Annotated in this window: 303 protein-coding genes, 1 tRNA gene and 1 riboswitch (1 of these 305 only partly in view); of the genes, 157 read left to right on the forward strand and 147 right to left on the reverse strand. The window is 45.7% G+C overall.

Annotation, left to right across the window (positions count from 1 at the left end; all coding sequences use genetic code 11):
- From KYK27_RS10265 to KYK27_RS10280, 4 genes are all read left to right on the forward strand, one after another.
- On the forward strand, positions 1-1072 hold the 3' portion of the coding sequence (locus KYK27_RS10265; protein ID WP_199109920.1) for an IscS subfamily cysteine desulfurase. 143 nt of this gene lie to the left of the window's left edge; 1072 of the gene's 1215 nt are visible here — the last part of the coding sequence; the start codon falls outside the window, past its left edge; it ends in the stop codon at positions 1070-1072.
- 108 nt (positions 1073-1180) lie between these two features.
- Positions 1181-1594 carry a Fe-S cluster assembly scaffold IscU gene (iscU, locus tag KYK27_RS10270; RefSeq protein ID WP_162427054.1) on the forward strand — a complete coding sequence of 138 codons (414 nt, stop codon included), beginning with the start codon at positions 1181-1183 and terminating at the stop codon, positions 1592-1594.
- A 16-nt stretch (positions 1595-1610) separates the two neighbouring features.
- Complete coding sequence (locus tag KYK27_RS10275; RefSeq protein ID WP_199109921.1) at positions 1611-2018, forward strand: hypothetical protein; 408 nt, start codon at positions 1611-1613, stop codon at positions 2016-2018.
- 12 nt (positions 2019-2030) lie between these two features.
- A complete protein-coding gene (locus tag KYK27_RS10280; RefSeq protein ID WP_199109922.1) occupies positions 2031-2357 on the forward strand; it encodes a HesB/IscA family protein in 327 nt (108 codons plus the stop codon).
- 69 nt (positions 2358-2426) lie between these two features.
- Here the strand turns inward: KYK27_RS10280 and KYK27_RS10285 are convergent, their stop codons facing one another.
- Positions 2427-3725 (reverse strand): T9SS C-terminal target domain-containing protein, encoded by a 1299-nt coding sequence (locus KYK27_RS10285; protein ID WP_199109923.1) that lies wholly within the window; start codon positions 3723-3725, stop codon positions 2427-2429.
- 224 nt (positions 3726-3949) lie between these two features.
- Between KYK27_RS10285 and KYK27_RS10290 the strand changes: the two genes are divergently transcribed.
- The 9 genes from KYK27_RS10290 to lysA all read left to right on the forward strand — a co-directional run bounded on the left by KYK27_RS10290 (position 3950) and on the right by lysA (position 17133).
- Entirely contained in the window at positions 3950-4348 is a 399-nt protein-coding gene (locus tag KYK27_RS10290; protein ID WP_199109924.1) for a hypothetical protein, read from the forward strand.
- Between the two features lie 137 nt (positions 4349-4485).
- Entirely contained in the window at positions 4486-5487 is a 1002-nt protein-coding gene (gene bioB, locus KYK27_RS10295) for a biotin synthase BioB (protein ID WP_199109925.1), read from the forward strand.
- Positions 5488-5586: 99 nt separating this feature from the next.
- Positions 5587-6696, forward strand: coding sequence for an aminotransferase class I/II-fold pyridoxal phosphate-dependent enzyme (locus KYK27_RS10300; RefSeq protein ID WP_233150367.1), 1110 nt, complete (start codon positions 5587-5589; stop codon positions 6694-6696).
- Positions 6693-7307: a dethiobiotin synthase gene (gene bioD, locus KYK27_RS10305; protein ID WP_199109926.1), complete on the forward strand. Its 615-nt coding sequence runs from the start codon at positions 6693-6695 to the stop codon at positions 7305-7307. The genes KYK27_RS10300 and bioD overlap by 4 nt, the downstream gene beginning before the upstream one ends.
- A gap of 66 nt (positions 7308-7373) precedes the next feature.
- The gene (gene bioA, locus KYK27_RS10310; protein ID WP_199109927.1) at positions 7374-8651 is read left to right on the forward strand and encodes an adenosylmethionine--8-amino-7-oxononanoate transaminase; all 1278 of its coding nucleotides are present in this window, start codon (positions 7374-7376) and stop codon (positions 8649-8651) included.
- Between the two features lie 72 nt (positions 8652-8723).
- Entirely contained in the window at positions 8724-9923 is a 1200-nt protein-coding gene (locus KYK27_RS10315) for a beta-ketoacyl synthase N-terminal-like domain-containing protein (protein ID WP_199109928.1), read from the forward strand.
- Positions 9924-10222: 299 nt separating this feature from the next.
- Complete coding sequence (locus tag KYK27_RS10320; RefSeq protein ID WP_199109929.1) at positions 10223-14521, forward strand: T9SS type A sorting domain-containing protein; 4299 nt, start codon at positions 10223-10225, stop codon at positions 14519-14521.
- Positions 14522-14669: 148 nt separating this feature from the next.
- Complete coding sequence (locus KYK27_RS10325; RefSeq protein ID WP_199109930.1) at positions 14670-15980, forward strand: aspartate kinase; 1311 nt, start codon at positions 14670-14672, stop codon at positions 15978-15980.
- A 10-nt stretch (positions 15981-15990) separates the two neighbouring features.
- A complete protein-coding gene (gene lysA / locus KYK27_RS10330) occupies positions 15991-17133 on the forward strand; it encodes a diaminopimelate decarboxylase (RefSeq protein WP_199109931.1) in 1143 nt (380 codons plus the stop codon).
- 80 nt (positions 17134-17213) lie between these two features.
- Here the strand turns inward: lysA and KYK27_RS10335 are convergent, their stop codons facing one another.
- The 4 genes from KYK27_RS10335 to KYK27_RS10350 all read right to left on the reverse strand — a co-directional run bounded on the left by KYK27_RS10335 (position 17214) and on the right by KYK27_RS10350 (position 21684).
- On the reverse strand, positions 17214-17882 hold the full coding sequence (locus tag KYK27_RS10335; protein WP_199109932.1) for a hypothetical protein: 669 nt from the start codon (positions 17880-17882) through the stop codon (positions 17214-17216).
- Between the two features lie 172 nt (positions 17883-18054).
- Entirely contained in the window at positions 18055-19305 is a 1251-nt protein-coding gene (locus tag KYK27_RS10340; protein ID WP_199109933.1) for a homoserine dehydrogenase, read from the reverse strand.
- Positions 19286-20347 carry a homoserine O-acetyltransferase MetX gene (gene metX / locus KYK27_RS10345; RefSeq protein ID WP_199109934.1) on the reverse strand — a complete coding sequence of 354 codons (1062 nt, stop codon included), beginning with the start codon at positions 20345-20347 and terminating at the stop codon, positions 19286-19288. Before metX ends, KYK27_RS10340 begins: the two co-directional genes overlap by 20 nt.
- A gap of 8 nt (positions 20348-20355) precedes the next feature.
- The gene (locus tag KYK27_RS10350) at positions 20356-21684 is read right to left on the reverse strand and encodes an O-acetylhomoserine aminocarboxypropyltransferase/cysteine synthase family protein (RefSeq protein ID WP_199109935.1); all 1329 of its coding nucleotides are present in this window, start codon (positions 21682-21684) and stop codon (positions 20356-20358) included.
- A 268-nt stretch (positions 21685-21952) separates the two neighbouring features.
- Positions 21953-22060: riboswitch (SAM riboswitch) on the reverse strand.
- 265 nt (positions 22061-22325) lie between these two features.
- Between KYK27_RS10350 and KYK27_RS10355 the strand changes: the two genes are divergently transcribed.
- The 8 genes from KYK27_RS10355 (at position 22326) to trpS (ending at position 30431) form a co-directional block, all read left to right on the forward strand.
- Positions 22326-23792, forward strand: coding sequence for an SDR family oxidoreductase (locus tag KYK27_RS10355; RefSeq protein WP_199109936.1), 1467 nt, complete (start codon positions 22326-22328; stop codon positions 23790-23792).
- Positions 23793-23991: 199 nt separating this feature from the next.
- A complete protein-coding gene (locus KYK27_RS10360; RefSeq protein WP_199109937.1) occupies positions 23992-24939 on the forward strand; it encodes a phosphoribosylaminoimidazolesuccinocarboxamide synthase in 948 nt (315 codons plus the stop codon).
- 55 nt (positions 24940-24994) lie between these two features.
- Positions 24995-25372 (forward strand): STAS domain-containing protein, encoded by a 378-nt coding sequence (locus KYK27_RS10365; protein ID WP_162346346.1) that lies wholly within the window; start codon positions 24995-24997, stop codon positions 25370-25372.
- Between the two features lie 15 nt (positions 25373-25387).
- Positions 25388-26314, forward strand: coding sequence for a ribonuclease Z (locus KYK27_RS10370; RefSeq protein WP_199109938.1), 927 nt, complete (start codon positions 25388-25390; stop codon positions 26312-26314).
- Positions 26315-26439: 125 nt separating this feature from the next.
- Positions 26440-27234, forward strand: a complete 795-nt coding sequence (locus KYK27_RS10375) for a queuosine precursor transporter (protein ID WP_199109939.1) — start codon at positions 26440-26442, stop codon at positions 27232-27234.
- A 25-nt stretch (positions 27235-27259) separates the two neighbouring features.
- A complete protein-coding gene (locus tag KYK27_RS10380; protein ID WP_199109940.1) occupies positions 27260-28180 on the forward strand; it encodes a ketopantoate reductase family protein in 921 nt (306 codons plus the stop codon).
- A 241-nt stretch (positions 28181-28421) separates the two neighbouring features.
- Entirely contained in the window at positions 28422-29336 is a 915-nt protein-coding gene (locus KYK27_RS10385) for an EamA family transporter (protein WP_199109941.1), read from the forward strand.
- A gap of 120 nt (positions 29337-29456) precedes the next feature.
- Positions 29457-30431 (forward strand): tryptophan--tRNA ligase, encoded by a 975-nt coding sequence (trpS, locus tag KYK27_RS10390; RefSeq protein ID WP_199109942.1) that lies wholly within the window; start codon positions 29457-29459, stop codon positions 30429-30431.
- A gap of 93 nt (positions 30432-30524) precedes the next feature.
- On the opposite strand, the gene KYK27_RS10395 is transcribed toward trpS, so the two are convergent.
- The 7 genes from KYK27_RS10395 to KYK27_RS10425 all read right to left on the reverse strand — a co-directional run bounded on the left by KYK27_RS10395 (position 30525) and on the right by KYK27_RS10425 (position 35606).
- Positions 30525-30902: a hypothetical protein gene (locus tag KYK27_RS10395; RefSeq protein WP_199109943.1), complete on the reverse strand. Its 378-nt coding sequence runs from the start codon at positions 30900-30902 to the stop codon at positions 30525-30527.
- A gap of 143 nt (positions 30903-31045) precedes the next feature.
- A complete protein-coding gene (locus KYK27_RS10400) occupies positions 31046-31963 on the reverse strand; it encodes a hypothetical protein (RefSeq protein WP_199109944.1) in 918 nt (305 codons plus the stop codon).
- Positions 31964-32034: 71 nt separating this feature from the next.
- Positions 32035-32622, reverse strand: coding sequence for a hypothetical protein (locus tag KYK27_RS10405; RefSeq protein ID WP_199109945.1), 588 nt, complete (start codon positions 32620-32622; stop codon positions 32035-32037).
- Positions 32623-32650: 28 nt separating this feature from the next.
- On the reverse strand, positions 32651-33097 hold the full coding sequence (locus KYK27_RS10410) for a hypothetical protein (protein ID WP_199109946.1): 447 nt from the start codon (positions 33095-33097) through the stop codon (positions 32651-32653).
- Between the two features lie 171 nt (positions 33098-33268).
- Positions 33269-34120, reverse strand: coding sequence for a hypothetical protein (locus tag KYK27_RS10415; RefSeq protein WP_199109947.1), 852 nt, complete (start codon positions 34118-34120; stop codon positions 33269-33271).
- A 45-nt stretch (positions 34121-34165) separates the two neighbouring features.
- Positions 34166-35071, reverse strand: a complete 906-nt coding sequence (locus KYK27_RS10420) for an RDD family protein (protein ID WP_199109948.1) — start codon at positions 35069-35071, stop codon at positions 34166-34168.
- A gap of 136 nt (positions 35072-35207) precedes the next feature.
- On the reverse strand, positions 35208-35606 hold the full coding sequence (locus KYK27_RS10425; protein WP_199109949.1) for a hypothetical protein: 399 nt from the start codon (positions 35604-35606) through the stop codon (positions 35208-35210).
- 176 nt (positions 35607-35782) lie between these two features.
- On the opposite strand from KYK27_RS10425, the gene hppD reads away from it, so the two are divergent.
- The 3 genes from hppD to KYK27_RS10440 all read left to right on the forward strand — a co-directional run bounded on the left by hppD (position 35783) and on the right by KYK27_RS10440 (position 39584).
- Entirely contained in the window at positions 35783-36877 is a 1095-nt protein-coding gene (gene hppD / locus KYK27_RS10430) for a 4-hydroxyphenylpyruvate dioxygenase (protein WP_199110235.1), read from the forward strand.
- A gap of 277 nt (positions 36878-37154) precedes the next feature.
- Positions 37155-38888, forward strand: coding sequence for a phospho-sugar mutase (locus tag KYK27_RS10435; protein WP_199109950.1), 1734 nt, complete (start codon positions 37155-37157; stop codon positions 38886-38888).
- 111 nt (positions 38889-38999) lie between these two features.
- Entirely contained in the window at positions 39000-39584 is a 585-nt protein-coding gene (locus KYK27_RS10440; protein WP_199109951.1) for a nitroreductase, read from the forward strand.
- Positions 39585-40451: 867 nt separating this feature from the next.
- Here the strand turns inward: KYK27_RS10440 and dnaB are convergent.
- Positions 40452-42026, reverse strand: coding sequence for a replicative DNA helicase (gene dnaB / locus KYK27_RS10445; protein ID WP_199109952.1), 1575 nt, complete (start codon positions 42024-42026; stop codon positions 40452-40454).
- Positions 42027-42185: 159 nt separating this feature from the next.
- Between dnaB and KYK27_RS10450 the strand changes: the two genes are divergently transcribed.
- Positions 42186-43571 (forward strand): UDP-N-acetylmuramate--L-alanine ligase, encoded by a 1386-nt coding sequence (locus KYK27_RS10450; RefSeq protein WP_199109953.1) that lies wholly within the window; start codon positions 42186-42188, stop codon positions 43569-43571.
- A 4-nt stretch (positions 43572-43575) separates the two neighbouring features.
- Positions 43576-44388 (forward strand): 3'-5' exonuclease, encoded by an 813-nt coding sequence (locus tag KYK27_RS10455; RefSeq protein ID WP_199109954.1) that lies wholly within the window; start codon positions 43576-43578, stop codon positions 44386-44388.
- Between the two features lie 954 nt (positions 44389-45342).
- Here the strand turns inward: KYK27_RS10455 and KYK27_RS10460 are convergent.
- Positions 45343-47559, reverse strand: coding sequence for a bifunctional alpha,alpha-trehalose-phosphate synthase (UDP-forming)/trehalose-phosphatase (locus KYK27_RS10460; protein WP_199109955.1), 2217 nt, complete (start codon positions 47557-47559; stop codon positions 45343-45345).
- Between the two features lie 300 nt (positions 47560-47859).
- On the opposite strand from KYK27_RS10460, the gene KYK27_RS10465 reads away from it, so the two are divergent.
- Together KYK27_RS10465 and KYK27_RS10470 are read left to right on the forward strand one after the other, a co-directional pair.
- Positions 47860-48933, forward strand: coding sequence for a mechanosensitive ion channel family protein (locus KYK27_RS10465; protein WP_199109956.1), 1074 nt, complete (start codon positions 47860-47862; stop codon positions 48931-48933).
- Positions 48934-48966: 33 nt separating this feature from the next.
- Positions 48967-49566, forward strand: coding sequence for a DUF2179 domain-containing protein (locus tag KYK27_RS10470; RefSeq protein WP_199109957.1), 600 nt, complete (start codon positions 48967-48969; stop codon positions 49564-49566).
- A gap of 74 nt (positions 49567-49640) precedes the next feature.
- On the opposite strand, the gene glgB is transcribed toward KYK27_RS10470, so the two are convergent.
- From glgB to KYK27_RS10495, 5 genes are all read right to left on the reverse strand, one after another.
- The gene (gene glgB, locus KYK27_RS10475) at positions 49641-51872 is read right to left on the reverse strand and encodes a 1,4-alpha-glucan branching protein GlgB (protein ID WP_233150369.1); all 2232 of its coding nucleotides are present in this window, start codon (positions 51870-51872) and stop codon (positions 49641-49643) included.
- Positions 51865-55194: a maltose alpha-D-glucosyltransferase gene (treS, locus tag KYK27_RS10480; RefSeq protein ID WP_199109958.1), complete on the reverse strand. Its 3330-nt coding sequence runs from the start codon at positions 55192-55194 to the stop codon at positions 51865-51867. Before treS ends, glgB begins: the two co-directional genes overlap by 8 nt.
- Before the next feature lie 18 nt (positions 55195-55212).
- Complete coding sequence (locus tag KYK27_RS10485) at positions 55213-57237, reverse strand: alpha-1,4-glucan--maltose-1-phosphate maltosyltransferase (protein ID WP_199109959.1); 2025 nt, start codon at positions 57235-57237, stop codon at positions 55213-55215.
- A 306-nt stretch (positions 57238-57543) separates the two neighbouring features.
- The gene (locus KYK27_RS10490; protein ID WP_199109960.1) at positions 57544-58863 is read right to left on the reverse strand and encodes an ABC1 kinase family protein; all 1320 of its coding nucleotides are present in this window, start codon (positions 58861-58863) and stop codon (positions 57544-57546) included.
- Positions 58864-58868: 5 nt separating this feature from the next.
- Positions 58869-59534 (reverse strand): TetR/AcrR family transcriptional regulator, encoded by a 666-nt coding sequence (locus KYK27_RS10495; protein ID WP_199109961.1) that lies wholly within the window; start codon positions 59532-59534, stop codon positions 58869-58871.
- Between the two features lie 304 nt (positions 59535-59838).
- On the opposite strand from KYK27_RS10495, the gene treZ reads away from it, so the two are divergent.
- From treZ to malQ, 4 genes are read left to right on the forward strand one after another with little or no spacing between them, the layout of a single operon-like run.
- Positions 59839-61638, forward strand: a complete 1800-nt coding sequence (treZ, locus tag KYK27_RS10500) for a malto-oligosyltrehalose trehalohydrolase (protein ID WP_199109962.1) — start codon at positions 59839-59841, stop codon at positions 61636-61638.
- A 2-nt stretch (positions 61639-61640) separates the two neighbouring features.
- A complete protein-coding gene (locus tag KYK27_RS10505; protein WP_199109963.1) occupies positions 61641-64040 on the forward strand; it encodes a DUF3536 domain-containing protein in 2400 nt (799 codons plus the stop codon).
- Positions 64041-66740: a malto-oligosyltrehalose synthase gene (gene treY / locus KYK27_RS10510; RefSeq protein WP_199109964.1), complete on the forward strand. Its 2700-nt coding sequence runs from the start codon at positions 64041-64043 to the stop codon at positions 66738-66740.
- The gene (gene malQ / locus KYK27_RS10515; RefSeq protein WP_199109965.1) at positions 66737-68260 is read left to right on the forward strand and encodes a 4-alpha-glucanotransferase; all 1524 of its coding nucleotides are present in this window, start codon (positions 66737-66739) and stop codon (positions 68258-68260) included. The genes treY and malQ overlap by 4 nt, the downstream gene beginning before the upstream one ends.
- Before the next feature lie 715 nt (positions 68261-68975).
- Here the strand turns inward: malQ and KYK27_RS10520 are convergent.
- The 4 genes from KYK27_RS10520 to KYK27_RS10535 all read right to left on the reverse strand — a co-directional run bounded on the left by KYK27_RS10520 (position 68976) and on the right by KYK27_RS10535 (position 73178).
- Positions 68976-69773 (reverse strand): TerB family tellurite resistance protein, encoded by a 798-nt coding sequence (locus tag KYK27_RS10520; RefSeq protein WP_199109966.1) that lies wholly within the window; start codon positions 69771-69773, stop codon positions 68976-68978.
- A 140-nt stretch (positions 69774-69913) separates the two neighbouring features.
- Positions 69914-70627, reverse strand: a complete 714-nt coding sequence (locus KYK27_RS10525; protein WP_199109967.1) for a pirin family protein — start codon at positions 70625-70627, stop codon at positions 69914-69916.
- 715 nt (positions 70628-71342) lie between these two features.
- Positions 71343-71912 (reverse strand): NUDIX hydrolase, encoded by a 570-nt coding sequence (locus KYK27_RS10530; protein WP_199109968.1) that lies wholly within the window; start codon positions 71910-71912, stop codon positions 71343-71345.
- A 162-nt stretch (positions 71913-72074) separates the two neighbouring features.
- The gene (locus tag KYK27_RS10535; RefSeq protein ID WP_233150370.1) at positions 72075-73178 is read right to left on the reverse strand and encodes a glycosyltransferase family 4 protein; all 1104 of its coding nucleotides are present in this window, start codon (positions 73176-73178) and stop codon (positions 72075-72077) included.
- 429 nt (positions 73179-73607) lie between these two features.
- Here KYK27_RS10535 and KYK27_RS10540 point away from each other — a divergent pair, with 429 nt between their 5' ends.
- The 8 genes from KYK27_RS10540 (at position 73608) to KYK27_RS10575 (ending at position 83372) form a co-directional block, all read left to right on the forward strand.
- Entirely contained in the window at positions 73608-74210 is a 603-nt protein-coding gene (locus KYK27_RS10540; protein ID WP_199109969.1) for a GNAT family N-acetyltransferase, read from the forward strand.
- 38 nt (positions 74211-74248) lie between these two features.
- Positions 74249-74842: a histidine phosphatase family protein gene (locus KYK27_RS10545; protein ID WP_233150371.1), complete on the forward strand. Its 594-nt coding sequence runs from the start codon at positions 74249-74251 to the stop codon at positions 74840-74842.
- Positions 74843-74967: 125 nt separating this feature from the next.
- Positions 74968-77949, forward strand: a complete 2982-nt coding sequence (locus KYK27_RS10550) for a SusC/RagA family TonB-linked outer membrane protein (RefSeq protein ID WP_199109970.1) — start codon at positions 74968-74970, stop codon at positions 77947-77949.
- A gap of 19 nt (positions 77950-77968) precedes the next feature.
- Positions 77969-79408 (forward strand): RagB/SusD family nutrient uptake outer membrane protein, encoded by a 1440-nt coding sequence (locus tag KYK27_RS10555; RefSeq protein WP_199109971.1) that lies wholly within the window; start codon positions 77969-77971, stop codon positions 79406-79408.
- Positions 79409-79665: 257 nt separating this feature from the next.
- Positions 79666-80058 carry a BlaI/MecI/CopY family transcriptional regulator gene (locus tag KYK27_RS10560; RefSeq protein ID WP_199109972.1) on the forward strand — a complete coding sequence of 131 codons (393 nt, stop codon included), beginning with the start codon at positions 79666-79668 and terminating at the stop codon, positions 80056-80058.
- Positions 80042-81466, forward strand: a complete 1425-nt coding sequence (locus KYK27_RS10565) for a M56 family metallopeptidase (RefSeq protein ID WP_199109973.1) — start codon at positions 80042-80044, stop codon at positions 81464-81466. Before KYK27_RS10560 ends, KYK27_RS10565 begins: the two co-directional genes overlap by 17 nt.
- Positions 81467-81564: 98 nt before the next feature.
- A complete protein-coding gene (locus KYK27_RS10570) occupies positions 81565-82845 on the forward strand; it encodes a TonB family protein (RefSeq protein WP_199109974.1) in 1281 nt (426 codons plus the stop codon).
- Positions 82846-82937: 92 nt separating this feature from the next.
- The gene (locus KYK27_RS10575) at positions 82938-83372 is read left to right on the forward strand and encodes a hypothetical protein (RefSeq protein WP_199109975.1); all 435 of its coding nucleotides are present in this window, start codon (positions 82938-82940) and stop codon (positions 83370-83372) included.
- An 84-nt stretch (positions 83373-83456) separates the two neighbouring features.
- On the opposite strand, the gene surE is transcribed toward KYK27_RS10575, so the two are convergent.
- Complete coding sequence (surE, locus tag KYK27_RS10580; RefSeq protein ID WP_199109976.1) at positions 83457-84233, reverse strand: 5'/3'-nucleotidase SurE; 777 nt, start codon at positions 84231-84233, stop codon at positions 83457-83459.
- Between the two features lie 120 nt (positions 84234-84353).
- Between surE and KYK27_RS10585 the strand changes: the two genes are divergently transcribed.
- The 6 genes from KYK27_RS10585 (at position 84354) to KYK27_RS10610 (ending at position 89344) form a co-directional block, all read left to right on the forward strand.
- The gene (locus KYK27_RS10585; RefSeq protein WP_199109977.1) at positions 84354-84971 is read left to right on the forward strand and encodes a mechanosensitive ion channel protein MscS; all 618 of its coding nucleotides are present in this window, start codon (positions 84354-84356) and stop codon (positions 84969-84971) included.
- A 39-nt stretch (positions 84972-85010) separates the two neighbouring features.
- Positions 85011-85451, forward strand: a complete 441-nt coding sequence (locus KYK27_RS10590; RefSeq protein ID WP_199109978.1) for a DoxX family protein — start codon at positions 85011-85013, stop codon at positions 85449-85451.
- Between the two features lie 152 nt (positions 85452-85603).
- The gene (locus tag KYK27_RS10595; RefSeq protein WP_199109979.1) at positions 85604-87355 is read left to right on the forward strand and encodes a M14 family metallopeptidase; all 1752 of its coding nucleotides are present in this window, start codon (positions 85604-85606) and stop codon (positions 87353-87355) included.
- A 225-nt stretch (positions 87356-87580) separates the two neighbouring features.
- Entirely contained in the window at positions 87581-88213 is a 633-nt protein-coding gene (locus tag KYK27_RS10600) for a nitroreductase family protein (RefSeq protein WP_199109980.1), read from the forward strand.
- 159 nt (positions 88214-88372) lie between these two features.
- Positions 88373-88876, forward strand: a complete 504-nt coding sequence (locus KYK27_RS10605) for a hypothetical protein (RefSeq protein WP_199109981.1) — start codon at positions 88373-88375, stop codon at positions 88874-88876.
- 15 nt (positions 88877-88891) lie between these two features.
- Positions 88892-89344 (forward strand): DUF421 domain-containing protein, encoded by a 453-nt coding sequence (locus KYK27_RS10610; RefSeq protein ID WP_199109982.1) that lies wholly within the window; start codon positions 88892-88894, stop codon positions 89342-89344.
- A gap of 61 nt (positions 89345-89405) precedes the next feature.
- On the opposite strand, the gene KYK27_RS10615 is transcribed toward KYK27_RS10610, so the two are convergent.
- From KYK27_RS10615 to KYK27_RS10635, 5 genes are all read right to left on the reverse strand, one after another.
- Positions 89406-90722, reverse strand: a complete 1317-nt coding sequence (locus KYK27_RS10615; RefSeq protein WP_233150372.1) for a hypothetical protein — start codon at positions 90720-90722, stop codon at positions 89406-89408.
- Between the two features lie 154 nt (positions 90723-90876).
- Complete coding sequence (locus KYK27_RS10620; RefSeq protein WP_199109983.1) at positions 90877-91665, reverse strand: PhzF family phenazine biosynthesis protein; 789 nt, start codon at positions 91663-91665, stop codon at positions 90877-90879.
- A 103-nt stretch (positions 91666-91768) separates the two neighbouring features.
- Positions 91769-93250 carry a S10 family peptidase gene (locus KYK27_RS10625; RefSeq protein ID WP_199109984.1) on the reverse strand — a complete coding sequence of 494 codons (1482 nt, stop codon included), beginning with the start codon at positions 93248-93250 and terminating at the stop codon, positions 91769-91771.
- A gap of 206 nt (positions 93251-93456) precedes the next feature.
- The gene (locus tag KYK27_RS10630) at positions 93457-94161 is read right to left on the reverse strand and encodes a hypothetical protein (RefSeq protein ID WP_199109985.1); all 705 of its coding nucleotides are present in this window, start codon (positions 94159-94161) and stop codon (positions 93457-93459) included.
- A 95-nt stretch (positions 94162-94256) separates the two neighbouring features.
- Positions 94257-94883: a DUF3267 domain-containing protein gene (locus tag KYK27_RS10635; protein ID WP_233150373.1), complete on the reverse strand. Its 627-nt coding sequence runs from the start codon at positions 94881-94883 to the stop codon at positions 94257-94259.
- A gap of 91 nt (positions 94884-94974) precedes the next feature.
- Here KYK27_RS10635 and KYK27_RS10640 point away from each other — a divergent pair, with 91 nt between their 5' ends.
- On the forward strand, positions 94975-95865 hold the full coding sequence (locus KYK27_RS10640; protein ID WP_199109986.1) for an ABC transporter ATP-binding protein: 891 nt from the start codon (positions 94975-94977) through the stop codon (positions 95863-95865).
- 5 nt (positions 95866-95870) lie between these two features.
- A complete protein-coding gene (locus tag KYK27_RS10645) occupies positions 95871-96641 on the forward strand; it encodes an ABC transporter permease subunit (protein WP_199109987.1) in 771 nt (256 codons plus the stop codon).
- Here the strand turns inward: KYK27_RS10645 and KYK27_RS10650 are convergent.
- The 3 genes from KYK27_RS10650 to dnaG all read right to left on the reverse strand — a co-directional run bounded on the left by KYK27_RS10650 (position 96636) and on the right by dnaG (position 100938).
- Positions 96636-97313 (reverse strand): hypothetical protein, encoded by a 678-nt coding sequence (locus KYK27_RS10650; RefSeq protein WP_199109988.1) that lies wholly within the window; start codon positions 97311-97313, stop codon positions 96636-96638. The genes KYK27_RS10645 and KYK27_RS10650 overlap by 6 nt on opposite strands.
- Positions 97314-97489: 176 nt before the next feature.
- A complete protein-coding gene (locus KYK27_RS10655; protein WP_199109989.1) occupies positions 97490-98734 on the reverse strand; it encodes a bifunctional 3,4-dihydroxy-2-butanone-4-phosphate synthase/GTP cyclohydrolase II in 1245 nt (414 codons plus the stop codon).
- 296 nt (positions 98735-99030) lie between these two features.
- Positions 99031-100938 carry a DNA primase gene (gene dnaG, locus KYK27_RS10660; protein ID WP_199109990.1) on the reverse strand — a complete coding sequence of 636 codons (1908 nt, stop codon included), beginning with the start codon at positions 100936-100938 and terminating at the stop codon, positions 99031-99033.
- 335 nt (positions 100939-101273) lie between these two features.
- On the opposite strand from dnaG, the gene KYK27_RS10665 reads away from it, so the two are divergent.
- The 4 genes from KYK27_RS10665 to KYK27_RS10680 all read left to right on the forward strand — a co-directional run bounded on the left by KYK27_RS10665 (position 101274) and on the right by KYK27_RS10680 (position 105806).
- Positions 101274-102377, forward strand: coding sequence for an Mrp/NBP35 family ATP-binding protein (locus KYK27_RS10665; RefSeq protein WP_199109991.1), 1104 nt, complete (start codon positions 101274-101276; stop codon positions 102375-102377).
- A gap of 6 nt (positions 102378-102383) precedes the next feature.
- A complete protein-coding gene (locus KYK27_RS10670; protein ID WP_162346282.1) occupies positions 102384-102653 on the forward strand; it encodes a NifU family protein in 270 nt (89 codons plus the stop codon).
- 823 nt (positions 102654-103476) lie between these two features.
- Positions 103477-104748, forward strand: coding sequence for a fumarylacetoacetase (gene fahA, locus KYK27_RS10675; protein ID WP_199109992.1), 1272 nt, complete (start codon positions 103477-103479; stop codon positions 104746-104748).
- A gap of 158 nt (positions 104749-104906) precedes the next feature.
- Positions 104907-105806, forward strand: a complete 900-nt coding sequence (locus KYK27_RS10680; protein ID WP_199109993.1) for a flavin reductase family protein — start codon at positions 104907-104909, stop codon at positions 105804-105806.
- Positions 105807-105954: 148 nt separating this feature from the next.
- Here KYK27_RS10680 and KYK27_RS10685 read toward each other — a convergent pair whose 3' ends face one another.
- Genes KYK27_RS10685 through KYK27_RS10695 form a run of 3 tightly spaced genes read right to left on the reverse strand, consistent with a single transcriptional unit; the run spans position 105955 to position 109181 of the window.
- Positions 105955-107178, reverse strand: a complete 1224-nt coding sequence (locus tag KYK27_RS10685; RefSeq protein ID WP_199109994.1) for an alanine dehydrogenase — start codon at positions 107176-107178, stop codon at positions 105955-105957.
- 1 nt (position 107179) lies between these two features.
- Positions 107180-107626 (reverse strand): tRNA (adenosine(37)-N6)-threonylcarbamoyltransferase complex ATPase subunit type 1 TsaE, encoded by a 447-nt coding sequence (gene tsaE, locus KYK27_RS10690; RefSeq protein WP_233150374.1) that lies wholly within the window; start codon positions 107624-107626, stop codon positions 107180-107182.
- Positions 107619-109181: a response regulator gene (locus tag KYK27_RS10695; RefSeq protein ID WP_199109995.1), complete on the reverse strand. Its 1563-nt coding sequence runs from the start codon at positions 109179-109181 to the stop codon at positions 107619-107621. The genes tsaE and KYK27_RS10695 overlap by 8 nt, the downstream gene beginning before the upstream one ends.
- A gap of 183 nt (positions 109182-109364) precedes the next feature.
- Between KYK27_RS10695 and KYK27_RS10700 the strand changes: the two genes are divergently transcribed.
- From KYK27_RS10700 to KYK27_RS10760, 13 genes are all read left to right on the forward strand, one after another.
- Positions 109365-110594: an HD domain-containing protein gene (locus KYK27_RS10700; RefSeq protein ID WP_199109996.1), complete on the forward strand. Its 1230-nt coding sequence runs from the start codon at positions 109365-109367 to the stop codon at positions 110592-110594.
- 948 nt (positions 110595-111542) lie between these two features.
- Entirely contained in the window at positions 111543-112565 is a 1023-nt protein-coding gene (gene lpxD / locus KYK27_RS10705) for a UDP-3-O-(3-hydroxymyristoyl)glucosamine N-acyltransferase (protein WP_199109997.1), read from the forward strand.
- 163 nt (positions 112566-112728) lie between these two features.
- Positions 112729-114123, forward strand: a complete 1395-nt coding sequence (locus tag KYK27_RS10710) for a bifunctional UDP-3-O-[3-hydroxymyristoyl] N-acetylglucosamine deacetylase/3-hydroxyacyl-ACP dehydratase (RefSeq protein ID WP_162346274.1) — start codon at positions 112729-112731, stop codon at positions 114121-114123.
- Complete coding sequence (gene lpxA / locus KYK27_RS10715) at positions 114120-114911, forward strand: acyl-ACP--UDP-N-acetylglucosamine O-acyltransferase (protein ID WP_199109998.1); 792 nt, start codon at positions 114120-114122, stop codon at positions 114909-114911. Before KYK27_RS10710 ends, lpxA begins: the two co-directional genes overlap by 4 nt.
- A complete protein-coding gene (locus tag KYK27_RS10720; RefSeq protein ID WP_199109999.1) occupies positions 114901-115545 on the forward strand; it encodes an ATP-binding cassette domain-containing protein in 645 nt (214 codons plus the stop codon). The genes lpxA and KYK27_RS10720 overlap by 11 nt, the downstream gene beginning before the upstream one ends.
- 75 nt (positions 115546-115620) lie before the next feature.
- Positions 115621-116328, forward strand: a complete 708-nt coding sequence (locus tag KYK27_RS10725; RefSeq protein WP_199110000.1) for a YebC/PmpR family DNA-binding transcriptional regulator — start codon at positions 115621-115623, stop codon at positions 116326-116328.
- A gap of 586 nt (positions 116329-116914) precedes the next feature.
- A complete protein-coding gene (locus KYK27_RS10730; protein ID WP_233150376.1) occupies positions 116915-120082 on the forward strand; it encodes a SusC/RagA family TonB-linked outer membrane protein in 3168 nt (1055 codons plus the stop codon).
- Between the two features lie 27 nt (positions 120083-120109).
- Entirely contained in the window at positions 120110-121606 is a 1497-nt protein-coding gene (locus KYK27_RS10735) for a RagB/SusD family nutrient uptake outer membrane protein (RefSeq protein WP_199110001.1), read from the forward strand.
- Between the two features lie 22 nt (positions 121607-121628).
- Positions 121629-123071 (forward strand): PKD domain-containing protein, encoded by a 1443-nt coding sequence (locus tag KYK27_RS10740; RefSeq protein ID WP_219337361.1) that lies wholly within the window; start codon positions 121629-121631, stop codon positions 123069-123071.
- Positions 123072-123204: 133 nt separating this feature from the next.
- Complete coding sequence (locus tag KYK27_RS10745) at positions 123205-124050, forward strand: family 16 glycosylhydrolase (protein WP_233150377.1); 846 nt, start codon at positions 123205-123207, stop codon at positions 124048-124050.
- A gap of 179 nt (positions 124051-124229) precedes the next feature.
- Positions 124230-125594 carry a glycoside hydrolase family 30 protein gene (locus KYK27_RS10750; RefSeq protein ID WP_199110003.1) on the forward strand — a complete coding sequence of 455 codons (1365 nt, stop codon included), beginning with the start codon at positions 124230-124232 and terminating at the stop codon, positions 125592-125594.
- Positions 125588-125746: a hypothetical protein gene (locus KYK27_RS10755; RefSeq protein ID WP_199110004.1), complete on the forward strand. Its 159-nt coding sequence runs from the start codon at positions 125588-125590 to the stop codon at positions 125744-125746. Before KYK27_RS10750 ends, KYK27_RS10755 begins: the two co-directional genes overlap by 7 nt.
- Positions 125747-125773: 27 nt before the next feature.
- Positions 125774-128161 carry a glycoside hydrolase family 3 N-terminal domain-containing protein gene (locus KYK27_RS10760; RefSeq protein ID WP_233150378.1) on the forward strand — a complete coding sequence of 796 codons (2388 nt, stop codon included), beginning with the start codon at positions 125774-125776 and terminating at the stop codon, positions 128159-128161.
- Positions 128162-128234: 73 nt separating this feature from the next.
- Here the strand turns inward: KYK27_RS10760 and KYK27_RS10765 are convergent, their stop codons facing one another.
- The 3 genes from KYK27_RS10765 to KYK27_RS10775 all read right to left on the reverse strand — a co-directional run bounded on the left by KYK27_RS10765 (position 128235) and on the right by KYK27_RS10775 (position 133529).
- Positions 128235-131156, reverse strand: a complete 2922-nt coding sequence (locus KYK27_RS10765) for a two-component regulator propeller domain-containing protein (RefSeq protein WP_199110005.1) — start codon at positions 131154-131156, stop codon at positions 128235-128237.
- 212 nt (positions 131157-131368) lie between these two features.
- A complete protein-coding gene (locus tag KYK27_RS10770) occupies positions 131369-132652 on the reverse strand; it encodes an erythromycin esterase family protein (RefSeq protein WP_199110006.1) in 1284 nt (427 codons plus the stop codon).
- Between the two features lie 142 nt (positions 132653-132794).
- Entirely contained in the window at positions 132795-133529 is a 735-nt protein-coding gene (locus tag KYK27_RS10775) for a DUF4197 domain-containing protein (RefSeq protein WP_199110007.1), read from the reverse strand.
- Between the two features lie 64 nt (positions 133530-133593).
- Between KYK27_RS10775 and KYK27_RS10780 the strand changes: the two genes are divergently transcribed.
- From KYK27_RS10780 to KYK27_RS10805, 6 genes are all read left to right on the forward strand, one after another.
- Entirely contained in the window at positions 133594-134853 is a 1260-nt protein-coding gene (locus KYK27_RS10780; RefSeq protein WP_199110008.1) for a competence/damage-inducible protein A, read from the forward strand.
- A gap of 151 nt (positions 134854-135004) precedes the next feature.
- Positions 135005-136366, forward strand: coding sequence for a dihydrolipoamide acetyltransferase family protein (locus KYK27_RS10785; RefSeq protein WP_199110009.1), 1362 nt, complete (start codon positions 135005-135007; stop codon positions 136364-136366).
- 139 nt (positions 136367-136505) lie between these two features.
- The gene (locus KYK27_RS10790) at positions 136506-137066 is read left to right on the forward strand and encodes a cupin domain-containing protein (protein ID WP_199110010.1); all 561 of its coding nucleotides are present in this window, start codon (positions 136506-136508) and stop codon (positions 137064-137066) included.
- A gap of 73 nt (positions 137067-137139) precedes the next feature.
- Positions 137140-137655: a hypothetical protein gene (locus KYK27_RS10795; protein WP_199110011.1), complete on the forward strand. Its 516-nt coding sequence runs from the start codon at positions 137140-137142 to the stop codon at positions 137653-137655.
- 49 nt (positions 137656-137704) lie between these two features.
- Positions 137705-138301, forward strand: coding sequence for a hypothetical protein (locus KYK27_RS10800; protein WP_199110012.1), 597 nt, complete (start codon positions 137705-137707; stop codon positions 138299-138301).
- A 78-nt stretch (positions 138302-138379) separates the two neighbouring features.
- Positions 138380-139030: a hypothetical protein gene (locus tag KYK27_RS10805; RefSeq protein WP_199110013.1), complete on the forward strand. Its 651-nt coding sequence runs from the start codon at positions 138380-138382 to the stop codon at positions 139028-139030.
- 66 nt (positions 139031-139096) lie between these two features.
- Here the strand turns inward: KYK27_RS10805 and KYK27_RS10810 are convergent, their stop codons facing one another.
- The 3 genes from KYK27_RS10810 to KYK27_RS10820 form a co-directional block, all read right to left on the reverse strand.
- On the reverse strand, positions 139097-141727 hold the full coding sequence (locus KYK27_RS10810; protein ID WP_199110014.1) for a valine--tRNA ligase: 2631 nt from the start codon (positions 141725-141727) through the stop codon (positions 139097-139099).
- Positions 141728-141986: 259 nt separating this feature from the next.
- Complete coding sequence (locus KYK27_RS10815) at positions 141987-142559, reverse strand: pentapeptide repeat-containing protein (RefSeq protein ID WP_199110015.1); 573 nt, start codon at positions 142557-142559, stop codon at positions 141987-141989.
- A gap of 83 nt (positions 142560-142642) precedes the next feature.
- The gene (locus KYK27_RS10820; RefSeq protein ID WP_162346261.1) at positions 142643-142993 is read right to left on the reverse strand and encodes a 4Fe-4S dicluster domain-containing protein; all 351 of its coding nucleotides are present in this window, start codon (positions 142991-142993) and stop codon (positions 142643-142645) included.
- A gap of 112 nt (positions 142994-143105) precedes the next feature.
- Here KYK27_RS10820 and KYK27_RS10825 point away from each other — a divergent pair, with 112 nt between their 5' ends.
- Positions 143106-144116: an acyl-CoA reductase gene (locus KYK27_RS10825; protein ID WP_199110016.1), complete on the forward strand. Its 1011-nt coding sequence runs from the start codon at positions 143106-143108 to the stop codon at positions 144114-144116.
- 245 nt (positions 144117-144361) lie between these two features.
- Here KYK27_RS10825 and KYK27_RS10830 read toward each other — a convergent pair whose 3' ends face one another.
- Complete coding sequence (locus tag KYK27_RS10830; RefSeq protein WP_199110017.1) at positions 144362-145219, reverse strand: nucleoside phosphorylase; 858 nt, start codon at positions 145217-145219, stop codon at positions 144362-144364.
- A 195-nt stretch (positions 145220-145414) separates the two neighbouring features.
- On the opposite strand from KYK27_RS10830, the gene KYK27_RS10835 reads away from it, so the two are divergent.
- Positions 145415-146251, forward strand: a complete 837-nt coding sequence (locus KYK27_RS10835) for an aminotransferase class IV (RefSeq protein WP_199110018.1) — start codon at positions 145415-145417, stop codon at positions 146249-146251.
- 329 nt (positions 146252-146580) lie between these two features.
- Here KYK27_RS10835 and KYK27_RS10840 read toward each other — a convergent pair whose 3' ends face one another.
- The 11 genes from KYK27_RS10840 to pyrF all read right to left on the reverse strand — a co-directional run bounded on the left by KYK27_RS10840 (position 146581) and on the right by pyrF (position 157386).
- Complete coding sequence (locus KYK27_RS10840; RefSeq protein WP_199110019.1) at positions 146581-147549, reverse strand: rhodanese-related sulfurtransferase; 969 nt, start codon at positions 147547-147549, stop codon at positions 146581-146583.
- Positions 147550-147801: 252 nt separating this feature from the next.
- Positions 147802-148437, reverse strand: coding sequence for an acetyltransferase (locus tag KYK27_RS10845; protein ID WP_199110020.1), 636 nt, complete (start codon positions 148435-148437; stop codon positions 147802-147804).
- A gap of 484 nt (positions 148438-148921) precedes the next feature.
- A complete protein-coding gene (locus tag KYK27_RS10850; protein WP_199110021.1) occupies positions 148922-150205 on the reverse strand; it encodes a hypothetical protein in 1284 nt (427 codons plus the stop codon).
- A complete protein-coding gene (locus tag KYK27_RS10855; protein ID WP_199110022.1) occupies positions 150205-151494 on the reverse strand; it encodes a DUF2851 family protein in 1290 nt (429 codons plus the stop codon). The genes KYK27_RS10850 and KYK27_RS10855 overlap by 1 nt, the downstream gene beginning before the upstream one ends.
- A 57-nt stretch (positions 151495-151551) precedes the next feature.
- Positions 151552-152148 carry a carboxypeptidase-like regulatory domain-containing protein gene (locus tag KYK27_RS10860; RefSeq protein WP_199110023.1) on the reverse strand — a complete coding sequence of 199 codons (597 nt, stop codon included), beginning with the start codon at positions 152146-152148 and terminating at the stop codon, positions 151552-151554.
- Positions 152148-152972, reverse strand: coding sequence for a carboxypeptidase-like regulatory domain-containing protein (locus KYK27_RS10865; RefSeq protein WP_199110024.1), 825 nt, complete (start codon positions 152970-152972; stop codon positions 152148-152150). The genes KYK27_RS10860 and KYK27_RS10865 overlap by 1 nt, the downstream gene beginning before the upstream one ends.
- 290 nt (positions 152973-153262) lie before the next feature.
- Positions 153263-154165, reverse strand: coding sequence for a DUF5996 family protein (locus KYK27_RS10870; RefSeq protein ID WP_199110025.1), 903 nt, complete (start codon positions 154163-154165; stop codon positions 153263-153265).
- Positions 154166-154841: 676 nt separating this feature from the next.
- Entirely contained in the window at positions 154842-155312 is a 471-nt protein-coding gene (locus tag KYK27_RS10875; protein ID WP_199110026.1) for a DUF1456 family protein, read from the reverse strand.
- 9 nt (positions 155313-155321) lie between these two features.
- A complete protein-coding gene (locus KYK27_RS10880) occupies positions 155322-155774 on the reverse strand; it encodes a GNAT family N-acetyltransferase (protein ID WP_199110027.1) in 453 nt (150 codons plus the stop codon).
- 77 nt (positions 155775-155851) lie between these two features.
- Complete coding sequence (locus KYK27_RS10885) at positions 155852-156475, reverse strand: hypothetical protein (RefSeq protein ID WP_199110028.1); 624 nt, start codon at positions 156473-156475, stop codon at positions 155852-155854.
- Positions 156476-156555: 80 nt separating this feature from the next.
- Complete coding sequence (gene pyrF / locus KYK27_RS10890; RefSeq protein ID WP_199110029.1) at positions 156556-157386, reverse strand: orotidine-5'-phosphate decarboxylase; 831 nt, start codon at positions 157384-157386, stop codon at positions 156556-156558.
- 287 nt (positions 157387-157673) lie between these two features.
- Between pyrF and KYK27_RS10895 the strand changes: the two genes are divergently transcribed.
- Positions 157674-158204, forward strand: coding sequence for an REP-associated tyrosine transposase (locus tag KYK27_RS10895; RefSeq protein ID WP_199110030.1), 531 nt, complete (start codon positions 157674-157676; stop codon positions 158202-158204).
- Between the two features lie 135 nt (positions 158205-158339).
- Here the strand turns inward: KYK27_RS10895 and KYK27_RS10900 are convergent, their stop codons facing one another.
- The 10 genes from KYK27_RS10900 to KYK27_RS10945 all read right to left on the reverse strand — a co-directional run bounded on the left by KYK27_RS10900 (position 158340) and on the right by KYK27_RS10945 (position 169249).
- Positions 158340-158987 (reverse strand): LolA family protein, encoded by a 648-nt coding sequence (locus KYK27_RS10900; protein WP_199110031.1) that lies wholly within the window; start codon positions 158985-158987, stop codon positions 158340-158342.
- Between the two features lie 23 nt (positions 158988-159010).
- Positions 159011-161623, reverse strand: coding sequence for an FtsK/SpoIIIE family DNA translocase (locus tag KYK27_RS10905; RefSeq protein ID WP_199110032.1), 2613 nt, complete (start codon positions 161621-161623; stop codon positions 159011-159013).
- Between the two features lie 78 nt (positions 161624-161701).
- Entirely contained in the window at positions 161702-162733 is a 1032-nt protein-coding gene (locus tag KYK27_RS10910) for a quinone-dependent dihydroorotate dehydrogenase (RefSeq protein WP_199110033.1), read from the reverse strand.
- A 408-nt stretch (positions 162734-163141) separates the two neighbouring features.
- The gene (locus KYK27_RS10915; RefSeq protein ID WP_199110034.1) at positions 163142-164209 is read right to left on the reverse strand and encodes a M48 family metallopeptidase; all 1068 of its coding nucleotides are present in this window, start codon (positions 164207-164209) and stop codon (positions 163142-163144) included.
- Between the two features lie 3 nt (positions 164210-164212).
- Positions 164213-165190, reverse strand: a complete 978-nt coding sequence (locus KYK27_RS10920) for a YjgN family protein (protein ID WP_199110035.1) — start codon at positions 165188-165190, stop codon at positions 164213-164215.
- Between the two features lie 269 nt (positions 165191-165459).
- Complete coding sequence (locus KYK27_RS10925) at positions 165460-166056, reverse strand: hypothetical protein (RefSeq protein ID WP_199110036.1); 597 nt, start codon at positions 166054-166056, stop codon at positions 165460-165462.
- 147 nt (positions 166057-166203) lie between these two features.
- Positions 166204-166569, reverse strand: a complete 366-nt coding sequence (locus KYK27_RS10930; protein ID WP_199110037.1) for a DUF2200 domain-containing protein — start codon at positions 166567-166569, stop codon at positions 166204-166206.
- A 1-nt stretch (position 166570) separates the two neighbouring features.
- The gene (locus KYK27_RS10935) at positions 166571-166963 is read right to left on the reverse strand and encodes a DUF1801 domain-containing protein (RefSeq protein WP_199110038.1); all 393 of its coding nucleotides are present in this window, start codon (positions 166961-166963) and stop codon (positions 166571-166573) included.
- A 159-nt stretch (positions 166964-167122) separates the two neighbouring features.
- A complete protein-coding gene (locus KYK27_RS10940; RefSeq protein WP_199110039.1) occupies positions 167123-167503 on the reverse strand; it encodes a nuclear transport factor 2 family protein in 381 nt (126 codons plus the stop codon).
- Between the two features lie 204 nt (positions 167504-167707).
- Positions 167708-169249, reverse strand: coding sequence for a hypothetical protein (locus KYK27_RS10945; RefSeq protein WP_199110040.1), 1542 nt, complete (start codon positions 169247-169249; stop codon positions 167708-167710).
- A gap of 219 nt (positions 169250-169468) precedes the next feature.
- Here KYK27_RS10945 and KYK27_RS10950 point away from each other — a divergent pair, with 219 nt between their 5' ends.
- Complete coding sequence (locus KYK27_RS10950) at positions 169469-170182, forward strand: hypothetical protein (protein WP_199110041.1); 714 nt, start codon at positions 169469-169471, stop codon at positions 170180-170182.
- 29 nt (positions 170183-170211) lie between these two features.
- Positions 170212-170799 (forward strand): hypothetical protein, encoded by a 588-nt coding sequence (locus KYK27_RS10955; RefSeq protein ID WP_199110042.1) that lies wholly within the window; start codon positions 170212-170214, stop codon positions 170797-170799.
- 315 nt (positions 170800-171114) lie between these two features.
- Here the strand turns inward: KYK27_RS10955 and xerD are convergent, their stop codons facing one another.
- Positions 171115-172014, reverse strand: coding sequence for a site-specific tyrosine recombinase XerD (gene xerD / locus KYK27_RS10960; protein WP_199110043.1), 900 nt, complete (start codon positions 172012-172014; stop codon positions 171115-171117).
- Between the two features lie 210 nt (positions 172015-172224).
- Between xerD and aroQ the strand changes: the two genes are divergently transcribed.
- The 5 genes from aroQ to KYK27_RS10985 all read left to right on the forward strand — a co-directional run bounded on the left by aroQ (position 172225) and on the right by KYK27_RS10985 (position 175996).
- Positions 172225-172674 (forward strand): type II 3-dehydroquinate dehydratase, encoded by a 450-nt coding sequence (aroQ, locus tag KYK27_RS10965; RefSeq protein ID WP_199110044.1) that lies wholly within the window; start codon positions 172225-172227, stop codon positions 172672-172674.
- A gap of 89 nt (positions 172675-172763) precedes the next feature.
- A complete protein-coding gene (locus KYK27_RS10970) occupies positions 172764-173828 on the forward strand; it encodes an aminotransferase class V-fold PLP-dependent enzyme (protein WP_233150379.1) in 1065 nt (354 codons plus the stop codon).
- A gap of 43 nt (positions 173829-173871) precedes the next feature.
- Positions 173872-174438, forward strand: a complete 567-nt coding sequence (locus KYK27_RS10975) for a MarC family protein (protein WP_199110246.1) — start codon at positions 173872-173874, stop codon at positions 174436-174438.
- A 190-nt stretch (positions 174439-174628) separates the two neighbouring features.
- Positions 174629-175093, forward strand: coding sequence for a ribonuclease HI (gene rnhA / locus KYK27_RS10980; protein ID WP_199110045.1), 465 nt, complete (start codon positions 174629-174631; stop codon positions 175091-175093).
- A 186-nt stretch (positions 175094-175279) separates the two neighbouring features.
- Entirely contained in the window at positions 175280-175996 is a 717-nt protein-coding gene (locus KYK27_RS10985) for a tRNA1(Val) (adenine(37)-N6)-methyltransferase (protein ID WP_199110046.1), read from the forward strand.
- A 479-nt stretch (positions 175997-176475) separates the two neighbouring features.
- Here KYK27_RS10985 and KYK27_RS10990 read toward each other — a convergent pair whose 3' ends face one another.
- Positions 176476-177831: a saccharopine dehydrogenase family protein gene (locus KYK27_RS10990; RefSeq protein WP_199110047.1), complete on the reverse strand. Its 1356-nt coding sequence runs from the start codon at positions 177829-177831 to the stop codon at positions 176476-176478.
- 283 nt (positions 177832-178114) lie between these two features.
- On the opposite strand from KYK27_RS10990, the gene cdd reads away from it, so the two are divergent.
- The 4 genes from cdd (at position 178115) to KYK27_RS11010 (ending at position 181964) form a co-directional block, all read left to right on the forward strand.
- Positions 178115-178600 carry a cytidine deaminase gene (gene cdd, locus KYK27_RS10995; RefSeq protein WP_199110048.1) on the forward strand — a complete coding sequence of 162 codons (486 nt, stop codon included), beginning with the start codon at positions 178115-178117 and terminating at the stop codon, positions 178598-178600.
- A 53-nt stretch (positions 178601-178653) separates the two neighbouring features.
- On the forward strand, positions 178654-179301 hold the full coding sequence (locus tag KYK27_RS11000; RefSeq protein WP_199110049.1) for an alpha/beta hydrolase: 648 nt from the start codon (positions 178654-178656) through the stop codon (positions 179299-179301).
- Positions 179302-179536: 235 nt separating this feature from the next.
- Complete coding sequence (locus KYK27_RS11005) at positions 179537-180370, forward strand: hypothetical protein (protein WP_199110050.1); 834 nt, start codon at positions 179537-179539, stop codon at positions 180368-180370.
- Positions 180371-180641: 271 nt separating this feature from the next.
- Positions 180642-181964 carry a hypothetical protein gene (locus KYK27_RS11010; protein ID WP_199110051.1) on the forward strand — a complete coding sequence of 441 codons (1323 nt, stop codon included), beginning with the start codon at positions 180642-180644 and terminating at the stop codon, positions 181962-181964.
- Positions 181965-182103: 139 nt separating this feature from the next.
- On the opposite strand, the gene KYK27_RS11015 is transcribed toward KYK27_RS11010, so the two are convergent.
- Positions 182104-182514 (reverse strand): VOC family protein, encoded by a 411-nt coding sequence (locus tag KYK27_RS11015; protein ID WP_199110052.1) that lies wholly within the window; start codon positions 182512-182514, stop codon positions 182104-182106.
- Between the two features lie 113 nt (positions 182515-182627).
- Between KYK27_RS11015 and KYK27_RS11020 the strand changes: the two genes are divergently transcribed.
- Positions 182628-183479 carry a hypothetical protein gene (locus tag KYK27_RS11020; RefSeq protein WP_233150381.1) on the forward strand — a complete coding sequence of 284 codons (852 nt, stop codon included), beginning with the start codon at positions 182628-182630 and terminating at the stop codon, positions 183477-183479.
- A 57-nt stretch (positions 183480-183536) separates the two neighbouring features.
- On the opposite strand, the gene lgt is transcribed toward KYK27_RS11020, so the two are convergent.
- The 5 genes from lgt to KYK27_RS11045 all read right to left on the reverse strand — a co-directional run bounded on the left by lgt (position 183537) and on the right by KYK27_RS11045 (position 189469).
- The gene (lgt, locus tag KYK27_RS11025) at positions 183537-184388 is read right to left on the reverse strand and encodes a prolipoprotein diacylglyceryl transferase (RefSeq protein WP_199110054.1); all 852 of its coding nucleotides are present in this window, start codon (positions 184386-184388) and stop codon (positions 183537-183539) included.
- Positions 184389-185043: 655 nt separating this feature from the next.
- Positions 185044-186930 carry an NAD(+) synthase gene (gene nadE / locus KYK27_RS11030; protein WP_199110055.1) on the reverse strand — a complete coding sequence of 629 codons (1887 nt, stop codon included), beginning with the start codon at positions 186928-186930 and terminating at the stop codon, positions 185044-185046.
- A 257-nt stretch (positions 186931-187187) separates the two neighbouring features.
- Positions 187188-187922 (reverse strand): ribonuclease III, encoded by a 735-nt coding sequence (gene rnc, locus KYK27_RS11035; protein ID WP_199110056.1) that lies wholly within the window; start codon positions 187920-187922, stop codon positions 187188-187190.
- Complete coding sequence (gene fabF / locus KYK27_RS11040) at positions 187922-189175, reverse strand: beta-ketoacyl-ACP synthase II (protein WP_199110057.1); 1254 nt, start codon at positions 189173-189175, stop codon at positions 187922-187924. Before fabF ends, rnc begins: the two co-directional genes overlap by 1 nt.
- 57 nt (positions 189176-189232) lie before the next feature.
- A complete protein-coding gene (locus KYK27_RS11045; protein ID WP_018477241.1) occupies positions 189233-189469 on the reverse strand; it encodes an acyl carrier protein in 237 nt (78 codons plus the stop codon).
- A 153-nt stretch (positions 189470-189622) separates the two neighbouring features.
- Here KYK27_RS11045 and KYK27_RS11050 point away from each other — a divergent pair, with 153 nt between their 5' ends.
- A complete protein-coding gene (locus KYK27_RS11050; protein WP_199110058.1) occupies positions 189623-190051 on the forward strand; it encodes an IPExxxVDY family protein in 429 nt (142 codons plus the stop codon).
- 2 nt (positions 190052-190053) lie between these two features.
- Positions 190054-191481, forward strand: coding sequence for a pyruvate kinase (gene pyk, locus KYK27_RS11055; RefSeq protein ID WP_199110059.1), 1428 nt, complete (start codon positions 190054-190056; stop codon positions 191479-191481).
- A 283-nt stretch (positions 191482-191764) separates the two neighbouring features.
- Here the strand turns inward: pyk and rpsT are convergent, their stop codons facing one another.
- Together rpsT and KYK27_RS11065 are read right to left on the reverse strand one after the other, a co-directional pair.
- A complete protein-coding gene (rpsT, locus tag KYK27_RS11060) occupies positions 191765-192022 on the reverse strand; it encodes a 30S ribosomal protein S20 (protein ID WP_162347704.1) in 258 nt (85 codons plus the stop codon).
- Between the two features lie 274 nt (positions 192023-192296).
- Positions 192297-192749, reverse strand: coding sequence for a hypothetical protein (locus KYK27_RS11065; protein ID WP_199110060.1), 453 nt, complete (start codon positions 192747-192749; stop codon positions 192297-192299).
- A gap of 462 nt (positions 192750-193211) precedes the next feature.
- Here KYK27_RS11065 and KYK27_RS11070 point away from each other — a divergent pair, with 462 nt between their 5' ends.
- Positions 193212-194177 carry a YheT family hydrolase gene (locus KYK27_RS11070; protein WP_199110061.1) on the forward strand — a complete coding sequence of 322 codons (966 nt, stop codon included), beginning with the start codon at positions 193212-193214 and terminating at the stop codon, positions 194175-194177.
- A 794-nt stretch (positions 194178-194971) separates the two neighbouring features.
- On the opposite strand, the gene rsmG is transcribed toward KYK27_RS11070, so the two are convergent.
- The 4 genes from rsmG to KYK27_RS11090 form a co-directional block, all read right to left on the reverse strand.
- A complete protein-coding gene (gene rsmG / locus KYK27_RS11075; protein WP_199110062.1) occupies positions 194972-195610 on the reverse strand; it encodes a 16S rRNA (guanine(527)-N(7))-methyltransferase RsmG in 639 nt (212 codons plus the stop codon).
- Positions 195611-195648: 38 nt separating this feature from the next.
- The gene (locus KYK27_RS11080; protein WP_199110063.1) at positions 195649-195870 is read right to left on the reverse strand and encodes a hypothetical protein; all 222 of its coding nucleotides are present in this window, start codon (positions 195868-195870) and stop codon (positions 195649-195651) included.
- A gap of 229 nt (positions 195871-196099) precedes the next feature.
- Entirely contained in the window at positions 196100-196708 is a 609-nt protein-coding gene (locus KYK27_RS11085; protein WP_162347085.1) for an RNA polymerase sigma factor, read from the reverse strand.
- The gene (locus KYK27_RS11090; RefSeq protein WP_199110064.1) at positions 196699-197802 is read right to left on the reverse strand and encodes a glycosyltransferase; all 1104 of its coding nucleotides are present in this window, start codon (positions 197800-197802) and stop codon (positions 196699-196701) included. Before KYK27_RS11090 ends, KYK27_RS11085 begins: the two co-directional genes overlap by 10 nt.
- Positions 197803-198092: 290 nt before the next feature.
- Here KYK27_RS11090 and tgt point away from each other — a divergent pair, with 290 nt between their 5' ends.
- The 3 genes from tgt to KYK27_RS11105 all read left to right on the forward strand — a co-directional run bounded on the left by tgt (position 198093) and on the right by KYK27_RS11105 (position 201377).
- Positions 198093-199223, forward strand: coding sequence for a tRNA guanosine(34) transglycosylase Tgt (tgt, locus tag KYK27_RS11095; protein WP_199110065.1), 1131 nt, complete (start codon positions 198093-198095; stop codon positions 199221-199223).
- Positions 199224-199359: 136 nt separating this feature from the next.
- On the forward strand, positions 199360-200436 hold the full coding sequence (locus KYK27_RS11100) for an LptF/LptG family permease (protein WP_199110066.1): 1077 nt from the start codon (positions 199360-199362) through the stop codon (positions 200434-200436).
- Positions 200436-201377, forward strand: a complete 942-nt coding sequence (locus tag KYK27_RS11105) for a DMT family transporter (protein WP_199110067.1) — start codon at positions 200436-200438, stop codon at positions 201375-201377. The genes KYK27_RS11100 and KYK27_RS11105 overlap by 1 nt, the downstream gene beginning before the upstream one ends.
- On the opposite strand, the gene ispE is transcribed toward KYK27_RS11105, so the two are convergent.
- Positions 201333-202142 (reverse strand): 4-(cytidine 5'-diphospho)-2-C-methyl-D-erythritol kinase, encoded by an 810-nt coding sequence (gene ispE / locus KYK27_RS11110; RefSeq protein ID WP_199110068.1) that lies wholly within the window; start codon positions 202140-202142, stop codon positions 201333-201335. The two genes, KYK27_RS11105 and ispE, sit on opposite strands and share 45 nt — an antisense overlap.
- A 339-nt stretch (positions 202143-202481) precedes the next feature.
- On the opposite strand from ispE, the gene KYK27_RS11115 reads away from it, so the two are divergent.
- The gene (locus KYK27_RS11115) at positions 202482-203618 is read left to right on the forward strand and encodes an aminotransferase class I/II-fold pyridoxal phosphate-dependent enzyme (RefSeq protein WP_199110069.1); all 1137 of its coding nucleotides are present in this window, start codon (positions 202482-202484) and stop codon (positions 203616-203618) included.
- A gap of 16 nt (positions 203619-203634) precedes the next feature.
- Here KYK27_RS11115 and KYK27_RS11120 read toward each other — a convergent pair whose 3' ends face one another.
- A complete protein-coding gene (locus KYK27_RS11120) occupies positions 203635-204765 on the reverse strand; it encodes a trans-sulfuration enzyme family protein (RefSeq protein WP_199110070.1) in 1131 nt (376 codons plus the stop codon).
- A 145-nt stretch (positions 204766-204910) separates the two neighbouring features.
- On the opposite strand from KYK27_RS11120, the gene KYK27_RS11125 reads away from it, so the two are divergent.
- The 3 genes from KYK27_RS11125 to KYK27_RS11135 all read left to right on the forward strand — a co-directional run bounded on the left by KYK27_RS11125 (position 204911) and on the right by KYK27_RS11135 (position 208094).
- Complete coding sequence (locus KYK27_RS11125) at positions 204911-206419, forward strand: potassium/proton antiporter (protein WP_199110071.1); 1509 nt, start codon at positions 204911-204913, stop codon at positions 206417-206419.
- A 120-nt stretch (positions 206420-206539) separates the two neighbouring features.
- Positions 206540-207595, forward strand: coding sequence for a ferredoxin--NADP reductase (locus KYK27_RS11130; RefSeq protein WP_199110247.1), 1056 nt, complete (start codon positions 206540-206542; stop codon positions 207593-207595).
- A gap of 118 nt (positions 207596-207713) precedes the next feature.
- Complete coding sequence (locus KYK27_RS11135; protein WP_199110072.1) at positions 207714-208094, forward strand: rhodanese-like domain-containing protein; 381 nt, start codon at positions 207714-207716, stop codon at positions 208092-208094.
- A gap of 129 nt (positions 208095-208223) precedes the next feature.
- Here KYK27_RS11135 and atpC read toward each other — a convergent pair whose 3' ends face one another.
- The 4 genes from atpC to KYK27_RS11155 all read right to left on the reverse strand — a co-directional run bounded on the left by atpC (position 208224) and on the right by KYK27_RS11155 (position 211080).
- The gene (atpC, locus tag KYK27_RS11140) at positions 208224-208469 is read right to left on the reverse strand and encodes an ATP synthase F1 subunit epsilon (RefSeq protein WP_162347094.1); all 246 of its coding nucleotides are present in this window, start codon (positions 208467-208469) and stop codon (positions 208224-208226) included.
- Positions 208470-208565: 96 nt separating this feature from the next.
- The gene (gene atpD / locus KYK27_RS11145) at positions 208566-210071 is read right to left on the reverse strand and encodes a F0F1 ATP synthase subunit beta (protein ID WP_199110073.1); all 1506 of its coding nucleotides are present in this window, start codon (positions 210069-210071) and stop codon (positions 208566-208568) included.
- A 196-nt stretch (positions 210072-210267) separates the two neighbouring features.
- Positions 210268-210768 (reverse strand): hypothetical protein, encoded by a 501-nt coding sequence (locus tag KYK27_RS11150; protein WP_199110074.1) that lies wholly within the window; start codon positions 210766-210768, stop codon positions 210268-210270.
- Between the two features lie 81 nt (positions 210769-210849).
- On the reverse strand, positions 210850-211080 hold the full coding sequence (locus KYK27_RS11155; RefSeq protein ID WP_199110075.1) for a hypothetical protein: 231 nt from the start codon (positions 211078-211080) through the stop codon (positions 210850-210852).
- 215 nt (positions 211081-211295) lie between these two features.
- On the opposite strand from KYK27_RS11155, the gene purL reads away from it, so the two are divergent.
- Positions 211296-213512, forward strand: a complete 2217-nt coding sequence (gene purL, locus KYK27_RS11160; protein ID WP_199110076.1) for a phosphoribosylformylglycinamidine synthase subunit PurL — start codon at positions 211296-211298, stop codon at positions 213510-213512.
- A 107-nt stretch (positions 213513-213619) separates the two neighbouring features.
- Positions 213620-213692, forward strand: a tRNA-Gln gene (locus KYK27_RS11165).
- 156 nt (positions 213693-213848) lie between these two features.
- On the opposite strand, the gene KYK27_RS11170 is transcribed toward KYK27_RS11165, so the two are convergent.
- The gene (locus KYK27_RS11170; RefSeq protein ID WP_199110077.1) at positions 213849-215123 is read right to left on the reverse strand and encodes a hypothetical protein; all 1275 of its coding nucleotides are present in this window, start codon (positions 215121-215123) and stop codon (positions 213849-213851) included.
- Between the two features lie 320 nt (positions 215124-215443).
- Here KYK27_RS11170 and KYK27_RS11175 point away from each other — a divergent pair, with 320 nt between their 5' ends.
- The 5 genes from KYK27_RS11175 to KYK27_RS11195 all read left to right on the forward strand — a co-directional run bounded on the left by KYK27_RS11175 (position 215444) and on the right by KYK27_RS11195 (position 220544).
- Positions 215444-216373, forward strand: a complete 930-nt coding sequence (locus KYK27_RS11175; protein ID WP_199110078.1) for a ribose-phosphate pyrophosphokinase — start codon at positions 215444-215446, stop codon at positions 216371-216373.
- 233 nt (positions 216374-216606) lie between these two features.
- A complete protein-coding gene (locus KYK27_RS11180; protein ID WP_199110079.1) occupies positions 216607-217197 on the forward strand; it encodes a 50S ribosomal protein L25/general stress protein Ctc in 591 nt (196 codons plus the stop codon).
- 294 nt (positions 217198-217491) lie between these two features.
- Positions 217492-218055 carry an aminoacyl-tRNA hydrolase gene (gene pth, locus KYK27_RS11185; protein ID WP_199110248.1) on the forward strand — a complete coding sequence of 188 codons (564 nt, stop codon included), beginning with the start codon at positions 217492-217494 and terminating at the stop codon, positions 218053-218055.
- 17 nt (positions 218056-218072) lie between these two features.
- Entirely contained in the window at positions 218073-219149 is a 1077-nt protein-coding gene (locus KYK27_RS11190; RefSeq protein WP_199110080.1) for an acyltransferase family protein, read from the forward strand.
- Between the two features lie 129 nt (positions 219150-219278).
- A complete protein-coding gene (locus KYK27_RS11195) occupies positions 219279-220544 on the forward strand; it encodes an MDR family MFS transporter (RefSeq protein ID WP_199110081.1) in 1266 nt (421 codons plus the stop codon).
- 84 nt (positions 220545-220628) lie between these two features.
- Here the strand turns inward: KYK27_RS11195 and metG are convergent, their stop codons facing one another.
- Entirely contained in the window at positions 220629-222671 is a 2043-nt protein-coding gene (metG, locus tag KYK27_RS11200) for a methionine--tRNA ligase (protein WP_199110082.1), read from the reverse strand.
- 142 nt (positions 222672-222813) lie between these two features.
- Between metG and KYK27_RS11205 the strand changes: the two genes are divergently transcribed.
- Complete coding sequence (locus KYK27_RS11205; protein ID WP_199110083.1) at positions 222814-223029, forward strand: hypothetical protein; 216 nt, start codon at positions 222814-222816, stop codon at positions 223027-223029.
- Positions 223030-223096: 67 nt separating this feature from the next.
- Here the strand turns inward: KYK27_RS11205 and KYK27_RS11210 are convergent, their stop codons facing one another.
- The 3 genes from KYK27_RS11210 to msrB form a co-directional block, all read right to left on the reverse strand.
- Positions 223097-223420: a hypothetical protein gene (locus KYK27_RS11210; protein WP_199110084.1), complete on the reverse strand. Its 324-nt coding sequence runs from the start codon at positions 223418-223420 to the stop codon at positions 223097-223099.
- A gap of 106 nt (positions 223421-223526) precedes the next feature.
- Positions 223527-223787 carry a hypothetical protein gene (locus KYK27_RS11215; protein ID WP_233150383.1) on the reverse strand — a complete coding sequence of 87 codons (261 nt, stop codon included), beginning with the start codon at positions 223785-223787 and terminating at the stop codon, positions 223527-223529.
- Positions 223788-224026: 239 nt separating this feature from the next.
- Entirely contained in the window at positions 224027-224578 is a 552-nt protein-coding gene (gene msrB / locus KYK27_RS11220; protein WP_233150384.1) for a peptide-methionine (R)-S-oxide reductase MsrB, read from the reverse strand.
- Positions 224579-224788: 210 nt separating this feature from the next.
- Here msrB and typA point away from each other — a divergent pair, with 210 nt between their 5' ends.
- The 4 genes from typA to KYK27_RS11240 all read left to right on the forward strand — a co-directional run bounded on the left by typA (position 224789) and on the right by KYK27_RS11240 (position 231569).
- A complete protein-coding gene (gene typA / locus KYK27_RS11225; protein ID WP_199110085.1) occupies positions 224789-226600 on the forward strand; it encodes a translational GTPase TypA in 1812 nt (603 codons plus the stop codon).
- A 225-nt stretch (positions 226601-226825) separates the two neighbouring features.
- Positions 226826-228034 carry an OmpA family protein gene (locus tag KYK27_RS11230; protein ID WP_199110086.1) on the forward strand — a complete coding sequence of 403 codons (1209 nt, stop codon included), beginning with the start codon at positions 226826-226828 and terminating at the stop codon, positions 228032-228034.
- A gap of 297 nt (positions 228035-228331) precedes the next feature.
- Positions 228332-229924: a hypothetical protein gene (locus tag KYK27_RS11235; RefSeq protein WP_199110087.1), complete on the forward strand. Its 1593-nt coding sequence runs from the start codon at positions 228332-228334 to the stop codon at positions 229922-229924.
- A 16-nt stretch (positions 229925-229940) separates the two neighbouring features.
- A complete protein-coding gene (locus tag KYK27_RS11240) occupies positions 229941-231569 on the forward strand; it encodes a hypothetical protein (RefSeq protein ID WP_219337362.1) in 1629 nt (542 codons plus the stop codon).
- 87 nt (positions 231570-231656) lie between these two features.
- On the opposite strand, the gene KYK27_RS11245 is transcribed toward KYK27_RS11240, so the two are convergent.
- From KYK27_RS11245 to KYK27_RS11270, 6 genes are all read right to left on the reverse strand, one after another.
- Positions 231657-232205 (reverse strand): hypothetical protein, encoded by a 549-nt coding sequence (locus KYK27_RS11245; RefSeq protein ID WP_199110089.1) that lies wholly within the window; start codon positions 232203-232205, stop codon positions 231657-231659.
- A 103-nt stretch (positions 232206-232308) separates the two neighbouring features.
- Positions 232309-233064, reverse strand: coding sequence for an SDR family NAD(P)-dependent oxidoreductase (locus KYK27_RS11250; protein WP_199110090.1), 756 nt, complete (start codon positions 233062-233064; stop codon positions 232309-232311).
- A 5-nt stretch (positions 233065-233069) separates the two neighbouring features.
- Complete coding sequence (locus KYK27_RS11255; RefSeq protein WP_199110091.1) at positions 233070-233843, reverse strand: porin family protein; 774 nt, start codon at positions 233841-233843, stop codon at positions 233070-233072.
- The gene (gene ubiE, locus KYK27_RS11260) at positions 233792-234514 is read right to left on the reverse strand and encodes a bifunctional demethylmenaquinone methyltransferase/2-methoxy-6-polyprenyl-1,4-benzoquinol methylase UbiE (protein ID WP_199110092.1); all 723 of its coding nucleotides are present in this window, start codon (positions 234512-234514) and stop codon (positions 233792-233794) included. Before ubiE ends, KYK27_RS11255 begins: the two co-directional genes overlap by 52 nt.
- 142 nt (positions 234515-234656) lie before the next feature.
- Entirely contained in the window at positions 234657-236606 is a 1950-nt protein-coding gene (locus tag KYK27_RS11265; protein ID WP_199110093.1) for an OmpA family protein, read from the reverse strand.
- A 382-nt stretch (positions 236607-236988) separates the two neighbouring features.
- Complete coding sequence (locus tag KYK27_RS11270) at positions 236989-238251, reverse strand: tetratricopeptide repeat protein (RefSeq protein WP_199110094.1); 1263 nt, start codon at positions 238249-238251, stop codon at positions 236989-236991.
- A 185-nt stretch (positions 238252-238436) separates the two neighbouring features.
- Between KYK27_RS11270 and yihA the strand changes: the two genes are divergently transcribed.
- The 4 genes from yihA (at position 238437) to KYK27_RS11290 (ending at position 240392) form a co-directional block, all read left to right on the forward strand.
- Positions 238437-239045, forward strand: a complete 609-nt coding sequence (gene yihA / locus KYK27_RS11275) for a ribosome biogenesis GTP-binding protein YihA/YsxC (protein ID WP_199110095.1) — start codon at positions 238437-238439, stop codon at positions 239043-239045.
- A gap of 35 nt (positions 239046-239080) precedes the next feature.
- Entirely contained in the window at positions 239081-239485 is a 405-nt protein-coding gene (locus KYK27_RS11280) for an energy transducer TonB (RefSeq protein ID WP_199110096.1), read from the forward strand.
- Positions 239486-239503: 18 nt separating this feature from the next.
- The gene (locus KYK27_RS11285; RefSeq protein WP_199110097.1) at positions 239504-240019 is read left to right on the forward strand and encodes a DUF5606 domain-containing protein; all 516 of its coding nucleotides are present in this window, start codon (positions 239504-239506) and stop codon (positions 240017-240019) included.
- Positions 240020-240080: 61 nt separating this feature from the next.
- Positions 240081-240392: a hypothetical protein gene (locus KYK27_RS11290; RefSeq protein WP_199110098.1), complete on the forward strand. Its 312-nt coding sequence runs from the start codon at positions 240081-240083 to the stop codon at positions 240390-240392.
- 10 nt (positions 240393-240402) lie between these two features.
- Here KYK27_RS11290 and fbp read toward each other — a convergent pair whose 3' ends face one another.
- Positions 240403-241410 (reverse strand): class 1 fructose-bisphosphatase, encoded by a 1008-nt coding sequence (fbp, locus tag KYK27_RS11295; protein WP_199110099.1) that lies wholly within the window; start codon positions 241408-241410, stop codon positions 240403-240405.
- A 100-nt stretch (positions 241411-241510) separates the two neighbouring features.
- Here fbp and KYK27_RS11300 point away from each other — a divergent pair, with 100 nt between their 5' ends.
- From KYK27_RS11300 to KYK27_RS11310, 3 genes are all read left to right on the forward strand, one after another.
- Positions 241511-242770: an aspartate kinase gene (locus tag KYK27_RS11300; protein WP_199110100.1), complete on the forward strand. Its 1260-nt coding sequence runs from the start codon at positions 241511-241513 to the stop codon at positions 242768-242770.
- Positions 242771-243003: 233 nt separating this feature from the next.
- Entirely contained in the window at positions 243004-243150 is a 147-nt protein-coding gene (locus tag KYK27_RS11305; RefSeq protein WP_199110101.1) for a hypothetical protein, read from the forward strand.
- A gap of 91 nt (positions 243151-243241) precedes the next feature.
- Positions 243242-244015 carry an enoyl-CoA hydratase-related protein gene (locus KYK27_RS11310; RefSeq protein ID WP_199110102.1) on the forward strand — a complete coding sequence of 258 codons (774 nt, stop codon included), beginning with the start codon at positions 243242-243244 and terminating at the stop codon, positions 244013-244015.
- A 239-nt stretch (positions 244016-244254) separates the two neighbouring features.
- On the opposite strand, the gene KYK27_RS11315 is transcribed toward KYK27_RS11310, so the two are convergent.
- A complete protein-coding gene (locus KYK27_RS11315) occupies positions 244255-244773 on the reverse strand; it encodes a hypothetical protein (RefSeq protein WP_199110103.1) in 519 nt (172 codons plus the stop codon).
- A 380-nt stretch (positions 244774-245153) separates the two neighbouring features.
- Here KYK27_RS11315 and KYK27_RS11320 point away from each other — a divergent pair, with 380 nt between their 5' ends.
- Positions 245154-245627: a Fur family transcriptional regulator gene (locus KYK27_RS11320; RefSeq protein ID WP_199110104.1), complete on the forward strand. Its 474-nt coding sequence runs from the start codon at positions 245154-245156 to the stop codon at positions 245625-245627.
- 19 nt (positions 245628-245646) lie between these two features.
- A complete protein-coding gene (locus KYK27_RS11325) occupies positions 245647-246276 on the forward strand; it encodes a peroxiredoxin (protein ID WP_199110105.1) in 630 nt (209 codons plus the stop codon).
- 79 nt (positions 246277-246355) lie between these two features.
- Here KYK27_RS11325 and KYK27_RS11330 read toward each other — a convergent pair whose 3' ends face one another.
- The gene (locus tag KYK27_RS11330) at positions 246356-247267 is read right to left on the reverse strand and encodes a ClpXP adapter SpxH family protein (RefSeq protein ID WP_199110106.1); all 912 of its coding nucleotides are present in this window, start codon (positions 247265-247267) and stop codon (positions 246356-246358) included.
- A 122-nt stretch (positions 247268-247389) separates the two neighbouring features.
- On the opposite strand from KYK27_RS11330, the gene KYK27_RS11335 reads away from it, so the two are divergent.
- Positions 247390-247704: a winged helix-turn-helix transcriptional regulator gene (locus KYK27_RS11335; RefSeq protein WP_199110107.1), complete on the forward strand. Its 315-nt coding sequence runs from the start codon at positions 247390-247392 to the stop codon at positions 247702-247704.
- Positions 247705-247706: 2 nt separating this feature from the next.
- Here the strand turns inward: KYK27_RS11335 and crcB are convergent, their stop codons facing one another.
- The 3 genes from crcB to KYK27_RS11350 all read right to left on the reverse strand — a co-directional run bounded on the left by crcB (position 247707) and on the right by KYK27_RS11350 (position 249250).
- Positions 247707-248078, reverse strand: coding sequence for a fluoride efflux transporter CrcB (crcB, locus tag KYK27_RS11340; RefSeq protein WP_199110108.1), 372 nt, complete (start codon positions 248076-248078; stop codon positions 247707-247709).
- Between the two features lie 21 nt (positions 248079-248099).
- A complete protein-coding gene (locus KYK27_RS11345) occupies positions 248100-248528 on the reverse strand; it encodes a VOC family protein (RefSeq protein WP_199110109.1) in 429 nt (142 codons plus the stop codon).
- A gap of 92 nt (positions 248529-248620) precedes the next feature.
- A complete protein-coding gene (locus tag KYK27_RS11350; protein ID WP_199110110.1) occupies positions 248621-249250 on the reverse strand; it encodes an HAD family hydrolase in 630 nt (209 codons plus the stop codon).
- A gap of 115 nt (positions 249251-249365) precedes the next feature.
- On the opposite strand from KYK27_RS11350, the gene KYK27_RS11355 reads away from it, so the two are divergent.
- From KYK27_RS11355 to KYK27_RS11365, 3 genes are all read left to right on the forward strand, one after another.
- A complete protein-coding gene (locus KYK27_RS11355) occupies positions 249366-250610 on the forward strand; it encodes a 3-deoxy-D-manno-octulosonic acid transferase (RefSeq protein WP_199110111.1) in 1245 nt (414 codons plus the stop codon).
- A 1-nt stretch (position 250611) separates the two neighbouring features.
- Entirely contained in the window at positions 250612-251535 is a 924-nt protein-coding gene (rsgA, locus tag KYK27_RS11360; RefSeq protein ID WP_199110112.1) for a ribosome small subunit-dependent GTPase A, read from the forward strand.
- Between the two features lie 361 nt (positions 251536-251896).
- Entirely contained in the window at positions 251897-252598 is a 702-nt protein-coding gene (locus KYK27_RS11365) for an SDR family oxidoreductase (protein ID WP_199110113.1), read from the forward strand.
- On the opposite strand, the gene KYK27_RS11370 is transcribed toward KYK27_RS11365, so the two are convergent.
- Positions 252599-253204, reverse strand: a complete 606-nt coding sequence (locus KYK27_RS11370; protein ID WP_199110114.1) for a fasciclin domain-containing protein — start codon at positions 253202-253204, stop codon at positions 252599-252601.
- Positions 253205-253331: 127 nt separating this feature from the next.
- Here KYK27_RS11370 and KYK27_RS11375 point away from each other — a divergent pair, with 127 nt between their 5' ends.
- Both KYK27_RS11375 and KYK27_RS11380 read left to right on the forward strand, forming a co-directional pair.
- Entirely contained in the window at positions 253332-253790 is a 459-nt protein-coding gene (locus KYK27_RS11375; protein WP_199110115.1) for a peptidylprolyl isomerase, read from the forward strand.
- Between the two features lie 280 nt (positions 253791-254070).
- Positions 254071-255375 carry a dicarboxylate/amino acid:cation symporter gene (locus tag KYK27_RS11380; RefSeq protein WP_199110116.1) on the forward strand — a complete coding sequence of 435 codons (1305 nt, stop codon included), beginning with the start codon at positions 254071-254073 and terminating at the stop codon, positions 255373-255375.
- On the opposite strand, the gene KYK27_RS11385 is transcribed toward KYK27_RS11380, so the two are convergent.
- The gene (locus KYK27_RS11385) at positions 255353-256090 is read right to left on the reverse strand and encodes a hypothetical protein (RefSeq protein WP_199110117.1); all 738 of its coding nucleotides are present in this window, start codon (positions 256088-256090) and stop codon (positions 255353-255355) included. The genes KYK27_RS11380 and KYK27_RS11385 overlap by 23 nt on opposite strands.
- Positions 256091-256299: 209 nt before the next feature.
- Between KYK27_RS11385 and KYK27_RS11390 the strand changes: the two genes are divergently transcribed.
- From KYK27_RS11390 to KYK27_RS11410, 5 genes are all read left to right on the forward strand, one after another.
- Positions 256300-257199, forward strand: coding sequence for an NAD(P)-dependent alcohol dehydrogenase (locus KYK27_RS11390; protein ID WP_199110118.1), 900 nt, complete (start codon positions 256300-256302; stop codon positions 257197-257199).
- 107 nt (positions 257200-257306) lie between these two features.
- Complete coding sequence (locus tag KYK27_RS11395; protein WP_199110119.1) at positions 257307-257951, forward strand: hypothetical protein; 645 nt, start codon at positions 257307-257309, stop codon at positions 257949-257951.
- Between the two features lie 166 nt (positions 257952-258117).
- Entirely contained in the window at positions 258118-258444 is a 327-nt protein-coding gene (locus KYK27_RS11400; protein WP_199110120.1) for a putative quinol monooxygenase, read from the forward strand.
- A gap of 15 nt (positions 258445-258459) precedes the next feature.
- The gene (locus KYK27_RS11405) at positions 258460-258747 is read left to right on the forward strand and encodes a hypothetical protein (RefSeq protein WP_199110121.1); all 288 of its coding nucleotides are present in this window, start codon (positions 258460-258462) and stop codon (positions 258745-258747) included.
- A 17-nt stretch (positions 258748-258764) separates the two neighbouring features.
- Positions 258765-259550: a class I SAM-dependent methyltransferase gene (locus tag KYK27_RS11410; protein ID WP_199110122.1), complete on the forward strand. Its 786-nt coding sequence runs from the start codon at positions 258765-258767 to the stop codon at positions 259548-259550.
- A gap of 98 nt (positions 259551-259648) precedes the next feature.
- Here KYK27_RS11410 and KYK27_RS11415 read toward each other — a convergent pair whose 3' ends face one another.
- From KYK27_RS11415 to KYK27_RS11430, 4 genes are all read right to left on the reverse strand, one after another.
- Positions 259649-261166: a sigma 54-interacting transcriptional regulator gene (locus KYK27_RS11415; protein WP_199110123.1), complete on the reverse strand. Its 1518-nt coding sequence runs from the start codon at positions 261164-261166 to the stop codon at positions 259649-259651.
- Positions 261167-261314: 148 nt separating this feature from the next.
- Positions 261315-262415, reverse strand: coding sequence for a vWA domain-containing protein (locus KYK27_RS11420; protein ID WP_162425618.1), 1101 nt, complete (start codon positions 262413-262415; stop codon positions 261315-261317).
- A 327-nt stretch (positions 262416-262742) separates the two neighbouring features.
- On the reverse strand, positions 262743-263723 hold the full coding sequence (locus KYK27_RS11425; protein WP_199110124.1) for an acyl-ACP desaturase: 981 nt from the start codon (positions 263721-263723) through the stop codon (positions 262743-262745).
- Between the two features lie 195 nt (positions 263724-263918).
- Complete coding sequence (locus KYK27_RS11430) at positions 263919-264863, reverse strand: glycosyltransferase family 2 protein (protein ID WP_199110125.1); 945 nt, start codon at positions 264861-264863, stop codon at positions 263919-263921.
- A gap of 969 nt (positions 264864-265832) precedes the next feature.
- Between KYK27_RS11430 and KYK27_RS11435 the strand changes: the two genes are divergently transcribed.
- The 4 genes from KYK27_RS11435 to KYK27_RS11450 all read left to right on the forward strand — a co-directional run bounded on the left by KYK27_RS11435 (position 265833) and on the right by KYK27_RS11450 (position 272890).
- Entirely contained in the window at positions 265833-269249 is a 3417-nt protein-coding gene (locus KYK27_RS11435) for an amidohydrolase family protein (RefSeq protein ID WP_233150385.1), read from the forward strand.
- 209 nt (positions 269250-269458) lie between these two features.
- Positions 269459-271459, forward strand: coding sequence for a tetratricopeptide repeat-containing sensor histidine kinase (locus tag KYK27_RS11440; RefSeq protein ID WP_199110126.1), 2001 nt, complete (start codon positions 269459-269461; stop codon positions 271457-271459).
- Between the two features lie 44 nt (positions 271460-271503).
- Entirely contained in the window at positions 271504-272358 is an 855-nt protein-coding gene (locus tag KYK27_RS11445) for a thermonuclease family protein (RefSeq protein ID WP_199110127.1), read from the forward strand.
- Between the two features lie 127 nt (positions 272359-272485).
- On the forward strand, positions 272486-272890 hold the full coding sequence (locus tag KYK27_RS11450; RefSeq protein ID WP_199110128.1) for a hypothetical protein: 405 nt from the start codon (positions 272486-272488) through the stop codon (positions 272888-272890).
- A 25-nt stretch (positions 272891-272915) separates the two neighbouring features.
- Here the strand turns inward: KYK27_RS11450 and KYK27_RS11455 are convergent, their stop codons facing one another.
- From KYK27_RS11455 to KYK27_RS11465, 3 genes are all read right to left on the reverse strand, one after another.
- Entirely contained in the window at positions 272916-273767 is an 852-nt protein-coding gene (locus KYK27_RS11455) for a universal stress protein (protein ID WP_199110129.1), read from the reverse strand.
- A 145-nt stretch (positions 273768-273912) separates the two neighbouring features.
- On the reverse strand, positions 273913-274974 hold the full coding sequence (locus tag KYK27_RS11460; RefSeq protein WP_199110130.1) for a DUF6687 family protein: 1062 nt from the start codon (positions 274972-274974) through the stop codon (positions 273913-273915).
- A gap of 75 nt (positions 274975-275049) precedes the next feature.
- Positions 275050-275346: an HNH endonuclease gene (locus tag KYK27_RS11465; RefSeq protein ID WP_199110131.1), complete on the reverse strand. Its 297-nt coding sequence runs from the start codon at positions 275344-275346 to the stop codon at positions 275050-275052.
- A gap of 147 nt (positions 275347-275493) precedes the next feature.
- Between KYK27_RS11465 and KYK27_RS11470 the strand changes: the two genes are divergently transcribed.
- Together KYK27_RS11470 and trxA are read left to right on the forward strand one after the other, a co-directional pair.
- Complete coding sequence (locus KYK27_RS11470) at positions 275494-276744, forward strand: MFS transporter (protein WP_199110132.1); 1251 nt, start codon at positions 275494-275496, stop codon at positions 276742-276744.
- Positions 276745-276799: 55 nt separating this feature from the next.
- A complete protein-coding gene (gene trxA, locus KYK27_RS11475; protein ID WP_199110133.1) occupies positions 276800-277108 on the forward strand; it encodes a thioredoxin in 309 nt (102 codons plus the stop codon).
- A gap of 24 nt (positions 277109-277132) precedes the next feature.
- Here trxA and KYK27_RS11480 read toward each other — a convergent pair whose 3' ends face one another.
- The 4 genes from KYK27_RS11480 to KYK27_RS11495 are packed head-to-tail and all read right to left on the reverse strand — an operon-like array spanning position 277133 to position 281082.
- Positions 277133-277849: a class I SAM-dependent methyltransferase gene (locus KYK27_RS11480; RefSeq protein ID WP_233150386.1), complete on the reverse strand. Its 717-nt coding sequence runs from the start codon at positions 277847-277849 to the stop codon at positions 277133-277135.
- Complete coding sequence (locus tag KYK27_RS11485) at positions 277839-278318, reverse strand: SRPBCC family protein (protein ID WP_199110134.1); 480 nt, start codon at positions 278316-278318, stop codon at positions 277839-277841. The genes KYK27_RS11480 and KYK27_RS11485 overlap by 11 nt, the downstream gene beginning before the upstream one ends.
- An 18-nt stretch (positions 278319-278336) precedes the next feature.
- A complete protein-coding gene (locus tag KYK27_RS11490) occupies positions 278337-279698 on the reverse strand; it encodes a sensor histidine kinase (protein ID WP_233150387.1) in 1362 nt (453 codons plus the stop codon).
- Positions 279688-281082: a sigma-54-dependent transcriptional regulator gene (locus tag KYK27_RS11495; protein ID WP_199110135.1), complete on the reverse strand. Its 1395-nt coding sequence runs from the start codon at positions 281080-281082 to the stop codon at positions 279688-279690. The genes KYK27_RS11490 and KYK27_RS11495 overlap by 11 nt, the downstream gene beginning before the upstream one ends.
- A 288-nt stretch (positions 281083-281370) precedes the next feature.
- Here KYK27_RS11495 and KYK27_RS11500 point away from each other — a divergent pair, with 288 nt between their 5' ends.
- The 7 genes from KYK27_RS11500 to KYK27_RS11530 all read left to right on the forward strand — a co-directional run bounded on the left by KYK27_RS11500 (position 281371) and on the right by KYK27_RS11530 (position 291949).
- Positions 281371-282621, forward strand: a complete 1251-nt coding sequence (locus tag KYK27_RS11500; RefSeq protein WP_199110136.1) for an efflux RND transporter periplasmic adaptor subunit — start codon at positions 281371-281373, stop codon at positions 282619-282621.
- 131 nt (positions 282622-282752) lie between these two features.
- Positions 282753-283469, forward strand: coding sequence for an ABC transporter ATP-binding protein (locus KYK27_RS11505; protein WP_199110137.1), 717 nt, complete (start codon positions 282753-282755; stop codon positions 283467-283469).
- Positions 283450-285849 carry an ABC transporter permease gene (locus tag KYK27_RS11510; protein ID WP_199110138.1) on the forward strand — a complete coding sequence of 800 codons (2400 nt, stop codon included), beginning with the start codon at positions 283450-283452 and terminating at the stop codon, positions 285847-285849. Before KYK27_RS11505 ends, KYK27_RS11510 begins: the two co-directional genes overlap by 20 nt.
- A gap of 37 nt (positions 285850-285886) precedes the next feature.
- On the forward strand, positions 285887-286630 hold the full coding sequence (locus KYK27_RS11515; RefSeq protein WP_199110139.1) for a toast rack family protein: 744 nt from the start codon (positions 285887-285889) through the stop codon (positions 286628-286630).
- A gap of 89 nt (positions 286631-286719) precedes the next feature.
- Positions 286720-288606, forward strand: coding sequence for a PDZ domain-containing protein (locus KYK27_RS11520; RefSeq protein WP_199110140.1), 1887 nt, complete (start codon positions 286720-286722; stop codon positions 288604-288606).
- Positions 288607-288827: 221 nt separating this feature from the next.
- Positions 288828-291143, forward strand: a complete 2316-nt coding sequence (locus KYK27_RS11525; RefSeq protein WP_199110141.1) for a TonB-dependent receptor — start codon at positions 288828-288830, stop codon at positions 291141-291143.
- On the forward strand, positions 291143-291949 hold the full coding sequence (locus KYK27_RS11530) for a DUF4249 domain-containing protein (RefSeq protein ID WP_199110142.1): 807 nt from the start codon (positions 291143-291145) through the stop codon (positions 291947-291949). Before KYK27_RS11525 ends, KYK27_RS11530 begins: the two co-directional genes overlap by 1 nt.
- A gap of 1056 nt (positions 291950-293005) precedes the next feature.
- On the opposite strand, the gene KYK27_RS11535 is transcribed toward KYK27_RS11530, so the two are convergent.
- The 4 genes from KYK27_RS11535 to KYK27_RS11550 form a co-directional block, all read right to left on the reverse strand.
- Positions 293006-293821 carry a purine-nucleoside phosphorylase gene (locus KYK27_RS11535; RefSeq protein WP_199110143.1) on the reverse strand — a complete coding sequence of 272 codons (816 nt, stop codon included), beginning with the start codon at positions 293819-293821 and terminating at the stop codon, positions 293006-293008.
- 237 nt (positions 293822-294058) lie between these two features.
- Positions 294059-295822, reverse strand: coding sequence for a signal peptide peptidase SppA (gene sppA, locus KYK27_RS11540; protein WP_199110144.1), 1764 nt, complete (start codon positions 295820-295822; stop codon positions 294059-294061).
- A gap of 285 nt (positions 295823-296107) precedes the next feature.
- Positions 296108-297379, reverse strand: a complete 1272-nt coding sequence (locus tag KYK27_RS11545) for a replication-associated recombination protein A (protein ID WP_199110145.1) — start codon at positions 297377-297379, stop codon at positions 296108-296110.
- 83 nt (positions 297380-297462) lie between these two features.
- Positions 297463-298626 carry an AI-2E family transporter gene (locus tag KYK27_RS11550; RefSeq protein ID WP_233150388.1) on the reverse strand — a complete coding sequence of 388 codons (1164 nt, stop codon included), beginning with the start codon at positions 298624-298626 and terminating at the stop codon, positions 297463-297465.
- 66 nt (positions 298627-298692) lie between these two features.
- Here KYK27_RS11550 and KYK27_RS11555 point away from each other — a divergent pair, with 66 nt between their 5' ends.
- Positions 298693-299592, forward strand: coding sequence for a DMT family transporter (locus KYK27_RS11555; protein ID WP_199110146.1), 900 nt, complete (start codon positions 298693-298695; stop codon positions 299590-299592).
- Between the two features lie 755 nt (positions 299593-300347).
- Here the strand turns inward: KYK27_RS11555 and KYK27_RS11560 are convergent.
- The 8 genes from KYK27_RS11560 to KYK27_RS11595 all read right to left on the reverse strand — a co-directional run bounded on the left by KYK27_RS11560 (position 300348) and on the right by KYK27_RS11595 (position 309504).
- Positions 300348-301694, reverse strand: coding sequence for a DEAD/DEAH box helicase (locus tag KYK27_RS11560; protein WP_199110147.1), 1347 nt, complete (start codon positions 301692-301694; stop codon positions 300348-300350).
- A 225-nt stretch (positions 301695-301919) separates the two neighbouring features.
- A complete protein-coding gene (locus KYK27_RS11565) occupies positions 301920-302666 on the reverse strand; it encodes a class I SAM-dependent methyltransferase (protein ID WP_199110148.1) in 747 nt (248 codons plus the stop codon).
- 4 nt (positions 302667-302670) lie between these two features.
- Positions 302671-303672, reverse strand: a complete 1002-nt coding sequence (locus KYK27_RS11570; RefSeq protein ID WP_199110149.1) for an alpha/beta fold hydrolase — start codon at positions 303670-303672, stop codon at positions 302671-302673.
- 523 nt (positions 303673-304195) lie between these two features.
- On the reverse strand, positions 304196-305314 hold the full coding sequence (locus KYK27_RS11575; protein ID WP_199110150.1) for a fatty acid desaturase family protein: 1119 nt from the start codon (positions 305312-305314) through the stop codon (positions 304196-304198).
- 222 nt (positions 305315-305536) lie between these two features.
- Positions 305537-306649: a fatty acid desaturase family protein gene (locus KYK27_RS11580; protein ID WP_199110151.1), complete on the reverse strand. Its 1113-nt coding sequence runs from the start codon at positions 306647-306649 to the stop codon at positions 305537-305539.
- 301 nt (positions 306650-306950) lie between these two features.
- Positions 306951-308165: a multidrug effflux MFS transporter gene (locus tag KYK27_RS11585; protein ID WP_199110152.1), complete on the reverse strand. Its 1215-nt coding sequence runs from the start codon at positions 308163-308165 to the stop codon at positions 306951-306953.
- A gap of 87 nt (positions 308166-308252) precedes the next feature.
- On the reverse strand, positions 308253-308897 hold the full coding sequence (locus KYK27_RS11590) for an NAD(P)-dependent oxidoreductase (protein ID WP_199110153.1): 645 nt from the start codon (positions 308895-308897) through the stop codon (positions 308253-308255).
- Between the two features lie 79 nt (positions 308898-308976).
- The gene (locus KYK27_RS11595) at positions 308977-309504 is read right to left on the reverse strand and encodes a GNAT family N-acetyltransferase (protein ID WP_199110154.1); all 528 of its coding nucleotides are present in this window, start codon (positions 309502-309504) and stop codon (positions 308977-308979) included.
- 200 nt (positions 309505-309704) lie between these two features.
- Here KYK27_RS11595 and KYK27_RS11600 point away from each other — a divergent pair, with 200 nt between their 5' ends.
- Entirely contained in the window at positions 309705-309980 is a 276-nt protein-coding gene (locus KYK27_RS11600; protein WP_199110155.1) for a glycine zipper domain-containing protein, read from the forward strand.
- 141 nt (positions 309981-310121) lie between these two features.
- Here the strand turns inward: KYK27_RS11600 and KYK27_RS11605 are convergent, their stop codons facing one another.
- On the reverse strand, positions 310122-311525 hold the full coding sequence (locus KYK27_RS11605; RefSeq protein ID WP_199110156.1) for a S8 family peptidase: 1404 nt from the start codon (positions 311523-311525) through the stop codon (positions 310122-310124).
- A gap of 337 nt (positions 311526-311862) precedes the next feature.
- Positions 311863-313257: a dihydrolipoyl dehydrogenase gene (gene lpdA / locus KYK27_RS11610; RefSeq protein WP_199110157.1), complete on the reverse strand. Its 1395-nt coding sequence runs from the start codon at positions 313255-313257 to the stop codon at positions 311863-311865.
- A gap of 199 nt (positions 313258-313456) precedes the next feature.
- On the opposite strand from lpdA, the gene KYK27_RS11615 reads away from it, so the two are divergent.
- The 5 genes from KYK27_RS11615 to KYK27_RS11635 all read left to right on the forward strand — a co-directional run bounded on the left by KYK27_RS11615 (position 313457) and on the right by KYK27_RS11635 (position 320676).
- Positions 313457-314065, forward strand: a complete 609-nt coding sequence (locus KYK27_RS11615; protein WP_199110158.1) for a tetratricopeptide repeat protein — start codon at positions 313457-313459, stop codon at positions 314063-314065.
- 1206 nt (positions 314066-315271) lie between these two features.
- The gene (locus KYK27_RS11620) at positions 315272-317719 is read left to right on the forward strand and encodes an outer membrane beta-barrel protein (RefSeq protein WP_199110159.1); all 2448 of its coding nucleotides are present in this window, start codon (positions 315272-315274) and stop codon (positions 317717-317719) included.
- A gap of 141 nt (positions 317720-317860) precedes the next feature.
- Positions 317861-319651, forward strand: a complete 1791-nt coding sequence (locus KYK27_RS11625; protein WP_199110160.1) for a S41 family peptidase — start codon at positions 317861-317863, stop codon at positions 319649-319651.
- Between the two features lie 51 nt (positions 319652-319702).
- Positions 319703-320224, forward strand: a complete 522-nt coding sequence (locus tag KYK27_RS11630) for a GNAT family N-acetyltransferase (protein ID WP_199110161.1) — start codon at positions 319703-319705, stop codon at positions 320222-320224.
- Positions 320225-320262: 38 nt separating this feature from the next.
- Entirely contained in the window at positions 320263-320676 is a 414-nt protein-coding gene (locus tag KYK27_RS11635) for a hypothetical protein (protein WP_199110162.1), read from the forward strand.
- A 72-nt stretch (positions 320677-320748) separates the two neighbouring features.
- Here the strand turns inward: KYK27_RS11635 and KYK27_RS11640 are convergent, their stop codons facing one another.
- The 5 genes from KYK27_RS11640 to rocF form a co-directional block, all read right to left on the reverse strand.
- Positions 320749-321684, reverse strand: a complete 936-nt coding sequence (locus KYK27_RS11640; RefSeq protein ID WP_233150389.1) for a 1,4-dihydroxy-2-naphthoate polyprenyltransferase — start codon at positions 321682-321684, stop codon at positions 320749-320751.
- A gap of 29 nt (positions 321685-321713) precedes the next feature.
- Positions 321714-322316, reverse strand: coding sequence for a glutathione peroxidase (locus tag KYK27_RS11645; RefSeq protein ID WP_199110163.1), 603 nt, complete (start codon positions 322314-322316; stop codon positions 321714-321716).
- A 128-nt stretch (positions 322317-322444) separates the two neighbouring features.
- Positions 322445-322810, reverse strand: coding sequence for an endonuclease domain-containing protein (locus tag KYK27_RS11650; RefSeq protein ID WP_199110164.1), 366 nt, complete (start codon positions 322808-322810; stop codon positions 322445-322447).
- A 162-nt stretch (positions 322811-322972) separates the two neighbouring features.
- On the reverse strand, positions 322973-324763 hold the full coding sequence (gene argS, locus KYK27_RS11655; RefSeq protein WP_199110165.1) for an arginine--tRNA ligase: 1791 nt from the start codon (positions 324761-324763) through the stop codon (positions 322973-322975).
- A complete protein-coding gene (rocF, locus tag KYK27_RS11660) occupies positions 324763-325734 on the reverse strand; it encodes an arginase (RefSeq protein WP_199110166.1) in 972 nt (323 codons plus the stop codon). The genes argS and rocF overlap by 1 nt, the downstream gene beginning before the upstream one ends.
- A gap of 79 nt (positions 325735-325813) precedes the next feature.
- Between rocF and KYK27_RS11665 the strand changes: the two genes are divergently transcribed.
- The gene (locus KYK27_RS11665) at positions 325814-327208 is read left to right on the forward strand and encodes an arginine decarboxylase (RefSeq protein ID WP_199110167.1); all 1395 of its coding nucleotides are present in this window, start codon (positions 325814-325816) and stop codon (positions 327206-327208) included.
- A gap of 93 nt (positions 327209-327301) precedes the next feature.
- The gene (locus KYK27_RS11670; protein WP_199110168.1) at positions 327302-327478 is read left to right on the forward strand and encodes a hypothetical protein; all 177 of its coding nucleotides are present in this window, start codon (positions 327302-327304) and stop codon (positions 327476-327478) included.
- A gap of 273 nt (positions 327479-327751) precedes the next feature.
- On the opposite strand, the gene KYK27_RS11675 is transcribed toward KYK27_RS11670, so the two are convergent.
- Entirely contained in the window at positions 327752-329020 is a 1269-nt protein-coding gene (locus tag KYK27_RS11675; protein ID WP_199110169.1) for a Kelch repeat-containing protein, read from the reverse strand.
- Positions 329021-329104: 84 nt separating this feature from the next.
- Positions 329105-329620, reverse strand: coding sequence for a D-glycero-alpha-D-manno-heptose-1,7-bisphosphate 7-phosphatase (locus KYK27_RS11680; protein ID WP_199110170.1), 516 nt, complete (start codon positions 329618-329620; stop codon positions 329105-329107).
- Between the two features lie 160 nt (positions 329621-329780).
- On the opposite strand from KYK27_RS11680, the gene hemG reads away from it, so the two are divergent.
- The 5 genes from hemG to KYK27_RS11705 all read left to right on the forward strand — a co-directional run bounded on the left by hemG (position 329781) and on the right by KYK27_RS11705 (position 334789).
- Positions 329781-331130 (forward strand): protoporphyrinogen oxidase, encoded by a 1350-nt coding sequence (gene hemG, locus KYK27_RS11685; protein WP_199110171.1) that lies wholly within the window; start codon positions 329781-329783, stop codon positions 331128-331130.
- Between the two features lie 13 nt (positions 331131-331143).
- Positions 331144-331878, forward strand: coding sequence for a polyprenol monophosphomannose synthase (locus tag KYK27_RS11690; protein WP_199110172.1), 735 nt, complete (start codon positions 331144-331146; stop codon positions 331876-331878).
- 163 nt (positions 331879-332041) lie between these two features.
- On the forward strand, positions 332042-333010 hold the full coding sequence (locus tag KYK27_RS11695) for a TerC family protein (RefSeq protein ID WP_199110173.1): 969 nt from the start codon (positions 332042-332044) through the stop codon (positions 333008-333010).
- Positions 333011-333290: 280 nt separating this feature from the next.
- The gene (locus tag KYK27_RS11700) at positions 333291-334349 is read left to right on the forward strand and encodes a 3-deoxy-7-phosphoheptulonate synthase (RefSeq protein WP_199110174.1); all 1059 of its coding nucleotides are present in this window, start codon (positions 333291-333293) and stop codon (positions 334347-334349) included.
- 113 nt (positions 334350-334462) lie between these two features.
- Complete coding sequence (locus KYK27_RS11705) at positions 334463-334789, forward strand: DUF3817 domain-containing protein (RefSeq protein ID WP_199110175.1); 327 nt, start codon at positions 334463-334465, stop codon at positions 334787-334789.
- Positions 334790-334863: 74 nt separating this feature from the next.
- Here KYK27_RS11705 and KYK27_RS11710 read toward each other — a convergent pair whose 3' ends face one another.
- Both KYK27_RS11710 and KYK27_RS11715 read right to left on the reverse strand, forming a co-directional pair.
- A complete protein-coding gene (locus KYK27_RS11710) occupies positions 334864-335913 on the reverse strand; it encodes a bile acid:sodium symporter family protein (RefSeq protein ID WP_199110176.1) in 1050 nt (349 codons plus the stop codon).
- A gap of 87 nt (positions 335914-336000) precedes the next feature.
- Positions 336001-337983: a biosynthetic peptidoglycan transglycosylase gene (locus tag KYK27_RS11715; protein WP_199110177.1), complete on the reverse strand. Its 1983-nt coding sequence runs from the start codon at positions 337981-337983 to the stop codon at positions 336001-336003.
- Between the two features lie 278 nt (positions 337984-338261).
- Between KYK27_RS11715 and purB the strand changes: the two genes are divergently transcribed.
- A complete protein-coding gene (gene purB / locus KYK27_RS11720) occupies positions 338262-339614 on the forward strand; it encodes an adenylosuccinate lyase (RefSeq protein ID WP_199110178.1) in 1353 nt (450 codons plus the stop codon).
- Between the two features lie 70 nt (positions 339615-339684).
- On the opposite strand, the gene KYK27_RS11725 is transcribed toward purB, so the two are convergent.
- Positions 339685-340314: a hypothetical protein gene (locus tag KYK27_RS11725; protein ID WP_199110179.1), complete on the reverse strand. Its 630-nt coding sequence runs from the start codon at positions 340312-340314 to the stop codon at positions 339685-339687.
- A gap of 237 nt (positions 340315-340551) precedes the next feature.
- Here KYK27_RS11725 and KYK27_RS11730 point away from each other — a divergent pair, with 237 nt between their 5' ends.
- Positions 340552-341013, forward strand: coding sequence for a DoxX family membrane protein (locus tag KYK27_RS11730; protein WP_199110180.1), 462 nt, complete (start codon positions 340552-340554; stop codon positions 341011-341013).
- Between the two features lie 50 nt (positions 341014-341063).
- On the opposite strand, the gene KYK27_RS11735 is transcribed toward KYK27_RS11730, so the two are convergent.
- From KYK27_RS11735 to KYK27_RS11780, 10 genes are all read right to left on the reverse strand, one after another.
- Positions 341064-343499: a hypothetical protein gene (locus tag KYK27_RS11735; RefSeq protein WP_219337363.1), complete on the reverse strand. Its 2436-nt coding sequence runs from the start codon at positions 343497-343499 to the stop codon at positions 341064-341066.
- A gap of 26 nt (positions 343500-343525) precedes the next feature.
- The gene (locus KYK27_RS11740) at positions 343526-344680 is read right to left on the reverse strand and encodes a DUF4249 domain-containing protein (RefSeq protein ID WP_233150390.1); all 1155 of its coding nucleotides are present in this window, start codon (positions 344678-344680) and stop codon (positions 343526-343528) included.
- Between the two features lie 4 nt (positions 344681-344684).
- Entirely contained in the window at positions 344685-347459 is a 2775-nt protein-coding gene (locus tag KYK27_RS11745; RefSeq protein ID WP_199110182.1) for a TonB-dependent receptor, read from the reverse strand.
- Between the two features lie 60 nt (positions 347460-347519).
- Complete coding sequence (locus KYK27_RS11750; protein ID WP_199110183.1) at positions 347520-348272, reverse strand: hypothetical protein; 753 nt, start codon at positions 348270-348272, stop codon at positions 347520-347522.
- Between the two features lie 175 nt (positions 348273-348447).
- The gene (locus KYK27_RS11755; protein WP_199110184.1) at positions 348448-349590 is read right to left on the reverse strand and encodes a glycosyltransferase; all 1143 of its coding nucleotides are present in this window, start codon (positions 349588-349590) and stop codon (positions 348448-348450) included.
- Positions 349590-350564: a glycosyltransferase family 2 protein gene (locus KYK27_RS11760; RefSeq protein ID WP_199110185.1), complete on the reverse strand. Its 975-nt coding sequence runs from the start codon at positions 350562-350564 to the stop codon at positions 349590-349592. Before KYK27_RS11760 ends, KYK27_RS11755 begins: the two co-directional genes overlap by 1 nt.
- 3 nt (positions 350565-350567) lie before the next feature.
- The gene (locus tag KYK27_RS11765; RefSeq protein ID WP_199110186.1) at positions 350568-351086 is read right to left on the reverse strand and encodes a DUF4199 domain-containing protein; all 519 of its coding nucleotides are present in this window, start codon (positions 351084-351086) and stop codon (positions 350568-350570) included.
- Positions 351087-351111: 25 nt separating this feature from the next.
- Positions 351112-351621, reverse strand: a complete 510-nt coding sequence (locus KYK27_RS11770) for a DUF4199 domain-containing protein (RefSeq protein WP_199110187.1) — start codon at positions 351619-351621, stop codon at positions 351112-351114.
- A gap of 65 nt (positions 351622-351686) precedes the next feature.
- A complete protein-coding gene (locus tag KYK27_RS11775; protein ID WP_199110188.1) occupies positions 351687-352949 on the reverse strand; it encodes a dihydroorotase in 1263 nt (420 codons plus the stop codon).
- 1 nt (position 352950) lies between these two features.
- Positions 352951-354942, reverse strand: a complete 1992-nt coding sequence (locus KYK27_RS11780) for a BatA domain-containing protein (protein WP_233150391.1) — start codon at positions 354940-354942, stop codon at positions 352951-352953.
- Positions 354943-355610: the final 668 nt, after the last annotated feature.

A 355610-nucleotide genomic window follows, 5' to 3' on the forward strand; every position in this document is an offset into this window, starting at 1 on the left:
AGCTGTTGATTATGCCCGCGAACAGATTGCTTCGCTTATTAACTGTTCTCCAAAAGAGATCATTTTTACTTCCGGTGCTACCGAGTCTGATAACCTGGCTATTAAGGGTGTGTTCGAAATGTACGCTACCAAGGGTAATCATATTATCACGGCTACAACAGAGCATAAAGCTGTACTTGATACGTGCAAGCATATTGAAAAGCTAGGCGGAAAGGTAACTTATCTGAAAGTTAACGAAAAAGGCCTTATCGACCTGAAAGAACTGGAGGAAGCGATCACGGATAAGACCATCCTGATCTCTATTATGTATGCCAACAACGAAGTTGGTGTAATCCAGCCAATCAAGGAAATTTCTGCTATCGCTAAAAAGCATGGTGTGCTGTTCTTTACAGATGCTACGCAGGCGGTAGGTAAAATACCAGTAGATGTAGAAGCAGACGGTATTGACCTGATGGCTTTCTCTGGCCACAAAATGTACGGCCCTAAGGGCGTTGGTGCATTATATGTGCGTCGTAAAAACCCACGTGTTAAAGTTACTGCCCAGATGGATGGTGGCGGACACGAGCGTGGCATGCGTTCCGGTACACTTAACGTAACTGGTATAGTTGGTTTAGGTAAAGCCTGTGAGCTTGCCAAGCAGGAAATGGAAGCTGACACAGCTCGTATCTCTGCTATGCGCGACCGTTTAGAAAAAGAGCTTCTAACTATAGAAGAGTCTTATGTGAACGGATCTGTGGAGCACCGTTTACCACACGTAACTAACATCTCGTTTAAATATGTTGAAGGCGAAGGCCTGATGATGGGTGTGAAAGACATCGCAGTTTCTTCGGGATCTGCCTGTACATCAGCATCTTTGGAGCCATCTTACGTATTAAAAGCATTAGGTTTAAGCGATGACCTGGCACACTCTTCACTGCGTTTCGGTTTCAGCAGATTCACAACTGACGAAGAAGTGGATTACGCGATCGGCCACGTGAAAGAAGCAGTTGCCAAACTTCGTGAAATGTCTCCGCTTTGGGAGATGTACAAAGAAGGCATCGACCTGAACTCTATTGAGTGGGCAGAACACTAAGAGATATTAATTAAAAATTAGAAGTTAAAAATTAGAAATGATTTCTGATTCTTACTTCTAACTATAATTTCTAATTCATAATTTTTAATTTCTAATTAAACAAAAGCTATGGCTTATTCAGATAAAGTAATTGACCATTATAACAACCCACGTAACGTTGGTACGCTTGATAAAGCGAAGAACAATGTGGGTACCGGCCTTGTAGGTGCACCTGAGTGCGGCGACGTAATGCGCCTTCAGATTGAAGTAGATGAAAACCAGATCATCACCGATGCCAAGTTCAAGACATTTGGTTGTGGTTCTGCCATCGCTTCTTCGTCTTTAGCTACGGAGTGGTTAAAAGGTAAATCTGTTGATGAGGCATTATCTATCGACAACATGGACATAGTGGAAGAACTGGCTTTACCGCCTGTTAAAATTCACTGCTCCGTGCTGGCTGAAGATGCAATTAAATCTGCGATCAACGACTACAGAGTAAAGAACGGTTTACCAGCCTTAGAGCTGCCTAAGTCTCACCACTAAGAAACCGGACTCACGAATGGAGTCGAAGACAGATGTGCACGTTGAAAGTGCACGCATTCAGAAGCAGATTGAAAACCACTTAGGAATAAGCGGCAGCAGTCTGCTTTTTGAGTTTCGCCAGATGGACAACAAAACCCGTCTGGACCTGATTACGGTAAATCCGCGCCACAACCAGTCGTTCCTGTTCCATACAGAAGTTGGTTACGACCGTGTGGATGTGCTCCGCAAAATGTGGGAGTACGTGCAGAATTACCGCGATAAGGAAAGCTCTTTTACAGTGCAGTGGATGGCTCGCGGTGACAAGGAATTGAACACCTCTTACTTCAGGGCACGCAATATGTACGAGGCGCTAGATAAATTATACTTTAGCCGCGACATGAACACTATTACTGTTTTTAGTGTTGTAATGAATCCGGTGTCTTAAAGATTTATAGTTATGATAACAGTATCAGATAAAGCAAAAGAGAAAGTTATAAAACTGAAGCATGATGCGCAGTTAAATGATACCTTCCGTTTGCGTGCTTCTGTTGCAGGCGGTGGTTGCTCCGGTCTGTCTTATAACCTTGACTTTGATGATGAGGTGAAGCCTATGGACCAGGAGTTCGAAGACAAAGGCATTAAGGTAGTGGTTGACATGAAAAGCTTCCTGTACCTGGCCGGTACTGAACTCGATTTCTCTGACGGACTGAACGGTAAGGGCTTTTACTTTAACAACCCGAACGCTAGCCGTACCTGCGGTTGCGGAGACAGCTTCTCGGTATAACAGAGCAAAACATATAAAACAGAAAAGGCAGCTATAGTTAGCTGCCTTTTCTGTTTGGAACGAGGTTGCCTATCGTTTTACAAACCAGAGCATCTGTCTCTCACCTTTTGTATTGCTAAGAAGCAAACTATAGTTTCCGGCCTTTAAATGACTAACAACCAAAGTGCGTTTTCTAACTTGGAAAGGAACGGGTTCGTGAAGTATAAGCCGACCGGCAAGGTCATAAATAGTAATTGTATTGCATTGATCGGGCAAGTCTAAACTCAAAGTACTGGTAGCTATAGTTGGGTAAAGCAGTGCTTTGGCCAGGGCCTTTACGTGTACAGCTACTACCTTGGAGTAACTATAGGTGCCATCATAGTCTACTTGCTTCAGCCGGTAAAAAGCTGCTCCGTTTAAAGGCTGCTCATCGGTAAATCTATAGTCGGATTGAAGTGCGCTGGTGCCTTTACCTACTATAGTTGCGACGTCTGCAAACTCTTTTCCGGTTAGGCTGCGCTCTACTATAAAATGGCTGTTGTTCTTTTCTGAAGCGGTTGCCCACTGTAGCTGTACAGCATTATTTTGCGCCGTAGCTTTAAAGTTTACCAATTCCACCGGAAGTATAGTTGGTCCACTACTAACCTGAGTACTCCAAGTTAAACTAAAATCATCTATCGCCAGGCCATGGTCATTTTCAAATTCATCCAAATCTTTCCAGCGCAGCATTACATAGCCTTTATCAGGAATCGTAACCGGGATAGATGCAGATAGGTAGCGTTTATTGGCAGGGTCATTTCCATTCAAAGCTCCTCCGGCAGCGTAAAAAACAGGCCCCTTAAAATCCAGTTCTTTTACACTCGTCCAGCCTGCATCTGATTTAGGAGAAAGGTTAAAAGCAGACGGCTCAGTGCCGGTGGCATACCAGAAAGATAACATGTGCTGCGGGGTGGCCGCTCTGGCACTTCTCCACTGCTCGCCTGTATAACTGATATTTAATGAGGTAATGGTTTGTCCTGTATTGTTCTGAATCAGTAATCCCCATGAGAACTCTCCAACGTCTTTACTAGCAGATGCAATAGAACCTAAAGCACGATCTGTACTTCCGGCTAAACCAAAACTATACAAACCACCAGCATTGTGTGAGCCTGTACCAACTGCAAGAGTTAAAGTTACGGGTGCGGTCCGGTAGAGGGACCATCCTGGAAAATATTGAGTACCATGCTCCCATGTACCTGTCCCGGAAGATGGAAGCGCATTAAAATCCTGTGTGTAACTTTTAGTGAAGGGGTTGAGGCTGATCTGGGCCATAGCATCCTCAGAAAGTACTACTACCAATAACAGGCAACCAAAGAAAAAATTTGCAATGCGGGTAAAACGTCTTACCATATACCTATAGTTTAAGCATTTATCTTTTCACTGAAGACAGAATTTGATTTCAGAATTTCCAGCTTAACTTACAGCTTCTTACTATAGTTCAAATCAACAACTAATATTTATAAAATATTTTATACAATTGAGAACTATAGCTTATAGATAATCATACAAGCATTTTTAGCACATAATATTTATTTTTAAGAATATTTCTGATATTGAGCTAAAACCAAATAACTATGAACACAAAAATCCTTATGTCTGCAAGTGCTATCGTGTTAGGCGCTATCGGTATTTTACTTTCATTTTTTCCGGATGAGATATTAGAATACACAGGGGCAAGTTCGGTTTCGTTTTTTCAGTTAATTCTACAGCTATTAGGTGCGGGCTACCTGGGGTTTGCGATGCTTAACTGGATGGCTCGTGGCAATTTAATTGGCGGTATTTACAGCCGGCCTATAGCTATCGGAAACCTGATGCATTTTATAGTTGCCGGGCTAGCCTTGTTAAAAACAGCTTATGGCAGCCAGGGCACTACAGTAGTATGGGTTGCTGCTGCTCTTTTCCTGGTATTTGCTGTACTCTTTGCAATGGTCACATTCAGGCATCCGCTCCAGTCTAAAGAAGCTGTTGCGTAACCCGGATCATAAAACCTTTCATCGTAGAAACCTTTAGTTACAGCATCAGTTAGCATTTTTTCCTTAAAATTTGCCTCCACTTTCATTTTTTATTCCTGATTCTACGACCTACCTTAGCGGTCCAATAACAGTGAACTATGAGCCAATTCGAAAATAACGCAGACATTCGTACCGACTGGACGCTGGACGAGATAAAAGCAATATATTATAAGCCAATTCTGGAATTAATCGTGGAAGCGGCGAATGTTCATAAAATTCATCAGGCAACCGGCGAAGTCCAGGTTTGCACCTTGCTTTCGGTTAAGACCGGCGGCTGCCCTGAAGATTGCTCTTATTGCCCGCAGGCTGCCCGTTTCCATACCGGTGTAGACGTGCATAAACTACTAAGCCAGGAACAGGTATTAACTGCAGCACAACGTGCGAAAGATGGTGGTTCTACCCGTTTTTGTATGGGCGCTGCCTGGCGCGAAGTGCGCGATAACCGCGATTTCGACAAGGTACTGGACATGGTAAAAGGCGTAAACGAAATGGGTCTTGAAGTTTGCTGTACCCTTGGTATGGTAAACGAGTACCAGGCTGAAAAATTGAAGGAAGCTGGCCTATATGCTTACAACCACAACTTAGACACTTCCGAAGAAAACTATAGTAACATTATTACGACCCGCACTTACGACGACCGCCTTGATACCATTGAGAACGTGCGTAAAGCGGGTATCTCGGTTTGCTCTGGCGGTATTATTGGCTTAGGCGAGACCGACGAAGACCGTATTGGCATGTTGCATACCTTGTCTACACTAATACAGCACCCTGAATCTGTTCCGGTAAACGCGCTTGTTCCGGTTAAAGGTACACCACTCGAAAATCAGCCACTGGTAACGGTTTGGGAAATGGTGCGCATGATTGCGACCGCCCGAATCCTGATGCCTAAAACTATGGTCCGTCTGTCGGCTGGCCGTGAGCGCATGAGCGTAACTGAGCAGGCACTTTGCTTCCTGGCGGGTGCAAACTCAATCTTCACAGGAGAGAAACTGTTAACCACTCCTAACCCGGACTTCGATCAGGATAAAGCCATGTTCGAGTTGCTGGGCTTAAATCCAAGAAAATCATTTAAAGAAGAAGGACAACCAGAGGTTGTTTAGACAAAAGGTTTTTTGACAAAAGACAATAGACTTTTGAGTTAATATATTGCTTACTTTTAAATCTTTTGTCTTTTGTCAAATAGTCCTTTATCACGAAGATTGCAGCAAAAGCTGGCGGAAAGGGCTGCGCAGGGTAACCTGCGTGCGCTTAAAACCACCACCGGCCTGGCTGACTTTTGCTCTAACGATTACCTGGGGCTTGCCCGATCAGAGAAGCTGCGGGAGTTGATTCGAGAAGAAGAAGTCAACTATAAACATCTGCCATTAGGAGCAACCGGCTCCCGGCTTTTATCCGGTAATCATCCGCTTTTCGAAGAACTGGAAACTATAGTTGCGGCTTACCATAAAGGCGAGTCGGCGCTGCTGTTTAACTCCGGTTACATGGCTAATGTGGGCTTGCTATCTGCTTTGCCCCAACGCGGCGACACCGTTTTTTACGACGAAGCCAGTCATGCATCCATGAAAGACGGCCTGCGCCTGAGCTTTGCCAAAAGCTATAGTTTCAGGCACAACGATGTGCAGGACCTACGACAAAAACTAAAACTGGCCACAGGGCAGATCTATGTAGTAGTAGAGTCGGTTTATTCGATGGACGGCGACAAAGCCCCCTTGCAGGAGTTAGCTATAGTTTGCGAAGAACATAATGCCGCCCTTATAGTTGACGAGGCCCATGCCGTGGGTTTGTATGGCCCAAATGGTGAAGGACTAACTATAGCGTTAGGGTTGCAGGACAAAGTTTTTGCGCAGGTTATTACCTACGGCAAAGCCATGGGCAGTCACGGTGCTGCTATAGTTGGCCCAAAGGTGCTACGCGAGTTTCTGATAAACTATAGCCGTGCCTTTATTTATACAACCGGCTTGCCTACGCACGCCCTGCTGGCGTTGAAATGTGCTTATAGTTTGCTGCCGCTATTACAACCCATACGGGAAAGGGTAAAACAGCTGGCTGCTCAACTATACGAACAGCTAAATACAGTTAAAGGCATTCGTTGTACGCCTGCGGATAGTGTGATACTTTCTGTTTTTACAGAGGATAGTGTCCAGTTAAAGCCGCTGGCCCAAAGCTTACAGCAGCAGGGTTTTGATGTGCGCCCGGTGCTATCGCCGACGGTACCGAAAGGAAAAGAAAGATTACGTGTAATTGTACACGCTTATAATACTGAAGAAGAAATTGTGGGCCTCGTGCAGGCCATAGCCAACCACTTATGAAACGCTATTTTGTGACAGGCATCGGAACGGAAGTAGGGAAAACCGTCGCCGCTGCTATTTTAACCGAAGCCCTGCAAGCCGACTACTGGAAGCCAGTGCAAGCCGGCGGACTTGATTTTACAGATACAGACACGGTACACAGCCTGGTTTCTAACCCTGTTTCTGTTTTTCACCCCGAAGCTTACCGCCTGAAAATGGCTGCTTCGCCGCATAAAGCTGCCGCTGCCGAAGGCCGTGAGATTGATGTGCTTGGCATAACTTTACCTGAAACCAACAACAACCTGATTGTGGAAGGTGCCGGCGGCCTGATGGTACCACTCAATAAACGTTACCTGATCCTGGATCTGGTACAGCAACTGGGCCTGGAAGTGGTGCTGGTTTCACGAAATTATTTAGGGAGTATCAACCACACCCTGCTTACTGCCGAAGTGCTGCGTTATCGCAAAGTACCGGTAGCAGGCATCATTTTTAACGGCGAAGAAAACAGCTCTACTGAAGACTTCATCATAAAATATACTGGCCTGCGCCGCCTGCCATCTATCCGCCAGGAAGCTGATTTCTGCCCGGAAACTATAGCCGAGTACGCGAAAGACTTTGTACCATACCTGTAACATTAAGTAAAACAGCCTATAGCTAAAACTCTACTAAACAGTTATTTACTTTATAATTAATTATTTATGAGCTTAGCCGAACGCGACCAACAGATCATCTGGCACCCGTATACGCAGATGAAAACAGCTGCTTTGCCAATTGCTATAGTTCGGGGCGAAGGTGCACTTTTATATGCGGAGGATGGAAAGGAATATATTGATGCCGTAGCCTCGTGGTGGGTAAATCTGCACGGGCATGCGCATCCTCACATTGCTAAAAAAGTATCGGAGCAACTACAGACACTGGAACATGTGATCTTTGCCGGCTTCACACACCAGCCTGCCGTAGCGTTAGCCGAAGGCTTACTGAAAATTTTACCGCAAGGCCAAAGCAAGGTCTTTTATTCTGATAACGGCTCTACGGCGGTAGAAGTAGCGCTTAAAATGGCGATACAATACTGGGCTAACCTGGGTACTCCCAAAAAGAAGATCATCGCTTTCAGGGATTCTTACCACGGCGATACGTTTGGGGCCATGGCCGTGAGCAGCCGCAGCGCATTTACTGCTCCGTTCTGGTCATATTTGTTCGAGGTTGATTTTATTGATGTACCCGTTGCCGGAAACGAAGCGGAAACAATAGCGCAGCTTGAAGCCCTGGCAATTGCCGGAAATGTAGCTGCCTTTATTTACGAGCCGCTGGTTTTAGGCACAGCCGGCATGATCATGTACGAGCCGGAGGTATTAGATAAGCTAATCGACATTTGCCAGCAGCATAACATCTTAACTATAGCTGACGAAGTAATGACCGGTTTTGGGCGTACCGGTAAACTTTTTGCCAGCCATTATCTGCAAAACAAACCGGACATGGTTTGTTTATCGAAAGGCCTGACAGGTGGCACGATGGCGCTGGGCGTGACAACCTGTAACACCAGAATATATGATGCTTTTCTTGCAGATGATAAAGGTAAAACGCTCTTCCATGGCCATAGTTATACGGCTAACCCAGTTGCCTGCGCTGCCGGTATTGCCAGCCTGGAGCTAACTATCAGCCCCGAAACACAGCAAAACCTTGACCGAATTTCAAACAGCCACCAGGCATTTGCAGATGAGTTGAAACCTCTACAGGGAATAAAGGAAGTAAGGCAGCGCGGAACGATCCTGGCCATTGAATTTGCGGATGAAAGCACCTCTTACTTCAGCAACTTACGCGATGTGTTTTACAATTATGCATTGGAGCAGGGCGTTATCCTGCGGCCACTGGGAAACATCATCTATATCATTCCGCCCTACTGCATTACCGATGCACAGCTTCATAAAGTGTACCAAACTATAAAAGGCATGCAGGCATTACTTGTCAATCGTTAATTGTAGTTTACTGATTATTAAGTTGTTGATCCACTAATTTAGAGAATTCCGGTTCAGACATATTGCACAAGTTTGAAAGCAGAAAAGCAACATATTGTCATCAAAGGCTGCGGAGCAATATCCCCGTTAGGTCACGATTCTGAAACTATAGCACACAGCTATAGTTCAGGCAAATCTGCTTTCAAAACTATAGTTCATCAGGGCAAAAAAACTCCGGTTGCTACACTAACGCCTGAAGCTGAAGAGCAATTAAAGCTACTCCAGCAAATTAACCCCAACTATAAGCACCTCGACCGTTCCGTGTTGATGGCAGTGTACGCGGCACGACATGCTGCAGAGCAGGCCGGCTGGTTGCAGCAGAATTTCCCAGACCAGGATTTAGGGGTAAACATCGGATCGTCGCGCGGAGCAACAGGTTTACTGGAGCAGCATTACACCAACTTTCAGCAGGATAAATTAACTTCGGGCTCCTCTCCTACTACCACATTGGGTAACTTGTCGAGCTGGGTGGCACATGCCGTAAATGCCGGGGGCGCACAGATAAGTCATTCCATAACCTGCAGCACTGCTTTAATGGCAATTGCCAATGCTACTGCCTGGTTAAAAGCAGGAATGGCCAAGCGTTTTTTAGCCGGCGGCACCGAAGCACCACTTACCGATTTTACTATTGCCCAGATGAAAGCAGTAGGTATTTACTCTAAACTATACGACCAGCCTTTCCCCTGTCAGCCTTACGCCACCGCAAAGCAAAACACCTTTGTGCTGGGTGAGGGTGCCGCTGTATTTGCCCTGGAACTGGTAGCCGAAAGTGAACTTAAACCCGGAACTATAGTTGTGGAAACCATCGGACTTGGTTTTGAGCCAATTAAAAGCAAGACAGGAATCTCAGCCGATGGTCTGAACTTTCAGCAAAGTATGCGCCATGCACTAAGCCAGCTGCCCGACCAAGACCAACAAGTAGACCTGATTATCACCCATTCGCCTGGAACTATAGCCGGCGATGCCGCAGAGCTCCAAGCCATCCAGACTGTTTTGGGAAAATCTATACCGCCCATCACAACAAATAAACACCTGATCGGTCATACGCTAGGTGCATCCGGCGCATTAAGTTTGCAGTATGGTATATTTATTTTAAAAAATCAGCAATTTTCTCCTTTCAACTATCCTATAATTATTCAGCCTTCAGAATTGCCTCATACATACAATCGTGTGCTTATAAATGCCGCTGGCTTTGGCGGAAACGCTGCTTCTATAATTTTAAGACAGATTTAGTATAACGTCCTGTTTGTAATTATTCCCTTATTAACCCTGATACATAAACAGATAACACCTAATATTTTCTTGATAAATACATAATCATCCTTTTAGATAAGGATTTTTTATTACCATATTTGCACCTTCATTTAGGATGATATCAATAAATGCATATAACTATAGCTAATAAAGAGTTAATAAATTTATAGAATTGATACAATTGCTTGTTGATTATATACTTAGTACCCGCTCCCTCTTACCCCGCTCTAAGCAAATAAGACTGTGAAAACTTTAGTTTTCAATTCCTTTTAGCCAAAATGAATAAAACTTTACGTGACGCTACGTTAAGCAGCTTGTTACTGCTTTGCTTTGTATTTATTACTTCATATGCTAATGCCCAAACTCCTGGCCTTATTTATAAGATCGCAACTAACGGAGGCAATAAAATTCTGGACCCTAACGGCGATGGATATATCTCAAAAACTAATTTGGGATTTCAGCTTGTGGGCGGAAACAGGTTAGACGAAGGCCCTGAATACAGCGAGATACCCTATCGTCCGTTTCCAGTATTTATGGACGAGCCATTGGCCGACCTGAAAACGGGTGGCAGCTATGGCCATACCGACTTTGCTCCTAAAGTGTATGCTAACGGCCAATTGGTTGGCTCCCCGATGGCTTCTTATTATGATGGCAAGAATTTCCTGTTTCGAGTAAGGCTGGCGGGCCAATCTACTGCTTCTAAAGGTTACAGTATTCTTATCGATACAAACAATACATTAACAGGTACAGGTATTAATCCCGGGTTTGAGTTTGAAGTGCTGCTTGCTACTAATTTTGATGTACGGGTATACGACTACAGAACGAATCCGAACGGTAGCTTAATTTTTAGTGGTTCCGTCGATCAGTATTCTCAGAAAGCGATAGCGGGTTCAACAGGTGGCGGAGACGCAGATTACTTTTACGATTTTTACGCTCCCATATCTGCATTTGCTGGCGGCATTACCGATTCTACCCCCCTCCGTATGACCGGTGTAACCGTAACCAGTGCTAAAAGCGGCATTTTCGGCGTAGCTTCGGATTTAGGTGGTGTTGATGATAACGCCTACTCAGGCACCCCTATAGTTGATATCTGGAAATCCATCATTACCAATACGCCTGTTTCTACTCCTACAGATATCAAGGATATGGGTTTTACGCCTGTTACGGCGTCAGCACCTAAAGTAAATTCTCCGATCTATACGAATAGCACAACTATTACCGGTTCAACTATTGAAATAGCAGGATCTGTTATTACGGTTTATAAAAATGGAACAAGTATAGGGACAACTACAATTGATGCTAATGGTTTCTGGAGTTTATCTACCTCGGGTATAACACTGGCACTGAACGATGCTATAACTGCCAAGGTGAAACCTAGTATGGAAAATGAGTCCCCTTCGTCTACTTCGGTATTAGTACAGTCTGCTTATACAGTATATACGCCATGTTCAACTCCTGCACCAGTAATTACCGGTGTAATGAACAATAAGAAAGGACTAATTTTAAATATCCCTGTTGATGGCAATCTTAATTTCTCTGTTAGAAACCCGGATGGCACAACAACTACCTATTTGCCTTATGCTGTAACTGCACAAAATGGTCGTGAAGTACCATTTACTTCAACCGGAAATGATTTGGGTACTGGAATTTATTATGTTACGCTTACACCTACTGGAGGAGGTTGTACTTCAATTGCTTCAAACCAATACTGCTATCAAAGTGGTAATACTGGTACAGATGCCCAAGCTCCAACTCTATCATCACCTTTAAATACAAGTTCAACATCGTTAACAGTTACTTTCACAATAGCAGGCTCAACTGTACAGTTGATACAAAATGGTGTAACCGTTTCTCCTCCTTTCACAACTTCTGGTACAACAGTTACTTATAATATTTCCGGACTCAATTTAAGAGTGGGTGATATATTTCAAGCTCGTGTAACCATACCAGGTTCATGCCAAGCTACCTCTGCCAGATCAGCAGGAGTCACAGTGCAAGCCGTTCAATCCTCTTCCCCAACTATAACCGGCACTTACTGCAGCGCAACTACAATTGTAACTGGCACATCCGTTGAAGCAGCAGGTACTATTATCAAAGTTTATGTTGGTACAACACAGGTTGGTACTACCACTGTTAATGCAAATGGCTCCTGGACGGCAACTATAACAAGCCAAACTTCTGGTACGCTTACGGCAACTGCAGCTGCTACAAATAAATCGGTTAGTGCTACATCTGCAGGGGTAACTATAAACGGTGTACCAAGTAATGCTGGCTTAGCTATTACCGGCACTTCAACGGGCACTACTATTTACGAAGGAAGCACTTCTGTAACTGGAAGTTACAATACTGCAAACGGATCTGTAATTACACTTTATATTAACGGACAAGCGTATGTAGATAAGGAAGGAAAGACGTTATATGCTACTGTATCGGGCAGTACTTTTACGTTCTCAGGTATCTCTCCTTTCGAACTTTATGCAGGCGCTAAACTAAGGGTATCAGTTAAAGCTTCTGCCGGATCAACTTGCGAAAGCGCACAGTCAGCGGAAGTTATAGTAGCGTGTAACCCGGCAGCCACAACCATGACGGCTACCTTCACAGCTGCTAAATTCTGCCCTAACACGCCGGCTTATATAAAACTGTCGACATCAGAAGCAGGTGTTATTTACAACATCTATAAAAAGAACGCTGATAATAGCTACACGCAATTCGGCCCTTCTGTTTTAGGTACGGGTTCCGCCATCACGTTACAGTCTAACCCGGTTACAACAGCAGGAACTATAGTACAGGTTAAAACTATAAAAGTAGGCGCGCCTTGCCAATACACCATAGGCGGCGACATGACGGTAGACCTTTACCCGGAAGTACCAAAAACATTTACCGTTACCGCAACTCCGGATAACTCGAATTGCGCTAATGTGCCGGTAACTATTACAGTGCAGGCCGCCGAAGCAGGCTACTCGTATCAACTGATCATTAACAACACCACGAAAGATAAAATTGGCAACCCAATCGTTCCGACTGCTAACGGTAATATTTCTTTTCCTGCCCAGATAGTCTCTAAAACTACCGAATACGGCGTTGTTATTACCAGTACATCAACAGGCTGCGTTACAGAAAACACATTACTTAAGACCATAACTATAAGTGGAGGTCCGGATGTAAACAGAGCCGTTACAGTTAACAAACCGGTTATTTGTGCAGGCACTTCTGCTATTATAAGTGTAGAAACGCAGGGAAGCACCTTTACCTATAAAATATACCAGGAAGGCAATGCTACAGCGTTAGCAACATTTGCAGGCACAAACGCGAAAGTAGACAGAACACTTACTACTCCCTTCACCACTACAGGCGTTAAAAACTTTTATGTTACCGTATCAGAAACCAATGGCTGTTCAGATTTGATGTTAACTCAGAAAGTTAGCATTACTGTAACCGATGGTACGGGCGGCGTTGTTACGGCTGGACCAGATGCAATAAGCTGTGGAAGCACCTATACCTTAGCAGGTAATAACCCATCACCGGGCACAGGTTCCTGGACTATAGTTTTAAAGCCGGCAACAGCTACAAACCTAACTATAACATCCCCAACTGCTTACAACTCCACCGTTACTGGGCTTGTTTCCGGCAACTATACTTTCAAATGGAGTGTTACCCCGGGCTGTAACGCTGGTGCCATCATATCTGATGAAGTTACCATTACAATAAATTGCTTTGCAGAATATAGTTTAGCAGGCAATAAACCAATTCCGGATTACGCTGATGGTGAGGTAATAGGCACCGTAACAGACCCGGAAGGAATACAGTCAGCGCAGCTTGTAGCAGGTAAGGGCTCGCTACCTCCAGGAATAAAGTTAAATACAACAACTGGAGCACTTTCGGTATCTGATAGATTTAGCCTGGCAAGTAACAACTATAACTTTGTGGTTAGAATAACAGACAATGTTAACAGAACTACAGACATACCGCTTGCTTTAAGATTCTATAGTTCAAGTATACGCCCAATTGATATCACCCCTCTCCCGGTAGAGCTTGTTTCTTTTACCGCGACCACCGACTTAAAAGGTGTTATACTACAGTGGATGACAGCATCGGAACTGGATAACGACAGGTTTGAGATAGAGCGCAGCGAGGATGGGAAGTCATTCAGCAATATTGGTACGGTAACCGGAAACGGCACCAGCAACCGTAAGATTAAGTATAGCTTTACTGATACAAAACCGCTCCCGGAAGTTAGCTACTATAGGTTAAAGCAGGTTGACTTTGATGGCACGTACAAATACAGCAAGATCATCAGTGTTAAAAATAAAGCACTTTTAGCTAGCACCATTTTAGAGGCGTATCCTAACCCGTTTGTTGAGAAGCTGTCTGTAACTATAACTGTACCAGCCAGTGAGACGGAAGCAACACTTACGCTTTATAACCTGCAGGGCCGCAGGTTGCAAACTATAAAAACCGCCCTCGAAAAAGGAATGAACACTTTTGAGCTGAACACACAGCAACTGGCAAGTGGTGTGTACATTATCAGGATAACAGGTAACAGCTCCGACGTATCTGCTAAAGTGCTGAAAAAGTAGTCCTGACTATTTTATACAATCATCAGAAAGGCCGGCCTCTAAAGCCGGCCTTTTTACGTAATTGTGCGGCTGCTCATACTTAAAACCTGCATAGTTTTTCTTAATTTTGCAGCTACCTTAAAATACAATTTTACACGCAAGCTTTTAAATGAGAGTATTAAAGTTCGGTGGCACCTCGGTAGGGTCTGCTGAAAGAATGAAGAACGTTGCGGACCTGATCTGCAGCGGCGAACCAAAGATTGTGGTGCTGTCTGCTATGTCGGGCACTACAAATAAGCTGGTGCAAATAGCTGAAACGCTGTACCAGAACAAGAACGAAGATGCGAATGCGCTGATTGATGCGCTACACGATAACTATAAACAGGTTGTAGAATTACTCTACACTACCCCCATAAAGAAACAACAGGCTAACGAACTGATTACGCATCATTTTGATAACATCAGGGCGTATACGCAGGACCTGTTCACTATTCACGAAGAGCGCGCTATCCTGGCGCAGGGCGAATTGCTTTCAACGGCTTTATTCCAGTTTTTCCTGGAAGAGCAGGGCATTCCGTCTGTGCTGTTGGCGGCACTTAATTTCATGAAGATCGATGAGAATGAAGAGCCGGACGCTGCTTACATTGCCAAGAATATTAAAACTGAGCTGGAAAAGTATCCGGATACAACGCTTTTCATTACACAGGGATATATCTGTCGTAATGCTTTCGGGGAAATAGATAACCTGAAGCGTGGCGGTTCAGATTACTCTGCCTCACTCATCGGTGCTGCTGTTGATGCGTCTGAAATCCAGATCTGGACAGACATTGACGGCATGCACAACAACGATCCGCGCATTGTAAAAAACACCTACCCGATTGCGGAATTGTCTTTTGATGAGGCGGCTGAGCTGGCTTATTTTGGTGCTAAAATCCTGCATCCGAGCAGCGTATTGCCAGCCAAGCAAAAAAACATACCGGTTCGCCTGCTAAACACCATGCAGCCTGAAGCAAAAGGCACGCTTATTCACGGCGAAACGTCAGGTGGTGGTATTAAAGCAGTGGCTGCGAAAGATGGCATTACAGCTATCAAAATTAAGTCAGGAAGAATGTTGCTGGCGTATGGTTTCCTGCGTAGCGTGTTCGAAGTATTTGAGCGCTACAAAACCCCGATCGATATGATCACAACCTCGGAAGTGGCTGTATCGATAACGATTGATAACAGTAAATTCCTGAACGAGATCGTAACTGAGCTGAAAGAGGTAGGCCAGGTAGAAGTCGACGAGAACCAGACGATCATTTGTGTGGTGGGTGATTTTATTGCTGAAAAGAGCGGTACCAGCCTGAAGGTTTTCGAAGCCTTGAAACACATACCGATGCGTATGATCTCTTACGGAGGCAGCAAAAACAACATCAGCCTTCTGATTAATACTCCTGATAAAGTAGAAGCGCTAACCAAACTGAACGAGGGGATTTTTTAAGGAACGCGACATGCTGAAACAACATTTACAGGAGCTGCAGCAGCACGCGACTCCTTTTTACGCATACAATTTAGACCTGCTTCGCCAGACACTTAACAGTGCCCGAACCGAGGCATCGAAATACAAGTACCACGTACATTACGCTTTAAAAGCTAACGCAAACGCACCCGTGCTTGCCGAAATGCTGCATGCAGGTTTCGGGGCCGATTGCGTAAGCGGCAATGAAGTAAAACGAGCTATTGAAAGCGGGTTTAAACCGGAGAACGTGGTTTTTGCCGGAGTTGGCAAGTCTGATGCCGAGATAAACTATGCCCTGGACCAGGACATTTTCTGCTTTAACTGCGAGTCGAAGCACGAACTGGAAATACTGAACGAACTAGCCGAAGCAAAAGGCAAAACTGCCCGCATAGCGCTACGCATCAACCCAAACGTAAATGCCAACACGCACAAGTACATTACTACAGGGCTGGAGGAAAATAAATTCGGAATAAATGCCTGGGAACTGGAAAGTGTACTCGACCTGCTGAAAACGTTGCCGAATATAGAGCTGATCGGTATTCACTTCCACATTGGTTCTCAGATAACAGACCTTACCGTTTTCAAGAACCTTTGCACACGTGTGAACGAGTTCCAGGAGTGGTTTGTATCTCGCAACATTACTCTAAAGCATATTAATGTGGGTGGCGGACTTGGTGTAGATTACTATAACCCGGACGCAAACCTGGTACCCGATTTTGAAGCTTATTTTGCCTTATTCAACCAGTTTTTGGAAGTGCGCCCAGGACAGGAAGTTCATTTTGAATTAGGACGTTCGCTGGTAGCACAATGTGGTACGCTTATTTCAAAAGTACTGTACATCAAAAAAGGCATTACTACCAACTTTGCTATATTGGATGCCGGCATGACGGAACTGATTCGCCCTGCGCTGTACCAGTCGTATCATAAAATAGAGAACCTGACCAGCGACAAAGCCGAAGAACGCTACGATGTGGTTGGCCCTATCTGCGAGTCGAGTGACTGTTTTGGAAAGGCTGTTATGCTACCTGAAACCAACCGTGGCGACCTGGTTGCTATCAGAACAGCTGGTGCGTATGGCGAGGTAATGGCCTCAGGCTATAACCTGCGTGAGAAAGCTGAGGCAATTTATTTATAGTTGCAGTTAACCTATAGTTTATAAAAAAGGTCCGCCTCCATAGCCTGGAGGCGGACCTTTTGCATTAGATCAATGGATAACTATAGCGCAAGAATAAAATCAGGTGAGGCATGCGAGATCCCTTTCTGGCCTTTCAGCAGATTGGTTAATTCAAGCGCATTTCCTTTTGAGTTTTTAGTTACGCGCAGCAGGTACGAATCTGCTCCCACCGGCCCGATCAGTTCAGCATTATAGTTGGCGGCAAAACCTTTCAGGGCAGCTATTCCGCTGGCATCCGTTTTAACCATAACTTCGTTGCTGAGGCCAACTGCCTGGTTTCCGTCTACTAAAAAAGAAGGACCCGCATATGTAACGGCGTTATCCTTTTTCAGTTCGCGTATTGCCTGTTCTGTCTGTGCACAATTCAGTCCGTCAGTTAAATTCAATGTAAACATCATTCCGGATTGGCTGGCACGCTGGCTGAGTACCCCGGTTATAAACCCGTATTTGCTGATTACCTGGTCGCGTTGTGTTTGGGTTAGTTCATTGTTAAACGCAACTATAATCTGGCTTGTGTTTATAGTTCCGAGGTTCCTGAGTTCTGCGCCCGCGCTGTAACTATAGTTTATGCAGGGGTCAGCTATTTTCAAAGGGTTCAGGAGCTTCGGATCGAAGCGTACATTACGTATTGGAGAAACGTTATCCTGCTTGCATCCTGCAAGGCCGAAAACAGTAAATATTAGTATAAGCAAGGGTAGAATAGTCTTCATAGTCATAGTTTTACAGGTCAAAGTATATCCTTGTTGTACGTATAGTTACAAGTAATAGCTATGCTCCTGTTCCACTATTTTTAATACTATTCTAAGTCAGCCCTCTTTATATAATACAATAAACTATTTCTGCTTATAACGGCACCTGCAATTATCCTGAAAACCTTACAAATCAACTGTAAACGACTTCTTCTTTCTCGCTAAATTTCAGTGCAAAATTTGTTGCCTGTTCAGCTGTAATCTCAGCTATAAATATTTGTTTACCTGCCAGATAGGACTGAATCTTTTGTAGCTTATGAACTGATATAATTGCCGTAAAATATGCTGCTTCACGTGTTTCCTGAACTTTTACAAGGTTTTCCCAATTCACTTCCGGCAAAGTGCTGCCTGCAACGCAACGCAGGTAAATGTTAATTTTATTATCCTGATTTAATGCAATGGTTTTAATAGCTGCTTTTGGGTACGAATAGCGGTAGCCAGAGAGGGCAGCTGAAACATCGGCCCAGACCGCTGAACCCGTCGGATGGCTGCCGGCTCCGAGACCTTTTATAAACTGTTCGCCTGCAAAAACCGGGGCTATAGTTACGCCATTAGTTTCGTTCGTAACATAGTATAGTTCCTGCTGTTCTGTAACAAGTGTTGGCAGCACACGCAAGCTCAATTCATTGTCCTCGGTAACTTCCGCGGAAGCAACTAACCTGATCCTCGCATTCATAGATTTGGCAAACTCCAGGTCTTCTTTTTTGATGGTATCAATTCCGAAACGCAGGACCTGTTCCGGCTTTATAGTTAGTCCAAAAGCATGCGCTGTTATCAGGCACAATTTATTTACCGAATCGAACCCACCCACATCTAATGTAGGGTCCGCTTCGGCAAAACCAAGTTCCTGGGCCTGTTGCAGCGCCAAACTATAGCTCAACCCTTCCGACTCCATTTTAGAAAGGATAAAGTTGGAAGACCCGTTGAGGATGCCGCTTACCTGCTGCAAAGGCTCCGAGCTATAGTAGCTTTCCAGGGTCCGGATAATGGGGATGCTACCGCCAACAGCTGCTTCGTATAGTAGCGTTCCGTTATAGTTCTGCTGTAGTTCGATCAGTTCCGGAAGGTGCGAGGCCAGCATTTTCTTGTTTGCCGAAACTATAGTTTTGCCTGCTTTCAGGGCCTGCTTCACGATACTATAAGCTTCGTCGGCGTCGCTGATCAGTTCGGCAAATATCGTGATGCTTTCATCCTGTAACAGATCCTGCGGGTTATAGGTAAAGGCGGATGCAGGCAAACTACGTGGCTTCTCTTTGTCTTTCACGCAAATACCGGCCACTTCTATGCCTGCCTTTTCTATTGTTTGCAGCACATCGTAAAGCCCCTGCCCTACGCACCCAAACCCAAATATCCCGATCCTGCTATTAGACTGTTTGTTGCTCATAGTATAGTTCGTTTATAGTTTCTGATTGATAAAATTTGCGGATTGCTTTAGTGAGTTGGTCTGTTTCCACTAAAAATCCGTCGTGACCATAGTTGGAGCGCAGTAATGCAAAGGCAGAGCCCGGAACCTGCTCATGTAAAAACCGCTGTTCTTCCACCGGAAAAAGCAGATCGGTATCTACTCCCACAAAAAGCGTTTTTGCCTTCAGATGATGTAAGGCCTTCTCTACTCCACCCCGGTTACGGCCTATGTTATGCGAGTCCATGGCTTTGGAAAGCAACCAGTAGGTATAGGCATTAAAGCGACCAGCCAGTTTCTCGCCCTGGTAAACCTGGTAACTAGCAGCTCTATAGTTGTCGGTAATGCTGTTGCCGGGTTCCTGTTGCGTAAGCTCATAACTGGTATAATGACGGTACGAAAGCATAGCGATGGCCCTTGCCGTTTTTAATCCCTGCTGGCCTGCTGTTTCACTATCATTGGCCCAGCTTGGGTCCTGGCGAATGGCCATGCGCTGGCTTTCGTTAAAGGCAATTCCCCAGGCAGAATGGCGCGCGTTAGAGGCCACATGGACCAACCTTTCAAACACGTCCGGCTTCTGAAGTGCCCATTCCAATGCCTGTTGTCCACCCAACGATCCACCTATCAGCGTATGTACCTGCTGCAAACCCAGTTCCTGCCGTAACAGATCGAAAGCCCCCACTATATCGCGGTTTGTAAGCTGCGGAAAACTATGAAAATAGGGTTGCAACGTGTTTGGGTTAACCGATAACGGACCAGTAGAACCATAGCAACCGCCCAGCGTATTCGCGCAAACTATAAACCAGTCTTCAGGGTCGTATAGTTTGCCTTCGCCGAACAGGCTGCTCCACCATTCTGTAAAATCGGAGTTCCCGGTCAGGGCATGGCATACCCAAATCACGTTGTCGCGCTTCCGGTTCAACTGGCCATAGGTAGTATAAGCAAGCTGGAAGCCGGGCAACGTTAAACCCGACTCCAGGCTAAATTCCTGCTGATAATGAAAAGTATGCTGTTGTGTGGACATGGAAATTATTAGTTGAGAACGGGTTCTGCTACTGCATTTTTAACAGCCGCAAAAGCCAGTTCGAAATCTGCTTTTATATCGTCAATATGTTCGATGCCGAGCGACACGCGCAATAAAGTCGGCTCTACACCTGCGCCCAGTTGTTCGGCTTCTGATAGTTGTTGGTGCGTGGTAGATGCCGGGTGAATGATCAGCGTTTTCGCATCGCCTACGTTGGCCAGGTGGCTTACCAGTTTTAAATTGTTTACAAAAGTCTCCGCCTGCTCTTTATCGCCTTTCAGCTTAAAGGATAGCACCCCGCCGAAGCCGCGTTTCAGGTATTTCGTTGCCAGTTCATGGTATTTGCTTGATTTCAGGCCCGGGTAATTCACGCTTTCTACCAGTTCATGCTGCTCCAGCCATTCGGCAATTGCCTGTGCGTTCTGCACGGTTCTTTCTACTCTAAGCGAGAGAGTTTCCAGGCCTTGCAGCAACAGGAAGGAGTTGAATGGGGAAATGGCAGGACCAAAATCACGCAAACCCTCTACCCTTGCCCTGATTGCGAAAGCGATGTTGCCAAACGGCCCATCAGCCCCAAATACTTCCCAGAAATTAAGCCCGTGGTAGCCTTCGGATGGTTCTGAGAACTGCGGAAATTTGCCGTTGCCCCAGTTAAAGTTTCCGCCATCTACAATCACACCTCCAATGCTGGTACCGTGCCCGCCAATCCATTTGGTAGCCGATTCAACTACTACATTGGCGCCATGCTCCAGTGGCCGGAACAGATAACCGCCTGCGCCAAAAGTATTGTCCACTACCAGCGGCAGGTCATGTTTCTGAGCCAGTGCGGCTATAGTTTCAAAGTCCGGAATGTTAAAGCGTGGGTTTCCGATCGTCTCCAGGTAAAGGGCTTTGGTGTTTTCGTCGATGAGTTTTTCAAAGCTTGCCACGTCATCACTGTCAGCAAAGCGGGCCTCTATGCCTAAGCGTTTAAAAGAAACCTTGAACTGGTTAAACGTGCCGCCATACAGGAAACTGCTGGTTACAAAGTTATCGCCAGCCTGCAGGATGTTAGTGAGCGCAATGAACTGCGCCGCCTGGCCTGATGACACTGCTACCGCCGCTACGCCTCCTTCCAGCGCAGCAACGCGCTTTTCAAACACGTCGGTAGTCGGGTTCTGGATACGGGTATAAATATTACCGAACTCCTTCAGGGCAAACAGGTTAGCACCATGTGCCGCATCCTTAAAAGCATAGGAAGATGTCTGGTAGATAGGAACAGCGCGGGAGCGTGTGGTTGGATCTATTTCCTGGCCTGCGTGTAGTTGTAGAGTTTCGAAACGATGTGTATTAGACATGATTTTTCTGATTAAAGAGTATAAAATGAGTTGAGTTGCGAAAAGCAAAAAGGAAGTGCGGTTATAGCAATGAGGCTACAGGTATAAACCTGCAGAAACCTGCGGGGCACAAATAATTGAGGAAGCTAAAAGATTAGCAACAGCACCAACAGGTTTGTATTCGCATGAACCTGAAGGCAAATAAATGAGAGATTCCGCGTAGCTGGGCTACCGGATAAAATACAAAATGAAGTGGTGTTAGCTTAATTCCCTTTTTCATGTTCTTATCAATTTATAGTCATCCGGGTCTTCCGGATTCAGGAATTAGCACCTTAACCATAGGGGTTAGGTTGCTAGCGCTTCACAGAGCCTGTCTCTCCACGCTTCTTTATAAATCAATAACCGCCAGGGATCATTGACTTGATGATGCAAACTTAGACTACCTTTACTCAAAAAACAAAATTACGGTCGAATATTTTTTAAATAATTTCCTGATACATGTATTCTAGTCACTGATTATCTTAATCTTACATTTCAGAAAGCGTACTAAAAAACCGAACTATAACCCGATAATTACTTTCGGATTTTAACTATAAAACTAGCTAAACATAGCGTATAGTTGGCTGTTGCTATAAGGGATCATTCCACCAAAACAGGCTTACATGAAGATACTTTTAACAGGCGCAAACGGCTATATCGGCAGGCGGATTTTACCTGTGCTCGTGGAGCAGCAGCATGAAGTGGTATGTATGGTGCGGGACCCGCGGCGTTTTGAACTACAGGACACCCTTAAAGATAAAGTACAAATTGTTAAAGGCGACCTGCTGCAACCGAAAACACTCGCCGCCTTACCAAAAGACATAGACGCGGTTTATTACCTGGTGCACTCCATGGGCGGCCATGGAAATGACTTCGAGAAAGCCGAACAAACATCAGCCGAAAATTTTGTCGCCTACCTGGACAGCACAACTACGAAACAGATCATCTACCTGAGCGGCCTTTCCAATACCACCCACTTATCAAAGCACCTTTCTTCCAGGCGACACGTCGAAGATATCCTTGACAAGGCAAAAGCTCCTTTAACTGTACTTCGCGCTTCCATCATTATCGGTTCCGGCAGTGCTTCGTTCGAGATCATCCGGGACCTGGTTGAGAAATTACCGGTTATGATTACCCCGCGCTGGCTTAACTCCCGTTGCCAGCCCATTGCCATCAGGGATGTGATATTTTACCTTACAAATGCCCTCGGGAACACCGCCTGTTACGACCAGCGCTTGGAAATAGGTGGGCCTGACGTATTAACCTACAAGCAAATGCTGGATAAACTGGCAAAGGTGCGGCATTTAAAGCGGTTCATTTTTACAGTGCCGGTTCTTACTCCCCGGCTCTCGTCGTACTGGCTTTATTTTGTAACCAGCACCAGTTTTTCCATTGCCCGCAGCCTGGTAGAGAGTCTGCGAAACGATACTATAGTTCAGGACGACCGCATCAAACAACTTATACCGCACCAGAATTTAAATTACGAAGAAGCCATCCGGTTGGCCTATGCTAAAATAGAGCAGAACATGGTTATCTCCAGCTGGAAAGACGCCTTGGTCAGCGGTACCATGCAACTGAATTATATGGATTTTGTACAAATACCGGAGCATGGCTTACTAACTGATAAACAGCTTTTTAAAATTGAACAGGACCCGGCTATAGTTCTGGAGAATGTCTGGAGCATCGGCGGCACACGGGGGTGGTATAAGACTGATTTTTTGTGGGAGATCCGTGGCCTGCTTGATAAAATGGCAGGTGGCGTTGGCCTTAAAAGAGGCCGGCGGCATCCGACAGAAATCAGGGCTGGGGATACTATAGATTTCTGGCGTGTGCTGCTGGCAGACCGCGAAAAGCAGCGCCTGCTGCTGTATGCTGAGATGAAAGTGCCCGGCGAAGCCTGGCTGCAATTCAGGATAGTTCATAAACCGGATGGCTCTTACCTGGAACAACTGGCCGCCTTCCGACCAGATGGGTTGCTGGGCAGATTGTACTGGTACGCCATGCTGCCTTTCCATTTCATTATTTTCAAGGGTATGGTAAGTAACATTGCACACCACACGCCGGCTACCCTGCCGCAAACCCAAGTATAAAAAGTTTCAAATACATTAAATAATACAAACTATAGGTTTTAAAATATAAAACTTTCACTATATCTGCGAGTATACTAGCCCAGGATTATTTAACCATAACTACCGAAGTTTGCTGTTACTCCTCCGGAAGTACAGCTATAAAAATTTTTGCCCTCTAAAAATAAAGCTAACTTTGCTCTCCGATAAACCAAACGCACTAATGGAGGCCATTAAAGAAACTAACTTCTCCTTCACCGGCCAGACCGGTTTTTACAGGGGCAAAGTTCGCGACGTTTATTATTTTAACGACAGGCTGGCTATAGTTGCCACCGACCGGATCTCTGCTTTTGATGTGGTGCTGCCACGTGCCATCCCTTACAAAGGGCAGGTACTGAACCAGATTGCCAGTATCAACCTGAAGGCCACTTCCGATATTGTTCCGAACTGGGTAATTTCGTCGCCGGACCCTAATGTAACTATAGGTATAAGCTGCGAGCCTTTTAAGGTAGAAATGGTTATCCGGGGTTACCTGGCAGGCCATGCGTGGCGCGAGTATAAAGCTGGCAAACGTACACTTTGCGGTGTAACCTTGCCGGACGGACTTTGCGAGAACGACAAACTTCCTGAACCGATTATTACGCCTACCACCAAAGCCGACGAAGGCCATGATGAGGATATATCGCGGGAGGGAATTTTAGCGAAAGGCATTGTAAATGAGCAGGATTATCTTAAATTAGAGAAATATACGCAGGCACTTTTTGCACGTGGCACCGAACTTGCCGCACAAAGAGGACTGATACTGGTAGATACCAAATATGAATTTGGTAAACAAAACGACCAGATATTTCTTATTGATGAAATCCATACGCCGGACTCGTCGCGCTATTTCTACAGCGAAGGTTATAGCGAGCGACAAAAGAATGGTGAACCACAGAAACAACTCTCGAAGGAATTTGTAAGGCAGTGGCTCATAGAAAATGGTTTTCAGGGGCAGGACGGACAAATAATTCCGGAAATGACCGACGAGGTGGTAGAGAATATCTCGAAACGCTATATAGAGCTATTTGAAGTATTTACGGGCCATTCGTTTGTAAAAAGTTATTATAATGAGGCACTACAACGCATTGCGCTGAGTGTTGAACAAAACATTTTTCGCTTAAAAGATTAGATTTTTTAATGTATATTTTGGTACATTCGCATTTGAATCCTTTACTGGCAGACCTATGAAGTACACGATTGATAAGAAAGAGAACTATACTATAATCACGATAGATGAGAAGAAGCTGGATACTTCAATAGCTCCGGACCTTAAGTCTGAGTTTGTGAAGCTGAACGCTGAGGGAATCACCAACCTGATTCTAGACCTGAACAACGTAAAATACACTGATTCATCCGGATTAAGCTCTATCCTGATCGCTAACAGACTATGCAACTCATCAAATGGTTTGCTTATTCTTACCAGCCTGCAGGATCACGTAATGAAGCTGATTTCCATCTCTAAACTGGAGTCGGTTTTAAACATTCTGCCTACAGTAGAAGAAGCTATTGACCGTGTGTTTCTGCACGAAATTGAGCAGGACCTGACTAACAAAGAAGACTAAGTTTAGCCGCCGGACGTGGATTTCGAACTCAGAATATTGGGTAGTTCGTCGGCCACACCTTCGGCAAACAGACATAATACCGCACAGGTACTTACCATTGGTAACCAGATACACCTGATTGATTGCGGGGAAGGTACGCAAATGCAGCTGATGCGTTATAAAATAAAGCATCAGCGCATTTGCAATATCTACATAAGCCACCTGCACGGCGACCATTATTTTGGCTTAGCCGGTCTCCTCTCCACCATGCACCTGCAGGGCAGGCAATCACCGCTAAATCTTTTCGGCCCTCCCGGCCTTTCCGAAATCTTAAGTCTACAGTTCCGCTATTCGGGCACTAACCTGAACTATAAGCTTATTTTTAATGAGCTGGATACGACGTGCTACAAAAAGATATTTGAAGACAAGCAACTGACCGTGCACACCATTCCGATGGAGCACCGTGTGCCTACCTGTGGCTTTATTTTCCGGGAGAAGCCTAAGCCACGTCCACTCATAAAAGAGAAGTTGCCGCCTTACCTGGCACCGCCACAACTGGTACGCCTGAAGTGGGGCGAAGATATAAACGACGAGCAAGGCAACCTGCTGCTGGCAAACAAAGATGTCACCATGGAGCCAAAACACAGCCGTAGCTATGCCTATTGTTCCGATAGCCGTTACAAACCTGACCTGCTGCCTTACCTGCATCACATTGACCTGCTTTACCACGAAGCTACTTTCCTGAGCGACATGGAAGAGCGCGCCAACCATACATTCCACAGTACAGCCAAACAAGCCGCTCAGATGGCTGCAGCCGCAGAGGTTCGGCATTTACTGTTAGGGCACTTTTCGGTGCGCTACAAAGACCTTACGCCCCTGCTAACCGAAGCCCGGGAAATTTTCCCGAATACTGACCTTGCTATCGAAGGAAGCATTTTCAGTGTGCAGGAGCAGCATCGCTAGCTTTTTCCAGGCTATAGTTTTAAGCTCCTGCAACCCAGCAACATTAAGTTATGCTGGTTTGTTTAAGCAGCTATTAAGCTTAAATTTACTTCCTGATTACCCAGCACCAACTATAAATCTGAACTATGCCCACCACTGCTGCAACCCTGGAAAAGAAAAAAACCAACCTCTTTCTGGCACTGAGTGGTATTTTTCTGGCAAATGCGCTGCTGGCGGAGCTTATTGGCGTAAAGATTTTTTCGGGGGAGGCGCTGCTGGGTTTACCCGGTGCGCAGCTGAACATACTGGGCAGCAAACTCGACTTTAACCTGACGGCGGGAGTTATTATCTGGCCGGTTGTATTTGTGACTACAGATATCATAAATGAATATTTCGGCAAGCAGGGCGTTAAAAAGGTAAGCATCCTGACAGTTATACTAATTCTGTACGCGTTTCTGGTTATAACTATAGTTACCGGTCTGCCGCCGGCTAAATTTTGGGAAGAGCTTAACAGCACCGATCCGCAGGGTAATCCTTTTAATATCAATTTCGCTTTTAACTCAATTTACCGCCAGGGCCTGGGCATTATCATCGGTTCGGTAGTAGCTTTTCTGATATCGCAGTTACTCGATGCCTCGGTGTTTCATTGGCTGCGCAAGTACACGGGCAGCAAAAAGATCTGGCTCCGCGCTACAGGCTCTACCTTGGTTTCACAGCTGATTGATAGTTTGGTAGTACTGTTCGTTGCCTTTTACATGTTCGGTAACTGGTCTATGGAGCTGGTGCTTTCCGTAGCGGCTATCAACTATATCTACAAATTCTGCATCGCGATACTCCTTACCCCTCTTCTATACCTGGCTCATTACCTGATCGATGGTTACCTGGGGCATCACAATGCGGATGTGCTGATTGAAAATGCCGCTGTTGAGAGCGAAACCTAGTTTTAAACTATAAATTGAAGTAAGCATGATGAAGATTGCGATAGCAGGTATTGGTGGTGTTGGAGGATATTTTGGTGGGCTTCTGGCAAGACATTACCAGAACTCTGATGAGGTGGAAATATACTTTATTGCACGTGGCGAAAACGAAACAGCCATCAGACAACAAGGTCTGAAAATAGAAACTCCGGGCTCAACTTTTACTGCTACCCCTAAACTTGTTATCTCAGATCCTGCACAGGTTGGGGAAGTAGACTTACTTATCTGCTGCACAAAAAGCTATGACCTGGAGCAAAGCATAACGCAACTTAAACCCTGCATTAGCAAAGACACGATCATACTTCCGCTGCTGAACGGCATCGACAGTTACGAAAGAATCAAGGCCGTTTACCCTGAAAATGAAGTATGGGAAGGCTGTGTTTATATTGTTTCCAGGCTCACCGAACCAGGATTGGTTACTGTAACCGGGGATGTTAATTCCTTATTCTTTGGCTCAACGGATGGCACAGAAGCCAGGCTTGAATCAGCTTTGCAGATTTTTACAGACGCCGGTATCAAAGCAACTTTATCTCAAAATATACAGCAAACTATCTGGGAGAAGTATCTGTTCATATCAACTATAGCCACGCTTACATCTTACTTTAACACCAGTATTGGAGGCATCCTGGCTAAAACGGAGAACATGGATCTGCTTCATTCCCTGCTATCAGAGCTCAAACAAGTTGCCAACGCGAAGGGCATTATGTTTCCTGAGAATAGCACCAATGCCATAAAAGAGCGGATGGCGAAACTGCCTTACGAAACCACTTCTTCTATGCATACCGATTATCAGAAAGGTAAAAACGCAGAAGTTGATTCCTTAACCGGCTATGTGGTAAAGCTCGGAAAGCAACTGAATGTACCCACTCCAACGTACGAGAAACTATACACGGCACTCAAAAACAAATAGCGAGGACAGGTGTTACACTATAACACAGGATAAAAATTACTGACTATTTTTTGATTCTAAAAAAACTTGGGGTATGTTTGCACCCCGATTAAAAATAATGACTGCACATTTAGCACATACACAAATTTTTATCACAGGCTACGTTCTGCACGACCTGTAAGAGTACCCGGCTTACCCGCTTTGGGGCACTTCTGCCCTATCTCTAGTTAAAATTTTTGTTTTCTTTTTAAAAGGCACTTCCATGTTCAAAGGAATAGCTTTTGTGCTGCTCGGCGCATGCAGTTTCGGTATACTTTCGACGTTCGTAAAATTAGCATATAGCGAAGGCTTTACCTTGGGTGATGTAACTGGCACTCAGGTATTTTTTGGGTTGATTATTCTTTGGGTGATCGTGCTGTTGCGCAGGCTGTTTAATGCCGGCGGCAACAGTGCATCGCTTAAGGAATCCCTCCAGCTTATTGCCATGGGTACCAGCACAGGCCTGGTTAGTATTTTTTACTATAAATGCGTGCAAACAGTACCGGCCTCTATCGCCATTCTTTTGCTCATGCAATTTACCTGGATGAGCTTACTGCTTGACTCCATCATAAAACGCAAACTACCAACCTTGCTACAGATTGGCACAGTAGCAATGATTCTGCTGGGCACCTGTTTTGCCGGCAACCTTTTCTCTGGTTCTTTCCAGGATATCAGTTTGGCTGGTGTTGGTTTTGGCTTACTGGCTGCCCTTTGCTATACTTTCTTTTTAATGGTAAGTGGTTCTGCCGGCAATTCGTTACACCCTGCCACTAAAAGTGCGCTCCTGTTAACCGGTGCCACTATTCTTGTTTTCACCATCTTTCCGCCGGTTTTCCTAGTAAACGGATCTTTACTAAACGGACTGTTTAAATGGGGACTTGTCCTGTCAGTTTTTGGTACAGTAATACCACCGCTTTTCTTTTCCTATGGCATCCCGAAAATCGGTCTTGGGTTAAGCGCCATATTAAGCTCTGCAGAGCTTCCGGTTGCTGTCATGATGTCGAGCATTGTATTGCAGGAACAGGTTGTTACGGTGCAGTGGTTTGGCGTATTGCTTATTCTTTCTGCTATCGTGCTGTCAAACCTCAACTCGCTGCGCAAACAAAAGAACCATGCCCCGCAGATAATAGAGGCTTAACTATAGTTTGTAACGGCGTAAACTATAGTTATAGCGTTAATCTATAGTTGTGCTACTGTAATTTTAATGGGCATTTTCGGCTATTTAGATTAATTTGCAGCTTTAACGCAATTCTCTATTATGGCACGATACCTTACCGGAATCCAAAGCACTGGCCGACCACACCTTGGCAACTTACTAGGCGCTATTTGCCCTGCAATTGAGTTCTCTAAAACATCAGATCAAGAAGCTTTATATTTTATAGCTGACCTGCATTCGCTTACAACTATTCGTGATGCGGAAGTTTTAAAACACAACACCTACTCTGTAGCTGCTGCCTGGCTTGCAATGGGTTTGGACACGGACAGGCATATACTTTATCGCCAGTCGGATGTGCCGATGGTAACCGAATTAAGCTGGTACCTGAACTGCTTTGCGCCTTTCCCGATGCTGGCCAATGCCCATTCTTTTAAAGACAAATCGAGCCGACGTGGCCTGGCTGATGTAAATGCCGGTTTGTTTACGTACCCTGTTCTGATGGCTGCCGATATCCTGATGTATGATGCGAACTTTGTGCCCGTAGGAAAAGACCAGGTACAGCACCTGGAAATTGCACGCGATATTGCCAGCTCATTCAACCACATTTATGGCGAAACTTTTGTGTTACCGGAAGCGAAGACTGATGATGCCATTATGACAATACCCGGCATAAACGGTGAGAAAATGAGTAAGTCGTACGGTAACATCATCGATATTTTTGAGGCAGACAAGCCACTGCGCAAGACTATTATGAGCATTGTGACAGACAGCACACCACTGGAAGAACCTAAGAACCCCGATGACGATACAACTTTTGCGCTGTATCGCTTACTGGCAACACCTGAAGACGTAGAAACCATGCGCCAGAATTACTTAACCGGTGGTTACGGTTACGGCCACGCTAAGCAGGCGCTTTATGAGACCATTATCGGCAAGTACAGTAAAGAGCGCGAGTTGTTTACCTACTACATGAACAACCTGCCTGAACTGGACAAAAAACTTCAGGAAGGTGCTGAAAAGGCAAAGGCTATTGCTACACCGGTTTTGCAGCGTGTGCGCCAGAAATTAGGTTACTAAACTATAGTCTGATCATAAAAAACGGGCAGCTGAAGATCTCAGCTGCCCGTTTTGCTTTTATAGTTGTGCTGGCGATATAGTTACCAGCTACGCTTATTTCTGGGTTAATGGCGCCCCAACAGGAATACCGCAATCGTGGCCCGGCTGACCGTGAGGCGGGTTCATACCCGGAGCTACCGATTGTGAACTGGTTGAAGGCGTAAAGGCTGGCACTGAAGTAGGTGCACTCAGGTTTGGTTTTGGAGGCGAATCCAGCGGAGCGCCAACTTCAATATCGCAACGGTGATTTGGCTCGCCGTGTGGCGGATTTAAACCAACTGTAGTTGCCGGAGTTGTAGCCTGGTTTGGTGTGGTAGCAGGAGCTGTTGCAGCCGGTGATGTAGCTGTAGTGTTTTCCGTTTTAGCGGAATCAGAGCAACTCATCAATCCAAAGAATAAAGCTGCTACTGCTATCTGCGATGTGATCTTCATATAAATTATTTTTGTTTTGCGGAATTATTTAGTTCGTATTTAATCTGCCTATAGTTTAACTAAGCACCAAACTTGAAAACAAGATACGCATAAATACTGATAAGCCACACTGAATCAACAGCATACTAATTACAGGCTAACACTTATTTGATCTCAATAATTCGTTCTTCGAAGGCTAAAATATTATCAGCCCATACCTCTTTAATTTCTGAACTATAGATTATCCACCCGGAACCGTGAATACGGGCTACCGTCCTGGTTTCGTTTTGTAGAGCTGGTATTTTACTTAAATCAGGCGATTTCGTATTTGCTGATTTTGCCATTTTCTGCATATAATTAACAGTAGCAGTGGTAAGTTGTTCACTGTCTATAGTTTGCCACATCCTAATCACAGCATCGTTGTCCTCTTCATTAATTTCATCTAAAACAATGGATACATCGGCAATAAAAGGCTTACTGCCATATAGGTTAGGAACTTCTAATTGTCCTGTAACTTCCTTACCCAGCTGGTATTTAGCACCGTGGTAAGTATAAAACTGTTGAATATCTTTAATTGCTGCAGACTCAATGGCTTGTTTTGTGGTAAAAGTACTTTCTACCTGATCTGTGATTGCTGTAATATTTGGTATGTGTTTAAACTGCTTTTTAAGGTGAGCCGCACCACGTTTCATTTCATTTCTGATCTCTTCCCAATTTACAACTTCCTTAAAAGCACCCATTTCATCCGTTTTAATTATTACTTTCAGGTTCTCAGATATTTTGGCCAGTTCTTTGGTAAATTGGTTATCAGTATTCATTTCGATGCCCCGATATACCCACTCTATAGTATAAGAGCTAGCTGTGGAGTCTTTTATAGTTATATCAACTTCGTATTTCGTGAATTCGCGTTTGGTGGTATCCGTTCCGGTAACCTTGAAGGATTCACTTGTGATGACATAGGTCTGTGTTTCGTTTTTATCCCAGTAACCTATAACCTGCATCGTAGAGTCCTCTATATTGATCTGGGCAAATGTGGTGAAGGATGTAAGAAAGGCAAAGGCTAAAAGTAAAAGTTGTTTCATAAAAGGTAATTGAAAGTAGGTTGATTAATAGTAGCAGCAGGTTACTTTATAGTTGGTTACTTTATAGTTGGTTACTTTTTTAAAGTAATGGAAGGAAGTTCAGCAGAGATCATTTCTTTCATATGATTCACTCTATCAGTTTTCAGGTTCTTCAGGAAAGGAATGATCGCATCGCCGTAGCTTCTGTTTGAGTAGGCATACACCAGAATAGCTTTCTTGCCTGCTCCGGTTTCTACTTGTTTGTAGCGGTACACATTAAATTCAGCTATAGTTACTTTATCGTTTTTGCTTTCGCTTACTATAAAATCAACTATAAACTCTTTTCCATCCGGACTTTCGTTTACCTGGTAGTTGCTAAGCTCATCGGTTTGTTTTCGTTTCTCCAGTTCCTGCACTTTCAGGGCCACTGCTTCCTCAGCAGCTATGTCTGTATCCAGCACATGGATGGTCAGCATCTGGTTAAAACTTTCGAGCTTCTCCCCTCTGGGCAGGTACTCTTGTATGTAGTAAATATCACTAGGCTTGTCTGTCCAGGCTAGTTCAAACTTGGCCTTGTTAAACTTCAGTGGCCCTTTCACTGACAGCCTCTCTACAGCATTATCAGATACAAAAGTGAAAGAGAAAAGGAAAATGGATAGAAGGAGTAAAAGTTGTTTCATGAAATGTGAAGGAAAGGTAGAAATGTGATCAATATTTTAAACTGGAAGCGATCTTTTCGAACAGTGGCTTATAAGTGTTAAAGTTGTCTGATATTGTAACCATAGTTAACACTAGTATCCTGCCACCATTATTTGTGAAAAGAACATAGTTATGCATATTTTCACCACTATGTTTGTTTTTATGCGTTTCAATCAGCCATTTATAGTTTCGATTATTTAGAGTTATTTCGCCTTCCTCTTTAACTTTAAAAGAAGAGCTATTAGCTCTCAAACTTTCCAGAAAAAGCTTGTATGATTTCGTTAAGTCTTTCTCGTCTTTGTTGAGCAGGAAAATATTAAAGTTCTCCCTCGGTACATCAGTAGTATCCGTTTTCTGCCTCAAGGCAACAAAATCTACACTTTTATTCTGAGGAACCCCATAAAGCCAACCTTCAGGTACTCCTATCTCAAAGTTGTTAACGGTATCACGCACCATGATCAGGTTCTGGCCTAAACAGAAGCCTGGCATCAGAACAACCAGTAAAAATATAAGTCTCTTTATTTGTAGTATCATAACAATGCTTTTCTACTTCTCACTGCCCTTTTTAGTGGTTGTAAATACTCCAGGATCAGTTAGTTGGCCATATAAAACCTTAACAAGAACTTTTCATTTGCTGATTTTAACCAGTTGGCTTGACTTTGTTTTAGTGTCTGCTACAATCTTAAAGTTGTTCATATTCATGGTCATTTGCATAACCAGATCAGACTCATGTTTCATTGTGTACTTATGTTCCATATCATATTCGGATGTGCCTGTACCCGAACCTGTAGCTGTTACATCAGATTGCTCTACCACCATATCCAACTGAACTGTCTGCACAATATCAAACAAAGCTAATTTGTTCTTAATGTCTTTTAATTTATAAGTTGTATTGATAGTTATTTTAACCGGCTCCATGCCAGCTATAGGTATGGCCATTGGCAACTTCTGTGTAAAATCGTCCCCGATCTTCATAGGCTTATCAGGAAACTTTATTTGATTCTGCACATTTTCTAAACTAGCTTTCAGTGTATACCTTAAACTTTCATTCAGTTTGGTACTGATCAATGTATCAATTACAAATTGATTAGCAGCATTATAGTTACCTTTTACAACCAAGCCGGAAATCGGGCTTTCTTCTTCGGTTGTTTTACCGTTGCCAACGTTTATGGTAGTTGCTTTATCGTAGTTTATAGTAGCCGGAAAGCTTTTGTCTTCACGAATAGCTCCTGTTATGATGGTAGAAACCATGCTGCTTTTATTCTCCGTCAGCATCGGAAGCTGAACCCCGTTAGCCTTTATCTTTGCAAGTATCTCCTCTGAAGCTTCAATATTCATTTCAGATAAAGTATGACTCTCTACAGTAGTGATATACTTCGTATCAGGCAGAAATTTATTTGATAATACTACTTCCTTTTTTTGAGCAAAGGCTATAGTTGCAGAAACGATGAGTAACTGAAGTAAAAAGAGTATTTTCATTTTAAAATGGTAAAATGGGGCTGGGCTAATAAAAGATGTAAGATTTTACTCAAAGGTCTTTGTTACACTTTGGGTTTTGCTTGCTATACCAATATCGTAGCCATAAAACAGTGTTATTGATACCAAATCCACATTTCTCGATTCAGGAAGCTCATTCTGGATTATCTCATAAAACTCCTCAAAGTAGCTCGATTCTGTATTAGAGGCTTCACTTTTCTTATCAATTCTCACTTTTAAGCTTATGGAAGTATAAGTGCGCGAGTCCTCGCCCAAATGGCTGACTGTAGTAGTATTAGAGTTTATTCCATTTACAGTCAACACACCATCTTTTTGCTCAATTATCTCCTTAACTGAAAGCATTTGCGCTATTGTATTCTGGGCAAGCCTCTGATATACTCCCATGCTAAGCAGTAAAATTGAAATAACAGCTATCGGCATTATCTTTTTGGTGGTTCTGTCATTCTGTTCTCTAAGCTCAAATTCAGATACTTCGCTAAACGTAACTATACTTGAAGCCAGAATATCGTGTAAGCTCCTTCTGGAATTGTTAACGAGGGTAAAGTAAATGGATATAAGAATAGTTAATGTCAGCAGCATAGCCAAGATCAGCATCCCGTTACCCATACTTGAGATCATTTCTACATTCATGACGGGGAAGAACAAAATAAAAGCCCTCAAAAAAGAACTTCCTAATGTCAGGTATTCCCCTTGCGGGTCAGTTACTTTTATGCCCATAAATCTCTTACCTATTGTCTGCCCATTCCTTGACTGGCAAATTGCGAAATAGCTAATAACTATAGCGCTGCCAAACAGTGTCCCATACTGGCCCAGCGCAACGTAAAACGATTCCAGAAAAAACCCTGACAGGTAACCTAAAATCCCCAGGAGGATAAAATCTATCGCGAGGGCCAATAATCTTTTAAACACTGATGGTCTTAAACTCTTATCCATTCTGATATTCTGCTATATTAACTTAACTCAATATACCAAAAATCCCTCAGCAACCAACTACAAAAAAATTGCCGCACCCACCTTAGCTTAAAGCCTTGGCAAGTGCGGCAACTATAAAAATCTATAGGTTATAGTGTTATTCGGCAGTCCAGAGTACGCGCTCCTGGTCTGAGAGAATGAGCAGTACGCGCGGCGGGTTAGCAACCAGTACCAAACGCATCTCTACTCCCGGAAACTTATCAGACTCTACCCAAACACCTTCACTCTCTTCGCCTTCTTCCAGTTCTTTGCCGTCCAGTGAGCTTGCTATGTAAGCAGTTGGCAATAAGATGTCGGCATCTGATTTAATTTTACCGTGTACATCTTCCAGCACATCTTCCAGGTAATCGCCGTACGTTTCGTTAAAGTCATCTTCCATATCGTGCAGCTGCTCTTCCATATCGTCGTAGCGTGCGTCGTTATAGTCCAGCTTATTCAGCTCACTCTTCTTTTCTAAGATGGCAATCAGGTCTTTGTTCAGCGTATCTGCGTTCATAGCTTTATTTCATTTTTACAAAGTTGAAAACATGATGTAGTAATTGCAAACATTATAGATGATAATTTGCACGCCAGCCTTTCCGGTTTTGTTAAAACTATAAAAGCTGTATTTTTACGTAATACTTTTAAACTTTACTACAGACTATGACTACCAACACATTAGCATCCGAAACTATAGTTAAAGATATTCTGCCTTTGAACGGCACCGATCACATTGAGTTTTATGTGGGTAATGCCAAGCAGGCAGCACATTTTTACCAGACTGCTTTCGGTTTTAAACTGGTAGCGTATGCTGGCCCTGAGACTGGTGTTCGCGACCGCGCTTCCTACGTTATTCAGCAGGAAAAAGTACGCCTGGTGTTAACCACTGCCATTAACCCGGATTCGGAAATTGCGCAGCATGTGCACCAGCACGGCGATGGGGTTAAAGTTTTAGCCCTGTGGGTAGATGATGCCGAAGAGTCTTTCCGTGGTACGGTAGCGCGTGGCGCAAAGCCGGCTATGGAGCCTAAAACTATAACCGATGAGTTTGGTGAAGTAAAAGTAGCCTCTATCCATACCTATGGCGAGACCATCCACACGTTTGTGGAGCGCAAAAACTATAACGGCGTGTTTATGCCAGGTTATGTTGAGCGCACGTCTGAACTGATGGTGGAGCCGGTTGGCCTTAAATATGTAGACCACTGCGTAGGCAATGTGGAGTTGGGTAAAATGAACGATTGGGTAAAGTTCTACGAAGATGTGATGGGCTTTAAACTGCTCCTTACCTTCGACGACGAAGACATCAGCACTGAATATTCGGCACTTATGTCTAAAGTAGTCTCAAACGGAAACGGCTATATCAAATTCCCAATAAACGAACCGGCTGAAGGTAAGAAAAAGTCTCAGATTGACGAGTACCTTGAGTTTTACCGTGGCCCGGGTGTACAGCACATTGCTGTTGCAACCAACGATATTCTGCACACAGTTTCTGAGTTGCGCCGCCGTGGAGTAGAATTCCTGAAAGTACCGGAAGTTTATTACGAAGACCTGCTCGAGCGCATCGGTCACATTGACGAAGACATGGCTGACCTGCGTAAACTTAACATACTGGTTGACCGCGACGACGAAGGGTATCTGCTGCAGATCTTCACGAAACCGGTGGAAGACAGACCAACTGTATTTTATGAGATCATTCAGCGTAAAGGAGCCAAGTCGTTCGGTAAAGGCAACTTCAAAGCATTGTTCGAAGCTATTGAGCGCGAGCAGGCCCTGCGCGGTAACCTTTAAACTATAAACAAAGTATAGAAGCCCGTGAATATTCGGGCATGATGCTTTAACCATACTCATAAGATCACACCAGTTCTTTCAGATGTGCATCTGGCACCGAAAAGGCTGGTGTGATTTTTTGTGAGATACTGCCTGAACTTTTGCTGGCCCGGATTTGCAATCATATTGCCCTCATTCGTGTCCCGCTAGCGAGGGTAAATTCAATTAATTATCGCAGCAAACTATAGCTGCACTAAAACCAACTATAAATTACGTTACAATACCATACTGTAAGACTATGATCGAACCAGCTATACAACAAAAAATAAATTCCTGGCTTAGCGGCAACTACGACGAAGCTACCAAAACTGAAATTAACGGCTTGCTGGAGCGCAACGAACACGAGTCGCTGTCAGATGCGTTTTACAAAGACCTGGAGTTTGGCACCGGCGGACTGCGCGGTATTATGGGCGCAGGTAGCAACCGCATGAACCGTTATACCCTTGGCATGGCTACACAGGGCCTGTGCAACTACCTGAAGCAGAATTTCCCGGGTGAGCGTGTAAAGGTTGCTATTGCTCACGATAGCCGCAACAATTCACCGGAGTTTGCCCGCATTGCTGCCGACATTTTCTCGGCTAACGATATTGAAGTATACCTGTTCCAGGCCCTTCGCCCTACTCCGCAGCTTTCGTTTGCTATTCGCCATTTAGGTTGCCAGAGCGGTGTGGTGGTTACAGCGTCACATAACCCGAAAGAATACAACGGCTACAAAGTATACTGGAACGATGGTGCGCAGGTAACTGCTCCACACGACAAGAACATCATCGCTGAAGTAAACAAAATCACCAGCATTGATGAAGTGAAGTTTGAGCCGAAACCAAACAACATCCACCTGCTGGGTCCGGAGATGGACGAAGCGTACATTACAAAAGTGCTTGGCTTGTCGGTTTCGCATGAGGCGATCAGGCGCCAGCACGACCTGAAGATCGTTTACACGCCGCTGCACGGTACAGGTATTACGCTGGTGCCGGAAGTGTTACAGCGTTTCGGATTCAGCAATGTAACTATAGTTGATGAGCAGGCTGAACCGAACGGCAACTTCCCGACAGTCGTTTACCCGAATCCGGAAGAAAAGGAAGCCATGACGCTGGCCCTGAACAAAGCCATTGAAATTGACGCTGACCTGGTAATGGCCACTGATCCTGACTCAGATCGTGTTGGTATAGCCGTGCGTAACCTCAAAGGCGAATTCGTGCTGCTGAACGGTAACCAGACCGGTGCCCTACTCATAAACTACCTGCTACAGGCATGGCAGAAAGCCGGAAAACTAACAGGCAAAGAGTTCATCGTTAAAACTATAGTTACCACCGACCTGATCATCGACATTGCCGAGAGCTATGGCGTAAAGCACTACGAAACACTTACCGGCTTTAAGTACATCGCTGAGAAGATTCGTGAGGTGGAAGGCAAAGAAGTTTACATTGGCGGCGGCGAGGAAAGCTACGGTTATATGATCGGTGATTTTGTGCGCGACAAAGACGGCATCTCAGCCTGCGCCCTGATCGCAGAGATGGCTGCTGTTGCAAAAGACAACGGGCAGAGCCTGTTCGAGATGATGGTGGATATGTACGAAAAGTATAATTTCTACAAAGAAGAGCTGGTATCGTTCACTAAAAAAGGACAACGCGGCGCCGAAGAAATTCAGCAGATGATGGCCGACATGCGCGCTAATCCGCCACAAACTATAGCCGGTTCTAAAGTTGTAGAGATAAGCGACTTTAAACTAAGTGCACGCAGAAACCTTGTTTCTGGCGAGATCAGTCAACTTGGCCTGGAAAGCTCAAATGTGTTGCAATACATGACCGAAGATGGCAGTAAAATTTCTGCCCGTCCATCCGGTACAGAGCCTAAGATTAAGTTTTACATCAGCGTAAATGAGCCATTGGCATCTACAGTAGATTATGATTCAGTGGAGCAAAAACTGAATGCTAAAATAGAGCAGATTCTGGTTGATCTTAAACTGAAGTAATATCACTTGTTTGCTTATTACATGGCTGAATGGCTGAAACTATAGTTCGGCTGTTCAGCCATTTGCTTTTATGCTTTTAAAACCTTTTGCGCTGATTCTTATTAATAAAGTATGAACGATCTTTTTTCGACTATAAGTCACGTTATCCGCACCCGCCGCACTACCAAGCCGCCAAAAATGAACGGGCAGAAAATTCCGGATGAGCAGATAAACCAGCTACTGGAACTTGCTGACTGGGCTCCGACACATGGCCACACCGAACCCTGGCGTTTTATAGTTTATGCTGGCCCCAGCAAAGCCCGGTTCTGCCAGCAGCACGCCGAACTATACCAACAGCAAACACCGGAGGAGAAATACCAGCCCGAGAAGTATGAAAAGCTACTGCACATGGGTGACCTAGCTTCGCATGTTATAGTTGCTTACTTGCGCCGTGGAGATCTGCCAAAGATTCCGGTACTCGAGGAAATTGCTGCTACATCCTGTGCCATACAAAACCTATTACTCGGTGCCTCAGCTTTAGGCATCGCCAGTTACTGGGGCTCCGGCGGCATGGCCTACCACCCCACTATGAAAGAAATGCTACAACTGCGCGAAGAAGATGTGGTACTGGGCATTTTATACCTGGGCTACGCTGAAAATCCGGCTCATGAAGGAAAGAGGAATATACCGTTGAGTGAGAAGGTGGAGTGGGCCTGAGGAATTATGAATCAGAGATGGACCTACTTGTTTCATCACCTTATTTTTATCTGAACCGGTATTAATGGGTTTTGATGGATTTGGGAATGGTCAGTTCTTGGCTATGGTAGTTGCTATAGTTGCGTTTATTGTTCTATAGTTAGCGTTTTAACCTACCCCTACCCCTCCCGAGAGGGGAATTCTGGCTATAGTTAAAGTTTGACCTACAGTTTTATAGTTTCGGTGGTCCAACCACCCCTAACCCCTCCTTATCTAAGGAGGGGAGCTTTGCCTCTACCATTTCACAAACTATAGTTCTATAGTTACAGCCCACGAGCAAGGCAGGTTTACCTGTCCCTTTGGAATTACAACCACGATCAAGCTACAGAACTCTAGCTAGTCATGTAAACAAGATTTTGCTATCGAACTGATCACAGTCTTTGGGTTGAGCGCCTTGTGAATATCTGGTGGCGCAGCCATTGCGAGTGAAGCGAGCAAAAGAGATTCGCGCAGCGCGATGCCCGAAGACGGGGCCTCCCGGCCATGAGGGCACCAAAGTTAAATTGAAACGATAGATTTGTAGAGCTCCCAGGATTGTAAATGGTTTAGAAGGATAGCTTGGTTCCAGCTGCAACTATAGTTAGCAATAAGCTGAGATAGATTTCTCACTTTGTTCGAAATGACAATAGAGAAGTATATCAACTATAGCCCAGACACTAGCAGGAGCTGCGCACACTGCTAGGTCATTACAAATCCTACTAATCTGATAAATCATTAAAAACAGAAAAGCCGCTGGCTTTTGGCACAGCGGCTAATCTTCCTTTGGCTATTCCTTTATACTATAACCAATGTTGCTTAAACGCAAACACCGGGTGTATATTGTCTTACTTAAAATGGCGGCTCTTCGTCGAAACCTGAAGCAGGGAAACCACCTCCCTTATTTCCATCATTCATGCGGCTACCTAAACGGATGGAGCCGGGAGTCTCCGCATCGAATGTGCTATTTGGCAATGCATTGAAGGTATTAAACCCGTCACCACCAAAATCTGTGTCTAAGTTAGTAAACTTTGTGTACTTACCAATAAATTTCAGCTGCACATTCTCCAGGGAACCGTTACGGTGCTTGGCTATGATCACCTCCCCCACACCTGCTGTTGGGTTACCCATTTCGTCTTCTGTAATGCCGTAATATTCCGGACGGTACAGGAAACAAACCATGTCGGCATCCTGCTCTATCGAACCGGATTCACGAAGGTCAGACAGCTGCGGTCGCTTATCACCACCACGTGTTTCTACGGCACGGCTGAGCTGCGACAACGCAATTACCGGAACGTTAAGTTCCTTGGCCAGCATCTTTAGTGCTCGTGAAATCGATGCAATCTCTTGTTCACGGTTACCGCCACCCTTGCCTTCGGCGTTACCGCTCATCAGCTGAAGGTAGTCAATAATGATCATCTGAATATCAAACTGGGCTTTCAGACGACGGCATTTGGTACGAAGCTCACGAATAGAAAGCCCCGGCGTATCGTCGATAAAGATCGGAGCCTCAGTGAGTTTGGCAATTTTATGGTTCAACTGCGCCCACTCGTAATCTTCCAGGCTACCTTTTTTGATCTTTTCAGAATCAAGCTCTGCTTCAGAAGAAATAAGACGGTTAACCAACTGTAATGAGGACATCTCAAGTGAGAAAATCGCAACACCCTTTTTAAAATCAACTGCCGCATTTCGCATACACGAAAGCACGAAAGCTGTTTTACCCATCGCAGGACGGGCTGCAAGAATAATTAAGTCAGATTTCTGCCAGCCCGATGTTACACGATCCAAAGCAGTTAAGCCGGTTGGTACACCTGTTAAGCCATCTTCCTGCTTACGTTTTTCTTCGAGTTCTTTGATGGCCGCGTGCATCAACGAGCGCATGTCGTCGAAGTTCTTGCGGATGTTGGATTCGGATACTTCGTATAGTTTGGCTTCGGTTTTATCCAACAGCTCAAAAACGTCGGTGGTATCTTCAAACGCACTCGACAGTACTTCCGAAGAAATAGAGATCAGATCGCGCTTAATGGAGTTTTCGGTAATGATACGCGCGTGGTACTCGATGTTGGCTGCTGAGTTTACACGTGTGGTAAGCTGGGTTACATAGTAAGCACCGCCTGCCAGTTCCAGTTCACCCAACTCGCGCAACTCGTGCGTCACCGTCAAAATATCTATCGGCTCCGACTTATCGAAAAGCGCCAATATTGCTTTAAAGATACGTTGATGGGCTTCTTTGTAAAAGCTCTGCGGGCGCAGAATATCGATTACTGTTGTCAGCGCATCTTTTTCCAACATCAGAGCGCCTAATACGGCCTCTTCCAGATCCAGCGCCTGCGGTGGCTTTTTGCCAAGCTCCGAAATAGCAGGTGTCTTCTTCTGCCATCCGTTGCGTTGTCCCGCTGCGCGTACGTTCGTTTGCATTTCCTCCATAATCACAAATTTAAGATTTAACAGACAGAAGCAATCTTCATAACCCTGTTAATAATCCACAAGATATCCACAAAGTATCAACATATTAGTGTATAGCTATTTTTATTTAGCCAAGGTCTTCTAACTTTGTCTGTTTGCAATATTAATTGCCCGGAATATATGGAGAAGAAGGAATTACAACGCATCCACCTGATTGCTACTGGCGGAAGCATCATGCACAACCTCGCATTGGCCCTGCACGACAAGGGATTGAATGTTACAGGCTCAGACGACGAGATTTTTGAACCTGCCAAAAGCAGGCTGGCTGCAGCTGGCTTACTTCCTGCCCAGGAAGGCTGGTTCCCGGAGAAACTGGATGCAACTATAGATGCTGTTATTCTGGGGATGCATGCCCGTCCGGACAACCCTGAGCTGTTAAAAGCACAGGAACTGGGTTTGCCGATCTATTCTTTCCCGGAATTTATTTACGAGCAGAGCCGCGACAAACAGCGCATTGTAATTGGTGGCAGCCACGGCAAAACGTCCATCACGTCTATCATCATGCACGTGCTAAAAACTATAGGCCGCAAGTTTGATTATGCTGTTGGTGCGCAGATTGAAGGGTTTGACCGCATGGTGAAACTGACCGAAGATGCCCCGATCATCATCATCGAAGGCGATGAATACCTTTCTGACCCGATCAAGCGTGTTCCAAAATTCCATTTGTATCACCACCATATAGCAGTAATCAGCGGCATCAGTTGGGACCACATTAACGTATTCCCGGACCCGGACATGTACCGCGACCAGTTCCGCATTTTTGCTGAGATGACACCGAAAGCAGGAACACTGATCTATACAAAAGACGATGAGCAGGTGCAGTTAGTGGCCGTACCACGTAACCCGGCTGATATAAACTATATCGGTTATGGCGTGCACGACCATACTATAAAGAACGGCAAGACTATACTCCACACCAAAAAAGACGGTGATATAGAGATACAGCTGTTCGGGGAGCACAACCTGCGCAACATTAATGCAGCCAAGGAAGTGTGTAAGAAGATCGGTGTGAAAGCGCATGACTTCTACGAAGCCCTTAAAACTTTTAAAGGTGCGGCCAAGCGACTGGAGAAAATGGGTGAGACAGATACCACCGTTATTTTCCGTGATTTTGCGCATGCCCCATCTAAAGTAAAAGCAACTACAGAAGCCGTAAAAGCACAGTACCCCCAACGCCAACTGGTAGCAGCCCTGGAACTACACACCTTCAGCAGCCTGAACAAGAATTTTATACCGCAGTATGCCGGTGCCCTGGATAAGGCCGACGAAGCTATAGTATACTTCAACCCTAAAACCATAGAGCACAAGCGCATGGAAATGCTTTCGGAAGATGAACTGAAAGCTGCTTTTAAGAACCCGAACCTGAAGGTATTTACTGACTCTGAAGCACTGCAGCAGCACCTGCTAAACTATAACTGGCAGAACGCCAACCTGCTGCTGATGAGCTCAGGCAACTATAACAACATTAACATGGAGGCGCTAACGCAGGCGGTTCTGAAAGCATAACCCTATGAAACTGAACCTGAAACGCCCCATCGTATTTTTTGACCTTGAAACCACCGGCACCGACATCAGCAAAGACCGCGTTGTAGAAATAAGTGTGCTGAAAATAATGCCTGATGGTGAAGAGATCCTGAAAACCCGTAAGATAAACCCGACCATTCCGATACCGCTGGAGTCGAGTTTGATTCATAAAATCTACGATGAGGACGTGAAGGACTGCCCTACCTTTGCGCAGGTTGCTAAAAACCTGGATCAGTTCATGAAAGGCTGCGACCTGGGAGGCTATAACCTGATCAGGTTTGATATTCCGTTGCTGGCCGAGGAGTTCCTGCGTGCAGGTATAGATTTCGACCTGGACAACCGCCATGTAGTAGATGCCTGCCGTATTTTCCATATGATGGAGCAGCGCACCTTATCGGCTGCTTACAAATACTACTGCGACAAAACCCTGGAAAACGCCCACAGCGCCGAAGCCGATACCGTAGCAACGTATCACATCCTAATGGCCCAGCTTGACCGTTACCAGAACACACCGATCGAAATTGCAGAGGGTATTGAAGAGTTTCCAGTTCAGAACGACATGGCGCAGCTACACAAGTTCACGTTCCAGAAAACAGCTGACCTTGCCGGTCGAATTACCTATAACAATGCCGGTCAGGAGGTTTTTAACTTTGGTAAACACAAAAATGCTATTGTGGAAGAAGTACTGCAGAAAGAACCGACTTATTATGACTGGATGATGAAAGGTGATTTTCCGCTTTATACGAAGAAGATATTGACCCGTATCAGACTGCGCAGTATGCAGAGTAGTGTGTCTTAGAGTTTGATAAGAACTGAAAAAGCTCTCCTGTCATATAGTTGATGGGAAGGCTTTTCTTTTTACACTGGCGCGGACATCTTTGCTCAACTGGTCTTGCAAGGACAAGTGTAGTAGTCTATGTCATCGTTTCATAGTTTGCTAAGTCCAACCACCCCCAGCCCCTTCTTGTCTAAGGCGGGGAGCTTTTACGGCTACTTCCCCACCTGTCATCCTGAAAGGATCTTGAAAGAAGGGAGATAAGACCTTTGCTATAGTTCAACCGATAGTTTTATAGTTAGCGTTTTAACCCACCCCTACCCCTCCCTAGAGGGGAATTTCTGTTGTTGCTATAGTTGGGTTATAGTTTTATAGTTTCCGTTTGTCATCCCCCTTGCCCCCTTCAAAGGGGGACCTATCTACTACTACTTCTCTAATTGTCATTTCGACGAAGGAAAAATCTGAATCAACTATAGTTACACACCACGAGCAGGGCAGGTTTACCTGTCCCTTCGAAACTATAGCCACGATCAATCTCGAAGCTTATAGATTCAGACAATAGATGCTGGTTACTATGCGATACTTCTCAGTCTTTGGGTTGAGCGCCTTGTAGATTTGCGGTGCTGAAAGCATTGCGACGCAGGAGCAAAGCAAATGTACACCGCGCGATGCCCGAAGACGGGGTCTCCCGGCCGTGAGGGCACCAAAGCTGGATTGAAACGATAGGCTCTTAGAGCTCCCAGGATTAGAGGAGATTTGAAAGAAAGGCTTGGTTCCAGTAGTAAAGACTCTAACTATAGAAGTATAAGCTGAGATAGATTTCTCCTTTCGTCGAAATGACAAAGAGGGGAAACTATAGGATACATAACATCTTTTGGCTGACACTCAGGACGACAATTAATAACCTCTGAATAGAAATAAAAATGCAACATTTATTAAATGATAAAGCCGCTATCCCAGCGGCTTTATCATTTAAGTTCATCCCGTCATTTTAGCATTAGGTGGGAATTCCTTTGTCTCCTGCTTAACAAGCCTGGTTAACATATCCCGAACTTCGCCCGGACCATCTAGATGATATTTAGCGATAGAGTAAGAGTTACCGGTTTTTATAGTGTAGGCATTGCGCGGCATGGCTTTAAATATTTCTTCATCGCCCCAATCATCGCCAATGGCCAGCACAAACTCATGCGGATACATGTTAAGCCAGTGGCTGGTTGCTTTCCCTTTATTTACCTCTTGGGCTTTAATCTCAACAGCCATTTGTCCGTCTAAAACCTGTAGGTTACTATTAGTAGCCAGGAAATTCAGGTGATTTACAAGTTCACGGGCGCGAAGCTCGCCTAAGCCGGTTTCAACGCGGCGGTAATGCCAGACGAGCGAATATTCTTTCTCTTCAATAAACGAGCCCGGTGTGCGGTCAACGTATAGTTCAAGAATCAGGCGAATATCACTTTTCCAGTCATCCATCAGGCTCATCATGGTTTTCCAGCCCGACCCGCGTTGCTTCAGCCATACCCCATGTTCGGCTACTATATCCAGGCTCAGATGACCCAGCCAGTCTTCCATATTTGCTTTTTCGCGGCTACTGATCACAACCACCCTGTTTTTAGGGTTAGCGCTCAGGCTTTCCAGTAATTCCAGCAGGTCTTCATCCGGACGCGCCATCAGAGGCTTAGCTTTATAGTTGGTAAGCGCACCATCGTACTCCAGGAATATCAGGCGTGAACTGGCTAACTCGTACGAGTCGCTCATCTCCTGGAAAGTAGCATCGTCGAGGTAGCTGGTTTCCAGAGACATCTGTTTGATCTTGACATATGACAGGCGGTCCATGAACAGGCTGACCCAGTGGTGTATGTTATAGCGTTTAAGAGTATCCTGCATGTTAGCCATATGTACCTTCTGCTCCTCTTCAGGCATCGTCAGGGCTTCATACATGGCCTCCACAATCTTATTAATATCGTTGGGGTTTATCAGCAGTGCATCCGATAATTCCTTAGAAGCCCCGGCCATCTCGCTAAGTATAAGTACCCCTTTCTGATCGAGTTTGCTAGCAACATACTCTTTGCAAACCAGGTTCATGCCATCGCGCATCGGCGTTACCAGGGCTACATTGGCCATGCGGTAAAAAGCAGAAAGTACCTCCAGTGGCAGGGACCGGTAGAAATACTGGATCGGGTTCCAGTTAATATCACTGTATTTACCATTAATGCGTCCTACCAGCTCATCTACTTCTTCTTTCAATTCCTTATATTTCTCAACAGCATCCCGGCTTGGTACTACCAGCATAACCAGCGTTACCTTTCCATGAAACTCCGGATAGCGTTCCAGGAACAATTCAAAAGCCTGTAAGCGTTGTGGTATCCCTTTGGAATAATCCAGTCGGTCGATGGAGATAATGATATTTTCGGTACCAACATTTTTGCGGTATTGCTCTTCCAGTTTCAATACTTCTGCGGATGCGGCAACTTCCGAATACTTTTCATAATCGATGCCCATCGGGAACGAATCCACTAAAAGCGAGCGGCTGCCGGTATTAATCCAGCCATGCATGCCGCCATAACCAATAAGCCGGTTAACCGAACTCAGGAAGTGGCGCATGTCATCATAAGTATGGAACCCGACCAGGTCGGCGCCCAGCATGCCTTCCAGCAATTCTTTCCGCCAGGGCAGTAACCGGAAAACCTCGTAACTCGGAAAAGGTATGTGCTGAAAGAAACCTATCGTTGCATCGGGTAGCTTTTCGCGGAGCATGGAGGGTAAGAGCAATAACTGGTAATCGTGTACCCAGATCGTGTCGTTGGGGCTGGCGTGTTTCAGAATTTCATCGCAATATTTCTGGTTCACCTCCACATACGTTTCCCAGAGATTCTGCTCATAAATAGCGTACTGGCTGAAATAATGAAAAGTAGGCCAAAGTGTTTCGTTGCTGAAGCCTTCGTAAAATTCCTTTACCTCCTGTTCCGTCAAGAAAACAGGATACATATTATCCTTCCGGATATCTTCAATAACTTTCTCCTGTTTGTCAACCTCTTCAATTACCATCCCAGGCCAACCAATCCAGAGGTTGTCCTTCTTTTTATATATAGATCCAAGGCCTGTTGCTAAGCCTCCTTCACTGGGTGAATAAGTAAGTTTTCCATCCTTCTCCTGCAGTTTTACCGGCAGTCGGTTAGATACGATAATAAGTTTTGCCATTTGAAAAAAGTAGTGTTATAAACTGGCAATGAAAGCGCGTATTAAATAGCCGGATTAACTATACAGCACCTGCCATTTATCTGAGCCAACTACAAAGTGGCTCTTCTAGTATTACGCAGGAAACTGCGTTACGTTCCAACTATATTCAGCTTTTACTATAAAGCCCTATTTGTTACTTCTTTACACATCCCGAACTATAGTAATTGTAACCATAAAGCTGCTTAAAAATAACCTCCGGCCGGTTTGCAGAGTACCTATGCAGAAGTAAAAGCAGCAAAACCTGTTGCCAAACTACAACTTATGGATAGACTCCGGATTTACATAGATCACCTCGACAACCTGGCCATCGCGCTGCTTATCTTTTTTATCAGCATACTGCTTGGCCTTTTGCTAAAATTTATCCTGTTTAAGTTGCTCGGCTTATACAACCGCAGCTCAAATCCGCGTCTGGCCACCTCGCTTACAAAGCATCTTAATCGCCCGCTTACGCTGTTTCTGCCGTTGCTTTTTCTGGCTATGGCACTGCCCACCGTACCACTTTCAGATAAAAGCATCTATGTTTTGCGGCGTGTTTTAGAGATCTTTACTATTCTCGGTTTTGCCTGGATTATGATAAAACTGGTTTCGGTAGGCCAGGACATCGTACGTCATAAATACGATATCGGGAAGACAGACAATTTCAGGGAGCGAAAGCTCATAACTCAGCTTCAGTTTATAAGAAGGCTCTCCATCATCGTTATCGCGTTTATAGCCGGGTCTATGGTTTTGCTTCAGTTCGAAGCTGTAAGGTCATTGGGTACAGGTTTGCTTACTTCTGCGGGTATTGCAGGTGTAGTGATAGGTTTTGCAGCGCAGCGTTCGCTGGCTAACTTACTGGCCGGTTTACAGATCGCCTTTACCCAACCCATCCGGATCGATGATGTGCTTGTTCTTGAAAATGAGTTTGGACGCGTAGAAGAAATAACGCTTACCTATGTAGTGGTGCGCATCTGGGATAACCGCCGGCTTATACTCCCGCTCAACTATTTTATTGAGAAGCCATTTCAGAACTGGACGCGCTCCAGCATAGACATACTAGCAACAGTTTATTTTTATATGGATTATAACGTACCTGTTGATGAGCTGCGAAAAGAACTGCACCGCATACTGGCCGGATCGGAACAATGGAACGGCGAGGTAATCGGCCTGCAGGTAACTGATGCGCAGCAGGATAATGTGCAGCTCCGCGCGCTTTTCAGTGCCCGAAATTCAGGCGATGCCTGGGACCTGCGCTGTCTTGTTCGTGAAAAAATGCTTTACTTCATCCAGAAAAACTATCCTGAAGCGTTACCCAAAGTACGGACATCTGTCTCAGGCAGCATCGCAACGAAATAAACTATAGCCACCCGACCTAAAATTTAACTACAAATGAATTTATTTACCGGATTAGACCCAACTATAGTAGAGTGGGTAATTATTCCTTTACTGATCTTTTTTGCCCGTATTGTGGATGTAACGCTGGGTACATTGCGCATTGTGTTTATCTCGAAAGGCGATAAAATGATTGCACCGGCCCTGGGTTTCCTGGAAGTGCTGATCTGGCTGGTTGCCATCACGCAGGTAATGCAGAATCTGAACAACGTGGCATCTTACCTGGCCTGGGCAGGCGGCTTTGCAACCGGTAACTTTCTGGGACTGCGCATCGAACAGAAGCTGGCCTTAGGCCAAATGGTGGTGCGGGTTATTACAGTAGATTCGGCCCATCAGCTGATAGAGCGCCTGAAAGGACATGGCTATAGATTAACCTGTGTTGATGCTCGTGGTACCCGTGGTAAAGTAAACCTGTTGTTTATGATCGTAAAGCGAAAGAAGCTGGCGCATGTGCTGGATATTATCCGGGAATATAATCCGCAGGCCTTCTACTCCATCGAAGATGTGCGCTCAGTATCCGACTATGGAGTACCACAGGAAGAATCTGAAAGAGGACTTAGCCTACGCCGCATCTTCCCCCTCCGCAAAGGAAAATGAGCTATAGTTTGGGAGTTAAAGAGTTTAGGAATTAAAACTCACAAACGCTCTAACTCCCAAACTCTTTAACTGGTTTAGCTTTTTAACTTAAAGTATACAACTGCCAATGGAGGAAGCTGTAGGGTTAGTGAATAGCTTCGGCCATGCGATGGTTCTTCTGTAGCCTGCAGCGATTCCTGGTTCTGCACATTGCTGCCACCATACTGTTCATCATCAGAGTTGAATAATTGTACCCATTCGCCTCCGGCCGGCACACCTAATCTATAGTGCTGGTGCACAATGGGTGTGAAGTTGCAAACTACAAGAATGTCATCTTTAGGATCGTTGCCTTTCCGCAGGAAGCTGATCACACTGTTGTGCGCATCCTGGAAATCAATCCACTCAAAACCGTTGCTGTCGAAGCTGAGCTCGTAGAGGGCAGGCTCCTGCTGGTATAGTTTGTTTAGTTGCTGCAACATATGCTGCATGCCACTGTGGTATTTGTACTGCAACAGATGCCAGTCCAGGCTACTGTCGTGGTTCCATTCGGTGCTTTGAGCCAATTCGCCGCCCATAAACAACAGTTTAGTACCCGGGTGTGCATACATGTAACTATAGAGCGCACGCAGGTTAGCAAATTGCTGCCATTCATCGCCAGGCATTTTCCGTATCAGCGAACCTTTGCCATGTACCACTTCGTCGTGCGACAACGGCAGCATGAACCGTTCGGAGAAAGCGTAAATAATACTGAACGTGATCTCGCCCTGATGATGCTTGCGATAGATCGGATCTTTAGAGAAGTAATCCAGCGTATCGTGCATCCAGCCCATCATCCACTTCATATTAAAGCCAAGTCCGCCATCATTCACCTTACCCGTTACGGCAGGCCACGCGGTAGACTCTTCGGCTATAGTTTGCACATCGGGGTATTTTTCATGCACAGCCTGGTTAAAGTCTTTTATCAGCGAGATGGCTTCCAGGTTTTCGCGCCCGCCGTTTTCGTTCGGTATCCACTCCCCTTCTTTTCGGCTATAGTCTAAGTACAGCATCGAGGCCACGGCATCTACCCGTAGTCCATCCACGTGGTATTTATCGAGCCAGAAAAGGGCATTACTGATCAGGAAAGAACGTACTTCGTTGCGGCCATAGTTAAAGATGTAGCTGTTCCAGTCCGGGTGGTAACCTTTGCGCGGATCAGCATGTTCGTAGAGGTGCGTACCATCAAAATACGCCAGCCCATGCTCATCAGACGGAAAATGCGACGGTACCCAGTCCAGTATCACGCCGATGCCATGCTGGTGTAGCACATCGATCAGGTGCATGAGCTCCTGCGGCGAACCGTACACACTGGCGGCTGCAAAATAACCGGTAATCTGGTACCCCCAACTGCCCATGAACGGGTGATGCATGACCGGCATGAACTCCACGTGCGTAAAGCCCATTTCTTTTACATAAGCCGGCAACTCTTCAGCCAGTTCGTGGTAGGTCAACGGGCGGTTGTTGTCTTCCGGTCTTCGGCGCCACGAGCCTAAGTGCACTTCGTATACACTCATCGGCTGCGCCTGTCCGGCTATAGTTTTGCGTCGTTCCAGCCACTCGTGGTCCTGCCATTCGTACTTCAGGTCGCAGATGCGGGATGCGGTTTGTGGTGGCTTTTCACGGGCAAAGGCAAACGGGTCGCTCTTCTCTACGTGGTATAAATGGTAGTTCGATTTGATGTGGTATTTGTATAGTTCACCGCCTGTCAGGTCTGGTATAAAGCCTTCCCAAATGCCGGAACCATCTTCTCTGACTTTTAAACTATGGCTCTCACGGTTCCAGTGGTTAAAGTCGCCGATAACGGTCACAAGCTCTGCATTAGGCGCCCACACCGCAAAGTAAGTTCCTTTCTGCCCGGCATGCTCCGTGCAATGCGCGCCCATCTTCTCATACAAGGTAAAGTGGCGCCCTTCTTTAAACAGGTAAATATCAAACTCCGAGAAACGACTCACATCGTGGTAAACAGCCCGTTTCTCCTGCGGAACTATAGTTTGTGATGCTGCTATAGTTTCGGTGCCGGCTGCTGCCTTTTTTGTAGCCCTTACCTTGCGTGCCGGCTTAGGTTCTGTAGTTTCCACAGCTACTGCTTTGGTTCGTGCCCTCTTCGGTTTTTCAGTAGCAGGCGCTGCTTCTGCAACAGGTACCGGAGTTACAGGAGCGCCCATTTCCGCGGCCAGATCAGCTTTTTTAGGTCTGCCGCGCCCCGTTGCTGGTTTGCTGTTTCCTGTTTCCGTTTCTGGTGTGGTTAAGTTTGTTTCCGGTGCTTTCTCTTGCTTTCTCTTAGTCATGCTGATACTTTTTCATGATATACTTAATGCCCCGGATCGGGATGAGCACCCAGTCCGGACGGTTGTTCAGTTCATATCCTAACTCATAGATCGCTTTCTCCAGCAGGTAGGTCTCCATCAATATCTCAAAGTCTTCCTCCTTGTTCGGCACAATACCGGTACCCATGGTCTTATCAAGGTAGCAGTTCATAAAGAAGTTGCTTGCATAATGGTACCACTGCTCTGCCCACTCTTCCAGGTATCCGTCTTCTTTCAGGCTGGAATCCCGCTGAAACAGTGCGCTGTATGCTGCATAATGGAACGAACGGATCATGCCGGCTACATCACGCAGCGGTGAGCGCTTGAGCCTGCGCTCACTGAACGAACGGGCCGGTTCCCCTTCAAAATCGATGATGATAAAATCCTTCCCTGTGAACAATACCTGCCCCAGGTGGTAGTCGCCGTGTGTGCGTATCTTAAGTGTGTCTATTTTATGAGAGAAGATGCGTTTCAGGCGTTCGAGTATCTCGGCGCGCATGTTCAGTACTTCTTCGGCTTCGGCGCGCACGCTGTCCGGCAGTTTTGGTAAGTGCTTGCGCAGGCTGTCGAAGTTACTGCGCACCAGCGATGTAAGCGATGAATACAACGACCGCTGGTAATGCAGTGAAAAGCCTTCCGGCGCAAAATCCCGCAGCTCGCGCATAGATGCTAGCGCCAGGTGCATTTCCGCAGTGCGCAGCCCCAGTAGTTCTATCCTGTTCACTGAAGCACCGCCCAACTGCATCTGCACAGGTTCAGGAGCATCCGAAAATGCCACCGGCCGCGAAAGTGTACCTATAGTTGCAGCAGGTTTAACGCGTTCGCTCTGTGTTTCAATTCGCTCAAAAAAGCGCTTCAGCGAGTCTTCCATGTTCTCCCAGGCATCGCCCTGGTTGGGTACCAGTTCCTGCAGCATGGCCAGCACCATTGGCGGAGCACCTGGGGTCTGGTGTTCCAGCGCTCCCATAAACTTGGGCACCTGCGGGAAGTTAACAATGTCTGTGAGCGCCTGCACTACTTCCACATCCGGGTTCAGGGCACGGTCCAGTTTACGGTATATCTTCAGGAAGAACTGGTTGTCGTAGATTATAGATGTGTTGCTTTGTTCCGCACTCAGTATCTTAGAAGTTAATATTGTGTCGCGCAGCACCTGCCCTACCTGGTTATGGCTGTGGCCTACCAGTTCGGCTTCATCGCCGGCGCGTACCCGTCGGCGTCTGGCCATCAACTGCAGCAACAACTGCCGGAAATCCTCCCAATAAAGGGCATCGTACAAAATACCTTCCTGGCCGTTCTGCACCACTCTGGCTATTACGCTTGCCGGCTGACTGGTTATCAGGTCCTGTTCCTGCTCTTTTGGCATAAAAGCGATTGGCAACTGGTAGAGCTCCGGTAGGCCTTCGTTATAGTTTACTTCGATTAAAAGGATAGCTGCACCGGAATTTCCAACCTGTAAGGGTATCGATTCGATGATCTGCATGCGCTGTACCGTACGGGCTTTACCGCCAAACCAGCGGCGGTTCAGAATGTAAGGCGGCAGCACTCTGTTCTCCAGTTGGCGGAGCATGTTCTGAGGCAGGCGGTGTTGCAATGGAGCTATCTCCATAGCCGGGTGCTGCATATCCAGTACCTGTTGTGCCGAAACGTCCTGTGGCTGTAGTTCAAACCAGTAATAGCCATGCGCTCCTACCGTAAACAGGTAAGCATCGTCTTTTATACCCGGGAATTTATTCTTGCTGAAAACTTCGCGTGGCGTATAGCCTTTAAATTCCTGCAGGTCCAGCTCTACGGCTTCCGGGAAGCGTGACAGGTTGGCGATAACCAGTATATTTTCGTCTTCATAAGAGCGGATAAAGGCCAGCACTTTGGAGTTAGACGGGTTCAGGAATTTTATACTGCCGCGGCCAAAAGCTTTGTAGCGCTTGCGCATGTTAATGATGCGGCGCATCCACCAAAGCAGCGAACTGCTGTTCTGCTCCTGCGACTCCACATTCACAGATTCATATTTATATTCCGGGTCGATGATCACCGGTAAGTACAGTTTTTGTGGATTGGCTGCGGAGAAACCGGCGTTGCGTTCGTCGCTCCACTGCATCGGCGTTCGCACACCATCGCGGTCACCTAAGTAGAAGTTGTCGCCCATCCCTATCTCATCGCCATAGTATACTACCGGCGTTCCTTTCATCGAGAAGAGCAGCACGTTCATGAGCTCGATCTTGCTGCGGTCGTTGCCCAGTAGTGGTGCCAGACGATGACGGATACCCAGGTTTATTTTGGCCAGCGGATCGCGGGTGTATACTTTATACATGTAGTCACGCTCTTCGTCGGTCACCATTTCCAGGGTAAGCTCATCGTGGTTTCGCAGGAACATAGCCCACTGGCAGGTTTCCGGTATTTCAGGCGTCTGGTCAAAAATATCGATGATCGGGTAACGGTCTTCCATCTTCACTGACATGAACAAACGCGGCATGATCGGGAAGTGATAGTTCATGTGGCACTCATCGCCGTTACCAAAGTAAGAAGCCGAATCTTCAGGCCACATATTCGCCTCCGCCAGCAGCAGCTTCCCGGTATACTTTTGGTCTACGTGGGCGCGCAGTTTTTTCAGGAAATCGTGTGTTTCCGGCAGGTTCTCGCCGTTGGTTCCTTCGCGCTCGAACAGGTAAGGCACGGCATCCAGACGGAAACCATCAACACCCAGATCCAGCCAGTAATCCAACATCTTGAACACTTCCTTCTGCACGGCAGGGTTATCGTAGTTCAGGTCGGGTTGGTGGTGGAAAAAGCGGTGCCAATAGTATTGTTTGGCTACCGGGTCCCAGGTCCAGTTGCTCGGTTCGTAATCCGTAAATATGATGCGGACATCTTTGTACTTGGTAGGGTCATCGCTCCACACATAGAAATCACGGTGGGCAGAACCCGGCTTGGCATGGCGGGCACGCTGGAACCACGGGTGCTGGTCGGAAGTATGGTTGATGACCAGCTCGGTAATAACTTTCAGGCCACGGCGGTGCGCTTCTTTTACAAAAAGCTTAAAGTCGCGCATGTCGCCATAGTTCGGATTTATACTATAGTAATCGGCAATGTCGTAGCCATCGTCTCGTAAAGGCGACGGATAGAAAGGCAGCAGCCAGATCGCGGTAACCCCAAGGCTTTCCAGGTAGTCCAGCTTTTGCATCAGTCCTTTAAAATCGCCTATACCGTCACCGCTTCCGTCTTTAAAAGCTTTGATGTGCAGTTCGTAAATGATGGCATCTTTGTACCAGTGAATGTTGTCGTCTAACAGATCTTTGTCCGCTGCCATAGTATCGTTTTATCTTTGTTATTCGTGATGGGTGCTTTGATCGGTCGGGAGCCAGGTATCATCTAAATTGTTGTGCCCCATGCCAGTGTTCGCTTCTTCAATTCGGAAAACGTGCACCGGCATTTCATGCGGCCGAAGCTCCACGTAATTCCATTCGTTTTGCCAGGTGTATTTGTGTTCGGTCAGCAGGTCGTGCACCATGTACTGCTCACTTTCCGGTAACTGTAGTTCGCGTATGGGCACCTGTACCCAACCCGATTGGGTGTTGTACGGATCCATATTGGCAACTACCAGAATTTTATTTTTTCGGGTGTTATCCCATTTGGCAAAACACAGGAGTTGCGGATTATCGGTATCGCCGAAGGCAATGTTCCAGGTAGTTTGCAGGGCCGGGTTTACCTTTCGTATTTTATTGATGAGCGTGATTACTTCTGACACCTTGGTCTTTTTGCCCCAGTCCCAGTGCTTCACTTCATACTTTTCGGAGTCGATGTACTCTTCCTTACCCGGATACGGCGTGCCCATCGAGAATTCATAGACCGGACCATACAAGCCATAGTTGGAGGATAGCGTCGCTGCCAAAACAACCCGCATGATGTGGGCTGGTTCGCCGCCATGCTGTAGCACTTCCGGTAAAATATCCGGTGTATTGGGCCAGAAGTTCGGACGGTAGTATTCCCGCATGTCGGTTTGAGTAAGCTCAGTCAGGTACTCGCGTATTTCCTGCGGATTGTTGCGCCAGGTAAAGTAGGTATAAGACTGCGTGAACCCGATCTTACCCAGGCGCTCCATAACTCTAGGCCTGGTAAACGCTTCGGCCAGGAAAATAACCTGCGGATGCTGCGCCCGCACTTCCCGGATCATCCACTCCCAGAAATGAAAGGTTTTGGTATGCGGATTATCTACCCTGAAAATGTAAACGCCCTGTTCTATCCAGTGCAGCACGATACTTTTTAGCTCCTGCCACAGATTTTGCCAGTCTTCGGTTTCAAAGTTCACAGGCAGCACATCCTGGTATTTCTTGGGTGGGTTCTCGGCATACTGCACCGTACCATCCGGGCGCCATTTAAACCATTGCGGATGCTCTTTTACATACGGGTGATCGGGTGAGCACTGAATGGCAAAATCCAGCGCTACTTCAATGCCATGGTTGCGCGCTTCATGCACAAAATGCCGGAAATCATCCAGAGTACCCAGTTCCGGAAGTATGGATTTGTGACCACCTTCTTCAGCGCCAATGGCCCACGGCGAGCCCGGCTCTCCCGGTTCCGAGGTGGTCGCGTTGTTCTTCCCTTTTCTAAAGGCTCTGCCTATTGGATGAATGGGTGGCAGGTAAATGGTATCGAAGCCCATTTCGGCGATGCGTGGCAGCAGGCGTTCACAATCCTGAAAAGTGCCGTGGCGGTTTTCTTCCTGGGCAGCAGAGCGCGGAAAAAATTCATACCAGGTACTGAACAGCGCTTTCTGGCGCTCCACATCTACCTGTAATATTTTGTGGTAAGCCGATACATTTTTGCGCTCGCAGCAGGCGTTCATCTGCTCCGTTACATCACGGCTGGTTGCCAGTTCTACGCCATCTGCCGCCGATATATTTCCCCGGAGTTGCTGCGCCCATTTAAGCAGGCGCTTTTGCTGACCAGCTCTGGCGGTACCAGCGGCTTCCTCCATCAGTTGTGCGCCAATCTGAAGCTCTACGGCTATGTCCTGGTTGGCCTCAAATTTTTTGCGCAGTCCCTTTTGCCAGGTATAAAAATGGTCGATCCAGCCCAGCAGGGTATAGTCCCAGATACCCATAGCATCCGGTGTAAAGGAAGCCTGCCATCGGTCATTTCCCAGGAACTGCATAGGTACTTCGCTCCACTTTTTTTTGCGGCCATGGCGGTAAATCAGCGCCGCTTTTACTTCGTCGTGGCCATCGCCAAATATATCTGCCGTTACGGTCAGCTCTTCGCCGACCACCCGTTTTACCGGGTACTGGCCGCAGTTAAGTTCAGGTTTTACGTTCTCTATGATGACTCTGTGGGTTCCGTCCAGTCCTTCCATGAATTACGAATTACAATTAGGTTTGCCTCAGAGTAGGTACTATTGTATTGAAATTAGGTTACCACTAATAACTATGAAAGCACGTTACAGGACGTTTGAACGCAGATTTTAATTTGTTGAAGGCAGAGCAGGACAGCAGCACAGGTGATAGTACACAGTATGGTTATTCTCAGACAAGGCTGAGTTTAAAAATCACCTGCCATTATAGTTAACCAACTAAAGTTACTGCAGATAGCCAGCTGATCAAACTATAGCAGCGGGCCTGAAAGCAAAAAGCCGTTTGATTTTCATCAAACGGCTTTCCTGTTACTTAAACCACTCGGGTGTTGTTGTTTGGATATGGGCCCGTAGTTGGTTGAGAATGCTGTACAGACCAAAGTAAGTTCTGTTGATGAACAAGCCATGTCGTGAGCCCCGGGCCTGCCGTGAATTGCGGAACATTTTATCTTTCGATACCCGGTCGCCCAACGCGTATAGTTGCGTAAAGTAGGCATCGTCGGCAAAATCGAACTCGGTAGTATGGAAAGGCTTGCCCAGTAAAGAGATCATCTCTTTGAACACATTTTTAAAATATACCTGCTCTGCCGCTGTGTCCTGATCGCTGATAAATTCCTGTTCCCGGAAAAGCCGGTCCAGTTCCGCATCGTTCAGCAGCACATCTTTCTTAAGCAGCGAAAAATAACCACGGTAGAAATCCTCCGGAATCACTTTAACACAACCAAAGTCAATCACTGCCAGCTTCACACCATCCTGAATAATAAAATTGCCCGGGTGGGGATCGGCGTGTACTTTTTTGAGGCTATGTACCTGGTGGTGGTAAAACTCCCACAAGGCCTGCCCTATCTTGTTCCGGTCCTGCTGCGACGGATTGGTTTTGAGCCACTCTTTCAGGTGAACGCCCTCCAGCCAGTCCATGGTAATTATTTTTTCACTGCTTAACGCCGGGTAATACTTCGGAAAGTTCAGGTACGGGATGTGGCTACAGGCCTGCGAGATCTCTTCAGAGCGTTTTACTTCCAGTTTATAGTCTGTCTCTTCCAGCAGCTTGCCTTCCACTTCTTCCATGTAATGGTCCAGTTCTCTGGCATTCATGTTAAGCAAGCGGTAGGCAAAAGGCCGCACCATGCGCAGGTCCGAGCTTACACTGTCGGCCACACCAGGGTACTGCACCTTTACGGCAAACACCTTCCCTTCTTTGGTAGCCTTATGCACCTGCCCGATGGAAGCCGCATTAACAGCCGAAGTGGTAAAGGTATCGAACAACATTTCCGGAGTTGCACCAAACGACTTCTGAAAATTGCGAACCACCAGCGGATACGACAACGGCGGCGCGCTGTACTGGGCCATCATAAACTTATCCTGGTAAGCGCCCGGCAGCACATTTTTATCCATCGACATCATTTGGGCTACTTTCAAAGCGCTGCCTTTCAGCTCACTCAGAGACGCATAGATATCTTCGGCATTGTTGGCGTGCAGTTCATCTTTACTCAGCGATGGGTTCACCATCTTTTTGGCGTAATGCTTTATGTAATTGCCCCCAACTTTGGCACCGGTACCTATAAACTTAGATGCCCGCTGCACTTTAGAAGTGGGGATATGGTTTTGTTCCTGTGGTTTATCAGGCATAAGGGTTACTTGGATTGGTAAAGAAACTTGGCAAAATCAACTAACGAATCAACAGCTGTTCTGCCCACCAGATCAAAGGCCAGGTTCACCGATTTTTCGATGGCGGCATCTGTTTTCTCGAAAGATGTGGACGTGTCTTTCAGCCAGAACTGCAGTATAAACAGTGTTTCGGCCCACAGGGCGTCGGCATATTTGTCTGAGATGTATTTTCTTTCGACGATCTGGTCTGTTGCGATGCCTTGCTGTATAATTTCGTTGGCAAACGCCTGGAATTTTATTTTAAAGCCTCTCAGTTCTGCGGGCATGGCTTTTCTCAAACCTTCCGGCTGCAGGTACAAGGCCAGCAGATAACTTCTGTATTTCTTCATTTCCTCGATCCAGGTAAAGTAGAAGGCCAGTAGTTTTTCGCGGGCCGAATAAGACGCATGCACCGGCTGCGCTTCCATATGGGCAATGGTACGCTCGAAGATCTGCTCCCATACACCACCTTTCACACCCAGGAACGAAGTATAGTAAGTATAAAACTCTTCTTCGCGGATGCCGATGCTTTGGGCAAATTTATACACCGACACGGGCTCTCTGCCTGTTTCCAGCACATGCTGCACAAAAGCTTCGGTAATCAGGGTGCGGGTATCGGGTGTTATCGGTTGGTTACTTTCTATATTTTCCATAAGAGTATTGTTTTCCAGTTCTAAAACCAGTTAAAGTGTAAGATGTTCAAAGATTTATAAAGCAACTGTGTAACATAATCCTGGGTCATAATAGGTCCCTTTTCCCATCGCAACAACAAGGTATTTTCAAAAAAAGCGGGCTTTATAGTTGGTTGATCCCTGCTGTTTTACTTTCCTTTAAAAAGATGATCCATTACCTATAGCTATCAGTATAAATCCTTAAATCCGGGCTAACTGCCAACAGCAGGCACAACCTTAACGCCTCAGGCACAGTTAATCCTGCTTAGTATACTTAAGCTGATGTATGGGAATTACAAGAGAGATAGGCGCACATTATGCGCCGGAAAAGGGCACTACGTTTACGGTTTGGGCACCGGAAGCAGAGCAGGTGGAGGTGGTGATACACGGAGAGAAGAAACAAACTATAGCCTTACAGCGCGAAGCCTTCGGGTACTGGTTAGGCTTATCGGAAGAGGCAAAACCCGGCACCCGCTATACTTTCAAATTAAATAACGGGAAAGAATTACCAGACCCAGCTTCCATGTCGCAGCCCGATGGCGTGCACGAAGCATCGGAAGTAATTGACCCAAACTATAGCTGGACCGACCACAACTGGAAAAACCTGCCGCTGGAGGAGTACATTGTGTACGAACTGCATGTAGGCACTTTTTCAGAAGAAGGTACTTTTGAAGGTATTATCAGCAAATTGCCGGAACTGAAGGAGTTGGGAATAACTGCCATTGAACTTATGCCGGTAGCACAGTTCCCGGGGAACCGCAACTGGGGGTATGATGGTGTTTATCCATTTGCTGTGCAGGATAGCTATGGCGGACCAGAAGGCTTAAAAAAACTGGTTGATGCCTGCCATGCCACAGGTTTAGCCGTAATGTTGGATGTAGTGTATAACCACATGGGGCCGGAAGGAAATTACCTGAACGAATATGGCCCTTACTTTACAGAAAAGTATAACACGCCCTGGGGAGCAGCCCTGAACTTCGATGATGCCCACTCCGACCACGTGCGTAACTTCTTTTTCCAGAATGCACTGATGTGGCTGCGCGATTTCCATGTAGATGCCCTGCGCCTGGATGCAGTGCACGCGATACTGGATACCGGAGCCAAACATTTTCTGCAGGAACTTCAGGAGCATGTAGATCATCTGGCAGAACAAAACCATACTTATTACCTGATTGCCGAAAGCGACCTGAACGACGTGCGCCTGATCAACCCGATAGAGCAAGGCGGCTATGGTCTAGCAGCGCAGTGGATGGACGATTACCACCATGCCATCCACACCATGGTAACCGGCGAAACCCAGGGCTATTATGCTGATTTTGGCAAGCCAGAGCATCTGGTAAAAACACTGAAACACTCCTTTATCTACAACGGTATTTACTCTGAAAACCGGAAACGTACTGTCGGCAGCGATGCCACGGCTAACCTGGCCAAACAGTTTGTGGTCTGCTCTCAGAACCACGACCAGGTAGGTAACCGCATGTTAGGCGAGCGCCTGACCCAACTGGTTTCCTTTGAGTTGCTGAAACCGATTGCGGCCCTGGTTATACTTTCGCCTTACACGCCGATGTTGTTTATGGGCGAAGAATACGGTGAAGAAAACCCATTCCTGTTCTTTGTGAGTCATACCGATAAGGATCTGGTGGAAGCTGTGCGTAAAGGCCGCAAGGATGAGTTTAAAGCGTTTGCCTGGCAGGGCGAAGCACCGGACCCGCAATCCGAAGAGACCTTTAACAACTCCAAACTACAGCACAGCTATAGCCACAGCGAGAAGCATAACCAGCTACGCGAGTTTTATAAAACGCTTATCAGCCTAAGAAAATCTATCCTTCAGAAAATAAGCAAAGAACAGCTGGAAGCAGCGCTGAACGAGCAGGAAAACGTACTGGACTTTACCCATACTTCTGCTGGAATCCGATGCCTCGTCAACTTCAGCAAGGAACCGCAAACTATAGCTGATGACCTGAATAACTGGGAACTGCTACTCGACTCTTCGGATGAGAAATGGGGCGGGGCGGGCAGCAACTATAGTTCTGAAAATACCATCCTGCAACCGGAGTCCGTAGTAGTACTTCAGGCTAAGGCGTAACTATGGAACGATACATTTGCATACACGGGCACTTTTACCAGCCGCCACGCGAAAACCCCTGGCTCAACGAAGTAGAGCTGCAGGAGTCGGCGCGGCCGTACCACGACTGGAACGAGCGTATTACCGACGAATGCTATGCCCGCAACTCATCTTCCCGCATCCTGGACACCGAAGGAACTATAGTTGACATCCTGAACAACTATGCCTGGATGAGCTTTAACTTCGGACCAACGCTGCTGGAATGGATGGAGAAAAAAGCACCGGAAACCTACCAGGCCATATTGGCTGCCGATAAAGAAAGTCAGCAGCGGTTTTCTGGGCATGGCTCGGCGCTGGCGCAGGTGTATAACCACATGATCATGCCGCTGGCCAACGAGCGCGACAAGCACACGCAGGTTATCTGGGGGATTTACGACTTTAAGAAACGCTTTAACCGCGATCCGGAAGGCATGTGGCTGGGCGAAACTGCGGCCGATACCGCTACGCTGGAAGTGCTGGCAGAACACGGCATTAAATTCACCATTCTATCGCCGTACCAGGCCAAAAGCTACCGCAAAATAGGAGAACAGGACTGGCAGGATGCGACGAATGCGCAGATCAACCCGAACAGACCTTACCTGTGCCATTTGCCATCGGGAAGAACAATTGTTTTGTTCTTTTACCAGGCACCTGTCTCGCAGGGCGTTGCATTTGAAGGCTTGCTGCACAACGGCGAAAAGTTTAAAAACCGGTTGCTGGGCGCGCTGGATTACAATAACGATGAACCCCAACTACTACACATTGCTACCGACGGCGAAACTTATGGCCATCACCACCGGTTCGGCGAAATGGCTTTATCGTATACTTTGCACCACCTCTATCAGGAGGAGCAGGCAAGGTTAACGATCTATGGGGAGTACCTGGAGAAATATCCTCCGCAATACGAAGCACAGATCATCGAGCACAGCTCGTGGAGTTGTTCACATGGAGTGGAACGCTGGCGCAGCGACTGCGGCTGCAATACCGGTGGCCACCCTGGCTGGAACCAGAAATGGCGCAAACCCTTACGGGAAGCTTTCGACTGGCTGCGCGACGAACTGGAGCCCCTTTACATGAGCCAGATGCAGCAGCTGGGTGCCGACCCGTGGCAAAGCCGCAACGATTATATACAGGTTATCTCCGACAGATCAGAAGAAAAAATAGAGGCTTTTATAGTCGCGCATACATCCAGGGAGTTAACGATAGAGGAGCAACGTACTTTCCTGAAACTGCTGGAAATGCAGTACCACGCTATGCTGATGTACACCAGTTGCGGCTGGTTCTTTGATGAAGTGACCGGGATCGAGACCATGCAGGATATTTTGTATGCGGCGCGGGCTTTGCAGTTAGCTGAGAGCATAAGCGGCAACGATTACGAGACTACTTTTCTGCAACATTTAGCGCAGGCTGAGAGCAATGATATAGAGTATAAAAATGCGGCCGACGCCTACCGCGCTATCGCCAAAACTACTATGCTCGACCTGCTGCGCGTGGGTGCGCACTATGCGGTGTCTTCCCTGTTTTCAGACTATACCAAAGAAAGTCAACTATACTGCTATCGTGTAACGTCGGAGCAGCATGAGGCTGTAGAAGCTGGCCGGCAAAAGCTGGCGGTTGGCCGCGCAAATATCCGTTCCAACATAACCTGGGATGAAGCAACTATAACCTATGGTGTGCTGCATATCGGCGATCACCAATTGCTGGGTGGCGTGCGTGAATTCCGGGGTGATGAAGCCTTCCAGACCATGTTCAGCGAAATGGAAGATGCCTTTAGCAAAGGGATGATCTCGGAAGTGATCATGCTCCTGGACAAGCATTTTGAGTCGCACAACTATTCCTTCTGGCACCTGTTCCGCGACGATCAGAACAAGATACTGAACCAGGTATTGGGCTACACCATGCATGCCATTGAAGGCGGTTTTGAACAGGTGTACTATAACAACTACCCCCTGATGGCAGCCATGCACACGCTGAACGTAACGCTGCCACGCCCTTTAAAGGTAATTGTGGAATACATGCTGAATAAAAAAATGCAGGATGAGGTGAATGCCGATGAGCCAAACCTGGAAGAGATGAAGCAGTTGAACCAACAGGCCAAACGTATGCAGCTTACCTTCGACAGAGAACAGCTCACCTTTGCCATCTCGCAACGGATGGAGCGTTTTATGCGCCAACTGGAAAAAGACCCGGATAACCTGCAGCTCATGGCCCAGCTAAACGAACTGCTTCCTGCCCTGCACGCCACCACCCTGCAACCCGACCTCTGGCAGGCACAAAACATCGCCTTCCGGATAAAACAACAATACTACGCCCAACACCCTACTGACTCTGAATGGAGTGCACTGTTTACCAAGCTATTTGACAACTTAAATCTGAAAGTATAAATGACCTATATACCCCTGGCTACATACCGGCTGCAGCTCTCGCCATATTTAAAGCTGAAGGAAGTAAAAGAATTGATCCCGTACCTGCACGACCTGGGCATCAGTACGATCTATGCCGCCCCGTTTTTTACCGCCGCTCCCGGCAGCGAGCATGGCTATGATGTGGTAAATCCGCATCAGATAAACCCGGAGATTGGAACACTGGAAGAACTGGAAGAAATCGCCGAAGAACTACGCAAACGTAATATGGGTTGGCTGCAGGATATTGTGCCCAACCACATGGCCTACCACCCCACCAACGTATGGCTGATGGATGTGCTGGAGAAAGGTCAAAAATCGCACTTCTATAGTTTCTTCGACATCAACTTTACCCACCCCGAGTTTGAAGGAAAAGTGATGGTGCCTTTCCTGGGCGAGCCGCTGGAAAAAGTACTCGAACGAGGTCAGCTGAAACTTACTTTCGATGAGACCGGCTTTCATATTGCCTATTTCGATAATGTATACCCGGCAAGCATCAACTCCTACCCTCACCTGCTGAAGAAACTGGCCGATGAGTCTGGAGATCAAACTATAAAAGAAAACCTGCAGCACTTGGAGCAAACGATAGCTTCGGATAAACTAGATATTGCCCGCTGGCAACAGGCAAAACAGGCCTTGCATTCTGCTATAAACGAAAGCGCTGCCCTGAATAAGTTGTTGGAAACTATAAATGCAGATCAAAAGCAGTTAGAAGAGCTGCTGGAGCTGCAATTCTTTAAACTATGTTTCTGGCAGGAGTCGCAGCAAAAGATGAATTACCGCCGCTTTTTTACGGTAAATGATTTGATCTGCCTCAGCATCGAAAAGCCGGAGGTTTTTGAAAAATACCACCAGTTTATCAAACAACTTTGTCACCAGGGGCTGGTACAGGGCCTGCGCGTAGACCACGTCGATGGGCTTTTTGATCCGGATAAATACCTGGTACAACTGCGCGAAATGGCAGGAGATGATAAGTACCTTGTGGTTGAAAAAATTCTGGAAGGTGAAGAAGTGATACCCGATTACTGGCCGATACAGGGCAACTCCGGCTACGACTTTTTAGCCTGGGCAAGTAACGTGATGACTGACCCCGCAGGTAAAGAAAAGTTAACCGAGGTATACCAGCGCATCGTGCCAACCGCCACCACCGATTACGAAAAACTGGTATTCGATAAAAAGCTGTTTATACTGGAGAAACGCATGCAGGGCGAACTACAAAACCTGCTGCGCCTGCTGCAACACCTGCAGATCGTGCCTGAAGAAGCCGAAGAAACCTGGTACCATGCCCTGGCCGTTTGGCTGGCATCTTTCCCGGTTTACCGCGTGTATGGCAACAGCTTTCCGCTGCCCGATGTAGCCCATGAAGTGATTGAGAAAGCGTATGCAACTGCAGTGAAGAAAGCTCCTGAACGCCAGGAACAGCTCGACTCCATCCGTAAAATATACCAACCTGATTTAAGTGAATCAGAAGATGTGCTGCGGGATAAACTATACTTTGTAATGCGGAGTCAGCAGTTTACGGGGCCACTGACTGCCAAGGGTGTGGAGGATACCACGTTTTACAACTATAACCGCCTGCTCTCGCTCAACGATGTGGGCAATAGTCCCGAGATTTTTAACCTGCCACCTGCGCGTTTTCACGAGCACATGCAGGGCCGGCAGCAGCATTTTCCTCATTCTATAAATGGTACTGCCACCCACGACACCAAGCGCGGCGAAGATGCCCGCATGCGCATCAGTGTGATCAGTGAGTTGCCGGAAGAGTGGGAACAAAATGTGCAGCAATGGATGGATTTTGCCGTGGATGTAGCCCCGGGTATGGTGCCGCGCCGCAACGACTTGTATTTTATTTTCCAGGCGCTGCTGGGTGTGGTTCCGATGGATGAAACCATTGATGATACCCTGATCGAACGCGTGCAGGAATACATTACCAAAGCCCTACGCGAAACCAAAGCCCGCACCAACTGGACCAACCCGAATGAGGAGTACGAAGAAGCCACCAAAGAACTAGCCAGTAAACTGCTCAGGAGCAAGCGCTTCCTGGATATGTTCCTGCCGTTCTTCCGCAAGTTGTCGCATTATGGCTGGCTCTATAGTTTAAACCAGTTGCTACTCAAGCTAACCTGCCCCGGCGTGCCCGATATTTACCAGGGCTGCGAGTTCTGGGACCTGAGTTTGGTAGACCCCGATAACCGCCGGAAAGTAGATTATAGTTTGCGACAAGGTGCGCTGGATAAACTGCAGGCTGCCGCTACAGGCGAACAGGCAAAACTACACCAGCAACTGCTGCAGGAACCTGGAAATGGCCAGGTGAAACTTTACCTGCTCTTCAGAACATTGGCTACCCGCAACAACTTCCGTGATGTATTTGAACAAGGTGAATATTTGCCATTAGAAGCAACCGGAAACTATAAAATCCATATACTTGCCTTTGCCAGAAAGTATAAAGACCAATGGGCTATAGTTGCTGTACCGCTGCTGTTGACAAAACTAACAAATGAAAACGGCTTACCGTTAGGTGAAAAAGTTTGGGCTGATACAGCACTTGTCCTTCCGGATGGCGCACCGCAACAATGGCAGGATGAACTGGGCAACAGACAACTGACCGGCAACAGCAACCTAAGTTTAGCCGATCTCACAGCAACATTCCCTGTCGTACTCTTAACCGGAACAAACTTATGATCATACCACACCGAAGCTGCGGCATTTTACTGCACATTACCTCGCTCCCATCCAAATACGGCATCGGCGACCTAGGCCCGGAAGCCTATAAATTTGCAGACCAACTGGAAGCCGCCGGGCAGCGTTACTGGCAGATCCTTCCACTAAATCCAACCGAAACCGGCATGGGCAATTCGCCTTATAGCAGCCACTCTGCTTTTGCAGGGAACCCGTTACTTCTGAGCCCGGATTTGCTGGTAGAAGATGGCTTGCTGGAGAAAAAAGACCTGAAGCATGCCTATAGTTTCCCAGATGATAAGGTAGACTACGAAGTGGCCACTTTGTTCAAAAGTGAGATCTGGCGAAAGGTGTTTTTCAACTATAAATCAACAGAACCGAAAGCGTTAAAAAGGGAGTTTGAAGCATTTCTGGAAGAGCACAAGGACTGGATAATCGACTATAGTTACTTCGTGGTTTTTAAAGAGCATTACGGGCTTAAAAGTTGGGTGGAATGGGATAAAGGCATCCGGACAAGACAGGAAAGCGCCATGCAGCAACTGGCCGAAGAGCAGGTGCTAAAAATAGAGCAGGAACAGTTTCTGCAATTCCTTTTTTACCGACAATGGAACAACCTGAAAGCCTACTGCGAACAGAAGGATATCCATTTTATAGGCGATATGCCGTTTTATGTAAGCCACGACAGCGCCGACGTATGGGCTAACCCGGATTACTTTAAGCTGGATAAAGACGAAAGACCATCGGCGGTGTCAGGTGTGCCACCGGATTTCTTCAGCGAGACCGGGCAACTCTGGGGTACGCCGGTGTATAACTGGAAAGCCCTGGCCAAACATAACTACGATTGGTGGCTGCGCCGCATCGATCATAACCTGAAACTTTTCAGCTTGCTGCGCCTGGATCATTTCAGGGCTTTTTCTGCTTACTGGGAAGTGCCGGCCAGCGAAGAAACAGCCATCAATGGGAAGTGGGTAAAATCTCCGGGGCACGAACTGCTCACACTCATTAAGCAACACAATCCCGAAATGCCGATCATAGCCGAAGACCTGGGCGACATTGACCAGCCTGTACGCGACCTAATCAAGCAATTTGAGTTGCCGGGCATGCTGGTTCTCCTGTTTGCTTTCGAAAGTAATGAGTATGCCTTTGAGAGTTCGTTCCTGCCACACAACCATACGCCAAACAGCATTGTGTACACCGGCACCCACGATAATTCCACTGTAAAAGCTTGGTTTAAAGATGCTAAAGCAGCAGACCGCAAAATGTTCAGCAACTATGTGCACCAAGAAGTGACGCAGGAGAATGCCCACGAAGTGATGTTACAGTTAGCGTATAGTTCGGTTTCTCAGCTGGCTATCGTTCCAGTGCAGGATGTGCTGGGGCTCGGCCACGAAGGCATCATGAACAAACCATCTACTTCCAAAGGCAACTGGCAATGGCGCCTTCAGAAAAATCAGTTTTCTGCCAGGCTGGTAAAATGGTTAAGGCAGCAGGCAGAAACGTATGGCAGGGTTGTGGACCAATGATTAGGGTAATCCTATTTTTTGCTGTAGTTGTGGTTAGCGTGCTATAGTTAGCGTTGGTCCAACCACCGCCAGCTCCTCCTTGCCTAAGGCGGGGAGCTTTTAGGTTTTTGCTATAATTTAGGTTATCGATTTATAGTATGCGGTATTAACCCACCCCTACCCCTCCCGAGAGGGGAATTTCTGAGATTGCTTTAGTCCGTGGCTATAATTTTATAGTTTCTGTTTTAACACCCCTATAGTCCCCTCAAGGGGACAATTGCTGCTGCTACTAATTTCTAAACTATAGTTCTATGGTTACAGACCACGAACAGGGCAGGTTTCCCTGCCCCTTCGGAACTATAGCCACGATACATCTCGAAGCTTACCGGTTCAAATTATAGTTAGTGGTTGCTATGAGAAACTTCTCAGTCTTTGGGTGGAGCGCCTTGTGAATATCTGGTGCCTGTAGGGCATTGCGAGGCACGAGCAAAAGAGATTCGCGCAGCGCGATGCCCGAAGACGGGGCCTCCCGGCCGTGAGGGCACCAAAGCTAAAAATAAAACAGTAGGCTAGTAGAGCTCCCAGGATTAGGGGATATTTGAAAGAAATGGCATAGTTCGAATTTCAACTATAGCTAACTATAGAACTATAGCGTTTTAGTTACCTCCACAATAAAGCCTAAAACAGTTCGGGATTATGAAGACTCTACTAATAAATCTAGCCTATTAATCACTGATCACCAGCCAGAAGTCCTGCGTTTGCCTCCTCCTAAAATACCACCAAGTAAACCACCGAGTCCGCCGGAATTCATGCCGCCATAGCCACGTCGGCCGTTCAGACCACCTAGTATGGATATAATGGAGCCAAGTCCGCCTCCGCGGCTCATACCGCCTCCCATCATTCCGCCGCCCATGGCACCACCCAGTAATCCCCCGAGCAGGCCACCGCCCATTCCGCCCATCCTACTGCCACCACGACGACGCATCATACTGGATAACACTATAGGAGCAAGAATGCCCAGCATACCAGTAACCATACCGGGAGAAATGCCAGCTTTTTTAAACATATCTCCAAAGCCAGTTTTGTTCAGAAAAGAATGGGAAGTAGGGTCCTCGCCCTGCTGTTTTGCTTCGTCGGCTTTATCTACAAACTCATCTAAAATGCTGTATTGCTGCTGATCAATGCCCAGGTAATCGGCCACATCTTTTATGCGCTGCTGCTCATCCTGTGTGTATTGCCCGTCGGCTTTGGCAAAGCTGATAATATCTGTCACAAAAGAGAAGCGTAGCTGGCTTGTTTTAAGCACATCAAGGCATTTCTCCAGGTTTATCTTGTCCGGGTTTTTAGCGATATAGGCTACCTCCTGCTGCACGTTCTGAGGCAGTTCGGCGGCTTCGGCCATCATCTGTAAAAACTGCAGTTCTTCGTCGGTTGTTTTACCATCGGCAGAGGCCATAATAGCCAGTGCTCCGAAGTATGCTCCTTTTTCTTCCTGTGAGTAGTCTTTCAGTAAAGTGGTTTGTTCCTGTTCCATAGCTTTTGTTTGTGTGTAGTTCTGTAATAACGGCTGCTATAGTCGACAGGTTGGTTTAATCTATAGTTTGAGACAAGCATAAATAAAAAATCCCCAGCCATACTACAGCCGGGGATTCCACTTTTAGCCAAAGGTAATTATTAGTTCATCGGTATTTCCATCAGCAACAGTTCTGCATCTGATGTAGCTTTTATAGTTATAGTTTGCGTATCAGAAATACCCATCCCATCACGTTTGTTTAGCTTTTCGCCATCTATTTCTACTTCTCCTTCCAGCAAAAAAGCATACACACCATTGCCATTCTGATGCAGTTGATACTCTTCTGTAAAACCAGATTTAAGCGTTCCGAGCGTAAACCAGGCATCCTGGTTAATCCAGATACTTTCTGCGTCCTTCTCCGGCGACACAACCGTTTGTAGTTTATTCTGCCGCTCGGCTGGGTTAAAGGTCTTCTGCTCATAGCGGGGCTTAATGTTCTGCTCTTTCGGGAATACCCAGATCTGCAGAAAATTCACATGGTCTGTTTTAGAGTTGTTAAACTCGGAGTGCGTTAACCCACTCCCCGCCGACATGATCTGAACATCGTTTGTCCGGATAACTTTTTTGTTGCCGGTGCTGTCCTGGTGTGCCAATTCACCTGATAACGGAATCGAGATGATCTCCATATTATCGTGTGGATGTGCCCCGAAGCCCATACCAGGAGCGACTATATCATCGTTCAGCACGCGAAGCAACCCAAAGTTCATGCGCTCAGGGCTATAGTAGCCTGCAAAACTGAAGGTATGATGCGAGTCGAGCCAGCCGTGGTTGGCGCGCCCTCTTGTGTTCGCTTTGTGAATTATTTTCCTGCTCATAGTTTTGTTGCTTATTTCCAGGTACCGCTAACTACTATAGCTATTAACAGCTTAGAGCATTAGCACCTGTTTTAATATCTAAACAAAGATACAAATTTATTTAATGTATATACATTAAATGTACCAACAATTTTAAATTGATTGGTTAAGATGTTTATTGGGTGAGAGTAGGAAGGAAGAATTTATAGGTTGAGTTAACCCACCTCAACCCCTCCCTAGAGGGGAATTCCTGTTGTTGCTATAGTTAGGTTATACTTCTATAGTTTCCGTTTGTCATCCCCCTGCCCCCTTCAAAGGGGGACTTTTCGACAACTGCACTAGTTACAGCTATCGCTCTATAGTTAGTGTCAACGAACAGGACAGGTTCACCTGTCCCTACGGAATTACCACCACGATACATCTCGAAGCTTACCGGATCAAACTATGGATACAGGAAACTATGCGAAACTTCTCAGTCTTTGGGTTGAGCGCCTCGAGAGGTTCCGGTGCCGTCAGGCATGGCGACGTTAGGAGCCAAGGAAGCGAAAGCAGCGCGATGCCCGAAGACGGGGCCTCCCGGCCGTGAGGGCACCAAAGCTAACTATAGAACTGTAGGCTCTTAGAGCTCCCAGGTTAAGAGATAGCTATGAAAGAAAAGCCTTGGTTCGGATTGTAGAGTAGCAAACTATAAACTGAGATAGATTTCTCTCTGCGTTCAAAATGACAAAGTGGGTAACTATAGCCCCAGCTTGCGTAGGGCAAGCAAACAGAGCGCTATAGAACCTGATACATTAATCTTACCACTAAGCACCATCTTTTCTACATCCTGAATTGGAATGTGCAGCACTTCTATACTTTCGGATTCGTCGAGGTCCTGTTCCGCTATTTTGTAGGCGTTGCGGGCCAGGTAAAAATAAATTTTGTTGGTATCTTTGGTGGGGTTGTCAATTACTTCAGCTACAAGCTCCACATTATCAGAGGTATAACCGGTTTCTTCCAGCAGCTCGCGCTTGGCGGCTTCTTTAGGGTTATTTTCGTGATCATCTATCACACCGCCTGGCAGTTCAATAAAAATATTGGCAGCCGCATGTTTGTACTGTCTTACAAAAATGACTTCGCCGCTTTCGGTTACCGGAAAAGTCAGTACCACATCGGGCCGCACGCTCACATAATAATCATCCATCACTTTGCCGTTGGGCAACTCTACTTCGTCGCGGCGTAGTTTGTACCATTTCTCATCAAAAACGAGTTCAGATTTAAGTACTTTCCAGGGCTTGGTTCCGGTGGTGGGTTTATTTGCAGACATGGTTGCAAGTTATAGTTAATCGGCGTAAAAAAGCCACATTTACTTAAGAGCGAGCGCGGAGTTGTACTTTGCTAAAAAGTTTTTCAGTAACAGATAGCTTAAATTACAAACTATAGTTGGGGGCCGGCATTTTTCCTGGTCCCAACTATAGGTTGCAAAAACTTATACGGCAACCGGTGTATTTACCAACTGTCGGTAGATGTGGGTATAGTCCTGGGCCATCTGGTCGGCGGTGTAGCCATGCGAGCGTTTTACAGCGCGGCAAGCCATTATGTTGCGGCAGAACTCATCGTCAATCAGGCTATTGATTGTATCGCGTAGCTCATCAGCATTATTCGGGTCGGTATACTTAGCTGCATTTCCCCAGATCTCGGCCTGGCTTTCAGTTTTGCCCACTACCAGCGCACACCCCGACATGGCAGCTTCCAGTATAGTTAACCCGAAAGGTTCGTATTTGGCGGGCAGGGCATATATGGAGGCTCTCGATAACCAGTCTGATACTTCTTTGTTGGTGAGTTTGCCCAGGAAATGTACGTTCTCCAGTTCTATCGTTTTTCCGGTTGCAGGATGTTTGTCGTCGCCGGCAATGTAAACAGGCCACTTAAGTTCCGATGCGATGTGTGCCAGCATCGAGATGTTTTTGGCTTCGTCCCAGACGCGGCCCATGCTGAACACAAATGGCTCTTTGCGCCCGAACTGGAAATGATGCTGCCCGCGGCCATTATAGATCACGCTGCTTTTTTTGAAAGGTCCGTATAGTTCTTCGGCCTGGTGCATCATTGCCTGTGTAGGTGCTACTACCACATCGGCAGCCTGCAATCCTTTTGTAACAAGCTCTTTGTATTTATTCCATTCTTTCGGAGCATCTGCCTCTTTTACAGCCTTCCACCAGCTTAGCACACACGAGTGCACCACCACCACTACAGGCTTTCCCCAGTCAAGGGCAGCGTGTGCCATGCCATTCAGGTGAATAATGTCGGGTTGTACTTCATCGCGCAGTTGCAGTAACCATTCGCCGGCTTTCGCAATATCATTCCAGGGGTTGTCCATCCATTCGAGCTTATAGTCGCTTTCATAAACGGTAAGGTTGCTTATAGTTGCGGCTTCGGCTTGTTGCTCTTCAGTCATGCGGCCACCCATTACAGCTACTGCTACCTGTGTGCCTGCCTGTTCCAGCGCTCTTGCAAGTTCCAGTGTATAGGTCCAGACGCCACCCACGGTATCGGCTGTCATTAAAATCTTGGAAGGGTAATGATGTAATTCCATACTAATATCTCCTGTAAATTATACGCACTATTGCTGCAGCATTTTTATAGTTCAGTGTAAAGCATGCCCTAAAGCCGTGGCCCTGCGCTGCAATACTTTTCTGTAGTTTTATTTCTCTGCTAAATGCCTGTATCCTGTTTATCTAATAACTATTACTATAGGGCAGCGCTTGTTTCAGAGTAAATTCTTTAGCTGTCGTGAGTTACCTGTTTGATGCCGGATGAATGTGTTTGCAGTATGCTGCGGGATTTTTGCCGGCCAGGTGGTACGACTTTTATTTTCTTGGTGAGTTCTATTACGGTGACATAGAACATTCAGTTGGTCAGTTTCTTACTTTTTAGCTAATTTTCTGTGGATCCCCTGTTTTAATATGTTTTTGGTTTAATATTGCCGCTAAGTCCAGCCATCTGAAAACTAGCCTCTACGCCCATGAACTTCGAAAAAGACCTGCACCTTGAGAGCGACTGTACCCTGTTAAGACCTCTACAACCCCATGACCTGGAGCAGATGCAAACGATAGCCCTCGATGCCGACACCTGGCGCTGGAATGTTACGAAGATCGCCAACACACAAGACCTGCTGAACTGGGCGCATACCGCTTTTACCGACAGGCAACTGAAGCGTCGCTATAGTTTTGTGATACTTGATAAAACAACCGGCAGGCTGGCAGGCAGCACCAGTTACGGAAACATTTCGGAAGCAGATAAACGACTTGAGATCGGCTGGACCTGGATCGGCAAAGACTTCAGAGGCACCGGCCTGAATCGCCATTGTAAGTTTTTACTCCTAAGCTATGCCTTTGAAGTGTTGGATTACGAGCGGGTAGAGTTAAAAACAGATGTGCTGAATGTAAGATCGAGGCAGGCGATGCGCAAAATTGGCGCTACCGAAGAGGGTGTTTTGCGAAGCCATACCCTGATGCACGATGGCCGCCGGCGCGATACCATTTACTATAGCATCCTAAAGTCTGAGTGGCCACAGATAAAAGCCACCATTTTTGCAGACCTGGGCAGTTACAGCACACACGTGTAGTATTCTCCGTATAGTTTGGAAAATCACTGACTATCCTTTTGGACACTCCTAAACCACGACGTATTTTCCTGATCAGGCATGCAAAGCCACTGGTAACCAGCATAGGGTTTGTAAACGCAACCTATGCGCGCCAGTATATTTCTGATTACGATGCAGCCGATGTGGAGGAGTTTGTACTTACCCACGAGGCTATTCCTTATAAAGAGATAAAAAAAGTACACTGCAGCACCCTGGTGCGCTCCCAGCTTACTGCCAAGGCTATTTTTGGCGATGATGTACAGTTGGTTATTGATGCTAACTTCCGGGAGTTTGAGCGCAGGATATTTTCATTACCCTTCATACACCTACCTATAAAACTATGGTTGTTAGGTGCCCGCATCTTATGGTTCCTGGGGTTTAACAGCTCTGGTATCGAAACCTTTAAGCAAGCCCGCCAGCGCGCCAGCGCAGCAGCCAAACAATTAGCCAACGAAGCAAACCAGGAAACTATAGCTGTGCTGGTAGCCCATGGGTTACTTAACTTCTTTATCCGTCGCGAACTGAAGCGACTTGGCTGGCAGCAAACCCTGAAAGAGGGAAATAGTTTTGTCAGCGTAAATGCCTTCGAAAAAAAAGAAAATACTCTTCTTTAAAAAACCACAAAAATAACACTTAAAATACCTTTATATACGTATAAGGGTTTACTTTCATTTTCATATTCCCCGCCCTCACGACCCTAATAGCCAGCGCCTTATGTACAAACTTAAATTAGCAACCCATGAAACGAATCTTACTATGCATGTTACTATGCGTCTGCACCATGGCAGGCAGCGCATGGGCCCAGACACAAGTCGTGTCTGGAAGAGTAACCTCCGCCACTGATGGCAGTGCACTGCCGGGAGTAACCATTCTTGAAAAAGGCACTTCCAACGGTGTTACAACAAATTCAACCGGCGATTATCAGTTAACGGTAAGACCCAACGCCGTACTACAGTTCCGGTTTGTAGGCATGACAACACAGGAAATACCGGTAGGCGGGCGCTCAACTATAAATGTGAAGCTCCGCTCCGATGAACAACAACTGGAAGAAGTAGTGGTTGTAGGCTACGGCACTCAGCTAAAAGAGGAGCTGACCGGTAACGTGGCACAGGTATCGGGCGAGGATATCGCGAACATACCAGCCCCTTCCCTTGAGTCGGCGTTACAGGGCCGGGCAGCAGGCGTTTACATTAACCAGGGCAGCGGCAAACTCGGCTCCGGCATGAATATACGCGTACGGGGAGCCGCCTCAGTCTCCGCCAGTAACCAGCCCCTTTATGTGGTTGATGGCATCCCGGTAACTTCCTCAGATATCGGTACGACTAATGCAGAACCCCTGAACCCGATTGCCGACATCAACCCGAACGACATCGAATCCATTGAAATACTGAAAGATGCTTCGGCAGCCGCCATTTACGGTTCCCGGGCCTCAAACGGGGTAGTGATCATTACAACCAAGCGCGGAAAAGCAGGCAAAACAAACGTAAACTTTAACTACTATACCGGCTTCAGCAGACCAACCAAGGTCAGGGAGTTTTTATCCGGGCCAGAATACATTGAGCTCTTCTCGGAAGCAGCAGAAAATGAAGGATATGACCCGGCAGAGATTTTCGATTTCTTTGGCCTGGATGTTAACTCAACTGTAGACCAGAACTGGGACGAAGAGCCTTTTCAGGATGGAAGTGTTTCGCAGTACGAAGTATCACTGAACGGAGGAAACGAGAAAACCCGCTTTTATATAAACGGCAACTATAACACCACCGACGGTATTATAGTTGGCAACGAATTCGACAGGGCGAGCGGCCGTCTCAACATTGACCACAGCATTTCAGACAGGTTTCGCCTGGGTACCAACTTATCGCTAATCCGTACGCTAAACAAGCGCGTATCCGACGACAACGCCTTTTCCAACCCGATACAGCTGAACGCTATCCCATCTATTCAACCAAAAATAGACCCGGAGACCGGTGAACTGAACAGGCGCACCTTATACTATAACAACCTGATAGACCAACGCGATGGCTTTAACGATGCACTGACCTACCGTACCATCAGCACCGGCTTCCTTGAATTCGACATTCTGAAGAACCTGCAATTCCGGACCGAGCATGGCGTGGACTTTCTGAACCTGCAGGAAGAACTATACCTGGGCAGATTAACAGAAGACGGTGGTCCTACAGGCTATGGCTATAACTCCCAGTTCACCTCCATCAACTATAACACCAACAACACGCTGAACTATAACACCCTGGTTAACGACATTCATAAACTTGATTTCCTCATCGGTTTCAGTTACCAGGATGCCAATTCCGAGTCTTCGTCTGTAGAGGCCAGGGGCTTCCCGAGCGACCGGTTTAAAAAGATTGTGAGTGCTTCCCGTATTATCAGTGGCAGCTCAACCGGCACCGATTATGCTTTCCTTTCCTACTTCACCCGCGCCAACTATGTACTGAACGAGAAATACCTGTTTAGTGGCAGCGTGCGGGTAGATGGATCTTCCAGGTTTGGTAGCGAGAACCGGTTTGGTACTTTCCCGGCTGCTTCGGCAGGCTGGATCATTACCGGGGAAGATTTCCTGAGCGACAATTCTGTAGTAAGTTTTCTGAAGCTGCGTACCAGCTATGGCCTGACCGGTAATGCCGAGATCGCCAACTTTGCCCCGCTTGCTTTGTACAGCGCTGCAGCCTACGAAGAAGAATCAGGGCTGATACCAACCACCTTGCCCAACCCCGACCTGCGCTGGGAAAAAACAAAACAGCTGGATGTCGGGCTGGACTACGGCTTTTTTAACGACCGCATCACCGGTGAAATCGATTATTACATCAAAAAAACCGATGACCTGTTGCTGAATCTGCCCCTGCCGGCCACCAGTGGCTATAGTGTGATCACAAAAAACATCGGCAAACTAGAGAACAAAGGCTTTGAGTTCGTGATCAACACGCAGAACTTTGTTGGCGAATTTTCCTGGAACACGAACTTCAACATAGCCTTTAACCGCAACGAAGTTACAGACCTGGGCGGCAACACTATTTTCGGCGATTCACGGGGATTAGGCCAGATACGCGAAGGCGAACCGATGGCTGTATTCTGGGGACCCAAATACGCGGGTGTAGATCCAGACAACGGCGATGCGTTGTACTATGTGCGTGCCGGTAGCGATGAGGTTACCAACGATTACGGTCAGGCCGAACATCAGAAGCTGGGCAACCCAAATCCTAAAGCGCTTGGAGGTCTTACCAACAACTTAAGTTATAAAGGTTTTGACCTGAGCGCGCTGCTCCAGTTCGTGACCGGCAACGACGTGTATAACATGGCCGGCTTCTTCCAGTCGGTAAACGGTGACTTTTTTGATAACCAGACAAGAGACCAGCTGGACAGATGGCAGGAACCGGGCGATATTACCGATGTGCCCCAGGCGCGCCTTTTTGCAGGCAACGGCGCCGGCAAGTCGTCCCGCTGGATGCAGGATGGCTCTTTCCTGAGAATAAACTACGTGAACCTAGGCTATAAATTACCTGTAGCTTGGATCAGTAAAGTAAAATTCACCTCTGCCCGGATTTACCTGCAGGCAACTAACCTGCATACTTTTACTGACTACGACGGCTACGATCCGGAAGTGAATACCACTTATTTCGGGCGCAGCAATGTAATGCTTGGCCACGATTTTTATACGCCACCCCTGGCAAAGACCTTCACTCTTGGCGTTAACATCGGCCTCTAACCTTTAAAGCAGAACTGACATGAAACGAAATTATATATTACCTGCCATCCTATTTTTCCTGTTCCTTGGAGTTACCTCCTGCGACGACCTGCTGGATGTAGAACCGCAACAGTCAATTGATGCACGGGATGCCATAAACACTCCAGAAGACCTGCAGGGAGCCGTTATCGGGATGTATACGATCCTGGGCGAGCCCGAATTGTACGGTACCAACCTGCTGCTGCTACCAGAGTTGCAAGGGTCAGAAGAGAACCTTACCTGGCTGGGTACTTTTGCCGGCTACCGTCAGGTGAGCCTCAAGAATATGACAGCAGAAAACTCAGAGGCGCAACGCACCTGGGTAACAGCTTATGAAGGAATAAACCTGGCCAACATCATCCTGAGCAAACTGGACATAATGGACGAAGAACCGGAGGAACGGGACCGTATAGAGGGAGAAGCTTTATTTGTGCGGGGCATTCTGCATTTTGAGCTGGTACGGCTCTATGCCAAAGCCTGGAACGACGGAGATCCTGCCTCGAACCTGGGAGTCCCTGTACGTACCACACCAGTCACTACCGAATCCGAAGCTGCTACGCCTCCTACCCGCAATACTGTAGCCGAGGTGTATGCCCAGGTGTTAGAGGATTTGGAAAGAGCTAAAGAACTGTTGCCTGATCGTAATAATGAGCGGGCCAATACTTATGCCGCCAGTGGTTTTCTTTCCCGGGTTTATCTGCAGCAGCAGAACTATGAAGGTGCCCGCGACGAGGCGAACAGGGTAATAGAAGAAGGTGGCTATGAGCTGAACCCTACGGTTACCGCTATTTTCCGGAACGATAACACCGCCGAGGCCATTTTCGAGATTCAGCAGAACGACCAGAACAATGCCGGTACCGCCAACGACGGTCTGGCCACGTTTTATGCTGACCTGGAAGGCGTAGGCCGCGCTGACATAAGCGTGAATACTGAATTTTCGGACACAAACCCGAACAGATACACCACCTACGACCTGTACGAAGAGAACGACACCCGGCTAACCGCCCTGTTCTATACCGGCTTTAATTTCGGTGCGATCACAACAAGTAAGTGGCTGAGTTTCGGGCAGAACATTCCTGTTATACGTCTGGCAGAAATGTACCTGACACGGGCAGAAGCCAACTTCAGGCTGGGCACAGCCATTGGCGCCACGCCTGCAGAAGACATAAACAGGATTCGGACACGTGCCGGAATAAGCCCGTTAGGTAGTGTTACTCTGGAACAGATCCTGCTCGAGCGCAGGCTGGAACTTGCCTTCGAAGGATTCAGGATTCATGACCTGAAGCGTACCGAAACTGACTTGGTAGGCAGAGATCCGGAAACAGGAGATATCGATTACGTAATTCCGTGGAATGATGAAATGCTGGTCTTCCCGATACCACGCCGGGAGATAGACGCCAGCAAAGGATCGCTGGTACAAAACCCTCCGTACGGAGACTAACCTAATTTACTACCAGTAATAATAAAGGCTCCTGAAATTATCAGGAGCCTTTATTATTTACAAGGGAACAGAGTTTACGAAGCATCATATCCAAAACAGGCTTTTTCACTACTCCCAACTATAAACCATACTTATAACTACCTCTACTCCAACCACCTCCACAACTACAATTAGAAATTCTTTTTATATTAACTAAACTTTTAGTTGTTAAACTAAGTATTTAGTTATATATTCATCTCAATATTCCCCTTACCCCTATGAAAGAACTCACCAAGGCAGAAGAAGAAATCATGCAGATCCTCTGGAAAATTGAGAAAGGATTTGTGAAAGACATTATCGAACAGATGCCTGAGCCGCGCCCTGCCTACAACACGGTATCAACTATAGTTCGGATACTGGAAAAGAAAGGCTTTGTAGGTTATAACGCTTTTGGTAAAACACACGAGTACTTCCCGCTCGTTGCCGAAGACAAGTACAAGAGCTTTTTTCTGAAGAATTTTATGAGCGGCTACTTTGGCGGCTCTTTCGAGAAACTGGTTTCGTTTTTTGCCAAGGATAATAACCTGGATGTGAAAGAGCTGGACCAGCTGATGCGCCATGTAAAAGAAGACCTGAACGAAAACGAACAGCAAAATGGAAGTGCTCGGTAATTACATCATCCAATCGGGGCTGTGCCTGCTCCTGTTCTATTTGTTTTATGTATCGGTGCTGCGCAGTTATCCGAAGCCGGCTTACAACAGAGTTTATCTGCTGGCTGCCCCTGTTGCAGCGCTGGTATTTCCGTTAATTGATCTTCCATTGCCATTTGTGCCGCAATACAACCTTGCTCCTGCCCTTTCGGCTATACCATTGGCTGAAGTTACCATAACCGGTTACGTGCCCGATGGGCAGGCCAGCACAGGTTTTATAGTTCCGCCCACACTTATAGTTAGCGTGCTGTATAGTTTAGTAGCTTTTGCATTACTTACCAGGCTGGGCGTACAGTTATTCCGGTTAAAAAAGCTTGTTGATACTGCAAATCCGATTAATACTATAGATACCACTGCAACAGTACTGCAAACCGGCAATAACTATCCGACCTTTGCCTTCCTAAACTATATTTTCGTAAACCACCAGCACCACTTAACCGACCAGGAAAAGCAACAGGTAATAGCCCACGAACTGGCCCACGTCAGATTGCGCCATACCTACGATGTTCTGTACTATGAGCTTCTGACCGCCCTTTTATGGTTTAACCCGCTGATCTGGTTGCTTAAAACAGAGCTCCGCGATGTGCATGAATACCAGGCAGATGCAGCAGTAATAGCAGTTTATCAGCCACAGGCCTACACTACCTTACTGGCAAAAGAAGCGCTGTATAAAACAGGTATTCCGGTGGGAAGCTACTTCCAGAAACCACAGGTTTTTAAACGCCTGCACATGCTTCAGAAAAACGGCCAGAAAACCGGAGTGCTTCGTCCGTTACTGGTACTTCCACTCCTGCTGGCAATGCTCTTTATTTTTTCTTCGAAAGATGTTACCGCCGATATGATGCCTTCGCTTACCAAACCGGAAACACAGACTGCACAACCGGAACAAGTACAAACTATAGCTGAGGCACCGCAGCAAATACCGGAAGTAATGGTAACTGCAAAAACCCCTGAAAAAGCATTGCCTGCTACCAAGCCCGAACAAGCAGTGGAGAAACCTATAGTTACAGAAAACCTGCCCCAACCGGAAACTGAGCCAAACGCAGAAAAGCCATACGAATTTGTAGAGCAGATGCCTCAGTTTGCAGGCGGCGAACTGGAAATGCAGAAATTTATCGCCCGTAGTATCCGCTATCCGAAAACCACAAAAGAGGCAGGCATCGCAGGATTGGTAGTCGCCAGTTTTATAGTTGAACCCGATGGCTCGCTATCGAACATCACCATACTGAAAGGCCTGGATGAAGCCGCCGACCAGGAAGCCCGGCGTGTAATTGAAGCCATGAGCGGCAAGTGGGAGCCCGGTAAGCAGAACGGAAATGTTGTGCCTGTACGATTTACCATCCCGATTCGCTTTGCGCTTGTAAACTAGCAAAAACCACATATTCTCCCTGATTAACCCGGTTTAAGTGCCGGGGCAGGATTATTATTGTCTTCTAAATCCTTAACTCAAACTATAAACATACGACCATGAAAAACCTGACTACGCTTAAAACCTTGCTGGCAGCGCCCCTAATGGCATTTGCAGTAGCAGTTGTAGTGCCTTCTGTAACGATAGCACAGAATAAAATTCAGGAAAATAAAATATTCTCCTATGTGGATCAGATGCCAAAATTTGAAGGCGGTGAAACAGAGATGATGAAGTTTATGGCCGGCAACATCGCCTACCCTGCCGATGCCAAAGCCAACGGCCTGGAAGGACTGGTAGTAGTTTCATTTGTGATTGAGGAAACCGGTAAGGTAAAAGATGCGAAGGTTCTTAAAAAACTGGGCCGTGGTACCGACGAGGAAGCGCTGCGCGTAGTGAACCTGACCAGCGGAAAATGGACGCCAGGCAGCCAGAATGGCAAAATCGTACCGGTACAGTTTACCTTGCCTATCAGGTTTAGCCTGAGCGAAGCAGAAAGAGCCGCCACCGCTGACAAAGCGAACCAAATGCCACAATTTAAAGGCGGCCCGGAAGCCATGCAGCAAACGATAGCCGCGTATCTGCAACTGCCCGAAGAGGCAAAAAAAGAGAATCTGGATGCCAGAGTTATAGTTAAGTTTTATGTGGAAAAAGACGGCACCGTTTCTAACATCAGGCTGGATGGCACCAAACTTAAGAAAACCATTGGCGCAGACGCTGACATGGATTACATGGATGCCTCCACGTTTCAGGTACAGAACAAGGTCATGTTAGCAAAATTAGCGGAAGCCGCACTGGCAGCCGTTGCAGCTACTTCAGGTAAATGGGAACCGGCTACCAAAAACGGGCAGGCAACAGGCGCAGAACTGGTACTCCCGGTGCAGTTCTATAGTTCGGCAAATATGGCAAACCAAAAACAGATGAATACACCGGCGATGAGCAAATACACTAAAGAGTTTTATGCGCTGGATGAAGTAGATGTGCAGCCTGTTTTTAAGGATGGCTCTTTCGAACGGTATATGGCAAAGAACCTGCGCTACCCTGCCACCTCTTTTGAAGGTTACGTAGAAACCGGTTTTGTATTAAAGGCTGATGGCACCTTAATGGGTCCGTTATTTTATGCTCAGCCAACAAGCAACACAACAGAAAACGCAGCCATTTATAATGAAATAAAGAAGCTGGTAACATCACTGGAAGGCAAATGGGAACCCGCCAAAGTGGACGGTAAACCGGTAACTGTCACTAAAAAAATAACGATACAGTTCGTGACAAACGATGGCAGTAAAAAGCCTGCAGATACGTCTGGTAAAAAGGCAGATGTTGTAATTACAAAACTTAAATAATTATCAGCTATAGTTCAGAAGGCTATCTCACAAATTAAATTACATCAACGATGAAGAGACTATCTATAACTATAACTTTAGCTATTCTGACTATGAATAGCGTACTTGGACAGAACAGAGCCCTTACCTTTCAGGAAGCAGAAAAGCAGGGCATTCCGTTTCAAAAGCTCGACAGTCTCTATAAAAGCGCCGTTCATACTGATTCTGCCCAGGCTGTGTTTAAAACCACAGAACAGCAGGCCAATCTGCAACAGGCTTACGTTAAGCTTTTACAGGATCTGGGAGCTTTCCTAAGAGAAAACGGTTTTATGTGGGGCAACCAAGTACGCGGTGTTAACAGGATATACCTACAGGCCGATGGCAGCATCGACTATTTTTTATACAATTTCCCGGAAGGTCAGGTCGCCCCCGAGAAAGAAAGAGAATTTAAACGCCTTTTAGGCCTATTCATCCAAAATTACAGGTTTGCTGTAGCCGCCCCTGAGAAGTTTGCCCAGTGCAGCGCCGTCAGGTATTCGGACATATGATAACGCAGCTAAAACTTAGATGTAACTATAAAAAAAGCCCGCAGCTAAACTATAGCTGCGGGCTTTTTTTATGAAGTACAGTTCTTAAATATCCCATTCGTTGTTAAGGGTAGAGATGGCGTGGTAAGCGGTCATGTCGAACTGGCACGGAACTATAGAAACGTAGTTGTTCACGATTGCCCATTCGTCAGTATCTTCGCCTTTATCGTGGTTCACAAAACTGCCGGTCATCCAGAAATAACGGCGGTTACGAGGGTCCAGGCGCTCATCAAATTCTTCCTGCCACTTGGCATGGGCCTGACGGCAAACCTTAACCCCTTTTATAGTTTCATCGCTTTTCTTCGGGAAATTAACATTCAGGGCCGTGTTCTCTGGTATCGGGTTTTTAAGCGCCTGCCGGATGATCAGCTCCACAAAAGGTCTTGTATGCGAAAAATCAGCTTCGTGGCCGTAATCGCAAAGCGAAAAACCGATAGCTGGTAAGCCTTCTATCGCCGCCTCAATAGCTGCCGACATAGTTCCGGAATACAGGACACTGATGCTGGAGTTAGAACCGTGGTTAATGCCGCTCACTACCAGGTCTGGCGTGCGGTCTTTTAGCACGTGATATTTGGCCAGTTTCACGCAGTCTGCTGGTGTGCCGGAGCATTCGTAAGCTTCAATTCCCAGGTCATCGAAAGCAATTGACTTATCGAGGCGCAGCGTGTTGCCTATAGTTATGGCATGTCCCATTCCGGATTGCGGCCCATCCGGAGCTACAACCACTACATCGGCTATCTGCATGGCAACTTCTACCAGCGTGCGTATGCCCGGTGCAGTAATGCCATCATCGTTCGAAATCAGTATCAGTGGTTTAGCCATTTCTATTATTTTTAGTTGAGGTATGATAAAATAAACGAATTTCTTTTTCGTGCTAATATACAACAACCTGTTGCAGTGCATCAAGGTTTAAGAATATTTTAGAACCCGAATAAACAAACTATGATTATCAAAAATATATTTTACGCAATACTGCTGGGGGTGGGCATGGCCGCCTGTCTCTCGCAGAACGACCAGAACGTAGAGGGAGCAACGGCCGGCACTACAGAACAACCCCTTACCGAAGCAACTGGTGAAACGATAACCCCTACTGCAGACCAGCTCCGCATTGCGCCCGGCAAGGTGGGGTTTATAACTATAGCTGATGATATTGAGCAGATGCGGCAGATTATTCCGGCAGGTTTTGCCATAGCAGATACCATGTTGCAGCAGGAAGGAACACAAGCTACAGCCTACATTATTCGCCCTGAACATGAGGAAAAAGGCATACTGGTAGAGCAGCAATGTACTACAGGCTGTAAAGTATGGCGCCTTAATGTGCAGTCCGGCAAATACCAGACAGCTAAAGGAATAGGTGTTGGCGACACGTATGAAAATGCACAAAAGCAGCACCCTATAAATACCGTTACCCTGGCAGACGGAGGCCTGGTTGCTGTTGCAAAAGATGGTGGAATGAGCTTTGTGCTGGATACCAGCCAGATACCTGCCAACGACCGTTCGCGGCTTACGCCCGAAACCGTGCCGGCTGCTACACGCATTAAAGCAATTCTTATATATTAGCCACTTGTAATATTTACAGCGAATTAGTATTATTGCTGCATGGCACTACTCCGCTCCCGCTACAAGTACAAAGATTTTGGACTGCTGATACTGCGACTCGGTATTGGCTGGATGTTTATTTTACATGGCTGGCCAAAGCTGACCGGCGGCTCTGAAACATGGGTACAGATCGGGAGTAACATGAAGTTGCTTGGCATTGATTTTATGCCTGTTTTCTGGGGTTTTATGGCTGGGTTTGCCGAAGTAGTGGGTGGTGCCCTGATAATGCTTGGGTTCTTTTACAGGATCTCCTGCGCCTTACTGGTAGTTACCATGTTTGTAGCAGCCCTGCGCCACATGACCGCTGGCGACGGCTTTATCGGGTATTCCCACGCATTGGAGGCAGCTATCCTTTTCTTCTCGCTTTTATTTATCGGCCCCGGCAAGTATAGTTTAGATAAAGCTATCTTCCCGAACAAAAAGGACCGCCGCTTGTACTAAGCCCTGAACTATAAAAAACTCCTGCCACACACGAACTATAGGTTATGTATGGCAGGAGTTTTTGTTTTAAGCCCGTGCTATAGTTTACTACCTGGATTTCTTACCGGAAATACCTTAAATTACGATCTCAATAATACAAGCTATACCTACCTATGCTAACCACGCTACTTTTAGCCACACTGCTAACTACAGGCACACCAGGTAAAACCGACCTGAAAACGCCCTATGAAAAAGGAAACGGCAACGTTACCGCCACCTACGACGAAGCGATAGAATGGTACAAAAACTTCGACAAGGCGTACGAGGAAGTGAAGATGGTGCCCTACGGCTACACTGATTCCGGAAGATTGCTGCACTTGGTCATCGTTTCTACTGACAAGGATTTTGATCCGGCCTCTATCAAAGAAAAAAACAAACGCGTGCTGCTGATACAGAACGGCATACACCCGGGTGAGCCCGAAGGCATTGACGCGACCATGATGCTGGCCCGCGATTACTTGGCAGACAAAAACAAGCGCAAACAGCTGGACAATGTGGTATTAGCCATTATTCCGGTTTATAACATTGGCGGCGCCCTTAACCGCAACAGCCACACCCGCACCAACCAGAACGGCCCGGAGGTATACGGTTTCAGAGGCAATGCCCGAAACCTGGACCTGAACCGCGACTACATTAAAACTGATTCCCGCAACGCCAAACTATTTCACCTGATCTTCCGCGACTGGGATCCGGATGTGTTCATGGATAACCATACCTCGAACGGAGCCGATTACCAGCATGTGATGACCCTGATTGCCACGCAGCACAACAAACTGAACCCGACGCTGGCAAAATACCTCAGCGAGAAAATGGTTCCTACGCTATACGCTGGCATGAAAAAGGACAAATACCCAATGGTACCTTACATGAACACGGTTGATGAAACCCCGGATAAAGGTATTATCGGTTTTATGGAATCGCCGCGCTACGCAACGGGTTATACGGCCCTTTACAACACCATTGGTTTTGTGCCGGAAACACACATGCTTAAGCCATTTAACCAACGCGTAGATGCAACCTATAAGCTGATGGAGAACATGATCGAGACGGTGCACCGCGATGCCGATGAGATCGGAAAACTACGCGCCAAAGCCAAACAGGAAACATTGCAGCAACAAAACTTTAACCTGAACTGGCAACTCGACACAACCAAAGTAGAGCAGATTCCATTTTTAGGTTATGCAGCAAAGTATAAACCGAGCGAAGTCAGCGGGCTGGAGCGCCTGTACTACGACCGTAAAGCGCCTTACAGCAAGAAAATCAACTATTACAACACCTTTACCCCGACAACTATAGTTGAAAAACCTGTAGCCTACATTATACCTTTTGCCTGGCACGAAGTAATTGACCGCCTGAAAACCAACAAGGTAGAAATGCAGCAGCTAACCAAAGACACAACTATAGCTGTAGACACCTATTACATTACCGACTATAAAACTGGCCCGCGCGCATACGAAGGCCATTACATACACACAGATGTAAAAGTGGAGAAAAGAACGATGCCGCGGCAGTTCCTGAAAGGCGATTACGTGGTGTACCTGAACCAGGAAGCCAACCGTTTCCTGGTAGAAACACTGGAGCCGCAGGCAGCGGATTCGTACTTCGCCTGGAACTTCTTTGATTCGATACTGATGCAGAAAGAATACTTTTCGAGCTATGTGTTTGAGGACCTGGCTGCTGAGTACCTGCAAAAGGACCCTGCGTTACGCAAAAAACTGGAAGACCGCAGAAAAGCTGATCCGGAGTTTGCCAAAAATGCCCGTGCCCAACTGGATTTTGTTTACCGCAACACGCCTCATTACGAGCCAACCCACAATATGTACCCGGTAGGCCGCCTGATGCAGGACATGAAACTACCACTATAAACTATAGCCGATTATACTCTAAAAAAATAGCTGCCAGTTGGCAGCTATTTTTCGTTATACCAGCCTGCTGAATAAGAAGCATTTACACAAAATCCCACCCCCTTTCTCCAAGCTTCTAAGCCTGCCTAAGCTCCCATTAAAAAATATTTTTCGGAACCAAAATATGGAATATCAACGTTCTTACTCTATATTGCATGTACATACATTAAATTTACTTACATATAAATGACACTGATTAATCATTTGAACTGGCGTTATGCAACTAAGCGCATGACCGGTGAACAAGTACCGCAGGAGAAGATTGACTATATACTGGAAGCAACCCGTTTGTCTGCTTCGTCTATGGGCTTACAGCCTTACACCGTATTGGTTGTAGAAGATAAGGAACTGCGCACACAAATACAGAAAGTAGCTTACAACCAGCCTCAGATTGTGGAGGCATCGCACCTGCTGATTTTTGCTGCCTGGGATAAGGTAACCGAAGCCGATGTAGATGCTTATATGCAGAACATTGCGGAGGTGCGCCAGATACCGGTAGAGTCGCTTGCAGACTTTAAGGGCAGCCTGATGGGCTCTGTGGTAAACCGTACACAGGAACAGCAGTATGAGTGGGCCGCTCGCCAGACCTATATTGCACTTGGCACTGCCCTGGCTGCTGCAGCCGAGCAGGGAGTGGATGCAACGCCAATGGAAGGATTTGCCCCGGATGCGCTGGACGAACTGCTGAACCTGAAAGAAAAAGGACTGCGCAGCGTAACGCTAATGCCGATAGGTTACCGCAACACCGAAGCCGATTTTCTGGCAACTGCCAAAAAAGTACGTCGTGAAAAAGAACAACTTTTTGTGAAGCTGGCCTAAGTACCAGTTGCTGTTTTTATAGTTTGAAAAGCCACCCGCACAGGTGGCTTTTTTGCTTTTATCCGCAGCCCGAAACAGTTTATAGTTTGATGTCTCAACAACTATAATATCCTTCTCTCACTTCCTTCGTTTAATGCCATAATACAATATTCTGACAGCATGAAAAAGCATAACGGAGAACTGGAAATAGATGAAGACCTGGAAATGGATCATCGCACCTGGACCGTGCAACGGATAAGCTGGGTAGTTCTGCTTCTTATCGTGATAGCTGCCTTGCTTGGTTTTACAGGGCGGGGCGGTGTAAAAGGCATCAACAAAACAACAAAAAAAACGGCTTCGCAGACGATGGAGGTGGAATATGACCGCTTTTTACGGGATGAGGTGGAAGGAGAAATGAAGATCAGCCTGCAAAACCTTAAAACGACGAGCCCTTCCCTCTTTTTCAGCAAGGAATTCTATGACAAGGTGCGGGTAGAAGAAATTGTGCCGGAACCGGAGCATGTAGAGATCAGTCAGGATGGTATTACATACACCTTCCGGGCAACAAAACCGGAATTTATAATTCTGTTTTACACCAAACCCCTGCATATTGGTTCGTTACAGGTAGTTGCCAAAGGCCCCGATAACGAGACCGTTACAATATCACAATTTGTGTACCCTTAATCACTGATAAAAACGATGGATACGATCATAAAAGGCGCTGTCATTTATGTCTTTCTGCTACTGATCTTCAGGATCAGTGGAAAGAGAACGATGTACGATGCTACCGTATTTGATTTTGTGTTGTTACTGATCATTGCCGAAACTACGCAGCAGGCACTTCTGGGCGACGACTTCTCGCTTACCAACGGGTTGCTGCTCATCATGACGCTGATCATACTCGATATTATCATATCGCTCCTGAAGCAAAAGTTTAATCCGATAGAAAAACTGGTAGACGGAAGCCCGCTGATAATTATGGACAAAGGCCAACTGCTCCGCGACCGCATGCGAAAAGAACGAATAGATGAAGCGGATATAATGGAGTCTGCAAGGGACCTGCACGGGCTGCAACGCCTGGACCAGATCAAATATGCTATCCTGGAGAAGAATGGAAAAATCACGATCATCCCGCAGGAAGAAGCCAGCTAAACTATAGTTACAACTAAAAAGCCACCAGTAACGGTGGCTTTTTAGTTGTAACTATAGTTTCTTATTTCAGCATGGAGGCCGTGTTCGGGTTTGAGAGTAGTTCGCCGAATAATTCCCATCGCTTTCCAGGGTTATTATCGGTGCCGCCGTTGCGCTCGATGTAGTTACGAACCAGCTGCTGGCCCAGGTTATAGTTGATCACGTAGCTGCGGTATTTGTCCATAAAGCGGGTGCGCTGCAGGGCTTTATCCGGGGCATACAGGTTATACTTTACCAACATATCAGTAGCCTGCTCTCTCGTGATTTCTCCGTTCAGGTAAAGGCGGGCCGCTTCGTTTCCGGCAAAGTCCAGCTGTCCGATCATATCAAGTATGGTATAGTAGCGGTCGGCCTCGGCAGCATTTAAACCTGCCAGCGGGAACAGTACTTCTCTCTCAAACTTTATTCTTTCCTGTGCCGGGAAAGCCACATCGATGCCATAGTTGGCGCTGCCTTCGGCTATTAAACTTTGCGGCGAAAACAGCGGGTAGATCGAATATTCTTTCCAGCCTTTTTTATCTACCAAGTTCTGCTCTAGCAACACGTTAAATACATGGTGGCCCGGGTAACCTTCATGCGCGGCCAGGTCAATGGCACGCTCAATGTAGATCGGGAAATCAGTATTGATCTGGATCAGACTATAGCCTTTGCCTTTGTAGTAGTTATAGCCCGACCAGGCTTTATCCGTCACAAATTCGAGGGTAAAATTTTCGTTTGCCGGTAACTTATAGTGTGCTTTGGTTCGGTTGCGGGCTTCGGCAATGGCTGCTTTAAAAACGGTGTCCAGCTTTGCTTTCGGTATCTCGAACCGGGCACGGTACGCATCCCAGCGAGCAGCTATAGTTCCTTTGCCGGGCAGTTGCTTATCTATGGCTGTAAGTATGGAGTCGAAATGAGAAAGCGCGTAATGCGGAGGTTCGGCATCGTACAACAGTTTAGCTTCCTCATCGAAACTATAGTTCTTACCCTGCATCATCTCTACTTTGGTAATGGCGGCCAGTATCTGCTTTTTAAACATAGCCAGGCGACGCATTTCGTCGGCAGCCAGGGTTGTGGTGTCCTGTGCCTGTAGTTGTGCCTGTATGGCTTTGAACTCTGCTAAAAATTCATCGGCAGGCAGGGAGTCTATTGGTTCGCCGGTTGGTTTCCATACTTCAGGGCCGTAATAGGCATCCACCACATCGCTGTCGTACTGACCTAGTCTGAGCAGTGTCTTCACGTAACGTTCGGCCAATTGGTCCATGGTCCCTACTTCTTCAGTCTCGGTTTTGGTAGTGGTACAGGCCCAGCAAACGGCAAAGAGTAGTGTAAATAGAAATGCTTTTTTCAGAGTTTGCATATTGGTTGAGTATCGTTCATGGTAGTAAGTTATAGTAGTTTGGGCATGATGAAAAACAAATGCCGGTAAGATAGACTTAACCGGCATTTATATCTATAAGCGCAATAATTTGATCTGCAGAAAAAGAGCCTTACAGAACTATAGCAGGCTGCTCTCAGATCTCAATTTCGCCGGTTAAATAAGTAACTGCTTTACCGGTAATCTTTACGCGGTCGCCCAGGTTCTCGCAGGTTAAATTTCCTTGCCTTTTTGAAAGTTGTTTGGCTGTCATCACCTGCTTGTTCAGGCGGTTGCTCCAGTAAGGTGTAAGCGTAGTGTGAGCCGAACCTGTTACCGGATCTTCCACGATCCCTACCTGAGGGCAGAAAAACCGTGATACAAAATCTACCTCCCTACCCGGTGCTGAAACGATAACACCACGCGCTTCCACTGAATTTACCAGGTTCGTATCCGGGTTAAAGCCAGCCACATCCTCTTCGGAACTATAGATCAGCAGGTAATCGGTTTTGCCTTTGTAAGTTTCCTGCGGCGCTTTGCCAAATGCTTCTACTAGCGCTTCAGGCGTTTCAGTTGCTTCGTACACATCCGTCGGGAAATCCAGGGTTAGCAGGTCTCCATTCCGTTGCACCCGAAGCAAACCACTGCGCGCTGAGTTCAGGTTTATAGTTTCGGATGGATGGTTATAGTAGTTGAACAGTACATAAGCCGCTGCCAGGGTAGCGTGCCCGCAAAGGTCCACTTCTACAGTAGGTGTAAACCAGCGGATTTCATAATCATCACCCGCTTTCACCACAAAAGCAGTTTCGGCCAGGTTATTCTCTGCGCCTATGTTTTGCATGGTTGCATCATCGAGCCATGCATCCAACACACACACCGCCGCCGGGTTGCCGCCAAAGACTTTATCCGTAAAAGCGTCTATCTGGTATAGTTTAATTTTTGCCAAAGTTGTTAATGAGTAATGAATAGTGAGTAATTAATAATTGTCCTGGTTCTTAAGATCTGCACCTAATAAGATATTTACCTAAACTAAAGTTGTAGGCTCCCTGCTAATACTTCGCCGGCTGGCCAGCTTTAGGCAGCGATTTACGGATAAACTCCCGCAGGTCGTCGTTGCTTTTTACCAGGTCTTCTTTGCGCAGGTACATCATGTGGCCACTGCGATAGCCTTTCCAGTCCAGGCGGTTTTTAAGCTTGCCACTCGGGTCTAGTTGCCACATGCTGTACTTGGAATTAAAGTAATCGGTAGCACCATCGTAATAGCCGGCCTGGAACAGCACGTGCAGGTATGGGTTTTGCGCCATTGCCTGGCGCAGGTTTTCGCCGGTGCGGTCGTTGCTGCGGTTCCAGGGATGTACCGGGCCAAACATGTTGTATTTCACGTCTGTTTTATACTTGAGCTCGTTGCGCAAATACATGTTTATGGCCGGGGTAAAGGCGTGCAGCCAGGCGGTTAGTTCGGCATTAAAGTCTGGTCGATCGCCGGCATCCTGTCGGTCTATGCCTTTGTAGCGAGAGTCGAGGCGGCCAATAGTGTAGCCTTCGTTACGGAGCAGCTCTTTCCAGAAAAAGTTGGTAGGCACATCCAGGTTATAGTTTTGGATGCTTTGCTCGGAGAGACCGGCATAACGGGCCATTTTAGATACGATCTTTTTTTTATGCGCTTCTTCTATAAAACCACCCTGCGCGATAGCCGGTAGCAGCTCGTTGGTAGTAAAAGCTTCCACTTCGGGCAGTAACACATCCAGGTCTTTCTGCTGCAGATCCTGCGGCAGTTTTTTGTGATACCAGGCAGTAGCTGCAAAATACGGCAGGCGAAGGGCTGCATCAACAGGGCCGCTACGCTCAATACCCAAATCGGTTGGCGAAACCAGTATAACGCCGTTCAGGTACATCCAGTGAGAGTTCTGCAGCTCCAGTGCCAATCCCGAAACGCGGGTGGTTCCGTAGCTCTCCCCTATCAGGTATTTTGGTGATGCCCAACGGCCTTTACGCGTTACAAACGTGTTGATCCACTCTGCCAGGTATTTTACATCAGCATTCACACCGAAGAACTTTTCCTTCATTTTATCTTTATCCACGCCTTCGGCCATGCGCGAGTAGCCAGTGTTCACCGGGTTTACATACACAATATCGGCCACATCCAGTATCGACTCCGGGTTTTCGCGGTAACCGTATGGCTGCACCGGGTAGCCTTCGTCGTCAATATTTAACAAACGGGGACCTGTGTAGGCAATGTGCATCCAAACCGAAGCCGAGCCAGGACCTCCGTTAAAAGAAATAACCAGCGGACGCGAAGCGCGGTCTTTTATATCGGAGCGCTCATAATAAGTAAAAAACAAACCAGCTATCGTTTTGCCGTTCTCGTCCCAAACGGGTTGCATGCCGGTGGTAGCGTTGTAGGGAATGCTTTTGCCTTTAACAGTTACCTGTTGTTTGGTAGTAACAGCAGAATCAGGATTAAGCGGACGCTGTGCTATAGCTGGGCGAATTGCCACTGCAAGCAGCATCAGGAGTAAAAGTTTTCTCATGGTACGTTTTGTAGGATAGATGCAAAAACAACCCACCGCTGGCAGGTTAAGCAAACAATATAGTAAAAACCGGATAGATAAAGGTGTTAAAGCAGAGTTGTCAGGCAAAACTTATAGTTTGCAGCTCAATACAAGCTGTCTATAGTTAGAGCTGCGTGTTATAGATGAACTGCACACTCAACTGCAATTATAGTGTATTCAGAAATTTATTGGTTTTGGCCCGCAAGCAACGCTTTTACCTGCTCATAATGTGCTGCTTCAGCGGTGTTTCCTGCTTTTTTGAGCAATCCTATCAACGGATCGTAGTAGCCTGTGTGCAGGGGCTGCAGGTTTACAAGTTCGGCCATTGGCTTTACAGCTTCGGAATAGGCTTCTTTTTTAGATAGTTCGTTTACCTGGGTTATAAGCTCGCTTTCATATTTTTCATACAGTCCGGCAAAAGCCCCACGAGCACCTGCCACAGTTACTACTATCGTTTCCTGGAAATAAGCCAGTTTATTCGCATCAAACAAGGTATAACCTGAATCCATGTAGTTAAACTGAACAGGAATAACAGCATAAAAGTATTTTGCCGTATCGTTCGTTGCTTCCCACTTGCCTTTCGTTTTTTCAACTACATTTTTAAAAGCTGCCGTGTAGCTTTCATCCGCTTTGTGCAGCGTTCCGACTTCTACTATCTCCCCTTTCCTGTCAATCTTTAGCACCCCAACTATAGTTATAAGCTTTTTACTCATAAAATCCCCCTGCGGGAACCTGATATTTTTGGCCAACACCCTTGCAAGTTCATCTTTGCCGCCTTTATAAGCTGCCGTATTGTGTAAATGGTTCAGGTCAGAGGCAGTGAACTGCGCCAAACAGCTTACATTTATAGTTACCAGAAGTGAAAACAGGAATAGGTAAAATTTGGTCATAACTTAAAGTTTCAGGAGTTTATTATTCAGGTGAGAAGAATAGATCAGTAATCTCAGAAGGTATAAATCTATAGAATTTACCTGTAAATCTGGTTTCAAACTTTCTTATAAACTATACAGCCTATCAGCTCCGGGTGGTCCTGGATCATATCTTGCTTCCTGGCTTTCCGAAGCATCCAGAGTATAAGCGCATCGCCGCCGGCTGCGAAAGTAAACAGCAATCCAAACGCGAATTCATACAGACTTCCAAGCGTAAGCCCAACTATAGTTGGCAGCACGCCCATCACAAGGCCCGGCATCATGCCACCCAATATGTAAGGTGTAAGCGGAAGCATTTCTTTGCAATGGCAATACGGTGTCAGCATTTGCCAGTGCACGCCATATTTTATTGATTTCAGCCCATGTTTACAGAAAACTGCCCAGGTTAGGCCATGTAGCAGCTCATGAATTACTGCACCCGGAATAAAAAGCAGCAACGGGTAAAGAAACACTTCTTCTTTATTAGCATGGTAAAAGCTTTTAAGGGTATGCATCTCAAACTGTTCGGGCCAAAGCCACACATAGGCCGACACACAAACAAGCAGCACCGGAACTATAAAAACAAGGGCCAGCACATTTGCTTTGGCAGCGCTTAAGGTAAGTTCCTCTTTTTTATAGTTTATAGTTTCTGCTTCCAGCGATAGATCTTCCATTATGATTCTAAAGTAGATAATCCGCTCCATAAAACCCAGTTAATAGCGCAGCCCAACTATAAAACAAAAACACTATATTTGTTAAGCCTGCATTTGGGCACATCTTTAATCAAGTATATCTGTGGCTATCGTTTTAAGTATAGATAATCTCTCTAAAAAATATGGCAGCCTGAAAGCCGTTGACAGCCTGAGTCTGCAGGTAGAGGAAGGCAGTATTTACGGGTTGCTCGGCCCGAACGGAAGTGGCAAGACCACAACACTGGGTATGGTGCTGGATGTGATACAGCCTACCGGCGGCAGCTTTTCTTGGTTCGGTGATGGTATTAGCAAAGCAACCAAACAACGCGTAGGCGCCATCCTGGAAACACCTAACTTTTACCCTTACCTTACTGCAAAACGCAACCTGCAGGTAATTGCCGACACCAAAGGCGCAGATCACCAGAACATAGCTAAAATGTTGGATCTGGTGGGTTTGGGTACGCGTAGCAACACGACGTTCAAAGGTTTCTCCTTGGGTATGAAGCAACGTTTGGCCCTGGCCGCTGCCATGTTAAACGATCCCGAAGTACTGGTACTGGATGAGCCGACAAACGGACTGGACCCGCAGGGTATTGCCGAAGTGCGTGACCTGATACTGCGCATTGCAGCCCAGGGTAAAACTATAATCCTGGCCAGCCACCTGCTCGATGAAGTAGAAAAAGTATGCACACACGTAGCGGTATTGCGCACCGGCAAACTGGTAACCGATGGCCCTGTAGGTAATATCTTATCAGCAAAAGAGCAGCTTATAGTTAGTGCCGAATACTTAGCCCCGGTACTTCAATTACTGGAGCGTCTGCCTTACATTGCCCAATTTGCGCAGGAGAAAGACTATGTGATTCTAACTTTGCAGGAAGGCTACAGCAGCACAGACCTTAACCGCGATATGTTTGCACAGGGCGTTGTGCTGTCGCAATTGGTGGCGCGTCGCAAAAGCCTCGAAAAACAGTTTCTTGAGATTATAAAATCCTAATACTGATGAACTTACTCCGAACAGAGTTCCGTAAAATATTCCCTTACCGTACTTTCTGGATTATACTTGCTGTTTATGTGCTCCTGCTGTTGCTTATACTTTACACCAGCTCCAGTATACAGATAAATAACAAAGCCCTGGGCGACGAGACGTTTCAGCTTCCGGGCCTGTGGATGCGCCTGACCTATGTCGCCCATTTTTTTAACCTACTGCTGGGTATCCTGGTTATTGTGCTGATTACAGATGAGTATAGTTTCCGGACGATCAGGCAACAGGTAATTGACGGGCTTTCGCGTGCCGAAGTGGTACTGGCAAAGTTTTATGTGGTTCTGGCATTAGCAGTTTTCAGCACAGTTTTCATACTGGTGCTGGGCCTTTACTTTGGCCTTGTCTATAGTTCAGACAAGTCGATGCAGGCTTTGTTCAGCCAGATAGATTACCTGCCTTATTACTTTGTGCAGGCCGTTGCCTATATGACACTTGCCATGCTGTTTGCGTTTATAGTCCGGAAGAGCGGGTTGGCCATTATCGCGTTTATAGCCTACACTAAGATCGTAGAGCCACTTATCCATTTTAACCTCCCCGACCACATCGATAAATATTTCCCGATGAAGGCGCTGGATAGTTTAACACCGATGCCGGGGCAGGATCTGTTCGGCCAGTTAACATCACCAATAGAACAGCTTTCGCCTGCCATGGCTACCTTGCCTGCTTTGCTTTACGTGGGCCTGTTTTTACTGCTGACCTATGCCGTTCTTAAAATGCGCGATTTATAGGGTATTATAGTAGTTAACGATGGCTATAAAGTCAGACGGCTGATCAAAATTCAGTCTATTCTTACGTACAAAAGACTTTATGACGGGTGCTTTTTTGCCGCAGTAGAGCAGGAAATCTTTACGGGTCTGCTGTATCACTTTTATTTCGCCAGCCGGGTTCATCACATAAAACAACGGCTTTATCTGGTCGTAATAAATTCCCTGTATCGGGTAGCCTAATGGGTCGGTTGTCCTGTTCTCCATCATGCTGGCCAGGTGAGAATCTACAATGCGTTTGTTATAGCTTTCACGCATCAGTAAGGTTATGTTCCCTTCCATTATCTGCTCAAAAAAGGTAGGCTTTTTAAAATCCGTGTGCTCATCGCCCTGATCCCAGTAAATGGATTTAAACAAATGGCGCCGGTTACTGTACGCATTCGATACTTCAAATTTGGCAACATTTACCGGCGATAATGAACTCAGGGTATTATCGGCGAGCGAGACTGTAATTATATCCTGGGACCTGTAATAGGTAACTACACCTTTCAGCACCTCGCCTGAAGTAAGTGTTACCTCCCCTCTGGGCCAGATCTGAACATCAATGGCTTCTCTTGTCTGTGCTTTTAATGCTGTACTGCTCAACAGGCATATAACAGAAAAAAGCAGTAATCTGAATAATAAAATACTTTTCATAGGCTTCCCTCCTTAGTTAAAATTGTGCCCTTACCTACACTATAAGTAACTATGAAATAAGCCCAACAGGTATGTTTTTTCTTAAAAAAGATATAAATATTTAGGCAACACACTAAAAACAAAAGCCAGTGCATTTCTGCACTGGCCCTATATATAATCTCCTTACAGAGAAATAGTTATCTGTTTACAATTGCGCTACCCAGGATCTCATGCCCCAGTTTGTCGCGTTTGGTAGTAAGGTACTTCTGGTTGTGCTTGTTAGGAGCAATTTCAATAGGCACGTTACTTACAACTTCCAGTCCGTAACCAATCAGACCGGTACGTTTTTTAGGGTTGTTGGAGATCAGCATCATTTTAGTAACACCAAGGTCGCGCAGTATCTGTGCACCAACGCCATAGTCACGCTCATCCATGCCAAAGCCCAGCTCCAGATTTGCCTCTACGGTGTCGCGGCCCTGCTCCTGTAGTTTGTATGCTTTCAGTTTGTTTATCAAACCAATGCCACGCCCTTCCTGGTTCATGTAAACTATAACGCCTCTGCCTTCGCGCTCAATCATGCGCATGGCTTCGTGCAGTTGTGGCCCGCAATCGCAACGGCATGATCCAAAAATATCGCCGGTTACGCAGGAGGAGTGAACACGTACCATAACTGGCTCGCCTTCTTCCCAGGTACCTTTTACAAGTGCCAGGTGTTTGGCGCCATTGCTACGCTGTGTAAATGCATACAGGTCGAAATCACCGTAATCGGTTGGTAGATGCACAGCAATTTCACGCTCAATCAGGCTTTCCTTTTTCAGGCGATACGCGATCAGGTCTTTGATAGAAACCAGCTTCAGGTTGAAACGCTTGGCTACGTGTACCAGGTCCGGCAGGCGGGCCATCGTACCATCTTCATTCATGATCTCGATCAGCACACCAGCAGGTGCAAGTCCGGCTAAACGAGCTAAGTCAACTGCTGCTTCGGTATGTCCGGCACGGCGCAGTACGCCTTCTTTCTTAGCTTTAAGCGGGAAAATGTGACCCGGCTTACCAAGCGAGTGCGGATCGGTGTTTGGGTCTACAAGGGCCTGTATGGTTTTTGCTCTGTCGGATGCTGAAATACCGGTAGTACAACCATGCCCGATCAAATCTACTGATACTGTGAATGGTGTAGCGTGCAGGGCTGTGTTACGACCTACCATCAGTTCCAAACCTAACTCTTCACAACGCTCTTCTGTAAGCGGTGCACAGATTAGGCCACGGCCATGGGTAGCCATAAAGTTGATGATCTCAGGCGTTACCATCTCGGCGGCGCAGATAAAGTCGCCTTCGTTCTCACGATCGTCATCGTCCACCACAATAATTACTTTACCCTGACGGATATCTTCGATGGCGTCCTCGATCGGATCGAGTTTTATAGTTTCAGTGTTTGTATTCTCCATAAGATGTTTTGCGGGATAAAGCACAGTGTTAACTACCTCTCTCCCTGCTTTTTGAAAACTTGTTGCTTCTACTTACCATAACTATAAAAATCGGGGCATTGTTCAAAAGCCATACACCCCGAACTATAGCCTGCCAGGCAGATATTCGGAAAACTGAACAAAGGTAGAAAGAAAAGGCCTTCTCTAAAGGAAAGATGCTAATTTTTATGGTTGTGCGGGAAGATTGTATTGTTGAATTAACTATAGCAGGTGCGGTTTATAGTTTAAACTATAGCTTAATTTCGATAGAACTATAGTTACCTGTTCACAACTATACCAAGCAGGTCGCCGAGCTGCTTATAGTAAGAGCTTAAGTTCATGATCAATTTCAGCACCCTATCCACTTCTGTAGGGTCTGTTACGAGGCGCAGCTTTTCGCTTTCCTGTTTTAGGAGTAGCTCTGCATTTCTGCGTTTCAGGCGCATTACGGCTCTTTCGGCACCATAAGGCAGCAGATCGGTTTCACGGGGCACAAAAACCTGGTGCGTTTCCCAATTCGGGCTAAGTTCGTAGGGCTCAGCTAACAGCGAGATAGATTCGGTTCTGATCTCTTCCTTCGGAAAAGTAATAAAATCGTTTGCTGTCGGAAGTACACCGCTGTTGAGTCGTTCCTTTACAAAATCAATGATCTGAATATAAAGCGGCGTTACAAACTCAATATCGTCGAGCTGGTCCAGCATGTACTGGCTGGTGGTTATGCCATCTTCCAGTTCCTGGTCCGGGTAATGCAGGATCATGCGCACGATTTCGCGTTCGTAGCGTTTAGTCACCTCCAGCTCCGGCACTTCCTTTTCAGGTTCCGGAACTATAGGTTGCGGTGCAAATGCTTCAGGGTTACCGGCTTTCTGCTGCTGCTGGCGCTCCTGCAGGTGCATTTTGTTGTACTCTGATATCAGTACCTGCTCGTCGATATCGAAAATAAGACTGGTGCTCTGGAAGAATACCGAACGCTTAATTGAATCCGGGATTTTGGAAATAGAAGTAACAATCTCCCGAATCGCTTCAGCTTTCTTTACCGGGTTCCCTTTGGCTTCCTCGGCAAATAAGCTCGACTTATAAGAGATAAAATCCTGGGCATTTTGCTTTACATAGGCCTTAAAAGCTGTGTCGCCTACTTTCTGGATGTAAGAGTCCGGGTCCTCGCCTTCTGGAAAAGTTACTACCTGCACGTTCAACCCTTGTTCCAGGATAAGATCAATACCACGCAACGATGCTTTTATACCGGCGGCGTCGCCATCATAAAGTACGGTAATGTTGTGCGTATAGCGTGCAATCAGCTTTATCTGGCCTTCGGTAAGCGACGTACCAGACGACGACACTACGTTCTCGATGCCGCCCTGGTGTAACGAGATCACATCCAGGTAGCCCTCCACCAGGAAGCACATATCCTGCATGCGCATCGCCTGCTTCGCCTGGAACAAACCATAGAGCACATTACTCTTGTGGTAAATTTCAGACTCCGGCGAGTTCAGGTATTTCGGGCTCTTTTTGTCGTTTGATTTTAAGGTACGGGCACCAAACCCGACCACCCTGCCCGACACGTTATGGATCGGGAACATGACACGCGCCCGGAACCTGTCGTAACGTTTGTCTTCTTTAACTATAGTTAGGCCGGTGGCCTCTAAGTAATGTTGTTTGTAGCCTTCCCTTAGCGCAGCATCGGTCAGGTCGCTCCACGCTTCCACACTATAGCCCAGCTCAAACTTCTTTATAGTTGCCGCGCTCATACCCCGTTGCTTCAGGTACGACTGGCCAATACTGCCTTCTTCGTGGTTAAATAAGTTGTGCTGAAAGTGCTTGTTGGCAAAATCCGAAACTATAAATAAACTATCGCGCTCACTCTGCTCCTGGCTGTATTCATTCGTTTCTTCCTCTGGAACTTCAATGCCGTACTTTTTGGCAAGATGCTTCAGAGCCTCCGGGAAACTGGCGCCTTCCACATCCATAATAAACTGCACCGAGTTACCCGCTTTGCCGCAACCAAAACACTTGTAAATGCCTTTAGCCGGTGATACAGAGAAAGATGGAGATTTTTCGTGGTGAAAGGGACAGCAGGCCCACATGTTTTGCCCTTTTTTCTTCAGCGAAACATAATCGCCTACCACCTCCACTATATCAGCCTGGAGAATTATCTGGTCAACGGTTTCTTTTGGAATAAGGGACATGCTACTACACTTTTGCGGGATGACAAAGATAACAGATACTTCGAATTTCGGACGAGCTGTTGTGTGAATTTAAATTTGCCGGAACTATAGTTCAACGCAAAAAGCAGGCAGCTCAAACCTTATCGGCTTTAACTTGTAGTTACTTAAACTATGGGACCAACTTTCAACCTCCAGAGTATAGTTGCTCGCCGGGCTTAGGATAGTTGCGGGATCGGGCACAAACCTGAATTTTTCTGTTTCAAAACTGACAAACATCATCTCTACATCGGCCTGCATCTGTTGTATTTTGTTTGTATCTTTGCAGCAGAATTGAGCGCAAGCTTCATATTACAACTATGGCTATTACAAAAGAAGATATACTAAAAGCCCTCAGCTATGTGGAGGAACCCGATCTTGGCAAAGACCTGGTTACGCTGAACATGGTGGAGGACGTACAGGTAGATGGTAAAAATGTAAGCTTCACTGTTATCCTTACAACGCCTGCCTGCCCGCTTAAAGACATGATCCGCAACGCCTGTGTGCGCGCCATCCATACCATGGTGGACAAAGACGCAGAAGTTACCGTGAACATGACCTCGCGCGTAACCACTGCCCGCACCGATAACGCTGCTGTAGTTGGTGGCGTTAAAAATATTATTGCCGTTGCTTCTGGTAAAGGTGGCGTAGGTAAATCTACGGTTACCTCTAACCTGGCAATTGCCCTTGCTGAAAGCGGTGCACGTGTTGGTTTGATTGATGCTGACATTTCAGGACCGTCTATGCCAACGATGTTTGGTGTGGAAGACGAGCGTCCGCGCATGATACAAGGCGACCATGGCAAGAATTACATCGTTCCTATTGAGAAGTTCGGCGTTAAAATGATGTCGATCGGCTTCCTGACTCCTGCCGATGGCGCTGTCATCTGGCGTGGCCCGATGGCAAGCTCTGCCTTAAAGCAGTTTATTTCGGATGTAGACTGGGGTGATTTAGATTACTTACTAATTGACCTGCCGCCAGGAACTTCAGACATTCACTTAACGATGGTGCAGGCATTGCCGGTAACAGGTGCAGTTATAGTTACCACGCCACAAAAAGTAGCCTTGGCCGATGCCATGAAAGGTTTGCAAATGTTCCGTCAGCCGCAGATCAACGTACCTGTTTTGGGCGTAGTGGAAAATATGGCGTACTTTACTCCTGCTGAGCTTCCTGAAAATAAATATTATATTTTTGGCGAAGGTGGCGGTAAAGCGCTGGCAGATAAGTACGAAGTACCACTATTAGGCCAGATTCCGCTTGTGCAGAGTATTCGCGAAAATGGTGATGCCGGAACTCCGGTAGTTTTACAGAACGATTCTCCGGCTTCCGGTGTTTTCAGAGAGTTAGCCCAGGCTGTGGCGCAGCAGGTTTCTGTTCGCAACGCAACTTTAGGCAAAACGCAACCCGTAGAAATTAAAAGCTAACAAAATATGGCAGCTAGTAACATAGATCAAGATTTCCTGAACCGTATAGAAGGTGCCCTTGACCAGATCAGACCGTACCTGGAGGCAGATGGTGGCAACGTGAAAGTGCTGGAAGTAACCGATGACATGGTGCTGAAGCTGGAATTGCTCGGTGCCTGTGGCTCCTGCCCTATGTCTACCATGACGCTTAAAGCCGGTGTAGAGCAGTCTGTGTTAAGAGCCATCCCCGAAATTAAAGCCGTAGAAGCCATTAACCTGACTCCTATCAACGGATAATAAGACCTTGTTTATACTTTTGAGCAGCCCTGGTTTCTTCGGAAACCAGGGCTGTTTTTTTTGTTTGGTGACTGATACTGCTATAGTTTCATTGTAGCAGTTTCCACCCACTCCTACCCCTCCCGAGAGGGGAATTTCTGCTGTTGCTGTAGTTGAGGTTATCGTTTTATAGTTTCCGTTTGTCATCCCCCTGCCCCCTTCAAAGGGGGACTTTCTACTACTACCTCTCAGCTGTCATTTCGAACGAAGATAGAAATCTGAATCTACATAGTTACAACTCATGATAAGGACAGGTTTACCTGTCCCTTTGAAACTATCACCACGGTAAACCTCGAAGCTTATCTTTTCAAACTATAGTTAGCAGTTGCTATGCGAAACGTCTCAGTCTTTGGGTTGAGCGCCTTTGCTTTGTTGCGGTGCCTTTAGGCAATCCGAGGCACGAGGGTAGCAAGAAAGCAGCAGCGCGATGCCCGAAGACGAGGCCTCCCGGCCATGAGGGCACCAAGGCCAACTATAAAACTGTAGGCAAGTTGAGCTCCCAGGAAAAAAGGAAATTTGAAAGGAAGGCTTGGTTCATTTCAGCAACTATAGAACTCAGATTTCTCACTGCATTAGAAATGACAAAAGGAAAATCTCAGGACATATATGATACTTTATATTCGCTGTTTTTGGTAAAAACAGAAACCACTTCCCTCACTTCAAATCACTATCACAACTATAAATCAACCATCTGACCAACTTACAGCAACTAACTAATCAACAATCGTCTTTCCCTTCCGTATCAAAATAACTATATTTGCCTATATTCTGACGATACAGCACTATGTTAAAAGCCAACGACCCATCCCTGCATTCCTGGATAGAAATAGCGCCTAACAGCGACTTCCCGATTCAGAACCTCCCTTTCGGTATTTTTGAAACCGACGACAGAGACCCGCGTGTAGGTGTTGCCATCGGCGACTATGTCTTTGATTTACTGGCCGTGGCAAGGCTTAACTTTTTTGAGCTGATCGATATTGATCCGAACGTATTCCATAGGCCGTACCTGAACGATTTTATTGCCCTAGGCAAACCAACCTGGCGGGCAGTGCGCAACCGTGTTTCGGCACTGCTGCGTAACGACAACGATGAAATAAGCGGTAGCAGCGAACTTATTGACAAGTGCCTGGTAAAACAGAGCGACGTACGTATGCTGATGCCTGTTAAGGTAGGCAACTATACCGATTTTTATTCCAGCATTGAGCATGCCACAAACGTGGGCACCATGTTCCGTGATCCGAAGAATGCCCTTTTACCAAACTGGAAACATATACCGATTGGCTATCATGGCCGTGCTTCTTCTATAGTTTTATCGGGCACCGATATTCGAAGACCAAACGGACAAACTAAAGCGCCTGATGCCGAACTACCAACCTTCGGCCCTACCCGTCTTTTAGATTTTGAACTGGAAGTAGCCTTTATTACCGGCAAAGAAACCAAACTCGGTGACACCATAACACCAAACGAAGCGGATAACTATATATTCGGACTGGTGCTTTTCAACGACTGGTCGGCGAGAGATATGCAGACCTGGGAATATGTGCCTTTGGGCCCGTTCCTGGCAAAAAGCTTTGCTTCGTCTATATCGCCGTGGGTGGTTACACTGGATGCCCTGGAGCCCTTTAAGGTTAAAGGCCCTGTGCAGGATCCAAAACCACTGCCCTACTTAGAGTTCACCGGCAACCACAACTACGATATTAACCTCGAGGTACTTATTAAACCGGAAGGCGGACAGGAAACCAGTATCTGCCATTCGAACTATAAATATATGTACTGGAACATGAACCAGCAACTGGCGCACCAGAGCAGCAACGGCTGTAACCTGCAGATCGGCGACATGTATGCATCCGGAACTATAAGCGGCCATGACAAAGGCTCTTACGGCTCTATGCTGGAACTTACCTGGCGCGGGACCCAACCTATAAAACTAGCAGATGGCACTGAACGCAAATTCATCAACGATTACGACACTGTAATTATGCGCGGCTTTGGCGAGAAAAATGGTATCCGGATTGGTTTTGGAGAAGTAAAAGGGAAAGTACTGCCAGCGCTTTAATTTGATTTAAAAAGAAAATTCTAAACTATAAAACCACTGCTGAGCCGGTGGTTTTATAGTTTAGAAGCACCGTTGCCAGCATTCCCAATTAGCCGTATATTTGAAAAGCATGGTGCTCCGAGGTTGCATCACAAACTATAGTTATACTTTGCAATTACATGTCATACAAAACCATAGACCCACAGGACGTTAAAACCGCTGAAGTGCATGCCTTGTTGCTTGGCGCTATTGCTCCCCGCCCGATTGCTTTTGCCAGCACGACAGACCTGGAAGGGAACGTAAACCTGAGTCCGTTCAGTTTTTTTAATGTGTTCAGCGCCAAGCCGCCAATCCTTGTTTTCTCGCCTGCCCGCCGCGTGCGCGATAACACCAGCAAGCATACGTTAGAGAATGTGATGGCTACGAAGGAAGTGGTAATCAACATCGCCAACTATAGTATTGTAGAGCAAATGTCGTTGGCCAGCACGGAGTATGACCGGGGCATAAACGAATTTATAAAGTCAGGTTTAACGCCGGAAGCATCTGTTTTAATTGCACCTCCCCGTGTTAAGGAAGCGCCGGTTTCTTTTGAATGTAAGGTAAACGATGTGATCAGCCTGGGCCCGGAAGGTGGTGCCGGAAACCTGGTGATTTGCGAAGTATTGCTTATGCATGTGAACGAAGATATACTGGATGAGAACGGAAAGATTGATCCTTTTAAGCTGGATGGCGTTGCCCGTATGGGAGGAGATTATTACCTGCGTGCCAACGGCGATTGTATTTTTGAGCTTCCTAAACCAGTAAAGAACAAAGGTATTGGCATTGATATGCTGCCTGAACACATCCGGAACAGTTCCATACTTACAGGCAATAATTTGGCCAGGCTTGGCAACTCTGAAACAATACCTACACCTAATGAAGTAGAGGCCTTTAAATCGGAGCCTATAGTTGCCTACACACTAAATAAGTATAAAGATGAACCTGTTATGCTGAGGCAGGAACTGGAGATACTGGGCAAAAAATTACTGGAAGATAACCAGGTTACTGATGCCTGGAAGGTATTACTGATGAATCAGTAATTAAGGAATTCTTGCCAGTCAATCCACTTTCCTGAACTATAGTTTATGGTTGAGCAGTAAATTGTTAAGCCAATAAAAAAGAGACGTATCAAATACGTCTCTTTTTTATTATAGCATATATAGTAGGTAATTTCCTGAATCACTGATCCTAGTTACGGACCGCGATCATCAAACCTAGTTCTTTGTAACGCATCCCGAAACGTTTGGCTATCTGAGCATTGGTCAGGCTGCCTTTGTAAATGTAAACACCACTGCGGTAATGCTCGTTGGTAAACAGCACTTCGCTAACACCACCGTACTTGGATATCTCAGTCAGAATGGGTGTAAAGATGTTGCTTAGCGCTGACGTAGCCGTACGTGGCACACGCGAAGGAATATTAGGTACGCAGTAATGGATAATATCGTACTTACGGTAGATCGGGCGACTATGGGATGTCAGTTCAGAAGTTTCGAAGCAGCCGCCGTGGTCAATACATACGTCGATGATCACAGAACCAGGGTTCATCTGCGCCACAATGCTTTCTTCAACCATACATGGCATGCGGCCATCTTCTGCCACAAGTGCCCCAATCACCACATCTGCCTGCTTTATTTCGTGGTATAGGACAGTTTTGTCTAATGTAGATGTGAACAGCTGCGTACCCACATTGTGCTTCAGGCGGCGGAGTTTATAGATGTGGTTATCAAAAACCTTTACCTCGGCTCCTAACCCCAATGCTGCGCGCGCGGCATATTCAGCTACTGTACCGGCACCAAGGATAACGACTTTGCTCGGTGGTACACCAGTAATGCCGCCTAAAATAATGCCGCGTCCGTCGTTACTGATGCTTAGGTACTCCGCAGCAATTAACATCACCGTACTTCCTGCAATCTCGCTCATGGCGCGCACTACAGGTTTCGAATCTGATTTATCGCGGAGCAGCTCGTAAGAGATAGCGTTTATTTTTTTGCGTAGCAGGGCATTAATGTAATCACCAGTGAGGCTACCAAACTGCAGGGCAGAAATTAATGTTTGTCCGGGACGTAGGTACTCTATTTCGTCGTAGGTAGGTGGCGCTACTTTAAGTATAATATCGGCATCGTATACTTCTTTGGTCGAATACACAACCTTCGCTCCTGCTTCCGAAAATTCATTATCAGAATACTTCGAGGGGCTTCCGGCTCCCGCTTCTATCCAGATGCGGTGGCCATGGTCGGTCAGCTGCTTTACAGCATCAGGTGTGAGCCCGATACGGTTCTCCTGAAACGACGATTCTTTGGGTATACCGATGAAAAGATTCTTTCGTCGTTCTTCTACCGCCAGCATCGACTCTTTCGGGTAAAGGGCCTGTCCGGCTATCCTTCCAATTTCTACGGCGAATCGCTCCGTCATATTATACCTTATTTATCGTCATAGTACGCACTTCGCTGTTTGCGTCGGGCTGCAAGGTTACAAGCAGGTAATGTTCCGGCAGCAAATTCGGGATCAGGGAGGGCCACTCGATCAGGCAATTGTTACCTGAATCGAAATATTCCAGCGCCCCGATGTTCAGTGCTTCGCGTTCATCGCTTATCCTATAAAAATCGAAATGGTAAATAAGTTTCCCTGTTTCCGTTTCGTATTCGTTTACCAGTGCAAAAGTTGGACTACTTACATTCTCCTGCACGCCCATCTGGCGACAGAATTCCTTTATTAAGGTAGTTTTACCGGCTCCCATCGGTCCTTCAAAAAGTATAACCGGCTCTTCGCTGGCAGCTTCCAGCAGCATTTCAGCGGCTTTAGGCAGGTCAGCCAACGATGTCATTTCAAAAAGAGCCTTTTCTACCCCAGTATTATACATTTTTAGGTGTAAGTGTTATAAACGGTATGATGCATTCCTCCAACGATACCCCACCATGCTGGAACGTGTCCTTGTAATAGTTCACGTAGTAGTTATAGTTGTTAGGGTACGCGAAAAAGTAATCTTCTATTGCAAACACAAACGTAGTAGAAACATTGGCCTTTGGCAAGAAAAATCTCTCGGGCTTGCGCACAGTAAATACATCTTTGTCTGTGTAACCCAGGTTTTTACCATGCTTGTAGCGCAGGTTCGTATTGGTCTGGCGGTCGCCGATGATCTTAAATGGCCTTTTTACCCGGATTGTGCCGTGGTCAGTCGTAATTACAAGGCGTCCTTTTTTCTCCGCGATCATCTTCAATGTATCGAACAGTGGCGAATGCAGGAACCATGATCTTGTAATAGAGCGGTAAGCCGATTCGTCCGGAGCCAGTTCGCGCACCATGTTGCTATCCGTACGGGCATGCGACAACATATCCACGAAGTTGTAAACTATAACATTCAGCTTGTTATTATCGAGGTTACTGAACTTGCTCAACAGATCCTTACCAGCCGCTACGTTGGTTATTTTATGATAACTATGCTTTTCGGATAGTTTATTCTGCTGAAACTGGATGTCCAGGAATTCAGGTTCGTTCAGGTTTTTGCCCTCATCTTCATCATCGCTTACCCACAGGTTCGGGTATTTTTTAGCGATATCGTTGGGCAGCATACCGGAGAAAATAGCGTTACGGGCGTAAGCAGTAGTAGTCGGAAGAATAGAATAATACATTTCTTCCGAGTCCACGGTAAAGTAGTCGTTAATGATCGGCTCCAGCACTTTCCACTGGTCGTAGCGCAGGTTATCTATCAATACAAAGTATACCGGCTTATCCGATTCCTTCATCATCGGGAAAACGCGTTCCTTAAATATCTGGTGCGACATTAAAGGAGCATCATCAGAATCGTTATTTATCCAGTCTTCATAGTTCTCCATGATAAACTTGGCGAAGTTCGAGTTTGCCTCATCCTTCTGCATGTTTATCACATCGGCCATACTTTTATTTTCGGTCTCGTCTATTTCGAGCTCCCAGTAAGTCAGCTTTTTATAGATATCGGCCCATTCTCCCGGGCTAAGGCGCTCGCCAAAAGCCATACCCAACTGGCGGAAATCACGCTGGTAACTCTGGTTGGTTCTTTCTGAAACAAGACGTTTATTTTCGAGGGCTTTTTTAACGGAAAGCAGTATCTGGTTTGGGTTAAGCGGCTTTATCAGGTAGTCAGTTATCTTAGCTCCGATCGCCTCTTCCATAATATGCTCTTCCTCGCTTTTCGTGATCATGATTACGGGCATGGCCGGGCGAATGGTTTTGATCTCGTTCAGCGTTTCGAGCCCGCTTATGCCCGGCATGTTTTCATCCAGAAATACTACATCGTAAGGCTGTTCCTGTACTTTATCTATGGCATCCGTGCCACTGTTTACCGGGGTAATGTCGTAACCTTTATCTTCCAGGAACAGAATATGGGGTTTGAGCAGGTCGATCTCATCATCGGCCCATAAAATCGTATATCTTTGCATAGTTTTATTTAGGTAAATTGCTAATCTGCTTATCGTTGTGTAACTGGTGCTTTACAAATGGCAACCTGTTACTACTTACGAAATATTAAGCAGCAAGAGTATGTATATCAGAAAGTTGCGACGCAGCTCACGCCTTTTTCGTTACAACAATTCAATCATCTAACAGTTAAACGCATTTAATTGGTGAACAAGAAAAAAATCTTTAACGACCCGGTATACGGCTTTATAACAGTTCCGTCTGAGCTCTTGTTCGATATTATCGACCATCCGTACTTCCAGCGCCTGCGCCGCATTAAGCAGCTTGGACTTACCGAGATGGTGTATCCGGGCGCATTGCATACACGTTTTCACCATGCGCTGGGTGCCATGCACCTGATGAATACGGCCTTACAAACTCTGAAAAGTAAAAATAACGAAATTTCTGATAAAGAATTTGAAGCTTCGCTTATTGCTATTCTGCTACACGACATCGGTCACGGTCCTTTCTCGCATGCCCTGGAGACCGCAATTTTTAAGGAAGTACACCACGAGCATTTGTCATTGCACATCATGCATATGCTAAACGAAGAGTTTGGCGGAAGATTGGGCCTGGCCATCGATATATTTACAGATAAATACGAGCGTCGGTTTTTCCATCAATTGGTTTCTAGCCAACTGGATGTAGACCGCCTCGATTACCTGAACCGCGACAGCTTTTACACCGGTGTGTACGAAGGAAAAATTGGTGCCGACCGCATCATAAAAATGCTGGATGTAGCCAACGATAAGCTGGTTGTAGAAGAGAAAGCCATTTATAGTATAGAGAACTTTCTGGTAAGCCGCCGCCTGATGTACTGGCAGGTTTACCTGCATAAAACGGTGATCAGTGCCGAAAACATGGTATTACGTGCCGTACAGCGTGCCCGCCAACTGCTGCAGCAAGGCATAGATGTACCGGCAAGCCCGTGCCTCAAATTCTTTCTTGCCTCAGACCTAACCATGAAGCATTTTCAGGATGACGCAACGATACTGGAGCGCTTTGTGAGCCTGGATGATCATGATATCTGGAGCGGTATAAAACAATGGGCCTCCCACTCCGACAGTATTCTCTCCTACTTATCTGGCTGCATTTTAAACCGTAAACTGTTTAAAGTAATCATCTCCAACAAACCTGTAGATGAAGAAATGATGCTGGGCATCAGCGAACTCATCCAGGATCGTTTCAAAGTTGCAGAGGAAGATATTAAGTACCTCATGATCTCTGGAAAGATCAGCAATAACGCTTACCAGTCTGAAGGTCAGTCTATAGATATTCTCACCAAAGCCGGTTATGTAGTAGATGCTGCCGATGCATCTGACTTACCTAATATCCAGGCGCTAAGTAATAAGGTGGAGAAATATTATGTGTGTTATCCGAGGGAAGTAGCGAATTGAAGGATTACAGTTTCTAGACCTAGCAGTGTGCGAAGCTCCTGCTAGCGTCTGGGCTATAGTTGACCCTCCTTTTGTCATTTCGAACAAAGTGAGAAATCTATCCCAGCTTATAGTTTGAGAAGCTACAATGCTATAGCTTGCTACTCTACTATCCGAACTAAGCTATCCTTTCAAATTTCCTTTCATCCTGGGAGCTCTACTCATTTACAGTTCTATAGTTGGCTTTGGTGCCCTCACGGCCGGGAGGCCCCGTCTTCGGGCATCGCGCGGTGTACATTTCTTTTGTTCGTCCCTCACAATGCTTTCAGCACCAGAAATCTACAAGGCGCTCCACCCAAAGACTGTGAAGTTTCGCATAGCTATAGTCCTTATAGTTTGATCCTGCTCGCTTCGAGATTGATCGTGGCTATAGTTTCGAAAGGACAGGTAAACCTGTCCTGCTCATGGACTTGAACTAAAGCTAAATCAGATTTCTCCTGCGTCGAAATGACAATTAGAGAAGTAGTAGTAGAAAAGTCTCCCTTTGAAGGGGGCAGGGGGATGACAAACGGAAACTATAAAACTATAACCCAACTATAGCAACAACAGAAATCCCCCTCTCGGGAGGGACAGGGGTGGGTTAATACCGAAACTATAAAACCAAAAGCTAAACTATAGTAGTAGAAAACTCCCGCCTTATATGAGGTGGATAAACGGGTGATTGGACCACGCCAACTATAAAATTACAAGCTCTAACACGAAGCTCCCCTCTTCTTAAAAGAAAACTAGCACACTTCTAAATACACTTCACCAATTGGGATTAAGTTTAGAGTAACTATAAATCTGCAATTTTAGCGACACTCCTACCAGAGAATTTAATTACATATCATATTCCTGCCCATTAACTTTTTATTAAGTTTGCACCCCCGAAGCGCTAGCGTTTTTGAGATTTTGCTATAATTTTACATCATGGAATTTACTGTTCAACAGATAGCTGACCTGCTACAGGGAGTGATAGAAGGAGATAACTTAGCCAAAGTCAGCACTTTAGCCAAAATAGAAGAAGCTCAAACAGGTGCTCTTGCTTTTTTGTCTAACCCGAAGTACGAACCTTATTTATATACTACTGGTGCCAGCGCAGTTATAGTTTCTGATAAACTGGAACTTAAAAAGCCTGTATCAGCAGCTCTTATTCGCGTTAGCGATCCTTATAGCAGCTTCTCTACTCTTTTACAGTATTACCAGGCAGCATTACTTGCCTCCAAGACCGGTGTTGAAGAACCTTGTTTTATAGGTAGCGGCAGCGAGATCGGTGAAGACCATTACCGTGGTGCTTTTTCTTACATCGGTGCTAACTGCAAAATAGGTACAAACGTGCGTATTTTCCCGCAGGTGTATATTGGCGATAATGTAACGATTGGCGACAATACCACCATCTTTGCAGGTGCTAAACTATACTCCAATACGATAGTTGGCAGCAACTGTACCCTGCATGCGGGTGTAGTGCTGGGAAGCGATGGTTTCGGGTTTGCCCCGCAACCGGATGGTTCTTATAAAATGGTGCCTCAGATAGGAAATGTAGTGCTGGAAGATGACATATCGATTGGCGCAAATACAACTATAGACTGTGCTACTATGGGCTCTACAATTATCCGTCAGGGCACCAAAATCGATAACCTGGTTCAGATCGCACATAATGTTGAAGTTGGCAAGCATACGGTTATTGCGGCGCAAACCGGTATTTCAGGTTCTGCAAAAATTGGCAACCACTGCGTTATTGCAGGCCAGGTGGGTATAGTTGGTCACATAACTATAGCCGATAGAACTACGGTTGGCGCACAATCCGGCGTAGGCAAAACCATTAAGAAATCAGGCACGATCATTCAAGGTTCCCCCGCTTTTGATTACAAACAGAACCTGCGCGCCCTTACTGTCTTCAGAAAATTACCTGAGCTTCAGCGTGAAATAGAAGCCCTGCGCGATAGAATCTAACACTTCTGCCCTACTGCCTGCCATAATGGAAAAATAATATTGGCAAGGCCGGATATAAAACCTTAAGTTTGCGGTAAAATGGCTGGCTGTTAAAGTAATAATTTAAACTATAACCGCTACAGCACTTGCTAAAAGCAGGCTCCAGACAAGAATAGAATAGTAAATGAACTATAAACAGCATACCATTAAAGCTCCGGTAACCGTTTCCGGTATTGGCTTGCACACAGGCGTTGTGTCAAACATGACCTTTACGCCTGCCCCTGCAAACCATGGCTATAAATTCCAGCGCATCGATTTGCCGGGCCAGCCTATAGTTGCTGCCGATGTAGATAATGTAGTAGATCTTTCGCGCGGAACTACGATAGAGCAGAACGGAGCCCGGGTAAATACAGTAGAACACACACTTGCTGCACTGGTAGGTCTGGAAATAGACAACGTACTAATTCAGCTGGATGGCCCGGAGCCCCCGATCATGGATGGTTCTTCTATTGAGTTTGTAAAAGCTTTAATGGAAGTGGGCTTACAGGAGCAGAATGCACTGCGCAACTATTTTGAACTGACAGAAGGCATTACCTATAAGGATGAAGCCCGCGGCGTTGAAATAGTTGGTTTACCCCTGAACGACTACCGCCTGACGGCCATGGTGGACTATAACTCGCCAGTGCTGGGTAGCCAGCATGCTTCGATCACGAACATGAACCAGTTTGAGAGAGAGATCGCGCCTTGCCGCACGTTCTGCTTCTTACACGAACTGGAAGCCCTGCACAAACAAAACCTAATCAAAGGCGGAAACCTGGACAATGCCATTGTTATAGTTGACCGTGTGGTGAATGATGATGAGTTGTCGATGCTGGCAGAAATGCTGAACAAGCCTAAAGTAGAGGTTAAAGAAACAGGCACACTGAACAATACGGAGCTTCGTTTTAAGAACGAGCCTGCCCGACATAAACTACTGGACCTGATGGGCGACCTTGCCCTGATCGGCAGACCTATAAAAGGACAGATACTGGCTGCACGCCCTGGGCATGCGGCAAATATCGGCTTCGCCAAAAGAGTTAAAAGAGCTATACAGGAAGCATCTATACAAAGCGTACCGGTTTACGACGAGAAGAAGCCACCTGTAATGGATATAAACCAGATCACGGCTACACTTCCGCACCGTTACCCGTTCCTGCTAATCGATAAGATCATCCACCTGGATGAAAACACGGTGACCGGCGTGAAAAATGTAACGATGAATGAGCCTTTCTTCCAGGGCCACTTCCCGGGCAACCCGATTCTTCCGGGTGTGATCCAGATTGAGGCAATGGCGCAGACTGGTGGCATTCTGGTACTGAATACTGTTGAGAATCCTGAAGATTACTGGACTTACTTCCTGGGTGTGGACAAATGCCGCTTTAAGCGCAAAGTAATTCCGGGAGATACAATCATCTTTAAATGTGAACTGCTGGCTCCTATAAAACGTGGAATTGCTAAAATGAGTGGTCAGGCTTTTGTTGGTGGCCAACTTGTAATGGAAGCAGAAATGTCGGCAAGTATAGTTAAGAAAAACGCATGAATCAGCCATTAGCATACATCCATCCGGAAGCTAAGATAGCACACAACGTAGTGATCGAACCGTTTTCTACTATCTATAAGAACGTAGAAATTGGTGAAGGCACCTGGATCGGGCCGAACGTAACGATAATGGAAGGCGCCCGCATCGGTAAGAACTGTAAGATCTTCCCTGGTGCGGTAATCTCTTCTGTGCCACAAGACCTTAAATTCGCCGGCGAAGAAACTACTGCCGTTATCGGTGACAATACCGTTATCCGGGAGTGTGTAACCGTTAGCCGCGGAACTATAGATAAAATGCGTACCGTAGTGGGCAGCAACTGCCTTATTATGTCTTACGCGCACATCGCGCACGACTGTATAGTTGGTAACAACTGTATCGTAGTAAACGCGGTGCAGATGGCTGGTCACGTAGAGATGGGTGATTTCGCGATTATCGGCGGATCTAGTGCAGTACACCAGTTCGTGAAGATCGGGGCACATGCCATGATTTCGGGTGGTTCACTGGTTCGTAAAGATGTGCCTCCGTATGTGAAAGCTGCACGTGAGCCACTTACCTATGCTGGTATCAACTCTATCGGGTTGCGCCGCCGTGGTTTTACAAGCGAACAGATTAACGAAGTACAGCAATTGTACCGTACCCTGTTTATGAGCGGTTACAATACCACCGAAGCTCTGGACAAGATTGAACTCGATATGGCACCAAGCAAAGAGCGCGACGAGATCGTAAACTTTGTGCGTAACTCAGGCCGCGGTATTATTAAGAGCTACATCGGTAAAGATGCAAATTAACCTAAGCAACTTAGGTAAACGATACAATTACGAGTGGATTTTCCGGAACCTGACCTACACATTTGAGTCAGGAACTTCTTATGCCATTTTAGGGCATAACGGATCCGGGAAATCCACTCTTCTTACTGTTTTATCCGGCCACAACCTGCACTCCGAGGGTGAGATAAACTATAAAACTGGCGAAAAAGACGTATCCTCTGAAAGCGTTTTCCGTTCCCTTTCGCTTACAGCCCCTTACCTGGAACTGGTAGAAGAATTTTCTCTTTTAGAGATGATCGAGTTCCACACCAGGTTTAAACCTTTGCGCCAGGATCTTTCGGCTTTAGAACTGATTGACCGCATGGGTTTGCAGAAATCAAAACACAAGTTTGTAAAAGATTTCTCGTCGGGAATGAAGCAGCGCCTGAAACTGGGACTGGCCATTTATTCTCAATCTGAATTGTTGCTATTGGATGAGCCCACCACAAACCTGGATCAGGAAGGTGTGGCGTGGTACCAGGAGCATGTAGCACAGAACAGAAGTAACCGTTTGATAATCGTTGGCTCCAATATTTTACACGAGTATAGTTTCTGCGACCAGCACCTGCGTATTTCAGACTATCATGTACTACCAACAGCCAAGCGCAAACTATAAAGCGTGCAAAATTGCTGATGGACTATTAATTTTAAGGTAAGCTTTCTACATTTGCACTATTAACAAGCAGACACCATGGGAAGAGCATTTGAATTTAGAAAAGCCCGCAAGTTTAAGCGCTGGGATAAGATGTCGAAGGCATTTACACGCCTCGGCAAAGAGATTGTGATGGCCGTTAAAGAAGCCGGACCAAACCCTGAAACAAACTCGCGTCTGCGCACGGCCATGAATAACGCAAAAGGCGTTAACATGCCGAAAGACCGCGTGGAAGCTGCTATTAAACGTGCCTCCTCTAAAGAAGAAAAAGATTACGAAGAAGTTGTATACGAAGGCTACGGTCCGCACGGCATTGCTATACTTGTAGAAACAGCTACTGATAATATTAACCGTACCATTGCCAACATGCGCGTATATTTTTCACGTGCAGGTGGCGCAGTTGGCAAAACCGGTTCTCTTGACTTTATTTTCACCCGTAAAGGCATCTTTAAAATCAACCCGGAAGGCGTTGATATTGAAGAATTGGAACTGGAACTGATCGATTTTGGTGCGGATGATATTTATGAGCACGAAGGCGAAATTATAATAGAGACTGCCTTTTCAGATTTCGGTCAGATGCAGAAAGCCTTGGAAGAAAAAGGCCTGAACGTAATTAGCGCAGAACTACAACGCATACCAAACACCAGAACCGAACTTACCGACGAACAGGCAGAAGAAATAGAAAACCTGGTTGAGAAAATAGAAGAAGATGATGACGTGCAGGCTGTTTACCACAACATGGCCTAAACATATCAAACTATAGTTTACTTTCAAAAGCTGCCCCTCATGGCAGCTTTTGTTGTTTATGCTGCTATACATTTCAGGTGGTACCCGTACTCCATTCCTACACGTGACCTGCTCTAGTGACTCCTGTATACTATAAACATCCAACTTATACAGCTAAGCATTCTGGTAACTAATGCCAGCAATCGAGGTGGGCTTTGCCAATCACGCCACGATTTCTTATACTTCATTCTATTAGATAAAAGCCCGCTTGCTCTCTTCAAAACTATAGTCCTGCATCCTCTTTAAAGTCAGCAGTTATATTTAATCTATTGGAAATAAACGCCTTAACAAATACCTAATTATATTGACGTAGTTATGACGTACTCAAAAAGTAGCCATGATGTGCCTACTTTTTGAGCAAATTACCTGAATTAGAGTAAAATTATATCGCCGAATCTAAATACAGGTTTAGGTAAAACACCGGATGAACATAGCAATGTAAAGGTGTCCTCAGTCAGATACACCGTACTGCTTCTCAAGTATCTTTTAATTTCTACTTTTAGTGTTAGTCATAGTTTGAGTTTTAAATCAATCTAATTCTTTATTTATGAGAAAATACTTTTACACAGCTATGGGTTGTCTTACCATGGTTGCCTGCATCAACTCAGTTGCCTATGCAGACAATCCCGGCAAAGTACGACTCAAAAAAGAAAAGTTTTATGCCCAAACCGTAACAGGTAAGGTAACCTCTGAGAGCGGCGAACCCCTGATCGGGGCAAGTGTTACTTTGAAAGGCACCTCAGCCGGAGATGTTACAGATATCAATGGCAACTTCTCTATCAATGTACCCGACAATGGTGGAACACTTGTGGTGTCTTACATTGGTTTTCTGTCGCAAGAGGTAGCCATTGCCGGCCGCACAACTATAAACATTACATTAAAAGCCGATGCTAAAAGTTTAGAAGAGGTAGTGGTGATCGGTTATGGTGTACAAAAGAAGAGTGTTGTAACAGGAGCCATATCCAGCGTTAAATCCGCAGACCTGGAAAACCAGCAGATTACCCGCGTAGAACAGGCGTTGCAAGGCAGAACTTCCGGGGTAACTGTTGCTGCTAACTCCGGTGCGCCAGGTGCGGGATCCACAGTACGGGTAAGAGGTATAACCACCCTGAACAATAACGAACCGCTCTATGTAGTGGATGGCGTTATTGTTAGCGGAGGTATAGATTACCTGAACCAATCAGATATAGAATCTATCGAGGTATTGAAAGATGCTGCATCGGCTGCCATATATGGTACAAGGGGTGCTACCGGCGTAATACTGGTAACCACCAAAAAAGGGAAAGAAGGAACCATGCGCGTAAACTATAACGCGTACTACGGTACCCAGTCTCCTACCCGTAAACTTGATCTGCTGAATGCAACAGAGTATGCCACCCTCCGAAACGAAGCTGCTGTAGCAGGTGGAAACCCGATAGTTTACCAAGACCCGCGGGCATTAGGAGAAGGCACAAACTGGCAGGATCATGTTTTTAACGACGATGCCCGTATTCAGAGTCATGACTTTAGCTTAAGCGGCGGCAACAACAAATCTACTTATTATGCTTCTTATGGTTACCTGAACCAGGAAGGTATAGTTGCCACGGCCATATCTAATTTCGAGCGCCATAATGTGCGTTTAAACTCTACGCACAAAGTAATCGACTGGCTAACTATAGGCCAGAACCTGGGTTATTCCCATATTAAAAGTATAGGCGGCTTTAACCCGAACACCGAATTTGGTGGCCCGCTTAACTCCGCTATCAACTTAGACCCAATCACACCTTTCCTGATCACGGACCCGGCCATTTTAGATGATCCGAACAGTATCTATAACAGGCAGCCGGTTATCAGAAATGCACAAGGGTATCCGTACGGCATCTCTACTATAGTTATGCAGGAAATGACGAACCCTGCCGCGTACATCCAGACGCAGTTAGGCAACCATGGCTGGTCTGATAACATTGTCGGTAACGCCTTTGCTGAAGTGGAGCCAATAAAAGGTCTTAAGTTCAGGTCTACATTAGGAGGAAAACTTGCTTACTGGGGCGGTGAAAGCTTTAAGCCGATCTATTACCTGAACGCATCAACTATAAGCCAGCAAACTTCCAGAAGCCGCGACCGGAACCAGGTAATGGACTATAACATCGAGAACATACTCTCTTACACCCGAAATTTAACAGATCACAACTTTACAGTTCTTTTAGGGCAGGGTGCTTATAAAGATGCTCAGACCAGTGGCCTTGGTTTATCCTATACTGGTATACCTGCTAACAATTTTGATGATGCCTCATTTAACCTGCCTGTACCAAGTGCAAATATCGGGGCGTACGCTTATGATGGTGTAGCACATACGGTAAGCTCTCTTTTCGGCCGTGTGATCTACGATTACAAAGAGAAATATCTGTTTACAGGTATCATCCGCAGAGACGGTTCTTCTAAATTCGGTTCTAACTACCAGTATGGCTATTTCCCATCTGTTTCTTTAGGCTGGGTGGCCTCAAACGAGGATTTCTGGCCTGTTAATGATTTCGTGGATTTCTTAAAGATCAGAGGTTCTTATGGCGAAGTTGGTAACGACCAGACAGGTAACTTCGGATTTATATCAACAGTAAGTCCGGGCCGAAACTATACTTTCGGTAATTCTGTATCCCAGGGCTATACAATAGGTTACAGTCCTAACGCACCTGCCAACCCTGACCTGCGTTGGGAAGAAACAGCACAGACCAACATCGGTTTCGAAACAACACTCCTACAGAATATTAACTTGACTTTCGACTGGTTTAATAAGAAAACCTCTGGCATCTTAATGGAACTGGAGTTACCGGGTTATGCAGGTGCTACAGGCAACCCACTGGCCAACATTGCGGATATGCAGAACAGAGGTATAGAACTGGAACTAGGCTATAACCAAAAAATTGGTGAGGTTGGCTTCAGATTATCCGGTAATGCTGCTTATGTAAAAAACGAGATATTTTCTCTGCAAAGTGGTAAATCCTTCACACAAAGTGGTAGCGCCAGTATCCAGACATTTAACTACCCGCTTAACCGCAACATTATAGGCGAGTCATATTTCAGTTTCTATGGTTTCCAGACGAACGGCATTTTCCAGAACGACGAAGATGTAGCGAGCTATGTAAGCTCAGACGGAACCGTAATTCAGCCAAACGCAGTACCAGGAGACTTCCGTTGGAAAGATACCAATGATGACGGACAGATTACGGAAGCCGACCGCGTTGTACTTGGCAAACCACTTCCGGACTGGACTTTTGGTGTTACCCTTAATGCTGACTGGAAAAACTTCGACCTGCTTATTTTTGGTCAGGGCGCAGCTGGTCACAAGATCTTCCAGGGAGTACGTCGCCTGGAGATATCTACCGCTAACTGGCAAACGAAAGCCCTGGGCCGCTGGACAGGCGAAGGAACCTCTAACGACTATCCAAGAATTTCTACCTCTGACCCGAACAACAACTTCTCAAATCCTTCCGATTTCTATTTAGAAGATGGCGATTATTTCAGAATAAAAACCTTACAGGTAGGTTATACTTTGCCAACCATCCTTACAGAAAAATTTGCCATTCAAAAAGCCCGTTTTTATGTGAGCGGCAACAACCTGCTGACCTTCACAAAATACACCGGATTTGATCCTGAGATTGGTGGAAACATATTCGGTATCGACCGTGCTTTCTATCCGCAGGCGCGCTCAATTATGGTTGGTGTAAACTTAGGTTTGTAGTAGAACGGAATTCTAAACGAAAGAATCATGAAAAATAAATTCATATATACAGCCATCTTCACCTTGGCTTTACCCCTTCTGAGTTCTTGTGATGATGATTTCCTGGATGTAGACCCGGAAGGCATTATCCTGGAATCTGAGTACTATAAAAATCCGGAAGAAGCTTACACTGGCTTAGTAGCAGCTTATGACCCGCTTGGTTGGCAGGCCGGTGATACGTACCATAACGTTGGCGCTATAAACGCTGCCTCTGATGATACACATGCAGGCGGTGGTGGTCCATCGGACATGAATACCTGGCAGGCCTGGAACAGGTTTACGTTAAACCCAGCCATCGGCCCGCAGGAAGAATACTGGGACAGAAACTTCAGAGGTATTTCAAGAACTAACATCATCTTATCTAAAGTAGAGGCCGGCGTGCCTGGTCTGGCACAGTCAATTGCAGATCGTTATGTTGCCGAAGCAAAATTCTTAAGAGCTTATTACTACTTTGAATTAGTACGCCTTTTCAGAAACGTACCGCTATTTACGGCTCCGCTTGCTACCGAAGAAATCTTTAATGTAACTCAGGTAACTGCGGATGTTGTATATGCCCAGATTGAAAAAGACCTGGCAGAAGCAATTCCGAATCTGCCTCTAACTGTACCGGTTGCAACTGAGGGTGGCCGTGCCACGCAAGGTGCTGCAAAAGCTTTACTTGGTAAGGTATTCCTGTTCCAGAAAAAATGGAACCAGGCTGCAGATCAGTTTAAAGATGTTAATGGTACCCCGGGCGCAACCAGCATGTATGGCTACCGCTTATTAGATAACTATGGCGCTATTTTCGACCCTACCAATAAGTTTAACAGCGAATCTATTTTTGAGATAGTGCATACAAACCAAGCCAAAATGGGCTGGGAAGGATGGCCGAACTTTGAAGGTAATGTTGGTGTGCAGATGATGGGGCCAAGAGGTTATTCCGGTCCTACGTATGTTGCTGGCTGGGGCTTTAACCCGCTTACCGTAGAACTGGTAGCTGCACTGGAAGGAGACCCGCGCTACGAACACACTGTGCTGGATATTAAAAGTATAAAAGATGCTACTTATGAGCCAAGCTACGACGATACCGGCTTTTTTGTAAAGAAGTATGCCCCTAGAGCAGCCTGGGTTACAACCATTGGCGGCGAACCCGCCCTGAACTTTGCAGTTGATTACATTGAGATCCGCTTAGCTGATACGTACCTGATGGAAGCGGAAGCACTTGTACAGGGCGGTGGAGATATGAGCAGAGCTGCTGATTTACTTAATGCTGTTCGCGGCCGCGTTGGTTTGGCTGCTGTTGCCGCTACCCTTGATAACATCTATAAAGAACGAAGACTGGAACTGGCAACAGAAGGCCATCGCTTCGACGACCTGGTACGTACCGGCAGAGCTGCTTCCGTGTTAGCTCCGATGGGTTTTGTGGCAGGCAAGCACGAGGTGTTACCTATTCCGCAGGAAGAGCTTTCGAATACCAAGCTTGTTCAGAACCCGGAGTACCAATAACAGGAGGTCATTTTACTATTAAATGAAAGATATCATGAAATACAGCAAATTATTATCCAAGGTATACTCCTATCTGGCGATAGCACTGGCAGCAAGTATAGTTGCCGCCTGTACCCCCGAGGAAATGGATGGCGGCCTGGCCCCTGCACCCAGTTCTGAAATGGTGAAGTTCTCTGTGGCACCAACCCAGGACAACCCGAACATTGTAACCTTTACCAATGAAACACCAGGCACTTTTAAGGCGATCTGGGACTTTGGTAACGGAAATACAGCCGAAGGGGATAAGGTAAATGGCTCCTTCCCTGTGAAGGGTGATTATACGGTTAAGCTTACAGTATTTACCAGCGGAGGCTATGCTTCTAACACGCAGACGGTAACTATAGCTGAGACCAATGTTTCGATGCTTGACAGGGAAGACTATAACCTGCTGACCGGCGGAGCAGCTGATGCAGATGGCAAGACCTGGGTTATAGACAAAACCAAGGCCGGGCATATGGGTGTAGGCCCGATAGGTGCAGCTACGCCGGAATGGTGGTCAGCACCGCCAAACGATAAAGCTTCAGAAGGGCTTTATGACGATGAGATGACCTTTAACCTGAATGGGTTTTCTTATACCTATCAGAATAACGGAAACACGTTTGTAAACGGCTCTAACGCTGCTGGCTTGGGCGGTACAGCGCAAGGTGCAGACTATACTTTACCTTATACTCCTCCAACAAACATGGTATGGAGCATTGTAGAAGAGAATGGCAAAAAGTACCTGCAACTATCTAACAATGGTTTTGTGGGTTACTATACCGGTGTGTCTCGTTACGAGATCCTGTCTTTGTCTGAGAATGAGTTGTACCTGAAAGGTGGCGATGGTGCAAATGCTGCAAATGGCTGGTGGTTACGCTTAGTGCCAAAAGGATATACACATCCGGTAGAGGCGCGTCCGTACAAAATGGAAGACATGGAAGATACCTTTGATAAAGATGGAAATGTAGTCTGGAAAAAAGAAAACCTTACCCTGAACGAATCTTATGACAACCCTGCTCCTATTGGTATCAACAAATCGGCTAAAGTAGCGATGTATGTAAAACAGGAAGGCCAGCAGTATGAGTTTGCCAACATGTTCACAGACTTTAACTATGACTTCGACCTGAACCAGCGCAATGTGTTCAAGCTGAAAGTATTCATACCAAGCTATAACGACTTTACCACACAGGCTGGCGAAGATTGGGCAATCAAAAACTTGTTGCAACAGGTATCGGTGAAACTACAGGATGGTACCTCGGCACAGCCATGGGTTAACCAGGTAGAGATAAAACAGCAGGTGGACAAGCTTGACCAGTGGGTAGAGCTTACTTATGATTTCTCGGCATTTAAAGGCAGAAAAGATCTGAACCGCATTGTAATCCAAGCAGGCGGAGAAGGAAATTTTATACCAGGCATCTTCTTCCTGGATGATTTTAGATTAGAGTAAAGGTGAAAAGTGGAGCCGGGAACCTGCATTGTTCCCGGCTTACTTTTACTAACTCTGCATTAAAAACAGCACCGCACCATTACCAGCTTATATCAACAATATGCTTATTTATCTCAGACCTAAGTTTCAACAAATGCTATTTATAGTTACTTCCCTTTTCCTTTCGATGGTGGCGACGTCGTGCTCAACTACAGAAGAAGCAAAGCCTAACATATACCAACCTAAAGTCCCACAGGACCTGAACTGGAAGTTTGAAACTACCCCGTTGTGGGCAGATGAGTTTACCAATACAGGGCAACCCGACCCGGCTAAATGGGGCTTCGATATAGGCGGAACCGGTTGGGGAAACAATGAACTACAGTATTATACCAACAGCGCCAGCAATGTTGCTGTAAGCGATGGCACACTGAAGATAACAGCCCGAAAAGAAAACAAAGAAGGCAAAGAATACACCTCAGCCAGGCTGGTGACCAAAAACAAAGGCGACTTTTTATATGGCAGAGTTGAGATAAAAGCGAAGCTACCGACAGGCCGGGGAACCTGGCCCGCTATCTGGATGCTGCCAACTGACTGGGCTTACGGCGGATGGCCAAAATCTGGCGAGATTGACATTATGGAGCACGTAGGCTACGATCAGAACAAAGTACACATTACCGTGCATACTGAGGCTTACAACCATAGTAAGAACACACAAAAAGGTCAAAGCAAAGCAATAGAAACAGCCAGCACAGCATTCCATACCTACCGCGTAGACTGGACTCCATTTGCTGTGAGAGGGTATATTGATGATATGCCCGTGTTTGAATTCAGGAATGAAGGCAAAGGGTTTGAAGTATGGCCTTTCGATAAACGCTTTCACCTTTTGCTAAACGTTGCAGTTGGGGGTAACTGGGGAGGCGCCCAGGGAGTTGATCCGAATATTTTCCCGCAAACAATGGAAATAGACTATGTAAGGGTCTATAAAATGATTGAAAAATAAACGTCATTCCCAACTATACTTCTGGCCACAGACCTAAGCCTATTTAAGAAGGAAAAGGTTTATAGATCCATGCTCTAACTATAGGTTTACTAATAAACTATAACGCTGTGCGAAACTGCTTCTCTAAAAATTGGATATTACTGTTGCTGGTACCGCTTGTTTTATCCTGTAAAAAGGAGATGAATGAAACAAGCGGGGGCACACCCGGTAATACAACATATCAAACTGTCGCTTTCTGGCTTACAGACCCCGGCACTTCTGTTCTGTTTAAACTGCAAAACCAACCATTGGCATTTGGATCACCGGCAAACCAACACCCAACTATAACAATAGATACAACAGAAACCTACCAGACTATAGATGGGTTTGGGTATACCCTAACCGGTGGAAGTGCAACGCTCCTGAACAAAATGTCGTCTGCTGCCCGGGCTGAGCTTTTAAAAGAGCTTTTTGCTACAGAAGGTACCAGTATAGGTGTAAGCTACCTCCGGTTAAGTATAGGCGCTTCTGATCTCTCAGACCATGTTTTCTCTTATAACGACCTGCCGGCCGGCCAGACCGATCCGGAAATGACAAAATTTGATCTGGGCCCTGACCGGAAAGACCTTATCCCTGTTCTGAAAGAGATCCTGGCCATCAATCCGGAAATAAAGTTAATGGGTTCTCCGTGGTCCCCTCCTACCTGGATGAAAACGAACAATAGTTCTGTTGGCGGAAGTCTGAAGCCGGAATTCTACGATGCGTATGCGAAGTACTTTGTAAAATACATACAGGCCATGGCAGCCGAAGGTATCCGTATAGATGCCATTACGGTACAGAACGAGCCACTGCACCCAGGCAACAACCCCAGCCTACTGATGCCCGCACAGGAACAGGCCGCTTTTATAAAACAAAGTCTTGGGCCGGCATTCAAGGCTGCAAACCTCGACACCAAGATCATCATCTACGACCATAATGCCGACCGCATTGATTATCCAATAAGTATACTGAACGATCCGGAAGCAAAAAAATACATTAACGGCTCTGCCTTTCACCTGTACGGCGGCACGATAGATGCCCTGGACCAGGTGCACAAAGCGCACCCGGATAAGAATCTATACTTTACAGAACAATGGGTAGGCGCACCCGGTAACCTGGCCGGCGACCTGGCATGGCACACTAAAAACCTGACTATAGGAGCTACCCGAAACTGGTGTAAAACGGTACTGGAATGGAATTTAGCTGCTGACCAAAACCAGGACCCGCATACCGAAGGCGGTTGTACGCAATGCCTAGGGGCAATTACCATAAACGGTGGTGTAACCCGTAACCCGGCTTATTATACTATAGCGCATGCCTCAAAATTTGTAAGGCCGGGCTCGGTAAGAGTTAGCTCAAACATACCTGCTGGCTTACAGAATGTAGCTTTTAAAGCACCCAACGGCGACAAAGTACTGATCGTTTTTAACGAAGGACAGGACAGCCGCACATTTAATATCAGTTACAACGGAAACATAGTTACAACCAGCCTGAACAGAGGGGCAGTAGGCACATATGTATGGTAAACCGCAAAGCTAAACCAACCCCGATCAGGAATTTTACACTACGAAAAACCAATCATTTCTGCTCTTTTATAAAAGCTAACCGGAAGTGGAAAACAGGTATGCAGCCCACACCTGATGGTGAAAAGCTGCTGCCAGAAAAGAACGCTGAATAAATATTTACCGAACAAAAGAACCGCTACATGAACTTAAAGAATGTAACACTTACTGCCGCTGTTTTTGCTTATGCCATGCTTTCAGGCTGTCAGACGCAGAAACCTGCCGCTGCTACAAGCGAGGACACAGCCACTACAGAGCAGGCAGCCCCTGCCACCTCCGAAGTAGACAGGAAGATAGAAGACCTGATCAGTAAAATGACGCTGGAAGAAAAGGTAGGCCAGATGGCACAGATCACGCTGGACGTTGTAGGTAAAGGCGAAAACAGGTTCTCCAGTTTCGAGCCACTGGTGCTGGACACAGTGGAGTTGCGCAAAGCACTGATAGACTATAAAATAGGCTCTGTTTTAAATACAGCCAATAACCGCGCACGAACTCCTGAAAAATGGTTCGAGATCATCAGCCAGATACAGGACATGGCAATGAATAAGTCCCGCATGAAAATTCCGGTTATTTATGGCGTGGATCAGATACATGGAGCTACTTATACGGCAGGCGGCACTATGTTTCCGCAACAGATTGGCCAGGGTGCAAGTCGTAACCGGGAACTAGTTAGACGCGGGGCGGAAATTACGGCCTATGAAACGCGCGCCAGCTCTATTCCCTGGAACTTCTCTCCAGTGCTGGACTTTTCACCGGATCCGCAATTCTCCCGCCAGTTCGAGACCTTTGGTGAAGATCCTTACCTGATATCTGAGTTAGGTGTTGAGTTGATCAATGGCTATGAGGGGGATAATAACGACATTGGGCATCCGGAGCATGTAGCTTCCTGTATGAAGCACTTTTTGGGATACCAGGTGCCATCATCCGGTAAAGACAGAACGCCAACATACATCCCGGAAACAGCACTTCGTGAGTATCACCTGCCTCCATTTAAAGCAGCCATCGAAGCCGGGTCGCATACCATTATGATCAATTCCGGAATCATAAACGGGGTACCTGTGCACGCAAACCCTGACATCCTGACCAAATTACTGAAAGAGGAATTAGGCTTTAAAGGACTGGTTGTAACGGATTGGGGCGACATTGAATACCTGCATACCCGTGACAAAATAGCCCCTACCATGAAAGATGCTATCATGCTGGCTATAAATGCCGGTGTTGATATGTCGATGATCGCGTACAACTATGAGCCGTTCTGTAATGGCCTGGTAGAACTGGTGAAAGAAGGAAAGGTAAAACAGGAACGAATTGATGATGCCGTAAGACGCATCTTACGCGTAAAATATGCGCTGAACCTGTTCGAAAAACCAACCACCAATCCGAAAGACTACCCTAAGTTTGGCAGCAAGGAGTTTGAAGATGCCGCTTACCAGATGGCTGCAGAATCAATCACGCTACTGAAGAACGAGAAGAATGTGTTGCCGCTAAAGAAAGGTATGAAAGTACTGGTAACCGGCCCGAATGCCAATAGCATGCGTACCCTGAACGGCGCCTGGACATACTCGTGGCAAGGCGAAAAAGTAGAAGAGTTTGCCGGCAAGTATAACACCATTTTAGAAGCTGTGCAGAAAGAAATTGGGGCCGAAAATGTAACGTACGTGCCGGGCGTGAGCTACAAAATGGATGGCTTCTATTACGAAGAATCTGCTGACAAGATGAATAATGCGGTTGCCGCTGCTAAAAACGTAGATGCTATTATACTTTGTCTCGGCGAGAACACTTCTACGGAAACGCCAGGTAACATAAACGACATTTACATTTCAGAACTACAAACGGAGCTTGCCAGAAAACTGGCCCAAACAGGTAAGCCGGTTATACTTGTACTGAACGAAGGTCGCCCTCGAGTGATCAGTCGTTTCGAGCGCGACATGGATGGCATTGTGCAGATCTACCAGCCTGGAAACTATGGCGGTGATGCTTTAGCTGATGTTTTATTCGGTGATGTGAACCCATCCGGCAAATTGCCTTACAACTACCCGCGTTACCCGAATGCGCTGGTTCCTTTTATACACAAGCCATCGGCGGAACAGCGTAAAGCAGAAGGCGTGTATAATTACGAAGCTGACTATAACCCGCAGTACGAATTTGGCCATGGACTGAGCTATACTACTTTTAAGTATGCGGACCTGACTTTGCCTAAAGAAAGCTTTAACATGGATGAGCCCATTAATGTAAGTGTACAGCTGACAAACACAGGCAAGCGCGAAGGAAAGGAAGTAGTACATCTTTATACTTCTGATCTATATGCTTCTGAAATTACACCGGATGTGAAACGCCTGCGCCGCTTCGAAAAAATAAACCTGAAGGCCGGTGAAAGCAAAACCGTATCCTTTACCTTAACTGCTGATGATCTCAGTTACATAAACCGTACTGGCAAGAGAATAACCGAAGCCGGCGAGTTTGAGATCAGGATCGGGGATCAGGTGAAGAAATTTACGCTTACTGGCAGTAACACAATCGGCAAGAATTAGCCTGGTATACGTTTAGCAAAGTATAAAAAAGGGATAAGCTGTAGCGGCTTATCCCTTTTTGTTTTACCTGAGTTTAGTATCTAAGTATAGATTCCGTTAAGCTGGCCTCCTGGTCCAGGTTCATTTTTTTCCGTATCCTGTACCTGCTGGTTTCCACCCCTCTCAACGATAGCTTTAGTAAAGAAGCTATTTCTTTACTCGACAGGTTCAATCGCAGGTAAGCACACATTTTCAAATCCTTGTGGGTCAGGTCCGGGTAATCGTGGCTCAGGCGTTTCAGGAAGTCCTGATGCACCTGATTAAAATGAAACTCAAATTGCTCCCAGTTATTCTCGATCTTGATCTCTTCATCCACCGAACGCAAGATCCGTTTAAGCTGCTGCCGCGTTTCTTTATCAGCAACCTTATCCATGGCTTGCTCCAGTTGGCCTTTCACTTTATACACGGCTTCCATGTTTTGCATTACGTGCAGTGCAGAGGACGTCAGTTCTTGGGTCTTGTGGTTGAGCTCACGTTCCAGTTTTTCGTTGTTTAACCGGATAATCTCTTTTTCAGCTTTCAGCACTTCTTCCATGTGTTGTGCTTCTTTCAGCTTAAGCGCTTTTTCCTGCACCTGCTGCAGCTTAGCCTCCGTGCTGCGTATATGTTTCTGAATTACCTTTCTCAGTAAAAGCAGCACTACAATACCGGTCAGTGCATAAAGTACAAATGCCCACCAAGACCTGTACCACGGAGGCAAAACAGAAAAAGTATAGTTTGCTTCCACACTTTCCTGGTTATAAATGTTTTTGGCCCTTACCTTAAAAGTATAAGTTCCTTCTCTCAGGTTGGTGTATTCTTTTTGCAGGGTTGTAACCCACGGCGACCAGTCCTGGTCAAACCCATCCAGGTAATACTGGTACTGCACATTCTCGGTGCCATCATATACAATGGCACCAAACGTAAACTTAACTGAGTTTAAAGTATAAGCCAGGGCAGGCTCAACAGCTTCTGACTTTGCGTCATCAGGTAAAGTAGTGCCTCCATAAATAAGCGAGTCGGTGGATTGTACGCCGGCCTCCACTTTCCTGATGAGGGTATAAAATTTTTCATCCAGGCCGTTTCTGTGTAAAAAAGTAGGCCGGTAATGCACAAAGCCCTCATCTATACCTATCAGCACATTTTGGTTATTGTAATAGGCAATGTGTTCAAAGCCGCCTACCAGTTTCCCATTCAGCCTGTTAAAAACATTTTTTACGATCTCATTTTTGCCGTTGCTGTGCTTCCGGATATAGCCCATCTCGTTTCCGGCCGAGAACCAGATATTGCCTTCCTTGTCTTCGTATAGTTTCCTGACCTGGGTGGTGCTGTCAAAAAGGTTGTTGAGCTCCGGATACAGCTCAAACCGGTCAGTGCTTTTATTATAACTATAGATGCCACGTAAGCCGGTAAAGATCAGCTTCCCGTTTATCTTAAATACATTTATGTTAATATCAGATGGGAAGCCATGTTTCTGGTTGTAAAAGCTCACATTCTCTACCTGTTGTAGGTTCTCGTCAAGCTTTAATTTATATAAGCCTTTGTATCCGTGAGCAACCCAAATAGTACCATCTGCATCTTCTTCCATTACCCGCGACGATTCATCAAACCCTTTTAGTTTTCTCTGAAACAAAAGTTTGCCATTTTCAAATTTATAGAGCAGCAGGCCGTGGTAGGTTCCGCAAATTACGTATCCAGGGTGCGTTTTGAGCTGCATAAACATCCAGGCGCCCCGGTGATTTGATAATTTCACGGCCTTATTTCCAACAATCTCGAACGGGCCGTTGTGGTGCGACAGCAATAATTTGTCGTTGATCTTTTGCAGTTTGTATACCTGCCCTTCGGTGTTTTCTATGCGTTTGAGCTGCATAGGGTTAAGCGGGCTTTCCTGGTCCCGTAACGTTTTAAAGAATAAGCCGTCGCTTGTGCCCAGGTATAGTAGATCTTTATCCAGCAGCGAAGTATAAGCCGTTCCCGGCAGGCCGGACCTGGTATCGTAGAGCGTAAACGGTGAATTTGACTCCACATAGTCGATACCGTTGTTTAGTGCCAGCCACAAGTTGCCTTTCTGATCCTGATAAATGCTTCGTACGGTGCTGTTCTGCAACCCGCGTTCACGGTTAATGTGCTGGCGAGCATTGCCCTCTGAATCAATGATCAGGAGTCCGTTCAGGGTAGTGCCAATCGCGTATCCTTCTGATAATACGGTGGCAGTATTTACTTTATTCCTGATAAGGAAATCGTTTATGACCCAGTCGCTTGCCTGGAAGCCCGTGTACTCATCGTAAATAAGTATACCATTCTCCTCGGTTATAACTAGCGCCTTACCACCCGGGTACGGAAGTATAGAAGCTATAGTATAAGGAGCTGTTTTTTCGCTGCCGGGTATAAACACCAGCTTATTCTCCTTCAGCTCATAAATGCCTTTATCCGGAACAGGTATGAGTAATTTACCATGCACCAAGAACGGGAAACCAGTAGGCTCGACGGGTGCATTGTATACATTAATTTTGCCATTCCGGTAATGGTATACCCCTGCTACTGTACAGAAATAAACATTATCATCAATAGTGTAGATACTCCATACATCTGCAAAACTTCTGTGCTTGTCTTCTATAAGGTTTTTCAGGGAAACGAAGGTCATCAGGCCTTTTGCATCCGGTGTAAGGTAGCCGAAGTCGTTCTGGCCGCCAACGTAAACCCTGCCGGCTTTGCTGATAGCGAGCGCATGTACGTTAGACCTGTTTGGCATTCCGATCTGTCGCCAGTGGTTACCGTCAAACTCCAGCACCCCATAGTTATTACCAAAGTACATGAGCCCGCGATGGTCCTGCACAACAGCCCAGTTTTGCGGCGAAGCCTGGTATTCTTTAAGCGTAAAATTCCTGATGTATGGTATTCCTTCTCCTTTTACCTGGGTTGAAACAGATAAAAAGGAGAACAGAATAAGGATCAGCAGTAAAGTATGTTTTCTCACAATGTACTAATACCCGTTTTTTCATCTTAAATATTAAGAAATTACAGCGCATTTCAAACATTCTGATGCGAAGTTATAGTTTGAAGTAACGAAATAACAGGTTTCAGGACTTATTGAGCAAGTATAAATTATAGTTGCAGGCGCATTAAAAAGCAAAAGTCCCTGTGCTGAAGTATTACACCGGGACTTTGAAAATTTGCAGGAAAAGTAGCTTAATAATTCCACGGGTATAGTTCGGGTTCCTGCGCTCCGCGGGGTTTCATGTGAAGTGGGTGCACGGCATCAGTTTCATCGAAGTATAGGAAGGCATCGTAGCGTTCCGGAATTATAGTGGGCACGTAGTTTCCGTAGGCTTCAAACTTAGCGTCGTATACCACCCCTATGGCCCTGTGGCCTATCCTGCGTTGTGCTATGTCTTCTATGTGCTTCAGGTCTCTGCTCAGAATTAGTTTATTTTCGTCGCTTATGCTGTGCAAAATGTCTTCCCAGCTTTCGGGTTTTGCAGGTGGTACTTCCATTTTCTGCATTGGTGCTCCCCACGATTTACTTGCAATCACGTGCCCCTGGTAGGTTCCGAAGCCAACAAGTTTTACCTGCTCCTTTCCATACCTCTCCCGGGCCAGCTGGCCTATATTATACATACCATCATCTGCCATATCGGTAGCGCGGGCGTCGCCAATATGCGTATTATGTTCCCAAACTATAGCTTTTGAGTCGGGTCCGTGTAGTTCCAGCAGCCTGTCGAGCGTTTCCATCATGTGTGTGTCGCGCACATTCCATGACTTTGCTCCACCCTGCACCATGGCCCTGTAGTATCTTTCAGCGTTAACAGCCACCATTGCGTTTTGGCGGGTGTTAAAGTCGTGTTCCCTGTCTCCGGTATGTATCGGCGATTTGATAATGCGCTGCAGCATACCGATCACTTCGGCTTCACAATCAGTGCGCACAAATGCGGTTGCCCGGGCATATTCCTGCGGGTCGCGGTTGAAGGGCTCGAAACAATTCATGGCAGAGCGCGCTGCTTCTACCGCTTGTCCGTCGTTCTTTTCCAGGTACTTCAGCACCTGCTCCAGCGACTCCCACAAACTATACACATCCAGCCCGTAAAACCCTACTTTCTGCTCGGCTTTGCGCAGGTGGTTAACATCCCGGATCCATTCCATCAGTGCCGCTACTTCCCAGTTTGCCCACATCCAGGTTGGCCATCTTCTAAAAACCTGTAGCACATCGGCAATCTTACTACCTGAGTTCTGATATCCTTTCACAAACCGGTTCACCGCATAACACTCCGGCCAGTCGCCTTCCACCGCTATAAACTGGAAACCTTTCTCCTGAATTAATCTTTTGGAAATGGCAGTGCGCCAGGTATAGTATTCGGAAGTACCATGCGATGCTTCGCCCAGCATTACGATGCGTGCATTGCCTACTTCATCAATCAGTTTATCAAGGTCTTTGTCTTTGGTAAGCGGAATATATGCGATCTGTTTGTTCTCCATAGTCTGGTAGCGTTTGGGGCATGGCGGTAACTATAAATTTGCTGTATTGTACTAACTTAAAAGGGTTTATGTTTTAAAAAATAAGCCCGCTCTACCAAAGGGCAAAGCGGGCTTACGAAACTATAGTTAGTATTACTTATAGTTACGATTGATTCTCTTTTGAGAAAACGCGGCGAAGCAGTTCTGTGGTACGGGCAATCGGGTTTTCGCGGATCTTCAATTCTTCGTCGGCAACCAATAGGAACAGACCATCAATGGCTTTCTGGGTAGCATATTCGTCCAGGTTCGGGTTTACTTTTTGCACCAAAGGAATCTGGTTATACTGATTTACCAGGTCTGCATAGTATTTTGTAGCATTGGTTTTTTGTAACGACTGCTGTATAACCGGTTTAAAGGCATTGGTTAGCTGCGTGGATGTCGTGCGCTTCAGGTATTGGGTAGCGGCATCTTTGTCTCCTTTCAGAATACCCCAGGCGTCCTGTATCGTCATTTGCTTAATAGCGCTTACAAATATCGGAACGGCACTTTTAGCGGCATCTTCGGCTCCGCGGTTCAGGGTCATTACAAAGCGGTCTACTTCGCTGCCAAGGCCAATTTTGCGTAAGGTATTCTCAACACGTTGCACTTCCGGCGGAAAAGGAATGCGGATCAGTGAGTTTTTATAGTAGCCATCTGTTTGAGAAGCCTTCCCGGCTCCGTTTTTAATACCTACTTCCAGCGCCTGTCGTAAACCGGATGCAACCTCTGATTGGGTAACAGGCGCACTAGTGGTTGTACCGGCTAAAACGCCATCAACAGTTTGCTGCACTTGCGCTGCCGTACATGCGCTGGCACCTATGGCCAGTGCAATAAAAGAAGTGTAAAGTAATTTTTTCATATCGTTATAACATCTTTAACTTAACGTGGTTTTAAAACCCAACGCACAAATCAGACCAAAAACTATGGAAGCGGTAAACGCAGAGATCATCACCATCGGCGACGAAATACTATACGGCCAAATCGTCGATACCAATTCTGCCTGGATGGGTACGGAACTCACGAAGTTAGGTATAAAAGTAAAGCAGATTACCTCTATTTCTGACAGCGCAGCACATATAATTGCCGCTTTGGATGATGCCAGGACGCGCGCTGATATTATTCTGATAACCGGCGGATTAGGCCCAACCAAAGACGACCTGACAAAAGATGTTCTGACAGCCTACTTCCATACAACCCTTAAATTACACGAACCCTCACTTGCCGATATTGCAGCTATTTTTGAAAAACGGGGCATTGAAGTTACGGAACTGAACCGGCAACAGGCTTTTTTACCGGAGAGCTGCACGCCGGTACGCAATGCGCTTGGCACCGCGCCGGGCATGTGGTTTGAGCAGGATGGCAAAGTATATGTATCGATGCCGGGCGTGCCGTTTGAGATGAAGCGCATGATGACGGACATTGTGCTGCCAAAACTGAAAGCCCATTTCAAAACGCCGGAGATCATCCATAAGGTAATACAAACTATAGGCATAGCCGAATCTATACTTGCCGATAGGCTGGAAGCATGGGAACTGGCTTTGCCATCGCATATAAAACTTGCTTACCTGCCATACTTAGCCGGTGTACGCCTGCGCCTGACCGGAGCCGGTGACGATGCAACTGTACTGGATCAGGAACTACAGTCAAAAGTAGAGAAACTATCCCAGATCATCCCAAAATATATTTTTGCTTATGGCGAAGTGAGCCTGGAAGAAGCTGTTGGGAATCTGCTGAAAGCGCAGCAGCTAACTATAGCTACCGCCGAAAGCTGCACGGGCGGCTACCTGGCGCACAAGTTCACCAGCATACCGGGTAGTTCGGCTTATTTTATGGGAAGTATAGTTGCCTACCATAATGATGTAAAAATTCGTGAACTGAATGTAAATCCTGAAACCCTGCAGCAGCATGGTGCCGTAAGTGAAGCCGTTGTGCAGGAGATGGCCGAAAATGTGCGCAAAAAATTTAACACAACTATAGGAGTGGCAACAAGCGGTATAGCCGGCCCCGATGGCGGAACTCCTGACAAACCTGTGGGTACGATCTGGATAGCGTATGCTGATGAACATAAAACAATAGCAAAGCAACTGAACTATAATAAAAACCGCCTGCTCAACATCGAATATACCGCACTGGTTGCTTTAAACCTTATCCGGCAAAGTTTGGCTACAACCGTTGATGAATAGGCTAAAATCCTTAACTTTGTTTCAAAATTAGACATGTAGTATATAGATGTTAGATAATAGACTCTTGGATAAGTAATGTTGTTCCGGGTCTTTAATTCAGTCTGAAATCTGTTATCTGCTACCTGATATCATAGAAAATCAACTATAAAATATGGCACTTGTAGAAATGGTTATGCCCAAAATGGGCGAGAGTATCATGGAAGGTACCGTTCTTAAATGGCTCAAAAATGTGGGTGATACCATAGAGCAGGATGAATCGGTGCTGGAAGTTGCTACTGATAAAGTAGATACAGAAGTACCTGCTATTCAGGGTGGTATTCTTAAAGAAATACTGGTACAGGAAGGCGACGTAGTAGCTGTTGGCGCTCCTATTGCTATCATTTCTACAGACGGCGAAGACACTGCAGCTCCTGCTGCCCCGGCTGCTGCTGAAGCTCCCGCTGCTGCACCACAAGCTGCTCCTGCACAAGAAGCTGCAGCTACCACTGGCTCTTCGGTTGCTAAACTGGATCAGCCTGCTTCCGGTCGTTTCTACTCTCCGCTGGTACTGAACATTGCCCGCGAAGAAGGTATTTCGATGCAGGAACTGGAATATGTGCCAGGTACCGGTAAAGAGGGTCGTGTGTCTAAAAAAGATATCATGGCTTACCTGGAAAGCCGCACGGGCGCTCCGGCACAAGCTGCTGCTCCGCAAGCGCAGGCTCAGCCACAAACTCAGGCTCCTGCTCCGGCCGCTGCCCCTGCTCCTGTTGCACAACCGCAGGCTGCTGCCCCACAGGTTAAACCGGCTGCATCGTATGGTGGTAATGTCGAGATGATCGAGATGGACCGCATGCGTAAGATGATCGCGGACCGCATGGTGGATAGCAAGCGTATTTCGCCGCACGTTACTTCGTTTGTAGAAGCTGATGTAACCAACATCGTGAACTGGAGAAACAAGTGGAAGGATGTATACAAGAAACGCGAAGGCGAGAATTTAACCTTCACTCCTATCTTCATCGACGCGATTGCAAAGGCGATCAAAGATTTCCCGATGATCAACGTGTCTGTGGATGGTGGTACCATTATCCGTCACAAAGACATCAACATAGGTATGGCTGTAGCGTTGCCAAGTGGTAACCTTATCGTTCCGAACATTAAGAACGCTGACCAGCTGAACCTGAACGGACTGACCAAGAAGGTAAACGATCTTGCTAACCGTGGCCGTATCAATAAACTTACGCCAGATGATTTGGCTGGTGGTACATACACGGTTTCAAACGTAGGCTCTTTCGGTAACGTGATGGGAACGCCTATTATCATGCAGCCGCAGGTAGCCATTATGGCGGTTGGTGCTATCAAAAAGAAGCCGGCTGTTATCGAGACTCCGGAAGGTGACCTGATCGGTATCCGTCATTTCATGTTCCTATCGCATTCTTACGACCACCGTGTGGTTGATGGCTCGCTGGGTGGCATGTTCGTGCGCCGCGTAGCTGATTACCTGGAGCAGTTTGATGTGAACCAGTCGATCTAAGTATAAGATCAGAAAGTATAAAGCCTGCTTCAGTGATGGAGCGGGCTTTCTTTTTATAGTTACTTCTGTATCAGTGATTTTGCGTAAAGAAGGAAGTTATATCCTGTTTTATAAAGGCTTATCTATATACTTATCACTTATGAAAAGAGGCAACTTTATTTTTCTTCTACTGGCTTCGGTTCCAATGGCTTCGTTTGCTAAAATGGGTATAGGCTTTTCCGGTAATGGTAAAGGTTTTAAAGTAAATACCGGCGAAAGCAGGTATCATGGGCACCTGAAACTGAAAGGAGTTAACGCCAATGTTTTAGATGTTAAAGTATCGGGTAGAGACACAAACGGCGCACTGGCTATTTTTGAGCAAACCAGTTTATCTCCAAACAGAGGTACACCTATGCACATCCATCTTACCCAGGACGAAATTTTTTATGTGCTGAAAGGAGAATATTATTTCCAGGTAGGTTCTGATAAATACAGGCTGAAAGCTGGCGATACTATTTTCCTGCCCCGAAAAGTACCTCATGCCTGGACACAGCTAAGTGAAACCGGAAGTATGACTGTGACTGTGCAGCCTGCCGGAAAGCTCGAAAACTTTTTTGTAACGATGGCTGGCCTTACGGAAGAACCTTCTCCGGATTTGATCGCGAAGATATTTGCAGATAACGAGATGCAGGTGGTCGGTCCAACATTACGTATAGATTAAGCTCCTAACGCTATACATTATATAAACTGATATAGTATATTAGAGCAGTGATATATTAGCAAACTATACAACTATGAGAAACATATTACCCTGGATACTGGCTGCCATTTTCCTGTTTCTGGCAGTATATTTTTACTGGCAGAAAAACGAAGCCGAAAGCAGACAAACTATAGCTGATAAGCAGGTGGCTAAGATTGATTCCAAATTAGAGCACGAACAAGCTGAAACAGATTCCCTGAAAGAAATGGTGCTTCCACCTGATACGATGGAACTAGTGCCCCCGGGTGGCGCAGCATTTGTGGATGAGCTGGGTAGCCTGAGCCAAAGCGATGTGCAGAAATTACAACGTAAGGGTCTGAAATCTCCTGAAACCGACCTGATGAACGACCTGAACCGCAAACAAAATCAGCTTATACCAGATAAGGGAACGATGGGCGGCACCATGACCATCCGCGATAGCCGCATCCTTAATGATCGCTATGCACTTGCTTATTATGAAGATGGTCATAACGGCGGGTACTTGCTGCTGAAGTACACAGTTAACAACGGCACCATCAACTGGACGGCGGTAGATAATTCGAAACTATAGTTCAGCACGAAATTTGGAGAAGGAAGTATAAACCATAAAACCGATGCCAATGCTGCTTATACAAACTATACTTCCTTTTCTTTTGCTACTACTACAGACTCAGGTTGGTAGCTTTACTTTAAGACAGGATCTGGAAAAGGATCTGGGAAAACTTGCCAGCACCCCTGTCTTCATCAGTGATAATACATCAGCTTCTCCATCTGTTCAAACTATAGTTCAGGATTTGCAGTTGTTTGGCGTCGCAGCAACTATAGATCTGAGTAACAGCAAGTATAGCCAAAGCTCACAAGGAAACCATACAATTCATGTCTGGACGTTTAAGGAAAGTGATATTACATCGCTTTACCAGATCGAGACAACTATAGCCTTAGATACCGTCGTTACGCAGCGTTACCTTGAAAACCGTGCTCCTACCCAGCATCAAATCCAAAACAAGTTTACCTTTCGTACTTATGCCGTTTCCACATCCGCTGATCCGCTTCGATTTTATTATATGACCGAAGCTGAACAGGGGCTGTTAGAATATAGAATTGGTAACCGCCAGGTGCTGATAAATTACCCCGCAAAAAAGGAAGGATTAAGTGATATACTTCCGAAGGTAGAAGATGAATTGAGCGCCGTTTTAGCTGCTTTACAGAAACTGTAAAATATAAAGCTGGTCTGGCATTTTCTAAACTACCGGTAAGTTATTATATTACCTCCTTTAATTCCAACCCTTTACTTTATGAAACACATTTACAACAACTTATGCGTGCTGCGCTGGCACGTAGTAGCAGCTATTTGCCTTTTAATTTTTACCCGGTGTACTACCCCGCAGCTTTCTTTACAGGAAGGAAAACGCATAGATCAGCTGGGCGTATGCCTGGTATTTGCAGACAGTGTTGCCCCTGAGTTTAAAGCGCAGTTTGAGACCAGTCTCGATACCTATATCCAAAATTATAATACTCAAAAACACCCTTTTAAGCTTACTGATTGCCAGGATGAGGGCTCTATCCAAATCAAGGTAGAAGATGTATCCTATACCACCTCTAAACAACGGGCAGCAGGGGTAGCAGTGAGTACTATCGGACTAATAGGCGTGCCTGCCGCTATGGTTACTGCTGGATTGCCGTTTTATGCGTTTTTCTACTACTTCCCGACCAACCAAACCTTTACTACACTTGCGCTTAGCAGAGACATTGCGCACCCCACCATGGGAATGATGAATAGAGTGTATACAAGCGGTGGTATGTTTGGCAGCGACGAGAGACAACGCTTGCGCCATTCCAAAAAATTTGAAAAGCACCTGGATGCCATCTTCATCGAACTGGAAAGAAGTTATGCCAAGACGGCCAAAAAGGCTCCTAAAACAGTAACAACAGCCAGTACAAACTAACTATAAAACAGCAGCGGCCACTCTCCAAAGAAAGCGGCCGCTGCTGTTTTATAGTTAAGCTATAGTTTAAAGCGAAGCTAAACTCTGCTCTATAGCATTGATCTTCGCTTCGGCATCCGCCATTTTCTTACGCTCGTTGGCAATAACCGACTCAGGGGCACCGCTCACAAAACGTTCATTACTCAGCTTTTTACTTACCGACATCAGGAAGCCTTTTGTATACTCCAGCTCCTTCTGCAGACGTTCACGCTCTGCTGCTACATCAATGTTACCTTCCATCGGAATAAAGAACTCATCACCAGCTTCTACGAAGCTGATAGCGCCTTCTACATTCTCCTGCACAAAGTTGATCTCACTGATGTTAGCCAGCTTGCGAATAATGCTCAGGAAAGGATCGTATCCATCCTGATTCATAACCTTAATAGACAGGTCAAGTGACTTGGTTTGCGGGATATTCTTCGAGTTACGTATGTTACGGATGGCAGCCACTACTTTCAGTACGCTGTCCATACGGGCATTCAAAATCTTATCGAACGTATCCTTCTTAGGCCATGCAGACACGATCAGGTATTCCTTTTCTTTGCGTTCTTTCAGGTCGTGCCAGATCTCTTCTGTGATGAACGGCATAAACGGATGAAGCACCTTCAGTACTCTTTCCAGAAAGCCAACCGTAGCATCAATTGTTTGTTTATCAATTGGCTGCTGGTACGCCGGTTTGATCATCTCCAGGTAATTCGAGCAGAAATCATCCCATACCAGTTTGTAAACCGCAAGCAAGGCATCCGAAATACGGAACTTCTCGAAATGGTCTTCGATCTGGGCAAAGGCTTCGTTAAAGCGCGACTCAAACCACTTAATGGCTGTTTCGTTCGGGCATGGCAGGCTTTCGTCTACTTCCCATCCTTTTATCAACCTGAAGGCATTCCATATCTTGTTGCTGAAGTTACGGCCCTGCTCTACCAGTTTCTCATCAAACAGCAAGTCGTTACCAGCCGGTGAGCTGAACAACATACCGGCACGCACACCATCCGCGCCATATTGCTCGATCAGGTCCAGCGGATCAGGTGAGTTACCCAGCGATTTAGACATTTTACGACCCTGCGCATCACGCACGATACCAGTCAGGTACACATTACGGAACGGCATTTCGTTACGGAACTCAAAACCAGCCATAATCATACGTGCTACCCAGAAGAACAGGATCTCAGGAGCAGTTACCAGGTCGTTGGTCGGGTAATAGTAAAGTATATCCTTGTTATCAGGGTCTTTAAAGCCATCAAACACAGAGATCGGCCATAACCATGATGAGAACCAGGTATCCAGTACGTCTTCGTCCTGGCGCAGGTCAGTTAGTTGCAGTTCAGTGTTTCCGCTTTGCTTGCGGGCGAGTTCCAGTGCTTCTTCGGCAGTAGTTGCTACTACAAAAGAGCCATCCGGCAGGTAATACGCCGGAATCTGCTGGCCCCACCATAACTGGCGGGAAACGCACCAGTCGCGCACGTTCTCCATCCACGAGCGGTACATGTTCTTAAACTTAGGCGGATGCAGGCGGATCTGGTCTTCCATTACAGACTCAAGGGCAGGCTTGGCCATCTTATCCATTTTGCACCACCACTGCATCGACAAACGCGGCTCAATTACAGCACCCGTACGCTCAGATGTCTGCAGTACGCTTGGGTATTCATCTATCTTTACAAGAAGCTCCGCTTCCTGCAGGTCTTTTACAATGTTACGGCGGGCAGCAAATCGATCCTGGCCAATGTATAGTTGCGCCTTTTCGTTCAGCGAGCCATCATCGTTCAGGATATCTATCGTTGGCAGGTTATGCTTCTGGCCCAGTTCGTAGTCATTCAGGTCGTGAGCAGGGGTTACTTTTAGCGCACCAGTACCAAACTCTATACTTACGTACTCATCAACTATAACCGGGATCTCTTTACCCAGCAACGGAATACGTACTGATTTGCCGTGCAAATGCGTGTAGCGCTCGTCGTTCGGGTTAACGGCTACAGCCACGTCGGCCATAATGGTTTCAGGGCGCGAAGTTGCTACGGTAATGTATGTTTTCTCGGCGTTGTCAGATACCACTTCGTATTTCAGGTGGTACATTTTCGCCATGGTTTCTTTAGGAATGACTTCTTCATCCGAAAGAGCTGTTTTGCCTTGCGGGTCCCAGTTAACCATGCGCACCCCGCGGTAGATCTGGCCTTTACGGTACAGGTCCACAAACACTTCGATAACGGCAGCCGAAAGGTCTTCTTCCATCGTGAAACGGGTACGGTCCCAATCGCAGGAAGCACCTAACTTTTTAAGCTGCTCCAGGATAATGCCGCCATACTTCTCTTTCCATTCCCAAGCATAGGTCAGGAACTCTTCGCGGGTAAGGTCTTTTTTCTCGATGCCGCGCTCTTTCAGCATGGCCACTACTTTGGCTTCGGTAGCAATAGAAGCGTGGTCGGTGCCCGGTACCCAGCAAGCCTCTTTGCCCTGCATACGCGCACGACGAATAAGAACATCCTGAATGGTATTGTTGAGCATATGCCCCATGTGCAACACGCCCGTTACGTTTGGCGGCGGAATTACAATGGTATAAGGCTCTTTTTTAGGGTTAGGTGTAGAGCGGAAGAAGCCACGCTCCATCCAGCTGCTGTACCACTTTTCTTCTACTTCTTTGGGACTATATTTCTTTGCTATCGACATCGTATACTTGTTTTGGCTGCTTAAAGCGCTAAAAGGCAAAAATAGGGAATTTAGCTTTAATTGTTGATTGTTGATGGCTGATTGTTGGTTGTTCTTTACCTGAATCAGGATTAATAGTATTCTAGTTCTTTCTAAATACGAGAGAGCTATTTTACTTTTTGTCATCCTGAAAGGATCTTGTGGGCTTGTAGCGAAAGCTTAACCTCCCTTCCACCAAGTTCCTTTACAGAATGACAAGAATTTAAAGTCTTAATCCCTTCTAAACTATCTGCAAACTATACTTCATCAGCAACCCCTGTAAACCATACTGCGAGAACTTCGCTTTTTTGATGGTATTGATCTCCGGGTCAATGTCAAAACTATAAGCGGAAGACAGGTCTGCACCAGTTAGGTTGGTATAGTTGAAAACGGCTCGTTCCATATCTGTATTATCAAACAGAGCACTTGTAAGGTTGGCATTCGAAAAATCTACGCCTTTCAGGGAGCACTTGATGAATTTGGTTTTAGCCATTTTCCTTTTGGCAAACGAAGCATAATCCAGCAGGCAATTCTCGAAATAAACGGTAAACAGGAAATCTTCACACTCGCTGAAGTTGATGCCTGTAAGTTTACATTCTTTGAAGACCACATTGCTTATAGTTGCATGCCCAAGTTTTAGCATGGCCAGGTTACAACCAATAAATGTACAGTCAGTGAAGCGGGTGCCGGCAAAGTTACTCCCCGAGAAGTCGCAGTTCTTAAACGTACAATTCTCAAATTCGCGGTTCTTTACGTCCTTGTTCGGGTAAACTACTTTCTCAAAAGTCTTATCAGTATGTATCTGGCCTTCCATAGTTAGCTTCAGTTTGTAGTCAAAAGTAAATAAAAAAACCTGCCCTTGTAAGGCAGGTTTCTCTATAAATATATAGTTTATGCTTACGCTTCCTGGTGTAACCAGGCTTTTTTAGCAAGCAGTTCTTCTTCGGTTTCACGGTAATCCGGGTCGTCAACGCAGCAGTCTACCGGGCAAACTGCAGCGCACTGCGGCTCCTCATGGAAGCCCATGCACTCGGTGCATTTATCAGAAACGATGTAGTAAAACTCATCTGAAATCGGTGGCTGAGCTGCATCGCCGGCAATAACTTCGCCGCCGTCGATCTCCACTTCTTTCAGGGCAGTACCGCCACCCCAGGTCCACTCGGCACCGCCTTCGTATATAGCAGTGTTAGGGCACTCTGGTTCGCAGGCTCCGCAGTTTATACATTCATCGGTTATCATTATAGCCATAATCGTATCTCCTGTATATTTTTTATACTTTTGTATGTCGTGTTTCTAAGCCGCAAAATTAGGAACAATAAACGCCTTTTCAAATAAAAATTAAAGCCATACCATATACGCCATGACATTAGAGAACAGGATTGAAGCTTTTGTGGAACTGGGCAGGCAGCTAAAAAGCCTGACTCCGGAAGACCGACAGGTATGGGCGCGCATAGCGCAGTCGCGTAACCCGTGGTTTGATGAAGAAAACGTATCCTGTGCCCTCAATGGCATAACGCAGATGCTGGAGGAACAATACCTCCGCGAATGGCTTTACCCTTATCATCTTAAACAGGTTACACCTAAAAAAGTTGGTGTGGTGATGGCCGGCAACATTCCGATGGTGGGTTTCCACGATTTTCTGTCGGTGTTGATGAGCGGGCATTACCTGCTGGCTAAGCTAAGCACTGATGACCAGCCCCTGATGCGCCGCTTGGCCGATATGCTGGTAGGGATAGAGCCTGCTTTTGCCAACCAGTTCGAGTTTGTAGAGATGCTGAAAGATGCAGATGCCATTATCGCTACCGGCTCTGACAACACCGCCCGCTACTTCGAGTATTATTTTGCCAAGCGACCGCACATTATCCGTAAGAACCGCACAAGCATTGGCGTACTTACCGGTCACGAAGAAGCTGACGACCTGGAAGCCTTAGGCGAAGATTTTTTCCGGTACTATGGTTTGGGTTGCCGTAACGTGTCTAAAGTGTTTGTGCCGGAAGGTTATACCTTCGATAAATTCTTTGAAGCGAACGAATCCAGAAGTAAAATTCTGGATCATCATAAATACCAGAACAACTATGACTATAACAAATCGATACTGCTGGTAAACCGCGAGCCGCACTTCGATAACGGTTTTATGCTGGTGCAGCCAAGCACGAATATGGTCTCTCCTATTTCGGTGCTCTTCTATGAAACGTTCAGTTCGCTGACAGACCTGCGTGAAAAACTCGATGCGATCAAAGAGAAAACACAGGTTATAGTTTCAGCACACGGCTGGCTGGAAGGCAGTATACCGTTTGGCCAGGCACAGTGCCCGATGGTCTGGGATTATGCCGATGGCGTGGACACGATGGCATTTTTGCAGAAACTATAGTTGGTTTAACTTCTGGATAATTTATCTTCTGAAGTAAATCATCCCCCTACCCCCTTCAAAGGGGGACACTCAACAATGCGTAATACTCAAACTATAGTTTAACGATAGGGGAAAAAGTCCCCCTTTGAAGGGGGTAGGGGGATGACGCTTTATCAGGAGTAAAAACCTCAGTATAAACTATAAAACAATACAGCCTGACGAAGCAAATTCATCAGGCTGTATTGTTTTAGAAAGTATTGATCTATTTAGATTCTATCCAGTGTTTTCCTGATCAAGCTATCCACTACTTCTTCTGAGTTTTTGGCAAACTCCTGTGTAATGCGGTTGGCAACTATAGCATTAAGCGACAGCATTTCGTGCCCAAGCAAGCGGCCCATGGCATAATAACCGGCAGTTTCCATTTCGAAGTTGGTCAACTGGAAATCGCATACTTTAAAGTCCTGGTAAACCTGCAGCAGGTTTTGGTTGCGCAGTCCACCACGCAGCACGCGGCCCTGCGGTGCGTAAAAGCCCGGGCAGGTAAGTGTGTTGCCCGGTATCATATCAAGGGCAAGTTTATCGATCAGCATTTTCGAACCCGGTACGCAATATGGTGTAAAACTTACGCCTAATTGCTCTTTTAACGTTTTGGTAATACTTTGCTCGTCTGCTGTTTGCTCTAACGGGTAAAACTCCATTAGCGAGTCCAGGCCTACCCCGTAATGCGACGCTACGTGGCTGCCCAGTGGAATTGATTCCTGCAACGACCCTGACGTTCCCACACGTACAATTTTCAGCTTTATCTTTTCTTCGTTTGGCTCGCGGCTCTGGAAATCAATATTCACCAACGCATCCAGCTCATTCATCAGGATATCAATATTATCAGTACCCATCCCTGTCGAGATTACGGTCAGGCGCTTGCCTTTATAGTAACCTGTGTGCGTTATAAACTCGCGTTTGGCTACTTCTATTTCAATTTTATCAAAATACCTGCTAACCATAGCTACACGGTCCGGGTCGCCGACGGTAATAATGGTATCCGAAATATGCTCTGGTAGGAGGTTAAGGTGGTAAACGGTTCCGTTTTTATTTATGATCAGTTCTGATTCTGGTATTACTGCCATGGTTTCTAACTTAGAGTTTCAGCAAATAATTGCTATCTGATGTATACTTTATAGTTGCTTTATAGCTAGTCGTGAAGTATAAAGCGATCGTGGCAAAAGTAGGAAGCTTCCCGTACAAAAGCACTGATAGTTATCAATTCTTATGTTTTAAGCACATAAATTTGAGCATTGCTATTCCAACTATAAGCTATCTCTATGTCCTCAAACCATAAACTGCAGGCCTATATCAACGGCAACATTCAGCCTTACGAAGATGCGTTCCTGCATATCAGCGATCTGTCTATTCAACGTGGGTATGGCGTGTTCGATTTTTTTAAAGTGCAGGATGGGAAACCTGTATTTTTGAAGGATTACCTGGAGCGGTTTTATGAATCAGCCAGGTTAATGGAATTGACCTTGCCGTTTACTGAAACAAAGCTTATAGATACAATCCAACAACTGCTAACTATAAATAACCTGTCGCTTTCTGGTATAAAGATGATTTTGACAGGCGGTTATTCCGCCAACGGTTACGACCCTGCCGAACCCAACCTTATCCTGCAGCAACAACCGCTGCAACTGCCAACCCAGGACATGATTGCGAATGGTATAAAAGTAATTACCCATGACCATGTGCGGGAAATACCGAGAGCCAAAACGATAAACTATGCCATGGGCATCCGGCTGATCAACAAAATAAAACAGGCAGGCGCCAGCGATGTGCTGTACCAGCAGCATGGAGTAGTTTCGGAGTTTCCACGTTGTAATTTCTTTATCGTAACGCACGACAATAGGATCGTTACCCCTTCTGAAGATGTGCTGTTTGGTATAACCCGTAAAAATGTGTTGGCACTTGCTGGGAAGAAGTATAAAACGGAAGAAAGAACTATAACTATAGCTGAAATTTCGGAAGCTAAGGAAGCTTTCCTGACCAGCACTACAAAACGCATTTTACCTATCGTTCAGGTTGATGATATGCTTATTGGAAATGGCAAACCAGGAGCAATTACAAAAGAATTACTTGCTGATTTGATCGAATTGGAAAAACAGTAACTATAGTTTTACGTTTTCGCTCTCGTCACGCGAGTGTGAGCTTTTGTAGCCTCTGGCCTCATCAACATTAACCACACCATTAACAGTTCTCAGCAGCTCTTTCGGACTTCTTAGTCCGAAAGCACCCTGTCGGGGATTTCTTAATCCCCGTGTAACTGCTAACGCGGACTAGGAAGTCCGCATCAGAAGGCGTTTCGGACAAGGATGTCCGAAACAGCAATAAGTGGGATAACTTCAGAGCACCAACTATAGAGTAGTATCCAGAGCGGTATAAAATAAGAAAAGCGTGCCCGGTTACGAACACGCTTTTCTTTGCTTTAGAGAATACATTACACTTGTACGTCGTTTTTCTTCTTGCGGTTGAATCCTTTTAGCGGATTGTAGCCATTCATCTCTTTCTGGTAGTAGCCTGTGCCGTCGTAAGGGCGTTTTTCAGGGTGACCTTTGCACTCTGTAGAGCAGGCTCCTTCCAGTTCCCAACCACACTTCTCGCAGATTGCCACGTGCAGGTTACATACCGGGTTAGCGCAGTTTACCATACGGTCGTCTTCGGTGCCGCACACGTAGCAGGTAGAGATAACTTTCGGGTTTACGGAGTTTACATCTACGGCAACACGGTTATCGAACACGTAACACTTGCCTTCAAAGTCTTCGCCACCGGCTTCTTTGCCATACTTAATAATACCGCCGTGTAACTGGTATACATCCTCAAAACCCTGCTCCAGCAAAAAGGCACTTGCTTTCTCGCACTTAATACCACCGGTGCAGTAGGTTAATATTTTCTTGTCTTTATACTTTTCTTTCAGCTCTGCCACCTTCTCCGGAAACTCACGAAAGTTCTCAATATCCAGGGTAACAGCATTCTTGAAGCGGCCCACATTGTACTCATAATCAGAGCGCACATCCAGTACCACCACATCGTCGCGGTCTTTCATATCCCTGAACTCTTTTGGCTCCAGGTGTTTACCGGTGCGTGCGTTCGGGTCGATGTGCAGCAGGCCGGAATGTACGATTTCGGATTTGGTACGCACGTGCATTTTAGTAAATGCGTGACCTTCCGATTCATCCACTTTGAAGTCGATCTTGGCAAAGCGCGGATCCGCGTGCATCAGCTCCATGTACTTTTCACAGTCTTCTTTCAGACCGGAAACAGTGCCATTCAGACCTTCTTTTGAAACGATGATACGGCCGAGCAGATTCAGCTCCAGGCACATCAGGTGGTGTTGTTCACGGAATTCTTCCGGATCTGCTATTGGTGTGTAGCAGTAGTAAAGTAATATGCTGTAAGGTTTGTTCATAACGGCTAAGATTCAGCTTAGTGTTAGGTTAATTTATTAATTGTTGTTCCTGCAAGGCTATAGTTAAGTTACCTACAGGTATAAAAGCATAAAAAATAGTTGGCGGTTAAATTGCTGACTACCCTTACTCACACTCTCGGTAACCAGCAATTTAACCTGTAACTATCTGGTGATAAAAGTAAATAGCAATTCGCAATAAATAAATGATATATATCAGTCAGGCTAAATAACAGCAACTATAGGCATAAAAGTTTACTTTATGGCTGCAGCAGGGTTACCAAAAACAGTTGCTTTGGCAGGCACATCGGCTACTACTACAGAGCCTGCTCCTACGCGGGCATTCTTCCCGATTTTTACGCCGCTAACTATAACCGCACCTGTACCAATGTAAGCGCCTTCTTCTACCTTCACTTCAGAGTTAATGATAGCGCCGGTACCGATCTGCACAAAATCACCGATCTCGGCATTGGTATCAACCAAAGCTCTAGACTGTATAATGCAGTTGTCGCCTATTTTGGCGTTGTTGTTAACGATGGCGCCAGCCGCTACCATGTTGCCATGGCCCAGCCACGCGTACTCCGACACAGCACTAAATTTATGGATAGCGTTTATCGGCACAACCTTGTACTCCTCCTTCAGCATGCTAATGAGACCTTTGCGGGCAGCCGAATCTTCTACGGCCACAAACACATCGCATTTCTTACCGATCAGTTTCAGGAATTCGCCATCTTCGGTGCTGCTCATTACCGACACATTGTTAACCTCCTGCTGCTGCAGGTCTTTTTTGTCGTCGAGGAAGCAGTACACTACCATGCTGTTGCTATTGAAAATATCTAAAGCGGCGGTACCCAGTTGCTGGGCGCCCAATATAATTACAGGATTCTGCATAGCTTATCGTAAATAAGGCGCAAAGGTACGAAGAAGTGATTGAGATTGAAAGTGCTGCATAATGGTGAGCTTTTGTGTAAATGCTACTTAAATTTCTGTCAATTCGAACATTCTTGAGACGCAAGTCGAAAAGAACCAGCGCAGCTGTAAGAAATCTATTTCAATTCCAGATAGATCTCTCCTAACGTCGAGATGACAAGACATACTGATACTCTCTAGTCTATATGCTGTTTCGGACATCCTTGTCCGGAACCAAATCTGCTGCAGACTTCCTAGTCCGCGTTATTCGGAACACGGGGATTAGAAAATCCCTACCAGAGAGCTTTCGGACAAGGATGTCCGAAAGAGCGGTGTTGAAAGTGCGTAAAGTTGGGAGATTATGTTATTGTCCTTCCACTTTTGTCATTTCGAGCTAAAGCGAGAAATCTATATCGGATTCTAGATAGTTCTCTCCTTTCGTCGAGATGACAAGAAAGTATAGCTATTAGTGAAGCCAAGCCAACCACCGCTGTGCAAACCTGTTCTGCAAGAGCAAATACACCAGGAATGGCAGAAAGATGATACGGTAACGGCTGAGGGTTCCGAAATTAGGCGTACTGATACCGATTACGATAGCCGACACAACTATAAACAGCAGCAAGACAACATGCCATAGTTTGATATGCTGAACCCAGGACTTTGAGAAGGCAGACATGAGGGCTATAGTTGTGAGCAGAAACAGGAGCAGATTTTCAAGCCCAAGCAAGAGGTATAACGGTTCTGAGGATTCACCAATAATAGGGCGGTAAATAGCACTGAATAAAGCTTTAGGTGCGTTGGCAACTATAGAAGCTATAGTTGGCTCCAGCGAACTATAGCTTAAGTGAGGACCGCTCAGCGACAGGGCTAGCATACCATTATAAGTTTTCACCAGCTGCTCGGTTATAAAAGCAAGGCTGAATATTCCATTAATCTGCCAAACTATTGCTCCTGCTACAACTATAAAACCAACCAATGCCAGTAATTGCCCTTTTATGGTTTGCAAAGGTTTTATAGTTCTGGAGAGCCACCCTAAAATCAGGTAACAAGCCAACAAACCCAGCAGCAGCGCAGCAAAGAAAATCTTGATCTTAACGAACAGGTAAAGTTGCAAAGGCAGCAAGAGCCATGTAACTATAGTTGGTTTTTTCCCGTGCGCCAGCTGCAATACAAAAGCCATCACCCAGCACATACTTCCCATCAAAACGGCATCTTTCAGTAAACCCGAACTCCAGAACGCTACCGACGGAAAGAACAGCAACGCCACTATAGCTGCTTTTCTGGTGTCCGGGAAACCCTGTGCAAGTATAGCAGCCAGTTTTGCCATGCCCCAGAAACTGAACAACGAAAAGTAACACCCAATCAGGTAGTAGCTACTGCCCGTAAGCAGGTTAAAAAGGCTGATGATCTTGAGAAGGAAAAAGGAATTGGAGAAATAGGCAAAGCGCGTAAACGGAACACTTTCCTTAAAACTCTCACTCGGAAACTCGTTAAAAAGCAGCAAACGCCAATAAGCGCCGGTGTTTTCGTGAGCCAGTTGTGTTAGTTTCTGTGATGCATTGAAGTACGTTATCGTATCGCCCGCGCCGTAATAATGGAAGTACAAAACACCAAGCAATACTCCACAAACCAGCTTTAGAGCTAGTGCAGGCAACAGGTATGGCTTCAGGTTTTGTGCCCAGTTTTGCTTGTAAAGCAGCCACCCCAGCACGAATAGCAACAGGATATTGATAATATAAACCAGCAGCATCACGAGCGGGAAAGCAGGTTTTGTTTCAGGATCTTATTACCCACGGCGCATTGCAGGCAGTTTACCGGCTGGCAGTAATTTTTGTAAAGCGATAAAGCCGCCTGGTTATCTGCTGCGGTTTTAGCTTTCCAGCCCAGTTCTTCATACAGGCGCGTAATTTTGTTTGATGCTTCCTTCACTTTCTCCAGCAGCTCAATCGCTTTATCAAGATGCGAACGGTCTCCGGTAAACTGGGCATAAGCAGCCAGCAACGGAACGGCTACATTAATAACCAGGTTATGCGCGCTGCCTTTGCCCATGGTTTTGGTTGCTTTAGTCGGCTCCTGGGTAAAGGTAAAATGCTCCTGCCAGAACTCCGACACCGGTACCATAAACAAAGCTTCGTAGTGCTTTATAGTTTGAGCCTCTAAAATAGCCGTAAAAAAACTTTGCCGGTTTGCCAGCACTGCTGCCAGTTGCGCTAGCCGTATAGTTGGAAAATTGGCAGGACGCATCCGCATAAAATTCCAGTGGCGGCGCTGCATCGTCTTATCTCCTAAACTATACTTATGGCTTAGGAAACTATACTCTTTTGCAAGTTGCTGAGCATATGCTCCATCGGCATCAGCTAAGAAACCAGCCTGACCAAACAAAAGTGCTTCCAATTGAAAAAGCTGTTGCTGCTTTCGAACTATAGTTGCCGGAAGTGTTTTAACCAAGCGCTCCATCGGCTCCTGGTTTATTTTAAACCCGAAACCTTTAAAGAGCACATGATAGGCAGTCGCTTCCCAGTCGTGGTTATAGTTGGTGTAGCTTTTCAATACTTCGTGGCCTTTCTGCTCCAGGCGCTCTGTCAGGGCGCGGCCCAGCATCATGGTTTTGGTAATCTCGGGCACAGCCGGCCATACGTTTGCGCAGGGGATAATGGTGCGGGCTTCCTGCAGTTGTCTGTAAGTATAAGCCAGCGCATTATCTACCCTGTCCTTCAGTTCCAGCACCGGAATTATAGTGCCATCAGTCCGTAATATCTGCTCATCCGCTTCCCAAACCACATGCAGTATTACCTGGTCGTATTTCAGGTCAATTTGGTGGTTGTGGCGGCGCCAGTCAGATGCCCGCAAATGTATCTCCACACTCCCCGACCACTCCACTTCACCAATCTTAACTATAGCTTCCCTGAAATCGGGGCCGGCATCGGTGTTATAGTAACCGGTGCGCAGTACCTGCAGCGGCTCGCCTTCCGTAGTTGCCAGCTCAGTTTTGCGGTAGTACTGGTGTTGCCAGATGTAATGCAGGAAATCTTCTTTCATGAATTGCGCCAGCCCATAACCGAGCAGACTTCTAAGATAAGCGCAATTCAGCAGAAATTAAAAAATACGAATGGTGGATGGCACCAGGTAGCGTTGCTCACGCATTTGCTGGTGATGTTTGAATCCTTGCTTTATGTTATCCAGCGCATCCATTTGGGGGCCACCAAAAATGGATTTATGCTTTCCTGGCAACGGACCTAGTTCAGGCTTAACTATAGCCTCATCTGGAAGATCCAGGTTTTTAACAGCCATTTTAAAATCCTGCTGGGTAGCCCAGGGCATCACCTGCACTTCGGGTAGCTGCCTGGCAATTTGCTTCAGACGAATGCTGGTCGTATATTTTTCGGAAGTATTGGTTTTAGGAACGATAAGGTACTGCTTCTCGAAACCCAGCGCCTGGAAAACTACGCTATCGCCGGCCAGTACGGGAAGCGTAAAAAAGCCGTCTTGCTTTGAGACTGTACCACGATTTGTGCCTGGCACATATACCGCAATTCCTGCCAGCCCTGCTGAACTGTCTGCCGTTACCACTACCCCGGAGAGTTGCACCACGGGCTTAAGTTGCTGTGCTTTTGCAGGCAGCTGGCTAACTATAACTATAGCCGCGAGCAGGAAGTATAGGCGAGGATTTTCCAGAGTGCTATAGTTTAGCATTATTGCCTAACAGTTACGTAAGCGGCCTGCCGAGCTCCAATGCCTTTTTGCCATTCGCCTAAACTAACTTTACGCATAAAATGGTTTCCACCAAAAGCACCGCCAAAACTAAAGAGATGCAGCTCCTTATGATTCGGGTCAGGCAAATATTCAAATCCTATAAAAAAGTCTTTGTCAACAGTTATGTTATAGTCTTCCAGATTTACAGTTACCCAGCCTTGTTTCATGGGTAGGCGTTTAATGATACTTTTCTCCACTATTCTCTCACCGGGCATACCATCTATATTCTCATAAAAATTGATACGCATGTTAGCAGAATCTATCTTGTTGCTGATCAGATACAAGGTAGCTGAAAGTATATCCGAAGGCTTATTATTGAGGTTTATAAACTTGCCTAGTTCTGAGATGTCATTCGCATTTTGTGCCTGGGAAGTGCCATAAATGAACGGGTTACGCGAGGTAGTGCCAAACTTTTTGATCTTAGCCGCTTTGCTGCTGACCACAACTTCACGCAGGTCAGTAGTCTTCTCTGTTAATTCAAATTCAGCTTTCCTGCTGTCAACTATAGTTTTAACCGGAACAGATAGCTCGTTAAACCCAACCGCTGAAAATATAAGTGTATCTTTTAAAGAATTATCCTGAAGTGTTAAAGTAAAGGTACCATCTATAGTTGCTGCCGTACCAATACCTTTCTTTTTAATGCCGATGTTCACGTAAGGTATGGGTTCTTTGCCATTCAGTACGGTACCCTTTAAAACTATATTTTGACTAAAAGCTGTGAGTGCCGAAAGTAAAAAAGTAGCGGCCAGTACAAGTCTGTTCATAGGGAAGTGCAGGAAGTTTTGTTAGTAACGCAGCCTGCTTAAGCTATAGTATAGTTATTTCTTAATATTTAACGATACTTATAAATTTTATAGTTTAAACTCATAAGAGCGTTTCATTTAGAATGTCATATCAAGTACAACGAGGAATCTAATCGGCTTAAATCCTAATATAGATCTCTCCATTCATCGAGATGACAATTGTTATTCAGGTTAATGACGTTACAACTTAAGATAACGGCATGAACTATGAATTCTCATTTCACTTCAGACTATTAGAAAGAACTATAGTTTCAGACTTCAAGGGCTTTCCTGTCCCATTTTGCCAGGCTGGCAGCAGCCTCGTACGTACTATGCAGAAATTCTAACAATGTAGCTTCCGGGTTTCCTGAGTTCCTTACTGCCTCGTACGGTAAAATAAACTCGCCCAAAGTCTGATGGAAATAAGCCGCCGCTGGTTTAATCTTCGTTGTTCTGTAGCCTTCCGGTTCGGGGTAAATATAACTATAGAATGCTGCCTCCGGAAGCACTTCGCTGCCCGGCCAGAACCCGCAACTGCTTACCTCATGCGAATAAGCCTCCTGCGCTATCCAATCCGGCAGGCCGGGCACACCACCCGGATGTTTAGGAGCAGTACGCCCCGAAAAACGGGAAACTGCCAGATCAAAACTGCCCCAGAAGAAGTGGACCGGGCTGCACTTGCCTATAAACTCAGCTCTGAACAATTGCATTACTTTTTGTGCCTGCAGCAATGCCTGGTGAAATGCAGCTGCCTGCTCTGGATTATAGGTTTTATGAGTTTGATCCTCATCAAATGGAATGGGATTCTCGAGCTCGCAGGGTACATTGTAGATTTCCACTTTAATACCGAGATCGGCCAGGGCATGCATTACTTTCTTATAAAACTCGGCTACCGACATATTTCCCAGCGCCAGGTTGCGGCTTTGTCCGGTGCTGGTTTTTATACTTAACTGGTGCTGCACCAGGTTAAGGTCTACCTGAAAATGCTGATTTTGGTACGGAAGATCGCCGGTAGTCAGCCCGGTTGGTGTTACAGTAAGCGTTATGTGCCAGGAGTGGTTTACCCAGGGCTGTGTCTCAACTTTTAGTTTGCCCAGGATCTGTGACCAGAGATGGAGCGTTTCGAGTGTGTCTTTTGATGCAGTGTAGTTAAGTTCAGGCCAGTCGGTTTTCATGTTCTGCTATAGTTAATGGTGCATCTTACATTAACGGCAGAAGTAAGTTAAAGTAACCCAAGTCTGAAAGTATAAATATTAAAAGCAACTATAGAACTAAAACATAACCTATAGCAGAGGTAGAACAGCCCATTTGAGAATAAGTAAGAACAGGAATTCAAAACTTACGAACGGTAAAAATATAGAGCTTCAACTATAGAACTGTAACCTAAACTACAGCTATAGCCGGAATTCCCCTCTTGGGAGGGGCAGGGGTGGGTTAATTGGTAATTATAGAATCATAGCCAGCGCTACTACTTTTACCTGTCCCTGCCGGACCAGTTGAGTCAGGAGACTCAACAACATCATAAGACACGAGCGTGGACGCTCGCGCCAGCAGAAACCAACAGAATTTTTAGCTTAATGCTCTTGATTTTGCTGTGCCGGACATCCTTGTCCGGAGCCAAACCTGCTGCGGGCTTCCAAGCCCGCGTGTATTAGCAGTAATACAGGGACAAAGATGTCCCCGGCAAATTGCTTTCGGACAAGGATGTCCGAAAGAGCATGCTCCTACTTTGATTTAAAGCGGCCAGAGTCCGCTTAATAGCTCACACTCGCGGGACACGAGCGAGGGCACTATAAAATATGAATTTGGCAAAATGCAACAGCCCTGCTCTTAGGATTGGTTTTAGGTAAACTACTTTGCAGACTCAGGACGGTACTTTAATTGTAATCCCATCAGGAAATTGCGCAGGATCTGGTCTTTTAGCGGGCGGTAATGTTGGTGGTCCGGCTTCCGGAAAAAGGCGCTGAGTTCCGATTTACTTAAGCGGAATTTTACCAGGTCCAGCACATCCAGGATATCTTCGTCTTTATAATTTAACGCGATCTTGAGTTTGCGCAGGATGATGTTATTGTTCAGGCTTTTTTCAGGCTTTGGTTGCTCGCCTTCTTTTTTGCCACGCTTGTCGTTTATAAATCCGTTCAGGAAAGCAGCCAGGTTTATGTCCACCAGTTTCTGAAATTCTTCATGGTCTTCCGGCTTCATCCAGTCGCTGATCTCGGTGCGGGTTACTTCTTTACCACCAGACGCAAAAAGGTCTATCATTTCAAAATCGCTGATATCAAAGGTGTAGCGCAGGCGGCGTAGTATATCGTTATTGTTCATGTTTATAGTTTAGCTCAGTTGCTTTTGCATGCACACGCTGTTTTCAACACCTGCATACTGGCCGTAGTTCGGAATTACGGTGTAGCCACTGTTTTTGTATAGTTCTATGGCTTCGGCTTGTTTCATGCCGGTTTCTAATATGGTAGCCGTATAGTTCAGTTCCTTTGCCCAGTCTTCCAGGGCGGTTAGTATTTGCTTTGCTATCCCTTGCCTTCTGAAATCAGGGTGCACGAACATGCGCTTTACTTCGACTATAGTTTCGGTGTAGGATTTTATAGCGCCACAGCCAGCCACCACGCCATCTTTGTAAGCTATGATCACTTCTTTTATAGCATCTACTTTATTGTACTGCGCATAAAAAGCATGGTCGTCGCCATCTTTCTCTTCTAAGTCCTGGTCCAGTAAAACTACAAGGCTCTGGAAGTCGGGGTTATCGGAAGTGGTTCGGGTTAGGGTTAGCATTTAGGGGTGAATTCTAATTTCAACGGTAGTACTATAGAGCGTTTTAATATATATTAGCTTATGTTTGGTTTAGTAAATTAATCATAGAGATGGTTCTTTTTAGTAAGAACCCAATCTTGAATTATTTTGTACAGATTGATAGAAACCGTAATCATATCAATTACGAATATCTTAAGCTCATCAAATGAGTAGTTGTCAAAGCTTCCAACTTCTACTCTGAATTTTGCTTCTTCACTTTCATTGATTGATTTTATTCTCTCTAAATGCTCCTTACCGAAATGAATATGACTACAGTATTTTAGATATAAATCGAGCATTCCTTTAAATCTTTCATCAAATTTTTCGGCCAAATATTTATCGCTGAATAATTTACCGTTTAAGTCTTTGAATCTGTTTATAGGCTTGCCATCTAAAACATAATCAAGATAGTTTTCATCTTCCGCAATTAAAATAGAATAGTATCTTATCAAATTGTCAATTTGAATTCTTATAAGATGCAATGCAGAAAAAGTGTTATCTTCTTTAATTAAAGTTCTAAATGCATTATTAATGGAAATAGCGCGATTTAAGACGCTTAATGCGACTAAATCAATTTTCATTACTTGAGTATCCTGCTTCATAATATCTTTAGCAAGGTTATTATAATCTACACTTAACAATTCAAGTTTCTCGACAATCTCAAGTAATTCGTTTTTATCCATGGTGATTAATTCCTAATTGCACTAAACAAATGGATAATAATAACTACACATTTATCTGAACTATAGATAGCAAAGATCCCCTACAAATGCTGCACGTACTGCTCCAGGTATCCTTCCATTTCGCGTTGCACTTCCAGGGCTGCTTCGCGGGCTTTTTCGGCGAAGTCGCGGCCGGATGAGGCGTAGATAATAGCGCGGGAAGAATTGACCAACAGGCCACAGCGCTGATTCATACCTAAACGGGAAATCTCTTCCAGGCTTCCGCCCTGCGCACCGATGCCCGGCACCAGCAGGAAATGGGCCGGAACTATAGCCCGAACACGCTGCACATATTCCGCCTGCGTGGCGCCGACCACGAACATTAACTGGCCGGCTGTTCCCCAAGTTGAGCTTTCGCGCAGTACCTGCTCCCACAAGTATTCTTCGCTTCCATCCGCAAGGCGCAGCATCTGGAAATCCTGGCTGCCTGGGTTAGAAGTTAAAGCAAGCAAAATAACCCACTTTCCACCCTGCACCAGAAACGGTTTCACCGAATCAGAGCCCATGTAGGGCGCTACGGTAACAGAGTCGAAGTTCATGGTCTCGAAAAAGGCACGCGCATATAGCTCGGAGGTATTGCCAATGTCGCCGCGTTTGGCGTCGGCTATCGTAAATATCTCCTGCGGGATGTGGTTTATAGTTCGTTCCAGGCTCACCCACCCTTTCGGCCCCTGCGCTTCGTAAAACGCGATATTCGGTTTGTAAGCCACGCACAAGTCGGCAGTAGCATCTATGATCTGGCGGTTAAACTCAAAAACCGGATCTTCAAAATCCAGCAAATGTTCCGGCAGCTTCTTCGGGTCGGTATCGAGGCCAACGCACAGGTAGGATTTCTTTTGCAGGATCTGTTCGAATAGTTTTTCTCTTGTCATGGCGGTAGGTGGGTTAGGTCTGTACAAATGTAAGCGTTTAAGCCGTGGTGTAAAAACCGATTTTATGGTTGCTGAAAGGTAGTTATTGCTTAGGCTATAGTATCCCCCCTACCCTGATGCTGTCCGCTTAATACCTGTTAAAGCTGATTCAGAACATCATTATCTGAATCAGCAACTATTCATAACAATCCATGGCGCGAGCGTCCTCGCTCGTGACGTACTATAGCAGGGGCCTCCGGCCCCTTTTGCTTTTTATACCTGCTACATGCTTCTTCGTACTTACGAGCATGTCTGAAAAGTATAAAACATATGATGGAGGTACTTTTTTTATAACCCTGAGCGTAGTCGGCTGGATTGATGTTTTTACCAGAAGAGAATATGCAGATGAGTTAGTGGATAACCTTAACTACTGTAGTGAGCATAAGGGCATGAAGATCTATAGTTACTGTATTATGCCCAGCCACTTACACATGATCTGCTCAACTGAAAAAGAAAAGCTAAGCGATATTCTGCGTGACTTTAAAAGCTATTCTGCTAAACGTATTCTTTCTCTAATTGAGGATAATCCCACTGAAAGCCGAAAAGAATGGCTGCTATATTTATTCCGCTTTTTCAAACAAAGTATCAGGCACAATAAGGATTATCAATTCTGGCAACAGCATAACCATCCATTAGATATAACGAATGCTAAAATGTTCCAGCAGAAGATAGATTACATTGAGCAAAATCCTGTTGTAGCTGGATTGGTAACAGACGCTGCTTATTATACTTTTAGCAGTGCAAATCCGGATGGACTTGTGAAGCTGGCAGTAGGTTAAAATTGAAAAAAGGGCCAGAGGCCCCTGCTATAGTACGTCACGAGCGCGGACGCTCGCGCCATAGTTTGTTCAACTATAAACAAAAAAAGGCTGCTCCGTTTCCGAAGCAGCCTTTCTCATCATATTTGGTTGGGTTTATCTTAAATCCACTACGCTTACACCCTTGTATTTTGCTTTGTTAAAGCTGAAAGTATCGGCGGCCAGCGTTGGGTTTGGCTGGAAGTTTTTAATACTATAAGTATAACGGATGCCATTGTTGCGGAACATTTTCCAGCTTTTCAAAGTCTTGTCTTTCTGGTTGATGTAGAGGCGCACTTTAAAGATCGGGTTGTTGCGGTCTTCCGGTGCCATTTCAATCACATCATACATCACGCCATCTGTACCTTTTTCCGGACCGGTATATGCATACTTATAGCCTTTCTTGTACATGTCAAAAATTTTGCTCGGCGACATTACTTCCGCTTCCGGATCAGACTCGGTTATAGTTACTTCGTTCACATCTTTCAGGTAGGTCCACATGAGCTTACCGTCGCTGATGATCTCCTGTCCGCTTACACCCAGCCTGTATTTAGGGCCGCTCACGAGAATGTTTCCTTCCACGGTTTCCTTTGCTTTAGAAGCATTGCTTTCCATAGTTTGGGTGAATGTAGCTTTAAACGCTTTCATTGCTTTGTATTTAGCGCTCATAGCGTTCAGTATTTTAGTTGCCTGCGGGTCTTGCTGTGCGCTTGCCAGGTTCACAAAAAGGAACATTACAAGTACTAGAGAGAGTATTCTTTTCATTTCAAAAGGTTCTTTTATTAAGCTTACCCCATCGTATTCAATAACTGTTCCAAACTGTATTCGTCAGGTATTAAAACTTCACGGGCCTTGCTTCCCTCAAAAGCGCCAACTATACCAGCCGACTCCAACTGGTCAATTAAGCGCCCAGCACGGTTGTAACCTAGCTTAAGGCGACGCTGTAACAACGAGGTGCTTCCCTGCTGGTGCTGCACTATAATGCGGGCTGCTTCTTCAAACAACGGGTCTCTTGAGCTTGGGTCAAAGTCCACTTTCTCGGCTCCGCTTTCGTCACCCACAAATTCAGGCAATAAATAAGCATCGCTGTAGCCCTGCTGCTCACCAATATAATCACAGATACGGTCTACTTCCGGGGTATCCACAAACGCACACTGAATACGGATGATGTCGGAACCTATCGAGAACAGCATGTCCCCCTGGCCTATCAACTGATCAGCACCACCGGCATCCAGGATAGTTCTGGAGTCGATCTTAGAGGTTACTTTAAAAGAGATACGCGCCGGGAAGTTGGCTTTAATAATACCTGTAATTACGTTTACCGACGGACGCTGCGTGGCAACCACCAGGTGAATACCAATGGCTCGGGCCAGCTGTGCCAGACGCGCGATCGGCGTTTCCACTTCCTTACCTGCAGTCATCATTAAGTCGGCCAACTCATCTATAACCAACACAATGAACGGCATAAACTTGTGTCCCTTTTTCGGGTTCAGCTTACGCTCTACAAACTTGCGGTTATATTCTTTCAGGTTACGGCAGCCGGCATCTTTCAGCAAGTCGTAGCGCATATCCATCTCCATACACAGCGAGTTCAGCGTGTTCACTACCTTTTTGGTGTCGGTAATGATGGCTTCTTCGCTATCCGGAAGCTTTGCTAAAAAGTGGCGCTCAATTTTATTGAACAGCGACAATTCCACCTTCTTCGGATCGACCAACACAAACTTTAGCTGCGATGGATGGCGCTTGTAAAGTAAAGATGTAAGAATAATGTTCAGACCAACCGACTTACCCTGACCAGTAGCACCCGCCATCAGCAAGTGAGGCATTTTTGCTAAGTCAGTGATGAAAACTTCGTTGGTGATGGTCTTACCAAAAGCGATTGGCAGGTCCATTTCAGACTTCAGGAATTTCTCAGTAGACAGGATAGATTTGATCGACACCATTTCTTTTTTGGTGTTCGGCACTTCTATACCTATCGTTCCCTTGCCCGGTATTGGCGCAATAATTCGGATACCCAGGGCCGCTAAGCTTAGGGCAATGTCATCTTCCAGGTTCTTGATTTTCGAGATTCGTACACCCGCATCCGGCACAATTTCATACAGTGTTACGGTTGGGCCTATAGTTGCTTTAATGCTGGCAATACCGATGTTATAGTTGCCAAGCGTCTCTACAATTTTGTCTTTGTTGGCTTCCAGCTCTTCTTTGGTAACCGATACTTTGCTGGCACCATAGTCGGTCAGCAGTTCTATAGTTGGGTACTGGTAACGGGCAAGGTCGAGGGTCGGGTCATAGTTCTCGATCGCTTCGCCAGTTTCTTCTACAGGGGCTTCTTCTATCACCAGGTCCAGTTCTTCTTCGCCTTCAGCGGTATCAAACTCCATCTCCGCTTCCTCAAAAAGACTATCGTCTTCTATATCCAGTTCCAGAGTTGGTGCATTAGACTTCGGAGCAATTGGAGGAATAGAACGCAGTTCCATTTCCAAAGCCTGGTTTATGGCATCTTCTTCGTCCTCGTCAAAGAACTCATCCTCTTCTTCGTCCTCTTCATATTCTAAGGATGCGGTCGGGTCGGCGTTGTGATTGATGTTACGTGCAGAGCCATGCAACACATCACTGATAGAGGAAGCAGCTCTTCTTTCTGATGTTGCATCAGATGCCTCAGCATTAGCTCTGCCTGTCCAGTTTATAGTTGTGATATCAAAGAAGAACACCAGGAAAACCAGGAACAGGAAGCCCAGTACCAACCCGGAGCCCCAGCCGATGAGTGAGGTCATCCAGATCGCGGTTTCAATGCCGATACCGCCTCCTAAAAAGCCCAGCTGATCTACAGCACCGGCAGTATACACAATGTAACCAAGCGTTAAGCTAAGCCACAGCATGCTAAAGCTGCACAAGCCCAGCACATACGACAACGATACAGTTACGCGCTTGAAAACAATACGGGCACCGGTGAAGAACACTACCGGAATGGCAAAGAAGGCACCAATACCCAGCCATTTGTAGATAAACAGATGCGATAACCAGGCGCCGAACAAACCAAGCCAGTTTTCAGCCTCCTGGCCACTCTCTTTCAGGCCTGTCGCGTTTACTGACTCCACTACACTCTGGTCGGCGTGACCCGTGAACAGGTACGACACGAATGCGATCACCATACAGAATGAAAGCAGCAGGAAGAAAAAGCCAACAAACAGCTTAAACCGCCTGTCCTGCAGGAAGCTTATTCTGAAGCTTGGAAACTTAATGCTCGGAAAAGAGAACTTAAATGATCTCCCTGATTTCTGCTTCGGCTGTGCCTGGCTTCGGGGAGTGTTCGCAGCGGTCCGGGGTTCGTTACGGCCCCGAAACTCATTCTTTGCCCTACTCTCGTTCTGTGCTCCGCTTCTGTACGTGTTCTTTGCCATACCCTTCGACTAATTAGAATTCCAAATTTACATTTTTTGGGTGGATTGCGAAGAGCAATTGCATCGGCTTTCAAAAATTTATCTGGCGAGCAGTTTCTTGTTAATCTGGGAGATGAGTGAAGGGCCTTCGTAAATGAAACCAGTGTATAGTTGCACCAGGTCAGCACCGGCATCCAGTTTCTCCAGGGCATCTTCCGCAGTCATAATTCCGCCTACGCCAATGAGTTTTATAGTTTGCGGCAGGCGCTGGCGCAGGTATCTTATAATTTCTGTTGAGCGTTGGGTAAGTGGCTTTCCACTCAGGCCACCAGCTCCTATTTCCTGCACTTTTTGGGCTGATGCGTGCAGTCCATCGCGGCTTATAGTTGTGTTGGTTGCAATAATACCACTCAGGTTAGCTTCCTGGGCAATTTCGATGATGTCGTTCAGCTGGGCATCGTTCAGGTCTGGCGCAATTTTGAGCAGCAGTGGCTTTGGCTTTGGCATTTTGCTGTTTTGCTCCTGTAAAGCAAGGAGCAGTTGCTGTAGAGGCTCTTTTTCCTGTAGCGCACGCAAATCCGGGGTGTTGGGCGAACTTACATTTACTACAAAATAATCCACTACATCATACAGCGCCTTAAAGCAATACAGGTAATCGTTCAGGGCATCCTCGTTGGGTGTTACTTTGTTCTTACCGATGTTGCCGCCAACTATAACGTTGCTCTTGCGAGCTCTTAGTCTGGCTACTGCAGCATCTACTCCTTCGTTATTGAAACCCATGCGGTTGATAATGGCCTGATCTTCGGGTAAGCGGAACAACCGCGGCTTTGGGTTACCCTCCTGCCCTTTCGGAGTCAGCGTCCCGATCTCAATAAAGCCAAAACCCAGGTTTCCCAGTTCGTCAATCAGCTTCGCATCTTTGTCAAAACCGGCTGCCAACCCAACCGGGTTCGGAAATTTCAGGCCAAACAATTCCCGCTCCAGTTTCGGACTTTGTACACCAAACATGCTGTTGCTTATAGTCTTAGCAAGTGGCAGTTTGTAAACGGTTTGCAAAGCATCGGTAGTCAGGTAATGAACTTTCTCAGGATCGAGTTTGAAAAGTAACGGGCGAAGCAGGCTTTTATACACGGCAGCAGGTTTAGGGTTATGTTACTGCAAACAAAGATAGGGAATGAAGTTTGAAAGTTGGAGGAGTTGTTGGAGTTTAGGAGTTAAAGAGGTGGAGAGATTTGACTTAGAAATTTGCTCTTTCGGACATCCTTGTCCGGAAGCACTCTGCTGGGGATTTCCTAATCCCCGTCTTACGGTTTACGCGGACAAAGATGTCCGCAGCAGATTTGGTTTCGGATTCAGAAATCCGAAACAGCTATACAGCTATAGTTTGAAACAGCAACTATTCTAAACAGCTATAGTTAGGCAAATTTCAAATAGTAAAAGACCTAGCAGTGCGCGCAGCTCCTGCTAGTGTCTTATCAGCTAAATAGCAAACGCTATTGACACAGACGCTCGCAGGAGCTGCGCACACTACGAGGTCTGTTAATCTGCTTTCAACTTCTTCCACGCTGCTTCCAGCTCCATATTTGGCTCTGGTTTATAGTTGGTTTTGCGGATATGACTTTCTATTTCTTTGATACGGTCGTTGGTATTTGGGTGTGTGCTGATGAATTTCAGGAACTCAGGTTCATCAGAATTAAGTCGCTCCATGAGCCAGACCATGCCTTTTGGGTTCAGTTTGTTTTGTACCAGCAACTCCAGACCAGCTTTATCTGAATCTGATTCTGCTGTGCGGCTGTATTCCAAATTGTTCAGCGTTGAGGCGTTATCAACTATAACGGCTGCAATGCCGCTTACATCGCCAAACAACACCGAGGCCAGCATAAAATAAGACAAACTGCGGGTTAGCGCCTTGGTAGAGTGGCGCATCTGCACGTGCCCGATCTCGTGACCCAGCAAACCTGCCAACTCCTCGTGGTGCTCCATTTCATCTAAAATGGCATCGTGCACAACTATAAATCCACCTGGTACGGCAAAAGCATTAACCATGTCATCCTCCACCACTGTTACATGTATCGGAAAATCAGATTCTACTTTGAGCGCAGACAGGTATTGTTGTAAGGCTTCGGTTTTGGCAGAATCTATTGTTTGGCCCTGCATCATCTGGGCGTGCAGTTGTTCGCCCATAGCCCGCTCGTAACTTACCGGGAAATGCGATGCTACCTTCTCGGCCAGCGCCGGAACGCCCCACACAAACAGAACGATGGCCAGACCGAGCAAACTCAGTCCGCCAACTACCAGGCCTGTCAGGCCGGTTTTAGCAAATGAACTATAGCGCGACTTCAGAAATTTTGCATCCCGATACTGTTGCTCCAGCGCTTCTTTAAAACCCTGCTCAAAAACAGAAATGCTTTGCCTCGGAAATTTGCCATACTCCAGAATAGTGTTGGCGTCGTTAAACTCAGATTTATGAATCTCAGAAAGGTCCCAGATCTCGGTGCCGGTCTCGTCGTCTGTTTGCCAGGCTACCCGGATGTAACTGGGCTCTAGCGTAATAAAAGCGGGCATACCTTTGGAGGTACGCCCGTTGTAATATTTTCCTTCAAACATAATTTATACTAACCCAATATCCATCATATCGGCCATGTCTTCAAAGGTAGCGTTTTTATATTCTTCCTCGGTTTGTGCCAGCGCATCAGGGTTAAACTCACCTATTATTTCGCAGTTGTTAAAGATAGCTGCCATTGTTCTGGTAACTACCCAGGCATACCCAAGGCCCAGCGTAAATACTATAATAAGAAGGTTGCCTACAGCCAGTTTAAAATACTGCCCGCCTGTTAGCGACGAATCGAGGCGGCTGTACTTGCCATCCTGCTCAATTAAAATGTTGTTGATATTAAAGTTTATCAGGTCTTTCATGTACCAGAAACCATAAATACCTAAGGTAACTAGTGTCAGGAAATAACCTTTGATGTGTACCAGTAACAGGTCGCTGCCATCGCCTATAAAACGGAACTTGGCATTTCCGAAGCGGGTGTTGCCCAGTATCTCTTTGCGCAGGTTTGTATCGAACCAGAAACTATAGATACCGAACGTAATGATACTCAGCAAGAACCCGGTGAAGTAAACTTTGTACATATTGCCCAGGGTGCCACGGTAGCCCATGTGTATTCCGCGCCAGCTGGTGCGCGAGGTACGGTAACGCATCATGCCATGTATAGCCAGCGGAATCAAAGCCAGTATACCGATAAAGTACAGCGCAAAGCATAAGAACTTAACGCCGTTATCGCCATGCATAAAGCCGTACATAAATACGCCTATCAGCACAGCAAAAATGCCAATCCCCTTTATAAAACCGATAAACATCTCTTTACCGGTGCCATGGAATGCAAAAGGACTATCAGCCAGCTCGGTTTTGCGGTAAATGTATTGCAGGTTCTTAGCTTTGGCCCATGGGTAGTAAAGGCCCAGTGTTACCAGCGTAAGCACCATGTTCACGATCTGGATACTGAATAATTCGGAGCCCTGCCCCTTAAAAGCCAGGGTTGGTTTGGTAATAGTTGTTTCCTGTTCTGTAGAAGTTTCCTGCATAAGGTTTGTTTTAGGTTGATAGATGAGTTAAGGCTAGCCTGCATCTTTAAATCATACAGATCATCCTTCTCTAAATATATATAACACAGGCTATATTACCAAATGCCGGCGGAGTTTTTTCAGAAAATCAGTGAGCAGAAAGCGAATGGGTAGCAGCCATCTATAGTTCAAACTATAGTTGATCCTGAGAAGCAGGCATAAAAAAACCGGGGAAATCATTTTAATGATTTCCCCGGACAAAGTATCGCTGTGCTTATTTCTTTCTATAGTTAGCCTCTTCTTCGTTCAAGCAGGATCATCATCATCAGGCTCAGGATCACACGTTCAGTTTCTTTACTATCCAGCTCGCCGGTTTTATGCACAGTAAACCTACGGCCAAAGAAGGACCGCTCTTTTGTGAGCATCGCAACTTCGTCGCCGTCAGGCTTTGTAACCGTGTAAGATGGGTTGAACACATACCCTGTAAACATGCCCAGCAAAGGAATTTCACTTAAAAGGCTATCCGCTACTTTCACCCAGCCATTATCCTCTTGAATCAGCAGGTCCTGGTTTCTTTGCTCATCGTAAATTTCGTAACGCGCTTTCCATAGCGATGCCCAGCCTTTTCGGGCCACACTGCCCACCTGTTCGCCCGTTTGGTTTGTAAAACTATAAGCTGCCGAAAAGTCCAACCACTTGTTTGCACTGATGGTGTATAGTTGCTCTGATTTTACCTCGTCGCTGAATACGTTCACTTCTTCTATAAACTTGAACAGCTTCTGCTTCACGTAATTAATGGTGCGGCCACTTGCGTCCTGCACCGTAAAGTCGTTCGAGAAAGTGGAGATCTTAAAAGTAAGGGTAAGTGGAAACTCGATATTTTGCATGTAGCAGGTATATATGTGGTTGTTTATTCGTTCAGGTTAAGTAGGCTTTCGAGATATTTTGCCAGGAGCCGAAAGCATTTATTTTAGCACTCTATGTGCCAAAAACTATACATAGCGGGTAGCAGTGTTACTTACTGTTTGCTGCATTCAGGCCTGGCGTAAGATCTTCTCCATCTTCCTGCCTTTAGCCAGTTCGTCTACCAGCTTATCTAAATACCTTACCTGTTTTGTTAGCGGATTTTCAATTTCTTCTACCCGGTAGCCACAGATTACACCTGTAACCAGATGCGCATTCGGGTTTAGGGTTGCCTGACTAAAAAATGCTTCAAACGTCGCTTTTTCGTCAATCAGTTCCTGCAGTTTTTTATCATCAAAGCCTGTCAGCCACGTTATTACCTGGTGTAATTCTTCTTTTGTCCGGCCTTTGCGCTCAACTTTTGTGATGTAGTGCGGATAAACAGATGCAAAGGTCATGTTTGCAATCTTAGCGTCGTGTTCGGGAGTTGTTTTCAAGCTATTTTAATCTTTCTAATTGTCCTTTTCTTTTCACCAGGTTTTTATAGTCCCATTGTATCTCTCTTGCCTTCTTTAACCACCTTTCTAAATCAGACAAGTTAACCTGATCTGATGCAGTGTACCGAATGGAGGCATCCTTGAATTTACCTGTGCTAACTATAAGTTTTTCTTCTTCAAAACCGGCACCGCTCCAAAACATCAACCGGACACAATCCTTTAGCTTACAGTAGCCAACAACCGGATTGCCATCTAAAAACCAGACAGGGTGAGCATGCCAGATTTTGCATTCAGCCTCAGTCAGTTCATCATCAATTGCAGTTGCAAGCAGGTCGCAAATCTCCTTTTCAGCAGCTGCTTGTTTGTCGTTAAACGCCTGTATTTCTTCTTTCATGGATGTTTTGAGAGGTGCTTTGCTGTGTTGAGACGGCCATAGTTAAAGCAGGCATCCATCATCAACCTTTGCTGATGGTATGCAAAGCTAGATTATAGTATAGTTAACAGTTGAATGAGCTGAGGAGCTTGCTTTATCCTATTGTTGTGTGCCGTATTTTCAACTTTCGTCTGTTATTTTCACAATTCTTCCTTCTTCAAATTTAAATCTTGATTTTCCTTTAAGATTTAGAGATTCTCCATTTTTCAATCCATTTGGTAAGTCAACATTTAAAATAGCTTCATAAGTAATTTCAATTGAAACACTTGAATTATCAAACTCCCAATTATCAATTATCTGTTTTCTTTGCCTGAAGTATTGCTTTGCAGATTCTGCCTGTTTCTTGAACTCTATTAATCCTTCAGTTCTTAAATCTAGCTCTCCATTAGTTATGTTCTCAAATACAACATTTTCATCCAGGTCAGCTATCATTCCTTCTATGTCAAAGTTGTTGTAAGAAGATACATAGTTCTCAATTACTTTCTTTTGATGTTCTTTCATTTTGGTAGCTCAAAATCAGAGTTAGTTATATAGAAACAAGCTGAATTTATCACTTCTACTCTTATATTTTATGGCACACAACTATCATTTAACAATAAACTTGAGCTTATCTGTAGTATGTATAGTTGCCACTTTCTATAAGTCTTTCCTTCCAGCAACTATAGAGTTTTACACTCCAACTAATATAGAGATTTCTTCCTGAATTTATGCTTCCTGATCTTCAACTATAGCATTTTGCCCACTCCCTAACTCCAACAGCATATCGTAGTAAGACCGGGAATACATTTTTGATTTAAGCCAGGCATAGAAACTGATCTCCTGAATATCGGTGCGCTCGAAGGTAGTATAGGCAAGGGTTTCCTCTACGTGCTGCATAAAAGCAGGTGTGGTTACGGCTTGCGGGTTATCGATCAAAAACTTAATAAGCTCCATAAAGCGGCTTACATTACTATAAACAGGCTGTTGCAACAGGTCTTTAAACACCCTTTCTATGCTCCTGATCTTGTTCAGAGTCAGGTCTATATTACCGAGCTCGTATTGAATAATCATCTCGCCCAGGTTCTTTTTCAGGATCCATTCGCGGCCCATTCTGCTCTCACACCACTTATCCGACCGTTTTATACTCATCAGAACCCGGTTTGCCTTCCCGAACGCGCCCTGTGTAAAGTAGCTGAAACTTAAGCCAAGCTGTGCGGTTAACTGGTCTTTAGTACTTAGGGTGAGTTTTGCTTTATGCAGCAGGTGCTCCATCAGTTTTATAGCTTCGTCGTTGCGGTGCAGGAAGATCTTGTTGGCAACCAGCAGGAAGGTGTAACGTGGGTAAAAATGGGCATAATGTCCATTTCCCTCGCCCTCCAGACCTGCTTTTAACTGCTCTAAATAATGCACCGACTCCGTGAATTTCTTGTTGCGGTACAGCACATGCGAGATCATGTACAGCAGGCTCAGTTTATAGTACTGGTTAGCTTTCGAGAAACCATATAGCTGCTCCGTTTCGTGGTACTGTTTTATAATGTAAGGCTCAAAAGAAAGGAAATCCTTACCGGCAAGTATGGCGCTCCGGGCTATAGACATGAGTTTATACAGTAAAGCCGGGCGTTTACTCACTGCTTCAGATAGCCCGTATTCTTTCAGTACATCCTGTATAATACGGCCGAAATGCACGTCGCTGCCTTGTTTCCGCACATCGCGAAGGCGCTTATGGATAATGCTGTTGGCAATATTGGCACGTTCTTCTTCGTCGGCAGCCAGCTTGTTCTCGTTGCGTTTCCGGATGATCAGGTCCAGGTCGTCGGCAAACTCGTTTTCAGCTTTCTCAATCTGCAGGTTATAGATCGTGTTAAGCAAATCGAACTGCTCGTTGGTTTGTGCCAGTTTCTCTGCTTTGCGCAGGTAGGCCCACGCCATTTTATCCAGTCGCACTTCAAACAGGTAGCGCGCCAGAGACAGCATCCCCATAATGGGCGCCGAAGCCGTGGTGTCTTCTGCCATGCGTTTCAGCAAAATAAAATCCGACAAATGGCGCATCAGCCGCTTGCGAAGGGCATAATAGGCAACCGGGTTTGGGTCACTTTTATAAAGCTTCCGGATGATCTGCTCTGAGGTAAGGGGTTTTGGCAATTGCAGCAGGTGCAGCAGTTCCAGGTCTTTGCGGAAGGCCTTCTGTTTCTGCCGCTGTATAAAAGCAGTTAGTGCCTGCTTGTCTTCTTCGTCCAGTGTATCGAGGGTAGTTTTCAGATCATCCATTCAGCAGCAATTTTGCAAAGTTAAGCTGGCCTAATATTACAAATTAAAAGTCTGATTACAACTATACAACCAACTACAAAACAGCTGCTTACAAACTATAACCAAACTTTACAAAAGTCTGATATTCAAAACCATTGTTTTCTTGCTATATCTGCGAACTATACTTTTGATCCATCTTAAACATGAAAAACTAATATCTCACAATCAAAAGTATACATTATGAAAAAGCTACTCTTTACCTGCCTTGCCTTGTTTGTAGTATTGGCTTGCCAGGCCCAGGACATTTTAACCAAACGCAACGGCGACGAACTTCAGGTAAAGGTGCAGGAAATAACACTGACCGAAGTAAAATATAAGCGCTTCGATAATCCGGATGGCCCGCTTATTTCTATCCTGAAGTCGGAGGTGTTTATGATAAAGTATGAGAACGGTGTGAAAACAGTTATTGCCAATGAAGCATCGTCAACTTCTACACCTTCCGTTTACCAGCAGCCACAACAGCAGCATTTAAAACTTTCTGGCCCACGCCTCGGCTTCACTGTTCTCAGCTCAAAATTAGTCGATAACCTGGAGGAGGAGCACATGGAATCTGTAAGTCCGTTTATCACCCAGTTTGGCTGGCAGTTCGAGACACGCATTTTTACCCTGGACAACGGAACATCGGGTTTATTTGAGTTTGTGCCGCTGGTTGGTGGCCTGGAACAGGGCAAATTTCTGCCAAGTCTGAGCGCACTGGTTGGTATACGCGGCCCCAAAGGGATAGAATTTGGTGTCGGACCGAACCTATCTGTAGCTGGTGCCGGGCTTGTGTTTGCAGCAGGCACTAATTTCCAGAGCCAGGGGATAAACTTCCCCGTTAATGTGGCCTTTGCCCCATCTAAAGATGGTGCCCGGTTCAGTGTGCTCTTCGGCTTTAACTCACGTCGCGACTAACTATAAACTATAGCTAAAACCGCAAGGCCATGAAAAAGTATTTACTCATCTTACTCTCTTGCTTGCTGGCACAAGTTGCTATGGCGCAGGATGTGATCGTTAAAATAAACGGCGACGAACTAATGGCCAGGGTTAGGGAGATTACTACTACCGACATCATTTACCTTTCTGCTGACACAACCGATACGCTAAGTTATAAACTGGCGAAGACTGAAGTGTTTATGGTTCGTTTTGCCAACGGCACGAAAGAGGTTTTCACGGAGAATCTGCCAGCCGAAACTGTAGCTAAAGCACCTATAGCCGACCCGGCTTACATGTACCAGAAAGGCCGCCAGGATGCGCGATCTTATTACAATGGCACTGGCGCTTTGCTGGGTTCTGCTGCCTCCGTTTTCCTAGCCGGTCCGGTTGGGCCAATCATTATTGGCGCTGTAAAACCCAGAGCTCGCTATAACAAAGCTCTACCTGCTGTATCACTGCAAGACCCGAACTATGTTAAAGGCTACGAAAAGCAGGCGCATAACCGAAAAATAGGCAAAGCCGCATTAGGTTTTGGTTTAGGAACCGGGGTTGGCGTGCTGTATCTGATTATGAGTGTAATAAGTCCGGGAAAGTAGGCTGTAAACTATAGATTCCGAGGCTGTAATGCAATGTCGGTATCTATAGTATTAATATTAGCACTCATTGTGTTGTGAGTATGATCTGCAATCGTTAACCCACCCCTGCTATCTTAATTTAACTCTTTTAGCTGGCGCGGATCTGTGATCCGTGACTTACATCTCGCGTTGGATTTGCAATCCAACTGGGAGGGACGCCCAACTATAGTTCGACACGAGCGAGGACGCTCGCGCCATGCTAACCCGAGCCAACAAAATGAATTCCCCTCCTCGGAGGGGTAAGGGGTGGGTTAGTTTAGCCAAGATTAGCCTACCTTAACTCCTCGGATGAAAATCCTTGATCACCTGTTTCAAGTAATCTCTGTCCAAGTGGGTATAAATTTCGGTGGTGGTGATGGACTCGTGACCCAGCATTTCCTGTACGGCACGCAGGTCGGCGCCGCCTTCTATTAAGTGCGTGGCAAACGAGTGGCGGAATGTGTGCGGGCTTACCTGTTTTTGAATGCCGGCACGGGCTGCCAGGTCTTTGATGATCGTGAAAACCATAACGCGCGTAAGCCTGGCGCCGCGGCGGTTCAGGAACACAATGTCTTCGTGGCCTTTTTTGATCTTTAAATGGCAACGCACTCCTTCGCGATATAGTTTAATATGCTTCAACGCATCGCGCCCGATCGGCACCAGGCGTTCCTTGTCGCCTTTACCTGCTACTTTCAGGAAACCCATATCCTCATACAGGTTACTCAGTTTCAGGTCCAGCAATTCCGATACGCGCAGTCCTGAACTATAAAGTGTTTCGAGCATGGCACGGTTGCGGGTTCCTTCAGGCGTAGAAAGATCTATAGCCGCCAGCAGTTGCTCTATCTCATGAAAGTTAAGGGTATCAGGTAATTTCCGGTCCAGTTTGGGAGCTTCAATCGTTTCGGTCGGGTCAGCGGTCAGCATATCTTCCATGATCAGGAACTTGTAATAAGCCCGGATGCCGGAGAGGGTTCTGGCCTGCGAGTGCACCGTCATGCCCAGTTCATTTACCCATTCCAGGAAATCGCGAAGTATAGTTGGCGTTATGTTTTCCGGGGCAACCTGTAACCCTTTTAGCTCCAGAAAGTCTGTCAGCTTCCGAACATCACGCAAATACGCTTCCACAGAGTTCCCTGACAACGACTTCTCCAGGCGCAGGTATTGTTCAAATTGCTTAACAGTTATGTTCCAGGTCATGGAAGTTTAGAAGTTAGAAAGTTTGGAAGTTAGTAAGTTAAAGAGTTTAGGAGTCAGAGAGTTTAGGAGTTAAAATCCTGCTCATCCTTTAATCCTGTAAATCCTGATTCAGACAAATAACAATTCAGCAATTTAACATAAAGCAAATATAGTTAATCCTTACCTTTGCAGCTTCCGTTTTATGCGGAAAACAAGCAACACCCAAACTCTATGAAAATACTGATCCTGAATGGACCTAACCTGAATCTGCTGGGCATCCGTGAAAAAGCGGTGTATGGCTCCCGTTCGTTCGAAGATTATTTCGAGGAACTGACAGAAGCTTTTCCGGCCCTGGACCTTACTTATTTCCAGAGCAACACCGAAGGCACCCTGATAGATAAATTGCACGAAGTCGGGTTTACCTACAAAGGGATCGTATTTAATGCAGGTGCCTATACGCATACCTCAGTTGCTTTATCAGATGCCGTAAAAGCCATTGAAGCACCAGTCATAGAAGTACATATCTCCAACATTTATGCCCGCGAAGCTTTTCGCCACAAAAGTATGCTGGCACCATATTGCAGTGGCTCTATAGTTGGCTTTGGCCTGGAGAGTTACCGCCTGGCACTGCAGTACTTCGAACGACTAAAGCCTAAAAAGATTGGTTTCGGTGCTAAATAAACTATAGCCCGGCACGTTAGCATAACGAACAGAACCTTTTACACTAAAAAAAGTATAGTTTTTAGGCTATATTTTATTTATATTCCTGAATGATACTCAATTTTTACCCCGGCCCATCTAAAATTTACCCCGAAGTGCGCACCTACATGACAGATGCCTACGACGAAGGTATTTTGGGAACACCACACCGCGGAGAGCAGTTTGTACAGCTTTCGAGGGCTACGGTGGGCTTGATAAAACGCAAGCTTAACATCCCTGAAGATTATTACATCTTCTTTACGTCCGGGGCTACGGAGTGCTGGGAAATCCTGATTCAGAGCCTTACAAAACATAAAAGCTACCATATATACAATGGCTCCTTTGGAGAGAAGTGGTACGAATACGCCAAAAAACTGCGTCCGCATGCCGAAGGGATTGCTTTCGATCTGAACGAGGCCATGCCGGTGGAACAGTTAACTATAAGCGCTGATACCGAGCTTATCTGCTTTACCCAGAACGAAACATCGAATGGCACACAGGTATCAGCCACTAGTATACTTAACCTTCAGAACCGCTACCGCGACACCTTAATTGCGGTAGACGCCACCTCCTCTATGGCAGGGCTGAACCTGAAAATAATAAAGGCAGATATCTGGTTTGCATCGGTACAGAAATGTTTCGGGTTACCGCCCGGTTTAGGCATTATGGCCTGTTCACCACGTGCTATTTTCAGAGCAAAACAAATGGCTGAGCGCGGACACTATAATAGCCTAGTAAGTATCTATGAGAAAATGCTGAATTACCAGACCACATACACGCCGAACGTGCTGGGTATTTACCTTTTGCGCCGCGTGCTCGAAGACCGTCCGTTTATTAAAGGCATTGACCAGGAGCTGATAGACCGCTCGAATGCCCTTTACGAATTCTTTGCCCAGTTCCAGGATATACAGTTGCTGGTTGAGAATGAAGAGGTGCGCTCCCGTACAGTTATCGCCTTACAGGCCAGCGAACGTTTGGTGGATGATATTAAAAAGCGTGCACTGCACCATAACATACGGTTGGGTAATGGCTACGGCGCATGGCAACGAAATACGTTTCGCATTGCCAACTTCCCGGCTATACTGGATGAAGAATACGAAGAACTAAAACGCTTTTTCCTGCATTACTACGCCTAAAATTATACCTTTGCGCCAAAACTAAGTATAAGCGCACATGGGTATTTTTAACTTCAAGGAAATCATATCGGTAACGCTGATCCTGTTTGCGATCATCGATATTCTGGGCTCTATCCCGATCATTATCAACCTGCGTAAGCGCGAAGGCGTCATTCAGTCAGAGAAAGCTACCATTATTTCGGGTATACTGATGATCGCTTTCCTGTTTGTGGGCGATGGCATCTTAAAGCTTTTTGGTATTGATTTCCAGTCGTTTGCCATGGCGGGCGCTATCATTATCTTTATTATTGGTCTGGAGATGATATTGGGTAAAGACTTTTTCCATACCGACCCTGAAATTAAAAGTGGCTCTATCGTGCCGCTGGCCTTTCCGCTTATAGTTGGCGCCGGTACCATGACCACCTTGCTTTCGCTTCGTGCGGCTTATTCTGTTCCAAACATCCTGGTGGGCATTATCCTAAACCTGCTTTTTGTATACATTGTACTCAAAGCATCTCCTTGGATAGAAAAAAGGCTTGGTAAAGCAGGGGCCGATGTTCTCCGTAAAGTATTCGGTGTTATACTTTTAGCCATCGCTATCAAGCTCTTCAAGAGCAACCTGCCTGTTTAAAATAATTTTGACTGACTGAGTTTTGAATGACTGAATAAGTACTTGTCATTTCGAATGCAGCGAGAAATCTAAGTAGAATTCATGACAGATCTCTCCTGGCGTCGGGATAACGATTAGGAATTCAACCTTTTAACCAACCTTCATATTCACCCATTCAAACCTCAATTATTCATTTATTCAAAATTACCTTATGGTCGAATTATTTACTGATGGTGCTTCGCGCGGAAACCCGGGGCCGGGTGGCTTTGGAGTGATACTACGCTGGGGCCCGCATATAAAGGAGCTTACCGCCGGCTTCCGGAAAACCACTAACAACCGCATGGAATTGCTGGCTGTTATTGTTGGTTTAGAGGCCATTACCAAACCGGGCATTCCAATTACCGTGTATTCCGACTCAAAGTATGTAGTAGATGCCGTGGAGAAACGCTGGGTATTTGGCTGGCAGAAAAAAGGATTTGCCGGCAAAGCCAACGGCGATCTGTGGGCCCGTTTCCTGCGTGTTTATGCCAAGCACAACGTAAAATTTGTCTGGATACGCGGCCACGCCGGCCACCCCGAAAACGAACGCTGCGACGAACTGGCCGTTGCCAGTGCCTTACAACCCAACCTGCCTCCCGATGAGGGTTTTGAATCGGGGATGTTTAATTCTAAGTAGTGAATAATCAGGAATAATTAATGACTAATTCCTGATGGCATCCTGACATACCTGAAACGAGAGTTTAAAGGAACTAGCATTGATGTCAAATAACTGTATGGAATCTAAAATAGATTTCTCACACAGGCTCGAAATGACAATCAACACGCTGACTATTCATTACTCATTAGTAACTAATCATTAAAATTGGCCAATTCTTACTTTCAGTTTAAACAGTTCCGGGTAGAGCAGGACAAGTGCGCTATGAAGGTGTGTACTGATTCCTGTTTGTTTGGGGCTGTGGTGGAAGCAGGCAATGCTAACCGAATCCTGGATATTGGTACCGGCACAGGCTTGCTTTCGCTGATGGTGGCGCAACGGACGACTGCAACTATAGATGCCGTTGAAATTAACCCGGAAGCAGCCACACAGGCCTCAGAAAATTTTGCTTTAAGCCCCTGGACAAACCGACTGCATTTACACCCGGTAAGCTTACAGGAGTTTGCGAAGGAAAACCAGCAGAACTACGATGTCATCCTTTCCAATCCGCCATTTTTCCTGGCTTCTTTAAAATCCGGGAACGCAGCAAAGGACAGTGCCAAACACACCGGAGACCTCTTTTTTGAAGACATCCTGGCTTTTGCACAAAAACACCTCACACAGCAAGGTAAACTATACATCCTGCTCCCTCCTGCCGAAGCACTACACTTTGCAGAACTGGCTACAGATCACCGACTATACCTGACAGAAACGATAGAAGTTTATACCTACATCAACGGCCAGTGCATCCGCCACATCCAAACCTATAGTTTCGTAAAGTCAGCTTCCTCAACTATAAGCAAACTCCATATTCGGGAAGCTAATAAAACTACTTACACTTCTGAGTTTAGTGAACTGCTTAAGGATTATTATTTGCATTTATAGTTTCATAGCGCGAGCGTCCTCGCTCGTGTTTGTTTAGTATGGGGCGGCCTAACGCCCTCGCTCGCCTCCCGCAAGTGTGAGTTATTCGGCGGACTCTGGCTGCTTTAAGCTATGGTTTACAGTTGCCTGATTTCTATTTACACAAAGCGGCGGGACGCCGCCGGTAGCTTACACTTGCGGGACGCGAGCGTAGGCAAGAGATATGCTGGCAATATGCTGGCGCGAGTTTGTAACTCGTGCCTACCTATGATGTTGGATTTGTGACAAAAGCTCTTTCGGACTTCCAAGTCCGAAAGCCCCCTGCCGAGGATTTCCTAATCCCCTTTTTGCGATTAATGCGGATTAGGAAATCCGCTTCAGGATTAGTTCCGGACAAGGATGTCCGAAACAGCAGTAAGTAGCTGCGAACTATAGCTTACGCGGGCCAGAGGCCCACGCTATAGTCCGTCACGAGCGAAGACGCTCGCGCCATGAACAGTTTATTTAATAGTTACTTTTTCTAATACAGTTTCCTGTTCCACAAAATTAACGCCGTAGCTTTTCAGTTCTTCCAGCACAGGTGCGTATAATTCCGGCTTAGTCGGGATAACAATGCCGCGGTTTGATATCTTACCTTGCAGCAGCAGTTTAGCTAAAATACCAACCGGTAAGCCTACAGTTTTCGCCATTGCCGTGTGCACTTCATCATCCCCCTTCACTACCAGCGATGAGGTGAACTCATATTTCTCGCCAGCCAGTTCATACTCAAACAAATGCTGCATCACGATCATGTCTTTGTCGCCGGGAGACAGTTGCCATTTCTCTTTCAGTATTTTTTCCAGCACCTGCGCCGGCGTGGCCCCGGCCAGTCCGACAGGCTTTTCAGTAAACAGATCGAGCCAGGCGAGCTTCTGCATTATTTCACCTTGTGCATCAATTGTCAGGTAGTTGGCTACTCTTTGTTCTATAGTTTCGCCGTTCGCGGCATAGGGCAGAAATGCTTCGAAAAATAAACGGTAAGTCATGTTCTCTGAGCCTTCCAGGGTATAGCTGTCGTCGGTTAAGCCCAGTTGCACAAACACGTCCCACGCAGCGCAATAACCGGGCTTACGAAGCGTACCGCGCAGCATGGTTGGTATATCCAGCAAATCGTAGGGTTCGCGGTAGCTGAGCGAGTCGCGGTTGGCATACCCTTCAAAATGGCCGTAGCCTTCAACATATAGCAGTTCAGTGCGCTTGAACAGTTGGTGATATGGAATGTATTTGTATTCGCCGTTCCTGATATACTTGGCTGTACCCTGCCCTGCCAGCACCACATTACGCGGATTCCAGGTAAACTTATAGTTCCAGGGGTTATTATCAGACTCAGGGGCAACCAGGCCGCCGCAATACGATTTAAAAGAAGTTAGCTTACCACCTTTTGCTTTTATGTGCTGTATGGCCGCCATGGCCGACATATGGTCTATGCCCGGATCCAGGCCGGATTCCATGAGTATGGTTAAGTTCTTTTGCTGGGCTTCGGCGTGAAGTTCCAGAAAAGCAGGCGTCACATAGGAGGCCGTGATCAGATGCTTTTCCTGTTTCAGACATTCTTTGGCTACTTCTATGTGAAAAACCGCCGGTAGCAACGATATCACCAAGTCAGCCTGTTTTACTTCAGTTTCGCGCTGTGTATCGTTGTGTACGTCAAAAACCAGGGCTTCGGCATAAGGCAGCTCATCAACCAAACTATGCAGGTGAGTCACTACAATGTCGCCGATGCGGATGTGCCAGTTTTCGGTGGGTGCGTGCTGTAATAGGTAAGCGATGAGCGAGGAAGCAGAACGGCCGGCGCCAAGCAGCAGGATATTTTTCATAGAAGGTACTATCAGGTCTTTTATAGTTTAACTATAGTTTGCGTGAGGGATAGAGCGGTTGTTTGAGCTCTTTTGGTGAGGCACGAGCCAAAAAGCGAGCCGCGAAAGCCCGACGGCTGTGCCGGCACGCCCCGGTACATTTACCAAAGCCACACCAACTATAGTTTTAATTATGCTTCAAGTTAAGGATTACAGGCGCTAAGGCAAACGCTTTTATTGCTTTTCCGGAATATTCCAGTAATTTTATAACCCTTTTCTAATTTTTGTATTGATACTTACCTGAATGGCAAATAAACTGACCATTACGATAGACATTGACGTGCTGGATGCTGCGACCGACCTTAGTGAGCAGGAAATGCAGGCCATGGAGCTTGCAAAACAAGCTGCCGCTGATGCCTATGCCCCATATTCGAACTTTTTAGTAGGAGCTGCGCTGGTCATGGAAGATGGCACTATGTTTAAAGGCAGTAACCAGGAAAACGCTGCTTATCCATCGGGTTTATGTGCCGAACGCACGGCCCTTTTTGCCCTTAGCGCTAATTACCCGAAAGCGAAGATTAAATTACTGGCTGTTACAGCCCGCCGCCGCAACGAGGAGGAGTTTTTGCCGGCTATGCCTTGTGGCGCCTGCCGCCAGGTTATGGCCGAATACGAATTCAAACAAAAAGAGCCGTTGCCAGTTTTGCTGCAGGCCGCTGATGGCAAGTACTACCGCTTTAACTCTGTTGCCGGGCTGTTGCCTTTCCAGTTTACTTCAGACCACTTATAGGAAGCAAATTGCTGGTACTGCATTAAAGGCTGCTAAACACATACTTCTGATTCATGACCGAGCAACAACTGCTAACACAGCGCACTGCCCGCTACTATAGTTTAGGCACTCCATCTGATGAGGTTACAGATCTCTGGATAGTTTGCCATGGTTATGGGCAGCTTGCTCGTTACTTTCTTCGTCATTTTGCTCCGCTGGATAATGGCCGCACGGTTATAGTTGCTCCCGAAGCGCTTTCACGGTTTTACCTGGATGGGTTTTCGGGGAGAGTGGGCGCTACCTGGATGACAAAAGAAGACCGTTTATCAGAAATTGAAGACCAGGTTGCTTACCTGTCGTTACTGCTGCAAACCCAACTGAACCAACTGCCTGAGAATGTGCGGGTAACTATAGTTGGCTTTTCGCAGGGTGGTGCTACGGTTAGCCGCTGGCTGGCTTCCGGTGCTGCGCCTGTTCACCGGCTTGTTCTCTGGGCTGCCTCTTTCCCCGAAGATATTGATTTTACTGCCGGTAAAGCCGCTTTTACCAACCTGCCTGTAGCTATAGTTTACGGCACCCAGGACAAGTTTATAACACCCGAAAGCCTCCGGAAAAAACAACAACTCATGTCTGAAATGGGGATTACGCCGCACATCTATACCTTTGAAGGTGGGCATACGCTTGATGCGGGTACGCTGGTAAAGGTAGATGCGCAACTATAGCTTCGGACTCTTTAAACAACTCTTAGCTGCACCAACAGAGCTTCCCCAAAGGCCCGAATTTCAACTATAAAGTTAAAGCAACTATAAACTACGCAGAACTTCACTTTTACTTAGTATAACTTTATCAACAATAAGTTATAGTTTATAACTTTACCTTACTCGCTACCTCTCTGAAAAACGCAGTATCAACCCTTCCTGCGCTACATCATTAATTAACCACAACTAAAACAAGCTTATGAAAAAACTATTCATGCACAGCCACAGGCTATTGCAAACACTGGCATTGGCTTCTGTCTTCTTGCTTTCGGGTTGCGAAAAAACGCAGGACGTAGAACCGACAGCTTCGCTCGGTAACGATCAGAAAAAAGCGAAGACAACTGAGACAAAAATTTATTATGGTGATGCAGTTGCTATCGGGGATGGCACAGCCTGGGTTTGGGTAGAAGTGATGCAGGGTAAGCCGATCGCCATGGGTATAGAGTTTACCGAAGGCGTGTTAGATGGTATATCAGAAGAGGAAATGTATGAATTTGTACTTCCGTTACCAGGCCCGGCACATTCGACAGGCTATAAAACAGTAACTATAGGCTGGAACCCGATGGGGCACGAACCAACTGGTGTGTATACTTTACCTCACTTCGATTTCCACTTTTACATGCAAACCGAAGGGCAGATCATGCAGATAGCTGGCGGTCCTGATGAGGGTGCCTGGTCACTGGTTGGCACTGTTTTCCCTGAGTATTATACTTTCGGCCCTGAGCCATTTGCCGTTCCGCACATGGGCGTGCACTGGAGCGATGTACGTTCCCCTGAATTCTCTCCTGCCGGCTTCTCCCGAACATTTATTTATGGCTCTGATGATGATAGAGTTACCTTCCTGGAGCCTATGATCACTCTGGAATATCTGGAAAGCCTGGCTGCCGGCGACTCTGAAACACTGCCTGTACCTTCGCTGCTGAGCTATGTTGATCCGGGCTATTATCCTCAGTCTTACACTGTTACACATACCACAGACGGTACCTATTCTATCGTACTTACAGACCTGATGTTCCGAAACAGGAACCGATAAAACTAGAGCTATTAACTAAAACAGTGATTCCTTCCGGCTATAAACAGACTATAGCTGGAAGGGATTACTGTTTATAAGCTTTTCGGTTGAGTAACTACCTGGCTATCAACCCTGAATGGAAAAGCACATATCATTATCACCTCACAAAAAACACATGCCATTATTAGAACATTAATATATTTACTTGCGTATATACCACAAAATTACAATATAAGCGCTTACTCCATACTTTTCTCAGGAGATCTGTCTTTCTAACTTAAACCCTTATTTTATGCAAAAAAAGTTATACGCTTTCCTCTGCTGTTGCTTTGTGTCGGTTTCAGTTTTCGCCCAGAGTAAGATCAATATCACCTCCAACATTCCGGATGCCAAATTCTTTATGCTCCGCGAGTCCGACAATTCCGAAGTTGCCGAACTTGGTGTGGGCAGCATCGAACTGAAACTGTCGAAAGACTCCCGGAACAGGATTAAGATTGTGAAGGAAGGCTATGAACCGTTGATAAAAGAGTATCCGCGAACTATAAAATGGGAGAAGGAACAGAAAATAGCGCTCGAAAACCGGCTGGTAGACATAAATGTGGAGCCTTATGATGCTGAAATCTATGTGGATGGCCGCATGATCGGGACAAAAAGGACAAGCCTGGTAATTGGCAAAGGCAAGTTTCTGACCTTAGAAGTTAAAAAAGCAGGGTTCGCTCCGATCACTAAAATTTACTACAATGCCCCCGACCGGGAAGCGCCTCCTATAAAAGATTTTTTTGAAATGAAGGACCGACAGGTTCGCCTGGAAGTGTTCCCGGCAGATGCCACGGTACAAATAAATGGTGTTTCGAAAGGCAGAGGCACCTCAGACATAACCATACCAAACGGCGAATGTGTGACCGTAAATGTGGTGCGCGAAGGCTATGCCGATGTAACGCAGGTGTTCTGCAACAAACCGGCTACCGACCCGGCCCCTCCTATCCGTTTCAGAGCAGCGCTGGAAGATAGGTTGGTAAAAATAACCACTGCCCCGGCCGATGCCAACATTGAGGTTGCCGGTAAAATACTGGGTGTGGGCAAATATGATCTTAAAGTTCCGAAAAACGATTGCGTAGAAGTGCGTGTGGTAAAAGATGGTTTTATCAGGTTCATTAAAAACTACTGCAACCAAACCAACATGCAGGAACCACCTTTAACAGAATTTGTAGAGATGGCGGAAGATGAAGCGTATAATTCCTCTATTTCTACGGATATGGCCAACGTGCGCATCACGATACCGGTAAATAAAACTATAGCTCCAGAAGATGCGTGGCGCACGCTAAGCTCCATTATTACGCGCAGCTTTGATGTTTTAGAAACGGTAGACTATAATACAGGCTATCTTACAACGTCCTGGCAGGTACAGAACTTTAACGGCATGAGCACTATCCGGACGCGTATGATCGTGAGCAGCGGCGGTAACTCTAACGAGCTGACCTATGTGGTAAAGATCATCAGTCAACGGACCGACGGTGTGATCAGTGTAAAAGAAGATCAGCTGTTTTCGGACTGGGGAAGGTTACTCAAACGCTACGGCGGGATTATAGAAGAATTGCAGTCGCGCTTGCAATAACAGTAAACTATAAAACAAAAGCCTCAGGAACAGTTCTGAGGCTTTTGTTTTATAGTTTGGCAGGGATAAATAATGGCTATCGGTTTACTAAGCCACTTCTCAACTTTCTAACTTTCTAACTTTCTAACTTTCTAACTTTCTAACTTTCTAACTTCTTACCTCTCTCCCACATGCCATCCATTACAACCTCCAGCAGATGCTTATCCGGGTCCCGGAAATAAAATGACAAAAAACCTCCGCCCCAGTCATATTCCTGTTCAATGGGTATACCAGCCGTTTCTATAGTTGCTTTTGTTGCTGCGTAGCTTTCTTTACTTACTTCGAAGGCCAGATGCAGCTCGCCGGACCCAAAATGTGGTGGCAGACTGCCAGGTTTACGAGAGGCCTCCGCTATAAAGCATAACAGTACCGAACTACCCACCCTGAAGAAGACATGCCTCCCGGGCACTTCGCCAATTACCTCGAACTTTAGTAGACCGTTGTAAAAAGCTTTGGTCTTTGCCAGGTCTGAAACGTACAGACAGGTTTCCTTTATTTTAATGATGTCCATTTATAGTTGTAAAAACGTCGTTTTGCAAACACTATATAGCAAACGCAATAGCTTACAGTACGTTTACGGTAGGTATCAACACAAATTTTTACGCCACTTTTTCTATGAAACTTATGATAAAAATTTTTATTGTTTTTGCATCTGTTCTGGCTATTGCCTTTTATTTTCTTCGTGACCAGGACAATGCTACACCTGCTTCAAAAGCAATGAAATCCGAAACTGGCAAATTCGAAACGCTTGCCCCTTTGCCCAGTACCATAAAAGAAAGTTCAGGAATTGAGACCATGCCCGAAAAAGAGCATTACATCACCCATAACGACGCTAACAATCAACCTTACCTCTACGAGATAAACGAAAACGGGAAGTTGGTAAAGACCTATAAATTTAAACTACCCAATGTAGACTGGGAAGACCTGACACGGGATGATAACGGGAATTTATATATCGGCGATATAGGCAATAATAACAGCAAGCGGACCGAACTGGCCATTTATAAAGTACCTTTCAGTGAAATGGCAAACCCTCAGGCCATCCGCTTCACCTACGAAGACTATGAAGGCAAACCGTCTAAAAAAGATAAAAACAGTTTCGACAGTGAAGCATTTTTCTGGTACGCTGACAATCTCTACCTGATATCAAAAGACCGCAATGGAAGCCATGAAGCAAAGGTTTACCAACTCCCTGACAAACCGGGCAATTACACAGCTAAAAAGATAGGATCAATAAAAATGACTGACCGGGTTACAAGCGCATGTATTAGTCCTGATGCGCGTATGGTTGTGTTACTAAGTGAAGGTAAAATACACCTGTATCGTAATGTAAATAACCCTGAATCGTTTTTTGAAGGAGAACCTGAAGAAATACCGCTAAGCGGCGCCGGCCAGACTGAGGCGGTAACTTTTAAAGATAACAACACACTTATACTTACCAGCGAAGGCGGCAATCTTTTCCGGTATACGCTTTAACCCCAAACTATAAACTAAAAAAGGGCTGTAGCGATCAACTACAGCCCTTTTTTAGTTTTATTTAGCTTCTGCCAATTTACCTCCCGGCAACCCTGGTTTCGGATTACGCCATACTCGGAACAGTACAAACAATCCAATAATTATAAGTGGTATACTCAAAAGCTGCCCGATATTTAACGTCATTGTTGCTTCCTTTGCCACCTGATCTTCTTTCAGGAATTCTATAACAAATCTGAAACTAAAGAGCAGGGTTACGAATAAACCGAAAAGTAACCCAAGCGGCAGTGCCTGCTTGTATTTTTTCCAGAGCCAGTAAAGCAACACAAACAGTCCAAAAACCATAATGGATTCATAGAGCTGAGCTGGATGGCGTGGGTCCTGTGAGGCAGCTACACCGTTAATTATTTCGTTGTTTCTCAAGAATTTAAAAGCCCAGGGCACATCCGTCACTTTCCCGATAATCTCAGAATTCATGAGGTTGCCTAAACGAATAAGCGCTCCGCCAAGGGCAACTACTATCACGATGCGGTCAAGCACCCACATGTAGTTAAACTTATGGTTACGGCTAAATAACCACAGCGCGAACAAAATGCCTATAGTTGCTCCATGGCTTGCCAGTCCGCCTTCCCAAATTTTCAGAATCTCAATCGGGTTGCTCAGGTAATATTCCGGGTCGTAAAATAGGGTGTGACCCAGACGGGCACCAACTACAGTACCAATGATCATGTAAAGCGTAATAGCATCTACATCGCCCTCTGTACGGCCTTCTGCCACATAAATTTTAGTAAGGATGCGTTGCCCAAACACAAATGCCAGCGCAAAGAACAACCCATACCAACGGACAGAAACCGGCCCGATGTTAAATATTTCCGGATCTACGTTCCAGGTAATAAAATTCAGTAAACTCATAGTTAGGGTGATGATCGTATTTACCCAAAGTTACAATAAATCGTGCAGGTACAAAATGGAAGGGTTAGAAGTAATGTTGATACTATAGTCTCCTCCCATCATCCTAACTATTCTTGAGACGAGAGTTTAAGAGAACCAGCATAGCTTTGAGGAATCTTATGTGTTCTATAGCTGCTGAATTTACCCCTTCCCAACCTCCCCCCTAAGAACAGGGGAAGGAGCCTGGCTATAGTTTTATAGTTTCTCTTTCGTCATCCTGAGCGCTAGCCCAGGGATCTTATGTGTCCTATAGTTGTAAGACCTAGCAGTGTGCGCAGCTCCTGCTAGTGTCTGATGTGCTATAGGCACCCTGTCCGTTCTCAGGCTGTAACTATAGAACTATAATGTCAACTATAGCTATAGCCAGAATTCCCCTTTTGAAAGGGGCAGGGATGTGTTAAACACAACTATAGAACTATAGACTAGACACTAGCAGGAGCTGCGCACACTGCTAGGTCTTTATAACTCCCGCTCCAATCTTTTGTCCCTGCCGGGTCAGTTGAGCCAGGAGACTCAACATTACAGCAAGTCACGGGTCCGGAGACTTGCGCCAGCCTAAGTGTGTTCTACAATAACTATAAAAGGTTCCTGTAAACAGGAGCCTTTTATAGGGTGCTTATTTTTCTCCGAGTTGCCTCAACTCTTCCCTGAAACCACCACTAAGTATCGGGAAACGGAGCCAACTGCGGGGGTCCAGGCTATAGTCATCAAGGTGGAAGGACGGAGCATAACGTTCACGCTTCCATTGGTTGCGGCTCCATAAACTATAGAACTTGGTAAGCCAGCCTTTTATAGTTTCGCCATCGGCAACGCCAGCTTCCAGCAACTTATCATACACTTCCTGCGGAGCGAAACGATCATAAAACGCAAGTCGCTCTATCTGGTTCAGTACATCATATGGCATCAGGTCCTTTTCGTCGGTCTGTGCTTCTTTAGCTGGGCGTAATTCTGCTGAAGGCTGCAGGTTATTTACATATTGTAATCCCTCGTAGCCAAGTTCTGTCTGGCACCATACCAGTAACTGTCTGACAAACGATTTATCTATACCTGCAATAGGGGAAATACTGCCTGCAGTGTCGCCATCCATAGTGGCATAACCAACAGCTGCTTCGCTTCGGTTAGACGTAGCCAGTAACAACGCGCCCTTGATGTTAGCCAGCATCCAGATAGACGGCGCGCGCACACGGGCCTGTATGTTCTGCAATGTTACATCATCTTCAGCCCAGGTAAGCGGTCGGTCCAGGGCACCTTCAATTATCGAGGTATAGCCTTTTACCTGCTCATCAATCGTCCAGCTATAAAAAACAGCACCTATACTTGCAGCCAGTTCTTTTGCCGAATTATATGTATCATCAGACGAATTTACCGTTCCCTGGTAAGCACAGGTCAATAAACGGCCGACCAATTCACGACCAACCTGGCTCTCAGAAAGGGTATCGAAATAAGCCACATCTTTTAGTGGGAACAGCTGCGTTTTAGCTACAAAAGCTAATGCACCCAAACTTTCTATTCCGCGCCGAACCATCTCGGCCACAGCCACCGCACATAACGATGAGTCAGCACCGCCACTCAGCGATAATACAAACCCGCGGCTATGACTCTTTCGCATATAATCAAACAAGCCAAGGCTTAGGGCAGCCATCACCTCTTTGTTTTCATCTATAGGAGGCAGGTAAGTTATCGTTTCAGCTATAGTTGGGTTGTCGCCAAAACACACTTCAGCCACTTCCATATCCACGTTCTTAAAGCAAAGCAGCTCGTTGCGTTTTATCAGGTGGCCATTCTGCGCAATAAGTACCTCCCCATCGTAAATTACTTTACCGGCTTCGTTGCCCAGCAGGTTGGCATATAGGTAAGTGCACTGGTATTTTTTAGAAGCGTCTACAACCAACCTGTACCGCAAGTCGGTTTTACTTAGGGCAAAATGGCTTGCGCTTGGGTTAAGAATAAGCTGTACGCCTTTTGCCATATGGCGCTCTGCCGGGCGGTTTGGTCTCCAGGCATCTTCGCATATCTCAAAAGCATATTTTACTCCCTTCTCTTCATAAATAAGATCCCCAATTTTATATTTCTGACCAAATAGCTCAAACTCCCCTACCTGGTTAGCTGGCCACTCTGTAAACCAGCGCGGCTCATAGTGTATACCATCCTTAGCCAAAAACTGCTTGGCTGTAAAGCCTATAATTTCTTTGTTCTTGATGACGCAAGCAGTGTTATAAACTTGTGTCCCGATCCAGATATGCACGCCGACGCACACCGTAATATCCGTGCACCATTCTTTTACCTGCAACAGTTTCTGAAATGCCTCTTCCCCAAGCCACGGACTCAGGAAAAGATCTTCGCAACCATAGCCTGTAATGCAAAGCTCAGGTAACAGTAAAATATCAACGTTGTGGGTAATTGCCTCAGTAATGGCATCTTTAATATTCTGCAGGTTGTTGTCCCAATCCAGGGGAGTTTGGTTAAGCGCAGCGCCTGCCAGCGTGAGTCGGGTTTCTTTCATAGGGATATATAACGCAAGTAAACGGGGCAAGTTAATAGTAATTGTCGAATTGCTATATTACCAATTTACAGGGCAGATAAATTCCCGGCCTATGGTGCGGACATAGAGCTATAGTTACTCACAAATTCTTTTGCAAGCCACTCCGGTAAACTTAGAAGGGATAAGAATAAAAAATAGAAAGGTAGGACGCTAAACCAAACGTAAGCACTGAAATCAAACTATAGTTTGGCTAAACCCACAATTAATAGTTGTAGTTATTAACTGATCTTGAGCAGCTCCAGCGATTTTTCAGCGGCAGCCTGATCGGCTTTCTTTTTGGATAGGCCTATACCTGTGGCAACGGGTTTATCGCCAATGTAAACTTCGGTGGTAAATTCTGTCGTGTTACCCTGCTGCTTTTTCTTGATGTTCTCGAAACGGATCTCCATGTTCTGGCTTTGCGCCCATTCGATCAGTTTACTTTTAAAGTTAGCCGTGGTATTTACGAGTTGGTGCAGGTCTATGTGTGGCTTTATGAGTTTCCCCAAAATGAACTGCCGCGTCATATTATACCCTTTATCCAGGTAAATGGCACCTACAAGTGCCTCCAGGGCATTACCGTTCACAGACTTGTGCCTGTTAGACCCCGCCTCTACTTTTACGAGCAGGTTAAGCCCTATTTTTAAGGCAATATGGTTCAGCGACTCGCGGTTAACAATGCGCGAGCGTATCTCGGTCAGAAAACCTTCGTCTTCGTACGGAAACTTCCTGAAAAGTAATTCGGCAACTACAGCCCCTAATACGGCATCTCCCAAAAACTCCAGTCGTTCGTTTGTATCGTGCTTGCTGCTGGCAGCCTGGCGCGCAAACGACGTATGGGTAAGTGCAAGTTTATACAGCCTGATATTATCGGGTGTATTTCCAATAATACCGGCAATAGCGCGTACTAGATCTCTGTCTTTGGTAAAAACTCTCTGGTAAAAGCGCCTAACCGGTTTAATAGGTCCAAACACTAATCGTTCAGTTGTCTGAAAATTACAGATGTGTTATGACCACCAAATCCAAATGTGTTGCTCAACGCTACTTTTACCTCGCGCTTCTGGGCCTTGTTAAACGTAAAGTTCAACTTCGGATTAAAGCTTTCATCGTCGGTAAAGTGGTTGATGGTTGGCGGAACCACGCCATTTTTGATGGCCAGTATAGAAGCAATAGCCTCTATAGCACCGGCAGCACCTAATAAGTGGCCCGTCATGGATTTGGTAGAGCTGATGTTCAGCTCGTAGGCATGATCTCCGAACACAGTTTCTATCGCTTTGGCTTCGCTAACGTCGCCGAGCGGTGTAGATGTACCATGTACGTTGATGTAGTCTACCTCTTCAGGTTTGATGTGTGCATCGCGTAATGCATTCTTCATTACATTTAGTGCGCCAAGCCCTTCCGGGTGTGGTGCTGTAATGTGATACGCATCCGCAGACATACCGCCACCTAATATTTCCGCATAGATCTTTGCTCCGCGGGCTTTGGCGTGCTCATACTCTTCCAGTATAAGTGCACCGGCGCCTTCGCCTAACACAAATCCGTCACGGTCCTTATCAAACGGGCGGGATGCAGTTTCAGGGGAATCGTTGCGCTCTGAAAGGGCTTTCAGGGCATTGAAACCACCAATCCCAGCTTCTGTAACCGCTGCTTCCGAACCACCTGATACGATAACATCAGCAATACCCAGACGGATATAGTTGAAAGCATCGAGAATGGCATTGGTAGCAGAAGCACAGGCTGAAACAGTAACAAAGTTTGGCCCACGGAAGCCGTACTTTATAGAAATTTGACCTGCGCTGATGTCAGCGATCATTTTTGGTATGAAGAACGGGTTGAAACGCGGAGTACCATCGCCATGAGCGAAGTTAACGCATTCTTCCTGGAACGTGCGAAGACCGCCAATTCCGGAACCCCAGATCACACCAACCCTGTCAGGATCATAGTTGCCTTCTGTTAGGTTTGCGTCTTGTACGGCCTCTTCGGCTACTACAAGCGCAAACTGCGTAAACAAGTCCATTTTGCGGGCTTCCTTACGATCAAAGTATTTTTCAGGATCGTATCCCTTTATTTCACAGGCGAACTGTGTTTTAAACTTACTCGCGTCGAAGCGTGTGATAGGCGCAGCGCCACTCACGCCATTAGTAAGGCCATCCCAGTATTCTGCGACAGTACTACCAAGTGGCGTGAGTGCGCCTAACCCAGTAACTACAACTCTCTTAAGCTCCATAAGCTGTTACCAGAGGATAGATAGTATAAAAAATTCTTATAATAAAAACAGAAGGTATTATTTAGCGTGCTCTTCCAGGTAGCTTACAGCCTGACCTACAGTGGCAATGTTCTCTGCCTGATCATCTGGAATAGATACGTTGAACTCTTTCTCGAATTCCATGATAAGTTCTACTGTATCCAATGAGTCTGCGCCAAGGTCATTTGTGAAGCTAGCCTCAGGAGTAACCTCTGACTCTTCCACGCCAAGCTTATCGATAATGATAGCTTTTACTTTTTCTGCGATTTCTGACATTTTTCTTATAGTTTATTAAAACACTGTGCAAAGAAATATAAATAGACAGACAATGTCAAAAAAAATTACTCTATTCGTGTTATTTCAAAAGATTTGACGTCTGACTGCCGATTTACAAAGTTCATTCTTAAATTGAGGCGCCAAAGTAATTACATGAAAACTTTTTACCTCGATAATGAATACGAATACGATTTTGACCTCTATGGGTTAGTTTCGTCGGGGAAAGACTATACCATGGCATGGTGGCTGAACAAACTTTTTGAGATGCGCCTGACCAGGCAAAAAGATTTATGTTTTACTTTACCGGGTCGCGAACAACTTCTGATCTCTAACTATGAATTCGTTACTGAGCATAGTGTTATCCGGTTGTTGCGCAATAAAGCCTTAGGCACAAGCACGCTGCGCAAGCCATACCTCCTGCCAGATATAAAGGAATATGATTATGTGCTGCAAATAACGGGGTCGATGCCGAAACGATACGCACAAAGCCTGTTAAACACACTATTACTGATACCGTTGGTAGAGTATGTAAAACAATTCGACCCGGTATCACTTAAGTTTAAAGAGAATCTGATTTTTTAAATATGAATATTACGTTTAACAAAACTAAAGTACTTGCTACCGTTGGTCCTGCTTCCAACACGTTTGAGCGCTTATTGGCGCTGGTGCAAGAAGGTGTAGATGCTTTCAGGCTGAACTTTTCACATGGAGAGCATTCAGAACATTTAGAAGTTATCAAACATGTGCGTGAGATCAACCGCCAGTTTAATACAACCGTCTGCCTGGTACAGGACCTTCAGGGACCTAAGATCAGAATCGGGGAAGTAGAGAACGGTGGTGTTGAGATAAAGCAGGGACAGGAGGTTATTCTGCGTTGCGACGGTTCCGTAAGCACAACAGACCACCTGGCCACCAACTATACCCAGCTGGCTAAAGACGTTAAAGCAGGCGATGCCATCTTATTAGACGATGGTAAGCTGGAGCTGAAAGTATTACATACCGATGGCAACCTGGAAGTACGTTGCGAAGTAATTTATGGCGGCGTGGTTAAACCCCGTAAAGGCATTAACCTGCCTGATACCAGCGTATCTGCCCCTTCCCTTACCGAAAAAGATTTACGCGACCTGCATTTTGGTCTTGATAATGATATTGAATGGGTAGCCCTTTCTTTTGTGAGATCTGTAAAAGATATACACGAGATAAAGCGTATTATTGAAGAGCGTGGCAAAGACACCCGCGTTATTGCCAAAATAGAAAAGCCGGAAGCCATCAAAAACATTGATGAGATAATTGAGGCAACTGACGCCATCATGGTAGCCCGTGGCGACCTTGGGGTTGAAGTTGGCATGGAGCAGGTTCCTATGATCCAGAAGATGGTAGTAGAGAAAAGTAACCGTGCTGCCAGACCAGTTATTATTGCTACGCAGATGATGGAAAGCATGATCGTGAATCCGCGCCCTACACGTGCCGAGACCAACGATATTGCCAACGCCGTGATAGACGGAGCCGACTGCCTGATGTTAAGTGCCGAGACTGCTGTAGGTGCTTACCCTATTGAGACTATCCGAAGCATGGCCCTTACTATCCGGACTGTAGAAACGCACGCCGATATCTTTAACAAGAACTATGTGCTTAACCCGCACTCTCCGCACTTCTGCAACGATAGCCTGGTAGCCAATGCCTGTAACCTTGCCCGCGACACAAATGCACGTGCTATTATAGGTATGACCAAATCAGGGTACACAGCTTTCCAGTTGGCGAAGTACAGACCTAAGTCAGATATCTTTATTTTCACGGAGAACCACAGACTGCTAAATACCTTAAATCTTGTTTGGGGTGTTAGGGGCTTCTACTACGACAAGTTTGAGTCTACGGATGCCACGATAGCTGATATCAAAGAAACGCTCTTAGAGACCGGTCATATTGAGAAAGGCGATGTGTTTATTAATACAGCCAGTATGCCGATTAACGAACAGAAGCGAACCAACATGATTAAGCTGAGCATAGCATAAGGTCAGCAACTATAAAAAAGCGCCGGCAATTGATTTTGCCGGCGCTTTTTTATACCTTCTAATTTCACGGTAGTTAAGTGAGTTGGTAGTTTCTAACTGATCCGCAACTACACAACCATAGCCTGACTACAAACTATAGTTGTAAATCAGGTAACTATAGATTTAACCTTATGGCTTCCTGATGCTATAGTTTACCGATCTACTTATTGATTATAGTTTATTACAAACACAAAAAGCCTTGCGCGCATGCACAAGGCTTCTGATACTATAGTTCCGACAAAAATTAAGCTGCCAGTGTGTTCACAAACTTAGCCAGTTTAGACTTGTTGTGAGCTGCTTTGTTTTTGTGGATGATGTTTTTCTTAGCCAGACGGTCAATCATTGAAGAAACTGTTTTGTACAGCTCTTGCGCTTCGGCATGCTCAGTCGTGTTTTTCAATTTCTTGATAAAAGTACGAGTAGTTTTCGCCTGATATCTGTTACGAAGACGTTTAGCGTTATTCGCTCTGATTCTCTTTAATGCCGACTTATGGTTAGCCATGTTATTTTATACTGTTAAATATATTGTTCCGTATCTTGTAATGAGTTTGCAAAGGTAAAAGCTTTGCCGGTAATTTCCAAAAATAGCTCCTGATAAAATATTTTACAGGGCCTCTTTCTTCAAATCTTTGCAAAGGTAATGTTTCTGATGCTAATCCTGCAATATTATCTTCGCTTATATTCTGTAATATCCATAAAAACCATCAGGTAGTTTAAAACAAAAGCCGCTGCAACCATAGGCTGCAGCGGCTTTTTGCTTCTATAACTAATTACAATTAGTTTTTATCACGCTTTACATTAACATCTACATCAATGTCGTCTATCTTACCTAAACGCTTCTGAACTTTATTTTCAAACTCGTTCCAGTCGGCTTTGGTTTCTTCCCACTCACGGCGGGTTTCATCATTCCATGTAGACGATTCTGCTTCAAATTCAGCTTCTTTACGGTTATATTCCGAACGCATTTCACGATACTCGTCTGCTGTTACAGTTTCAGCTTTTCCGGTATTGGTTTTTACCCAACCTGAGAACTCGTCATATTCCTGATTCGCCTCAGCACCGGCATCGTTCAGCTCAGCATTTGCTTCAGCGTTCTCTTCGCTAAGTTCTGTTTGTGCCTCATCCACCTCAGCATTTGTTTCATTCTGGGTGTCCGGGCTACAGGCAAATGTGAATAAACCAATAGCTAATGCAAATCCTATAGTTCTGAATTTCGATACAATTTTCATAGTCGTGTTTTTTGATTATGAGGTGTTGTACGTAATAAAACAGATATTGATATATAATAGAAGAGATTTGTAACGAAAACGCTGTCTCAGATCGTTTTTGTACTTATCCGTTCTGATACATTTCACACAGTTCTCCTGGCCAAAACCATTATTGAATAACGGCCTCCTACCCATCAGCGTTCAGGAACTGGAATCATATGCTTGCCGCATTTGCAGCAGGCTACTTGCTTCTAACTATGGCTCTACTTTCAACTGCTACTGGGTATCACTTTAATGCATCATCTCTTCAATTTTTATAAACTTCAGAGCCTTATTTGTTGTTCTATATAACACCACACATACATTGTCTGCAGCGCTTCATCAAACTATAAAAAAGATCTAAATTTGCGATGTGATGCAAGCATAACAATCCGCCAGAACTCGTATACTATATTATAGTGTACTTCCCTTAATTTTACCGCTATGCCTATTTTATCTTCTACCTACAAAGCACCTTTCTACCTTTTTAACGGGCACCTGCAAACCATAATCCCTAGTTTGTTCAGGCAAGTAGAAGGCATCACGTACACGCGTGAACGCATTGCTACGCCTGACCTTGATTTTATTGATGTAGACTGGTCGCAGGTTGGTTCTGATAGCTTGGTTGTGCTGTCGCATGGGCTGGAAGGAGACAGCAGCAGACCTTATATACTGGGGATGGTGCGGGTATTTAACGAACGTGGCCTAGACGCACTTGCCTGGAACTACCGTAGTTGCAGTGGCGAGCCCAACAAACTGCTTCGCTCCTACCACCTTGGCGCATCCGACGACCTGCAGTTTGTGATAGAACATGCTCTTAATTCTGGCAACTATAACACCATACACCTGATCGGTTTTAGTGCCGGAGGTAACATTACATTGAAGTACCTGGGAGAAGACCCCGCCCAGGTTCCGGCTGAAGTTAAGCGCGCTGTGGTATTTTCTGTTCCTGTAGATTTAAAGGCTTCTGCCCAAACAATTTCAAAGGTTTACACGCAGCGGTTTCTGAAAACCTTAGGAGCAAAGCTGGAGCAGAAACGCCAACTATTCCCCGACGAGGTCGACTTAACCGATTATAGTATTTTCTGGTCTTTTCCGGAGTTCGACAACCGGTATACTGCGCCGCTGCATGGCTTTAAAAATGCCGATGATTATTATGCCCGCGTAAGCTCCAAGCAATTTTTAAAAAACATAAAACAGCCTACCTTGCTGGTAAATGCCAAGAACGATCCGTTTTTGAGTGCAGACTGTTACCCATTTGAAGAGGCGAAAGCCAACCCTTACTTTTATTTTGAAGTACCCGAAACCGGAGGACACGTAGGCTTCGCCAAAGATTTCAGAAAAGACATTTATTATTCTGAAGCGAGAGCTGTGAAGTTTTTATTAGATGATGCAAGATGCTGTTTATAGTATAACAGCCTTAGTGTTTTTCACTTAAGTTGAAAGTTCTCATTCTTTTCAGAACGTCTCTTCTGTCATTTCTGCGGCAGGAGGAATCTGAGAGCTATCGTTCCCCTCTTGTCATCCCAATTTTTATCCGGAAATCTTAATAGCCCTATAGTTAGCGATCATACCAACTTGAAAAAGATGCAAAGTATTGCGTCTCTACATATACTGTGCGGCTCTGCAGGCACAGGTAAATCCGTCACGCTCATTGACGGCAACTATAGAACTATAGTTTAGAAATTGGTAAAGACAGAATTGTCCCCTTGAGGGGACTATAGGGGTGTTAATAAGCTAACTATAGAACTGTAACCTAAACTATAACTATAGCAGAAATTCCCCTCTCGGGAGGGGCAGGGGTGGGTTGAAACCGTAACTATAGAATAATACCTCTAATTATAGCTAAGGCCTTATTTCTACCAAGATCCTTTCAGGATGACAGAGGGAGAAGTAGCCAACAGAGCTCCCGCCTTAGACTACTGAGAAGCGATTTTGAAGGTAACGAGCGTAGCTCTGAGGGGTTAGGGCGGTTGGACTACGGCAACTATAGAACATTAACTCCAACTATAGCATAAGCCCCAATCCTGAAAATCCTTTAATCCTGTAAATCCTGATTCAGACAAACCATGTCCCTCTCGGGCCAGTTGAGTTACAAACTCAACACCATAGTAAGACACGGGTTACAAACCCGCGCCAGCGGAAATGGGTAAATTACGCCAACTATAGAATTATAATTTAAGCTACACCAAAGGCAGTAAAATCTACTTCAACGGTACATACACCACCTTCTTCGTTTCGAAGAACTCTTCTGTAAAGTAATCGCTGAGGTTAAATTGCTTGGTTATTAAACCCGATTCTGCAATCTCTTCTTCCAGGTCGCCGCCTTTTAAATAGTACAGGCCTTCAATAGGCGAGCCGGTTTTCTTAAAACTGTTCATGACCCATGGCCAGAAATTAGCTAAACGGGTAACGGCACGGCTAACTACAAAATCAAACTTGGCGTGTACCTGCTCGGCTCTTACATGCTCGGCAGTAATATTCTGCAAATGCAGCTCACGGGCAATTTCCTGCACCACGTGTATCTTTTTGCCTATCGAATCAACCAAGTGGAATTTCACATCCGGGAACATAATAGCTAGTGGCAAGCCCGGCAAACCACCTCCTGTACCTACATCCAGCACCGTCGTTTGCGCCGGAAACTGAACCACTTTGGCTATACCCAGTGAATGCAGAATATGGTGCACCCCGATCTGGTCCATGTCTTTGCGCGAGATCACATTTATCTTCTGGTTCCACTCCTCATATAGTTCGCCCATGCGCTCATACTTCTGTAGCTGGTCTTCAGTAAGCTCTGGAAAGTAACCGGATAGTAAGGTGCGGATAGCAGTAGAATGAGGCATATGTATAGATAGAAAGTTAAAAGTTGAGAGTTTAAGAGTTAGTTGGTGGTATAGTAAAGCATAATAGCCACCAGCCCAACTATAACTACTACGGCCAGTGCCATAAATACATCGAACAACAGCATAAGGCCGACGTTGCGGTACTGGCCCTCGTACTTTATAGTTAGTTCGTGCGCTATTTTTGCTTTGTTACGAAAACGCAATTGCAGGTAAAATTTACCTGTTTGCGAAAGTAAAGCATCTGTTAAGGAATGGCGCATTGCTATAGTTCACTACCAATAATGTAAAGCTTCTGTACTCAGAAACCGGAGCCCGGAAGCGCTGCAAAAATATAAAATAAGTACGGTATCAGCACTAAAAGTATAAAGCCCCTGCTGCACTAAGGCAACCGGGGCTTTTAACGTAATCAATATTTTATAATTCAATGGTCTGATGGCTGCATTGTTAATTGGTTAAAATCAACAATCAAACAATTCAACCATTTAACAATTAAATAAGGTGTTTTTTGTTTTTCACCATGTCATAGAGCAACTCGCGGGCGCGGTGCAGTTGCGCTTTTACGGTACCAAGCGGGGCGTTTAGCTCAGTGGCTATTTCTTCGTAGCTCAGCTCGTTAAAGTAACGCAGTGTTACCAGGCGCTGGTATTTCTCTGGCAACTTGGCCACCACGTACTGCATGATCTCAATCTTCTGATTTTTGATCGCTTCTTCCTGTGGGTTCAGGTTCTTGTCTTTAAAGTCTATGGTTATCTCGTCGCCGTTATCAATTTTAATGGCTGAGTCGATGCTCATGGTCTTGATCCTGTTCTTACGGATAAAGTCGATGCAGTTGTTTGTCGCGATGCGGAACAGCCAGGTACTGAAAGCATACTCCGGGTTAAACTTGTGCAGGTTTCTGAATGCCTTGGCAAAAGCCTCAATCGTCAGATCTTCGGCGTCGTCGGCGTTACGCACCATTTTGAGTACCACGTGGTACACCGGCTTTTTATAGATACTCATCAGCTCAGCATACGCTTTCTCGTCGTTGTCTTCAACGGCGGCCTGTATCAGCTTGAAATCGTGTTTAGCTTTCGCTGAGAATTGTTTATTTACTTCCATCTGATTCGTTTATACAATAGTACAGATATACCAAGGAACAGGTAATTAAAAAAGTACACGATATCGAGTACCGGCAATAAAAACAAGGAGAGCTTGTCGTTTAGTCTGCGAGCTACTGATGCATACGCGGAGAACATAACTATGTGCCGCAAACCGACTATAGCGGCTAATATAGCTAAATGACTATTTATGACAAGAAGAATGATAGCTAATACGTAAAAAAAGATGTTAGAGATTACGAATGCGCCAATTTTTCTTTTATCATTTGCTTTGTATTGCTTTCCTGCAGACAAATGCCTTCTTTTCTGAGTGGTCCATTCCCGAAACGTCTTTTTGGGAATACTACAGGTCTGAGCCTCTTTGTCTATAACAATATTTACTTTGCTATTGTTGACGGCATCTCTAACAAATAGGTCATCGTCGCCGCCAGTTGTTTTGATATGAGAGGCAAACCCTTTGTTCCTAAAGAAACACGTTTTTGTATAAGATAAGTTTCTACCTACCCCCATATACGCGTGTCCCTTGTTTGCCTGAGACAAATACTGGATTGCGGTCAGTAATGTTTCATATCTGATAAGATGATTCAAAAATCCTTTTAATTGTGCATACGGAGAGTAGCCAAGTACCAAATCAGCACCCGTTACATAGCCACTTTGCATCTTCTCTATCCATTTAGTACTATATGGACGGCAGTCAGCGTCTGTGAAAAGCATGTGCTCATACTTAGCGGCCCTAATGCCTAAGGCAAGCGCATATTTTTTTGAATTAAGATATTCCGGGGTCTTTTTTACGGTTACTACCTTAAAATTCGGGAACTGCTTTTCCAGTTCGTACAGGTAAAATTCGGTATCATCATCGGATCGATCGTTTACCACCAGTATTTCAAATTCAGGGTACTCCTGATCGAGCAGCATAGGAAGTAACTCGAATAAGTTGTCCTGCTCGTTATGTGCGGCAACTATAACCGATACCGGAACATGCTGCGTTATGGCAGGGTCCTGGTGGCGGCTAAGCGGGAAAAAGTAAACGAAGGCAAAATATAACTGCACCAGCACACAAATGCTAAGCAGCGCTAAAAGTATAATTGGAATCAAGGTAAGTAAATGTTTATTTCAGATTTCCTGATCGTTTAATGTACAATAAATAAAATTGTCTTACTTCTGTTGCCATTGCCTGCGCACAACTATAAGCCATTTTACAATTATATCTCAAAAATAGCTATTCTGCGGGCATTTCCGAATGCTGTTTGTAATTAATAAATCTTTAAGGATTGTACTGCTCCTATTCGTATCTTTGCGCCTTATTTCTGTAAAACACAATAATCTGCTGGTGAGCAACTATAACCGGCGGGCGTTCCTTCAAAAAAGGATCATTCAGGTACAATATGCAATTTTCGTTAGTAGCAACAGATAAACAATCAAAGGCGCGTGCAGGTGTGGTGCAAACCGACCACGGTGCCATTGAAACACCTATTTTTATGCCCGTTGGTACGGCGGGCACTGTAAAAGCCGTACATCAGCGCGAGTTGAAAGAAGACATAAAAGCTGAAATTATTCTTGGCAATACATACCATTTATACCTGCGCCCGGGCTTAAACGTGCTGGAGCAGGCAGGTGGCTTACATAAATTTAACGGCTGGGACCGACCAATACTTACCGATAGCGGTGGCTACCAGGTTTTCTCGTTAGCTGGTACACGCAAGATAAAGGAAGAAGGCGTTAAGTTTAAATCACATCTGGATGGCTCTTCCCTTGATTTTACGCCTGAGAATGTGATGGATACGCAGCGCATTATCGGAGCTGACATTATTATGGCTTTTGATGAGTGTACGCCCTACCCTTGCGATTACACTTACGCTAAAAACTCGATGGAGCGTACGCACCGCTGGTTGCAGCGCTGTGTAGACCGTTTCGACAGTACCGAACCAAAGTATGGGTATTCGCAAACACTGTTCCCTATAGTACAGGGAAGCACTTATAAAGATCTGCGTGTAAAGTCAGCGGAAACTATAGCCAGCTTTGGTCGCGAAGGCAATGCCATTGGCGGTTTATCAGTAGGTGAGCCGGCTGAGATGATGTACGAGATGACCGAGGTGGTGTGCGATATACTTCCAAAAGACAAGCCGCGTTACCTGATGGGCGTAGGCACACCGGCTAACATTTTAGAGAATATTGCGCTGGGCGTAGATATGTTTGACTGCGTGCTTCCAACCCGTAATGCACGTAACGGTATGCTGTTTACCACGCAGGGCATTGTTAATATTCGTAACAAAAAATGGGCCGACGACTATAGCCCGATTGATGCGGAACTGGGCGGATATGTAAGTACGTTTTACACCAAGGCTTATTTACGCCACCTGGTACACAGCAGCGAGTACCTGGGCGGGCAAATTGCCAGCGTGCATAACCTTACCTTCTATTTATGGTTGGTAAAGCAGGCCCGCGAGCAAATTATAAACGGCACTTTCCGGGATTGGAAAGACGTAATGGTTAAAAAATTAATGACACGTTTATAGTTAGAAAGTTTGGAAGTTAGAAAGTTAAAAAGTGAATTAAAGATGTGTGAGTAGAGTTTACACGATAACTTTTCAACTTTCTAATTTTCTAACTAAAATAACTTTCTAACTTTCTAACCTTTTAACTTTCTAACTTTTGAAGATTCTCGACTGGTACATACTGAAGAAGTTCCTCACCACGTTTGTGTTCGCGGTACTGATACTCGTATCCATTATCCTGGTAATCGACTTTACTGAGAAGAACGATGACTTTATACAGGAGAAGGTGCCGTTAGCTGAGATCATCTTTGATTACTACATCAACCTGATTCCGTTTTACGCCAACATGCTGAGCCCAATAACAGTGTTTATTGCAACTGTTTTCGTGACGGCAAAACTGGCTTCGCATACCGAGATTGTGGCTATGCTGAGTAGCGGCATCAGTTTCAGAAGATTGCTGGTACCTTATGTTGTGGGAGCTACGCTTATCGGCGTTTCTATCTTCGGACTCATCGGGTGGGTAATACCAAATGCTAATAAAAAGAGTGTGGCCTTCCAGGTAAAGTATGTAAAAAGCCCTTATACCTACGATAGCCGCAACATCCACATCAAAATAGCGCCAGATGCTTATGTGTACATGGAGAGCTATAACAACAATGCGCATATAGGCTACAACTTTGCCCTGGAGCAGATTGTCGGCACAACCCTCAAAAGCAAGATCACATCAAACAGTGTAACCTGGGACCAGGACGCCGGCAAATGGCACATGGACTACTATACACTACGCACGTTTGATGGCGAAAAAGAGACGATCTATAAAGGCCAGGACCTGGACACTACGCTGAACATGCAGCCTAAGGATTTTGAAAGTACCTACAAACTGGAGCAAACCCTTACCCTGCCTGAGCTTAATAACCTGATCGCGGAAAAGAAAATGCGTGGGGCCGATGACCTGGAAGTGTACCTCGTTGAAAAATATGAGCGCTTTAGTTACCCGTTTGCTATTATTATCCTTACTGTTATCGGGGTTATAGTTAGTGCCCGTAAAGCCCGCGGCGGTGTAGGAGTTCAGATCGCTCTTGGATTCTTCCTGGCTTTCGTTTTTATAGTCTTTGTGATCACCAGCCGCAGCCTGGCACAGGTGGGAGATATTCCGCCGCAGATTGCTGCCTGGATACCGACGACCGTTTTTACGGGGATCGGATTTTTACTTTACCGTTTTATACCACGCTAATGCCTCGCTTAAGAGATTTTATTGAACTGCACTTTGTTATTTTACTGTGGGGTTTCACAGCTATACTTGGCAAACTTATAACTATACCGGCTGTAGAACTGGTTGCCATTCGCACACTTATTACCGCTTTAGCACTCGCACTCATCATCTATAAAACAAAAGCCGCTTTCTGGCTTGGCCGGTCTATAGGTTTAAAAATGCTGGGTGTCGGTTTCCTGATTGCTGCACACTGGATTCTGTTCTTTGCGGCCGCCCGGGTGGCTTCTGTTTCGATATGCCTGATTGGTATGGCAACCTGCAGCCTCTGGACCTCCTTCCTGGAGCCGTTATTTACCAAGAAGAAGATAAAGCCTTACGAGGTATTTTTAGCTTTACTGATCATCTTCGGCCTCTACATTATCTTCCGTAACGAAACGGATTTTAACAGTGTGCTGGGTATTACTATGGCCATCGGGTCGGCGTTGCTGGCATCTATCTTTACTATCATAAATGCTAACCTGGTAAAAAAGATACCGTCCACAACTATAACCTGCTACGAGATGGGCGGGGCTTTCCTGGGTACTATCCTATTCTTCCCGATTTATATCTTGTACTTTGCGGAAGGCAACCAGCTGAACTTTAGCATGGTTCCGATGGATTGGGTGTATATGGCAGTGCTTATACTGGCTTGTACGGTGTATGCCTATACGGCAGGTGTACGATTAATGCAACGTATTTCTGCCTTCACCATGAACCTGACTGTGAACCTGGAACCTGTTTACGGCATTATCCTGGCTATTTTTATTTTTAATGAGGGCAGCCAGCTCTCTTCAGAATTTTATGTGGGGGCAAGTATTATTCTGATAAGCGTATTTATTTACCCGGTCATAAATACTGTGGCTGAGCGTCGCAAAAAACTACAAAAGGCCTTTCCAGACGAGCCAATTCTTCGGAAAGATTAAGTTTGCCGGGGCATCACCTTTAAATATACCATACACAGCAGAGCCCGAGCCCGTCATGGAGGCGTAGACGGCTCCTGCTTCGTACAGGTTCTCTTTCAGGGCTGCCAGCTCTGGGTACTTCGGGAAAAGTGATTTCTCAAAATCATTGTGCATGATGTCTTTCCATAGTTTGATATCCTGTTTCAGGATCATCTCTATAGTGCAGCTCGGCTTCTCCGGGGTAACGCCGGCATAGGCTTCGGCGGTTGTGATATGAATGTCCGGATACACTACCACACAACTATAGCCGCTCAGATCAAGGATAGCCGGCATAAAAACATCTCCCCGCTCTACGGCTATTACCGGCTTATTCTCTATAAAGAAGGCACAGTCGCTACCAAGCTGGCAGGCATAGTTCTGAAGTTGTTCTATAGTTAGATTAAGGTCGAAAAGCTTGTTGAGGATGCGCAGCACGAAGGCGGCGTCAGCCGAACCGCCACCCAGTCCCGCTCCCATCGGAATAACTTTGTGTAAATGCATGTGTACCGGTGGTAGGTTGTGGGCTTTCTCAAGTAGCTTGTAAGCTTTCAGGCAAAGGTTGGATTCGGTGTCTCCGGGCACAGGCAGGCCACTCATGGTAAATGTATTCTGCGCCGCCGGTAAAACCTCGAGGGCATCGCACCACTGTACCGGGTAAAAGCAAGACTCCAGGTTATGAAACCCATCAGGCCGTTTTTCGATGATCTGTAAACCTAAATTTATTTTTGCGTTCGGGAAATCAAGCATCTCTGTAAGTAAAATTACTGCAAGTAAGCAAATAACGGGGATTGTAGGCAGTTGTTGGGCTTCGTTTTAACTAATCCATGCAAATATTAAAACATATAGATAAAGCCAAACATACTGAAATATAAATACGTAATGTTTAGCTGCGTGGGTATCCTACACTTAACTGCATCTCAGAATTACCATTTCAACACTGTTGATTTCGGTTAGAGCTTACTGTAAATTAAGGTAAACTTGTCGGGATATCATGAATGCTTTCTTTACTTTCTGCCGGCAAAATTCCGGTATGTTCTTCAAAAGATTTTCGCTTACTTGTATAGCACTAAACTGCCCTTTACCCAGATGACACAACTAAATTACAGACCAGGACGCATTTTTTTGTCGGTGCCCCACATGGGCGGACATGAGCGCAACTATGTGCAGAAAGCGCTGGAAGATAACTGGGTAACAACGGTAGGCCCCAACATACCAGGGTTTGAGCACGATATCTGCCAGCATACCAACGCACAGCATGCTGTGGCAGTAAGCTCCGGCACGGCAGCCTTACATCTGGGGCTCCGGGTGTTAGGCGTACAGCCCGGCGACGAAGTGATCTGCTCTACTTTTACCTTTATAGCTTCTGCTAATCCCATTTTGTACGTGGGCGCCACTCCTGTTTTTGTAGATAGCGAACCGGAAACCTGGAACATGAGCCCGGAGCTGCTGGACCAGGCGATAAGTGCCGGCATAGCGCGTGGTAAAAAGCCTGCCTGCATTCTGGTGGTGCATATCTACGGTATGCCTGCCAAAATGAAAGAGATAATGGAAGTAGCAAACCGTTATGAGATTCCGGTGCTGGAAGATGCGGCCGAAGCGCTGGGCTCAAGGTACAGCGGTCACCAGGTAGGAACGTTTGGCAGGATCGGTGTTTTCTCTTTTAACGGGAATAAGATTATTACAACCTCAGGTGGTGGTGCGCTAATAACGGCTGATGAAGAACTGGCAAAACAGGCTGTATTCCTGGCAAACCAGGCCAAAGAACCTGCGCCTTATTACCTGCACACACAAATGGGTTACAATTATATGCTCAGTAACATAAATGCAGGTATTGGCCGCGGGCAGTTAGAGGTACTCGAAAAACGCGTGAAGCAGCGCCGCGAGATCTATAGTTACTATAGAGACCAGCTGAGCGAAGTAGAAGGCCTGGAGTTTGTGCCTGAACCGAAATTCTGTTTTGCCAACCGCTGGTTAACTACTATACTTTTACCAGAAGGCTTTAAACCGGAACAGGTACTCCAGGAACTGGAGCATGAGAATATAGAAACCAGGCTACTCTTAAAACCGATGCACCAGCAACCCCTTTTTGCAGACTGTACTTACTTTGGCAACGGCACCAGCGATCAGCTTTTTGAGCGTGGCTTAAGCCTGCCAAGCAGCAGTAGCCTTACCGAAGAAGAACTAAATAAAGTAATAAGGGCCCTGAAGCAGATTCTGCTATAGTTTATAGTTACGAAAACTATACGTTAGCCAAGCCTCTTACAAGATCAGCCAGCAGCTCTTCATCTTCTTCTATACCCACCGATAAGCGGATAACACCGGCTGTAATACCTATTTTTTGCTGTTGCGCAGCCGTTAACGAACGATGTGAGGTACCTAACGGATAAGAGATAGAAGAGCTTACCCCTGCCAGCGAAGGCGCAAACGGGATGTGATCCAAACCATGCATAAACCGGTTCACCGCTTCTTTATCATCTTTTATTCGGAAACTCAGCATGCCGCCATACAGCCCGCTTCCCTGCTCTTTTGCCAGCTGATGTTGTGGGTGCTTGCGCAAACCCGGATACCAAACCTGTTCCACTTTTGGATGACCTTGCAGAAACTCAGCTATAGTTTGCGCATTGCAGCAATGCTGCTTCATGCGCAGGCGCAGGGTTTTAAGGCCGCGGGCTGCCAGCCAGCTTTCAAAGGGGCTCAGGTTAAGTCCATAGGTTAGCATCACTTTCTGTACCCGCTGCAAGTCTTGCTCCTCCTTACAAATAACCACACCTGCTGTTACATCGCTGTGCCCCGACAGGTACTTGGTGACACTATGGATTACGATATCTGCGCCCAGGCCTAAGGGCTTGGTAACTATAGGCGTCGCAAACGTATTATCGATCACCAGCTTTATGTTGTGTTTTTGTGTTTCAGTGACAAGGCGTCTGATATCAAATACCACCAGCAGCGGGTTACTCATCGTTTCGGCCAGGAACAGGCGTGTATTGGGCTTCACCAAGGCATCAAAACTATACGTTTCCTCCGATGGCACATACGTCACCTCAATCCCGATCCTGCTCAGTTCCTGTGTAAGTAACGCCGACGAGCCACCATAAATTTCTTCTGCGCACAACACATGGTCGCCGGCTTTGCAAACGGCTAGTATCGCCGCCAGAATAGCCGACATTCCGGATGAAGTAACGATAGCGCCTACGCCATTTTCCAGTTTATTTACTTCGCTTGCCAGTTCATCCGAATTCGGATTAGCGTAACGGGAATACATATAGCGCTGCCCCGGCTGTTCAAAGTATAGTTCGAGCTCGTTCAGGTCATCGAACGTAAAAACGGAGGTCTGAAAAATTGGGGTAGATTTTGGCGAGATTATAGGCATAAAGCGGGATTTAAGGCTAAAAATAAGCAGTAATTCTTATATTGCAAAGTACGTATGCCCTTTCTGAAACCTGTTAGCGCTTTACATGTTTAAGTTTCTGTTACTATTAAATATTCCGCTCTACCCTATCATTAATGTAGTACCTATGGATATATCAGTAGAATTAATACTTTTCAGCATTTCCGTTCTTTTCTTTCTGAGCATTATGGCTGGTAAAGCCGGCTATAAATTCGGTGTTCCGGCGTTGCTGTTATTTCTATCGGTAGGTATGCTTTTTGGCAGCGATGGTTTCGGGGTTGAGTTTGAGAACATACAATTAGCCCAGACAATAGGTACTGTTGCCCTCTGTATCATTCTGTTTTCAGGTGGTATGGACACTAAAATTTCTGAAATAAGGCCGGTGATGTTACCGGGAATAGTACTTGCTACTATAGGTGTATTACTAACAGCGCTGTTAACTGGTCTGCTAAGCTGGTGGATACTGGGCGAAACCATAGAAGCAGCAGGTATAGGGCTCGCTACTGCACTTTTGCTGGCTGCTACCATGTCCTCTACCGATTCAGCTTCGGTGTTCTCTATTCTGCGATCCAAAGGCCTGCACCTTAAAAATAACCTGCGCCCTCTGCTGGAGCTCGAAAGTGGTAGTAACGACCCGATGGCCTACATCCTTACCATTACCCTGATCGAGATCATAAAAATGGAGGCGGCACCCAATTACCTGGCCGCAACCGGCATGCTTTTAATGCAGCTCACAATAGGGTTGGTTGCAGGTTATGCGCTGGGTAAATTAGCCGTAAAAGTAATTAACCGGGTACAGATCGATAACAGCTCCTTATATCCAATCCTGGTTTTCACGTTCTGTATCTTTATTTTTTCAGCCACTTACTTTTTAAAGGGCAACGGTTACCTGGCGGTATACATAGGTGGCCTGGTTATAGGCAATTCCAAATTTGTGCACAAGCGCTCTTCGCTTAACTTTTTTGATGGCATGGCCTGGATGAGCCAGCTGCTTATGTTCTTAACGCTTGGCTTACTGGTTAATCCCCGCGAACTTGTTCCGATCATAATCCCAGGCTTAATTATCAGTTTCATGATGATCTTTATCACGCGCCCGCTCAGTGTATTTTTATGTACGTTGCCTTTCCGTAAAATGACAATGAAGGACAGAACTTTTGTGTCATGGGTTGGGCTTAGAGGCGCTGTTCCGATCATTTTTGCCATTCTTCCGTTAGCTGCGGATGTGCCCCATGCGCGGCTCATTTTTAACATCGTATTCTTCTGTACGCTGGTATCGCTGGTAGTGCAGGGTACGTCGCTTTCTAAAATGGCCACCTGGCTAGGGTTGAGCGAACAACCAAATACCCTTAAAGAACTGGAAGACTTTGATGTAGAGTTCTCAGATGAGATTAAGTCTGTGATGACTGAGTTAAATATTACGGAGCATGCACTGAGATCCGGCAATAAACTCATGAACCTGCCTTTGCCCGAAAAAACACTGGTTGTAATGGTTAAGCGTAATGGCAAGTATTTTGTACCGGGCGGAAAAACAGAATTAACCCCTGACGACAAGCTCCTGATCATTACAGATGACCACGAAGCACTGAAAGAAACAATGAAAAACCTGGGGCTTGCAGATAAACCGGCTTCCAGTTAGTAGCGCTCATAGTTCAAATTATAGTTATTTTTAAGCACAACTATAGTTTGAATTATACCTGACCTTTTAAACTATAGCACAAGCAAACTGTTCCTTTTTGCGTATTCAAAAGCTATGAGTATGTCAGCTAAATCAGCAGAAAAAGCACCCGGCTACGTAACACTTACCATCAGCAGCATTAGCGAAGAAGTTGCAGGCGTCAAGGTCTTCACTTTTGATGAAACGATTCCTTATAAAGCAGGGCAATACCTTACGTTGCTGCACCATGGCCCACATGGCGACATCAGACGTTCTTACTCCATTACCTCATCTCCGGTATTAGAGGAGCCGCTTGCCATTGGTGTAAAACGCATAGAGAACGGTTTTTATTCCCGTCAGTTGGTAGACCAAGCCCAGGTAGGTGATAAGCTCCTGACAAGCGGGGCCGGTGGGTTATTTACCTTACCTGATGATATCCTGAACTATAAGCAGATCTTCTTCCTGGCTGCGGGTAGCGGTATTACACCAATCTATTCGTTGGTAAAAACTGCACTGCATGCTCACCCACATCTTTCTGTCGTATTATTCTACAGCAACAGATCTTCGCAACAAACTATATTTTTGCAGCCTCTCAGGGAGCTGGCTGCCACTTTTCCTGGCCGGTTATACATTGAGTTCATCTTCAGCAATACGCCGGACTTGGGCAAAGCCCGCCTGCATAAAGATTACCTGAATAAGCTCCTGGACCAATTGGTAGTTGCTCCACCCCAGCACCTGTTATTTTACCTGTGCGGTCCGCTCAATTATATGCGCCTGAGCTCTTTTGCCTTGCGTCAGTATGGTTTTTCTGCAAACCAGATCCGGAAAGAAGTTTTTAATGTAGATAAAACACCTTTACCCAAACTTGTTCCGCCAGACACGCGGGCACACCACGTTACACTACATGTTAAGGGCAAGACTGCCCACATAGAATGTAAATACCCAAACAACATCTTATCAGGTGCCCGGGAAGCCGGCATTGTATTGCCTTATAGTTGTGAAACCGGTAAGTGCGGCAGTTGCCTGGCCAGAATAATAAAAGGCAAGGTATGGATGGCTTATAACGAAGTGCTCACGGAACGTGACCTGCAAAAAGGGTTAACCCTAACCTGCGTCGGATATCCGGTAGATGGCGATGTAGAACTGGAAATACTATAGTTGGTACCATAAGTTTTAGTTTCCCGTTTAATGAGCAGATGCTTACCCGGTTTGATCAACCGCTGAAGTAGTAGCATCTATTTACGCGCAAAACCTCAAACTATAACTCTGTAAAACTATGGCAAAGTCTGCAACTGATTTAGTGAAAGAAGCTAAACAAAACATTGAAAACCTGACACCTGACCAGGTACACGAAGAATTAAAGAATGGCAATGCAACACTCATCGATATCCGAGAGAGTGAAGAACTGACCCAGAACGGTAAAATTGCAGGTTCAGTGCACTCACCGCGCGGCATGATCGAATTTCACGCAGATGAGACCTTGCCCTATCATAAACCGGAATTTGACAAGAACAAGCGCCTGATCCTGCATTGCGCTTCTGGCGGTCGTTCTGCCTTGGCAACATCTACTTTAAAGCAAATGGGTTACAAAAACGTAGCCCACCTGGATGGCGGATATAAAGCCTGGAAAGAAGGCGGTTACCCTGTTACAGAATAAATATGGCCTTTGTTTGGTTAGCTATAGTTTGGCATCTAGTAAACTGTAGCTAACCAACAATCTTTAAAACAAAAAACGCCTTCTGCTCATTAAGAACAGAAGGCGTTTTGCTATTGTAAATAGATATCGTTACTCGATCACAGATTCGGCAAGTACAATGATCTTATTGTTCAGTACTTCTACCACACCGCCATCCACGGTAAAGAACTCCTGTCCTTTTTTGGTAGTTACCCGGATTCTGCCTCTTTCCATGGTGCTGATAAGGGGAGCGTGCAGGTTCAGAACTTCGAAAGAGCCATTAGCTCCCGGAAATTGGGCTGCATCTACCTCACCGGCAAAAACCTTTTTATCTGGTGTGATTATCTCTAAATACATTTTTTTTAGTTAAGAGTTTAGAGTTAAAAGTTTAAAGTCAAAATTAGGGTTTACCCACTCTTAACTATAAACTCTTAACTCTTAACTAATTCAAACCTATTTTGCTTCGGCAAGCAGTTTCTCACCTTTGGTTACTGCATCTTCAATGGTACCAACCAGGTTGAAGGCAGCTTCCGGAAGGTGGTCATACTTACCGTCCATGATCTCGTTAAAGCCTCTGATAGTGTCTTTGATATCAACCAATACACCTGCAAGACCTGTAAACTGCTCAGCTACGTGGAACGGCTGAGATAAGAAACGCTGTACACGACGCGCTCTTGATACAACCAGCTTATCTTCATCAGAAAGTTCGTCCATACCAAGGATGGCGATGATATCCTGAAGTTCTTTGTAACGCTGAAGAATTTCCTTAACGCGCTGTGCTGTGTTGTAGTGCTCAGCACCCAGAACGTCAGCAGAAAGAATGCGTGAAGTAGAGTCCAGAGGGTCTACCGCAGGGTAGATACCAAGCTCAGCAATTTTACGGGAAAGTACTGTAGTTGCATCCAAGTGAGCGAAGGTCGTCGCTGGAGCAGGGTCAGTTAAGTCATCCGCAGGTACGTAAACTGCCTGTACAGATGTAATTGAACCACGCTTAGTAGACGTGATACGTTCCTGCATGGCACCCATTTCAGTTGCCAGCGTTGGCTGGTAACCTACCGCTGATGGCATACGACCTAGAAGAGCCGATACCTCAGAACCTGCCTGCGTAAAGCGGAAGATGTTGTCGATAAAGAAAAGGATATCGCGTCCTGCACCAGAACCATCACCATCACGGAAGTTTTCCGCTACAGTAAGACCAGACAGGGCAACACGAGCACGCGCCCCAGGAGGCTCGTTCATCTGACCGAACACCAGCGTAGCCTGAGATTTTTCAAGTTCGGCCATGTCTACTTTCGTCAGATCCCATCCACCGGCTTCCATAGAGTGCTTAAACTCTGCACCGTAACGGATAATGTCTGACTCAAGGAATTCACGAAGTAAGTCGTTTCCCTCACGAGTACGCTCACCAACACCGGCAAACACAGAAAGACCAGAATAAGCCTTTGCAATGTTGTTTACCAGCTCCATGATAAGTACAGTTTTACCTACACCGGCACCACCGAAAAGACCAATTTTACCACCTTTTACATAAGGCGCTAACAGGTCGATTACTTTAATACCGGTATAAAGGATTTCTGAAGAAGTTGCAAGTTCTTCGAAAAGAGGCGCAGCACGGTGAATTGGCAGACGCGTAGTAGTAGCGGGCTGCGGTATACCATCAATTGCTTCGCCGATTACGTTGAACAGACGGCCATTAATGGCATTTCCAGTTGGCATAGTGATCGGGCCACCCAGGTCATTTACCTGTGCACCACGTGTAAGGCCTTCTGTAGAGTCCATTGCAATGGTACGTACACGATCTTCGCCGAGGTGCTGCTGCACTTCCAGCACGATGCGCTGGCCGCTTTCTTTTATTACCTCAAGCGCGTCGAGGATATTTGGTAGTTTTGCGTTTTCACCCGCAAAGCTAACGTCCACTACTGGACCGATAACCTGGGTAATTCTGCCAATATTCGCCATTTGACTTTTTATATTGATTAACTATTAAAACGGAGCTATTTCAGGGTGCAAAACTAATGCATAAATCTCTTAAAACCATATAACACACCAAAAACTTTTAACTAATTCAGTATCAAACTATAGTTAAAACAAAACACAGCTCCCCGGCAACCTCCTTTTGGTACCGGGGAGCTGTGTAAAAAATGGTCTGGTTCTGTTACTGATCGATGCGTAGCACCCATTTGCCGGGATCATTAATCACAAACCGAACTTCGCGGTCGTACACAACAGAGCCCATCTTATTAACTGATCTGTATTTTATGTAGCCTTCAAAAGGGAGTGAATAGTTATCGAATCCCTGGAAGTTACTTAAAGCTGTATTGCTACCGCTGCTGCCGAGCATCTGCAAATCTTCGAGGTTGCGCACCGGCATGCCTCCATCCATCACAACAACTTCTATATGGTTTCCCTCCACCCCTTTTTTGGTTAGCATTACGCGTTGCACATTGCGCTTCAGTAATACTTTCGAGGATTTGGTCTCTACTTTTTTCGCAGGTTTCTTTTTCTTCTTTTCTGATTTAGAGGCATGCAGCAGTGTATCCTGTGCCTGTACAGAAAGCCCGCCATCAGATGCAGCTTGAGCACTGTAGTTTATAGTTGCCGAACCTGCTCCTGCACCAAACAGCAGCAAAAAAGAGAGGATGTAGATAAAGCTCATAATGGTAGAATTTGCTTTGGAAATTTATAACTATAAATATAAAATTTCTATGTGCAATTACCAATAGTTTTGCTTCATTTCTTAAAGCTGCTTTAAAAGCTCAATCTGGTCGTCGTTAAGCAGGATGTACCTGTTGTTAAACGGGTTGGCATAAAACTTCTCAGCTATCACATACTCACCTGACTTAAGCTTATGTATATTATAGCTAAACAGGCTGTTAGAGCGCTCTATAACCAATTCTGTTGTATTAAGATCCAGTTCACGGCCACAGGTAGTCGTGATAAGCTCGCGGTTAGATGTTGTAGTTGGCATAATGATAAAAGGATAAGGGAGTTCCTTCTTTACGGAACTGCTAGCAGTTGGTGACACTTAAATTAAATTAATCCGGATTTTTTTGACGTCAACTATAGTTCAGCCCCGAACCAGCTATAGTTCATAAAGGGCAAACTATAAAATACTTGAATCTGCTGTGCTCTTAAAGTATAAGTTCCTACTTTTGCTATTCCGTTACTAAAGCCAGACAAAACGTGGAAAATCAACTGACAACAGTAGAAACTGCCCAGAAGCTTGGTCTTCTGGAGGAAGAATTTGAAAAGATAAAACAGATTCTGGGACGCACGCCCAATTTTACCGAGTTAAGTATCTTCTCCGTAATGTGGTCGGAGCACTGCTCTTACAAGAACTCAATCGTTTGGCTGAAAACCCTGCCAAAAGACTCACCACGCATGCTGGCCAAAGCCGGCGAAGAAAATGCAGGCCTTGTTGATATCGGCGACGGGTATGCCTGCAGCTTCAAGATCGAATCACATAACCACCCATCTGCCATCGAACCTTACCAGGGTGCCGCAACCGGTGTGGGTGGTATCAACAGAGATATTTTTACAATGGGTGCCCGCCCTATCGCGCAGCTTAACTCGCTTCGCTTCGGCAACCCAAGATCAGAGAAAACGCAGCGTTTGTTACGTGGTGTAGTAAAAGGCATCGGCGATTATGGCAATGCTTTTGGTATTCCTACGGTAGGCGGTGAGCTTTTCTTTGATGAGTGCTACAACATAAACCCACTTGTAAATGCCTTCTCGGCAGGTATCGTTAAAGTAGGCGAAACCGCTTCGGCAACCTCTTACGGCGTAGGCAACCCGGTATTTATAGTCGGCTCGGCCACAGGTAAAGATGGTATACATGGTGCAGCCTTCGCATCAAAAGATATTACCGAAGATTCTGCCAAAGACCTCCCATCAGTTCAGGTTGGTGACCCGTTCCAGGAGAAACTATTATTGGAAGCTACGCTGGAGATCATTCAGTCGGGCCACGTAATTGGTATGCAAGATATGGGGGCAGCCGGCATAACCTGTTCTACTTCTGAGATGAGCGCTAAAGGCGAGCATGGCATGGATATCTGGTTAGATAAGGTGCCAACCCGCCAGGCTAACATGGTTCCGTTCGAGATTCTGCTTTCGGAGAGCCAGGAGCGCATGCTTATAGTTATGAAAAAAGGCTATGAGCAAACTATAAAAGATATCTGCGATAAGTGGGATCTGTACTGCGAGCAGATAGGTGTTGTTACCGAAGGCGGTCAGCTGCGCTATTACCAGAACGGTAAATTAGTAGCCGAAGTGCCTGCTAACGACCTTGTGTTAGGTGGTGGCGCTCCGGTTTATCATAGAGAATATAGAGAGCCAGCTTATTTTGCTGAATCCAAGAAGTTCAACATCGACCAGGTAGCAGAGCCAGAGGATTACCAGGCTGTAGCCGAGTTTTTAGCTACGCACCCGAACATCGCGTCCAAGCGCTGGGTTTACCGCCAGTACGATTCTATGGTTGGTACGGCAACTGTTACAACCAATGCTCCATCGGATGCAGCTATAGTTAAAGTAAAAGGTACGGATAAATCGATTGCGGTAACCGTAGATTGCAACAGCCGCTACGTGTATGCCGACCCGGAGAAAGGAACAGCCATTGCGGTAGCCGAAGCTGCCCGTAACATAGTTTGCTCTGGCGCTGAGCCGGTAGCTATTACCAACTGCCTTAACTTTGGCAACCCTTACGTACCGGAAGTTTACTGGCACTTTGTAGGCGCTATTAAAGGTATGGGCAAAGCCTGTACTGCTCTTGGTACGCCGGTAACGGGTGGTAACGTAAGTTTCTACAACCAGTCATCTGACGAAGGCCCTGTGTTCCCGACGCCAACTATAGGCATGCTGGGCATACTGGAAGATAAGAACAACAAAATGACGCTGGCTTTCCAGAATGCCGGTGACATTATATATATGATAGGCGATGCGCAGAACGACATCGCTTCTTCGGAGTACCTGTATTCGTACCACAACGTTAAGTTATCGCCTGCTCCTTATTTTGAAATGGATGCGGAACTGAAGCTACAGGAAACTATAAAAGAGGTGATCGAGCAAAAGCTTATTAAGTCGGCGCACGATGTGGCAGATGGTGGTTTATACATCACCTTATTGGAGTCTGCAATGCCGAATGAACTGGGCTTTGATATCGAAACAGATAAAAATTTCAGAAAAGATGCATTTTTATTTGGCGAGAGTCAGAGCCGCGTTGTTGTTTCTGTTTCGCCGGAACAGCAGGTTGCTTTTGAGCAGATGCTGAAAAATAAAGGCATGAATGTCACGGAATTAGGTGTTGTAACAGCCCACGACTGCCACATTGATGGTAAGCTTTACCATGGAATTACGGTGGCCAAAAAGCACTACGAAACAGCGCTGGAGCAGATTTTAGACTAAAATTTTAGATTTTTTTTGAAGCAAATGTTTGCAGTTTAAAATCGTCTGTCTATCTTTGCATCACTGAACGACGAAGGGGCTTCCACCCTGAAATCTAGTAGGTACTCTGTCCGATGGTGTAACTGGCAACACGTCTGATTTTGGTTCAGAAGAGTCCAGGTTCGAAACCTGGTCGGACAACTTAAAAAGCCCTTAGATCTGATCTAAGGGCTTTTTTGTTTTAAGCTGCTTTTGCTTCCTTCACCTATACCAATCTTTGCTTAAAGAAAGTGCCGTACTTCGCAACTGAATTTTGTCGCAAAGCACGGCGCTTCTTAGAAATTGAGTAATTCTTTTTTAAAACAAACTATAGCCTAACATTAAAGATACCGAGTTAACAAATTTAATTTCCCAATAATCCGCGGCAACAGCAGTTTTATTGAGATGGTAATCGGCTTCTAAACTAAATTTTTTGTACTTATATCCTACCCCCAAAATGGCGCTCGGTATCTGAAAATGTTTTTCCTTCCGAAAGTCAAGCCCTTGCCCCATGTTAAATCCTAGCGTACCATCATAGGTATTTGAATTGTTAAGCAGGAAATTAAACACACCTGCAGCATGAATAGTTACACTCGAGTTCTCTGTTGAGATAGCAGCATATTTTATACCTAAAGGTATTGCTATGTGATCGTAATCTACACTGAGTGTCCCTTTGCTTATGAATTCGTATCCACCTTGAAGCCGCATAGTATAACTAAAGTCAGATTTATATTTGAATTGCTGAAATGTAGGTTCAATAAAAGCGTACCATTTCCCATTATTAAAAGTGAAGTTATATTCTGCTTCTAAACTAACTAATGGCGACACAGTCATATCATGCGTGTAACTCTTATATATTTTACCACCGGTAGTATGCACCTTTTGAGTTGTTTCCAGCGCTGAAATGTTTGCACCTCCTGTTACGGCAAGCCCGAAATTGCCTTTCTTTTTCCGTGAAGTGTAATCAGTATAGTTACCTCCCGAACATTCATTAAATTTATTAAATAGGCTTACAAGGTGTTTTTGCTGATAATATAAGTCATCAAAATCATTCCCTGAAATAGATGCACAAGTAAGATAGTAGCGCAGCTGATGCTTATAGCTTTCGTTTTCTCCTAGCTGACCTGCATTGCTATATCTTTTATAAACAAGTTGCTTCACTTCAGAGTCATCCATTTTAAAGAAATTCCTGTTTAAGCCACCTCTCTCGAAGTAAGTATACAGTGTTGCCCTACCTTCTACTAACACCCGCAGAAAAAGTGTTTCCTCTTTAAAATCCGGCTCTCGCGAAGAACTAAGGTTATCTACATCATTGCTTGATCTGTCAATGTTAACTGTAAAGCGCTGATATTTATGAATAGTATTAAAAATTTCGAATTCCTTTATTTGAGATAATCCACCTATTTCAATAGCACCATCTGTTGTCAGTTTATATTCTATCTGGAAAGGATTTACCTTTCTATCGTAATTCCTTATCAAACAATCGGTACGCTTACCTTCATTGTCAATAAAATAGCCCATTTCGAAATTTCCCTGAGCTGAAACGCTAAAAGTAAAGCTCCAAAAGAGTAAAATAAGTAATGTTTTGTTCATCCTGATAAGATCATTAATTTGATTTATGCGAATCCGATTAGAGTTTTAAGTGCTTGTTTCACCACACAAACTTGTTTCTAAAATCATTAGAATCTGAGACAAGTGATAGTTAGGGAGAAGCCTGTAATATACAATATAGAAGTATAACTATTATTAAATAAATATATTAAGTTAATGAATATCCATTTACATACCATTGTTAATGAGAGCATTTATTGATATTTAATCTATAAAAATACTCCTTAGCTATACAAGTTATTTCGTAGCTTTGCAGGCATAATAAACTTAACCTAACCCCTTCATTTAGCATTAAGAAAACTATGCCCCTGGTAAAGATCTTCTCCGGTTCCGCCTCCCGCTACTTAGCTGAAAAAATTGCTGCCGCTTACGGCACGCATTTAGGCGACTTAACCATTTCCCGTTTCAGTGATGGCGAAATTGGTGTACACTACAACGAGTCTGTGCGCGGTGCCGAAGTATTTATAGTGCTTTCTACTTTTCCGCCTGCCGATAACCTGATGGAACTGATGTTGCTGGTAGACGCTGCCAAGCGCGCATCGGCTCATAAGGTGATTGTGGTTATGCCTTACTATGGCTATGCCCGCCAGGACAGAAAAGACAAGCCTCGCGTTTCGATCGGTGCCAAAGTGCTGGCAAATGCCGTGCAGGCTTGTGGCGCTGACCGCCTGATGACCTGCGACCTGCATGCAGGCCAGATCCAGGGTTTCTTTGATATCCCGGTTGATCATCTGGATGGATCGGCCATATTTGTGCCTTACCTGCGCAGCCTGAACCTGGGTTCAAGCCTTATTTTCGCTTCTCCTGACGTAGGCGGTGTGGTAAGAACAAGAGCGTTTGCTAAGAACTTCGGAGCAGAAATGGTTGTGTGCGATAAACACAGGGTTCGCGCAAACGAGATTGCCTCGATGCAGGTGATTGGTAATGTGGAAGGCCTGGATGTGGTATTGGTAGATGACATGGTTGACACTGCCGGAACTATAACCAAAGCAGCTGAGCTCCTGAAAGAAAAAGGTGCTAAGTCAGTTCGTGCCATTGCTACACACCCTGTACTTTCTGGCCCGGCTTATGAGCGTATCGAAAATTCTGTACTGGAAGAACTGGTAGTTTCTGATACCATTCCGTTAAAGCAGGAGTCTTCTAAAATAAAAGTGCTTACGTTCTCTGAGCTGTTTGCACGTGCCATCAACAACGTAGTAACGCACGAGTCTATCAGCTCGCTGTTTATATAATCTTACATTGTTAAAAGGCCAAATGGCTGAATTGTTGAATCTCATTTTCAACGGTTCAGCCATTTGGCCTTTTTAGCTTTTATGAGTGCAAATAAAAGATAGCCTGCGAAACGGTTTATGAATTTGATTTATAGTTGGTTAGACGTTTAGAGAAAAAACAATCAACATTTTAACAATCAGCAATTAAAAACCCCTACCTTTGTGGCTCGAAAAATTTTAACAAATTCATTTTTATGAAAACTTTAGAGATTATAGGGTTTAAAAGAGCAAATCTCGGCAAATCGCAGACGAAAGAGCTGCGTAACGAGTCTTATGTACCAGGTGTATTATATGGCGGCGCTGAGCAAGTACATTTCTACGCACCAGCTATCCTGTTCAGAGACTTAGTTTATTCTCCGGAAGTATACGAAGTAGACCTGAATATTGAAGGCACACACTACAGAGCTGTGATGCAGGACGTACAGTTCCACCCGGTTAACGAAATGCTTTTACACGTTGACTTTCTTGAGCTTCAGGAAGACAAGCCTGTGAAAATGGAAATTCCGGTTAAAATGGTAGGTACATCTCCAGGTGTAATCGTTGGTGGTAAGCTGGTAACTAAGCTGCGTAAGCTTAAAGTTAAGGCTCTTCCTGCTAACCTTCCGGATTATATCGAAGTTGATATCTCTGACCTTGAATTAGGTAAGTCTATCAAAGTTGGTAAGATCAACACTGGTGGTAACTTCGAAATTCTTACTAACGCGTTAGCTCCGGTTGCAACAGTAACTATTCCACGTGCGCTTAAGAGTGCTCAGATGGAAGAAGCTCGCGGTGGCAAAAAATAAGCAGCAAACGCTACTTTATAGTACAAGATCCTGTTCCGCTGCAAGCGGGGCAGGATTTTTTGTTTCTGCTTAAAGGTTATTTTTAATTGCTGATTGTTGAATTGTTAATTGTTAAACTATAGTTTGCTGTAGCAAAACTATAGGCACAGACAGTCGCAATTTTGATAATAATCCATTAAACAATCAACAATTCAACAATCAGCAATTAACTTCGTGAGCAATTCTACAATTAAGACTATAAAACAATGGCTGGGTTTTTCACCTGAAACTCCTGCCGTACCCGAAGATACAAGCATGAAATACCTTATAGTTGGCCTTGGAAACATTGGACCTGAATACGCTGAAACGCGCCACAACATCGGCTTTATGGTGCTCGATTATCTGGCTAAAAAACACGAAGCAAAGTTCGATGTAAGCCGCCACGCATTTGTAACCGAAATTAAAGTAAAAGGCCGCACCTACGTACTGGTAAAACCTACTACCTACATGAACCTGAGTGGCAAAGCGGTTAGTCATTGGCTGAACTCCCTAAAACTTACACCAGAGCAAATGCTGGTCATTACGGATGATATCGCGTTACCTTTCGGTACACTGCGCATCCGTATGAAAGGAAGCGCTGGCGGGCATAACGGCTTAAAACACATCGAGCAGACGCTTGGGAATAACAACTACCCACGCCTTCGCTTTGGTGTTGGCGATGCTTTTCATAAAGGCAAACAGGTAGATTATGTGCTGAGCAACTTCAGTAACGACGAACAGGCCGAGCTGCAGACATTGATCGAAAAATCAGCAGATGCGGTTATCTCTTTCGGAACGATCGGGCTGGAACGTACCATGAACCAGTTCAACACGAAGTAAGCTACTATAGATTTAGAATGACGGTACAGCAGGTAAAACAAGCGCCAGGCAGAGTAACCTCCCTTGACTATGTTCGGGGGCTGGCTGCTTTTGGCATTTTGTTGTACCACTTCCAAAGTTGGACTCTGGGCCACATGGAGGCAGAGAGTTTCTGGGGCCGTATTGGCTTGTATGGGGTAGCTATCTTTTATGTGCTGAGCGGCCTGACCCTGTACCATGTGTACGAAGCACGCCTGCAGCCCAAAAAAGCATCACTCACAGACTTTTACCTGAAGCGTATTTTCAGACTGTTTCCGCTGCTCTGGCTTATCATGCCGGTGTACTTATTTATAGATCCCACGCTCCGCGACTGGGACCGTATCTTACTCAACTTTACCGGTTTGTTTGGTTTTGTAAGCTGGGATAAGCCGATTGGTGTAGGTGTGTGGTCTATTGGCAATGAGCTGGTATTTTACCTTTTCTTCCCCTTGTTCCTGTTTGCTGCCAGATTTAGCCGATTGGCTTTTGCTATAGTTTGCCTGCTTATAGTTGGGCTGGGCGCTTATTTTGCTTTCTATAGTATAAACGATGCTGTTCCGCTTGCTAAACAGTGGCGCGATTATGTAAACCCCTTTAACCAGATCTTCCTGTTTCTGGGTGGTGTGGCCATTGGTTATTTCACAAAGTACAAAGCTTTACCTGCTTTACCGTTAATCGGGTTATTGCTGGCTGGTATAGTTGTATTTATAGTTTCTCCAGCTTCCGGGAACACCGTAACGCTGGTAACTGACTGGAATCGTTTTATATTTTCTGGTACCTGCCTGGCGGTTTGTTTTGCTATGTACAAGCTGCCAGTTACGTTTCCGAAGGTATTGCATGTGCCTTTACATACGTTAGGCGAGATCAGTTATGCATTATACCTGCTGCACCCGCTGGTGTATAACGTGGTAAAGTTTGTAGCCAGGCAGTTACACTTCTCTCCGTGGGTCACTATTATTGTGGCTATAGTTGTTACAGTTATTGCCAGCCTACTGGTATACCGTTTTTATGAACAGCGTTTTATTAAACTGGGCCAGAAAGTGAGCAAAACTATAACAGCAAGGCTGGAAACGTAAGCAGCTGCCAACGCATCAACTATAGTTTACCGATGTTGTAAGCTTACTCCCACAGCGCTTCCGCATTTACTGTTCCTGATATTGTAGCTTCTTTTTACATTTTGCATTAGCACACCTTTCTCCTAACCTATGAAACGCGTACTCCAACTATACCGCAACGCATTTGGCGGGCTTTCCCGGCAAACCTGGATGATGTCGGTGGTGATGCTGATAAACCGGAGTGGTGCCATGGTTATACCTTTCCTGGGTGTGTACCTCAGTACTGAACTTAACTATAGTTTAAAAGAGACCGGCGCCATTTTGAGCATCTACGGGTTGGGTGCTATGTGCGGCGCTTTCCTGGGCGGATGGCTAACCGATAAAATCGGGCATTTTAAAGTGCAGCTCGTAAGCCTTGTGCTAGGCGGAAGCCTATACTTTCTACTGCTTAACTTAAGGCAATTCGAATACATGGCAGCAGGCGTATTCATCCTGAGCCTGGTAAATGATATGCTTCGTCCTGCAAACGCCGCTTCTATTGCTTTTTATGCCAGACCTGAAAACATTACCCGTGCCTTTTCTCTGAATAGGATGGCCATAAACCTGGGCTTTTCCATTGGTCCGGCTGTTGGTGGTTTAGTGGCTGCGCTTTCTTACAAATGGCTTTTTATTGCTGATGGCGTTACCTGTGTGGCGGCCGGCATTTTCTTTTTTGTATACTTCAGAGCACAGCAAGGGCACCGGCCTGTTAAGAAGGCAGAGTCCAACACTTCTGCTACTGCTCCCGTTGTTCAGTCGCCTTACCGCGATAAGTGGTTCATACTTTTTGTGATCTTGTGCAGTCTATTTGCCATGATCTTCTTTCAGTTATTTGCCACCCTGCCCCTATACTATAAACAGGTACATGCGCTATCCGAAGCAAGAATTGGTTTGCTGATGGCCCTGAACGGGATGATTGTTTTCCTGCTGGAGATGATCGTGGTGTATTTGCTGGGCGAACAGGCAAAAAAATCTGTGCTGGTGGCGAGCGGACTTTTAATGCTTGGGTTCTCGTTTGTGTTGCTCAATCTATCCCCAGGGGTCAGTGTGCTTTTTGTATCCATGTTGCTGTTGAGTATTTCCGAGATTCTGGCGATGCCATTTATGTCCACTATAACCGTGGATCGCTCTAACAATGATAACCGTGGTGCTTATATGGGGCTTTATACTATTTCGTATGCAGCTGCGCACGTGCTGGCTCCTTTCCTCGGCACTACTATTATAGCAGCACATGGTTTTGCTATGCTTTGGTGGGCTTGCGCCGGATTGGCTATAGTTGCAGCGGTTGGTTTATATTTAGTTATACATCAGATGGAAAAGCAACGATTTGCAAAACAAGCTATACTTGCCGATTCAGAAACTATAGTTGTCAGTTAGAGCCACTATAACCGGCGCCTTTACATAAAAAAGCCCCGCAACTATAGTTAGCTGCGGGGCTTTCCTTTTCAATCAAACTATAGTTTACGATACCGTACCACCATTCTTTACAGCAACACTTGGCTGCACAAAAGCCAGCGAACCATCGGCATTTTCTGCCATCAGGATCATACCCTGGCTGGTAATGCCTTTGATATCGCGCGGTGCCAGGTTTACTAAAATACTTACCTGCTGGCCAACAATTTCGTCCGGGTTAAAGAACTCAGCTATACCACTTACTACCGTGCGCTGATCGATACCAGTATCTATCGTCAGCTTCAGAAGCTTTTTGGTTTTGGCAACTTTCTCAGCGGCAAGTATAGTTCCGATACGGATATCCATTTTAGAGAATTCTTCGAACGAGATGTTCTCTTTAGCTGGCTCCGTTACTGAATTAGCAATCTCATTGGCTTTTTTAGTGTCCAGTAACTTCTGCACCTGCGCTTCTACAGCAGTATCTTCTACCCTCTCGAATAACAAAGCTGGTGTACCGATAACGTGGCCATCTTTCAGCAGATCAGCAGCACCGGCATCAGCCCACATGCCTGCTTCCATGTTCAGCATAGCACGTAATTTAGCGGCAGAGTCCGGCAGGAAGGGCTCCATCAGAATTGCTAGACTCGCAGATATCTGCAGCGCGATATTCATGATGGTTTTTACGCGCTCTTCATCTGTTTTTATCAGCTTCCAGGGCTCTGTATCGGCCAGGTATTTGTTGCCTAAACGGGCCAGGTTCATCAGCTCTCCTAATCCATCCCTGAATTTGTAGCGCTCTAGGTGTGCAGCAATTACCATTGGCATTCCATTCAGATCCTCCAGCACTACCTTATCATAGTCTGTAAGCTCGTTACGGGTAGGCACGGCACCGTTATAATACTTTTGGGTAAGCACTACTGCTCGGTTTATAAAGTTGCCCAGAATAGCCAGGAGTTCGTTGTTGTTGCGGGCCTGGTAATCTTTCCAGGTAAAGTCGTTGTCTTTTGTTTCCGGGGCATTGGCGCACAGGGCATAACGCAGCACATCACCTTTGCCTTTAAAATCTTCCAGGTACTCGTGCAACCACACCGCCCAGTTACGCGACGTCGAGATCTTATCGCCTTCCAGGTTCAGGAACTCGTTGGCAGGTACATTATCAGGCAAAATATAATCACCATGCGCCTTTAGCATGCTTGGGAAAATGATGCAGTGGAATACGATGTTGTCCTTGCCAATGAAGTGCACCAGTTTCGTTTCTTCATCTTTCCAGTATTTCTCCCAGTCCGGAGTTAAGGCTTTAGTAGCCGAGATATAACCGATTGGTGCATCAAACCATACATACAGTACTTTGCCCTCGCCGCCCGGTACAGGAACCGGCACGCCCCAGTCCAGGTCGCGGGTTACAGCACGTGGCTGCAGTCCCTGGTCTATCCAGGATTTGCATTGGCCATACACGTTTGGTTTCCAGTCGCCTTTATGGCCTTCTACTATCCATTCGCGCAACCATGGCTCATACTCGTTCAGTGGCAGATACCAGTGCTTTGTTTCGCGCATTACCGGCACGGCACCGCTCAGTGTACTTTTTGGGTTGATAAGGTCAGTGGCATTCAGGGAAGTACCGCAGCTTTCGCACTGGTCGCCGTAGGCATTCTCGTTTCCGCACTTAGGGCAGGTACCAACTATATAACGGTCCGCCAAAAATTGCTGCGCTTTCTCGTCGTAGTATTGCTGGGTAGTCTGCTCTAAAAACTTGCCGTCATTGTATAGTTTCAGGAAGAAATCGGAAGCTGTTTCGTGGTGTATTTTTGAGGAAGTACGGTCATAGATATCAAACGAGATATTGAAATCTGCGAACGATTGCTTGATCAGCTCATGGTATTTATCTACAGCCTGTTGCGGCGTAATACCTTCTTTTTTAGCGCGAATCGTGATCGGAACACCGTGCTCATCAGAACCACAGATAAATTTAACGTCGCGGTTTTGCAGGCGCAGGTAGCGCACATAAATATCAGCCGGCAGGTATACCCCAGCCAAATGACCGATGTGCACCGGGCCGTTGGCATAAGGCAAAGCTGCCGTTACAGTATAGCGTTTGGGAGTAGTTGTTGTCATTTTTCTTCTTAAAAAAGCAAATATACGAATAGCAGACTGATTGCACCTTGCTATACTTTCATCAAACTATAAAAACAGGAAAGTATAGTTACCTGGAACACCATCTTCCGTAAACGGAACATCACCTACTGTATACTTTAACATGAAGCAGAAAGATAATGCCCATACCAAAAAAGGCGATAAAGACAGCCTTGGAGAAAAAAGCGAGAAGAAAGACATCAGTAAAAACCCGGCCCCGATAGACGCTGATCGCGAGTCAGAGACCACCCCTTCTGACCATGAAGTGTATGTGGACCTGGAACCGGATGAACTACATTTAGGCGACGTAGACCAGGAGCCGGAAGATGTAAGCAAATAACTTATTTCTAAACTATAAAAGAGCGGGCGCAGCATTTTTCTGAATGCTGCGCCCGCTCTTTTATAGTTTAGTTTCCGCCTTTTCTGCGGTTTACCGGTCTTGGTGTATGTCTGGTGGTATCTACCGGGGCGTTTGGCAATTGTTCAGGTCTTACCTCGGGGGGCTTCATGGCCGGGTCATTCCTCCCCGACTCCTCAATGTTGCGTTTCCGGTTTATCTCGCTCGACTGTTCATCCATCCGGTCACGCAGACCTGCACCGGCATCTCCCCTGTAACGCACACGTTGGTTCCGCTCAACTCCCGGGGCACCTTCCTCTCCTTCTGATAACGACGTGCAGGATACCAGCCCCAGCACGCTTAACCCAACTATAGCTGTTATATACTTTTTCATAGTTTGCCGCTTTAAATAAAGTACGCAACTATAGATCACGCACTTACAATAAAGTATACGGCAGCAAAGTACAATTTAACAGGATTATAACAGGTTTATAGTTGGATTACTTTTCTGTTAATGATCTGTAGCCGATCTGGGTCAGCATTAGTCCGTCCGGGGCGGGGTTTACGTAAGCGAGTTTTGCTAAATGTTGTTCTGCCTCTTTCTGCACGTCTTTATATTTCGGGTATTTTTCCTGCAGTATCGGGTAGAGGTCCTGGTAGCGCAATACCTCGCCTTCTACAATATTCTGTGCATTAAAGGCATCCATTATGATCTGCGAAAGGTTCTCTATATTCTCTGCTTCTGAATGTAGCTCTGTCATAGTTTTTATAGTTTATAGTTCAGGATAAAAGGTACGGCAGGCTTGGTTAATTGTTGGATTGCCTGAACGCTGAATGGCTTACTTGTTAAATTGTTAATTGGTAACACGACGTACAAATCCTGTTGACCCTTACATCCTGCAAATCCTGGTTCTGACAAAAAAAGAGACGCAAGGGGTTGCGTCTCTTTTTTCTTGCTAATTCCATTAACCTCTGTTAATCTACTTTCAGATACCAGTCCTTACTTCTTCGCTACAAAATCTAAAGCAGCGGAGTTCAGGCAATAGCGCAGGCCGGTTGGTTTAGGACCATCATCAAACACATGGCCCAGGTGGCCGCCACAACGTGCACAAAGTACTTCGGTGCGCACCATGCCGTCTGTTCTGTCTTTTACCTCTCTTATTCTATAATTGGCAATTGGTTTCCAGAAGCTTGGCCAGCCGGTACCGGAGTCGAATTTGGTTTCGGAACTGAAAACGGGGTTATGGCAGGCGGCGCAATAGTAAATCCCTTTTGCTTTATTGGCGTTGTACTTATTTTTAAAAGCGGGTTCTGTTCCTTTCTGGCGCAGCACATAAAATTGCTCCGGAGTCAGTATCTTTTTCCATTCGGCTTCGGTTTTCTGTATCGTGTCGCGCTGGGTTTGCTGGTTCAGTTTTTCGGTTTGAGCCTCCGATAAAGGTGCATCGCCGGTGGTGGCAGTAGTAAAAGCGGCAGTTTCGGGTTGCTCTGCCTGGTTGCAGCCAAATAAATTCAGCATGGCAACTATAGCTATAAAATGAAGTGTGCTCATAGTTGGTTTACGATTAAAAGTGTGTTTTGCTTTACCTGATGCAATAATTGTGCAATAAATGAACAAACTTCAGGTACCTTATGTTTGCCCCTTAATCAGTGTCAATACCTGATCCTGAAGAAAATAATAAAAACATAACCTCTTTATTTCGAGCCGGCTACTAAATTATCAAGGCTTTTTAGTAATTTTGCACCTCGAAAAATCAATTCAATGCAGAACATTCGTAATATCGCGATCATCGCACACGTAGACCACGGCAAGACAACGCTTGTGGACAAGATCATTCACGCTTCAAAGCTTTTCGCAGAGCACCAGCACTTTGATGACCTTTTACTGGACAACAACGACCTGGAGCGCGAGCGTGGTATCACGATCGTATCTAAGAACGTGTCGGTTCGCTATAAAGGTGTTAAGATCAACGTTATAGACACGCCTGGTCACGCCGACTTTGGTGGTGAGGTAGAGCGTGTACTTAAAATGGCCGATGGTGTACTACTTTTAGTAGATGCTTTTGAAGGTGCCATGCCACAGACACGTTTCGTATTAGGTAAAGCTATCCAGCTGGGTCTTAAGCCGATTGTGGTGGTAAACAAAGTAGACAAAGAAAACTGCCGTCCTGATGAAGTGCACGAGCAGGTATTCGACCTGATGTTTAACCTGGATGCTACAGAAGACCAGCTTGACTTTACAACGCTGTATGGTTCTTCAAAGCAGGGCTGGATGAGCACAGACTGGACTCAGCCTACTGACAACATCACTCCTTTGCTGGATGCTATCATTGATGTGATTCCTGCTGCTCCGTTCCGTGAAGGTACGCCGCAGATGCAGATCACGTCACTTGATTATTCTTCTTTCGTAGGTCGTATCGCTATCGGTCGTGTGCACCGTGGTACACTTACTGAAGGTATGCCGATCAACTTGATGAAAGCAGATGGTTCTATCAAAAAAGGTCGTATCAAAGAACTTCAGGTATTTGAAGGCCTTGGCAGAAAATCAGTTCAGGAAGTATCAGCTGGCGAAATTTGCGCTGTAACTGGTATTGAAGGCTTTGATATTGGCGATACAATCGCTGATGCAGAGAACCCGGAAGCACTGGCACGTATCTCTATCGACGAGCCTACGATGAACATGTTGTTCACGATCAACAACTCTCCTTTCTTCGGTAAAGAAGGTAAATTCGTAACATCACGTCACCTTCGTGAGCGTTTGTTCAAAGAAACTGAAAAGAACCTGGCACTACGCGTAAAGGAAACTGACCGTGAAGATTCATTCCTGGTATTTGGTCGTGGTATCCTGCACTTGTCTGTACTTATCGAAACGATGCGCCGCGAAGGTTATGAGCTTCAGGTAGGTCAGCCACAGGTAATCTATAAAGAAATTGACGGTGTTCGTTGCGAGCCTATCGAGCAATTGGTAGTTGACGTTCCGGAAGAAACAGCCGGTAAAGTGATCGAGCTGGTATCGATGCGTAAAGGTGAACTGAACATAATGGAGCCTAAGGGAGACCTGCAGCACCTGGAGTTCACGATTCCTTCACGTGGTCTGATCGGTCTGCGTAACAACGTACTGACTGCTACTGCTGGTGAAGCTATCATGAACCACCGTTTCCTGGCCTACGAGCCATATAAAGGAACAATCCCTGGTCGTAACAACGGTTCTATCATCTCTATGGAGACTGGTCCTGGTACTGCTTACTCAATTGATAAACTGCAGGACAGAGGAGTATTCTTCGTTGATCCGGGTGTGGAGGTATACATGGGCCAGGTTATTGGTGAGCACAACCGCCAGAACGACATCACGGTGAACATCCAGAAAGGTAAGAAGCTGACCAACATGCGTGCTTCCGGTTCTGATGACAACGCCAAGATCGCTCCTGCTAAAAACTTCTCGCTGGAAGAAGCCATGGAATACATCCAGAAGGATGAGTACCTGGAAGTAACGCCTAAGAGCCTGCGCATGCGTAAGATCTACTTAGACGAGAACGAGCGTAACCGTATGGGCAAGAAAGAAGAAGTAGCATAAGCTGCCTCAACTATAAACTATAAAATCCCCGGTCAGGTAATTCTGGCCGGGGATTTTTGTTTTACTGGCTATTGCTCCCAGCCATAGTTAGTTATTCCTCTTACCCTTCCCAACTCTACTTTCACAGGACTGTAGCCGGCCCTCCACGAATTATCACAGCACAATTATTTACTGGTATAGTTCTAAACTATAAATTTGCATTTTCTATAACCTATCTATCTCACTATGAAAAAGTTATTTCTTTCTTTTGCCGGCATCGGTATGCTGGCCCTGTTTTCGTTGCCTGCTCATGCACAATTCGATATCGGCAACAAGATCAAAAACAAAGTAAACCAGAAAATTGATCAGAAGATTGATAAAGGTGTTGATGATGCCGTAGATGGTAAAAAGAAGGTAGCCGGTAACAAGGCAGCCAAAGGCGAAGCAGCCAGCGATGGCAGTGGTGCAGCCGCCGAAACAGAACCAGGTAAAGTAAAAGCCTGGACCAAGTATGATTTCGTACCTGGTAACAAAGTTATTTTTTCTGATAACCTGGCAGCCGAGGAAGTAGGCGAATTTCCGTCGCGCTGGGATTTGAATGAAGGGAATGCTGAAGTTGCTGTGCTGGGTAAAGAAAAAGCTATAAACCTGCTTAGCTATGGCACCAGCGTGCAGCCTCTTATGACTAAAGCAGAATACCTGCCCGCAACTTTTACCGTTGAGTTTGACATCTTTTTCGACTCCGACAACCCCAACGTCGCGTACGAAATTTACCTTGTCCCTGAATCCCATAACTACGACGAAGCCAAATACGGTGATTTCCTGGACCCGATCTCGATCAGGGCTAACGGTGTTCGGTTTAAGGACTTTGGCTCAGAATCGGAAGAATTGAAAGCGCAGGAAATAAAGAACCAGTGGCGCCATGTGGCCATTGCGTTTAACAAGCGCAGCATGAAGGTATACCTCGATAACCAGCGCCTGATAAATATACCAAATGTAAAAGGCACCCCTACTGCCCTGCGCATCGAAATAGATAAACGCATTGAAGCCAACACTATGGTAAAGAATGTGCTGGTAGCGGAAGGCGGCAAAAAACTATACGACCAGGTAATGGCAGATGGTAAAATAGTAACCTACGGAATTAAGTTTGATGTGAATCAGGCAACTATACGCCCGGAATCTGCGGGCACGCTGGCCGACATAGCCAAACTGATGGAAGAGCAGCCAACCCTTAAATTTACGGTAGAAGGCCATACTGACAGCGACGGCGATGACAAAACAAACCTGAAACTAAGTCAGCAGCGGGCCGAAGCAGTAAAAACCCACTTAGTAGCTCAGGGCATTAAAGCTGACCGACTGGAAGCTAAAGGCATGGGAGAAACCAAGCCAATTGATAAGAACAGTACCCCGGAAGCCAAAGCCAATAACCGCCGTGTAGAGTTTGTGAAGCGCTAAACTATAGTTAACCATCATAAATGCCTGACGCCTGCAACTATAAAAGTGCAGGCGTCAGGCATTTATTAGCTATCCGGGAACAGGCCTATAGTTATGCAGGTATAGTTTGGATTACCTGAACTGCAAGTACACTCAACTAATGCAGCCTCAAAACTATAATTAGCTGCCGGAATCACCAACTATAGTTGCCCTTCCCTACTAATAAACTGCCATTCGCTAAACTATAGTTTGCCTCCGCCCGAAAACATTATATCTCATTTACGTTAGATAGTGTCAGGATTATATTCTTGATAACCTATGAAACTGATATACCTGCAGGCACTGCTTGTATTGTTACTTACAACTATAACCGGCTGCGCCCGGAAGAATTTTTACGCTGAAACACCCGTTACCGACCCTGCTGTTTATAAGCAACTGCACCAAAACCCGGATGCTTTTGATAGTGTTACTGTGCAGGCTGGCAAACATTATAAACGTGGCGCCCTGCACAGGCTGTTCTGGGGAACACATTACCGCCCCGTCTGGACAACTCCTGTCACCCTGCCCCTTTTCGATAAGACTAAAATAAAGGGTGGCCTTAAATTTGAAAAACTGGGTGGCGGTTTCCAGACAACCAGCATGACGCTTACCGACAGTTCTGGCTTTTCGTATGCGCTCCGCTCCATTGATAAAGACCCTGTAAGCGTGGTGCCGGGCATATGGCACAAAACGTTCGTGGCCAATATTCTCCGCGACCAGACTTCAGCCATAAATCCTTATGGTGCGTTGGTTGTAGCTCCACTAGCCGAGGCTGCCGGCATACCGCACTCCACGCCTACTTATTATTACGTGCGCCCCGACGACGACACTTTTGGCGAACATAATGCGCGCTTCAGTGATAATGTATTTATGCTGGAGGAGAAATACGACGGCAAAGATGCTATTACACCCGCTCTTGGAGATGCTGTGGATTTAGTTGGCTCTGAAGTTGTGCTGAACAAGCGTTTTGAGGAAGACGACCATTTTATAGACCAGCAAACCTTTGCCAAAGCCCGCCTGCTAGACCTGCTCCTAAACGACTGGGACCGCCACGAAGGGCAATGGGACTGGGCCGAATATAAAAAGGGGAGCAATACTATTTACAAACCTATCCCTAAAGACCGCGATAATGTTTTCTACCGTTTCCAGGACGGTATTATTCCCTGGATATTCAGCCGCAACTGGGCAATCCGTAAGTTTGAGTCTTTTGATGATGAGTTTAACGACGTGTATGCCCTTACGATGAACTCTGAGTTCCTGGATGAGCGTGCCCTGGCCCAGGTAACGCGTCAGCAGTTCGATTCGGTAGCTGTTGAGCTGCAAAAGGTACTTACCGATGAGGTGATAGAAAATGCTGTAAAACAATTTCCGGCTCCCATCTATAAACTGGAAGGCGAAACAACCTCCCGAAAGCTCCGTAACCGCCGCGATAAACTGCGCGAAGCTGCCGCTGAATTTTATGAGATACTTGCCAAAGAGCCATTTGTAGTTGGTACCGACGAAGAAGACAAATTTAAAGTAAAACGCCTGAACAACGACGAGACGCTGGTAACTGTAACCCGCAAATCAGATGATGTGGTTACTTTCAGACGCACTTTTTTACGCAACGAAACCAAAGAGATAAAACTATTTGGCCTCGCCGACGACGATGAATTTGAAATAGAAGGTGAAGTAGAGAGAGGCATTAAGGTAATTATAGTTGGCGGCCGCGGCGAAGATGAGATAAAAGACAAATCAAAAGTAAAACGTGGTGGCAAAAAGACCTGGGTATACGATACCAGCCGCGGCACAGAAATAGAAGCCGGCCCCGAAACGAAAGACAAAACCACCCGCGACATCAGAGTCCACGCCTTTGACCGCGAAGGATTTTGATTTAAAGTAAACTATAATGCCCTTGTTACAGATACAGTATATCCCTAAAGTAGTATCCTTACTAATTATTTTGTTAGTAATGGCCGGTTGTCAACGCTATCCGCATTCGGTTCGGCAGGTTGCACAAGCTCCTGCAGACGCAGCACTGGTAACCAACTATACCGACAGCACGATAACCTTACCCGCCGGAGCACACTATAAGCGCGGCGCGCTGCACACCCTGTTGTACGGAAGGCATTACCGCAATGCCTGGTACACCCCCGTTAACATTAGGGTACTGGACATAAGTACCGCCCATGGAGGCTTGCAGCCACTTAAAATGGGCGGCAGCCGGCAAACCGTAAGCCTGCGCATGCAAACCAAAGACAGTACCGAGTATGTATTACGATCTATAGATAAGGAACCCGCCGGGGCCTTGTCGCCGAGGTGGCAGAAGAGCTACGTTGCTAACATTGCCCGCGATGCCACCAGCGCTACGCTCCCATACGCCGCCCTTGTTCTACCGGGCATGGCAGCAGCCGTGGGTATTTACCACACCGACCCGGAACTGGTTTACATTCCGCACGATCCTCAGCTGGGCGAGTACCTGGATGAGATGGGTGGAACTATAGTTTTAATGGAACGAAGGCCGGATGGCAAGCAGAAGGATAACCCCAGGATGGGAAATGCTGAGAAGGTAAAAAGCACCCGGTCTATGCTAACCGAACGTCTCTCTGATAACGACACCAAAATAGACGCCCGTAATTACCTCCGTGCCCGCTTGTTTGATATGCTGATAGGTGACTGGAGCCGGCATGAAGACAACTGGCGCTGGGCTGAACTGGAACCAACGGATGACGCATACACCTATCGGCCTGTGCCCCGCGACCGCGACAATGTGTTCTATAAGCTGCACGATGCGCCCATTCCCTGGCTCACGCACATATTAAAATTCAAGCCGCACTTCAGAACATACCGTAAGCGTGTTGGCAACCTCGAGAAACTGAACTATAACGCGCGTCACCTGGATGCTCTCATTCTTTCAGAACTAAGTCAGCAGGATTGGATTGAAATTGCCGACAGCGTAAAAACAGCCTTAGCTGACCAGGTTATCGAAAGCTCGTTCAGAAAGATGCCGGACACGATCTATAGTTTAACAGCTGAACCTATCATTGAAAAACTAAAAGTCCGAAGGGATAACGTAAAAGAGATAGCTAAGGACTACTATAGCATACTGGCTAAAGACGCTCTTATAGTTGGCAGCGATAAGCACGAACGCTTTATAGTTAAGGTGCTTAATAAAAACGAAGTACAGGTGCAGGTGTATAAAACCAATAAGGACGAAGAAGTAAAGCGGCTTTTATTTGAGAGAACATTTAACGCCAGGCAAACCAAAAACATTATTCTTTACGGTCTCGATGGCAAGGATCATTTTGTGCTGGAGGGAGATGCGGACCCGGAAATAACTATCAGCATCTGGGGTGGCGAAGGCGAAGATACTTATACAGCTGAAAGCAAAAAGAAAAGCAACCGCATTTTCATAAACGACAGCACCTATGGCAACAACTATAAAGCCGGAGACAGGGCCAGAGTAAAGCACAACGATAACCTACGCGCCAAGGACTTTACAGGAGCAGGCTTTTTACTACACTTCTACCTCGATTAACCCGACAACTATAGTTCGCAAAAATGCAAAGCGGGCAGCACCTTTCCAGGTGCTGCCCGCTTATGTTATAGGTTAAGCTATGTTAGTTTAACGATCTTTCTTGTTTGTATCCTGGCCACTATCGCTGCCGCTACGGTTGTTTTGGTCCTTAGCGTTTTGTGCGCCCTGGCCCTGCTGCTGGCTCGATGTAGCACCACTGCCCTTCATACCGGTGTCGGTAGCGCCTTGGCGGTTAGCCTGATTCGGATCGTTCTGATTCTGGCCTTGTCCGCTACGCTGCTGACTACCTTGCTGGCCACTCATGCCTGAGCTCTGGCTGCCGCTCATTCCGGAACTTTGGCTGCCTTGCTGACCGCTCATACTCGAACCCTGGCTGCCCTGTTGGCCACTCATGCCCGAACGCTGGCTTCCTTGGGATTGTTGGCCGCTGTTCTGACCCTGCATACTTCCGGATTGCTGGCTACCCTGTGGCTGGTTCTGAGAACCTTGCTGCTGGCCTCTGTTCTGGCCCTGGCTACCTTGCTGCTGACTTCCTTGCGGTTGCTGGCTTCCGCCCTGCTGATTTTTGTTTGATTGCTGATCTTTTTCAGATCTCTTATTTCCTTCCTGTCCCTGGTTTTTTTCCTGGTCTTTCATAGCTTGTATAATTAAAGTACTTAAAAAAATTAATGCCGGCTTTGTGCCTGCTTAACTTAATTAAATACGTTCCCGAGCTATTTTAGTCTGAATCGGAAGAGAATTACAGGTTTTTGTTTACCACCGTAGCAGATGCCTGTGCAGCCGGAAGTATCATTACCTCGGCCAGGTTTACATGTGGAGGGCGGCTAACTATAAAAGCGATCAGGTCAGCGATGTCGTCTGCCTTAAGCGGCTGATAGCCCTGGTAAACACCAGCGGCACGCTCCTTATCTCCCTTAAATCTTACTTCCGAAAACTCGGTCTCTACCAGGCCCGGGTTAACTTCCGAAACTTTGATACCTGTAGTTATAAGATCGATGCGCATAGCTTTTGAGAGCGCATCTACAGCGAATTTAGAGGCACAGTACACATTACCATTGGCATAAACTTCCTTACCGGCAATAGACCCGATATTGATTATATGTCCGCGGCCCTGTTTCTGCATAAACGGGATCACTGCATGGCTCACATATAGCAAACCTTTCACGTTAATGTCCAGCATGGCATCCCAGTCTTCCAGGCTGCCTTCCTGTATCGGAGACAGCCCGTGGGCGTTACCCGCATTATTAACCAGCACGTCTATCTGTTGCCATTCTTCCGGCAACGAGGCAATAGCAAATTGTACGGCTTCTTTGTTCCGCACATCAAACAGCAAAGGCAATACAGTGGTTACGCCTTCCAGTTCCTGCTGCAGTTCTTCGAGGCGCTCTTTACGGCGGCCTGTTACAATAAGTTGGTATCCTTGTTTTGCCAGTGCAATAGCTGTAGCGCGGCCTATTCCGGAAGTAGCTCCGGTTACTAGTGCTATTTTAAACATCAGTCTTATTCAAAGAAAAGGATGAGTGAAATATTATGGTTTGTCTGCTTTTGCAGCAGATGACTATACTGGCTTTGTGTGAGCTTGTGCTGGTTTATTAAACCATGCGAAAAACGTATTTCCGGCGCAAACTTAAAGAACGGGTAAAACATATCTACCCCAAATCCATATTCAAGGGCCAGGTCAAATTTCTCTACAGCAAGGCCCTGATCCGGGTTTTCGTCGCTTTTGCCACTGCCCAGGTCTATGCCCGGCTTAATGCCACCCACCAGGTACATGCGCGCGTTGGTACGGCGCTTTGCTTTATACTTCAGCAGTAGCGGCAGCTCTACCATTGTTGAGCTTATCACTTTATCCACTGTCTGAATTTCGCCGGTCTCCTGGGGCATATTCGTAAACTCGATCTTACGGCTGTAAAATCCTACCCCGGGCACAAAACGCACATCGAGGTTATCGGCAATACGCACATTAAGCACCAGACCAGTATAAAAACCAGGACTGAACTTGGCATTTACATTGGTAGTACCTTCACCGCCGGATGGGTCTGCCGCCAGTTGATCGGCGTACTCCTGCGAGTGGTCTATTACATAGCGGGTAAGTGGTGCCGACAGGTAAAACCCGTAGTGGATTAACTTCTGATCATAGTCAGCTTTATTAAGTGTGTTCAACTTTTTCTGGGCCTGCAGTACCGGAGCACTTAATAGCAATGCCAGTAAAGTAAACAGTGTTATTTTCGTCCGGTGTAAATGGAGCTTATGCCAAATGTGAGTGAATGCCATTTTGTAGATTTAAAACCAACCTTTTCATAGATGTTAAGAAATGCCTGCCCGTCCGGGAAAGCCTGCACTGACTCGGGCAGGTACGTGTATGCAGCATTATCCTTTGAAACGAACTTACCTATCATTGGTAGTATATTCCGAGAATAAAAATGGTACAATTGTTTCATCGGGAAGCTGCGCGGATTTGAAAACTCCAGCACCACGGCCATGCCGCCCGGTTTTAGTACACGGTACATCTCTGCCAGCCCTTTCTCCAGGTTCTCGAAGTTGCGCACCCCAAAGGCTACGGTAATTGCATCAAAGGAGTTATCCTCGAAAGGCAGATTTTCCGAATCGCCATACAGTAACTCTATTTTGCTGGTCAGCCCTTTTTTAGCCAGTTTCTCACGCCCCACAGCCAGCATCCCTTCCGATATATCCACGCCGGTAATTTTATCAGGGTTCAGGCGCAATGTCTCTATCGCGAAATCTGCGGTTCCGGTGGCAATATCCAGTACTTGTTTTGGTTTGATCGGGGCCAGCAGGCTTACTGCTTTCTTGCGCCAGATAATATCGATGCCAGCACTCAGGAAGTGATTCAGGAAATCGTATTTGCCGGCAATATTGTTAAACATAGTTGCCACCTGCGATTTCTTATCGCCGTTCTGGTCTTTATAAGGTACTACTGCCATAGTTGCAATTAAAAAGTATACAGGCAAAAATACGCCACCTAGAATTATAATACACGGTTTATTAAAAAAAACAGGCCGGGCAAATACCCGGCCTGTTCTGTTATAGTTTGCTGATAGCCTTTAAAGCTCTCTGAACTATAGTTTATTGGTTTGCTTTATCTGCTCTTTCCAGCACTCTGAACTCAGTTCTTCTGTTCAGCTGCATGTTTTCTGAAGATGTGTTTGGTACTGCAGGTTTGCGTTCGCCGTAGCTAACTGTTACCAGGCGTCTTTCAGATATGCCTTTGCTCTTCAGGTACTCGTAAGCTGCAACCGCACGGTTCTCACCTAGTGTCATGTTATACTCGTCGCTTGCACGTGAGTCGCAATGGCCTTCGATGCTGATGTTAACCAGTGGATTCGCTTTCATATAAGCTACAACTCTATCCAGTTCACTTACTGACTCAGGACGCAGGTTGTACTCATCCGTATCGAAGTAGATAGGCTTAACAGCCAGTACGCCCGCACGGGTAGCAGTGGTATCTACGTAATCAATGTAGAAGTTCCGAACTATAGTTGTCGTATCGTTCAGCGACATAGGCACTTCCAGCTCTTCCGTTGTGATCTGCTTGCCATCTTTAGCTACCTGTATCTGGAAATTACGGCCAGACAGAATATCAACCTGGTAGTAACCTGAATCAGGGCGGGTAACATCGCGGTAAGAGATCGGACGCTTATCAGCTGACTGGCCATTAAAGATCAGTTCCACACCTGGTATTGCCAGGCTGTCTACTTTAGAGAATACCTGACCCTGCACACGTACGTTGCGGATATAGTTTATGGTATAAATGTCTTTCTCGCCGTAACCGCCAATTCTGTAAGACGACAGGTAAGCATAGCTGCCATCCGGGCTAAGTCTGTAGTAGGTATCATCATCCGGCGTGTTTACCGGTGAACCCATGTTAACCGGCTTTGCCCATCTTCTTGCAACTGAATCATATTTAGAAGCAAAGATATCGTAACCACCCATGGTGTTGTGTCCTGTTGAGGCAAAGTACAACGTACCGTTGTCTGCAAAGTAAGGGCTGTCATCATCAAAAGGTGTGTTTATAGTGCTTCCGATGCTCTTTGGAGCTGCCCAGCTGCCATCTGCATTACGTTTTGATACATAAATATCAAGATCGCCGAACTCAGAGTAAGCGCTTGTGGAGAAGAATAAAGTCTGACCATCTTTTGTGATGAACGCATCAGACTCATAATGCTTGGTGTTAATGTTAGAACCGATGCTTTTCGGCTCGCCCCATGTTCCGTCTGCCTGACGCTCCGCAACCATAATATCACCGTTGTTATCAGCACGGTAAAGCAACAGCTTGGTGTCGTTGTCAAATAACTGGATAGAGGCATCGTGGCTTGGGCTATTCAGGGCACCTGCTACACGCTTGGTTGGCGACCATTCATCTTCCCCTATTCTGGTAGATTCGAAAATGTCTTCGTAGTATTCGCCATCGCGTGCTGGTGTACCACCTGTTGCCTCAGAACTACGCGAGGTATAAAGCAGGTAGTTGTCATCAGAAGAGATCACAGGGCTGTGCTCAGAATAAGCTGAGTTAACAACACCTCCCAGGTTCTTCACGAATATATCTTTCGGGTTAGCTACTTCGCGTTTCGCGTTGTTTGCATGCTGAATCAGCATGGCCAGTTCTTCACGTCGCTCTTCATCACGACGGCGTAACTCCTTCTGGGCAGCCTTAAAGTGCTCGATCGCGCTATCAAAACGATAGTTGATGTGGTCGGCACGGCCTAACCAGTATTCCAGGTCACGGTCTACGTTTGGCTTGATCTTCTGAGCGCGGTACAGGTAATCGGCAGCCTTTTCTTTATCAAAGGTCATATAGCTGATACCGGCATAATACAACGCTTTCGCATTGTTAGGATCGTTGGCCAGTACCTGCTCATAAAAAGGAGCGGCAGCACGGTAATTTTCTTTTGCGAAGAGCTTGTTTCCACTGCGAATCAGCTTTCTGTTGCTTTGTGCAGATGCTGTAAAAGCTATCAGACACAACAGGGCTAACAGCAAAGAAAATCGTGAAAACGATTTGGCTAATTGATTCATGTTGTAAAGGTTTGTTATATTATTTTCTAGGTTTGACTGAGTGTAAGATTTTAAGCATAAATGGCATTTCTGCCCATTATTTTAGCGTCTATACGAGCAATATTAAAATTGGTATATGTTAGTATATAATTATTTTATCCATTTCCGGCAGATACAGTTTTTATGTATAGCCCGTGTTGCAGCGTATTTACTATAGTTCACGTTTTCCCACAATTCCGCACCCAAACTATAATATTCCCAATAAACAATTGAATAAAGGCAAATATATAAAAAATATGGTATTTATATATGTTCAGGTTTTGTTTTATAATTAAACAAGAAAAAACTGCCATGCTCTTATACAAGGCAGGCAGTTAAATGTTCTTACTTTAAAGCTGTATAGTTACTTACTGAGCAGCACTATCTGGTAAATATCCAGTGATCCCATCCCTCCCGGCCTGTCAGATGAGAAATAAGCAGAAGTTCGGTTGCGGTCCAGGGTAAAGTAAAGGTCGTCGTGCGGTGAATTGATCGGGAAACCCAGGTTCTGAACAGGCTGCCAGGCACCATCGCGCATCTCAGACTTAAAAATATCGAAGCCACCCATGGTGTTATGGCCGCGGGAGCTAAAGTATAAGGTCTTTGTTTTGGCATCGACAAAAGCTGCATCTTCGTCGTGGGCAGTATTAATATTTGCGCCAAGGTTAATAGCCGCGCTCCAGCTACCATCCGGGAACTTCTGACTCACATACAGATCAAGTCCGCCAAAGCCACCGGGCCTGTCGCTTGCAAAAAAAGCAAATTCTCCACCCTCAGTTATATGTACTGATGTTTCGTTTGCTAGCTGGCTTAAAGGTATTGGAAGTGGTTTCGGGTTCACCCACGCGCCTTTGGCCTGGTCAAAGCTTCGCAGCCCTTCAGCAGATGCGTAGGTGTAAAGCAGGTTACCATTAGGCGATATCGTTACAATGGCTTGTCCATGCTTGGTATTATCTGATTTCAGGTATTCTTTAGATCGCTGCCATGCACCACCTGACCTCCTGGAAACTTTGATCAGTTCCGGTCCTTCAGGCGCATCGTGCACGGTAAAAAGCAGCGTAGAGTCATTATCAGTAAGCACAGGCACATACTCTACTTCTTTTGAGTTTACAGCTGCTCCAAGGTTTACCACCTGCGCTACCGATGGCTGCACCATCAGCGCCTGTCCGGCATTGCACTCATCAATACGCTTGCGAATTACTTCTACATAGTTCCAGTCTGCCCGACCGGTGCTGTATATCTCCTGCTGGTAATATTTTTTTGCTTCCTCAAACTCATAGTTCTGATGTAGCGCCTCTGCCAGGTTCACGATCACCTTTTCCCCAAATTTAGGATCTATGTCGTATACTTTTTGCAGACTTAGTTTCGCCTTGCGCGGATCGCGAAGCTCCAGCTGACTGATTCCCAGCCGGTACAGGGCCATGACATTATTAGGATCCTTCTCCAGTGCTTTCTGATACCACTCGGCAGCTTCGGCAAAGTCTGCCTTTGCATACGCTTTGTCGGCCTTACGCATGTTGGCATCAGCTGCATCCGTATCGGGCATACGCATGCCAGCGCAAACTATAGCCACCAGTAAAAGTAGGCTGCATAAACCTTTAGCGGACCAAAATTTATACTGTTTCATTTTTTTAGGCGTTATACCAGGCAAGTGTGACCAGTAAAGAGGCATATTCTTCATGTTTGGCAAATAAAACGTACCTTTGTAAGTACTTAAGTTCTGACTTCAGATGCTTAAGTTAACAATTTTATACATTTTCAAACCCCTATATTACAAATATCCGGGGATCGTACCAAATCAGAAGAAGCAGCATGGTTATAAAAGAAGCAAAATTTTTGATGAGCAATACCCGCGTGGAGGAATGTCCGGCACCAGACAAGCCTGAATATGCCTTTATTGGCCGCTCTAATGTGGGTAAGTCATCGCTTATCAATATGCTTACAGAACAGAAAGGGCTTGCTAAAACTTCTTCATCGCCTGGCAAAACCCAGCTTATTAACCACTTCCTTATTAATGATACCTGGTACCTGGTGGATTTGCCCGGTTACGGATATGCTAAAGTAAGCAAGGGGTCCCGCGACGATTGGCGCAAGATGATAAACTATTACTTTCAGAAGCGCGAAAACCTGACCTGCATCTTTGTACTGATCGACTCGCGTCATGAGCCGATGAAGACAGACATGGATTTTATTAATCATTTAGGGCAGGTTGGTGTGCCTTTTGTGATCGTTTTTACGAAAGCTGATAAACAGTCTTCTGTTAAGACGGACTCAACTATAGCCGCTTACAAGCGTACATTGCTGCAAACATGGGATGAGCTGCCGCGCATTTTTGTAACTTCATCTGAGAAAAGAACGGGACGCGACGAACTGCTGGCCTTTATAGATGAAGTAAATGCACAGGTGCAGACCCAGCAATAGTCCCGCTTGAGTTTAATTTTAAATCAAATTCCCTTATGAAAACTAAAATCTCATTATTGTTTCTTTTATTTGCCTTTATGGCAGTAACGGCTTCGGCCCAGACAGCTACAACCACAGACGAGAAAACAGAAAAGCCTGCTTACTGGATACCTGATAATGTGCTGCCTGCAGCGGAACACTACAAAGGTGGTAAAGAAGGCATGTATGCGTTCATCAGCAAAGAAATGCAGTATCCGGCGCTGGCTAAACGTAACCGTGTTATGGGCGAGGCAATCATCGGCTTTACGATCAATGAAGATGGCTCTACGTCTGGGTTTAAGGTATTACGTAACCCGGGTGCCGGCACTGGCGAAGAAGCGTTACGTGTAGCCAGACAACTTAAATTTAATGCCCCGGGCTATGCCCTTAATGTTAGTATACCTATTCAGTTTAAACTATAATAAAAGTTTTTATTCTCTATGCCTATTGATCTAAGACAAGTTGCAGCCATTTCCGGCATGAACGGCCTGTACCGTGTGGTAGCTCCTACACGTACCGGTGTTATCGTTGAGTCTTTATCTGACAAGCCGCAGCGTATGGTTGCTCAGGCACGCCAGCGTATGTCGTTACTGGATGAGATCTCTATCTATACTACTGATGAAGAAACAACCGTGCCACTGGCTGAGGTGTTCGACCGCATCAACGAAAAGTATGGCGATGACCTGCCACTGAGCGAAAAACCAGCGGACCATGAGTACAAGGCCTTTATGGAACAAATACTGCCTGACTTTGACGAAGAGCGTGTTTACCTTTCGGACATGAAGAAGCTGGCTACTTGGTACAGAATAGTGAAACAGCACATCGGTTTTACTGCACCGGAAAAAGAGGAGAAAGCGGCAGAGAAAAAAGCTGAAAAGAAAGCTCCGAAAGCCAAAGCAACAGAAGAAAAACCTGAAGCGGCAGAAGAGAAAAAGACCAAAAAGAAAAAAGAGTAACTATATAAAAAGGCCTTCTGCAAAAGAAGGCCTTTTTTGTTTCTGTACTATAGTTTAAGAAATGGAATACGCAGCAGTAATACTTTCGGGCGCCACACAGCAATTACAAAAACTGTTCAATACAGATGATCTGCAACAAACACACAGCATGGCTGAGCTCCAGCATAAAGTAGCCCTGGCCGTGCAGCAACTGTTACAGACTGACCTGAACCGCCTCCTGAATATTCTTTACCGCATAGATGTAGACGAACACCAGGTAAAACAGGCCATGCTGCTCCCCTCCGAACCTGAAGTGGCAGACCGTATAGCCCATTTAATAATAAAGCGGGAACTGCAAAAGGCGCAGACCCGCTTTATATATCGTTCTAATTAAAAGCTATAGTTTAAACAGCTGCTACTTCGCTTTTAATAAACTCTTCTACTTTATCAACCATCTCCGGGGAGCCTATTACCAACGGGCAACGCTGGTGTAATTCGGTTGGCTCAATTTCCAGAATACGGCGGCTGCCATTGGTCGCTTTACCGCCAGCCTGCTCTACTATATAAGCCAGCGCGTTGCACTCATACATCAGGCGAAGTTTACCATTTGGTGCCTTTGCTGTTGACGGGTAAATATATACACCACCCTTCAGTAGGTTTCTATGGAAATCGGCTACAAGCGAACCGATGTAACGCGCAGAATAATTGTTCTCTTTGCAATAGTTCAGGTACTGCTTAATGCTTTCCGGGAAGCTGTTCACGCTGCCTTCGTTGCAGGAATAAACATTACCGTTCGCCGGTGTTTTAATATCCGGGTGCGACAGGAAAAACTCACCAAGCGACGGATCGTAGGTGAAACCGTTTACACCGTGCCCAGTTGTGTATACCAGCATCGTAGACGAACCATAGATAATATAGCCCGCCGCCACCTGCTGTGTTCCCATCTGCAGGCAATCTTCCATAGTTCCATCGCAGCCAGTTTCTGACTTTCTTCTGTAAATAGAGAAGATTGTTCCGATAGATACGTTCACATCAATGTTAGACGAACCATCCAAAGGATCTATGGCTACAATGTACTTGCCTTTCTTATTGCCTGTATGTATAGCCTCATCTTCTTCCTCAGAGATGATCGTGCATACTTCACCACCGTTTCGGAGCGCCCTGATGAAGCGGATATTGGCAATCACGTCCAGTTTTTGTTGCTCCTCTCCCTGCACGTTCTGTTGACCGTAAGCTCCGGTCACATCAAGCAGGCCTGCGCGGTTAATTTCGCGGTTCACGATTTTACCTGCCAGCGCAATATCTCGCAGTAATTGAGAAAGTTCTCCTGTTGCAAACGGAAAAGCTTCCTGTTTTCTCATAATAAACCTGTCAAGGGTAGTACCTACAGGTATAGCAAGATTGAAATTCATAAGAGCAGATGGTTTGATCTAAATATAGTAGTACAAAAATATCATTTTTTGATTCATAAACGAAGGCTACCTATTTTTACGTGTTATTATCCCTGAAGGAATGAAAATATACAAGTTTGGTGGTGCATCCGTTAAAAGTGCCGACGCTTTCCGGAACCTTGCGCAAATAGTGCAGAACCATGGTAGTAAAAGCAAGCTGCTTATTGTTGTGTCGGCTATGGGCAAAACTACCAATGCATTGGAGCAGGTTTTTGACCAGGCCTTTCATAACAAAGATTATAACAACACGTTGCAGCAGAGCCGTGATTACCATTTTGAGGTAGTGCAGGCATTGTTCCCGGACGAAAGTCACCCTGTATACGAAGAGTTGGAGCACCTGTTCTCTAAATTAAACGATACGTTGCAAACCCTTAACCGTCAGGCTGGTTACGACCAACTATACGACCAGACCGTAAGCTTCGGCGAACTAATGGCCTCTGTTATACTACACCACTTTTTGCAGCTCCAGCAGTTTACGAATACCTGGATAGACAGCCGTAAGTACATACAGACCGATACTACCTGGCGCGAAGCCAAAATAGACTGGAACTGGACCGAACGACTGATAAAGCGCGACCTGCCCACTATACTCGAACAGCAACTTATAGTTACACAAGGGTTTTTAGGGGGCACCAACAATGGCCAGACTACTACGCTTGGCCGCGAAGGCTCTGATTTTAGCGGCGCCATTTTTGCCTATTGCCTGCACGCTGAAGCCATGTATATCTGGAAAGATGTGGATGGCCTGCTGAATGCGGACCCTAAATATTTTACTGAAACGGTTCGCTATCCCGAAATATCGTATCAGGAAACGGTGGAAATGGCTTATTACGGTGCCTCAGTTATTCACCCTAAAACTATAAAGCCGCTCGCCAATCGCTTAATTCCGCTTTACGTAAAGTCCTTCCTGAACCCAGCCGGCGAAGGCACCAAAATATGCGACTGCCGTTACCAGAAACTGGCTCCTGCATATATTATTAAGGAGAACCAGTGCCTTATCTCCTTCAGTGTTAAAGATTTTACATTTATCTCTGAGAAGAACTTAGGGACTATCTTCAATGCCCTCTCAGAGCTACGCCTCAAAATAAACCTGATGCAGAATTCTGCTATCTCCTTCTCAGTGTGTACCGACTGCCATGAGCAGCGCCTGGAGAAACTTTTGCAAACCCTACAGGATGAGTTTATTATACACTATAACACAGGGCTTACACTATATACTATAAAAAACTACGACACCAACAGCATTAACAAAACTATAGATGGCAAGCAGGTGCTTCTGGAACAGCGGACGCGCACTACATTTCAATTTGTTAGTAAATAAAGTATATATTTCACGCAACAAATAGTATATATTTTATGTAGGTTATGTATATTTGCACATTGTGTAGCAAAAGTTCCTGATTAATTACAGTTTCTAAATATTAGAATCTGCGTATATAAGAACTGTCGCTCCTACTAAATATTACGGCTCCTATGCAACCTGTTGAGAAAGTAAATAAGTTATTTGTCGTAAAGTTATGCTTACTGTGTGGGTTGTTATACCTGGGTTATGTTATGGAGGTACCACAGTTGGTAAACCCAGCAAAGGCCCGGCCTGTGGAGCATTATGCTTTCCCGGCTAATGACTATGAGCCAAAACAGATAAAGAAACTTTACTATCGCATAGTAACAAACCCTGAGCCTCAAGAGATCGCCATCTAAAAATATAAGCCTGCTACGAAGCAGGCTTTTTTTATGTGCTTGCCACAAAAAGCTTTAAATTAGCCTGCACATTAACTCTGAAATTTTAACTATGGAATTTATACTTGTTACATCACAGGCACAGCCGAACGTTGCCCTTATCCAATTAAACAGACCTAAAGAACTGAACGCGCTTAACCTGCAGTTGATGGGGGAATTGCGCGATGCCCTAAAACAGCTAGACGAGGATGAGAACGTGCGGGCTATAGTTATAACCGGTAACGAACGTGCTTTTGCTGCTGGCGCCGATATTAAACAAATGGCTGGCAAAACGGCTATCGACATGCTCAACATCGATCAGTTCTCTACCTGGGACCAGATCCGAAAGACTAAAAAACCAATTATAGCTGCTGTGTCCGGATTTGCATTGGGTGGCGGTTGCGAACTGGCTATGACCTGCGACATGATCATCGCCTCTGAAACAGCCATGTTTGGCCAGCCTGAAATTAAAATCGGGGTAATGCCGGGCGCAGGCGGAACACAACGCTTAACCAAAGCTATCGGTAAAGCAAAAGCCATGGAAATGGTATTGACCGGTAAGTTTATGCCCGCCGAAGAAGCTGAAAAGCAAGGCCTGATCAATCGCGTAGTGCCTGTAGAACTATACCTGGAAGAAGCTTTTAAACTGGCCGGAGAAATTGCCCAGATGTCTCCGGTAGCTATAAAGCTGGCGAAGGAATCTGTAAACCGTGCTTTTGAAACGCAGTTGGATGAAGGTTTACATTTTGAGCGTAAGAACTTCTATCTATGCTTTGCCTCTGAAGACCAGACCGAAGGCATGAATGCCTTTGTCGAAAAACGCAGACCGGAATTTAAAGGAAAATAGGTTATAGGTTAGGAGTTAGAAGGTCATTCAACCCCTCCTCGTCTTAGGAGGGGTGTTTTTACTTACCACTTTGAACTGTATTGCACTTCACTACCTGTTCTTGCTAAAGTTAGCTTTTATTTCATCCAGTACCGCCCTCTATTGCTGGAAGACATCTTTCAAATGCGAATGAACTTGATACTTAATTCTTTCAATCTTTAAGTGCGGTCAAGGTCTGCTAATTCTACACCTGTCCCGCTTCAGTCTTTTAAAACGTTGTAGTTAATCCACTCTACGGCTTCCAATTTATGATAAAAGAACTTCATCTCTGGACCATAGACACTTTCAGGAGTTGCTGTTGGTATTGCTGCTCCTGGGCTTAATACATTGGCTATAAACCGAATACCCGAGTTACCCCCCGCTTTTTTAATCCAATCAGACTTTATTATATCAGTCAAGAACTCGGTGGAAGCATCAAAGAAATCCTGTACATCGATTATAACGGCGCGGCAATCATGCCTTCCAAGTATTTCACGTATTCCATCCTCCACATCTTTTATACTTTCTCCGGTGGCTGTGCCTTTCCAGATAATCGATAGTGCTTTGTTGTTTTCCAGGTACCTGATTGTGCAGTAACGCCGGCCCAGGCTATTCTTATAATGTATAAAATTCTGCTCCATTGGCTGTATTGGTTTTACTTTACAGGTGTATACGGATTGCAGGGGTGTACCTGACTGCTCTTTCGGATTTGTAATCCGCAGTTGAAATGTTTCGCTCATATTAAGCAGGCGTATTGTAAGTCCAAAACAGAATTTGTTATACTTCGGCTACACTATCCTGCCCTTGTAGGTGTTACCACTAACAAGTCATACTTCGCTAGCTTTAAAGTGTACAGTATAGCCAACATCTATGTCGTTTCTTCACCGCTTCCATGCGTAGCCATTGGCTATGCTATCGCTCAATTTATTTTATAGTTAAGAAAATTTACTCCAGACTCTTTAGCTCCTACATTCACAAACTATAAATAATTTTCTAACTTCATTTAACCCTCTAAGTTCCCTTGTCTACTAACATCTTTCTGAGCTTTACTTTTATATTTTAACTATAGTCCTTACCTTTGCAGCATAAATTCCTAGTTAGGAAAAATTCTTATTTAGAAATGCAGCAACTTACACGGCAGGAACTACACAAACATATTGCAGCTTCGGGCTTAAAGGCCACAAGTCAGCGCATGGTGGTGTACGAAGCTATAGTTGCGCTGCACGGCCACCATCCTACCGCCGAAGAAGTGTATCAACATCTTAAACCGGCAAACCCCAGCATCTCCTTAGGCACTGTTTACAAAACCTTAGACACCTTTGCAGAGGCTGAATTAGTACGTCGCGTACTGACGGAAGAAGGCGGTAAGCGATACGACACCAACACCACTACGCATAGTCACATTTACTGCAGCAATACCCGCGAAATCATCGATTTTGATGACCCGGAGCTTGAAATTGTGTTGCGTGATTTCTTTAGCAAGCGGCAGGTAGAGAACTTTGAGATCAAGAGTTTTGCAGTGCAGCTGACAGGCAAGAAGGTGGAGCCGGATAAACAAATCAGCATTTCGGGAGTTAGTAACCAGAATCTTTAAAACTAAATAAATATATAAAATGGCAGTATTAGTAGGTAAAAAAGCACCTTCGTTTAAAGCAATGGCCGTAGAGAATGGCGAGTTTGTAGAAAACTTCTCTCTTGACCAATATATCGGCAAAAAGCACGTGATCTTCTTCTTTTATCCAATGGACTTCACGTTTGTTTGCCCAACTGAGATCATTGCCTTCCAGGACAGAATGGAAGAATTTGAGCGTAAGAACGTAGCTGTAGTTGGTTGCTCAACTGATACACACTTCTCTCACTTTGCATGGTTAAGTACTCCGCGCGACCAGGGTGGTATTGCAGATGTTAACTATCCGTTAGTAGCTGATGCGGCTAAAACTATTTCTCAGAACTACGACGTATTGGCTGGCCACTACGAGTACAACGAAGATGGTGAAGTAGAATTTGTTGGCGAACCGGTTGCTTACCGTGGCTTGTTCCTGATCGACAAAGAAGGTGTGGTTCGTCACCAGGTAGTGAACGATCTTCCACTTGGCCGTTCTATCGACGAGGCACTGCGTATGGTAGATGCCCTGCAGTATTTCGAAGAGAAAGGCGAAGTTTGCCCGGCAAACTGGTCTGAAGGTAAAGAAGCGATGCAGGCAACGAAAGAAGGTGTATCTAACTACCTTGCAAAGCACTAAGCTTTAAAAGTAACTTATTGATAAAAAAATCCCCGGCAGCCTTGCCGGGGATTTTTGTTTTTATAGTCTATAGTTGGACTTACTGCTTCATCCACAAAGCGCCGTTCTTGGAAGCATACTTTCCAATCTTGCCTTCAGCGTGCAGCTCCATCAAATATTCTTCTGCCTCACTAGTTTTCATACCCGATAGCACCGAAAACTCTTTAGTGGTAAGCGTGCTATAGTTGGCAAAAAGCGAAGTGTAGCCAGTTTCATAAACCTGTTTTTTCGCTTCCGGGTGCAGCTGCAACAATGCCTGCTCGTACTGCTCGTAAGGTCTTGAGCCATAAACCAGCAAGCGGTTATCCTTTTCGTCGGCCACAAAAATGGTTGGGAATCCTCTTACGCCCAGCTGGCGAGCCAACGTCAGGTCTTGCTGAAACAGCTCTACGGCTTTTCCTTCGAAGTCAGTTTTTAACTGCGCTACATCCAGGCCGGTTTGCTCTGCGGCAAGTGCCAGGTTATCCCAGCGGGCAATGTTTTTCTTCTCCAGGAAGATCATCTCTTTTATTCTTCTCAGGAATTTCACGGCTTTTTCCTCGCCTTGCAGTTGGGCCGCTTTAAAGGCTATAGATGGCGGATAAGAAGATGGTAGTGGATCTTCTAGCCACAGGTCACCATCTATTGGCATTTCGTAATGCGCGCCGGCTTCTTCCCAGTGCTGGGCTACGCTGGCAGGTCCGTTCACATCGCGGCCACCATAAGCTTCCCAGCTCGGCAGCAGGCCACCCATGCGGTACTCTATTTCAAAATATGGTCCGTACTCCAGTGCCAGTTTCTTTAGTTGCGGGTCGATGCCCCAGCACGAAGAACAGATTGGGTCGGTAAAGTATAATAGTTTGATTGGTTTACGGTCTGCTGCAATGTTGGTAGCCTCTGTGGTTGCCTGTGTTCCCGGAATTTCGCAAATACCGGTTTCTATATCGCAATGCATTTGTGGTTTCGTCTCCATGGTTTTATCTTTCGTTAAACTTTGTAAATAGTAACCTGTTACCTTAGTAGCCAACAGGCTTTAAGAAATTACTTTTACAAAGGTCGGGCTATATTTCAGAAGAGTCAATTAGTCAAAAAAACATGACTACCAATAATTTACCACAAGGCGAGGCGAGCTGCCCCGCCGAGAACATATTAAAGCAATTATCCGGAAAGTGGAAGCCGCAGATTTACAGGCTGGCGCTGGATGGACCGTTACGCTTCAATAGTTTACTACGCCAGTTGCAGGGCTCTAACAAACAATCGGTGGCTACGGCGCTAAAAGAGATGGAAGAAGCAGATATTTTGGTGAAGACGGTGGTGCAGGAAAAACCACTCCACATTGAGTATACTTTATCGGAGAGAGGACTGGCAATGGTGTCGGTTTTTAAAAGTATGGAAGGCTTTCTGAACTGATCTTACACCAGCTTTACCAGCCACAGCCCGATGAAAGTAGCCAGTAACCCGAGCAGTACGCTTGCCAACACATAAACTATAGCCGGGCCATACTGACCGCCTTGCAGCAGACCTATCGTTTCTCCGGAAAAGGCCGAGAAAGTAGTAAAGCCACCCAACACACCAGTTACCAAAAACAAACGCCATTCGTCTGATATACTACCTTTGGCAAAAAAACCAAAAACTACCCCGATCAGAAAACAGCCCACTATATTTACTACCAGCGTACCAACCGGAAAATGGGTCAGGCTTTTTGTTTGTATAAGCTGCGATAACAGGTAACGCCCCACGCCACCTATAAAACTGCCTGCCCCAATTGCCAGTATTATCTTCATACTAAACTATAGTTCAGTTTATTACTTCTGTTCGTAATCGTAGTTCACCATCCAGTTAATACCGAATTTGTCGGTAAACATGCCAAACAGCGCACCCCAGAAAGTTTTGTTCAACGGCATGGTTACGTTGCCACCTTCTGACAAACCATCGAATAAACGCTTTGCTTCGTCTTCGTTATCGGCGTTGATAGAGATAGAAAAGTTGTTGCCCATTACAGTTGCGTGTCCGAACGCATCAGAAGAGTCGCTGCCCATCAAGGTGGTTTCTTTGCTGATCGGCAAGGAAATGTGCATGATCTTGTCGCCTTCTGATTCCTGGATCGGGTTTTCGGATGGCATGTCTTTAAAACGGCCTACGTATGGGAAATCGCCGCCAAAAACAGATCTGTAAAAGTTGAAAGCTTCTTCGCAGGTGCCTGCAAATGTCAGGTAAGGGCTGATTGATGCCATGTTACAGTTATAAGGTTAGGTTATAGTTGTGTTTGTTTACTACTTCCAAATATAGAACATTTAAAATCTATCCCAACCAGGTAAACTATAGTTCATTTGCCTTTTTTATACGGTACGACCTCTCCTTTTTTCACCAACCAGGCCTTGTCTGCTTCATCCAGAATATCTTCCTTATCATCAGAGTAGGCTTCTATAATTTTATACTTTTTGCCTTTGAAATGCTTGTCCAAACGGGCTATCTTTTCTTCGTCTTTGCAAGCCTTGCCATCTACCAAATAGGTATTGTCTGTATAGTTAGCCTTCGTCCCAAAAAAACCATCAATCTTATAAAGCTCAAACAAGGGTTCCACGTATATCTCGAGTCCCCCAGTAGCGCAGAATACCTGAACTCCCTGCTCTTTCAATTTATCCAGGCGGGCTTTTATTTCCTGGTTAAAATTATCCGGATACTCTTTCTCCCAGAACTCTTTGGCGTAGGCTTTTACCTGCTTCGGCGGCATGTTATCCAGGTAATTAAAGAAGTTTTCCTTAAACTCGGTCTGCCTGATCTGGTGCATTTTAAGCAGCGCTTTATAGTAGAGCATCTGAAAATAGTAGGCTAACTTATGCGGCTTTTTAGTGCTGATAAACTTGAAGAACTCGTCTTTGGAGCTCTTGTTATAAAAAGTCTTGTTCAGGTCAAAAACTGCTATTTTTATCTCCTTTTCGCTGCTATCTGCCATAGTGGGTTCACTGTTTAGGTAAAGGTAGTACGCAACTATAGTTAGCCGAGATAAGGCTGTACCCAACTAATACCGCCTAAACCGCTATATTTGCACCAAACCTGTAACACCTGTTTTGAAACTACTCTACGATATCGGCCTGAAAGCTTACAACGGACTACTGACCGTGGCTGCTCCTTTTAACCAGAAGGCAAAGCTGATGCTGCAGGGCCGCGAAAACCAGTTTGAGAAGCTGGAGCAGGCTTTTGCGGGCAACACAGCGCCGGTAGTATGGTTTCATTGTGCGTCGCTGGGCGAGTTTGAACAGGGACGCCCGGTTATAGAAGCGTTTAAAGCCGAGTTTCCGGAGTACAAAGTGATGCTTACCTTCTTCTCTCCTTCCGGGTACGAGGTGCGCAAAAACTATAGCGGAGCCGATTACATCTATTACTTGCCGCTGGATAGCGCTGCCAATGCCCGCAAATATATAGCTATAGTTCAGCCAAAGCTGGCAGTGTTTGTGAAGTACGAGTTCTGGCATTATTACCTGCAGGAGCTGGAGCAGCGACACATTCCGATACTTTCTATTTCGGCAATTTTCCGGCCGGAGCAGGTTTTCTTTAAGCCTTACGGGGAGTTTAACCGCAACATGCTGCGCCGTTTTACACACATCTATACCCAGAACCAAACATCGCTGGAGCTGCTGCAAACTATAGGCATAACCAACGCAACTATAGCCGGCGATACGCGCTTCGACAGGGTACTGCAGACAGCCGCCACTATAAAACCGATTCCGTTGGTAGATGCATTTACGAATGGTAGCGAGGTGTTTATGGTAGGCAGTAGCTGGCCCGCTGATATTGAGGTGCTTTTACCGCTTATCCAGAAGTATAAGTCAACCATAAAATTTATTATTGCGCCGCACGAGATACACGAAAGTGGCATTACAACACTGATACAAACTATAGGCGATGGAGCAGTACGGTTCTCACAGGCTGATGCGGCAACTATAGCCAACTATAAAGTGCTGGTGATCGATAATATCGGCATGCTGTCGGCGCTCTATAGTTATGGCACTTATGCATTTATAGGCGGGGCATTTGGCAAAGGCTTACATAATACCTTAGAAGCTGCCGTGTTTGGGCTGCCGCTGTTTTTCGGACCAAAGTATAGCAAGTTTCAGGAAGCGGTGGATCTGGTAAAGCTGGGCTGTGCCTTGCCTGTAAATAATTTCGATAAGCTGCTTGCTGCTTTTGAAAAAGTACATACCACACACGGAGCGCGCCAAACTATAACCGACACCGAAAAACAATACGTACAAGAGCAGGCAGGTGCCACTACACAAATTATGGCCGACATACAGCGCCTGTTAAAAAGATAAAATGAAAGGAGTTGTAGTAAAATCGACGGGATCGTGGTATTTAGTTCGGGATGCAGAAGGCAAGCTGCACCGTGCGCGTTTGCGCGGCAAATTCAAGCTGAAAGGCATGAAGGTTAGCAACCCGCTGGCCGTTGGCGACCGCGTAGAGTTTGACGTGGAAACAACAGGCGAAGACACTGCCGTGATCCATAAAATAGAAGACCGCGAAAACTACATCATCCGCCAGAGCACGCATAAAACCGCTTTCTCGCATATCATAGCTGCCAACTTAGACCAGGCCTTGCTTATAGTTACGCTCGTTTCGCCACGCACGTCCTTTGGTTTTATAGACCGCTTTCTGGTTACTGCCGAAGCCTACGACATCCCGACAATACTTGTCTTTAACAAGACCGATTTGTATGATGAAGAAATGCGCGATTACCAGCGCCAGATCAGTCACATGTACCAGCAGATCGGCTACAAAAGCATCACTGTTTCAGCAAAAAGCAATGAAGGATTAGATGAGATGAACGAACTGCTGCATGACAAGACAACGTTACTTTCCGGCCATTCCGGTGTTGGTAAATCCACGCTCATCAATATTATAGTTCCGGATTTGGAGTTGAAGACCTCTGAGATCTCTGACTTCTCGGATAAAGGCGTACACACCACCACCTTTGCCGAGATGTTTGAAGTGGACGATAACACTTACATTATAGACACGCCCGGCATTAAAGAGCTCGGTATAGTTGATATCCCGAAAAACCAGTTGGGCCACTTTTTCCCGGAGATGCGTGAGCGCCTGAACCAATGCCGCTTCAACAACTGCACCCACTTTAACGAACCCGGCTGCGCCGTAGTAGAGGCCGTCCGCCACAACGAAATTTCCCTTACCCGCTACGAAAGCTACCTGAGCATGCTGATGGGAGACGATAACAGGAAGTAAGAGTTTGGGAGTTAGAGAGTTTAGGAGTTAAAAAGTTTGGAAGTTAGAAGGTTAGAAAGTTAAAGAGTGTAGAGACGCAATATTTTGCGTCTTGTTTCTAGTTGCACGGACCTGAACTATTATGCTCTCCTTGCTCTTTCGGATTTCCTGATCCGAAAGCCATCTGCCTGGGATTTCTTAATCCCATATTCTTTTAACGCGGATTAGGAAATCCGCTTCAGGTTTTGTTCCGGATTAGGAAATCCGAAACAGCAAATTAAATCCTGCAAATCCTTTCATCCTGTAAATCCCGAATCAGACAACTTAACCATCAACCACACAATGCGTTAGCAGTTTATACCGCAACTATAAAACTATAGCTATGAAACTGGACAACGCAAATATTCTGATAACCGGCGGCACTTTGGGCATCGGTCATGCCACCGCCGATCTCCTGATAAAACACGGAGCCAATGTAGCCATCACAGGCCGCGACGAGAAAAGAACGCATAAAGCTGCCCGCTCACTTGGCGCATTTCCTATAGTTGCCGATGTGGCTGATCCCGGCGATGTGAAGCATACCTTTACCGCTTTCCTGAATGAGTTTGGCCACCTGGATGCCCTGATCAATAATGCCGGTATCGGGATTTACAAACCACTGGAGGAGCTAACGATAGCAGATTTTGAGCAGGTGTATCGCGTAAATGTTTTCGGGGCAGCTATGATGGCAGCAGCAGCGGCCAGGATCTTTAAGAAGCAGAACTATGGCAATATCATCAACATCGGCTCTACGGCTGCTACAAAAGGTAGTGAAGGCGGCTCTGTTTATGCATCCTCAAAAGCAGCGCTACGCAGCATGACCCAAAGCTGGCAGGCAGAATTACGGAAACATAATGTGCGGGTAATGCTGATAAACCCCAGCGAGGTAACCACCGCTTTTGGAAGAGAAGACCGGGAAGAGCGCCATGCACAACCCAATAAACTGCACGGACAGGAAATTGCCTGGGCTATTAAAAGTGCTTTGGAAATGGATAACCGGGGCTTTATTCCGGAGCTGGCCGTATGGGCAACCAATCCGTTTTAACTATAGCTTTTCTTTTGGCCTTGAGAGCAGCAACTTATCTATTACATGAATTACGCCATTGCTGCTTTGTATATCTGCGCGCTGCACTTCGGCTCCGTTAATTACGATCCTACTATCCTGCTTTATTACTTCCAGTTCCCCTTTACCCATCGTGTTTATGCGTGAGCCATGTTGCAGCGTATGCGTATCCAGTTTACCGGCTACAATATGGTTATTCAGAATACGCACCAGGCGATGCTTGTTTTCTGGCTTCAGCAGGTTAGTTAAGGTATCGGTGTGTAGTGCCCGGAAGGCATCGTTAGAAGGGATAAAAAATGTATATGGCCCGGTACTGTTCAGCGATTGACTGAGCCCCGAGTTTTTAAACGCTTTCGAGAACAACGACAGGTTTGTATCGGAAGCAACAAACTCTGTAATACTCTTCAGTTTATCTTTTTCTGCATCGGTCAGTACATCTTCCTCGTTAAGAGCTACCAGCGCCTGCTGAGGTTCGGCGGCAATAGTATTGGTGGTATCGCTGCTGGTCTGGTTATCAGATCCGCAACTGAACATAAACGTACTTAAGAGTAAGCTAAGGGTATAGGTAGAGGTTACTATAGTTCTCATAATGTTTGTTTTCAAAAGATCCTGTAGCAGGATCATTTCCGTTTATAAGGGGCGGTGTGGTCTTCTTAAACTATAAAATCCGTACTTTTGTTTTTAGATCATAATTTACAACTAAACGATAAAACGCATGAAAACCGCAGAAATACATACTGGCAAAGGCGTAATGAAAGTAGAATTCTACGACAAAGACGCTCCTAAAACAGTAGAAAACTTTATAAAACTTGCCAAAGACGGCTTTTACGATGGCCTTACGTTTCACCGCGTTATTCCTGATTTCGTGATACAGGGTGGCTGCCCTAACTCGCGCGAAGGTGCTAAAGGCATACCTGGTACAGGCGGCCCGGGCTATAAAATTGATTGCGAGCTAAACGGCGAAAACCAGTACCACGACCGTGGCGTGCTGAGCATGGCACATGCAGGCCGTAACACTGGTGGTTCCCAGTTCTTTATTTGCCACAGCCGCAAAAACACGGCGCACTTAGACCGTAACCACACCTGCTTTGGTAAAGTAGTGGAGGGCGATGAGGTGATAGACCAGATTAAGGCTAACGATAAGATCGAAAAGATTGTAGTGACCGAAGAGTAAGCTTCGCAAACTATAGCAATTGCCTGAAAGCCGCTCCCCTGAGGAGCGGCTTTTTTGTTGGTTGCAGGCGCTACAAAGCTATACTTTCAAAAGCTATAGTTTCATCTTTCTAACAATTTAGGGAGCTAAACAGTATTTATTTGTAATTTAAAGCAGACTGCTTTTCGGAACCCATGGGAGAGTTCTGCTTGGCTTCCCTACATTAGATGGTGACAGGCTCTCGACATCTGAAAAAGGAGCACAAATAGCTGCGTGGCAGCAGGCTCACTAAAAATTCTTTATGAAAAAACTTGCACTGCACTGGCAGATCCTGATTGGTATGACGTTGGGCATACTTTGGGGCATGTTTGCCAGTGGCTTCGGCCTTGTCAATTTCACGCTTGACTGGGTAAAACCTTTCGGTACGATCTTTATAAATCTGTTAAAACTTATTGCTGTGCCACTGGTGCTGGTTTCACTTGTTACGGGTGTTTCCAGCCTCAGCGATATTAGCCGGCTCTCGCGGATTGGCTCCAGAACTATAGGCATTTACCTGACAACTACGGTACTGGCTGTAATTCTGGGGCTCTTGCTTGTAAATGTTTTCGAACCCGGAAAAGCTTTTTCGGCGGAGAAGCGGGAAGAGTTTAAAGAGCAGTTTGCAGGCGCTACCACAGAGAAATCTTCGGATGCGGAATCAGTTAAAAAGCAAGGACCCTTGCAACCGCTTGTCGATATTGTTCCGTCTAATATTTTCCACTCCATGACGGATAACGGCAGTATGTTGCAGGTTATCTTTTTTGCGTTGCTATTTGGCATTGCCCTTATCATGATTCCGCCGGACAAGGCCCAGCCCGTGAACGATTTCTTTGAAGGCCTGAATATGGCCATTCTCAAAGTGGTAGATATCATTATGAAAACGGCGCCTTATGGCGTATTTGCACTGCTCGCCGGTTTAGTGGTAGAATTTGCCGGCGACGACCCGGGCTCGGCTGTAGAACTGTTGCTGGTGCTTGGCTATTACTGTATAGTGGTAACCATAGGGCTGGCCCTGATGATATTTATAGTTTACCCGCTGCTGGTTGTGTTTGTTGGTAAAACAAATTACAAGACCTTTCTTAAAGGAATTTTCCCGGCACAGATGCTGGCATTTTCTACTTCGTCGAGTGCCGCTACATTGCCTGTAACTATGGAGTGTGCCGAGAAAAACCTGGGTATTAACCGCGAGGTCAGCAGTTTTGTTTTGCCACTGGGCGCAACTATAAACATGGATGGAACCAGCTTATACCAGTCGGTAGCTGCTGTGTTTATTGCGCAGGCTTACGGCATGGATCTGGACCTGATGACACAGCTTGGCATTGTAATGACGGCCACGCTGGCATCTATAGGCGCGGCTGCGGTGCCGGGCGCAGGAACGGTAATGCTGGTTATAGTTTTGCAGCAGGCTGGTATTCCTGTAGAAGGTATAGCTCTTATACTTGCCCCTGATAGAATTCTGGATATGCTACGCACCACTGTAAACGTAACCGGCGATGCCACCGTGGCCATGATGATCGCACGAACCGAAGGTCAGCTGCACCCGGTTAAAGAGACAGAAGAAGTATAGCGTACAAAAATGCGCCCAGCACGAAGGCCCAGTAGCGGCTTTCGCGCTCTTCGGGCAACTCCTCTTTGAGTACGTTAAGAATAACACCACCACCAACAAAGGCCATTACCAGCACGATTACGGTTTTAGGCAGCTCAACTATAAAACCTGTTGCCCAGCCAGCCACCAGCGCCAGTACCAACACCCAGCGGCCAAATTTTGTATAATGTTGCTGATGATATTCCGTTAACGAAAAATCATTTATCAGGAAGTATAATGCCATGGCTATCGAGAACAGCAGCAACGCTTGCGTCGGTCCCTCTTCGCGCTGGAAAAGTATATAACCAATAAGTGCATTATAGATAGCAAATGAGCCGATGTGCAGCCAGAAAATCCCTGCAGGCGTTTCAGGCTCCTTTTCCCTGGTTTTATGCATCTGCTCTCGTTTTACAGTTACCACCGCCCGCTCTAAACCATAGAACACCGATAACCCAACCAACGCCATCAGGTACACATGGTGACCAAGGGACTTCTCTGCCCAATTAAATTTCTCCACGTACTTTTGTCCCTCGCCCAGCTCCGGGAAGAGATGCAGGAACACATACGCCACCGATACCCCACCTGCGCCCGAAAGCCAGATGCTTCGAGGCACACCGGCCAGAAAGCGCAGCTTTGTACCGAAGCAATGTATAAATGCCAATACCAGCACCGGCCACACAGATACATAATTTTCCATATCAATAGGCTACTCTGTTAGCTACTTTTGAGTTTTAAACTATAGTTAACATAAATAGCTATTATAATATATAAATTTTACTATTTTTAGTTTAGGATTAACTATAAGTAGTAAAGGCGAGACCAGAAACCTCAGCTGAAATGTGGACTAGTGTATAATGCCTACTAGATAGCTGTAAGCAATTAAACGATTATAACGATACAGATTATATGAAAGCAGTTTTTTATGAGCGTTACGGGGCTCCGGATGTTTTGACATTACAAGACATTGATAAACCTGTCCCTAAAAGTGATGAGGTTTTGATTAAGGTTTATGCAACCTCTGTTACAGCCGGTGACTGGCGAATGAGAAAAGCAGATCCTTTTGTAGCCCGGTTATTCAATGGTTTATTTAGACCTAAAAGGGTAAAAATACTTGGCTTTGAGTTATCTGGTGTTATCGAGGAAGTGGGCAAAAATGTTAAATCTTTCAAACCAGGCGATGCCGTTTTCGCATTTTGCGGATACAAATTTGGTGGGTATGCCGAATACCGATGTTTGCCGGAGAATGATATAATTGTTTTAAAACCAACAAATATGACGTTTGAAGAGGCAGCAACTATACCATTGGGCTCCTTAACCGCCTTGTCGCGTTTGCGAAAAGGAAATATTACCGAGGGTAAAAAAGTATTAATCTATGGCGCTTCAGGAAGTGTAGGCACATTTACTATACAATTAGCCCGGCATTTTGGTGCAGAGATCACAACAGTCTGCAGTACAAATAACCTAGATTTAGTAAAGTCAATGGGAGCACATAAAACAGTTGATTATACGAAGATGGACTTTACAACTATAGATGATAAATTCGATCTGATTTTTGATGCGGTTGGTAAAATGAAAAAGTCTGGCTCCAAAAAATTATTAAAACCGGATGGTAAGTTTATTTCAGTTAATGGACAGACTAAACCAACGCAACAAGATTTATTTTTGATTAAAGAGTTAATTGAAGCCGGGAAATTAACTACCGTAATAGACCGGACTTATAACTTAGAAGAAATTCAGGACGCACATCGGTATGTAGAACAATTCCGGAAAAGAGGGAATGTTTCAGTTAGAGTTGCTTCAGAATGAAAAAAAAAACAACAGCTACAAACAGTTGCTTCTTGTAATCATAGCTCAGGCCGTAATGGCGCACTATAGCCAAGCACATTAGACTCCAAGATTATTATCAAAGCAAAATGAAGAAGAATCTAATCCCAATGATTGCCATATTGCCAGTTGGCATACTTGCTTATATGTACAACCTGATAAGCCTTCTTTTGCTTGCAGTGATTGCAATTAGCCTGGCAGTATTGCTATTAGCAGGTATAATAAAGGCTTTTCGCTCTGAACTTAATGCAAGGTGGTTGCGAGTGCCTTTGCTCATAACCGCTGTATGTGCAGCTGGAATTGTCATCGGACTGTTCCGCCCCCTGGAGCCTGCCGTGGTAAACTCCGGCAATGTGAGTGACAAGCTAGCTTACGCCTACAATACTGACCAGGCTGACCGAATGACCATTAGAGCATATCTCGGCTTTCTCAACGACAGCATGGCTAAGCGAGACAGTATCAGGCTGGAGCAAGTCGGTGAGCTTTACAGGAATAGCCAGATCAGTAAGCCAATGGATAAGTTTTATGCCGCTTTTATCTTCCACCACAGCAATCATAGCTCACTCTTCGAAATAGCACAGAAACTGGCTGGTGAAGCTGCTTCTGAAAGCGAGCTAAAGAGTGACTACGTGGTGCAATGGTTAGCTAAAGCAACATACGACAGGTGGATGGTCTCTTTAGGGAAGCCACAGAAATACGGAACCCAGGATAAATTTAGTGTGAGTGTAGAATAGCTACAGTAATAAGGAGGAGTAGTCTTTTTACCAATACATCCTCCTAAAACTAAGAATATCGTTGCCTAATCATCTCTAAACAATAGTTCTATCACCGTTTAGTTTAGTCTATTAAGTAAATCAAAACCTAAGTACAACTATAAAATATCAAATAATATCAGCGAGTATGCAGAATCCCGAGTACACAAAATATGGCTTACACGGCAAACTAACAGCACAACAAGGCAAAGGCGACGAACTGGCTGCTATCCTGTTGCAGGCATCCGAACTTCTTAAAACTGCGAAAGGCTGCCACTTATATGTGATAAGCAAAGATCATCAAAACGCTGATACTGTGTGGATTTACGAAGTCTGGGATTCGAAAGAGGATCATGACAACTCATTGCAGCTTACAGGTGTAAGAGAATTAATAGGCAAAGCTATCCCGATTTTGGCCGGACAGCCTGAAAAAGGCGTAGAATTTACTGTGCTTGGCGGCACAGGCTTAAACTAACAAACCCCTGCGGCAATGAACCACAATTACTTTTTAAGCATACTTTTTATACTCTCCTTCTGCCTGGGACTGGTGGGTGCATACTTTAAAATAATGCTTTGGCCGGGCTCCGACTCCATTCTTCTTTCTGCCATCGGTATCTGGATCGTATTTATCCTGCTTGCTTTGCAGGAGATCATTAGCTCTACCCACATCAATAAGTCAGAGAAAATAATGTGGGCCTTCGGGATGCTGATGATGAGCGGTATAGTTGGTGTTGTTTACATGCTGGTAGGCCGCAAACGCATTGTTGGTAACTTATAAACACTCATCTATAATTTATGCCTGACAATTACCTCGAAGTAAACCGCGAACTCTGGAATACCCGGACCTTAACGCACATCCATTCCGAATTTTACGATGTAGCCACGTTTAAAGCCGGCCGCAACTCACTGAACGACATAGAACTGGCGCTGCTGGGCAATGTATCAGGCAAAAAGATACTGCACCTGCAATGCCATTTTGGACAAGACACACTGTCGCTGGCGCGCATGGGTGCTATAGTTACCGGCGTCGATCTTTCGGAAGTGGCTATAGAGAAGGCAAGAGGACTGGCTACAGAGCTTAACCTGAATGCCCGTTTTATCTGCTGCAATGTGCTGGAACTAGATAAGTACCTAGAGGAGCAATTTGATATTGTTTTCTGCTCGTATGGCGTTATTGGCTGGCACCCCGACATGAACGCCTTCGCAACTATAGTTAACAAGTTTTTGAAGCCAGGTGGCACATTTTACCTGGTAGAGTTTCATCCTTTTATCTGGATGTATGATAATAACCAGGAACATATTCTGTACTCGTACTTTAATGACGGGCCTATAGTTGAGGTGGAAGAAGGAACCTATGCTGATAAGGATGCTCCTATCAAAAACAACTCTTATACCTGGAACCACCCACTCAGCGATGTAATTGGTTCGCTTTTAAAGAATGGCCTTACATTAACCAACTTCCAGGAATACGATTACTCGCCTTACAACATTTTCAAAGACATGACCCAGGATGGCAACAAATATCGCCTGAAGGAAGGAAAATCACCGCTCGTTTACGCGGTAGAAGTCGTAAAGAAATAACAAAGCTATAGTTGTGATCAGCCTGAAAGCAGATCAACGAAAAGGGCAGAAGCTATAAACTCCTGCCCTTGACTTTTTAACCTTCTAACTTTCTAACTCTAAAAGTCGTCTTCCTCTTCTTCTCCAAATTTTGGCATGGTAAACATGCCGCTCAGCAGGTCTTTAAACTGTAACCCGGTGCTTAAACGGCTCTTGCTTAGCTGACTGTGTTCGGCCAATCCATGAAGGGCAAATTCCATCATAAAAAGCTTTTCGTCGCCTTTGGCTTTGGGTTGCTGCTTCTCTATAAGCTCCGTTAAACCGGGTATGCTTTGCAGGTTTTTCTTGTAATCCGAGGCAGGCGCGTCGTTCAAAATATCTATCGTATTTCCGTCGCCAAACCAGTCGGTTATCTTTTTATAGACATTGCCGTCTTTTGCTTTCTTAGCCTTATCCGGATCCGGGAAATACTTCAGAAACTGTGTACGGATCGCTTTGCCCATCAGCACTTGTGCCACGTGCCCGGCTCCCTCCTGCTCGCCTTCGTAAACCAGTTCTACCTTACCTGTTACCGAAGGTATCGTATTCAGGAAATCAGACACCCGCACATAGGTCGTTTTTTCGCCATTCAGCAAAGCACGACGCTCAGCTGCACTTAGCAGATTTTCGAAAGCCGATATTGTAAGTCGTGCCGACACGCCGCTTTTAGGATCTACATATTCGCTTTCACGAGCTTCAAAAGCAACCTGCTCAATCAGGTCGCCGATAATGTCGTTGGTTTTTACCAGCTCACTCTGCCCCTCTTTAACCCTGGCTTCCTGCAACGTAATTTTCTTACCGGTCTCAATTGTTTTAGGGTAGTGCGTGATGATCTGCGAATCGATACGGTCTTTGAGCGGCGTAACGATAGAGCCACGGTTGGTATAATCTTCAGGGTTGGCCGTGAACACAAACTGTATATCGAGCGGCATACGCACCTTAAAACCTCGGATCTGGATATCACCTTCCTGCAGAATATTGAACAACGAAACCTGAATACGCGCCTGCAGATCGGGTAACTCGTTTATCACGAAAATGCCTCGATGCGAGCGCGGTATCAGCCCAAAATGGATCACACGTTCATCAGAATATGGCAGTTTCATAGTTGCCGCTTTTATCGGGTCGGCATCACCAATCAAGTCGGCAACCGACACATCGGGTGTAGCCAGTTTTTCGGTATAACGGTCGTTGCGGTGCAGCCAGCTAACTGGTGTATCGTCGCCGTGTTCATGGATCAGGTCTTTGGCATAACGCGAGAGTGGCTGCAACGGGTCGTCGTTCAGTTCCGATCCTTGTACCACCGGGATGTACTCATCCAGCAGGTCAATCATCTGGCGGGCAATCCGGGTTTTGGCCTGCCCGCGCAAACCCAACAGGTTAATGTGGTGCATGGAAAGTATAGCCCGCTGCATATCCGGAATTACCGTTTCCTCATATCCCCAAATGCCAGGAAAAACGTCTTCTTTGTTCTGCAGCTTTTCGATAAGGCTGCGGCGCAGTTCCTGCTTCACCGATTGCGGTTCGTAGCCGGTTGCTTTCAGTTGCCCCAGTGTTTTTATTTTCAGTAAGTTCTCTGCTGGTATGTCTTTATAGTTCATTCTTTTATAGTTGAATGGCACTTGAATTGTTTAATTGATGGACGGTTCTTTTATCTGAATCAGGATTTACAGAATTAAAGGATTAGCAGGATTTAAACTTTCTTACCTTTTAACTTCACTAACTCTATAACTCTCTAACTCCTAAACTTTAGAAGCTTTTCTTTCGGTTTTGGCCGTAGTCGCGGAACACGAGGTGGCCGAGGCCTTTCAGCGAACTATAGTAGGCCTGCCCGTTATTCACTTTTGTAAATTCATCTACGAACTGCTGCAGGTATGGGTCTGATGCGATCATAAAGGTGGTGATCGGAATCTTCAGGCGACGGCATTGTGCAGCCAGATTCAGTGTTTTATTGACCACTTTCCTGTCCAGGCCAAAGCTGTTCTTATAGTAGTTCAAGCCTATTTTGAGGCAGGTTGGTTTCCCGTCGGTTATCATAAATATCTGCTTGTTCGGTGTCTTTCGTTTCCGCAGAATATCCATGGCCAACTCTAAACCGGCAACTGTGTTTGTGTGGTAAGGACCAACTTCCAGGTAAGGCAAATCCTTCACTTCTATTTGCCAGGCATCGTTCCCGAAAACTATAATATCCAGTGTGTCTTTCGGATATTTTTGTTTGATGAGTTCGGCGAGCGCCATCGCAACTTTTTTGGCTGGTGTAATGCGGTCTTCGCCATACAGGATCATGGAGTGCGAAATGTCGATCATCAGCACCGTAGATGCCTGTGTTTTATGCTCGGTTTCCGTTACTTCCAGGTCCTGCTCGGTTAGCCTGAACTCGCCAAGTCCATGATTTACCTGCGCATTCCGGATAGATTCTGTCATGGAGATTTGCTCCAGGGCATCTCCAAAACGGTATTCACGCTGGTCGGTACTTGCTTCTTCGCCAATGCCGGTATGTGGCGTAGCATGGCTGCCTTGTCCTCCTTTCTTAAGCTTTCCGAAAATCTCTTCAAGGGCGCTGCGTCGTATGCCCTGCTCGCTTTTAGCAGTTAAGCTAAAGCTTCCACGCTCCTGCGGATTCTCATCCAGATACCCTTTCTTTTTCAGGTCTTCTATAAAATCGCCGATGCCATATTCATCGCTTGTCAGGTTATATTGTTTATCTAAGGAGCTGAGCCAGGCAAGTGCTTCGGCCACATCGCCGGAGCTTATAGTTACCAACTGCAGGAAAATCTTAAGCAGCGTTTCAAAGGTCGGCTTTTCATCTTCCGGCGGAATAAATTCTGCAAATCTGTACCCTAAAGCCATAGTTGTAAAATGTATATGTAGTATAACAACGGAATGTATCTAATGTTCTGTATACGAGTTTTATCTCCTCATTATGGCGCGAGCGTCTTCGCTCGTGACCAACTATAGTTGGGCCTCTGGCTCGTTAATACCCATTCTTTAAGTAGCTTTCTGCTATAAGTAGGTTCCCACAAGAGTTTTAACTCTACAAAATCAAAGTGGCCGGAGGCCACCCGATACTAAAACACGAGCGAAGACGCTCGCGCAATACCTTTTACGTAAACCAGGTAAAACAAAAAAGGCAGGCTGCTGATGCAACCTGCCTTTTTCTATAATTTAACAGTTGGGTTAGTAAGCTATCCAGCGGAACTTGTATTCTAGTTCAGGAACTTTCATGCGGTCAGCTACACGCTTTAAACGGGCTGGCAATGCCATTACATAATCGCGGGCACGCTCACCGGCTTCGTTCAGGCCAGTTAATGTTTCGATCTTCCACTCTTTAATCAGGCCGTCCAGGATATCGGTATAGTCTGCTGAAGTGTAAACTCCTAAACGCTGGGCCGCATCTGTAAAGTGACCAAATGTTTTACCAAGATCAACACCAAGCTCACGCATATAGTGAGCAGGCATCACGATTTTTTTACGCATCATGTCTTCAAAAGCCAGCATCATTTCGTTTGCGTCGGCTTCAAAAATCTTACCCACAAATGCTTTGTATGCTTTTGCGTGGCGCGCTTCGTCGGAAGCAACATGGCCGCAAAGTTTTGCCAGCACGTTATCGCCTTCTTTTTTAGCCAGCTGCGCTACACGGCGGTGCGAAATATTGGTTGCTGTCTCCTGGAAAGAGGTATAAACAAACGAACGGTAAGGATCATTGTCTGTCATCAGGTCGAAACCATCTGCGATCAGGTATTGCGTAGACGCTTCCATTTCGCGCATGTTAATACGGCCACTCAGGTACAGGTAACGGTTCAGCACATCGCCATGACGGTTCTCTTCAGCCGTCCAGGCACGGTTCCAGCGCATCCATGGTCCGTTCGGGTCCTGCGGTAAACCATCAATAGTCATCAGCCAGCTTTCGTAAGTAGGAAGTGCTTCTTCTGTTATGGTATCTCCTACCAACACAGCAAGCAGGTCATAAGAAAGATCGCTCGCACGTTCGCGAAGAAGTTTGATCTCACTCAGGAAATTATCAAGCGTAGCGTCCGGTAAAAGGTCTGCCGGTTGCCAGCTTTCTTCTACAGTTTTAAGAAGTTCAGTGATCTTTTCACTGACAAAATCTTCCATCCATTTTATTACTTCTACTCTTGAGGCGACTGCTGATATCATGTTTTGGTGCTTATATTAAAGATCAAATATACTGATTAATGCGAAAAAATGGCAAGCGAGTTAACAATTAGTTAATCAGGTAGTAAGCTTACCTTTTGCCTCTATCTAAGAGTCTACGAAAAAAATGAAAAGTGTTTAACGTAGAAAACCCATAAAAAATAGAACAGTATATATAATCTTTTAATTCCTTGATTTTTATTTCCCATACCTAAGCCTGAGGTAAAGATCTCTTACGGCGTTCAGCTTTATTTGCTTGTTATTCAGTATACTGATCAGGTTGTAAACGATGCCCGGTCGTGCTATCTGTTCCCGTAACAGCTTCAGAAATTGTGCTGTTTCTGTAAAATGATTAGTAAGGTAAGCGTGTCGGGTTTCGTACTGCAACCGTTTTATTAGAGCGCTTTTTTCTGATGGCTTTTTTACCAGCATAGCCGCTTTTTCGCACACCCTGATAGTTGACTGCAACATCCGGCCCTCCGAACTATAGAATTTCTGCGACAACGAATGCTGATGTAAGCGGCGTTTTGTAGTTACTTCGGGCAAGTACTTATAGTTCCAATTGCGGGCGGAGCGAACCCAGAAATCAAAGTCCTCATACGCCAGTGTTTCATCGTAGCCATTTAGCTCTTCCAGAACTTTCCGGCGCATCATCATCGTGGGCGGGCAAATAAAATAGCGGCCTACTACTTCCGAAAAAACATTGCCATCCGGAGCTGCCTTAAACTTCTGGCTGTGGTAGTGCAGGTGCTCCGAATTATCATTTATATACGCAGCATCTGAATAAACTACACCGCATGATTGATCTGACTTCATAAAAGCTTCCACCTGTTTTTCCACTCTATCAGGTAGCAGGACATCATCCGTCGCGAAATCAATTACAAACTCCCCTTTGGAAGCACGCCAGCCCATATTAAAAGCTTTGCAGTTGCCCACATTTTTGCCAGTGCTGATAAACCTAAATTGAGGATATTTTTGGATGTATTCCTGTATGATTGCAGGGCTGTTATCCGTACTCATATCATCAACCACAATCAGCTCCAGGTTTAGATATGTCTGTGCCACCACCGAGTCCAGTGCTTCTTTTAGAAACCGTTCGTGGTTATAGCAAAGGCAGATGATAGTAACGAGGGGTTGCGGCATAACTATAGTTTACAGCTTGCTAAATTAAGGATTTATAGTTAGTTGTTTTATAGTTGGTGTAATGTGATGATGTGTAGAGATGTTGTTTGCAATAGTGCTATAGTTCCTATCTGTCATTTCGAACAAAGTGAGAAATCTATCTCAGCTTTTAGCTAACTATAGTTAAAACTGGAACCAAGGCTTCTTTCTATAGCCACTACCAATCCTAAGAGCTCTACTCACCTATCGTTTCAATTTAGCTTTGGTGCCCTCACGGCCGGGAGGCCCCGTCTTCTGGCATCGCGCTGCGCGAATCTCTTTTGCTCCTATCGTCGCAATGGCTGCGCCACCAGATATTCACAAGGCGCTCAACCCAAAGACTGAGAAATTTGGCATAGCTATATTTTGTCTATAGTTGGAGCTGGTAAGCTTCGAACTTTTATCGTGGTTGTAGTTTCAAAGGGACAGGTGAACCTGTCCTTTTAGAGGTGTAACTATAGCTATGGGAGTAATTGTCCCCTTGAGGGGACTATAGGGGTGTTAAGACCTCAACTATAAAACTACAACCTAAACTACAACTATAGTCGAAATTCCCCTCTCGGGAGGGGTAGTGGTGGGTTAAAACGCGAACTATAAAACTATAGCCTTAACTATAGCAATAACGGAAAAGCTCCCCGCCTTAGATAATGAGGGGGTTGGGGGTGGTTGGATTACGCCAGCTATAGAGCTATAGCAACTACTACTACAATTCTTGTCCCTGCCGGGCCAGTTGAGTTACAAACTCAACACCATAGTTAGACGCGGGTTGCAAACCCGCGCCAGCATCAACTATACAACTATACCCCCTCAACTATTTCCCCAATTAAACCAGTAATTCTGCCTCTCTGCCGATTTTTATTTATAGTTGGTCTAAAGCAATTTTATGCTGAGATTCTCTTTTGTATATTCACCTTGACTAACTATACTTTCCTGTTCAAAATCAGTACTAACATGAAGAAACCACTACCCCTGAACATAGGCGGCTGGAAGAAAAACCTGCTTCTGCTATGCTCGCTGGGCTTGTTACTGGAGCCAACGATGGCCCAGGAGGCAGCCAAACCTAAAAAAGCCGACACTAAAAAAGAGGAGAAAAAAGATCTTCCCCTGGAAGGTGCCCGCAAAATAAACATCAACACTTCCGAAGGCTCATGGCTGGCATTGGATGTGAGTCCGGATGGCAAGCAGATCATTTTCGATATGCTCGGCGACCTGTACCTGCTGCCTATAACAGGAGGTAAAGCAACACAGCTTACTGACGGAATGGCTTTCGATACACAGGCGCGTTTCAGCCCGGATGGTAAGTCTATTGTGTTTGTTTCGGATAGAGATGGCTCGGACAACGTTTGGACGATGGAGCTGGCAACCAAAAAACCAAAGCAGATCAGTAAAAGCAAGAACGAAAATTTCTTCTCTGCCGAGTGGACGCCGGATGGTGAATACCTGGTAGCTTCTAAAGGCCGTCGTAACCTGAAACTGCACCTTTACCATAAAGACGGCGGCACAGGTATACAGCTTATCAATAAGCCTGAAACCATGAAAACGGTGGAACCGGCTTTCGGCAAAGATGGCCGCTACATCTGGTTCTCACAGCGTAACGGAGCCTGGAACTATAACGCCCAGTTACCGCAGTACCAGCTGGCCACGTTCGACCGTCAGACTGGTGAGATCAGCAGCAAATCATCACGCTATGGATCTGCCTTTACTCCTACCCTTTCTCCGGATGGAACCTGGCTGGTGTATGGTACACGCCATAACAACCAAACTGGTCTAGTTGCCCAGAACCTGAAAACCGGCGAAGAAAAATGGCTGGCTTACCCGGTACAACGCGACGAGCAGGAATCTATAGCGCCGCTTGGTGTGTTGCCTGCCATGTCGTTCACGCCGGATAGTAAGGAGCTTATCGCGTCTTACGGCGGTAAAATCCACAGAATTCCTGTGGCTGGCGGCCCTGCTTTGGAAATTCCTTTCCAGGTAAACACCGAGATCGCAGTTGGCCCGCAGCTGGACTTCAAATACCCGATCAAGGATGATAAAATGATGACCGTAACACAACTACGTGACGCAGCTGTGTCGCCGGATGGAAAACGTGTTGCATTTACTGCCCTTGACAGGCTTTATGTAATGGATTTACCGAACGGTACACCAAAACGCTTAACGGATCAGGACTTTACACAGGCACAGCCAACGTGGTCTCCGGATGGTAAAACACTAGCTTACGTTACCTGGCACGAGAAAAACGGTGGCGCTATTTATAAAACAAGCGCGAACGGCAAAGGCAAACCAACTAAACTGACTCAGGAAAATGCTGTGTTCCAGGAGCCGGTATTTACACCGAACGGAGAGCGTATTGTATTTGCGAAAGGTTCTGCACAGTCTTACAGAGAAGATCCGGGACCGGGTGCATTTGATGCCCGCCAGACTATAAACTGGATACCTGCCAAAGGTGGTCAGAGCACGTTTGTTACCAATGCAGGCGTAGGTGCAAACCCGCACTTCGTAAAGGGCGACGACCGTATTTACCTGTTCAACTATTCTGAAGGCCTAATTTCTATCCGTTGGGATGGTACCGACAAAAAATCATACCTAAAAGTAAAAGGTATTACCACGTTTGGAACAGTGAACGGCGATGGCGTGATGGAAGAAATGTGCCACATGCTGCACCAGAACGAACGTGAGCCACAGCAACTGCCTTCAAACGCGACGGTGTTAATAAAAGCACCAGTTGGCGACAAAGCACTGGCACTCATTAACAACGAAATTTATGTAGTAACTATACCGGTTATTGGTGGCGAAACGCCAACTATATCGGTAGCTGATGTGGCTTCGTCGCAGTTCCCGAGCTGGAAATTAACGGAGATCGGCGGACAGTTCCCAAGCTGGTCTGCAGATGGTAAAACTGTTTACTGGTCAATCGGTAATGGTTTCTTTGCTTATAACCTGGATGAAGCCAGAGCGAAGAAAGAGGAAATGGACCTGGCTGCTGAGAAGAAAAAAGATGCACCAGTAGTTAAAGCCGACAGTGCCAATGCCGAAAAAGAAGCTATCGTTATAGAAGGTTACAAGCCGAAAGAAACCAAAATTGCGATACAGGTTCCACGTGATATTCCGCAGGGTATTGTGCTACTGCAGGGTGCACGCATTATTACCATGAACGGCAATGAGGTGATCGAGAACGGCGACATACTGGTAGAGAACAACCGCATTAAAGCTGTTGGTAAATCAGGTTCGTTAACTGTACCGCAGGGTGCTAAAATTGTAGATGTAAAAGGCAAAACTATAACGCCTGGTTTTGTAGATACACACTCGCACATGTGGCCGCGCTGGGGTGTGCATACCAACCAGGTGTGGATGTATGCCGCTAACCTGGCTTACGGTGTAACCACTACCCGCGACCCGCAAACCGGAACAACAGACGTACTTACTTACAGCGACCTGGTAGATGCCGGTAAAATGGTTGGCCCAAGAGTTTACTCAACAGGTCCTGGTGTGGGTTTCTGGTCTTATAACCTGAAGAGCCTGGAGCAGACAAAGAATGTGTTGCGCCAGTACTCTGAATACTATAACACCAAAACTATAAAGATGTACCTGGTGGGTAACCGCCAGCATCGCCAGTGGATCATTATGGCCGCTAAAGAGCAGGGCTTGCTACCAACTACAGAAGGCGGCCTTGATTTTAAACTGAACATGACCCAGGCCATAGATGGTTACCCGGGCCACGAGCACTCTTTCCCGATCTACCCGCTTTACAAAGATGTAGTTGATTTTGTAGCCAAAACTAAAATGGCTTACACTCCTACCCTGCTGGTATCGTATGGCGGACCGTGGGCTGAGAATTACTACTATGCAACAGAGGATGTAGTAGGCGATAAAAAACTGAACTACTTTACGCCTAAGCCGGAGTTAGATGCAAAGGCACGCCGCAGACCAGGTTGGTTCACGAAAGATGAGCACATTTTCTCTCGTCACGCTGAGTTTGTAAATGACTTAGTAAAAGAAGGTGGTCTGGCTGGTATCGGGTCGCATGGCCAGTTACAGGGCCTCGGTTACCACTGGGAAGTATGGTCAGTGCAGTCGGGCGGCATGAGCAACCACGACGCGCTTAAAGTAGCAACTATACTTGGTGCCAGATCGCTTGGTCTGGATGGTGATATCGGGTCTATTGAAAACGGCAAACTGGCTGACCTGGTAATTATGGATAGCAACCCACTGGAAAACATCCGTAACACTAACACGATTAAGTATGTGATGCGCAACGGTCGTCTGTTCGATGCCAGTACGATGGACGAGCTGGCTCCAACTGCCCGCAAAGCACCGGATTTTGACTGGCATAGTGCCATGCCGGTTGGTGTGCCTGGCATAAAGCAATAATATATATCAAGCATTTTTAGTGCAAAAGCCCTTCACCTGAGTGAAGGGCTTTTCTTTTTTGTGAACTCTGGAATATCCTATAACGCCATTCTTAAAACGCATAAAAACAGTTATATAGAAATTTTTTTGTATAACTAAATTGTTATATTTGCTGAGATATAGCCGCCCTAAACTTCCAATAGAAAATAAACTTAACCAGCCGCCAGCCTATGATTGCAACTCTACTCATCCAATTTATACTGCTTATTATTGTACCTGTCCCGAAAGGAACAACCGCGCAACATACACCGGTCCACAACGCGGAGGTATTACGCCACAAAGCAGAAGAGCTATGCGAATTAAGCAAAGCACATTGGTATACTGATCCTAAAAAAGCAGTTGCTTACGGTAAAGAAGCGCTCACGCTTGCTGAAACTATAAACGATCAGCTGCTGATGGCAAAAGCTTACAATAACACAGGGTCGGGCTTTTTTAACCTCGGAGACTATAACACAGCAGCTGAATATTACTATGAGTCTGTAAGACTGCGGGAGGCCTTAGCGGACACGGCAGGCCTTAGTGCCAGTTACAGCAACATCGGCAATATTTACCTGAGCCAGAAAAATTATTACAAAGCCAAAATATACTATACCAAAGCCCTTACCCTGGCAAGCCAGATACAGGATACATTAGTTATGAGCAGGGCGCTTAACAACCTGGGCAATGTGTATGAGCGCGAAGAGAAATTTGATGTAGCCCTCCGTTTTTATCATAAATCGCTTCCGCTAAAAGAAAAGACCAATGATATAAAAGGCATCGTTATCAGCCTCATAAATATTGGCAACACTTATCAGAAACAGGGCAGATATAGCAATGCATTACACTACCTGCAGCGTGGCCTGGCGCTATCAGGTAAAACAAAAAGCTTCCACGACCAAACATATGCTTACCGCGCCCTAGCTGAAACCTACCTTGGCCTGAAAGACTATAAAAAAGCTGAACTATATGGCAAAAAAAGTCTGGATCTAGCTCAAAACACCTATTCTAAAAACGAAGCCAAAACCTCGGCAGAAGTACTGCAGAATATTTACAGGCAAACTAGCGACTTTGAGAAAGCTTACAAATACCTGCATCTTTCGGCAGCTTATAACGACAGCATCAACACCGAAGAAATTACCCGCCAGACCACCAGTTTCCAGGTAAAGTATGAAACAGCGCAGAAAGAAAAAGAAAACCTGAAATTGCTGGCCGAACACGAAAAGCACGAACAGGAAATAGAGCATCAAACGATAGTTCAGTATGCAACCGTCCTACTGCTGATTCTCTCCTTAACAGTTGTTATAGTTGCTTACCTCGGTAACCGCCGTATGAAGCGCCTTAACAAGCTGCTCCAAAGAAAGAATAAAAAAGTAAGTAAATACAGCGAGGATATAAAAAGGAAACGAAACGAACTGGCTGCTCAGGCGCTAATGCTACAACAGCAAAAAGAAGAACTCGAAAACCTGAACCAGTTAAAGGACAAGCTTTTCTCTATAGTTGCTCATGACCTTCGCGGCCCATTGCTGTCGTTAAAATCGTTGCTGCAGGTGCTGGCTATGGGTAAAATTCCGGAAGAGAAGTTTTTACACTTTGCCAAAACCCTGGAAGCTGAGCAGCAGAACACCTTATGGCTGGTTGATAATCTGTTGGTTTGGGCTCGTTCGCAAATGCAGGGCACTTCTGTTAAGCCCGAAGAGATCAGTATTTATAGTTTAGCAGCTAATACCCTGGATCTTCTGGCACCTCAGGCAAAATCAAAGGGTGTGGAGATGCACAACCTGGCCCAGCAGAATTTGCCGGCCTATGCTGACGTTGACATGATACAACTGGTGCTCCGTAACCTGGTATCTAATGCCATTAAATTTTGCAAGGACGGCGACATGATAACGATAGAAACTGAACTTACAGCGGATGATATGCTGCTTGTTGCCGTTCGGGATACAGGTGTAGGTATAAATGCTGAAAAGCTGCCTAAATTATTTGGCTTACGCAGCTACACCAGCCTCGGCACCGCCAAAGAAAAAGGAAGTGGTCTTGGCCTGGCCATGTGCCGCGACTTTGTAGAAAATAACCGGGGGAAGATATGGGTGGAGAGCACCGAGGGTGAAGGCAGTACCTTTAAATTCACGCTGCCGCTTGCCGCCCAAACTATAGCTGTAAATATAGAACTTGCACCTGCTGATGCTAGTTAAAACAAAGCTGCTCTAGTTAAGTATACTCATTTAAACTCCTTTGTATGCTCCGCACCTTTATTCTATACTTAGCACTACTCAGTACATTTGCCTGTAAACAAACCGACAGGGAGGAAGTTCAGGAACAATTTCGTGAGCGGCAACGGGCTGTGCAGGAACGCGCAAGTGAGGTAGAAGGAGATACTAGCAATACTCCTCCGCCCGTACAACAGGCCGATACGTCAGTAACGACTACCGTAACACCTGCTCCATCTACAACTACCGGCGACAAGGTTGTTGCCATAAAAGACGGCGATACGATAGAACTGCTTCGCAACGGGCAAACTATAAAAGTAAGATTATACGGCGTTGATGCTCCTGAGAAAAACCAGGACTTCGGGCAGCGTTCGCGTCAGTTTACCTCTGACCTGGCATTTGGTAAATTTGTGAAGCTGATAGAGCATAACAAAGACCGCTATGGCCGCACCGTCGGTACCATTATTTTGCCTGACGGTCGCAACCTGAACGAGGAACTGGTAAAAGAAGGGCTTGCCTGGCACTATAAAGCATACTCAAAAGACACCCGCCTGGCCAACCTGGAAGCAGATGCACGTCGCCTTAAGCGCGGCCTTTGGGCCAGCCCGAATCCAGTTGCCCCCTGGGATTTCAGGAAGGATAAAAAAGAAACAGCCGCGCAGCAGAAAGCAAAAAAAAAAGCCGACATCCAGAGCGCGCCCTTACCAGCCGGAGCGAACACCAGAAAAGTATTTATCTGTAGTAGTACAGGCTCATCTGTATATCATTACTCCAAAGATTGCTCGGTACTGAAACGCTGCAAAGAACAAGTGCTTACCGCTACAGAGGCCGTAGCGATAAAACAATATGGCCGCCGCGCCGATAAAACCTGCAGCCCAAACTAAAAGCTATAGTTTTACTTTGTGATGAGTTGTGCCGCAACAACTATAGTTACGGCACAAATTTCAGCCTAAAGAATAAGCTATAGTTTACAGCAACCTTTCGTATATATTTGCCCGAACTATAAGATTTATGATTCTCAAAACCCCAGACTTGTTGCACCGCCTGAACTATAAAATAGTTGCCCTGGCTATAGTTTGCAGTACTTTATTTGCCTCCTACCAATCAACAGAAAAACAGCAGGAAGAAGCACCTGTAGCCACTGAACAAACTGCCTCTGCCGACACTACCCAGCGCCGGCCGGCACCTGAATTCTATATTATCCCGAAGGGTATGGAGCGCAAGCGCGTGTGGGTGTGCGATGATAAGGTGTCAGATATTTTTCATGTGAATAACGAATGCGAGATTCTCCGCACCTGTACAGGCACTTTCAGGAATGTATCGTTGCAGCGCGCTATTGAAGAATATGGCCGTTACAATTGTACTGTCTGCGCCAAAGACCTCTCCGATATTTTTGACGAAAATAAGATCCGGTAAAGCAAAAGCCCCTTTCGGGGCTTATTTATTTTTGTTCGTGCAGTACCAGCAACGGCATCTCGGCCTTGTAGGTCAGTCGGTCGGCGAGGCGTTGCGAAAAGAGATCGGCAAAAAAGCCTTTGTTGCGACGTAACACAGCCAGTATGCTTCCGTTTTCCTGCTCGTAATAGGTCTTCAGACCTTCGTCAGCTCTTTTACTTACTACCTCTCTGATGCACATAGTTGTTTCCGGGAAGATGCCACTTACCTCATTCCAGAATTCTTTTGCACGCTCCTTAAGCGCCTCTGTTGATTCCTTTGAAACGTGTACCAGATCTACGCAGGCTCCGAACAGGTTAGCAAAATTTACAACATAGTGTAGTGCTTTAACATCTTCGGGTGTGTAGTCGGTGGCATAAACGATTTTAGTAAATTCGGGAGGCGCTGCAATCCCAGGCACAGCCAACAGCGGAACTTTTACTTCCTCTACCACGGCCTCGGTGTTGCTGCCAATCAGTAACTCTTCCAGGGCATTGCCGCCACCGGTAGTGCCCATTACAATCAGTTCGTACCCTTCTTTTTCCGTCAGGTGCTTTGAGAGATCTATCAGCAGTGCTTCTTTTAAAATATAATCGCAGGTAAAGTTGTTTCCCCGGTTGGCACTGTGCACTTCTTCTATCTGCCTGACCATAGCATTTAACCGCTCACCGGCATCGCGTATCTGCTCGCCCAGTAATTCGCTCGCAACCAGTGCAGTTTCCGACGTATCAACTATAGGCAAGTGTACCACGTGCAGTAACGACAGGTGCGCGCCCGTTTTGCTGGCAATATAAATGGCATAATCTAATGCTTTGGCAGCGGTTTTAGAGAAATCGGTTGGGCAGAGAATCTTTTTCATGAGTTCTGGTTCAGCTTGTGTGTCAGTGATATGCTAAGATTGTAATATAGCAGCAACCCGCCAAATCTGATAAACGGAAAAAACCTGAAAGTGATAACAATCACCATCAGTTATGTACTCTCCGAACGCAATGGTTCATTTATAGTTATTCCTGCTGACCCAGCGCCTTTACTTCTTTCCAGCTCCAGTTATATTTCGGAGCTATAGTTTGGTAGGCTTCGCCGTAATACCGCACTATAGTTTCTTTCAGTTCAGAAACCGGAATGCTTGAACTATAGATCTCGCGCTGGGTCGGGCTGTCATAGGCTTCTTCGCGGTTCAGGCTATCGCCTTGCAGACGCAGCAGCGGCCCGGTTTCAGTTACAGCGTCGCAGGTCCAGGTACGGTCATTTTTTTCCAGAGTATTTAATTTTGCAGCAAGCGGAGCCAGAGGCAGCCGTGGCAAGGTTGGCCGGGAAGCTATATCTACCCAGGTAGTATATTTATATTCCAGCTCGTAGCGGTTATTATCGTAGCAGGCCAGCACAATATCAAACCCCGATGTTCTGCTGAAAAGTGCATAATAATGTACAGGCTCAGGAGTCTCTATAACGATAAGCCCGATCTCGGGGTGGCGGGTAAGCTTGGTAGCGGGGCTATACATGGTGCGGTAGCCGAGCAACACATCTCCTACTTCATCCTCCCAGGCGCCTCGCTCCCAGTCCGGATCTTTTAGAACCTGCTTAAAGCGTGGCAGAAAATATTCGAACTTCTTAACACACTGTATTGCCTCTTTTTCTTCCATGTTGTCAGCGGCAAAAGGTTTGTAAAACAATTCGCGCTCACGGGCATTTATCCAGCAAACAAGCTTTAGGGCTTCGCCAGCCAACGGGTGATTCAGGTCCAGTTCTCTGAAATCGCCGATCAGCGCCATCTGCCGCAAAATCTCCTCGTGCTCCAGAGCCAGTTCCGGGTTCAGCAAACTCCACACGCCTACAAAGCCATCAATATCAAAGTGGTTGGCTGTTACATAAGGCAGTTCCAGGCCGGGAATGTTCTCCCGGATGGCATTCAGAACTATAGCTGCGCTGGTATCGTCGCGTAACGCATCAGGGGTAGGTGCGCCGCGCCAATGCGAAAGTGTGAGTCCGTTCGGGTGGGTGCTGTCTACTACTATAGCTTTTTTATCTTTCAGCTCCGAGAAGGGTATAAACTGCTTTTTGCTCATAACTATAAAGGTCTGAAACAACCGGCACAGAAGCAATAATGAAGTTTATAGTTTAAGCTGATTCATAACTATAAATCACTTCTTCTTGCTCCTCCCGCGGCGGTTGGAGATGCGTTCTAGACGTTTGCCTTTCACCCATTTCAGGTATTTCTGGAGTGGCTCGGCGGTTTGCAAGGCAGGTATCGAGTTGTAGAGTACAGCCAGTTCGCGGTTGGTAAAGGTCAGGTGCAGGGTGCTGTGGCAAGGCTGGCACAGGTCAGCAGTGGCACCGTAGCGGCCGCCTTCTTCCCTCGGAACCAGGTGGTGCCGTGATACCTGCTGCACTTCCCGGCCACACAACTCGCAGTGGTGTTCTTCTTTTTTTCCTGCCATACTATAGGTAGCCCTGATTCTAATTAAACATTAAACTATAGCAGCAGGTTTTCTACACTTCTCCGGAAACTATAGCAGTAACTATAATTCCTTACGTATGATTAATCTGTACATTTGCCGCCCTGATTTGCTTACAAAACTCAAACTATGAAGCTAAATAACGAGCATATAGAAACCGCTGAACCGGATATAGAAGACCATGTGCCTAAAAAAGAGATTCGTGAAGGACTGCTGATCTTTACCCTGGCTGCCATCCAGTTTACCCACATGATGGACTTTGTGATCATGATGCCGCTGGGGCCACAGCTGATGCGCGTGTTCAACATCTCTCCCAGCGAGTTTGGTTTGCTGGTTTCGGCTTATACTTTCAGTGCGGCAGTTGCCGGTTTCCTGAGCGCCCTTTTCATCGACCGCTTCGACAGGAAGCATGCCATGCTGGGTTTATACCTTGGTTTTACGCTGGGTACACTGGCCTGTGCGCTTGCACCTACGTTTGTTATGTTGCTGGTGGCGCGTGTTTTGGCCGGTGCTTTTGGCGGTGTGCTGGGTGCCCTGATTCTGGCAGTGATTGGCGATGCAATTCCGGAGCACCGACGTGGTGCGGCTACAGGTAAAGTAATGGCTGCTTTCTCGGTTGCATCTATAGCAGGCATTCCGGTTGGGCTGTATTTAGCGAGCATATCAAGCTGGCATGCACCCTTTTACCTGCTGGCAGGCTTAAGTTTTATAGTTTTGCTGGCGTCCTTTAAGTTACTGCCTCCAATGCGTGGCCACCTTACCAACGCCGTCAAACAGAACCCTTTCCTGGTTTTAAAAGAGATACTCCAGAAACGAAACCTGCAATGGGCGATGACGCTGATGGTTACGCTAACCATGTCAGGTTTCCTGGTTGTGCCTTTTATCAGTCCGTATATGGTGGCCAATGTTGGCTTTTCTGAAACAGAGTTGAGTTACATTTACCTTTTTGGTGGTATAGCCACCGTGTTTACCTCGCAGTGGGCCGGTCGCCTCGCCGACAAGCATGGCAAGCACAGGGTTTTTATTATTTCAGCTGTCCTTTCTATAGTTCCGATATTATTAATTACTAACCTGCCACCGGTGCCGCATTATGTGGCGCTTATAGTCAGCACGGTTTTCTTTATCTTTTTCGGGGCACGTTTTGTTCCGGCCATGTCGCTTATTACCTCCAGCGTAGAGCCTAAATTGCGTGGTAGTTTTATGAGCATCAATTCATCGGTGCAGCAGCTGAGCGCCGGTACTGCAGCTTTTATTTCCGGATTAATAGTAGCGGAGGGGGCAGATGGCAAATTGCTGTATTTTGGCTGGGATGGCGTGCTGGCCTGCCTGGTTACACTGATTGCGATCTGGGTAGTAAGGCACATTAAAACAGTTGGATAAGAAACACTTTTACAGAACAACTGCGTAAGTAATAGCACTTAAAAACAGCGAAACTATGGCCAAGAAATCATTTAACGAGCTTATCAGTAGCCCCGGCATGCCGGTTTTAGTAGACTTTTACGCCGACTGGTGCGGCCCGTGCAAAACCATGAACCCGGTTATACAGCAGGTAGCCTCAGAGTTTACAGGCAAGCTGAAGGTGATAAAAGTGAACGTAGATAATAACCAGGCTGCCGCTTCTCAGTTCCGCGTGCAGGGTGTGCCAACCTTTATCCTGTTCCATAAAGGCGAAGCCGTCTGGCGCCAGTCTGGTGCCTTGCCTGGCCACCAGTTAGCACAGGTTATTAAAAAATATGTGGCGTGAGGGTCTTAATAACTATAAAAACCATTAAGCCTTTTTGTAACCGGTAAAACCTGTAGCACAACCATAAAAGTAGGATTTAAAACTAACTTCAAGACCTGCATCTTTAAATATAGCTGCTACGTCTCTTGCATCTTGAAATCGCTCCGTATACTGCCAAAGCATTCTGTATTCTCTTGGATTACCAAGCAATAGTTTACCTAATATCGGAATTAGCTTGCCAAGGTAAAATCCATAGAAGAATTGTAACAACTTACTTTCAGGTTTTGATACCTCAATAAAAGAAAACTGCCCGCCTGGCTTTAAAACTCTCTTTGTCTCGGTTGCCAATATTCTAACCTGTGGAAGATCAAAAGTCTTTAACTCAAAAGCGCAAATCGCATAATCAAAACCACTTTCAGGCAGTTGGTTCTGCAGTATATCCTGTTGTATAACACTCACTTCTTTACGAAACTTAACATTATTCTTTCTCTCAGCATGTTTTAACATACCTTCTGAAAAATCAAGTGCTGTAATTTTTGCGTAAGGTAGCTTTTTCTTTGCTGCCTCCCAAGTTTCTCCCATTCCAGTCAACATATCAAGTATCTCAACCTGCGCTTCTGTTGCTTGTATTTCCTGCAAAAACTGTCTTCGCCAACGTATTGAGAACCCGAATGAAGTAATATAATTCACTCGTTCATAAGAACTACTCATTCTATTAAAAAGCCCTTTTACAAATTCCGGTTCGTAGATTCTATCTCTCATTTAAAAGTGATTCCCATTTCCCGGATTCTGCAAAGTATTTAATCGCTTGATTCCGTTTAACTAATAATTCAGTCAGGTATTTTTCAAGTATGAAAGTATCCGCTATTCTACCAATAAACCCTAAGGGTGATTTAAAATTAAATATATCTTTCATCACTACTTTATCACCTTGAGATTCAAAAAAGTGATCATGAACCAAAAAAGTGAACGCACCTTTTATTTGTTCATCTCTAAAATAAAATGGTCTCTTAAAAGCTGTTATTTCAGTTGTCAGTTTCTGTCTAAAGCCAAAATGTGTTGCTTCCCAAGTTACAGATTCACTAATATTTATTAACCCAGAGGTAACACCAGCTACTGCTTGCTCATTGGTTTGTGCTGTGGAAATTATATGTAAATCTATACTTCTGGAAAGATCGAAGCAGATTTCTATATCAGATCTGATGATTGTTTCTAATTCGATTTGAGGCATCTCTTAAATTTCTTCTCTTTACAACTGCAGTGTAAACACGGTTGGTCCGCCGGCTTTGCTTTTAACCCTGATGCTGCCCCCATGCTGCCGCATAATCTGTTTTGACAAGCTCAGCCCGATACCGGAACCTTGTTTTTTAGTGGTATAAAAAGGAATGAACAACCTGTCCAACACATCATCCGGAATACCGGAGCCATTGTCGCGCACTTCTATGCGTACCTTGTACTTGTTGGTATCGTCTGCATAAGCAACTACTTCCACGCTTGGGTCAGTTCGCTGGCTGCAGGCTTCCATGGCGTTTTTCAGCAGGTTTATGAGTACCTGTTCCAGTTGTTCGGGGTCGGCTTCCAGCTTAATATCAGAGGGGGCCAGGTAAGTAGCAAGCTCGACCTTGGCCATTTCAAAGTCGGGCTTCATGAGCGTATGCACATCGCGGAGCAGGTTGTTGATGCTTATCGTATGCAGTTCAGGCAACGGCAGGCGCATCAGGCGTCGGTAGTTCTTCACAAAATGCAGCATGCCCGTAGTGCGCCGTTCTATTGTTTTCAGGCCATCCTGTATATCCTCCAGGGCTTCTTCACTGATCGGTTCCCCAGCCTGGCGTGCTTCCATTTCCTCTTCCAGAATACCATTTACCGTTGATGTGAGCGAGATAACCGGCGTCATAGAGTTCATGATCTCGTGGGTCAGGACGCGAATCATTTTTTGCCAGGTCTGCACTTCTTGTTCTTCCAGCTCGGCCTGTATGTTGTGCAGCGACACGATCTTTATGCTTTTACCCTGCGATACCAGCACCGTAGCATGCACCGACAACAACAGCTGATCGTGATTATGCTTCAGCGTGATTAAAGCTTTTTCGTTATTGCCTATGCGTTGCAGTACTTCCAGCAGTTCTTCGCTAACACGGTCCAGGGTTTTAATGTTGGTAAAATGCGGCTGGTGCAATAACTCTTTGGCTACATGGTTCAGCAGCAGCACATTTCCGTCGGCATCAAACGAGAGTATGCCAATACCAATGTGCTCCACTATAGCCTGCAGGTATAAATAATGCGCCTGCTTATCTGCTTTTATCTTCAGGAAAGAATCGGAAATTTCGTTAAATGCTTTGTAGAGATGGCTGTATGTCTGGTCGCCTGCTTTTTCAGGGAAGCGTTGGGTAAAGTCAGAGTGACGGATAGATTCGAGAAAGCCGGTGATGTCGCGGTTGGTGCGTTCTACAAAATGGATAAGGGAATATAGTTGCATGCACAGCAGCACACCAATACAGAAGGCCGTTATATACCAATCAGTGCGAAAGAGCACAACTATAAGCGCGATCATACTGAGCATAGCCAGGCAAACCTGCAGCAACAGCTTCGCCCTGAATTTATTATAGCCCATGTTTCTCAATTCTGCGGTAGAGGGCAGTTCGGGTTATGCCCAGTTCTTTGGCAGCGTGCGTAATATTACCGGAATGCTTTACAAGTACTTTCTGCACCATCAGTTTTTCGAGTGCTTCCAGCGTATAATCGCCCTCCGATAAGGCCGGGCTATGTGTATGTTCTATCGTATTTGAGGCAGGCGCTCTGTCGTTGCCGGGTGCAAAGTAAAAGTCCTCTTCCTGCAGTTCGTTTCCATCGCAAAGTATAATGGCACGCTCCATGGCATGGTCCAGTTCGCGAATATTGCCGGGCCAGTGGTAAGCGCTAAGGCGGTGTAGTGTCTGGGCATTCATCGTCAGGCCGTCGCGGTTATATTTCTTGCTGTATAGTTGCAGAAAATGCTCGGCCAGCAACTTTATGTCTTCTTTTCGCTCCCGCAGAGGCGGCAATTGTATCTCAACAGTATTGATCCGGTACAGCAAATCCTGGCGGAAAGTGCCTTGTTTCACCATCTCGTAAAGGGGCATGTTGGTAGCACAGATCAGGCGGATATCAATTGGCCGTGGCTTATTGGTGCCAAGCCTGATCACCTGCCGGTTCTGTAACACGGATAACAGCTTTGCCTGCAAAGCCAGCGATAAATTACCGATCTCATCTAAAAACAACGTACCACCATCAGCTGCCTCCATTCTGCCCGTGCGGTCTTCTTTGGCATCTGTAAATGCGCCTTTGGCATGACCAAATAGCTCGCTTTCGAACAGCGTTTCGCTTACCGCACCCAGGTCCACTTTTTCAAAAGCCCTGGTTGCTCTCTTTGATTTCTGGTATAATGCCCGCGCTGCCACTTCCTTACCTGTTCCGTTTTCTCCTAATATTAGCACATTGGCATCAGTGGCAGCTACTTTATCTATTGTTTGATATACACGCTGCATTGCCGGCGACACCCCGATAAACTCACCATAATGGAACGTTGAATACACCGTTGATTTAGGAGCACTAACTATAGTTCGGTCAAGGATCTGCTGACAGGCAGTTTTAAGGATGGCTACCAGTTTTTCGTTTCGCCAGGGTTTCAGTACAAAATCGGACGCGCCTTCTTTTAGGGCCCGCACCGCCAGTTCTATATCACCATAAGCTGTCATCAGAATAACTGTTACGGCCGGGTTAAGCTGCTTTATCTGCTTGAGCCAATGCAGCCCTTCTTTACTGCTGGTGGCGCCGGCGCTATAGTTCATATCCAGTAACACCAGATCGATGGGCGATGCGGCAAGTATGGCTGGGATCTGGTAGGGGTCGGATGTCGTTTTTACCGATGCAAAATGTTGTTTCAGCAGTAGCCGGCCGGCAGTTAAGATATCTTCTTCATCATCTACAATTAGTACGTGGCAGGCTATTTTACTCATAGTTTGTGGGGTAGTATACTCTATTGAATATACTAATGTAAGTCTTTTTTATGCAAAAAATCAAACTGTCTGCACGGCTTTGGCTAAGCTCTGCCCTCTGTTTCCGGCAGTTCCCCATGTGCGTTTTCCCGGAGTGTCCGGTTGCAGACAGTGCACTGTTCGTTTGCGAACACTCTAAACATAGCACCATCACTATAAATAGCCTTAAAACCCTGAATACAAGTATATTACCCAAAGTGGCACATATATTGACTAACCCAAAACACAAGAACACAATTGCCTGTAACTATGGATCGCGTAATAGAGAAAAAAAAGTACACGCCTAAGAAAATAGCCCTTATAGCCGCCGTTACGCTGGTGCTGGTAATAGTAATTTACAATCTTCTTTTCGCAGAGCATACCTCTAAACTAAATGTAGAAGCACAGCGCATCACTATAGGCAATGTGCAGGAAGGCACTTTTCAGGAGTTTATTGCAGTAGATGGTTCTGTGGACCCGTTAAAGACATTTTTCCTGGATATTACGGAAGGTGGGCGCGTAGAGAAAATCTATACAGATGACGGTAAGATGGTAGAGAAAGGCGATACGATCCTGAAGCTTTCCAACACCACGCTCCAGATCGACTTTATGACCCGCGAAACGCAACTATACGATCTGATGAACGAGCGCCAGAACTCTGAAATTCTGATGAAGCAGGACCAGATACGTAAGATGAACGAGCTGGCTGAAATAGACTATAACCTGACAACAGCTGAGCGCACTTACAACCGCAACAAAATGCTGATAGCTGAAGGTGCTATCTCAAAAGAAGAATACGAAGCATCGAAAGATAACTACCAGTACCTTAAGCACCGCAAGGAGCTTGGAGAACGCTCCGTAAGACAGGATGCTAAACTGATGGACGACCGCCTGCGTCAGTTGGACGAATCGATAAACAGAATGCAGGCTAACATTAACATGGCCCGCAACACCCTGAACAACCTGTATGTACTGGCTCCTTTTACAGGACAATTATCTACTTTAAAAGCTGAAGTGGGCGAGAGCATAGCCGCTGGCGAGAACATTGGCCAGGTAGATGACCTGAATGGCTATAAAGTAAAAGCAAACATAGACGAACACTACATTTCAAGAGTTTACCCGGGCCTGGATGGCAGTTTTGATTTTAATGGCAAGACCTACAAAGTAAAAGTTGCCAAGGTTTTCCCGGAAGTACAGAACAATACATTTCAGGTGGATATGGAATTTGCGGGAGGTACACCTGAAGGCATACGACGTGGACAGACACTGCAGCTGAAACTAAACCTGAACGATGGCGGCAAAGCGATACTTTTACCACGCGGCGGCTTCTACCAAAGCACTGGTGGCAACTGGGTTTTTGTAGTTGATAAGTCAGGTAGCTTTGCCGAAAAACGAACTATAAAACTAGGCCGCCAGAATCCGAATCATTACGAAGTAATAGAAGGCCTGAAGCCCGGCGAAAAGGTCATCGTTTCATCCTATGACAGCTACGGAGACATTGACCGACTGGAACTGAAATAGATTGCTGATTGCTGATTGTGAGGACCGGAAAAACAACTTTCTAACTCTCTAACTTCTAAACTTTCTAACTATAAATACCTCGCTCCAATAGTACAGAATAAAACTAAAAACATTTAAAGCTACACCATCTCATGAACAAGGAACTACTCATCGAAACCAAACAGCTACAGAAAAAATATGTAACTGATACTGTAGAAACCACTGCTCTGGCAGGGGTTGATCTAAGCATTACCAAAGGCGAATTTGTAGCCATTATGGGCCCGTCCGGTTGTGGCAAGTCTACGTTGCTGAACATTCTTGGCTTACTTGACAGCCCGTCTGGTGGCGTATTTAAATTCTTAGGCGAAGACATTACAAATGCCAGCGAACGCCAGCGTGCCAAAATACGCAAGCAGAACCTGGGCTTCGTGTTCCAGAGCTTTAACCTGATTGATGAGCTGACTGTGGAAGAAAACATTGGTTTGCCACTTGCTTACCTGGGTGTAAGTAAAGCTGAGACCGAAAAACGCGTAATGGAAGCGATGGAACGTATGGGCATTGCACACCGCCGTAACCACTTCCCGCAGCAGTTATCCGGTGGCCAGCAGCAGCGTGCCGCTATTGCCCGCGCCACGGTGTCTAACCCAAGCCTGATACTGGCCGATGAGCCAACAGGTAACCTCGACTCGGTGCATGGCCGCGAAGTGATGGCATTGCTCACCGAACTGAACGAAGCAGGTACTACGGTAGTAATGGTAACCCACTCTCCTTCTGATGCCGAATATGCACACCGTATAGTTAATCTGTTCGACGGACAGATCGTGACAGAGAACCTGAACGTGAGAAAACATGTGGCAGAACTACTTTAAGGTTGCGCTACGCAATATTTACCGCAACAAAGTTTACGCTGCTATAAACATTGCCGGGCTGGCATTAGGTGTTGCCTCCTGCCTCCTTATTTTTTTATATGTGCAGGATGAGCTCAGTTATGAAAGCCACTTCAGTAAGGCCGATCGTATAGTTAGGGTTGCCGGCGAAATTGAGCACGAGGGACAGGTAAATAAATTTGCCTTGTCTCCTCCGGTGCTTGCCCCTATCCTACTAAAAGATTACCCGGAACTGGAGCGCGTAACGCAGCTTGCTAATGCCCGCAAACAGACCATCTGGTACAAAAACAAAAGCTATAACGAAGAGAACCTGCTGTTTGCCGACAGCTCTTTTTTTCATGTTTTTGATTATGAGTTCCTGGCCGGAGACCCTGCTACTGCCCTGGATGAACCCCGAACTATAGTTGTAAGCGAGCAACTGGCCGACAAGTATTTTGGCGGAGCTGAACAGGCTATAGGGCAAGTACTGAAATTCAGTCGCGACTCGTACATGGTAACGGGTGTTTTCCGTGATCAGGGTCATTCGCATATTCAGGCCAACGCTTTTCTATCCAGAAGCACCCTCGATACCAAACGCCAGGATGTCATCACAGATGATAACCACTGGTTTCACATGAACCGCTACACGTATGTGCTCCTGCGGGATAAATCCCAGATCGCCCCTTTCCAGGAAAAGCTCAAGACATTTGCGGCTACCCATGTAACGCCCTGGATAAAGGAAAACGAACTGGCTGCCAACATGACTTTCATGCTGCAGCCTTTGCCCTCTATTCACTTCAACACCGTTTATACGGATGATCTTTCTCCGGCTGGCAACATCAACTATATTTATATTTTTGCGGCAGTAGCCGTATTTTTATTACTCATTGCCAGCATCAATTACATGAACCTGGCAACTGCCCGCTCTGCCAAACGCGCTAAAGAAGTAGGCCTGCGCAAAGTAGTAGGCGCTTACCGTTCGCAAATTATCGGGCAGTTTATCGGGGAATCTCTCCTGATCACGTTGCTGGCTGTGGTGCTGGCACTTGCCCTGGTACAGATTCTTATTCCAACATTTAACGCACTTACCGGCAAGCATTTCGATGCCAATTTCTTCTTACAACCTGAAATTGCACTGGCCCTTTTTGCGATCATCCTGTTTATTGGTGCCATTGCAGGCAGTTACCCGGCTATTTTCCTGTCTGGTTTTAAGCCTGTAGATGTCCTTAAATCCGATAAAAGTCCGAAAGGCGGTAGTGCTGCGCTCAGAAGAACGCTGGTGGTTATCCAGTTCATGATCTCGCTCATCATGATCATCGGAACTATAGTTGTGTTCAGCCAGATGCAGTTTTTAAAGAACCGCGACCTGGGCTTTAACAAAGAACGGATCTTAACCATTGATATACCTGTAGGCGACTCGATGCTGGTAAAGCAACTGCCAACTATAAAACAGGAACTTTTAAGCAACCCCAACATAGAAAGCGTTTCCAATTCGGCCGACATTCCGGCTGAGTCTAACAGTACCATATTGATTTTTGCGGAGAAGAACGGAGCCACCTTACAGAACGCTATGGATGTGATGTTTGTGGATTATGATTTTGTAGATGTGATGGGGATACAAGTTAAAGAAGGACGCAATTACTCCCGCAACTATAAAACCGACCTGAAAGGCGGGCTGATCATAAATGAGGCGGCCGCAAAAAAAATGGGCTGGAAAGACCCGATCGGGAAAAGGATACAAATGGCTGACTGGGATGCTAAAGTGATCGGCGTTGTGAAAGACTTCCACGTAAAATCGTTGCATACCAAAGTAGCGCCACTGATACTTGCCCTTGTGCCTGAGTCGTCGGGTTATCTGCTCGTACGCCTGAAGCCACAGAACATGCCGGCAACTATAGGCTTTATACAGGAAAAATGGCAGGCCTTCGATACAAAGCACCCGATGGAGTATTTCTTTATGGACGAGCACTTTGACAAACAGTACCGTGCCGAAGAAAAGATGCTGACCGTGTTCGGTTACTTTGCCGGTTTAACGATCTTTATTGCATGCCTCGGTTTGTTCGGCCTCGCATCGTTCACAGCTGAGCAACGCACCAAAGAGATCGGGATCCGTAAAGTGCTGGGCTCCTCAACCGGAAGTATCGTACTGCTCCTCTCCCGCGATTTTGCTCTACTGGTACTGATTGCGATTGTGCTGGCGATACCCGTTGCCTGGTATGGCATGGATAAATGGCTGCAGGATTTTGCCTACCGCACCAATTTAAGCTGGTGGATATTTGCCCTTGCCGGTTTTGCAGCCATGTCGATTGCGCTGCTTACTGTTAGTTTCCAGGCGATAAGGGCAGCTTTGCAGGACCCCGTAAAAGCCATACGCACGCAATAAGTAACTATAGTTTCCCTTACACCTTAACCCAGATATCATGAAAAAGCTGCTTTACACGATTGCCCTACTCTTTCCGTTGGCTTTGCAGGCCCAGGATACGCATAAATTTAACCATACATTAGGGCTGGATGGCACCAAACAAAGCAATATACGCCTGGAGATTCCGGCTGGAGAACTTACCCTTAAAACTGGCAGCGCCCAACTGATAGATACGAAGGTAAACTATAACCTGAAAGACTGGAAACCCAGCACAAGCCTGACCCGCAGCAATGGCAGCACCAGCTTAACTATAAAACAGAAGAGCGACAACGGCAACAACAATGCCGGCGAAAACAAATGGAATGTAAGCCTGAACAAGAGTACGCCACTTAACCTGTCGCTAACGATGGGTGCAGGCAAGTCTAACCTGGACCTGAGCAACAGCCGGTTGCAGAAACTTAACATTGAAGCCGGAGCCGTTGGTTGCGACATAAACCTGAAAGGCAGTTCCGTAAAAGTAGTTGAAATTGCAGCCGGAGTAGGCGAACTTAACCTGGACATGACAGGCAACTGGGACCATAATGTGCAGGTAGATATTTCGGGTGGTATTGGCGAGGTAAACCTTAAATTACCTAAAAACACCGGTGTGCGCCTGAACCCGACCGGGCTAGGCAGCAAAAACCTGAATGGTTTTAAAAAGAATGGCAGTTATTACCAGAACGCGGCCTACGGTAAAAGCAAACATACGCTAACTATAAACGTATCCGGTGGCATGGGCAGCATAAATGTAGTGGAAGGGTAAAGCACATGTTGCTGCATCCGTGCACACTTTTACAGCTAAACTTTTAGCACCGCCCTCTGCATTCTGAGCTTCTGTTACCGACATAAACTATGAGATTACAAAAAATACTCCTGCTTCTTAGCCTTACTGCTTTACTTGGTTGCTCTACTGCCCGACCTGCACAAACCTCGCAGGAACAAGCCGATGATACCTACAAAGTATCGATAGACCTGACAAAGGTTAAGGACGACAAGGTGCAGGTTACTGTAGTAGCCCCGGAACAGAAACAGGAAGAACTTATTTACAACATGCCCAAGATCGTACCGGGCACGTATTCGGTCTCAGATTTCGGTAATTTTGTAACAGAGTTCACAGCCCTGGATAAGAAAGGTCAGAAGTTACCGGTAGAGCAACTGGATGTAAACCGCTGGCGCGTAAAGAATGCCGACGACCTGCACACCATAACCTACTGGGTTGATGACACCTTTGATTCCACCAAAAAGTCTGAAGCCATATTTGAGCCGGGCGGAACAAATATTGAAGCCGGAAAGAACTTTTTGCTGAACACCTTCGGGTTTGTGGGTTATTTTGATGGCTTGAAGCAGGTACCCTACCAGCTAACTATAACCAAACCGGAAGGCTTTTATGGTTCAACGCCACTGATCGCGACCTCCTCCACTTCCACAACAGATACTTATTTGCTGTCGGATTATGTAACGCTGGCCGACTCTCCGCTTATGTACAACCGCCCCGACACGACCATACTTGATATAGGTGAAACCGATGTGCTGGTATCTGTGTACTCCCCGAGCGGTAAAGTAAAATCGCAAACTATAGCTACCAACATTGAAGATATCCTGAAAGCACAGCGCAGTTATTTGGGCGGCAAACTGCCGGTAGATAAATATGCGTTTTTGGTTTATGTGCCGCAGCGTGTTGGTAAATCCGGTTCTTTTGGCGCCTTGGAGCATTCCAATTCATCGGTTTACTTTTTGCCCGAGATGCCTGAAGAACAGTTCAGCAGCACGATGCGCGATGTGGCAGCGCACGAGTTTTTCCATATTGTAACGCCGCTAACGATACACTCCGAACAGATCGGCAACTTCGATTTCATAAACCCGGATATGTCTGAACACTTGTGGATGTACGAGGGTGTGACGGAATATTTCGCCTCGCATGTACAGGTATATGAAGGCCTGATTGACCTGGATACCTACCTGAACAAGATACAGGAGCATATTGCCACCGCCAAAGCGTACTATAACGATACGCTCCCGTTTACAGAAATGAGCGCCAATGTGCTGGATAAGTACGAAAAAGAATATGGCAACGTGTACCAGAAAGGCGCGCTTATCGGCTTGGTGCTGGATGTACGCCTGCGCGAGCTATCTAATGGTAAATACGGTCTCCGCGACCTGATGCGCGACCTGGGCAAAACCTATGGCAAGGACAAATCTTTTAAAGATGAGGAGCTTTTTGATAAGATAACCGAGCTGACCTACCCGGAGATCCGCGAATTCTTTACAAAGTACGTGGAAGGAAGCGAGCCGCTCCCGCTGGAAGAAACTTTCAGGAAAGTGGGCATCATCTATCAGCCTTTGTCGAAGCAGATGATAAATTCTTATGGTGGCTTTGTGCCGGGTTACGATGCCGAAACAGGCAGAATTATAGTTGAATCTACGGAAGGGATGGATGCTTTTGGGAAAGAGCTCGGGCTTAAAAGCGGCGACCAGCTCCTGAAATGGAACGGAACAGAAATATCACCAGTCAACATCCGCCAACTCATAGGTGAAGATCTACAGGCCATGCAGCCCGGTGATGAAGTGACAGTAACCGTGAGTCGCAAAAACAAAACCGCAAAACCTACCGAGGTAACACTAAAGGCAAAGGTAAAGCAAATGGAGCGTATGGTACCGCATTACCTGCAGCCAGACCCCGAGGCCACACCACAGCAAAAAGAGCTCCGCAACGCGTGGCTAAACTTAAAAACAGAATAAATCCCAACCGGACAAAACAATAAATAAAAAGCCGCAAACCCTGCGGCTTTTTTCATATCATCTGTTTTACAACTATACAGATATACAACATATTGTGAATTTTTAATTTATAGCTTGACCAATACCCGGACCCGCAAGTTTGTTTAATAACCGGCAAAAAGTATAGTTACTTATTGTGGGAATTATCTAATTTTGCACTCTATTATCAAGCTATAGTTTGTATGCCCTTTAACTTTTGCCGCTTTTTTTTACTGGTTTCCTTCTTTTTATTTTCAGTTACGGCGTTTGCACAGGGTTTCCGGGTGAGCGGCACCGTACGATCGGCAGCAGATAACGAGGTATTGATAGGTGCTACCGTAGCCGTGCCGCAACTACGGCTAGGCACGACAACCGATGCAAACGGCTTTTATAGTTTAAATCTTCCTGCGGGTACCTACGAGCTGCAAACCACTTACATTGGCTTTTTGCCGGCAACACAAACTATAACAGTCACCACTTCTGGCCAAACTATAAACATCAGCCTGCAGGCTACAGAAAACCGGTTGAGCGAAGTAGTTATTGAGGGCAATTCGCTCCAGCAAAAACTTATGGATAACCGCATGAGCGTGGAAAAGCTCAGCACTGTGGAAGCAAAACTGCTGCCTGCTCTTTTCGGGGAAGTAGACCTGATCAAAACATTACAGCTAAAACCGGGTGTACAATCGGGCGGCGAAGGCTCGTCGGGCTTGTATGTGCGCGGCGGGGGCCCGGACCAGAACCTTGTCCTGCTCGACGATGCTGTTATTTATAATCCATCCCACCTTTTCGGTTTCTTCAGTGTATTTAACCCCGATGCCGTTCGCAGCGTGGAGCTTTACAAAGGCGGATTTCCTGCTCAGTTCGGAGGGCGCTTATCATCGGTTTTGGATGTGCAGATGAGCGAAGGAAACAATGAAAAGCTGCGTACAAGCGGTGGTATCGGCCTTATCTCATCCAGGTTAAGTTTAGATGGCCCTATCGTAAAAGACAAACTGACATTCCTTGTTTCGGGTCGCCGCACGTATGTGGATACCTTTACCCGCGTCATAAATAAGCTCAACAAGGACACTAAAGATTACAATCCCATCCCCGATTATTATTTCTATGATTTTAACGCGCGCCTGAACTATAAACCTACGCCCCAGGACGAAATAATGGTGAGCGGCTATTTTGGCCGTGACTTTTTTACGTTTGATGACGATGCCGATTTCAGTTTTTCGTTTGACTGGGGCAATACGATGGGTGTGATCAACTGGCGCCACAACTATAATTCGCGCTTGTTTTCCAACACTTCGGCCTCGGTAACCGGCTACCAGTACAACATCCTGAACCAGATAGATGTGTTTAGTTTCAACCTGCGTTCCGATGTAAAAGATATTACCTTAAAAACCGATTACGTGTGGGCGCTGGACAACAAGCATACTCTAAAATTCGGGGCACAGGCAACAAACCATAGTTTTACGGTTGGCCGCCTCAACTTCGAAAGCGACGACGCCAGGCAGAATTTCAGTTCCGGCAATACCTACAAAGCAAGTGAGTTTGGAGCCTATCTGTCAGATGATTTTACAGTAAATCCGTTGCTGTCTTTTAACTATGGCTTGCGCATATCGGGCTTTAACAGCCAGGGAAAAACATACGCGGCTTTTGAACCACGTGCAGCGGCACGCTATAATCTGTCTGAGAACACAACTATTAAAGCGAGCTACGCCAGCATGATGCAGTACATACACCTGCTGGCCAACTCCGGTGCTTCGCTCCCTACCGATATCTGGTTTCCGTCCACGCCCCGCGTAAAGCCGCAGCGCTCGCAACAGGTAGCAGCCGGCATCAGTCACTTATTCGGCAACGGTAAATACCTTGTTACCAATGAAACCTACTATAAATGGATGCACCGCCAGATCGATTTCCGGGATGGTGCCAACCTCTTTGTAAACGACAGCCTGGAGAGCGAATTCCTGTTTGGCAAAGGTGAAAGCTACGGCAACGAGATCTACTTCGAGAAAATAAAAGGCCGTACTACCGGCTGGTTCGGTTACACCCTATCATGGACCTACCGCCAGTTTGATGAGATAAACGAAGGCAAACGCTTCCCGACGCGCTACGACCGCCGCCATGACCTGAGCCTGGTAGTGCTGCACAAGCTGAGCAAACGACTGAGCCTGACCGGTGCCTTTGTTTATGGTACCGGAAATGCCTTTTCGCTGCCGGTTGCCCGGTTTGCTTTCCAGGATGTGGAAGGTGAAGAACCCAGCTATGTACCTATCTATGAAGACCGGAACAGTTTCCGGTTAGATGCCACTCACAGGCTGGACCTGGGCGTTGTCTGGAAGCTAAAGCCTAAACGTGGCGAGGCCGACCTAACCTTTAACGCTTACAATGCCTACAACAGGCGAAACCCTTATTTTGTGTACTTCGAGCAACTGAAGGACGAGGAAGAGAACCAAACGATAGGCTTCCGGGCCAAACAGGTTTCTTTGTTCCCGGTTATTCCTTCTGTTACCTATAATTTCAGATTTTAATGAAACGCTTTTTATACTTACTCCTGCTGCCGTTGTTTTCTATAGTTGGCTGCAACATGGAAAAAGAGATCGATATCGTGTTGCCTCCGCACGAGCCTCAACTGGTAGTAGAATGTTACCTGGAGCAAAACAGACCGTTCCAAGTTACAGTATTGGAGACTTCTTCTTATTTCGACGCCCCGACTCCACCTATAGTTCCGGATGCCGAGGTGTATATCACTTACCGCGACAAGCGTATAAAACTAACTTACAAGCCCGGATATAACAACCGGACAAATGGCTATTACACTCATTACTCTTACACAAAAATGCAGGGCAAGCCCGGCGAAATTTATGGTATTGAAGTAACAGATGGCAAAGGTCGGAAGGTAACTGGATTTACTACTGTTATGCCAAACGTACCAATCAGTAATGTGGAATGGAAGTTTAACGACAAGGATAAAGCCTATCTGCTCACCACGTTCCAGGACGATCCGAACAAGAAAAATTTTTATCGCTACGTGACCCACCGAAGCAGCCTACGGAACAACTCGGATCGTGAGTTTGTAACTACTGATGAACTAACCAATGGTAAGGAAACGTCCTATGGCTCGGCTTATGATTACGAAGAAGGCGACACACTGATTCTTTCCCTTTTCAACATTGAAAAGCAATACTACGACTTCCTGCAGTCTGTAGAAGACGCCAAGAACTCCAACGGCAATCCGTTTGCGCAACCAGCCAAAGTAAAGTCATCTGTGCAGGGCGGCTTCGGCATTTTCACTAATCTCGCCATAGATAGGAAAAAGGTAATTATCAGTAAGTAAATCTGCCAGTTTCTGATTTTGGTTTAGAAGCTTTTGCTGCGGATACAGGTTTAACCACTGCCAAAATAAGAGGAATTTTACCGCTTCTTGGCTTTTCCCTAAAGAGGGATAAGAGTTGTCTGAATCAGGATTAAGGATTTACAGGCTTGGGGCTATTGCTATAGTTTAAACTATAATTTTATAGTTATTGCTTCTCTGCTGGCGCGAGCGTCCTCGCTCGTGACTTACGATGGTGTTGAGTCTCCAGACTCAACTGGCCCGACAGGGACAGGCATAGTAGTAGCGCTGGATATAGTTCTATAGTTGGCATTGGTCCAACCACCCCTACCCCTCCTTGTCTAAGGCGGGGAGCTTTTTCTGCTACTGCTATAGTTGGAATTATCGTTTTATAGTTGACGTATTAACCCACCCCTACCCCTCCCAAGAGGGGAATCTCTGCTATAGTTATAGTTAAGTGTATAGTTTTATAGTTGCTGTCTTAACACCCCTGTAGTCCCCTCAAGGGGACAATTCTGCCAATATCAATTTCTAAACTATAGTTTTATGGTTCCAGTCTACGAGCAGGACAGGTTTACCTGTCCCTACGAAACTACCACCACGATAAATCTCGAAGCTTACCGGTTCAAATTGATAGAAGAACTATAGCTATCGAACTGATCACAGTCTTTTGGTGGAGCGCCTTGTAGATTTGTGGTGCCGCCAGGCATTGCGACGTCAGGAGCGAAGCAAATGTACACCGCGCGATGCCCGAAGACGGGGCCTCCCGGCCGTGAGGGCACCAAAGTTAACTATAAAACTGTAGCTTTGTAAAGCTCCCAGGATTAGAAGCAGCTATGAAAGAAAAGGCTTGGTTCCAGCTGAAAAGACTTTAACTATAAGCTGAGATAGGTTTCTCACTTCGTTCGAAATGACAAAAATAAAAAGTCAGCTATAGATCATTTCAAGTCTCAAAGCATTCCAAACAAAGAGGCTTACATCTTGATCTATAGTTTTACTTAAATACAAAAGGCCCGGACTATAGTGTAGTCCGGGCCTTTTGTAAAATTATAGTTGTATTTACTGGATAGCAATCAGTTCACGGATAAGTCTTGTCATGCGTGGTTCGGCTACAGCGGCTGCATCTAAAATATCGCTTAGGATAACTTTTTTGATCCTGTCTGGTGTGCCCATATCGGTAATAACTGACACTGCAAAAACAGGAACGCCCATGTGGCGCGCAGCAATCACTTCCGGCACTGTAGACATACCTACTGCATCAGCACCAATTGTACGGATGTAGCTGTATTCGGCAAGTGTTTCGAGCATTGGGCCCGGCACAGATGCATAAACACCTGTACGTACTGTAAAGCCTTCTTTCGCAGCGATCTCAACGGCCTGCTCTACCATTTTACGGTCGTAGGCTTCGCTCATATCCGGGAAGCGTGGGCCAAGCTCGTCCAGATTAGGACCCAGCAGCGGGTTAGACGGCTGCAGGTTGATGTGGTCTGTCTGGATCATTAGGTCGCTCACATTATAGTCCGGATTTAGGCCACCAGATGCGTTAGATACAAACAGCTTCTGAACACCCAGCAACTTCATAACACGAACCGGGAACACAACCTGGTGCATGGTATAGCCTTCGTAATAATGGAAACGGCCCTGCATTATGATAACACGGCGGCCTGCCAGCGTACCTAATATCAGTTTACCAGAGTGGCTCTCTACTGTAGAAACCGGAAAATGCGGAATATCAGCATAGTTCAGGCTAAACTGTATATCTATCTCTTTTACCAAAGCGCCAAGGCCGGTGCCCAGTATAATCCCAAACTCAGGTGCAAAATTTTCGGTGTTAGCCTGTATATAAGCTTTCGCTTCGTGTAGTTGCTGCATCATAATGCTGATTCTAAATAGCTGAAGGAATGATTAATTGAATTTAATGGTGCAAAATAGGCGATTTTATAGTTCTGAATAAATGACTTTCATCACAGGATTCAGGTATTAAACTATAAACTCCTGAACTATAGTTGCTGGCAAGTTGCAAAAAATTACCCTGCCCCGAAAACAAAACCGCCGCGACTATGCATTAGTCGCGGCGGTTTAAACTATAGATTTCCTCTGAGAGACTCGTTATTACTCTACGCTCAGGTTATAAGGCATACGTGTCTGCATCCCCTGAATGTGCTCTACTTTTTTGTACATGTTGTAAAGTGGGTAAAGTTCGCCAAGTTCAGCTTTTACCTGTGCCTCTTTTACCTGCTTGCCTGCATCGCCCATCAGCTCTTCCACAAAAGACTTACGTGCCGGTAATTCGGTAATTCTGTAATCGTCTTTGATGTTGGCTTTGGCTGCTGCAATTTCAATAGCTGTTTCCAGGCCACCGAACACATCTACCAGGTTACGCTCTTTGGCCTCAGCGCCAGACCATACACGGCCTGATGCATATTCCTTCAATTTGTCCTGCGACATACCGCGGCCCTGTGCTGCTTTTTTAGTGAACACATCGTAGATCTGGTTGATCTGGCGCTGCACCACTTCTTGCTCAAACTCAGTCATTGGTCGGGTAAGCGTTGGCACATCAGAGTACTTGCCGGTTTTCACGTTATCTATCGTAATGCCCAGCTTGTTGTTCATAAAGCCCTGTATGTTCGGGATAATACCAAACACACCAATACTACCGGTAATAGTGTTCGGGTGCGCTACAATCGTATCGCAGCCCATAGCCAGGTAATACCCACCAGATGCCGCCACATCAGACATAGAGGCAATAACCGGCTTCACTTTTTTGGTTAACTGTATTTCGCGCCACATCACATCCGAAGCCAGTGCGCTACCGCCCGGAGAGCTGATACGCAATACCACCGCTTTCACTTTATCATCCATGCGGGCCTTACGGATCGCTTCCGCAAAACGCTCGCTGCCGATCTCATCATCATCGCCTTTGCCATCCACAATATCGCCTTCAGCATAAATTACAGCAATGCGGTTCTTAGATGAGTTTGACTCTTTTTTGCCTTCCGCTTTTTTGTACTTCGACAGCTGTACCAATTCCAGTTTGCCATCTTCTTTTACACCTGATTTTTCTTTCAGGTAAGCAATGGCCTCGTCGTAGTAACCAACATCTGTAATCAAGCCATATTTCTTGGCATCTTCCGCGTCACGTACCAGCAGGTTATCAGAGATATTCTTCAGTTCTTCGTAAGATTTATTGCGGGATTTAGCAATGTTGCGCAGTTGATAATCGTTGATCGAGTTCAGGAAAGACTGCATCTGCAGGCGTGCCGGCTCGCTCATTTTATCCAGGAAGAAAGGCTCTACAGCACTCTTAAATTCGCCTACTTTAAATATCTGCGGCTTGATGTCCAGCTTATCCAGGGTACCTTTAAAGAAGTAAACTTCAGAGCTCATGCCGTTAAATTCTATCGTGCCCAGCGGGTTTACATAGATTTTATCAGCTACAGAAGCCAGGTAATATGCTTTTTCCTGCGACAGATCGGTGTAAGAAACAATGAACTTACCAGACTTCTTAAAGTCGATCAGTTCGTTGCGGATCTCTTCGAGTTTGGCCATTCCGCCATCAACAAAACGCATGTTCAGGAAAATACCTTTAATGTTGTCGTCGGTTTTTGCTTTGCGGATAGATGCCTTTATCTGGTCCAGGCCATCAGTGCTTGAGAAGCCACCGAAAGCAAAACCAAGTTCCTGCCACGGATCCTGCGGATCGCGCTCAGCAATAGGTTTATCGAGTTTAAGCTCCAGAACAGAGTTTTCCACGATGCTCACTTCATCTTTAGATGCAGCACTGGCAATAATGCCCACCATGATCAGGAAACTGATTAAGGAGAATAAGAGCAGGCCAACTATAGTTGCCAGCACATATTTCAGGAATTGTAACATATCAGGGTTTGTGTGATTATCAATTTGTTAACGGAGATCGCTCCCTACTACAATAAACGAAATTAAAGCTTATAGTTCAATAGCCATCCCCTTACTCGACCAACCTCACTATTGTATAGACAAACTTTTATAGTTAGAAAGTTAAAAAGTGTGGAAGTTAGAAAGTTATTTGTGTTCCGAGTCAAAAGTACCTTTTTAATCTAACTGTTAAGCTAACTTTTTTTGAGATCAAACGATCATCGAACCATCACTTTCTAACCTTCTAACTTCCAAACTTTCTAACTTTTAGTATCTGTATTTCTTTCCCCATTGGGCTTGTAGTTGCTTTCGCATTTCTACTTCGCGGCCGTTGTTTCCGGGGTCATAAAAAGCGGTGTTGGTTAGCTCTTGCGGCATAAATTCCTGCTCTACAAAATTGCCTTCGTAATCGTGCGCGTATTTATAGTTGTTGCCATAACCTATCTCTTTCATTAGCTTGGTTGGCGCATTCCGGATGTGTAACGGAACAGGCAGGTTTCCGGTTTGCTGCACCATTTGCCGGGCTGTTTTAATAGCCTTGTAACTGGCATTACTTTTAGGTGATGTTGCCAGGTAAACCGTGCACTGCGACAATATAATTTCTGCTTCCGGGTACCCGATCATCTGCACTGCCTGGAAACATGAAGTTGCCATTAACAACGCGTTGGAGTTAGCCAGGCCAATATCTTCGGAAGAGGCGATAAGTAATCTGCGGGCAATGAATTTCGGATCTTCGCCACCTTCTATCATGCGGGCAAGCCAGTAAACTGCCGCGTTAGGGTCGGAGCCACGAATGGACTTGATAAATGCTGAAACCAGGTCGTAATGCATCTCACCGGACTTGTCATACATTACGATGTTCTGCTGCGCTACCTGCTTTACCAGGTCGTTGGTAACTACTACTTCATCCGCACCCTGCACGCCTTCAGCCACAATCTCCAGCAAATTTAAAAGCTTGCGCGCATCGCCTCCGGATATAGTCAACAGGGCTTCATATTCTTCTACCCTAACTTTGCGGTGGCGCAGCCACTCATCCTGCTCCAGCGCTTTGTCTACTAACTCTATCAGTTCGTCTTTGGTGAGGTGCTTTAGTATATACACCTGGCAACGCGACAATAGCGCCGAAATAACTTCGAAAGACGGGTTCTCGGTGGTAGCGCCAACTAAAGTTACAGTGCCTTTCTCTACAGCGCCTAGCAAGGCATCCTGCTGCGATTTATTAAATCGGTGAATTTCATCTATAAACAGTACCGTTCCTTGTCGTTTCTTGGCCTGGTCTATTACTTCGCGGATATCTTTAACACCGGAGTTGATCGCGCTCAGGGCTACAAAAGGCACCTTCATCTGGTTGGCAATAATGTTCGCCAGTGTGGTTTTGCCTACTCCCGGAGGTCCCCACAGGATCATGCTTGGTATAACGCCGCCCTCAATGTAACGACGCAAAATACCATCAGGACCAACCAGGTGCTTTTGTCCGTAATACTGATCTAAATTATGCGGCCGCATGCGCTCGGCCAACGGTATGTTAGGGTGAATCATCTACGCTATCGTTTACCTGTTAAGGTTTAAAACAAAGTTACGGATTTGATAACAAAGAGGTAAACCTATAGTTTGAGCCGGCATTATAGTTTGTCATCCTCATCTGTAGTCTCTATCTTGTTTTCCCGCTCCAGATGTTCGCGTGTTGCTTCGCTGTCGTCGCGCATGGCAGGCTCGGTCATGGGGCTGTATTCTGGCTTCTCATCACCAAACAAAACACCCCACTGTTTAAAGTCCTCGGTTCTGTCAAATACTACCTTTAAAACTGCAATGATCGGCAGTGATAAAAACATACCCGCAATACCGGCAATCTCGCCACCCACAACCACGCCAACTATAGTTGCCAGCGCGTTTATCTTTACTTTAGAACCTACAATGCGCGGCATCAGGATATTATTATCAAGGAACTGCACACCGGCAATTACACCCAGCACCGTAAGTATAGGCCATAGTTCGGAAGAGGAGGCCAGTGTTAACAACACACCTATAATATTGCCCAGCAATGCCCCCACGTAAGGGATCAGGTTCAGGAAAGCGAAGATCAGCCCGATCAGTAAGGCGTGTTTTATCCCGATGATCAGCAGAATTCCTCCTAACAGAATGGTCATGTACGTAACCTGTATCAGCAACCCGAAAAGGTAACTTTTAATGATCACCTTCATTTCGCGCAGGGTTTCTTCTACGTTTTCATGCTTCTCTTCCGGAAACCACAGGAACACAAATCGCAGCAGCAGGTTTTTGTAAAACAGGATCAGGAAAATATAGATCGGCAGCAGGCCCAGGAAAACCACCAGAGCTGTTACGGAGCCAGCCGCACCACCCAGCAACCCAGCGGCATAGTCGAGCAGTTTGTTGCTTTGTTCATTTATAAATTTTAATTGCTCGTCGGTTGAGAATGGGGTTATACCCTCCAGCCAGGCACTAAGCGCACTCAGGTGGTTGGTAACGTTCTCCTTTATAGTTGGAAAATCTGTGATCAGGGCGCCAATCTGCATGGCAAAAAACCAGATGATACCGCCAAATACGATGGCCAGCAATAGCAGGCTTACAACTATAGCTAGCGCATCGGGGAATCTACGCCGCTTAAAAAACTGGAACACCGGCAACAGCATAATGCTCATAAAAAATGCCATCAGCAAGGGAGCCAGCAGTCCTTTTGCCAGTACAATTCCCCATCCCAGAAAGAAAAGGCCCATTACTTCCAGTGCCCTTCTGGCTGTTACAGGCATTTTTTTAATACCATCCATAGTTTCAGTATAGTTTGCAGGTCGTCTTTATACGGTATAAATTTAATTAGCGCGTACCTTTGCGGCATGAGTAAACAAGTACAGGTGCACGGGGCACTTTTCCTGGTGGCCCTAATATACGGCAGTAACTATAGCATAGCCAAAGAAGTAATGCCTTATTATGTAGGTCCTTATGGCCTTATCGTGATCCGGGTGGTGTCGGCGGCAATCTTTTTCGGAATATTTTCGAGGTTGGTGGTAAAAGAGAAGATTGTAGGCTGGGCTGATAACATGCGGTCTGTACTTTGCGGCATTACCGGCATTGCCATTAACCAACTCTGTTTCTTTGGTGGCCTTAACCTTACCTCTCCTATTAATGCGGCGCTGCTGATGGTTATCGTTCCGATCATCGTGCTTATTTTCTCGGCTATACTTTTGCGCGAGCGGGTAAGTATGCGCAAGGTGGGCGGAATAGTGCTGGCCTGTTCCGGTGCTTTCCTGCTGATCTACACGTCGCGTGGTGAAGCTGCTACCGGTAATTTGTGGGGTGATCTGCTTATTATATTAAATGCTGCAAGTTATGGCTTGTACCTGGTGCTGGTAAAGCCGCTGATGCAGAAATACAATGCCTTCACCATAGTTAGCCGCATTTTTGCCGTAGGTGCCCTCATTGTTGTGCCTTTCGGATTTAACCAGGTAATGAGCCCGGATTATAGTTCGTTTCCAGAGGAGATCTGGTGGGCGATTGTGTTTATGGTGCTGGCGGTAACTATAGTTGCTTACCTGTTCAACACCTGGGCGCTGCGCTATGCCAACCCCTCCCTGGTGGGTGCTTACATTTACCTGCAGCCGCTTATGGCTATAGTTGTAGCTATCGGTTTCGGGAAAGATGTTTTCACCCTGCAGAAAGGGATTTACGCGCTCCTGATATTTGCCGGGGTATACCTGGTAAGCCGGACAAGGCAGAATGTTGGTGTAAGTGAGTAAGCTCTAAATCAGGATTTTCTGGTTAGAGGATTAACAGGATTGGGCTTTGGTTTAAGTAAGGACTTCGTTTTATAGTTGCCGTTGGTCCAACCACCCCTTTATCCCCTCCTTATCTAAGGAGGGGAGCTTTTACTGCCTCTGCTTTAGTTTATCCATCGTTTTATAGTTGACAATTAACCCACCCCTGCCCCTCCCGAGAGGGGAATTTCGGCTATAGTTATAGTTTAGGTTATAGTTCTATAGTTGCAATCCACGAAGAGGACAGGTTTACCTGTCCCTTTGAAACTATGAACCCGATCAATCTCGGAGCTTACCGGTTCAAGCTATAAACACTGGTAACTATGCGAAACTTCTCAGTCTTTGGGTTGAGCGCCTTGTGAATGTCTGGTGCCGCTAGGCATTGCGACGATAGGAGCAAAAGAGATTCGCGCAGCGCGATGCCCGAAGACGAGGCCTCCCGGCCATGAGGGCACCGAAGCCAACTATGACAACTATAGGTACCTCGAGCTCCCAGGATTGGAAGTGGCTATGAAAGAAAAGGCTTGGTTCCAGTTGTAGAGACGCAAACTATAAGCTGAGATAGATTTCTCTCTGCGTTCGAAATGACAAAAGAAGAACTTAGCCCAGACACTAGCAGGAGCTGCGCACGCTGCTAGGTCTTTGCAAATCCTGCAAATCCCCTTAAATCCCGCTTCAAACAAAAAGTCCTGCCAGAATGAACTGACAGGACTTTTATACTTTATACTGCTATAAGCTTAGCTTGGCTGGTGCGATCTGTTGCGGTTGCCATTACTACGGCTGCTACCACTACGTTGACCTCCTCCTCCACTGCCGCCTCTATTTTGTGAGCTGGAGTTGCCGCCAGTGCTTGCGCCGGCAGGTTTGTTGCCCCAGCGGCTTCTGCCACCGTTGCCACCTTTTTTCTTTTGCTCCTTCATGGTAGATGCTGCTTCGGCAAAGTCTTTGGCAGTCATCGGGTATGGGTGGTTATCTATTACCGGAACATTCTTAGCAATAAGCTTCTGAATACTTACCAGGTACGAAGTTTCTTCGCCATCGCAAAACGAAAGCGCTGTTCCACTTGCTCCGGCACGACCGGTACGGCCAATGCGGTGCACGTACGTTTCCGGCTCGTTTGGCAGTTCATAGTTGATCACGTGGTTCAGGTCATCCACATCAATACCACGCGCGGCGATATCGGTTGCAACTAATACACGGGTACGGCTGGCTTTAAAATTATCCAGCGCACGCACACGGGCATTCTGCGACTTGTTTCCGTGAATTGCTTCGGCCTGAACTCCGGCTTTAGCCATATCCTTCACTACTCTGTCAGCGCCATGTTTAGTTCTGGTAAATACCAGTGCACGCTCAATTTCATTGCCTTTCAGCAAATGTATCAGCAGGTTCTTCTTGTCGGCTTTCTTTACATAGTAAACTGCCTGCTTTATAGTATGTGCCGTACTTGATACCGGTGTAACTTCTACTTTAGCAGGATCAACCAGTATGTTATCCGCCAGCTTCATGATCTCCGGTGCCATCGTGGCCGAGAAGAAAAGCGACTGGCGTTTTGCCGGTATCACGTTCAATACTTTGCGTACATCATGCACAAAACCCATATCCAGCATGCGGTCCGCTTCATCCAGTACAAAAATCTGCAAGTGACTTAAGTCTACAAACTTCTGCGCCATCAGGTCGAGTAAACGACCCGGTGTTGCTACCAGTATGTCTACGCCTCTTTTCAGGGCTTCGGTCTGTGGGTGCTGCGATACGCCTCCAAAGATAACCGTGTGCTTGAGGCCGGTGTTGCGGCCATAAGCGCCAAAGCTTTCACCAATCTGTAGGGCAAGCTCACGGGTTGGCGTCAGTATCAGCGATTTTATAATGCGCTTGTTACGGTCCTGAGGCAAGGCATGCAGTAACTGCAGAATCGGAATGGCAAAAGCAGCTGTTTTACCAGTACCGGTTTGCGCACAACCTAACAGGTCGCGTTTCTGAAGTATGTAAGGAATTGCTTTTTGCTGTATCGGGGTGGGGTTGGTGTATCCTTCTGTTTTAAGAGCGTTTAGGATAGGCTCTATCAGGTTCAATTCGTTAAATGTCATGTAATTGGTCTTATGATGCTGTACAGTACCATGTGTACTGGCTCAGCTTTGCCCGGGAATACATTGCATTTGCGATCAATCCCGGCGTTATTCTTTCTATCAACCTTTAAAGAGGGAGTATGGTTCTATTTGATCCATAATGATTGACAGTTTGCAAAGGTACGCTTAAATATGGTAGCTTCCTATGCCGGCCTATTAACGTGCTTCCGCAACTATAGTTCAGTATCAGGTATGGCCTATGCGCATGGCAACCGGGAACTGCACGTCGTAGGTTCTGCCATCGGGCCAGGCTTTCTTAAATTTTTCAAGCATTTGGTCTAACGGCGAATACCCGTTTTTTTCTTTGTAATGCTGCACTGCCGACCAGGAGTTAAGATATCCCAGCAAATCGTTCAAAGTCCAGGTGACAGTTATAGCTAGCTCCGGCTTCTCTTCTATCTCTTCAAAAGGGAAAGGTATAGTGGTATAGTTTTCATCGATATAGTTGCGTTCGGTATCCCAATAGCCGTCCAGCACATTATGGTAGAAATCTCCTAAAACAGGGTTTACGTCCGGCGATATTCGGGGCAGGTTGTAACACCAGACCGCTATTACGGCATCCGGTTTAGTTACCCGGTAAACTTCGCGGTAAAACGCATCAAAATCAAACCAGTGGATGGCCTGCCCTACAGTAACCAGGTCGATGCTGTTATCCGGCAAATTTGTTTCTTCGGCGCGGGCAAGCAGATAATGGATGTTGTCTTTTTTGACAGCGTTATCGAGTTGCTGCTGGCTTATATCGGAAGCATAGACCAGGTGACAGCGCTCGGCCAGCTTGGCTGCTACCTGCCCGTTGCCGGTTCCGCAATCCCAGGCATTGGCATAGTGTGGTTTCAGGCTGAAGATAAAATCATACAGGGTATCCGGGTACACCGGCCGGAACTTCGCATACAGGTTTGCCTGCGCCGAAAAATTATCTTTCGCTTCTTTCATAGACCTACTTTTTGAGGAATGACAGCAGAGGAGTTATAAATTTATCAAAGGCTTCGATGTGCGGCATGTGCCCTACTCCTTCCAGTTCAACCAGGGTGCTGTTCTTTATCTTTTTAGCAGTGTCTTTGCCAAGTTGCGGGTAATTACCCATTGTTGCCGCTACTTCTTTCGGAGCCAGGTTCTTGCCTAAAGCTGTGCGGTCGCGCTGCCCGATAATAAGTAAAGTCGGCATTTTTAGCTGATCGAATTCATAGAGAACAGGCTGCGTAAAGATCATATCAAATGTCAGCGCGGCATTCCAGGCAATGAGCGGGTAATTTTCGTTAATGGTCCAGCCGGCCAGCAGTTCAGCCCACTCGTCGTATTCCGGTTTCCAGTTGCCGCCATAGTAGTTTTCCAACTGGTACTTTTTAATCTTGTCGTAGTTCTGCTGCAATTCGCCTTTGTATGCCTGGTCTACTGATTGGTAAGGTGCCTTACGCTTCCAGTCTTCCAGCCCGATCGGGTTGGCGAGTATCAGTTTCTCCGTCATGTCCGGGTACATCAGCGCAAAACGGGTGGCCACCATCCCGCCCATCGAGTGCCCCAAAACTGCTACTTTTTTAACGCCTAAGGTATCTAGTATAGCTTTGGTATTTTGTGCTAATAACTGAAAGGTATACTGCAGATGCTCTGGTTTAGAGCTTTTGCCAAACCCGATCTGGTCGGGGATAATAACACGGTAACCCGCTTTCGATAGAGCTTCAGCAGTTTGCTTCCAGTAAGCACCGTTGAAGTTTTTGCCATGCAGTAACATCACAGTTTTGCCATTTGCCTTTGCCGGTTTCACATCCATGTAAGCCATGCGCAGGTTCTGCTTTTGTACGGTAAGCGGCAGGTACTTGACAGGAAATGGGTATGTATAGTTCTCCAGGTTAATGTCCAGGTTTTTGAGCTTTTGCTGCTGGGCTATAGTTGGTAACTGCAACAACAAAATGGCAAGTAGAAGTAAAGCGGTTCTTCTCATTTCTGATCAGTTTTAGATATTAATCTATACGGAAGCTGAATTTGGATTGTATAGATTATCAGAACTGCGAATCTCAGGATTTGTTTTAGAACTGAGATTTTTAAGACTTGATAGATTTTAGGAAGAGGCTGAGTTGATATCTATAGTTAGAAAGATCTATAGTTATAGTAATTATCATGGCGCGAGCGTCTTCGCTCGTGTCGACTATAGTTTGGCCTCTGGCCCAGTCAGATTATAAATCCAATTTTATAGACAAGACACGAATTACAGATTTGCATTAGCACGGTTTAGACCAAACTATAGTCGAGCGGCCATCGCTGAGCTTGCTTTTTCAAAGCAAAGCAAGTTGAAAACTTGCTCCCATACACAGCCACAAGTTACGCTGAAGCTAAACTTGCGGCAGAAGCGTCCTTCGGCTCATCTCGAATAATCCCTTTAATAACTGCCCAATCCCGGTTCATACAAACAAAAAACGCCCGGCCTTATAGAGACCGGGCGTTTTTAAACTATAGCTAAAGGCTAATTAAGCCATTACTTCATTCAGGTTAGGTAACTGCAGTCTGCCAAAGCGGTGCAGCGTGTTCAAATGCGAGCGCACGGCTTGCATAAAGGTTTTGCTCTCAATATAAGTGAGGTTAAATTCTGAGGCGGTTTGCTTGACAATGTCTGCAATGGCCGGGTAGTGCACGTGACTGATGCGCGGGAACAAATGGTGCTCGATCTGGAAATTCAGTCCGCCAACGTACCACGATAACCACTTGCTCTTGCGGGCGAAATTCGCGGTAGTGTTCAATTGATGGATCGCCCAGTCATTCTCTATAACACCGGTTTCACTTGGCAGCGGATGGGTAGTTCCCTCAACCGTGTGCGCCAACTGGAAAACAGTAGAAAGAATGATACCGACTGTAAAGTGCATCACCATAAAACCAAGTAAAACCTCCCAGAAAGGTATACCGAAAATGAGCGTCGGAGCTACCAGGATTGAGAAGAAGTATAGTATTTTAAAAGCTACAATTTTAATAAAAGCAACTGTGTTTTCTGACCCGGAACTAGCATTTACCCCGCTTTTGATGTACTTGAAAAACTGTATGAAATCTTTTAGAGTTACCCAGTAAAGCGTGAGCAATCCGTAAAAGAACAAAGCGTATGCCCACTGCAACCTGTGAATGAATTTCACTTTTGTATGTGGAGAAAAACGCAGCACGACCATATCATCAATGTCTTCGTCCATCTCCACCACATTGGTATAAGTATGGTGCAAGATGTTGTGTTGCAATCTCCAGTTAAAGGCTGAAGCACCCAACAGGTTCACGGAGTGCGCCATCAGGTAGTTCATGGTTTTGCTATTGGAAAAAGCACCGTGATTGGCATCGTGCATCACACTCATGGCTACACCGGCCGCGCCTATACCCATCACAATCCAAAGCCCCAGACTTATTGCTATATGCGGCGTAAAAGTGAGCAGGACCGCAAACGGAACTACATAGAGTAAAAGCAGCACAATGCTCTTTACCATGATGCTGGTGTTACCGTATTTTGGTAGTTTATTCTCTGAAAAATAAGCGTCCACACGTTTGCGGAGCGTCGGGAAAAACAGACTCTTGTCTTTGTTAACGAATTTTACTTTGCCTTTAAGCTTCATTTAATCTACTTGATAATCTAAAAAGTACGCACATTCCAAAAGCTGTTTTACGACTCAGCGAGACTCTGTGGTTACGCCAGCTTAACTAAAAACAGGTTGTATCCCTTTCTGTTTCTCTAAATAGAGACTTTGAGATGATACAATAAGCACGGATCTACGCAATTGGGGTGCAAATATAAAGGGGGAACGGGATAAATCAGCTTTCAGCAACTATTTCATTTTTTAGCCGATAGCTTCGTTCAAACTCGGTAGCCTTCCAAAGCGGTGAAGTGTAGCAATATGTGAGCGCACAGCTTGTCCGAATGTTTCATTCTCCATGTACGGGATGCCAAATTCGGCTGCTGTTTCTTTCACAATACCAGCAATCGCCGGATAGTGCACATGGCACACACGCGGAAACAGATGGTGCTCGATCTGGAAGTTCAGGCCACCCACGTACCACGACAAGATCTTATTGTGACGGGAGAAGTTAACGGTCGTATTCATTTGATGAATAGCCCAGTCGTTCTCAATAATACCATGCTCGTCTGGCCTCGGGTGGGTAGTACCTTCTACCGTGTGCGCCAACTGGAACACGACAGTCAGGATGATACCTGCCACAAAGTGCATTAACAAAAAGCCAAGCAGCACCTGTAAAAACGGAATCCCGAAGAACAGTGTCGGCACCCCGAAAATCACAAAAAAGTATACAGCTTTCATGGCCACCAGTTTGGCAAACCAGAATCTGTTCTCAGCGGTTGTGTTGTTGTTTACACCGTTCTTTTTGAAGAGCGCATACTGCACAAAATCTTTTGCAACCACCCAATAAAGCGTAAGCAAACCATAAAAGGCGAAAGCGTATATCCATTGTATTTTATGGAAGAACTTCACTTTTGAATGAGGATTAAAACGCAGCACCAGTCTGTCCTGTATGTCTTCGTCCATCTCCACCACATTGGTATAAGTATGGTGCAGAATGTTATGTTGCAGTTTCCAGTTAAAAGCAGAGCCTCCCACTAAATTTAAGGTATGGCCCATCAGGTCGTTTACACGCTTGCTTTTAGAAAAAGCACCATGGTTGGCGTCGTGCATAATACTCATGCCTATACCTGCTACGCCCAGGCCCATCACAAACCACAGCAGCAAACTAAGCGGATAAGCCGGTTGAAAGGCGAGCAGCGCTAAAAATGGTAAAAAGTAGACTAACAGCAGCACCACACTTTTCACTTTCATGGTTGTGTTGGCGGTAGTCGGAATATTATTTTCGGCGAAGTAGGCATCTACCCGTTTGCGGAGTGTAGCAAAAAAGAGGCTCTTGTCTTTGTTGACAAACTTGACTTTGCTTTGCAGCTTCATAGTTCTATAGTTGTGTGCTATCGAAATTCACACAGCGAATCAGAAACTCAAAGGTGAATTGCGATAATTGAAATGCAAACGTGCCTGTGCAACGCTTACTATAGTTAACCAAAGTAGTTACAGCTTCAAATTTTACCGCCCTTTACTTTGTAATAGTATGCAAGGTAACTATAAATAGGAGAAATCTGACTAATGCACCTAAAACTGGCATTCGGACTATAACCTTTCCACGAAGCTTATAGTTCAGGCAAGGCTTTTTAGCGGCTTGCCTGAACTATAAAACGCTGCTTAAAACTGTTTACTATACATCGTATAGTTGCGTGGCAACTGCTTTACGCGCGCTACGCCGGGCAGTTAAAAGAAAAACCAGGCTTAATGTAGCTAAAGTTGCCATAACACCCGTCATAGGTACCATGGTCCGGTTGTGCAGGTAACTAACTAAAGCTGATGCCAGTGCCCCTGTGCCCATCTGCAAACTACCCAGAATAGCCGAAGCACTACCCGCATTTTTAGTGAACGGCGACATGGCCAACGCTGACGCATTCGGGTTGATGATGCCCAGGCTGAACATAAATATGAAAAGCAATGCCAGTGTACCCAGCGCACTTAAACTGCCCGTAACACTACCAAACACCAGCGCAATAGCTGCAACAAACTGAATAAACCCAATTTTTAAGGTAAGCTGCTTACTTGTACTTCGGCGCAGCAGCAACCTGTTAACCTGGCTGCCAAGGATGTACCCGGCTGCATTCATGGCGAAAGCAATACCATACTGCGTGTCGGTCAAGCCAAAGTGCTCCATAAACACATACGGCGAGCCCGAAATGTAAGCAAACATACCTGCCGCAGCCAGACTCCCCGAAACGGCATATGTCAAAAATGTTCGCTCTCTGAAAACCAGACTGAAATCGCGGAGTATGAACCTGGGTTTAAGCGAAATGGATGCATCTGCTCCCCTGCTTTCGGGCAACAACCGCGCTACTGCAAAAAGAACCGCTGCGGCTATAGTTGCCAGTACTACAAATATGTATTGCCAGCCCAGGTGTGCTGTAACATAGCCGCCTATAGTTGGCGCAATAATCGGAGCTACCCCCATCACCAGCATCAGTGTAGAAAACACGTTTGGTATATCCTTCAATGGGAAGAGGTCGCGTACCATGGCCCGGCTGGCTACCATACCCACACAGCCACCCAGCGCAAGCAGCAGACGCAACCCGATCAGCCATTCCACCGACGGCGCCAGCGCACAACCCAGCGAAGCCAGCACAAAAATGCTCAGGCCAATTATCAGCGGCTTTTTACGTCCGAACCTGTCTATTAAAGGGCCATAGATCAGTTGCCCCACGGCTATACCAATAAAGTAACTTGTAAGCGACAACCCCACATGGGCTATATCGGTTTTAAGGTCTTTGGCAATGGCCGGGAAGCCCGGCAAATACATATCAATAGCAAAAGGGCCAACCGCTGCCAGCGCACCCAGTACCAGTATTATAGTTCTGTATTGTTTTTTAGTCATGTAAGATGGCAGATGCCAGGAAAAAACGAAAGCGCAAACTTAACTCATTGAGCTAAGCTTTGCGCTTTCAGAAAGTATAATTTTATTTTAATAACCGATCGTAAAACGCTGACGGATAAACTGTGGTTTTTCCAGTTCGTCTAGCACAGCAACTGCATAGTCTTCGTAAGAAATGTTGCTTTCGCCTTTTTCGTTCATTACAGGATTTTCTGTACCCAACCGGAATTTACCGGTACGTTCGCCCGGCCCGATCATAAAGGCAGGACTGAAGAAAGTCCACTCCAGGTCTTTTTCCTGCTGGTAAACTTTTAGCGAATCGCGCTGTGCTGAGGCACCTTCTTTCCAGTCAGCCGGAAAATCCGGGGTATCTACGGCCTGCACGCCAGGGGCAACATACAAACTACCGGCACCGCCGACGTTTAATACACGCTTAACACCTGCTTTTTTGGCTGCCTTTATAACTGCTTCAGCAACCTTATTATGGCTCGAGTAATCTGTACCAGGCCCCCAACCAGAACTATAAGATACCACTACGGCATCCTGTCCTTCTATTTTAGCGGCAAGATCATCTGCATCCAGTGCATCGCCTTTTGTAACTACCAGGCTTTCATTTTCTAATGTAAGCTTAGACGGGTCCCGAACTATAGCTGTTACTTCGTGGCCCCTGCTCAGTGCTTCGTGGGTAATACGGCTTCCAACATTTCCGCTGGCTCCTATAATGGCTATTTTCATGGTTTTATGCAGTTTTAGAGTTTCGATGACATTGTTATATAACAGCTAGCCTGAACTATAGTTCAGGATTTCGTGCCACTTATTTTAACTCCTTTTCCAGGATCACCATGCCACGGTATTCCGGCTTCATGGTTTCAAAGTCTAACCTGTAAGTACCGCAGTGGGTATAGCCATTCTGTTCATAAAACCGGATGGCATCATGGCTGCTGTCCATGGCTTTCAGCCAGATAACTTTCTTATTTCTTTCCCTGGCAAACTGATCTGTAAACGCAACTACCTTCTTTCCAATTCCTTTTCCGGAGGCTGCTTTTGTAAGGTAGATCCGCTCCAGTTCCAGGGCATCTTCCGAACTATAGTTTTCCAATGCTTTATCGATATTTAGTTTAAGGAAGCCTACCAGCTCATTATCGGCATGGATCAGGAAAAAGGCAGCATTATCATCTTCCAGCTCCTTTTTTAAAGCGGCATCACTAAAGCTGCGCTCAATGTACCAGGCACCGCCATCGTGCCATAAGTGCAGGTAATGATCGCCGTAGGAATTAAGGGCAATGTCCTGCAGGGTGTGCAGGTCAGAAATGGTGCAGGGAACTATAGTAACAGTTGCCATAGAAAAGCATAAGTATGAAACGGATGTAAAAGTACAGTACTTTGGAGCAAGGGTAAAGCATAAACCGAATTTTATAGTACAATAAATACTTGCGCGTAAAACAAGCTGATACCATTGCATTGCTTTTTACCAACTCCCGGTCATCTGCCTAAACCCCTGAAATACACAATCGTAGAATAGTTAAATAAACTTGTATTGATATGAGACTATTTCACAGATTCATACCATTGTTGATCACCGTATTGCTACTAGGTAGTTGTACTGGTGAAGGCTGGAGCCGCAAAGCAAAAGGTGCTGCCGTTGGCGGTGCGACTGGTGCTGCAGCTGGTGCGGTAGTTGGCGGTACGGAAGGTGCCGTAGTTGGAGCAGCCGCCGGAACAGTAGCCGGTGGGGCCATTGGCCGTAAGAAAGATAAAAAGAGAGACCGCAAACGCTACGAAGGTTACCGCGACAAAGACAAGAGCGATAACAGGTAAAAACAAAAGGCTGCCTCATCGGGCAGCCTTTTGTTTAAGACAAGTATATAACAGCTATTTACTTTTAGCAGAGATATTCAAAAGTTAAAAGCCGCCCGGGTAGAGGACCGGACGACTCTTAACGCTGAGCTGGTTTTGTTCTTAGAAGCCGCTCACATTCAGGCGTCCGCCCGACACACATTTGCCAGACAACGAAGCTGTAGGCACTGCACTGCTCATGATAGCATTTTTAATAGCTGCAGCTGTAGAACCAGGATGCGAAGCAGCATATAAAGCAACACCACCGGTTACATGTGGCGTAGCCATAGATGTACCATTATAGGAAGAATAAGTGTTAAAGGCAGTTGTAGAGTTGATTGCAGAACCGGGAGCTCCTATATCTACAGTAGTAGCACCATAGTTAGAGAACGATGACTTAGCACCTGAAGAGGTGATAGCCGCTACTGCAATTACATTCGGAAGGTCCATGTTAGATGGGTAGCTGGCTACAGCATCGTTGTTATCGCCCACACCATCGCTGCCACCATTACCGGCTGCTGCCACAAACAAGATCTCTTTTGTGTTTGCACGGCTAACCGCATCGTAAAGCGCCTGCGAGAAGCCGCCGCCGCCCCATGAGTTATTGCTGGCAACGATGTTCATACCATGTCTGTTCTTCAGGTCAGTCAGGTAATCAACAGCTTTTACAGCGTTAGCTGTTGTACCACCTCTGCGGCCTAAGAACTTAAGCGAGATCATAGTCACGTTCCAGTTAACACCTACTACGCCCTTGCCATCATTCACAGCGCCTATAGTTCCGGCTACGTGCGTACCATGGTCATCCAGGCTGCCTCTTGAGCCACCATCATACACCTCGTTATCATTTCCGTCAAAATCCCAGCCATGCACATCATCCACATAGCCATTGCCATCGTTGTCAATACCATCTACCGGATCGTGAGGGTTTGTCCAAACGTTAGCAGCAAGGTCAGGGTGTGAGTACTGAATACCTTCATCTATAATACCAACCACTACTGATTTTGAACCGGTGTTTCCAGTTGCCCATGCTTCGCCGGCCTGGCTGCCATACTGGTTTGCCGGTGATGTACCATCGCCATACATGCCCCACAGGGAGCCATTGGTGTAATAAGGATCAGAAGAAGCTGCGCTGTGTGTATAGATGTAATTTGGCTCAACGTACTCTATTTCAGCTGCACCCTTTAATTTACTCAGCGCTTCCAGGGCTGCCATTGGCGTATGCACCAGGGTAAGGCCTTCTCTGTCGCCGAAACGCTCCATGGCTTTTGTAAGGATGCGCTCTTTTACTTTGCCACTAATACGTGCTAAAGCTGCTGATCTTGCATCTGCTGATACGCCTGCTTTAAACTTTACAAGTACTTCGTTCGGAACCATGTCCTGGCCTTTACCAACCGCCTGCATTTCACTTGAAGTTGCAAACTCCTTGTCTTCCAACATTGTTTCTTTTTCGCAGCCAGTAAGCACAACTGCAGATAGAATAGCCATTGTAACAGCAGACTTTCCTGCTGTCAGGTAGTTTTTAATCATAATCGTTTTTGTTTTAGGTGTTAAGTGAGTGTTATTGTGATTATGAATTTCTTCTTTAAAATATGATATTCAAAGGAAGGTTTGAACAAAAAAGTAACACCACACAAATACCTGCAAAAAAGCACTTTACAAAAACCACTAAGCAAAAACAGGCCATCAAAAGCCTATCCTATTAATATATAAAAAATTATATTTAAGCAAAAAGTAACAATATACTTTTACTATACTATAAATTATTTTTTGAATGGCGCATCCAACACATCAACTATAGTCTAGCAACAAAAAAGGGTTGATCGAAAAATCGACCAACCCTTTCTAAATATCGCTAAACCTAAGCTTACAAGTGAATTACTTCATCATAAGCAGCAGCGGCAGCTTCCATAATCGCTTCGCTCATAGTTGGGTGCGGATGCACCGACTTGATGATCTCGTGGCCGGTTGTTTCCAGTTTGCGGGCAACAACTACCTCAGCGATCATCTCCGTTACGTTCGCACCGATCATGTGTGCTCCCAAGAACTCACCGTACTTGGCATCGAAGATTACTTTTACGAAACCATCTTTCGCACCGGCAGCACTTGCCTTACCAGAAGCCGAGAACGGGAACTTACCAACTTTGATCTCGATACCCTGCTCGCGTGCGGCTTTTTCAGTAAGACCAACCGAAGCGATCTCAGGAGAGCAGTACGTACAGCCCGGTATGTTGCCATAGTTTAACGGCTCCGGATGATGACCGGCAATCGCTTCCACGCAGATAATTCCTTCAGCAGATGCCACGTGCGCCAGCGCCGGACCAGGAACAATGTCACCAATTGCAAAGATTCCGTCTACGTTTGTTTTGTAGTACTCATCAACTATAACTCTGCCGCGGTCTACTTTAATACCCAGCTCCTCAAGTCCGATATTCTCCAGGTTAGTCTGGATACCAACTGCTGATAAAACGACCTCTGCTTCCAGTATCTCTTCGCCTTTGGCCGTTTTAACAGTTACTTTGCACAGATCGCCGCTAGTATCTACTTTCTCTACCGAAGATTCTGTCATGATGCTGATGCCGGACTTTTTGAAAGACTTGGCCAGCTGACGCGATACTTCTTCATCTTCCACAGGAACGATGTTCGGCATATATTCCACTACAGTTACCTTGGTGCCCATTGCGTTGTAGAAGTAAGCAAACTCCACCCCAATCGCACCGGAACCAACTACAACCATAGAAGCCGGCATTTTATCCAGGTTCATGGCCTGGCGGTAACCTATAATCTTCTTACCATCTATTGGCAGGTTAGGAAGCTCGCGTGAACGGGCACCTGTTGCGATGATGATATTGGTAGCTTCAACTGTATCTTTTTTGCCTTCAGCGTCTGTAACTTCAATCTTACCTTTGGCAACAATTTTACCGGTACCCATTATCGCGTCGATCTTATTCTTGCGGAACAGGAACTGGATACCTTTGCTCATACCATCAGCTACACCACGGCTACGTTTCACAACTGCGTTAAAGTCTACTGATGCTTCGCCAATGTTAATACCGTAATCAGCGGCATGATTGATATATTCAAAAACGTTCGCGCTTTTAAGTAAGGCTTTTGTAGGGATACAGCCCCAGTTAAGGCAGATACCACCAAGCGACTCGCGCTCGATAACGCCAACCTTTAAACCCAGCTGCGATGCACGTATAGCTGCTACATAACCGCCCGGGCCACTGCCAAGCACTACTAAGTCGTATTTTGATGCCATAGTTTCTATTTTTAAAATGATGAGCAAAATTAATCGGAAATCCCAACTTAGCAAAACCCAACCCCGGGGCAACTTTGGCACAATGGTAAGATAGGTGTTGTACGTTGGCACGTCAGAAGCATAAAAACAGGAAATTACTTTTAAAAGAGGCCTTATCTGCTGTTCTTTGCGCTGAAAAAGAAATCATTACCCTTATTGCATGAGAATACTTTTACCACTACTCCTATTTATTTTAGTTTCTTTTACTGCTTTCGCCCAGAAATCGGCGAAGGATTATTTTATCAGCGGAAACGAAAAATTTAAAGCCGGCAAATACACCGATGCTATTAAAGACTACGACCAGGTACTGAAACTGGAACCCAAACACGCCGTTACTTACACGAATCGCGGTGTTGCTAAAGACCGGCTGCTGGATTACCGTGGCGCCATAGAAGACTTTACCCAGGCCATAACACTAGACGCAAAGTATACGGAAGCTTACCTGAGCCGCGGCCTAGCCAAGTATAACTTAAAAGACTACCGCAGCGCCCTCCTGGACTATAACAAAGGCATTGAGCTGAACCCTAAAGATGCCAAAGCCTACAATAACCGTGGTTTGGTGCGCTATGGTCTTAAAGATTACAGCGGCGCCATTGCCGACTACACAAAAGCCTTAACAATAAATACCCGCTACGAAGAGGCCTACTATAACCGCGGCGCTCCTAAGTACAACCTCGGCGACAAAGCCGGCGCCTGCGCCGACTGGACCAAGGCCAAACAACTTGGTGTGAAGGAAGCTGATCAGTATTTAAAGAAGTTCTGTAAATAGGTTTTTACTTAGGAAGAAGCTTTTCCCTTTGTTCTGTCATTCGCTGTAATTTTGATCGAAGTAGAGAAATCTGGGTTCTATAGTTCCACTTCTGTCATTTCGAATGCAGTGAGAAATCTATCTCAGTTTATAGTTTGGTTTCATACTACTGGGACCAAGCCTTCCTTTCAAACATCTTTTAATCCTAGGAGCTCTACTTGCCTATCGTTTCAATCTGGCTTTGGTGCCCTCACGGCCGGGAGGCCCCGTCTTCGGGCATCGCGCTGCTGCTTTCTTGCTATCCTCCTTCGTCGGATTGCCTGACGGCACCGCAACAAAGCAAAGGCGCTCAACCCAAAGACTGAGAAGTTTCGCATAGTTACAGTTGCTATATGTTGAAACAGTAAGCTTCGAGCTTTATCGTGGCTCTAGTTCCGAAGGGACAGGTAAACCTGTCCTGCTCGTGGACTTAAACTATAGTAAACTCAGATTTCTCCTATCGTCGAAATGACAGAACATAAAGCAGTAGCCAGAAAAGTCCCCTTTGAAGGAGCAGGGGGATGACCAACCGTAACTATAAAACTACAGCTCCTCCTATAGCAAAAGCAGCAATTGTCCCCTTGAGGGGACTACAGGGGTGTTGAAACGTCAACTATAAAACTATAACTTAAACTATAGTAGCATCAGAAATCCCCCTCTTGGGAGGGGTAGGGATGGGTTAAAAACGTAACTATAAAACTATACCTCCAACTATAACAGTAGCTTTATCCTGCCAATCCTTTAATCCTGTAAATCCTGATTCAGACAATTCTTGTCCCTGCCGGGACAGTTGAGTTACAAACTCAACATCATACAAAACCACAAGTTGAAAACTTGCGGTAGCCTAATACAACTATATAACTATAACCTCAACTATAGCAAAGTCAGAAACTCCTTCCCTTTTTAGAAGTGATAAGGGTACGGTAAACGCAGCTACAGCATCATACTAACCAAGCTACGTTTGTATTAATCATATTTATTTTAAAAACATATACTTAAGACTATATTTAAATCGTTTACCTTTATACTTGCGAAGCTTATAGGCTTTGCTGATCTGAAAACAAACTTTTAGGGAGGATAAGGTAGAAATACCAAGTGTGTATAGGGAGCGAAAACCTGGAAGTAACGCGCTGGCTTCGGTTGGTGCGATCAGATGTTTCCGTGCTTCATTTTAACAAACCTATACACATGAAACAAAACTTATTACTGGCACTATGCCTGTTGCTCAGCTCTTTTGCCTTTGCGCAAAGCCCCGCCACCACCGGCACTATCAAAGGGACAGTTGTTGATTCTACTACGCTGAAACCTGTAAGCTACGTAACGGTAGTGCTCACACACCCCGACAAGAACGAACCTATCAAAAGCACTTTCACCAAAGACAACGGCACTTTTGAGTTTACCGGTGTTCCGCTGGCGAAATACAAGCTTATTTTCACGTTTGTAGGCTATAAACTACAAAGCACAGAAGTTAACCTGGATGCCAGTAAAACTATAGTTGATGCCGGGAAGATCAGCCTGGCCTCGTCGGCGCAGCAGCTAAAGGAAGTGGAAGTAGTAACCGAAAAGCTGCTCGTGACACAGGATGTAGACAAGCTGAGCTATAATGTGGAGATGGATCCGGAAAGCAAAACAATTACTGCCCTGGATATGCTCCGCAAAGTACCAATGCTCAGTCTCGACTCAGAAGAAAATATTAAACTGAATGGCAGCGGCAGTTTTAAAGTACTGGTAAATGGTAAGCCATCCACCATGTTTGCACGCTCTCCCAAAGACGTATTCCGCAGTATGCCGGCCAGCAGCATTAAACGCATCGAAGTTATTACTGACCCGCCTGCCAAATACGACGCCGAAGGGATTGGTGGTATTATAAACGTCATTACGACCGAAAATCCGAAGAATGGCTACAATGGCAGCTTATACTTTTCGCAGGGCACACCGGAGAGTCGGTATGGTTCTGCAAACCTTACTGCTAAAGTTGGCAAATTCGGCTTTTCAGGGTATGGCGGCACCAACAAGTTCACAAGCCCCAGTACTACCTCCGTTTTCGAACGCTACGATGACAGAACAGGAATTAACCTGCTGCAAAAAGGCAATGGCAACAGCGGAAACAACTTCAGCTATATCGATGGCGAAATGAGCTTTGAGATAGATACATTGAACCTCCTATCAGCCAAGTTCAGCATTAACTCCAGCAACTATAGCTCTATAGGTTTGCAAACCGTGGAAGAATTAAATGAGGCCGGCATCCGTAACTTGGCTTACTACAGGACCAACACAAACGAAGGATTCTGGGGAGGCTATGAAGTTGGCCTGGATTACCAGCACACGTTCAAGCGCAATAAAGATCAGCTGCTTACACTCTCTTATAAGATCGGTAACAACACCGACGAAAGCGATGGCGCTATACTTTTCACGTCTATTGAGAACTATAAAGGCGAAACAAACACCCGAACCCAGGATAATGGTTACTCCAGGGAACAGACCATACAGGCCGATTATGTGCACCCGATCCAAAAACATTCGCTGGAGATTGGTGCCAAAACAATACTCCGGGATAACGGTAGCGACTATTTTTACCGCAACTATAACCCCGAAACCGGCACGTATGTAGAGAATAAGAAACTTAGCAACGAGTTCGACTATAGCCAGAACATTTACGCAGCCTATGCTTCTACGAGCTTAAAGCTTAATAAATGGGGACTGCGTGTGGGTGCCCGCCTGGAGCAGACTGTTGTGGATGCTACCTTCGGAAACGCAACACCTATAACGGATCAGGACTACTTTAACCTGATACCAAGTATTGCCTTAACGCGCACTCTCAAAAATATGGCTACTTTAAAGGTATCGTTTACGCAGCGTATTGAGCGCCCTAGCTTGTGGTACCTGAACCCGTATGTAAACACAACTAACGAAAAAAGCGTGTCGTTTGGTAACCCGAAACTGGAGGCAGCTACAAGCAATGTTATAAGTCTGAGTCATAGTTTCTTTAAAGGCACTACATCTCTGAACTCAACGCTTACGCATGCATTTACTAACAACGCTATACAGAACTATACTACCTTTAACCCTGCTGACTCAGTAAGCAGCACTACCTATGACAACATTGGCAAAAACAGTACCTCTACTATAACGCTTAGTGGCAACTCTACCTTATTTAAGAACCTTAGTCTGAACCTGAGCGGCACTTTCTCTTACAGCCAGCTTAGCGGTAACATCTTTGGCCAGAATTTAGAGAATAGCGGGGTAAGCGGCTATATGCATAGTGGCATGAGCTACAAATTTCCGAAGAACTGGCGGGCAAGTGCCAACATGGGCTATTATGCACCGCAGGTATTGTTACAGGGTAAATCGTCGGGTATGATCTGGAATAGCTTTTCCGTAAACAAGAGCTTCCTGAAGGACCAGAAAGCCAGTGTTAGTTTATCCGTTTCCAATCCCTTCCAGAAATATTTTACATCTTACAACGAAGTAATTGGCCAGGACTTTACCCAGCGCAGCGAGTACCAGAACCTGCGCCGACGGTTTAGTATTGGGCTAAACTATAAATTCGGTAAGCTGAAAGAAGACATAAAACGCACCAAACGCGGCATCAAAAACGACGACCTGAAAGGCGGCGAAAGCAAAGGCGGGAATTAAATTATAAACTATAGTTGCCCAAATTGTAAAACCCGGTTACTCTTTTGGGTAGTCGGGTTTTGTTTTTTTATAGTTTGAGCAGGGTCACTTTGCTCTGTTCTACATTAATATTTTCACCATTTTTAGTTTATCTTAAATGCCATGAAACGTGTTACTCTACTGGCTCTACTTCTTCTACTTTACATCTACTCACATGCTGCTACTGAACCTACCTTTACTGATAAGCAGGCAAAGAATTTATATGCCTTTGCGAAGGCTTACGGGTATGTGAAGTACTTTTACCCGATCAAAAATAAGGAGAGTATTAACTGGAACCTTGTGGCTGCTACAGGTGCACGGAATATACTAAATGCTCCTAACGACACTATATTACAACAGGAATTAGCTAAGCTCTTCAGCCCGTTGGCTCCACTGTTAATGTTTCATTTTCAATCAGAAAAACCCTTTCCCAATAACCTTACAACTACTGTCACAGGTAATTACTACTATAACTTACACAAAGGGCTTGGACAGGATAAAGATGATCTGCCGCTCTTAACCAGAAAGCTGATTGGTTCACTTTATCAAAGTACTATAGTAGAAGTCGACAGGGGAAGTTATTCAGAGCAAGTGGAATCAGGAAGTATACTTTCTGTAGATAGTGTTTATACAGCTAAAATTACAGACAACCTGCTTTGCTCGCTACCGCTAACAGTAACTGAGCAAGCTTTTAACGGCAATATCAACTACAAGCAATTCACCAAAAAATATAAGCTTAACCTTAGCAACCAACAGGACCAGTTGGCAACTATCGTTATCTTTTGGAATGTCTTTCAGCATTTTCATCCTTACTTAGATTATACCATCGGCTGGGACAAAGTGTTTTTCGAAACTATAGCTGAGTTGTCTCCCTCCATGTCTGAAAAGGAATTTATACAAGCTGCGAGTAATATTACAAGTTCGCTAAACGACGGGCACGCCAGCCTGAGCTATACGAATAGCACTGGCATTTATAAACGCGCAGCTATACCTGCTATAGAAACAGGCTGGGTTGAAGGTAAACTCATAGTCACAGAAAGCAATATAGCAGAAGCTGCTTTACAGCAGGGGGATATTATTGAAGCTGTTAACTCCACTAAAACAGAAGAACTGATTGATCAGCTGAAGAAAAGACTTTCTTATGCAAATGAGAAGAACGGAAATTTACTTGCTGCAGAAAAAATCCTGAACAGCTATATGATAAGTGGCAATGCAGTAACTCTACATATAACTGACAACCTGGGAAATAAAAAGGAGTTCAGGCTTGATCCAAAATCATATTGGCTCAAAAAAACGCATAGTAGTAAACCTATTATTTACGAGGCTGAGAAGGGCATTTACTACATAGATGCTTCCAGAATCAGTGAGAAAGACATCAAAGCAAACCATACAGCACTTAAGCAAGCTAAAGGCATTGTAATTGATATGCGGAATCGGCCAAATAGTGCTTTTACTACAACTGTACTTCCCTACTTTATAAACAAAGAACTGCAAACAGGTAATTGGTCAGTGCCAAACTATACTTTCCCGGACCAACAGCGCGTAAACTATAAGCCTGTAGCAGGATGGCGTATTAAACCTAACGGAGAAAATATAGCTGCACCAAAAGCTTTCCTGGTTAACCACCGCACGTTCAGTTATGGTGAAACCTGTGCAGAAATAGTGGATCATTATAATTTAGGAACTATAGTTGGAGGCCACACAGCCGGCACCAACGGTAACATAAACTTTGCGGGAGCAGGTAAGCTACAGGTTCTCTGGACTGGTTTGAAGGTGCTAAAGAGAGATGGTAGTCGGTACCATGGTGTTGGCGTAGAGCCAGATATTTTGGTGCAGCCAACTATAGCAGGCATCCTGGAAAAGAAAGATGAAGCTCTAGAAAGAGCTATCCTTTTTGTAGAATCAGGTAAATAACAGTAACTATAGTTATAATTGTAAAAGCAGAACTATAACAATATCTTTCCGATGCCTCAACACACCATCCGCAACGCCAGGCCTTCTGAATTTGCAGCAATCGGGCAATTAATGGTGCAGGTATATTCTCAACTGGATGGCTTTCCAAAGCAATCAGAACAGCCGGCATATTATAGTTTACTCTCCAACATCGGGGAGTTTACAAACAAACCGGAAACGGAGTTATTGGTTGCAGTTGGAGCTGACGGTAAAATTGAGGGTGCAGTAGTGTATTTTGGTGACATGCTCTACTATGGTTCCGGCGGAACAGCGACCCAGGAGCGAAACGCAGCCGGTTTCCGATTACTTGCTGTAGCGCCTGCTGCCAGAGGTAAGGGCCTCGGGAAATTGCTCACCCTCGAATGCATCCGGAAAGCAAAAGCTACAAACCAGTCGCAGCTCATTATTCACAGCACAAAAGCCATGCAAACTGCCTGGATGATGTACGAACGCTTAGGATTTGAACGTGCAGAAGATTTGGATTTTATGCAACAGGAGCTGCCTGTCTATGGATTCAGGTTGCAGTTAGCTTAGCTGTTCAATCAATAAAACAATAACCTGCCCTTTATCCTATGAAGAAATATATCTCAGAACGTCTTGCTACCAAGGCCCTACTCACTATCCAGTCGCTTTCAGTGGTCTTGCATTTGCTTATTTTGTCCGGCGTTGTACCGTATGAGATCGCCTGGGGTGGCAGGATAAAGAACCAGGAAGAAATGATTCGTTTTGAGTCTGTATCGATTTTGCTGAACCTGCTGATGCTTGCCATTGTAGCCATCAGAGCCGGGCTCCTACCTGTTCGTCTGAACTATAGTTTCACAAGAGGGGCACTCTGGATTATGTTCGGGCTGTTTGTACTGAATACGGTTGGCAACATTTTGTCTGATAACCAGTTTGAGCAACTTGTATTTACGCCGGTAACTATGATACTGGCCGTATTTAGCCTACGCCTGGCTATCAGCATTCCCACGAAGGCTACAGCTTAACTATAATTTATCAATAAAAAGCCGCCGGTACTTCTGGAGTACCGGCGGCTTTTTTTATAGTTGATCTATAGTTTATAATACTTGCCCGAGCCCAAATAACAACACAAAAAGCAGTGTCGTGATCGCCATTTGTTTTAAATAAGGATCAAGCTCTTTGGAGGTATGTTTGCGCCATACATTTACGCCGTTAACTATAAGCAGTGGCACAGCAACTATAAACAGTAACTGCCACCAACTATAGAAGTTAAAAGCAACATAGGCAACCGCACTCAGCGTACCGGCAATCAATAAAAACAAGTGATATATACGGGCACGCTTTGGGCCGATGCGCACGGGTATAGAATGCTTACCAGCCAGCACATCGGAGTTAATGTCGCGGATGTTGTTTACGTTAAGAACTGCTGTAGCAAAAAAGCCGCACACCATGGCCGGAAGTACAACAATAGCATCCAGAGAATGGGCCTGCAAAAAGTAAGTACCCAGCACACCAACCAGCCCGAAAAAGATAAACACGAACACATCGCCGAAGCCAGCATAGCCATACGGGTTAGAGCCTGCCGTATAGTTTATAGCTGCCCAGATAGAGGCCAACCCCAGGCCCAGAAATAGCAGTGCCATCCACATGCCTTCACTTCCGAAAGCTACCCACAGCAACGCCAGCCCCGAAACCAGTGATAGTAAACTGAATACAGCCATTCCTTTTTTCATATGCCCGGCTGTGATATGCCCGGCCTGCACTGCCCGCATCGGGCCCTCACGGTGCGCACTGTCTGCTCCGTGTTTGGTGTCGCCGTAATCGTTGGCCAGGTTAGAGAGAATCTGCAGGAAAAGCGTGGTGAGCACACAGAGCGCAACTATAGTTCCGTTAAAAACGCCGTTAGCAGCTGCCATAAAACCGCCCATACCGATACAGGAAAGTGCCAGTGGTAAAGTACGGGGCCTAAAAGCCGAAATCCAGGCCTTTGCCAGACCTGGATTTGGTGATGATTGGTGTGTTGTATGCTCCAAAGTATGTACTCCGGTAAGTAAATTAAATATTATTGCTGAATGGCCATCACAATCTCCTCACCCATCGGTTTTACCTTAGATGGGAAGAATGCTACAACTTTGCCTTCCTCGTTTACAAGATATTTGCAAAAGTTCCAGTTTGGTTCTTCGTGGTTTGGAGCATTCTGCGCCAGCCAGGCATATAACGGATGCTTGTCTTCGCCCACGACAGAGATCTTCTCCATCATCTGGAAGCTTACGCCATAGTTCTTCTGGCAAAATTGCGCGATCTCTTCGTTAGAGCCTGGCTCCTGTCCACCAAAGTTATTTGCCGGAAAACCAAGTATCACTACTTTATCGCCATGCGTGTCGTGTAGTTGCTCCAGATCGGCATACTGCGGCGTGTAACCGCACTCCGACGCTGTGTTTACCAGCAACACTTTTTTACCCTTGTAATCAGAAAGGTTAACTTCTTTGCCTTCCAGGGATGATAGTTTGAAATCGTAAAAGCCTTGTTGAGTCTGTGTTTCTGTTGCCATAGTTTTATTGGTTGTAGTATTAGCAGTAGCCGTGTTGCTGTTATTGTTACCAGAACAGGCCACCATCATTCCTAATACAGGCAGCAGCGACAAAAGTTTAACCAGTTTTTTCATATAGTTTTATAGTTTACGGTTGATAACCGGTTTTTATAGTTAGTTGTTTGACCAGTGATGCTACTATTTTTTGATCATTAAAGTTGATTTACTAACATGGTCAAAGTCCCCCTTTGAAGGGGGAAGACTTACCGTTGCGAACTTTCTATCCAGCCAACTATAACACGCTCCACATTCGCAAGGTCTTTCATGACTTCTTCGTCCGAAAATCTTAAAGTAGTAAATCCTAAAATTTCTAAATCCTTGTCCTGCTTTATATCTTCTTCTGTCTTAAAGTTATGCGAGCAACCATCCACTTCAATTATCAATTTCAGCTCCTTACACAAGAAATCAGCAATGTAATTACCAACAGGCCGCTGCCGCAGGAAAGTGTAGCCGGTTTTGCCTTTGCTAAGCACTTCACACCATAACCGAATCTCTGCTTTTGTAGATTCTTTTCTTAGCGATCTCGCAAACGGCTTTAGGTTTTGGTTGTAATGGTTATTGTGTGGCATAGCTCGTGGTCCGTTTGTCATCCCCCTACCCCCTTCAAAGGGGGACTTTTTGGCTATAGTTATAGTTAATCTATAGTTCTATAGTACAGTCCACACTTGGTCAGGGCGTGACCTGCCTAACAATACCAATCCTAAAATCCTGCAGATCCCGACTCAGACGACTTACATCCGCTCCGGCACTGCTATACCTAACAGCCCCATGCTTTCGCGCACGAAGCGGGCCACCATAGCTGATAGTGCAATCCTGAAATTACGGGCCTGTTCGTCGGTTTCGTTGAAGATGGATATCTCCTGGTAAAAACGGTTATAAGCTTTGGCCAGCTCATAAGCATAGTTAGCGATAACAGATGGTGCATGCAGTTTTCCGGCTTCTTCTACTACAGCACTATAGTTTACAAGCTGCGTGATCACCTCCTGCTCCGCTTCGTGCATCGTAGTAACATTTCCAAAAGCAGTAACATCTACTTTTAAGCCCATCTCGCCGGCCTTGCGAAGAATAGCCGCGATACGAGCGTGCGTATATTGAATGAACGGACCTGTGTTGCCACGGAAGTCAATAGACTCCTGCGGATTGAACAACATGCGTTTCTTTGGATCTACTTTTAACAAGAAGTACTTCAGCGCACCCATTGCCAGCGTATGGTATAGTTCCTTCGCCTGCTCCGGTGTAAAGCCTTCTATCTTACCCAGTTCTTCGGTCTGCTGACGCGCGGTGTCGATCATTTCCTGCACCAGTTCATCGGCATCCACTACTGTGCCCTCGCGGGATTTCATTTTACCGGAAGGCAGGTCTACCATGCCGTACGACAGGTGATAGATACCTTCGGCGTATGGCTTGCCTAATTTCTTAAGTACTGCTTTCAGCACCTGGAAGTGGTAATTCTGCTCATCGGCTACTACATAAATCGACTGATCGTATGGGAAGTCGTTATACTTCAGTTCAGCAGTGCCCATGTCCTGGGTAATGTAAACCGAGGTTCCGTCTGCTCTTAACAGTAATTTTTCATCAAGCCCTTCGTCTGTCAGATCAACCCAAACAGAGCCATCTTCCTTTTTAAAGAACACACCTTTGGCCAGTCCTTCTTCTACACGCTCTTTACCCAGCATATAGGTCTCCGACTCGTAATAGAATTTATCGAAATCAACGCCGATGTTCTTATAGGTCGCATCAAAGCCTTCATAAACCCAGCCATTCATCTGCTTCCACAGATCAACCACTTCTTTGTCGTTCTGCTCCCATTTCTGCAACATCTCCTGGGCTTCCAGTATCAGCGGCGCTTTTTTCTTGGCTTCCTCTTTGTCCATGCCGCCGGTTACTAGCTCATCAATCTGCTCTTTATAAGCTTTGTCGAACTGCACGTAGTATTTACCAGCCAGATGGTCGCCTTTTATATTGCTGCTTGCCGGTGTTTCTCCGTTACCGAATTTCTGGTAAGCCAGCATTGATTTACAGATGTGTATACCACGGTCGTTCACTAGGTTGGCTTTCATTACATCGTGGCCATTGGCTTTCAGTATCTCAGATACCGAATAACCTAAGAAGTTATTACGCAGGTGGCCCAGGTGCAGCGGCTTGTTGGTGTTTGGCGACGAATACTCTACCATTACCTTTTTACCGCTGTTCTCGCCGTAGCCATACTTCTCGTTGCGCATTAGTTCACGGAACAAGCTCAGCCATTCGGTCTGCTCTATTTCCAGGTTCAGGAAGCCTTTTACAACGTTAAAATCTTTTATCTCTTTGGCATTTTCTTTCAGGTACTCGCCCAATGCCTGGCCGATCTGCTCAGGCCCTTTGCCAGCCTGTTTGGTGTACGGGAAAGTTACGAAAGTAAAAGAGCCGGCAAACTCTTTGCGGGTTGGCTGCAAAGCAAGTTGGTCGGCATCAATTGTAATATTAAAAAGGGCCTGAAGGGCCTCGCTTATACGTTTAGAAATAGTAGCTTGTAATTGCATTAATGTATGGCTGTACTTTTAGATTCTCGGTGTAAAATGGCTTCAGTGGCGGCCTCCAATATATCGAAGGCGTTTTCGGCCATGGTGTTTTCGGTGTCTAGTGTCGGGTTTATCTCTGTCATCTCATAGCAGACAATGCGCGGGTCCTGCAGCAGAAGGGAGTTTAGTTCTTTGGCCTGCTCTACGGTCAGCCCGATTTCAACAGGTGTGCCAGTCCCTTTTGAGAATTTGGAGTCAAGGCTGTCCACATCGAAAGACACGTAAATAATATCGCATTCGCGAAGCTGCTCCAAAGCTTCAGCAGCTACTTCGGCAACTCCTTTAGCATTTAGCTCGGCATACGAATAGTTCCTGATTCCATATTTATTCAGCAGGTAGTCCTCGGGCTCTTCGGTGTCGCGTACCACCATATATACCAGGTGCTTAGGCTCCAGTTTCGGGCCATCTACACCAAGCTTTTTAAGGGAATTCCAGAAGAAAATCGTTTCCGGCTCGGGTTCATTTATCTGGCGCTCCAGGTTATCAATGTTCAGGGCGGCGGCCAGTGGCATGCCATGTACGTTACCCGAAGGCGAAGTGTACGGCGAATGGATATCGGCGTGTGCATCAATCCAGATCACACCCAATGTTTTATCAGGATAAGCGGCTTTAATACCAGCTATAGTTCCGTGTGCGTTGGAATGATCGCCGGACAAGACCAGCGGGAACATGTCCATAGCTATCGTTTGCTCAACGGTATTGGCTATGTTTTTTTGTACGGTAAGTATGCTATCGATGCGGTGTGCATGCGGGAACAGGTCCTTATCGAACAAAGTATAGTTCAGATCAGGTACCGAAACAGAGTTGAAACGCTTGAAGTAGTCAGATCCTTTGTCCCAGCAGGCTACCTGTAACGCATCTACGCCCATGCTGGCGCCACGCGTACCGGCTCCCAACTCCGACCTCACCTCTATCAGTTTCACTTTTTTCATAGATTTTGAACAAACTTATTGCAAAGATGGTAAATAACGATCAATATTGCATATTTTCTTATAATACCCACAATCGAGAATGGATAAATATACCGACCTCATCCACCAGACATTCGACTTCCCGACAGACGAGTTTCAGGTGGAGAATAATGAGCTGCTTTTTAATGGTATTCCGCTAATGGATATCATCAAAAAATATGGCACTCCTCTTAAATTAACATACCTGCCAAAGATAAGTTCGCAGATACAACGTGCCAAAAAGCTTTTTAACGAGAGTATCGAAAAGCTGGATTATAACGGTACGTATACTTACTGCTACTGCACTAAGGCATCGCATTTCTCTTTTGTGCTGGAAGAAGCCCTGAAAAATGACATCCATATCGAAACTTCGTCGGGCTACGATATGCAGATCATCAGATCGCTTTACAAAAAAGGCAAGATAGATAAGAACACCTACATCGTTTGCAATGGTTTTAAACGCCAGCAGTACCGCGAGTGGATCTCTGAATTCATTAACGAGGGTTTTGTGAACTGTATGCCTATCCTGGATCACATTGGAGAGATAGACTACTACAAAGAGCATGTAAAGGAAAAAACCAAGCTGGGCATGCGCCTGGCTTCAGACGAGGAACCTAAATTCGAGTTTTATACGTCACGCCTGGGTGTTCGCTACAACGATGTGATTGATTTGTATGAAAAGCAGATTAAGCCGGATGACAGGTTTGAGCTGAAAATGCTGCACTACTTTATAAACACAGGCATTAAAGACACATCGTATTACTGGTCGGAGCTTAGCCGTTTTGTGCATAAGTACTGCGAACTGAAGAAAGTTTGTCCGGAGCTGGATACGATCGATATTGGTGGCGGCTTCCCGATCAAGACTTCAATACAGGTAGAGTATGATTACCGTTACATGACCGAAGAGATCCTTAGAACTATAAAGCGCATTTGTGCTGAAGAGGGAGTTCCGGAGCCGAACATCTTTACAGAATTTGGTATTTTTACGGTAGGCGAAAGTGCAGCCAACATCTACTCTATTTTGGATGAAAAGCTGCAGAACGATAAAGAACGCTGGTACATGATAGATGGTTCTTTTATAACGAACCTGCCGGATGCCTGGGCACTTAACCAGCGCTGGCCCCTGCTTGCCATTAATCACTGGGATAAGGAATATCGCCGAATTCAGCTGGGAGGCATGACCTGCGACAGCCAGGATTACTATAACTCGGAGATGCACTCGTTCCAGGTATTTTTACCTAAACTCCCTAAAGATGAGCCACTTTACATTGGGTTCTTCCATACGGGCGCTTACCAGGAACAGCTTAGCGGGTATGGTGGCATCAAACATTGCCTGATTCCATCGCCGCAGCATATTTTAGTAGATAAGGATGAGAACGGAGAAATAAAGACCTGGCAATTTGCGCCGGAGCAAACAAGTGAGTCAATGTTACGTATCTTGGGCTACGAAGCATAAGGTAAATACTATTTTCACTTTTTTTAGTAAGTAACTTTTGCTTTAATTGTATTTCCCTTATTTTTGATCTACCATCGTTAAATATTCACCGTCATGAAAAAGTTATTAGTATTCGGTACGCTTTGCCTTGCTATGGGCATGGCTTCCTGCAAAACCTACTGCCCGGCTTACAACTATAACCTGGGTAATGTAGAAAATCCTTCTGTAAAGGAGAAAGTTAGCGTATCGGCATCTAACGAGACTCCAGCAACGAACAGAGTAAACGGCTAATACAGCTACTTACACCCTTAAAAATATAAAACCGGCTTATGGCCGGTTTTTTTATTGGGGAGAATTTGTAAACTATAGTTTAGAATAGAGTAAATTATTCGATCAGGTAAGGAACAATTCCCCTCTAGAGAGGGGTTAGGGGTGTGTTTACTTATGAGAGAGCACATTCATACAAGCTATAACCTATTCAAATGAGCTCTTATAAGTGATGTAAAAACAAAAGCTCTCCTTTTACAATAAAGAGAGCTTTTTAAGTTTTATTACTTTAAAATATTACTTCGCTGGAATATACACATAACCAGTAAACCCATCCAACAATAAAATCTTATTGCCATAGTTTACAGCCATTGCTTCAGAAGAAAGGGAGCCTGCCGGATATTTCCCTATTTTTTGCCACTCTTCTGTAATCATATCAAATGAATACATATCGTATTTATTATCACCTAGTGCTGTATAGATCTTATTATTTATCAAAACTGACAGGTGTTTGTTCCGTGCCTGAGAATCAGACCATTGGTAACCCGGTATTGGTGCAACAATGTATGACCAGGAGTTATTAACCGGATCATACGCCGCAAAATTATAAGCAGGAAATGGCCATATAGAAGTAGAATAAATGTAGCCTTTGCCATTATACACAAAGCTATTACCCCAGCTCATGTTATCTATGTGTTCCAATATAGCACCTTTCTTTGTCCAGGTATCCGCTGCTATATCGTATTCATATATCTCCCCACCTCTACTATCTCGTGTAACATAATATTTACCATTAAGTAAGAATCCTGCCGCTGCTGACATCTTAACAGGGCAACTCGCTTTCTTAGTCCAAACCTTTGTTGCAGGATCATATTCCCAAACTTCATCAAACTTCTCACTGTTATCAATCTTAGCACCTAACATAAGATACCCTTTCCCATTGTAAGAAAAAGCATTTCCTTCCTTTCTTGGTGAAAATGGAATTTCTCCCTTAGAAGTCCACAAATCCAAATTCAGATCGTAGGTACGCAAATCTCTTTTCGTTTCGTAAGAATTAGGTATAATATATAGAATATCACCTATAAAAAATCCGGTAGAGAAGTCTGGCCTAAATGGCAGGTATAACCTGGCCCATGATCCTGACTTAGCTGTCTCAAATGGGTATACATTCCCTTCGTATCTACTCTGAGAGTAATTAACTACATTATCCTCATGAATAAGATAGGCTTTAGCATAGTATTTTGTTCCTTCTTCTAATCCATTTACTCTCATCCTATATGAGTCGCCAACTTCTGGCCCAAATACTATCTTCGTACCTGTTTTTATATCAACTTCTGGATTCTTAGAATATACAACACCATACTCTTTTATACTTGGATCCTTTTGATGTATTAAACCGGAGAAAACCACAGAGGACTCCAGGACAGCACCTGGCTCATTAAACTCAATAGTTGTCTTGGCTCTTGGAGCTGGGGTTTGGACAGGAACCGGATCCTCTTTTGCACTTTCTTTACAAGCAGTTAGGGTAAGGGAAAGAGCGATGATAAGCAGTAAATGTTTTTTCACGGTACTAAATATTAAGTTTGTTAGATATATTAAAACCTGAATTTAGTTATATATTTAAATCAAAACAATAACTTTTGCTTGCTATTACCCCCCAACTATAACCTGCGCTGCATCCCACAAATCGTTCACCTGCAACGGGTAAGTGCCAGCCTCATACTTATCCCCCACTAATATCGACCTCACTCCTACTCTATCTGCAGCTTCAATATCCCTCAGCGAATCTCCTATCATCCAACTATAGTTCACGTCAATGTCATATTTGGCAATGGCGCGTTCCAGCATCAGGCTGTCGGGTTTACGGGAAAGGGATTCGCTATAGTTTGGGTGTGAGGGAGCGTAGTAAATAGCATTAATCAGGTTGTTGCAACTATCCTGTAATTTCCGATGGCAGGCCATTACATCATCTTTGGTATATAACCCTTTGGCAATGCCGCCCTGGTTGGTAATAACTATAAGCAGATACCCGTTATTCTTCAGCAATGTCAGGGCTTCGGGCACTCCCGGCAAAACTTCAAACTCGTCCAGTAAATAAGTGTAGTCGCCGCGCTCCCGGTTTAGCACCCCATCTCTGTCCAAAAACACGCATTTCTGCTTCGCCATAAAAGTATAACCAGTTTTAAATGCTAAAATAGAAAATAAAGCGTTTGAGATAGGTATAATTTTTCTGCTCCTATCGTAAAGATAAGTAGAACCAGGGTAGAAAAACATGAAAACATAGTGCAATTACAGGAGGTAAATCTAAAGCAGGAAAGGCGGGTATATGAGAGTGGCGATTATTGGTGCAGGAATTTCGGGATTGGCGCTGGCTTATTACCTGCAAAAGCTTGGAGTACCTTATGACCTTTTCGAAGCAAGTGAAAATGTTGGTGGTAATATAAAAACGGTAAAAGAGGGCGGATATCTTTTAGAGCTCGGTCCAAACTCGCTACAAGTTACCCCTGAACTTAAAACCCTAATCCGGGAACTGAAACTGGAACAGGAAGTAGTGCCCACTGCCCAGGCAGGTTATCAGCGGTATGTGCTTCATAACGGATCTTACGAAAAGCTTCCGGTAAATCCTTTCTCGCTGTTATCCAACACTGTCTTCTCCTGGAAAACAAAACTCCGCATCCTTCAAGAAAAAGAGATTCCGCCTGCAGATATAGATTACGAAACGATAACCCAGTTTTTTGAACGGCGTTTCGGACATGGTGTTATTGATTATGCTGTAAATCCTTTTATAGCCGGTATCTATGGTGGTGACCCTGAAAAGCTGCTTGTTCATAAAGCGCTCCCGATGCTGAAAGAACTGGAAACCAACTATGGTTCCGTGCTTAAAGGATTGATGCAGCATAAAGGTACCCAGCTTGCCCCTGAAAATATCTCGTTTGCAAACGGAATGCAGACCCTGCCTAATGCCATTGCTGAAAAACTGATCTCGCTGCATACCGGGCATTATGTAGAAATGATTACCCGCAACCAGGGCAAATACATTATAAGCTGCGCTACCACCGGCGACTACGATACCCAGGAATATAACCTGCTGGTGCTGGCCCTGCCGGCACTACACGCCGCAGAACTGCTGCATTATACTTTTCCGGGAATGGCAGCGGCTTTACAAAACATACATTACCCGCCCATGGCTGTTGTGCACTCTGTATACAACCGCAACGACGTAAGCCATGACCTGAACGGATACGGAGCCCTGCACCCTAAAGCCGAATGCCCGTTTGCTGTTGGCTCTATCTGGTCCAGTTCCTTGTTTGAAGGACGCTGCCGCCCGCATGAAGTGTTATTTACCAGTTTTGTTGGAGGTGCCCAGTTTGAGGAACATGCGCTTACCAATAAGGACGAGTTGATGACGTGTGTGCACAAAGAGCTTGAAGAAACCTATGGCATAAAAGCTGAGAAACCGATATTCCAGCACATGCACTTATGGGAACATTCCATTCCGCAATACGACCTGTATATTGAAGATGCACATCACATGGCAGAACAACTGGAGCAGGACGGCTTGTTTATAGCCGCTAACTGGCAGGCTGGTATATCGGTGGCGGGCTGCATTCGTCATGCTAAAGAACTCGCTCACAAAATTAATTTAAAAAGGCCCGCACCATCAATAGCCGAATAGCTATATTTGCGGTATGAAAGAATCGTTGGTGATCATCCCAACCTACAACGAGCGGGAGAACATTGAAGCTATAGTTCGGAAAGTGATGTCACTGGCTCACCCCTTTCATCTTTTGATCATCGACGATAACTCCCCTGACGGCACTGCCACTATAGTTCGCGACCTGCAACCAGAGTACCCTGAGCGCCTTTACCTTGAAACCCGTATGGGCAAACTTGGTTTGGGCACTGCTTACATCCATGGTTTTAAATATGCACTCCGCAATGGGTATGAGTATATTTTTGAGATGGATGCCGACTTCTCGCATAACCCCGACGATCTTATAAAACTGCACGATGCCTGTGCTGTAGATGGCTACGATGTGGCTATTGGCAGCCGCTATATACAAGGCGTAAATGTGGTTAACTGGCCCATGAACCGTGTGCTTATGTCGTGGTTCGCCAGCTGGTATGTGCGCCTGATAACCGGGATGCCCATTGCTGATACCACCGCCGGCTTTAAATGCTACCGCCGCAAGGTGCTCAAAACAATACAGCTTAACAAGATCAGGTTTGTGGGCTATGCTTTCCAGATAGAAATGAAGTTCCTGTCTTACAAATACGGCTTCAAAATAAAGGAAGTGCCCATCATTTTTACCGACCGCACCAAGGGGCAATCTAAAATGTCGTCAGGCATTTTTAAAGAGGCCGTACTGGGAGTGCTGAAAATGAAAGTGAACAGTTTCTTCCGCCACTTCGACCGCTATTAACCATTCCTGCTTTTTGCAGTAACCGGGCTTAATTCCTGCTTTCTTTCAGAATTTCATAGCACTGCGCTATATATCTACAGGCAAATAAATTAACTTTACCCATTATGTACCTGCAAAGCGTATAGTTTTACGGGTATGGGCCACCGCTTCTGAATTCATTTTTATGGATAATATATATTTCTGGATCTTCTTTAACGTCTTTGTACTGCTGCTTCTCGCCCTGGACCTTTTTGTTTTCCACCGGAAAGAGCACGAAGTAAAAATTAAAGAAGCGTTGCTTTGGAGTGCCTTCTGGATCGGGCTGTCGCTAGCTTTTAATGCCCTGATCTATTACCTGGAAGGCCCCGGCCCAGCCCTAGAATTCCTCACAGGCTATCTGATAGAAAAATCGCTTAGCGTCGATAACCTGTTCGTGTTCATTCTGATCTTCAACTATTTTAAGGTTCCTACAAAGTATCAGCACAAGATCCTCTTCTGGGGTGTACTGGGCGCGCTGGTGTTCAGGGCTATCTTTATATTAGTAGGTGTTACGCTTATTGCCAAATTCCACTTTATCATCTATATACTCGGGGCTTTCCTGATATTTACGGGTATAAAAATGGCATTCCAGAAGAACGATGAAGAGCTGCACCCTGAGCAGAACCCGTTTATAGTTTGGATTAGCCAGAAGCTTCCTTTCACGAAGCACTCAGTTGGCGGTAAATTTTTCACCAAGATCGACGGTAAAATATTTGCCACGCCCCTGTTCCTGGTACTGATCATGGTTGAGACAACGGATATCGTTTTTGCTGCAGACTCTATTCCGGCTATCCTGGCCATCTCCAAAGATCCGTTTATAGTTTATACCTCTAACGTATTTGCGCTACTGGGCTTGCGGGCACTGTATTTTGCACTGGCAGGTATCATGCAGCTGTTCCATTACCTGCATTATGGGTTGTCGGTGATACTGGTATTTATCGGCTTTAAACTGATGCTGAGCGATGTTTTCCACCTGGATATGCGTATTGCGCTTGGCGTGGTTGGCGGTATTCTGGCCATCTCGGTTATTGCGTCATTAATGTTCCCTAAAAAGGAGGAGGACCTGCCAAAACCACAGAATTTCGAGGACAAAAAAGATGCTGGCGTAAAATAATTTAAGTGTAAAAATTGCTTTTAGCGGATTTTATAGTTTAACTTGCGTCAATCAAATACAAGAAATGAAATTATTCTGCACATATATGTTTATCAATATTTCCAAGGTCCATCTGTGGGGCTCTGGTGGTAGACATTTGTGTATAGTATAGATATACTTTTATCAAAAGCCATTTAGAGCCCCGCCCACAAGCGGGGCTTTTTGTTTTTTAACCCAATTGTAAAACCATTTAACGAAAGGCTGAAAAGCCATTTTTACAACAGTTTTTTTATGTACAGTCATGAGAGCAAGTAAAACAACCATCAGTTTGGCACCGCAGTCCAGCTTCAGGAATGCAAGCGGAATGCCCGTGCTGATTGCTGGCCCATGCAGCGCCGAAAGCGAAAACCAGGTATTAGAAACCGCCCAGCTTCTGAGTAAGATGCAGAACGTGAACATTTTTAAGGCAGGTATCTGGAAATCGCGCACACGCCCGAATAGCTTTGAGGGTGTCGGCTCTAAGGGGTTGCCATGGCTGCAAAAAGTAAAAGAACAAACCGGTCTGCGCCTGGCGGTAGATGTCTCGAACGCGCAGCAGGCCGAAGAAGCCCTGAAACATGGCATTGATATCCTTTGCCTGAATGGCAGGGTAACTGTAAACCCGTATGCCGTTCAGGAAATTGCCGACGTACTGCGTGGAACTGCTACGCCGGTACTGGTAACTAACCCGGTTTACCCGGATCTGGGCTTGTGGGCAGGTGCTTTCGAAAGACTGCAGCAAGCCGGCCTTACGGATCTGGGCGGTATTCATCGTGGCTTTTCAGGGGAAGATAAAGAGCTGCTGTACCGCAACCAGCCTAAATGGGAAGTAATGTTGCAACTACGCCAGGAACTTCCGGAACTACCTGTGCTTTGCGATGCCAGCCACATTGCCGGTAAGCGCAGCCTGCTTTACCCGGTTGGCCAGCGAGCCTTAGATCTTGGTGTGGATGGCCTGCTACTGGAAACACATGTAAGCCCGGCAACAGCTTTGAGCAGCCAGCAGCAGCAGTTAATGCCGCAGGAACTGGCCGTATTGCTGGGCGCCCTTAAAACCCGTGTAAAGCTCAGCGAAACAACCCAACTGGTAGAGCACCTGGATGCCCTTCGCCAGGAAGTGGAAACATTGGATGAGCAGTTAATGGAATTGCTGTTGCACCGTTCAACAGTAGCCAGCCAGATGAGCAGCTTCGGATTGGGCAGTGCATCACCGGCAGACCAGCTTCGCAAAAAGCAGGAGCAACTAACCGGTTTGCTAAGCCAGGTAGGGCAGCCTTTTACCAGCACAACCGGCAGCGAACCCACAAGTGCGGTAGCCTGAGAACTATAGTTAGACAATAAAAGCGAATAAGTATGATTTATGGTGTAAAAGGCACGTTTTCCGGAAGATGTGTGTTAAGTTGCAGCATAAATTGACCATCAAACTATAAATACATGAGTACGCCACTTTCACGTTTCCGCGCGATTGCCTTATATGAAGGTATTTCTTTTCTGGTGTTGCTGTTTTTAGCGATGCCCCTGAAATATATGTTAGACATACCTGAGCCAGTGAAGTATGTAGGCTGGGCGCACGGTGTTTTGTTTGTGCTGTATGTGGCCACACTGGCGCATGTTTTCTTTGCTGAGCGCTGGTCGTTCCTGAAAGGCGTGGTTGCATTTGCCCTGTCGTTTGTGCCGTTTGGTACCTTCTGGCTCGACAAAAAGCTGAAGCAGGAAGAAGAAGCAAAGCTTGCAGCTAAACGCGAAAGACAAGTAGCGTAACTATAGAAATATATACAAGAAAGCCCTGCCGGAAACGGTGGGGCTTTTTGTTTGTCCTATAGTTTGGTCAGCAACTATAGTTGGCGTGCAGCAGCTTTGCGGGCGGCGGCCTGCGCTATAATACTGGCCACTACCAGCTGCAGCGCATGGTAGATCATGATCGGCAACAACACCACACCCACCATATTGGCATCCGGGAAAAGCACTTTACTCATTACCGTGCCATGCACCAGCGATTTTTTAGAGCCGCAGAACACCGCTGTAATCTTATCTTCCCAGGTTAAATGAAGTAAGCGGCTAATGGTCGTAATAATACCGTAGATCAGGAAAAACAGCGCCAGCATACCAACCCCCAACCCAACCAGGTGCAACATACTCAACCCACCAAACAGGTTACGGGCATACGACTCGCAGAACGAACTATAAACTATAAGCAGGATGATACTCTGGTCGAAGAAGCGGATCTTCGCTTTATAGCGCTCTGCAAAAGCTCCCAGCCGGCTGTGTAGCAAGATTCCAACTATAACCGGAACCAGCACCTGTACCACCAGTTTCAGCATCACCTCCTGCATATCAATTGTTCCGGCTCCAGCCGACAGGAAAACACCCATCCAGAGCGGCGTAATAAAAACACCCAGCAAACTGGAGATACTGGCATTAAAGATGGCAGCCGGCATGTTGCCCCCCGCTACCGAAACCATAACCACCGACGAGGAGACAGTAGAAGGCAGGGCAGCCAGGTAAAAAACGCCCAGCCACAACAGGCTAGAACTATCCGCACTGACAACCTGCATCAACAGCAACACAAGTACCGGAAACAGTACGAAGGTGCTTAGCTGTACCAGTAAATGAAGTCGCCAGTTGCTTAAACCGGCTTTCAGTTTCTCGGGGCTCAGGCGCAAACCATAGAACAGGAAAATAACCGAAACGCCTACATCCGTTATCGTTCCCAGGGCCAGCGGGCCATCTTTTACTCCAACCTGCGGCCACAAGTATGCCAGCACAATCATCAACAGTAGAGCCAGCAGAAACCAGTCTAACCCCAGCCGGTTTGCAAAACGGTTCACCCGCGGTATCAGCCCGACACCTTTTGCTACTGTATTATCGTTGTTATCTGGTTTCATGGGTGCAAGTATAGTTGCAAAGTTTTGTAAAGTATAACGGCCCTGCAACTATAGTTGCGGGGCCGCCAGGTAAGGTTAAGCTATAGTTTAAAGATCGAGCAGATCAATCGTTTCCAGTTCAAACTCGGAAGTATCCGGTTCTTCTGACATAGAAGTATCCGGGGCGGTAACTATAAGGTCGCGGGCACGGCCATACAGGGTTACATTCGGGTACAGGTTCTCATATTCTGCCTCTGTTATTAATCCTCTGCGGCGCATAATGCCACCTATCAGCCTGTAATAATATCCTTTCCAGTTACGCAGGTTGCCATGGCTGTCGAAAGAGGAACGGTAGCGTTTCGGGCTTGGGATGATGCTGGTAAGGAAGATGGATTCTGCCAGGTTAAGTTCTGATGGCTGCTTTCCGAAATAGAACCGTGAGGCATCTTTGGCGCCGTATACGTTTGGTCCCCACTCAATAATGTTCAGGTACACTTCAAACATACGATTTTTCGATACCAGGTCCAGGTTCTCTATCAGCCAGACGATAATGGCTTCTTCTACCTTACGGGTTATCGTTTTATGGCGCGTCAGGAACACGTTTTTAACCAGCTGCATCGAAATGGTACTGCCACCGCGCACAAATTCGCCTTCTTTCAGGTTTTTGATAATCGCCTGCCGGAAAGCTTCTTCGTGGAAACCATTATGCTTGTAAAAGCCTGCATCTTCTGCGGTAAGAATGGCATTGCGCAAATATGGCGATATCTGGCTGATCGGGGCAAAGAATGGATTTGCAGGACCAACAGTAAACGTACGAACCGGCTTTCCATACTCATACACAGTGTGAACAAACGACCCGTTGATCTTTTCGATGTTGGTTTTGCCCCACTTCAGTATCTTGAAATCTTTGGAAGCATCCAGGTCTGAGTCAAACTTAAGGCTGTCCAACTGGTCCATGTTCACATGGAAGCTCATTTTATATTGTAAGGTCCCCTGTGCTTTTATGCCATCCAGGTTTTCGAAAAGGCCCGGCGGCAGCGACTCAAAGAAATCGTTGGCAGGAATCTTCTCCGTATTAACTTTCAGGTCTATTATTTTAGAAGGATTGCTCTGGTAGCTGGCCTGCAGGTTTGCAACAGCGTGGTTTACGCGCACTTTGGTAGGCTCCTCAATGGCGTAAAAGTCTTTGCCGATCGTTACCACATAATCTACTGCGCTTTCTTTCACCAATACATCTTCAGTAGCAATGCGCGGGTGGTTCACTACCAGGTTCTGCACTTTGGCATTGCCGCGTAGGGTAAGCCTGTCTTTGCGATATTTTTTATCCTCCAGGCTCACATGCAGCGTATCGAAGGCTACAGTTCCGCCAAATTTTTCTTCCACGTAAGGCACACGTATACCATTCTTATCCGAAGCATACACACTGGCAGAAAGATTATAGTCGCCGGGGTCTATGGTTCCGCGAACACGCATGTTGTTCACAATGCTGTCCATTTGTATCGTCAGTTCCGTGTTTATCGTGCCATCATCCATTTTCAGGAAAGGCATTTTTACAGCTATAGTTCTGTTCGGCGATTCATAGGACACATTCAGATTCTTAAAATCAACCTGGTTGGGCACGTTATCGAAAGCGGTCTCTATCAGGCGGTTAAGCAGTTCGCCATAGTTGCGCCCACCCTTAGCAGTAGTGTCCGCCGGTTCTGCCTTATCAGACTTAAACAGGAACGTAAAGTTGTTGATATCGCCGTTTTTGCGGGCTGTTAAATACCCGTTGGCCACCTGCAGTTTATCGAACACGATACGGCCTTTTAAGATGGACCGGATACTGACAGTAGCATGTACCGAGTCGGTAACGAACAGGGTATCGCGGTCGTGTGGTACCAGCGAAATGCCACTCAGCACTACAGAGTTTATGTCTGTGAAGTGGGCATCCTGCACTTTAAAATCTACGGGATATTTGTTCTCTATCCGGGCCTCAACTTTTTTAATAGTGTATTCGAGAAGCTTACCCCTGAAAATAATGAGCAGAACGAGGAGTATAAGGAGCAGCGACACAAAAATGCCCACTCCGATCAGTATTCTTTTTTTCAATAGTTGGTTCAAAATATTCGCTGCGAATTACGCTATTTAGATTCAGTATCTAAAATCAGAGTTAAGTATAGTGATCTCTAAAGATACGAAGGCTTGTGTGTATTATGTTATACCCAAACACATACGGCAATCTGTTTTTTTAGATATAGTTATACCTGTATACTCGGATCATCCAAAAACACAAACTATAACTGGTACTATAAATTTCAGTTACAGCGCTTTCGGTGTTGGCGTACTATGGCATTCCTGCTTATCTTTGAACAAAAACTATACCTGTGATGAATCTTACTACGCTTACTGCCATATCGCCGGTGGATGGCCGTTACCGCCGCAACACCACTGAATTAGCCGCTTACTTTTCTGAGTTTGGCCTGATCCGTTACCGCGTGCTGGTTGAAGTGGAGTATTTTATCGCCCTCTGCGAACTGCCTTTGCCACAACTACAACAAGTTGACAAAAGCTTGTACCCGGCGCTGCGCCAGATGTATGAGCAATTTACCGAGCAGGATGCACTAACTATAAAAGAGACCGAAAAAACGACCAACCACGACGTGAAAGCGGTTGAGTATTTTATAAAAGATAAGTTTGATTCGCTGGGTCTGGGCGAGTACAAAGAATTTATTCACTTCGGATTGACCTCGCAGGATGTAAACAACACGGCTATACCGCTTTCGATGCGTGATGCAGACGAGCGTGTGTTGCAACCAATGTACCAGCACCTGCACCAGACGCTAACTGAACTGGCTCAGCAATGGAAAAACATACCGATGCTGGCGCACACGCACGGACAGCCCGCCTCTCCTACCCGTTTAGGCAAAGAGATCATGGTGTTTGCGGAGCGTCTGGAGGCACAGATGGATCTGCTGCGCCAGGTTCCGTTTTCGGCTAAGTTTGGCGGGGCAACAGGTAACTTTAACGCACACCACATTGCGTACCCAACTATAAACTGGCCCGATTTCGGAAACAAATTTGTGCAGGAGAGCCTTGGTTTACGCCGCAGCCAGTATACTACCCAGATAGAGCACTACGACAACCTGGCTGCTTACTTCGATGGCCTGAAACGCCTGAACACCATCCTGCTGGATTTTTCGCGGGATGTGTGGCAGTATGTATCAATGGGGTATTTTAAGCAGAAGATCAAAGCCGGCGAAGTTGGCTCTTCGGCGATGCCGCATAAAGTAAACCCAATCGATTTTGAAAATGCCGAAGGGAACCTGGGTATTGCCAACGCTATTTTAGAACACTTATCGGCCAAGCTACCAATCTCCCGCCTGCAACGTGACCTGACCGACTCTACGGTGCTGCGTAATGTGGGCGTGCCGCTGGCGCATATTGTTATCGCTTTAAAATCGCTGGAGCGGGGAATTGGTAAACTGGAACTAAACGAAGCCGCCCTGACACATCATTTAGAAGAGAACTGGGCTGTAGTGGCAGAAGGAATTCAGACGGTGCTACGCCGTGAAGGCTACCCACAGCCTTACGAAGCCCTGAAAGCACTAACCCGCAAAAACGAAAAAATTACTGCCTCAACTATAAGCAATTTTATAGATGGCCTGCAGGTGAGCGAAACTATAAAGGCTGAGTTAAAACAGATAACACCTTATACTTACACGGGTGTGGATATGCTGTAGTCAGTCCTTAACTATAAAAAGAAAACGCCTGTAGTTTTGCTACAGGCGTTTTCTTTTTATAGTTGGTATATTATTCACAAACGATGCTTCGGCTTACAATTTCTCCGTTAGTTATCACTATCTGGTTCCCGGCTTTATCATACAAGGTGCAGTTAAACTCGGCTGTAGCCAGTAACTGCGATTTACTGTCAGCCGTATTTGCCGACACGTTAGTTACGTTAAAGCTGCCGTTGCTTTGGTCGGCTGTGCCAAAATCCGTGCTCCAGACTTTGCCATAAATATCGGTGTACCTGATGACAACGCCATCCTGCATAGGCTTATCGGAGAACGTTTCTAACCGGCCAAAACTATAGTCTCCGGTCTGGAGCATGGTTTTGCTTTGCGTGCAATCTGTAGTGCAGGAGTTTCGCTGTTCTATAAATGCTATTTCTATTGATTTTTTGATGTCGTTTGACTTAGCGACCTGCATAAACTGTATTTCGGTGCAGCCGGCAGTAGTTGCCTCGGTTTGCACAAATGCTTTGCTTGTGTAGCCGTCTTTCCCTTCAGGTAAGTAAAGCGATTTCCCATCCATATCAGCTTCGAAATAAAATGTCCCTTCAGCGATTGGCGTGTTATCATCTTCTTCTTTGTCGCAGCTGCTTAAAGCAAACATACTACACACTGCAAACATGGTGGCGGTCATTAATTTGGTTTTCATAATTTTTATTTTGGTTTAGCTTGGTTTCAGTTTATAGGTAACGGGAACGCCTTTGATATATTATAGTTATCCTATATTAACCAACATAATAGTTGTTATTGAAAGTACATTTAGAGGACAAGCCATAGTTGCTACTTCAAAAAGGAAGCTCAACTTTATATTAAATCAGCAATTTATCGTTTAATAAAAGTCAGGTATTTCTGGCACGTATAGTTTGATGCAACAATACACCAGTACATGAGCGAAGACAAATATTTACCTTACGGGGTACTTTTTATGCGGCTGGCGCTGGCCTTTACCCTGCTGGCCGCCATTGCTGACAAAGCCGGCTACTGGGGCGAACCGGGATCGCCAACTATCATCTGGGGAGACTGGCATGTGTATATAAATTATATGCATGCACTCCTGCCGTTTACCTCTAAAGGCATGACCGAAATGCTGGCTACTGTTGCAACGGTACTGGAAGGTGTCTTGGCGCTGATGCTACTCATCGGGATTAAAGTGAGGTGGGCCGCCCTTGGTACCGGAATCTATAGTTTGTTCTTAGCGCTTGGTACGCTGGTTTTTATCGGTGTTAAGGCTCCCTTTAATTATAGTTTGTTTGTGGTTTGCGCGGCCGGTTTTCTGCTTGCCTGCTGCCCTATTTACAGATTTACTGCACATGGCATAAAAAAACGCAGCACCTATCATCCGTATTAAGGAATGCAGGTGCTGCGCTCTTAGCTGATACTATAACCAACTATAGTTTCTTACATAACGGGCTGCTTTACACTGAATGTAACAGCCTTGCTACCCATTACGCCGTTTTCAGTCAGGCCCTGCACAACTATAAGGTAAGTACCAGTCTGGTCTGATGTGTAGAAGTTTACCTGCTTTCCTTTGCCGGTTACAGCTTTAAGGTCTGGTGCCCAGTGAAGCAGGTTGCGGAGATCGGCCAGGCGGCTATGTTTCTGTTCTGTTGTTTCGTAGGCCGGTGCGTAGAACTCCCGTTGCAATTGCAGGCCTTCATAAGCTTGCATTAATGCCCGCGGGTCAAGCTCAAAACCCGCCAAGTCGCCGGTATAGGTTGTGTAACTTACCACGCCATTGTAAACCAACGGCCCATTAAAGTAAAGGCTGGCTACAACATCCAGCTTTTTAACCTTAAGCGGATCAAAAGCCATGATCTTGTCTATGTTAAATACCGGAACGCCATCCAGCAATACCATGGGGTTATCCTGGAAAATACTTTTATGTGGCCTGTCGAAAACCATGAACCGGAAGTTACCACCTCGCCTGCGCACCTGCACGCCGGGCACATATTCGCGCATTACTTCTTCCATTACCTTAAAGCGCTTGTAGTCATCGAGCAGGTAGCTTTCGCTTGGCTTGCCATAAAATGCGATGCTATCCACTCCCGCCGATTTAAACAAGTTGGTATAGTTACCGAAATAGGCCTGCTTTACCTGCATTTGCACGTGGCGTAAGGTAAGCTCACTTTGCAATGTTTCCGAAAGATCGAATGCTGCGACTTTGTTACTTGAATATTTATCAGAGAATGGACTATTGATCTCGAAATGGTAGGTGCTGTCTTTTGTGAAGTTGCTTTGTACTACAATGTCTTTCTCCCCGAAAAAGTCTTTCACCTCAAACTGTATTGCTCCGTTGGCATCACTTCTGGCGTTATAAAACCGGATGTGCTTGCCTGGAGAACCAAGGTAGGTTATAATGCCCGGTGCAGGCGCACCAGTTGATTTACGGGTTACCCTACCTGTTACCAGGTGTCCGTTATACTCCGGCAGGAAACTATAGGCAGCAGGCTCTTTATTAAGGACTTCTTCCCATTTAAAACGGTTCCAGCCATGTGTCAGCATCAGGTTATCTATGGCGGCAAAGTCTGTTTTACCCAGCGCTGAAAAATAGTATGCCGGGTTTTCTATAGTTCCTTTCAGATCAGATGTAAGCCAGAAGTAGCTTTCGATGTTGCTTTCTGTAGTTCCCTGCAACGAATCGAGGCGGTAAACAGCCATTGATAAGTTTGCAGTAGATGTTGCATTATCAGCGTTTGCAAGCAGGTCCAGGGTTACTTTTTCGCGGGTATTATACTGCGGTTTATCAGGTGTAACATGCAGTTCCAGATTGTGCGTTGGCTGCTTAAAGTACAGGCGTTCGGCTACAGGTAGCTGTTGGGTATTAAAAACAGTAAAGTGTGTGATGCCATCTGCCAATGCTTTTTTATCCACTATAAAAGTAGCTTGTCCCTGGTTTAGCGTTGCCACTTCTGCTACGGCTACCATTTGCCTTGTGTGCCCAAGCAGATAAACTTTCTCTCCTTGTTGGCCAATTTGGTTTAGAGTTATCTTAAGGTGGTCAGCATCAGATTCGGTCAGCTGTAAAGCATACCCCTTCTCTAAAACGGCTGGCAATGGTTTTGTAAAGCCCCGGTCAGCAGTTAATTTAACTATAGCAGTGTAGGTCGCTCCTTTGGTAGGCGTAAATGTAAAATGGCCCATTCCAAATTTGTATGGCTTGAAATCAGCTATTTTAGTGCCATACTGGTCGTGCAGCTCGCCTGTAAAATCAATGCCCTTCCCTGTTTTCTGGTTTATGGCTTTAAACGCCACTTTGTTTGCAACGCCAGCCACCATGTTGCCACCTTCCGGGAAGAACTGTATCGTGTACCCTGCGGCAACTGGTTTTTCCGGGGCCTCCGGTTGCTGGAAAGTATTAACTATAGTTACCGGCTGCTCAAAGTAGAACTCAGGACTAAAATTCTTCATCCAGTTGGTGTAAGCCCTTACCTTATAGTTGCCGGATTTCAGGGTAACAGGCAGAATAAATGATCCGTTACCGGTTCCTTCTTTCAGGGCTACTTTAGCCTGCAACACCGCCTGCTGTGCATCATCCAATACCTCTACATAAGCAACTTTGCTCATATCCAGGGGTTTGTGCAGCGTACCATCTGCATTGTATAGTTTAAACCACATGGTTTCGCCGCAGGCGTACACGGGTCTGTCTATGTGCAGGTATAGTTTTTCCTGTAGTGCGGTTTTGCGGTGCTGGTCAAACTGCTCTCCTATCGTTTTAAAACTGGTATTTTGCGCCGTTACGGTACCAGATGCCAGCAACACAAAGCAAACCATAGCCATTAAGCCTGCCTTACTTAAAAAACCAGCCTGCATAAACGTATTTCTGTTGATGTGCATTTTTTGTCTCTTTTTAACCTTCAGCATTACTCCCAGAAAGCAGGTTTCACATTTGTACCACGGGTACGGCAATCAACGCAACCTACCGTCGCATAGCTATACCCGATAGGAGACATTCCTCCATTCGGTGGGTATACTTCATAAACAGGCATCACATAGCCACCTTCAAAATATTCACGTGGCGTGCTGTTTGCCAGCAACATGGTATCAATGGTACATCTTGGTATAAATGTTCTCCAATCACGGGGCAAATCCTTCGAATCTATAAAAATGCGCTTTTGCTGCATCGTGGAGGCGGTTACATAGCCAATTACAGGCTCGTTAGGGTCGGTCAGGCTTTTTATGTTACCGGTTAACTGCGATGGCAACGGATCGAACAGGGTACCGATATTTTCGGTATTCTTTTTCAGGGTCTCCCAATAGGCATAAGCTTCGCGGGTAAGCGCATATTGCTTTACCAGTATGCTATACTTCACCCCTATCTTTTCGGAGTTATAAGGTATTGCTAACAGTTTATACTTACTTATCACATCCTGGCTTAAGCGGATAGAATTTCCCAGCTCAATAGTGGTAGAGTATTCTGATGCCCAGCAGTTATAAATATCCGGATCATTGCGGTCACGGAGCTCAATTCGTCCGTTCACATATTTTAAGGTTGTACCCCAGGCCGCCCTGTAATGCCAGGTATGCTCAAACTCCCAACGGTAATAGCGTGTCTTGTTGTTAGGGTCGTGTGTGCTAACGTATAGTTGAACTTCATTATCTACCGGTTCCCAGGTAACTTCATCAATAGCCGGCGTATGCTTTACCTCCACATATTCAGAGGCATACTCCTTACCATCCCTTGTCCGGATGAACAGGCGGTATTTTGACGCCGGGTTAATATTTAAGTTATCAATAGTATAGTTGCCATTGCCTGCCTCATATAACCTATAGTGCTCCCCATTTTCAGACTCTACCTGCACTATAGCATTGGTCTCCGCAGGCGGAAGTGTTTCCTCCTTTAGGTTTTGAGTGCGTAGCAACTGTACTGTAGTTGGCCCATTGGTATTAATAAATCCGTTCACTACCAGGTAGCTGTTTGGCCCCTCCAGTACTTCCGGCGAATATGGCTCTACACAGCTGCTCACTAACAGCATCATAAGCCAGCCTATCGTCTTGTTCCAGTTCAGGAATTTCATGCGCTTAAAACTTAAAATTATAGGTTACAGTAGGGATAGGCTGCCCGAAGACCGACATTTTGTACCCTCTGATTTTGTTCTTATCTGACTTGAAATAAATAGAGTAAGGGTTTTTGCGGCCTGTAAGGTTATACACAGCCACTGTCCAGGAGCTATGCGCCAGTTTATTCACCTTATGGTTGCCCTCAATGTTCATGGCAAAATCAACGCGGTAATAATCCGGAACGCGGTATTGGTTCCTGTCAGAATACAGGACGCGCTGTGCACTTCCGTCGTAATACTTGGCAATCGGTAACGTTATCGGTCTGCCGGTGCTATAAGTAAAGTTAAGCGAGGTACTGAAGCGCTGGCTGAATCTATAGTTACTGATCAGGGTAAAGTCGTGTGGTTTGTCATAGTTGCTCGGGTAATATTCGCCCCTGTTTATGACCTCTGAAGTGTTTGGATCGTTTACACGAGCCAGCGTGCGCGAATACGTATAGCTCACCCAGCCATTCATTTTTCCGGTCGCTTTCTTCACCATCAGTTCCACACCATATGCTTTTCCTTCGGCATTGGCCACATCGGTTTCTATATGGTGGTTCATGATAATAGAGGCGCCACTTCTGTAATCAAGAAAATCCTGCATCCATTTATAGTATGTTTCTGCAGAAAACTCAATGGTATTTGCTCTGAAATTGCGGTAATACCCAATAGCTACCTGGTCGCCTACCTGTGGCTTAATGTTGCTGTCGCTTAGTTTCCAGGTATCGGTCGGTGACATAGATGCTGTATTGGAAAGCATGTGCATGTACTGACGTAGCCTGTTGTAGCTTAGCTTAACAGAAGAGTTATCAGTCAAATTATACTTGGCTGATAGCCTGAACTCCGGTCCATGGTATGTAGCAATAGGCTCGCCTGAACTATAGGAAACCGTATCCGTCATGCTGCTTTCGGTTTTCGGAATTCCCGGAGCATAAGTATACACATCGCGTGGGCCGAGTGCAGTAAACATAGAGTAACGCAACCCAACCGAAACTGAAAGCCGTGGGCTTATGTCGTACCTGTCTGAGATGTAAATGGCACTTTCAACCGCTTTTTCTTTCTGAATAATGTCTTCCGAGATAAGTGACTCCTGGCTGTGTGGCGTCAGGCTGCCAGGCGAAGACTGATAGAAGATAGAGCTGGCCCCAAAGTCTACAGTATGTTTTTCGTTAGGGAAATAGTTGAAATCTACCTGCAGGTTGCTCTGGTCTATTCCAAAAGCCAGGGTGGCCGCATTTACAGCATTCCCTTCATTCGAGATATCGTAACTATAATGGCTGTGCGTGCCCGTAACTACGCTGTATAGTTTGTTATGAAAGTTGTGCTTCCATTTTAAACTTGCGTTCTGGTTCTTGAATCTGTAAAGTGTATCGGCATCCAGCTTAAACCTGTCTTTGCTGATATAGCCTGTAAAGAATACGCTGTTCTTGCTGTCTATCTCGTGGCTGATGTGGGCATTGATATCATAAAAAGAAGCTTCACTGTTCTTAAACGATTTGTTTGGCAGTTGCTTTAATATCCAGTCGGAGTACGTGGTACGACCGCCCAGCAAAAACGAAGTTTTGTCTTTTATGATTGGGCCTTCCAGTGTCAGCCTGCTGGTCAGTAAACCAATACCGCCCGCTCCTGAAAACTGTTTTTTGTTTCCTTCCCTGGTTGTAACTTCCAGCACCGACGATAGCCTGCCGCCATATCTCGCTGGCACAGCACTTTTGTATAGTTCCACCGACTTAAGCACATCCGGGTTAAAGGCCGAGAAGAAACCAAACAAGTGCGATGGGTTATAGATCGTCGCATCGTTCAGCAGGATCAGGTTCTGGTCTGTAGAGCCGCCCCGTACGTTCATGCCGGTACTTCCCTCTCCCACCGATTTTACACCCGGCAAGGTTTGCACTACACGCAGAATATCTGTTTCGCCAAAAGCAGTAGGCACCTGTTTTATAGTTCTGATGTCCAGACGCTCCATGCCCATCTGCAGCCCGGAAACGTTTTTATCTTTTTCAGCTTCAACCAGCACCTCTTTCAGCGACCGCACATCTTCTTCCATATCGATATCCAGCTTGCCGTCACCGTTCAGTAATACCTGGCGCTTTGCATTCTTCAGCCCAATTCCACGGATCTTCAGTTCATGACGGCCAACCGGAAGAGTGAGTGAGTAGTAACCATACTGGTCGGAGGCGGTGCCTATAGTTGGCGACTCAATATAAACATAAGCTCCAATGATCGGCTCGCCTGTGTTAGCGTCCCGAATGGTACCTGCCAGGTTTGCTTTTGACTGGCCTCCTGCGTTGCCTATCTCATATAGTTTTATTTCTGAGACTGCTTTTTTCTGTTTCTTCTGTTGCGGCAGGTAAAAATCGGCCAGTTGCGTGTTATCAACTTCCTTAGATTTGCTTCCATTGTTGAAGAAATTATCCGGAAGGCTGGTAAGCACTTGCTTTTCGCTGGTTATAAAAACCTGTTGCTCTTCGCTAATGGCAAACCGCAGATTGGTGCCCAGTAATGCCTGGGTCAGCACTTTGCTAAGTGGCTGCGCAGTTACTTGTATATCTACTGTTATACTATCCGTAACTACCGGGTCGAAGTAAAAAATAAACCTGGTCTGTGCCTCCAGGTCTTCTACAAAGGTCCGGAAGGTCGTGTTTGTATAGTTGCCAGTTACGAGCGGATCGTTCACCTGCTGTGCAAAACCAGTGACTATAACACCGGAGAAAAATACGATCAGCAGGAATAAATTTCGGTAAAATTGAGCCATGAAGCTTTTTGTGTGGCTAATGGTTGATAGTTTAGTATAAGCACTCTGAGGAGCAGTTCTTTATTGCTCTTTTGGTTCGAGCGTATCGTAATAATGGGTTATTTTAAAGATTGCCTCCTCGCGTTGCTTTTTGAAACGAAGACCGTTGGTTCTGGCAAACTTGTTAAGCAGTTTCTTTTCACCACCAAGTACTTTCAGAACAGAATGCTTACTGCCAACCTCGTAGTACTTGCCATCCTTCCAGAGATAATAAGCATCTTCCACATTAAATTCTCCCTCAATACCTGCACTGGTCGCCTGTTCCTTCAACACTTTTTTCCTGCGGACCAGCATTTTCACACTGCCATCGTACATCAGATCGTAAAAACCAGCCTGCAGACGTGTACCGGCAACGCTATCTGTATTTAAATGCACAAAGGTATGGCCGCTTAAAAGAAACTCCTTCACTTTTGGCTTAACCAGCATCTGCGAATATCCACCGCCTGCATGGGCAATAACCACTTCATCCAAAGCCACATCGTAGGTCATCGGCACTTCATAAAACCAGGCACCATCATACAGTACGGCCCCTTTTACGAAGCTTTTTTCTTTAAAAAACTGATGCCCTTTTACATAAGGTCTGATCGATACAAAATATTCCGGCCCGTTGTAAAGATGCGCGTGTGAGCCCACAGCATTTCGGTAAGCCTGCACAGCACCATCAACAGATTGCTTTACAAAACCGGTATCAGGCAAAGCGGTTTGCGCCAATATTGTAACGGGTGCAAAAAGTATGGCAAAAAAAAGAAGTAACGGGAGTAGATTTCTTGACATGGATTGTGATGTAGCTCAAATGCAGCGAAGTAGCTATAAATATAGCAGATGTTTAATGTTATGACAAGGAGTCTCTCTAAATTATTTAATCCTTTATCAAAACTTAGTTATATGGTACGCTAGATAACTATAGGAAACGGCTTGGTTACTTCTATACCTGAAAAATAAATTCCAACTATAGTTTAGCGGCAAGACTATAGATAGCTTCTGTAAAGGCATCCCAGCTAAAGCGCTGCTTATAGTTCTGTATCTGCTGCTCAAACTCTGTAGCTTTCCCTGAACTATAAAAATCCAGGATGGCATCGGCTATGGTTTGGGGTTGTGGTTCCACTACATAGCCTACCTCACCATCTGGTACCAGTTCGGCCAGGCCGCCAACATTGGTAACTACCATCGGTTTATTAAAGTGATAGGCAACCTGTGTTACACCGCTTTGCGTGGCATGTTTGTAGGGCTGTACTATAAGGTCGGCGGCACAGAAGTAATGGCGTACTTCGGAGTTGGGAATAAAATCGGTGCGCAGGATGAGTTGCTCCTGTAGCTGCAATTCGTCAATCAGCTTATGGTAGGGTGCTGCATCTTCATAAAATTCGCCGGCAACTATAAGTTTCAGGTCTTTTCGCTGCTTTATACGTTCGTCGGCCATCGCCTGCAACAACAGATCCAGCCCTTTATAGGCCCTGATAAATCCGAAAAACAGCAGGTAACTATAGTTGGGATCAAGGCCAAGTGCAGCACAGGCTTCCGTTTTAGGTTCTATAGTTCCGAAGTTGTCGTAAAGCGGATGCGCTAAGTAGAGGCTTGGTTTGTTAGGTTCAAAACGCTGCAGATCTTGCTGCACCGACCGGGACATAGTTATGAACCCGTGGCAGGCACTCAGGAAATATTTTGTGAAAGGCACATCACCTGGGCGCTTCTCGTGGGGAACCACGTTATCGGTAATGGCCATTATACGGCTATAGTTGTTCTTTTTGATGATGCGGGCAATGGTGCCCAACGCTGGCCCCATAAACGGCAGCCAGTACCTGAAAATAACTATATCCGGTTTTTGTTTACGGATGTAGTTACCCGCTTTTAGCCAGCTAAGTGGGTTTACAGAATTGATGAGTACTTTAATTTGCAGGCCTTCGGGAGCAGGTTCATCGGAATACTGGCTTTTACCCGGAAACAGGAAAGAGGGATACTGCAAACTGAACGTTACGATCTCCACCTCGTCGCCGTTCTGCTGGAAAGCTTGTGCCAGGCGCTCGTTAAATGTAGCCATGCCGCCACCGCGCAAGGGGTGCGCCGGCCCAACTATAACGATGCGCCTTGCCATTATGCTTTTACAGACCCTATATGGTCGCGCACCAGGTACTCGTTCTTTTTACTGGATGTCATCGACATCATTTCGGCCAGAAAACCAGCCAGGAACAGTTGCACACCCAATATTACAGTAACCAAAGCCAGGAAAAACAACGGTTGATCCACGATATCACGCACACGCCCATCAGAATACAAACCGAATAATTTCTGGACTATAAGCCAGATAGTTATGCCCAGACCAACCACGAACATCAACGTACCCATGGTTCCGAAAAAGTGCATCGGGCGTTTTTTAAAGCGGCTTACAAACGAGATCGAAAGCAGATCCAGGAAACCATAAACGAAGCGCTCCAGGCCAAATTTGGTGGTGCCATACTTGCGTTCCTGATGCTGTACTACCTTCTCGCCAATTCTGGTAAAGCCATTCCATTTGGCAATAACCGGGATGTAGCGGTGCATTTCGCCATGCACTTCTATCGTTTTAACTACCAGCTGGCGGTAAGCTTTCAGGCCGCAGTTAAAGTCGTGCAGTTGTATCCCCGATAGTTTGCGGGTAGCTGCGTTAAATAATTTGGTAGGTATTGTTTTGCTTAACGGATCAAAGCGTTTCTGTTTCCATCCGCTCACCAGATCGTATTTCTGGTGTTTGATCATGTCGTAAAGCGCAGGAATTTCATCGGGGCTATCCTGCAGGTCGGCATCCATGGTTATTACCACTTCGCCAGCGCACCGCTGAAAACCCATATGCAGGGCTGCAGATTTGCCATAGTTGCGGTTAAAACTGATGCCTTTTACGGTATTATCGTCGGCGCTCAGGTCCTGAATAACTTCCCAGGAACGGTCTGTGCTGCCGTCATCAACAAGAATAATTTCATAAGAAAACTCGTGCGCATGCATCACACGCCTGATCCAGCGCACGAGTTCTGGCAGCGACTCCTCTTCGTTAAAGAGTGGAACTACTACCGAAATATCATAAGGGTATTGCATTTTTTATTCGAACTCCGGCCTGTTATTTTTCATGATGGCAGAGATGATCAAAGATAATAGAAATCCAATTATAACAGCACCGATAAGGCCGCCTAAAATCATTGCTATAGGTCCCTGAAATTTTTCAGACATCGCCATGGCCGCTTCAACCTGCTCATCGCTCATTCCCTGGTCCAAAAACGCCTCCGTCTGCTTTTCCATCATGCGGCTCATGTATTCAGTATCAACAAAAGCCGTGTATAACCATACAAAGATACCAGACAGCAGTCCGAAAATGGCAGAAACCAAGGTACCTATACCCAAGCCCTGGCCATAAGACATATAGCCATAGTTTATGGTTTTGTATTGCTTCACGGCAAGTGCTATACCCGCAATCAGGATTAAGTACGATAAGCCGGAAAGCCAGCGGTTATCGCCAAGATTGGCCACCATAATAATAAGTGTGTAAACAACACCGATGAGTGCCGTTATAAGGCCATACTTTAGCGCTACCGAAGTAACAGAAGGTTGTGGTTCAGTCATGATTGTTATTAGTTTAGGGTTAGATTTACTTACGGTAAAAAACAGCTGCTATCAGCGCAAAAACCAACCCTCCTACAAACCTCCTCACAAAATCATCAGCTGCCAGCATAGACGGCGACATAGAATCAAGCGCTTTATAGCCCTCTTCAAACATGCGCTCGCCCATAATCTTAATCTGGTCTTCGCGCGTTTCTTCCAGCAATGCTTTCATTTCCTGTATATGCTGCTGTAGCAGTTCAGGCCCGGCTACATACGTTAAAATAAAAACCAGCATAGAGGCACAAAGCGCCGTATAAAAGGCAACAGAAGTGCCCACACGTAACCCACGCAGAAAACCTATTTCGGTATCGTTAAACCTTTTATAGTAGCGTATGCCCAGGAAAATGGCAAACGGAATAGGAATGAAACTATAGCGGCCATAGTCGCCGAACGGGTTATGCCCCATAAAGTACAACAGCAGCACAATCGCGAAGCAAGCCACTCCACACAAAACGCCGTAACGTACTCCTACTCTTATTATCGCTTGATTAAACATGTATGCAAATTGGTACTACAGTAACTATATTAAGCAACTGTAATATAATCAAAAAATTTAAAAGATTAATTTAATACTACCTGGCCTTTATGGATGATGCCGATAACTTTACCGGTCAACTCCTGCCCGAAGAACGGACTGTTCACACCTTTCGATCTGAAGTTTTTCTCTTCCGGTGTCCAGGTCTGAGTTGGGTCAAAGATGGTAAGGTTTGCCATTTCGCCTACTGCTATTTTGGGCTGAGGCAATTGTAGTATGTGACGCGGAGCAGTAGTAAATTTCTCAACTATAGTTTCTAAGGGCACTACATTAGCCATAGTTGTATTGGCTACCGCAAAAGCAGTTTCCAGGTTCATGATGCCAAACTCTGCCAGATCAAATTCCAGCTTTTTTGCTTCCGTATCATGCGGCTGGTGCCCGGATACAATAGCATCTATAGTTCCATCAGCCAGTCCCTGTTTTATGGCCTCCGCATCTGTTTCGCCCCTGAAAGGTGGATTAACTTTATAGTTGGTATCAAAAGGTAGCATGGTCTCATCGGTAAAAGCAACCTGATAGCTGGCAACATCGCAGGTTACCTGCAGTCCATTGGCCTTTGCCTTTCTAATGCTTTCAATAGCGTTTTTAGTAGAGATAAGCGAGAAGTGAAGCTTACCACCTGTATATGCCAGCAGCTGCAGGTCGCGGGCAACTATAGTTTCCTCGGCCAGCGCCGGTATACCCTTTAGTCCGAGCCTGGTGCTGGCTATGCCTTCGTGCATCTGCCCGTAAGCAGTAAGTTTTGTATTTTCAGGGCGATTAAGAAGCAAACCATCAAACAGTTGCAGATATTGCAGTGCTCGCACCATTACTTCGGCGCCTTGTATCGGGTGTGTCCCGTCAGTAAAAGCAACAGCTCCAGCCTGTTTCAGGTCGATCATTTCTGTCAGCTCTTTCCCTTCGGCTTCCATAGTTACCGCTGCAGTTGGGTGCAATGTAACCGGCAATTGTTCTGATCTGTTTTTGATATAGTTGATAGCACCTTTTGTCTGAACTACCGGCTCTACGTTCGGCATGCAAAGTACTTCAGTAAACCCACCAGCGGCAGCTGCTAGTGACAGACTCTGCAGGTCTTCTTTGTGCTCTAACCCAGGCTCGCCGGTTACAGCATACATATCTGCCCAGCCAACCGACACGGCTAAATGGTCTGATACTATAGTTTGATCCGCCTGCTTTTCATCAGGTCCTATGTAAGTAATCTTTCCCTGCTCAATTAAGATATTGTGCTGTTGCAGGTGAAACTCCGAAGATGGGTGGTAGATGGTAGCTGCTCTCAGGAAAACGTTCATGTCAGAGAAATCTAATAAGGGCTATTTCGGCCATCAGGAAAAACAGACACAATATTAGACAATATTTCCAAAGCTTCACGCCAAAATATCGTTTTTCAAATTCATTCTTCACCGAAAAGGCATCACCATAGTCATACACATGGATATTTTCTCGGTCTGTACCTATCATGATGCGTAGTTCATCAGGAGTGTAAACCTCTAGGAACGATTCGCGGTTATCATAGTTAAAAGCTACTGTACCAGCCACCTCACCATTTAATGTAAGGTTATAGATACCGGCTTCGTTCAGGTCCGGGGGGATGTTCAGGTACAAACTTCCTCCACGTATCTGTTGCTCCGGGATGAATGACAGACTGTCTTTTTCCAGTTTATAAATGCCTTCGCGCGCTGTAGCGTGGGTAATAGGTAACTTTATAGTGTTAGTACTTAAGGTATAAGCCAGTTCCTGCTCCTGCTTATAGCCACTAATAGCTACTTTATACATCACCGGCAGCAGTAAGGCATGATTTACCAATGTATTATAGTCTCCGTGCAGCGGTGCTGCCATCAAATAAATCTGCCCTTTTCCACGTTCAAAACGAGACAGAAACGAAGCTCCTCCTCTGTATTTTAAAATATCATCTGAGGCTCTTGACCAGCTTAAATTCCGTATTGCTGAAGGCATCTGCATCTTTTTATCGTACTCTGCAAATATCCCTCTGAAAAATGGGTTAGCTGCAGCAGGCGGTTGCAGCTCAGATTTATTACCAGCTGGTACAGATAGGCGGGCAGGGATTCCTGCCTGATTGAAAAAGCTTTCGTAGCCACTTAAACTACCGGATGCGGGAGGCAAAACCATTACCGTTCCACCTTCCTGAATATAATTCGTTATGGTTGTGGCAAGCGCAGTGCTTACACTTTCAAGTCCGTTAAGCAAGACCGCATCAGCTTCACCTACACGTGCGTAGTTTACATTACCAGCATTGTAAAGGGTATAGTTAAATAGGGGTTCTTTACTGTAAAGCTCTTTTAAGCTTATAGTTTTAGCATCTGAGATTTCAATAATATTTACACTCTTAGAAGGCGAAAGCACAAAGTAATAGGTATTATCAAACTCGACAGGATAATCATCTATAGTTAAGGCTGCCAGGTTACTCTCCCTATCTCCTACTTTAAAATTTATAGTTGCTTCGGTTGCCTGCTTTGCAGGAAGGTCAATACTTAGTGCAGCCAACTGGTCTCCATTAACCAGTAATTTAACAGGTACATCTTCACGAGCCTCCGTGCCGCTATTATGGACTATAACATGTAAAGCAATCTCTCCTCCGGACCTGATAAATGCATCTTCCAGATAAACAGAGTCAATAAAGATATTGGAAGTGCTAGCGGGTTCTAAAGGTAAAAGATGAACCTGTGTTGTAGAGTCCAGTTTAGTGAAAGCAGAAGCACTAAACTGATTTCTCTGGAATTCGGAGAAAAGAAATAAATGGGAATTAGTAGGAGCTTTAATACTTACTGAACTATTAGAACTATAATCTAAGGCATTCAAAGCTGACACTGCTTCTCCTGCGGAAGCATACCTGTTACTGGAAAGTGTATTATTATCTAATACAGAGAAAACTGAGGCAGGAGGAAATAAGTTAAAAACGGTTTTAGCTTTGTCGGAGGCGTATGTAAGCAGCGACACATCCTTTTCAGCATGCATGTTCTGCATACTATAAGAATTATCAATAACGACAGTGACATCGTTACCAACAGATAATTGAGAGCCAGTACCCGGTAAAAAAGGCTGGGCAAAAGCAAGCACCAAGAATAAAACAAAGAGAATCCTACTAAGAAGTATCAGCAGATCCTTCAACTTACGTTGGCTGGCAGTTACCTCCTGAGAGGCTTTAATAAACCGCACATTACTAAATTCTATCCTCTTTGCTCTCCTTAACTGTACCAAATGCAGGATAACAGGAATGCCTGTAGCAGCCAATGCAAATAAGAAGGCAGGATAAACAAAAGCCATAGATCAAGTTAAACAGGAAATCCCAAAGAAACAACGGGTATAGTTCAAGTCTAGTACGGAGACTTGCTCAAAATGATAGAATGGAAAAGTTATTTCATTTCAATACAAAGGAAGCATATGAGTAAATCTCCCAAATCTTTGAAATAGATAGACTGAAGCAAGAAGGGTAGATATAATAATGTAAAATAGACCTTTCCCTAAATTCAGAACACTGTCGAGGATTCAGTAAAGCTTGAGAAGCTAAAAACAGTCTATTGCTTAAGCAGTACCTAAGCATATACCTATACTATCAATAAGGGCTCTTTAATAATCCTTTTTTCCCAGCCTGTAAACAGCTGCTTTTATCCAGGAAGTCAAGTAGCTTTTAGCGATCGTCACCGCGAGGTAACTATTCTTTTACAATTTTCACTCCTTTAAACTTACTCCACTGCTGCCTCAGCTGTCAACTTTGCTCTGGTACCTTTTTAAGTACATTCTTCCGCTATCGGAGCTTATGTAATTATCATATTGAGCAAGCTACTTTAGAGCCCCCTCCTTCCCCACTTCCCTAAAACGCAAAACACCCCGCCTTAATTAAAAGACGGGGTGTTTTTAGATAGGGTTGGCGGCCACCTACTCTCCCAGGTGTGACCCCAGTACCATCGGCGCGTCCGGGCTTAACTTCTCTG

It is taken from the genome of Pontibacter populi (assembly GCF_019336435.1).
In the GTDB taxonomy this organism is placed as follows: domain Bacteria; phylum Bacteroidota; class Bacteroidia; order Cytophagales; family Hymenobacteraceae; genus Pontibacter; species Pontibacter humidus.

What these genes read in the sequence shown, in the direction of transcription:
- KYK27_RS10395 (WP_199109943.1), bottom strand. Translation starts at nt 30,902, where the DNA reads ATGAAGATCACATCGCAGATAGCAGTAGCAGCTTTATTCTTTGGATTG.
- KYK27_RS10565 (WP_199109973.1), top strand. Translation starts at nt 80,042, where the DNA reads ATGGAAGTGCTCGGTAATTACATCATCCAATCGGGGCTGTGCCTGCTC.
- KYK27_RS11125 (WP_199110071.1), top strand. Translation starts at nt 204,911, where the DNA reads ATGGATATATCAGTAGAATTAATACTTTTCAGCATTTCCGTTCTTTTC.
- KYK27_RS10745 (WP_233150377.1), top strand. Translation starts at nt 123,205, where the DNA reads ATGCTATTTATAGTTACTTCCCTTTTCCTTTCGATGGTGGCGACGTCG.
- KYK27_RS11320 (WP_199110104.1), top strand. Translation starts at nt 245,154, where the DNA reads ATGCAGCAACTTACACGGCAGGAACTACACAAACATATTGCAGCTTCG.
- KYK27_RS11450 (WP_199110128.1), top strand. Translation starts at nt 272,486, where the DNA reads ATGATTCTCAAAACCCCAGACTTGTTGCACCGCCTGAACTATAAAATA.
- KYK27_RS10540 (WP_199109969.1), top strand. Translation starts at nt 73,608, where the DNA reads ATGAACTTCGAAAAAGACCTGCACCTTGAGAGCGACTGTACCCTGTTA.
- rpsT (WP_162347704.1), bottom strand. Translation starts at nt 192,022, where the DNA reads ATGGCTAACCATAAGTCGGCATTAAAGAGAATCAGAGCGAATAACGCT.
- cdd (WP_199110048.1), top strand. Translation starts at nt 178,115, where the DNA reads ATGGCAAATAAACTGACCATTACGATAGACATTGACGTGCTGGATGCT.
- KYK27_RS10535 (WP_233150370.1), bottom strand. Translation starts at nt 73,178, where the DNA reads ATGGAATTACATCATTACCCTTCCAAGATTTTAATGACAGCCGATACC.
- KYK27_RS11195 (WP_199110081.1), top strand. Translation starts at nt 219,279, where the DNA reads ATGAAACGCGTACTCCAACTATACCGCAACGCATTTGGCGGGCTTTCC.
- KYK27_RS10635 (WP_233150373.1), bottom strand. Translation starts at nt 94,883, where the DNA reads ATGGAGCGGATTATCTACTTTAGAATCATAATGGAAGATCTATCGCTG.
- KYK27_RS11765 (WP_199110186.1), bottom strand. Translation starts at nt 351,086, where the DNA reads ATGACTGAACCACAACCTTCTGTTACTTCGGTAGCGCTAAAGTATGGC.
- KYK27_RS11155 (WP_199110075.1), bottom strand. Translation starts at nt 211,080, where the DNA reads ATGCCAACTACAACATCTAACCGCGAGCTTATCACGACTACCTGTGGC.
- KYK27_RS11120 (WP_199110070.1), bottom strand. Translation starts at nt 204,765, where the DNA reads ATGCCTATAATCTCGCCAAAATCTACCCCAATTTTTCAGACCTCCGTT.
- KYK27_RS11700 (WP_199110174.1), top strand. Translation starts at nt 333,291, where the DNA reads ATGAGAGCAAGTAAAACAACCATCAGTTTGGCACCGCAGTCCAGCTTC.
- KYK27_RS10405 (WP_199109945.1), bottom strand. Translation starts at nt 32,622, where the DNA reads ATGAAACAACTTTTACTCCTTCTATCCATTTTCCTTTTCTCTTTCACT.
- KYK27_RS11600 (WP_199110155.1), top strand. Translation starts at nt 309,705, where the DNA reads ATGAGACTATTTCACAGATTCATACCATTGTTGATCACCGTATTGCTA.
- KYK27_RS10740 (WP_219337361.1), top strand. Translation starts at nt 121,629, where the DNA reads ATGAAAGATATCATGAAATACAGCAAATTATTATCCAAGGTATACTCC.
- KYK27_RS10800 (WP_199110012.1), top strand. Translation starts at nt 137,705, where the DNA reads ATGCTGCTTATACAAACTATACTTCCTTTTCTTTTGCTACTACTACAG.
- KYK27_RS11550 (WP_233150388.1), bottom strand. Translation starts at nt 298,626, where the DNA reads ATGGATGGTATTAAAAAAATGCCTGTAACAGCCAGAAGGGCACTGGAA.
- KYK27_RS11010 (WP_199110051.1), top strand. Translation starts at nt 180,642, where the DNA reads ATGCAAAAAAAGTTATACGCTTTCCTCTGCTGTTGCTTTGTGTCGGTT.
- fabF (WP_199110057.1), bottom strand. Translation starts at nt 189,175, where the DNA reads ATGGAGCTTAAGAGAGTTGTAGTTACTGGGTTAGGCGCACTCACGCCA.
- KYK27_RS10655 (WP_199109989.1), bottom strand. Translation starts at nt 98,734, where the DNA reads ATGGAGAATACAAACACTGAAACTATAAAACTCGATCCGATCGAGGAC.
- KYK27_RS10770 (WP_199110006.1), bottom strand. Translation starts at nt 132,652, where the DNA reads ATGGAGAACAAACAGATCGCATATATTCCGCTTACCAAAGACAAAGAC.
- KYK27_RS10380 (WP_199109940.1), top strand. Translation starts at nt 27,260, where the DNA reads ATGATGAAGATTGCGATAGCAGGTATTGGTGGTGTTGGAGGATATTTT.
- KYK27_RS11505 (WP_199110137.1), top strand. Translation starts at nt 282,753, where the DNA reads ATGAACAAGGAACTACTCATCGAAACCAAACAGCTACAGAAAAAATAT.
- trxA (WP_199110133.1), top strand. Translation starts at nt 276,800, where the DNA reads ATGGCCAAGAAATCATTTAACGAGCTTATCAGTAGCCCCGGCATGCCG.
- KYK27_RS11465 (WP_199110131.1), bottom strand. Translation starts at nt 275,346, where the DNA reads ATGGCAGGAAAAAAAGAAGAACACCACTGCGAGTTGTGTGGCCGGGAA.
- KYK27_RS10575 (WP_199109975.1), top strand. Translation starts at nt 82,938, where the DNA reads ATGAATAGCGTACTTGGACAGAACAGAGCCCTTACCTTTCAGGAAGCA.
- KYK27_RS10425 (WP_199109949.1), bottom strand. Translation starts at nt 35,606, where the DNA reads ATGAACGCAGATACGCTGAACAAAGACCTGATTGCCATCTTAGAAAAG.
- KYK27_RS11335 (WP_199110107.1), top strand. Translation starts at nt 247,390, where the DNA reads ATGACTACCAATAATTTACCACAAGGCGAGGCGAGCTGCCCCGCCGAG.
- KYK27_RS11240 (WP_219337362.1), top strand. Translation starts at nt 229,941, where the DNA reads ATGCCCTTGTTACAGATACAGTATATCCCTAAAGTAGTATCCTTACTA.
- KYK27_RS11150 (WP_199110074.1), bottom strand. Translation starts at nt 210,768, where the DNA reads ATGAGCTTTATCTACATCCTCTCTTTTTTGCTGCTGTTTGGTGCAGGA.
- KYK27_RS10885 (WP_199110028.1), bottom strand. Translation starts at nt 156,475, where the DNA reads ATGGATAAAAACGAATTACTTGAGATTGTCGAGAAACTTGAATTGTTA.
- KYK27_RS11190 (WP_199110080.1), top strand. Translation starts at nt 218,073, where the DNA reads ATGACGGTACAGCAGGTAAAACAAGCGCCAGGCAGAGTAACCTCCCTT.
- KYK27_RS11250 (WP_199110090.1), bottom strand. Translation starts at nt 233,064, where the DNA reads ATGTTTAAAATAGCACTAGTAACCGGAGCTACTTCCGGAATAGGCCGC.
- KYK27_RS10920 (WP_199110035.1), bottom strand. Translation starts at nt 165,190, where the DNA reads ATGCAGGAAACTTCTACAGAACAGGAAACAACTATTACCAAACCAACC.
- KYK27_RS11425 (WP_199110124.1), bottom strand. Translation starts at nt 263,723, where the DNA reads ATGATATCAGCAGTCGCCTCAAGAGTAGAAGTAATAAAATGGATGGAA.
- KYK27_RS10590 (WP_199109978.1), top strand. Translation starts at nt 85,011, where the DNA reads ATGGCACTACTCCGCTCCCGCTACAAGTACAAAGATTTTGGACTGCTG.
- KYK27_RS11490 (WP_233150387.1), bottom strand. Translation starts at nt 279,698, where the DNA reads ATGGGCTATAATAAATTCAGGGCGAAGCTGTTGCTGCAGGTTTGCCTG.
- KYK27_RS10450 (WP_199109953.1), top strand. Translation starts at nt 42,186, where the DNA reads ATGGAGAAGAAGGAATTACAACGCATCCACCTGATTGCTACTGGCGGA.
- KYK27_RS11560 (WP_199110147.1), bottom strand. Translation starts at nt 301,694, where the DNA reads ATGACATTTAACGAATTGAACCTGATAGAGCCTATCCTAAACGCTCTT.
- rsgA (WP_199110112.1), top strand. Translation starts at nt 250,612, where the DNA reads ATGAAAGGAGTTGTAGTAAAATCGACGGGATCGTGGTATTTAGTTCGG.
- KYK27_RS11590 (WP_199110153.1), bottom strand. Translation starts at nt 308,897, where the DNA reads ATGAAAATAGCCATTATAGGAGCCAGCGGAAATGTTGGAAGCCGTATT.
- KYK27_RS10320 (WP_199109929.1), top strand. Translation starts at nt 10,223, where the DNA reads ATGAATAAAACTTTACGTGACGCTACGTTAAGCAGCTTGTTACTGCTT.
- KYK27_RS11205 (WP_199110083.1), top strand. Translation starts at nt 222,814, where the DNA reads ATGAAGCAGAAAGATAATGCCCATACCAAAAAAGGCGATAAAGACAGC.
- KYK27_RS10875 (WP_199110026.1), bottom strand. Translation starts at nt 155,312, where the DNA reads ATGAACAATAACGATATACTACGCCGCCTGCGCTACACCTTTGATATC.
- KYK27_RS10860 (WP_199110023.1), bottom strand. Translation starts at nt 152,148, where the DNA reads ATGCTAAACTATAGCACTCTGGAAAATCCTCGCCTATACTTCCTGCTC.
- KYK27_RS11130 (WP_199110247.1), top strand. Translation starts at nt 206,540, where the DNA reads ATGTCAGCTAAATCAGCAGAAAAAGCACCCGGCTACGTAACACTTACC.
- KYK27_RS11280 (WP_199110096.1), top strand. Translation starts at nt 239,081, where the DNA reads ATGAAAACTAAAATCTCATTATTGTTTCTTTTATTTGCCTTTATGGCA.
- metG (WP_199110082.1), bottom strand. Translation starts at nt 222,671, where the DNA reads ATGACAACAACTACTCCCAAACGCTATACTGTAACGGCAGCTTTGCCT.
- KYK27_RS11480 (WP_233150386.1), bottom strand. Translation starts at nt 277,849, where the DNA reads ATGAGAGATAGAATCTACGAACCGGAATTTGTAAAAGGGCTTTTTAAT.
- KYK27_RS10730 (WP_233150376.1), top strand. Translation starts at nt 116,915, where the DNA reads ATGAGAAAATACTTTTACACAGCTATGGGTTGTCTTACCATGGTTGCC.
- KYK27_RS11000 (WP_199110049.1), top strand. Translation starts at nt 178,654, where the DNA reads ATGACCGAGCAACAACTGCTAACACAGCGCACTGCCCGCTACTATAGT.
- iscU (WP_162427054.1), top strand. Translation starts at nt 1,181, where the DNA reads ATGGCTTATTCAGATAAAGTAATTGACCATTATAACAACCCACGTAAC.
- KYK27_RS11565 (WP_199110148.1), bottom strand. Translation starts at nt 302,666, where the DNA reads ATGAAAGAAGCGAAAGATAATTTTTCGGCGCAGGCAAACCTGTATGCG.
- KYK27_RS11135 (WP_199110072.1), top strand. Translation starts at nt 207,714, where the DNA reads ATGGCAAAGTCTGCAACTGATTTAGTGAAAGAAGCTAAACAAAACATT.
- KYK27_RS11570 (WP_199110149.1), bottom strand. Translation starts at nt 303,672, where the DNA reads ATGAGAAGAACCGCTTTACTTCTACTTGCCATTTTGTTGTTGCAGTTA.
- KYK27_RS11105 (WP_199110067.1), top strand. Translation starts at nt 200,436, where the DNA reads ATGCCTCGCTTAAGAGATTTTATTGAACTGCACTTTGTTATTTTACTG.
- KYK27_RS11515 (WP_199110139.1), top strand. Translation starts at nt 285,887, where the DNA reads ATGAAAAAGCTGCTTTACACGATTGCCCTACTCTTTCCGTTGGCTTTG.
- KYK27_RS11605 (WP_199110156.1), bottom strand. Translation starts at nt 311,525, where the DNA reads ATGATTAAAAACTACCTGACAGCAGGAAAGTCTGCTGTTACAATGGCT.
- lysA (WP_199109931.1), top strand. Translation starts at nt 15,991, where the DNA reads ATGCTGAAACAACATTTACAGGAGCTGCAGCAGCACGCGACTCCTTTT.
- KYK27_RS11115 (WP_199110069.1), top strand. Translation starts at nt 202,482, where the DNA reads ATGACACAACTAAATTACAGACCAGGACGCATTTTTTTGTCGGTGCCC.
- KYK27_RS10845 (WP_199110020.1), bottom strand. Translation starts at nt 148,437, where the DNA reads ATGCAGAATCCTGTAATTATATTGGGCGCCCAGCAACTGGGTACCGCC.
- KYK27_RS10795 (WP_199110011.1), top strand. Translation starts at nt 137,140, where the DNA reads ATGAGAAACATATTACCCTGGATACTGGCTGCCATTTTCCTGTTTCTG.
- KYK27_RS11050 (WP_199110058.1), top strand. Translation starts at nt 189,623, where the DNA reads ATGAAAACTTTTTACCTCGATAATGAATACGAATACGATTTTGACCTC.
- KYK27_RS10410 (WP_199109946.1), bottom strand. Translation starts at nt 33,097, where the DNA reads ATGGTGCGTGATACCGTTAACAACTTTGAGATAGGAGTACCTGAAGGT.
- KYK27_RS10695 (WP_199109995.1), bottom strand. Translation starts at nt 109,181, where the DNA reads ATGCAAAGATATACGATTTTATGGGCCGATGATGAGATCGACCTGCTC.
- KYK27_RS11085 (WP_162347085.1), bottom strand. Translation starts at nt 196,708, where the DNA reads ATGGAAGTAAATAAACAATTCTCAGCGAAAGCTAAACACGATTTCAAG.
- crcB (WP_199110108.1), bottom strand. Translation starts at nt 248,078, where the DNA reads ATGAAGATAATACTGGCAATTGGGGCAGGCAGTTTTATAGGTGGCGTG.
- KYK27_RS10970 (WP_233150379.1), top strand. Translation starts at nt 172,764, where the DNA reads ATGATACTCAATTTTTACCCCGGCCCATCTAAAATTTACCCCGAAGTG.
- KYK27_RS11755 (WP_199110184.1), bottom strand. Translation starts at nt 349,590, where the DNA reads ATGGCAAGGCGCATCGTTATAGTTGGGCCGGCGCACCCCTTGCGCGGT.
- KYK27_RS10905 (WP_199110032.1), bottom strand. Translation starts at nt 161,623, where the DNA reads ATGGCAAAGAACACGTACAGAAGCGGAGCACAGAACGAGAGTAGGGCA.
- KYK27_RS11180 (WP_199110079.1), top strand. Translation starts at nt 216,607, where the DNA reads ATGAAAACTTTAGAGATTATAGGGTTTAAAAGAGCAAATCTCGGCAAA.
- KYK27_RS11740 (WP_233150390.1), bottom strand. Translation starts at nt 344,680, where the DNA reads ATGAAATTCCTGAACTGGAACAAGACGATAGGCTGGCTTATGATGCTG.
- KYK27_RS11750 (WP_199110183.1), bottom strand. Translation starts at nt 348,272, where the DNA reads ATGTCAAGAAATCTACTCCCGTTACTTCTTTTTTTTGCCATACTTTTT.
- treZ (WP_199109962.1), top strand. Translation starts at nt 59,839, where the DNA reads ATGGGAATTACAAGAGAGATAGGCGCACATTATGCGCCGGAAAAGGGC.
- KYK27_RS11630 (WP_199110161.1), top strand. Translation starts at nt 319,703, where the DNA reads ATGCCTCAACACACCATCCGCAACGCCAGGCCTTCTGAATTTGCAGCA.
- KYK27_RS11170 (WP_199110077.1), bottom strand. Translation starts at nt 215,123, where the DNA reads ATGAACAAAACATTACTTATTTTACTCTTTTGGAGCTTTACTTTTAGC.
- KYK27_RS10350 (WP_199109935.1), bottom strand. Translation starts at nt 21,684, where the DNA reads ATGTCTAATACACATCGTTTCGAAACTCTACAACTACACGCAGGCCAG.
- KYK27_RS11395 (WP_199110119.1), top strand. Translation starts at nt 257,307, where the DNA reads ATGAAGAAGAATCTAATCCCAATGATTGCCATATTGCCAGTTGGCATA.
- ispE (WP_199110068.1), bottom strand. Translation starts at nt 202,142, where the DNA reads ATGCTTGATTTCCCGAACGCAAAAATAAATTTAGGTTTACAGATCATC.
- lpxA (WP_199109998.1), top strand. Translation starts at nt 114,120, where the DNA reads ATGAATCAGCCATTAGCATACATCCATCCGGAAGCTAAGATAGCACAC.
- KYK27_RS10670 (WP_162346282.1), top strand. Translation starts at nt 102,384, where the DNA reads ATGGCAGCTAGTAACATAGATCAAGATTTCCTGAACCGTATAGAAGGT.
- KYK27_RS11760 (WP_199110185.1), bottom strand. Translation starts at nt 350,564, where the DNA reads ATGCAATACCCTTATGATATTTCGGTAGTAGTTCCACTCTTTAACGAA.
- KYK27_RS10665 (WP_199109991.1), top strand. Translation starts at nt 101,274, where the DNA reads ATGGCTATTACAAAAGAAGATATACTAAAAGCCCTCAGCTATGTGGAG.
- KYK27_RS11695 (WP_199110173.1), top strand. Translation starts at nt 332,042, where the DNA reads ATGGATAATATATATTTCTGGATCTTCTTTAACGTCTTTGTACTGCTG.
- KYK27_RS11535 (WP_199110143.1), bottom strand. Translation starts at nt 293,821, where the DNA reads ATGATGCAGCAACTACACGAAGCGAAAGCTTATATACAGGCTAACACC.
- typA (WP_199110085.1), top strand. Translation starts at nt 224,789, where the DNA reads ATGCAGAACATTCGTAATATCGCGATCATCGCACACGTAGACCACGGC.
- KYK27_RS11330 (WP_199110106.1), bottom strand. Translation starts at nt 247,267, where the DNA reads ATGGAGACGAAACCACAAATGCATTGCGATATAGAAACCGGTATTTGC.
- fahA (WP_199109992.1), top strand. Translation starts at nt 103,477, where the DNA reads ATGTTAAAAGCCAACGACCCATCCCTGCATTCCTGGATAGAAATAGCG.
- KYK27_RS10560 (WP_199109972.1), top strand. Translation starts at nt 79,666, where the DNA reads ATGAAAGAACTCACCAAGGCAGAAGAAGAAATCATGCAGATCCTCTGG.
- KYK27_RS11020 (WP_233150381.1), top strand. Translation starts at nt 182,628, where the DNA reads ATGATAAAAATTTTTATTGTTTTTGCATCTGTTCTGGCTATTGCCTTT.
- rnhA (WP_199110045.1), top strand. Translation starts at nt 174,629, where the DNA reads ATGGTCGAATTATTTACTGATGGTGCTTCGCGCGGAAACCCGGGGCCG.
- KYK27_RS11265 (WP_199110093.1), bottom strand. Translation starts at nt 236,606, where the DNA reads ATGAATCAATTAGCCAAATCGTTTTCACGATTTTCTTTGCTGTTAGCC.
- KYK27_RS10720 (WP_199109999.1), top strand. Translation starts at nt 114,901, where the DNA reads ATGCAAATTAACCTAAGCAACTTAGGTAAACGATACAATTACGAGTGG.
- KYK27_RS11420 (WP_162425618.1), bottom strand. Translation starts at nt 262,415, where the DNA reads ATGGCTTTAGGGTACAGATTTGCAGAATTTATTCCGCCGGAAGATGAA.
- KYK27_RS10915 (WP_199110034.1), bottom strand. Translation starts at nt 164,209, where the DNA reads ATGTTTGAAGGAAAATATTACAACGGGCGTACCTCCAAAGGTATGCCC.
- KYK27_RS11070 (WP_199110061.1), top strand. Translation starts at nt 193,212, where the DNA reads ATGCCTATTTTATCTTCTACCTACAAAGCACCTTTCTACCTTTTTAAC.
- KYK27_RS11430 (WP_199110125.1), bottom strand. Translation starts at nt 264,863, where the DNA reads ATGCCGCAACCCCTCGTTACTATCATCTGCCTTTGCTATAACCACGAA.
- KYK27_RS11065 (WP_199110060.1), bottom strand. Translation starts at nt 192,749, where the DNA reads ATGAAAATTGTATCGAAATTCAGAACTATAGGATTTGCATTAGCTATT.
- KYK27_RS10360 (WP_199109937.1), top strand. Translation starts at nt 23,992, where the DNA reads ATGGAGGCCATTAAAGAAACTAACTTCTCCTTCACCGGCCAGACCGGT.
- KYK27_RS11585 (WP_199110152.1), bottom strand. Translation starts at nt 308,165, where the DNA reads ATGACTAAAAAACAATACAGAACTATAATACTGGTACTGGGTGCGCTG.
- KYK27_RS10595 (WP_199109979.1), top strand. Translation starts at nt 85,604, where the DNA reads ATGCTAACCACGCTACTTTTAGCCACACTGCTAACTACAGGCACACCA.
- KYK27_RS10460 (WP_199109955.1), bottom strand. Translation starts at nt 47,559, where the DNA reads ATGGCAAAACTTATTATCGTATCTAACCGACTGCCGGTAAAACTGCAG.
- lpxD (WP_199109997.1), top strand. Translation starts at nt 111,543, where the DNA reads ATGGAATTTACTGTTCAACAGATAGCTGACCTGCTACAGGGAGTGATA.
- KYK27_RS11775 (WP_199110188.1), bottom strand. Translation starts at nt 352,949, where the DNA reads ATGAACGTTTTCCTGAGAGCAGCTACCATCTACCACCCATCTTCGGAG.
- KYK27_RS11455 (WP_199110129.1), bottom strand. Translation starts at nt 273,767, where the DNA reads ATGAAAAAGATTCTCTGCCCAACCGATTTCTCTAAAACCGCTGCCAAA.
- KYK27_RS10830 (WP_199110017.1), bottom strand. Translation starts at nt 145,219, where the DNA reads ATGGCAGTAATACCAGAATCAGAACTGATCATAAATAAAAACGGAACC.
- KYK27_RS11730 (WP_199110180.1), top strand. Translation starts at nt 340,552, where the DNA reads ATGAGCGAAGACAAATATTTACCTTACGGGGTACTTTTTATGCGGCTG.
- KYK27_RS10750 (WP_199110003.1), top strand. Translation starts at nt 124,230, where the DNA reads ATGAATGAAACAAGCGGGGGCACACCCGGTAATACAACATATCAAACT.
- msrB (WP_233150384.1), bottom strand. Translation starts at nt 224,578, where the DNA reads ATGAGCACACTTCATTTTATAGCTATAGTTGCCATGCTGAATTTATTT.
- KYK27_RS11705 (WP_199110175.1), top strand. Translation starts at nt 334,463, where the DNA reads ATGAGTACGCCACTTTCACGTTTCCGCGCGATTGCCTTATATGAAGGT.
- KYK27_RS10275 (WP_199109921.1), top strand. Translation starts at nt 1,611, where the DNA reads ATGGAGTCGAAGACAGATGTGCACGTTGAAAGTGCACGCATTCAGAAG.
- KYK27_RS11235 (WP_199110087.1), top strand. Translation starts at nt 228,332, where the DNA reads ATGAAACTGATATACCTGCAGGCACTGCTTGTATTGTTACTTACAACT.
- KYK27_RS11530 (WP_199110142.1), top strand. Translation starts at nt 291,143, where the DNA reads ATGAAACGCTTTTTATACTTACTCCTGCTGCCGTTGTTTTCTATAGTT.
- rsmG (WP_199110062.1), bottom strand. Translation starts at nt 195,610, where the DNA reads ATGCCTCATTCTACTGCTATCCGCACCTTACTATCCGGTTACTTTCCA.
- KYK27_RS10810 (WP_199110014.1), bottom strand. Translation starts at nt 141,727, where the DNA reads ATGTCGATAGCAAAGAAATATAGTCCCAAAGAAGTAGAAGAAAAGTGG.
- KYK27_RS11325 (WP_199110105.1), top strand. Translation starts at nt 245,647, where the DNA reads ATGGCAGTATTAGTAGGTAAAAAAGCACCTTCGTTTAAAGCAATGGCC.
- KYK27_RS11410 (WP_199110122.1), top strand. Translation starts at nt 258,765, where the DNA reads ATGCCTGACAATTACCTCGAAGTAAACCGCGAACTCTGGAATACCCGG.
- atpD (WP_199110073.1), bottom strand. Translation starts at nt 210,071, where the DNA reads ATGGCGAATATTGGCAGAATTACCCAGGTTATCGGTCCAGTAGTGGAC.
- KYK27_RS11255 (WP_199110091.1), bottom strand. Translation starts at nt 233,843, where the DNA reads ATGGCATTCACTCACATTTGGCATAAGCTCCATTTACACCGGACGAAA.
- KYK27_RS11780 (WP_233150391.1), bottom strand. Translation starts at nt 354,942, where the DNA reads ATGGCTTTTGTTTATCCTGCCTTCTTATTTGCATTGGCTGCTACAGGC.
- KYK27_RS10365 (WP_162346346.1), top strand. Translation starts at nt 24,995, where the DNA reads ATGAAGTACACGATTGATAAGAAAGAGAACTATACTATAATCACGATA.
- KYK27_RS11470 (WP_199110132.1), top strand. Translation starts at nt 275,494, where the DNA reads ATGAAGCTAAATAACGAGCATATAGAAACCGCTGAACCGGATATAGAA.
- KYK27_RS10990 (WP_199110047.1), bottom strand. Translation starts at nt 177,831, where the DNA reads ATGAAAAATATCCTGCTGCTTGGCGCCGGCCGTTCTGCTTCCTCGCTC.
- KYK27_RS11650 (WP_199110164.1), bottom strand. Translation starts at nt 322,810, where the DNA reads ATGCCACACAATAACCATTACAACCAAAACCTAAAGCCGTTTGCGAGA.
- KYK27_RS11520 (WP_199110140.1), top strand. Translation starts at nt 286,720, where the DNA reads ATGAGATTACAAAAAATACTCCTGCTTCTTAGCCTTACTGCTTTACTT.
- KYK27_RS11670 (WP_199110168.1), top strand. Translation starts at nt 327,302, where the DNA reads ATGAAAAAGTTATTAGTATTCGGTACGCTTTGCCTTGCTATGGGCATG.
- KYK27_RS10755 (WP_199110004.1), top strand. Translation starts at nt 125,588, where the DNA reads ATGGTAAACCGCAAAGCTAAACCAACCCCGATCAGGAATTTTACACTA.
- yihA (WP_199110095.1), top strand. Translation starts at nt 238,437, where the DNA reads ATGGTTATAAAAGAAGCAAAATTTTTGATGAGCAATACCCGCGTGGAG.
- KYK27_RS11210 (WP_199110084.1), bottom strand. Translation starts at nt 223,420, where the DNA reads ATGAAAAAGTATATAACAGCTATAGTTGGGTTAAGCGTGCTGGGGCTG.
- KYK27_RS10870 (WP_199110025.1), bottom strand. Translation starts at nt 154,165, where the DNA reads ATGAAAACCGACTGGCCTGAACTTAACTACACTGCATCAAAAGACACA.
- KYK27_RS10935 (WP_199110038.1), bottom strand. Translation starts at nt 166,963, where the DNA reads ATGAAAGAAGAAATACAGGCGTTTAACGACAAACAAGCAGCTGCTGAA.
- KYK27_RS10735 (WP_199110001.1), top strand. Translation starts at nt 120,110, where the DNA reads ATGAAAAATAAATTCATATATACAGCCATCTTCACCTTGGCTTTACCC.
- KYK27_RS10865 (WP_199110024.1), bottom strand. Translation starts at nt 152,972, where the DNA reads ATGAACAGACTTGTACTGGCCGCTACTTTTTTACTTTCGGCACTCACA.
- xerD (WP_199110043.1), bottom strand. Translation starts at nt 172,014, where the DNA reads ATGACCTGGAACATAACTGTTAAGCAATTTGAACAATACCTGCGCCTG.
- sppA (WP_199110144.1), bottom strand. Translation starts at nt 295,822, where the DNA reads ATGTTACAATTCCTGAAATATGTGCTGGCAACTATAGTTGGCCTGCTC.
- KYK27_RS11645 (WP_199110163.1), bottom strand. Translation starts at nt 322,316, where the DNA reads ATGAAAAAACTGGTTAAACTTTTGTCGCTGCTGCCTGTATTAGGAATG.
- KYK27_RS11745 (WP_199110182.1), bottom strand. Translation starts at nt 347,459, where the DNA reads ATGGCTCAATTTTACCGAAATTTATTCCTGCTGATCGTATTTTTCTCC.
- KYK27_RS11215 (WP_233150383.1), bottom strand. Translation starts at nt 223,787, where the DNA reads ATGACAGAGCTACATTCAGAAGCAGAGAATATAGAGAACCTTTCGCAG.
- KYK27_RS11305 (WP_199110101.1), top strand. Translation starts at nt 243,004, where the DNA reads ATGGAGGTACCACAGTTGGTAAACCCAGCAAAGGCCCGGCCTGTGGAG.
- KYK27_RS10835 (WP_199110018.1), top strand. Translation starts at nt 145,415, where the DNA reads ATGTCCTCAAACCATAAACTGCAGGCCTATATCAACGGCAACATTCAG.
- KYK27_RS10615 (WP_233150372.1), bottom strand. Translation starts at nt 90,722, where the DNA reads ATGCAAACTCTGAAAAAAGCATTTCTATTTACACTACTCTTTGCCGTT.
- KYK27_RS10420 (WP_199109948.1), bottom strand. Translation starts at nt 35,071, where the DNA reads ATGGATAAGAGTTTAAGACCATCAGTGTTTAAAAGATTATTGGCCCTC.
- trpS (WP_199109942.1), top strand. Translation starts at nt 29,457, where the DNA reads ATGGCACGATACCTTACCGGAATCCAAAGCACTGGCCGACCACACCTT.
- KYK27_RS10645 (WP_199109987.1), top strand. Translation starts at nt 95,871, where the DNA reads ATGAACTTACTCCGAACAGAGTTCCGTAAAATATTCCCTTACCGTACT.
- pyrF (WP_199110029.1), bottom strand. Translation starts at nt 157,386, where the DNA reads ATGACAAGAGAAAAACTATTCGAACAGATCCTGCAAAAGAAATCCTAC.
- aroQ (WP_199110044.1), top strand. Translation starts at nt 172,225, where the DNA reads ATGAAAATACTGATCCTGAATGGACCTAACCTGAATCTGCTGGGCATC.
- KYK27_RS10625 (WP_199109984.1), bottom strand. Translation starts at nt 93,250, where the DNA reads ATGAGAAAACTTTTACTCCTGATGCTGCTTGCAGTGGCAATTCGCCCA.
- rocF (WP_199110166.1), bottom strand. Translation starts at nt 325,734, where the DNA reads ATGAAAAAAGTGAAACTGATAGAGGTGAGGTCGGAGTTGGGAGCCGGT.
- KYK27_RS11545 (WP_199110145.1), bottom strand. Translation starts at nt 297,379, where the DNA reads ATGATTCACCCTAACATACCGTTGGCCGAGCGCATGCGGCCGCATAAT.
- KYK27_RS10400 (WP_199109944.1), bottom strand. Translation starts at nt 31,963, where the DNA reads ATGAAACAACTTTTACTTTTAGCCTTTGCCTTTCTTACATCCTTCACC.
- treS (WP_199109958.1), bottom strand. Translation starts at nt 55,194, where the DNA reads ATGGCAGCGGACAAAGATCTGTTAGACGACAACATTCACTGGTACAAA.
- KYK27_RS10355 (WP_199109936.1), top strand. Translation starts at nt 22,326, where the DNA reads ATGAAGATACTTTTAACAGGCGCAAACGGCTATATCGGCAGGCGGATT.
- KYK27_RS11375 (WP_199110115.1), top strand. Translation starts at nt 253,332, where the DNA reads ATGAAAACCGCAGAAATACATACTGGCAAAGGCGTAATGAAAGTAGAA.
- KYK27_RS10505 (WP_199109963.1), top strand. Translation starts at nt 61,641, where the DNA reads ATGGAACGATACATTTGCATACACGGGCACTTTTACCAGCCGCCACGC.
- fbp (WP_199110099.1), bottom strand. Translation starts at nt 241,410, where the DNA reads ATGAATTTCAATCTTGCTATACCTGTAGGTACTACCCTTGACAGGTTT.
- KYK27_RS11350 (WP_199110110.1), bottom strand. Translation starts at nt 249,250, where the DNA reads ATGGCAGATAGCAGCGAAAAGGAGATAAAAATAGCAGTTTTTGACCTG.
- KYK27_RS10605 (WP_199109981.1), top strand. Translation starts at nt 88,373, where the DNA reads ATGAAAAAGCATAACGGAGAACTGGAAATAGATGAAGACCTGGAAATG.
- KYK27_RS11500 (WP_199110136.1), top strand. Translation starts at nt 281,371, where the DNA reads ATGGATCGCGTAATAGAGAAAAAAAAGTACACGCCTAAGAAAATAGCC.
- KYK27_RS10495 (WP_199109961.1), bottom strand. Translation starts at nt 59,534, where the DNA reads ATGGAAAATATAGAAAGTAACCAACCGATAACACCCGATACCCGCACC.
- KYK27_RS10285 (WP_199109923.1), bottom strand. Translation starts at nt 3,725, where the DNA reads ATGGTAAGACGTTTTACCCGCATTGCAAATTTTTTCTTTGGTTGCCTG.
- KYK27_RS10925 (WP_199110036.1), bottom strand. Translation starts at nt 166,056, where the DNA reads ATGCAAAATATCGAGTTTCCACTTACCCTTACTTTTAAGATCTCCACT.
- surE (WP_199109976.1), bottom strand. Translation starts at nt 84,233, where the DNA reads ATGGCTAAACCACTGATACTGATTTCGAACGATGATGGCATTACTGCA.
- bioD (WP_199109926.1), top strand. Translation starts at nt 6,693, where the DNA reads ATGAAACGCTATTTTGTGACAGGCATCGGAACGGAAGTAGGGAAAACC.
- KYK27_RS10325 (WP_199109930.1), top strand. Translation starts at nt 14,670, where the DNA reads ATGAGAGTATTAAAGTTCGGTGGCACCTCGGTAGGGTCTGCTGAAAGA.
- KYK27_RS11005 (WP_199110050.1), top strand. Translation starts at nt 179,537, where the DNA reads ATGAAAAAACTATTCATGCACAGCCACAGGCTATTGCAAACACTGGCA.
- KYK27_RS10775 (WP_199110007.1), bottom strand. Translation starts at nt 133,529, where the DNA reads ATGAAAAAATTACTTTACACTTCTTTTATTGCACTGGCCATAGGTGCC.
- KYK27_RS11510 (WP_199110138.1), top strand. Translation starts at nt 283,450, where the DNA reads ATGTGGCAGAACTACTTTAAGGTTGCGCTACGCAATATTTACCGCAAC.
- KYK27_RS10725 (WP_199110000.1), top strand. Translation starts at nt 115,621, where the DNA reads ATGGGAAGAGCATTTGAATTTAGAAAAGCCCGCAAGTTTAAGCGCTGG.
- KYK27_RS10570 (WP_199109974.1), top strand. Translation starts at nt 81,565, where the DNA reads ATGAAAAACCTGACTACGCTTAAAACCTTGCTGGCAGCGCCCCTAATG.
- KYK27_RS10820 (WP_162346261.1), bottom strand. Translation starts at nt 142,993, where the DNA reads ATGGCTATAATGATAACCGATGAATGTATAAACTGCGGAGCCTGCGAA.
- KYK27_RS10490 (WP_199109960.1), bottom strand. Translation starts at nt 58,863, where the DNA reads ATGCCTGATAAACCACAGGAACAAAACCATATCCCCACTTCTAAAGTG.
- KYK27_RS10685 (WP_199109994.1), bottom strand. Translation starts at nt 107,178, where the DNA reads ATGACGGAGCGATTCGCCGTAGAAATTGGAAGGATAGCCGGACAGGCC.
- pth (WP_199110248.1), top strand. Translation starts at nt 217,492, where the DNA reads ATGAAATACCTTATAGTTGGCCTTGGAAACATTGGACCTGAATACGCT.
- KYK27_RS10710 (WP_162346274.1), top strand. Translation starts at nt 112,729, where the DNA reads ATGAACTATAAACAGCATACCATTAAAGCTCCGGTAACCGTTTCCGGT.
- KYK27_RS10880 (WP_199110027.1), bottom strand. Translation starts at nt 155,774, where the DNA reads ATGCTAACCCTAACCCGAACCACTTCCGATAACCCCGACTTCCAGAGC.
- KYK27_RS11015 (WP_199110052.1), bottom strand. Translation starts at nt 182,514, where the DNA reads ATGGACATCATTAAAATAAAGGAAACCTGTCTGTACGTTTCAGACCTG.
- KYK27_RS11365 (WP_199110113.1), top strand. Translation starts at nt 251,897, where the DNA reads ATGAAACTGGACAACGCAAATATTCTGATAACCGGCGGCACTTTGGGC.
- KYK27_RS11580 (WP_199110151.1), bottom strand. Translation starts at nt 306,649, where the DNA reads ATGAAGCTGCAAAGCAAAGTCAAGTTTGTCAACAAAGACAAGAGCCTC.
- KYK27_RS11620 (WP_199110159.1), top strand. Translation starts at nt 315,272, where the DNA reads ATGAAACAAAACTTATTACTGGCACTATGCCTGTTGCTCAGCTCTTTT.
- hemG (WP_199110171.1), top strand. Translation starts at nt 329,781, where the DNA reads ATGAGAGTGGCGATTATTGGTGCAGGAATTTCGGGATTGGCGCTGGCT.
- KYK27_RS10815 (WP_199110015.1), bottom strand. Translation starts at nt 142,559, where the DNA reads ATGGAAGGCCAGATACATACTGATAAGACTTTTGAGAAAGTAGTTTAC.
- KYK27_RS11680 (WP_199110170.1), bottom strand. Translation starts at nt 329,620, where the DNA reads ATGGCGAAGCAGAAATGCGTGTTTTTGGACAGAGATGGGGTGCTAAAC.
- tgt (WP_199110065.1), top strand. Translation starts at nt 198,093, where the DNA reads ATGCAATTTTCGTTAGTAGCAACAGATAAACAATCAAAGGCGCGTGCA.
- lpdA (WP_199110157.1), bottom strand. Translation starts at nt 313,257, where the DNA reads ATGGCATCAAAATACGACTTAGTAGTGCTTGGCAGTGGCCCGGGCGGT.
- KYK27_RS10610 (WP_199109982.1), top strand. Translation starts at nt 88,892, where the DNA reads ATGGATACGATCATAAAAGGCGCTGTCATTTATGTCTTTCTGCTACTG.
- KYK27_RS10785 (WP_199110009.1), top strand. Translation starts at nt 135,005, where the DNA reads ATGGCACTTGTAGAAATGGTTATGCCCAAAATGGGCGAGAGTATCATG.
- KYK27_RS10955 (WP_199110042.1), top strand. Translation starts at nt 170,212, where the DNA reads ATGAAAAAGTATTTACTCATCTTACTCTCTTGCTTGCTGGCACAAGTT.
- KYK27_RS11080 (WP_199110063.1), bottom strand. Translation starts at nt 195,870, where the DNA reads ATGCGCCATTCCTTAACAGATGCTTTACTTTCGCAAACAGGTAAATTT.
- KYK27_RS11045 (WP_018477241.1), bottom strand. Translation starts at nt 189,469, where the DNA reads ATGTCAGAAATCGCAGAAAAAGTAAAAGCTATCATTATCGATAAGCTT.
- KYK27_RS11385 (WP_199110117.1), bottom strand. Translation starts at nt 256,090, where the DNA reads ATGGAAAATTATGTATCTGTGTGGCCGGTGCTGGTATTGGCATTTATA.
- KYK27_RS10415 (WP_199109947.1), bottom strand. Translation starts at nt 34,120, where the DNA reads ATGAAAATACTCTTTTTACTTCAGTTACTCATCGTTTCTGCAACTATA.
- bioB (WP_199109925.1), top strand. Translation starts at nt 4,486, where the DNA reads ATGAGCCAATTCGAAAATAACGCAGACATTCGTACCGACTGGACGCTG.
- glgB (WP_233150369.1), bottom strand. Translation starts at nt 51,872, where the DNA reads ATGACTAAGAGAAAGCAAGAGAAAGCACCGGAAACAAACTTAACCACA.
- KYK27_RS11230 (WP_199110086.1), top strand. Translation starts at nt 226,826, where the DNA reads ATGAAAAAGTTATTTCTTTCTTTTGCCGGCATCGGTATGCTGGCCCTG.
- KYK27_RS11310 (WP_199110102.1), top strand. Translation starts at nt 243,242, where the DNA reads ATGGAATTTATACTTGTTACATCACAGGCACAGCCGAACGTTGCCCTT.
- KYK27_RS10435 (WP_199109950.1), top strand. Translation starts at nt 37,155, where the DNA reads ATGATCGAACCAGCTATACAACAAAAAATAAATTCCTGGCTTAGCGGC.
- lgt (WP_199110054.1), bottom strand. Translation starts at nt 184,388, where the DNA reads ATGAGTTTACTGAATTTTATTACCTGGAACGTAGATCCGGAAATATTT.
- KYK27_RS10440 (WP_199109951.1), top strand. Translation starts at nt 39,000, where the DNA reads ATGAACGATCTTTTTTCGACTATAAGTCACGTTATCCGCACCCGCCGC.
- KYK27_RS10940 (WP_199110039.1), bottom strand. Translation starts at nt 167,503, where the DNA reads ATGAAAGAACATCAAAAGAAAGTAATTGAGAACTATGTATCTTCTTAC.
- purB (WP_199110178.1), top strand. Translation starts at nt 338,262, where the DNA reads ATGAATCTTACTACGCTTACTGCCATATCGCCGGTGGATGGCCGTTAC.
- KYK27_RS11445 (WP_199110127.1), top strand. Translation starts at nt 271,504, where the DNA reads ATGCTCCGCACCTTTATTCTATACTTAGCACTACTCAGTACATTTGCC.
- KYK27_RS10470 (WP_199109957.1), top strand. Translation starts at nt 48,967, where the DNA reads ATGAATTTATTTACCGGATTAGACCCAACTATAGTAGAGTGGGTAATT.
- KYK27_RS11525 (WP_199110141.1), top strand. Translation starts at nt 288,828, where the DNA reads ATGCCCTTTAACTTTTGCCGCTTTTTTTTACTGGTTTCCTTCTTTTTA.
- bioA (WP_199109927.1), top strand. Translation starts at nt 7,374, where the DNA reads ATGAGCTTAGCCGAACGCGACCAACAGATCATCTGGCACCCGTATACG.
- KYK27_RS11625 (WP_199110160.1), top strand. Translation starts at nt 317,861, where the DNA reads ATGAAACGTGTTACTCTACTGGCTCTACTTCTTCTACTTTACATCTAC.
- KYK27_RS11495 (WP_199110135.1), bottom strand. Translation starts at nt 281,082, where the DNA reads ATGAGTAAAATAGCCTGCCACGTACTAATTGTAGATGATGAAGAAGAT.
- KYK27_RS10465 (WP_199109956.1), top strand. Translation starts at nt 47,860, where the DNA reads ATGGATAGACTCCGGATTTACATAGATCACCTCGACAACCTGGCCATC.
- KYK27_RS11315 (WP_199110103.1), bottom strand. Translation starts at nt 244,773, where the DNA reads ATGAGCGAAACATTTCAACTGCGGATTACAAATCCGAAAGAGCAGTCA.
- KYK27_RS10945 (WP_199110040.1), bottom strand. Translation starts at nt 169,249, where the DNA reads ATGGATGATCTGAAAACTACCCTCGATACACTGGACGAAGAAGACAAG.
- KYK27_RS11575 (WP_199110150.1), bottom strand. Translation starts at nt 305,314, where the DNA reads ATGAAGCTTAAAGGCAAAGTAAAATTCGTTAACAAAGACAAGAGTCTG.
- KYK27_RS10530 (WP_199109968.1), bottom strand. Translation starts at nt 71,912, where the DNA reads ATGTCTGCAAATAAACCCACCACCGGAACCAAGCCCTGGAAAGTACTT.
- KYK27_RS10855 (WP_199110022.1), bottom strand. Translation starts at nt 151,494, where the DNA reads ATGAAAGAAGATTTCCTGCATTACATCTGGCAACACCAGTACTACCGC.
- KYK27_RS10840 (WP_199110019.1), bottom strand. Translation starts at nt 147,549, where the DNA reads ATGAACAAACCTTACAGCATATTACTTTACTACTGCTACACACCAATA.
- dnaB (WP_199109952.1), bottom strand. Translation starts at nt 42,026, where the DNA reads ATGGAGGAAATGCAAACGAACGTACGCGCAGCGGGACAACGCAACGGA.
- KYK27_RS10825 (WP_199110016.1), top strand. Translation starts at nt 143,106, where the DNA reads ATGACATTAGAGAACAGGATTGAAGCTTTTGTGGAACTGGGCAGGCAG.
- KYK27_RS11415 (WP_199110123.1), bottom strand. Translation starts at nt 261,166, where the DNA reads ATGAACTATAAAGACATACCAGCAGAGAACTTACTGAAAATAAAAACA.
- KYK27_RS10550 (WP_199109970.1), top strand. Translation starts at nt 74,968, where the DNA reads ATGAAACGAATCTTACTATGCATGTTACTATGCGTCTGCACCATGGCA.
- KYK27_RS11345 (WP_199110109.1), bottom strand. Translation starts at nt 248,528, where the DNA reads ATGGCATCAATCAGCCCTTACCTGACATTTGCAGGCACCTGCGAAGAA.
- KYK27_RS10900 (WP_199110031.1), bottom strand. Translation starts at nt 158,987, where the DNA reads ATGAAAAGAATACTCTCTCTAGTACTTGTAATGTTCCTTTTTGTGAAC.
- KYK27_RS11380 (WP_199110116.1), top strand. Translation starts at nt 254,071, where the DNA reads ATGAAAAAACTTGCACTGCACTGGCAGATCCTGATTGGTATGACGTTG.
- malQ (WP_199109965.1), top strand. Translation starts at nt 66,737, where the DNA reads ATGATCATACCACACCGAAGCTGCGGCATTTTACTGCACATTACCTCG.
- KYK27_RS11690 (WP_199110172.1), top strand. Translation starts at nt 331,144, where the DNA reads ATGAAAGAATCGTTGGTGATCATCCCAACCTACAACGAGCGGGAGAAC.
- tsaE (WP_233150374.1), bottom strand. Translation starts at nt 107,626, where the DNA reads ATGTATAATACTGGGGTAGAAAAGGCTCTTTTTGAAATGACATCGTTG.
- KYK27_RS10485 (WP_199109959.1), bottom strand. Translation starts at nt 57,237, where the DNA reads ATGGAAGGACTGGACGGAACCCACAGAGTCATCATAGAGAACGTAAAA.
- KYK27_RS11440 (WP_199110126.1), top strand. Translation starts at nt 269,459, where the DNA reads ATGATTGCAACTCTACTCATCCAATTTATACTGCTTATTATTGTACCT.
- KYK27_RS11405 (WP_199110121.1), top strand. Translation starts at nt 258,460, where the DNA reads ATGAACCACAATTACTTTTTAAGCATACTTTTTATACTCTCCTTCTGC.
- KYK27_RS11485 (WP_199110134.1), bottom strand. Translation starts at nt 278,318, where the DNA reads ATGCCTCAAATCGAATTAGAAACAATCATCAGATCTGATATAGAAATC.
- KYK27_RS10520 (WP_199109966.1), bottom strand. Translation starts at nt 69,773, where the DNA reads ATGGAACAGGAACAAACCACTTTACTGAAAGACTACTCACAGGAAGAA.
- KYK27_RS10525 (WP_199109967.1), bottom strand. Translation starts at nt 70,627, where the DNA reads ATGAGCAGGAAAATAATTCACAAAGCGAACACAAGAGGGCGCGCCAAC.
- KYK27_RS11175 (WP_199110078.1), top strand. Translation starts at nt 215,444, where the DNA reads ATGCCCCTGGTAAAGATCTTCTCCGGTTCCGCCTCCCGCTACTTAGCT.
- KYK27_RS11390 (WP_199110118.1), top strand. Translation starts at nt 256,300, where the DNA reads ATGAAAGCAGTTTTTTATGAGCGTTACGGGGCTCCGGATGTTTTGACA.
- KYK27_RS10680 (WP_199109993.1), top strand. Translation starts at nt 104,907, where the DNA reads ATGTCATACAAAACCATAGACCCACAGGACGTTAAAACCGCTGAAGTG.
- KYK27_RS10555 (WP_199109971.1), top strand. Translation starts at nt 77,969, where the DNA reads ATGAAACGAAATTATATATTACCTGCCATCCTATTTTTCCTGTTCCTT.
- KYK27_RS11435 (WP_233150385.1), top strand. Translation starts at nt 265,833, where the DNA reads ATGAAGAAACCACTACCCCTGAACATAGGCGGCTGGAAGAAAAACCTG.
- KYK27_RS10290 (WP_199109924.1), top strand. Translation starts at nt 3,950, where the DNA reads ATGAACACAAAAATCCTTATGTCTGCAAGTGCTATCGTGTTAGGCGCT.
- KYK27_RS10455 (WP_199109954.1), top strand. Translation starts at nt 43,576, where the DNA reads ATGAAACTGAACCTGAAACGCCCCATCGTATTTTTTGACCTTGAAACC.
- KYK27_RS11615 (WP_199110158.1), top strand. Translation starts at nt 313,457, where the DNA reads ATGAGAATACTTTTACCACTACTCCTATTTATTTTAGTTTCTTTTACT.
- KYK27_RS10335 (WP_199109932.1), bottom strand. Translation starts at nt 17,882, where the DNA reads ATGAAGACTATTCTACCCTTGCTTATACTAATATTTACTGTTTTCGGC.
- KYK27_RS11370 (WP_199110114.1), bottom strand. Translation starts at nt 253,204, where the DNA reads ATGAGAACTATAGTAACCTCTACCTATACCCTTAGCTTACTCTTAAGT.
- KYK27_RS11460 (WP_199110130.1), bottom strand. Translation starts at nt 274,974, where the DNA reads ATGAGCAAAAAGCAGTTTATACCCTTCTCGGAGCTGAAAGATAAAAAA.
- KYK27_RS10760 (WP_233150378.1), top strand. Translation starts at nt 125,774, where the DNA reads ATGAACTTAAAGAATGTAACACTTACTGCCGCTGTTTTTGCTTATGCC.
- pyk (WP_199110059.1), top strand. Translation starts at nt 190,054, where the DNA reads ATGAATATTACGTTTAACAAAACTAAAGTACTTGCTACCGTTGGTCCT.
- KYK27_RS11735 (WP_219337363.1), bottom strand. Translation starts at nt 343,499, where the DNA reads ATGCACATCAACAGAAATACGTTTATGCAGGCTGGTTTTTTAAGTAAG.
- ubiE (WP_199110092.1), bottom strand. Translation starts at nt 234,514, where the DNA reads ATGGCAGTAGTACCTTATAAAGACCAGAACGGCGATAAGAAATCGCAG.
- KYK27_RS10780 (WP_199110008.1), top strand. Translation starts at nt 133,594, where the DNA reads ATGGAAGCGGTAAACGCAGAGATCATCACCATCGGCGACGAAATACTA.
- KYK27_RS10950 (WP_199110041.1), top strand. Translation starts at nt 169,469, where the DNA reads ATGAAAAAGCTACTCTTTACCTGCCTTGCCTTGTTTGTAGTATTGGCT.
- KYK27_RS10630 (WP_199109985.1), bottom strand. Translation starts at nt 94,161, where the DNA reads ATGACCAAATTTTACCTATTCCTGTTTTCACTTCTGGTAACTATAAAT.
- KYK27_RS11270 (WP_199110094.1), bottom strand. Translation starts at nt 238,251, where the DNA reads ATGAAACAGTATAAATTTTGGTCCGCTAAAGGTTTATGCAGCCTACTT.
- KYK27_RS11725 (WP_199110179.1), bottom strand. Translation starts at nt 340,314, where the DNA reads ATGAAAACCAAATTAATGACCGCCACCATGTTTGCAGTGTGTAGTATG.
- KYK27_RS10585 (WP_199109977.1), top strand. Translation starts at nt 84,354, where the DNA reads ATGATTATCAAAAATATATTTTACGCAATACTGCTGGGGGTGGGCATG.
- KYK27_RS11285 (WP_199110097.1), top strand. Translation starts at nt 239,504, where the DNA reads ATGCCTATTGATCTAAGACAAGTTGCAGCCATTTCCGGCATGAACGGC.
- KYK27_RS10600 (WP_199109980.1), top strand. Translation starts at nt 87,581, where the DNA reads ATGACACTGATTAATCATTTGAACTGGCGTTATGCAACTAAGCGCATG.
- KYK27_RS10280 (WP_199109922.1), top strand. Translation starts at nt 2,031, where the DNA reads ATGATAACAGTATCAGATAAAGCAAAAGAGAAAGTTATAAAACTGAAG.
- KYK27_RS11300 (WP_199110100.1), top strand. Translation starts at nt 241,511, where the DNA reads ATGAAAATATACAAGTTTGGTGGTGCATCCGTTAAAAGTGCCGACGCT.
- KYK27_RS11555 (WP_199110146.1), top strand. Translation starts at nt 298,693, where the DNA reads ATGAGTAAACAAGTACAGGTGCACGGGGCACTTTTCCTGGTGGCCCTA.
- atpC (WP_162347094.1), bottom strand. Translation starts at nt 208,469, where the DNA reads ATGTATTTAGAGATAATCACACCAGATAAAAAGGTTTTTGCCGGTGAG.
- argS (WP_199110165.1), bottom strand. Translation starts at nt 324,763, where the DNA reads ATGCAATTACAAGCTACTATTTCTAAACGTATAAGCGAGGCCCTTCAG.
- KYK27_RS10385 (WP_199109941.1), top strand. Translation starts at nt 28,422, where the DNA reads ATGTTCAAAGGAATAGCTTTTGTGCTGCTCGGCGCATGCAGTTTCGGT.
- KYK27_RS10790 (WP_199110010.1), top strand. Translation starts at nt 136,506, where the DNA reads ATGAAAAGAGGCAACTTTATTTTTCTTCTACTGGCTTCGGTTCCAATG.
- KYK27_RS11290 (WP_199110098.1), top strand. Translation starts at nt 240,081, where the DNA reads ATGGAATACGCAGCAGTAATACTTTCGGGCGCCACACAGCAATTACAA.
- treY (WP_199109964.1), top strand. Translation starts at nt 64,041, where the DNA reads ATGACCTATATACCCCTGGCTACATACCGGCTGCAGCTCTCGCCATAT.
- KYK27_RS10340 (WP_199109933.1), bottom strand. Translation starts at nt 19,305, where the DNA reads ATGAGCAACAAACAGTCTAATAGCAGGATCGGGATATTTGGGTTTGGG.
- metX (WP_199109934.1), bottom strand. Translation starts at nt 20,347, where the DNA reads ATGTCCACACAACAGCATACTTTTCATTATCAGCAGGAATTTAGCCTG.
- KYK27_RS10895 (WP_199110030.1), top strand. Translation starts at nt 157,674, where the DNA reads ATGTCTGAAAAGTATAAAACATATGATGGAGGTACTTTTTTTATAACC.
- KYK27_RS11635 (WP_199110162.1), top strand. Translation starts at nt 320,263, where the DNA reads ATGAAGAAATATATCTCAGAACGTCTTGCTACCAAGGCCCTACTCACT.
- KYK27_RS11245 (WP_199110089.1), bottom strand. Translation starts at nt 232,205, where the DNA reads ATGAAAGACCAGGAAAAAAACCAGGGACAGGAAGGAAATAAGAGATCT.
- dnaG (WP_199109990.1), bottom strand. Translation starts at nt 100,938, where the DNA reads ATGTCCCTTATTCCAAAAGAAACCGTTGACCAGATAATTCTCCAGGCT.
- KYK27_RS11400 (WP_199110120.1), top strand. Translation starts at nt 258,118, where the DNA reads ATGCAGAATCCCGAGTACACAAAATATGGCTTACACGGCAAACTAACA.
- KYK27_RS10375 (WP_199109939.1), top strand. Translation starts at nt 26,440, where the DNA reads ATGCCCACCACTGCTGCAACCCTGGAAAAGAAAAAAACCAACCTCTTT.
- KYK27_RS11595 (WP_199110154.1), bottom strand. Translation starts at nt 309,504, where the DNA reads ATGGCAACTGTTACTATAGTTCCCTGCACCATTTCTGACCTGCACACC.
- KYK27_RS11710 (WP_199110176.1), bottom strand. Translation starts at nt 335,913, where the DNA reads ATGAAACCAGATAACAACGATAATACAGTAGCAAAAGGTGTCGGGCTG.
- KYK27_RS10650 (WP_199109988.1), bottom strand. Translation starts at nt 97,313, where the DNA reads ATGAAAAGTATTTTATTATTCAGATTACTGCTTTTTTCTGTTATATGC.
- nadE (WP_199110055.1), bottom strand. Translation starts at nt 186,930, where the DNA reads ATGAAAGAAACCCGACTCACGCTGGCAGGCGCTGCGCTTAACCAAACT.
- KYK27_RS11665 (WP_199110167.1), top strand. Translation starts at nt 325,814, where the DNA reads ATGGATAAATATACCGACCTCATCCACCAGACATTCGACTTCCCGACA.
- KYK27_RS10805 (WP_199110013.1), top strand. Translation starts at nt 138,380, where the DNA reads ATGAAACACATTTACAACAACTTATGCGTGCTGCGCTGGCACGTAGTA.
- KYK27_RS10850 (WP_199110021.1), bottom strand. Translation starts at nt 150,205, where the DNA reads ATGCTGCTGGTTTATATTATCAATATCCTGTTGCTATTCGTGCTGGGG.
- KYK27_RS11770 (WP_199110187.1), bottom strand. Translation starts at nt 351,621, where the DNA reads ATGTTTAATCAAGCGATAATAAGAGTAGGAGTACGTTACGGCGTTTTG.